We start from the raw sequence: 461,373 nt of genomic DNA, 5'->3' as shown, positions 1-461,373 counted from the left end.
AACCTGCATCCAGTCTTATTGTGATGTCGATCGTTGGCGGCGCGATTATCCCGTTAGGCGCAGCCTATATCACGGATGTTACAGGGTACATGCCTTATTCGTATTTCTTTGTATTGATTTGCTTCGTGATCGTCGTATTATTTGCATTATATAATCGTCCAGCTGTAAAGACTTCAAGAGCGAAAATAGTTTAAAACAAAATAGTAAAAATGACAAGATATATATTAGCGTTGGATCTGGTAGATCAACCAGATTTCATTGAAGAATATGAGGCTTACCACCGTGCCATATGGCCGGAAATACAGGAATCCATTGTAAGTGCCGGTGTCAATCAGATGGCCATTTACCGTTTTGGACACCGTTTGGTGATGTTGATGGAGGTGCCGGATGATTTCAGTTTTGAGCAAAAAGCGGCAGCGGATGCCAGCAACGAGCGTGTGCAGGAATGGGAAAAGCTGATGTGGAAATATCAGGTCGCTCTTCCCGGTGCAAAAGCCGGTGAAAAATGGGTGCTGATGGATAAAATTTTTGAAATACGTGGGTAATCATTCCCAGAGAAAAGATAGATTATGACAAGAGATAATGAACGTCTTCCTTTTTTGCAGATTCATCCAAAGGATAATGTGCTGGTGGCGTTAAGTGATCTGCCAGAAGGTTTTAAGGTAGATTTCGCAGGGCAACAATTTACCTTGCTGCAGCCTGTAAAAGCGAAGCATAAGTTTACTATAGAAGACATTGCTGCTGACGGACACGTGTATATGTACGGTGTTTTAGTAGGTAAGGTCAATGTCGCTTTGTCGACTGGAGAGTTGATTAACACCGAGAATCTGCGCCATGCGGCGGAGGATTTTCGATTAGGCAAGCGAAAAATAGAGTGGCAAAAGCCAGACGTATCGGCTATCGCAGATCGTACTTTTGATGGATTTCATCGCAGTAATGGTGCGGTCGGTACCGCAAATTATTGGTTAGTTATTCCGCTTGTTTTTTGCGAGAATCGAAATGTGCTTACGCTGAAATCTGCCCTCGTAGAGAAGCTTGGTTATCGTGTACAGTCTGCTGATTACTCGAATGAGGTGGATGAGTTAATCCGCCAATATCAATCGGGAGCAGACGTCACGCAATTGCTAGAAGCCGATCTATCACCTACGACGATTGATCGCGCTCCAAATCGCTTATTTCCAAATGTCGATGGCGTTAAGTTTCTGAATCATGAAATGGGCTGTGGTGGTACTCGGATGGATTCCGATGCACTTTGTGGCTTGCTGGCCGGATATATTACACACCCAAATGTGGCCGGTGCGACGGTATTGAGCTTGGGCTGTCAACACGCGCAAGCCTCTATCTTGCGCGCTGAAATTGCCAAGCGCGATCCGACTTTCGATAAGCCATTGTATGTTTTTGAGCAACAGTTAGAAGGTACAGAACAGCGCCTGATGCAAAATGCCGTTAAATCCACCTTTGCCGGGTTAGCTATCGCGAACAAATTGAAACGTGAGTCAGCTCCGCTGTCGAAATTGTGTATTGGTTTGGAATGCGGTGGTTCGGATGGTTTTTCGGGCATATCTGCCAATCCGGCTTTAGGCTATCTTTCGGATATGTTGGTTACGCTGGGTGGATCAGTTATTCTAGCAGAATTTCCAGAATTGTGCGGTGTGGAGCAAGAGATGAGCGATCGTTGTATCGATGAGCCGATGGCCGAAAAGTTTATTCACCTGATGCGAACGTACAATGCCAAAGCCGAGGCAGACGGGTCGGGTTTTTACATGAATCCTTCTCCGGGCAATATTCGTGACGGATTGATTACCGATGCAATCAAATCGGCCGGAGCTGCGAAAAAAGGGGGTACATCGCCGGTGCAGGCTGTGGTAGATTATCCAGAATTGGCCAATACGCCGGGATTAAACTTGTTATGTACGCCAGGAAATGACGTGGAAAGTACCACAGCGGAAGTAGCTGCTGGCGCCAATTTAGTGTTATTTACTACTGGATTGGGAACGCCAACAGGTAATCCGATTGCACCAGTAATTAAGATTGCGACCAACACAAAGACATACGAACGTATGCCCGATATTATTGACCTCAATTGCGGAACGATCATCGATGGCGAAGAAAGCATCGCCGAATCGGCGCATCGCATTTTGGATTATGTGATCGAGGTGGCGAGTGGACGCGAGACTTGCAAAGCGGTGCGATTAGGACAGGATGATTTTATTCCATGGAGAAGAGGGGTTTCTCTATAAAATATATGAAAGATGAATAAGCTAATAGATAAGATAGCCATAGTTACCGGTGGCGGTAGCGGCATAGGAAAAGCCATCAGTATGAGTTTTGCGGCAGCAGGCGCTGAGGTACATATTTTTGATATGAACGAAGCTGGAGCGAATGCGGTAGTACAGGAAATTGCTGATCTAGGCGGTCGTGCGGTACATCATACCTGCAATGTGACCGATCAGAAGCAAGTGCTCGATTTAGTAGAGCAATTGGGTAAAATTGATATTTTGGTGAATAATGCAGGTATTGCACATGTTGGCAATGTAGAGAAATGTGCGGAAGCAGATTTTGAACGCGTGTTCCAAGTGAATGTCAAAGGCGCGTACAATTTATTGTATGCTGTCGTTCCAGTGATGAAAGCACAGGGTGGCGGTGTGATATTGAATTTGGCTTCTATTGCAGCTTTGGTCGGTATCAGCGATCGCTTTGCATATTCGATGAGCAAGGGTGCGATTCACGCTATGACCTTGTCCGTAGCGAGAGATTATCTAAATGATCATATCCGCTGCAATAGTATTTCGCCAGCCCGCGTGCACACGCCATTTGTAGATGGTTTTATTCATGCCAATTACCCCGGTCAGGAAGCAGAGATATTTGAAAAGTTGTCGAAATCGCAACCGATCGGTCGAATGGCTTCGCCAGATGAAATCGCTAAATTAGCTTTATTCCTATGTAGCGACGACGCGGCTTTCATCACCGGAAATGATTATCCGATTGATGGCGGATTTATTAAGTTGAACAATTAAAAACACATATACATGCAGTTAATACGTTTTGGAGAAGCCGGTAACGAAAAAATCGGTGTCAAAGTTGGAGAGAAAAATTACGATGTTTCGGCCTTTGGTGGCGATTATAATGAGCAGTTTTTTGCCGGAAATGGGCTTTCCAAATTAGCACAGTTTATAAAAGATAACGAAGGAAAGCTGCCTGAAGTGCCTACCGATGCACGCATTGGCGCGCCCATCGCGCGTCCATCTAAAATTGTTTGTATCGGTCTGAATTATAAAGATCACGCTGAGGAAACTGGCGCAGCGATTCCGGCGGAGCCGATTATCTTTATGAAATCTACTACGTCATTAATTGGTCCTTTCGATAAAGTGATGATTCCTAAAGGTTCCGAAAAAACGGACTGGGAGGTAGAATTTGGTATTGTGATCGAGGAAAAAGCATCCTACGTGTCAGAAGCAGATGCTTTGGATTACGTGGCAGGTTATGTATTGCATAATGATGTATCCGAACGCGCGTATCAATTAGAGCGTGGTGGCACGTGGGACAAAGGAAAAGGTTGTGATACTTTCGCGCCAATTGGCCCCGTGTTGACTACAAAAGAAGAAATTCCAGATATCAACAACGTACGCTTGTGGTTAAAAGTAAATGGTAAGACTTATCAGGATGGAAATACCAAAAACTTGATTTTTAGCGTGCCATTTATTGTGTCTTATGTTTCTCAATTTATGACACTGTTGCCGGGTGATGTGATCTCCACAGGCACGCCTGCTGGTGTAGGTTTGGGCTTTAATCCGCCAATCTACTTAAAACCGGGCGATGTAATTGAATTGGGCGCTGATTATTTAGGCGAATCGCGTCAAGAAGTGATTGCTTACCAATCATAGGTAGCTAGGGTTCATCCATCTAAGAAAACCGAATACAGATGAAAATAGATGCACATCAACATTTCTGGATCTACGACGCGGAGCGCGACAGCTGGATCACAGAAGAAATGAGCGCGATTCGACGCAACTTTTTGCCGACAGATTTGCGCGCAGAATTACATAGCAACCGCATGGATGGCGTCATTGCCGTCCAAGCGGCCTGCACGCTGGAAGAAACGCAGTTTTTGGTCGATTTATCGACTATGTACGGCATGATAAAAGGCGTGGTCGGTTGGGTGGATCTAACTTCGGATGATGTGGAAACGCATTTAGAAGGCTTTAGCAAGTTTCCGATTATTAAAGGTTTCCGACATGTGGTAGAAGGCGAGCCTGATCCAGACTTCTTGATGCAAGATTCGGTGCAGCGATCTATGCATTTGTTGGCCAAATACGGATTCACCTATGATTTGCTCATTCGTCCGAGACATTTTGCGTCCACCTTGCTTTGCGTCAAGCAAAATCCAGATCTGCAATTTGTGTTGGATCATATGGCGAAGCCAGATATCAAAGCCGGAGAAGTGGAGCAGTGGGCTAGCTTTATTGGCGAACTGGCGACGTATTCAAATGTGGCTTGTAAGATTTCGGGTTTAGTAACAGAGGCAGATTGGTCGAATTGGACTTTGTCTGACTTCGCTGCATATATAGATCATGTGATTCTTAATTTTGGTAAGGGTCGTTTGCTATTTGGTTCAGATTGGCCAGTTTGCTTGGTTGCCAGCACGTATAAGGAAACGAAGGAGATTGCAGGAAGCAGATTAGATGGATTTTCGTTGGAAGAGCAAGCTGCTTTTTGGGGAGAAACCGCGCGGAGAATCTATAAATTTTAAAATTCAACATGGATTTACATTTAAAAAATAAAGTCGTCATTGTTACTGGTGGCGCGAAGGGTATTGGTAAAGGCATTGTGCTCTCTTTAGCAAGAGAAGGTGCTATACCGGTCATAGTAGGTAGAAGTGAAGACGATAATCAGCTCGTGGTGGCAGAAGTGAATGCGCTTGGAGGGGAAGCATTTTCCATCGAAGCAGAATTGTCGGATCCAGCGGCTTGCGAACATGCTGTCAATGAAACGCTTGCAAAGTATGGCCGTGTTGATGGCTTGGTAAATAATGCTGGCGTCAACGACGGTGTTGGTTTAGCTTCGGGCAATTATGAAGCTTTTGTAGCTTCCTTGCATAAGAACTTAGTGCATTATTATCTGATGGCACATCACGCATTAGATGCGCTTAAAGCGAGCAAAGGTGCGATTGTGAATATCAGTTCGAAAACGGCGGAAACAGGGCAGGGTGGAACTTCTGCTTACGCGGCGTCTAACGGTGGTCGCAATGCGCTAACGCGCGAATGGGCTGTGGAGTTACTGCCTTTTCAAATCCGAGTAAATGCAATTGTGGTAGCCGAAGCTGCTACACCGCAGTATGATCGTTGGATCCAGACATTGGACAATCCTACCGAAACCTTAAAAAAGATTACCGATCGTATTCCGCTCGAAAATCGTATGACGACCGCAGAAGAGATTGCCGATATGTGTGTATTCCTTTTGTCGGATAAATCGAGCCATACCACAGGACAATTAATCCACGTAGATGGCGGATATGTGCATTTAGACCGCTCACTCGTCAGAGAATAATTACTGTCGCACTGTGTGTAGTAGCGCGGTATTCACTGCTAGCAGAGGTAGGAGAGAGAAGTAAGAAGGAAGCGTGAAAAATAAATGTGCTATAAATCAGTTGCTTTGGTTATACATGATGATTTCATTTTGCAAATCAATTTGGAGTGCCTATATTTGCATCACTTCAAACAACGGAAGTAACCAGAGATGCCCAGATGGCGGAATAGGTAGACGCGCTGGTCTCAAACACCAGTGGAGCGATCCATGCCGGTTCGATCCCGGCTCTGGGTACAAAGCCTGATAGTTTTCACAACTATCAGGCTTTTTCTTTTTTCGGGCAGATGCTTAACATCTTTTAACACAAGCTCGATTAAACATTCCGTTCTTTTTGCACTCTATCTTATACAAAGCGAATCACAATGTGTAGACAGTAGGTAGGTAGTAGGATAGTGATTGATTATATGTTTTAAATGTGGAAAGTCTTGTCCGAAAGGGCAAGACTTTTTTTGCTTTAGACTTTTGCGGCTTCTGCTTCGAAGATGTGGTCTATCTTCCATTCGGGTTTGTTTTTGGAGGCGGCGACTGCCAAGCGATCACATCGTTCATTTAATGGATGTCCTGCATGTCCTTTTACCCAAACCAATCTTACTTGGTGCAGCTTGTGTAATTGCATCAACCGAATCCAAAGATCCCTATTTTTCTTTCCGACAAATCCTTTTTGTATCCAGCCGTATACCCACTTCTTGTCGATCGCATCAATGACATATTTGGAATCCGAATAAACGGTCACTTGTTGATTGATGGACTTGAGTGCTTCTAAGCCAATGATGACAGCGAGCAATTCCATGCGATTGTTGGTGGTTTTCCGAAAACCTCCAGAATATTCTTTTTCAATTAGTTTTCCGTGCAATGCTGCATTATCCCCTTTATAAATCGTTCTCAGGATTGTGCCGTATCCACCCGGACCCGGATTTCCACTAGAAGCACCGTCTGTATATAATTCAATCATTACTTCAAATATACGGGTTTTTACGAGGTGTGACTGTGGGCTGCTGTTGGTTTTTATTCATTAAAATAAACACGTTTCGTCATCAGTGTAATAACATTGAGCGAACACAAAAAATGCGTAGCTTTTGGCTACGCATCTACGTTTTCATGTCCAATATGTTGCGAGACGTTTTTAGCCTAAGTACGACTTCAGAATTCTACTTCTAGAAGTGTGGCGCAAACGTTGCAATGCTTTGTCCTTAATCTGTCTTACACGCTCGCGTGTCAAGCTGAATTTTTCACCGATCTCTTCTAGAGATAACTGGTGGTTGGATCCTAATCCGAAAAACAATACGATGATTTCGCGTTCCCGCTCTGTTAAAGTAGCTAGAGAACGTTTGATTTCTTCGGATAATGATTCGTCGATCAGAGAACTATCCGTATCCGGATCTTTGTTCTCCAATACGTCCAACAAAGTGTTTTCTTCACCCTGTACGAATGGTGCGTCCATAGAAACATGTCTACCTGAGTTACTTAATGTATCAGATACTTTGTCTACTGTCGTTTCTAGGATGTCTGCCAATTCTTCAGGAGAAGGTTCGCGTTCGTATTCTTGTTCAAGCTTAGAAAAAGCTTTACTGATTTTACTCAATGAACCTACTTGGTTCAAAGGCAAACGAACAATTCTTGACTGCTCAGCGATGGCTTGTAATATAGATTGGCGAATCCACCATACTGCGTAAGAAATAAACTTAAATCCTTTGGTTTCGTCGAACCGCTTTGCCGCCTTAATTAGGCCTAAGTTGCCTTCGTTAATCAGGTCACCTAATGTTAGACCTTGATTCTGATATTGCTTGGCGACAGAGACGACAAACCGTAGATTCGTTTTGGTGAGTTTTTCTAGCGCCACTTGGTCACCCTCACGGATGCGTTGCGCTAAGATTACTTCTTCTTCCGCAGTAATTAAGTCTACTTTACCAATTTCGTGAAGATACTTATCTAACGATTGAGATTCACGGTTGGTAATGGATTGTGTAATTTTAAGCTGTCTCATCTACTATATTAAATGCCTTCCTTAATGAAATGTTTGCAAAAATACGAAAAATAACCATAAAATTTGCTAACATGCCTATATTATACTTGTTCAGAATGAGGTTATTATAAAAGGTTTAATGAACCATCACTTTGTCAAAAATTGTTCCAAAACCGCAAAAATGGGATGTTTATACCTATATTTTTGTAATACAGTGGTTTTAAAGTGTAGGAGACATATAACAAAAACTACGGAGCGAAATGATTTTATAAATCATAGCAGTGGTACATCTTCAAAACAAACTCACATTTATGTGGAAAATATGACAAGATTATGCTTGATATAATTGTAGGACGCGTCCATGATACCTATGAACTAGCAAATCTACTTATCCAAATAAGTTCGTCATCTATTTGGTAAAGAGCAAAAAATAAGAGGGCCGAAGCCCTCTACGTTTGTAGAATCACCTATTTGTCAATTGGCGTTGGCACTTGTAGACTCATCTTTCAAACATCTTAAAGGTACAAAATCTTTTAAACACTGCGGTGGTCGAGCTTGTCAAAGCGTGTGAAACGGCCTTTGTGCAGCTGTAAAAATAAATACTACTAAAATGATAGACATTATGGGTATTATTGGTTATCTTTGAAAACATCTTAGATAAGTAGTTTTTTCAACCGTTTAATAAATGAATAACATGCAGTACCAAATTAACTCTTCTGGCCTCTACAATTCTCTGACGTTCAGCATAATTTCCCCTATGAACAGCCTATTGTGTCCTACTACACGAATGTGTAGCTAGCACGACCTCCTGAGGCAACAGCTTCATTTCCCAGATACAGTATCACAAGTATTAATTGGCGTTGGCACTTGTAGTATTTCACTTTAAAACTTACCCCTATGAAAAATAGAGTATTTAGGTACTCCTTGACAATTCTTTTGTCACATCTCTTACTATATCCCGTCTTTTCTCAAGAATCCAAACCTTTGGTCAATGCAACATTAAGGGGCACGATCATCGATTCCTTAACGAAAGAACCCATCGAAGGCGTAACCATACAGCTACAGGGCGTTACGCACAGCTTAAAGTCAGATGTGCACGGAAACTTTCAGATCGTTACCGGTCAGAAATTGCCACTTACGATTCTGCTTTCCTCGCTTGGCTATAGCTCCAAAACCATTATAGCCAACCGACCTGAAATTAATATTGTATTGCAGCCGAGTTCGGATCGATTAGAAGAAATGGTGGTCGTCGGTTACGGCACGCAACGCCGTCGCGATTTGACCGGATCGGTCGCCAGAATTGACGCTGCCGAAGTCAACAAGCTTCCCGTTGCAAGCTTCGATGCGCAGTTGCAAGGTAAATTGCCGGGTGTGCAGGTAGTCACCAATTCTGGTGTGCCGGGAGAGAGTATCTTTTTGCGTGTGCGTGGTACTACCTCCATCAATTCCAGTAGCGATCCATTATATATTGTTGATGGCGTTTTTCTGAACAACACTTCGCTACAAACCATCGGCTTGGGCGGGCGAACTAGTTCGCCACTCACTGATATTAATCCGGCCGATATCGAATCCATTGAAGTGCTCAAAGATGCATCTGCAACCGCCATTTATGGTTCGCGCGGTGCCAATGGCGTGATTATCATCACGACTAAAAAAGGAAGTTATGGTACTAAAACCAAAATTGACGTCAATGTTTTAGGTGGCTGGGCTGAAGCCAATAAAGCATTGCTGCCAAAATTGGCCTCCGGACCAGAAACGGCTACTTTGGCAAATGAGTGGTGGATTAACTCAGGTCTGGACAACCCGGCGCTGAACCAAACGTTTGCCAATAGACCATTTAGGCCAATTGCGGAAGGCGGGCGTGGAAATCCCGAAGATCAGGAAACCTTTGACCGTCTGGGATTTTTGCTTAGAAATGGCAAGCTACAAGATTATAGCGTCGGTATCCAAGGCGGTGGCGACCGATCTCGCTTTTACATCGGTGCGGGCTACACGGGTCAAGAAGCCTTTATTAAGGTCATTGATTTTTCGCGTGCCAACCTTAAGTTTAACTTTGATCATCAGCTTTCCGATCGCGTCAAGATTGGTCTAACCAATAATTTTTCCAGAACATATCGGAATCAGGCACGTGCCGGCGATGGACCGCAGGTGAGTCTCTTCAACTCCGCTGTTTCTTCGGCTACGAACATTCCAATTTTCACCGAAGATGGTGCTGTTAATGGTGTGGATAACACATACACCTTGGTAGATAACTATGATGTAAATACCACTAGTTTACGATACATCGGAAGTGCCTTCGCGGAGATTGACCTGTGGAAAGGATTGAAACTCCGCTCTACCTTTAGTGTAGATTATAATTTGTACGATGAGTCGCAGTATTGGAATAGCAAAACGAGTATTGGCATTGCGAATGCCAACCAAGCTACGTCGGGCATCAGCCGCAATAGTACCTGGATCAATGAGCAAATATTGTCGTATCAGACCAATATCGGCAATCATCAACTTTCTGCCTTGCTCGGAAATACATTGCAAAGTAACACCTTAGACTACGCTTATCTAGAAGGAAATGGATTTGCTAATGACTCGTACAAGCTGATCTCTTCTGCTGCTACGGTGCGCGGATCGGAGAGCTGGTCGAAGTATACGCTTTCCTCATTTTTCGGACGGGTAGGCTACAATTATGCCGATCGATACTTTGCGGAAGCGACCTTGCGTACGGATGGTTCATCAAAATTTGGCGCAAACAATCGCTGGGGATATTTTCCGGCATTCTCACTCGGATGGCGCTTGAGCGAAGAGCAGTTTTTATCTAGTGCTGATTGGTTGAATGAATTCAAGATCCGTGGATCGTACGGTATCACCGGTAATCAAGCGGGCATCAGCAATTTTGCGGCGCGCGGATTGTGGTCGGGCGATGCGAGCTACGCCAATATTCACGGTACACCGCTTCCCGGTGTTGGTCCTTTCCAATTAGGCAATGATAATCTACGATGGGAACGCACTGCACAAACGGATTTGGGAATCGACGTCTCCTTATTCGATCATCGGCTAGGAATTACTGTGGATTTGTACCATAAGTATACTTCGGACTTATTGTTGGAGCAGCCGATTCAAGGTACGTCTGGTTTTTCAGATTATTGGGCCAATGTGGGCGAAATCAGCAATAAAGGCTATGAATTTCTGTTGAACTCCGTGAATATTAGAAAGCAAAACTTCACGTGGAATACCAGCTTAAATATTTCAGGAAATAGAAATAACATTGAGTACTTGCCTTCGCAGATTACGCAGTACACGCGAGATTGGGTGATCCTGACGGAAGGTCATTCGCTCAATTCATTTTGGCTATATGAGCAGTTATCGGTAGATCCGCAAACGGGAAATGCAGTATTTGATGGGCAGCTGCCTGATGGTTCATTACCTACTTCGGCACGTAAAGTATTTCGAAATGCGTATCCAAAATTTACGGCGGTATCGGGAACACCTTTACTTACAAGCAATTTGACTTGGGCGTAGATTTCAGTTTCCAGTATGGCAATTATTCCCTCAATCTATATCGATATTTTCGGGAACGCAATCCAAGCAGTGGTGGTGTTTTTGAAAATGTCTTGAACAGATGGCAAGAGCCCGGCGATGAGACAGATGTACCACGCTTGACTTCTGTGGGGCTGAATTATACCCTCGACGCGAATAGTCGGTACCTGGAAGATGCTTCTTTCTTTAAATTGAGGCAGCTCACCTTTGGATACAAATTGCCGCGTGAAATTGCGCAGAAAGCGGGCCTTTCCAATGCAAGGATTTACTTCTTGGGATCCAACCTATTTCTGTGGAGCAAATATACGGGTGACCCCGAATCCAGCGTCACGAGCAATCCGAACGCGCAAGGTATTGGTTCATTTGGTACTCCACCGCAACCTCGGACTTTTCAACTTGGTCTGAATGTCACCTTGTAGCATTTTTTGAATCTATCTAATCGAAATCAACATGAAAATCACGACATATTTTATACTTTTCCTGTCCTTTCTGACCCTCGCCGGTTGTGAATCCTTTCTGGATGTACAACCCAAAGATGCCGTTTCGGATGAGGTGACGATCGTCGATCGTACGTCGGCAGAGACGGCGGTACGCGGTATCTACAGCGCGCTCCGCGCTGATGGTTATTATGGCTATAGCTTTCAGATCTTGGGCTTTTTCTCGGGCGACAATATTGTTTACAGCGGTAGCCAGACCGTGCACCAAACATTGACCAATCATTCTGTCAGGTCTGATCTCGCGGTGTTGGCCACGGTGTGGAATCAAATTTACCATACCATCAACCGTGCGAATCACGTCATTGCCAAAGTACCTGCTTTGCCGGTCAGTACAGGATTTACGGAGGAGAACAAAAACCAACTCACGGGCGAAGCTTACTTCGTGCGCGCTCTGGCTTATTTTGATCTGGCACGCACGTGGGGCGGTGTACAACTTATTTTAGAACCGACGAGCTCGGCGAGCGCTCTGCCTGATGTGGCCAGAAGTACTTTACAACATATGAGCAGGTACATCTTGATTTGCAGCGCGCGGAAGAACTCCTGCCGGCGACAACCAATCGTATTCGCGCCACGAAACAGAGCGCTCGCGCCTTATTGGCTCGGTATTATCTCTATCAAAAAAACTGGGATCAAGCCGTTCGTTACGCTTCGTACCTGATCGAAGATCAGGCAAATTATGGTTTAGTAACACCTTATCACTCTTTTTATTCTAATAATGCGTCGAATACGCGCGAGTCGGTGTTCGAGCTTTTTTACGATGTGAATAATACCAATAATCAGGCAGGACAGTGGTTGGCGAGTGCCAATGGTGGAACCGCATGGATTCGTCCTTCAGGAGCTATATTTGATTTGCTAACTAATCCAGAAATCGGTGGCGACCGCTCTTCTTTGGTGTACCGCACCGCGACCGCCACCGAACCCAATGTGCTCATTGGCAATCTGTATTATCGCGTCAATCGTACGGATCCGGCTTTCCTGATCCGCACGGCGGAGTTATATCTAATCAGAGCGGAGGCGCTGGCGATCTGCTCTCCGCAACAGCAGATCTAAATGCTGTACGTGCCCGAGCAAATGTGCCGCTCTTCACCGAATCATCCGATCGTGCTGCTGTAATTCTGGCGATTGAGCAAGAAAATAGGGTGGAGTTTGCCTTAGAAAATCATCGTTGGTACGACCTCATTCGCATAGGCCGAGCACAAGAAGTGCTTCAGATATCCGATGCGAATCGTCTAGTGCTGCCCATTCCTTTTTCTCAACTTGCTATTGATCCGAATTTAGAACAAAATCCAGGATTGGATTAAATCTCTCACCTAACATGACCGCTGTGCTTACTATATCAAAATCAAATTACCGCTTTCTGTTGGAAATAGGAGTGCTGTTCTTCTTGGTTCTGTCTATTCCATATGATCCGTATCTATACGAATCGCTAGCCAATGGGCCATTATTTTCCTTTGAAAATGCCTTTCAATTGGCCACTTACCGTACGTCTTTTATTAGCGAAGGCGCGTATGTAGGTTCGGATGTTCCGGGTTATTATAATTGGTTAATCGCTCTCGTCGCTGCTTTCGCATTGGTTCTAGCGTTCGGTAACTATTTTCGCAAACGATATACGATAGAGGAGGAGACGCTTTATTATTGGTTGCGTGTTTTATTGCGCTATCGCTTAGCGCTCGCTATCGCTTTTTTAGGAATAGTGAAGGTATTACCGATCCAAATTCCCGAACCGACGCTCAGCGATCTACATACAGAATATGGTGATTTTTTGCGTTGGAAGCTCTATTACCTCACCAATGGTATCGCCACGGCTGGATATTTACCACTGATCGGTGCATTGGAGGTCGTGGCTGGTTTACTGTTGTTGCATCGGCGCACCGCTGTTATTGGCGCTGGCTTATTAATCGCTGTATTGCTCAATGTGGTGATCGTCAACTATGTGTACGACATTGGCGAGCAGGTTTACAGTTCTTTTCTGTTGCTGATTGCTACGGTGATTTTTCTATACGATCTGCCTCGATTTTTGGCTTTGTTGGTAAAACATACCGGAGCATCACCAGACCTTTTCGTTCCACAATTCCCTCGTATTGTCTGGAGATCACGACCGTATTTACAAGTTGTTTTTCTTTTACTAATCGCTGGATTTAGCGTGCAGGCATATGTCGTGTGGAAAAATAGTAAGTTTCCCTTTCCAGAACAGCAAGGCCTGAGCAAATGGAAGGGCGTATACGATGTGAAGGATTTTGTGTGGAATGGCGATACGTTGGCCTATTCCCTAACGGATAAAAATCGTTGGAAGGATGTGGTTTTTGAGGAATGGAATACCGTGAGTGTACGCGATAATTTCACCGTAAAAGCCGACAGCTTGAAGCCGCGTATATCGGCGCAAAATGCCCGAAACTTTGAACACCTAGGCAATGGTGGCCGCCGTTTTTACCGCTATACCTACCGTAAAGTAAAAGCGGATAAGCCCGCAAATTTAGTGCTTAACGGACAGAATGATCCACAGCGAATATATATTTTTTTAGTGGATGAGGTAGATGACGCTACGCTTGTTCTCCGGGGAAAAGATCAGGCGGGCAATGCCTTACTAGTGCGTCTTGAAAGACAAGCGAAGAAGTATTTGCTGCAAGAAGGGAGAAGAAAACCTATCCGAATTTATTAATCGTTTAATTCTTGAACAAAATGGCAACTATATATACAATAACACCTCAGAGCGAGTCTAGCCAAAGCACTTCGTGGCGATATTGGGAAAAAGTGGCGTTTCGATTCGCCTTTATTTTCTTTATCCTGATGGTGATCCCATTGGATGGTAAATGGTATGAAAAAGTGATTGCCCCAGATTCTCTGTATGATTTTCTGGCTAGCATCGCCGGTGGTTCTCGATCGGGTTGGATAAGTATCGAATCAGAGAGCGGCAGTTGGGGATTTGCTTCCTATGTATCGTGGTGGTTTACGGCATTGGTCGCCGCTTTAGGAAGTTCGGTGTGGACCATATTGGCCCGCAATAGCCAACGGGATAATTACACGGTGCTTTATTATTGGCTTCGCGTAATTGTGCGCTATCGCATTGCCTTTGGTTTGATTGCCTTTGGCTTCATTAAGTTCTTTCCGATGCAGATGCCCTATCCATCTTTAGCAAACTTGAATACAGACTTTGGAGAATACGCACCCTTCAAATTGTATTGGCAGATCGTGGGGATATCGTACAAATACGAAATTTTTCTTGGGTTTCTAGAAATTGCCGCCGGCGCCTTACTTTTCTTCCGCGGTACGACAGCGATTGGTGCTATTATCAATGCTGGTGTGTTGTTTAATATTGGGCATGCTAATATTGCGTACGATGGTGCTGTGCACGTTTACAGCTCTTACTTTGTATTGCTGTCTTTATTTCTATTGCTACAATATGTGCCCGCTATCTGGCAATTATTCATCAAGCGCGAAGCGGTAACACCGCGGTATTATACCCCGATTTTTCAAAATCAATGGTTACGCATTGGTCATGTGGTGATCAAGTCAGTCATAATTATGCTTTTTGTCTTTGTATATGGTTATTTCAGGTACGATCGATTTTACAATGAAGGTCGGCTAAAATAACCGGTGTTGCCGGGTTTAGTGCAAGCGGCAGGACATTATCAAGTCACCACATTTGAATATAAGGGCGAGGTGCTGCCGTATAGTCCGCATGGTTCTATTCGTTGGCACGAAGCTTTCTTTGAACGCTATTCGACCTTGGTGTATAAAGTAAATAAACCGGCGGATATCGACTTAGGAAATGGCACGCCCGCCTTAAACGATGTGCTAAAAACCTATGAATTTACGGGTAAAGCAGGGGGAAAGACCTATTTGTACTACGAGATTGATTCTCTAGAAAATAGTTTATATCTGATCGATAAGAATAGAAAGTTTAGCGTTGATGAGCGTAAGTTGTTGGACAAAAAGCTGGATGTGGGTCTGAAAGCATTGTATGGCACACCTGTGGGCGATGGACTAGGAATATTGCGCTGGCAATATGAAAGACCAAGCACCAAGCGTATTGTACTCAGCGGGCTGGATGCCGAGCAAGATTCCATAAAGATTACGCTCGACAGATTAGACGAACAATACCTCACCGGTAAGGAATGGTACATGGAGAATCATCTCTTTACATATTAATCATTTTAGCACGTCACTACATGAAAAGAAGATTATTTATACATCAATCTCTGTTTGCGCTCGCCATAGCTGGAAGCAGCAAGATACTAGCTTGTACCGGTCGTAAGCAGGCAAATTATGAGATTAAACAATTTGAAGATGAAGGCTTATCCCAGTTTTCTTATGCGATAGAAGCGGACAAGAAATTGGTGGTCATCGATCCTTCGAGAGATCCCAGACCTTACTACGAATACGCGGCTGAGCGTGGAGCGGAGATCATTGCGGTGATAGAAACGCACAGCCATGCGGATTTCGTGAGCGCCCATTTACAGCTGCATCAAGAACGCAATATACCTGTTTTGGTGAGTAAGTTGGCCAAGGCGACATTTCCGCATCAAGCCTTTGATGAACCGGGTGTATTCCCAATTAGTGATCAAGTTTCGCTGCGTGCTATCAATACTCCCGGGCATTCTGCTGATAGTATTTCCGTGCTTTTGCTGGTTGACGGCAAAGAGGTGGCCGTATTTACAGGCGATGCACTTTTGTTGGGCGGTGTCGGTCGGCCAGATTTGCGGGAATATTCTGGCGAAGCCGCATCGCAACGGGAATATTTGGCAAAACAAATGTACGAAACCATACAGCATAAATACAGTCCATCGGCCGACGATCTATTGGTGTATCCAGCACATGGAGCAGGATCTTTATGTGGGCAAGCACTGAGTGAAGAGAAAGTAAGCACCATCGGGCAGGAAAGGAAAACGAATTTCGCTTTTCAACCGACGACGGAGGAAGCTTTCGTTGCACGTTTGCTGCGCGATCAGCCTGATATACCGGCTTATTTTCCCTTCGCCATCGAGGTCAATAAAAATGGAGCACAAATGTTGCTGCCGGCCTTATCTGCGGTGGCTCGGCTGTCTACGATTCCTCGTAGCGAACTTCCTACGCTAATTGTAGATACGCGGCCGGTAGAACAGTTTCATGCGGGACATATTGCGGGAGCGATAAATATCCCAGATCGACTCAAATCCGAAACCTGGCTCGGCACTTTGGTAGAACCCGATGAACCGTTTTATCTGATTGTGGAAGATCAACCCAGCATCCAGCCACGGCTGGAAAAAATAGCGAAGATCGGATACGAAGCGCTGGTAAAAGGCGTGCTGGTGTATGAAGAGCAGCAAAACGATGAGCAATCTGCCCCTTTCGATACGACGAACTTTGAAACACATCCAGAGCAATATGTGATCTTGGATGTGCGCTCTGAAGCAGAGGCTAAAGCCAAACCCATATTTGCCGATGCACAAGTTATTCCGCTAACGCGGCTCAAAGAGCAACTTGATGGTCTTAAGACCAATAAACCAATTGCGATACATTGTGCAACGGGTTATCGTTCGGCAGTGGCTAGCAGTCTGATCAAGAAATATAAACCCGCAGCGCAGGTGTTAGACATCGGCGAAAAAATTAAGCAATATTAAATTGATCACGCAAAAAAGAAGATCTATGAGAACAAATGTATTATGGGCGGTATGTGCTGGATTAGCGATTTGCTTTGCCAGCTGTCATGATCCGCAAGCAGTCAAAAATGCGGTAAAGAATACCGATGTAACGATCCACTATGGCGATGCCGCCAAATTTAAACAAGAGCTAGAACGTCTAAATGACAGTAGTCGGGTGCAAGTCGTGCTGCCCGATAGCCTACCTGTGGTATACGCTACGGAAGATGAAGTCTTAAACTTAGAAAATGGCATTGTCCTGTTTGGCTGGCCTCGCTGTCCTTGGTTTCGCAATGCCGTAGCACCTTTATTTGAATTTGCTAAGGAAGAACATGCGACGATTTACTACTTGGATATTCATGATATCCGAGATACTAAAGAGTTGGTTGACGGCAGCGTATCCACTACCAAAGAAGGCAGTGCGGGTTATCAGGCGATATTAGAAAAGTTTGATGCGATCTGGAATCCATATACCGTATTGGGTGTAGATTCCATTAAGCGGATTTCATCGCCTACCGTGCTATTTATCGAAAAGGGCAAAGCTGTGCATAAAGTGGTATCTACCGTAGTGTCGCAGACCGATCCTGCGGTTAAGCTTACTGCCACCCAGAGAGAAGAGCTCAAAGCACGTTATCGTACATATTTTACCCTTTAAATATATTATCAATCATGAAAAAAATCTTAAAAATAGCCATATTATTATCGACAGTTATCCTGCTTACCGCTTCTTGCGGCTCAGCGAGCGATAAGAAAAATGATGCCGTTGTGGATGCGACAGATTCTACTGCGGTAGCTGAGGATGTACAACCCAATACCGGATGCGATTAATTTGTGATAGCTGTGCTTTCTTCGTATATTATCTCAATAGCTTGATATATCCATGAGCAGATATGACGCCATTATTGTAGGTTCTGGTCCGAATGGGCTTGCTGCCGCCATCACCTTGCAACAGCAAGGACTTTATACGCTACTAATCGAAGGCGATGAACAGATCGGTGGCGGCATGCGCACAAAAGAACTCACGCTGCCGGGATTCAAACACGATGTTTGTTCCGCCATACATCCTATGGCCATGGCTTCACCTTTTTTCAATTCGCTGCCATTGGCGGCGCACGGGTTGGAATTTGTGACGCCAAGGTATGCCGCGGCTCACCCGCTAGATGATGGTGCCACGGCTTTTCTGCACAATAACTTGGCCGACACGACGGCAGGTTTGGGAGTGGATGGCAAGCGGTATCAAAAGTTGATTGAACCCGTATTGGCACAGTGGGAATCGCTGGCCAAAGCGATTATGGGGCCGCTGCGGTTTCCGGATAATCCGTTGAATCTGGCGGCGTTTGGTTTGCATGCGCTGCAACCTGCGAGTTGGATTGCGCGTGGTTTTCAAACGGACCAAGCTGCCGCGCTTTGGGCAGGTATGGCTGCACACGGCATTCAGCCGCTCAGCAATTGGACGACTTCTGCGATTGCTTTGGTACTATCGGCAGTCGGAAATAAATACGGATGGCCAGTACCTGTCGGCGGTTCGCAGGCGATTGCGAATGCTTTGCTTAGCTACTATCAATCGTTGGGCGGCGAGTTGCAAACGGGGAATTGGGTAGATGATATCGCAGCATTGCCTTCGCACAAGATCCTGATCCTTGACTTGACACCAAAGCAATTATTGGCGCTGAAAGGCCTGCGTTTTTCGACAGGATATACGCGGCAATTGCAACAGTTTCGGCAAGGGATGGGTGTCTTCAAAATCGATTGGGCGCTTTCGGAGAAAACTCCTTTTCGGGATCTACGCTGTCAAGAAGCTGCTACCGTGCACTTAGGCAATACTTACGCGGAAATCGCGGCAAATGAACAAGCTAGTCATTTCGGCAAAAAAGTTCAAAAACCGTTCGTGCTGTTTACGCAGCAAAGTGCATTTGATAACCAGCGAGCGCCTGCAGGGAAGCACACAGGATGGGCGTATTGTCATGTGCCCAATGGCTCGCCAGAAGATTATACAGTGGAAATAGAAGCGCAAGTCGAACGATTCGCACCGGGTTTTCGAGATACCATCTTAGCGCGACATACCTACAGTCCTGCGCAGTTAGAATCGTATAACCCGAACTATGTAGGTGGCGATATCAATGGCGGAATTATGGATATCTTCCAGTTGTATACACGGCCTGTACGATCGCTGACACCATACCGCACATCGGTAAAAAATGTATATATCTGCTCATCTTCTACGCCTCCTGGTGGCGGAGTACATGGTATGTCGGGCTATCATGCGGCCAAGACAGCGTTGAAAGATCATTTTGATATTAGTACTACCGTGTGAAATTGCGAATAATTCGCGCAATGTAAACGAAAGCCCGCCGGCAATTTCATGATAGGCTCTTATTTTTACGGAGATGATACAGATTGAAATATTGCAGGTTTGTTTTAGAATTAATTTTATGTAGTTTCATTTTACAAACCAATTGTAAATGAACGATCAAGTCAAAAAGAGGAATACTGTTCTCATAGTTCTGGTAGCCTCACTCGGTTACTTTGTAGATATCTACGATCTCATTCTATTTTCGGTAGTACGCATAAAAAGTCTGACAGATTTAGGTGTGTCCGAAGAAGATATGCTACGCATAGGTGCTACGATCATCAATAGCCAAATGTTAGGCATGTTGGTCGGCGGGATATTGTGGGGCGTACTAGGCGATAAAAAAGGCAGATTGAGGGTCTTGTTTGGTTCTATCATCACCTATTCACTGGCCAATATTGCGAATGGTTTCGTTACAACGGTAGACCAATACACCATCGTTCGATTTATTGGAGGCATTGGTTTAGCTGGTGAATTGGGCGCCGGAATTACGCTGGTGACGGAAACCATGAGTAAAAAGAATCGGGGTTACGGAACCATGATCGTTGCTGCTGTTGGTTTGTTAGGTGCGGTGATGGCCGCTTTAATTAGTGCTCGGTATACTTGGCAAACCAGTTATTTTATCGGTGGCGGAATGGGTTTGCTATTGCTCACCTTAAGGATTGGCCTTGTCGAGTCGGGCATGTTTAAAGAGACGACCGACAATAAACAGGTGCAGCGAGGTAATCTCATGATGCTATTCAACAATTGGTCGCGATTCAAAAAATATGTGTGCTGTATTTTGATAGGCTTACCCTTGTGGTACGTGGTTGGGGTGTTAATTACGTTTTCGCCAGAATTTGGAAGAGCCTTGAATGCTACCGGAGTTTTGGATGCAGGAAAGGGGATCATGTATTGCTATATCGGTATTTCGATTGGTGATGTGGTTGCCGGTCTGTTGGCTCAAGTACTTAAATCAAGAAAAAAGGTCATGTTGAGTTTTATCATTCTGACCACCATCATCGTTGGAATTTACCTCAACTCCTACGGCCTCACACCAGAAGGTTTTATTATTCTTAGTTTACTGTTGGGGTTTGTTTCCGGTTATTGGGCTACTTTTGTGACGATTGCGGCCGAGCAGTTCGGTACGAATTTGCGAGCGACCGTGACAACGACAGTTCCCAATTTTGTGCGCGGATCCTTAGTCGCTATTACCTTAGGTTTTCAATTTTTTAAGGATCAGATTGGTATTCTGGAAGGTGCTATGGTGGTTGGTGCAATGACTGTCGTGATCGCCCTGTTAGCCTTGAGCCAGCTAAAAGAGAGCTTCGGTAAAGACTTAGATTATATCGAAGAATAGCGGTTAATCGGTCGTATTCTTCTTTAAGAAACCTTTTTCTACGCCTTCGTCGATTAAGATTTCAGCATACATCCATAGATCTGCAGCGCCCTCTTTGATCACACTTTTCTTGGCGTAGACTTTATCATAATTGACGCCAGGCTCGTGCCACGTGCCGCCATTGTTGGAGCTGTTTTGTAACAAGGGCTCTAATCGATCCATGGCTCGAGCAAACTTAGCCTTTGGGCTGATTCCAGCTTCAAACTCTTCCCAAATAGCAATCAATTCCCGCGCTGTCTCCTCTGGTAATAATCCGAAAATGCGTTGTGCCGCCAAACGCTCTTCATCGGTATTATCGTGGCTCTTTTGTGTGTCATAGATAAAGGTGTCGCCGGCGTCAATCTCTACCACATCGTGAATCAATACCATTTTAATCACTTTCAATACATCCACCTTCTCATTAGCATGTTCGGTTAGTACGATGGCCATGAGTGCCAAGTGCCAACTATGCTCGGCGCTATTCTCACATCGATCACTATGAAACAGTTTCGTTCTGCGTTGAATGTATTTCAGTTTGTCAATCTCTTTGATAAAGGCAAGCTGCTTTGTCAGATTCTCTGGCGTCATGATGATGCAGTTTATTTACGAATGAATATTTAAGCGGTAAAAGTATAAATCCTGCAAAAAAGGATTAAAGTACGCGAACTACTTTCATAAATCTGCGTTGGTAACTGCCTTCCAGATTGGTTTCTGTTACGGCTTGCGCTTTACCCGAGCTGGCATGTATAAATCGTAAACCTTCTTTGTCCTCATTTGACAACACAATACCGACATGTCCAATGCTACGCTTAGCAGGATTGGTACCCGTAAACAAAATGATGTCCCCAGCTTTTGCTTCCCCCAAAGCAACATCTTCGCCGGCTTGTCCCATGGCAGAAGAACTTCTCGGTAAGCTGATCCCAAATTCCTTAAAAACATAATATACGAAACCGGAGCAATCAAAGCCCTTGCTAGGATTTGTTTGACCGTACCGATAGGGTACACCCAATAACTTTTTAGCAAATGCAATTAGCTCTTTATCCGCATCTACTTCCGACTTGACCGCTACGATATCATGTGTATTTGCGCCAATATTAAGGTAGGATTCGGTGTGAAATTTTGCATTTAATGAATGATTATTCAGGAAACACAAGCCCGTTAGACAGGATATTTTGATAAGATGCGCTGCTTTCATGAATGCAAAGCTACGGAAAATGAGGTAATTGCCCTGAGTTAGTTGCATAAGCTGCGATCCACATACGTTTTATTGCCGTTGCTGTTGATGTAGTAACAGCCTCCGCGCGGACCGCGAATGTAGTTTCTTGCGGATGAAACAGGCGATGAGCTTTTCTTCCCATCTGTTGTGTTTTTAGTCGCGGCAGGCTGCTCTTTGCTGCCACTCACATCATATTGTGCATACGTCCAAGTTCCGTCGGGTCGGAGAATTACTCTTTTTCCATCCGTCGTAGTAGCATATTTATTTTGTGCCAGTACTGGATGCGCCAGAAGGATGTGGAGGAATAAGAAGTACACGATTTTCATGGGAATAAATTTGATGGCGCAAAAACGCTATTTTTTTTGAACTGTGATTGGGGTTTCCCGTAATGCTGCATTATATCAGACGATTACCTTTATTTTCTGAAAAAAGAATGCTGAGCCTATACTAATTAATCATTACAAAACGAGATTATACCATGGATTTTAAAGATGAAATTCGACAATTTGGGAAGCGCGTAGATCGGCTTTTACCACAAATCAAAACGGAGGAGGCCACCAAGACCTCACTGGTACTTCCTTTTTTGAGAATCCTAGGATACGATGTTTTCGATCCTTTTGAAGTGCATCCAGAATTTATTGCCGACATCGGCATCAAAAAAGGAGAGAAAGTAGATTATGCTATTTTGCGCGAGGAGAAGCCGACCATCCTGATCGAATGCAAGCATTATGCAGATGGTTTGGATCCACACAATTCGCAGTTGTTCCGATATTTTCATACCACAGAAGCTAAATTCGGCCTGCTAACAAATGGGATAGAATACCGCTTCTACACGGATTTGGTAACACCAAATAAGATGGACGAAAAGCCTTTCTTCGAGTTTAAAATATCTGATATCAGAGATAATGAGATACTAGAGCTGCGGAAGTTTCACAAATCTGTTTTTGATTTAGATAGTATTTCTACGGCGGCGAGCGATCTTAAATATTCTACTGAATTGGCGATTCTAGTTGCGGCCGAGATGCAACATCCTACCGATGAATTTGTGCGGTACTTTGCTAAACAGGTGTATCCAAGTATGGTGACCGCCAAAATTCTAGAACAATTCAACCCTTTGGTAAAAAGAGTTTTCACCCAGATTGTACATGACCAGATTGCCGATCGCTTGAAAAGTGCGCTAAAGAAGGAGACCGATGCGGAGGAACAAACGACCACGCAGGCGGTAGAACCCAGCTCGCTGGTGATCACTACGCAGGAAGAGATTGATGGCTTTTTAATCGTCAAATCGATCTTGCGTAAAGACATTGAAGTAGGTCGGATATTTATGCGCGACAATCAATCGTATTGCGGTATCATCTTGGATGACAACAATAGGAAACCTATTTGCCGGTTCTATTTCACGCCAAATCGACTTCGTCTTGGGTTATTTGACAAGGAAAAGAAGGAAGCGAAAGTAGATCTTCAGCAATTAGACGATATATACCGCTACGCAGAGCAGCTCGCCGAAACGGTAGCCAATTACGAATAACGAAAAAGGAGCAGTAGATTAATCTACTGCTCCTTTTTCGTTATTGACTTTGCCCATAGCGTATTTCTCAATGATATGTAATGTGGCTGCTTTCAGCGATCGATTTGGATGGATTGGGTGCAAGCCAGGGCAGGTGAAAAATTCTACTTCCGTGTCAATTTTCGAATACCACACTTTATTAACGTGATCTTTTGTTAAGGTATCCTTTCGTGTAATGCGTTTAAAGTTTTCTAGCTTTTCGTTATTTAAGGCAAGGCATTGAAGCTGAAAATCCACTTCATCACAATGAATTGCGATGTACCTTTCTCCATCCCAATACATACACTGCTTATGTGGCCACGAGTAAAATGCCATGAATAGCGTAATTACAAGCGCGCTTGCCATAATCGATAAAGATTTTTTGTCTTTTAATTTCCAAAGGGGATCACCTAAGGAAGCTGTTTTATTATGTTTTCCGCTACTATCTGTAAGCGGCGTATTTTGCGTGCTTGTGTCATCATTATTGGGCAGATCAGTGATAAGAATGGGTTGGTCACTATCTATTGGTGGAAAAGGAGTCGTGTTGTCTTCACCAGTCATTTCTTCTGGATCTCCTTTTTCTACTTCAGCGATAGACCCGGTTTCCTCAGCCTTTTTGTCTCCGTCATCGCCCAGTATTACAATTTCACCTTCATCAAACCCTTTTTCTCTCCAAGCAGGGTAAGGTCGCGGTTGAAAGTCAATGAAGATGGAAAGTAGGATAATGGTGTCATCAGTTGGAATCGTGGTTCTTCCTTGAATAAAGTATTGAATGGGTCTGAACTTGTCGATACTTTCATGCGTGATCGCTCGTGTCAGATTTTCAAACTTCTTCGCATTGTTGAAGATTTTTTCCAGCGAAGGAATGTCCTTTTGCAATTCCCCAGATGCAAGTTTTGATAAAAGTAAATCTTTCAGCTTGGCTGGTGAGATACTTTCTAATTCATTAAGATCATTATCTGCTTTTTTCTGTAGGTAGAACTCGATAACGGCTTTATTAAAGTCAATTATTGTTGGCATAGGTACAAAATTACATCTATCCACTCATCGGAATTTACGGAAAACCATAAGCCTTTCTATGTATCCCCATCACTTTCTTTCGTCGGAAAAACCGGAATTCCATCGGAATTTTCGGAATAGATTCGGAAAGATCGGAATCATCGGAAATACCTTTCTGTCAGCGTGTTGAACGCTATATATTTGCTTTCGGAATCAGGTAATAGATTAGTTCGTTCTTTCGAGGAAAGATACGAAACAGATTCCAAAATGAGAAAATACTGCGGCATTCTTTAGCCGGTTTGGGAAGCAGCTTTAGTCTTCCGCAGTACGATCTCCTACTTCCCAAAAAATCAGAAGGCCTTCTGAAAACAATTGTAGCAATCCCATGCACGGCGCATGCGGACCTACCAAGTTTTTGACTTTTAATTTTTTGAGCAATGTGGTATTTAATTTTTCTTTTAATGATCGGACAAGGTGGACAAACAACTCCTGTAACGGATTCAGATGGTCAAACAACCATTCAAAATACAGATGGAGACGGGGGAGATGAGGGTGATGCAGGAACTGTAATTCCGCCAAAACCTCCAACAAAACCGTAAGTAGGGACTTATAATTAATTTACTATCGAAGGGCAACATTTTAGTTGCCCTTTTTTGTTTATGCTAAATATTACATACTTTAGTTGAGTAACTCTACCTGCCTCTACTTTGAAAAACGCGCTTTATATTTTCGCAGTCATCTTCTTTTTGTCCTGCTCAGATAAACCTGAAAAAACTGTAATCCAATCTGAAAATTACGATTATAATGATGCCTATCATTTTTTGAATGAAGGCAGATCCGATAGTGCATTCTTAAAATTCAGTCAGGCAAAAGATCATTTTGAGAATATTAATGATAGCTTAAATGTCGCCAATTGTTTGCTGATGATGGCCATTATTCAAAGGGAAGCTGGCGACTTCTTTGGCGCACAAGAAACAGCGCTACAGGCGAATGACTTTTTGAATAAACAAAAACAGGAGCATTTTCAATACCTAAGTTCGAATTATAATACTTTGGGAATGACTAGCCGTAATCTTAAAAATTATGATGATGCGCTGTCTTTTTTTAAAAATACCTTAACTTTTTCTCAAGATTCGACTAATATATCCATATTTCAGAACAACATCGCTCTAGTCTATCAAGATCTACGACGATATGACAAAGCAGATGAGATTTTTCAGAGTATCTTATCTCGACCTTATATAGAACGCAAAGAATATGCTCGTACGCTATCCAATCAAGCCAATGCGCGGCGAGAAAATGATTCCACCTATATAGCAGCTCCAGAATTATTGAAAGCATTAGACATACGTGTTCAGGAGAAAGACATTTGGGGTCAAAATGCAAGTTATGCACATCTCGCGGATTATTACAAAGAACAACGTCCAGATTCATCATTATTCTACGCCCGTAAACAGTACGCTGCGGCTTTAAAAGTTAAAAGTCCGGATGCGCAGGTACGAGCCCTAAGGCGATTAATCCAAACGGGGAATAGGGATTCCTTACAAACATATTTCACAAGTTATAGTACGCTCACTGATAGTTTAGAAAATGCCCGTAATGCCGCGAAAAATCAATTTGCACTAATTCGATATGAAGTCGAGAAAAATAAAGCCGATAACCTGCGTTTGGAAAATGATAATGTGGAGAAATCGGCTCGCCTTTCCCGACAACGTGTAATGACGGGTGGACTTGCTTTATTCATTATTGTCGGTGGTGTAGGAGGTAGGTTTTGGTACAGGAAGCGAAAAGAACGGTTGGAATTAGAAGCACAAAACAAGATCAAGGCTAGCAAGCTAGCCACATCCCGTAAGGTGCATGATGTGGTGGCCAATGGTATTTACCGCGTGATGAATGAAATAGAGTACAATCAGCAATTGGATCCCGATAGTTTGCTGGATAAGCTGGAAATCATGTATAATAAATCGCGCGATATATCTTATGAGGCCGAAGAAACGATAGAAGCGCCCAGTGCGTATCATGATGCACTCGGCGAACTGCTGAAATCTTTTGCCAAGTCTAATCGCCTTGTATTGATCGCTGGTAACGATGCCAAACTGTGGCATGATGTCAGCGATCAAGCAAAATCTGAATTGAAAGAGGTATTGCTTGAAATGATGGTGAATATGGCAAAACATAGTCAAGCGACAAGCGTAGTGATACGTTTTGGTCTAGAAGGCGAGCATTTGAATATTCATTATCAGGATGACGGTGTAGGAATGCATGCCGATGCACCAAAGGGAAAAGGTCGCCAAAATACGGTTTCCCGTATTCATGCATTGAGAGGAGAAATTATCTTTGCTAGCGAACTAGGTAAAGGACTTAAAATAGATATCCATTTCCCGATTCGTTAATAGATTAAAAGTATGTTCAAAAAAATTCTTATCGCGGAAGATCAACAAAGCGCTAATATATCGTTGCAGAAAACATTACATGACCTTCAGATTGAGACGACAGATTATGTATACTATTGTGATCACGCGTTATCGTGGATCAAAAATGCACAACGAGCCGACGAGCCGTATGATTTACTGATTACTGATTTAAGTTTTGAGCCAGATAATAATACACAAGTATTGGAGCACGGTACCGATCTAATCCGTGAAGCCAAAAGTGTACATCCGGATTTGAAAGTCATCGTATTCTCTGGGGAGAATCGCCCGAGTGTGATTGATGATCTTTTCGAAAATTTGAAGATTGATGGTTATGTACGGAAGGCGCGTCACGATGCCGATCATCTCAAGCAAGCCATTCATACTGTATATCGTGAAAAACGCTATCAACCCTCTGCTATAAAGCAAGCTATACGCGAAGAAAATTCTTTCGAATTTACCACCGTAGATATTGCCATTGTATCCTTATTATATCAAGGTGAAATGCAAAAAAACATTCCTTTCATACTAAAACAAAGACAACTAAAACCCTGCAGCCTAAGCAGTGTCGAAAAGCGGTTGAATATCATGAAAGAAGCGTTGGGTTTTGTGAAAAATGAACAGCTTGCGGTATACTGTAAAGAGAAGGGGTTGATCTAAAAAATGAAGCAACAATCCAATCCTAATATTATTAACAAGGAGACTGCATTAGCAGTCTCTTTTTGTTTTTAATAAATTGATAGTCAAATGAATGTGAATTTTTGCGTTACGGAAAACCGTAAATTAATTCCGAAAGAAGCCACTACTTTTGGTGCATTAACAAACCACGGATTAGGCGCATAGTGCGGCTCGACCGTAAACTATGAAATGCATACCGATGAATTTAAAAACTCTCTTCACCTCCACGTCTGTAGATAAGCAGCCCGTGCCGCTGGATCAACAGATTATTCACGACAATGAGGCGATTCATGCCGCCATCGTGTCGCAACTACAATCTGCTCAAAGCGAAATACTGATCGCCGCATCTTGGTTTACTGATCAGGAATTGTTTGATGTTTTGGAACAGAAAATCCTCTCCGGAACAAAGGCCGAGATTATCCTAGCTGATAACGAAGACAACAGACGTTTGCCATTTGATAATTTGGTTCAGAAGGGCGCGCTTGTTTGCCGCGTTCGAGGCGCAGGTTACGGGATGATGCATCATAAGTTTTGTGTTATTGATCAAACCACGGTATTGTATGGTTCGTACAATTGGAGTGTGAATGCGCGTAACAATAATAATGAAAGCATCATGGTGACGAATGACTCTGGAACGGTCGAAAAAATGATCAAAATATTTAACGAAACCAAAGATAAAGTGGCGCAGCTAGCGCAACAGTTGGTAGTCGCTCTGGATGACGATAGTGCAAAACCAAAGGCTCCTGATGTAGTGAAGAAAGACTCGAGCTTTGCAGACGTATTGGATTCCATGATTGCTGCCGAAGTGGCCAATTTTGATCGAAGCTTATTGCGTCAGCAGGGATTTGATAGAGCCAAATCTACTAATGGCGATCACCAGACATTGCCGAAAGCACTCGATACGGTTTATTCTGTGTTTATCAATGATATTGATGTGATTGATGATAAGAAACGTCGTCTTTTGAGCAAGGTAGAAGAACAACGATTGAAAGCTACCGAAGCGGCACGAGATCAATCTGACTTAGGTATGAATCAGGTAGAAGCGGTGTTAGAATTAAAAAAGCAACAAGCTGCTTCGTCTATCATCGCAAATGATTCGACGATGGCTATTCACACCGAAAAAATTAAGCTGAACAATCAAAAAATACAAAGTGAAGAAGATCAAATTCGGAAATGTGATGAGGAAATTAACGAACAGAAGCTCACCTTTATTCGTCCGGGGCATCGTTATTTCGAGTTGATTCCACTCCTTGTTTTTGGGGCTATTTTATTTTTTTATCTATTTATTTTCTACTCCTCAGCCGCCTACATTATGATTTATAGTGCGGCAGATGCGGAGTATAATCTTAAATCTGGGGTAGTAGATATTCCCGAGGTATTTAATCCCTACGCTTTGTCCGATGCTTGGGAGAAAGGACCTGTTGCGCTCTTATTTGTGCTTACTTTTGTGTTGGTTCCGATCGCGTTGGCGGTGCTTAGTCGAATCGCGCGATTCAATTCTTGGCGAGATGGTCTTACTTGGGGAGGTATTTTCTTAGTAGACGCTGTGATTGCTTACCAGGTAGCTTCGGTCGTACATCGGGTGATGATTTTAAGAGGCGATACGATTGAGAAATGGCATTTTACGAAAATATTTTCCGATACCAACTTTTACTTGGTCTTCATATTGGGTGCGCTTGGGCTTATCCTTTTTAAGTATATCTACAGCAAGTTTATTAGCTATTTTGAAGATCGAAACCCCGATCACGCAGCGCTTAAAAGCAAGACATTCATCAAACAGCAAGAAGTAGGGAAGCAGCAACGCGTAGATAGCATCAGACAATTGGCCGATGATAATGGTGGGTTAGAACAGCAGAATATTCTTTTACGAGCAGAAAACCAACTCTTGCAAGCCGAAATAGAAGAAGCTCCGATTACAGCCGTGAGAGAAAAAGAAAAGGCGATGCTACTGCTCAATCAGAAAAAGCAGCATATCCAGCAAACGGCAGACATCTACATTAGCCATATAGAGAATGATAACCTGCCTATTTCTTTACACTCGTTAAAAGATCGGATTAACATCTTTCTGGAAGGCTGGAATGACTTTCTGCATCAAGAATATTCCATTATGAAGGCGACCGAAATGTCTATCATGGCAAATAATAGCATCGATTTATGGCAAGAAAATAAAATTATCACTAATAAAATAGACTATCGTGTTACAGGCTAAACAATTCTTAATCTTCACATTTTTACTGTGTTTCTCTTTATTATCGGGGTCATGTAATGGATCTGATGAAGCCCCAGAAGAACCGACAATATTCGACGATATCCACTACAATATTACCATAGCTCCAGATCTCTCCAATCGCATTGATACTACGCTCTATCCAAGAGCACTCTCTGATGTTGCCATTGTAGAGGGCTTTTTAGATGCTTTTTATCCAGAAATCGTCACTTATGACTTGGGTAAGAAAACGAAAGGACTGCGCAAAACAGGTCAGCAGGATGTTCTGCGGGTTGATTTTATCAATCAAAAGATGGGTGGTGGTTATGTGATGGCAGATATGGAGCTCAACTTAGGACGTTTTGGTAAAAATCAGGCGGAGCGCATTCAATACCTAACGAATCAAAGTGTGGAGAATCTAGATCAAGACACGAAGAAATTTAAGCTAGCATATACAAAATTGAATGATGCAGTTCTCCAGAAGAATATGAAGGCAGATGTGTGGTCTTATTTTAAGAACGGCATCAAAAGTAATCTGTTGGATAATTCTATTGACACGGTGCTAAATAAAAAGCAGCATAGTATGAACAGATCTTTCGCCTGCAATGTACTCGTACTGCTTACAGATGGCTATATAGAAGCGGGCTTGTATGGCAAGCAAAATTGCGAAGGCAATAGATGCTATTTCTTAGATTCAAAGAGAGTGGACGATTTTAGAACAGCGTTTAAAAAATCGGGATCTAATGACATGAAAGCCTTTTTCCAACAAGAAGGTTATGGCATCATTCCCGTTGAAAACCCATTACTCAACAATCTAAATGTATTGGTGATGGAAATGTACGATCGGTCTGTCGATTCAACTGGGCGCGCGAAGCATCATCCTTCCGATTGGGAAATTTTGCAGTTGTTTTGGACGGATTGGTTGACGCAGTCCGGCGTAAAATCATTTGAGCTATTGTCCACGGCTAGCTCGCAACAGGAAGCGATGCGCCATGCGCAAGACTTTTTGCGAAGCCGTCCTATACAATAGTTTTCGATAGCAAAAAAATGTTAGGCAGCGTCTATTGCGATTGAGCTGATAAATTTGCGTATCTTCGTAAAATCAAGCCTTTTGGAATGCGACTGCCTAATTTATTTGTTTTCTTATTGTCGTTGATATTCTGCGTTGCCTGTACCGAGCCAATTGATAAGGGTTTTGTGCAGCAGGTAAATGCTACGCTTGTACAAGAGCGAAGTGATCCTGCTTCCGCAAAAGCAGCATCTGGCCTCGCGGCTATAAAAGCGGAGAATACAAGAGAAAAAGGTGTACTCCAAGTCATCCAAATGATCCGGCAAGCGCAACAAGATGCGGCCAATCAAACCCAAACCCAGCGAGAAACCGAATGGCTATTAAAAAGAGCCGATTCCCTGTCCATGCAAGTCGGCTATCCGAGTTTGTCGGTGTGGGTCAAGTCACAGATTGGCTTTTATTATTACCGCTTGACACAATTAGAACAGGCTTTGCCTTACTTCGTGCAAGCTTCTAAGTACTTTACGATTCCAGATTTTGAAGCCGAGATAGATCCGGTAGATTGTCTCATAAAAAACGCTTATTTTTTTGGTAATATCGGCGATCATCAGCTGGCGATCGACAATTTGGAGCACGCATTATCTTCTCCAAATATTGGTGCTAAAGATACTGCGATTATACAGTATAGTTTGGGATATGAACACCTTTCCTTAGAAGATACGACTCAAGCTAGAAACTATTTTCTCTATGCTAAAGCTGGGGCAAAAGACCGCGATCCCATTCGCTATGCGAAAGCCTTAGGTGAGATTGCTTTGATCGATATGAAATCTGGCAATATGGCGGATGCAGAGCAACTATTATTGAACGATATTGCTTTATCGGAAATGCACGGTGAAGGACGCAATGCGATGTATGCACAAATTAGACTTAGCAGGCTATACATCGCTATGCAACGATGGGAGGAAGCTAATGCTCAATTAGATAAAGCGGAAGATTTTGTAGCAGAGAAGGATAATCTCCTCGGATTTCAACAAGAAATTATCCTGTTAAAGTTGCAGTTATATCAACATTTCGATGAGGAGAAATCACAGCTAACGCTCTATCACAAGTTACGGGAGGTAGAAGAGCAACTCAAACATAAGGACGGTTCCGAAGCCGTGAAAAATGTAAAACTGACGCTCTTACGTGAACAGGCAGAATGGAGTAGATTAACAAATGAAACCAAGTTGCAGAAGTCTAATTTAATAGGTATTGCGTTACTGGTGATTTGTACGTTGTTAATCATTCTAGCGGTTTCTTTACGGATATCAAAATTAAGATCGTTACGCCTGCAACATGCCGTATTTGAGCATAAAATTGCGACAATTGAGCTGGCAAAATATAAGTCAGACAATAGGTATGAGCAGGTGCAACATACGATAAAATCTTACCGCAAGTTTATTGAAGAGCGTAACGCGGCGATTGACCATCTCAAAGAAGAGGTGAGCAAGTTAGAAAGTGCAACGACAAATACAGATGTGGCACAACGCGAGAAACTGGAAGATCTCTTGTCAGAACATTTGATGAGTGAAGATAACTGGTATCGCTTCAAAAGGGTGTTCGTCGTGGAGTATCGCGAATTTTACGATCATGTGATACAACAGTTGACGGGTATTACGGAATCTCAATTACGTATTGTGCTATTGCAAAAAATCGGTGTTAGCAACCACGAGATGGCTAATCTGCTTGGCGTAGGTCAGGAATCAATTCGTAAAGCCAAGCACCGACTTCGTAAAAAATATGGATCACATTACGACGATTGCTTTGATGTCTGGACAAATCTATCTGCTGACCAGTATACTACTCAATAATTTAAATATATTTGGGGTTATCACTGCCAAGTATGATGAAGTCGCAAATTGAAAATGTAAAATTGGATTAGCTATGATGGAAGTTCTGTTGGTTGAAGATGATACCGCCGTGGTATCATTGATTCGTCGTGGTTTGGCTGATCCAAACTTTAATATTTCTGTTGCTTTATCTGGTCCTTCGGGTTTAGAGATGGCATTGTCCAATACGTATGATCTCATTATTTTAGACATTATGCTGCCCGGAATGGATGGTTTAAAGGTCTGTAAAAAAATTCGTGAACATGGTCGTCAGGTGCCGGTATTAATTCTTTCCGCTCTCGATCAGCCCGAAGATATCGTGGATGGTTTTGAAAATGACGCGGACGATTATCTCACCAAGCCCTTCAATATGGCCGAACTCAAAGCGAGAGTCAACCGCTTTCTGAGGAAGAAAACAGATACCGTTGAAAAGCAGGAAAATAACACCTTATCAATAGCAGATCTGCATTTAGATCTAGATAGTAAAAGCGCTTCGCGAGCAGGAAACCCCATTGCCCTTACTGCGACAGAATTTAGGTTGCTCGAATACCTGATCCGATCGGCTAAACGCGTCGTTTCCCGAATAGATATTCTGGAAAACGTATGGAATATGGAGTTCAACCTGAGCACGAATGTCGTCGATGTCTATATCAATTACCTTCGTAATAAAATTGATAAAGGTTACGAAAAAAAGCTATTACATACGAAGGTCGGCATGGGCTATATTCTAAAAGACCCTGATGAAACTGCAAACTAAAATCATCGTATTATTCAATCTGATTTGTTGGGCGCTCATTGCAGGATTTGCGATCTACATATCCTATTTCACCCGAGATAGCTTACGTACAAAATTCTTTCATCGATTGGAAGAGAATGCGCAGATTGTTGGTAAACATACGATTGAGGAAGCAGAGCATATCAACGAGATTTACTATGAGATCATGCGCACGTACCTGCGGCAATTATCTGCCGGTAAGGATTATATTATTCGGGTAGGTAAGCAGCATTCGGATGTCTTTGTAAAACCCAATTTACCCGTTCCATCCGATTTTTACCAAAATGTAATTGCGCACGGAAGAGCGCAATACATGAATCTTGATACCGCCTATCTTGCGCTACATTTTTCAGACCCCAATGACGACAAGCATTTAATTGTGATATCCTCTGGTAGAGATGATTATGGCTTAGCAGAGCAGGTGAGTTTAGATCGTACACTACTCAATGCGGCCGGTGTTTGTATGCTCATCGTGGCGTTGATCTCCTGTCTGTTTGCACGGCACATCATCAAACCAATTGCTAGCATTAACCAAGAAATTAATAAAATAAGTATTGCCAATCTTAATCTGCGGATAGCCAACTCAAACAAAGCACATGATGAGATTTCCACGTTGATCGAAAGTTTTAATCAGATGATCGAGCGGCTGGAGGTATCGGTGAATTCTCAGAAAAGTTTTGTGGCGAATGCCTCGCATTCTTTTCGCACGCCGCTCACGATTATCAAAGGCGAAGCCGAGCTAGCGGTGCAAGAACCGGGATTAAACAAAGAATCTACTCAGTCGCTGCTGCGGATTATTAATGAAACCGATCAGATTATTACGATGATCAATAACCTATTGATTATTGCACGATCTGGTTTGGAGGATAGCAAGAAGGATTATTCCAATGTGCGGCTAGATGAGGTGTTGTTTCGGGTATTGAGGTCGGAGAGCAAGGCTAGTGGTCATCCATCCATCTATTTGGACTTAGCTACAACGCCCGAGGTGGGAGAATTATTGGAAGTGTTTGGTAATGAAAATCTCTTGTTTATCGCCCTGAGCAATATCGTTTCTAATGCGTGTAAGTATGGCAAGGAAGCGGAAGTAATTATCTCCCTCAAAAGTCAGGAGAATGATTTTGTGATCGATATCAAAGACCAAGGAGTAGGCATTCCTTCCAACGAAAAGGATTATGTGTACGATTCCTTCTTTCGCGCCAGCAACGTTCGCAATATTCAAGGAACTGGTCTGGGTCTTCTTTTGGCCAAAAATATTGTTGATTTGCATGATGGTAATCTCTTGATCCATTCCATCGAAGGAGAGGGGACGCACGTCAGCGTGATATTGCCCAAGCGCACCGCGCTCTAAGACTATTCTAATCTCGTTCTTAATGCATTCTTAAGAGTATAAAGTATCCTTGCTAACACGCATACTTTATACTCCATAATGAAGCACATTGTAGCAATATTTTTTCTAAGTAGTTTGGCCTTCTATGTGCAAGCACAGGAAGAACGCGAAGCGTTCATTCCAGCATTAGGTCTGAATCAGGTGGATACCAGCGCCGCGAAGGAGAACGACCGCGCTCAATTATTCAAATTTGATTTCTTGATGCGGTCTGCTTTTGATGCCGACAATTTGGGTAAAGAAGATGCTTTGGCACGCTTCAACCTTGAAGAAGCCCGTATTTTATTTCATGGCGAATACAATGATCGTCTGTCGTACAATATTCGGTTTAGGCTCAATCGTTCATTTGCACAATCCGGCTTAGATAACTCCTCGCAAGCCTTGGATTTTGCTTTTATGAAATACAAATTCGGGAAAAATAGAGACTGGGCCGTGACCTTAGGTAAGCAAAGTGCGATGGTAGGTTCTTTTGAGTTTCAGAACAATCCTATTTACGAATTCCTATTTACCGATTATGTAGACAGAATCCTGAATCTATTTGTGGTGGGCGGAAAGCTATCCTATGATCTCAACCCTGATCATAGCTTCCATATTCAAATGTATAATACAGTCAACAATTCCTTTGATACGCATTTGGCGAATAATGGTTTTGTTGCCGGCGACTTACAACGTGCCAAAGCACCAATTGGTGGTTATTTGACTTGGGTCGGAGCATTTGCAGATCAGCGATTTCATACCAAATGGTCTTATAACTTAGCGCAATTTGCCGAAGGCAAACCAACGCAAGCGGTGTCCTTGGCCAATAAATTTCTGACGGCCAGACAAATGGTTTATCTGGATTTGCAGTATTCGCGCTTGGGTGTGGATCATGCGCTCATCGCTTCCAATGCCATCAATGATTTCTACGCGATGACTGGATCATCCCGTCAACTGGCTAAGAATATTGTGTACAAATCTGCGGTATTGCGCTACGATCAGTTCCTAACAGACAAATGGGAATTAGCGTTGAAAGGTGCTATCGAAACCGCTGGCAGTCGAGACGATGATACCTTTGGTAGCGATTTTCGCACCAACTACACTTACTTTGCGGCACTGCAACACAAGCCATTTAACAATCAAGACTTACGTTTTTATCTCGGATACATTGGCAATAACGTCAGTTATTCGAATGAATTGAATATAGATAATGTGCAATTCAGCCGGATTGCTGTCGGGGGGTATTTTACAATTCCAGTTTACTAGAATGATTTATAAAGAAGGTCTTATCTAATACTAATAGAAAATGCATTTAACACCAAGAGAAATAGAAAAGTTGATGTTGCACATGGCGGGAGATCTTGCCGCAAAACGCCTGAAACGCGGCGTGAAACTCAATTATCCAGAAAGTATCGCCTACATCAGTGCCGAACTGATGGAAAAAGCCCGCGACGGTAAAACGGTGGCAGAACTGATGGAATGGGGCACCAAACTATTAAAGCGTAAGCAGGTGATGGAAGGAGTGCCAGAGATGATTCACGATGTGCAAATTGAAGTTACCTTCCCAGATGGCACTAAACTAGTGACTGTACACGATCCTATTAGATAACGTAAAATTGATACATATGGTACCAGGAGAATATTTTTTAAAAGCAGACGACATTAAGGCAAACGTGGGCTATCGCACCACCACAATTGCTGTCGCAAATACAGGTGATCGCCCCATTCAAGTAGGCTCTCATTACCACTTCTTCGAAGTCAACAAATCCTTGGATTTTGTGCGCGAAGAAGCCTATGGTATGCGGCTAAATATTCCGGCCAGTACGGCGATCCGTTTCGAGCCTGGAGAGAAGAAAGATGTCATCTTGGTCGAAATGGGAGGAGCGCGGGAGATTTACGGCTTCAATGGACTTACCAACGGGAAGTATACCGACGAGAAGGTGAAGAAAGCCGCTATGGCGAAGATGAAAAAACAGAAGTACAAATCAACACAGTAACACCAAAAATTCGTGTATTATGGGTGAATGGAATAGAAGAGACTGGATTAAGATCGTAGGATTGGCCTCTGCCAGTATTGCTACGACGAAGCTGAATGCTTTAGGGTTGGAAAAACTTGGACTGGACAAATCGTCTATCCGTTATGAAGATGGTGAGTTATACATTCCACGAGACAGGTATGCTTCCCTCTTCGGTCCGACGACTGGCGACCGGGTTCGTTTGGCGGATACCGAGTTAATGATCGAAATCGAAAAGGATTACGCCGTATATGGCGAGGAAAATAAGTTTGGTGGCGGAAAAACCATTCGCGACGGAATGGGGCAGTCAGCGCGGGCATTGCGAGATGAAGATGTGCTTGATTTTTGCATCAGTAACGTGATCGTTATCGACCACTGGGGTATTGTAAAAGGTGATGTTGGTATCAAAGACGGTAAAATTGTTGGGATCGGAAAGGCCGGAAACCCAGATACCCAAGATGGTATCACCCCAGGCATGATCATTGGCGCCTCTACAGAAGTACATGGTGGAGCAGGCATGATCCTGACCGCTGGAGGTATTGATACACATATCCATTTTATCAGTCCGACGCAGATAGAAACAGCACTATATAGTGGCGTGACTACGTTTATCGGTGGCGGTACTGGTCCAGCAGATGGTACCAATGCCACCACAGTTACTCCGGGCAAGTGGCACATCCACAAGATGCTGGAAGCCTTCGAAACGTTACCGATTAATGTCGGATTTTTTGGTAAAGGTAATGTGTCTACGACACGGCCAATTGAAGAGCAAATTGAAGCAGGTGCACTAGGCGTAAAAATTCACGAAGACTGGGGTGCCACACCGGCGACTATTGATGCCGCGTTAAAAGTAGCAGATAAGTACGATGTGCAGGTAGCTATTCATACCGATACGCTAAACGAGGCGGGCTTCCTAGAAGATACCGTAGCTGCTATTGATGGCCGTGTGATCCATACATTTCATACCGAAGGTGCCGGAGGAGGTCACGCGCCGGATATTATCAAAATTGCGATGTATCCCAACATCTTGCCAGCTTCGACAAACCCGACCAAACCTTTTACCGTGAATACGGTAGACGAGCATTTAGATATGTTGATGGTGGTACACCATTTGGACAAAAGCGTTAAAGAGGATGTAGACTTTGCCGATTCTCGTATTCGTCCACAATCTATCGCTGCGGAAGATATTCTGCAGGATATGGGCGTATTCTCTATCATGAGCTCAGACAGCCAAGCGATGGGCAGGGTTGGCGAGGTGATCTCTCGTACATTTCAGACGGCACATAAGATGAAAATACAACGCGGGCCGTTAGAAAAAGACAATGGTACCGGCAACGATAACTTCCGTGTAAAGCGATACATTTCAAAGTATACGATCAACCCAGCCAAAGCACACGGTATTGACAAATACGTGGGTTCCATAGAAGTCGGTAAACACGCCGATTTGGTGCTTTGGAAGCCAGAAATGTTTGGAGTGAAACCAGAGCTGATTATCAAAGGAGGTATGATCCTAGCCGCCAAAATGGGAGATGCCAATGGCTCAATTCCGATGCCTCAACCTGTACTTTATCGTCAGATGTTTGGAAATTTTGGTAAAGCCATGACCAGTATATGTTTCAATTTCGTGTCGAAAATCTCTATAGAAAACGGCACTATCGCCTCTCTAGGTCTAGCCAGAAAAAGTCTGCCAGTAGAAGGATGCCGTACTGTGATGAAGAAAGATATGATACACAACGATGCGACACCAAACATCGTAGTAGATCCAGAAACATATGATGTAACGGTAGATGGCGTATTAGCTACGTGTGAGCCTTTGGCGGAGTTGCCGATGGCACAGCGTTACTTCTTATTTTAATGATTCTGGCAACAGACATAGTAGGCAACACACAGACCGAACCTGATCGCTTCAATGATTTGGAAATGGATTATCTGGAGTTAGATTGGTTTGACCTAGATAGTGGCATCTTACGGCGTAGTACAATACACGGGCGCGAGATCGGCTTTAAAAACTTAAAGGCGATCCCGTTACGCACGGGAGATGTGTTACATCAAGATCCGGAGATCTGTATTTCGGTGCGCGTGTTGCCTTGCCAATGTCTATTTATTCAGCCCAGAAATAGTCTGGAGATGGCCAAAGTTTGTTTTGATATTGGAAACCGGCATGTACCAATTGCTATCAAATCGGCTCATAAAGTAATGGTGGCTTATGAAGCACCACTACATCGCTTGTTTGAAAAAAAAGGGTATGAGGTAGCGCAGGCCGAGGCCATCTTAGAGCAAACACAAACCCTGAAAATACATCAGTGGACACGTAAAACAAAATTTAGAGTAACCCTAGCAAAAAACGTAGATGAATCCATTATTGACCCTGCTTCAAATTAATGATTCTGTATTTCCGATAGGCAGTTTTACACACTCCTACGGATTAGAGACCTATATCCATAAAGGCTTGGTGCACAATAGTGCCACCACAAAATCCTATGCTGAAAGCATGTTGCGTTACAATATGTTTTATAATGATGCTGCTTTTTTCGCTAAAGCATGGCAGCTGTGCGAAGGGAAATTTTCTAAAGTGAAATTATTGGAGCTAGATCGATTAGTCAGCTCTTTCAAATCTCCTTATGAGATTCGGCAGGCCAGTAAAAAGCTTGCTATTCGTTTTCTAAAAGTAGTAGATGGTTTTGGCTCGGTACGCCGATGCAAGACGTATTTGCAAGCCATACAAAGTGGAGAAGCAGGTGGCCATTATCCTATCGCTTTCGCTATGTACGCACAATCACAAATGATTACGTACGAAGATGCGCTAAGTGCATTTTACTACAACACGTTGAATGGCATCGTGACAAACTGTGCGAAGCTGGTACCCATCAGCCAAATGGATGGGCAACAAATCTTGTTCGACATGCAGGGATTGATTCAGGAATTGGTAAAGAACCAAGTACATATGGAGGAAGATATGCTAGGCAACTGCTGTGTAGCACAGGATCTGCGCTGTATGCAACATGAGAAATTATATACGCGGATTTATATATCGTAAAAAATACCATGGAAAGAAAGTATGTAAAAATAGGTGTCGCAGGGCCAGTAGGCTCCGGCAAAACGGCACTGATAGAAAGATTAACACGACAGATGGCGTCGGATTACAGCATTTGTGTCGTGACCAATGATATCTATACGCGAGAAGATGCGCAATTCTTGCAGAAGAATTCGACGCTGCCCGCAGAGCGCATCGCCGGGGTAGAAACAGGCGGTTGCCCGCATACGGCTATTCGGGAAGATGCGTCTATGAATATTGAAGCGGTAGAAGAATTAGTAACCCGTTTCCCAGACACCGAAATTGTTTTTGTCGAAAGTGGTGGAGACAACCTGACCGCTACCTTTAGTCCAGATCTGGCTGATGTAACGATCTTCGTGATTGATGTGGCGGAGGGTGAAAAAATCCCTCGTAAAGGCGGGCCGGGAATCACCCGTTCGGATCTATTGCTTATCAATAAGATAGACTTAGCACCTTACGTGCATGCAGATCTATCTGTGATGGAGAGCGATACCAAACGGATGCGCGGAGAACGACCATTTATTTTTACCAATTTGATGACTTTGCAAGGTCTGGAAGAGGTGAAAAGTTGGATCAAAAAATACGCTTTATTAGAAAACTAAATCCCCCCAATGGAGAGCAGGATCAATATCAATGTCGAACGGGAAGATGGCCATAGTGTTTTGAAAGAAAGCTATCATAATGCACCGTATAAATTGACGCATTACGGTGCGCCACGAGCTCAAGCACATTTAGAAATGATCATCATGAGTGCTTCCCCGGGTATCATGGACAGAGATCGACTTACGATCAATGTGAATGTAAAGCCGGAAGCACACATGAAATTGTTTACACAATCGTTTAATAAGTTGCACCCCATGAAAGAAGGTGCTTTTCAAGATACGTTTGTTAACTTGAAAGAAAATAGTATCTTGCATTATATTCCACATCCAGTGACGCCATTCAAAGATGCGATCTTCAAAGCAGAAAATAAGATCCATATGGAAACATCATCCACGTTGATTTGGGGTGATATTCTGGGTGCAGGAAGAATTTATATGAATGAAGCCTTTGTCTTTAATAAAGTGCATACGCGTACCACCTTGTTTCGGAATAATCAGTTGATTTTTAATGATAATCAATGTCTAAAGACAGCGGATCAACCAGTACGAGGAATGCTTTTTTTCGAGGGTTATACGCATCAGGCTACTTTTATTTATGCTAGCCCTTATGCGGAAGGCATGAAATTGGAAATGGATGAGATACTTGCTGGAGAATACGAAGATATATCTTTTGGATTTACAGATGCGGGCGAAAACACCATTTTACTACGCGCACTAGGCAATGATGGAGAACTTTTATACAACTTTCTTTCTATGCTTGGACAGATGTGTTGGGAGTTTACGCAGCATCAGCAATCATTAAACGAGATTATTGACGATCCACAAACGAACGATAATAACAAAGAGCAGCCAGCTAAGGAGTCTATAGATACCCAAAAAGAAAAATTGGTAACGACAGCGAAAAAACAAAAAAGATCTAAGGCTGCGTAATTAGGAAGAAGCAAATTATTATGCACGAAACAGGTATAGTACAAGAAATCTTCGACACGCTGCAACAGGAGTATCCGGATCGGTATCAATCCATCGTGAAGATCCAATTGGAGGCTGGATTGCTGAGCAACATCCAGCCTATTCTGATTCAAAACGCCTTTGAAGCTTATGTGATCGACGAACCGCAGTTTGCTGAGGTGGAGTTGGAGGTGAAGGTGCTGCCCATACACGCTTTCTGCGAAAACTGTCAGGAAGCATTTGAAGTCGTGTTTCACCGTTTTGTGTGTAACTGCGGCACGCCATCCAGTCAAGTGATACAAGGAGAAGAGTTGAGAATAAGTCAGGTTATATTTAAAAAAGAAGCTATATGATTAATACGATAAGCCCAAAAAGCAATCAGATGCCGGTAGGCTCTGTGCAATGTGAAAATACCTCCCTTAATTTATTAAAAGCCAATGATTTTGTTGCGAAAGCCATTCGTGATCGGTTGACCGATATTTGCGTCATCAATATCTGTTCGTCGCCAGGCAGCGGCAAGACCACTTTGATGCAGGAAACTGGCAAGCGCCTCGGTAAAGATCTAAACATCGCGGTATTGGTAGGCGATCCGGAGACGGAACGCGATGCCATTCGCATGCGCGAAGTCGGCATCAATGCCTTGCAAATCGTGACAGGCGGTATGTGCCATATTGAAGCACAGATGATTTTACAAGCATTAGATCACATCAATCTCGATCAGGTAGATCTACTTTTTATTGAAAATGTCGGTAACCTCGTGTGTCCAGCAGCTTTCGATTTGGGTGAGGACTATCGTGTAACCCTATTAGCGTCAACAGAAGGAGATGACAAACCCAAAAAATATCCGCGTATGTTTTTGACCAGCGAACTCATGGTCGTATCTAAAGCAGACTTGTTACCTTACGTGCCATTCTCGATAGATGCTGTCACCAAAGATGCGCGGGAAGTAAATCCAAATCTGGACGTGATCTCCATCAGTAGTTTGAAAGGAGACGGGTTGGATGAATGGTGCAACTGGTTGAAAGAACGGGTGGCCGCTAAAAAAATAGCTGCTTCGGTTTCTGAATAAAAGCATATGCTACAAGTAAGCGATGAAAATTTAGCGTTGGCTTCAGCAGATTTGCAAGAGGAGCAACTGTATATCGAATGGTTTGAAGCTGGAAGATCGTTCATCAAGCGAAAAACCGTGCAAGGTACGGCGCTTCATCTGCAACGTCGTCACGGCAAATATCTGGCGGATGGCCAGATCATTTATCAAGATGCGAATAGGTATGTGCGCATCAGTACGTTGCCCTGTACTTGCATGGTATTGTCCGCCGAAGATCCAGCGGTGATTGGTGATTTCTGCTACGATGTTGGCAATCGCCATCTTCCTGTTTTTTACGTAGGAGATCATGCCTATGGCGTAGCGTACGATGCACGTTTGTATGAAGCATTAGCTTCTAAATTCGGTGCGCATCTTCGGCTAGAAGAATTGAAATTGTTGCCCGATCAAGCGTTGCTGTATTTCTAATAGGATAGGAAAAAATAATACAAAATAAGAGATCAGATGCCGAAGGTGTTTTTTAGTTTTCTAGTTTTTTGTAAGCTAGTCTTAGGCGTTGGACTGATCGTCGGTTGCGGCGATAGAGAAGCAGGCAATAACTCGGTTGTTAGCGTCAAGGCGATCGATGCGCGTGGTGTGGAAATCGTGTTGCCGCATTACGCAGCGCGCGTTGTTGTGCTATTCGAACCATTTGTCGATGAGATGTACATGCTCGGTGCAGGCGATAAATTAGTAGGCATACCACAGCAGGTGTATCAAAATCCTTCCACCTATCATTTTTTGTCGAAAGTGGATCCACGCATTGCGCGCAAAGAGATTGCCACGCCCACTTTTGGTGGCCGGTCTACACAGGTAGAGACGGTGATCGGTTTGCAGGCCGATCTGGCGATTGTGTATGAGTACGATACCGAAACCATTGCACAACTCGAAGGGTTGGATATTCCGGTTTTTGTCGTTTCCAGCAAAGATAAAGCACATATTTATGATGAGTTGGTTGGCGTAGGTACGTTGATCGGAAAGAAAAAGCGCGCAGAAGATATTGTTGCCTACATTGACAGGGCAGTTGATGAAATGGCGACTGAAGCAGATTCCGTGCGCAAAAGTGTGTATTATGCTTGGTCAAAGGGTCGCATATTCTCTACCTCTGGGCGCGGTTCGTTGGTCGATTTATCGATTCAGGTTTCTGGTTTGGTGAATGCCTGTCCGCTAGCATTAGAAGCGCCCAATGTCAGCGCAGAATCCATTTATAAATGGAATCCAGATATGATCGTTTTGTGGAATTCGGATGTAGAAGATGTATACAGCTTGGCAGAATTGGCCGCATTACCGGCGGTCGTGAACAAACAGGTATTTGCCATGGAACCCACATTTTTCTTCGATCCACACACCGTCAAATTTTTGCTGTTTGCAAAGCAGCTGCGGCATTGGGGTTATCCCGAATACACCGACAAAGATTTTAAACAAGAATTGCAAGAAGTCGTCGGTTTCTTATATGAAAATAACATGAGCTTGGAATAAATGCAGGTTTGGAAAATAAGCTTATTGGTCATAGTACCTATCGTGGTGTTATTACTTTCCTTAGGATTGGGAAGTACCGGTTTTGTGAGCATACCGGATTTGTTGTATTATATCTATGCGGCCGTCGCTTCGTCGCTGGGCATAGAAACGCTTGTGGCCGATCAAAATCTGGAGACGATTCTCTGGCAAGTGCGCTTGCCTAGAATTTTGTTGACTTTTATGGTGGGTGCGGCACTAGCCGTGGCCGGCGGAGTTTTACAAGCGGTATTTCGCAATCCCATTGTAGATCCATTCTCGTTAGGAATATCTTCGGGCGCAGCATTTGGCGCAGCCTTATCCATGTTGATTTCTCTGATTCCACTTAACTTATCTGCCTTCGTGTTTGGCGTGATCGCCGTGGTCATCACGTATCTGGTTTCGTATACAGGTGCAAAAGGTTCGCTCGTGACGATGGTGTTAGCGGGGATGATTATCTCTGGCGTTTTTACCGCCTTTTTGACCGTATTGCAATACCTCAGTGATCCGTATAAATTGCAATCCATTGTCCAATGGACGATGGGAAATTTACATACCGCTTCTTGGGCAAAGGTGCGTACTGCCGTGATCCCCATTACCATCGGCATTGCCATTATTTTGGCCTTACGTTGGAAATTGGATTTGCTGGCTTTGGGCGAGCAAGAAGCTATTGCGGTTGGCGTAGATCCAAAAATCATCAAACTGGTGATGATTGGCGCTGCTACTATGATTACCGCTTCATCGGTTGCTGCGGTGGGGATGATTAGCCTTTTCGGATTGATTGTGCCACACATTAGCCGTATGTTGGTTGGCCCAAGCAATGCATCAGGCGTGTGGGCGAATATCTTTATCGGCGGCACTTTTTTATTATTGATAGACGATTTTTCGCGGACGCTATTGCCGTTCGAAATTCCGGTCGGTGTATTCACCATGATGTTGGGCACGCCGCTATTTATTTATTTGATGCGTAAAAACGCCATAAACTGGAACGCCTAATGGAATTGATTACGATCGATAAATTATCATTCGGCTACGGAAAGCAGCAGGTTATTCATCAACTAGATGCTTCGTTTATCCGCGGTGAACTTTCCATAATTCTGGGGCGCAATGGGAGCGGAAAATCCACCTTGTTCCAGATTTTGTCGGGAGTGCAAAATGCGTATCAAGGTCATGTTGCGATCAATGGCATCGAACGTAAAAATATTAAGCGACAACGTGCTTCGGATGTTCGGATTGGCTTTATGAGTCAATTTCACCAAACTACGTTTCCGTTTTCGGTATTTGATGTGGTGATGACTGGACGAGCCTCGTTTACGCGTTTTGCGCCACGCGCAGAAGATCGTCAACGAGTAGAAGATGTACTGCAACAGTTTAATCTCTGGTCGTACAAAGATCGTCCGTACACGCAGCTTTCTGGTGGCGAACGCCAGCTGGTATTATTGTGCCGTGTGCTGGTGCAAGATCCCGATATTATTCTGTTGGATGAGCCCACTAATCACTTGGATTTGCACTATCAGGTCAAGGTGTTGGAAAATCTCAAGCGCCTAGCGGCGGATGGAATAAGCATTGTGTGCATCATGCACGATCCAAATCTGGCATTGCTGTATGGTGAGCGTTTGTTCCTCATGCAGCACAAGCAACTGCGTTCGCTCAGTGGATTATCTGTTGGGGAGATTCACCAAATGCTAGAAGATGCTTATCAAGTGCAGCTGGAAGCGATACAGCATGGCGATAAAAATCTGATTGTACCCCGAATATCCTCACGGCATGAATAAAGCAGTTATAACGATCAATTCAGTTGATCATGCACAGATTGATGAAGTAGTTGCTTTTGTCCGCGAGGCAAGGCGACATCTTTTCCCGATGTTAGATCATAGTATGGTGCCGCCCGACTTGGCTACATTTGCAGAAACGTTCATCAAAAATACGGACGGTGCATTTCTGCAAGCCAGAGACAAAACCGGTCAGCTGATCGGCACCATCGGTATGCTGACTTACGATGAACGTTTTGAAGATTTTAGTTTCTACCATCGGCGAGTGACTGAAGTGGTCAAACTATTTGTTGATCCAGATTGGCGTCGGCAAGGATTGGCCAGTCGCTTAGTGCAATCGTTGCGTGAGGTTGCCGCCAACCGAAACATAGAAACATTGTACTTGCATACGCACCCATTTTTGCCGGGGGCGAAGCTTTTTTGGAAACAACAAGGCTTTCGAGAGCTACTTACTTGTAAGCATGACGATTTTGAAACCATACACATGGCCTACAGTATGTCCAACGATTAACTTTCTCAACCCCACCAAATGAAATTAAATCTGATCTTTCGGTCGATCGTACTCCTACTCCTCGTATTGATTAGTACAGAACAATATGCTCAATCCGTCGCTAGCTTGTACGGAAAAGTACTACAAGCGGATGGAAAAGCCCTGCAAGGAGTTACAGTTTCGGTAAACGGCCACTCTGCCGTGCAAACGCAGGCCGATGGTAGCTATCGCTTTCCGCGATCCATTTCATTACCAACGCAAGTGCATTTCCAAATCGTGGGATATCAACCGAAAAGAATCACGGTGGATGCCTTAAATTGGAATCCCAATATCGGCTTGGTGGTGCAGTTATTTGCTGGAGAAGTAGCGGTAGAAGAAATATTGGTCACCGGCCGACGGAATAATTCGTACTTAATTAATCAGACGGAATTGGGTGGTAAGTTTTCTGGGGCATTGAAAGAGCTTCCGCAGTCTGTATCCTTAGTAAGTCGGGAATTGATGGAAGATCGACAAGCCTTTGTGATTACTGATATGGTGCAAGATTTGGCTGGTGTGAATCAAGCTTCTGCTTACGATGATCTCACCATTCGCGGTTTCAATAGTGGCTACACTACGGGTTTTCGTTTGGTCAATGGCATGCGCTCAGGTTACGGATACGGCACGAGTTTTTGGCGTACGCCTCTTACGGCCAATCTAGAAAGTATTGAAGTGTTGAAAGGTCCTGGCGCGTCGCTTTTCGGTGATATTGCACCCGGAGGGACGATCAATTTGGTGACCAAAAAACCGTTAGAAGATCGGCATGGCGCGGTATCCTTTTCTTTGGGTAGTTTTCAGACATTTCGTTCGAGTTTGGATATTGGCGGCGCGCTCGATTCTTCCAAAAGAGTTTTGTATCGGCTCAATATAGCTCATGAAGATTCGCGTACATTTCGCGACAAAAATAGCCGCAAAAGTATTTTGATAGCGCCTTCCTTCACTTTCAAACCGGTCGAAGGAACACAAATCGATGTGGATATGACCTATGATAACTTCGATGGCTATTTGGATCGTGGTTTGGGTATTCGCAACAATGATTTTTTTGGACAGTCACGCGCGTATAATGTCAATCAAACATCGGATTTCTTGCGGACTAATTTTCTGACCTTCGCTGGTCGGCTTACGCAACAGATTACGCCCTCGTTGACCTTGCATGCTAGCTATATGAAATCTATTTATAAAGAAGAATTAAATGAGTTTCGTACACTAAACACCTTTGCCAATCCGCCGGAGAATACCATTATGAACATGCGTTTTCAGTCTAAACAAGCGACGGATTATACGGACAATGTCGTCGGTTATTTGCGGTACGCATTTGACAGGTCTGGACATCAGCATCGTATTGTCTTGGGCGTAGATTACTCCGGATATGGAGGTGATCCAGACAATATTTTGCGCGAAGCGCGCTTGCGTCGGATAGGAGATACCGAAGTGCCTTTAACCATCGATCTCAATGCGGCGGCACAGCCCGTGATCGATGTGTCCTCGTATGTGTGGCGACCACAGGCCGAGTTTCCTTTCCTGAATCCGTATAAGAGCTATGGCTTTTATGTGCAAGATCAGGTATCCATTGCAGATCGTTTGCAGTTGATCTTGGGCTTGCGCCATGAATATTACCGATCGAGCAGTGCCGATCTGCAATCGAGCTTCTCTACTTCTCAAAATGTGTGGCTGCCGCGCGCGGGGTTAACGTTTATTGTGAATCCGCAGATCAATTATTTTGCGAGTTATTCCAAAGGATACATTCCGGTAGGTGCTGATTTTATTTATAATTTTGCGAACTATGGTGCCGACAGACCTTTCGTTGCGGAAGATAGTTATCAGGTAGAAACGGGTTTCAAAACAGGCTTTTTTCAGAATCAATTGCAGACGGAGCTTTCTGTGTTTCATATTGCGCGACGCAATATGTTGTTAGCAACCGGAGCCCAGTCAGATGCGGGATTTCCCGTATATCGCCAGTCGGGTCACGTGATTTCGCAAGGAGTAGAATTGGATTTACGCGGTCAGATCAGTCGCGAATTTCAAGTAATGGCCAATTACACCTTTAACCATACCGAAGTACGCGCCTCTAACTTAGTTGGAGAAGAAGGACAATCTTTGAGTAATGCGCCCAGAAATATGGCGGGTGTTTGGCTGAAGTACTTATTCTCCGAAACAAAATTCAAAGGTTTAGGAATGGGAGTTGGTGTGAATTATGTAGATCGCCGCCGGATGGACAATGCAGCGCGTACCGACGAGTCGGGCACGATGATTTGGGATCAATGGCCAGCATATACCATTGCTAATGCCGCTTTATATTATCACATACATCGATTACGTGTTTCGGTAAATATGAACAATATATTTGATCGTTACTATTACCTTGGAGGTTTCGATTACACGCGCGGATTCGTTGGTACACCAAGAAATGTGATGTTCTCGATTGGATATAATTGGTAATAAGATCCAGCCTTGGATATTTATTTACTTTGTTAAAATAGATTAACCATCAGACTTGATTCGAGAATCAAATCTGATGGTTTTTTTTTCGATTTGAATTATAGTATTACAATGATTTTTGTAAGTTTGCGATCTATTTAAAACGAGTCTAAATAAATGAAGTCTATCTCATCCTACTTTCGGCATATTACTATTTTAATGACATTGTTATTGGTTTGCAACGGATTATTAGCGCAACTCTTACAAGTTGCTGTGCGTGATATCACTGCTAAACCCATTGCAGATGTGCAAGTCTGGGTAGACTCGCACTCACAAGGAAAGACAGCTCGCGATGGCATACTTTCATTTGATCGTCCCACTCGATCACAATTTCAAATCCGAATCAGTAAAGCCGGTTATTCCGATCAAGTGCGTAATGTGCAGCTGGATACAGTTACAGCGCAGATCAATTTCACATTAGGATCCGGTCAACGCATGGAACAGGTTGTCGTTACGGCAGGCCGAAAGCCGGAGAGTATCGCAAACGTACCTTCGTCTATATCGATTTTGAATGCGCGTGATATTGAAATGCAAAGTCAGATCAGCACAAATATTGCGAGTGTGCTGGGTAATACCATTCCAGGTTTGGGAACATCGACCGCAAAAGGCAGTAATGCTGGACAAACGCTGCGTGGTCGTGCCGTATTAATCTTGATAGATGGTATTCCACAGTCTACTCCTTTAATGAATGGCGCACGCGACATGCGATCGGTAGATCCGGCAGTATTAGAACGTGTAGAAGTTATTAAAGGGGCAACTTCTATTTATGGGAATGGATCTGCCGGTGGTGTTATTAACTACATTACCAAAAAGAATGACCCAAATGCATCAAGTATTGGTGGCACAACGACGTTGCGTGGTACTTTAGCGCCCGGAGAAGCAAGTGAGACAGGTGGATATCGATTCGCGCAAAGTCTGTATGGCCGCAGCAATAAATGGAATTATGCGGTAAGCGGTGTGATGGATTATACCGGTTTGCAACGGGATGGAGAAGGCTTGCCTCTCGGACAAACCGATGGTTTGTCCAACAACAGACAATATAATGCTTTTATGAAAGTAGGTTACGATATCGATACAAAATCGGATCTGACGTTGGTCTATAACTTCTTCAATAGCTTGCAGGATGCGCGGTATATTAGTCAAATAGGCACCTACGGTGAGGAACCGACCATTGGCGTACGTGGCACAGATCCAGGAGCTAAGACAGGTACGCGATTTAATCATAATGCCATGTTGAGCTATCGCAATGCCCAAATTTTTGGAAATACCTCACTCAATGCAGCAGCTTTTGTCAATAGTTTTAGTTCGATGAATCGTTACGTAGCAGAAACACCCTCTTGGTTTGGTCCGGGACAAACGATGATCAACTCTAACAAAAAGGGATTGCGTGTCGATTTAAATACACCTTTTGAATTAGGTAATATGCCATCTGAGATAACATATGGTGTTGATGTACTACACGATGTGACTTTTCAGGATCTCACAGATGGTCGGGTATTCGTGCCAAAAATGAACATGATTAATTATGCGCCATTTGCGCAAGTAACATTAAACTTAGTGGATCAATTGATTTTTAAAGGTGGGGTTCGCTACGAAAATGCCAATGTGAAAATCAATGATTTCAGCACGCTTGCTACCGGCCCAAATGGTGAAGGAAGCGTCGCGGTACAAGGTGGAGAAGTTCCCTATAGTGCGGCGACATTTAATGCGGGATTGCGTTATAGCAAATATGCGCTTTTCAATCCTTTTATTAGTTTTTCTCAAGGTTTTACCATTAACGAATTGGGACGTATTGTGCGCAATGCCACCGAAAGCGATTTGACACGGGTACAGACCGATCCAATCGTGACCAATAATTATGAAGCGGGATTTTCCAGTCAATGGAACAATATACATTTTTCAGCAGCGTATTTTATCAGTACTTCGAAGTTAGGGTTGAGTGTAGTGGCTAATGATGCCGGTTTTTTTGTGTCGCAAAGAGCACCAGAGCGTATTCACGGATTTGAGGCAGCAGCTGATATTAAAATCACACCGCAATGGACGATTGGAGGTACCTACTCTTATGTAGAAGGAAAGGTGGAGGCAGCAGATGGTACGAAAACGCCACTTAATGGAAGTCGTATTATGCCTCCAAAAGCAACAGGGTACTTGGATTTCAATCCACGAAGGGATCTTTCTTTTCAACTTTCTTGGGTGCATACGGGCTCGCGGACTCGTTTCGAGCATAATGCCAGCGGCGTGTTTAGAGCGAATGAAGGTGACGTCGAACCGGTAGATTTGTTAAATTTCAATGCATCATACCGCGTAAATAAAAGTTGGATGTTGGGTCTTGGTGTTGCTAATTTATTAAACAAAACATACTATACGGTATACAGCCAGTACGGAGCGAATGCTGCTAACTATGTGCGTGGCGAAGGCGCGCTAGCATCTTTAAATCTGCAGTATACGTTTTAGCATATGCTCAAGAAAAGCGTACTTTGGATACATAAATGGCTGGGTTTGTTTACCGGTTTAGTCGTTTTTTTGGTCAGTCTAAGTGGTGCCATTTACACTTTTCATGATGAGCTAAAATTATGGGCGTATCCAGAGAAGTATTTCATACAGCCAGAGCACGAAGCGACACCGCTGCCATTGACCGAACTCATCAAACGCGCAGAGGCTGCAATACCTACGGGCGAAGAAATATCTAGAGTAGATTTGTATCCCGCTACGGGGCGCAGTTGGGTTTTTCGCGCATCGGATACCGATGAAGACGGTTTGGGACATTGGAATTACTTTCGCTATTACAAGCGCGTGTTTATGAATCCCTATACAGGCGAATGTGTGGCAATCGAAGATTCTAAAAATGAGTTCTTTCAGCTTATCTTGCAGCTGCACATGAACCTTTTGCTTGGCAAGACTTATGGCCATGCCCTAGTCGCTTACAGCACGATCATCTTTACCATACTGTTGGCAACAGGTATGATACTTTGGTGGCCCAAAAAGTGGCGTGGTAAAACGTTGAAACGTAGCATTTGGCTGGATCGAAAAGCAAAATGGAAGCGATTCAACTACGATATGCACAATGTGTGGGGTTTTTATGTGTTTCCAATTGCTTTGATACTTTGCCTAACCGGTCTTTTGTTTAGTTTTCCAGAATGGAAGAAATCCTACGGCGATTTTTTTAATCGTTTTTCGGCATCTAATTCTATTAATGCAAATCCAGACAACGTGGGAATGTGCATAAACAAGCTTTATGATGCGCCGATCGACAACTTAATTGCCTATGCCTTGTACCAGCATCCTGATGCAGGGATGATGTCCGTTCGCTTGCGCGAGCCCAATGCTCCTGTGATCGATGTACAAATCCGCTTGCGTGAAGATCGTAGTGGCTTGTTTTGTTGGTATTATGTAAGCACACACGATCTAGGCATCAAAGAAATTCGATCGCACGACACGCTGGCCACAGGCGATCTGCTGGCCGCGTTAAATTTTGATTTGCATACGGGTAACATGGGCGGTCTGCCTACCAAGATTTTGGTTTTTTTCATTGCACTTGGCTGCGCCAGTCTGCCCGTTACCGGTTATATGGTATGGTGGAATAAACGGTCTAAAGCAAAGCCGAAGAAGTTAGCGCGTAATTAGCTGGATTTGCCTTTCATGCTGGCATAAATTGCCATGGCATGGCCATGCCCCAATTCAAACTCATCTTTTAACCAATCTGTAATTTGCGTGGCTTTCACGGTCAAGACACCGTCTTGTAGAAATCCTTTTTCTTCCGCTAATTTCTTAAAATCGTCTGGAGATTTGCCGGTCTTCTTTTGGATATTGTCGATATAGGCTTGAAATGACATACGTTTAGCTTTAGGTTATTTTCGACTATGAAAGAATAAATCTAAAAAATTTATCGCTGTTTTCTATTAAAAATGAGAGGATATTCAGTTGTGCATCGCAAATCATTTAATATTTAATACTTGCCGAAATAAATGTAAACAAATACGGTGTTTCGTCGGTTTAATACGCATCAAAGCAAGTTATGAAAGTAAAAAAGCGCGGACTTAGAACCTCCATGGATCTAGGCGTTACCATTCCCAGTCTAATCTTTATCATTGGTGTTTGCCTATTTTCGGCGATCTTACCGCAGGCCACTGAAGCAGCATTAACCAACATCAAAGAATTTGTTTTCGTCAACCTCAACTGGGTCTATGTCTGGGCGATCACGATTTTCGTATTGTTCTTAGGTTTTTTGACGTTTAGTAAGTACGGCAACATTAAGTTAGGGCCTAACGATAGCAAGCCAACGCATTCTTTCTTTTCTTGGGTAGCGATGCTTTTTGCTGCTGGGATGGGAATTGGCTTAATGTATTTTAGTGTGGCAGAGCCGATGACGCACTATACCACGGAGGCTTTCTCGGAAACGAATTACCAGTTGCGCGCCAAGAATGCACAATTGTACACGTTTTTCCATTATGGCATTCACGCGTGGGCTATTTATGGATTGGTCGGCTTGTGTCTAGCTTACTTTGCTTTTCGGTACAAGTTGCCGCTGTCTCTTCGAAGCTGTTTGTATCCATTACTCAAAGATAAGATGACCGGCCGTTTGGGAACGACTATTGATGTTTTTGCACTTTGTAGTACTTTTTTCGGTATCACGACCACCTTGGGATTTGGAGTCGTGCAGATTAATTCGGGTTTGCAAAAGTTGGGAGTACTTCCAGAAACTAGTTTCTTTTATCAGGCCATATTGGTTTCTGTAATGGTCTCCTTGTCTATTATTTCGGCCATATCAGGCGTGGATAAAGGCATCAAATTATTGAGTAATATCAATATTATTGCCGCTATTGTGCTGATGCTATTTGTCTTGTTTTTTGGCCCTACCAATTATCTCATCGGCGCATTTACAGATGGAGTGGGCAATTACATTAATAACTTTTTTGCACTGACGTTTGATACCCATATTTACGATGAGCAAGCACTTCCTTGGTTTTATAATTGGACCATCCTGTATTGGGCTTGGTGGATTTCATGGGCACCATTTGTTGGTCTTTTTATAGCGAAGATATCCCGTGGCCGCACTATTCGCGAATTTATAGCGGCTGTATTGATATTGCCGACATTTTTCATATTTATCTGGATGACCGTATTCGGGAATAGCGCGATTTGGATTGATGCACAGGTGGCCAATGGTGCGTTAGGAGCTTTGGTGTCTGATCCAGACTCGATGATGTTTGAGTTTTTAAATTACCTACCCGGTTCTCAAATAGCTAGTGCACTGGCCATCATGATTGTCATTATCTTTTTTGTCACTTCTGCCGATTCGGGTATTTTAGTCATGAATACCATATCTACCAAAAATGCAAAGTATTCGCCCAAATGGCAAACCATATTTTGGGGCGCACTATTGGCGCTATTAGCTTTGATGCTCCTGAATGCTGGTGGTTTACAATCCTTGCAAATCATGACTTTGATCACCGCATTACCCTTTGCGATTATCATGGTGCTGTTTACGATTTCGTTGATGAAAGCCTTAGTCATTGATCAAAACTATTACGATAGTAAATTCTCCGTAACTACCATACCGTGGTCTGGAGAATCGTGGAAAGAACGACTTCAGAAAATGGTTAACTTCAAGAGCCAATCTGCGATACAGGAATATATCGATAACCATGTGGAGCCAGCTTTGAAAGAATTACAAGCTGAATTTGACAAGAATGGCATTGTGGCCACCATTAACAAATCCGAGAATCCGTTGCAAATTGAGATTTCCATCGCCCATGAAGCCGTCGACGATTTTGTTTATGGTGTAAAATGCCACCGCAAGCTCGTCGCCGAATACTTCATGCAGGAAAGCAACTTGCCTGACGTACAACATACCAAAACCTATTACCCCAAAACCTATTTTGGTGATGGGCGCGATGGCTATGATGTGAAATATTTTACGAAGAATGAACTCATCAGCGATGTGCTAAAACATTATGATCGCTTCCTAGAGATTGTTTCTCAAGAAGATAATGAACTGTTTATTAGCAATGGTGAAGAGGATTAAAAGACTGAGTAGTGAATAATCTACGAGGCACTTAAGGGTTGAACAATAATAAAATAAACACGGCGAAAAGTGCCAAATGGATGATTCCTAGCATAGGTGAGGTACGTTTGCCCTGAAATGTGATTAAACTCAGGAAGAGCGTGAGCACAAAAAGTACTAATTCAGCCGGTGTCAGACCAAACCGTACGGTTTTGGACATGATTAATCCCACGATTAATACGGCAGGAACGGTCAATCCCACCGTGGATACAAAGGCGCCATGACAAAGGTTAATAGTGCGTTGAAACTCGTTATTCAGCGCCGCTTTTACGGCCGTCATGGATTCTGGTGTAAACACGATAATGGCGATCAGCACACCGCTAAGTGCGGGCGGCAAATTGGCCGCCTGTATGCCAAAATCTACTACCACGCCCATCTCATGCGACAGAAATACAATCGGCAAAATCATGAATAGTAACAATACGATTCGTAGCAAGATTTCTCGGCGTGATACCACTGTCTTGTCCGAATCTTTTATTAAAGCTACTTTTTCTGTCGTGATTTCCTGCTGACGCGGATAGGGGATATGCATTGATCCCGCTTGCGGCTGTATATATAAATGCCTGTAGTCGGTCATTTGATAGTTCAAAAACAATGCATAAATCAGCAACACCAGACTGGCAATCGTGATAGCCTGCGCGATCGAAAATTCGCCCGAACCTCTGCCCACAATAAAGTTCGGCAGAATCAGTGCTAAGCCTCCTAAGATAATTATCATGGAAAAGTACGTGAGTGTACCTTGGGCATTATATTCCTGCTCTTTATGCTTCGTACTACCCATTAAAATACAAATACCAATCACCAGATTCATAATAATCATCATCACTGAAAAGATAGAATCCTTTCCAATATTTGGTGATTCGGCAGGGCCTAACATCACGGCTGCGATTAAAACCACTTCAATGGATACGATTGATAAAGTTAAGATGAGCGTTCCAAAGGGTTCGCCTAGCAAATGAGCCAGTTTATCTGCCTGCGCTACTACGCCAAAGGAAGCCACAATGATGGTAATTAGGATCGCCGCAAAAGAAATCGTTGCTGTAGTATAGGACATAGAAGGGCCAATAAAACTGGAGCCAAAAAGTGTATAAACGATTACTACTAACCAGATAAAGGCAAGACGTAGGAGTATAGGAAAGGTGATAATTTGTTTCATGAATAATTTTGTGATACAATATGTTCGTACCGCGTCGCAAAATTGGATATAATTTCGTGGATAATTATTTACATAGGATAAATAATAATGAGAATGTGATTCTAATTTTGAAAGTCATATTTCGGCTTCGCGATATGGAATAACATGCGAAAAATAGGATATAACCGCCTGTATGTTAGGTCTTTTTTAATAGTAAAAGAAATATCCAACTCACAAAATGTTTGATCCGGCGAGTTAGATGTCTGATGATTAACATTTTCATCTAAAGTAAATTACTATTAAGATTGCGGCGGAAGGGTCGATAGCATTTGGACAGTACATCTAATAGGTCTGGATTGCGAATAACCTAAAGCACTTCCAGGTATGCTTAATTCATCTGAAGTGGAAGTGATTAAAAGTCTAGTAATCTGCCTATCTGCTCTAATATTACTTGTCCAGTAGTTTAAAGTACTTCCTCTGTCAGAGATACCTGTAGATACATTACCTGGTACGGTAACGTTATGAAAACCCTGAGCTGGTAAAACCAGTACCACATTTGAGTTTCTTCTGCTAGTTAGTATGCCGGCAGAGTTATAATTTGCATTGCCTTCAGTAAAAGGGCCTCTACGACTGATGACAACACCATCTAATAATTGCTGCATATCTGTTCTGGTTGGTAAACGAAAACCATTTGGACAAGGGTCATTTGTCACGTTTTTGTTGGGTGCAGCTTCCGTTCCCAAATTCCACCCATTAAGAGGAGGTATCGCATTGCTAAAATTGTTATTGGTTGTGGTGCTTGTTGGCCCTGCCGTAAATGCACTTCTGCCGAATTGATAATAGTTGCCATGCAGTGCTTGAGTGATGGTTGCGGGATTGTGGTTAAGTGTGGTATTCACTCCCAAATTATGTAATGCCCAGAGTCTACCATTGATGCGTGCTACCGGTACGTTCTCATAAGTGGTATATTCATCTCTTGGTACGATATTCAAAATGAGATTGTAGCGAACGCCCGGTGAAACGGTTAGATTCGTAAATGGCGTCAAATTAGATAAAGTTAAAGGTCCTATTGTCATAGAAGTGATTGTAAAAATAGTAGCCTGATTACTAGGGGCATTGATTATAGCTGGTGCACCTACAACATTTTGGGTATTTAACGAGGAAAATGATGTAATATTAGCCTCACTTACAGAGCCGATTTGAGTATAAGTGCCATTGGATAGATTGATCCCCATACCATCATTGTGGGGTGTAAAATGAGCTGCGATAGCGGTGATGTTATAGCCTGTTTGGGAGGAATTGATCGTAGGCGTGATCTGAGGTTTTCGATGTTTGAGGACGATATTTAAACGATTTATCGTGTTTTCCACGACAGTCATCGTCTGCCTAAAATACATGTAGTCAGTTCTACCTGTATTGGGAACACTTATTTGCGAATTGGCCAATGTACGGGTGGCTGCGGCCGGAGTTACCGCTGGTAAGTCGTCAGCCGTACTATTAAACGAAAACGCAACGAAAGTGTACGTGTTGTCGCCTTCTAATATCAGGGGTTCAGTATTGCTTTCCTGTCCGTGTATGTAATTTCGTTCGGTTACAAATGCTCCTGCCTGATTATATACCAGCAAGCGATATCGGATATTATTGGAAAGAGCGGTAGTGTCCAATGCTGCTTTAACACCATCTTTTAACCCCAATGTTACAGGTTCTACTGGTCGTAGCTCGGCAACCATTAATAAGTTGTTATTTAGCTCAATCGTATTGCGCTGAATGGTGCTCTCTGTTGGCGTGACCGCTCGATTACCTATAGTTCCTTCCGATTCGAAAGAAACCTCTGATATGCCGACTTGAATAACTCCAGGCGAACGATTGCCTAAATTTTCTGATTTACAAGATAAAAGAAATAAAAGTACGATGGAATGTAAAATAATTTTCATATTGTAGATAATTATTTAGTAAATATTACGACATTTATAAGCTAAGTGTTTTTTAAACGGTTGTTAATTTCTTTTACAAACGTATTAAATAATTTTAAAGAATAATAATTTCTTTTAAATATTTATAGATACGTAGACATTTTTCTACATTATTTCTTTTATATAAAAAAACATCCTTCGATTTATAAATCGAAGGATGCCCCTCATGTTGAAGACGTATAGACCGTTAGGTACTAATATCCCGAATTCTGATACATTCTTGTCGGATCTAACTGATATTCATCAAACGGGATTGGATAATAACGATCTTTTGTGCTGATATTTGAAATCTGTGCATTCCCATAATCTGATTGGCTCTTGGCTCGGAAGTAAGTAACCAATTCTTGCGCATTATAATTGCGAATCAAATCGTACCAACGGTGATTTTCGAAGGCCAATTCCACGCGGCGCTCGTGCAAGATGGCTGCTTTCAAGGTTGGGTACTTGCTGTTATAGTTAGCATCTGCTCTAGAAATAGCATAAGAAGGCAAGCCCGCTCTCTCACGAACCTCGTCTAACAAAGCAATGGCTTCGGCATCTTTGCTGAGGTGCATTTTGGTTTCGGCCAACAACAGCATGATATCGGCGTAGCGAATTAAGATAAAATCATTGCCACCCCAACCTTGGGAGCCTGCAGCATCACTATTGTCGCGGTATTTGGTGATGAACCAATCGTTCACTTGTGGACTGCTAGCAAATTTGATCGAAAAAGCTTTGCGTCTATCGGCAGTTTCGTAGTCTTTTACCAGATCCATTTTTACATTACCACCCAAGCCTGTTGATGGGAACTGGGAATTGATCGTTTCGCCACGCGCTTGATTGTTGCGCGCGATAGAGGAGCTGTAGATCTGATCGCCCTGCAAGTACTGAATCTGAAAAACCAATTCTTTACAGGTCATTTTTTGATTGACATCAAATACTTGCTCGTAAGGAATCTCCGTCAATTTGCCAAAGGTACGCATACCATATGCTGAGGTAAGATGTTGCTCGGCTTTTTCCAAATTGGCTTGTTTATTTTCGGTCATGGTAGCACCCATCGTAAGATACACCTGTCCTAAGATGGCGTTGATCGCAGCTTTTGATGTTCTGCCTACGGCATATTCCCACTGCGTATTGGGTAGATTGCTATCTAATGCTTCGGTAAGGTCGGCTACAATTTGCGTATAAATAACCGATTCCGATTGTCTAAATGCCAATTCGCTTGCTTGTTGCTTCGTCGTGATTTCTACAGTAGACAAAGGCAAATCGCCAAACTTGCGTACCATGTGGAAATACAATAAAGCGCGTACAAACTTAGCCTCGGCTATATAGCGTTTTTTCGTTTCGTCATTGGCAAATGGAACTTGATCAATGCGCGACAACAACGTATTGCTACGAGAGATGCCATCGTACATATTTGCCCAATGTGTTTTCAGATACGAATTGCTCGGCAAGATCGAAAAATCATTGAATTGAAATGGTTCGCCGGCATTGGATTGATTATCATCTCGGCCGGTATTGTCCGATCGCTCTTCACTGTATAGAGCACTGCCTTCGCCCAGATTGCTGCCGGAGCGCAAAGCTTGGTAAATCCCATTTACGGCAAGCTGTACATCATTCTCCGTTCTAAAATAATCATCTATCGTGACGGCATTAGGATCCAGTTGATTTAGGAAATCTTGTTTGCAAGATCCTAAACTCAACAACAAGAAAGGTAATATATATCTTTTTTTCATTTTCGTGTTTATTGAAGAAATTCGTATTAGAAGGTTACTTTAAGACCTAAGTTGTATCCTCTCACCAATGGGTACAAGCCATAATCGACACCCGGTGTCAAGTTGCCACGTTGGTTGTAATCTGGTTCGGGATTATATCCTTTGTATTTGCTGATGGTAAATGGGTTTTCGACACTGGCAAACACACGCATACCGCCGATTTTCAGCTTACTAGCCAAGTTCTGCGGAATGTTATAGCCCAACATAATGTTGGTCATGCGTAAGAATGAACCATCTTGCAGGTAGAAATCGGATAAGCGTGTGCTGTTACTTTGCGTTCCCGCACGAGAAGCTCGGTATACCGATCCATTGCCCGGATCTTGTGCCGATCTATAACGCTGTGCTACATCGGCATACTGGTTGCCGGATCCTTCCATGTTATATAGGTAATAATCATATCCGTCGAGCACTTTGTTGCCTTGCGAACCGTTGAATGAAGCACGAATATCAAAGCGCTTGTAGCTCGCATTGAGTGCGAAACCATACGTGAAATTTGGATGTGGGTTGCCGATAATGCGTTTGTCCAAATCATTAACCACGCCATTATCATCTACGTCTTCAAAGTATAAATCTCCCGGTTGTAATGGATTCGTAGATCCGGCAGATTGTGCTAGATCACGGTAATTTTCTTCGGTAGCGATACCTAAAACCTTAAATCCGTAGAACATACCGATTGGGCTTCCTTCTTGCGTAATGTGCGTAATGTACGAGCGCTCCGCCCCATTGGTCATGATAGTAGATGCACCACCTAAATCAAGCACTTTGTTGCGGTTTACATTAATATTACCGCTAAAACCCAACTCAAAATCACCACGACGAATTAACGTTGCGTCTAATTGTACATCAAAACCTTTATTTTCCACCTTACTATTTGGTAAGTTGGTCAAGATCGATGTAGCTCCAGTAATCGCTGTAATTGGCTGGTTGAACAATAAATTGTAAGAACGACTAAGGTAAAAATTGGTCATCAAGTTGACACGACCATTGAATAAACCAAAATCTGCACCTGCATTGTACTGTGAAGTGGTTTCCCAACCTAGATTAGGATCTTTCAAATCTCCGGGAAAGTAACCAGTTGCTACATTGCCGCCGATAATGACACCACTTGGCGCATTATAAGTGGTGATGGCACGATAATCTCCAATATTGTTGTTACCGCTAAGACCCCAGCTTGCTCTTAGTTTTACGGTTGATCCGTAGCCCAACCAAGCATCGTAAAAGTCTTCATTGGATAAAGTCCATCCTGCGGATACCGAAGGGAACGTACCCCATTTAGTATTCGGGCCGAAGCGAGACGAACCATCTGTACGGAACGATGCAGCCAACATGTATTTCGCATCATAATTGTACATCACTCGGCTAAAGTAAGATTGCAAGGTGGTTACTCTCTTATAAGCATCACGCAATTGGAAATTGGACGGATCGGCTCCTTTATCGGTAATCTCACCGATTTTATCGTTTTGGAAACCATTGGCTCGTAGGGAGATAAAATCAATATCTGTGCGTTGTGCAGAGTAACCTAACAAAGCATTTAACTGGTGTTTTTCGTTGAATGTCTTCGTATAGTTTAAGGTTGTTTCTACCAATTTGTCGATTTCGCCCAAGGTGCGTGCATCGGCAAAAGCAGCTGTTTTTGCTTGATTGGAAAACGGTGGATTGTTGCCATCCGAAAGGCTAGTCGGTTTGTAATAATCGTATTTCTCGTCGTAGGTAGAGATACCACCATTCACTTTAAGATTCAGTCCGGTGATAATCTCAAAGTCGGCAAAAGCATTATATAAACCGCGTTTGCCACGGCGATTATTTTTGATTTGGGTAACATAAGCCAAGGGGTTTTCTGGGTTTTGGATACCGAAATTGTTGGCAGAAAGATCACCCATCAAATACTGTGCGTAAGAGCCATCTGGATTGTAAACCGGTAGGGTAGGCAAGTAGATCAAGGCTGCCATCGACGGACTTTGATCGTAACGACCTGTAGTGACTTCGTTATTGTCATTGTAAGTGAAGGAAACATTAGCACCGACCGTAAGTCGGTCGCTTACTTTCGCGTCCACATTCGTACGGAAGTTGAATGTTTGCTGATCTGTGCCCAACATGATACCTTGCTGATCCTGATAAGATCCGCTCATCATGTAACGCGTTTTGTCATTGCCGCCGTAGGCCGACAAGTTGTGACGCTGAAACGGCGCGTTTCTATATAAGGCATCCTGCCAATCGGTATCATATTGCGATTGTTTCGCGGTCCCGGTTGCGAAGTCGTAATATTCTTCTGGAATAGAGACCGAACCGGCATTGCCGACGCGGCCTACACGGGTCGCATTGGGATCCATGCGCATGGCATCTGTCCAATTCAGCCCGCGATTCAATACTAAATCTTTGTAAGCATTATTTCGGCCGTCGATCAGTAAGTCGATAAACTGCTCGGCATTGAGTAAATCTATCTTTTTAGAAAGTTGTCCAAAGCCACCCAATACTTCGTAATCGACATTGCTTTTACCTTCTTTACCGCGTTTGGTGGTGATCAGTACGACCCCGCCGGCAGCACGTGAACCGTAGATCGCAGCAGATGCGGCATCTTTGAGCACATCAATCGTTTCAATATCATTGGGGTTGATGTTTAAGTTATTCCCGGCAGGATAACCATCGATCACATAGAGTGGATCCGACCCAGCATTCACCGATCCAATACCGCGAACGCGGATTTTCGTGCCATCGTAGGGCGCTCCAGAAGTTTGCATCACTTGCACACCCGCAATCTTACCCACTAAAGCTTGAGATAGTTTAGGCGCAGTTAAGTTCATTTCTTCTGCTTTCACGCTCGCGATTGCTCCCGTCAAGTCAGATTTGCGCACTTTCTGATAACCAATCGATACCATGACTTCTTCGATAGCTTGCGACTGCGGCTGCATCGTGAAGAGGATATCGGTTGCTGTGGCTACGCGTTGCTCAGCATTGTTGTACCCGATAAAGCGGACAGATAGTTGATCTCCTGCACGTCCTGCAAGCGAAAAAGTACCATCATTACTGGTTTGGATCTGCTGCTCCGTACGATTATTTACAACTGTAGCACCGGCAATTGGGTTGCCTTGAGAATCAACGACTTTCCCCCGAAGTTGTTGCTGATTGTCTATACGGTGAAATTGGTGGCTGTTCGTCAATACGTGTGCCTCTGTGGAGAGTGAAGTGGCGCTGAGAGAGAGTAACAACCAGAGTAATCTGGATGGTTTTGAATACATTTTTTTTGCGTTTGATAGTGTGCTGCAAATTTCGTATTCTGTTGTTTCGAAATTGTTAATAAGATTTTAAAATATTGTGACTAAAACGTTTTACTATATCTGTATTCATGTTTTTTCTTACATGTGTGAATATGAGTATCACAGTAATGATTTTTCTATCTATCTTTAGGTTATTCTACTAATCGACGGAAACCTAATGAAGTACCTCTTTTTACTTTTTTTCTGCTCATGGCAATTGTCGCTTTCTGCGCAAAATCCGACCACATTGGCAGGCCATATTCAGCATTTAGGGGATCATTCAAGAATGAAGATCACGGTGAAACCACCTTTTCAAATAGATCCTATTGCTATTCCTGTTTCATCGCAAGGTACTTTTGAGGTCGATCTCTCCAAGTGGATTGAAGCGCCTACTCAGATCGATTTAACCTTGTATGAAGACAGTTTGCAACAACGAAGTGAGTCTATTACTATATGTATGGCTCCGCAATATCAACTGTTTTTAGAAGCCAAAGTAGATACAGCTACGCGTTGGATCGATAGGAAAGAAATGCGCATATCGGGAGAGGGGCAAGAAATTAATAATGTTTTTTATAAAAAGCTGCTCAATTATTATGCTGGGCATGACATTAAAATGCCACTTGATGAATATATCGAAGAGCTCAATCAAGCTGTAAAGAATGTGGAGCATACGTTGGATAGTTTAGATAAAACTGATCCCGATTTGCTATATATCAAAGATTGGAGATCATTGTTTATTACTGATATGTATTACCATAATCTAAAGCAATTTGTAGTTAACTATGCTTTTAATAACGGGGTTAGTACGTCGCAGATCATGCAATCCTTACCTAAATTGGGTTTTTCTGATTTTTGGAATCAAGTCGATAATACTCACTATTTAGCTTCGCTAAGTTTTCGACTCTGGTTAAGTGAAATAAATTTCTTAGCGTCTGAGGATTTATTTTCATACCCAACATCTGTTGTTGAGCGATACCATGGACAGCCGCTCGCGGATATCCATATCATGAACGAAGTATTTTCAGACAAGGTTCGGGATGAAATATTGTATCAAAATCTTAGAAAAAAGGTCCTTGGCGCCCGTACATTTGCAGCGCTTCAACAGCTCAATGAAGCCACCAGACTCATCGATAACGAGCTGTATCGGCAAGATCTTGAGCAAGCATCTTCTGCGAAGGCCAGCTGCATTGGCGAAATTGCTCCGGGCAAAATCCTGACGGCCGACATTATCTTGCGGAATGAGTGTACTGGCGAACCAGTGAATCTCAAAGAGATAAAAGGTAAAGTGATTTTTCTAGAAGCTTGGGCCAGTTGGTGTGGCCCTTGTCGAGGCGAGATTCCATACCTCAAGAAGTTGAAAGAACATTATCAAAACAACAAAGATATCATCTTCATCAGTGTAGCTTCAAGCAATGATAAGCAAGCAGCGCGCAAAGAGATTATTGCCGATCAAAAGATGGATTGGCTCTTATTAGAAGATGCAGACGATAGATTTAGCGATTTCTTTCAAATATCCGCTATTCCACATACCGTGATCCTGAATGGTGCTGGGATGATTGTAGATAACGATGGAATAAGACCTTCGTCGCCTCAAGTGATTGACTATTTGGATGCTTTGCTAGCGGGAAATAATTCTGAATTTACAGAAACAGGTGAGTAGATACTGATAGCTCATGTATACCTGATGAACCTCAATTACTAACAAGAAATGTGTTTTTTATAATATAATTTATTAGACATATTGCTTACTTTGTAGCTTCTCCTTTCGTATAGCTCGAAAGGAGAAGCTATCAATTAGTCGATACAACACAGTCTTAAAATATCTATTACCCATGAGATTTCTGCTACTTAATATCATTTCATTTTTCTTTATGATGCTGCCTTCATTTGCCCAATCGTTCAATAAGGACTCTGGTGCGCCAAATGTATTGAAATTAAAAGATGAATTCCTTTTCGGAGAAAAGCTATTTTTCGACCAATGTCATGCTTCCACATTAGAAGAAACCAAAGATGGTATCCTGCTTTCGAGCTGGTTTGGCGGTAGTCATGAAGGGAATACCGATGTGGTGATCTATGGTACACGCCAAGTAAGTGGTGAGTGGCAAGATCCTGCCATTTGGGCAGATGGCAAGGTGAATGATACCCTGCAATATCCTTGTTGGAATCCAGTGCTCTTTCGTGCAAAAAACGAACAAAAAATTTATTTATATTATAAAGTAGGGCCTAATCCGCGTGAGTGGTGGGGTATGGTCAAAACATCGGACGATGGAGGAAAGACGTGGACTGCGCCGCGGCAACTTGCAGAAGGAATTCTTGGACCCATCAAAAATCGGCCTTTACAATTGAAAGATGGATCGATTATTTCACCATCAAGCGTGGAGCTTAGTGAAGAGCGCTGGCTTTCACATGTGGAAATTAGTACTGATCAGCAAAAGACATGGAAGTTATACCCGATAGATCACCCATCTGATCTCAATACCATTCAACCCAGTGTGGTCGAGTACGAAGATGGAAAATTGCAAGTGTTTTGTCGTAGTAAAGAAGGTGTAGTCACGACGGCAACTTCTAAAGATCAAGGACGCAGTTGGTCGACCATGCAGCGCACCAATCTCGTAAATCCCAACTCCGGTACGGATGTGATCCGTGTGAAAGATTTGCTCTATATCGTGTACAATCCAGATATTCCAGGCAAAGATTGGTGGGAAGGCCGGACGAAACTGCGATTAGCATGCTCTGAAGATGGTCAGGATTGGCAAGATATTTTTACCTTTGAAGATGAGGAAAAAGGGGAGTTTAGCTATCCAACCATGATGCAAACTGCTGATGGCATGATCCATGTGTCGTACACATACAATCGTAAGAATATCAAGCATTTTGTACTTCAACTTTAGTCATTAGCACTAGCTTGTTGCGGTAGGTAAAATTGCCTATCAGTTAGTATTTTATATAAATTTTATCTTGAATTAGAATGAGTTGCTCTGCTCACAATTGGTTTGAGCAGAATTATGCTTGATGTTTTGCGATTTTCGTCGTATCATTGCACGTAATTTATTCTAATTCTAAATAGTGTTCGATATAAGATTTACTTACCAGCGCAGTTTGTTTTTTCCAGCGCATATTTGGAAGCTTAGCGCATTAGTGTTGCTTGCGTCGATAAATTCTGTGCACGCACAACATAGACAGGATACCGTTACTTCTGATACGCTAAAACGTAAAAATGTAGATGAGGTACGTGTAGATGGCAATGTTACGCTCAAGAAACTGAAAGAACAAGCGTATAACATCAATGTGATTGATGCCAAGATGTTGTATAATTCTTCTTTAGATATTAATCAGGCACTCAATCGAACAACGGGTGTTCGTATTCGAGAAGATGGTGGCCTAGGTTCAGCGTTCAACTTCTCTTTAAATGGTTTTACGGGAAGGCAAGTGAAATTCTTTATGGATGGCTTACCGATGGATAATTTTGGTTCGTCGCTCATGCTGAATAACCTTCCCACCACGATGGCCGAGCGTATTGAAATTTATAAAGGCGTATTGCCTGTGAGTTTGGGTGCAGATGCTTTAGGTGGCGCAGTGAATATTGTGACGCGTAAAAATGCCAATTACCTCGATGTATCGTATGGTTTCGGTTCTTTCAATACGCATAAAGCCAGTGTCAATGGTGCATATACAAATGCTGCGAACGGTTTTACAGTACGCGCTAATGCTTTTTATAATTATTCGGACAATAACTACCGCGTGCGTGTTCGTCCAGTCGATCTCACGACTGAGCAATTGATGGAAGAGCAGACGGTACGTCGATTTCATGATAGTTATCAATCTATTGGTGCTCAACTCGATGTTGGAGTAACCGGTCGTTCTTATGCCGATCATTTGTTGTTTGGTGCTATTCTTTCCGAAAACGATCGCGATATCCAGACCGGTGTGACTATGCAACAGGTTTTTGGTGGACGGACCTCCAATAGTAATTCGATCATACCGACCTTAAAATACAAGAAAAGTGATCTGTTTGTAGACAACTTGGATCTGACCTTGTTTAGTGCTTATAACATAACCACGAATAATTTTATCGATACTACGCGATTGCGCTACAATTGGCTGCAGGAAACCGTGCCGACTACGGCAGCAGAGGTCTTTAGAAGTCAACTGAAAAACCGGGACGAGGAATTGTTGATCACGGCGAACTTAGCCTATCAATTAGATCAACATCAATCTTTATCGCTCAATTATTTGCTTACGGATTTTCGCCGACAATCGAGTGATGTAGAAAATCCTAACAATCCTACATTCTTGATGCCGCAAGAGTTGCGGAAACAGAATCTTGGTTTGGCTTGGCAAACGACGTATGAGCGCTTTACCGCCACTGCATTTGGTAAATTATTCTTGCTTGATGCTAAATCATTTGAAAATGTATCCAGAAATAATGTTCCAGAATATGCTCCAACAAACATAAGCCGTACGAATGGAGGATATGGGACTGCTATTACCTATTTCTTTCGCGATGGTTTGCAGGCCAAGACATCCTATGAACGGACATATCGCTTGCCAGAAGCGATCGAATTGCTGGGCGACGGCTTATTTGTACGACGCAATTCCAATCTCCGACCAGAGCGTAGCGACAACGTAAATGTCGGTGCCTTATACACGGTGCTGAGTGAAGGTGCGCACCGTTTGAATTTGGAAGGTAATTTTATTTTCAGAAATGCCAAAGACTATATTCGCCAAGATCAGCAGCAATCGCAGCCGGTAGATCGTCAGTTTATCAATGTAGGTAATGTACGCACAGTAGGTGGTGAGGCAGAGATTCGCTATAGTTGGAACAACCGTCTTTTTGCGACGATCAATGCGACGTATCAAAATATTACGGATCGTACCGAATTTTTGGTTAGCGAAAATCTAACTGGAGTAACTCGTACGCCAAACCTCAACTTTGGCTATCGCATACCCAATATGCCTTATTTCTTTGGGAATGCTAATTTGGGTGCACGATTCGAACCGCTGGGCAATGATCGTGAGGTGTTGAATGTCAATTACAACATCAATTTCGTGGAGCGTTATTACTTAACTCCGAATCAACTTGGTCTGAATAATACCGATATCATTCCGCGTCAAGTCTCACACGATATCACCGCCGATATGGCTTTCGGACAAGGGAAGTACGTGATTGCAGCTGAATGCCGCAACCTCTTGAATAGTGAATTATTTGATAATTATTTGCTACAAAAGCCTGGTCGTTCCTTCTTCCTAAAACTACGCTACTTCATTACTAAATAATAAACTGCAACTATATAAAAACAAATTAAAATGAATACATTAAAACTAACTCAAATCGTACGAAACAGCTTGTGTTTCGCTGTCGCTTTAGGATTGGCATCCTGTAGCAAAGACGATAATGGACCTACTTCTATACCACTTGATGGTAACGTATATACATTGGGATTAGGAGTAACTACCCCAGAAGGCACGACCAATTATGTAGCGTACACCAACGATTTGATGAATGCCAATAGCACGATATCGCTGATCAATAACGGTATTTTGCAAGAAGGATATCGTGATTATGCGAATATTGGAAACTATTTTCAAGCGGTAGGTGGATTAGGGCTAACCGACGTGAATACGTATTATGTACAAGGAAATTCGTTTAATGTAAGAACAGGCCTTAACCTCAGTTCACGTCCAGTAGATACGATGGATCCTGACGGAAAAGGTAACACGATGATTGCCGTAACCTTGCCATCTGCTCCATCTGAAGGTACTGATCTTTCTTTCATTACAGTCAATGTGGCTACCAATGCGATCACTAGCACCAAAAAAGTAGCGATTAACAATACCGCTTTTCCTATTGGAGATGAGTGGATGTTACACACTGGATTAGCAGTTAGTGGGAACAAAGCTTTCCAAACTATCGTACCTTTCGATGCTACAGGTTGGAATACAAGAGTTGTAGATCGCACCTATGTAGCCGTGTATAGCTATCCAGATTTTGTATTACAAAATGTGATTAGCGATGAGCGTACAGGTCCTGCTGGTGCATTTGGTACACGTTCAGGTGTTTTTGCGACAGAATCTGGCGATGTATATACCATTTCGCATAGCGGATATGGATATAACCAACGTACTAAAGATCCTGCCGTATTGAAGATTGCTGCCGGCGCAGCGGCCTTCGATCAAAGCTACTTGTTTAAAACGATGGATGTTGCTAATGGCGGACGCATCGTGCACGCGATCTATATTGGCAACAATAAATTGTTTGCTACCGTGAGTACAGGCACGCAAGCTAGCCAATGGGCAGATGATAACTTGAAATTTGCAATCGTAGATTTGAAAGAAAAAACGATTACCGCGGTAGCAGGTTCTCCAACCTTTAGTGGAAATGGCGGTCGGAGTTTCGCAGCTTTTCACCGTAATGGAAAAGCGTACGCTGCGGCATCTGTGAATGATGTGTTGAATATTTATGAGGTCGATCTTAATACTGCAACAACACGTAAGGGCGCTAAAGTAGAAGCTTCTTTCGTAGGCGGGTTGGGACAAGTCAAATAATACAACACCAATACGTAAAGGATTCCGATGTTTCTGGCTTAAAGAAACATCGGAATTTCTATAAATATGAGAGATAAGAGAAAAAAAACAGGAAGAACACTTCCCAGAAGAATCAACGACTGGTTGCACTTATGGTTGGGACTAGCATCAGGCATCATTGTATTCATCGTGAGTATTACGGGTTGTTTTTACGCTTTTCAACGCGAGATAAAAGATGCTTTAGAACCTTGGCGCTTTGTGGAAGTGCTGCCAGAAGGTTTAGTGCGGCCAAGTGTATTGTTGGATACCGCCGCTAAGTATATGCCTGGTCAGCAAGCTAGTGGATTAACCTACAGTGACGAAAGGGGTGCAGCAGCGGTCGGGTATTTTGGAAATGAAAAAGGCAAACGAACTTTTTTCGTCGTTTTTCTGAATCCTTACACCGGCGAATTTTTGAAAAAACAACAAACGGTAGGTGGTAACGAATTTGATTTTTTTCGATTTATCATCGATGGACATCGTGCACTATGGCTTCCATATGAGATCGGTCGGCCGATCGTAGGAGTGGCCACATTGGTTTTCATCGTACTACTTATTACCGGTCTGGTCATGTGGTGGCCCAAACGCTGGAGCCGATCTGCTCGCGATCAAAGTTTTAAGATCAAATGGAAGGCGCGGTTCAAGCGCGTCAATTACGATCTGCACAATGTCTTAGGTTTTTACAGTTTATTGCTTGCTTTGGCATTAGCCGTTACCGGATTGGTGTATAGTTTTACGTGGTTTGATCAAGCGGTGTATTACATTGCATCTGGTGGCGAACATAAGCCAGCCCATCATCATCCACATTCTGATCTGGCGAACAAAGACCGAGATTGGACAGCGACTATTTCTCCTTTAGATAGTGCTTGGTACGAGACGATGAAACAGGTGGATCAATTTGGAGGTATGTATATGACACCGCATTTGGCAGACGATGATGATTCGTACGAAATCTTGGTATATCATGATGTTGGTTCATTCTACAATCAAAGCGCTTTTTTCTACGATCGTTATACTTTGCAACCTTTAAAACAGGAGGGAAGCAAATACAGTGAATCCAAATTTGCCGATCGCCTCACGATGCTCAATTATGATATTCATGTCGGATCGGTAGGCGGGTTGCCAGGCAAAGTGCTGGCATTTCTAATCAGTTTTATCTGCGCCAGTTTGCCGATCACCGGTTTCTTAGTCTGGTGGAATAAGCGGAAATAATCCATTTTAATCTTAACTAAAATGAGGCTGCCCGATTTCTGTTGAGCGAGCGTTTGATCTTTAATAAGAATGTGATCAGGAAGTACATCACTGCAGATAGTAGTAGCATGATGGGCATGAAATACTCATCAGCTATTCTATTGTCTTGATATTTACTATCCACCATACCGATAGCAAAAAAGTTCTTGTAATCGTAGTAGATCCCAACTTGATCAGGAACAATAATTTTCAAAATAATAACCAATACAAAGCTGAATAGGAACAAATAACAAATCGCAAACAGCACGTAGGAAATACCGTTAGACAAGTTGAGTAGCAGCGCGCGGATCACTTTGATTGGGTTGAAAGTGCGTGTGGCCTGATCCATCGCTTTCTCGGCGATCAGTGGTTTCAAAAATAACTCCGGCTGCCCCAGCTGCTCTAATACATCTAGCAGTTTTTCGGTCTCGCGAGCCACATAGGTTGATTCTCCTTGAAATGACTCATAGATATGGCTATTTATTTCCATGATTATTTCTTGCTTTGTGAGGCGATCCAATTTCCGAGTAGTACGCTGCACCCTATTCATGTAATCCCGATAGATTCTGGCAGCATTGGGGTCTGTAAATGATATTTCTGTAAAGCTCATATGGTCTTATATGGTGTGAATAATTTGGTTGAGGTTAGTCCAATAAATAGACATATCCGCCACTACTTTTTGTCCTTCCGGCGTAATGCTGTAATACTTCCGTGGAATACCCGACGATTGTTCTACCCATTTGGATATCACTAAGTTTTCAGACTTTAATCTATTCATTAATGGATATAAAGTGCCTTCAGCGATCTGAATGGTGGTCTTATTTTTTAGTTCATTAATCAGATCGTAGCCATAGTAATCCTTGCCATGATCTAATATTTTTAGAATGATGAACGACAATGTGCCCTTCTTCAATTGAGATGACCATTTCGAGACAAAATCTTTATCCATAATACAAAGTTATAAATAATACATTGTATAGCGATGTATTTGTTGAAATTTTGTTTTTTATAGGTAGGTTCCTTATTCGTACAACCTTAGAAAGAGAAAGAAATAGCTTAAATGCAGCTCGTGTATACCAGCGACTACTTTGCTACAGCAAATTTCTTTCTTAACCATTTCCGCACTGGTTCGTCATACCATTTCAATGCGGCATAAGACAGTATGATGCTTCCGATAAGAATTAGTAGTGAAATAGGCCATACATTATAGAGAGTGAGGCCTTCATTATCGCTTAGCCAAGCAATATATACATACAGAATAGGGAAATGGACGAGGTAAAGTGGATAGGAGATATCTCCTAAAAACTTGCAAACCTGCTGCTCCAATTGCGAATGGATCATTCCGCTCGCTCCAAGATATACTATCAGCGGAAATAAGATAATAATACACAGCGATTCGTATAGACCATTCATCCAAAGATGGTCGGTGCCGCCAATACGGGGCATGAATAATAAGATTGTGATCAACAAACTACACCAAAGTAATGCATGTTTGATCCGTATAGGATTGGTGATTCTAGAAAGCAATAAACCCGCAAAAAAAGGATACACAACGCGCGTGAAGCCGATGTACATGTGTTCCACATCTAGCGTCCAGCCGCCGACAACGTCTCCTCGACTAATTGCTAAATGAGCCAATGCGATAGCTGCAATCATCACAAAAACGCCCAACGCTTTATTAGATAGCTTGCGAATGCCGAGCGCGTATAAGATATTGGCAATGTATTCGAAAAACAAGGACCAACCTACGCTGTTCAAAGGATGCATTTCCTGCCATCCGCGTATATCTAAAGAAAGTGGAACTGGTAAGATGGTATAACCAATGACAAGCACCAACAGCATTTTCCAAATCGGCACTTCGTGAATCAATGGCCATATGGTAGAATCAGTGTAGTAAAAGCTGATGGCTCCTAATGTCATACCGAGTACAACCATTGGCTGAAGCCTTTCGATACGGCGAAACATAAAATTGCTAAAGCTCATTTTGTGCCAACGATCATCGTAAGCATAGCCAATTACAAATCCAGATAACAGAAAAAAGAAATCAACAGCAAGATATCCGTGATTGACCAAAATATCCATAGGCCCACTGGCGATCGCCTCAGCCAGATGAAACAAGACTACAATAATGGCTGCGACGCCGCGCAAACCATCTAAGATCAGATAATGTGGTTTTTGAGATTGTTTTTCAAGAAGTAGTGTACTCATTATCGGTAGCTTCGGTTAGAAGTCAACTGTATGACCGTCATCGAATAGTAAAACTAGCAAAAATTTGCATAGTACCTCCGCACCTCACACTACTGTTACGAAAATTGCAACCAAGAATTCACTCTGATAGCCATCAATTAGAGTCTGTAGGTGTTTACGTTTGAGCAATCAATTGCAAATGATGGTGCTAATTAACGTGACTTCGTATCAGAAAACTACTTTTTATCGGCCGTGATTAAGGCCAGATCGGAAAGTACATGTAATAATTTTTCTTGGTTTCGAGCTGCTAAAAGTATCTTGTCTCCATTATGGAAATATAATTTTATGCCCGGCTGGCCGCCGCCTAAATAAGCCATTTGCGTACTGATGCCGCGAAAACCTAAGCCCAAACTTTCTTTAATATGATTGTAATTTGCTACTTCCATTTTATCTACACTGCTCCATCTGGTAAGATCAGCTGAGATAAATGGTACGGTCTTCAAGAAAAAACCTTCGTTCGTCACTTTCAGTTCTGCGCGTATGCTGCCCAATAATGCAATGAAGATGCCACAGCAGATGGTGAAAATGATCAAATGACCATCAGAAATAGGTTTAGTGCCTAATGGTATATCGTATATCAACTGTCGTAAAACGCCATAAAAAAGGAAAAGATAGGATATAATAAACGGAAGGATAATTACTTTGTAAGGCTTTGTGCTTTCTTTAAATAAAACTGTCGGCTCCATAAAATGTTGATTTCGCTAAGTTCTTGGTTATTTCATATGCAGTCATAATTGTGCTGCTGGATTAACTTATCGTGACCTATTGTAAGGTACGAAACGTAATCAATACTTCTGTGCAAAGTGATTGATAACTTAGCGAAATAATGACTGTAAGGCGATTTATTTGCAGCACATAATTTTTAAATAAGGTAAAAATAGCTCCATATAGTCCATTCGAATTGGAGATTTATCCCAATAAGTATGGGCTAGACACAACTATGTAAAATGCAATATTTTTCACAAATAGGTTGCATAGCTTCGTGCTAAAGACTATATATTGTTCTACTATATTACCATACAAGCTGCTTGTTATCTTTGTAAGATAACAGCATGATTTTGCATGTACATAAACTGAATGCTATAATCTGTCTAAGTGTAGAATTGAGTTCTACCAAGCTTGGTTTCCAACGACGTCTGGTGCGGTTTCCCACTCTTGCCTTACTTGCGACTGATTATTTAGTGGAGTTACCGTGGCAGATCCGGCCGCCACACTATGTTCCAAGCTGATTAGCTCTACATTAATTTCTGGACATGAATAGAACTTTAAGAAGGTTACATGTTTTCTAGTAGGTTTTTTCATTTTTTAGAAATTTATTAACAGTAAATGATTTTTATAAGGATGTTAATTAAGAGTTAGCTTAAACTGTAAATCCCGAGGTAAAGATAGTTTAATTGACATATGCGAGATATTAAGTTATTTTCTTTTGTGGCATAAGCGCCACATATGCAAGTGTTACGGTACTTTTACCAGTGATATTGTAACGATAAAGGTAAATTATTTCTTTTTAATATTATGTTTTTCTTAATTATTCGCTATTTATTCTCTATAAGAATGGTGCATTGTCGTGGGGATATTTCATTCTTGTGCTTGTTCTCTTAAAAGAATGTCTTTTTAAGATTGTATTTCCAATTGGAGGTAAATAGTAGAATGTAATCCATCTAATCATGTTTAAGAGGATATGGTTGCACGCTTTTTTTTATTAAGTTAAGTTTTGCTTACTGGGAGTATTTGTGAGAATATATTATTTTATATAGCACTTATAGTTGATGTCATTCTGTAACATATGCTCGACATTTGTCAAGGATAATCAATTCTAAGGGCTAGTAAGATCTACTAAAATATATTCGCAAATTAGTCAAAAGCATTTTTTTAAGCTTAAAACAAGATTGTTTTACACATGCTGTCGAAGTTGATATTTCTGCTTTTAAAATTTGGGAATAATAGCGCTTTGCCTAAGTTTTTCGCGATCCTATTAATCTTCAAGCACTTTGCTTACGGTTGTTGGTCTATTTTAAAATAATCTTCAATTCTGAAGATGTTTTATTCATTATACGTAAAATTAGCACGATTTGTGCTCTCAGAATGCTTATCTTGCTATCGCTAAGCCTGTCATAGTAAGGCCGCGATCTATGGGATTAAAATATAATAAAACAAAGTCCGAAACCAATGAACAGGTCCCTGTTATTGGGGTAGGTGCATCTGCCGGCGGATTGGAAGCAATCAAAACTATGTTGTCGAATATACCAGCCTATTCTGGTATGGCTTTTATTGTGGTTCAGCATCTTTATCCGGAGAAAAACAGCCTATTGCCCGACTTACTGCAAAAGATAACCAACATTCCTGTGGTATCTATCACGGAGCATTTACACATCGAGCGCGATCATATCTATGTAATACCTCCTGGAAAAATCGTGACAGTGGCCAATGGTTTGCTCAAACTGAACCCTAGACCCACCAAAGAAAAATCAAATAAAGCGGTTGATGCTTTGTTTGCCTCGATGGCGTCTGCTTATGAAGCCAGTTCTGCAGCTGTCATACTCTCAGGTATGGGCATAGACGGCACCGCTGGAATGAGAGCAATTCGGGAACAAGGTGGGTTGACCATAGCGCAAGATAATTCTGCTGGTTTTACGGCGATGCCCGGGCACGCGATTGATGCAAATATTATAGATTTTGTACTGCCTCCAGAAGAAATTGGTAAAAAACTGACCGATTATTTTGCGATGTTACGACAAGGCTGGTCAGCCAGCGAGCCTATATCTGAATCTGTCGATGAAGAATCTACTTATCGAAAGATAATGGCGTTGATGTATCAACGCAAGGAAGCTGATTTTAGCTTGTACAAGCAAACCACGGTACGCAGACGCATCGTCCGGAGGATGTTGATGCTCAAGATCGCTGATATCTCGGCTTACCTTACGTACATCACAGACCATCATCTTGAGCAAGATTTATTGTTTTATGATTTACTCATATCTGTTACGGCATTTTTCAGAGATCCGTATTGCTTTGAGTTATTAATCAAGAAAATCGTTCCTCTGATACAGGAAGGGAAGAACAATGGAGAACCAATTAGGATCTGGGTCGCCGGATGTTCTACCGGGCAAGAACCGTATTCTATCGCTATCGCTTTACATGAATTCTTTGGTGAACAGTTGCATCAGCAGCGTATCCATATTTTTGCAACAGATATCTCTGATAAATCTATCAAGATCGCTCGGAGTGGGATTTACCATAAGAAAGAATTAGAAGTAGTAAGCGTCGCGCGACTAGCCAAATATTTTGAAAAAAATAAGGATCATTACGTCGTTTCAAAGACGATTCGAGATATGTGTGTGTTTGCGGTGCACAACTTTTTAAAAGACCCACCTTTTGCCAAAATGGATTTGATCTCCTGTCGTAATGTGATGATCTATTTTAAACCGTTCTTGCAAAAAAAGACGATTGCAATTTTTCATTATGCCTTGCGCGATAAAGGGATTTTGTGGCTCGGTAATTCGGAGACTGCGGGATCGGCATCCGAATTTTTTAATCCATTGCAGCGCAAAAGCAAATTTTATACACGAAAACCTGGAGTCGGCAGGTACATCACTATCATGAGTGGAGGTAAGCAAACGGCCGTTGAGGAAGAAAATATGACGCTTCGTAGTAAAGAAGTAAAAACAGAAGATTATCAAAAAAGTGCAGACGAGATTGTGTTAGCCAAGCATACTCCGCCAGGTGTAATTGTAAACGATCAGTTTGATATTGTACAGTTTCGAGGGGTCACGAGTAGATTTTTGGAACCACCTTCGGGTAAGGCAACTTTTAATCTCATGAAAATGGCTAAAGATGGACTTTCCTTTGAATTGCGAAATGCTCTTCATCGTGCAAAATCATCTAGCGAAGTATTTTCTAAGTCGGGTGTATCCATCAATGGGGGAGAAATATTAGTCGGCATCGATGTTATCCCTTTGTTGAATACGTTTGATCCCTATTATCTCGTTCTTTTCAAAGAAGAGCCGACGTTGCCTGTACGTCGCAAACTGTCTTCCAAATCTGTAAAAACAGCAGAGCAGGAAAGGGTTTTACAGTTAGAAAGAGAGCTTGCGCAAATTCGCGAAGATATGCGTAATATCACCGAAGCACAGGAGATTTCAAAAGAAGAATTGCAAAGCTCAAATGAAGAGCTTTTGAGCGGAAGTGAAGAGTTGCAGAGCCTTAATGAAGAACTGGAAACTAGTAAAGAAGAACTGCAAAGTACCAATGAGGAGTTGCTTACGGTAAATCAAGAACTATTTGAAAGTAATGAAGAGCTGAACATTAGCCGTAAATTGGCAGAAGCTACGATTGCTGTACTGCATGAACCACTGATCATGATGAACAGTGATCTGATGATTCAGAGTGTGAATAATGCATTTTGTAAAACATTTAGAATTAGTCAGGAACAGGCTGTTGGTAAGAGCTTTTACCAGCTCCAGAATGGAGGATGGAACATTCCAGGACTTGCCAAAGAATTTACCCGCATTCAGCAAAATGAGGAACAGATCATTGCAAAGGAGATTAGTTTTGTATTTCCAACCTTAGGTGAACGGGTCGTCAAATTCAATATACATCTTGTAAAGAAAGCAAATGGTGAACAATTAATTTTGCTAGCTATGGACGATATTACCGAACGAAAGAACGATCTTTTGCAACAAAAAGTATTTTCGGAAGAACTCCAAAAGCAAATCGCAGAGAAGGTGAAGTTGGAAAGACAAAAGAATGATTTTATCAGTATGGCCTCGCACGAACTTAAGACTCCAGTAACGAGTATCAAAGGCTACACGCAAGCCCTACATCGTCGGTTTCAAAAGGAAGGCAATAAAGAAGCCGAAAGTTTCTTGGCGAAGATGGATAATCAGATTAATAAACTGACTGCGCTAATTGGTGATCTGCTGGATGCTACTAAAGTGACAGCCGGACAGCTCGATTATAACATTGATCTTTTCGATTTTAATGACCTGGTCTCTGAGGTGACCGAGGAAATGCAGCAAACATCCCGAAAACACCAGATCAAAGTCACTTTAGATCAATCCGTAGAAATATTAGGTGATCGTAATCGCATAGGGCAAGTGATTACCAATTTACTGTCTAATGCCATTAAGTATTCACCGCATTCGGATGAGGTATTGGTAGAAACAATATTAGAGAATAATCAGGTCAAGCTATTGGTTCATGATTTTGGAATTGGTATATCCAGTGAGAATCAACAGAATGTTTTCGATCAATTCTTTCGCGCAGATGGTTTTATGCAAAATACTTTTGCAGGATTAGGTTTGGGGTTATTTATCTCATCGAAGATCATCAATAGACATCATGGCGATCTGACTGTAAATAGTACCGAAGGTAAAGGATCTATATTCACGATTACACTTCCTTTGAAAAAGTAGTATGGAAAAAATACTGGTTATTGACGATAATGAGGGAATCCTAGATGTGGTTAGTATCATACTGGAAGGGGAGGGATATGAAGTGCATCAGTTAATCGAACCTGATGGGGTCGCAAGTCTGGTAGTTGATGACCTGCCAGATTTGATTCTGTTGGATATTTGGATGTCTGGTGCGGATGGCCGAGTAATTTGTCGAGAGCTAAAGGAGCAACCTCTCACCCAACATATACCTATCCTGCTTATGTCTGCGAATAAGTATATTGCAGAAATTGCAGATAGCGCCGGTGCCGACGGCTATTTAGCTAAACCATTTGAAATGGAAGATCTGATTGACATTGTCAAACGCTTCGTAAATAAAAAAACAATCTAGGTCGATCTCCTAATCATTCTTTTCTGGAATTTTAGCTTCTGGGTCGTTTGGCATGTCATTTATTTGTTCTTCGGTAGCATCTACGCCGGCTTCTGCATCCTTATCTTGCCTGTTCTCCTTATTCTTCTTTACTACAGATGTCAACTCTTGGTAGGTTTCATTCGATCTTTCCTTTTTCAAACCCGTGTTCTTTGTTTCGACTTTCGTTGCCATGATAATTAATTGTTTATGTTTTACGTTGATGATAGACTATTGTACGCATCCTCTATCTTATAATATTTAAGAGCGTTAGATTGTTTTAATAATAGCTCAAACCAAGTACTTATGCTGAAGCTGCTGCGTTTTGATACGCTTATGTAGATGCAACACAGCACAACGATTAGGTGCTACCGCATATGAAGCCATTCCTGGCAGAAGAATAACATTTAAAATTTATAATTGTGCTAACGTGGTCGGCGAATAATACAAAAAAAATAATACAATTGAATGCCTCTCTTTTAGGTCAATTATCATATTTATGATGTAATAAACCCGGTTTTATACGTTGTGGCTGAAGCCCTCGTATCCACTCAGTTTAAAGTATTAAGATTTGCTAGTAAATTTTGTACCTATCCTAATAAATTTTGTGTACATTTACAACATTAATAATATTTTATACCAAAAAGTAATGCAAGAAGGCATAGTAAAATTTTTCAACGAAACCAAGGGTTTCGGATTTATAACTCCAAATGACGGTGGTCAAGAAGTTTTCGTTCATGTTTCAGGATTGACTCAAGATATCCGTGAACACGATCACGTTTCTTTTGAAGTTGAACAAGGTCGCAAAGGACCAAACGCAGTAAATGTTAAGTTGATATAAGTTAATTTTTGCATATATTGTACAAACCGTTTTGCCACGCAAGACGGTTTTTTTATGTCCTATTTTTTCCAACAGGAGAGGTTGCGAAAGAGCTTAGGATGTACAAAGGCGCAGCGATATTTTACATCGCTGCGCCTTTGTAATTTGATGATCTGGTATAAAACTATTTTTGAGTTCCTTATCAAAGACAAGAATAAATGTTGTCCAGATAATAATTACCGTGACATACTTTTAATCACACTGGTGTGCGACTTCCATGCCTGTCCAAGAGATGCAAATTCAATGTAGTTTACCCGAAACTCTTCACAGACATTCTTGACAATTTTATTAATTTCCGGATAGTGTATATGACTTATTTTGGGAAATAAATGATGTTCTACTTGGAAGTTCAATCCGCCTAATAACCAGGTCAATACCTTGTTTCGTGTAGCAAAGTTGGCCGTAGTGCTCAGCTGATGTACTGTCCATTCGTCTTCCATAAGACCCGGTTCACTAGCTGTAAACTCTGTTTCTGTCACCACATGTGCCAACTGAAAAACGGTCGCTAAACAGATGCCGCACGCAAATCCAGCCACAAGAAGTCCGACTAAAGCAGGTAACCATCCCACGACCAATACCGGAATGGTAATGAATAGTTGAAAATGTACGATCTTACTGATCCAAAAAATCCACTTTTCCTTGTTAGGCATGTTAAACAAAGCCGAGTGCTTTCCTAGTCTCCGTCTAAAGTATTTTTCGTAATCCTGAAAAAAGATCCAAGCTAAATAAGATACAGCGTAAAGCACCGGAAAATAGAAGTGCTGGTACCGATGGTGACTTTTAGGCTCTTGCGAATCGTGGATTCTTAAGAACTTGATCTCAATATCATGATCCTCACCTTCAATATTGGTGTATGTATGATGTGCTATATTGTGCTTTAGCTTCCAGAGGTAGATGTTTCCTCCTAGTGCATTCAAGGAATAAGACAGAAATGTGTTTACATTTTTATTACTTGATAAACTATTGTGTCCAGCATCATGCATGATGTTGAATCCAATAGCGGCAAAATTTATCCCCAGCAAAATACATAATACCACTGATATTGGCCAGAATGGTGTTGCAAAAACCAAGATACTGTATAAAATAATAGCGGAGCTAATTAACAGGATCGATTTCTGGTACATTTTGGAGCCTCCTGTGGTATGCTGTGCGGAACTCTGAAAGTATTCGTTTACCCGACTTTTCAAGATCTTAGAGAAGGACGTATCTTTATTACTGAACTTTGTTGATTTTTTCATAGGGCTGTTTTGTAAAATTTCGTGGCAATTTCCATAATGATTAAGTTGGAGGGTCTGATAGATAGATGTTTAAGTATGCTACGGAATAATAGACAGTATTTATAAGCATAACCATTAATCAGGTGATGCACACATTTTTTTACACGGTAAATGTACTTCTTTATTTTGACATTAAGATCTAGTAATAGAATCATTCCGTATAAATAACGTCTTCTTAACATTCTACATCTGCTTGACTTGTCGGAAGATAAAGATATGGCACCTATAATTAGATGACGCCTTACAGCGAATGACAAGTTGATATACGGGTTAGTTTTCTAGTTGGCTATCAAGTGCTGTTAGGATTGCATTTGCCTTCAGTAAGCACTCCGCGTATTCTTTTTTGGCTTCAGCATCAATAGTAATCGCACCACCCGTATGGAAGGAAAGGTATTGCTTTGCCTGATTGTAGAGTAGCGTGCGGATCACTACATTAAAGTCAAAGTTGCCATCTGGAGAGAAATAACCGACCGCGCCGGCGTACACGCCACGTTTAGACTTCTCGTAACGATCACATAATTCCATTGCACTTACTTTGGGTGCTCCAGTCATCGATCCAGCTGGGAATACGCGCTGGATGGCTTCCAACTCTGTCACAGTAGGATCAATCTCACAGGTAATTGTTGATACCAATTGATGTACTTGGCGGAAAGTATGTACTTTCGGCTGGCGTTCGGCGGCCACGCTGCCTGCTTTAGCGCTTCGAGTTAGGTCGTTGCGCACCAGATCGACAATCATGACATTTTCGGCAATTTCTTTCGGATCGGATTGCAGGCGTTTTATGATTTCCCAATCTTCGCGCTCCGTATTACCGCGCTTTGCAGTACCCTTAATTGGTTGTGATAAAAGTGTGCTGCCTCTTTTCGCGATGAATCGCTCTGGCGATGCGGATAGGATATACAGATCCTGAAATTTGAAAAAGGTAGAAAATGGCGTCGGGGATACGTTGTTTAGCTTCCAATAAACACTTGGCGGATGAATGGCACAATCTTCCTGATAGAATTCTTGACATAAATTCACTTCGTAAATATCACCGCGTTGTATATGCTGCTTTAGCTGATGAAACGACTCCATATATGCTGCTTTGCTCATCCGTTTCCGGAAAGGGCGAGTCAGTTGGGGTATTTCAAAAGATAAGATTGTTTTGCAAATACTTTCGTAAACTGCTTGGACATCCACTGTAAGTGGGGTATCAATCACGACTTTTTCGTCTTGAAAATGGAGTAGTATTTCAGGTACGAAAAAGTACGCGTCTGGAAATTCTAGTTCATCTGTCAGTGCAGTGCGCAGATCTTCGATTTCGTTCTTGAGGTCGTAACCAAAAAAACCAAACATCCACTCGTGCGGATGTTTGGTTTTAAAAGCTTCTATTTTAGAAAATGTATTGATGCCGTCGGCTTCAATCTGCTGTCTGGCACCCACCGCCAAGATACTTTGTACGTTGGTATAAGGATCGACAAATTCATTGGAGTGTAGCAGACAAGCGGTGTCAAAAGATTCTGTCCAAAGCAATGCTTTAGCCAGAAAATCTGTATCTTCCATCACAAACGTTGCCGTAGGCATTACCTAATCGCTTTAAAGTACGATAGTCTGTACGCGATCTGGACCTACCGAAAGGTATTTGATCGGCACTTCCAACGCTTTCTCTAAGTAAGCGATGTAATTATTAAGCGCAGCAGGGATTTCATCTGGTTTACGAATACCGGTTAGATCCTGATTCCATCCTTCGATTTCTTCGTATACTGGCACTGCTTCATTTGTGATGATCTCGTAAGGCATGTAGTCGATTACTTCACCATTGTGCTTGTAATGAGTACATGCGTAGATTTTATCAAATGTGTCCAATACATCTGCTTTCATCATGATTAATTCGGTTACCCCGTTGATCATGATGGCATATTTAAGAGCTGGAATGTCAATCCATCCTGTACGTCTAGCACGGCCTGTAGTGGCGCCAAATTCATGACCCAGCTTGCGAAGTTGCTCGCCTGTTTCATCATGCAATTCTGTTGGGAATGGGCCGCCGCCCACACGTGTTGCATATGCTTTAAAGATGCCATATACAGCGCCGATACGATTTGGAGCAATACCTAATCCGGTACAAGCGCCTGCCGTAGTCGTGTTGGAAGAGGTTACGAATGGATACGATCCAAAGTCTACATCTAATAAAGTTCCTTGTGCACCTTCGGCCAATACACGTTTGCCATCTTTTAGGTATTGATTGACTAAGTGTTCTGAATCTACGTGCGGAATGCTTTTTAAGAATTCTACCGCTTCTAAGAACGCTTTTTCACGATCTGCAAAATCAGGCAAATCGCCATAGTGTGCTAAGATAGAGAGGTGTTTTTGTTTCAATTTCTCATAGCGATCCAAGAAGTCTGGCAAGGTAGTGTCACCTACACGCAGACCATTACGGCCTGTTTTATCCATGTAAGTTGGTCCGATACCTTTTAAAGTAGAACCAATTTTACCCGTACCCATGTTGCTTTCAGACGCTGCATCCAATAGTTGATGCGTCGGTAAGATCAAGTGTGCTTTGCGTGCAATAACCAATTTACCTTTTGAAACTGGATCAAATCCCGCTTGTTTCAGGTTGTCCAGTTCTCTTTTTAGGATGATCGGGTCGATAACTACACCATTACCGATCAGGTTTAAGGTGTCTTCGTTAAAGATTCCGGAAGGAATGGTGTTTAAGACAAATTTCTTGTTATCAAACTCCAGCGTATGGCCAGCATTCGGTCCGCCTTGAAAACGGGCAATCAAATCGTATTTTGGGCAAAAAACATCGACGATTTTTCCTTTACCTTCGTCTCCCCATTGTAAGCCCAAAAGGACATCAACTTGCATATTGAATTGAGATATATGATTAAATAAATTGTATACTTTGCAATGCGTACTAAATAAAAAAGTTCGGGATAAATGAAGTGTTCAATTATCCCGAACAAAAGTACTATTGTTATCCAGAAAAGTGAAACTTATGTCAAAAAAGCAGACATAACACTAAACTTCGGATGCTACCGTCTCTGTAGCAGACTTAGCAGCATCTTTCTCTCTACATTCTTCGCAGACTCCGTATAGATTTAGGGAGTGATGTTTGATCTCGAACTTCAACAATTCGCCCATCATACTTTGAATCTGATGGATGCGAGGGTCGCAAAATTCGACCACCTTATTGCACTCAATACAGATGATATGATCATGCTGCTTGTAGCCATACGACTTCTCAAACTGTGCCATATTGCGACCAAATTGATGCTTGGTCACCAAATCACATGATACCAGCAGCTCCAACGTATTGTAGACTGTCGCTCTGCTCACTCGATATTTTTTGTTCTTCATGTGGATATACAACGATTCCACATCGAAGTGATCTGTCCGAGAATAGATCTCTTCCAGAATAGCATATCTTTCAGGAGTCTTTCTCAGATTCTTGTTTTCCAGATATGCTTCAAATATCTTTTTTACTGTTTCGTAACTTTCACCTTGCTTCATACATTCCTTGTATTCTTCTGTACAAATTTACCAAATTTTGCTGGAATATCATATCAACTTAATGTCCTATTAAAACGAGAACTGAAGACCCACCCTCTTAACTCCGGTTTTCCGATTCGTACCGCGATACACTGGTAATACCAGGGATGCGTAGTACGTTGCTAATAAGGTTTTCCAGCTGTTCAATATCGTTGACAAATACCATGATGCTTCCTTCAAAGATACCTTCATTACTGGAAATAGACAATGATCGGATATTGACGTTGAAATTTCTGGAAATCACCGTCGTGATTTTATTGACCAAACCGACATCATCAATACCCACAATACGAAGCCCTGTTAAGAAAGAGGTATTGCCTTGCGATGAAGACCATTGTGCTTTCAAGATTCGATAACCATAGTTGGCCATCAGGCGAGAGGCGTTCGGACAGCTGGTTCTGTGAATCTTAATGCCATCATTCACCGTTAGGAAACCAAAGATATCATCTCCCGGAATCGGATTACAACAAGGTGCTAAGGTGTAGTCGATCTTTTGCAAATCATCCCCAATGAGGATCGTGTCCATGTCTTTCTTGTTGATCTTCTCGACCAAGCCAGAGACATGCGATTGAAACAGGTTATTATTAGCATCTTCCGATTTTTCCGAAGCGGCAAATTCTCTTAAATTCTTAATATCAATCGTTCCTTTGGCTACTTGGAAAAAGAGATCCTGAGAACTGGCAAACTTAAAGTGGTTTGCAATCTTATTGATATTGTCTGTGTTGTACGTGATCTTTAAGGACTTGAGTTTTCTTTCTAGAATTTCCTTACCATCTTCCGCTACGCGCCTTTTCTCTTCTTTGAGTGAAGATTTTATCTTCGAGCGCGCCTTGGCGGTAACCACAAAGTTGAGCCAATCTTCTTTCGGACTTTGCTTCGCTGAGGTGATGATCTCTACTTGATCGCCATTATGCAAATGGTGTGCTAGCGGCACCAATTTTTGATTTACCTTGGCCCCAATACAGGTAGCACCAATGTCGGAGTGAATCTCAAAAGCAAAGTCGAGTGCAGTTGCATTGTGTGGCAACTGCACTAACGTGCCTTTTGGTGTAAAGATGAAAATCTCGTCCGAGAATAGATTCATCTTAAAATCATCGACAAAATCGATCGCGTCAGCCTCCGCCGTATTCAATACATCGCGTACTTTCTGAATCCATTGATCCAAGCCGCTATCCGAATTGGATTCTTTATATTTCCAGTGTGCTGCAAAACCTTTCTCCGCAATTTCGTTCATGCGTTTGGTGCGTATTTGCACTTCTACCCATTGCCCACGAGGCCCCATCAAGGTCGTGTGCAACGATTCGTAGCCATTACCTTTTGGCGAAGAAATCCAATCGCGCAAGCGGTCGGGATTAGGGCGATACAGATCAGTTACAATAGAATAGACCTTCCAGCATTCTGTTTTCTCTTTTTCATCGACCGTATCAATAATGACGCGAATCGCAAAAAGATCGTATACCTCTTCGAAAGGGATAGATTTCTTGCGCATCTTATTCCAGATCGAATGGATGGATTTCGGCCGACCGAATACATCGGCTGTAATGCCTTCTCCAGCCAGAATCTCCTTGATCGGAGCGACGAAGCCGCTGATAAACTTCTCGCGTTCGGCCTTCTTCTCATTAAGCTTTCTAGCAATAAATTTATAGGTATCGGGATCTGTGTATTTCATAGACAGATCTTCCAACTCCGATTTTATAGCGTACAGACCCAAGCGATGCGCGAGTGGCGCATATAAATAGCTGGTTTCCGAGGCGATTTTAAGTTGCTTGTGGCGTGCCATGAATTCCATGGTACGCATATTATGTAGTCGGTCGGCCAGCTTGATTAAGATGACGCGAACATCGTCTGCCAGCGTGAGCAGCATTTTGCGAAAATTCTCGGCCTGAATGGAACTATTCGTATCGAAGATGCCGGATATTTTCGTCAATCCATCGATAATACGCGCTACCTTTTTGCCGAACTGCTGCTCGATCTCTTCTACGGTCATGCTGGTATCTTCTACCACATCATGCAATAGCGCACACACGATCGAAGTGGTGCCCAATCCAATCTCTTCAGCAGCAATTTGCGCTACCGCAATCGGATGATAAATATACGGCTCGCCAGATTTTCGGCGCATATCTTTGTGGCTCTCCAATGATAAATCGAAGGCCTTACGGATTTCCTGTTTGTCCCCACGTTGCAAAGTGGGTTTACATGCTCGCAACAGTGCTCGATATCGTTTCCTTATCTCCTTGTTTTCCGCCTCAATATCAATCACATATTCTTCCATATCATCTCCCAAAGGTTGTGAGTTGTTTCAATTTACTTTATCTTTACTAGTTTAAGCGGGTAGGGTAAAGTAGCATGATTCTTGTTAAGAATAAATTTAAGGAAAATTCATGTGTTTTTAAAATGAAATTGCGATTTAATTCGTGTATGAGAGTCTTGATTAGTGCGGTTGCTATGTTTATCTTCCTTCCCTTGATGGGAGGTGCTCAGCAATTGATTATGCCGCATTATGGTGCCGGTCAAGCGCAAGTAGTAGATACCTATCAGACCGTTCGCTTAGAAAGTGGTGAAGTCGTGCCTGCCTTTCTCATTCCCGAGGTGGTGGTGGTGGGTTTTCGACCTTGGAAGAGTGAAGAGGAGCGTATGCAATACCTGCGCCTAAAGCGAAATGTACTTCGTGTGCTTCCTTACGCGATATATGCACAGAAACGCTATGCTCAATTGGATCGCGATTTGGCGCAAGCGCAAAGTAAAAAAGAACACCGCAAGCTGGTCAAAGAATGCGAGCACGAGATTAAGCACAAGATTAATTCTGAAGTGAAAAACCTTTCCGTCAGTCAAGGCAAGATCTTAATCAAATTGATCGAAAGGCAGACGGGCAATACCAGTTACGATTTAGTCAAAGAGATGAAGGGCGGAGTCACCGCTTTTGTATACCAAGGTGTGGCGCGCGTAGTAGGACACAATCTCAAAAGTACCTACGATCCACAGGAAGATTTCGTCATCGAAACCATCATTCGGGAGTACGAACAAGCGCGACCTATGGTCACTAATCGCTAGTGGATAGTGAGTTAGTAAATCGTATTAGTTTTTCTGGAAATAATGTCTAATTTCAAATATTCTCCCAATTTAAGCGTTTAAACATTATATTTGTTTACATTTTTTAAACAATAATCTACCGGTATGGAATTGGATTTGATGGTGATAACAGTGCATCCCGACGATGCGGAGCTAGGGGCAGGCGGTACGATTGCAAGATATGTCGCCGAAGGGAAAAGAGTAGGAATTGTAGATCTTACCCGTGGTGAATTGGGTACGCGCGGAACAGCAGAAACGCGCGCCGCCGAAGCACAAGCTGCCGCTGATATTTTAGGTGTTGCCGTTCGGATTAATTTGGGTTTGAGAGATGGATTTTTTGAAAATAATGAAGCCCATCAGCTAGCGATTGTCCAATGCATTCGCCAATATCGTCCGGAAATAGTTATTACTAATGCGGTGGATGATCGGCATCCAGATCACGGTCGCGCTAGCAAACTGGTGAATGATGCACTATTTCTAGCTGGATTGAGGCGGATCGAGACGAGCGATGAGCAGGGAGCTCAGGAAAGCTTTCGTCCGAGATTACAGTTGCAGTTAATTCAAGATAAATACATACAGCCAGATATTATATTGGATATTACGCCTTATTGGGAAGTGAAGAAACAATCGATATTGGCCTACACGACGCAATTCAATGCGCCAGCAGATAGCAACGAACCACAGACATATATCTCGACGCCAGACTTTATTCTATATACGGAGGGGAGAGCACGAGAATTTGGTCGTAGCATTCAGACAACTTATGGTGAAGGTTTTACGAGTAGAAAATTGCTGGGCGTAGAGGATTTGTTCTCTCTGCGTTAGGTCTTCATTATGAAGTGTTTTACCTTGTTTCTAGAGGAGATAACGATGCATTAGTCTCTGATTTCATGAAAAAATATTTGTTAGCATAAAGCATTTTACTATATTTGCATCACCAAAACAAAACGGGCCAGACTCGATGTGCTTTTGGAAGCGGCGCTCATAGCTTAATTGGATAGAGCACCTGACTACGGATCAGGAGGTTAGGGGTTCGACTCCCTTTGAGCGCACTTAATTAACATCAAAGCCTAATTCGATCCACGGATTAGGCTTTTATTTTGCAATAAACAAAATAACAGAAAGTTATGTTAAACCTTGTAATTTTTGGCCCTCCTGGTGCAGGTAAGGGGACACAGTCTGAAAAACTAATCGCTCAATATGGATTGCATCATATCTCGACCGGAGATATGTTTCGCGCGCATATTAAGAACGAGACGGAACTGGGCAAGAAGGTAAATCAGATTATCGCTGAAGGTAATTTGGTGCCGGATTCAATTACTATTTCGATGCTAGAGCAAGAAATCAATGAGCATCAAACTGCGAAGGGTTTCATCTTTGATGGTTTTCCACGAACGGTAGCTCAAGCAGAAGCGTTAGATCAGTTTTTGGAATCAAACGGACAACCTATCAGTACAGTGCTAGCACTAGACGTAAGTGAAGCGGAACTGACCGAGCGTATTGCTAAGAGGCAAGAAATATCTGGCCGAGCAGACGATGCGGCAGACAAATTGAAAAAACGTATTGAGGAGTATTTTAGCAAGACGATACACGTGTTGCCATACTACGAAAAACAGGATAAATTAAATAAGATCGATGGCATCGGAGAGATTGATGAGATATTCGTCAACCTAACGAAAGTGATCGATACACATAAAGTAGGTTAATCTACGATAATTTTAAGATTGATATGGCACAGGGTTCTAATTTTGTTGATTATGTAAAGGTATGTTGTCGTTCTGGTCACGGAGGTGCAGGTTCGGCACATCTACATAGAGACAAGACGACCGCCAAAGGTGGTCCGGATGGCGGTGATGGCGGCCGTGGTGGTCATATCATTCTCAAAGGATCTACCAATCACTGGACCTTGCTGCATTTAAAGTACCGTAAACATATTATCGCTGCCGATGGCGAACGAGGCGGAAGCGCGTTGAAATCTGGCGCAACCGGTAAAGATGAAATCTTGGAAGTGCCGCTAGGTACAATTGCCAAAAATGCGGAAACTGGTGAGGTCTTGTTTGAAATTACGGAAGAAGGCGAGACCAAAATCTTAACTCCTGGTGGTAAGGGTGGCTTGGGCAACTGGCATTTCAAAACGCCCACTCAGCAAACGCCACGTTATTCGCAGCCCGGTATTCCCGGTAAAGAGGAGTGGATGATTCTGGAACTCAAAGTGCTTGCCGACGTGGGCTTGGTTGGATTTCCCAATGCAGGTAAATCCACATTGTTATCCGTGGTATCGGCTGCTAAACCAGAAATTGCTGATTATCCGTTTACGACCATCGTGCCGAATTTGGGTATTGTATCGTATCGCGATAGCAAGTCTTTCGTGATGGCTGATATTCCGGGTATTATCGAAGGTGCGTCGGAAGGTAAGGGTTTAGGTTACCGTTTTCTGAGACATATTGAGCGCAACTCTGTTTTACTATTTATGGTACCGGCAGATACCGATCGTACCATTGCAGAAGAATACGATATTCTATTGCGGGAGCTTACGGCCTATAATCCGGAGTTGGTAGACAAACCACGTATGTTGGCGATCACCAAATCGGATATGTTGGATGAAGAGTTGGAAGAGCAAATGAAAGCGGAAGTACCAAAAGATATTCCGCACCTATTTATCTCTTCTGTTTCTGGTAAAAACATTCAGCAGCTCAAAGACGCTATTTATAAACAGATCGTAGGTTAGTAAGGTATGGCTCATTTTGATTTAAAAGAATTTTTGGATCAAAAGGTCGCAGAATACAATCGCCCGAGTTTTATCGAGTATGATCCGATCGTGATTCCACATCGCTTTACCTTAAAGCAGGATATCGAGATTATGGGGCTGTTTGCCAGCATAATGGCTTGGGGACAACGCAAAACCATTATCAACAAATGCACCGAGCTGATTGCACGGATGCAGGGCGAACCTTATGCTTTTGTATTACACCATTCCGATCAGGATCTTGCTGGTCTGCTGGGATTCAAGCATCGTACGTTTAACGATACCGACTTGCTTTATTTTATCGCCTTCCTGCGTCATCATTATGCGCAGCATGAGTCGTTGGAAATGGCTTTTGTATGGGGGCAAGAAGATCGTGAACACGTATCCGTAGAGCAGGCACTCAACTATTTTAAATCGTATTTCTTTTCCTTACTCGATTATCCAGAGCGTACTCGTAAACACATCAGTTCTCCGATGCAAAAATCTAGCTGTAAGCGCTTAAACATGTTTTTGCGCTGGATGGTGCGCCGTGATACGCAAGGGGTGGATTTTGGAATCTGGTCGAAGATACATCCGGCCGATTTGATCAGCCCATGCGATGTACATGTAGAGCGCGTAGGTAGGAAGTTAGGCATGATTACCACGCCGACCGTCAATTGGAATATGGCGATGGAATTGACTGCTCAATTGCGTTTGCTAGATCCTGCGGATCCCGTAAAATATGATTTTGCGCTCTTTGGATTAGGCGTCGAGGGTCGCCTCTAAGCGACTTAGAATCTGTACGATATCAACCATGCGGTTAGAATAGCCGTATTCATTGTCATACCAGCCCACTACTTTCACCAACCCACCGACCACAGAAGTCAGTTGCGCATCAAATACGCAGGAATAGGGATTATTGATAATATCGACCGATACAATCGGATCTTCGGTGTAGTACAGCACATTTTTCAAATCACCTTCGGCAGCAGCTTTAAACTTCGCGTTGATTTCTTCGACCGTAGTAGGCTTTGCTAAGGTACAGGTAAAATCGGTGAGAGAACCATTCAATACGGGTACCCGAATACCTGCTCCGCCTAATTTTCCTTCTAAATGAGTGAACACATTCGTAATGGCTTTTGCCGCACCAGTCGATGTTGGGATAATGGAAGATGATGCAGCGCGCGCCCGTCGCAAATCTCGATGCGGTGCATCATGCAAATTCTGATCTCCGGTCATGGAGTGTACCGTAGTGATGTAGCCATCTTGAATGGACCAATTGTCGTCCAAGATTTTGACTAATGGCGCGACGTTATTCGTAGTACAAGATGCGTTGGAGAATATCGGTGCATTCCAGTCAAATGTGTCATCGTTGATGCCCAATACGACCGTAGGAATTTCTTTATCTGGTGATGGAGCGGAGATCACGACTTGACGCGCACCGGCCAACAAATGTTTTGCTGCGGCAGTGGATGTGGTAAAATGCCCCGTAGACTCGATGACTAAATCTATGCCTAAAACAGACCACGGCAACCGTTCTGGATCTTTTTCATTATAGATCTGTATGGATTGCGTTCCGACTTCCAAATTACCATCTCGATGCGCTACGGGCATGGGAGCTGGGCCGTGTACGGAGTCGTAGTTAAAAAGATGCGCCAGTGTGGCTGCATCCGCCAAATCGTTAATGGCAACAACTGTTACTCCTTCCAGCTCGCGCTGAAGTAAATGACGAAGGGTATGCCTGCCTATTCGTCCAAATCCGTTTATTACAATCCTCATCTATGCTATTACTGTACAAATGCGGTTAAAATTTCATCGATACCTTTTTCGCCAACCCAGTGGTTTTTCAAGTTGCCATCGGCTCCGTACACATAGTTAGCTGGGAACATGCTCGGGATGTGGAATTTGCGGATAAACTCCTGATTCCGATCATATAAAACTTCTACATTAGATTTGCCATCTAGTTCTTTACCGAAAGAAGGTAGGAAATTGACCATCAAACCTGGGTCGTTCATCGAAATGTATAGGATATTGATGTCTTTAATCTTGTCGTAGTTTTTGGCCAGAGCTTGTGTTTCTTGTTGGCAATGCCCGCAAGAAGGATCGAACAAGATGAAAACGGTGTTTTTGCCACTAGGTATATCTTTCTTCTCATAACCGAAGCCCGACTTCACCTTGTAAAACTTAAACTCTGGGATGCTTGCTGTCGGATCTTGCTCTTCTGGCTGAGCAGGCGGCGGAGTTTGAGCATGCGATGTAGCCGTTTCTGCTTGCGTGCTGTGATCGTGTCCTGCGTGCGGATCTGCTGCTTGGTTTTTGTCGGCTCCAGGGTTATTACAGGCCGCTACAACAAGAGCGATTGCCAAACCTACTATTGAAAATTTACCTTTCATGATTGTCATCTAAATACTGCTCAAAGCTAAATAAAAATGAGGAATATTGGGTAATAGCTGCTATGCTAAATGTGTCATCTCCTTGCTATAATAGGGCTTGAATATACCATGTGATAACACATAAAAAAAGCATTGCCACTCGGGGAGAGCGGCAATGCTAAACTAACCAATTATTAACCTAAAATTATGAATAGTCAAATATACGCCAAGGATGAAGCGGGTGCAAACTCTTTAACTCTTCTTAACCGTTGCTTCGCATAGCTATGAAAAACAGCGGGCTTTCTGTTCCCAGAAAGCCCGCTGTTATATGTTTGAAACTATCGTTTCCGATTAATTTGTCACTGTTTTTACCTCCTTCACATTCGGAGCAATATCTTGTGCCGCTTTCTCCTCTGGAGTCAAATCGTACATGGTTGGTGCAGCGATAAAGATAGAAGAGTAGGTTGCTACAATAATACCAATCAAGATAGCGAAAGAGAAACCTCTAATCACCTCACCACCGAATATAAATAACACCGCCAATACGAAGATCAATGTCAACGAGGTAATGATGGTACGACTCAATGTGGAGTTGATCGCTCTGTTGATGGTGCTGCCTAAGTTTTCGTTCTTACCGAAAGGTTTTGTTAAGTATTCACGAAGACGGTCAAATACAACCACGGTATCATTCACCGAGTACGCTAACACGGTCAATAACGCGGCTACGAAATGCTGATCGATATCTAAGGAGAATGGTACTAGCCCATCCAATACAGAGAAGATACCTAACAATACAATACCATCATGTGTGGTAGAGATCGCTGCAGATACCGAATACTGCCATCTGCGGAAACGAATCAAAATGTATGCTGCAATCACTAAAATAGAGAATACAGCAGCATAGATTGCGCGGTCGCGAATGTCACTAGCGATAGAAGGTCCTACTTTTTGCTGCGAAAGGATCTCATATTTACTGTCACTTACCTTCGTTAAACCTTCATTCAATTTGGCTAATACTTCGCCATCGGCTTGGTCACTTGTTTCTTCGATGTGGTAGGTCGTAGTTACTTTGATTTGGTTTTCACTACCAAAGGTTTTTACCTCGGTAGTCGATTGAAACACCTCATCCAAATTGCGACGTACATCTTCTAGGTTGACATTGTTGTCATAACGAATCGTGTATGTGCGACCGCCTTGGAAATCTACTCCAAGAGAAAATCCTTTGGTGAAGATCGAGATGATACACAATACAGATACTATCGCAGAGATGATATAGTACACTTTTCTCTTTGCTACAAACTGGAAGTTTGCGTTTTTCAACGTATTTGCAGACCAAGGAAAAGAAAGTGAAATCTTTTTGTCTTTGTCTAACAAGTACTCGAAAATCAAACGAGAAATGAAGATCGCGGTGAACAATGACGTGATAATACCGATCATCAACGTAGTCGCGAAACCTTGAATAGGTCCACTACCGGTGAAGAACAAGATCACACCCACCAATAATGTGGTGATTTGTGAATCGAGAATCGAAGGCATCGCATGTTTGTAACCATCTGCGATGGCTTGGCGCATGGATTTTCCTAAGCCCAATTCCTCTCGAATACGCTCATAGATAAGTACGTTGGCATCTACCGCCGTACCCATGGTGAGTACGATACCGGCAATACCTGGTAGTGTTAATACAGCATTTAGCGAAGCTAGAATTCCTAACAAGAAAAATACGTTGAATACTACCGCGATGTTTGCAGCGATACCAGCACGGTTGTAATAAGCTACCATGAAGATCATCACGACTACAAAACCAATCACCGCTGAGTTTACGCCGGCATCGATAGCTGCTTGACCCAGTGATGGTCCTACAATCGCTTCTTCTACAATTTTTGCGGTAGTCGGAAGACGACCAGCTTTCAATACGTTGGCTAAATCTTTGGTGTCTTCGATCGTGAAGTTTCCAGAGATAGAGGAGTTACCACCTGGGATTTCTTCATTCACCGTAGGTGCCGAATATACCACACCATCCAAGATAATGGCGATGGATGCATTCGATTGAGCAGCTTGTGCTGTAATACGTCTCCATTGGCGCGCTCCTTCCGCATTCATTCCCATAGAAACTACAGGTCTGTTGTTGTTATCGAAATTATCGCTTGCTTCTGTAATAACGTCGCCCGTAAGTACGGCACCGCTTTCTGTATTGCTTGTTTTAATCGCAAATAACGACAAGAAATCAGGTGAGTTGTGTTCCGGTTTTACCGACCACATAAATTTCAGATTCGAAGGAACCATCGAACGAACTTCTGGGCGGTTCAAGTATTGGTTTACGCGCGCTGTATCTTTCAAATGAGCATAACCTACTGTTGCACCTGGTGTCAAAGAAGGTTGTCCATTTTGTCCTTGGAATACCGAAGGGTTAAGAACAGCGAATAATGGGTTTTGTTGCGCTAATTGTGCTTGCGCAGCAGATGTATCTGTGTCCGTATTTTTGGCGCCTAGATTAGCCAATAAGTTGGCATCAGAAGCTGTGGTATCAGCGGCAGCAGTTGTATCTGTGCTCGTTGTTGAAGCGCTTGTTGTTGCCGATTTATCATTGCGTAAAGCAGCCGCTAAGGTTTTGTCGATGTTTTCCAATAATGGATATACATCGGGGTTGCTATGCGTTTCAAAAAACTCCAATTTAGCAGATCCTTGTAACAATTTACGTACGCGGTCTTCGTCTTTGATACCCGGAAGTTCTACTAAGATACGGTTAGTACCTTGCTGAATCTGGATGTTGGGAGAAGCTACACCGAATTTGTCAATACGGGTGCGTAGTACTTTGTACGAGTTCTCGATCGCATTGTCCGCTTCGCGCTTTAACCAAGTACGCACTTGACCTTCTGAACTGTTTGCACTAACAGAAGCTGCATTATCTTTAGTAGCAAAGAAAGATGCGATTGGTGTACCTGAACCAGAAGCTTTGTACTCATCTACAAATAAGTCGATCAACGAAGTGTTGGTTGTTCTACTTTTTGCTAAAGCGTTTTCCAACGATTTGTTGAAAGCTTGATCCTTTGGATTGTTTGCTAGATTACGGATCAGCTCATCTAAAGAGATCTCCATCGTCACGTTCATACCACCTTTAAGATCTAGTCCTAAAGCGATCTCACGTGCTTTCGCTTCGCGATATGTATATTTGGCTACGCCAAGATTATACACCACCTGTCCGGCAACCGAATCTAAATACGCTTTTTCTTTGAGCATGTCGCCCTGCGCGTATTCTGCGGCATCACTTTCCACTTTTCTGGTTACAAAAGTGAAAGATAGGGAGTAGAGGCATGCTAACGAAACCACTACTACCAAAAATTTAATCAGCCCTTTACTCTGCATTTCTATCAGTCGTTATAATTAAGATTTGTTGTATTTTCAGTTTAATAATAAAAATATTCAAGATTTGCAAAGGTATAAAAAAATGGAAAAAACAAGAGTATTATCACAAACAAATGACGGTTAAGTTTGTGTTTCCCACAATTTGGTACATGCGCAAAAAAAAAGCGCTCCTTTTGCTATGCAAAAGGAGCGCTTTAAAGCTATTAAAACTAGATGTTAGTTCAATGTGAATTTCAAACCGATGCTAAAACGAGCAGGTTCAAAGTTAGAATTGTTTGTAAGATTCCACCAAGGCTTCCAGTCAAAGTGCATTGCTAAAGGAGCTTGTGGTACCTTAAATTCTAGACCTGCAGCAGGACGGATCGCGAAATATGATCTTTCGTTAGCAAACATTACTTGAGGACCAACACCTAAATACCAGTTCAATCCGCTTGCACCAGGGATTGCTTTGTTGTACGAGTAATCAACTCCTAATACAGTAGCGCCGCCACCAAATAATACTTGCGCGTTACCTGCATTAAATCCGCCAAAGTTATGTTTGATTTGAGGTCCAACAAAAGTGGTTCCGTCACCCAAGTCAATCCCTAGACCAAGAGCTGTTCCGTAAGGAGTTTGTGCTTTTGCTTCTTGCACCCCAAATGCCATCGCAATTGCAGCGCATAATGATAGTAGTACTTTTTTCATAGTTGATGTAATTTGATAACTTAATAATTATTGTATTCGATATTTCGACATTTACGCAATTACCCTGCCAAAAATACGAGCTGCGCATATTTCTTGATTATTCATATGTTTTTTATGAAAATATATTTTGACATCTTAATTTATTTTTAGTACTTTTGTCTGGCAAATAGAAATCCCTTTAGATATTTGCCCATGCAATTAGATCCACACAAATTTGTAGCAGAAGGACTTACTTACGACGATGTGCTGTTGATTCCAGCTTATTCGGAAATCCTGCCTCGCGATGTTGATACAAGTACCTATCTAACACGTAAAATCAAAATTAATATTCCTTTAGTATCTGCCGCGATGGATACCGTTACGGGTGCTGATCTGGCTATTGCCATTGCGCAAGCGGGTGGTATTGGTATGTTGCACAAGAATATGACCATCGAAGAACAGGCTGCTGAAGTGCGCAAGGTTAAGCGCTCGGAGAGTGGTATGATTCAAGATCCAGTTACTTTAAACACGGATGCAACGGTAGGTGATGCTTTTCAGATCATGCGTGACCACAAAATTGGTGGTATTCCAGTGATTGATTCGGATGGTAAATTGCAAGGTATTGTCACGAACAGAGATCTTCGTTTTCAGAAAGATATGCAGTTGCCTATCGCAGAGCTGATGACTAAAGCAAATCTGGTGACCGCGCCAGAAGGCACGGATTTGATTCGTGCAGAAGAGATCTTACACGATTATAAAATTGAAAAACTACCAGTAGTTGATAAAAATGGTGTTTTGAAAGGCTTGATTACCTTTAAAGACATTCAAAAATACCGCCATTACCCAAATGCTGCAAAAGATGAGCATGGTCGTTTGTTAGTCGGAGCTGCTGTTGGGGTTACGCACGATACGATTGAGCGTGTAGATGCTTTGGTGAAAGCTGGCGTGGATGTAGTTACGATAGATACGGCACACGGTCATTCGTTGGGCGTTATCAATAAGTTAAAAGAAGTCAAAGCTACTTATCCAGATTTGCAAGTGATTGTCGGCAATATTGCGACAGGACAAGCTGCGAAAGATTTGGCCGATGCAGGAGCTGATGCCGTAAAAGTGGGTATTGGTCCGGGTTCGATTTGTACGACCAGAATTATTGCTGGGGTAGGTGTTCCGCAATTATACGCGGTATACGAAGTGGCCAAAGCATTGAAAGGAACGGGTGTACCATTGATCGCCGATGGCGGGATCAAGCAAACCGGTGATATTGCAAAAGCAATCGCCGCTGGAGCCAATACGATCATGGCGGGTTCTCTTTTTGCAGGTGTGGAAGAAGCGCCTGGAGAAACAATCATTTATGAAGGGCGTAAGTTTAAATCGTACCGCGGTATGGGCTCTGTAGAGGCGATGGAAAAAGGTTCGAAAGATCGTTACTTCCAAGATGTGGAAGAGGATATTAAAAAACTGGTACCAGAAGGTATTGTCGGTCGTGTTCCTGTTAAAGGAACATTGGCGGAGGTCGTCTATCAGTACATTGGCGGTTTGCGTGCATCGATGGGCTATTGTGGCGCTGCTACTATTGAGCGATTGCAAGATGCGCAATTTGTGAAAATCACCGGTGCTGGTTTACGCGAATCGCATCCACATAATATTCAAATCACCAAAGAGGCTCCGAACTATAATAGTCGCGGATAATGTATTTCTTATAGATGAATATTGATCCCGCTCCGAAAGGAAGCGGGATTTTTTATTTAAGGTCGTACACGTCGCCGGCTAAAGCTTTAAAATGCTTATCCACCTGATCGCGTATGTATTGGGAAGAATCTTTGTAGTTTTTGACCTTGCCAATCACGTAGCTCACGCGATCGTGGTGCTCGCGATGCGTGATAAATTCGATGCTCGGACGGTAATAACTACGATAGTAGTGGAGATCTTCGGTATCTAGACCCGTGTACGTGGCAGTAATTGGCAGCCATACCTGATCGAGATAGCCCTCCAAGATGTCTTTTCTTTCAAATTCGCGAAATCTATTTGTGCTTATTTCGAAATAACGTGCATATAGTCGTTCGATATTGATACTGATGCCTACGCCCATGATGCCCGGAACGGGCGAAAAAATAATTCCGTCTATTGGGCTTTCTATTTTATATGGAGTGCGTAAATGATGCGGGATTTCAAGCGTTGCAGGCTTGTGGATGACGATTGGTACCTCCGTGATATGAATGGTGTCCGCAAGGTTGATGGTGTCTTTTAGTACTACATAGATTTGTGGTGACGTCCTGTAGGTATTTGTGCTATCTACATAAATCAGTATTCCTAATGTAACGATTAGTACGTGTACGAATGTAGTTTTCATTAAGTGGATAAATCAATTAGTGTAGATGGAAAAGGATTATTTTGGTAATAAACAAGCTTATTAATTTATTAAATGTAGTAAAGAAATAACTTATTACCTAATTATGGCGCTGCCTGCTACCTTAAAGCATGCTATGAATTTGCATCTTTCACAAAAAATGAATACATTGCTAATAGAGCGTTCAAATCATAATGTTCATTAAAACTAAAAACTATGGGTAAAGGTGATAAGAAAACGAAAAAGGGAAAAATCATTACCGGGTCGTACGGAACAAGTAGACCTGGAAAAAGAACAGAAGGGCGCAAGCCTTCAGATACTACTGCTAAGCCAGTAGAAGCATAAAAAAAGCGGGAGAACTTAAGTTCTCCCGCTTTTTTTATGCTTGATAAGACAGGTTATGATTAATGTGCTGCGGCAAACCAAGCAGTTACTTCCTCTTTAGAAGGCATGGATATATCCAGTTTTAATTTTTTACGCATGCCGCCTAAGTCATTAAAAACCTTATTTGGATTCGCTTCTTTCAACGATTCGATCGTCTCAAAGCCCATTTTTTGCAACACCGGTACCCAGCCTGTAGGAATACCTAAAGCGGCAAATTCTTCTTCGGTAGATACTTTGTTCACTTTCTCCGGGCGCATTTGCGGGAAGAACAATACTTCTTGAATGGAAGGGTTATTCGTCAAGAACATTATCAAACGATCCATTCCAATGCCTAAGCCTGATGTAGGAGGCATACCGTACTCCAATGCACGTAAGAAGTCTTGATCGATAAACATTGCTTCGTCATCGCCTTTTTCAGAGAGCGACATTTGGTCTTCGAAACGCGCGCGTTGATCGATTGGATCATTCAACTCCGAGTAAGCATTGGCAATTTCTTTACCACACACCATCAATTCGAATCGCTCTGTCAATTCCGGATTGTCGCGGTGTTTTTTCGTAAGTGGCGACATTTCAATAGGGTAGTCGGTGATGAAAGTCGGCTGAATGAAGTTACCTTCACATTTCTCACCAAAGATCTCATCGATCAACTTACCTTTTCCCATCGTTTCGTTGACAGCAATGCCCATGCCCCGCGCTGCTTCGCGAAGTTCATCTTCCGATTTGCCTAATATATCAAAGCCGGTAAACTGCTTGATGGCGTCGGTCATCGTTACGCGAGCATAAGGCGCTTTGAAGTCGATTTTATGCTCACCAAAGGTAGCTTCTGAAGTTCCATTCACCGCGATAGCGCAGTGCTCCAATAGTTTCTCGGTGAAGTCCATCATCCAGTTGTAATCCTTGTATGCTACATAGATTTCCATCGCGGTGAATTCTGGATTGTGCGTGCGATCCATTCCTTCGTTACGGAAGTTTTTAGAGAATTCATACACCCCGTCAAATCCACCTACGATCAAGCGTTTTAGATACAATTCATTCGCGATCCGCAAATAAAGTGGAATGTCCAACGCATTATGATGTGTTACGAAAGGACGAGCAGCTGCTCCGCCCGGTATAGATTGCAATACCGGCGTTTCTACCTCCATATAACCAGCGTCATCAAAAAAGCGACGCATGGCACTGTATAATTTCGTACGTTTTACGAAGATTTCTTTGTTTTGCGAATTCACAATCAGATCCACGTAACGCATGCGGTAGCGCTGTTCTGGGTCGGTAAAAGCGTCATACACTTTGCCATCAGCCTCTTTTACAATCGGCAGTGGGCGCAATGCTTTGGTAAGCACTTTTAGTTCCTGCACATGGATACTGATTTCACCTGTCTGCGTGGTGAAAACGTATCCTTTTATGCCGATAATATCACCAATGTCCAACAGCTTTTTGAAAACCGTGTTGTATAATGCTTTATCTTCTCCGGCGCAAATATCATCACGCTTTACGTAAGCTTGAATGCGTCCGGTAGAATCTTGTAGTTCTACGAAAGACGCGCTGCCCATAATTCGGCGGCTCATGATGCGTCCTGCAAAACTGATATTCTTATAGTTTAACTTGTCTCTTTCGTAGTTCTCCGTGATATCGGCTGCGGTTACATTGACCTCAAACTCCTCGGCAGGGTAGGGATTGATCCCTAAGTCGATAATACCCTGTAGGTTTTGCCTGCGTTGCTGTTCCTGTGCGGAAAGTGCCATATAATTTTCTTTTCTTATTTTTATCAACTGCAAACTTAGGAAATTTAAGGGGTAAATTGGTTTAAAATTGCTTTGCGTGGCATGAAGCCTGCGTTCAAAATTTTGTAGGAGAATATTTATTTAAAATGTTTGATTATGTTTGTGGAATACGTTAACTTTGCACCTCAATTATTGAGTATACAAGTAATCATAAGATAAAATGAAAAAAGATTTGCATCCATCGAACTACAGATTAGTTGTCTTTAAAGATATGTCTAACGAGTATTCTTTCTTGACAAAATCATGTGTAGATACTAAAGAAACGACCACTTGGGAAGATGGTAACGAGTATCCATTGGTCAAATTGGAGATTTCCCATACTTCACACCCATTTTATACAGGTAAAATGAAATTGGTTGATACGGCAGGTCGTATCGATAAATTCCGTAGCCGTTACAACAAGAAGTAATCTTCTGGCACGACAGATTTATACATATAAAAGTCTCGACTGATAAGGTCGAGACTTTTTTTATGTCCGATTCAGATGGATGTTGTGATTCACTAGTGCTTCTGATGTAGTACCTCTGCCTTTGTTTTGTATCTTTAGCCTATGATTGATACCATCTTTCTGTTTGATGATGCGCCTTGGCGCCGTCAATTATTGCCTTTGGTGGCTACAAGGCCAGTTTCTGATCTTCGAGTTGGTGTATATACCATCGCCCAGAAATGGGCATTATTTGTCGTCGGTGCATCGATTTCTTACCTCACGGTCGATTATTTGAGGGAAAAATATAGTAGGCAAGTGCGGGATGCGGATTCCGTAGTATTCATCAAGGGCAATGTGTTACCAAGCAGTGTGCTGGTCAAACAAATAGAAACTTTGTCCGTCGGTTCTGTATTGATGCAGGACAGCCAATGGATTGCGTGTCGTATTCCCTATACAACCTACTTTTCAGAATCGGATGTGCCCACTTTGCAAGCGTTCGCATGCGACGAAAACGTCAGATTTATCCAATACCCAGAAGATATTTATGTGGCCAATGCAGCTGAGATCGGCACAGATTTGTCACACGCACAGAATTGGGCTACTTCGGAATCTTTGCCAGCCGGAAATACTTACTATGGTGATCAGATTATACTAGAAGGTGCTCATACATTTCGTGGGGTTACGCTGCATAGCGAAGATGGGCCAATTTATATTGGTGCAGGCGCTGTGATGGAAGATGGTGTGTACATCAAAGGTCCGGCCGCGATCTGTGCAGGAGCACGTGTGAAAACGGGATCTCGTATTTATCCCAATGTTACTATCGGACCTGGATCTACCGTTTGTGGTGAGATTAATAATACAGTGATCTGGGGAAACTCAGCAAAAGGTCATGAAGGTTATCTAGGTTGTGCTGTGATTGGCGAAGGTTGTAATCTTGGCGCTGGCACTTCCAATTCTAATCTGAGAAATGATTGGAAAAATGTGACCTTATACGATTATGCAATCCACAATTATCGCGATACAGGTTTGCTAAAATGTGGTTTGATTATGGGTGATTTTGCGATGGTGGCCATTCATACCCGTTTTACCACGGGTACGGTGGTCGGAATTGGTGCGCAAATAGCGATATCTAAATTTGTGCCTAAATTTGTACCGGATTTTCTTTGGCTCACCGATGATCGACCCGATACATATCAATTGGATAAGTTTCTGGCGATGCTAGAACGGAGAGATGCGAAAAAAATTAATACGATGAATCCTGTGGATTCCCGTATCTTTGAGTATCAGCATGCTGATACAGAAAATGTAAGAAAAGAGTATTTATACAAATTATCAAAATAAAAATTATGCGTAAGAATATCGTTGCAGGAAACTGGAAAATGAATTTAGACTATGAGCAAGGTGTTAGCTTGTTCTCCGAAATTGCAAATATGGCGAAAGACGAATTGATCGGTGCTCAAGAAGTAGTGATCTGTAGTCCGGCTATTCATTTATCTAGTATTGCAAAACTTTCTTCAGGTGTTAGTAATGTACATGTTGGTGCACAGAACATTCACGAGGCAGAATCTGGTGCTTATACTGGAGAGATTTCTGCTTCACAGGTGAAATCTGTTGGTGCGGCGTACGTTATTTTAGGCCATTCAGAGCGTCGTGCGTTTTTCAAGGAAACGGATGCGTTATTGGCAGACAAAACAAATGCTGCTTTGAAGCATCAGTTGAAACCTATTTTCTGTATCGGCGAAACCAAAGAGGAGCGTGAGTCAGGAAGTTTCTTTGATGTAATCAAAACACAATTGGAAGCAGGGTTATTCCATCTTTCAGCTACAGAATTTGCACAAGTTATTTTGGCTTATGAGCCAGTTTGGGCGATTGGTACAGGATTGACGGCTTCACCAGAGCAAGCGCAAGAAGTTCATGCTTTCATCCGTGCAACGGTTGCAGAAAAGTATGGCGAAGCGGTTGCAGATGATACATCGATCTTGTACGGCGGAAGTTGTAATCCATCTAACGCAGAAAGCTTATTCTCGCAAAAAGACATCGATGGTGGCTTAATTGGTGGTGCATCATTGAAATCACGTGACTTCTTGGATATCGTGAAGGTATTCAATACTAAATAAATATGAAATATACGTCAGTTGCTTTTTCATCCTCCGACATGGAGGCATGGCAAAAAGATCTGCTGATTGCTGAATTAGGCGATATAGGCTACGATACGTTCGAAAATTCTACGGACGGATTTGTAGCTTATATTCCCTCAGCTAATCTGGATATCCCTGCATTAGAGAGCTTATTGGTTCGCGAATCCACAGCATATCAGGTAGATTATGAAGTGCAGGAGATGGAAGATCAGAATTGGAATGAGCTGTGGGAAAGCAACTTTCAGCCCATCACAGTCGACGAACGTCTGTATGTGCGCGCTACTTTTCATGAGCCGCAGCCCAATTACGAATATGAGATTGTGATCGATCCCAAAATGTCTTTTGGTACCGGACATCATCAAACGACAGCGATGATGCTTTCTTACTTGCTAAATGCTGATTTAGAAGGAAAAACGGTCTTAGATATGGGTTGTGGTACTGGGATTCTGGCTATTGCGGCAGCAAAACGAGGAGCTCAATCTATTTTCGCGGTCGACTATGATGAGATCTGTGTACATAGTGTGATCGAAAATAGCGCACTGAATAATTTGACGAATATTGATACGGCTTTGGGTTCGCAAGAGCAGATTGCTGGTAAGTCTTTTGAGGTGATCTTGGCCAATATCAATCGGAATATTTTATTAGACCAAATGGAAAGCTATAGTCAAAGCTTGACTGCCGATGGCAAACTTTATGTGTCAGGCTTTTATGAGGGGGAGGATTTAGACCTATTAAAACAAAAGGCACAATCTTTTGGTTTGATCTTCATGAATCACCACGTGTTAGATCGTTGGTGTTCGGCGATGTTTGTGAAAAAATAGCTAGATAGGATAGGAAGGATATGCGCATACATTTTATAGCGATAGGCGGGAGTATCATGCATAATTTGGCCATTAACTTGGCTGAGCAAGGTCATCAGGTCACTGGATCGGACGATCAGATTGTAGAGCCGTCGAAGTCACGTTTGGAGAAAGCCCATCTTTTTCCGGCGGAATTAGGATGGTTTCCAGATCAGATTACCGAAGAGCTTGACGCGATCATTTTAGGCAAACATGCCTTAGATGATAATACGGAATTAAAGAAAGCGCGCGAAATAGGCGTAAAGATTTATTCGTATCCTGAGTTTGTGTACGAGCAAAGTATCAACAAAACGCGGGTCGTCATTGCAGGTACGTACGGTAAAACGACGGTGACCAGCATGATTATGCATGTTTTGAAGAAGATGGGTGTGGAGTTCGATTATTTGGTTGGCGCACAACTAGAGGGTTTTGATTCGTTGGTAAAGCTCACGAGTTCCAGCCCGCTTATTATCATCGAAGGTGATGAATATTATGCTTCTACGTTGGATAATCGTTCGAAGTTCCATCTGTATCGTCCCAATATTGCGCTGATCACAGGCATAGAATGGGATAGCTTCCGGACGGTGATTTCAAGCGAGGATTATTTTGAGCAGTTTCGTAAGTTTATCGAAAGTATTACGCCGAAGGGAACATTGATTTACAATAAAGACAATGTCAGCTTGCATCAAATCCTAGAAGAAACCAAAGACCTCAAAATAAATCGACATGGCTACAAGTTGCCAGAATACAGCATTAATAAAGGGGTGACGTCTGTATCAGTTTGTGGTCATGATTATTCCTTAAAAGTTTTTGGCAAGCACAATTTATCTAATATCGTCGGAGCATATACGGTATGCGAATGGCTAGGCGTGAAAAGAAATGAATTCTATCATGCGATACAAGATTTTAAAAGCTCTATTCGCTATTTAGAATTTGTAGCCAGCGGCAATGGTAGTGTGGTTTATCAGGATTTTGCCCATAGCCCAGCCAAAGTAAAGTCGAGTATACATGCTATTAAAGAGCAGTTTCCAGCAAAAGCATTGGTCACCTTTATTGAATTAAATCCATATGATGCAATTGAGGAAGAGCTCATGATGCAGTATAAGCACAGTATGCAAGAATCTGATCATGCAGTAGCGTTTGTTAATATAAATTCATACAAAGAAAAAAATATTACTAAGTCGGCTATGGAAGATCATCTTGCTAAAGCGTTTGATCACCCTTCATTCCACATTATCAGCGATATGGAGGAGTTAGAGACGTTTTTGGAATCTTTTCGTTCAAATGGGTATAACTTGCTTTTTATGAGTTCAAACACCCATAATGGAGTCAATATGGCTAGTCTAGCCGATAAGTTTTTGAAAGAGGCGTAGAATTTTCTTATTTTATTTCTGCGTTTTATATTTTTTAGTTAAATTTGCTCTATCTGCTATAAACAAAAGAGTACAAAATTTATCTATGAACACATTAGGAAAAAAAATTAGACTGTTAAGACATCAGCGAGGCTGGAGTCAAGAAGATGTAGCCAAGAGATTAGATATCTCTATTCCGGCTTTTTCAAAGATCGAAACAGGTATTACAGACGTTAATCTTTCTCGTTTAAATCAAATCGCAAATCTTTTCGAGCTTAGCTTGGTATTGTTGCTATCTGATGCGGATTCTGAAGAAAGTAAAGGCGTTCAAGAAGAGATGAAGGAGTTAGGCAAAAGACTGCAAACACGTGAACTTGAAGTGATCGATTTGCAGAAGAAAGTAATTGATCTTTACGAACAATTGCATAAAAGATAATATCTCGAGATAGAAAAGACAGACGATTGCGGCTGTCTTTTCTATTTTCTTTTGGTGTTAGCTAATTAAACCATTAAAAGTCGTCGTCATCAAAATCGTCGTCGCCACCTAGATCCAATCCCTCCAGATCCAAGTCATCGTCGAAGTCGCTATCGTCGTCTTCAGGTCCATCGAAGTTGAGTAATTTCTCGTCTTCCAGCAAACTTTTTCCCATCGTATCCATCGCGTTTCCCATTGATTAACCCTCTCTATTTTTTGTAAAAGTAGACAAGAAAAACAAATTTCACTACTTTTTTTTCAAAAATTATAAACTGTAAATCAGATAGTTATATTTGGTTTTTTATAGTAGTAAAAGGTCGTGTGTTTGTGCCTTACGTACTGGCGCGATCTGGATATGTGGTACGACAATGACTTAGCCAAATCATATTATAACCTTACTTACATAAAATAATAGCATGCTTTGTACGGTAATAAGCAAAAGTGCTTAAAGCTCGAAAGATGCTGCCTTTAGAAAGTATGTTTGTTAGTAGTCGATCACCTGTACTTCCATGTGCTCTGGCATGGTGCGGAAATCGTACACTTGATTCCGCAGTTGCGGTTCAAACCCCGCGTCTTTGATCGATTCCTGAATTGACGTAGAGGTGAATCGGTGTGGTGCTCCAGCAGCAGAAACGACATTTTCCTCAATCATGATCGATCCAAAATCATTCGCGCCAGCGTGCAAACACAACTGTGCGGTACGCTTACCGACGGTAAGCCAAGAGGCTTGAATATTTTTGATATTGGGCAACATAATACGGCTGAGTGCGATCATGCGAATGTATTCGTCTCCGGTAACATTGTTAGTGATTCCACGCAGTCGTTTCAATAAGGTGCCGTCGTCCTGGAAAGGCCAAGGAATAAATGCGACGAAACCATAATTACCTTCCGGTTTCTCCTGCTGCACTTCACGCACCCAAACGAGGTGCTCGAAACGCTCTTCAATCGTTTCGATATGACCAAACATCATTGTTGCTGACGTCGGTAAATTGATCTGGTGCGCTGCACGCATCACATCCAACCATTCTTGACCGCCACATTTTCCTTTGGAAATCAGGCGACGAACGCGATCATTCAATATTTCGGCTCCTGCGCCCGGTAAGGAATCTAGTCCTGATTCTTTCAAAGAGCGCAACACATCGATATGCGACATGTTTTCTAATTTGGAAATATGCGCAATCTCTGGCGGCCCTAAAGAGTGTAATCTCAAATTTGGATAAAGTGATTTGAGCTCTTTGAAGATATTGTTGTAAAACGATAATCCTAAATCAGGGTGATGACCACCTTGCAAGAGCAATTGGTCTCCACCAAATTTAAAGGTTTCCTCGATCTTCTGTTTGTAGGTTTCGATATCGGTGATATAACTGTCTTCGTGGCCCGGACGACGAAAAAAGTTACAAAACTTACAGTTTGCGATACACACATTCGTAGTATTCACATTACGATCGATCTGCCAGGTCACTTTGCCATGTGGTACTTGAATTTTTCTCAATTCATTGGCCACATAAGCTAAGTCGGCAGTCGCCGCATGATGATACAGAAAAACACCCTCCTCTTGCGTGAGGAAGTCAAACTGTAGGGCACGCTCTAATAAATTATTCACTTTCATCTAGGTGCAAAGATACGGGATTTTGGGGATATGCCAAGCGTAGAGCGAGGTCAATCGCAATTATGAACTAGGGCTGACATGCCATTGATAGGCTACGCCAATTATCTCATTTAATTAGTGTATTATTTACACTATGGTTTTTATCTCCTATATTTTTGCGTATCTTTAAAGACAAAAGATTTTTTAATTATTTATCTCAAAACACATATGAGCCTAAAAGATTTTAAAGGTGTATTGACAGGAGATCAGGTACAAGAACTGTTCGAGAAAGCAAAAGAGTATAAATTTGCATTGCCTGCCGTTAATATTATTGGTACAAATTCATTGAATGCTGTGATGGAAACAGCAAAAGCGGTTAATTCACCAGTAATCATTCAATTGTCTAATGGTGGTGCACAGTTCTATGCTGGAAAAACTGCTAATAACGATGATCTTAAAGCGTGCGTTTTAGGCGCTGTATCGGCGGCACAACACGTGCACTTATTGGCTGAGCACTATGGTGTAGCGGTGATCTTACATACGGATCACGCAGCAAAAAAATTATTACCTTGGATTGATGGGTTGTTAGATGCTGGTGAAAAATTCCATGCACAACATGGCAAACCTTTATTTTCATCGCACATGTTGGATCTTTCTGAGGAGCCTTTGGAAGAAAACATTGAAATCTCTGCAAAATACCTAGCGCGCATGAAACCACTAGGCATGACCATCGAGATCGAATTAGGAGTAACAGGTGGTGAAGAAGACGGTGTAGATAATACAGACGTAGACAGCTCCAAATTGTATACGCAACCAGAAGAGGTGGCTTATGCATACGAGGAGTTATCGAAAATTTCAGATAAATTCACTGTAGCAGCTGCTTTTGGTAACGTACACGGTGTGTACAAACCCGGTAACGTGAAATTACAGCCGGTGATTTTGAACAATTCTCAAGAATTTATCCGTGAGAAGTTTAAGTTGGATGCACAGAAACCTGTAAACTTCGTATTCCACGGTGGTTCTGGATCTTCTCCAGAAGAGATTACAGAGGCGCTTTCTTATGGAGCTATCAAGATGAACATCGATACAGATATGCAATGGGCATTCTGGGACGGTGTACGTCAGTACGATGCGAAGAACCACGATTACTTGCAAGCGCAAATCGGTAGTCCAGAAGGTGCGGATTCGCCAAACAAGAAATACTACGATCCTCGCGTTTGGTTACGTAAAGGCGAAGAGGCATTTGTTGCTCGTTTGAAACAAGCTTTCGAAGAATTGAACGCAGTTAACTCTAACGACAAATTGTAATTCATATCTTATTTGCGTTGTCATCATACAACGTAGAAAAGGGAGCCCTTTTGGGACTCCCTTTTTTCTTTTTATGTAATTTTTTAAAATTTTTTGCTCTGCATAAACAATTTTGGACGAATTGTTGTTTAGACATACAAGACAACATAATTAGATCAAAAAATTACACTTTATGAGATCAAAATTTTATTTTTCGATGATTGCCATCTTTTGTGCAATAACTTTTGTACAACCCGTATTGGCGAATGATGTGCCTACTGCTAAAGAAGTGGCAGCAGACCCCGCTACAGAAGCACGTATTTCTGAGATTGAGGCTCGTGTAAACGAGATCAAAACAATGGATCGTAGCAACATGACCAAAGCAGAGCGCAAGGCCATGAAAAAAGAATTGAAAGAATTGAAAAAAGAATCCAAAGCGTTGGGTGGTGGTGTTTACTTATCGGTAGGTGCTGTTATCATCATTATCTTATTGTTGATTCTGATCCTATAATCAGCGATTCTTTACTTTCAAGTAAGAAAACGGCCTAATCATTTTGGAATGATTAGGCCGTTTTTCGTATTGGTAAGATTTGGATTAGCGCTTATAATTAAACCACTTGATCAATTCTTTGAAAGTAACCTTCTTGCCGTACATCAAAATACCGACGCGATAGATACGTGCCGCTACCCAAGTGGTAAATAGGAAGCCCACGACTAAGATGGCAAATGAAGTAACGATCTGCCAAAGTGGAACATCAAATGGTATGCGTACTAGCATTGCGATTGGCGAGGTCAATGGAATAAAGCTGAGCCAAGTAGCGATCGAACCATGCGGATCATTGACGATAACGCCAAATGATAGGGCATAAGCCAAAAGCAAAGGCATGGTAATTGGCATCATAAATTGATTGGTCTCCGTTTCGTTATCTACCGCCGATCCCACGGCAGCAAATAGGGCGCTGTACAATAAATAGCCCGCTAAGAAAAATAGAAAGAAGCAGATCAATAATTCGGGAAAGTCGATCGAAGCCAAGGCTACATCTAAGTCAAAACCGCCAGCATTTTCTGGCATATCTGCCTGCACCATACCTGTCGTAGTTTGTGCAGACGCTGCCACTTCTTCCGAATTACCCACAAACAATGAAGCTGCAGAGAGTAGACCGGCACTCAGGATTACCCATAAAAGAAACTGCGTTAAGCCTACTAAACCAATTCCCACAATCTTACCCATCATCAATTGAAAAGGTTTTACTGAGGAAATAATGACTTCTACAATTCTGCTTGATTTTTCTTCGATAATGCCACGCATCACCTGCGTACCGTATAAAAATAAGGATAGATATACTAAAAAGGCTAATGCTATCGATATACCCATCGCAACTCTAGTGTCGCTATCTTTGGTGTCGCCCGTTTCCGTCAATTCTTTAGAAGTAATGCGAATATTGGAATCCAAATCGCGGATGATCGAAGGATCTACACCGAGTTCGGAATACTGATGCGCTTGCAAAATACTCGTCAAGTTGCTTTTTACTTCATTTTGCGTCGCCATGTTTGGCTTGCCAGAAGAAAGTAGCTCAATACGCTTGCTGATATAGAAGTCTGTAGGAATAATCAATATATTGATATTATCTTTCTTGCCTTTGATCTCCGAAATTTGCTCCTGTAATTCTACGTTAGATTTGCTATAGGTAATGTTGCGGTTGTTCTCGAGTTGCTCGCTGATGCCACCTTGCTGATCCAGTACGAAAACCGTGGCATGGGTATCTTCGAAGCTTTTCTTGGTGAGGTAGAAAATTCCTGCATAAAGTGCAATAAAGAAAACCGGCACCAAGAAGGTGACCAACAAGAAGGATTTTTTGCGCACCCGAGATAGGTATTCGCGCTGTATGATAAGGGATATTTTGTTCATGTCGGAAGTTTAAAACTTTTTATTAGTAGTGACCTGCTCGATAAAAATGTCGTTCATCGAAGGTATGATTTCCAAAATCTGATTGATGTTGATCTGCGGGATCAGAAACGATAATACGTCGTTGAGATTATAAGACGGTGAGATTTGGATCTTAGCCGTGTGTTCGCCATCATCCACAATATTGTCCAACACAGTAAACAGTTCACTTGGGCTATTTAAGGCAGATTCTAGCGAACCTTTGGTGGTATAGCTAAGTTTGTAGGTTTGGCTCTTATGACTGGCTTTGATATCTTTGACAGCGCCATCCAAGATTTTCTTCGACTTATTGATTAGCGCAATATGGTCGCACAATTCTTCTACGGATTCCATGCGGTGTGTAGAATAGATGATGGTGGCACCTTTTTTATTCAGCTCCAAGATTTCATCCTGTATAATTTGTGCATTGACTGGATCGAAACCTGAGAACGGTTCATCCAGAATGATCAATTCTGGCTCGTGCAGCACCGTCGCGACAAACTGCACTTTCTGCTGCATACCTTTACTCAGGTCTTCCACTTTCTTTTTCCACCAACTTTCGATTTCCAGCTTTTCAAACCAGTATTTGATTTTCTTCTTAGCTTCATCTTTTGGCAAACCTTTTAGCTGCGCCAAGTAGATCATCTGCTCACCGATCTCCATTTTCTTGTACAAGCCACGTTCCTCTGGTAAATAACCAATTCGGCTAATATGCTTAGGTTGTAATGGCTCTCCCTGAAAGAAAATCTCGCCAGCATCTGGCGCCGTGATCTGATTGATAATACGAATTAAAGAAGTTTTTCCGGCGCCATTTGGCCCTAATAGACCAAATATTTGTCCTTGGGGCACGAAGAGAGAAACATCGTCCAACGCGCGGTGGCTGGCGTATTGCTTCACAATGTTGCGAATGTCTAACATGGATAAGGTTGGTTTTTTTACGAGGCTTAAATTACTGAAAAAATCTCGACCTACGGGATGTTTTTGCAGATACAAGCCGTTTGGACTGGATTTATCCGGTTTTCGGAGAGAAATGCTACCTTTGCATATGTTGATCAAAACGGCAGAGTTCATCTGCAGCAATACAGAAATCGATAAATTACCCGAGCCTAACAAGCCAGAGTACGCCTTCATTGGTCGATCCAATGTGGGAAAATCTTCTCTTATTAACGCGATTACTGGTCGCAAGCATTTGGCAAAGACATCTCAAAAACCAGGGAAAACACAGTTAATTAATCACTTCGTGATCAATGATACTTGGTACTTGGTGGATCTTCCGGGTTATGGTTTTGCACAAACATCGAAGAAGAATCGTGCGGATTGGGAGAAATTCATTCGTGCGTATCTGACGCGTCGTGAAACATTACAGTGTGTATTTGTACTAATCGATAGCCGACACGAACCGCAAAAAAATGACCTTGATTTTATATACTGGCTAGGAGAAAAGGGATTGCCGTTTATGCTGGTATTTACCAAAGCAGATAAACATTCTGGTGTAAAATCCGATCAAAACATTGCTAAATTTCGTCGTGCTCTAAAACAATGGTTTGAAGAGATTCCGCGTCACTTCCTGACGTCTTCGGAGACGAAGATTGGTTGCGATGAGGTATTGAATACTATCGGCGATATTAATGAAAACTTCGTACTGCCTCCAAAAGCATGAAGAAGTATATGTCCTTAGTGCTTTTTGCACATAGTATTTTCGCATTGCCCTTTGCTATTATCGGTTTCTTTTTGGCCGTCACGATGGGCTTGTTTCATTTCGACTGGCTATTATTTGGTTTGATGTTGGTCTGTATGGTCACCGCTCGCAACTCGGCGATGGCTTTCAATCGCTATCTGGATCGCGATATCGACGCGTTGAATGCACGTACGGTCGTGCGTGACATACCCGCAGGGCGAGTTGCTCCGCGCGAAGCGCTTATTTTTACAATTGTCAATTGTGTGATATTCATTATCGCTACCTATTTCATCAATCCACTTTGTCTGATTTTAGCGCCGATCGCTTTGTTCGTCGTGTTGTTTTATTCATACATGAAGCGCATATCACCATTATGCCATTTGGTGTTGGGTCTAGGTTTGGGATTGGCGCCTGTAGGAGCATATTTAGCGGTAGCTGGACAATTTCATGTCGTTCCGATATTTTTCGGTCTTTCGGTCTTAACTTGGGTGAGTGGGTTTGATATTATTTATGCTTTGCAAGATGAATCCTTTGATAAGGAGCATGGATTGCATTCTATTCCCGCACGTTTTGGCGGAGCCAAAGCATTGCAGATTTCGACTTTGCTACACGTGTTATCTTTCGTATTTGTTTTGTTGCCTTTGTTCTACATTCCTGTTAGCTGGCCATATTATCTTGGGTTGGTTTGCTATGGTGGGCTGCTGATTTATCAGCACCGAATTGTGAGCCCGACAGATCTAAGCAAAGTAGATCGTGCCTTTATGACTACGAATGGTATTGCATCGGTCGTATTTATGTTTTGTTTCTTATTGAATTTGTGGGTATTGGGATAAGTGTTTCCTAGCTATATAAAATAAACAGGGCAATCCGAAGTGGATTGCCCTGTTTATTTTATTGCCAACCGCCGCCGACCGACCGGTAGAGATCTACCAAGGCGTTGTACTGGGATTTTTGCGATTCGATCAGTTCAAATTTTGATTCGAGCACATCGCGTTGCGTGGTCAGCACCTCCATATAATCGGCATGTGCCGCGCTAAATAAATCATTGGCGATCTGTATGGACTCGTTAAGTACATTCACCTGCCGATTCTTGTAGCGTGTACCTTCCACCGCATTGTGGTATTTAGAAAGCTGATTCGCTACTTCAACATAGGCATTTAAGACCGTTTGTTCGTATTCAAAAACGGATTGAATCTGCTTCGCATTTGCTGTCAGATAATCTGCCTGAATGGCTTTTTTATTGACCAAGGGTGCCATTAAATCCCCGGCTAGTGAATACACTAGCGATTGTGGCGTTTTCAACAAATAAGCCGGATTAAACGCTTGGTATCCGATCGAGGTAGAAATGCCCAGTGAGGGATAAAAGCGTGCCTTGGCTACTTTGACGTCCAAATTTGCGGCAGCCATACTAAGCTCTGCTTGGCGCACATCGGGTCGATTTTCCAACAATTGCGCTGGCAAGCCAGCATCCAAAGAAGCTAAGGTATTTTCATCAAACTCGGCTGTTGTTCGCTCAATATGCTGCGGAAAACGCCCAGCCAAGTAGTTAAGCTTGTTTTCCGTCTCTACTATGTGTTGATCTATTTCAAACTGTAAACTTTGTGTTTTGAGCAATTCAGCCTCAAACTTTTTCACCGCTAATTCCGTGATACGCGTCGCCAGTTTTTGCACTTTGGCGGTCGTCAAAGCATTCTCCTGTAAGGTGATATTCTGCTTTAAGATGATGCGCTGTTGATCTAGTGCCAACAACTCATAATAGCTGTTGGCAATCTCCGCGACCAGATTGGTAATCATAAAATTTTTCCCTTCTACTGAAGAGAGAAAACGAAGTTGCGCTGCTTTTGTGGCATTGTGGAGCTTATGCCATATATCGATTTCCCAATTGGCAAATAGAGCGGCACCAAAGTCGGGCATCGGTTCTGGGTTTTCTTTTCCGTGGCGGATCTCCACCTCTCTTTCCAGCGCACCTAATGGCGTATTCACACTGCGTTTTTCTACGCCTGCTCCGCCGCGTACACCTACAAAGGGCATGTATTCACCCTTTCGTGCTAATACTTCATTGCCCGAAATCGCGATTTCCTGCAACATAATGTTGAGTTCCTGATTGTGCAGCAGCGCAGTATCTATGAGCTGTACCAGATGCGGATCGTTGAAGTACTTGTTCCAATGCAAATCTGCCATATTCTGCGTAGAATCCGCATTTGCGTAGGCGAGAGGCATTGCCGTGTTGGAAGCTTGTTTTTCGATGATCTTTGGTGTGCCGCAGCTGCTTGCCAAGGCTGATGCTACGAGTACGGCGCTATATAAAAAAGTTTTTCTTTTCATTAGTTTTCAATTTTTTCAAGCAAAGGCATTTCTTCCTCGTCTTTGATGAGTTTTCGTTTATTGGCGATCGTTCCGAAGATGAAATACAATCCCGGCACGACGATGACGCCGAAGATCGTTCCGAGTAGCATACCACCGGCGGCTGCAGCGCCGATTGTGCGGTTTCCAATCGCGCCTGGTCCGTGTGCCATCACCATCGGAATCATACCGGCGATAAAGGCAAAAGAAGTCATCAAGATCGGACGGAAACGTACGCGTGCGCCCATCACGGCAGCGCGATAGATCGACAGCCCTTCCGCATGTTTTTGCATCGCAAACTCCACAATCAACACCGCATTCTTACCGAGCAAACCGACGAGCATGACTAATCCCACCTGCGCATACACATCATTGGCTAAGCCCATGACCTTGAGTAATAAAAAGGTGCCGAAGATTCCGGCAGGTAGCGAAAATATGACCGATAGCGGAATGATGAAACTTTCGTACTGTGCTGCTAATACCAGATACACAAATCCGAGTACAACTAAGAAGATGTAAATGGCCTCATTACCACGTGCGGCTTCGTCTTTTGTTAATCCTTCCCAGCCAATGTCGTATCCTCTCGGCAATGTTTGCGCGGCTACTTCTTGAATCGCCTGAATGGCCTCTCCCGTACTATAGCCATTGGCTGGTTCGCCCTTAATAGCCGATGATGGATACATATTGTAACGGGTAATTTCATTCAATCCTTGCGTTTTGTGCATGGTCATAAAGGCCGAGTAAGGTACCATTTCGTCCCGATCATTCTTTACATACAATTTCATAATATCGTCTGGCAAGGCGCGGTACTCCGGCGATGCTTGCACGTATACTTTGTAAAAAGTACCGAAACGGATAAAACCTTGCTCGTATGTACTACCAATTAGAATTGACAAGTTATTCATCGCATTTTCGATGTTAACGCCCTTTTGCATGGCGGCTTCGTTATCGATTTCCAATTCATATTGTGGGTAGTTTGCCGAAAAGAACGTAAACAAGCCGGTGAGTTCCTTACGTTTGTGCAAGGCCGCCATAAATTCGTCATTCACTTGTTCCAGTGCCTTATAATCATCGGTATTGGTTTTATCTAATAGACGTAGTGAAAAACCGCCTGCCGCGCCATATCCCGGTACAGCTGGTGGGCCAAAGAACTCGATCGTAGCGCCAGCAATATTTTTGGTGTGCTCTTCGAGCTCCTCGATAATCTCCGGTACACTTTGCGTGCGCTCCGACCAATCTTTGAGCTCGATCAGACAAGTTCCGGCATTTGATCCACGTCCTTCGGTCAGGATTTCGTATCCCGCCAAAGCCGTTACCGAAGCCACTCCATCCACGTTTTCAGCCGCTTTTTGGAGTTGCCGAGCCAGATCGTTGGTACGCTCCAAGGTAGATCCTGGAGGAGTTTGCACGATGGCGTAGATCATTCCTTGATCTTCATTGGGAATGAAACCCGAAGGCAGTGTTCTCGAAATACCAAAAATACCGATGGCAAATGCCGCCAATAATGAAAAAGTCACGATTCGACGGTTGACAATGCGCTTTAAGAACAAGGCATAACGCACATTCAGGCGGTCAAATTTCTTGTTGAATACGGCTAGAAATTTCTCCACCACATTGAGCTTGGCTTTTTTTCCTTTGTGGGGCTTTAATAGCATGGCACAAAGCACCGGCGTAAGCGTAAGCGCCACAAAGCCCGAAATAACAATGGAACAGGCCATCGTGATGGCAAATTGTCTAAAAAATACGCCGACAGGCCCGGTCATAAAGGCCACCGGAACAAATACCGCGGTCATCAATAAGGTGATGGCGATTACAGCGCCGCTGATTTCTTTGATGACTTCTACCACGGCTGGGTACGGTCGCAAATGCTTTTCATGCATCTTCGCATGCACGGCTTCCACGACCACGATGGCGTCATCCACCACCACACCGATTGCCAGCACCAAGGCAAACAGTGTAATGAGGTTGATGGTAAGGCCAAAGGCTTGCATAAATACAAATGCCCCAATCAATGAAACCGGAACAGCAATAATCGGGATCAGCGTAGAGCGCCAATCGCCTAAGAACAGATAAACGACGAGTGCTACCAAGATGAACGCTTCGCCCAACGTATGTACGACTTTATCAATAGATGCATTCAAGAAGTTGGATACATCGTAGGTGATTTTGTAATCCATTCCGGGAGGGAATGAAGATGCTTTGATCTCTTCCAGCTTGCTTTTCACCTCTTTGATGACGTCATTGGCATTACTGCCATAGTTCTGTTTCAAAGTAATGGAAGCCGAAGGCAGACCATCTAGATTGGAATAAATATCATAGAATTCACTGCCTAATTCGACCGTTCCAATATCTTTCAATTTCAGGCTTTCGCCTTCGGGATTCGATCGGATAATGATGTTCTCGTACTGATCGGTTTTGTTATATCGGCCTTTGTACGTGAGCACGTATTCGAGCGATTGAGAGCGTTTGCCTGTACTTTGTCCGAGGCGGCCCGGTGTTCCGATGATGCTTTGTTGGCTCATGGCTTCCATCACTTCGTCGGTCGAGATATTATAGGCGCGCATGCGATCTGGATTCAGCCAAATCCGCATCGCGTAAATCCGGCTCCCCAAGATTTTGGCACTGCCCACACCATTCAGTCGGGAGATTTCTGGGATGACATTGACGTTGGCAAAGTTGTATAAGAATTTCTGATCGGCATTCGGATCCTTGCTGTACACGTTTACATACATCAGCATGTTGGGCGAGGTATAACTCACGACCAATCCTTCACGCTGTACGAGTTCTGGAAGTCGGTTGGTGACTTGCTCAATCCGCGTTTTCACATTGACCATCGCTTGGCTAGGATCGGTTCCCAAATCAAAATACACCATGATGGTGGCTTCACCCGCGCTGGTGGCGTCCGATGTCATGTATTTCATTCCCGGTGCGCCATTGATGGATTTTTCCATCGGAATCAAAACGGATTCAGTCAATACATTGGCGCTGGCGCCGGGATAGGCGATATTCACCACCACCACGGGTGGCGCAATATCAGGAAATTGAGAGATGGGAAGTGTGCCAATGGCCAATAAGCCGAGGAACACGACCACGATAGAGAGGACGATGGCAAGCACCGGCCGTTTTATAAATTTTTCAAACATGTTTTCTACTACTTTAAGATGGACGGATTACTTATTCGCTGGCCAAGGTGAGTTTGCTCATCGCTTCGCGCGGCGCTTCATAATCAACCACCACTTTGTCACCATCCTGAACTTTACGAATACCTTCCAGCAGGATTTTTTCTTTTCCAGTCAACCCAGATCCTACAATAAATAAGTCGGGCATTTCTGCTTTCACTTGGATCGGAGTAAGCTTCACTTGATTATCGGTATTGATGACATACACGTATCGCTTATCCATAATCTCAAAGCTGGCCTTTTGTGGGATGATGACCGCATGCGGCATCGGTACAGCCATGAGAATGGTACCCGTTTGTCCATTTCTCAAGATGTTTTTTGGATTAGGAAAGGTAGCCCGAAAGGCAATATTTCCCGTTTCGTTGTTGAAGTCCGCTTCAATGGTTTCTACCTTACCAGAATTTTCAAAAACCTGTTGATTGGCCAAAAAGAGCTGTACCTGATCGAGGTTGTGCTCGCTGGCGTTGTTTTTATAATTGAGGTATTCGGCCTCCGGTACATTGAAATATACCCACATTTGGCTATTGTCCGACAAGCTGGTCAGTAAGTCGCCCTCATCAACTAAACTTCCCAGACGCAGATTTAAGTGATCCACAAAACCATCATAAGGCGCGGTGATGCGTGTAAATTGGAGATGCGTTTTGGCGAGCTCCATTTCGGCTTCGGCACGTTTGTATTTGGCTTTGGCCAAAGCGAGTTCATTGGCAGAGACCACATTTTTATCAAACAGTGTTTGCGCATTGAGCACTTCTATGCGGGTGGTTTCCAGTTCGGCTTCTGTTTTGTGGAACTCTGCATTATATACATTAGGCATGATTTGAAATAAAAGTTGCCCTTTGTGCACAAATTGTCCCTCGTCTACAAATACTTTTTCCAGATAACCGCGCTCTTGTGAGCGGATTTCGATATGTCGGATCGAGCGGATCTGACTGACGTATTGTTTGGTAATAGTGGTGTCTTGTACGAGCGGTGAGGTGGCGGTATAGTGACCTTCTTCTTCTGTATGCACGTGCTTTTGTTGGCAGGATGCCGCCATGCATAGCGATATCATGCTATACAAAATGGTGTTGAATTTCATATTAGATATGATGTTTAATCAGCAATTGATTTAATAAATACGTTTTGGGAGATGGTATAACGAGCGCGTGCAAGCTGCAACTGTACAGGCTATTGTATGCCAAATGAAAGCTAACTGCATAAATGAAAGCAACTTAGCGGATCTCCAGATCGGAGATGGGAAGAAGATTAAATTCTGAAGTCTTGGAATAGGATATACCGCTCGGTACGGACGGCCATTTGGTTGGCCAGACGTTTGGTATAACTTGGTAAGGTCGTGGTCGATAAAACAGGATCGCTAAAATACCATCTTGGGTGAAAGCCTTGTTGCGCAAAGCGATCCGCTTCTGGAGCTGAATCTTCTTTTTTGACCGATATTTCTTCTACTTGTTCAATCGCTTGATCAATGGCATGGTGCGAAGAAGAGTTGGCGGAGAACTGATGATGACGCGGGACCGGTGTAGATGTACTGTTGCCAGACGATGCGGTAAGGAATTCGCACTGTACGCGAATGGGTGATACCGTACGTAATTTATCCGGCATGGTTTGGCCTGACACCGATAAGATGGTGAACATCCATAAACCAAAATAGGTCAGCAGCCGAGTAATGCGCGTTTCCATGCGCTGCAAATGTAAAAAAAAGTCGGAATACGTGATGTTAATTTTTTATTAACAGATACCAATGGTTTTTTTTTCTCGACGACATCATGTCGTGTGAGACTATTCTTGTGGAGTCAAGTTATTGTGTAGGTGATTAGATTGCATTAAATATCTATATCCAATCTTACGCTATAATTGCTGATTTGTTGTCAGTTTTTGATCCTATTATTAACTTTTCCGACAAAATTAGTCTAATTATATTGGCAATGCGTTCTAAAAACGTTTTCTTTGCAAGAATCTAAAGAGGCATTAATGGCGAAGAATTTATTGATAGTAGAGTCCCCTGCAAAGGCTAAGACGATAGAAGGTTATTTAGGTAAAGATTTCCTGGTAAAATCTAGCTACGGACACATCCGGGATCTGGTAAAAACAGATGATGCTATCGATACCGCCAATAAGTTCCAACAACGATACGAAGTTCCGTCCGATAAAAAAGCAGTAGTTAGCGAATTAAAGAAACTAGCTAAGCAAGCGGAGACGGTTTGGCTAGCATCCGATGAGGACCGCGAGGGAGAAGCTATTTCGTGGCATCTTTTTGAGACTTTAGGTCTTAAAGACGATAGTACTAAGCGGATCGTATTTCACGAAATTACCAAGCCCGCCATCTTAAAAGCGATAGAAGCACCTCGAAAGATTGATTACAATCTGGTATATGCACAACAGGCGCGCCGCGTGCTGGATCGTTTAGTAGGTTTTGAATTATCGCCCGTTTTATGGCGTAAGGTAAAACCTTCTTTATCGGCCGGTCGTGTACAATCTGTGGCTGTACGCCTGATCGTAGAGCGTGAGCGTGATATCAACAAATTTGAAGCGACTGCTGCCTTTAAAGTAACCGCCATATTTTCGACGGGCAACGCACGCGAATTATTTAAAGCAGAATTGCCTCAACGCTTTGATAAAAAACAGGAAGCGCACGATTTCTTACAAGATTGTATTGCCGCTGCCTTTGAGATCAATTCACTAGAAAAGAAACCGGCTAAACGCAGTCCATCTGCACCATTTACCACATCTACCTTGCAACAAGAAGCGAGTAGAAAACTTGGTTTTTCGGTGGCACGGACCATGCAAGTTGCGCAGCGATTATACGAAGCAGGACATATTACCTATATGCGTACCGACTCTGTAAATTTGTCGGATACAGCGATCGAAAGCGCCCGTGCAGAGATAGTCAATGCATATGGCGATAAATATCATAAACAACGCCAATACAGAACCAAATCGGCCGGAGCACAAGAGGCTCACGAAGCGATTCGCCCAACCTATTTCTCGCATCACACAGTAGATGTCGATGCATCGGAGAAACGGCTGTATGAGTTGATTTGGAAGCGTGCTATAGCTTCTCAAATGAGCGAAGCGGAGTTCGAAAAAACCGTCGCCAAAATTCATATTTCTACGCGTGCAGAAGAATTTGTGGCAAACGGTGAGATCATGAAATTTGATGGATTCCTGAAAGTATATATGGAGTCGATGGATGAGGATCAGGAAACCACATTGGATAATGATAGCGACAATGCTTTGTTGCCACCACTGGCAAAAGGACAGGCCTTGCAATTGAACGATCTGTCGGCCACAGAACGTTTCTCGAGACCGCCAGCGCGCTTTACAGAGGCATCTTTGGTGAAGAAGTTAGAGGAATTGGGTATTGGTAGACCATCTACTTACGCGCCGACGATTTCTACGATTCAGAATCGCGGTTATGTGGTAAAGGAAGAACGGGAAGGCCGCGAACGTCAGTTCGATGTATTGACCGTCGTTAATAAAGAAGTACAACAAGAAACAAAGACGGAGATCACAGGCGCGGAGCGCAATAAAATGTTTCCGACCGATATCGGAATGTTGGTTAATGATTTTCTGATTCAACATTTCAAAGGAATTGTCGATTTTCACTTCACGGCTAAGGTCGAAAAGGAATTTGATGAGATTGCACAAGGTGCGAAGGAATGGACGGATATGTTACAGGATTTTTATGGTCCTTTTCATAGTGAAGTGCAAGATACCATGGAAAATGCCGATCGCGCCAATAGTGAGCGCGAACTCGGTGCAGATCCAGTTTCGGGCAAGCCAATCAGTGTGCGCGTCGGAAAATTTGGTCCACTAGTACAAATCGGATCTCCTGACGACGAAGAAAAGCCACGTTTTGCTTCGTTGCGTAAAGGGCAGATGATCGAAACGATCACACTAGAAGATGCTTTGGAGCTGTTCAAACTGCCGAGGAAAGTGGGTATTTATGAAGAGAAGGATATGTCGGTCGCTATTGGTCGCTTTGGTCCATACATTCGCCACGACAGTTCTTTTTATTCGCTCCCAAAAGGAGTTGACCCTTTGGATGTGACCGAGCAAGAGGCTGTTACGATCATCGAAGAGAAACGCCAGAAAGACCGTGATAAAGTGATCCGTGTATTTGACGAAAATCCAGATGCACAGATTGAAAATGGCCGTTGGGGTCCATTTATTCGACTGGGTAAACAGAATATCAAAATTCCTAAAGGTACGGAAGTCGAGCAAATCACGTACGAAGACGTACTAAAATGGGCCGAAACAGCGCCAAAACCGAAAAAAGGTGCCGTGGCAACCAAGGCTGCTGCTAAGACAGCTACGAAAGCCCCTAAGAAAAAGGCGACTACAGCAAAAAAGACAACTACTAAAAAGAAATCCTAATCATGAAGAAGGATCTGCCGGAAAATGTTGTAGCAGGAGTGGATGTAGCGGTGGTGTTGGAGAGCGATTCGCCTCAGGGGAAGGTATGGAATGTGTACCTCATCAATGAGAATAAAACCGACCTGCAAAATGTCTTGGTATCTTCCAAAGGATATGGTGTCAAAGATAATAGAGAGGTGAAAACTACGACCTTACGGCACTTCTTGGGAGATGTTGTTGCTCAGTCAGCCGTCAAGATTGAGGCTATCGATACCGAGGTGTTTGGCCTGACGAATGAGTATTGGGTCAGTTACTATGAAAACGACGTGATGTATGATAAAAAATACATTTTCCTTCCGGAAAGTATTGTAGACGAGAATCTTATTAAAGCACCTTTCGTAGGTAAGCCTGGCGTGATGATAGGGGGACAAAACTAATGGCGAAGAACAATTTTGTGATTGCTATTGATGGCTTTTCGTCCTGCGGAAAAAGCACGGTTGCCAAAGCTTTGGCTAAGAAATTAAGCTTCGTTTTTGTTGATAGTGGAGCGATGTATCGTGCCGTTACGCTGTATTTCATACAGAACAATGTGGATATGAACGAAGAAGCGCAAGTTGCTGCAGCTATTGCGGATATACACATTGATTTTATACCCAATAGTCAACAAACTCAAATCTTGTTGAATGGCGAAGATATTTCTGATGCTATTCGCACGATGGAAGTATCTTCGTTGGTGAGTGAAGTGAGTGCGTTGAAACAGGTACGAACAGCGATGGTGGCGCAGCAGCAAAAGTTAGGTGCCAAGCGCAATATTGTGATGGATGGCCGTGATATTGGCACGACGGTATTTCCGCAAGCGGATCTCAAAATATTTATGACCGCTGATCCGTACATCCGTGCAGAGCGTCGTTTTGCGGAATTGGCCGCCAAAGGCGAACAGCTGACGATGGAAGAGGTGATGGAGAATTTAGCTCATCGCGATCATATTGATAGCACGCGCGAAGAAAGTCCGCTTCGCCAAGCCGACGATGCCGTTGTATTGGATAATTCTCAATTAACACAAGAACAGCAATTAGATTTTGTGTTGGATCTCTATCAGCACACAAAAAAAGCTTCTGCGAAGTAAGTAGATCGCTTCGTCCCCTCGCGATGACGGCGTGATTTGATGCTTGCAATCCTTACTAAAGCTACGTCTTTGCGATGCCCAGGAACGAGGCTGTGGCAATCTAAATCCAAGTATTTATCAAGCATTTTGTATGAAATGATATCGATCGCGTTGCCCCCCCCCCCGGGATGACGAGATCCTTCAAATCGAACACAAAAAAACTCCTGAAACGGGGAGTTTCAGGAGTTTACCAAACCAATTATTAACCTAAATTATGAAATTATACTACTAAAACGCCGAGCTGTCTCGAATGTTGTGTAAATGTCTGGTGTTAACATTTCTTTAACAAAATTCCGCCCTCTAGCGATCATCTGAGTGCCTACGGCGCGAATGATAAATTTACTTTTGCGTATCCCAATCCTTCCAACAATGGACGAAACACGTGTAAAGCATTCGATTTTGTCTGCTCCAAAATATCCGATTGCCGTACTTCCTTCATGATTTGCGTTTCGGCCGCTTTATAGGCAGCATCTACCAATTGCGCTTCGCGGAAGAAAGCCATCTTCGTATCGTACACGCGAGAAGCATCATGGTCTATACGTACATAACAAATCTCTGGACGCGGTAATTGTATGATAACAGAGTCGCCGATCACCTCTATATCATTCGGTGTGATGCGCGATAGATCCACACAGCCAACAGCATCTGCTTTCACAATTAACAATACAGACGCATCAGGTAGATAGGCACTGATGTTTTTATGTTCTACCACGTCGCTAAGTCGGTATTTCACCAACTCCAGTTTGCCCATGGCTTCAATACGCTCTACTAATATCTGATGTCTGGATTCTACATTGTCCACCGGACTAAATCGTTTCCAGATCATCCATCCGGCAAAGCCCAAAAGGACGAGAATAAGCAGTGTAATTAAAATCTTTCTCATAATATATGAATAGTCAAATAACAGACCAAGATGCGGTTAAAAGGTTTAATAAAAGTGCTTACAGCACAAAAAAAGCCTACATCTAATGTAGGCTTTACACACACACTGAAACAAAATACCCAGTTTCTATGGGTAAGTGGTCACGACCTTACTCACTTGCCATCCGTTATCTACGCGGCTTAATGTGATATAGTCTACGCGGGTGAAGTGGCCGAAGTCCATCGTTGCTTTAGCAATGCTAGTATTGCCTACTTCATCCAAAATTTCGAATTTGCTCGTGCAATCGTATTTCAAACCTTTATTCTTTTTCAAGAAGCTCAAATATTCGGAGCGGGTGTTTTTTGTGCGGTTTACATCGTTGACATACTCGAAGTCTTTTGATAGCAAGTGCTCGCTCCATTCGTAGTTTCCAGCGGAGATCATCTCTACATATGTAGCGACGATGCGATTAGAATTGTAATTCTTTAAAGGATTTACCAGTGGGGCAGCAAAGGAGTTCATACTTAGACTAACCAAGATTGCTGCGATGAGAGTGATGAATATCTTTTTCATATTGTTTTGAAGTTTTGTTTTATTGTTTCTTCAAAAGTAGCGTACAAACGGCTTCAGCAGAATGGTAATTCGACTAGTGTCGTGCTATCTTCGGTCAGTTGGGGAGATTTACCGGTAAAAATTTCACCTACTGTTTTTATAGCACTTAGCCGATCTATACGCTTACTTTCATAACTTCAAGACGCGATGAAAGAACGGAATGTTGCAGGATTATATGTTAAATGTTTTTAACGTTTTTCTTTTGCTTCGGTTTCCGCGAATTCGGCAATTTCTACAATGCGTGGAATGCTCGATTTTGGTGCCATGTGAAGTAGTTTTTTAATCCGACGTTTTCTTTTAAAATTGTGAATCAATTTACTATCGGAATACATCTTCCAGTTCATCAAAAGAACGCTACTCAGTACTACGCATAAACCAAGAATCTGCAATCCGGTAACGATATGATCTGTGAAAAAATGAGCTAACAAGAGCGCAACAATAGGATTCACATAAGCATGGGTGCTTACTTCGGTAGCAGGCCGCACTTGCAATAGCCAGATGTAAGAGCTGAAAGCTAAGATTGACCCCATTATAATTAAGTAAACAATAGCTCCCCAATATTCAATCGGTACGCTGGCTGCGTCGAATCGCGCGTAATCACCATTGGTAGAACCGACAATCGTAAACACCACACCAGCCGTCAACATCTGCCAAGCGGTTTTTACACTCACATGCAAATCTTTTGTCTTACCAGACTTGCTCTCTTCACCGTTATCACTATCATCGCTCGGTTTTCTACTGTACTTGCTATACAGTGAGCCGATTGTCCAAGCGATCGTACCCATGGTCATGACAATCATCGCGATGAGCACCATGGATTGATCGTGTTCATCTCCGTTATCGTTGAATATTTGCTCTGCAAAAAGCATTAATACACCAATGAATCCCATGATCAAACCGATTACAGTCGTCGGGCTCGTGAAATTCTCCTTCCAACGCGGTTTGTCCAATACGATAAACCAGATTACAGTAGCTGCAGATATAATAGATACGATACCGCTCGATATAAATTGCTCTGACCAGATCACGGCTGCCATATCTAAGAATAACAATAAGAAACCGACAAAAACGGCCTGTTTTACAGCGGTGCGTTCAAAAAGTTTATAACCTTTTATCTTACAATATCCCATGAGTAGTACTCCTGCTGTCAGGAAACGAATAGAGCCGATGACAAATGGAGGGAATGCATGCAGCGCTTTTTCGATAAAGAAAAAGGTAGATCCCCAGACGATGTATACGACCAAATATGCGAAGACGATAAGCCCAATTGGCGACTGTAGTTGTTTTACCATCACAAAAAATGTAAAATGTTAAGAATTTGGAATAACCAGCTTGTGGCTTTCCTTTACGGTTTCTAATACAATGGTGGTGCGTGTAGATATAATTCCTTCAATCTGACTGAGTGTATTACGCATCAGATCTACCAGACCGCCTGAATCGCTGGTGCGCACTTTGATTAAATAGCCATCATCGCCGGCAATATCGTGTACCTCCAATACTTCTGGAATCTTGGCTAATAAAAGACCGACACGCTGATCACCAATATTATCGTGCGATTTGATAAAGATGAAAGACAGCATTTTCTGATCTAAGGCATCTGGATTGATCTGCGTGTGATAATCTAGAATCACACTTTTGTGCTCCAACTTCTTCACACGTTCCAAAATAGCCGATGGTGCCATGCCCAACTCCCGTGCGATATCTGCATTGTTTGTTCGTGCATTTTGCTGCATGATCCGAAGGATTTGGAGGTCGACTTGATCCAAATTATATTCCACTTTCTCCATTGTGGCACAAAAGTAATCATTCGTATGAATATTGTTCGTTACTTTAGTGTAAATTCTGAATATTGTTCATTACCATTGATTATATAAGAATATATGACTGTTATAAATGTTTGAAAGAGAATTATGTTCTTATGGCGTGTCATTAAGTTTAAGAACAACAAATGACAGTGTATGTAGAATGAGAATGGTTTTAATTATGTTTGCTAGACCATTCACCCATATGCTATTGTTGAGAGATTTATGAACAAAGAAGTACTAAGCTCGCTTTCACATACTTTGCGAGGTAAGCTTTATTACGATGAAGACATTTCTTCCCATCATACGATGCGTATGGCGTATGCCACGGATGCTTCGATCTACCAAGAATTGCCTTTGGCGGTTGCTATTCCGCAAGATGATGCCGATGTTCAGCAATTAATAGCATTTGCTAGGATAAATCGTACGACCTTGATTCCACGTGCCGCTGGTACTTCGTTGGCTGGCCAAGTGGTCGGAAATGGAATTGTGCTCGATATGTCGCGGTGCTTTAATAGTATTGTCGAATTAAATCAAGAAGAAGGCTGGGTGCGTGTACAACCGGGCGTAATCCGCGATGATCTGAATGCATTTTTGAAACCTTTTGGATGGATGTTTGGTCCAGAAACTTCCACTGCCAGTCGCGCAATGATCGGCGGCATGGTGGGCAATAACTCCTCAGGTTTGCATTCTATTGTATGGGGAGATACACGACAAAATTTGCTTTCCGCCGTGTTGTTGCTAGATGATGGTTCGCGAATGGAAATTGGTGCTTTGACGCCATTGCAATTGCTGCAAAAACTAAATCTACAAACACGTGAAGGCGAAATATACTGCCAGCTGAATGATTTGTTGACCGATAAAGGTAATCGATCAACCATTGCCAATGGTTATCCCAAAAAAACGTTGACAAGAAGAAATACAGGTTATGCTTTGGATTTATTGGCAGACGAGGATCGCCCATTTGATCTCTGTCAACTGTTGGCCGGTTCGGAAGGTACGCTGGGCATTATGCTCGAAGCAAAACTAAAATTGATGCCGCTGCCACCAGCGCAAGTAGGCGTGCTGTGTGTGCATTTTGCTGATATGATCTCCTGTATGCACGGCAATGTCGTGGCTTTGCAACATGCGCCACAAGCCTCCGAATTAATCGATAAATATATTCTGGATTTTACAGTAGGACATCCTACTTATCAGCACAATCGATTTTTTATTTCTGGCGATCCTGCTGCGCTGCTGATCGTCGAGTTTCGCGCAGATACCGTAGCACAGGTGATGATGCAGGCCGAGGCGTTGAAAGCTGATTTGCAATCCCAAAATTTAGGCTACGCTTATCCGCTGGTTTTAGGAGATCAGTCTAATTTGGTGTGGGATGTGCGCAAAGCAGGTTTAGGATTAATTCGAAATCTGCCTGGCGATGCTCAACCGGTGAATTTAATAGAAGATTGCGCTGTCGCACCAGAAGATTTACCAGATTACGTGGCCGACGTGCAGGCATTACTGACCGAAGAAGGTGTGCCTGCATCGTATTATGCGCATGCTGGTGCGGGCGAATTGCATATTGAGCCTTTTCTAAATCTCAAGACAGCAGAAGGCGTCAAGCAGTTTCGTCGTATACTAGAAAAGACCAGTGATCTGGTGTTGAAATATAATGGTTCTCTGAGTGGAGAACATGGGGATGGACGGTTGCGTGGGGAATTCATCGGAAAAGTGCTGGGGAAAGAAGTATATGCCTTACTAAAGCGAGTGAAACAGATCTTTGATCCAGCAGGAATTTTTAATCGACAGAAGATTGTCGATACGCCACCGATGGATACGGCGCTTCGGTATGAGGTGGGAAATACACAAGAATTGGTAACGACGTACTTTGATTTTACTAAACAAGAAGGTATTCTTCGGCTTGCTGAGAAATGCTCAGGCTCGGGCGATTGCCGCAAAACGGAAATTAGTGGCGGTACGATGTGTCCTTCTTTCATGGCCACGCGTGATGAGAAAGATACGACACGAGCACGAGCCAATATTCTCCGTCAGTTTTTGACCTCTTCTACGCAAAAAAACCGTTTTGCGCATGAAGAAATCAAAGAAGTGATGGATTTATGCCTGAGCTGCAAAGCCTGTAAGACCGAGTGCCCTTCGCAGGTAGATATGGCAAAAATGAAAGCCGAATTTCTGCAGCAATATTACGATCAATTTGGCCCGTCGTTTCGTGCTCGGGTGATTGCTCACTTTACGAAGTCGCAACAATTGGCTTCTTGGGTAGCTCCGGTTTATAATGCGATTGTGCGTTCGCCAACGGCATCATATGCCGTGAAAAGTTTATTGGGCTTCGCCCAAAAACGCTCTTTGCCTAGCGTAGCCAGTACTACTTTGAAACGCTGGAGTTCACGGCATACGAAGTCGCCATCAGCTTTGCGAAAGGTTTATTTGTTTTGTGATGAGTTTACGAATTATAACGATGCGGAGATTGGTAAAAAAGCTATTTTGTTACTAGAACGCTTGGGTTATGAAGTCATCATTCCCCATCACAAAGAGAGTGGACGTACCTATCTATCCAAAGGGTTTGTAAAAGAAGCAAAAGAACTCGCGCGCTATAATGTGCAGGCGCTTTCTGCTTTAGTGAATGATAAAACACCGATTGTAGGCATTGAGCCTTCGGCTATTTTGACTTTTCGAGACGAGTATCTTGATCTGGCCGATGCCGATTGGAAGCCTGCCGCGCAGCATCTAGCGCAATACGCGCTAACGATTGATGAATTCTTGGATCAAGAAATGTGTCGGGGCAATATTCCAAAAACAGCATTTACTAGCGATGTAAAAAGCATAAAAGTCCACGGTCATTGTTATCAAAAAGCTTTTCAGCTGATGCACCATACGACGAATATGTTGTCTTTCCCAGCAAATTACCATGTGGAGCTTATTCCATCGGGCTGTTGCGGTATGGCCGGTTCATTTGGCTATGAAAAAGAACACTACGATGTTTCGATGAACATTGCCGAGTTGGTGCTATTGCCTGCGGTGCGAGCTACGGATGCTACATCCATTATTGTGGCAGCTGGAACATCTTGTCGGCATCAGATCGCGGATGGCAGTGATCGACGCGCTTATCATCCCGTGGAGGTGTTGTACGATGCATTGATATAAGGATATTGCTTCAAAATAATAACATCACGCATTTCCGACTCAAACTAATTTTTTGCAGATTTGTTAAACGATCAAAACGAAAGACTATGAATATGAAATATGCTGTAATAGGAGCGGTGACATTGCTAAGCGCTTTGGTAGGTTGTCAGTCGCCGCAGAAGCAAGGCGAAGATACTACAGGTACGAATAGTGATCAGCAAGTGATAGAAAGCCGCCCATTTATAAATGATGAGAAAGCGGCTAAGTATAAGTTTTTTCTAAATATTGTTGGTGAAGAGAAAACCGATTCAACAATCATCTATACTGCCAAATCGCTCTTTAGGGAAGATACTGTTGGGTTGAAAATCGAAGTTTTGAAAGAGATTGCGGCAGGTGTTACTGCGACGGGTGAGCCAGATCAGGAAAATGGATTTGTACCCGGAGCGATTCGGTTCTCTTCGTTAGGCGCATCTTCCGACCATTTTGTGCAGGCTTTACAAGAATTATTTGATCTCAAAGATACCGGTAAGATGACGGCTAGTACCGTTGCGCCATTGGTTTTTTCTTCTAATAATGAAGCGATAGATTTAAATAAAAATAAGCAAGCAACATACAGCTTTAAGCTTTTCTTTGAAAATGATATGGGTGCCGAAGCAGAGGTGTTTGCTGTGCTAGACACATACCGTAAATCTTTCGAAATCTCGGAGAAAGATAATTCGTTCCGTGCACAGTTGATCGCAGCATTTGCTGCTAATTAAGATGATTTGTCGAAATTGGGCATCAGTACAAAAATGAAATTGATTTACGTTAGGTTGTGCTTGGTTTTAAGTCTGGTTGCGCTATCATCTGGCATTATGCACGCGCAGGTGCATCCGGAATCGATTCGTCAAACCTTAGGGCAAGTGAAGCATCCTTCTTTGCAGGAATTGTCGGGCATTGTGCCTTCTGTGGCCAATCCCAATTGTTTCTGGGTGCACAATGATAGTGGCGACGATGCGAATATATATTTAATTGATTCGGGAGCTAATTTATTGTGTACTTACGCCTTAGAAGGCGTCGTAGCACGAGATTTTGAAGAGATTGCCTGGATGATGCGCGACGGAAAATACCATTTGGTAGTCGGTGATATCGGTGACAATCGCGCTAAAAGAAAGCAGATCTCTTTTCACGTGTTTGAAGAGCCAACCTGGCAAAATGGTGAAAAGCAAGCCAAAATTTCGGCGATTAATTCCTATTCAGTGGTGTACCCGGATGGCGCACGCGATGCAGAAGCTTTCTTTGTCGATCCGCTGACCAATCAATTGTTATTAATCTCCAAACGCGACTTCCATGTGCGTGTGTATAGTGTGGGTTTTTTGCAGGAAAAGACTGATTACCAGGTCAATTCCAGTAAACCATACATCTTAAAAAAGGAAGCCGAGTTACCCCTGTTTTTTGTGACGGCGGCAGATATATCCGCTAATGGAAGAGATATTTTAATCAAAAATCTCACCAGCATATATCACTGGCAACGAGATCCATCACAATCTGTCGTATCGGCATTGCGTAAAGCATTCACCGAAATCCCCTATGCGCCTGAGCCACAAGGAGAAGGCATTGCTTTTGATCGAGATGGACGAAGTTTTTATACAATTAGTGAACGGCCATTAGGTTTGGATTCGTACCTTTACCGGTATCAATTCGTCAATTAATGAAGCTACCATATATGCTGCTGTGTTTCTTGTTATTGTGTCAACAATTGGCGGGAGCACAAGTCGACACGGTCGAGGTGTTTAGCAATAGCATGCAGAAAAGTGTCAAAGCAGTGGTTGTAAAACCTGCGAAGAGCACTAACTACAAAAAATTACCTACCCTCTATTTGCTACACGGCTTTGGTGGTAAATATCACGATTATATTCAGCGCGTCGCGCAATTACAGGAATTGGTAGATCGCTATCAAATATTGGTCGTATGCCCTGATGGTGGCCATAGCTCGTGGTATTGGGATATTGCTGGCGATCGCAACTTTCAGTATGAAACTTTCGTGTCTAACGAGTTAGTAAGCTATATCTCGACAAATTATCCAGCCAGTGAAGAAGCGCACTATCGCGCAATTACTGGTTTTAGCATGGGCGGACATGGTGCATTGTATCTTGCTTTGCGCCATCAAGATGTGTATGGCGCGGTAGGCAGTATTGCTGGTGGCGTGGATATTCGTCCATTTCCTAATAATTGGGATATGGCAAAGCGACTAGGAAGCTACGCGGAAAATCCTGCATCTTGGCAATCGCACACCGTAATGGAAATGCTACATCTAATCGGTGGTAAACGTTTGCCAATTTATATCGACTGCGGTCGCGATGATTTCTTTCATAACGTGAATTTACGTTTGCATGAGCAAATGACTTACCTCAACATACCGCACCATTATCAAAGTATGCCGGGCAAGCATGATTGGGCTTATGTCACCAAATCGCTTGACTTTCAATTTGCCTTTTTTAATCAGTTTTTTACTGACGCAGAAGGACAGCTTTCACACAACTAACAATTCATGATGCTTAGGATATTCTTTGCGCTGTATACATTCTTGCTATTTACTACTTTCGCTCAAGCACAAAATCGGGTCACCTTAAGCGGATTTGTGAAAAATGCACAATCAGGCGAAACGCTGATCGGAGCAATGGTTCGGTTTCCAGATTTAGATATTTCAGCCGGTACCAATAGTTATGGTTTTTTCTCGGTACAAGTGCCAGCAGGAACGCATCGCGTAGAGATCTCCTATATCGGTTACAATACGATCTCCAATACGATTGAATTAAAGCAGAATCTACAGCGCAGTTTTGAAATCTCTAACGAAAGCAAGGAGATTGAAGAAATCGTAATTTCTGCCTCATCGCGCCCTAATCAGGTGAGAAGTCCGCAAATGGGCGCCTTAAAAATCACAGCAGAAGAAATTAAGAAAGTTCCGGTGATCTTCGGTGAACCAGATATTCTCAAAACCATTCAACTATTGCCGGGTGTGGCTACGGGCAACGAAGGCTCTTCTAATTTCTTCGTGCGGGGTGGCGGTGGCGATCAGAACCTGATCTTGCTAGACGAAGCTATCGTTTACAACGCCTCCCATTTATTGGGCTTTTTCTCGACTTTCAATTCGGATGCGATTAAAGATGTTAACTTATTTAAAGGCGGTATTCCTGCGCAATATGGCGGTCGCATCTCGTCGGTGCTGGATATCAATATGTTGGATGGAAACCAGAAAGAATTTGGCGTAGAAGGTGGCGTAGGATTAATCGCTTCGCGTGTGAAAATTGATGGCCCAATTGTAAAAGATAAAAGCTCTTTCATGGTTAGCGGACGACGTACTTATGCCGATCTGTTTTTGAAATTGTCTAACGATGAAAATGTCAACCAAAGTAAGCTGTATTTCTACGATCTGAATGCTAAGATGAATTATAAGATCAACGATCGCAACACGATTTATCTGTCTGGCTATTTTGGGAAAGATGATTTAGGCTATTCCGATCGATTTAGTTTCGATTGGGGCAATGCCACCGCTACGCTGCGCTGGAATAGTATTCTCAACGAAAAGTTGTTCAGTAATACCTCCTTGATATACAGTGATTTTACCTACAATGTGCGGGTAAATAGCAATGATAATGATTTTGGCATCGCTTCGCAGATTCAAAACTGGAATTTGAAACAAGATTTTACGTATTATGGTTTCAATAACCATTCGATTCGTTTTGGGTTGAATGCTTTGAACCAAACCATACGCCCTGCCAGTTTGAGTGCAGCTGCAAATAGTACGGTCAATTCGATAACGGTAGATACGAGGCAGGGATTTGAGTCGGCGATCTACGCTTCAGACGAATGGAAAGTATCGGATCGTTTCTCGATGATCTATGGTTTGCGCCTTACCAACTTTATGGTATTGGGACCGGGCTCGTTTTATGATTTTGATGACGATGGTGAAGCTATCGGTGAGCAGCAATACGGACGCGAAGTGGTCAAGAATTACCTAAACTTAGAGCCACGATTGTCGATGAGTTACTTACTAAATGGTAATAATAGTATCAAGGCGAGCTATAATCGCATTGTACAACATCTTCATCAGCTAACTAATACTACGTCGAGCTTGCCAACGGATCAGTATGTGATTAGCAGTGTGAATATCAAACCGCAAATTGCCGACCAAGTATCCTTAGGTTATTTTCAGAATTTTGCGAATAATGGGTATGAGTTCTCTACCGAGATCTATTACAAAGATATGCGGAATCAGATCGATTTCCGTAACGGTGCCGATCTTCAAGCCAACAATCAATTGGAAGGCGAACTGCTATTTGGCAAGGGAAGATCTTACGGTATTGAATGGCTGTTACGTAAAAATCGCGGTAGGCTGAATGGTTGGATTAGCTATACGTTGGCAAAAAGTGAGCGTCAATTTGACCAGATCAATGGTGGCGAATGGTTCAATGCAAGGCAAGATCGTACGCACGATGTTTCAATTGTGGCGATGTACGAGCTTTCGAAACGCTGGACGGCTGGCGCAACATTTGTATATAACACCGGTAACGCGATTACTTTTCCATCCGGGAAATACCAATTGGATGGCAGTACTCGGTTTTATTATACCGAACGCAACGGTTATCGTATGCCCGATTATCATCGCTTAGATCTTTCGGTGGTATACGAACCTACACCAGATAAAAAGCGATTTAGTTCTAGTTGGGCGTTTGGTGTATACAATGCTTACAACCGACGCAATGCGTACATCATCGACTTCCGCGAGAATGAGGTAAATCCTAATATCACGGAGGCGTACAAAATAGCCTTATTTGGAGCTATTCCTTCAGTAACTTGGAATTTTAAGTTTTAGTGTCATGAAAAGATTTTTTATCCCTGCGATCGTTCTTCTTCTTTGTCAATTGCTGTCGTCTTGCGAAGAGATCATTGACATTAATTTAAATGATGCTGACCAGCGCGTGGTGATTGAAGCAGATCTAAACAATTTGCCCAATACGCAAGTGATCTACGTTTCGCGGACTGTACCTTTCAACGACGCAAGACCGCGCGAGGTGATTACTGACGCCGATGTGCAGATTTTAGGGCCGCGTAATAATTCCTTTCAATTCGTATATTCTGACCAACACCAAGGTTACATCAATCGAGGGTTCACCGCGCGCGAGAATGCCACATATTCGCTCCGTGTAACGGTTGATGGCGAAGTGTATGAATCTACCGAGACCATGCCTGTGCAAGTGCCTGTCGATTCTGTAGGCATGCTGCGGGAGAATATATTTAATGATACGTATTATTTTGCCACGCTGCGCTTTCAAGATCCAGCAGGCGTGCCAAACTATTACAAATACAATGTATCTGTAGATGAGAATCCGATGAAATTCTTTAGTGTTTTCAGCGATAAGTTCAATGATGGGTTGTATGTCACGCATCAAATCGGTAGCGTGGATAATGATATAGAAATGACTTCTAAAGTCATTATCCGTCGGCAGAGTATTAGTGCTGCGGTGTATCGGTATTGGAATGAGTTTCAATCTACAAACCCTGGATCTGCAGCACCAGCAAACCCGACTTCCAATATTTCAAATGGTGCATTGGGTTATTTTGGTGTGAGTAGTGCTACTGTATACGAGTTTGATTTCTCTACCTATCTGGAGATCACCACCCAAGATACTTTACAGTAACGCAAACTCATAACCCTTTTTGTGGAGTCGCTCCATCATTCGCGGTAGCGCATATTGCACGTTTGGAAATGACTTTACATTGTCATGAAATACGATAATGCTGCCATTTTTAGTGTATTTGACTGCGTTTTTTAAGCACTGTTCGGGCGTGATTTTTGGATCGTAATCGCCTGTCAGTACATCCCACATAACGATTTCATAGTGCTCTCTCAATACTTTTAGTTGCGATTTTTTCGCTCGGCCGTAGGGCGGCCGAAATAGTTTTGTGTTGAGTAGTTGCTGGCAAGCATCTATATTTTCCAAATAAATATCTTGTGGCGTATCCCAACCTTTTAAATGCTGCATGGTATGATTACCCACGGCATGACCTTCGTTCAGCAGTCTTTTTAAGATTTCAGGATTTTTCTGCACATTTTCGCCCACACAGAAAAAAGTTGCCTTCACCTGATGTTCATTCAAGGTATCTAAGATCCATGGCGTCACGTCGGGGATAGGGCCATCGTCAAAAGTCAGGTAAATCTTCTTTTCCTTACGCGATCTATTCCAAGTGGCCTCTGGATAGAAGCTTCGTAGCAGAAATGGAGCTTTGACGATGTGCATGTGTTGTATACGTTAAAAATTTATCCCAAATTTAAGCATATAAATCGCCAATCAAGGAATCGTTGTTAACCAAATCTTATCTGGGATGAAACGTTTGCAGGAATTTTTTAATCTGACATACAAGGAACGCAACGGCTTTCTCGTGCTCACAATTTTCATTTTACTACTTACGCTTGGGCCTAGCATCTGGTCGTTTGTTCGCAAACCAGATCCGATGACAGCTTATTCGGTGCAGGTGTTTCCAGAAAAAACCTTGCCGCAATACGCGAGTCAATCTAGTGAAAAGAAATCCCACAGATCCCTCAACTTAGAACCTTTTGATCCCAATCAGTTATCAGCAGAAGATTGGGCAAAATTAGGTTTGTCTACAAAGCAGATTGCTAGTATTCATCGGTACGAAGAGCGCGGTGGTAAATTTCGAAAGAAAGAAGATGTACAGAAGATGTATGTGATCGATGATGCGCTGTATCGCCAGATAGCGCCCTATATCCGCATTGCGGAGACGAAAACCAAAAGCGCTGAACAGGATAAATATCAATCTCCTACTTCAATCCTGGGATCTAGACAAAATAAGAATACTAGTTATGCAACACACGAAAGGAAAACTGCCGTGCGCATCGAGGCGAACCGTGCCGACACGACAGAGTGGAAGACAATACGCGGAATCGGCAGTGTGTACGCTTCACGCATTGTACGCTATCGAGAGCTATTAGGTGGTTTTCATCAGCTGGAACAATTACGTGAGGTGTACGGATTACCAGAGGAACGATTAAGTGAGTGGTTTTCGCAGCTTTATCTGGAACAGCCAGTGTTGCGCAAAATCCGAGTTAATCATGTGAAAGCGAGTGAATTGCAGCGACATCCTTATGTCTCTAAAGGCCAAGCAGAACGTGTTGTACAGTATCGAAGTCAGCATGGTACATTTCGATCAATTGACGATATGCGGAAAATACTGATGCTAGATACAGATTTTTTTGCTAAAATTGAATCCTATTTAGATTTCCAACAATAGATGCTTGAAGAAAAACTGAAATCCTTGGTACGTGATGTACCGAACTTCCCACAGCCGGGTATTGTATTTAAAGATATTACACCGATTTTGCAACATGCAGACGTGTGCAGCGAAGTGGTTGTCGAATTTGCTAAACAGATTGCACATTTAGAATTTGATGTGATTGCGGGGATAGAGAGCCGTGGCTTCCTGTTTGGATTAATGCTGGCCAATCACTTGAATAAACCTTTTGTGCCGATTCGTAAGCAAGGGAAGCTGCCGCACAAAACGGTTTCTGAATCCTACAAGCTGGAGTACGGACAAGCCACGATTGAGATCCATGAAGATGCGATCGCGCCAGGTGCCCGTGTATTGATCCACGATGATCTTTTGGCCACTGGTGGTACGGTTGTCGCGGCCTCTAAACTGATTGAAAAAGTGGGTGGGGAAGTGGCTGGTTTTTGCTTCTTAATAAACTTAGCCTTCTTGCAAGCGAGCGGACGATTGGATCGTTTTAGCACCAACGTGGTTTCGTTGTTATCGTATCATTAATGAAAAAACCTTCCTTTCTGTCTTCGCAAGACAGAAAGGAAGGTTAATATGTATATCGCTTTTAATACGGCTATTCCGATTGGAAATTTCCGACTATCTGGTAGTGATTAGTGCCCAGAAGCAATATATGTTGCTCCTTGGACATCTTATATTCTTTACCGCGCACGTAGGCTAGCTGCTCCCTGTTCTGATACAGAAAGTTGCTTTCATTTCTAATTACGCTGATCGCTGATACTTGTCCAGCATGATCAAAGTCTATAGATAACGATTGTATATCTACTTCGTCTGATTTGGCGGTGTACGTAATCTTTTGCGCCGTTCTATCCACCTCATACATATCCTGATAGGCGGCCTTCGATAGATCTATCGATAAGAAAGCACCTAACTCTGCCTTCCAATCATTGATATGGATGGTTTTGGTTTCCTTGTCATCGTCTTTTCCTACCGTTTTTTGCACGGTGGGATTACTATGCTGCAAGCTGTCTACCTCTTTTTTGAAGAAAGATTGCACCGCGTAATATTCAGAATCGTGTTCTGATGCATTCGCAGCATCAGATTCTCCGCAGCTGCTCAATAGGAGCATGCCGCAGATCAAAGTTACGCCGGTGTACAGCACTGATTTAGTTTTATACCAATACATTGCCAGTCATTTCCTCCGGAATTGGTAAATCCATTAAGCGCAAGACCGTGGGTGCCACATCACCTAGCTTACCATCGTTAATCGTCTTATAATGTTGATCAATCAAGATACAAGGCACTAGGTTTGTAGTATGTGCTGTATTCACCGATCCATCTGCATTTAGCATAAATTCTGAGTTGCCGTGATCGGCGAGAATAATAAAAGAGTAACCTTTTGATAATCCTTTCTCTACCACTTGTTGGGTGCAATGGTCTACCGTTTCGACTGCTTTTACGACTGCGTCAAATACACCGGTGTGACCCACCATATCAGGATTTGCAAAATTTAGACAGATGAAATCTGGCTGATTTTCATCCATATCGTTTGTGATCGCGGCAACAATTCCGTGTGCGCTCATTTCAGGTTGCAAATCATACGTAGCGACCTTCGGAGAAGGCACGAGTAAACGGCTTTCATTCGGGAAAGCATCTTCCTGTCCGCCAGAGAAGAAGAAAGTGACGTGGGGATATTTCTCTGTTTCGGCGATACGAACCTGTGTTTTGCCTTCACCAGCTAATATTTGTCCTAAGGTATTGGTTAGGTTGTCTTTTCTGAATACGACTTCGACACCTTTGAAGGTGTCATCGTATGAAGTAAGCGTCACATAATGTAATGGCAATGGTCGCATATCGTATTCTGCAAATTCTTCTTGCGTAAGTGCAATGGTGATTTCGCGACCGCGATCGGTACGGAAGTTAAAACAGATCACAACATCGCCTGGTTGAATTGTCGTTACGGGTGTGCCATCTGCGCCAGCTACGACTAATGGCTCAATAAATTCATCGGTGATGCCTTCTGCATACGATGCTTTGATAGAAGCAACTAGATCATTGGTGAGCGTAGCTGTACCGTGTACCAATAAATCGTATGTTTTCTTGACGCGCTCCCAGCGATTGTCTCTGTCCATCGCAAAATAGCGACCAATAGCAGAAGCCAATGTGCCAACCGAATGCGTTAAATGTTGTTGCAAATCCTGCAAATAGCCCACACCACCGTTCGGATCGGTATCGCGACCATCGGTAAAGGCGTGGATAAATACTTGATCGTTGGTCAAGCCAGCATGCTTTGCGGCATCGCATAGACCTTTCAAATGTTCGATGTGTGCGTGCACACCACCATCCGATACTAGGCCGATAAAATGTACATTTTTATGATTGGCTTTTGCGGTTTCAAAAGCTTGTTGAATCACAGGATCGCTATTGAATTCACCTTCGCGTACGGCTTTGTTTATTCTTCCCAACTCTTGGTATACGACACGACCTGCACCCAGGTTCATGTGGCCCACTTCCGAATTGCCCATCTGTCCGTGTGGTAAGCCCACGGCTTCGCCAGAAGCTTCTAATTTGGAGTGTGGATATGTTGCAAATAGTTGGTCTAAGAAAGGCGTTTTGGAAGCCAAGACCGCATTGGATTCGTCATTTTTACCGTAGCCTAATCCATCTAAGATTAAAAGTGCTACCTTTTTTGTGTTTAAGCTCATTAGTACAAATATACTTGTTATGAAAATAAAACAAGCGAACCAACTGTAAATAGTACTGGCTTAAGTGCTTGGCATAAAAATTGATAGATGTTTGAACATAATTTTGTCTATCTACCATCATGTTTACGTATTTTTTTGAAGAATTGGGGGCTGAATGATTTTGCTGAAGCCTTTACTTATGTTACCGCTAGTGCTTATCATGTTGACCGATATGCTGGGCAATGCCGAACAGGATATTTATCAGGGTCTCAAGGAAGGTGATGTTAAAAAAATTGCTGCTTATTTTGCCGACAATGTATCCATTACGCTAAAAAATGAAACCGGTTATTACTCCAAATTTCAATCGGAAATGGTGTTGAAAGAATTTTTGAGGAATTATCGAGCGCTGGATGTAAAATCCGTTCCTGTCAAAAATGATAAACAGAATTATAGAACCTACGAATTTGTAACCTCCTCCAGTACATTTCGGGTTTTTGTGCGCTTTGATATAGAAAACGAAAAAATACGAATAGGCGAGTTACGCATAGAATAAGGCAACATTTTTAATGCATTGCTTTCGATTCAGCCAAATTTTTTCCATATTCGCTTAAATTATCAAGGTCATATGGATAGGAATTTTCGGGAACGACTGCATCAGTTTGTGGAGTTGGCGATGATGGAGGATATAGGTGAAGGAGATCATACGACACTTTCTACTGTTTCTGTGAGTCAATCTGGCGAAGCCAAATTACTAGTGAAAGAGTCGGGTATACTTGCAGGAGTGGAGGTCGGAATCGAAATTATTCACTACATAGACCCGGCTATAGAGGTCGAAAAACTCCTTTCCGACGGAGATCAAGTCGCTATTGGTGATATTGTGCTCTATATGCGCGGCAAGATCCATTCCATTCTTAAGATAGAAAGACTGCTTTTAAACGTGATGCAACGCATGTCGGGCATTGCCAGTCGTACATGCGAATACGTTCACTTATTACAGGGAACTTCTACTCAGGTTTTAGATACACGCAAGACCACTCCAGGCATTCGCTTTTTGGAGAAAGAAGCCGTACGCATTGGTGGTGGCGCAAATCATCGCTTCGGATTGTACGATATGATCCTGATCAAGGACAATCACGTCGATTATGCAGGTGGTATTACCGCTGCATTGGATAGTGCGTTCAAATATCGTTCGGAGCATGGACTTACGATTCCTATAGAAATCGAAGTACGAAATGAGCTCGAGTTGAAGGAGGTACTGAGTTCTACAGACAAAGTCGATCGGGTGATGTTGGATAATTTTACACCAGAAGAAACACAAAAGGCCGTTAATTTGATCGCTGGCAGATTAATTACGGAATCTTCAGGTGGCATAACTTTCGATACCATCAGAGCGTATGCGCTTGCTGGTGTAGATTTTGTGTCCGTAGGAGCACTAACGCATTCTGTAAAGAGTTTGGATTTAAGTCTGAAAGCCAAATTAATTTAATAAATTTAGTAGCATGATTTCCCTTTATCTGTCTGGCATCGTCATATTGGCTTATCTCTTTGGTTCTATACCCACTGCGGTATGGTTTGGACAAGCTTTCTATGGAGTAGACGTACGTGAGTATGGCAGCGGCAACGCAGGTGCTACGAATACCTTTAGGGTATTGGGCGGCAAGGCGGGTTCCGTCGTGATGTTTGTGGATATCTTGAAAGGATGGACCGCTACGAATTTGCCTTACCTGCTGGATTCTTCGGTCATCGGAAATGAGAATGCTTCCACATTTGTTAATTTTCAACTCGCCTTGGGCGTTATTGCCGTCATTGGACATCTTTTTCCCATTTTTGCCGGCTTTCGCGGAGGGAAAGGAGTGGCCACGCTTTTCGGAATGGTGCTCGCCATTCACTTATATGCTGCACTGATGTGCGTGAGCGTGTTTATCGTCATTCTTTTATTAACGCATTATGTATCACTCGGTTCGATCATGGCCGGTTTTACTTTTCCTTTTAGTATTGCCTTCATTTTCAAAACCAGTGTACCGTCTATCTTATTATACGGAATAGCCATTTGCGCACTTATCTTAGTGACCCATCAGAAAAATATTGAACGGTTGTTAAAAGGACATGAATCAAAAATATATCTGTTTCGAAAGAAGTCAGGTTAATTTTAGGCATAGCATTTGTGTTTCTCTACTGAACTACAGAACCCCGCATTTGTTAAACACATTTATTAGTATGAAAAAAATTATAAAGTATATACCCTTAGCTTTAGTATCTGCCGTTTTAGTCGGTTGTGCAACGTCAGCCATTACTGGTCGCAAGTACCTGAGGTTGGTAGATTCAGAAACCATCAATCAACAAGCATCTGTTGCATACAAAGAATTCTTAGGAAGCAATAGCTCGAAGGTAGTGACTGGTACAGCTCAGGCAACGATGGTGAAAAATGTGGGTAATCGCATTGCGACAGCTACAAATCAATTTTTGACTGAAAGGGGTATTGCGGATAAATTTAACTTCAATTGGGAATTCAATCTAGTGGAAAGCCCAGATGTGAACGCTTGGTGTATGCCAGGCGGTAAAGTTGCCGTTTATACCGGTATTTTGCCGATAACAGCAACAGAAGCTGGTTTGGCAACGGTGATGGGGCATGAGATTGCGCACGCAATCGAAGAACACTCTGTCGCACAAATATCTAACCAAATGGCATTGCAACTTGGTGGAGCAGTGCTTGGTGGCGCAGCGCAAATCAGCAATAGTAAAAGTATTGGTGTATTCAACCAAGTATATGGTATTGGTGGCAATATAGGTATGTTGAGTTTTTCTAGACAGGATGAGTTGGCGGCAGATCGTGCAGGTATTATAATCATGGCATTGGCTGGATATGATCCTAATGAAGCGGTGCAGTTTTGGAGCAGAATGGCAAATGCTAAATCCGGTCAATCGCAACCAGAATTTCTCAGTACACACCCTAGCGATGCACGACGTATTAGCCAATTGGAGTCTTTAGTTCCGGAGGCGATGAAATATTATAGAAAATAAGCATCAGAGAATCTGATAAGTAAAAGGAAGATCCGGAAAGGATCTTCCTTTTTTTGTAACAAAACGATGCAATTAACTACTAATATCTTAAAAAACTAACAGTATGGATTTATTGATCAATAACCTGACTAAAACATATGAAAATGGCGTGAAAGCGTTGGATGGTGTAGACTTACATATCAAGCCGGGCATGTTTGGATTACTAGGGCCTAATGGAGCTGGCAAATCCACGTTGATGCGAACCATTGCTACGTTGCAGCGTCCTGATACTGGCGCAATCTCGTTTGGAGACATTGATGTGCTGAAAGATCCGATGCAATTGCGCCGTGTATTAGGCTATCTTCCGCAAGAATTTGGCGTTTATCCTAATATGTCGGCCGAAGATTTGTTAGACTACTTTGCGCACTTAAAAGGTATCAGTAGCCGAGCCGATCGTAAGAAAATCGTGCAAAAAGTATTGGAGATCACTAACCTGTATCAGGTGAAATCCAAAAACGTAAGCGGTTACTCCGGTGGGATGAAGCAACGCTTTGGCATTGCGCAATTGCTGCTCAATGATCCAAAACTCATTATCGTAGACGAGCCAACAGCAGGACTTGATCCGGCAGAGCGACAGCGTTTTCTCAATGTACTGCGTGAGATTGGTACCAATCATACCGTTATTTTCTCGACACACATCGTGGATGATGTGCGTGAATTGTGCCACGAACTAGCCATTGTTAATGGTGGGAAAGTGCTCTATCGCGGTAGTTCGCAATCCGGTGAAGATGACTTACAAGGCAAGGTGTGGACTAGCAACATCGATCGGGAAACTTTCGATGCGGTCAGTAGCCAATACAATGTAATTTCTTCCAGTTATAATCGCGATAATTCTTTGAATATTCGCGTGTTTTCGGAATATCTCCCAAGCGAACAGTTTATCGCTGCCAAACCGATCTTAGAAGATGTGTATTTTGTTTCACTAAAAAGAGACAGCCAGCATGTTTAGCACAATATTCTCTTTCGAAATTAAGCGCTGGCTGCGTAATCCCGTTTTTTACGTGTACTGCGTGTTATTTTTTGCTATATCGGTGTTTAGCACGATGTCATCATTGGGTGCGTTTGATGGTGTTACGGTCACGACATCGAGCCCCACTTTTGTCAATTCACCAATCAACATTGCAGGATTTCTCAATGCATTTTCTACGTTAGTATATTTCTTGCTGCCTACGATTATTGGTGCTTCGGTGTTTCGGGATTATCAATATCAGGTACATCAGGTGATGTTCTCCTATCCACTCACCAAGCCGGCGTATCTGGGAGCCAAGTTCTTAAGTAGCTTACTCATTACGTTGCTGATTCCAGTAGCCTGTATGCTGGGTTTCTTTGTTGGCCAATATATGCCTAATGTGAATCATGAGCTTTTGGGTCCTAATAATATATTAGCTTATATGCAGGCATTTTTAGTACTGATTGTGCCGAATATGGTGTTGTTTGGCTTGATGGTGTTCGCCGTGGTCAACTATTCCCGCAATATTTACGTCGGATTTATCTTTGTACTGCTACTTTTTGTATTACAAACGGTACTAGATAACATGACTCGGAATATGGATAATCTGTATACCGTAGCATTACTGGATCCATTTGGATTTAATCCAATCAGTTACTACTCTAAGTATTGGAGTGTAGAAGAGCAAAATACGCGCTTTTTGCCCATAACTGGTGTGCTGTTATACAATCGATTGATTTGGCTCGGCGTGGCTGCTGTCATCGGAACATTGGTTTACCGTACATTTAACTTCTCACACCTCGGCCATCAGATTACGAGACGTAAGGATGGAACGCGCATGGTCAAGGAAAACTTTGGCAGCGTGACGAAGATCGATTTGCCAAAAGTGGGTCTGTTGTATGATTTTTGGAGTCGCTTAGCGGTAGCATTTCGCTTATCGTTGTACGACCTTAAAGCGATTGTGCGCAATTGGACTTTCATCGTGATCATGGTGATTGCTGTGCTGATGGTGCTAATTGTAACCGAATCTGTGGGCAGCCTGATGGGAACAGAAACGTATCCGGTGACTTGGAAGTTGCTTTCCACCATCGGATCGGTGTATAGCTTCTTTATTGTTATTTTAGTTTTCCTTTTTTCTGGGATATTAGTTCAGCGTGCGCGCATGGCAAAAATGGATTTGTTGGTCGACTCAACCGCAATCCCCAATTATGTGCTGTTTCTTTCTAAGGCATTGGCCTTAGTGCAGATGACTATGCTTATTCTGTTTATCAGTATGCTGACCGGCATCGGATATCAGATTTATCAGGGATTTTACCACGTTGAGATCGTCCATTATCTGATGGAGCTTTTCGTGTTAGATTTGCCAAAATACGTGGTATATATACTATTTGCGCTATTTATACATTCTTTTTTCAAGAATTACTTTGTCGGATTTATAGTCTGTTTGATCTTATTCATAGGTCTTCCATTTCTTTCTAAAATCGGGATTGAGCAAGTCATTTATAAATTCAATATGGCGCCGAGCTACGAGTATTCTGATATGAATGGCTATGGCAGCTTACGGGGATATTTCTATTACCGATTGTATTGGTTTTTGTTCTCAGTGGTATTAGCGGGTCTTGCGTTGCTGTTTTGGCGTCGTGGACTGATGGGAAATCTAAAAGGACGATTCAGTACATTGCGGCAGCGCGCTAAAGCAAGCCTGATCGTGCCTACGACATTAGCCGCGATCGCATTTCTTGGTTTAGGCTATGCCATTTATTATCATAATAATGTTGCCGAACCTTATATTTCTGATCAGGATAAAGAAAAAATAACGGTAGAGATTGAGAAAAAGTACGGTCATTATGCTGGTAAAGCAGCACCCCGACTGATCGATGTAAAACTGAAGATGGATATCTTTCCCGAAGAGCGTGATTATACAGCCGCTTTGCGAATGCGTTACGTCAACAGGACGAATGAAGCCATTGACACGCTTTTTATGTCGCATAGCGACAATATTACCTCGGAAAATTTTTCTATTGAAAACAGTACGGTCATCAACGATACGATCGCCAACATTCGGATTTATGCGTTAGCACGGCCATTGCAACCATTGGATACCATGGAGATGGAGTTCTCCTTTGCCAATGAGCCAAACACATTTCTCAAAGATAAATCGCCGGTCTTGGCCAATGGCACATTTCTCAATAGCGCTATGTTTCCCACATTCGCCTATGATCCGAGAGTGGAACTCACTGACAATAAAGTGAGAGCGAAGTACGGACTGCCGCCTAAAGATCGCATGCCCGATCCAACGGATGAAGCAGCATTGGGCAATAATTATATCTCGCACGATGCAGACTGGATCGATTTTGAAGCGACGGTAAGCACCTCGGCAGATCAAATTGCGATCGCACCAGGCTATTTGCAAAAAGAATGGATCGGAGAGGATGGACGACGGTATTTTCATTATCAGATGGATAATAAAATGCTGAATTTCTACTCCGTGATTTCTGCTCGTTTTGAGGTCATGCGCGATTCGTTGAATGACGTGAACTTGGAGATTTATTATCACCGTGATCATACTTACAACCTCGACCGGATGATGGCCTCGATGAAGAAGTCGCTAGAATATTATGAAGCTAACTTTAGTCCATATCAGTTTACACAGTTGCGCGTGATTGAATTTCCGAAAACACATGGCACATTTGCGCAGGCATTTGCCAATACGGTGCCTTTTTCGGAAGCGATCGGCTTTATTGCCAAGGTGGATGAAGATAATCCAAATGGCATTGATTACCCATACAGCGTCATAGCGCATGAGTTTGCACATCAATGGTGGGCGCATCAAGTCATCGGCGCAGGCGTGAAAGGAGCGACTATGATGTCGGAGTCGTTGGCAGAATACAGCTCACTGAAAGTGCTGGAAGAAACGTATGGCAAGCATCAAATGCGCCGCTTTCTTAAAGAAGCTTTAGATAGTTACCTGCGCGGTCGCGCAACAGAGCAATTGGGTGAGAATGCGCTGATGTACAACGAGAATCAGCCTTATATCCATTACAATAAAGGTTCTTTGGCTATGTATGCCCTGAGTGACCTGATGGCTGAGAAGCCTTTCAATGCGCTGTTGAGCGACTACATTGATGCAGTAGCCTTTCAATATCCGCCTTACACTACTTCGCTCGAATTTGTGGATCTGCTAAAAAATCGTGTGCCGGATTCGCTGCAATATGCTGTAAGAGACATGTTTGAGACGATCACCTTGTACGATAACAAGATTACTTATGTAAGTTCTAAGGCATTGTCCAATGGTAAATATGAGGTCGACATAGAATTTCAAGTGTCGAAGTACCGTACCGATGCGAAGGGCAAAAAAAGCTTTGAAGATGCTGCTGGCACTGGGATAAAAGCCAAGGTGGATAAGGCCGAAGTCAGGTCACTGCCGCTGCTTGATTATGTCGATGTTGCCGTATTTGGAGAGCCGAAGAAATCGGGTAAACACGATATGGAGAATCCGATTTATATGAAGCGCGTCAAGATCGACCAGATCAATAATAAGATACAAATTGTATTGGATAGCAAGCCGTTGGAAGTGGGCGTAGATCCGAATAATAAATTGATAGACACCGATTCGAACGATAATCGGAAGAAGATATAGTTTAATTTTATCTGTTGTTAAGACCTCGTTGGCCAGCGGCCACGAGGTCTTTTTTATGAGTTCGGTTGATCAACCTATTTTCGAGCATCCAGCGGAATACGCAATACGAATATATTGTGCAGTGAGGCACTGTCTTCATAAAATAGTTCGCCACTGTGTAGATTAGTGAACGAATACGCTAGTGCCAAGCCCAAGCCAGATCCACTGACCTGATAATGTAAGCTCGATCGGTGAAAGGGCTTAAAAATTTCGGATACATCAGCAGCTTGTAGTTTAATGCCATCATTTTCGATGGTACAAGCGAACATACCGCTTTGCGGTTCTTGTTGTAGAGTGATGATAACGAGATTGTCGGCATATTTCACCGCATTAGACAAAAGATTGTTGATGATTTTATAAACCACCTCTACATCGATAAAGGCTTCCAACGATTCTTGCAGATGCAGCGTGACCTCTAAGGATCTATTTTCGATAATAGGCTCAAATTCCTGTACGCAGAGCCGTACAAGCGGTGCGATGGCGTGTCGTTGCAAATGCAAGGAGACTTCGTCGCTCTCGACCTTGCGAAAATCGAGTAATTGCTCGGTCAAAGAAATCAATCTATCCGTGTTGATCTGGATTGTATTCAGCCATTTGCTAGTTTTTTCATCATGCGGTAGCGTATTTATTTTTTCTAACGGCGCTTTTATCAAAGTGAGCGGTGTTTTGATCTCGTGCGTGACCCGCATGAAAAAGTCCATCTTTGCCCGGTAGAGTTCACGCTCTTTATGCGTTTTGATCGTCTGTAAACGGCGTCTATTTTTCTCTCGCACATGGCGATCATAAAAATAAATAGCTAAGCTAATAACGCTGAGGACAAATACACCGTAAAACACAAAAGCTGGAAGACTTGCCCAAAAGGGTGGTCTGATGGTGATTTGCAATTGTTTCTCTTTCGAAATCGGCAATCCGTTGGCATCACATGCCAATACCTGAAAGGTATACCGACCGGTTGGAATTTTGGTGAAATTGGCTTTGTTGTTTTTTCGCAAGAAAGTCCAAGCCGAATCCAATCCAAGAAGGCGATAGCGATATGACGTAGACTGCGCAGATACATAATTAAGGGCGGCAAAATCGATACTAATCGTCGATTCGTCGTGATCTAAAGTAATGGCGTCTGCGTAGGTGATTGATCGTGTCAGGCCGCCTGGCGCACCGCCAATTGTTAACTCTCGCTGATGAGATTGTATACCTGTAATGTAGATGGGAGTCACCATATTGGTGCGATACAAAGCGCTTAACACCTGAGGATTGAATCGAATCATCCCCTTGGTAGATCCGAAGTATAGATATCCCTGAGAGTCTTTGTAGGAAGAGTTATAATTAAACTGCAGATCCAAGATCCCTAATTCGGTGTCAAAAGTTTCTATACCGCGCTTATTGTACTCCATTTTCACCAAACCTTGCGAGGTACTGATCCACATATGGTGCAGCACATCTTGCTCAAAGCCCAAAATCAGATTGCTTGGAAGCCCATTTCTGGTGGTAATACGTTCAAAATTGTTTTCTTTTTCGCGCCAAAGCGCAATGCCACTCTCCGTGCCGATCCATATTTGTCCCGCGTGATCCTGAAAAACCCGATTTGCCCGATTGCTATTGAGTGAATTCTTATCCTTTGGATCGTGCCAGTAACGTTCCATTTTTCCCTCCGCTAGATCCAGCTTGATAACACCATTTCGCCAAGTCGTCAACCAAATATATCCTTGCTTATCTTCAAAAATAGAGGTGTAAAATACATGCTTTGGCGCAGGCTGAACGTACTCAATGTGGTCTGTTCCCGGCGTGAATTCATAGAGTCCTTTGGAAGTGGCCATCAACACGCGGCCATCCCGAATTCTATAGATTGAATACACAAAATCGTCCCCTAGCGCGCCTTGGGTAGAAGCTATGGTGAACGATTTGATAACACGTTTGCTGCGTACATCGACCACATCCATGCCTTTGTAAAAAGTGCCGACTAGCAAACTATCGCCCACTAAGGCCAGACCATGCACATTGCTGTGCGAAAGTCCCGAAGCAGGCCCTAAGGTTTGAAAAACATTGCTTTTGGGAGACCAACAGGTCAATCCTTCATCTTCTGTTCCGATCCAAATGTTATGATACTGATCTTCGATCACTTCTCTGGTGGCGTGTCCTTGGATCGAGTTCGTAGAATATCGAGGGAATATTTTCTCAAAGAAATTGTGCTGTCGATGGTAGTAGTTCAATCCACCGAAAAATGTACCTACCCAAATGCCTTGTTGGTGATCCTTGGTGATAGTGTACAAAGCATTATCGCTCAAACTCCACGGATTATCTTTCTCGTGCCTCTGAATACTATACGTGCCCTTTTGTTTATCGTAGATCAACAAACCCATCTCCGTAGCGATCCACAGTTGATCCTGCTCTACTTCTATAATATCGCGTACAAAAAGTGGTGTGTTGGTTCGGGTACTAGGAATCACATGGGTTACATTTTGCGTGACGGACGACCAGTGGTATACGCCGCGCTTGGAAGTGCCTACCCAAATATCATTTTGGTCATCCACATACAGCTTTTCAATACGATTATTCCAATTTTGGTTGGTTTCCAGTGCGTACCGTTTTTTACTGTGGAGTGATACGATGCTAGCGTCAGCGCCATACCAAATCTTATTGAGGCGATCTATGCAAAAATGTGAGATATGGTCCTGCACATGACTTACCTTACACGTTAGTTTCCGTTGTTTCACACTGTAGTGAAATAATTCATTGTTGGCGATAAACCACATATCGCCAATACGATCTTTCTGAATTTGGACAATCTCTTTGGTGATCGTTTCGGACAGTAAGGAAAAGGTCTGCCGATAGGGATCGAAGATATACAAACCTTGATCGGTGCCTACCCAGATTTCTTTATTATCGGCTACACAAAGGCTGTGAATGAAATTGCTGCCTAAGTCCATATCGTTGGTGGGATTGGCATAGTAGGTTTTAAAATTATAACCATCAAAACGATTGAGCCCGTGCCGCGTACCAAACCACAAAAATCCATCCTGATCTTGCGCACTACACAGCACGGCATTGTTAGACAATCCATTAGCGACTTGAAAATTATTGAAATAAATCTGTGCAATGGCAGCGTTTGTGCTCAAAAAAAAATAGAGCAACGTAATACATAACCCGATCCGATGCGGTATCTGTGAGACAATTTTAAACGTTTTTGAGCTAAAACGGCAGATTTTTGACATGATTATTTCACAACTTTGTGATAGGTAGACCAGTGGGATTCACATTCAGTTTATCTGCAATTATAAACAAAAATACAATAACAAGATGCATTAAAAGGTGTTGGATCATAGGTAGCCTACGCCAATCATCATAACCAGCTAAGCGGTGTTTTGTCATAGAATAATGATGCAACATCAATCCTAAAATTTAATATGAACGCATGAAGCGCTATTTATTTTTCTTCCTTTTGTTATTTGTTAGCCTTGCCGCCTGTAATCGATCCGTGTCAGAACAGGCGCAGCCTAATAACCCGCTAGATGTACCTTTTGGTGATCCCTATGTACTCTACGATAAAGCTTCTGATCGCTACTATATGTATGGCACAGGAGGAGTAGAGAACGGATTTGTCGTATATGTGTCGGACGATATGACCTCGTGGAAAAAAGAAGGTACAGCGTACAGCAACGATCAGGAACATGCTTGGGGAGTCAAAGATTTTTGGGCGCCAGAGGTATATGAGCATAAAGGAAAATATTACTTATTCTATAGTGCGGATTGGAAAGACAACCCCAATAATGAGTTGGAAAATTTTAGAATCGGCGTAGCCGAAGCAGACAGCCCCCTAGGGCCTTTTGTAGACCGCTCCTCGGGTCCGATATTCGATCCAGGATATCCCATCATTGATGCCAACCTGTATTTTGCAGACAATGGAAAGGTATACATGTACTACTCCAGATGCTGTTACAAGCATGCGGTAGATTCCGAGATTTCGGAATGGGCAAAGGAGAAAGGTATGTTCGATTCGGTAGAAGAGAGCTGGATCTATGGCGTGGAGTTAGCCGCGGATTTTTCACGTGTAGTCGGAGAACCGGTGCTATTGTTGCGTCCGCCGGTAGATATGGCCGATAAGCAATCGGAATGGGAAAGCCGTTCGGTGACCAGCGGTGAAGTCAACCGCCGGTGGACAGAAGGATCTTACATCTTCAAAGAAGGACAAACCTATTACATGATGTACTCTGCAAACTATTTTGGTGGTGAAAATTACGCTGTCGGATACGCAACGTCCACACACCCTTTAGGACCATTTGAGAAATCAGCGAATAATCCTATTCTACAAAAGAATACTGCTGAAGGCGGTGTGGTGACTGGCACGGGGCACAATAGCTTGGTGACGGATCGCAACGGCACAACTTGGTGCGTGTACCACGGCCGCACCAGCAAAACCGGCGATCAACGCTTAGCATTTATAGATCGTTTGGTGATCGATGAAGGTGGTAACCTTCGTGTAGATGGCCCCACAGTAAATCTTGAAGATTAATAAAATAGTATCCTTTCATAAAAGCGATTAGTTATGAAATTTAGTTTGTCTTTTTACGCCTTTTTTATCTGGTTAAGTTCTTTGATGGCGTCTCTTACACTCATTTCCTGTAGCTTCAGTAGCGAAGCAGAGATGATGAGCACGCAGCAATTGGCGGATTCGGTCTCGATTTTTGCAGCCGACCCAACCATTTTTGAAGAAGATGGCGTCTATTATCTGTATGGTACCGATGGCGATCAGCCTGATCAGGGATTTCGCGTGTATCGATCGACCGATCTTACCACTTGGGGAGGGCCAATAGGAGCTAACAATGGATTTGCATTAATCAAAGATGACGTTTTTGGTGACAAAGGTTTTTGGGCACCACAAGTGTGGAAGGAAGGTAATATCTACTACATGGCATACACCGCCAATGAAAATATTGCCATTGCACAAAGTGCATCGCCTTTAGGGCCTTTCACGCAACAGCAAAAAGTACCCATCATCACCGAAGGAAAGCAGATTGATCCCTTCATCTATCAGGATGAAGATGGTAAGAAGTATCTGTATCACGTAAAGTTGCAAAACGGCAATCGTATTTTTGTAGCGGAGCTAAATGATGATTATGGATCGATCAAATCAGGAACATTATTAGAACTGCTGGATGCCAATTTGCCCTGGGAAAACACGGACAATGTATCTTGGCCAGTCGCAGAAGGACCCACCGTGATAAAACGAGATCAGAAATATTATCTATTTTATTCGGCGAATGATTTTCGGAATCCCTATTACGCCGTAGGAATGGCGGTAGCCGATCAGCCGACTGGCCCTTGGATAAAAGTCGGGAACGAAGCCTTGCTCAGTGTGGATCACACCAATTGGCCTGGTACAGGTCATGGCGATGTTTTTCGGGCAAACAATCAATGGCTTTACGTTTGCCATACGCATAACTCACCTACGGCAGTTGGGCCGCGTCGTACGGCGATTGTTCCCTTTGAGTGGGAGGCAGAGAATGAAGATGCTATCAAAGTTCCCGTCTTTTCAGGCGGTCAAATCCAGTTTTTGCATGTTCGAGATTGAAAGTATCATGCGCTATACTATTAAAAATGGGCAACGCGATACGATTTAATGAGGTTTTGATACGATATGGCAAACTTTGTATACACGAAATGAATAGCTTCGATCCGATAATGTTAGGGTAAATTACCTACAACGATATCGTACTTTTTAGTAGATTTTTCACCGTAAAATAACTAGCTTCGATATTATCAGTCTCTGAATAAGACTTTTGTAACAAAATAGTTTTTTTTAGTAGATATCTTTGATACCATTATAGACGATCAATTTAACGAATAATGATGTCTAGCAAACTCGCTAGGAGATTTTATTTTTGAATTTTCGCGAGATAACTAAAAAACACATTTGAAGCTTTCCGTGCAGATAAGCATCTAACCGAATGGACAGAAAAAAATTTATTACGAGTACAGCGCTATTAGCGGCCTCTGCCATGAGTTGGGGAGCTTTTGCCAAATCCTTTGCAACTAACTCGGTGCGCGTTGGTGTGATCGGTATCCATGGCATGGGTTGGTCCAACTTACAAGCTATTCTCAAAGATAGCAGGGTACAGTGTACCGCACTTTGTGATGTAGATAAAGATGTGCTTGCCAAACGAGTTGATGAGTTAGGTGCCCGAAATATTACGGTCAATACCTATACCGACTATCATGAATTGCTGCAGGATCCGAAAGTGGATGCCGTGATTATTGGCACGCCAGATCATTGGCATTGCCTCCAGATGGTGGATGCCGTGCGAGCTGGTAAACATGTGTATGTAGAAAAACCAATTGGTAATTCTATTGCCGAATGCGAGATCATGGTGGCCGCAGCACAATCCCATCGGGCAATCGTACAAGTAGGTCAGTGGCAACGCAGCCAACAGCATTTTAAAGACGCGATCGATTTTGTACACTCTGGGAAACTGGGTAAGATTCGGCAGGTTAAAGCTTGGTCTTATGTCGGTTGGAAAACACCGATCACGAAGAAACCGGATACGGTAGCTCCCACCAATGTCGATTATGACAAGTGGCTCGGCCCGGCACAGAAAAAAGCTTTCAATCCCAATCGTTTTCATTTCGAATTCCGCTGGTTTTGGGATTATGCTGGCGGATTGATGACCGATTGGGGCGTGCACATGCTGGATTACGCACTTTTGGGTATGAAGGTATCAGATCCTGTATCGGTGATGTCAGCAGGTGGGAAGTTTGCAGCGCCAGACGGTGCTTCAGAAACGCCAGACACGTTGACGGCAGTGTACGAATTTGACGATTTCAATATTCAATGGGAGCATGCTATTGGCATTAGCGGCGGACCGTACAATCGGGATCACGGCGTGGCTTTCATCGGTAATAACGGCACGTTGGTGCTCAATCGCGGTGGTTGGGAAGTCATTCCCGAAGGGGATCGTATGACAGCTGTCACTATCCAAAAATCAATCGACGATGGATTGGATAAGCACATGGTCAATTTTGTAGATGCGATCGTGCAGCAGAAACCAGATCTATTGCATGCGCCTATCGAAGCCGGTGCGCACATTGCGATCTTCGCACAACTCGGAAACATCGCTTACCGCACAGGGCAGAAATTGTATTGGGATAAAAACAAACGTCAGTTTACGGACAAGAGCGCCAACAGATTTCTTGCAGCGCGGTATCATAATGGATACCGCATGCCTAAATCTTAAAAGCACAGAATTAACGGAAATAAAAGAATAACCAAATAAACGCTAATGATGAGTACAAAAACGATGATAGGAAGAAGAATGCAATCCTGGTGTAAGGCAATGGCAGTAGCTGGCGCCGCTTTGATGATTGGTATTCCTGCCGATGGCTTCGCACAGAAGCGCGGCTGGACAGATTTATTCGACGGGCAGACTTTGCAGGGATGGAAATCAGTAGGTGGTAAAGCGCCTTACGATGTAGTGAATGGGGAGATTGTAGGCACGATGACCAAAGGCACGCCCAATTCTTTTTTGATCACAGAGCAGGAGTATGGTGACTTCATATTGGAAGTGGATATCAAGTTGGAAGGCGATCAAACAAACTCTGGTATACAAACGCGCAGTCATATCGATATGCAGGCAGATGGCGGCAGAGGTCGCGTGTATGGTAGACAGGTGGAAGTAGATCCTAGTGATCGGGCGTGGACAGGCGGTATCTACGATGAAGCGCGACGCGGTTGGTTGTATCCATTAGATCTCAACGAAAAAGCCAAATCGGCCTATAAAAGAAATGAATACAATCGCTTACGCGTTGAAGCGATTGGCGATGAGTTGCGCACTTGGGTAAATGGTGTGCCTGTAGCTTACGTGGTAGATACGTTGGATCAAAAAGGATTTATCGGGTTGCAGGTACATAGCATTACAGACGATCAGGATGGTAAGAAAGTATATTTCAAGAATATTCGCATTCAGACGGAAAACTTGAAAGCTTCTTCGTTTGCGAAAGACCAGCACATCGTCAACCTGAAGCCAAACAACCTGAGCGCTGCCGAGCAGAAAGCGGGCTGGAGTCTATTGTTTGACGGGAATTCTGCTGATCAATGGCGCAGTGTGCGCGATCAAAACTTCCCAGCCAGTGGTTGGAAAGTGGGCGATGGTGTGATCAAAGTGCAGAAATCGGATGGCGGTGAATCTACCAATGGCGGCGACATCATTTCCCGTGATAAATATGCGGTGTTTGACCTTTCTTTCGAATTCAAATTGACGCCAGGTGCCAATAGCGGGGTGAAATATTTCGTTACCCTGAAAGAACAAACGGTAGGTTCGGCCATCGGTCTGGAATTTCAAGTATTGGATGATAAGCTTCATCCAGACGCAAAGATGGGCCGCGACGGCAATCGTACATTGGCCTCATTATACGATCTAATCACGTCAAAACGCGATGATCGCGCACGCCGACCAATCGGAGAGTGGAACCGCGGACGAGTGGTAGTCGATGCAAACAATAACGTAACGCACTATTTGAATGGTGTTAAAATGGTGAGTTATAAACGCGGATCAGCAGAATTTAAAGATCTAGTAGCAAAAAGTAAATACAAGGATTGGGAAAACTTTGGCGAAGCAAAGGAAGGATACATCCTACTCCAAGACCATGGCGATGAAGTATCCTTCCGCAACATTAAGATTAATAAACGCAAATAATCCTGCACCTTAAAATAAACGAACTATGAATCATTATTTATCGCGCAGGAGCTTTATTTCGCGCACTGCGATGGCGGGTGGCGCTATGCTGCTTTCCAATAGCGTTTTGGGTAACGTGAAATTGGCCTCGGCCAACGAACGGGTGAATCTAGCCTGTGTAGGCATTGGTAATCGTGCCGCCGAGATCATCAAAGAACTCTATAAAACTGGATTATGCAACGTAGTAGCAGTATGCGATGTAGACATGGGTGCCAAGCAAACGCAGGAAATCCTGAAAATGTTTCCCAATGCGCGCAAGTTTCAAGATTTCAGACGCCTGTTTGACGAAGCTGGAAAAGATTTCGATGCCGTGTCGATTGGTACGCCCGATTTTGCCCATTTTGCCGTGACGATGCTGGCCATCGATCAAGGAAAGCACGTATATGTCGAAAAGCCGATGGCGCAGACATTCAACGAAGTGGAGCTTATGATGCAAAAGGCCAAGAAGCACGGCAATGTAGTAACCCAAATGGGTAATCAAGGGCATTCAGATGCCAATTATTTCCAGTTCAAAGCGTGGAAGGAAGCTGGGATTATCAAAGATGTGACGCGGATCGATGCACACATGAATATGCCACGGCGCTGGCATGGATGGGATCCAAATATGAAACGATTCCCGATGCCGGAAACAATTCCAAGTACCTTGGATTGGGAGATCTGGCAAATGCAAACTTGGGGTCACGATTACAACAAAGACTTTGTGAATGGGCAATGGCGCTGTTGGTTTGATTTTGGGATGGGCGCATTAGGCGATTGGGGTGCGCATATTTTAGATACCGCGCATGAGTTCCTTGCATTGGGCTTGCCAAATCGTGTAGAAGCTGTGTCTTTGGATGGACACAATTCCTTCTTTTTCCCGATGTCTTCGACGTTGAAATTTAGCTTTCCAAAGAGAAAAAATATGCCAAAGTTAGATATCAATTGGTACGATGGTATCGATAATTTACCGCCAATACCGGAAGGGTATGGCATATCTGGTTTAGATCCGAATATACCGCCGCCAAGTACCGGTGCGATCGAACCAGCCAAACTCAATCCCGGTAAAATTATCTACGGTAAGGATCTCACCTTCAAAGGAGGATCACACGGCAGCACCTTGTCGATCATTCCGGAAGGAAAAGCACAGGAAATGGAGCGCCGATTGCCGGAAGTACCGGCATCTCCATCCAACCACTTTGCCAACTTCTTGAAAGCCTGCAAAGGCGAAGAAAAAACCCGATCTCCGTTTGAGATTGCGGGTCCTCTGAGTCAGGTGTTTTGTCTGGGTGTAATCGCACAGCGGCTCAATACCAAAATGGACTTCGATCCAGTCCGTAAAGAAGTCACGAACGACAAATTTGCTAATGCCTTACTGATTGGCCCACCACCTGCTAAAGGATGGGAGCAATTCTACAAGGTATAGTTCACCCCTAAAAACAGATTGAAAATTCGGATTACAACATCTAGGATATACATCAGAAAAACATCAATAATGAACAAACTACGCATTTTCGCTTGTGTGGTAGCGGTCGGCTTTGCTTCGGCCAATGCGCAAGAATGGAAGCCGGCAGGGGACAAGATCATGACCACCTGGGGCGAAAATCTAAATCATCAGCAACCGCACCCCGAATATCCGAGGCCACAGTTGGAAAGAAAAGACAATTGGAAAAACCTCAATGGTCTATGGAAATATGCCATTGTGGAGCAAAACGTATCGGCTGCGCCGACCCAATGGGACGGCAATATCTTGGTGCCCTTTGCGGTAGAATCGGCGCTCTCGGGTGTAGGTCGCTCGCTCAACAAAGATCAGGCGCTTTGGTACAAAAATGAGATCAGCGTACCGACACGTTGGCAAAAAGGAAAAACACTACTTCATTTTGGCGCGGTAGACTGGCGTTGTGATGTCTATGTCAATGGCCAATATGTCGGCCAGCACGAAGGTGGATTTGATCCATTCTCTATGGATATCAGCAAAGCTTTGAAAAAAGGCGAAAAGCAGGAAGTGGTCATCCGTGTGTGGGATCCGACAAGTGATGGCCCGCAACCGCGCGGTAAGCAAATCAATAATCCGCATGGCATCTGGTACACCCCTGTATCTGGTATCTGGCAAACGGTATGGATCGAGTCGGTTCCTACAACCTATATCGTATCAACCAAGCAAACGCCAAACGTCGATAAATCGATCCTATCTGTTTCCGCAAATATTGAAGCGGTACAATCGGGCGATCAATTGCTCGTAGAAGCATTTGATAGTGGCAAAAAAATAGCTGAAGCAACAGCTGCTGTTAGCGGTACAATCGATCTACCATTGAGCAACGTAGAGTTGTGGAGTCCGGACAAGCCAAAGTTGTACGATCTACAGGTTAAAGTGATTCGTGGCGGGAAAGTAGTGGATCAGGCCAAAAGTTATTTTGCTATGCGCAAAATCAGTATGAAAGCCGATGATGAAGGTATCCAGCGCATGTACTTGAATGATAAATTCGTATTTCATTACGGCCCACTCGATCAAGGCTGGTGGCCAGATGGCTTGCACACCGCTCCGTCTGATGAGGCGTTGAAGTTTGATATCATCAAAACAAAAGAGATGGGCTTCAACATGATACGTAAGCACATCAAAGTCGAACCAGCACGCTGGTACAGACACTGTGATAGTTTGGGAATCTTGGTATGGCAAGATATGCCAAGTGGAGATTTGGGAGGAAATAATTGGGATATGCAACCTGGAAAAGTATCCAACGGACAACATGATAAAGATCGTACTCCTGAGTCAGAAGCGATCCACCGTAAAGAGTGGAAATCCATTATGGATCAATTACACAACTTCCCAAGTATTGTGATCTGGGTACCTTTTAATGAGGCTTGGGGGCAGTTCAAAACCAAGGAAATCACCAACTGGACGATGGAACACGACCCTTCGCGCTTAGTTAACAGCGCCAGCGGTGGTAACTTTGCTTACGTGGGTCATATCTTAGATATACACAATTATCCAGATGCGGCTATGCCCGACCCACGATTGTTTGGAGACAAATTTATCCTGGCCTTAGGTGAATTTGGAGGTTTCGGTTTGCCAGTAGATGGACATACTTGGCAAGATAAAGATAACTGGGGTTATGTTTCATTCAAAAATAAAGAAGAATTGGCAGAGCGTTACCAAAAAGCGGTAACCGATCTTTCGAAATTGATTCCGAGAGGACTATCGGCAGCCGTCTACACACAGACTACCGATGTAGAGGTGGAAACCAATGGTTTAATGACTTATGATCGGAAAGTGATCAAAATTCCAGAAGCTACGCTTCAAAAAATGCACAGTATTTTATATAAACAGTAATTCTCTGCATAGTAGCTTTTTTTAAGTCCCTTGAATGACCATCCAAGGGACTTTTTTCGTTTTTATCAGGCAAAAAGTTAAGCGTCCGCAGATTTAAAATTTATTTAAATAGAGGGCTAATTTCTCTTAAATATGATGAAACGGAAAAGATCAACTATTACAAAGGCAAAAATGCTAAAAGGAATCCACGACATCCTGATCGAGGAAGGGTGGGGTAAAGTTAATGTTGCATACGTTAGTAGTTGCAGTGGTATAGACCGTAAACTGCTGTATTACCATTTTGAAAGTTTTTCTAATATGGTAGCTCAATTTCTACGACTGGAAAGTGTGCAGTTTAAAGAAGAATCGGTAGAACCAGAAGATGAACAAGCAATGGCTACTTACCTAAAGGATCGAATGGATACGCTTTTTAAGAATCCATTACTAAATCAACTACTCGTGTGGGAACTCTCTGCGAAAATTCCTGCATTAAAGGAGTATGCGGCAACGCGCGAAGAAAAAGATACGCAGTTTATTCAGAAACTAAATAGCTTTGGGCACGACGTAGAAAGCGATACCGATATGGAAGCTGTGTTTGCACTTTTGCTTGGGGGCATACATTACCTGTCGGCTTACTCACATCACAATAATAAACCATTTTTTGGTATGAATTTTAACGACAAACAGCAACGTCAGCACCTTTTTGATGTTTTAGGAAAGCTACTTATAGACGCGAAGCAAATGGCTTAGTTAATGGGATACTATCACTACGCGAGCAATTCGATTAGGGTCTGGATTCCCATGTAGGTCATGATGATAGCAATGATAGTTCCAGAAGTCGTCAACCAAAACGGTTGGCGATACGAGCCAACGATGGTTGTTTGGTGTGCTGCGATAAGCATTACGGCAAGTGCTAATGGGAGAATAAATCCATTTAAAGCACCTACGACGACCAAAGTTTGCACTGGATTGCCAATGAATCCGTAGAGTAGACAGGAGATCACGATGAAGGTCACCGTGACCAACCGAAGGTTGGCTTGGATACGTATGTGAAAACTTTTAATAAAGGTAATCGAAGTATAGGCCGAGCCGATGACAGAGGTAATGGCTGCTGCCCACATCACGAGTCCAAAGATCTTGTATCCCACTTCGCCACCAGCCCATCGAAACACGGAAGCGGGTGGGTTGCTGGGATCGATCAAATGACCGGCAGAAACAACGCCCAGCGCTGCGATAAACAAGAGAATGCGCATCACAGAAGCAATACCGATGGCGCTGATCGCACCGCGATCTACTGTTGGTAAATTCTCGACACCGCGAATACCTTTATCCAACAGCCGATGTGCGCCTGCAAAGGTAATGTAGCCACCAACTGTTCCGCCAATTATGGTGACTAGTGCGGTGAAACTAAATTGCTGTGGCGATAGCGTGCGTGCTGCTGCTTCGACCAGAGGCGGATTGCTTTTAAAGGCAATATACAGCATCAGAAAAATCATCATCACACCGAGGATTTTGACGAAAAAATCCATCGCACGGCTAGCTTCTTTGTATAGAAATATACCAATCGCGATCACGGCGCTACAGATCGCGCCATGGGTCACATCCATCCCAAATAGTACCTGCAATCCTAAACCCGCACCCGCCAGGTTTCCGATATTAAAGGCCATTCCGCCCAAGGCCACCATCGTCGCCAATCCGTAACCTAAGCCCGGCAATAATTTATTGGCAATATCTTGTGCTGGCGCACCGCTCACGGCGACTATACGCCAAATATTCAACTGTGCGACGATGTCGACAATGATGGAAGCCAGAATAATAAATCCAAAACTAGCGCCGAGTTGCGAGGTAAATAAAGCCGTTTGGGTTAGAAACCCTGGTCCGATCGCGGAGATCGCCATCAGAAAAGCCGCGCTCAGCAGAGCGCCCCAGTTCGATTTTTTCATATGGAGGGTGCGCTAATGTGTATGTTCTCTTGCTGGAGATGATCCCGAAGATCTTGCGCGAAAGAAAGCGCATGCTCTCCATCACCATGTATGCAAATGGTTTCGATTTGTCGAGCTACCAATACTTGGTCTATGCTTAGTACAGCTTGTTGCTTGACCATAAGAATGGATTGCTCCAGCGCCTCTTTTCGATCTGTAATCAACGCCAGAGGATCTTGGCGGGAAACTAATTTGCCATCCGACTGATAGCGTCGGTCGGCAAAACCTTCTTGTACTACGCGAAGGCCACGCGCTTGCGCCACACCTACCGTCACGCTACCTGCCAGAACGTACAATTTCAACGAAGGATCAAAGTCCCAAATAACTTGTGCCACAGCTTCAGAAAGCAGGCGATCCTGTGCCACCATATTGTAGAGCGCGCCATGGAGTTTTACGTGTTGCAGATTGCCGCCGGCAATCTGTACAAAGCCGTCCAAAGCACCGAGTTGATACAACACCAGCTGATAAGCTTCTTTAGGAGAAATAGGCATTGGAATGCGACCAAAATTAACTTTATCGTCCAACCCTGGATGTGCACCAATTGCTACGCCTCTTTGTACTGCTGCCGCAACGGTCGTTTCCATACGCATCGCATCGCCGGCATGGAATCCGCAAGCGATGTTTGCCGAAGAAACCAAATCTAACAAGGCTTCATCGAGCAAGTTTATGTGGTTGCCCGGTGTTTCGCCCAGATCACAATTGATATCTATGGAGTACATGGTGTCATATCGTATTTAAGGTCAATCGATCGTTTGATTTGCCGATAATGGCGTTCCTGTTCAAGGTATAAATTTTCCGCTTCTTTTAGCGAAATTTCCTGAAAGCAAACGAGATCGCCTGGTTTCAGTTGTCCGCAACGAGGTAAATCTGCCCCCGCTACTTGGGCGATGCGCGGATAACCACCCGTTGTTTGGCAATCGGCCATCAAGAGGATGGGTTTTCCGTTTCCCGGTATTTGTATCGTACCGGGCAATACCGCGGTCGACAGCATTTCTTGATCTTTTATTTTTTGGAGTGGATTTCCTTGCAAAACGTATCCCATGCGACTGCTATTGCGATCCACTTCAAAGGTAGAAGCCATTAATTGCAGCAGATTTTCTTGGCTAAACCAGTCAGCTTCTGGTCCACGCAAAACCCGAATCACCTGCGTGCCAGCTATGGCATGCCACATCGGTTTGATCGCCCATTGCGGATGTGTGCGGTTGTTTTCTTGTAAATTTTTAAAAAGACGTTGGTGTTTTTCTTGCCATTTGGTAGCGCGTAGTACGTCGTCAGCTTGCAGCAGGCGGCCATCTACACCACCAATTTTGGCCAGCAAATAGGTGCTTCTGCTTCCCATTACCAGCGGAACATCCCATCCGCCCGGTGCGGCCAAATACGTTCGACAGCCCATTCCGTCAGGAACTAACTTCAATCGTGTGCCTTTTTTTAGTGCCAGTGGTCGGTTTGCGGGCAACGTTTGTTTCCCGGAAACCAGTAAAGCACCTTGTCCGGAATAGGCCAATAGCATATCCGAAAGAATTTCTATCTCCGCTTGTGCGTAGGTCAACTCAATGACGGCGGCTTCGGCTTTATTTGCTAATGCCATATTGGCGAGCCGCAGTGATAAGCTGTCCATCGCGCCTGCTTTTGGTACACCAGACGACAGGAAGTCCAAGCGACCCAAATCTTGAATGGTGCTGAATGGTCCGGGTTTATGAAGTTTTATTTCCATAATGATCGCGTTTGCAAGCTTCGAAAAGGGTGTGATCCAACCGTTCGAAACGAATCTGTTGGCCGCTTTGCAGCAAAATTGGTTTCTCGCTTGTGGGGTCAAAAAGTCTTAACGGCGTGCGTCCAATCAGCTGCCAACCACCGGGACTGTCTAATGGATATACACCGGTTTGTTCGCCAGCAATTCCAACCGATCCGTGTGGCACGAGGTTTCTCGGCGTTGTTTTTCTTGGCGTAGCCAATTGTGGATCGAGACCGCCCAGATACGGAAATCCGGGCATAAAGCCCATCATATATACCAAATACGTGTTGGAAGTATGTCGCGCAATAACATCCGCTACGGTAAGTCCGGTATGTGCTGCTACATGCTCAAGATCTGGGCCGTATTCACCACCGTAACACACTGGAATACGCAAAATATCAGCTGAGGATTGCGCATTTTCGTGTACTCGATCCATTAGAGCAGAAAGATACTCGAATATCCATTCCTGTGTGCTCTTATGATCGCTTTTATAGGCAGATTTTAGAATATATGGATCATAATGTATGCACAGTGTGGTATATGCCGCTACAGTCGTGAGCATGCCCGGAAACGGATCTTTACTTAATAAAATTTCTGCTGAGCGTATTTTGTGGGATATATCGGGATCAATGCGATCGCCGAAAACCACGGTAATAGACTTTTCTCCTAATGCATAGTAACGGAGGGAATGGTTCGCGTTAAGAGATAAATCAGCCATAGGGAATTTTACAGTAAAGGGAAGATTGATCGATGCGGTTTAATTTCGAAACCATCACGCAGCGTATCAAAGAAAAAGTTGTTTTGCCGATTCTCACTTAGTAGTGATGGAAGTCGGATGGATCCTTGTGTGGTAATTAATTCATGATAACCAAAGAATACATCTCGATTTTGTTGAATAGCACCCACTGTTTTTACCGCCGTGATGTCGCGGTAGATATTTACGGCGTAATTGCCTTGTGAAGCGTCCTCAATCCATAAGTCTGAGGTTTGGGGATTGAACCATACCTTGCGATTGCGGATCGCGTTCATTTGGTTGGCCAACAAGAAAATCTGTGCGATCAGATAAATCGCAATGGGTAGCATGATCAGCAAGATCTTAATCTTAAGCCCCAACAATAAGATAATGAGCAATAAGATCCCACCAGTGCCGACCGTCACCGCCGTTGAGCGGATAGCACGTTTTGTATCCGCGGAATCTACTTCTAAAGCAATATATCCCGGCCGGTTTTTTTTTACCGAAGCGGAGCTAAAACTACGCTTTAGTCGACGAAAGCTGAAATACAGCAAGATGCCCAATAGAGCGCCAATGATCAGGATCTTTAGCATGATGCGTTAGTATTGTTCGGATTCGTTCGGGTAGCTGCCCGTTTTCACATCATCCACATACTGCGAAGCAGCTTTGGAGATGTCACTATATAGATCGAGGTATCGGCGAAGAAATTTAGGTTTAAAATCCTTCGTCAAGCCCAACAGGTCATTCACCACCAATACTTGTCCATCGCAGCCATTGCCAGCCCCGATGCCGATGGTCGGAATCGTGAGTGATTGCGAAACTTCTGTCGCCAACTGAGCCGGAATTTTTTCCAATACAATGGCAAAACATCCTGCTTCCTGCAATAGTAGAGCGTCGGATTTCAATTTCTCTGCTTCGGCTTCTTCTTTGGCACGCACACCAAAATCACCAAATTGGTAAATAGATTGTGGCGTCAATCCCAAATGCCCACAGACGGGAATACCCGATTGAACAATTTTACGAATATTGTCGATCACTTCCGCACCGCCTTCTAGTTTCAAAGCGTGTGCTCCAGACTCTTTCATCATGCGAACAGCCGCGTTGTATGCATCATGAACTGAACCTTGGTACGTGCCAAAAGGAAGATCGGCTAGCACCATCGCACGCTTTGCGGCACGCGCCACCGAAGCAGCATGATAAATCATCTGATCTAGCGTGATGGGTAACGTCGTTTCGTGACCTGCAAATACATTAGCAGCAGAATCACCGATCAGCAAAACATCCAATCCTGCCTCATCCAGCACGCGCGCCATCGAATAATCATATGCGGTGAGCATACTGATTTTCTCTTGGCGTTGCTTCATGGTTTGTAAACTTGATGTAGTAACTCTCTTTATAACGTTATGGACTGACATGTCATGTTGTGTTAAATGAATTGAGCAGGTAGTTGACCGGCTTTGTGCTATAAGCAAAAGTAGGTATTTTGGGAAGATAATCTAAAAGTCTCTGCTTATTTGTATTTTTGCCGCATGATACAAGCCGACGCACGTCTTTTTAAATTTCCAAAATTTGAGGATCTGATTATCCATGAAGATGAAAATCTCATTGTCATCAATAAGCCGCCCTTTGTGTCTTCATTGGATCAGCGGGAGGGCGACGAAATCAATATTTTACGATTAGCAAAACGCTATCACGAGGATGCGCAAGTTTGTCACCGCTTGGATAAGGACACCTCGGGAGTATTATTAATTGCCAAAAACCCAGAAACCTACCGCGCGGTATCCATCGAATTTGAAAGACGACGGGTACGCAAGGTATATCATGCCATTATCGAAGGTACGCATACGTTTGATGATTTGCTGGTAGATCTTCCGATCTTGAACCAAGGAAATAAAAACGTATCCATCGATCGTACGAACGGAAAGCGGGCGGAAACATTTTTCAAAAGCATTCAATACTTCAACCATTATACCTTGGTAGAATGTCGCCCAGTAACGGGTCGTATGCACCAGATTCGGATTCACCTAGCTACACAGCGTGCATCAATCGTGGGCGATGCTATGTATAAAGGCAAGCCAGTGTATCTTTCACAAATCAAAAAACGAGGTTTCACCCTGTCAAAAAGCCAAGAGGAGCAACCTATTATGAAGCGCTTCGCGCTGCACTCGAAATCGGTCGCATTTTCTGTCGAGGGTAAAGATTATGTGTTCGAAGCAGATTATCCGAAAGATTTCGCTACTTTGTTGAAGCAGTTGGAGAAATTTGACCTCTAAATACGAATATGATGACGGATAATAAGCCACGATTTTCAGTAGGAAGTAAAATAATATACGGTGTACTTGTTGTGCTCATTTTGCTGATGTTTTGGCCAGCTAGTCGTGCTGTTCTACAGCAAGGGCTCATGAAAATTGGTTTGTTCAAGCCAAAGGTGGAACAAACCAACAAACCGGCTGGTGAAGATACTTTAGAAGTAATTGCCGCTAATGAAGGTGTTACCTTGGTGGATGTAGATGGCAAATCCATTCACACGGCTGACCTTAAAGGCAAAGTGGTATTTATCAATTTCTGGGCAACTTGGTGTGGTCCGTGTGTGGCCGAGATGCCATCCATCCAAACCCTAATTCAAAAGATCGGCGTGCAGGACGATATCGTATTTATGTTGGTAGAGGTAGAAGGTGATATGGATGTAGCACAGGAATTTTTGAAAAAGCAAAAGCTGGATTTACCCGTTTTTGTACCAGAGAGCGATATTCCTTCCACGTGGATGAGCGGTGCTATTCCTGCTACCGTTGTCTTGGATAAACATGGTCAGCGTGTATTCACCCACAAAGGTATGGCCGACTATAGTGATCCCGAATTTGTTAATTATTTAAAGAAATTAGCTGCTGAATAAGTTGTATGACTAGAGAATCCTTATTTCAAGAAATTGTAGCCAAGAAAAGCTTTTTATGTGTCGGATTGGATACCGATCTCACTAAGATTCCAGAACACCTCTTGGATGAGGAAGATCCTATCTTCGCATTCAATAAAGAGATCGTAGCGGCCACGGAAGATCTTTGTGTGGCGTATAAACCCAATATCGCTTTTTACGAGTGCTACGGTGCCAAAGGATGGGAATCGCTACGTAAAACGTGCGAAATACTTCCTAAAAACACCTTGCGCATTGCTGATGCGAAGCGCGGTGATATTGGCAACACTTCCAAAATGTATGCCCAAGCATTTTTCGATCCGGCAGTTTCGGGTTTAGATTTCGATGCGATCACTATTGCGCCGTATATGGGAGAAGATTCTGTCACCCCATTTTTAGAATTTGAGAACAAATGGGCCATCATATTGGCGCTAACCTCGAATGCAGGTAGTAAGAACTTTCAAAATTTCACGAATAAAGCCGATAAACAGCTTTTTGAAGAAGTAATTGACCAAGTCAATACGTGGGGCAGCACCGACAACTTGATGTATGTGGTAGGCGCAACACGCGGAGAAGCTTTTTTAAACATCCGCGCGCACGCGCCAGATCATTTCCTGTTGGTTCCTGGCGTAGGAGCACAAGGCGGATCTTTGGAAGAAGTATGCAAATATGGTATGAACGCGCAATGCGGATTGCTGGTCAATAGCACACGTGCCATTATTTATGCTTCGTCTGGTCGTGATTTTGCCGAGAAAGCTCGAGAAGAGGCTGTTAATGTGCAAAAACAGATGGAATCCGAGTTGATTCGCAAAGGGATTCTATAGCATTACCATCCCTTTGCAGTGATTTGGCACAGTATTTCGGTAAGGTAGCGCATTACCTCAATCGATTCTATGTTTAAGAATTTTCATTTCTTGTATCTGGCTGCGGCGCTCATCTTATCAGGATGTAGCTCTATTTACCAGCCCAATGTACCTGCTACGCCAATGTTTGCCAATCAAGGTGAAGTGTATGCGGCGGCTCATGCCAACATTAAAGGAAATGCCAGTGGCAATCTCGCTGTTGCTGTCGGCAAGCATGTCGCCGTAATGGCCAACGGATCTTACGTAGATAACAAATCAGGCAATCAAGAATACAAGCAGTATATGTACGAGGGCGGATTGGGCTACTTTACCGCCTTTGGCAAAAATAAAGATCGCATCTTCGAATTGTATGGGGGCTATGGATTAGGTAATTCGCGCGATGCAGATACCCGCGCCACCACGACAGGCATGGCTCCGACGGAGATTCGGGAGATGGATTTCGAAAAGATCTTTGTGCAAGCCAATATCTCTCGCAAGCGCGAAGATGTGCGGCTGTTCGGTCGGTCCAGAGAATTTAGTTATGGAACGGCAATACGTGGTAGCTTTATCCGTATGAAGGAATTTTGGATCGATGGCGTATCGTCTCCTGTGGAAGAGAATCTTTTTATAGAACCGATTTTTTACACTCGGATGCAGCTCAACAAATCTATTCAACTCCAGTACACCAACGGATTTAATATTGGTGTGGTAGACAATAACTATTTAAAAGCCGGTAATGCAGTCTTTACGCTAGGGTTGATCTATAAGTTTTCGAAATAGTTGTTTACAAGTTGGTTGTACCCACAAAAGTACTGTCACTGAGGGTCTTCATAAATGCTATAATATCCAATTTCTCATTTTGACTGAGTGGGATACGATTGTTATTCGCTTTTAAAATGGGATCCAAGTTTTCGGCATTCAGTACACCGTTGTCGAAATAATCTAATACATCCATCAAGGTAGCAAATTGACCGAAACTCCCATACGGAGCGGTATACGCTACATTTCTTAATGAAGGTACTCTAAAACTCATATAATCTGCGGGAATACCAGTCACTCGGGCACGGCCAGCTTCCTGTGTACTAGTGCTTAGTGGGAATCCTACATTGCGAAAACTTTGGTCTGTAAATAACTCGGTATCATGGCAGCTCTTACACTTCATTTGAAAAATAGTATAGCCGCGCGATTCACTTTCCGTAAACACTTCATCTTCATGCAAGCGAACACGATCATATTTACTATCGGCAGAGATTAAAGTATATTGATACTGTGCCAAACTCCGATATATTCTGTCGGCGGTGATAGACGGATCTCCAAATGCATTAGCAAATAGGAGCGGATATGATGGGTCGTTTTGTAGCTTACCAATGACCTCCAAAATACTAGAATTTAGCTCTTCGTGCGTAATTATGGGCACAATTGCTTGGCTTTCTAAGTTGAGCTTGCTACCATCCCAATTGTAAAATTTCATGAAAGCCATATTTTGAATAGGTGGCGTATTACGAATTCCGACCCGGCCATTAATGCCAATTGCTTTTGCTTCCTTATCTGCAAAGGCATTGGATTGAATATGACAACTTGAGCAAGAAACCGTATTGTTGCCGCTAAATTTTTTATCCTGAAACAATCTCTCTCCAAGCGCTACGCCATATTTGGTAGGCAGATTGGATTGTACGGCAGGATTTAAAGCTGGAAAACCAGATGGAATAGACAGCAATAGTATTGGGTTATCAACAACAGGTGCTTCGATCTCGGCTTTTTCGCAAGCGCAAAAGAGGAAAAGGACAACTAGTATAAGAGGTATATAAATTCTCATTACTTCATGTAAATTTTTGAAAGAGCCATCTGTTAAGAGATGGCTCTTATTATGCTTTATTCTGCAATAGATTGGATAGAAAACATACCGGAATGATCGGCTTCTCCATTACCACCCAGATTGTCTACAAACCTGACCATCTGTAGCGCAGTATGAATATTCGGTGTCGCATTATCAGTACCGCCTGTTCCCGTAGAGAGCGTAATTTTGTTTAGGTTGCCACTCAATAGCTTATCGAAGTCGGCACGAATGAATATGGTTGCACTAGTAGATCCTACGTTCAACGTAGTTGGGAAGGTTAACGTAATATCCCTGTAAGCATCTACGCCTTGGGTGCGGTTGCCTTCCGGACCTTCGATCGTACTTCCAGTATGGATAGACATGACCTTATTATCGATTCCGTAGAAACCTTCCAGCTTGGCAAAGCGGTAACCTGCGCCCCATTCCCACATCATTTCTGTATCGTTAGCACCTGCAGAAGCATAAAAACTAGGAAATCTAACCTGATCTATGGTATTCAATTCTGATTTTACGCCTAAACCAAATTTTATTTTTTCGTAACGGTTTGCGGGAATACCTTTCAGTACATATTTTAAGCTTTCAGGTTTCGCGTGGTCAATAACAGTCGCCCCGTTGTCCAAATTATTGATGTTGTATGGCGTTTCAGTACCATCAGCCCGTACAAGTCGAATATTACTCACAACATATTTAATTTCGGTGAAACGATGAGTCTGACCAGCCTGCGAAGTGAGTACGGTAGCGGCAGGAGATTGGGCATCACCAAGAACAATAGTTTGGTCTTTGTAGGTGTTATTAAACTGTAAAGTAACCGTGTTGGATACCCCATTATTTTCGTCTTTTGAACAGGCTGTCAACGCAAGGACAGAAAGAGCTAATACTACAGATTGTTTAAAGTGTTTCATTGTTTTTTAGTTATAAAGTGTATAAATGATTAAAATTGTGTTTTAAGCGTAGTGAAGATGTTGCGCCCCATTCTGGGAATATTGCCCCAATCCGCATAGGTCGTATAAAATGAGTTAAACATGTTTTCGACACCCACTTGCACTACCATACGATGTTTCCCTAATGAAAAAGAGTAGTCGCCAGAGAGATCAAAAACTGCATACGACTGCGTAGGAGTTTCGCCATATTCCGGACTAAAATTATGTTGCGCGAGATCCCCGTTAATGGCTGCCTGTATGCCCATTTTTTTGTGCATGAAGTGCAAAGAGGAGTTATAATTAAGCGGTCTGATGAAAGGTAAATTAACATCGTTGTTATCTGATGCGCGAGCATAGGTCAACGTTCCTTTCCAGTGCAAATGTTCCAAAATATCGTAACGACCACTGACGGCGATATTGAATAGTCTTGCATATTCCAGTGCGCTATACGCTTTCACACCGACAGATTGGTAGTTCATGGGGCTTCCAATGCTCAGTATTTTTCCTACGATATAACTGCGAATATGAAATACATTGATTTGGCTAGAAATACTCCATTTTTCGGCCTCGTAGTTTACTGCCGCATTGACCTCGTAGGATGTCTCGTTAGGAAGGTCAGGATTGCCGATATAATCGTAAAGATCAAAACTATTGTATATGTAATAGCCATAACCTTCTGATACAGATGGCGCGCGTTGTCCAAAACCTGCTCCCAACAATACTCGAATTCTATCCAAAGTAAGTTGATACCGAGCATTTAGGCTGGGAAGAAATCTGGTTTTTGATTCAGAATCTTCTGGATAAAATATTCTGTTGAACTCGGAATATCTTGAATAGTTGTAGTGCATGCCCACAGAACCACCAATATTGACCTCGCTAATAGCAGAAAGATTCCATGTATTGCTGCTAGAAACTCCTGCATACCGCGTAGTAACCCAAGGCCACGTATAAGCAAACATCGTGCGTTGGCTCCGGTCTTGCGGATACATGGTCATTTCAGCAATAGACAGGTTATCATACGCGTTTAACTGTAAATCACCTTGATATGCTCCCTGCTTCAGCTCCGCGCGCGACGTTAAACCATAGGTTGTGCTCCACCCGGGCATATCCATATGCACGAGATTTTCGGGACGATTAGTATCATCCATGTAATGTTCTATGGCATTGAAATACGCTTTCGTATCCCAAAGACGTAAAAGTCCAGTTTCAAATAGCTGCTGGTAGGAAGCAGATGTAATGATAGCCCTAGATAACCAAAGATCCATGGGTAATGCGGGAAAACCAACATTATTGGCTTGATCAAATATAGCATCTACCTTGATCGAGGATAATTCGCTTGTTTTGTAGGCTAATCCTAGTGACGTATTGAATTTACTATACTGCGAGTGATTGATTTCGTTACCATTGCCATCGGTGTAATTTCCTGCCTTTCTGTATCCAATACTTCCATCGGCAACGAACTTTGCGCCAGAATAGGATAAATTACCTAAGTTGAACGTCTGATTATTGTTGAATTCAAAGCCAGTTTGATAACTTCCACTCCATACGTTGTTTTGACCGAACGGTGTACTTATTCGTTGCAGATCGATACTTCCCGCCACAGTTGCCCCCTGCATATTGCCATGTTGTCCAGAGCTTACTTTAATACTTGAAATACTATTGCTCTCCATGTAAGAAGAAATGGGATCCATCTTATCTGTACAAGCACCAAATACATGCATGCCATCCACCGTGATCACGGATCGTTCGGTAGTCATGTTATTCAATAAAGGTTCCCAAGCATAAGCACCTCTTTTTATAAAGCTGATGTTATCCGAAGTAGCTAATAGTTCGTCTACTGATGCGGCTAGCTTCACATCCGTGGCTAACTTCTTTTTCTTCCTTTTAAAAATGGAAACTTTTTCAAGCGTTTTTACCGTGTCTCGATGACTAGTATCTGTTTGTGCAGAGGAAGATGATAGGACGAAGATGACCAACAAAAAGCTGATGAATAATCTCATAACTATTAGAATAGAATATCAAGATGTAATTGCCCTTTCACTCCTTGCACGCCTGGTGTAAATGCAGTAGATACCGCATTGCCCTTCACGATCGTATTGCGTGTATCTTTCATTATGAAGTTTAGTGTCCAGTTTCCCGTCATGGTATAATTGACTGCCCCTTCATAGAACCCATCATCACGTTGCGATAAGTTTACATTGTTGGGCGAAGAATGATTGCCCATAGATGGCTCTGGCATTCGAGGATCTAACTCAAGCGTGTAGTTTTCTACCACAGCGTATTGATAATATTGAGGGGATGGAGGCATGAATTCTGCGAGATGAGTAGTCGTCATCCGCTTGAAAATGCCGGCTACGAGCGGATTTGTACCTACTTGGGGATTGCGTGGGCTCACCAACGCAATCACATAATCAAGGCTGTCATTGCCACGGAAGGTGGTCTTGCTTAAGTTTTTATTCAATTGCTCATGAACTATTATGTCGTTTGTTGAGGTGTAGTTTTGCTGCCCTACAACTAGGTTGATGTAAATCTTCCAAGAAGCGTTAGATATATTTTCATCTATAAATATGCTATAGCCTTCCCAATAGTCATTTTGTGTCGAATTTTGTAGTTGAAAGCGATGTGGACACGTAGTCATCACTCCGTCTACGGTTTCTGAGATAGGCAAGAATTGGACTGAATCGGGATCAATAGTTTTACCTGTTTGAGCTTCCGTAATACGAACCCGAAGTTCATTGTATCCGGTATAAAAAGTTCCGTTTAGCGCTTCAATGCTGATTCGATATTTGTCGACCACCATGGATGATACTTCTTGAAAATCGAATATTTCGGGAATATCTCTACTGGTTTCTTCTAAATAATTTGTTTTTTCTTTTGTACATGACATAGCCAGTACAAGGCATGATAAGCCTATAAATAGGAGGATTGTTCTCGGCATAATACGTGTTGAAATGTGATTAATCTAAACCGGGCTTATTCGCGTAAGCGCAAGGATCAAATGTATTCAGCACAGATGAATAGCTGCCTGCAATCATATTTTATGACTTCAGGCAAATGAAAAAATTAATGTAGGGTAAATCAGAAAAACAGATGAATTTTTGATTTAACTAGCTAAAGAGGGGTTAAACTAAGGAAGGAGGGTGGAATATGGATGAGTGGTATTGAAAGTTGTAACTAATGACCGAAGCTGTAAATGCGTCTGCTTTGCGATAACTGTTGTGCAACAAGAAATTGAAATCAAAAAGTAGATTTACGGTATACAAGGCACTCGATTCATAGACAACTATATTTTTTTTAGCGTCTTTTTTTTCCTGATCTTTTACACGCTTCATGAGTTCACACTGACCATTACAATGCAATTCCGGACGGTCGATATTGATACATTTCGCAAGATAGCTTGGTAAACGCAATTCATAATCTAAAGCCATAATACTGCGATAGAATGATTGCATTGTTAGCGATACCAATAAGATATATGCGAAAAATTTCACGTGTGAATGTGTATAATCTTGCGCAAAGATAAGGATTGGTAACGATCTTCGAAGAAATTATTGTCATTTTGTGAATGCTATTGATCCAAGTGGCGCTTGGAGTTTAAAAACGACTACGACTCTGCTTATCACTTAAATTTACTCGACAATATTGGGTATTAGAGCAAAAACAAGCAAGGGTAGATAACATTATTAAGAGAACGTTCTAAAACAAGCAAAGGTCGTGAATCAGACATTCACGACCTTACTTATTCTTAATGAGTATCCGATCTCAACTACAAAGGACGGATCCAAATATTGCGGAAGCGTACCAAATCTCCGTGATCTTGCAAAATAATCGGACCTGGACCATGCGCTTTCATCACCGGCATGCCGATGTATTCTGTCGTGCCTTCGATCTGGGTATTGTTCTGTACCAATACGCCATTGTGCAATACCGTTACGGTAGCCTTAGCGATCAGCATACCATCTTTATTGAATTGAGGTGCTTTGTAGATGATGTCGTAGTTGTGCCATTTTGATTCCGTGGCACGCACCTCGACCAATGGTGGACGCTGTTTATAAATACTTCCAGCCTGTCCATTCGTATAGGTTGGATTATCATTATTGTCCAAGACTTGTATTTCATACAAGCCTTGTAAGAAAATCCCACTATTGCCGCGGCCTTGGCCATTACCTTTCACTGCGGCCGGACTTTGCCATTCTACATGTAGCTGGAAATTTTCAAATTCCTGTTTGGTTTGGATATCTCCACTACCCGGTTTTACTTCCAATTGTCCGTCAACTACCGTCCAGTCGGCCTTCGCTTGGGTGTTTTTCTGGCTTACCCAATCTTGCAATCCACTACCATTAAATAGGCTAATCGCATCACTGGGTACACCATATGCCGCGAGTGTCACAATCGGAGGTTTGGGTGAGTAAAATTCCGTATCCTCCGGTTTGAATTCTGTTTGCGCCATAAGCGATGATGTAGCTAGTAAAGTGAATAATGTACAGATATAAGGTGTTTTCATTATCAAAATATTTGTTGCTGCTAAATTAGATTTATCATTCGATTTTTTTGGAGTTATACTTTAGGAAGTTTATACCCGTTTTCATAATTAGCCACGAGGTAGTTATTCGCCGATTTGTCGGTAAAACTTCTTTTAGCTTTGTCCCAATACAATTTCGTCCCAGTGCGATATGCGATATTTCCCATCTGCGAAAAGATCGCAATATTAGCACCCGCTTCAATAGGTGCTTTTAGTATGGTACGGTCATTACTCCGGATGGCATCTACGAAATTGACCATGTGTTTTTCTAGTCCATTGTCCTTCGATTTTTGCAATGCAATCGCTTGCATACGATCGCCCTCAGGAATAACTTCCCAGCCCTCGCGGTTCAATACTAAAGTCCCGTTGTTACCAATGAATGATACGCCATGATTTCGGGAATAAGGTCCTAAATCAATTCCGTTGGCGTGTTCCCATTGAATATTAAAATCATCAAACTCAAAAACGGTGGTCAATGTATCTGGTGTTTCGGCAGCATCAGTTGGGTAAGCAAACTTTCCACCAGAAGCCATAATCGATTTTGGATCCGCGGCTTTCATACCAATCAGAGCATAATCTAGCATATGCACGCCCCAGTCGGTCATCAACCCGCCAGCGTAATCCCAGAACCAACGAAATTCGAAATGAAATCGATTTGGGTTGAAAGGGCGACGTTTCGCAGGGCCAAGCCATCGATCGTAATGCACGCCTGCTGGTACCGCTTCATCTGGCTTTACTGGAATACTTTTCATCCAGCCTTGATATGCCCAAGCTTTTACCAAACGGATTTTTCCTAGTTTACCCGAGTGCACATAATCAATCGCATCTGCAAAGTGCTGCTGACTGCGTTGCCACTGACCAACCTGTACAATGCTTTTGTGTTTTTGCGCTGCCGCCACCATAGCTTCACATTCTTTGATGGAGTTGCCGATCGGTTTTTCGACATACACATGTTTACCCGCATTCACAGCATCTACCATCTGCAAGCAGTGCCAATGATCGGGTGTTGCAATGATTACGGCATCGACCAAGTCGCCCTGTAATAATTCTTGATGATCAATGATTCGTTTGACTTTCGCCGTTTGTAATTTCTCTAATTCTGCGATGCGCTTATCTAAAATGCGCTCATCTACATCACACAATGCGGTACATACCACGTTTGGCACTTTCAATAGCGCGGTTAGATTCGCCCAGCCCATACCGTTTACGCCAATCAATCCTACCTTGATGGTTTGTTGGCTGTTGGCAAATAGGCCGGTATTCCATAGCGCCCCTGAGGCTGCCAAAAGGCCAGCATTTCGCAAAAAATCTTTTCTTTTCATAGGTTTATTCTGTCATAGCAGAGCTGTGCGCTCCGGTTTACTACTGTTAGTTCCTCTAAGATAGTCAATTGTTTATTATTTTTCTTCATCACAGGTATTTCCAGTGCATTTGATGTCAAAAAACATACAACTAGCATCATTCGTAAAGATTTTGTTAGAATTGCCATAATGGAGGTCTTAAATAGCTTAGCGTAGCCGAATAATTTTGGAACTGACAATTATTCCTTATATTGGATTATCTATATCAACCTATTGAAATGATTGCCAATATATTAAAACAGTCGTTGACGACAGTTAGTCTAATTATTACCATTTCCTGTGCGCAAGCACAAAACAAACACGAACGATACGTACAGCAACTAGAAGGAACTTCGTTGCAGTTTTCTATGGAAGCGATTCCGGGAGGCGAATTTGTAATGGGAAGTTCCAAAGGGGGGGCTTCCGACGAGCAACCTGCACATCAAGTGCTGATTGCGCCTTTTTGGATGGGAACTTTTGAAGTGACTTGGGATCTGTATGAGCCATTTGTGTATAAAGATCTTGAAGTAAGACATAATAGTCAAGAAAAGCTAGATCCGAAGGTGGATGCGGTCACGCGCCCGACAAAACCGTATTTAGATATGACCTTTGGAATGGGCAAGCAAGGCCATCCAGCCTTGGCCATGACGCATTACAATGCAATACAGTTTTGTAAATGGCTTTACATGCGCACCGGAGAGTTTTATCGCTTACCAACCGAAGCCGAATGGGAATATGCTTGTCGTGCTGGTTCTACCACTGCCTATCCTTTTGGGGATGATGCAACGGGATTGGATGAGTACGCTTGGTTTGCATCCAATAGTTCTGGTAAAACAGCTGCTGTAGGTAAAAAGAAACCAAATGCTTGGGGACTGTTTGATATGCTCGGCAACGTGGCAGAGTGGACTTATGATCAGTACGATGCTGATTTTTATCAGCAGCATGCCGATGGTGTAGCGGACAATCCGGTTCTAGTTCCGACCAAACTGTATCCGCACAGTGTTCGTGGTGGCTCTTTTGATAGTGCTGCGCCAGAGCTGCGCTCGGCAGCACGGATGGCTTCGGATCCGATCTGGAAACAACTTGATCCACAAATTCCAAAATCCAACTGGTGGTTTCCTGAAGCACCTTTCGTAGGTCTTCGATTGGTAAGGCCACTAACAAAACCATCGCACGAAGAGATTATGGCTTATTATGATAAAGCACCCCTAAAAGACTTCTAACTATTATCTATTATAACAACAAATCTAAAATGATGAATAACTTTAACCGACGAGATTTTATGAAAGCGGGCACGACCTTGGCCGCGACTACCTTTTTAGCCTCTACTAGTCTGGGGCGAATATTTACAGCTGGATCAGACGAGATTAAAATTGCCCTAGTTGGATGCGGTGGCCGCGGAACAGGAGCGACATTTGATGCATTTGCTTCTGGACAGAATATTAAGCTCGTGGCGATGGCAGATGCCTTTCAAGATAATCTGGATTCGACGTATAACACATTGAAAGAGAAATTTGGCGATAAGATCGATGTGCCTGATAGCCGCAAATATGTTGGTTTTGAAGGTTACAAAGCAGCCATCAAAGATGCCGATGTAGTATTGTTAGCCACGCCTCCTGGATTTCGTCCGATGCATTTCGAAGAGGCTGTGAAAGCTGGCAAACATGTGTTTATGGAAAAACCGGTAGCGGTGGATATTCCCGGTGTGCATAAGGTGCTAGCTGCTGCCGAAGAAGCAAAGCGCAAAAAACTAAACGTAGTCGTGGGTCTGCAAAGACGTTATCAAACTAATTATAGAGAAGCTATTAAACGCATTCAGGATGGCGCCATTGGCGATATCCATTCGGGACAAGTATATTGGAATAGCGGTGGCGTGTGGGTAAAACCGCGTACGGCTGGACAATCTGAAATGGAATATCAAATGCGTAACTGGTATTATTTCAACTGGTTGTGTGGAGATCATATCGTAGAGCAGCATGTGCACAACATAGATATCGCCAATTGGGTCAAAGGAAAATACCCTGTTTCTATTCAGGGAACAGGCAGTCGTGCGCATCGCACGGATAAGCAGTACGGAGAGATTTATGACAATTTCGCGGTGGAGCTCACCTATGATGACGGATCGGTGATCTATAGCCAATGTCGGCATTTTGAAGGCATCTCGAACCGTGTAGACGAAACATTTCAAGGTACGAAAGGCCGCGTATACCTGTCGGCCGGCAATCAAGCCGTATTGTGGGATGCGCGCGGAAATGAAATTTATCGTCACGATCCAAAAGGAAATCCGAATGCGTACCAACAAGAGCACAAAGAATTGTTTGAAGCGATTGCCAATAATGAATATAAGTTTGATAATGCCGAATATGGCGCTTACAGCACCTTGACAGGTATTATTGGTCGCTTAGCTTGTTATACTGGGCAGGTAATTAAATGGGATCAGGCAATGGCTTCTCAGATTGATTTATCGCCAGAAAAGTATGCGTGGGATGCCAATCCAAAAGTATTGCCGGATGCAAATGGTATTTACCAAGTAGCTGTTCCCGGTATCAATACCGAATTATACATTTAGTCCATGCGTCGAGCGTTTTCGGCTATAGTGCTATTTCTTTTGGTCTTTTGCGGTGCTTTGGCACAGCAAAAGACCTTTTTTATAGAAGGAAGAGCACAAGGTACCACGTATCAGGTGCAGTATGTTGCTGATCATGAAATTGTCCAAAAGTCGTCGGTAGATAGCGTGATGCAGGTTATGGACCAATCCATGTCGCTTTACCAGCCTCATTCTTTGATTAGCATGTTCAATCGGCAGTATCATGCCAAATTAGCAATTGATACTCATATGGCAAATGTAGTCCGTGCAGCGTTTCGAGTGCATGAACAGTCCAATGGTTTGTTTGATATCACCGTGAAGCCGCTTGTAGATTTATGGGGCTTTGGAATGGAGAATGTGGATTATTTTCCCCAAAAAGCAGCGATTTATCGTGTCTTGTCTTTTGTCGGGATGGAAAAATTGTGGCTACAAGGAGATACTTTGTACAAACGTGATAGTCGCGTAGCTATTGACCTCAATGGTATTGCACAGGGCTATACGGTGGATGTGCTGGCGCAATGGTTGGATGAGAAAAATATCGAAAGCTATTTGGTGGAAGTGGGAGGAGAAATCCGAACGAAAGGCAGGAAATCAAATGGAAATCCCTACGAGATTGCGATCGAAAGACCAGAAGAAGCACAATCATCATCATTCGTATTGCAGCTGACAGATCTTGCCGTGACGACATCGGGCAATTACCGAAAAGAAACTTATCACGAAGGGAAAAAAGTGCATCACCATATCGATCCGACTAGTGGCTACCCACTACAAAATAATGTAGTTAGCGCAACCATTATCGCGCCGACCGCGATGGAAGCAGATGCATACGACAATGTATTTATGGCAATGTCGCCTCAAGAAGGGATTGCTCTAGCCAATCGGCTACCGGGAATAGAAGTGTATATCATTTATGAGGAGAACGGCTCTTTCCAAGAAGCATTTTCTGATGGATTTATGCCCTTTGTGAAGCCATAAATCGAATCTTTACTTATAAAATTAAGGCCTGAAAGATCACTCTTTCAGGCCTTAATTTTTACAGGATTACGGGCTATTCGTAACCTGGATTCTGTGCCAATTTGGTGTTTCGGTTGATTTCATCCCGATGGAAAGGCATAAAATACATTTTATCATTCCATTGTCGGTTTTCGATCCCAGGTTCCAATTCCACTGGTGTGTAGGTATAATTGTAATTGTCTGGATTGTACTGATAAGTACGTACTTGAGCACCCGGCTTCAATGTGCCTACCACATTAATCAAGCGGATTTTTGAACCCGTCGTTTGTGGCGCAATCATCCACCGGCGCGTGTCGAAGAAACGATGCTCTTCAAAAGCCAACTCTACACGTCTTTCATTGCGGTAGCGTGTGCGCAGTTGATCGCCCGTTTCGATGATCGCCGGCATTCCTGCTCTGAAACGAATCTTATTAAGCCAGTTTTTGGCTTCTACATCTTCGCCCAATTCGATACACGCTTCTACATAGTTCAACACCGCTTCCGTATATTTCAATACTGGCCATGGAATATATTGACGCGTATTTTGATCTACTACGGCTGGATCAGGATCCGTGAATTTTCGGAAGTAATAGCCAGTATACGATCCGTTCCAATCCTCGATCGGACTATTCCGAGTGTCCAATCCTTGGTGCGTGATAATGCCGCCGGCTGCGTTATTGACTTGATAACGACCTGTTTGTATTTGGTTGAAAGGATCGCGCCCTGCTACATCCGAGGTGCGTGGTTTCCAATCTGCGCCATCATACAAGATCGTGGCGTAGAATCGTGGATCTCTGTTCTGATAGGGGCTGCTACTGTGTGCGCTATTTTGCCAAGAGAAACGTGTTCCATCTGCCATTTCATAATCATCCACTAGATTTTGGATCGGCGTATTTCCTGCCCAGTTGTGATAGCCATTAGGTCCATTGTTTCGCCCAAGATAATTACCAGCTTCGTCTTTCAAGTCAATGAAATAACGACCTAATAATAATTCTGATACACCATCTGCTGGCACTGTTTTACTGCCGCCTCCCAAAGATAATACCATGTAATTGTCGGTGCCTTCTTCTGTCGTTGCAGGTGCGGTCAAGTTCATTTCATAACCTAGATTGGTCATCTGTACCACTTGAAAAGCAGCATCTTTCGCTTTTTGCCAGCGCTCGCTGCGGCTGCCACTCGTATATCCTAAAAACTGCGGCCCGTCGTATCCTGCGATCGTAGTAGCTTTCGAAGATGCGGTGCTGATATCGTGCAGATCACTCGCAGCATACAACAATACACGTGCTTTCAGTGCCAGTGCAGCTACGTCTGTCGCGCGGCCTTGTCCGCGGCTGCCTCCTGTTAATAATTCAGCTGCGCGATCACAGTCGTTCACAATAAAATCTACACATTCTTCATAGGAATTCCTTTCGGCTGTGTAATCGTCTTCTCCTAACTCATAAACGCGGTCGATCAGTGGCACAGCGCCGTAAAACCGTATTAACTGTTGGTAATAGTATGCGCGTAAGAAATACGCTTGTCCCAACAAATTATTTGCTCTTCCGTTGTCGGAAAACATAGGTTCCGTTAGGTTTTCAATCGCGATATTACACGCTCGAATGCGTCCATACAACGGTCCATAGCCATAGCTATCTTTAATCATCCCCTGATCCGCCGAGTTAGAACGTGATTCTGTAATGGTATTAATTCCGCGGCCAGGATGCGTAAACATGGATTCGTCCGTCAAAGAAGATTGCATTTCTTCATCAAAACCACCTTGGCCTAGGCCATTGTAGATTTCAAATACAAATGCTTCGGCTAAGGCCGGATCACTCCATGTTACTTCTTTGGGTACTTCTTCTAATGGTTGCGTGCTGACAAAGTCATCGTTACACGAAATCAGTGATTGTGTAAATATGCAGGCGATTAGATACGTATATATTGTTCTTTTATTGCTCATGATTCGAATATTAAAAAGTTAGGGCTGCGCCAAAATTGATGACTCGCGCTTGTGGATAATACTGTCCGGTTTGGGTGACAGATTCGGGATCGTAGGCTGTCATCTTACTAATGGTGAATAAATTCAAACCATTCGCATACACCCTAAAGTTATTCACGCCAACTTTTTTGGTCCATTCTACTGGAAAATTATACCCTATTTCGACATTTTTTAGGCGTAGATAGTCGGTGCTTTCCAACCAATAAGTATTGCCGCTCGAATAATACTGATCGCTTCGATCCGTAATGCGCGGATGCTCGCTGCTCGGGTTGTCAGGCGTCCATCTCTTTTCATAAAATTGAGAAAGATAATTTCCGATAGCGCCAGACTCCTCCGTGCTCACTGGAAGTTCTGCACCGGCCGCTCCTTGAAATAGAATCGTCAAATCAAAACTCTTGTATTGTAAGCCGATATTTACACCACCCTGAAAGGTTGGGATGTTGTTTTTATCCCGACGTACACGATCATCTGGCGTGATTTTGCCATCGCCATCGTAGTCAATGAACTTCATGTCTCCAGGGCGCAAGTTGTTGGTGATTGCGCTGTAGTCCAGTGTGTTGGCGGCGATGTCTGCTTCGTTTCTAAAGACGCCGTCGTGAATGTAATACATGCCAGCATTCAACATTCTGCCAGTCGTACGTTGCCATTCTGGCGCGCCAGCGGCCTCATCCCAGAAGAGAATCTTATTTTTGGCATAACCACCATTTACGTTGATGTTATAACGCAGTTCACCTACGCTTCCATTGTAGCCAATGTTGAGGTCAAAACCTCTGTTTTCCATCTTGCCAATATTCTCGGCAGGTAGCGTCATACCGGTACTTTGTGGTACCGATGCATTGCGTTGCCACAAAATACTGCTCCGACGATTGAGAAACATATCGAATTCGAAGTTGACTTTGCCATTGAATAATTGACCGTCCAATCCTATGTTGTAATTGTTGGCTACCTCCCATGTAATGAAGCTATTTGGTACACGCGTTTCATAAAGCGATTTTACCAAATTGCCATCTACGATGTATGTGCCAAAACCATAAGTCGAAAAGTATTGGTACTCCTGTAATTCGTCGTTGTAAAATATATTATCATTACCCATTTGGCCATAAGACCCACGTAGTTTCAACGAGTTTACAAAAGGAACGTTATCCTTCCAGAAACTCTCTTCGGAGATACGCCAAGCGGCTAACACCCCGGGAAAGAATCCGTATCGGCTTGCTTGTGGAAACATGTACGAACCATCGTATCTCCAAAGAAATTCGGCGATGTATTTTTCTTGATAATTGTACCCTAAGCGACCGAAATAGTTGAGTCGAGCGCGTTCCCAAGCACCACCGCCATTGTCTTTTTCCGCATCACCACCAGCAAACATCTGATCGATGGCCGAAGAGATGAAGTAACGTCTAAATGCGGAGAAGTTGTCATTACGAATAGTTTCTCGGTTCACACCCGCCATCAAATTGAAACTGTGATCGCCAAAACTGCGATCATAGTTGGCCATTGCACCAAGCAATATGTTGAGTTGATCTTCATTGCCTTGGCTCAAAGCCGGGTCAGGCCGTGGGCCGCGCAATCCCGGTATCAATTGTGGTGTCACGCCGTCAGCTTCGTAATCTCCTTGCCAGCTATACAAATACCAAGGTGTTTCCCAGCGCTTGCTTTGTTGGATGTATTTATCGGCCGATGCCGTACCGGTAAATTTTAAACCTTCTACACCGGGTATTTTGATGTCGATTTGTCCGTTGGTTTGGAAATAATAACGTTTGCTACGGTCGTAACCCGTTTGGTCGGTGGTAATCACGACGGGGTTTTCGCCGTTCTCAATATCTGGTCCTGGTAATCCATTGGGCCAATAAGCTGGCTGTGTTGGGTTGCCACGCATCAGCATCCGAAAGATGGTACCAGCACTTTTTGTTGGGAAATTACGATCTTCCTGTCTTCCAAGTACACCAACGCGCACACTTACATACTCATTGATTTCTCCTTCCAAGTTGATACGCATATCATATTGGCTATAGTTGGTGGCGGAGTTTTTGTAAAACGCATCTTGAGTTTGGTATCCGATCGAAGTGAGGTAGCGAAAGTTTTCCGATCCGCCGCTCAATTGCAGGTTATGTTGCGATTGCGGTGTCCAATTTTTCAATGTTGCGCCATACCAGTCGGTATTCGGATGAGTCCAAGGATTGGATCCGTCGCGGTAAAGCTGGAAATCCTGTGGGGAAAAAGGTGCTGTGATGGTGCTGCCGTTAGCTCTTTCGAAGACGCCTTGATTGCGAAAAGCGGTGTTCGCAGCAGACCACTCACTGACGGGTAGTTTGAAGATTTCCAACTCATTACGCATTTCTGCATATTGTGCCGCATCGGCGAGTTTAGGAATTAAAGTAGGTTGCGAAAATCCTTGATTGAATGTGTAAGAAATAGACGGTTTTCCTTCTTTCCCTTGTTTTGTCGTTACGAGGATAACGCCGTTGGCGGCGCGCGCACCGTAGATAGCCGCCGCAGCATCCTTCAGTACAGAAATGTTGTCTATGTCTTGCGGGTTAAGCCGTTCAAATCCACCTTGACGTGCTGGAATACCATCAATTACGATTAAAGGTTCTGAATTTCCAAAAGTATTCGTACCCCTGATGCGGATATTTGATCCGTCATTGCCTGGTTCTGCACTTCCTTGCGTCGCTGTAATACCCGCCATGCGGCCTGCTAAAGCGTTAGAAACATTCAATGTAGGCGATTTTACCAAGTCAGCGCTTTTCACCGTCGCTACCGAGCCTGTTATGGTTTCCTTCTTTTGCGTACCGTAACCGACTACCACTACTTCCTCCAAGTTGGATAAATCATCTTGCATGGATATCGACAATGTTGTGCGTTGATTCACGGGTTCTTCGAGCGTTCTGTAGCCAACCATGGTAAACACGAGTGTGGCATCTGTTGGCACATTTTCTAAGGAGAAAAAACCTTCTGCATTGGTGCTAGTAGCAATTTGAGTACCTTTCACGACAACGGATACGCCAGAAATTGCTTCATTTCCAGACATCGAATTTACGCGTCCGGTGATAGTTGTTTGCTGCGCAAATAATAGGTCGTTTTTGTTGTGCAACACGTGCAAGGGAGACTCTTTGGCCAGAGACTCCTGAATTGGCAGCGCCAATAGTAGAGTCAACATGGGGCAAAAAGTCTTCTTAAGGACTTCTTTACGAATGTTCATAGTACAATGATGTAGGTTTATAGAGTTAGTAGTTTATATTTTTTTGATAACTAGTAGGACTGTAAGTGTGTTAAGTCCTGCTACGTTTTCATTGGTGATTATAAACTTAGGGATTGTGGTTCAACTATCCAAGAATATTTCTATAAAAATCATATTCTTTTCCTGTGCAAATGAATTTTTTAGCAAAAAAATAGTGCTTTTTTGTATTTAAAATTTGTAGATAAATCACCAGGAGATATGATTGTATTTATGCTTTTTTATTGGTAATTGACTGGTTTTTATAAAGGTTATCTAAATCATTGATGATGATGGAGTAAATATTGTACTATTAAAAATGAATGACGATTCTTTCAGATTTGGAGCTTATCTGATATGTTCATTTGTTCTTTATTGTAGTTGGTAAAATATTGCTGGTTTAGAAAGGTGAAAATATGTTTGCAAATTTGAAACACTTGAGATCGAAGTTTCCCGTAATTTGGTGAGGATCTTTACTAATTATTGACCTTGCTTCCATTTTATAAAGAGGCATATATCTTCTTGCAAAATTTATCAATACGTTAGAAAGTGGATGGAAATATACTGTTAGAGATTTAAATCTTGTAAAACTTACTATTACAACTCTGGCATTTAAATCTTTTTAAAGGCAGAAAGAAAAGAAGCAGCTTTACTATGCTTTGCCTATGCGAACGCATAATGTATTTAACCTGTCCGCATCTAGGGCAGCGTATTGCCGGTTTTTTTTTATTTTTACTCAAAATCAATACTAGTTAATTTGTCTTACTGTAATAAAATTTACTTAAAAATAAACTTTTAGATATCTTATATTTCTTTTTTTGGTTAAAAATTATCTTTTATTTTTAAATTTTAACAATATTTTGTTATGGATGTATTTGTTTCCCGAGTACTTCCCAATACTTCTGATGACGCTATCGGCATAGCGCAATAATCTACACTAATAGACATGATATGATTAATCCATTGCTTTCAGCTTAGTTAAATGCAGAATTACAAAGATGATGCAATCGATTGCATTGGCAATCGACTTTTAGAAGTCTATCTATTTTCCCATATTGCAATGCGCTTTTATTAACCAATTTTTTGGCGCAAATACTTAGAAAAACATACCGAATACAAGCATGGGAAAGGATACAGATCTGATATTGTCGATAGCCACACACTTTCAAACAGAAGGTACGATCACACAAGCGAGCCGTTTTGGATCAGGCCACATCAATGATACGTTTCGCTTAGATGCCAAACAGGATGATTATCCATCTTATTTGCTGCAGCGTATAAACAGATTTATTTTTCCTGATGCAAAACAATTGATGGATAATATGGACTTGGTATGTCGTCATTTGCAAGCAAAGATCGCGCATTTGGGGAAAGAACAAGTACAGCGTAAAACACTCTCTATCATCCCAACAAAGGAGTCGACACTTTTTCACGAAGATGCACAAGGTGACAGCTGGCGGATGCTTCGATTAATCGAAAATACGCATAGCGTTGATTTGGTGGAATTGCCTGCACAGGCATATGCTGGTGGTGCTGCTTTTGGTGCATTCCAGTGGCAACTGGCCGATCTAGATGCCAAAAGACTGCATGTGGTGCTACCGCGCTTTCATGATATCGACTATCGATTGGAGAACTTAAGCAAAGCGTTGCTTGTCCATCCTTCTGGCAGAACAACCGAGCCAGCGGTGCAAGAACTGCTGCAAGCAATGGAAGTGAGAAAGGACGATATGCGTCGGGATTTTCAAGAACATGTCGTTGCCTCATCACCCTTACGTATCATTCATAATGACACAAAATTTAATAATTTATTACTAGATAAGGATGGTCAGCCGCAGTGTGTGATCGATCTAGATACTGTGATGCCAGGTTTTGTGGCCTTTGATTTTGGCGATGCCATTCGTACTATTATTAATCGCGGGCAGGAAGACGATCCGAATCTTGATCACATAGTGTTGAACATGCCGCTGTTCGAAGCATACACCAACGGATATTTGCGAGAAGCTCGCTCGTTTCTTACGGATGCGGAGATCGAGTCATTGCTTTACGGTGTATATTTGCTGCCGTATATGCAAGTCCTACGCTTCCTGACGGATTATCTTTCGTACGATCCTTATTACAAAATCAAATATCCATCGCATAATTTAGTGCGTGCTCAAGCACAATTTAAGTTGCTGACCGAACTGGAGGCGAACCGTCCTGTATTGCAATCCATATTACAACATGCTGCTAATTCTTAGATAATATGCTTCCAATAATCTTTACATCTGCGCGTACCCAAGATTGGCAAAGCTACAACGATGCGCTAAACGTATTTTCAGCTGCCGACTGGCATGCTATTGATTCGGTGAATTGGCCAGATCAATTTCCCTATGCACCAACTGTACGTTTTCAGGCAATGTATAACACCGACTTTTTGCTACTGCATTATGCTGTGGAAGAGGAATTTGTGCGTGCCCAAGCGGTGCGGCATAATGAAGCCGTGTATGAAGATAGTTGTGTAGAGTGTTTTATTTCTTTTGATGCCGGCCAGACGTATTTCAACATAGAGTTTAATGTGCTGGGCACAGGGCTGATTGGCCAAAGAAGTACTGTTAGTAAAGAAAAAAAGCGATTGGAAGCCGATTTAGTGAATCGGGTAAATACCTTCACCAATGTGCGGCAGATCGCCGGAAAGAAGAGTTGGCAAATGGCGTTGGCTATTCCGTTTGACATCCTCGGGCAGGATGGGAGTGCACTTACAGGCACATCTGCACATGCGAACTTTTACAAGTGCGGGGATAAATTGCCTGTACCTCACTATCTTTCTTGGAAACAGATTCATATGCCCGAACCCAGTTTTCATGCGATAGAGTATTTCGGCGAGATCGCTTTTTTGTAACTTAATCTTTGCTTAAGGAAAGTGAACCAGTGGTGCCATAAGCGGTAATCACGATGCCAGTCACGATAAAAAATAGTCCGACGATCTGTACCCAAGAAAGCGATTGCTTGAAGTATAGCGCCATACCAAACTGAACGGTTACAAAGGTGCCACCGGCACACAATGCGATCACGATTGGTTGTGGGAAATAGCGGAATAGCTGGATTAAAAACCAGCTGGCGGTCAATAATATGGCGTTTCCTGCTATAAATGCGTGCCAATGATATTTAGGATACATACCGCCATACCTGAACAACACGCTCGATAGCAACTGACAAGCCCAAAAGGCAATAAAATATAGCGCATTCATACCATTATATTTAAGAAGTCAAATCTACCTATTTTACTTGAAATTTGATATTCTTGACGAAGGCCTATTGTAAATCCATTCTTTCTTTGTTAAATTACAACAAACGGATTCGAACCTATGCAAAACGAACGATTTTTGAATTATCTAACCCACGAACGGAGGTTTTCGCACCATACCGTGATCGCTTATGCGCTGGAGTTAGAGCGACTCGAAAGTTTTCTAAAGGCGGAACAAACGACGATGGATCAAGTCGATTATCGCGTTCTGCGCTTTTACATCAGTGTGCAGAAGGAATCGGGTAGGGCGTCCACCTCGGTCAATCGAACTATTTCGGTATTGAAATCTTTCTTTAAGTATCTCTTGCGAGAAGGAATTGTTGGGCAGAATCCGGCGACAGCCTTGAAGTCACTGCGAACACCCAAAAAACTTCCGGTCACGGTAGAAAAGGAAAAGTTAGTGGCGCTGCTCGATCAGGAAACAAGTCGCACACTCACTTTTTCGGAAAGACGGGATTTATTGGTGATGGAGCTATTATTTGGTACGGGGATTCGTTTGTCTGAACTTTTGGCTATTACCGATGCAGATATTGACGGATACGGCCGGCAGATCCGTGTTTTAGGAAAGCGGAACAAAGAGAGGTTGGTGCCTATTCATGATCTGCTTTATGATCAGATCATTAGCTATCAAGCAGAAAAGAAATCTGTGTTTTTACAAAACATGTCGACCCATCTGATCGTTACAAATAAAGGGAAGCCTGCGTATGCATCGATGATTTATCAGATTGTAAAAAAATATCTGACACTCGTCACTTCACAAAGCAAACGCAGCCCGCACGTGCTGCGGCATAGCTTCGCGACATCACTTTTAGACAATGGAGCTGATTTGAATGCGATAAAGGAAATATTAGGTCATGCCGGACTGGTTGCTACACAGGTGTATACCCACAATTCGGCAGAGCGATTAAAGTCTATTTATAAACAAGCCCATCCAAAGGCTTAAAAAAAGGAGGAAAAATGAATATTACTGTACAATGCATTAAATTTGATGCAGACCCTAAGTTAGTTGAGTTCATTAATAAGAAAGCGGAAAAGTTGGAACAGTTTCTGGACAACATTATCGACGGACTTTGTAACTTACGTGTGGAAAGTGTCGGAGGTGAGGCCGACAAGTTTGTAGAGTTCAAGTTTAATATCCCTGGGAATCAATTATTCGCAAAAGCACAAGCCAAAAGCTTTGAAGAAGCAATTGATATTGCATTGGAGTCGATTCGCCGACAGATTAATAAACATAAGACTAAAACACGTACCAACGCTAGTAATCACAAAGAAGTGATTAACCAGACGGAGGAGTTTTAGAGAATCAAGATGGCGCAGCGATGCGCGAACTTACAATAATAAAGGGAACCATTTGGTTCCCTTTATTCATTATGTAAACCGCTGATGCGGTGGGCTACATATCTTTTATATCGTCTTTAGCTTCGTTCGGATCTTCCGTATCAGGTAAGTCCTCTGGCTTGCCTTCCTCGGTGTCTGGCACTGGAATATTTTCGTCTTCCTTCTCAGGTTTGTCGACTTCTTTCTTATCTTCTTTATGCTTTTTCTCGATGCCTTTATCATCACGAATTCGCTGATCTTCGGTCGGCTCAATCTCCGATCTGTAGTTAATAGGCCGATTGTTGGTCATGGCCCACGCCTGAATGCCAGGAGTTGGATGGTGTAATGGATTCGTATAGCAAAGAATCGCTCCGATAATGATCGTTGAGCTTTGAGGTCGTTCGTCTGTGTTGTGTTGTGTTGTCATCATGTCAGTACTAATTTTAGAAATGCAGCGCTATTAATTGAACAGTAGACTTATAAAAAAGTTTATAAAATATGCCGATTAATTTCGAGTGAGATAATATTCATCAGGTTATGTTATACAATATAAAGGTAATACATGGATTGTTACCTGTTATTTAAGAAATTATGAATCATTATTTAACAAACAACTGGATTATCCGTTATTCTTCAGGTTTAGTTACCAACAATTATTAAGGATAGCCAACATGTAAAAGTAGGCTTTTGAGGGTTTACCGTAGAAAGTTGCAAATAAATAAGTGCAGCTTAGCCAGATGAAAATAACAGCCCAAGATTATATCATCCAAGCAATACTAGATTGCCTAGAAGATACCATCCAAGGAAAAGGAATCAAATTGTTAAATCACGTCGCCTACGATCTCAATAAAACAAATAGTTATATACATTTTACACCTATGGATGGAAGGGAGTTTAAATCCGTCGATGCATTTTGGTTAGGCTACATTGTAAAAGAGTATATATAAGGAAAGAGATATCTAAAAAAAATTAGATCTTAGTGAGAATTTATGAATAAACATCCACTTTTCCGTCAGACCATCCTCATTGCTAGTATTGCTATATTCATATTTAGCCTTTACATCTTCATACTTTCAGACGAACCTGTAGATACGAAACTTCGCGCTTATGTAAAATTCTTATCCAGTGTGGTCGGAACATTATTTCTTGTTATTTTATATATTAGATATAGGAATGAAAAAAATAGTGGACTTTAAATCAATATAATGAGCTTGTATTTTATAAAAATTGGACTGCAATTACTGTAATTGTGAAAATTATAATCACGATATAGGATATATACGTAACAATTAATTTTAAATTTCCCTAAATATTGAATTTTATAAATATATTTATTATCATTGTGTCATAATAATATGTAAGCCCAGCCCCCGGGTAACAAATAGTAGTTAGGTACTGACCTCCTGAATTTTGGTAGATACAGGAGGTTTTTTTTATTTTACAGTACCTCTATTTTTTCCAATTCATTTACGAGTATTCTGCTGCTCAAATACACTAAAATCATGATTTCACGCCGTTTAATACGGCAACCCGTAATTAAACAAATGTCACTATAGCTAGTTTTGTTCCCTATATGATGATTACAACGCAAGATTATGTTTTATTGGCAATACTCCAATTTATGGAGGAATCTGCGGAAGGAGAAAGGCTGCGGTTGCTATGTAATATCGAATATGATATAGGTGTTAAAAATAGTTGGATTAAGTTTAGTCCAAAGGATGGATCTGATTTTAGATCTGAGTATGCTTTTTGGCTGGGGTATCTGGTGAAAGAGTTTGTATAGGAAGTAATGATATCAAAAAAGGTGACGCTACCAAAAATTTATGGTTTATAAAATGTTTTGTTTGATAGTATTCATGAAATTGAATATTCTTATCAGCGTATCTTTTAATATTTTTCCATTTATCGTTTCAATAGCCTGTTCTTGATTAAAAAAATGAGTTCTTATAACTTTCATTAGTTACCGAATGTTTGGTAAAATATAATTTAATACTATATTTGTACCATGAGACCACAGAAAGTTTTAGATCGTGATTTAATGGATGGCTTGGCCAAGGTGTTCCGTTCATTGGGTTATGAAGGAGCAAGTTTGCAGGATCTATCAGAAGAAACTGGATTAAAGAAAGCAAGTCTTTATCACCGCTTTCCGAATGGGAAGCAAGAAATGGCGGAATCTGTACTGTTCCATATGGGACAATTAGTTGAAAAGAAAATTTTTGCCGTGTTGTCTGACGAAAAAGTTGAACCAATAAGTAGATTAAAACTAGGAGTAGAACAGATAAAGCTATTTTATGAAGGGGGAAACCAAATGTGTATTTTCAGAACTTTATCTATGGACAAAGGCTTGCAGCTTTTTGAGGATAATCTAAAAGCTGGTATACAGCAATGGATCTCTTCTTTCGTAGAGCTCGGGTTAGCATTTAATTTACCTTCTGAAAAAGCAGAACAATTAGCCATTAAAAATATGATAGATATTCAGGGAAGTTTGGTTCTGTCTAAAGTAATGAATGATGTAAGCATTTTCGAAAATGCACTGAAAAATATAGAGGAGAGATATAGTAGTTAAAAAATTTGAATTAATTATTTACCGTTCGTTCGGTAAAAAATTATGAGATAGTCTGAAATGTGCATTTATGGTCCATTTCATATTAAGCGTTTACTAAACGGTAGAAAATTACATGTAATGACATAATAGGACAATAGACTTATTTAAGAAAAACAGATATGAAAACAACAAAATTTAGGAAACTACAGGTAAATGGTATTAATATCGCTTATCGCGATGCGGGCAATCCCGAGAAACCAACACTATTGCTACTGCACGGATATCCTGCTTCTTCCCACCAATATAGAAAAGTACTTGATCAGTTGTCCGACGAGTTTCATTTAGTCGCTCCAGATTATCCAGGATTTGGCGATAGTGATTTTCCTGCACCAGACCAATATGAATATACTTTTGACAATTTGGCTAATACGATAGATGCTTTTTTGGAAAAAAAGGGATTGCGCTCTTATGCTATAGTCATGCAGGATTATGGTGCTCCTGTAGGTTTTAGGATAGCTACAAAGCATCCAGAAAGAGTGACTGCTATTATCACGCAAAACGGAAATGCTTATGAGGAAGGTCTTGGGGAAGGATGGAAACACATCAAAGAATTGTGGATAGACAGGAATGAGAAAACAGAATCTGTATTATTACCGGCCTTTTCGATGGATGGTTTGAAAAACGAATATACACATGGCACCAGAAACGAAGAAAATGTGAATCCAGATACTTGGCACTTAGACTATTTGAGAATGTCTCGTCCTAATGCACATAAAATAAATCTAGACCTGTGGTACGATTACCAAAATAATATAAAGTTATACCCAATATGGCAAAAATATCTTCGTGATCATCAGCCGCCTCTATTGATTGTTTGGGGCAAAAATGATGTGTATTTTCCAGAAAGTGGAGCGGCAGCATTCAAAAGGGATGTTAAAAATATAGATTACAACATTTACGACACTGGCCACTTTGCTATGGAAGAAGAGGGAGAGGCTATAATCGAGAAAATCCGAATTTTTATGAGAGGAAAAAAATAGATAATAGAATATTCTAAGTGAGTACTTAAAATAAAAAAACGCAATAGTTTTGACTAATGCGTTTTAAAGAATTACTTGGTGGGAAATACTGGGTTCGAACCAGTGACCCCTACCTTGTCGAGGTAGTGCTCTAAACCAGCTGAGCTAATTTCCCAATAAAAATGCTTTACTTGAGGTGATTCATCATCACTTTTTAGAGGTGGTGCCAGCTGGATTCGAACCAGCGACACAAGGATTTTCAGTCCTTTGCTCTACCGACTGAGCTATGGCACCTTAAGTTTTTATTTTAGATCTGTTACTTTCAGATTTAGGTTGCTATCGGCATTTGTTGCTGATAACGTTACAAAGGTATAAAAGTGTCGATAAAATGCAAATGCTTCGGTAATAATTATTCGTAAGAGGCATCAAATCACCACAATAAAATTGCGCTTACACATCTTAGAAGTGGTAAAATAGCACCTATCTCGCTTCAAGTAGAAATTTTTAAGAATTTGATTAAATTGCTAAGAGGAATTTTGTCGTTTTTTTTAAGTTAAAACAGACCTTTTTACTTTCAGGTACAACATAATATTAGTAAGATGATTTTGGATTATTTAAACAGTGCAAAAAGTCAATTCGCGTATTACAAAAGATTGGGCGATGAGACGTTTGATCAACTTACAGATGATCAGCTTTTTGAGAAGCGAAGTTTGGAAAGCAATAGCATCGCCAATATAGTTATCCATTTGTGGGGAAATATGAGGTCTCGATGGACAGATTTCTTAACTACTGATGGTGAAAAGTCTTGGCGTCACAGGGATGCCGAATTTGACGATCTGGTGCTAGATAGGGCAGTGCTGCTACAGAATTGGGAAGAAGGTTGGGATTGCTTATTTCAATCGCTGAATGCTTTGCAAGAGTCGGATTTTACGAAAGTAATTTACATTCGTAACGAAGCGCATTCAGTTGTTGAAGCGATCAATCGGCAATTGGCTCATTATCCATATCATGTTGGTCAAATCGTATGTATTGGCAAAATGTTGATCGGTTCTGAATGGAAGTCGTTGTCGATTCCTAAAGGAAAGTCAGACGATTATAATGCAAGCATGCTTTCAAATCCGAACAAGCAGTTTTAGGTTGATTTAGGTTTTCATAATCAAATACTTAAATCCAAAATAGTTATATTAATATATGATAATATCAAGAATAGATAAATCAGAGTACGAATCGGTTGTTGATTTATTTAATGAATACCGCATATTCTACCAGCAGCAATCTGATAAGGACTTGGCCCGTGAATTTATACGACAGCGCCTCGAAAATAACGAATCCATCATCTTCGTCGCTAGCGATGCCTCTTCGGGCGATGCCATCGGCTTTACACAATTGTACCCTAAGTTTTCGTCCATGCGAGCGGCGAGAAATTGGGTGCTCAATGATCTTTTTGTCGATCCAAATTATCGCAAACAAGGTGTCGGTGAAAAGCTGATCCATAAAGCCATGGAATTTGCGAGATTGGATGGCGCCACGTTTGTAGATCTTTCTACGGCAGTAGATAATTACACCGCGCAAAGACTGTATGAGCAGATTGGATTTGAGAAAAAAGGCAATGACTCCGAATTTTATGATTATAGAATAACGGTTTCTACAATATAGTATTAGAGGTTATGTTGTTATTCTTCAGAAAAGTTAAGTAATTCCGCTAAAGAGATTTCCAACGCAATCGCAATCTCAAGCAATGTATATAAAGTAGGGTTTACTTTTCCACTTTCCAACTTTTCTATTGCTTGACGATCTTTATTGCATGCTCGAGCTAGGTCAGATTGACTCAGTCCTTTTTTGTTACGATGTGCAATAATCTGCTGTCCGACTATCTGTTTAAGTTTATCTCGTGTCACCCTTCAAATGTCCAAGAATTTGCTAAGGAGGTTGTCATATAATAAGTTGACAATCTTAGATTTTTTGTAAATTAGATGTATGGTAAGAAAGATCACTGATGAGCAGAGAAAATTGACGATATACAAAAAGCAGCAATTTCGCACTGGCAGAGTAACTTCGGTTCCCGAAATAAGGCTACAGGGGAAATGGCTTGAAAAGCTCGGTTTTAAAACAGGACAAAAAATATGGGTAGAACAAAATAAAGGTAAGTTGATTATTACAATTATGTAATTAAATAAAAAAGAAGAAAAAAGGGGAAAGGTTTATTTAGGAAAATTTTTGTGGTGCCAGCTGGATTCGAACCAGCGACACAAGGATTTTCAGTCCTTTGCTCTACCAACTGAGCTATGGCACCTTTTGCAGCAATATTCTTGTTGTTTGTTGCGTTGCAAATGTAGCTTCTTTTTTCTGAAATCGAAACATTTCTGGTAAATAATTTCGGGTTACAAAGCAAATGCCTGATTTGTATGCAGATAATTTTTGACAACAAATAAACAAGGGAAAAGATTATTAAGGGTATCTTTGTCCCTCCATTGAAATGCTATGAGTAAAAGAGGAAGAGTATTGGTAGCAATGAGTGGCGGAGTAGATAGTTCCGTCGCTGCGGTAATGCTCCATGAACAAGGATATGAGGTCATCGGAATCACGATGAAAACCTGGGACTACGCTGCTTCTGGCGGTTCGTCGAAGGAAACTGGATGCTGTAGTTTGGATAGTATCAATGATGCGCGATCACTAGCCGTAGGTTACGGCTTTCCACATTATATATTGGATATCAGAGGTGAGTTTGGCGACTTTGTGATCGACAATTTTGTCGATGAATACATTGCCGGCCGTACGCCCAACCCATGTGTATTGTGCAATACGCACATCAAGTGGGAAGCCTTGATGAAGCGTGCCAATATGTTGGATTGTGAATTTATTGCCACAGGGCATTATGCGAATATCAGATTGCACGACAACAATCGCTACGTGATTTCTAAAGGTCGCGACAAGAATAAAGATCAATCTTACGTGCTTTGGGGTGTAACCCAAGAGAATCTGGCACGTACGCAGTTTCCGTTAGGAAACTTTACTAAGGCCGAGATTCGGCAGATGGCATTGGATATGGGGCAAAAGGAATTAGCTTCTAAGTCAGAAAGTTATGAAATTTGTTTTGTACCAGAAAATGACTATCGTGCGTTTTTGCGACACAAAAAACCGACCTTGGATCAAGAAATTGGTCCCGGAAACTTTTTGTTATCAGATGGTACCGTGGTTGGCCAACACATCGGCTACCCGTATTTCACGATTGGACAGCGCAAAGGACTGGGAATCGCTTTAGGAAAGCCAATGTTTGTGTTGGAGATCTTACCAGAAAGCAATTCTGTGGTGTTGGGTGAAGAGCATGAGTTAGAAAAATCACAAGCTTTCGTGCGTGACGTGAATTTGGTTAAATACGCTTCATTCGATCAACCAATGGAAGCAGTGACTAAGATCCGTTATAAAGATGCCGGTATGCTTTCTACGCTTACACAACAGGGTAGTACGATGCAGGTGGATTTTATGCACAATGTAAAAGGTATCGCACCTGGACAGTCGGCCGTTTTCTACGAAGGCGATGATTTGTTGGGAGGTGGTTTCTTAGTAAAATAATCATCATTAAACTGATTGCGATAGCATAATCAACTTTTCGATCATAAATAAAAAAGTCCTTTGCTAACAATAGCAAAGGACTTTTTTATTTCGGTACAGTCGATCTTTAGGATTCTAGATCTTTTAGGCGAATACTCACGGCATTTTTATGGGCTTGCAAACCTTCTAGTTCGGCCAATATTTCGACCGTCGATCCGATTTGGCGTAAGCCGTCCGAAGATAATTGCTGAAACGTAATCTTTTTCACGAAAGAATCTACCGACACACCAGAGTATGATCGGGCGTAGCCCGCTGTAGGCAAGGTGTGGTTCGTGCCAGAAGCGTAATCGCCCACACTTTCTGGTGTGAGGTGACCTAAAAAGACCGATCCGGCATTGAGCACACCATAAACCATACGCTTCCATTCATCCGACTGAATAATGAGATGTTCTGGCGCATACTTATTAGAAAATGCCAAAGCTGTAGTGATATCCGCAGTGCAAATAGCATAGGAGTTTTCTATGGCTTTTTGTGCAATGGCAGCGCGTGGAAGATCTCGTAATTGCTGTTCTAAAGCTTGATTTACCGCTTCAATCAGTGCCGAGCTGGTCGAAACAAGTACCGCTTGGCTATCGGCGCCATGCTCGGCTTGTGCTAGCAAATCGGCAGCAATATACTCGGCATTCGCCGACTCATCCGCAATCACCAATACTTCTGAAGGTCCGGCCGGCATATCAATGCTTACCTGTGTGCGACTCTGAATAAGTGATTTTGCTTTGGTGACAAACTGATTGCCTGGCCCAAAAATCTTGTCTACACGTGGTACGCTTTCCGTTCCGAAAGCCATCGCCGCTACCGCTTGAGCACCACCGGTTAAGTAGATTTTTTTAATTTGCAACAGCTTTAAGCAATACGCGATAAAACCATTGACTTTGCCGTCTTTTTGCGGTGGCGAACACACCACAATTTCCTTGCAGCCCGCAATACGCGCCGGCACGCCCAACATTAATAAGGTTGAAGGCAGTACGGCCGAACCGCCGGGAATGTACAAGCCCACTTTCTCAATTGGTCGCACTTCGCGCCAGCAGGTAACGCCCGGCATGGTTTCGATCGTGCGTTCTTTCTTGAGCTGGGTAGCGTGGAATTTGTGAATATTTTGAAATGCAATCTCCAATGCCCTTTGTTGCTGCCGAGAAATGGTTGCCGCCAATGCTTCGATTTCAACTTCATCCAAGTACAGCGCATCCAGCGCAATCTGATCGTATTTCAATGCCAGTTGCCTCAAGGCATCATCTCCGTTCTGCTCGACTTGCGCAATGATCTCCTCTACCGTATCCTGAATTTCATTGTTAGGATCCGTATTCCGCAAGGTGAGGCGGTCAATGTCTTCTACAGATAGCTGTGCGTATTGATACGTTTTTAACATACTTACAAAATGATTTTTTCAATCGGCATCACGACAATTCCTTGCGCTCCGGCCGATTTCAAGGTGTTGATTTTCCCCCAAAAATCCTCTTCCGGAATCACCGTATGCACCGCTACCCAACCTTCTTCTGCCAAAGGGACAATCGTAGGTGATTTTACACCTTGTAATAATTCCGTAATCTGTGGAAGATTGGTTTTCTCCACATTTAAAACGACATATTTCGTTTCCTTCGCGCGCAATACGGACTGAATACGTTGCAACAACTCGCAAAGAATAGGATTCTCCGCTAAGCCGGCGCGACCAATCAGAATAGCTTCCGAAGTGCTTACGTCAGCAAAAGGTTTCAACCCGTTATTCTTCAAGGTGCCGCCAGTCGAGACGATGTCGCAAATAGCCTCGCTTAATCCCAAGCCAGGTGCAATCTCTACCGAGCCAGAGATAGGGTGTATCTCTGCGGTGATTTTTTTGTCTTTCAAAAATTTGCCAAGGATATTAGGATAGGAGGTCGCAATCGATTTTCCGTCTAGGTCTTTGATGTCATTGAAGTTAGAATCTTTGGGTACGGCCAATTTCAACGTGCATTTTCCAAAACCCAAGCGTTGTAGGTAATCCACATTCGCCAACGACTCCTCAATTACGTTTTCGCCTACAATCCCAAGATCGGCAATTCCTTGCTCCACGTAATCTGGAATATCATCATCACGCAAAAAGAGAATTTCTAAGTTGAAATTAGATACAATGGTAATAAGGGAACTTTTATAATTTTCGAAATCGAGTCCACAATTTTTAAGTAACTGTACTGATTTCTCATTCAGTCTACCCGATTTTTGGATAGCAATCTTTAGATTTTTCAAAATATCTTTTAAATTATTTGTTGAAGGATACTAATTATTATTCGAACATCCATGGGATGGAATGCTTCACGTAGAAACACATACATTTATCTATCGCCACAATGGCGATGATGGACAGGTACGTGATATGTGACGAATAAAATCATGTGTACTAATTCACTGGTAAATATAGGATTTAGCGTTCGTAAATCCAAAAGTCCGATCCGCCAAATCTCCAATTATCTATATTTTCTTAGCAGAAAGCCAGTGTAGAATTCCGATTGATAGGGCAGAGATTCGGGTAAAATGTGTATTTTGTCATTTCCTAACTCAGACAATAAAATACGTTTAATCAACGGCGTACATAAAGACTAAAGATGCATCAAGAACGAATTTTGAAAGCAACCTGTTTTGGCGAGATTCTGTGGGATCTATTTCCGGGGAAAGATAAAACTGCTGGCGGAGCACCATTTAACGTAGGCTATCACCTGCACCAAATGGGTGTAGAATTACACATGATATCGGCGGTAGGAAAAGATGACTTAGGTGACGAACTGTTGCAAAAGCTCGAACGCTGGAATATGTCGCCTGCAGGAATACAACGAAACGCCGATTATCCAACGAGTACCGTGGTAGCTACGATCGATGAAGATGATGAAGCGCATTATGAGATTAAAGAAGGCGTAGCTTGGGATCATATCCAATTAACGGAAGCCGATATAAAGCAGTTGAACGATACGCAAGCCTTGGTATTTGGTTCATTGGCAGCCCGTAATCCGGTGTCGCGAGAAACCTTGTTTTCGCTTTTAGAAAATAGCATTTATCGCGTATTTGATGTCAATCTAAGACCACCATATATCGACCAAGAATTGTTGCTGCAATTGTTGGAAAAGTCTGATTTAGCGAAGTTCAATGCCGCTGAGTTGCAATTGGTGTTATCTTATTTAGATAAGCAATATCCAGATGCACAGGATGGCGTATTTTTCCTACAAGATCATTTTGAGATTCCGGAAATCATCTTATCGCGCGGTGCATCTGGCGCCACGTATTTCCATAGTAGAGATGTGTACAGTTTACCTGCAGCGAAGGTGGTCGTACAAGACACCGTCGGAAGCGGTGATTCCTTTCTGGCTGGATTTATCTCTGGTCGTCTTTCGGGGATGCATCCCGAGGAAGCATTGGAGCAAGCCATTTGCCTGAGTGGGTTCGTCACATCCAAATCGGGTGCTTGTCCAGATTATAAGCAGCAAGATATCGCAGCGATGAAGGAAGCGTATCGTAAACAATCCTAAAACTTGCGGTCTTTATAATAGTAGGCTTTATGTTCTTCGGTAATCGTTTTGATCACGCGACAGGGATTGCCTGCGGCGACCACATTGGCTGGGATCGACCTAGTGACCACCGATCCAGATCCTATTACCGTGTTTTCGCCAATCGTAATGCCTGCGTTGATTACCGTATTGCCGCCAATCCAACAATTGTCGCCAATATGAATGGGAAGTGCGTATTCCCATCCCGCTACGCGCGGTTCCGCATGAATAGGATGACCTGCGGTGAATAAAGAAACATTGGGTCCGATCATCACGTTTTTGCCAAAGGCAACCAGAGCGCAATCGAGGATCGTCAAATTGAAATTAGCATAAAAGTTTTCACCAATTTCAATATTATAGCCATAATCACAGCGGAATGGTGGCTCAATCCAAAATGATTTTCCAGTCTTCGCAAAAAGATTTTTAATGATACGTGCGCGATCTTTTATACGAGCTGGGGCGAGGTTGTTGTATTCCATCAATACCTCTTTCGCCTTTTGGCGTTCATCAAATAACTCGCGGCCATCTGCGCGGTAAGGTTCGCCAGCAATCATTTTTTCTTTCGCAGTTTTCATATGAGTTTAGCCCGATTGTAAGTTCGAAGATACAGTTTTACGCAGTATTTAGTGTGAAAGTTGCCATTTGCTGCCCGAACTGGTACATTTGATGGAACAACAAAAATAAAAAGTAGTTATGAGTATAGATACGCTTGAACCTACCGCGATTTGGTCTCATTTTGCCGCGATCAATGCAATTCCCCGTGCGTCCAAGAAAGAGGAAGCTATTATAGCCTATATGATTTCTTTTGGTCAGTCGCTAGGACTTTCCACCGAGTGCGATGAGATAGGAAATGTGTTGATACGCAAGCCGGCTACCGCTGGTTACGAATCCAAAAGTACGCTCGTATTGCAAGCGCACTTGGATATGGTACATCAGAAAAATGCAGATACGGATTTTGACTTTGAAAAATCTGGTATTCAAATGCTGGTAGATGGCGATTGGGTACGCGCAGATGGTACCACGTTGGGTGCCGACAATGGTCTTGGTGTTGCTGCAATAATGGGTATTCTTGCTTCTACTGATATTCCGCATCCAGCGATCGAAGCGCTTTTTACCATAGATGAAGAAACCGGTATGACCGGTGCAAAATCATTAAAACCAAATTGGTTGACAGGTAAGTATTTGCTTAACCTGGATACGGAAGAGGATGATGAGATTACGATTGGCTGTGCTGGTGGCGTGGATGTGACGGCGACTGGTGCATTGAGTGTAGAAACGACCGATGAATATAAGGTGCTTGTACATATCACTGTAAATGGTTTGCAGGGCGGTCATTCCGGTATGGATATCAACAAAGGCTTGGGTAATGCCAATAAGTTGTTGATGCGCGTGTTGGATGCCGTTATCAGCGAAGCTGATGTTCGTTTGTATGCAGTGGATGGCGGTGGATTGCGCAATGCGATTCCACGTGAAGCAAAGGCTATGTTGGCTTGCCGCGCAGCGGATGCTGCCGCAATTCAAGATCACGTAAAAAGCATTCAGCAAATCATTGCCAAAGAATACGCACATACAGAACCTAATTTAAAGGTCAGCGCGGCGGGAGAAGATGCGCAAGGCAAACTAACGGTGTTATCTGGAGATTCGCAGCAAAAGTTTATAGCGGTGTGTAATGCCGCGCATCATGGCGTATTTCGGATGAGTCCAGTCTTTCCTGATTTGGTAGAAACATCCAATAACGTTGCGCGTATCGTGTTAAAAGATGGAAAGTATACGATACTTTGTCTGACAAGATCTGCCATACAATCCTCAAAGGATTATCTAGCGATGATCTTACGATCTACTTTTGGTCTGATAGATGCTGAGGTTGCTTTTTCTGGAGATTATCCAGGTTGGGAGCCCGAACCAGAAGGGGAGTTGGTAAGATTAGCATATGATACATATAGCCAATTATTTGATGCCTATCCCAATGTGTGTGCTGGACATGGCGGTTTAGAATGCGGTTTGATTGGTGAAGTATATCCAGATCTTAAAATGGTGTCCATCGGTCCAACGATTCACGGGGCACACTCACCCGATGAGCGGGCATCCATTTCTTCTACGGCCAAATTTTGGAAGTTCTTTTTAGAATTGTTGAAGAATACGCCTTAGTATCTTCAAAAATTTTAAAATGAAAACAGCCTGCAAATTTTTGCAGGCTGTTTTCATTTTAAACTATTCCTATTTGTGCTGAATCACAAATTCTGACTTATCGGTGCGTACTTTCTTCAAGTTTGCCAACCAATCATTCGCTTCATCGCGGTAACCCAATGCTAGGATAGTTACGGATTTCAAACCTTGCTCCGAAAGTCCCAAAAGCTCGTCCAACTGTGCATTTACAAATCCTTCCATCGGTGTTGCATCTACTTGAAGTTCTGCCGCTGCCGCAATGGCAAGACCAAATGCTATATACGCTTGTCTAGCAGCGTGATTGAAGTGATCCTCTTTGCTTTGTGCAGCAAAACCCTGCAATAACATTCCCTTGTAATCATCACTAGCTCCTGCCGGCAGTCCACGCTCAGCTTCTTGCTGTGCGAAAACTTTATCGACACGCTCGGTAGTGTATTCGTCAAATGCTGCAAATACCAATAGATGCGAAGCATCAACGATTTGTGATTGAGAATAAGCGATAGGCTGAATTTTCTCTTTCAATTCCGCGTTCGAGATTTCAATAACTCGGAGAGGCTGTAGACCAGAAGAGGTGGGCGCGAGGCGAGCCGCTTCTACTATATAATCAATTTTATCTTGTGGCACTGCGGTACCATTCATTTTTTTGGTGGCATATCGCCAGTTCAATTGCTCGTGAAGACTCATATTCTTTACTTTTAGATAACTCGTCAAATCTAAGACCAAATAATGATGTTTAAACATTTAATTTTTATTTTGTACAAAAAAATGACAATATATAATTTGATGAAAATCATGTACTTTAGAGTATGAACTTTTTTAAAAGCAAACGAAAGGTTTCTCTGGTGCTTGGCAGCGGTGGAGCGAGAGGGTTGGTGCAAATAGGTGTCATCAAAATGTTGCTTCAAAAAGGCTACGTCATTGACGAAATTGTAGGTTGCTCGATTGGCTCTCTAATCGGTGCGGCTTATGCGCAAGGTAAGTTGGATGAGCTGGAGGAATGGTTGAAGGGCGTGACGCGGATGAAAGTATTTCAATTGATGGATTTTTCCAACCCTTGGTTTGGTATTTTGAAAGGTACAAAAGCCTTAGACTCTCTGAAATTGGTGTTTCCTGATATTGCGATCGAAGATCTGCCACTTCGTTATGTCGCTATCGCGACTGATCTCACGAATGAATGCGAAGTGGTATTTGACACCGGAAGCGTGTATGATGCCATTCGGGCATCTATTGCAATTCCAGCAGTATTTACTGGTGTAGACTCCGAAGGCCGATATTTGGTGGATGGCGGCGTGCTCAATCCTTTGCCTATCAATTACGTCAAGAAATCAAAGCGTAATCTGGTGGTCGTCGTCAATCTCGACGGACGTCCAGAGCCTGAGCTTGGCGTAGTGGCAACGAATGGCAAGTATAGTTCCGTCACGGTGCTGCAAGAAGCCTATTTTGCGATGCGTAGGCGTTTGAGCCAATTGTCTATCGATATGCATAAACCGGATTATGTGATTACTGTTCCTCATAATACCGCAGGTATTTGGGATTACCATCGTACGCTGGATCTGGTCGAAAAAGGCATGAAATGGACGGATCTCCTCATGCCAGATGCACACTTAAAACGTAAAAAAGCGCCCGTTAATTCGTAGCACTTTGTGAAAAGGTGTGCAGATAGTTATTGAGCGCTTCGTTGAAAAGAGCCGGTTTTTCTAGATTTGGCAGATGCCCGCTATCTGCTACAGTTACGAATTTCGATTGTGGAATTTTTGCCTGCATTTCCTGCATCAGCGCATCTGGTGTAATCTTGTCTTGTTGACCGCAAATCAATAATGTCGGTACAGCAATGGTTGGGAGCAAATCCGAGGTGTCCGTCCGTGCAGCTAAGGCGAGGAGCGTAGCGCAAATACTAGTTAAGCTATTTCTGCGAATACTGCTTTTAATAAGCTCCACTGCTTCTACGTTTTCGGCTGCACGAGGGTTAGCAAATACATTTTCAATAAATCCGATCGCAAATGGGCGACGACCATGCGTGAGCACGGCCTGAATCGAATCAAACCTCTTTTGCTTAGCCACTTTATCATCCGCTTTGCTGTGTGTGTCGCTGAGGATCAATCCTGCAAAAAGCGCTGGAGCTATTTCATACGCGCGCAGCGCAATATATCCACCCATAGAAATACCGCAAACCACTACCTGATGCAACTCCATCTTTTTGATAAAGGCAATGAGATCTTTCGCAAATAAGTCGATGGATAGAAAACCATGTCCTGATGTGGTATTGCCATGTCCGCGGACATCAATGGCAATGCCGGTCGTGAATTCATCTAATGCCTCCAATTGTGGAGTCCACATCTTTTTATTGAATGGGAATCCATGAAGAAAAATGACGGTTCGTTGTTCTTGTTGCGTGGCTTTTCTGATAAGAAAGGAGATGCTAATGTCGTTTATTCTGATTTTATTTCTTTTGATCCGCTCGGCCATTTACTCTTATATTATATAAATCTTTTGTTTTCAACTGGATATGTTAGATACCCCATCCTTATGACGCTAAAGTGAAGAAAAAGTTTGGAATAATCGAAAAAGTCACGATATTTGCCTCACCAAAACGGTGCTACACCGATCGGTTTAAAACTGCGCTCATAGCTTAATTGGATAGAGCACCTGACTACGGATCAGGAGGTTAGGGGTTCGACTCCCTTTGAGCGCACTTTTTTACTACTCCTTTATCATTCCATTACAGTTTATACAAAAAAATAATCGCTTCGTATTTTCTTGGTTGTAATAAAATAATAAAACTGGTATCTTGCTCAAGAAATACGGAGCAAGACACCATGTTGGTAACCCTACGCTATTTCTGCTAAGAAATAACCATCACGATGAATCAAGTCGCGATGTGCAATGATCTGCTGTAGGTTGATCTTTCCAATAACATATTTGAATTCTTGTCCGTAAAAACGTTCTGAAATGTTGTTGAAACCTAGTGTTTCTAAGATCTTCTCGTCTTCATACCGCAAGTAAACCGTTAATTCGTAGTCGGTGGAGTAAGTTACCTCCTGTGATTTTGCATGCTTCTTAAATTCGTATCGGTAACCGTATCGCAGCGCCGTAATATCAGATAATACCGCAGATCCTGTCGGATGGCCACCCGCACCTTTTCCGAAGAAAAACTGCTCGTCGGCAAAGGCAGCCTTTACCACCACACCATTATTTTCATTTTCTACGCCGTACAGCAAGTTGTCTTTGGTTACAAATTTTGGCAATACATACAAGATAATCTTGCCGTCAACCTCCTTGGCCAGTGGAATCAATTTTATCTTGTAATTCTTCTCGCGAGCATAGGTTATATCGGCCTGCCCTAGCTTATCGATTCCAAGATTAAGGATGTCTTCTGGTTTCACATAGATACCGTAGGCATGATTCGCCACGATCGCTAATTTGTACTTCGGATCATAGCCGCCCACATCGAGTGTAGGATCTGTTTCGGCAAAACCCAAGTCCTGTGCTTTCTTTAATGCCGTGTGGTAATCTTGATTTTCATTGAAAATTTTGGATAAAATGTAGTTGGACGAGCCATTGAAAATGCCGCTAACGCTGTGCAAAAGCTCATTGTCATAATATTCTTCCAAGTTGCGAATGATTGGAATAGACCCGCATACTGCGCCTTCATACAATAATGATTTTCCAGTCTCCTGTTGTATAGCAGCCAGTTCTTCCAAATGCATAGCAATCATCTTTTTATTGGCTGATACCACATTTTTACCGGCGTACAAAGCTCTTTTGGTAATTTCAAATGCCGCATCGGCATCATCAATAAGTTCTAGTATGGTGTTGATTTCTGGATCACTCAAAACCGACTCCGCATCTGTCGTGAAAAGATGGTCGGGAAGCGAGCGTTGCTTCGCTGGATTTTTGATCACAAATTTCTTTATTTCCAGATTTAGGTCTTTGGTTTTGATAATGTCGTACAGTCCTTGGCCAACTACGCCAAAACCAAACATCCCAATCGTTAATTTTTCACTCATTTTATCTTAAATTGTTTTTTAGTTATATAAAATTTAAAGCGATTCAAAAGCTTGCTCCAAATCGGCTTTGATATCGTCGACGTGTTCGATTCCTACAGATAAGCGTAATACGCCCGGATATACGCCAGATCGTTGCTGCTCGGCAGCACTTAATTGTTGATGTGTAGTAGCAGCCGGATGAATAATCAGCGTTTTGGCATCGCCCACATTAGCAACGTGGCTGATGAGCTCCAAAGCATCAATAAAGTCGTTCGCTTTTTCGCTGCCGCCGCGAATGGCAAAAGATAAGACAGCACCGTAACCATTTTTCAGGTATTTTTGAGCCGAGTCATGATACGGATGGCTTTTCAGTCCGGGGTAGCTTACCGATTCAACCTGAGCATGGTTTTCCAGCCATTGCGCGATCTCTAATGCATTATCTACATGCCTTTGCACGCGAAGCGAAAGTGTTTCCAAACCTTGTGTTAGCAAGAAAGAATTGAAAGGGGAGAGCGCTGATCCAAAATCACGTAGTCCTTCTACGCGAGCACGAATAGCAAATTGTATATTGCCAAATGAGCTGTTTTCTCCAAATACATCGGCAAAGACCAATCCGTGATATCCTTCGGAAGGCTCTGAAAATTGTTTAAATTTTCCGTTGCCCCAATTGTAATTTCCGCCATCGACAATGACACCACCAATACTAGTGCCATGTCCGCCAATCCATTTTGTGGCAGATTCTACCACGATGTGTGCACCGTGTTCTAATGGTTTGAACAGATAACCGCCTGCACCAAAGGTATTGTCGACTACAATCGGAAGGTCATACTTTTTGGAAATGGCAGACAGTCGCTCGAAGTCAGGAATGCTGTATGCTGGATTGCCGATTGTCTCCACATATAGGGCTTTAGTACGGTCATCAATCAATTTTTCAAATTCGTCTGGATCACCTTGATCTGCAAATCGAACTTCAATACCTAAACGTTTAAAAGCAACTTTGAATTGATTGAACGTACCGCCGTACAAATGAGAGCTGGAGATAAAGTTATCACCACTTTCGAGGATGTTATTTAATGCAATAAACTGGGCTGCTTGTCCTGAGGCAACAGCTACGGCAGCGACGCCACCTTCCAATGCGGCAATGCGCTTCTCGAAGACATCCGTAGTCGGATTCATAATTCGAGTGTAGATATTGCCGAACTCCTTTAATGCAAATAGGTTTGCGCCATGTTCTGCATTGTTAAAGACATAAGATGATGTTTGATATATGGGAAGTGCGCGTGCCCCAGTGGTGGGATCTGCTTCTTGGCCGGCATGTATTTGTAAAGTCTCGTATTGTAATGTTTTTTTGTAGGTCATAATAGTGAATTTATTATGTGCGTGAATAAAGAATAGTCTGTAAGAAAGATGGCTGTCGTCTATTTGGTCGAAATGAAGGTAAGCAATGTACAGATCACAGCTTACGAGCTATCCCAACAACGACTACCGCATTCGAGCCTGACAGACTACGATTACTCTGGGCGAAGAAATGAAAAGTGTGGTGGAAACACGCTGTGACGTGTATGCCAATAAAGGTGTAAAATGTGTTTTGTCGTTCATCTGTTCTATTATTTATATACTCCAAAACAATGTTTCGGACAGGAATTGGCACCTTTTCAACTTCGTGTTGTTGGTTGCCAGTGGGTCATCGAGCCAGTCTCTCGCCACTTCTGTATAAATCAAGACCTGAATCGATAGAAGAAGGTATTGATTTGTATTATCGAATGATATACAAAGCAAATATAGGTTTTTTGGGGAGCCTAGCAAGAGTTTAAGCTAAAAAAATGTAATTGGAGAGTTATTTGTAATTTTTCTGTGCTGTCTACCGTTGCTTAAGTAAGTCGAAATTGGATTGCGTATGATCGCTTTTGATACTGTAATCGAGCACTGATTTTTCAATAAAAATAGCTAAAATGTTTTAGCATTTTTTATAATTTAATCTTTAATTTAAAAAGCTGTAAATCAGATGTTTGTTTTAGTGTAGTTGATACAATAAGCTTAATGTTAGCGTTTCGTGAAGATGCATTAGTTAATTTTGTTTCGTATAACAAAACGAATAAACTGTAATGCAAAAAATTCTTCAAGAATCTTTATCTGGACTTGTTCTGGAGCCAAAGGGTGAGTTGTACAGCGAGTTGACTCCTTCGGAATTGATCGAGCATGCTGTAAAGAAAAGGGAAGCGACATTTTCGGCTTCAGGGGCACTAAATATTATGACAGGAACATTTACTGGGCGTTCTCCGCGCGATCGGTACATTGTACGCGATGAGACGACTGAAGATGCGGTACATTGGAATGATATCAATCAGGGTATATCTACGGAGGTATTTGAGATATTGGAGCAACAAGTGAAAAAATACCTGGATAGGAGTAAAGCGTTGTATACACGTACAGCCAATATTGCAACGTATGCAAAATATGGCAGAAAAATCCATTTTGCGACGGAGCTTGCTGCGCAAGATTTGTTTATCAGCAATATGTTTCTTCCGGAGCAAGAGGTCGAAAATCACCGTGATTGGACTGTTTGGGTCGCCTCACTGCTGAAAATTGAAAATCATGAAGAACTAGGCCTGTGCGCTTCGAATGCGGTGGTGCTAGATTTTACGACACGAAAGGTATTGATTATTGGCACAGCATATACTGGTGAAATTAAGAAAAGTATGTTTTCGATGATGAACTTTGTGCTGCCGCAAGAGCATAATGTATTTTCAATGCATTGCTCGGCAAACACGGGTAAAAATGGAGACACTGCTTTATTCTTTGGATTGTCAGGCACAGGCAAAACGACGTTGTCAGCAGATCATGATCGCTATCTCATTGGTGACGATGAACATGGCTGGTCTGACGATGGAATTTTTAACTTAGAAGGAGGCTGCTATGCCAAATGCATAAATCTGAAAGTAGAAAGTGAACCCGATATCTTTGGTGCTGTGCGCTTCGGGGCTTTGACAGAAAATATGCTTTTTTTGCCGAATAGTCGCCATCTGGATTATGGCAATAGTTCGGTCACTGAAAATATTCGTGTTTCCTACCCAATAAATTATATCCCTAATGTGGTCAAGATCAATCGTTCGGCTGCGCCGAAACATATTTTTTTCTTGACGGCAGATGCTTTTGGCGTGTTGCCACCATTGTCTAAATTGACAGTAGAACAAGCGATGTATTACTTCTTAAATGGCTATACGGCGAAAGTGGCCGGTACTGAGGTAGGAGTTGCAGAGCCCGTCGCTACTTTTTCAGCTTGCTTTGGTCAGGCTTTCTTGCCGCTGCATGCTATGCGCTACGCCGAAATGCTTCGCGATCGTTTGCAACAAGATACTTCTACACAAGTGTGGCTCGTAAATACGGGATGGATCGGAGGACCTTATGGCATAGGTCGCCGCATACCACTTTATCACACCCGAGCTATGATTCGTGCCGTGATGCAAGGAGCTTTGGATGACGAACATTTTGTGCAACATCCAACTTTCGATCTGGCTATGCCGATTGCCTGCCCGCAGGTGCCTGATAATATCTTGGATCCGCAGTCGCTATGGCAAGATCCAGAAAGTTATACGCACAAAGCGCAGGAGTTGAAAGATCTTTTTGAACAGAATTATCAAAAATACGTGGATTAAGTTGCTGGATCATACATTATGGAATACAAGACCTTAGGGCAATTCATTATCGAGAAACAAGCCGAATTTCCCTTTGCCAAAGGGGAGTTATCACGCTTACTTCGTGATATTGGTATTGCTGCAAAAGTGGTAAATCGAGAAGTGAATAAAGCTGGACTTGGAGAAATTTTGGGCTCTTTCGGACAAACCAATGTGCAAGGCGAAGAACAGCAAAAATTAGATGTATTGGCAGATCAAGAATTTATATCTGCACTGAGGCGGGGTGGAGAGTGTTGCTACATTGCCTCAGAAGAACATGAGGAAGGATTAGATTTTTCATCATCCGAAGGATCTTCTGATGGAAAGTACATCGTCTGTATCGATCCGCTGGACGGCTCCTCTAATATTGACGTGAACATATCGATCGGGACAATATTTTCTATTTATAGGCGTAAGTCACTATCTGGAAAATTATTTGAGGAAGATATATTGCAACAAGGTTTGCATCAAGTGGCAGCAGGGTACATCTTGTATGGCTCGTCCACTATGCTGGTGTACACGACTGGGCATGGTGTTAATGGCTTTACGCTTGATCCAAGTATCGGCGAATTTTGTCTGTCGCATCCCATGATGCAAATTCCTGAAAATGGAAACACGTATTCTATCAATCAAGGTAATTTCGTCAATTTTCCGCCAGCTATCAAGGAATATGTAAAATTGTGTCAGGAGGAGAATCTGGCCTCTGGTCGTCCGTATTCATTGCGCTATATTGGGTCTTTAGTCGCTGATTTGCATCGTACGATGCTGAAAGGCGGCATATTTATGTATCCGGAAAGTGTGCGACATCGAAAAGGTAAACTGCGCCTCATGTACGAATGTAATCCTATGGCTTTTATACTTGAACAGGCAGGCGGAAAAGCTTCTACAGGGAAAGAACGTATTTTGGAAATACAACCTGAAGAGTTACATCAGCGTACACCATTAGTGATTGGAAGTCCGAGAATGGTGGATATGGTCGAAAAGCTATATGCAGAGATGGAAGAGGTAGCCCTTAAGTAGGGAATGGGCAACTAAGCAAACGTTCCTGACCTGCGTTGTTAATTCGAAGTCAGCATGTTTCTCTCGAAAGCATTAAAGTAGTGCCGACTACAAAAGCATAATGAGCTAAGCCGTTATTTTTTTTGTGTAAAATGCTGTGAAGCAGGTGATTGACTAAAGCAAACGAAAGCGAAGGCCAATTTGTAGCTGCTGTATGTAGGAATCGCTCTGGTCGTTGATCCGACTAAAGCTATTGTGCCGGCGGTACCTGAGGTATAGTTTCCCAAACTCTACACCTAAAGCATAACCGCTTTTTAGATCGGTACTGAAAGCGGGAAGGCCATTATTGAGCAGATGCTTGTCTTCGCTGAGCAGTTTGTTGAATTCTATACCGGCCAGTAAAGCAAATTGTGGTGTGATAGTGAGTTTAGCGAATAATGGAAGATTAAAATAATCGATAGAGCGAGTACCTCTACTAATTCCGTTAGGTAAGCCTTGTGTTGTTTCGTTTGTCCTAATCCGAGAGATGTTATAACCCGGCTCCACTTGCAAGGTAAAATACCTATTCAATTCATAACTTAGAAATGCACCAAATTGCAGACCAATGCGATTGGATGATCGAAATTCTGAACCGATTCCTTTACTGAAATTACCTCCGCCTTGTACGCCAATACCTATTTGCGCATGTGCCAGCATGATAGTGGCCAAATAAATGAAAATTGAAAGGAGCAATCTGCTGTTATTTGCCACAGCGGTAAACTTAATATATCGTTTCATACAAGGAACATCGTAACACCGTAAAAATACGGAGCTTGTCTCAAAAGAGTGATTGACTTTTGTAAATTTTTAGTCAACTATTCAAGTTTTTAATAACGACTTCAATTCTGAAGCAAATTGGGTTTGACCGGCTCAATAATTTTAAATAATAGCAACTATAATCCAAATTTTATTGAAAAAGTACGGGGTCTGACTAGTTATTTTCGCAAATCACTATAATTTGCGACTCTAGACCGTCTGTTTTTTGTATTTTTTTGTACGTTTACACTATCTAAAAATTAATCTAAATCATGTGGTATAAAAAATCCATATCAAAGTTGGTTGCGGAAGCGCAGCAAAGTGGAGAAGGAACACTAAAAAGAACTTTAACGAGTACAGGTCTCGTCGCGCTTGGCGTGGGTGCTATTATTGGTGCCGGCTTGTTTTCATTGACTGGTATTGCGGCAGCGGATCACGCTGGTCCCGCGGTAACGATTGCATTTATCATTGCTGCCGTAGGCTGTGCGTTTGCAGGATTGTGTTATGCTGAATTTGCATCCATGATTCCTGTGGCGGGTAGTGCGTATACGTACTCTTATGCAACCATGGGTGAATTTATGGCGTGGATCATAGGTTGGGATCTGGTGTTGGAATATGCTTTAGCGGCTGCCACCGTATCTGCCAGTTGGTCACAATATGTCAATCAGTTGGTGATGAGTGTATTTGGACAAGGATTGCCCGAAGCTATTTTACATGGTCCGTGGGAAGGTGGTGTTGTGAATCTCCCGGCTATCATTATAGTTGTATTGATTTCCTTATTGCTGATGCGGGGTACGCAAGAATCCGCCTTAGTCAATAATGTACTAGTTATTCTTAAAATTGCTGTAGTATTAGTGTTTATCATACTAGGATGGAGCTTCATTAATCCGGCTAATCATGATCCATTTATTCCTATTAATGAAGGTGAGGAATTACTGAAAGCTGGAAAGATCGGCATGTTTGACTTCTTTAGTGAAGGGTATTTTGGTCACTACGGAATTAGCGGTATATTAAGAGCTGCTGGAGTTGTTTTCTTTGCTTTTATTGGTTTTGATGCGGTAAGTACAGCTGCGCAAGAAGCAATTGATCCTAAAAAAGGCATGCCGATTGGTATCATCGGTTCGTTAATTATCTGTACGGTCTTTTATGTGGCGTTTTCTTATGTACTAACTGGTTTAGCCAATTATAAAGATTTTCAAGGAGATGCAAGCCCGGTAGCGACTGCTTTCGCAGCTACTGGTTATACTTTCTTGAATACGGCGATGACCATCACCATTATTGCAGGGTATACTTCTGTTATCTTAGTCATGTTGTTGGGTCAAAGTCGCGTGTTTTATACGATGAGTAAAGACGGTTTGTTGCCAAAAATGTTCTCAGACCTTTCTAAGCGCCAGACTCCATGGAAAACAAACATGATCTTCATGGTTTTCGTCAGTATTTTTGCAGGCTTTGTGCCCGTGTCGGATTTGGGGCACATGGTGAGTATAGGTACGTTGTTTGCTTTTAGTTTGGTCTGTATCGGCGTGGTTGTACTTCGTTACAAAAACCCAACGGCAGAGCGTCCGTTCAAAACACCGCTTGTACCTTTGATTCCTATTTTGGGGGTGTTGGTATGTGTGGCGATGATGGCTTCGCTACCGATCGAAAGTTGGGAGCGTTTAGGTATCTGGATGTTGCTTGGAGTAGTGATCTACTTCGTGTATGGAAAGAGCCGTAGCGTATTGCGTAAAGAAATCGAAAGTGGAAGATATGAGCAGGATTAGGTCCTAATTATCTATCTTATAAAAACAAACGCCACCTTACCTAGGGTGGCGTTTGTCGTGATATGCGATAAAAAATTAGTACATTACGACAGTTATTTATTTATACCAAACATTACATATTGAAATTTACTGAATTTGGTTTCGTTTCTACATTGGAAGAGGGACTAGAAAGTATGGGATTCAAGGAGGCAACGCCGATACAAGAACAAACCGTACCCATTATATTAGCAAATAAAGACCTCATTGCCTGTGCTCAAACAGGAACGGGTAAAACAGCTGCTTATCTACTACCCATTCTTAACAAGATTTGTACAAATCCAAAAGAAGCCGTAAACACCATTATTTTAGTACCCACCCGAGAGCTGGCCTTGCAAATTGATCAACAGATCATGGGTTTAGCCTATTTTACTGGCGCGACTTCCATATCGGTGTACGGTGGTGGTGATGGTATGGGATATGAACAGCAGAAGCGTGCCATACGCGAAGGTGTAAATATCATTGTAGCTACACCAGGTCGTCTGATCAGTCACATGTCTTCCGGGAACTTTGACTTTACACAGTTAGAACATCTCGTGCTCGATGAAGCAGATACGATGTTGGATATGGGATTTCATGATGATATCCTTCGCATCATCAGTTACCTGCCTGCTAAGCGTCAAAGCTTGCTGTTTTCGGCTACGATGCCCGGTAAGATTCGTACACTGGCAAAAAAAATATTAGAAGAACCGCAGGAAATTAATATCGCGATTTCCAAGCCTTCCGCTGGTATCGATCAGCATGCTTACATGACCTACGACGATCAAAAAGGTAAGTTGATTCGGCATATTCTTTCCAATGAGGATTATACCAGCATCATTGTTTTTGCTTCGAAAAAGGAGATTGTTAAAACATTAGCACGCGATCTATCCAAAAGTGGTATCGAGGCCGAAGGCTTTCATTCTGACTTGGAGCAAGCGCAGCGAGAATCCATCATCAATAAGTTTCGTTCTAAGCGCTTACGCGTCTTGATCGGAACGGATGTGATTAGTAGAGGTATTGATATTGTAGGTATTAGTTTGGTCGTTAACTACGATGTACCGCCAGATCCAGAAGATTATGTGCATCGCGTCGGACGTACGGCACGGGCTTCTACTACCGGTACGGCGATCACGTTTATTAATGAGAAAGATCAATCTCGTTTCGGACGAATCGAAAGCTTAATTGAGTATGAGATTAAGAAGTTGCCATTGCCAGAAGGACTGGGCACTGGGCCTGTATACAATCCGAGAACCGGAGCGTCTCAAAATAGAAACAACTACCGTAAGAAGAAAAATAACAACAAAAATGGAAGACCAGCGCCAGGATCGTCACCTAACAGAGCCAGATCTTCAGAAGGTTAAATCTATATTTTATCTTCTTGAACATAGTCGGCTGAGATCCTCAGTATAGATATTCGAAAGATACCCCCGCATCCCGATCCCAAACAATACTGGGGTCGGGATGTTTGTTTTTAAAGAAACTGCCATAGCAGCATTGTACACAAATACCTAAAACTATGTTTACTAAAGAAAAACTTTTGAATAAAATAGATCAATTCCACGCAGATTTTGTTGTTCTCAATCCGGATATCGCCCATTTTTCTGCGGCAGATATTTTTGATGAATATTTTTATGAGGAAAGCGACGAATTGCCCACGGTAGGTTTCAATCCGCAATCTGGCGAGCACTTGCGGGTAGGCGAGAAGATGTATTATCATCCAGATAAAAGTCATCTAGTGCCAGAGCGTTTAAGAGATTATCTGCGCGAGACTAAAATAGAAGACTAGAACAAAACGAATAGCCATCTGGGGCTTAACTTTTTTAAACAATTAAATATATGAGTTATACAAGAACATTTAACCAAGAAATTGATGGGACTTCGGTCGAATTCGATGTGACATACAATACAGAAAATCATTTTTTTACGGTCGTAGAATCTGGTTTATCTGAACCCTATTTGCTAAAATTCGATATGGGCACGCGTATATGGAGCATAGAAGGGAAGTCTGAGCCCAAAATCTCTGCAGAAGAATTAGCAATACTGGTTCAAAAGCATTTTGGTAGATCTGTATAAGATATCTGAAAAAAATGGAATACAACTCTTTCGGTTGAGTGTGTAATATCAAAATCCAATTCGAATGGGCCTAAAATAAAAAAAGCGAAGAGTAAATCTTCGCTTTTTCGGGTAAATGATGGGGCTCGAACCCACGACCCTCGGTACCACAAACCGATGCTCTAACCAACTGAGCTACATCTACCGTGTTTTGGTGTTACAAAAGTAGTATAATATTGTAATTGTCGCAAGCGTTCTTTGCTAAAAAGAATAAGTAACGTATTAACAGCATGATTTCAAGCTTATTATTTTTTTAATTTTTAAAACAGAGCCTCGATCTTGCTAAGAAAAATGCCTTGATGTATGTTTTACGTACATCAAGGCATCTGACATCTGTTAATACAAAAGGAGACGAATCTACCTAAGTATGCTTAACATCCATCTCATCTACGTAGTCTTCGCGCATTTCAAAGTCTTCTACGATTAAATCAGCGTAGTTAGCTTTTTCTTGGCTACCAAAACGACGTTGGAATCCATCAAAGATAGAGTATACGACCGGTACAATGACGAGCGTAAGGAATAGCGAGGATAATAGTCCACCAATAATTACAATCGCCAAACCACGGTTGGTATCGGCACCGTCACCCGTAGCAATAGCAATTGGAATCATACCGAACACCATCGCAATGGTCGTCATTAAGATCGGACGTAGACGGGCATGGTTTGCCGCGACTAACGCGTCGAATGTACTGGCGCCTGATTCCTTTTTATGATTGGCAAAATCTACCAAGAGGATCGCATTTTTAGCTACCAAACCGATCAACATGATGATACCTAAGATAGTAAAGATGTTTAACGATTGATTCGTTAAAGCTAATGCTAATAACGCTCCGATAAAGGACAGCGGGATAGAGAACAAGACGATGAACGGCGTAGCGAACGAATCGTACAACGCCACCATCACGAGGTATACGAGTAATACCGATGCAATCAAAGCGATACCCAACGTACCAAAGCCTTCCGATTGATTCTCCATATTACCCCCCCATAGGTATTGCACACCAGGAGCACGCTCCAATTGTGAAAACTTCAGTTCCCAATCTGCAGCTACAGCACCACCGGATCTACCGATGATCTGACCTTCTACAGATACTGCCGGCGACTTGTCGCGGCGCTCCAAGAGGGTAGGACCTGAGCTGTATTTCACGTCTGCGAATTGTTCCAGCTTTATAGCGTTTCCATTGTTATTAATGAATTCCAGATTTCGTACGTTACCAATGTCGTAGCGACCTTTATCATCAAATTGGATATTGATTTCGTACTCATTGTCGCCTGCACGGAACTTATTGTCTGTGTTACCGGCGTAAGCAGTTTGCATACTCATACCGATGGTAGAGATGTTCAAGCCCAACGATGTCATCTTTTCACGATCCACCTCGACATTGATTTCTGGGTTACCCGTTTCAGAAGTCAATTTTACACCTACAGCACCAGGAACTGCACGCAATTCTTCTGCTGCGCGTTCGGCAAATTCTAAGGCGTCTTCCATACTAGAGCCGATGATGGTCAGTTTTAAAGGCGCTTGCTCCGCACCAATCAAGCCCATGGCGACCATTTTGATTTTCGGCCCGATCAAGCGATTTTCCAGCTCCCGCTTTAGTTGAGCAGAATAGACACGTGAGTTGATTTGCGTTTTGTATTCATCTTTGATGAATACCTGAATCTCTGATTTGTAACGTGAACCACCGGTAGACATTACTCCATCACTCGACTGACCCACAGACGTAATCATCCTGTCAATCTCTGGTTTAGTAGCCATGTAGGCTTCTGCGCGTTGGGTAAATTGATTGGACACCTGTAAAGATGCATCTTTCTCTAACTCCAATTGCACCAAGAATTCACCACGGTCACTGCTCGGGAAGAAGTCGGATCCGATAAAGCCTAAAGGCAATAAAGCGATGGATGCGACAAATAATATTAAGGCGATCAATAAAGTCGCAACCTTAGTGATGCGGTTTTTAATAGACCATTTCAATAAATCAGAAATCCAATGGGTGAAACTGGTTAATCCACTTTCAAAACCATGAATAATACGGCCAAAAAATGACGTGGTGCTCATGTGTTCCAATTTTCCGAAACGCGAGTATAACCAAGGCACTACGGTAAAGGAAACTAGGAAGGATAGGGATGTCGCGATAATAACCGTCACACAGAATTGCTTCAGGATGTCGGCTACCAATCCAGATGAAAGTGCGATCGGTAAAAATACGACTACAATAACTAAGGTAATCGCAGATACGGTAAAGCCAATCTCACTCGCTCCATCATAGGCTGCTCGCACTTTATTCTTACCCATCTCCATGTGGCGGTGAATGTTTTCTAGTACCACAATAGCATCATCCACCAGGATACCTACCACAAGTGATAGCGCTAATAGCGACATCAGATTTAGCGTATATCCCATGATCAATAAACCAATAAACGTGGCGATCAATGATAATGGAATCGCTACCATGGTAATGGCTGCATTACGCAAACTATGCAAGAAGAATAGCATAATAAAACCAACCAACACAATTGCTATCATTAAATCGTGTACCACGTTATTAGCCGAACTCAACGTAAACTTTGAAGAGTCAGACGCCAAGAAAATATTGATGTTATTCTCGGCATAGTCAGTCTGTACCTGTGCGATCGTGTTTTGCACGAGCTCAGACACTTCTACAGCATTTGCGTCAGACTGTTTAAACACCTGCATTAGGATGGTGTTTTGACGGTCTAATCGGGCAATTTTTTCTATTTCTGCAATGCCATCCTGTACATCTGCGATATCACGTAGGTAGATGATTGAGCCAGCAGAAGTGGTAATCGGAAGATTACGTAATTCTTCGATGGTATTCACTTTACCCGCCAAACGGATGGTAGTTCGTTTCTCATCGGTGGTCACACTTCCTGTCGGGAAATCCAAGTTGGAAGAAGCTATCATCTGTTGTACCTGCGCCAATGGAAGGCGGTAACCTTGCAATTTGTCTGGGTCAATACGTACCTGGATCTGACGCTGCTCACCACCAATCATGTCGACCTTTGCTACACCATTGATCCGCGCAAAAACGGGTTGGATTTTCTGGTCAAGCAAGTCGTATAGATCTTTCTCTGATAGGTTGGAGGTAACCGCCAAGCTCATAATCGCGACATCATCGAGAGAGAACTTATTTAATGATGGCGGATCTACATCGTCTGGAAGATCATTAAGTACCGCATTGATTTTACGTTGTGCATCCGTCAACAAAAAGTTGACATCGGCACCCGTATTGAGGGTAATCATCACGATAGAGACATTCTCCATTGATGTTGCTTCTACCTTCTTGATGCTTTCTAGAGAGGAAACAGCATCTTCAATCACACGGGTTACGGTATTTTCTACCTCCGTCGGAGACGCTCCGGGATACGTGGTTTGTACCGTGATTACGTTTGTTTCAAATTTTGGAATCAACTCATACCCCAATTGAGAGTACGAGAATATACCACCCAGCGTCAATAGTATAAAGAGTACTATGATGATGCTCGGTCGTTTGATGGAAATTTCACTTATTTTCATGCCAAATATTTTGTGCGAGTGATTACTTAATAATTTCGATCTCGGTGCCGTCCATTAAGTTGATCTGACCAGAAGTCACGACCACATCACCTGATTGCAAACCGGAAAGTACTTCAATGTAGTTGCCGAAGTTGCGGCCAGATACTGCCTTAGTTTCCAGTGCTTTACCGTCACGAACTACGAATACTCTGTTGTCACTCACAGAACCGACAAATGCGGTGCGTGGAATAATCAATACATCTGCCTGCTTGTTCGCGCCGAATTTAGCGGTTCCGTACATACCTGCTTTTAATGTCTGATTACCATTGTTTTGCACTTCAATCTCTACGGGGAAGTTCAAGCTACCATCAGATACAGGAGCGATGAATGTGATCTTTCCTGTGTATTTGTTTTCTGGATATACGCTTGCGGCTACTTCCACCTCTTGTCCTACGCTAAGTGTAGCCACGTTTTTCTCATCCACATTCACGCGAAGCTTCAGAGTGCTCACATTCACAATATCGAAAGCGGCTGTACCTGGACTTACGTATGTGCCTGGTTCAATTTTACGGTGATTTACAATACCAGCTACTGAGGTCTTGATCGTTACATCACCTGCATTTAATTCTGCTGTTCGGTAGTTGTTTTTAGCAGTTTCATATTGTGATCTCGCCTGCTCCAATTGCTGCTCAGTAACACCGCCAGATTTGAAAGCACTTTCGTAACGATCTAGGTCACGTTTTGCTTGGCTCATGTTGACTTCCGCATTGGATACGTTGACGTTGATACGATCAGATTCCACAACGGCTAGTGTTTGTCCGGCACGAACTTGGCTACCCTCATCCACCAATACGCGAACAACACGTCCTTGTGTTTCAGCAGAAACGGTGACCATTTGTTTAGGTTCAAAGTTTCCGTTGGCGATGTATGCCAGGTCCATCATGCGGTTGTTTGCGGTGTCAGTACGTACCGATACTTTCGGGTTAACGGCGGCCGCCTGTTGTGTTTCTTCTTCGTTTTTTGCCTTATTTTTCTGTAGTAAATAAACGATACCTGCTAGCGCTGCGGCTATAATAAGTACTGTAATAATGGTGCGTTTCATTTGTATAGTCGTGGTTATATTATTCGTTAATTAGTGATCTTAATTGTCCTTTTGCTTTGATAAGCTGTACTTCTGCTACTTTGTAGTCAAGTAGCGATGTAGTGTAGTTATTTTGCGCATCCGCGAATGCTTTCTCCGCATCCAATAGCTCAGTCAGGGTTGCTAATCCGTTTCTGTAATTATTTTCGGTGTCGGCTAATACCTCTTTGGCTAGCTCCACATTGTCTTGATTAGAACGGATTACCAATATGCTATTTTTCATCTGTGATTTGGCATTCTCATTCGCTAGATCTAATGCTAGTTTAGTGTCTATGCGATCATAGCGTAAAGCTTGTAAATCTACTTCTGCTTGGCGCACTTTACTGCGCGTAGCAAAACCGTTAAAGATTGGTATATTAATCTTTAATCCTACTGCAGAGAAATCTGCCCATCTTGACGTTGAAGGACTGGTCAGGAAAAAATCTCTAGAGAAACCCATTACCCCATAGTTTGCGTCTATCGATACAGTAGGGTAATATTCAGCGATGATCGCTTTTTTGTTCAGTTCCAATAATTCTGCTTGCTTATCCATCAGGAGGATTTCTGTTCTCAACTCCGAATTGGAATCCTCAAAGATTTTGGATATGTCTACCTGAAAAGTTTCTTCCGGAAGTACAATTTTTCTAGATATATCCATACCCATGGCAAACTTCAAGGCATTATTCTGCAATTCCAGACCGTTTAAAGTTTGCTGTTTTTGCGATTCGAGGTTTGTTACGGCTACTTGCATACGATCTAAGTCGATCTTTTTCTGCAGTCCAGACTCGTACAGTCCTTTAATAATGTTCAAGCTCTTGCGCGTATTGTCTAGGTTGGTTTGCACCGTTTTCAAGGTTTGCTGTGTCTGAAAAACCTCATAATACGCATTGGCGATCTTTTCGATCAATTGTTCTTCGGTAAGTGTATGGTTGATGCGGTAAAATTCTCTTGATGTCTTTGCCGCTTTTAATCCGGTAAACAACGCTTGGTTGAAGATCTGCTGACTTAATTGAATCGTATTGGCAGATGTCCATGGGGTACCAAAAGCGACCAAAGCAAGTTGTCCTTCTCCTCCTTCAGTAATAGGCGTTTCGATGCCACCTCCTGCGCCAGGAAAGGCACTTACATCAATAGCATTCTGTTGAATGATCGGGTTGTATGTAAAACCACCATTTGCACTGATCTGTGGGAGTGCACCAGATCTGGTTTCGTCAATCTTGTTTTCTGCATTGGCAATATCCAGTTTTGATTTCTGTGCATCAACCTTGTTTTCCAGCGCGTAGCGGATAGCCTGTTGCAGGGTTAATTTCTCCTGTGCAAATAAGGTAGGTGTGGCCAATAAGCCCGACACCATAATGGCGATCAGTTTTATACGTTTCATTATTATTGTTTACTAATTAATTTTCCTTCTAAAATAAATCTTGCAGCACGTTTTTGGCTGGCTAATATCTTGTCTGTATTATCAACGTTGGGGATCCCGGTCATGATATCGGAGATACGGTGAAACATGGATAAGCCTTTTGTGATCTCATGAAAGGCATTAGTAGCCATTTCTAAGTCAATCAATATCAGTTCTTTTGTGTCGATTGCACGTTGAAACAGGATCCGGAGATTTTTAATGTTACGTTGATCAAATTCTTGCACCATGCATTGCATGCTGAGCTCTCTAATGATCTCCACTTTTTCATATAAGGATAGCATGTAATAATCCTTTGAATAATTGTTGTGCAATTCGAACAAAGAGAAAAGTGTTCCGAGCAAACCACCTTCGTTGGCTTGTATTATCTCATGTTCACGAATAGACATTTCATTCATTACTGATTTTACACAGTCGCCCAACAACGTAGATTTATCCGCATAATAGTAATAGAGGTTTGCTTTCGTAATCCTTAAATCATCTGCAATTTCGTTCATTGTGGTCTTTTGAATACCAAAATGAGAGAACCTCTTCAGTGCCGCCTCTACAATCTCTTCTTTCCTAGTTTCTGACATTTTTGAACATTTATACTATTTGACTTTTGTTAAAAATTGTTCAAAAATATAAAAAGAAGGTATTACTAGTATAAAAAAAAACAAAAAAGACAATAGTGAGACAATGTCTGGAGAATTAGATACTTTTGTTAACAATTGGTTAACATTTAATTAAATGCGGGTTATCCTTGGCCGATAACCTTTTGAAATTTGCGTTTATCAAGCTTGTAGAGTTTTGCAGCGCGATAGGAAACGCCTTTCTGGTATTCGTCCAGTGGTTTTAAGTAACCAAGTGTATTGATTTTTTTGCGAAAGTTTCTCTTGTCCAACGTCTTGCCGAGAATGGCTTCGTGCAATTGCTGCAGTTGGGTAAGTGTAAATTTCTCTGGAAGAAGCTCGTATAATGAGGCTGAATAGGAGATCGTGTTCTTTAGACGATCCAGACTTTTTGTCACAATTTCTACATGGTCAAAAGCAAGATCTGGGAGCTCATCTGCTGCAAACCATTTCGCTTGCTTCATGTACGTGGATACAGGTTTGATCTTATTTTTGATACTATCATACTGTACAAATGCTAGGTAAGCAACCGTCAGGATTCGGCCTTCAGGATGTCGCTTCACACCAGCAAAAGCAGCAAGCTGATCCATGTAAATGTTTTTTAGCCCTGTCATTTCGTGGCAGATCCGATACACGGCATCTTCCATTTCCTCGTACTTATCCACAAAATAGCCCGGGATGGACCACCAATCCTTATACGGATACTCATTGCGTTCGGTAAGTAATACCTGCAATTTTCCGTTGTCAAAACTTAAAATAACGCAATCGATGGTGAATTGAGAATGCACAGATCTCTCCTTTAAATACCTTGTATGTGGTTAACGATTAAAGTAACAATTATCTGGAAAATATCCTGAAAACACAACAAATCTAAAAAAAAATTTAATAGTGTAATAAATACACATTATATTCGTATATATTATATTGAAGAGTTCTATCCATGACAAGCATAAAAAGAATAGGCGTACTTACATCTGGTGGAGATGCACCAGGCATGAATGCAGCAATCCGTGCTGTAGTTCGTACAGCCATATATCATCATATTGAAGTTACCGGTATTTATCGTGGTTATGAAGGATTAATTGAGAACGACCTGTTTGAAATGGACAGCCGTTCGGTGAGTTCTATCTTGACCCAAGGCGGTACCGTTTTGAAATCAGCTCGCTGTCCTGAATTTCGGACGAAAGAAGGTCGAGCGACAGCTTATCAAAATCTAAAAAATGCAAATATTGACGCCTTAGTTACCATTGGTGGTGACGGTACGTTTACTGGTGCGGAGGTGTTTTCGGAGGAATATGATATTCCTGTAATGTGCATTCCTGGTACAATAGATAACGATCTATTTGGTACAGACTATACGATTGGCTATGACACTGCAAATAATACGGTGATCGAAGCTATAGATAAAATTCGTGATACAGCAGCATCGCATAGCCGATTGTTCTTCGTAGAAGTGATGGGGCGTGATTCGGGTTGTATCGCACTGAATGCGGGTGTAGCTGCTGGTGCAGAAGCGATCTTAATGCCTGAAAAAGATACAGCCATTGATGAGCTGATCCAAATGCTAGAAGATGGCATGGACAAAAACAAATCGTCTATGATCGTCATCGTGGCGGAAGGAGAGAAAAATGGCGGTGCTTACCATGTAGCGAAGCGCGTGAAAGAAAAATTTAATTTCTTTGACACAAAAGTTAGTATCTTAGGGCACTTACAACGGGGTGGTTCTCCAAGTAGTTTTGATCGTATTTTGGCCACGCGAATGGGCTATCATGCGGTATTAGAACTGCTAAAAGGAAACTCAAAGTCGACCATCGGATTCAAAGGGAATCAGATCGTCACGACGCCGCTCCATGTAGCGTTGCACAGTGATGTATTTAAATTAGACGAGGAATTGTTAGAGATTTCTAAAGTAATGTCCATATAGCGTATACATCCGATAAACCGAAAGATAGATCGTCATATATGATTGTAGTAGTATACAGTGGTTCCAAATTTGCAGATTGGCGAATAGCCGAGAAGGGGAGGGTGCTGTATGGTTTCAAAACTACTGGAATCAATCCATACGTTCAAGATGAGCGTGCTATTTATCAGATCTTCAATCGCAATACGCACTTAATCAATAATGCGGAAAAGATTCGTCGAATCTACTTTTTTGGCGCAGGAGCATCTTCCAGCGATCGTCAGGAAAAGGTAGACCGCGTATTTCATGAGTTTTTTAAGAATGCCAAGGTCAAGGTTCACCATGATATTTTGGCTTCGGCCATTGCTACATTTGGTAACGAAAAGGGCATCATTGGGATTATTGGTAGCGGCTCTAATGCGGCTTATTATAATGGAAAGAAAATAGTCAATAACAACTACGGGTTGGGCTACATTATGGCAGATGAAGGCTCATCCAACTGGTTGGCTCGGCAATTGCTTCGGGATTTTCTGAGTGAACTAATGCCTCAGGGTTTTCGGGAGAAATTCTTACAAAGTCATCCACTTGATCGGAAAACGATCATGGACAAAATCTATAATCTGCCAAACCCCAATATCTTTCTAAATTCTTTCTCTGATTTTATTTTGGAAAACAAAGAGGAGCCTTATATGTCTGCTATCATAAAGCGTGGCTTAGAAACATATATCAAAACCTATCTGGTTCCGCTGTCGGAAGCATATCCGGATTCTGTCGTAAACTTTACGGGTTCTGTAGCCAGTAAATATGCGCCCTGGTTAATTGAGTTGGCTGCCGAATATCACTTGCCTGTCGGTACGATTATTCATGAGCCGGTGCAAAATTTAATAAAATATTATACAACGAAAAATTAATCTCAATAGGTCTTATAACGGTATAGAAATATGCTTTTGTAATACACATAAATAGTAAATAACAAATTATATAGATATGAAAATTGGAATTAACGGATTCGGTCGCATTGGCCGATTGGCTTTCAGAGCTGCTGTAAAACGTGAAGATATTGAAGTAGTTGGTATCAACGACTTAGTAGAGCCAGATTACATGGCGTACATGTTGAAATACGATTCTACACACGGCCAGTTTGATGGTACAGTAGAAGTACAGGATGGAAATCTTGTTGTAAACGGTAAAACAATCCGTGTAACTGCAGAGCGTGATCCTGCAAACTTGAAATGGAATGAAGTAGGTGCAGAAATCATCATTGAGTCTACAGGTTTATTCTTGACTCAAGAAACTGCTCAAAAACATATTGATGCAGGTGCTAAAAAAGTAGTAATGTCTGCGCCAGCGAAAGATGATACCCCGACATTCGTAATGGGTGTAAATCACAAATCGTTGACTGCTGAGCACACGATCGTTTCTAACGCATCTTGTACTACAAACTGTTTGGCTCCATTAGCAAAAGTTTTGAACGACAAGTTTGGTATTGCTGAAGGATTGATGACTACTGTACACGCAGTAACAGCTACTCAAAAAACAGTAGATAGCCCATCTGCAAAAGACTGGAGAGGTGGACGTGGTGCGTACCAAAACATCATTCCTTCTTCTACAGGAGCTGCGAAAGCAGTAGGTTTGGTATTGCCGGAGCTTAAAGGGAAATTAACTGGTATGTCATTCCGTGTTCCTACGGCTGATGTATCGGTAGTAGATTTAACTGTTCGCTTAGAAAAAGGTGCTTCGTACGAAGATATCAAAACAGCGATGAAAGAAGCTGCTGCTGGTGAATTGAAAGGTATCTTGGGTTACACTGAAGATGAAGTAGTATCTAGCGATTTCTTAGGAGATGCTCGTACGTCGATCTTCGATGCAAAAGCAGGTATTTCATTGAATGATAACTTCGTGAAAGTAGTATCTTGGTACGACAATGAGTGGGGTTATTCTAACAAAATCATCGATCTAGCACAAGAGATCGGTAAATTATAATCGCTTTCGCGATCCAATATCCTATTGAGAAAAGGTAGTAGCGAAAGCTGCTACCTTTTTTATTTCTGTAGCATTTATATCCGAAATGGGGTGTACTACGGGTCACTGTATTCTCGAAATATATTCTTGCTACTTCCTAGCTGTAATTAGTAGTTATTACTCCTGTTAATGGTCAGGTGTAAGGTGCGCTGCTGAGATTGTTTAGAAAACTTCCCCTAGAGAGAGGTGTAATCCGCGGAAATCACGACTTATGCCGTAGTCGATAGCAATATTAGTCCCAGCATTCTTATTAAATTTGATACGAGCGCCAGCCCCTGTGCCGAAATTCCACGTGCGAAAAAAGGAGCTCTCTGGTCCGCTCACGGTATTGGCGTTAATAAAGGCAACAAATCCAAAAAGGCCATTGCTCGTCAGATCGCGCCGATATTCCGCTTCCGCATAATACAATGATTTTCCTCTAAACCGATTTAATGGAAATCCCCGACCAGAACTATTGTACGTATCACCGCCGAGTGTTGGAAGATCTAGAAAGGGAGCGGGAGAGTTAAATACCGTCCACAGAAAATTACGAATAGCCAACATATTTTGCTTATTCTGATCACGCGTAAAACGGTGGTATCGTCGAGTTTCTACAAATAGCGAACTCCAGCTCTCATCGCTGCCCATAAATGTGGGGTTTGTGCGTACACGAATACTAGCGTAGTTACCAGCCCAAGGATTGATGGAGTTGCCACGCGTGTCATAAATCATATTAACGCTAAATCCAGATGATACGATGTAATCCGACTCATCTGTACCATAAGGATAACTGGTGAAATCACCTAAGGCCATATTTTCTTGACTGCGAATGTTCATCCAATAATCTAAATTGTATCCGCCTCCGAGGAATAGTCCATCGCAAATGCGCTTCAGTGCGTGTTGATAAACGCGAAGGTAGGTGTAGTCCATCATGAGATGATCATGGTTGCGGTATTCATGGCCAACACCCCAAGTTTCGATCGGATACTTCAAAAGACGAATATCGCCGTCGATTACCCAAGTATTATCTTCTAGCCACACATACGAACGAATGGGTAGACCAAATCTACGTCCGAAATTGGTGTACGGCGTAAACGTCACGCGCGACATATTGGTAGTCTTTCGATCTCCCAAGTAAAATCCCGCAGTAGTGGTCGTGATGAGCGCCTGTCCGCCGCCTGGTACATTGGCTGAGAAAGGGAGAAAGGAAAAGTATACCTTTTTTCCGGTGCTATCTAATGTGTTCGTGGTTTCGATTTTAAGAATTTTTTTACCGATATCGATCAAATCCCGTTGCTTGGCGGTGTCCGCGACATGTTTTGTAACCTCAATCTCGTGTACGGGGTGCTGCGCATTGCTTTTACAGCACAAGCCACAGAGGATTGCAAATAGCACTGCTTGAAAATTATGTTTATTCGGACTATTCATTTTGAAATACAACATCAATTAACAAACAATCTGCCAAAAAATATTGAAATACAATTTACATTTTGTTCTCGAATATAAATGGGAAAAAAAAGAAAGGTTTTCAAACGGGGAGGATGAAAACCTTTGCTAACCAATTATAAACCTAAATTTTTGTTATGATGATGACACAAATGTAAGTATTTTTTTGGTTATATCAAGTTTTAAACTATTTATTTATGATAAAATCCATAAAAATTTATTTTAAACAGGTTTTATCTGTTTTTTTTCTGTTTTTATTGTATTGTGTGGTTATTTTGATGTTGATTTTTATGGTTTTTTATTTTTTGTGCACTTATTATTGTTATTGTTTGATAATTATTTACAATAAAAGTGTTTGTATGTATGTAAATGTATTATTTTGATTGTCGTTGGTGATTTTTTAAGATTTAATGGATTATTTATTTAACAAAAAAAGGTTTTCAAACGGGGAGAATGAAAACCTTTACTAACCAATTATAAACCTAAATTATGATAGGACAAATGTACTACTATTACACAAAGTATTCTCAAAAGTGGTATAACTAAAACGAAATTGTCTTAATGTAATAATGAATTGGCTTATAATAGCAAAAATCCGAAACGTGCACTCAAGATGCACGTTTCGGATTTTTATTTTTGAAGATTATCGTGATTAATAACGATTGATCGTAAAGACGCCATCGTTTGTTGGCATATCTGCTTCTTCTAATACCACTACATCTCCACCGAAGTTAAAAACGGTGCGTACTAATTCGTTGATCACATCAGTAGTTGAGCTGTCATTTTCATTAATACCTCGCTGCTCTACATCGATTGATCCTTTGATGCCTTTGCCATTTTCGATACATAGTACATCCACTTTACCATCGATGGCATCTCGGACTATATCGGTCAATTCCGTGCTACTCAGGTTTTCTTGGGCAGCCAATTGCTGCTTGTCTAATAATTCTGTTTTGCGTTTTACCAACGCTTCGTCCAGCACTTCCTGTACTTTTTTGAGTAACTCGGGTCGGCCTAACGAATGCGGATTGATCGGTATGTGCACAGGTCCCAAATTGCTATTCTTACTGATCCGTACAAAATCGGTATGATGCTCCGGTAAAGCGGCCAACAGCAACGGAGTTTTAGCTGGAATATCAAAATGCTCGGTAATGCCTTTGTCTATTTTGCGGAAGAAACGATCCATGTCTATATCTTCTTCCTGACTTTTTTCCATATAACCGTGCAATCCCGCACCTTCCACTACAGAAGCATGAAAATGATTATCCGTCAACTGGTCGCCAAGCGCTTCTTTCATGCTGAGCGGTATCTTTCCCTCAATGTCCAATTCTTCCATGTGATGTCTGTCGCCAGCGTACAATTTGACACTATCTAATCCTAAAGCTAAGAGATAGTAGTTTTGATTTTCATTGTACATCTTGAAAAGTGGTTTGATGCAATACGCATTTGCTACGCACGAAATCTCTTGTACCTCTTCTGGGAGACGGATGATTTTAGTTTCTTCGGCGGAAGCAAATATGGCTAGGCCTCGTGTGCCATTATCCCAGAAGCTCTTGTCTTCAATAAGTTTTTCTAATGGTTTAAGTAAAGCTTCGTGTTCGGTTAGCTTTTGCTCTTGTATGTACTGAAGTGTCTTCTTATATAAATTCTTAAATGATATCGAGTCAGATGCGCTAGCAGGATGGACTTTGTGCGTAGTCATATAGAGCGATATACATGGTTCGTCTTGAACACTTGTCAGTTCTTTCAATAATTCTAAATCGATTGTCTGCATAGTTTACTTTATTAATGTGTATTAACTAGTTTTTTAATTCTTATTAAGGAATGAAGCTATATCATCTTGAGATTTTTCCAGAAGTTTAGACTGACTAGTGATTAATTCTTTGATTTGATCCTCAATAATTTCATTGCACGTATGTATTTCTTGATATATATTCTCGAAGTCGAGCTCGAGTTGTACAAATGCCTTTAACAGCGCTGCCCGATTCGCGGTGGATTGTTGATCAATTCTGCTGTTCAAGACTTTGCTGCCAGAGTCGCCGCTTGGTTGCTCTGCATTTCCTTCGCGGTACAACAGAGGTGTCAATTGTGCCTTGAATTGCTGGGATTGCTGAGAGAACTTTTCGAACAACAAAATTAAATTCGAGTCATGATCCGTGTCCAAGAGTTGTATAGCGTTCGAATAATGATCTATTCGATCTTTATTTGCAGCGATGATGCGCCTTAAAAATATAGTACACTCTTCATTATTGTCTTGCATACAGATGTGTTTTAGTATAATAACAACGATCGAAATAACAGGTTGTTTATAAAATTTGACATTACCAGTATTTCCACCTGTTTTATCTTGACTGTTTGTTAGAAGATTGTGCTACCAAATATTCACTAATATAACGGGGATAAATACCTGCTTTTGCAGATATAGTACGCGGTTTTCACAGAGTGATACCCAGCGGTATAAGAATTGTGGCAACTATAAATACAATGAAAAACTTCGCACCCATCATGGTTCTGATTTCTTTGGTAGCAACTTCGTGCCAATCTGCTTCAGTTCGAGAAACCGAAAATGAAATGTTTGTGGTGAATGAACTTTTCTTGTTAAGGACGGAAGGAATGGCACTTTATGAGATAGCGTCTTCTGCTAGTCCGAATCCAGAAATACAGGTAGCATGCGAAAATCTGAAAAACTATTATGCCTCGACGCAGGAGGAATTCGTGTACTTGTGTGATGGGCGATCAGTTGCTATAGGCCAAGATGATTATGATGTGATTTGGCGACATGTTGAAGGTCATCTATTGCGAGATAGTGCGCAATTTGAAACAACATTTATAGAATTAAGTACAGATAATCTACTTCGGTCCATAGCGCTGCATGAGTTGATTTTGCAGCGACAAGATTGGGAAGATATCATGTATTATGCGTTTAAATCCTTACCTGAATTGTATAAGCAGCAAGGAGCGATGTCTCAATTAAAACAGTCAAGATACGCAAAAAAGTCGCCCGAGGTTATCGATGTAAAAACGGCAAATTTAACGCTTTAATGTACAATATATGTTTTGCGTTAAATACGCATTTGCTCGCCATGTAGAAACTAATTGGGCATGACTGTGGTTGTAAAATTACATCTGATAGTGAAATTGCTATCGTACCGAAAAACATCGATCTAATTACTAAAAACCAGAGGAGGTAACCATAATGGAAAATACAGAAAACTTAAATACAGGCGACGAAAATACAGGCGACGAAAGACCATTTAAAAATGAGAAGAAAGTGGCGGATGTAGTCAAGGAAGAAGCCAATGATAAACCCGCCGGTAAAATGATAAAATGGGTAATTGGGATTGCAATAGTGCTTCTAATTATTATCTATGCCATCTTTTTCCATCCTGCAGAATCAAATTGGTAGTCGATATTAATTGACTAATTGAAAATTTTAGAAATATAATAAAGCCATCTGTGTATCAATCTGCAGGTGGCTTTGTGTTGAAACTGAGTATTGCTTTGGTGCCTTGTTCTTCCGAACTCTCTAATAGTATCGTTGCTTGCAAACGATCTAGTATCCTCCTTACCAACGCTAAACCTACGCCTGTTCCATCAATCTTTCCTACGTTAGAAGAACGCTTGAATACGTGAAAAATGTTTTCTAATTCACTTTTGGGAATCCCAATGCCATTATCCTGAATTTCATAGACCGTTTTTAATTCTAGGCTATAGCTGTTAATGTGTAGTTTGGGTGTTGGATGGTCTTTGCTATATTTAACGGCATTTCCGATAATGTTTTGAAATACTTGGTGCAAAAGATTTCGTTCTCCCCAAATTGGCAATAATTCGCCGTAGGTGACCTCTGTGTGAAAGCTATTTTGAACCAATTTACTATGAGATACAATCTTTTCGATCATCTGCGTCATGGGTATGTCGGCATGCTCAAATAGATAAACTTTGCTTTTGCCAACAGAGAGTACGCTATCCAGCATGTTTTCTATATCATCCACACCATCCAGCAACATATCGATCCATCGCTTGTGGTCATTGTTTGCTAGCCTTCTAACGAGCATTTGCGAGCTCAATTTAACCACAGAGAGCGGGTTTTTGAGGTCGTGTGAGAGGGTAAATGTGAGCATTTCTAGCTCATTATTTAGGGATATTAATTTTTGGTTGATGCGATCCTTTTCCTCCGATTTAGCCAGCATCGTGTCATGCAAAAGGTTTCGTAAGTGTTGTGCGAAGTACAAATCGTTCGTGTCCCACGATTTTGCAGTATCTAAAACGACCCGTTGCCAAGTTTCGTGCGTATATATAGTATCTTCTACGCCGTGCTCCTCCACGGAAAGTTGTTGCCGGAGTGGGGTTGTTTGGTATACCAGATCAATTTCTTCTTGTCTAAACAGCATGATTTTAATTTCGGACTCTTTGCCTAAGCGAAGCGCCATTATCCCAGCAAAATTCAAATCTCCCTCAATCAGTTGTGCATAACGAAGTCGGAAATTACTATCTAAGAAAAGTGGTTTGTCTTTTATGGTTCGGATCAGATTGTCGATCTGATAGATTTGTTGTTTGGATGGCGCGATGCCGGAAACATATACTTGATCTGCTATGGAAATAGCCATCCCTTCTGCATGCATGATTTGCTGGATTTTTTCCAGATGATTGACTAGCGTATCGAAGATATCTGATTCACCCATCAGATCGGTGCGAATCCGCAGCAAGGTATCATGAATGTTCTCTTGAAACTCTAGCAAATTGTTCTTTATGCTAGATTCTTGCCTCTTGGCGGCATATATACACAGTAATTGGCATAGTTGGCGTTTGGATAAGTCAATGGTGCGTTTTGTAAAGCTGTGTGCCATTAATATACCCCAAAGTCGACCATTGGCAACTAGTGGAAACGAAATGACGCTTTTTGCGCCTAAGCTTCTTGCAAAATCCGCGTGTAATGCGGGCAGTGTGTAAAGATGAGATGTCTTAACAGTTACCTGTTCTTCTGTCAATTCGTGAAAAGAAACCAGAGGAGCAAATAGATCTGGGACATAACGATAGGTTGCGGCCAAGTAGTTGTCCACATCTTCCTGTTGCAGAAAGTCAGCCGAAAAGCGGCAGTTTATTAATGATTTAGAAGAATCTTCCACGTACTCTGCGATAACCTCACTGGAGTTGTTTTCATGAATCTGGCATACATACACCCGATCAAATTCCACGATTTGCAGAATGTTTTCCGAAAGTTTGTGCCATAGTGATTTTTGGCTAGATTCTAAGACATGAGCAATATCGTGCATGTGAAATGCTGTAGGCTTACTAATCGTGTTCAGCTCCCATTCCCAGTGGATGTGGTGATTTACTTGCGAAAGGTGTAGCATATATACTTGATCACCACAACACAATTCCAGCACTTTATTAGCAATCTCTTGATGTTTAATTTCTCGTACGATATCAAGAATCTTTGTCGATTGATGATTAAAGTGATTGGCTAAAAAATCACGAATATCTCGGCCGAGGTAATCTGTTGCAGGTCGATTCGTGATTCCGTCGATCGCTTCACTGATTCCTACAATATGGTCAAATGCATCAGTGCAGATCAGTATGCCATAAGATTGGATGAGATTTTTACGGTCGTGTGTTAGTTCTAACATAAATCCTACTTATAGAGTATCCTAATATAAGGAAAATTTTAATTTTATACAATGAGTTGATTTATAATTGTAAAGGTGTGATTGGTTGAAAAAACAATCAGGTCTAACTTCCAATATTCTTGATCTGATACGCTTGGAAGAAAATATTCTGTAGATGTTCAGCTACAAACAAAAAATTCATCTTACTGTTTAAACTTAAGCAGTCATCTGGAATCGCGTCTTTATAAGATGACATGATAGCAAGCATAAAACACAGACTTTAGAAAAACATCTTATGATTAAAATAATTCTTGCCGAAGATCACCTCGTCGTTAGAAATGGTATAAAGCTACTTTTGGATTCTCAAGAGGGATTAGCAGTGGTGGGTGAGGCCAACAGTGGCGAAGAAGTAATACGTCTGGTTGATAACGGTGGAGAAGCAAATCTGGTTATTACAGATCTGACGATGGAAGGAATTGGTGGTATGGAACTGATTCGCCGTCTGAAAAAAGAACATCCTTCCGTCAAAATCATCATTCTATCTATGTTGGCAGATATACCCTATGTCATTGAGGCATTTGATTTGGGCGTAGATGCATATTTGGTTAAAAACTCTGCCTACGAAGAATTGTTATTTGCAATTCAACAGGTGTCTAGAGGCGATACCTATATCTGTGCGGAATTAACCATGAATTTGCTGGATAAGATCCGATCGGCCACGCAGATCGAAGAAAGTCAAGCTGAGGAAAGGATTCATGTAGAAATCAGTGAGCGTGAAAGTGAAATTTTGCAATTGATTGGCGAAGGCTATACAAACATGGAGATCGCCGATAAACTATTCATCAGTAAGCGTACCGTAGAAGGACACCGCCAGAACCTGATCGACAAAATGGGGGTGAAAAACTCGGCTGCACTTATTAAAATAGCTGTTAAAAACAACCTGATTAGTTAGAAAATCTTAATAGGTAGGAAAATAACAAAATAAAACGGTAATTATTTTTTCGAATGATCTTTGTCATTCTCTTTATCGTACACAAACGATTATATTTGTGCATTCTAAATAATAGGAGTTTGAACCGTCAGATTATAAAACGAGACTAACGCTGATACTTAAAGTACGTAAAGAAAAGGATGAAAGAACAATACGGGGTATTTATAGAGAGATTCCAGAAACGTCTCCACGAGATTTTTCATAGCGAACACAATATTAATGATCTTAGCCTTGAAAGAGGTTTGCCGGATGAGGTGTGGCGCGGAATTATGGAACAAAACCCACTTTCGGTAGCTATTCCAGATCAATTCGGTGGCCGTGGTGCCAACGTTCGTGAGTGTCTTGGCATTCTCTCTGCAGCATCTTATGAGTCGTTGTCTCTTTCATTGACGTTTGGTATTAATATCGCTTTATTTTTAGAGCCATTGGCAAAATATGGCCATGCCGATATTCAGCAAGGCATATTTGATCGCTTTCTAAAAGAGCGTGCCATGGGCGGATTGATGATTACAGAGCCTGATTTCGGTAGTGACGCCTTGAATATGCGTACAAGCTATGTGGAGTCGGAAGCTGGTTTCAAACTTGAAGGACAAAAGCATTGGCAAGGTCTGACAGGTATGGCCGATTTTTGGATCGTAGCCGCTCGTAAGAAAAACCAAGCTGGTGATCTTGCTCGTGATGTAGAGTTTTTCGTGACTGATAATAGTAAAGCGGAGCAGCACATTCCGGTAGAGGAATATTTCAACAATTTGGGTCTGTATATGATCCCTTATGGTTTGAATAAAATTGATCTAACTGTTCCACATACGCACAAGCTACAGCAATATAGCACTGGTATCAAAATGATGCTAGATATCTTGCACCGTAGTCGCATGCAATTTCCAGGCATGGGCATGGGCTTTATTCAACGGATGTTGGATGATTCCCTAGCGCATTGTTTACAACGCAAAGTGGGCGCACAATCGTTATTTCACGTTGATTCAGTACAATACCAATTGTCTCGCATTCAATCGGCATACACGTTATGCTCTGGTATGTGTGCTTGGAGCTCTAATGTGAGTGGTGTCGAATTTGATCTAGCCACAGAAGGCTTGCAAGCTAACTCGATGAAAGCTTTAGTATCTGACTTGATGCAAGAATCTGCTCAGATCGCTGTTCAATTATCGGGTTCAAGTGGCTATAAATTGAATCATATCGCTGGTCGCGGTATTGTGGATAGCCGTCCGTTCCAGATTTTTGAAGGATCGAATGAAATGTTGTACACGCAGATCGCGGAAATCGTGGTGAAGCAGATGAAGAAAGCCAAAGAAACGCATGTTGGCACATTCTTGTCTACCTTCGAGCAAACCACACGTGTGATGGACAGATTCAAAAAGCACTTTGATATCTCCTTATCAGCAACCAACTTGGTGCAACGACAATTGGTGGTGCTAGGTAAAGCGATCGCCCGTTTGGTATGTTTGCAGTATGTAGATCATATGGTTTCTAAAGGATTCCGTACAGATCTATTCGAACAAGCTGCTAAACATGTGGAAATGGACGTGAAAGCGTTCTTGTCGGACTTCGCCGACTTCAACGATGCTGCTCCGATCGTAGAATACCAAGAAAAATCAGACTGGGCTTCGTTTATTTAAGCAAGCACCTTTAATCGTAAGAAAAGCCTGTTGGACGTATGTTCAGCAGGCTTTTCTCTTTCTATGGTGATGCGTTTAAAAGTTGATCTTGGAAAAATTCCAACGTAGCGTATCCACAATCGTTAATTGATTGCTATCTACCGGTAACTCTAGAACGATCTTGAGCGCTTGCATCGCCATCATACTGCCGATCATACCGGGCAGTGCGCCCAATACGCCATTGCTGTCGCAATCTGGAATATCATCCGCCTTAGGTGGTTCAGGAAACAAATCGCGCAGATTCTTACTGCCCGCATGATTGAATACGGCTAGCTGACCTTCAAAACCAAATATACTGCCATACACCAAAGGTTTTTGTAGTGCTACACACACATCATTCACCAGATAGCGCGTGGTAAAATTATCCGATCCGTCTACGATCACATCATATTCGGCTATTAAGCGCGTAGCATTGTCCGAATCTAGTTTAAAATCATGTGTTTCGACGCGGATCAATGGATTGAGCGCTTGCACAAAGCGCGCCGCGCTAGCTACTTTTTGGAAGCCTACATCGGCCATGCGGTGTATGATTTGGCGGTTGAGATTATGCTCTTCCAGCAAATCAAAATCCACGATGCCCACGGTGCCAATTCCAGCCGCGGCAAGGTATTGAATGACCGGAGAACCTAATCCGCCAGCACCAATCACTAAGATTTTGTTTTGCATGATTTTGCGCTGACCTGATACGCCGATTTCTTCTATAAATATCTGGCGGCTGTATCGAGAGAACGCCGTTGATTTTTCGTCCATGATTTATACGTTATGAAGTCCGCTGTATGCGCCATCCCAATCTTTCATAATGGGATCGTATCCCGAGCTTCTGATCAGATCAATAATCGTTTCCATGCTACGCTCATCACTAATCTCAAATTGCTCTAGCGATTGCGGATCTACCGCGTAACCGCCAGGATTTGTTTTAGATGCTGCGCTCATCGTTGTCACACCGAGCGGAATGATATGATTCCGAAAATGCTCACTTTCACGCGTAGAAATCGATATTTCTAGATCGGGATTCCAAATACGATAAGCACAGATCAATTGCAGCAGATGCCGATCTTCCATCACAAAATTAGGCTCGATGATGCCTTCGGCAGGGCGAAGCCGTGGAAACGACACACTGTATTTCGTGCGCCAATATTGTTTTTGTAGATAATTGATGTGCGAAGCATTGAAAAAACTATCTGTGCGCCAATCTTCCAAACCCAATAAAACGCCCAAGCCAATTTTATGTATGCCGGCTTTGCCAATGCGGTCGGGCGTGTCCAATCGGTATTCGAAGTTCGATTTCTTTCCTTTTGGATGATACGCTTTGTACACGTCTTGATGGTACGTTTCCTGATACACGAGCACCGTGTGCACTCCGGCCTGCTGCATCAATTCATACTCGTCCTGTTCCAGAGGTTGCACCTCAATGGATATTTGCGAAAAATGTGGTTTCAACAAGCGAATAGCGTTTTGGAAATATTCTACACCCACTATTTTATTGGCTTCGCCACTTACTAACAGCACATGTTGCAGTCCCATCGCTTTGAGCGCCATGGCTTCCAGCATCAGTTCGGCATCCGACAGCGTCTTGCGCTTGAGCTTATTGTCCATACTAAAACCGCAATACGTACAGATATTCTGGCATTCGTTGCTCAGATAAAGCGGCGCGTACAATTGTATTGTCTTGCCAAAACGACGCTGTGTGATGGATTGTGCTAAATGTGCCATCTGCTCCAATGCGGCTTCCGCCGCAGGCGATAATAGCACCAGAAAATCTTCTAGTTGATGACGATCTTTTTGCAAAACCCGTTTTACATCTTCTGTCGTGCTGGCGTAGATCTTTTCTTGGATGCTATTCCAATCGTGGGAAGCGAATGTTTCTTTGAATGTGGACATAAACGCGTTTTAATCTGTGAGAAAAGAGGTGAGCGGACTGGAAGCGATGCTACGCGTACTTTGTGCACCCAAACCCGCTTCGTATGCTTTGCGCCCAGCGATCACCGCTTCTTTAAATGCTTCGGCCATGCGTACCGGGTCTTTTGCTGCCGCAATAGCTGTGTTGACTAGAACGGCATCAGCGCCGATTTCCATTGCTTTGGCGGCATCTGACGGACTGCCGATTCCGGCATCTACGACGACCGGAACTTGACTTTGCTCGATGATGATTTCCAGAAAATCAATCGTGCGTAATCCTTTATTTGTACCAATCGGCGCGCCTAAAGGCATGACCACCGCAGTGCCGGCTTCTTCCAAGCGCTTGCATAAAACCGGATCAGCATGAATGTATGGCATTACCACAAATCCGGCTTTGGCCAATTCTTCTGTGGCGGCCAAGGTTTCGATTGGATCGGGCAGGAGGTAGCGCGGATCGGGATGTATTTCTAGTTTTATCCAATTTGTTTCTAAAGCTTCTCGAGCCAGCATCGCGGCCAACACCGCCTCTTTCGCATTTCTGGCGCCCGATGTATTGGGCAAAAGATGAAGCTGCGGAATATTAAGTGCATGGAGGAGTTGATCGGATTCGGATGCATGATCCACCCTCTTTAGCGCCATTGTAACCAATTCGGTTGAGGCGGCCATCATGGCTTCGCGCATGCGTTGTAAATCGCCAAATTTGCCCGTTCCTAAAAATAAACGGGAATTGAAATGTCTATCTGCAATCTTTAAATCGTTCATTGTAATATGGATTTAATGGATGTGATGTGTTGAGGATGTTCGGTGATGAGTGTAGAAACGGCTACGCCGTGTATACCCAGACCTTGTAAAGTCGGAATGTCTTCTAAGCAAATGCCACCAATCGCGTAAATAGGAGGGATAGCTTTGTCAAGCTGCTGCAAATAATCCATGATCTGGGCAAAACCTTCCATTCCCAAAATAGGACTGAGCTTTTGTTTGGTGCTGGTAAATCGCCATGGTCCTAATCCAATGTAGTCACAACGCTCCTCCGTTCTTTGCAGTATATCGGCGACGGTGTTTGCCGTTCCGCCAATTATTTTATCCGCGCCAAGCAGCGCACGTGCATCGGCGACGGGCATATCGGTGAGTCCGAGATGCACACCATCTAGATCAGTAGCACGCGCGGTATCCACGTGATCGTTGAGCAGACAAAGCGCTTGGTAAGAGGCGCATTGATTCTTTACGGCAGTGCAAAAATTGCAAAATGCAACATCTTTGGGTTGCTTCCAGCGGATCTGAATCCAATCGGCACCAGCATCAAGTGCCAGCCGAATATGTTGCATTTGTGCTGCTAAGGTATCTCCTTGCGAGATGTATTGTATTTTGGGGTATGTTGAAGGATTTAACATGGCATTATGTTGTTTGTTTTTTTTCTATAACGGTGCGACAATCCTGAAATGCTATAATCGGATTTGTGCTTTCCCAGATAGCACCGAGCAAAGCCAAGCCTTCTACTTTTGCCGATAGCGTTTGTGTAATATTGGTTGCGTCGATACCGCCTAAAGCGATGAGTTTGACCGCTTGATTGGTTCTTGCTGCCAATTGATGCTGTATCGTCGAGGTAGCGCCATAACCAGGCTTCGATATGCTCGGGAAGAACGGGCTCAAAAAAGCATAATCCCAAAATTCTTCTAGTTGGTTGAATGTAGCCATATCATGTACCGAAGTCGAAAATTTTACACCTTGCAGCGAAGGCATTTGTTGTAATTTGTGGCGATCTCTTTCGCTGAAATGGATGCGTTTAATGTCGAATTCTTGGACGAGTTCATGGTACGCATGCAAGACCAATTTTGGATGATGATGCGCTGGTATGCTACTTATGTAATCTGCAGTTTCCTTTGCCGTATACTCATATTTACGGATATGCAACCGATCAAGCCCAGCATCCAACAATTGGACAACTGTTTTTAATTCCTGATCAGCAGCATATTCTGGTGTGAGTACCATTATCATAAGTACAACTGTTTTCCCTGTTCTATGAATTCCTGTGATTTGTCAAACATTCCTTGTTCGGCGCTATCTCTAATCTCTTGGGTGATTTTCATAGAGCAGAATTTCGGTCCACACATCGAACAGAAATGCGCGACCTTCGCACCATCAGCCGGTAAGGTTTCGTCGTGAAATTCACGAGCCGTATCGGGATCCAGCGAAAGGTTGAACTGATCTTCCCAGCGGAATTCGAAACGCGCTTTACTCAAGGCATTATCTCGGTATTGCGCTCCGGGATGGCCTTTGGCCAAATCCGCCGCATGCGCAGCAAGCTTGTAGGTAATCACACCATCTTTGACATCCTTTTTATTAGGCAAGCCCAAATGTTCTTTGGGTGTTACATAGCAAAGCATGGCGCAACCGTACCAACCAATCATCGCTGCGCCAATGGCCGAAGTGATGTGATCATAACCGGGCGCAATGTCCGTGGTGAGCGGCCCAAGCGTGTAAAATGGTGCTTCGTCGCATTCCGCCAATTGCTTTTCCATGTTTTCTTTGATCAAGTGCATCGGCACGTGTCCCGGCCCTTCGATCATCACTTGCACATCGTGCTTCCACGCAACTTTAGTCAATTCGCCCAAGGTTTCCAGTTCGGCAAACTGCGCGGCATCATTCGCATCAGCAATCGCGCCGGGGCGCAATCCATCACCTAACGAAAAAGCGACATCATAGCGCTGCATGATTTCGCAGATATCTTCAAAGTGCGTGTACAAGAAGTTTTCCTGATGATGAAACAAGCACCACTTGGCCATGATGGAGCCACCTCTAGACACAATTCCCGTTACGCGTTGCGCTGTAAGATGGATGTATCGTAGGAGAACTCCGGCGTGGATCGTAAAGTAGGATACGCCTTGCTCAGCTTGCTCGATCAACGTATCCCGAAATATTTCCCAGGTCAAATCTTCCGCTACGCCATTTACCTTCTCCAAGGCTTGGTAAATCGGTACGGTACCAATGGGCACTGGCGAATTGCGAATAATCCATTCGCGCGTTTCATGTATGTTCTTTCCAGTCGATAGATCCATAATCGTATCAGCACCCCATCGGCATGCCCATACGGCTTTTTCTACCTCTTCTTCAATACTTGATGTGACGGCGCTATTACCAATATTGGCATTGATCTTTACCAGAAAATTCCGTCCAATAATCATGGGCTCACTTTCTGGATGATTGATATTGTTGGGGATGATGGCTCGTCCGCAGGCAATTTCGTTGCGTACAAATTCTGGCGTAATCCGTTGCTGCGGTGTGTTGGCGCCAAAACTATTACCAGCATGTTGGTGATCCATACGGTTGGTCGAGCTCTGTAATTGTTCAATGCGTTGATTTTCGCGAATTGCCACGTACTCCATTTCGGGCGTGATAATGCCTTGCTTCGCATAATATAACTGTGATACATTATGACCCGGTTTTGCGGCGAGCGGTCGGTGACTATATTCAAATCGAAGGTCATCGAGCTTTGTATCGGTTAATCTCGTTTTACCATAATCCGAACTTATCTCGTCGAGCATATCCACATCATTCCTGTTCACAATCCAGGATTCGCGCAAGCGCGGAAGTCCTTTACGAATATCGATGTTGGCTTGCTCATCCGTATACGGTCCGGATGTGTCGTAGATGGTGACGGGCGGATTTTGCTCTATCCGGCCATTGCTCATCTTGGTCGGGCTGAGCGTGATCTCGCGCATGGCCACCTCGATCGGGAATAGGGAACCTTTAATATAAACCTTCTGAGATTTTGGAAAAGGGGAATTGGAAATCGTGTGCTTTATCATAGCGTTGGTTTTTTCTGGAAAATAGATGGGAAATTTAACCTCCTTGCGTGGCGGAGATGATGAGGATGTGATCTTGCTCATGTAATGGCGTGTCGGCCCAGCGATCTTTGGGGATCACTTGTTGATTGATCGCTACCGCAATGCCTTTCGTTTTGCCTTGCATTTCGAGCGCGACTAAAGCGGCCACATCTTGCGGTGGATCTTCAAAAAAGCGTGTTTGTTGATTGATGTTGAGTGTCATATCCTAAAAAATTTATGTACATACATACACTTTAGGGAATGACAGCTATTGTGCGAAAGCACTGAAGATGACGATTCACTTTTCCCTACGCTGGTATGATCCAGATCAGGTTCAAAGGGTAAAATCTCAGCCTACAAACTATGCAGACACCCCTAAAGTACTTGGCTAATCTACGACAATAAAATGAAAGACCACGATTCTTTTCCTACTTTTGTATGAAGACCTTATGGGATATTTTGGAAAACCATAGGCTACCATGCACTAGAACGAATCATCACGTGGCAAAACTAAAAATCAACTATAATAAAGAGAAGCTCCAGTATAATTCGCCCATATTGAAATACATCATGGTCGTGGTCACCATATTTTTGGTGTGCTTATTTATGCCCAAGCAACCTCGATTTCGCTATGATTACCAAAAGGGAAAACCTTGGAATCATGAAAACCTCGTTTCGCCACATGATTTTGCTATCCTCAAAACGCAAGAGGAATTGGATCGTGACCGACAGCAGATTCTGAAGACGGTGCATCCGATCTATAATGTGAGCGATGTGGTGAGCAAGGAGCAGCTCGATCAATTCAATATCGATTTAGGTGAAAAATGGCAAGCGGCGCAATTGGATACTTTGCCTTCGCAAGATATTGAGCGCTATCGTGGTGTCGGAGTAGCCATACTAGACTATGTGTATGATCGTGGCGTGATCTCACTTAATAGTCGGTATCAATTAAAAGGCAGCACTTCGGCGACAGGTTCGGAGGCGGAGTACAATTTTATATTGGTGCAGGAGAATGTGGCACAGCAACGTAATACCGCGAATAGCTTTACCATAGAAAGTGCTTATACGTACATAGAGCGTACCGTAGATCGCAATCGTTTTGTGCTGCAGAAAAAGTGGCTCGCTGATTTGTTGAAGAACTATGTGGCGGTGAATTTGGTGTTCAACGAAGGGCAGACGGAAAAAGCCGAGCAAACGGCGCTGTCTAATATCTCCACCACACGCGGTATTGTACAACGCGATGAATTGATTGTGGAGCAAGGCAAGGTGATCAATAATGAGATCCTCCAAAAGCTCGAATCCTTGCGCCGCGTTTATGAGAATGAATCGCAGATGGGCGGTAAGCAGGGACTGGTGCTGTTTGGCAATTTCTTGATGGTATTGCTCATTATGGTTTTGCTCATGATGTTTTTGTACTTCTTCCGGCTAGATATTTACAACAATAACCGGTTGTTGATGATCATCTTTGCGGTCATCATTACCATGTTGGGGGTGCTGAGTTGGGCGATCAATATTAAAATCCCGAGCTTGTACTACATCCCGTATTGTATTGTACCTATTATCTTTCGAATTCTGTTTGATACGCGCGTAGCGCTTAATATTCATCTCCTGATGGTATTGATGGCGGCTTTGTTTGTGCCGAATAGTTTCGATTTCGTATTCCTACAATTGGTGACGGGTATTGTGGCGATTTATAGTATCCGTACGATGGTGAAGAGAGAGCAATTTTTGCTATCGAGTTTGTTGATTCTGGCTTCGTATATCATCTCCTATACGGGTTTGGTGCTGACGCGGAATGGTACGTTTGACAGCATTTATTGGAATGATATTTTGCCATTTGTCATCAGTGTCGGTCTTACCTTGTTGGCGTACCCATTGATCTATGCATTTGAAAAGCTGTTTGGCATCGTCTCGGATTTGACCTTGATGGAATTGACGAATAGTAACTCAAAACTGCTTCGCGAATTATCGATCAGAGCGCCAGGAACATTCCAGCACTCACTGCAAGTAGCCAATCTGGCGGAAGCTGCGGTATATCGAATAGGAGGGAACCCACTGTTGATTCGTGCTGGTGCGCTGTATCATGATATCGGTAAGATGTCGAATCCACTCTATTTTATTGAAAATCAAAAAACAGGAAATAATCCGCACGAAGAATTGACGCCAGAGCAAAGCGCGCAAATCATTATCTCGCACGTATTGAAAGGAGTGGAGATTGCGCGTAAAAATCAATTGCCAGAGGTGGTCGTCGATTTCATTCGTACCCACCACGGTACAACGAAAGTGGATTATTTCTATAACCTGTCGGTGAAAAATAATCCGGATAAATTGGTCGACGAAGAGCTGTTTCGTTATCCAGGACCCATTCCATTTTCGAAGGAATCTGCAGTGTTGATGATAGCCGATTCGGTCGAAGCTGCATCACGCGCGATGAAAGAATATACGGAGCAATCCATCAATAATCTGGTCGACAAAATTGTGGATCATAAGTTGATGCAAAAGCAATTTATGAACGCGAATATCACCATGAAAGAGATCTCACAGGTGGCCGCTATCTTCAAATCCATGCTAAAAAGTATTCATCATGTGCGTATAGATTACGATTTGTTGAAGAAGAAATCTGTGGAAGATTAAAAGAACTTTTTGACTGTCAAACCATTGCATCAGCAAGTGAAAAATTGCTTTGCAGAATGAAATTTTTGCGTTATGTTTGCACTGTCAATAACGGAGAGGTGCCTGAGTGGCCGAAAGGAACAGTTTGCTAAACTGTCGTACTGGAAACGGTACCGCGGGTTCGAATCCCGCCCTCTCCGCGAAAAACAACAAAAACCCATCTGCAAAGATGGGTTTTGTGTTTTTAAGGAGTTCGGGATGAGGACCCGCAGGGTTCGATTCGTAGCAGGTTCAAGGTTGAGTTCGGGGCATGCGGGGCTGAACCAATCCCGCCCTCTCCGCGAAAAACGGCCATTTGATTTTAAATGAGTTATTTTTGAAATTCTCTAGGGGAATGATTCGCGAAAGTAGTCTAATAATTTTCACAAATCATTGAACTCTTCTATCGAAATATGGACATTTGTATACGCTGACATCGCAGATATTTTTCTCAATCATCAATATCTCCAGGATATTGTTAACATAACCAAGCTGCATCGCTACATGCTATGCCATAATTATCTTTCAAATCATTAAATAAATTGCGGGACTTGTCATAACCGCTAAAATGTTTCTTTATCTCGGAAATTACGTCATTAAATAATCGTTGTTTCGCTGCAAGATTTCAATCTAGAAGACAGAAATCGATGGCTGGAAAAAGTGAAGTGTTCGGCTATCTAGATGCTACCAACCAAATTACAATATAAATTTCCACGGTAAAGATGTAGTTACATAGGATTTTAGCCACATCTTTTTTACTATTTTTCTCTAGCGTAATGATGATTACTTGTTGACCAATGCGCTGCTTTTAGATTAGGATGTTTTCCAGTGATCAATCATTCCTCCATTTTGCCATAAAATAAACCGTAATGATTGGCGTTTTGATATCAAATATTGGTGACTCATTTAGTAAAACGATATAGCAATATGAAAGATTAAGTCAAGCTATATCTAGCGTCCCGAATACCGAATAAATTACCATACTATAAACTATAATAATGAGGAGTAAAAATATGAAAAACCTAATAGGAGCGGGCATAGCACTATGCATGACTACTAGCTTATTTGCACAGACATCAACTGCAAACGGCTATTACGAGAAGGCAAGTCAAACTCTATCCAAAATAGAGAGTTTGTACGCCGTGCCTGATGGGAAGCATTTACTTCGAGAAAATTATCCATTTGATGATACCTACAGCGCGAGCTACCTTGCTGGTGGTGAAAATCAAAACAAAACCAATCCATATTCATATTTGTGGCCTTTTTCAGGAAGTTTATCCGCTTACGTGGCACTTCTAGAGCATCGTGACACTAAAGATGTGAAAAGCCATATCGATCAGGTCGTACTCTCCGGATTAGAAAACTATTATGACACGCGTCAGCCAGCAGGATATGCATCCTACATCAACAGTGCTGCACCATCAGATCGTTTTTATGATGATAATGTCTGGTTGGGTATCGATTTTACGGATTTGTACTTGCAGACCAAAGAACAAAAATATTTAGATAAGGCTCAAGAGATTTGGCGGTTTGTAGCAAGCGGTATGGATGATAAACTAGGCGGCGGAATCTATTGGTGCGAACAGAAAAAAGAATCTAAAAACACCTGTTCAAACGCGCCGGCAGTCGTGTATCTACTCAAATTGTACGAAGCCACCCAATCCCAAGCTTATTTAGATCAGGCGATTCAGCTATACGCATGGACGAAGGATAATCTGCAAGATCCGAAAGACAACGTGTATTGGGATAATATCAATCTTGCCGGCAAAGTGCAAGAAGCCAAGTATCCTTACAATACAGGGCAAATGATTCAAGCGGGAGCATTGTTATATAAAATCACCGACAAAAAAGAGTACTTAGCAGATGCGCAAGCATCTGCCAAAGGTGGTTTAACTCAGTTTTTCACAAAAGATAATAAGGCTTCTTACCCACAATTGAAGCGAAGTGATAACTGGTTTATTGCTGTTATGTTGCGCGGTTATGTGGAGTTGTATCATCAAGATCAGGATAAGCAGTATATCAGTGCGTTTAATGCAAACATGGATCACGCTTGGACTGCTATGCGCAATAGCGATGGTTTGTTTAGCAAAGAATGGACAGGAAAATCAACTAACAGCAGCAAAAAATGGCTGCTAGATCAGTTCGCCATTGCGGAGATGTATGCACGTTTGACAGGTTTAAGTCACTTATAATATTGAGTTTTCTTGATGGGTAAGAAGTTGATTACTAAAATCATGTCGTTTGCAATAGTATATCTTGGTGGGCAAATGATCGAGCAATGATGACCGTGAAATGGCTGCCATGACCTTCTGTACTTTCAATCAGTAGCTGAGCATTGTTAGCTTTCAAGAAATGTGTTATAATTTGCATACCGATGCCAAACCCGCGTTCTTGGTCTGTGCCCTCGGTTAATTTTAGTGTATGGTCCTCAGACTGAATTTGCTGTAGTTTCATCGCGCTCATGCCAATGCCGTTATCACGAATATGAATTTTTAGATCCTTTTCAGCATCCTCATAACTAATCTGAATGGTTCCGCCTTTCTCCGTAAATTTCGATGCATTAGAGATGAGATTGGAAAGGATAATCTGCAGGTGATTTCTGTCGGCATATCCGATAGCTACATTATCTACATAATGAATAATATTTAGCTGCTTATCCTGCAATGTTTGCTCCAGCATTTCCAAAGTGTTTGAAACTAGCTCGGATACATTTACTGCGACTGGATCGGTGCGGATTATATGTTTTTGCGTTTCACACCAGAGTAACAAGTTATCCATCACTTTCATCGTGGAAAGTGTCTGCTTCCGTAGGATTTCAAACCAATGTTTCCTGTCTGCTGCAGTCAACGTTGTGTCTTCTAAATATTGGATTACATTCAAGATTGCCGACATCGGACTACGAAAATCGTGGCTCAATACCGCTATTAAAAAATCCTTGGTCACAATCGTATCTCGCAACTTTTCATTTTGACTTTCGATCAACGCATTCCGTTCTGTAATCAATTGGCTATGCATTTTCAGTTCACTATTGAGCCCAGAAGTCGTATTAGCATGTCTGCGAGTCGTGTACCATATCACTAGTACAAAAACCACGAACGAAAGAAGGAATAACAATAGTATTTGTCCGATACGCAGTTGTTGATCCATAATACTATTTTCCTTTGTTAGCTTCATATTGGCAGATCGCTGATAGGCGATTTGCATAGAATCTAAACTAATGCGTTTGTCTTCAGAGAGCATGCTATCCTTATACAAATCATAAATTTGATGATATATAAAGGCCTCTTCAAATGTGCCTAAAGCCGCATTGACCTCGGCGACCACTTTTGCTGCTCTTACAATATCCCATTTTGTCTTTAGTTTAACAGCGAGATTATAGCCCTCCACAGCGTGCCTTTTGGCTTTATCGTATTGTTTTAATTTGTAATAGCAACGGGCAACTCCTGTGTGTGCAAAGCTGTTTTCCCATTCGCTCTTCGCAGATTTGTTTTGTAGGACTTGGTTATACAGCACCATAGCTGTATCCAATTCATCCTCATTTTCGTACATTTCGGCGAGCCGATTGTCTGCCATGGCACTAACTGTCGTATATCCAGATTTATCAGCGAGTGATTTTGCTTTTATAAAAAAAGATTTCGCATACTGCGGCCTGCCTAATGATGTAGAAGCCAGACCCATATTATGGTAATTGGCAGAAAGACGTTGCTCGTTTCCAAGCGCCTTATGTTGTGCTGCCGATTTTTTAAATTCTTCAAAAGCCGCATCATAATGATGTTGCGCTAGATAGATCAATCCAATAAGATTACGTGCATCTGCAATACCTTTAACATTCCGAAGCTCTTCGTAGTTACTGAGATTTGCAAGGGCAAGGGGCAATGATCGCTCATAGTTACTGAGATTATATAGGCTCTTTGCAAACAGCATTTCTATATCGGTAAGCAACAGATTGGGAGTTACTATCGAGGTTCTCAGTGATTCTACTTCCTTTTCGAATTTTAGCGTACCTACAAAATCTTGGGTATAATATATCACCCTGAGCTTCCGGTGAAGCTCTTGCAAATACTCGGTTTTTTGATCTAAATCAGCATCCAGCACAGCAGTGGATGAAAAGGAACATAGTACTACAAATAGTAATAATACTATGGGATTAATAAAGGGTTTCACTTCGGTAAACATTAATATGCGGACCTAAAAGCACGCGCAATTCATATCGTAAAATTAAAGAATATTTTATAAAGAGCTACGTGTAATGATACAAATACTGGTTTTCAGGGATATATACGTTGTGCTTTTCACGCTAGATTTGAAGTCGCATACCTTCCCTTTCTGTGGCGTGAAAGTGATGATACATCAAGCGAAATACTACGTAAATACATACAACTAATAACATATATGAAAACACTTGTACAACTCATTGCATTATTGCTATTTGCTGAGGTAGGATATGGCCAATATTTTAGCTTAACGCCGGCAGGATTTGTCGCTGCCGACAATTTGGAATATGCAGTAGTTGATTTTCCAGATATAAAGCAAGAGGTCTTGTATAAAAATGTTCTTCGAGCGCTTAATTCGATGTACAAAGATCCAAAGGAGGTATTGAGTTTGATCGAGGGTGAAAGCATTACCATTAAAGGATATGAACAGCAAGCCATCTTAGATCAGGTCAAAGTATCTCCAATACAAATCGGTAAGACAACCTATAAATACGACATCTCTTATACCTTATCCATTCAATTCAAAGATCATAAAATACGTTTCAATCGTCCGTCATTCGAATGCAGGCGGTGGTACGAAGGTGGTTATAAATCGGGCTGGGCGACTGGTTGGTCTTACCTTTCTCTAGTGAAAGACAAAAACTCAAAATATGCTGTTTTTGACAAAAATGGTAAGATACTTTCACAAGAAGCTCTAAATGGATTGGAGAACCATTTCAATTCCTTGATAAAAGAGATCATAGAAAAATCTAAAATCATTGATAATTGGTGATAAATGGTATGATTGGTTTTCAAAAGCGTTATCAGTAGTTAGTTCGTAAAGATAGTACTTGATCTGAATTAAATTTCTTTATGCAAAGTATTTTATTTACTTTAAAAAATGAATCGATATGCAGCAGCTTTTTCTTTGTTTTACTTTCATGTTTTTTTGAGTTGCTTGCTCGTACATGGGCAAACTTTACAATTTGATAAACGTATTACGTACCAGCTCACGTACAAACCGGATACAGCCAACGTGCAGCAGACGGCGCAGGAAACCTTCGAATTGCTTATCAACGATTCCATTTCTCTTTTTGAATCCACAAACAAAAATATACTGGACTCCATCCGTCAGGATCAATATAAAGGGGGGGATACTTTCGGCGATTACGCAAGTGCATCCACTTATAGGTCGAAGTTTAGATTTGCTATTATAAAGTCGATTGATGCGATTGCATTTTATGAGTATGAAGCCGATTTTGGACCCGACTTGGTGCGTTGCGATGAACCGAATAGGTGGGATTGGAATATCACAAACGACGAAAAGACCTTGCATAATCTGCATTGCCAATTAGCAACAGTGCAGTACGCTGGCCGGAAGTGGGAAGCTTGGTTTTGTACAGATATACCCATTTTCGATGGTCCATATAAATTTGGAGGACTACCTGGGCTCATTATTTCGCTTTCATCTGCCGACAAATCTTGGAATTTTGAAGTCATTGACATGGATTTAAATATCGAAAAGAAGCTGGTTTTCAATCAATATCCTGCCCGAAAGGTTGTTCAGATGCATAAAGCTGGTTTCTTTAAAGAGAAACGTACGATGGAGCAAAATCGGATGCTGCTGCATGAGAGCAAAGGTCGGATCAAGTTTAAAGATGCGCAGTCGAAATTGAATATGACAAACAATTACCAGAAATACCTCGCGAAGAATAGTAATCAGATCGAACTCGAACCCTAAATTTATAAGAAAGAAGACTAATTGCGGTAAATTTTCCCTTTGATTTTAAAATAATATGTATATATTAGGTTGTCGGTAGTATACCATCCATAGCATGGTTGTCTGCTGATGCAATTAACTAATCTTTATCTCCGAGAACCAATCGTCTGTACTCTTTGAGCATGCGTGATATTATTCTGTTGCACTCCTAATGATGCTTACGTTAGACGACTTCTTCCAATCGTTTTTGAGCTTCTTTTGCGCTATAAAAGTCGGTATATTGTGTTTCCTGTTTGGCTTATCGATCAGTACTGTCCATTCCCAAATCTTGGTCTCTGGAAAGCTAATCGATGCCGATGGCAATCCTGTTTCAAATGTTTCTGTCGGCTACAAAAGAGTGGCCGGTGCGGCTTTGGTTGGTTTCACCCGATCAGGTGCCGATGGTACTTTTCAACTGGAAAGCAAGATCACGGACGCCGATAGTATTCGTTTGGAGTTTAATCACCTGAGTTATGCTAAATACTCAGTGGTAGTGGCCAACAAAACGGGACAGTACACCTATACACTTTCGCTACAAGCCAAAGAAATTCAAGAAGTCAAAGCTGCCAACTTACCGATATTCAAACGAAAAGACACCATTAATTACAATGTAGATGCATTTACCTCGTCGCAAGACCGGGTGATTGCAGATATTATTCGCAAACTACCTGGTATAGAGATGGAGGGCGATAAAATTCTGTATCAAGGTAAGCCTATTCAAAAATACATGGTGAATAATCTGGACCTGATGGAAGGTCGGTATGCCATGATTAATAAAAATTTGCCCGCTGAAGCAGTGAGAAATGTACAGATAGTGGAAAACGATCAGCCGATCAAATTACTGGATTCTGTGGTGTTTTCCGATCAAGCTTCGCTTAATCTAGAGTTGAAACGATTTACATCTACTGGTTCTGGAAAGATCGGTATTGGGGCTAGTCCAGCGCTCTGGGATGTGAATGTGACGCCGATGACCTTCGGGCAAAAGTTTCAAATGCTCAATTCCTTTCAATCCAACAATGTGGGCGTAGATGTGGCGAAGGATCTGCGCGCATTTTACACGGGTGGGACAGGAGTTTACTTCACCAACAAAGATGTCAACATCTCGGATGGCCCAAGTTACATTCGTTTGCGCGATGTGCCTAGTCCAGGTTTTGAAGAGCGCAAATGGCTGGATAATAAGATCTTTTTATTTAGCACCAATGTGCTGCAAAAGTTACCCAATGACCTCGAAGTGAAAGGTAATATCTCGTATTACGATGATACCAAAAGAAGGAGCGGTTTTACGGCAACGCAGGTTTTTACCGCGGACGAAACCATTCTAAATAATGAAGCGGTGGACAACCGCTATCGGATCAATAATTTGGATCTGGGTGCGACCATCGAGAAAAATGAAAAGAATATTTTCTTCCGCAATGTCTTAAAATATCATAAACGTTGGAATAGCGATTTGGGGATGGTTTTACTCAATGAGGAAATGCCGATACGCCAACAAGGTAGATTTACAGACGAAGTTTTCAAGAATTCGCTGGTGCTAGGGCGTTTTATCGGCAAGCAGCTATTTAATATTAATTCCAGTTTAGAATGGCGCACCACGCCCCAAAGTTTGCAAGTGATGCCGGGGCAATTTGAAGATTTGTTGAACGATGGCAACCCTTTTGATCGCGTGCAGCAATTGGTGCAATTTGAGGGCTTGGATTGGAAAAACAATGTGAGTTTTACGCGGAAATGGAAAAAGTGGCGCGTTTCGCCTATACTCTCTCTGGACTACAATCGCAATCATTTGCAGACTGATATTGAGTTGGGCGAACACGATGAAAATCGATTATTGGGTCATGATTTTTTCAATGATATGCGCAACTCGCAAATTAGATTGGGGATAGATTTGGGATTTGGCTTTGAGACCGCACGTTGGAAGTTGAATTTAGCGACGCCCTATAGCGCCTATTATTTCCATGTCGACCAACAAGGTGTACGAACGCTAGACAATGCGCTGCGCAATACTTTCAATCCACGGGCTTCGGCCACGTATATTGCCAATGCCAAGCATCAATTTAGCGCGAGTGCCGCTGGTGGCAATCAATTTGGTGGATTGGATAATTTCTACAACGGATTTATCATCGGCGAATACCGCAATATCCAACGTTATGATGCGCGGCTGCTCGGTACGAAAAACGTGAGTACTAGTGTAGGATACAATTATAAGAATACATTAAAGGCCAACTTTGCTCATCTACAGTACGGATTTGATGCTGCGGTACGCGATTATATATATGAAACACAGGTAGATTCGCTGGGGCGATTGCGCACGAGTATCGCAAACCGTGAAAGTCAAAATCAACAACACCGCTTATCAGGCGGCTTGTCGCATTTTTTTTCCTCGGCCAAAACGGTTGTAAAAATCAATGGACGAACTAATTGGTCTGGTTCAGACTATTTATTGAACAATGTGATGGCGAGGCAAAAAACGTTTCATTATGCTGCTGATCTGGAGATCATGAATAATGCCTCTTCTTTGATTGGTGGTGAATACAAAACTTCGATAGGGCAGACGGTTAATACATTTGCCGCAGGCAGAAGCAACAGTATTTTCTACAATAATCATTATCTCACGGTTCTGATATACCCAACAGAATTGCAGACTATCATCTTAAGCAACTCTTACTATCATAATAATATTAGCGGCCAGCCAGATCAATATTTTATCGATGCGACTTACCGAGTTACGATGGGTAAGCGCAAGATTGATGTGGAACTGATCGCACAAAACTTGCTCAACAATAATGACTATGTGCAACAAATCACAACAGATTACCAATTAATTCAGTCCCGTTTTGAACTCAGACCACGACAGTTTATTGTGTCTACTAAATTTAGGTTTTAAGAACTAAAACAAACCCGAAACAATCAATAAAATTTATAAATCATCAATAAAAGACTTCAACATGCGATTTGGATACCTACTATTATTTATATGTATTTTTTACAGTTCTCCAATGCTTTTTGCACAAGGTGTACATGATGATAAACTATATGAGTTCAAATATCATGCAGTATATAAACTTAGTTTCTACGGCGACTCCACTAATAAAACCAATGCAGCTACCGAGTATTTTGATCTATATATGAATGATAGTGAATCCTTATTTCTGCCAAGCAAATTCCTACGGATGGATTCTGTCAAAAGAGTGGAGCGTCTTGCTGGAAACCCTTTTGGGCCGCCTATGGACTGGTACATGGCAAATGCCACGAAAAATAATTTAACTATTTTTAAGAATCTTAATGATAATACCATCACAACGCATGAAATCTTATCGCCACAGGAAGCAGAGCATTATATATATAAAGAACCCGAACCTCTCCATTGGACTATTGAAAATGACACGATGCATATTAATGGACAAATCTGTCAAAAAGCAATCTTGAAATTAGGTGGAAGGACATGGGTAGCTTGGTTTAATCCCGACGTACCAATCTCAGATGGCCCATATAAGTTCTCAGGTCTCCCTGGATTAGTTTATTTAGTAGAAGACACTACCCATTCTTGGAGATATGAACTTGTAAAACTTCAAGAAATATCGGAGAAATTTCATTTCAACTGTTCAGATAAGCGGCACGTAGTAACTACCAAAGCTGAGTTTTTTAAAAGTAAGCGTCATCTCTACGATAATAGGATTACAATTATGAAGACACAGGGGCATACATTTACAGATGAGAGGAAATCTAAAGAGGATTTTGATAGAGATAACAACTGGATTGAGCTAAGATGATGAGGACGTGCTTAGTGTGCATAATCCAATTCTATCCAATTGCTAGAAAGCTTGACAAAAGACTTTAATCTTTTTTCTATCATGGCACGGGTTTCTGGCGTGTATTTTCTACCCGACCTCAGTTCCTCTTTTTCAAAGATAGATTTAGTGTATTCGCGCTTCGCTGCCAAGAAAGCTTGTTTGCTATGAAGTGGGTCAAAGTCCATCTGCCCTTGTAATGTAGACGCATAGTCGGCCGCATTTACTATATCGCGCAGCGTAAATATCCAATGCTCTTGCTTGTCTTGTACTTGAACCACCAAGCCTGGAAGTCCGCCAAATTTGTACGGGCCATCGGAGATCGGTATTTCGGTCGTAAACCAAGCTATCCATTCTCGATTACCTAATTGAGTGGTCGCTTTCTGGCATAGTACACCATGGATGGTAGCGGTATCAGCAGATAATTCCCATTCTGGGAGAGCTTCATCGTAATAGAACCCTATACCGCTGGTGTTTTCTGGATTATTAAATAATAGATCGTAGGTGGTGATGCGGTTTGCTTTTTTGAAGATCTTGTAAGGAATGGTAGTGCCTTGACTGGATGCGGCGCGCAAACGCTTCTTCTCCGTTTCATCTTGTACCAGATATTTTGCGGAATCCATTACGGCAGCTTGGCTAGACTCAAAGAGCGACATAGCATCATTTATTAATAAGTGAGTAAGCTCTGTGCGCACGGATTGCAAATCGGTGCTATCGCCCAAAAAACGTACTTCGTAAGTCAATTTCGTATCGAATACCAAAGGTGATTTCGCGACTTGTGCTTGCAGGCAGTTCGAGCTTAATCCATTAGCTAGGTAGCCCAATAGCAAAATGAGTGTTTTGAAATGTGGAAGAGTCATAAGCAGAGGTTTCATACGGTAAACGGCAAACTTGTCAAACTGTTTTAGATAGTTTTTGTAGATTCTTAATCCTAAGTTAATATAGCTTAAATATACCGGTCTCTCGCTGTAGGACATAAAAAAAAGTTCTCGCCAGGCGGCGAGAACTTCATTATTAACTATAATCACACACTATAGTTCAGATTAGGGTTGATCCCACCAAACTCTGGAATCTTGATTGTTTCCTCCTGGAAGCAATGCAATTGCTGCAGCTGCGCTCTCTGGATTCGATAATAACTCAGCATCTGTATACACGTACCGACGAAGAATAAGTCCTGAAGGCGTTAGTGGAGCTGGAGAAGGCGTCAAAGCAGGATAACCAGACTTGCGCCAAATATTCCATGCTTGCGCACCGTCCGGATAACTCGCAATAAATCGTTGTGTAGCAATCTAGCGCTGATTAGTGCCCGGTGCTGTCAGCACAACATTAGTATTAGTTAAATAAGTAGCTGCGTTATAAGCTGCACCCCATTGTTCGAATGATAAGCTAATGCCTTGAGGATACAATGTCGTTACACTTTCTGTTGTCCATCCTAGATCTGCCGCTTCTGCTCTAGCTAATGCAACTTGCGCCGCAGTGATTAGGTAAACTGGAGAAGTATCTGTACGCTTATCGCCACGCAAAATTCTAGCCCAAGTTGGATTTGCTTCTGTAAAAGCCAAGGTCGCAGGGCGCTCTAATCCGTAAGGTACACCGATGCTCGATGAAGTAGTCGCTCCTGTGCCATTGGCATTGCTAGCGCCACCATAGATAGTTTGTTGGTTATCATCCAGTGATTTCAATAAATCAGTCAATGTCGAACTCACGGAATAATCTGAGCGCGTCAAATAGGTGGCAAAGTAGGCACTTTGATAGTTGCCGCCCGGATACACCAATCTAAAATTTTGTGCATTCGTCGTAATTACTCCACCAATTGCGGCCAATGCTTCTTGAAAAGCTTGTGCGGCAAACCCATTTGCTGCAGGTACCTTTTTAGATAATTGAATCGCCGCCAATAGTTTTATAGAGTTGGCTGTTCGTCTCCAGCTATCGTACTATTGTCAAATGCGGCGATCGCCTCGCTCAATTTTAGAAATATTCCTTTGTAGATGTCTTCCTGTCTGTCATACTTCGGTAGCAATGCAGTAGTTCCTTGCAAGGCCTCTGAATAAGGGACATCGCCCCACATATTGGTGACAAAAAGATAGATATACTGTTGCAGAATAGTGGCAATGGCCGAAAGATTCGCATTTCCACTGTTTTCAATAATATTCTGTAGATCATTAAGGTGCCCAGAATAATATCCCAGAAACGTTGATGTTATTTCGTTTTAATGAACTTTCGCGGGTTAAACCGTTTACATACTGGTTGTTATACGTTACCTTGAAATCTAGCTTTTCGGTCCTTTGGCGAAACGTAATACCATTATTCAATACAACGCCGGTTTCGTAAAAATCCCGCACATTGTTAGGTTGTGCATTGAGGTTAGTAGTCTGGGAGGAGCGGTCATGTCCAGGATACCAAGCATACCAAGGAATGTATTCTGATCCATCCATACGCGGTCCCCAGCTCACATCATCGTAGGTGTCTTTGTATATTTTGCCATTTAGAGATCTCCATTCTTCTGGATGACCTTGCTGCCAGTATCTACGCTATCAAAGTAGAACATCAGTGAATCCACGATTTGGCTACTATCTCCACGGATACAGCTACTTCGGAAAGCCTCGAATTACCAACCTTTGTTCTATCTAAAAATTAAAACAAATTAAAGATGGAAACTAAAAAAGTATGGTTCGTTACAGGAGCTTCCAAAGGTTTAGGAAAGACATTGGTAATAGAACTTTTAAAACAAGGTTACTATGTAGTAGGTACTTCGAGAAGTGAAGAATCATTACTAAAAGCCATTGGAGAGCATGAAAACTTTTTGCCGTTACAGGTGGATATTAGCCAAGATGAAGCCGTGAAAAATGCCGTAACAAGTGCTGTGGAACGATTTGGTCGTATCGATATTGTGGTTAATAATGCAGGTTATAGTCAGATTGGAGCATTGGAAGAGCTGTCGGACGAAGAAGCTAGAACAAATTTTGATGTCAATGTTTTTGGTTCTCTAAATGTGATCCGGCACACCGCCCCGTATCTGCGCCAACAACAATCCGGACATGTTTTCAATATTGCTTCCGTTGGTGGTTTAGTGGGCAACTTTCCAGCTTTTGGAATCTATTGCTCCACCAAGTTTGCAGTCGCTGGTTTCACGGAAGCATTGGCAGTAGAAATGAAACCTTTCGGCGTGCACACCACATTGGTTTACCCCGGTTATTTCCGTACAGAATTTCTGTCATCGGGTTCAGTGAAGACTCCTGGACGCCCAATAGATGATTATGTATTGGCTAGAGAGAGTGAGGCACAGCACGTGCAACAGATCAATGGTAATCAACCAAACGATCCGCAAAAGGGAATAGAGCTGCTGATTGAAGTGAGTCTTTTGGATAATCCGCCTGTACACCTGTTGATGGGTGCGGATGCTTATGAGATGGCGCAACAGAAGATCAATCTCTTGCGTGATGAGGCGGAAAAGTGGAAAGAGCTGACTTTGTCCACTGGATTTTAGCTAAGTAAGATTTAATAGGTATAAATATGTTATTTTAGATCGATGGACGATACATTTCACTTTCATTCACTGAGTGAGTTTCATACTTTTTGCGGTTTGCCCAAGCCAGAGCATCCGCTCATCAGCTTGATCGACTACAGTAAAGTGAATTATCCGGTCAATGATTCGGCACTAAAGTGGATTCAGCAGTTTTATTCTATTGGTCTAAAAAGAAATGTGAACGCTCGGTTCAACTATGGGCAGCAACACTATGATTTTGACTCGGGCTTGCTTTCCTTTTGCTCGCCCGATCAATTTCTAAAAATTGAGATGAATCCCGACGCACAAGTCGAACCCTCGGGCTGGCTGCTACTCATACACCCTGATTTCTTGTGGCGAACTGAATTAGCTACGAAAATCAATACGTATGATTTTTTTTCGTACGCCGTGAACGAAGCCTTATTTCTTTCGGATAGGGAAGAAGTGGTTATTGTGGATATTATGGAAAGCATTGAGCGGGAATATCAATCTCCAATCGATCAATTTAGTCAGGATTTGATCATAAAACAGATTGAGCGATTGCTCATTTATTCAGAACGTTTTTACCAACGGCAATTCACTACCCGAAAAAAATCAAATCAGGAATTAGTTACCCGTTTTGAGCAAATTTTGGCTCAACACTTCACTCCCGAAAACCTAGGTAAGAAAGGTTTGCCGACAGTGAAAGATATGGCAGATCAACTGCACATTTCTGCCAATTATCTGGGAAGTGTGCTCCGTATCTATACGCAGCAGAATACGCAGCAACACATTCAGAAGAAAATAATTGACCACGCAAAAATGAGGTTGAGTACGACATCCTTATCGGTCTCCGAAATAGCATACGAGCTCGGTTTCGAGCATCCCCAGTCATTCAATAAAATATTCAAAAATAAAACCAAGCAAAGCCCTCTGGAGTTTCGGGCTGGTTTTAATTAACGTATTGGCGGTGCGATTACGTACCTCAGCTCTTGATTTCTTTGTTCTTCTATATCACTACTTTTCTACGATCGAAGAATCTGTAGGCAAATTAAATTATAGCAAAAGGTAGAACTTAGTGCGGATACTTTTGCGTTTCGATCTAATATTTTATAAATTGCTCGGCGCAGTATTTCTAACCAGTTATCTACCAATGCCGAATTATGAACACCACAGTCTTGAACAGCTGTTTCTGCTTACCCAGCAGAATCATAAGACCGCATTTGACCAGATTTACCATAGAACATGGGAGTCTCTCTTCCAAACTGCCTTTGCCATTACTAAGGATGAAGACATCGCCAAAGACCTGATACAAGAAATTTACATCGATCTTTGGTGCAAGCGCTCCACTAAGCAAGTCAATCATGTACACACCTATCTAAAGCAAGCCGTACGCTTCAAGGCGATTGATCGATTTCGCAAAGCAGATACTCGTTTTGAGTCCTTAGAAAATTTTATTGATGAACTGGTCGACTGCGAAGCATCTGACAGCAAACTGCTACAAAAAGAATATGCAGCAATGATCGATAGCTGGATGGCCAAGCTGCCGAAAAAGCGCAGAGAGATATTCAGGCTGCAATTTGAAGAAGGAAGATCTACAAAGGAGATTAGTGCGGCATTAGATGTTTCTGTAAAAACGATTCAAAATCAAATACTTACCTCGAAAACCTCGCTCAGGTTACTGCTCGAAAAAATAATTTACGTTTTTTTTCTTTTTTTATTTGGGAGTTAGGTCAGGTTACCACGACTTATAATTAGTAACCATCAATAAACCGACTTCTGATGTCCCAAAATAAAGATTTAGTCAAGCTATTTCTGTTATCTATCTTTTCCCGTTATCAGCGCGGTAAAGCCACGCGCGCGGAGCAAAAGTTGGTAGAAAAATTCTTTGACCAAATAGAATCTGACCAGCAGGACAGAAAAGAATCTGAGCTCAGCGAGATCAAAAGTCAGATGAAAAAAGAAATCGATCGACAAATCATCGATAAGCAACCCATTAGATATCCTTTTCGGCGAATATTTATACCGGCCGCCGCTATTTTGTTAATTTTTCTGACGTTTTCGAATATAATAAATTGGCGTGGATGGTTCGATGATCATTCATTAGCCGCAGGCAACCAAATCCAGGATGGTCCTACGCTATCATTAGGCAAATTGCAATACGCCAATTTGCTAGATAGCGTACCAAAAGAGGCACATTATCGCGCACTGAATGATGAGAAGGTCTTGGATCTATCGGCTGTGCAATCAGAGAATGCCGCGGATAGCTTAATCGTCACGAATCCGACGAAGATGGCTTTTACCGTCTTGCTGTCCGACGGTACCATGGCGCGACTAGCATCGGGTGCGCGAATTGCCTACCAATGGAGTGAAGCATCCTTTGTTAGAAAATTGCACATGGAAGGGAAAGTGTCTTTTGACGTTGCCAAAATGGAATGGCAAGGGCGCAACATTCCGTTTTATGTAGAGACGGCTATTCAACAAGTAGCCGTATTAGGAACCGTTTTTACGGTCGATGCCAATTCTCGCGCGGAACATTCCGTGCATCTGCATGAAGGAAGCGTTCGATTGAGCCACCATACGAGCCAAGATCAAGTGTTGCTTCGTCCGGGTCAGATTGGATTTGTCGCGGCAGATAATCCACGCATCTATGTATCATCTTCTGGTGGGAATAAACAGAAACTCATGGCTTGGCGCAAACAGCAATTCTATTTTGACGATCAACCATTGCGCCATGTGATGACCGAACTAGCGGATTGGTATGGTCAAGATATTATCGTACAAAAATCCGTTCAAAATCTTCCGATTACCGGTATTATAAGCCGTTATAAGCGATTGGAGGATATTTTAGAAATCATTCAGATGACGAATACGATAACCTATTATGAAAAGAAAGGAGTGATCTATGTTGGCTTAAAATAAGGGTTAGGAATGGTGCAACATTCCTAACCTATACCCTTGGGTACTAAAAAATTAACTATTTGACTAATCAATTTATTTCAAATGTATCAATTGTTTATTGAAAAACATAGACTATTACTGTCTATGACGCGAATTATCGTATGCTTTTGTGTGCTTCCCATGTATTCTTACGGTAGTCACACCCTGACGGCGAATATCTTACAGGAAAACATCACCATATCGTTTAACAACATAACGTATAAACAAGCATTCCAAGACCTAAATACCCAGACTGGATTAGAATTTATTTATTCATCTAGTGACTTCGATGATCGTAAAAAAATTTCTCATCGATTTGTAAATACACCCGTGGGCGAGGTACTACGCACCATATTTGCCAACACGGGAGCGAGCTATACGCTCAAAGATCGGACGATCATCATACAGCGAGCAGCTCGAAATACCAATGTGCAACAAAACCGTCTGATCGCAGGGGAGATCGTAGACGAAAACCAGAAACCATTGGCAAATGCCACCATTATTTCCAACATCAGCCGCCGGCAAGCCACCACCGATGAAGCTGGTCGTTTTTCGCTTCGAGTATCATCTGTGGATACCGATTTAAGCGTTTCGGTGCTCGGCTACGTATCTAAAACGGTGGCGCTCGATACGCGTACAGATTATCGCATCGCGCTAGAAGATAGTACGAGTACCTTAGATCAGGTCGTCGTAGTCGGTTTCGGTACGCAACGGAGAGCGTCGGTAGTTGGTGCAATAAGCACCACACAACCGCGCAATTTGCAAAACAGTACTTCTCGTTCCATGAGTAATAATTTAGCCGGTCAATTAGCCGGCGTCATCGCAGTGCAGCGATCTGGAGAACCAGGTTACGACAATTCCAACTTTTGGATTAGAGGTGTCAGCACATTTGGTGGCAATCGCAATCCGCTTATTTTGGTAGATGGAGTAGAGCGTTCGCTTGACAATATGGATCCGGAAGAGATTGAGTCATTCTCCGTACTAAAAGATGCTGCCGCAAGCGCGGTGTATGGTGTTCGCGGAGCGAATGGGGTGATTTTAATCAACACGAAGCGCGGAAAAATCGGTAAGCCGACAGTGACCGCACGCTTCGAGCAGGGTATCACATCGCCCACACAACTTCCAGAATTTATCGGCGCGGCCGATTATTTGGAGGTGATGAACACCATTCGCAGAGAGCGTGGCGAAGAAGGTCTTTATAGCCAAGAACGCTTAGACAATATTCGCAATGGCGTAGATCCTGATCTGTATCCAGATGTAAATTGGCTCGATGAAATTCTGATGAATAGTGCGCAAAATTCTAGAGCCAATTTGAGTGTCAATGGTGGGTCAGAAGTATTGCGGTACTCACTAGTCACATCCTTTTTTAGCGAGGGTGGATTGATTGAGCGAGATCGCACCCAATCGTGGGATTCCTCTTCAAAATTAAATCGGTACAACGTACGCTCTAATGTGGATGTAAACGTGAGCCCAACGACCTTATTTAGGCTCAACATCGGTGGTTATCTGCAAGATCGCAGTCGTGCGCCACAAAGTGTCGATGAGCTATTTTCTCAAGCCTTTGTCATTCCACCATATGTACATCCCACGATCTATTCTTCTGGAGAAATCCCCCGCACGCCATCCCGCACCAATCCTTGGGCGCTGGCCACGCAGCGTGGTTATGAGCGCTTCAGCGCCAGCAAAATAGAATCCCTCTTCTCGGTAGAGCAAGATCTGAAATTCTTTCTGCCAGGACTGAAAGCTCGGGGTCTATTCTCTTTTGATCGCTACGCGAACAATTCAGTAATTCGTAGCAAAAGCCCCGATTATTACAATCCGGCTGTCGGGCGCGACGAAGATGGTAACCTCAGGTTGGTTATTGATAGCTACGGACAAGAATTTCTGGGATACGGCACAGACTCCGAATGGGGCGATAAAAGTGTATATATGGAAGGAGCGATAACCTACAATCGCATGTTCGGGAAGCATAATGTAGATGCACTCTTTCTATATAACCAGCGCAATTATGATAATGGGGATTTATTACCATACCGTAATCAAGGTATTGCGAGTCGACTATCCTATAATTATGACAATCGATATATCGCCGAGTTTAACTTTGGGTACAACGGCTCTGAAAACTTTGCCCCGGGCAAGCGTTTCGGATTTTTCCCTTCATTTGCGTTAGGATGGCTCATTTCCGAAGAGGCTTTCATGCAAAATACAAAGGATACGTTTACCAAGTTGAAATTGCGTGGATCTTATGGTTTGGTAGGTAATGACCGACTAGATGGGAGACGTTTTGCTTACATCACGACAATCAATGAAGGCAGCGGCTATTCATGGGGCTTGGACAATGATTTTAGGAGAGCGGGGCGTATGGAAGGTGACCAAGGCAATTTAAATCTCACATGGGAAACGGTGGCTAAAGCCAATATTGGGTTCGAACTCGGCCTATGGAATGCGCTGGATTTACAAGTCGATTTCTTCAATGAAGATCGGAGCAATATATTTATGCAACGACGCTCTATCCCAGGCTCTAGTGGATTTACCGCGCTGCCATGGGCCAATTATGGTCGCGTGAAAAACCGCGGTATCGATCTTTCCCTCGATGTGAACAGAGCGCTAAGCGAAGATTTGTTTTTATCAATGCGCGGCACATTTACCTACGTGAAGAACAAAATCATTGAACAAGATGAGCCCAGTGTGGTCATCGGTACATCGCGCTCCTCTACGGGCAAACCGGTAGGCCAGCTTTTTGGCCTAATGGACGAAGGCTTATTCACCGAGGCAGATTTTGCAGATGTAGAAAACAATGTGTTACACGACGGAATTCCGCGACATACTTTTGGTCCAGTGCGCCCTGGCGATATCAAATACCGCGATTTGAACAACGATGGTGTCATCGATGCGCTCGACATGACGGATATCGGTGGTACGGAAGATCCACAAATTGTGTTTGGCTTTGGTGCCAATCTACGATACAAATCGCTAGATTTTGGCTTTTTCTTGCAAGGCATTGGCAACAGCTATCGCGTTATTGGAGGCTCCAACTTTATTCCGGGAAGTGCCAATGGTTCCATGGGGAATATGTATACCAATGTAGATGATCGGTGGACAGTAGAAAACCCAAGTCAAGATGTTTTCTACCCGCGCCTTTCCGATTACCAAAGTGCTAATAACAATATGGCTTCTACCTGGTGGTTGCGCGATATGAGTTTTATCCGCTTGCGCAATGTAGAGCTCGGGTATAGCTTGCCAAGCAAATGGTTAGATCCGATCCATATTCGCAATTTCCGTGTTTTTGCACGCGGCAATAACTTGCTGACCTTTTCCGACTTCAAATTGTGGGATCCAGAGCTTGGTGTAAACAATGGATTACGGTATCCCATTATGAAATCGGTATCCTTCGGACTTGAAATGAATTTTAAATAATCGGAAAAATAGCTCATTATGAAAGCGATAAATTATACTTTAAAAGTACTATGTGCCTTTCTTGCATTGATTCTCACATCGTGTTCAAAGTTCTTGGATAGGATGCCAGACGATCAGCTTACCTTAGAAATGGTGTTCAACGATAAGACACGCACCGAAGACTGGCTTGCCGGTGTATATAGCAATATTCCTGATCCATACTGGGGTTATGCGAGAGATATTGAATTAGATCCACTTTCTGACGATATGGCACCATCAACCGGTTGGGAACAATTCGGTTGGACCGTTATTGGTAAACAAACGGGTAACTGGAATCCAAGCAGCTCGTGGGGGCCGAATTATTGGGTAGAACTTCCCAAACGCATTCGCTCTGCTTATATATTTTTGGATAATGTGAAAGCCAATCCGGCGCAATTGGTGACCGAAGAAGAGGTAGGGCTGATGAAGGCAGAAGCGCGGTTTATGATTGCCTATTATTACTCGCTATTGCTCGAAACCTATGGAGCTATTCCTTTTCAGTTAGGGTTGACTGATCCGACCGCTGGCCAAGACGAGCTGATGATCGGTCAAACTCCGTTCGACGAAGTCGCGGCATGGGTAGATCAAGAGTTGTTGGATGTTTCGCAACTACTGCCAAATAGTTATAGCAATGCGCAAAAGTACGGACGTGCAACGGCGATTATGTGTCTGGCAGTTCGAGCGCGCTTCTTACTCTTTGCAGCGAGTCCGCTGGTCAACGGCAATGCGGATTACAACGGATTTACGAACAAAGATGGGGTAGAGATTTACAGCAGTGCTCTCGATGCCAATAAGTGGACTAAAGCGGCAGAGGCAAATAAATTGCTGATTGAAAGAGCTGAATCTGCGGGACATAAATTATACGTAGAATATAATCCAGATGGTAGTGTAGATCCATTTCTATCGTATCAGAATATGATGTTCCGTAGGCCACAGGATGGAAATACGGAAATTTTATTTGCGCGTCCTGAATCCAACGTCTGGGAATACGACAGACATGCACAACCGCGTGGTACAGGTGGTAATGGTGGTATGGGTATTACCCAATCTTTAGTAGATGCTTTTTACATGGAGAATGGTAGGCCAATCAATGATCCATTGTCGGGCTACACAGAGAATGGTTTTTCGGCCAGTGATGAAGTGCGGAATACGCAATGGGCAGAATCCAGAGGTGATGGCAAAGTGACCTTAGCAGGTACTTTCAACATGTATACCCGTCGCGAACCTCGATTTTATATTTCGGTGTTATACAACGGCGCTTGGTTTCGACGCGAAAATCGTACGACGCAGTTTTATAGTGGTAATTGGGATGGTGGACCCACGCACGATGCACCACAAAATGGCTATTTGTTGCGCAAGAAGGTACATCCCAATCATGATCCGAGAAACGGCACGAATCCTTATCGACCGGGTATTCTCTATCGACTGGGCGAGGCATATTTGAACTATGCAGAAGCGCTGAATGAAGTGGAACCCGGCAATCAAGATATCGTGAAGTATGTTAATTTGATACGGGTGCGTGCTGGTATACCGCAGTACGGCACAGGAGCTAATGCACTACCCGTTCCGGCATCGCAAGAACAAATGCGTGCTGCCATCCGCCGAGAAAGGCGCGTTGAGCTAAACAATGAAGGCATTCGTTATCGGGATATTAGACGCTGGAAAATAGGGGAAAGCACATTGAACGGTAATTTCTCCGGTATGAATTTCTCTGGAACAGAGCGAGATGATAGTCCCAGCAACCCCAGAGCATTCTTCAAAAGGTCTGTATATCAACGTCGTGTGTTTACCGCGAAGAATTATTGGTACCCTGTGCCACAGTCCGAGATAGATAAGAATCCTAATTTGGTGCAAAATCCATTTTGGGATTAGTATTCGGATAGTGGTTTAATAAAAGTACAGCCGTCATTTTTTGAAAAAGAATGACAGCTGTACTTTTTATATCTGGAAGGCTTATCAGCCAATCTACATAAGATCTCTCCGTTCAGCATCCTGACGTATTATACGTTCTTCATCCCGACGTCTTTTGTTATCAAGATATCGAGAAATAAAATAAATCGCTGCTCCTAAGTATGGAAAGAAAAGCACTACCAAGATCCACAGGATTTTAGTTAGTCCTGTTTCTTTTTTCAAAATCTGATAGATCGCAAGCAAAAGAAATAAGACTGGAATGGCTACGATAATTCCGATGGCAAGCGGACTGATATCGACGAATAGTAAGTGTGACATAATGGGGAATAAGGTATGGGAAATAAAGTTGAAAAAACTATTTACAATCTACAGCTGCGTATTTGACCGAATATTCGGCAGACTCATCCGTCTGTTCTCGCATACTCTTCGCGTTTACTTTCAGTGGTTTCTGATATAATTCTGTGCCGCTAGTCAACCTAAATTGAAGATGCAAAGTGTCGTTCGTACCTTCTTGCATATAGATCCATTGTACATCGACATCCTCTCCGTCAATGCTGCCTTGGAGTGTGCCTTTACGCGAATCTTTCTCGTAAGGTAACCAATCCATTTCGCCTGTTACCTCATTTGCATTAATTAGAAAATGCACTTTGGTCGTATCTTGACTTTTGTCACCTTCTGTTAGGATATAACAGTAGTGACCATTATCTAAATTATGAGTTGATGTAGCAATGCTATCCTTTTCATTTGTAATATCTTCAGAATTTGATTTGTTGCCGTTTTGCTGACAAGAGATCATGGTTAACACCAATCCCACCATTCCCAAATAAAGTTTCATAAGTAAGATCTAAGTTGTGAAAAAATAAACTATATCTGATGATTAGCATAAATCTAGCCAAACTTCTCTCTGATGTGTTAGCACTTATTACCCGTATATATTAATAGGCTTTTTTACTACTTACATTTAAGTGTATCGCGTTCACAATTACCATCGTAGCTCATATTTCCATCTTTCAAAGTCCGTTCTCTAGAGGTCAATTTTCAGTGTAGCTCAGTAATCTTTCTTTATAGGAATTGACAGAATGGATGGCTTAGCAATACGATCGTGAGCCGCTTGGATAGGCTTATCAACTCGAGAGTAGGCCGCATTTGCGATCAAACTTTGCGCTACTGCTATTATAGCAACTAGATCTTCATCAGTCGCCCGATCTGTTTTATTCTCCTACAAAATTGTTGGCGTTTTTAAAGAGAATAGTATAACGACCTAAGAGTAACACTTTATCAAATTTTTATCAGAAAAGCAACTGGTTCGAGGTTAACTGTATCTTTTTAGAGCACTATACTACTTTAGTTTTGCGGACGATCTTAGCTAGCACATTAGGTAGAAATCGCTTAAGATAAGCCCCTAAAACTTCTTTGCCGCCTATAGTAGCCAGATTTTTCTTTTTAGCTACAGCGGAAAGCATTTTCTGGGCAAACACATCCACTGGCATTCCTTGCTGAGTCGCGTCATCCATAGTACCCTGAGCAGCACCATTACCGGTTAGCGCATTAACGGAGATATTGGTTTGTACAAATCCTGGGCAAATGATCGTAATTGCAATTTTATTTGAATATAATTCCGCACGCAATGCGTCAAAAAATCCATGCAGTGCATGTTTTGCCGCAGCATAACTACTACGCATAGGAGTAGCAAAGATTCCCATCAGACTAGAGATGACAACGATTTGTCCATCTTCTCGTTGGATCATATGTGGTAGCGCAGCTTTAGTCAGAGCCACTGTTCCTATAAAATCGATATCCATGAGGCGCTTATCTACTTCAATATCCGTTTCCATAGCTAGCGAGCGTTGAGAAAGTCCAGCATTATTGATCAAAATATCGATTTTTCCAAAGCGATTTTCAGCCTGTGATACGATGTCAGGCATTTTTTTAGGATCTTCCAGATCTAAAGGCAGTACTAGGAAGCGATCTTGATCAAGTTTAGCCTTTTGGGCAACTATATTTAGCCGATCTCCATTTCTGGATGAAAGAATAATTTTTGCCTTAGTTTTAGCAGCCAATGCTATAACTAAGGCTTCACCTATCCCTGATGAAGCTCCTGTAATCCAGACCACTTTATTGTCGAAATAACTTTTCATTTCTGTTTCTGCCTAATGCGATCTCGATTGATAATATGTGCTCCGAAATTTTCAGAAATGCCGATCATTTTTCCATCTACATAGGCAGGTACGCCACAGATCATGTTTTCGGGAGCTTTCCCTAATCTTTCAGGCCAGTTGCTGCGAACCAGTTCAAGATTGGCTCCTATACCCCCAGAAGCAATAATTACATGTGTGGCATGATATCGAAATGGCGCAATCACATTTCTATTGGTCGCAATACCTCGGTCTTTATCATCCATTTCCAGCAGGTCTCCCTTAACTCCGTTGATTTTGTTATCTGATACTATTAGCTCCGTGACTCGATGTCTAAACTTCATTTGTAGGAGACCATTTCGCTGCGCGTCATAAGCCTTGTCCACAAATGGCTTTAGCACGCCAGTGCCGGTTCCCCAGCTCACATGAAAGCGTGGTACAGAGTTTCCGTGACCAGTGGCTAAACCATCGCCGCGCTCGGCCCATCCGACCATAAACATCAGCCTGATTCCTAACTTCGAGACGTAGTCATATTTTTCATAGGCTGCAAATTTCAAGTAAGCTTGCGCCCATTGGCGCGGCCAATAATCTTCCTCACGATCAAATCCAGCCGTACCTTTCCAATCCTGAAGCGCCAGTTCATAAGAATCTTTAATGCCCATTCGACGCTGTTGCGGTGAGTTGATCAAAAATAAACCTCCGAAAGACCAGAATGCTTGTCCGCCCATATTCTGTTCCGTTTCTTGATCGAGTAGAAGTACTTTTTTTCCGACGTTAGTAATCTCCATGGAAGCAGTAAGTCCTGCAAGTCCGGTTCCCACAATAATAACGTCAGGTTGGAATGTCGCTTCCATCGCACTTGATTGGATATAATTTGGTTAATAAATAACAATTATTATGGTGTTAATTATCTTGCAATATAAGATATATTTCTTTTAAATTACAGTCGATAGGTCATGTTTTTTTCTAAAGGATTCAGATGAATCGATCGTGCCATCGGGGAAGATTTTTTAAAATGCATATTGCGCAATATCATCTTTCATACAGGCGGTTGTCTGACGATAAATATGTGCAGGCAGATCGCTGCTATGTAGGAGATGACACAAGAAATACTATCTTTACATGATACTTATCTACCTAAACTAATAGAGGTTATAGCGTACAAACATTTGTATAACTGTCTTTAGTTCCTAACTAATGAATGAATAAATAATATGCAGAAAAACATCAAACTGCTGTTCGGGCTATGCCTGCTATGTCTTACAGCACAAGCTCAATTACGACTTCCACATGTCTTGTCAGACCATATGGTATTGCAGCGCGAGTCAGAAGTGCAGGTCTGGGGATGGGGAAGCGCTGGCGCTAAAGTGTCGGTGTACGCATCTTGGTTATCCGATACCGTGCATACAGTGATTGACGGTGGTGGCAATTGGGAAGTGCCGATTCGTACCAGCGCAGCTGGTGGTCCATATACCTTAAAAGTGACATCTGGAGCACAGAAACTGCAGTTAGAAGATTTGCTTTTGGGTGATGTTTGGTTGTGCTCTGGCCAATCTAATATGGAATGGGGTGGTGCGCAGAATCTACCTGAGATTTTAGAAGAACTGCCGCAAGCAAATGACAACCAAATCCGATTGTTGCAAGTCAGCCGCTATGCGGCCGCCTATCCGCAAGAAGATATTCCAGATAGCTGGCAATTATTGGACGCCCAGTCGCTAAAACCTTTTTCTGCTATTGGCTATTTTATCGCCAAGAAATTCCGTCAGGAAGTCGGCGTGCCTATTGGTATTATCAATGCGAGCTGGGGCGGCACAGGAGCAGAAGTATGGACGCCAACGAGCGTGTTCGCCAATGATGGGATTTTACAAAAATCCGCTGAAAATCAAACGGCTGGCGCGTATCGCCCACACCGAACAGCTTCGCTGTGGAATAGCATGATTTTTCCATTACGGAGATTTTCGATTTCCGGCATATTCTGGTATCAGGGCGAAAGTAATGTAGGCGCTTGGTATTCGTACGATCGGCTGATGCAACAGATGGTAGGAGCTTGGCGAGCTGCATGGGGGAAGCAATTACCATTCTACTTCGTGCAGATTGCACCATTCACCTATAATAACAAAGCGCCACTGGCCGCATTATTACGCGAACAGCAAGAGAAAACAGCACGAACATTGCCTAATAGTGGCATGGTTGTCATTTCTGATTTGGTAGACAATGTCAAAGATATTCATCCCATTCAGAAGCATGCCGTTGCCGATCGTCTGGCTGCACTAGCCTTGCAGGAACACTATAAGTTACCTGCCAAAAGAAACTATAAATCACCGATTTATAAAAATCATACGGTAAAGGGAAATCAGATAGAAATTAGCTTCGATCATCTCGATGGCAAATTGCAAGTAAAAGGAGACCAGCTCTTAGATCTATATATCGCTGGTGCTGATCAGGTTTTTCACGCTGCAAAGGGCGTGGTGCGTGGAGAGAAGCTGATCGTATCTGCTTCTGAAGTGAAAAATCCACAAGCCGTACGATTCAATTTTACAGAAGCAGGAATTTCCAATCTCTATAATAGTGAAGGATTGCCAGTGGCACCGTTTCGCACCGATGAATGGTCTTTCTAACAATTTATCTTTTATTTACTGACAATCAGATTATTATATTGTTTACTTCTAGTTTTAGATACCTATACCTTTATGTTAAAAGCCGTTCCTTTTTTTCTGCTATTATTTCCCCTTTGTTTCTTTGCTGCGGCGAAGCCGAATAATGGACAACCTATCGATCTGCGCTGCGAGCATTTGCAGGATCCGCTAGGAGTCGACAATCCGAATCCTCGATTAAGTTGGAAGCTCGAAGATAATCGACAGGGCGCATTGCAAACAGCATATCGTGTGCTGATCGATACAGACTCCATGGCCGTGGTGAATGATCGTGGACAAATCTGGGATACAGGAAAACAAACGGCAGACGATATATTGCTGACTTTTGCCGGTAAGCAGTTGCTGCCGCAAACGCGGTATTTCTGGAAAGTAATCATTTGGGACAAAGAATCAAAGCCAAACGCATCAGCAGTTAGTGCTTTTGAAACTGGAAAAATGGGCAATGCCCAATGGCAAGGAGCGTGGATTAGCGATCATCATACTATCGATCATAAACCAGCGCCGTATTTTCGCAAAGAATTTAATCTTAACAAAGAAGTGGCTCGTGCACGCGCGTACATTGCGGTAGCTGGATTATACGAGCTGTCGCTCAATGGTCGCAAAGTTGGCGATCATCGGTTGGATCCGATGTACACGCGGTTTGATCGGCGTACGCTCTACGTAACGCACGATGTGACCGCGCAGTTGAACGAAGGACAGAATGCACTGGGTGTGGTATTGGGAAATGGTTGGTACAATCATCAGTCGCTGGGTGTGTGGGATTTTCATAACGCGCCTTGGCGAGCCAGACCAACTTTTTGTTTAGATCTCCATATCGTGTACACCGATGGTACCGAAGAAACCATTAAGTCTGAAAGAGATTGGAAGACGTCCGCTGGGCCAATTACTTTTAATAGCATCTATACAGCCGAACATTATGATGCGCGCTTGGAACAAGATGGTTGGGATAGTCCGGGATTTGACGATCAGAAATGGCAGGGCGTACGCTATCGGAGTTTTCCTTCGGACAATATCGTTTCGCAGCAAATGGTGCCCATTCGCTTTGGCCGCCGATACGATCCGCAATCGGTACGTAAAATCAACGATAGCACATATGTATTTGATATGGGGCAAAATATGGCCGGCGTAACGCATATTCGAGCGAAAGGAGTGGCGGGTACGGTCTTAAAGATCAAACACGGAGAGCGCCTGCATGACAACGGTCGCATTGATTTATCTAACATCGATGTCTATTATCATGGTGATAAGGAAGCAGATCCTTTCCAGACGGATATTTTAACGCTGAGTGGACGAAAAGAAGACGAGTTTACTGCTAAATTCAATTATAAAGGTTTCCGCTATGTGGAGATCAGCAGTAGCGAGCCAATCCAGTTGGATGCCAAAAATGTCACCGCTTATTTCATGCATAGCGATGTGGTGCCGCTGGGCGAAGTGAAAACCTCGTCTCAATTGGTCAACGACCTGTGGAGCGTGACTAATAATGCGTATCTGTCAAATCTGATGGGCTATCCGACGGATTGTCCGCAACGCGAAAAGAATGGTTGGACGGGCGATGGACATTTGGCCATTGAAACTGCTTTGTACAATTTTGAAGGAATCACCGTTTATGAAAAATGGATCGCTGATCATCGGGATGAACAGCAACCGAATGGCGTATTGCCCGATATCATTCCAACAGGTGGTTGGGGTTACGGCACAGCGAATGGATTGGATTGGACGAGTACGATCGCGATTATTCCGTGGCAAGTGTATATGTTCTATGGTGATTCGAAGCTGCTGGCCGATTCTTACGAGAATATCAAACGCTATGTAAATTATGTGGAGCGTATTAGCCCTAAGGGCTTGACTACTTTTGGCCGTGGAGATTGGGTGCCAGTGAAGTCAACCTCCAATCTAGAATTGACATCTTCGGTCTATTTCTATACCGATGCACTTATTTTGGCTAAGGCAGCGAAGCTATTTGGGAAAACCCAAGATCAGCAGAAATATGAAGCCTTGAGCCAAAAGATCAAAGACGCGATTAACAATAAGTTCCTCGATCGGGAGAAAGGAATTTATGCCGACGGTACGCAAACGGAGTTAAGCGTACCATTGTTCTGGAAAGTAGTGCCCGAGGATATGGTCGCGAAAGTAGCGGCCAACTTAAATAAGAAAGTAGAAGAAACTAACTTCCATCTTGATGTGGGTGTGTTGGGTGCCAAAGCATTATTAGATGCTTTGAAAGACAATGGCTATGGTGCTTCAGCATACAAAGTGGCGGTGCAAGACACGTATCCATCATGGGGTTGGTGGGTAGTCAACGGCGCGACTACTTTATTAGAAAATTGGGATTTGGACGCAGAAAGGGATATTTCAGATAATCATATGATGTTTGGAGAGATCGGTGGTTGGTTTTTCAAATCTATCGGCGGTATACATCCAGATCCAGCGCAACCAGGATTTAAGCATACTTTGTTGCGCCCGATGTTTCCAGAAGGATTGGCGCATGCTGAAGTGAGCCACCGCTCGCCGTACGGTACTATTGTTTCCAAATGGAAACGAAATAAGAATAATACCGTGACTTATACCGTAACTGTGCCAGCCAATGGTAGTGCCACACTTTCTTTGCCAGAGAATGCGATAGCAAATCCACCGCAAAAATTGGTGGCGGGTACGCATACAATACAGGTACAGTTGAAGAAATAAATGACCTATCTTTCCTTTGCCATTTGCATTTATTTGCATCTGGCAAAGGGAAGTTGTTCATGCTATATGCATCGTTCCTTAAAAAGTCTGTTTCAGCGTTTTTATTTTATTCTTCAATAAGACACACCAAATTTAGCTCTAGTTGTTATATCTCTAAATGCACGACATGAAATACAACGACATTACCTTATCCCAGCTAAAGAAATGGACAGATATTCCTAAAGTAGTAAACGAATTGCATGATGAAACTTGGTTTGTTGCTATAGACAATCATCCTGTAGGTGTGGGGCTGTTTAAAACAGATAGTGATCAATGTATTATGGCTATTGTTGGTGATGACGAAGATAATCAAGAGATCATAGGCCATAGCAGTAGCGATAATGGTCCCGATGAACTCTTGATTCAAGATGCTTTAAAGCTGGCCTTTGTCACTTATCTACGATCCATTAAAGGGGATAAAATCTAACTTCAGATTTTATTCAGCAAATTTTTTGGTACAGCTGTCATATACCATCTTATTATCGGTTACATTTCGAAAATCAGCGAAAACAATCTCTTCCAACGTATCAGTATATCCGCTTCTTGGCGGTAGGGTATTGCAGTTGGGGCACACAATTGCAACGTAGTAAACCGTTTCTCCTTCGTAAATGCCCTGAAAAAGATTCGTTTGCATCATGCCTGGAGTAGTGCACTTCAGTTCATTGCTAAAGTGACTTCGCATCTTCGAAAAAGTAGCATTGCCAGGTTCTGTAGGAATCGATTCGCTTTTCGAACAAGCGAAAGATAACATCGAAATAGTAAAGAGAATCCAATAAATCTTATTCATAATGATAGGGTTTATCTTAAATAACGCATATGTGAGAAAAACGCTACAATTGCATGTTTTATAGTTAAAAAACATGCAATTATTGCCTCCAATAAACGCCCAAGCATTATGATTTTAATCGTAATAGTCTTTTAAATAAACAATATCGTTACCTGTCAGCTCTCCGTGAGCTATAACTACAGGTTTCCAGTCAGGATTGAGAATTGTCAAAATATTGTCCGAAAACAAAAAATAGTTTGAAAATATTTTGATAGTGTATTTTTTACACTATCTTTGTGTCATCATAATTTAGGTTTATAATTGGTTAGTAAAGGTTTTCATTCTCCCCGTTTGAAAACCTTTTTTTATGCCTTGTGATCTAGGTATGGCTATCTCATAGTGAAGTAATTCTCCTTAAAACTATTATTCAATACCTGTACAATCTTAAGATATTTGCGTTAAATACTATTTTTTATAGTTTTATTGCTAATATAATTAGTTTTTTATAGTTTTGATATAGTGCAGGAGTTGATAATTCTCAGGCTTTAAATACAAAATCATCCTATACATGGCAGACGATCGGATTAAGGAGAAGTTGGAGATATTGGCAGATGCAGCCAAATATGACGTTAGTTGCAGTTCAAGCGGAAGTGATCGGAATAACAAGAAAGGCGGCTTGGGAAATACCGGCGCAGGAATATGTCATACCTACACCGAGGATGGTCGCTGTGTTTCGTTACTCAAGATTCTGCTCACCAATCATTGTATTTTCGATTGTGCCTATTGTGTTTCGAGAAGGAGCAATGATATCAAACGTGCCGCATTCACCGTACAAGAAGTGGTAGATCTCACTATCAATTTCTACAGAAGAAATTATATTGAAGGGCTCTTTCTAAGTTCAGGCATTTTCAAAAACGCCGATTATACGATGGAAAGATTGGTACTAATCGCCAAAAAATTACGGCAAGAACATAATTTTAATGGTTATATCCATCTCAAAACGATTCCAGGTGCTTCGGATGATTTGCTCAACGATGCCGGATTGTATGCCGATCGATTGAGTGTAAATCTGGAAATACCCACCGAGACAGGTTTGAAGCTTTTGGCGCCGGAGAAAAACAGAAAGGATATGGATGTGCCAATGGGTTATCTGAAAAATGAGATCATTCGCACCAAAGAAGAAAAGAAGATCTTTCGCTCTACGCCTAAGTTTGCGCCGGCCGGGCAGAGTACGCAGATGATCATTGGTGCTTCGGGCGAATCCGATATGCATATCATGAAAACGGCCGATCATTACTACTCAGAGTACAATTTAAAACGCGTGTATTATTCTGGCTATATCCCCATATCCAATGACAATCGCTTGCCCGGTCTGGGGTCGGACGTGCCCGTCATTCGCGAAAATCGACTGTATCAATCGGATTGGTTGCTGCGGTTTTACGGATTTAAACGCGATGAAATCGTAAACGAGCGTCATCCGAATTTGGATCTCGATATTGATCCAAAATTAGGATGGGCTTTGCGGAATTTGCATCAGTTTCCAGTGGATATTAATCGAGCGCCTTATGAAGCGATTGTGCGTGTGCCAGGGATAGGGGTAACTTCAGCTAAGAAAATAGTCGCTGCGCGACGTTTCGGTGCTTTGCGTATGGAGCATTTGCAGAAAATTGGTGTTTCTGCTAATAAGGTACGGTATTTTATATCCTGTCAAGGTTTTGTGCCAATCATGTCGGATCGTCCTGCGGAAATGATTAAACATTATATTTTGGCTGCTTCGCATACCAAGTATAAAAAAGTGTTCAATCAACAATTGACCCTATTTTAATGTTGGCGATGCAGCAACGTATCACTTTGTCCTACGATGGGAGTTGGGTTGGGTTGTTGACGGCGATCTTCGAAGTGTACGAATATAAGTTTAGTTCAGCGACGATACAGCGCGAAGCACGAGCCGATCAGACCGATTTGTTTGGCGCACGCCATGAAGTGCATGCCGATGAGGCCAAGGCTGCTCGTGTCAAAAAGGGAATTATTAATCGGGTCGGGCAAAAGGATTTTCAGGAATTGTATGCCGCTTACCTTTCAGAATTGGATGGGGTAGAAGATTTGATTTTGCGTTTGGTACGTCATTACCTTACACCCGAAGGTACGAGCTTATCACGTAATTACGGACATGAAGATGTGTTGCGTATGAAACAAATAAACAAATCAGTATCGCGTGAGCGACACCGATTCAAAGCGTTTGTTCGTTTTAGGAAGTTGAGCGATGAGTTATTTTTCGCCAAGATAGATCCCGACTTTAATGTTATCCCACTCATTATTCCACATTTTAGAGATCGTTATGCGGATCAATCGTGGGTTATCTACGATATTAAACGCGATTACGGCGCTTACTACAATCAGACGGAAGTTGTAGAGATTCACTTAAGCGATCTTCCTTCCGAAGCGGAGTTGGTCGCGCGTGGCGAAGAGCGCGAAGCTTTGTATGATGAACTATGGCGTCGATATTTTCGAAGCACCAATATCACCGAACGTAAGAATACCAAACTGCATCTGCAGCATGTGCCCAAGCGCTATTGGAAGTACCTCAACGAAAAGTTTGATCTTTAAGTGGCTTTACCAGCCTTTCACAGCTTGTCCTTTAAACAATTCTAACGCTTTCTGTTCTACTTCATCCGATTGGTAGGCTTGCAAGAATTTCTTTACTTTTTCTAAATCCTTATTATCCTCGCGCGTCACGATAACATTCATGTAAGGTGATTCCTTACTTTCGCGGAACAGACCCAATTTGTCGGCATCCAATCCCGCTTGTGCAGCAAAATTGTTGTTGATAATCGCAATAGACACCTCTTTATCACCCAATACTTTTGGGAGTTGTGGCGCTTCAAGCTCCAGGATACGTAGATTTTTAGGATTAGCCGTGATATCGATCACTTTCGGCATTATGCCTGTTTGCTCTTTCAAAGAAATTAAGCCTTGCTCTTGCAACATCAACAGCGAGCGACCACCGTTAGTAGGATCATTGGGAATAGCAATGGTGGCATTGTCTGCCAATTCAGCTATCGATTTTATTTTTTTTGAATAAGCCACAATAGGATACACAAAGGTATTACCAATCACCGCCAATTTATAACCGCGTTGCTTGGATTGTTCCGTAAGATAAGGAACATGTTGAAACGCATTGGCATCAATATCACCGGTGCTCAAGGCTTCATTGGGCATCACATAATCGTTAAAAGTGACCAATTCGATCTCTAGATTGTATTTTTCCTTGGCTACTTTTTTGGCTACTTCGGCAATTTCTTTTTCTGGTCCGGCCACGATGCCTACTCGGATGGTATTTTCATCCGTAGCGTTGCTGCCGCAAGCGATGAAAAGGGTGGACAAAACGATATAAAACAAAGGTGCGATGATATGACGCATAATGTATTTTTTTAGTTGAAATGAATTAACGATGATCGAATTTTTTGGAGATAAAATCTCCGCTATACTGAATTATGATGACCATGATGATGAGTAAAATAAGCACTGCATTCATAATTTGTGCATCATAGCCAATATAGCCGTATTGATAACCAATCTGTCCTAATCCGCCAGCGCCCACCGCGCCGCCCATGGCGGAATAACCTACTAGTGTAATTAGTGTGACGGTGGCGTGATTGATAATGGATGGCAACGCTTCTGGCAACAACACTTTCTTAATGATTTGGAATTGGGTAGCACCCATCGCTCTCGCAGTTTCTACTAGACCGACCGGCAAATCCATCAAACTATTTTCGATTAGTCGCGCAATAAATGGCGCCGCACCGATACTCAATGGTACCAAAGCGGCTTTCAAACCGATTGACGTACCGACAATACTTCGAGTAAACGGGATCATCCAAACGATTAGAATAATGAAGGGAATGGATCGAGAAACATTGACTACAAATGAGGTGATGTTATGAGCAGTACGATTCTCGAGCATGCCGCCTTTGCGTGAAGCAAAAAGGTAAACTCCAGTTGGAAGCCCGAGGCAGAAGCCAAAAAAGCAGGAAACAAAGGTCATGACGAGCGTTTCGCCCGTTCCGGCAAGGAGCAGATTAATAACTTCTGGAGACATAGCCTAGTATTTCGGTGTTAAAGTAATGATTTGAGCAAAATGCGATAGCTTCATCAAATTGATCTCCAGAAATCCGTAATACGGAAGAACTGATCTTTAATGCGCCAATAGTTTCGATACGCGCTTCAACAATCTCAACATGTAGTGAGAATTGCTGTTGCAATGTCGAAAAAGAATAGTCGGTATTATCCCGCGCTTGGATGCGTACTAACAAATCATCCGTATCGGATAATTTTTCCGTTTGAATGTGCTGCTGATAAGCAATTGGTAAATCTGCCTGCACCGCAGAAGCGACAAATGCCGCTGTATGTGCATGTTCCGGTGCACCAAAGATCTGAGAACGATCGCCCAATTCTACAATCTTTCCATCCTTTACTACGGCAACGCGATCGCAGATCGCTTTCACTACGTGGATTTCATGCGTGATCAATACAATAGTAATTTGCAGCTTGGCATTGATCGTTTGCAAGAGGTTGAGAATGGATTTTGTGGTACCAGGATCCAAAGCGCTAGTCGCTTCATCGCAAAGCAAAAGGGTAGGGTTGTTCGCCAAAGCACGAGCTATCGCGACACGCTGTTTTTGTCCCCCCGAAAGATTACTAGGGTAATCATTCGCTTTATCTGCCAAGCCAACCAGTTCTAAAAGCTCTGTTACGCGTGTGTGAATGTCTTTTTTAGAAGTCTGACTAAGCTCTAATGGCAGTGCTATATTATCGAAAATTGTTCGGGAAGATAACAGATTGAAATGCTGGAAAATCATTCCGATGTGCTGCCTTTCTTGTTGCAATTGGCGCTCGCTTAAGTTGGTCAGTTGCTTATCTGCCAGCCAAATTTCACCCTGATCAGGTCTTTCCAACAAATTCAGGCAGCGTAATATGGTGCTTTTGCCCGCGCCGGAACTTCCGATAATACCGAAAATTTCTCCTTTTTTGACAGAGAAGGAAACATCATCCAATGCATGAACTCGTCTTCCTTTACTGGTCGTATATGTTTTGGAAATATGCTTAACGTTAATCATTCTGGGTGCACTCGCTAAAAAGTGTCCCAAAAGTACGTAAAAACAATTTATTTTAGTCTACTGAATTTGTAGTTTTTGAAAGTTGGTTTGATTTTTCCCTGATACATTTTTACAGTGATTTGAAATATAGTATAACTGTTACCAAAGTTTGGTAACATTACGATGCAGAATTTCTAAAATCAATAACATGGGGCACAATACATCTGTTTCTTTAGGGGATTATTTTGAGGATTTTGTTGAGGCAAAAGTTGCTCAAGGAAGATTTAAAAATGCAAGCGAAGTAATTCGTGCCGGTCTACGACTTTTAGAAGAAGAGGAGGACCGAATTCAAGTGCTTAAAAACGCCATTCAAGAATGGATCAATAGTGGAATTGCTGAGGATTTTGATCCAAAAATACATCTGGAACTGCTTAAAGAAAAATTATTTTAGCATTGAAACTTCTATCCTCCCAAAACTCACTTCCACCTACCAAGCAATACCATAATCTTCGCCATGGTTGCTGCTGCCGCCCCAAAGCGTACCATGCTTTTCATCAAAATAAATCGCATTGATCGGGCCACTATTTCTTTCGCCAAATTGAATAGCATAACCCATCGCTTCCAACTGCTTCACCACATCGGCAGGCGTTCGTTTATCTAATAGCAGACTTCCCGCTCTTGGCTTACGATCAGCTAACTTTGTGCCACCTAAAGACAGCCACAATTGGTTGCTATTAACATTTGCCGCTTCCGCGGCTTGCTGTGGCTTCATGTCGAATTCTACCACATTCAAAAAGAATTGCAGAAGATTTTGATCTTGCGTATCGCCACCTTGTACGGCAAAAGATAGATAAGGTTTGCCATCTTTCAAAGCCATAGCTGGCGTCAATGTTACACGTGGACGTTTGCCTGGCTCAACCACATTAAATGGACTTATCAGCGAATCCAGCACAAAGCTCTGCAACCGCTGGCTCATACCAACGCCGGTATGACCGGCGATAAATGCCGGCAGCCATCCGCCGCTTGGCGTAATCGACACTACCCAACCCTCTGCATCGGCTGCTTCAATACTGGTCGTGCCTCGCAGTAAACGATCTTGATATAAGCTGTCCGCATTTTCCTGATAAGCAGTAGCATCGTGTTTAGGTACAAAATCACCTTGGTCACGCGCTGTTGTATCTGTCAATTTTCGGCGTTCCGCCAATAAATTAAGATAGGGGTTTTTACGATTTTCAAAAGGATATGGATCGCCCGGCTCGACCAACGGATCATTCTTACTAGGATCTATCCCTGCGGCTCTTTTTGCGGCATAAGCATCACTCAGCAAACCATTAATCGGTGTTTTGGGTTTGAATGCGGGATCGCCGTAATAAAAATCGCGATCGGCAAAAGCCAGATTCATGGCTTGGTACACCGTGTGAATATAAGGCGCAGAATTGTATCCCATGCCTTTGAGATCAAATTGTTTGAGGATATTCAAAGCTTGCAACATTGCAGGTCCTTGCGTCCAAGATTGTAATTTATATACATCAATGCCTTTATAATTGATCTGTAAAGGCTCTTCTTCGATTGGACGCCAGTTGGCCAAATCTTCCATGGTGATCAGTCCGCCATGCTCTTGGCTGCCGCGAACAAATTCTGCCGCGATATCTCCGGTATAAAAGCGATCGTGCGCTGCCATAATCGCCTCTTCCCGACTCTTGCCTGCGGCCAATGCATTTTGTTCGGCTTCTACGAGTTTCTCTAAAGTGCGCAACAGGTCATTTTGTACAAATATTTCACCTGCTTCCGGCGCCTCGCGCTCTTCACCTGGATGTACCAAAAAGACCTCCTTACTGTATGGCCATTCTTTGATCCGTTCTTTACCACGCTCGATACTATTGGCCGTTTGTGCTTCGATCGGATAGCCTGCAGCCATTTGCATAGATGGTTGCAGCACTTCTTTCAAGCTTTTCGTGCCATATTTGGCGAGCATGTAACATAAACCGCCTGGTGTACCCGGAGTTACCGCTGCCAGCGGTCCATATTCTGGCGGAAACTCATAACCTTTGCTTTTGAAAAAATCAACCGTTGCTCCAGTCGGAGCCACACCCAGCGCATTGATGGCGATTACTTTTTTGAGTTCTGGATGATAGATTAAAGCTTGCGTTTCTCCGCCCCAGCTCAACACATCCCACATTGTACAGGTCGCGCCTAGCATAGCACAAGCCGCATCGACTGCATTTCCGCCTTGCTGAAATAACTGTGCTCCAGCAGTGGCAGCCAGCGGTTTTCCTGTAATTGCCATCCAATGCTTACCATGTAATGGTGGTTTCTGGGTTTGTTGCGCAACGGCAAACGAGCCACTCATCAAAAGTAGAACGGATAACACATGGCGCGTCTTAGAAAATATATATCGAAAGGAAATCTGCATGGTATTTTGCTATTTGGAAAGCTAATATATCAATTTTGTCGGGGGCAGGGAAACCCACGTTGCGCATTCTCGCGAATTAATGCCTGCACGCGATCGGCAAAACTTTTTGCCAAGCCATAGAAATACCCTCAATAATATCCGAGGCTATCATGCTTTTCGGATGGATGGTTTGCACGGCAAGATCCGCAGCTAAGCCATGCAAGTAAACGCCGGTAAGCGCTGCATCCTTGCCAGAAAATCCCTGCGCGATCAGCGAAGTGATGATACCGGCTAATACGTCGCCACTGCCGGCAGTGGCCATTCCCCAATTGCCGGTTGTATTAAAATGGATCGTACCATCTGGCAATACCACGGCGGTGTTAGCACCTTTGATTAACACAATCACCTGATGTTGCTGCGCAAATGCACGCGTCTTCTCCATTTTGTCCCAATCGTTTTTCCAAGAACCGATTAGGCGCTGCAATTCTTTTGGGTGTGGTGTGAGGATACAGCCTATCGGCAGATCGTTTAAGCTTAAGGAATTCTGCGCTAATAGATTTAATGCGTCGGCATCAAGTATCAGTTTAGTTGATTTGGATGTGGAAGATATTTTCCGTAAAAATTGAAAAAATGCCTGCTCTGTATCTGCATGTGTACCCATTCCCATACCTATTGCGATAGCAGCATAGGAATCGATGTTTTTTGAAAAAGAAGATACGTGAGTGAACTCGGGATCTGTTTGCAACATCGCTTCCGGGAAATTCGTTTGCAATATCGGGTTGGCGCAAGCGGCGCTGTATATACTTACCATGCCGCATCCAGTACGAAGTGCTGCTTTTGCACTGAGATGAATGGCGCCGATCTTACCATAGCTTCCGCCCACGATTAACGCATGACCAAACGTGCCTTTGTGCGCAAAGCGACTTGGCATGGAACAGCGTGCTTGAATCGTATCTAAAGTGGTGAGGTAATAGCAACTATCAACCGCTGATAATGCGCTCGCATCCAATTGTATATCGACTACGGTCAGTTCGCCTACATACGCGGTGTTTTCAGGTTGTAGTAAGGCAATTTTAGAGCATTGTAGGGTGTACGTATGATCTGCTTTTATGATAGGAATTCCAGTTTCCGACGGCTGATCTGCATACATTCCCGAAGGAATGTCGATCGCCAATATCGTACGATCAGAATCATTGATTGCTTCAATAACAGGTCGCCATTCTTCGGCCAAAGGACGAGAAAGGCCAATACCATACAGCGCATCGATAAGCACATCGTGCGATTCAAATTTTTTCAGGATGTCACCATTAAAGAAGTTTAACGGGATGCCAACCTGCTGCAATCGCTCTTGATTTTCCTGATTATCAGCGCTGTATTTTTCGGTCTGCTTTAGGAAGATGCGAACCGATCTTCCGGAGGCAGAAAGTAAACGTCCGAGTGCCAAGCCATCGCCACCATTATTTCCCGAACCACAAAAAATCACGAAAGAAGTTTCAAACGAAGGAAAATCTTTCGTGATGTGTTGGAATAAGCAGTTTGCCGCTCGCTCCATCAGCTCGATAGATCGAATACCTTGTCGATCTATGGTAGCCTGATCGGCTCTGCGGATGTCAGAAGCGGTTAAGATTTTCATAGCTAGCTCCAAGATACGGCTTACTTCCTTTTTTTAAGAAACATATCTAGCAATCCGCTCGCTAATTTTCCTAGTAATTTTGTTCCTTCTCTCGCTAACGTTCGGCTAGCGGTAGTTTGAGCCGCTTCCAGAGAAGTTTGTCTTCGGGAGCGTGGTGCAGATGTTGTTTTGGAGCTCGATGCCGATTTCTGTGTCGATTTTTCCAGTTGTTCGCGCGCCAAGTTAGCTTCTTGTTGTTGCTGTCGTTCGGTGATAATTTCGGCTGCTGATCGGCGTTCAATACGCTCTTGGTACTTTGTGGTAGCATCAGATTCTTCTAAAATGCGATTGTAGGTTTCTGGCGATGCAGGTCCCATAATCGCACGTGCGGGCACCAAGTGTGTAGCCACAACTTCCGTCGGAATACCTTTATCATTGAGGACCGTGATTAATGCTTGCCCTGTTCCCAATGCCGTCAATATTTTATCAATTGCGTAGAAATCTGAGGTAGGATAGGTGCGCACCGTTTTTCGCAGGTTTTCGGAATCATTTGGTGTAAATGCACGCAGCGCATGTTGCACTCTATTTCCAAGTTGCCCTAATACACTTTCCGCGATATCACTTGCCGCCTGTGTACAAAAGAAAACACCGACTCCTTTGGAGCGTATCAACCGTACAATCTGTTCGATCTGACCGAGGAAAGCTTTTGATGCACCATTGAATAATAGATGCGCTTCATCGAAAAAGAAGACCAACTTAGGTTGATCCAGATCACCCACTTCGGGTAATTTTTTGAATAATTGCGCTAGCAGGCTTAATAAAAAAGTGGAGAACAGCAGCGGCTGATCCTGTACATCCGCGATGTTGAGCAAGGTGATCACTCCTTTGCCATCTACTTTGGCAAAAAGATCTTGAATATCGAATTCTTTTTCGCCAAATAAGTGCGCCATACCTTGCTGTTCGATAGCTACAATCTTTCGGAGAATGGCACCAGCACTGGCGCTGCTAATGCGGCCATAATCCTCCTTTATTTCTGCGGCACCAGCACCTTCTGATAAATAAGAAACTAGCTTTTTTAAGTCATCTAAATCGATAAGAGGCAGATCTGTATCTTGTGCGTATTTGAATATGGCGCTCAATACGCCTGATTGCGTATCATTAAGATCGAGAATGCGAGATAGCAGCACCGGACCAAAATCACCTACGGTTAGCCGCATAGGAGCACCTAAGTTGCCGCTTAGTGAGAAGAGCTCGACTGGAAATGAAGACGGCTCAAAAGGAATTCCGACTGCCAGACCTCGCTCTAGCAATGCTTCATTGGTCTTTCCCGGTTCGGCCAGACCAGATAGATCGCCTTTCACGTCCAGCATAAATACCGGCACGCCAGCATCCGAAAGTTGTTCGGCCATGAGTTGCAAAGTCCGCGTTTTTCCGGTTCCGGTAGCTCCAGCAATCAGGCCATGGCGGTTCATCATACGGAGTGCTAGGTTTACTTTGGCTTCTGTTACCACTTCGCCGTTTAAAATGCCAGATCCCAATTGTATAAAAGCACCTTTCGGTTTGTAAGACGCGGAGACTTTATCAATAAATTGCTCTTTCATAGCTCAGGTTTTGTTGTTTAAAAATAACAAATTAATCCTGATTAAGTGAAAGTTTATGATCGAAGAGAATTTAAATTTTCGAAGATCACAAGTAATTTACTGGCTATTGCAGAATGATCTTTTGCGATTGATAGCCGATTTACGTCGATTTTAATGATTACTTTTGAACTTTTAATAGTAAAAATTTATGCAGCAATTTCAACGTAGAGAGCCTCGTGGTGAAAAAAGAGAGTCGAATCAGATGGTTTTTGGTATTCGCGCCGTCATGGAAGCCATTGATAGTGGAAAAGAGATCGAATCTCTCTTCATTCAACGTGGACTAACTGGAGGGTTGCTGATGGAATTGAAAGCATTACTCAAAGAACATAACTTGCCATCACAGCAAGTGCCGATTGAAAAGTTAAATCGCATCACCGGAAAAAATCATCAGGGCGTGATCGCGATGATCTCTCCAATAACGTATCAACAAATCGAAGATCTATTGCCTACAATCTATGAAAAAGGTGAAATACCTTTGTTGTTGATGTTGGACGGTATTACCGATGTACGCAACATGGGTGCCATTGCACGTACGGCTGAATGTGCGGGTGTGCATGCGATTATTGTACCGAAAAAAGGATCAGCAGAAATCAATCCAGATGCGATTAAGACTTCCGCAGGTGCGTTGTATAAAATACCAGTTTGTCGTCAAGATTCGTTGGGAAAAGTCGGTCGTTTTTTGATTGAGTCAGGTGTACAGATGGTAGTTAGTACAGAGAAAACGGAAGATTCTATTCATGATGTGGATTACACTGGGCCTACTTGTGTGGTAATGGGTGCGGAGGATGTTGGTGTTTCCGATGATCTGATCAGAATATCCGATAAGTTGGCTCGTATTCCGATGTTTGGTGAAATTAAATCTTTGAACGTTTCCGTATCTGCAGGTGTGGTTATTTACGAGGCGATCAGGCAACGTGCTATAAAAGCCTAATTCAGTTCTAAGATGATCCGAAAAACACTGCTTTTATTGGTTGTATCTAGTTTCTTTGCATTGCAATTCGCCGTTGCGCAACAAGATACTTATGTGATGGCTATTCATGGCGGAGCAGGTACGATTCTGAAGAAAAACCTGACCGACTCGATGGAAGCGGCCTATAAAGATGGATTGAAACAGGCATTGATGGCTGGACATCGTGTATTGCAACAGGAGGGAGGTACTAGTCTGGACGCCGTGGAGGCTGCTGTAAAAGTGTTGGAAGGAAATCCTTTGTTCAATGCGGGCAAAGGTGCTGTATTTACCCATGATGGTAAGAACGAACTCGACGCTGCGATTATGGATGGTAAGACATTGAACGCTGGTGCCGTGGCTGGCGTGACCAATGTAAAAAGTCCGATCCAAGCAGCGCGCGCCGTGATGCAACATTCGGCACATGTGATGATGGTAGGAGTAGGAGCGGAACAATTCGCAAAAGAGCAAGGTTTGCAGATCGTAGATCCCAGCTATTTTTACACGGAGGAACGCTGGCAAGGATTGCAGAAAGCCAGAGCATTAGATTCTTTAGCTACGCAATTGGATCATGATGCGCAATCCCAAATTCCTGAAGTATATAAAGATTACAAGTACGGTACAGTGGGTGCAGTAGCGGTTGATCGTGCTGGAAATTTAGCAGCAGCGACGTCTACCGGCGGCATGACTAATAAACGTTATGGCCGCGTCGGCGATGCGCCAATTACAGGGGCTGGTAATTATGCAGATAATGCGACGGTTGCCGTTTCATGTACCGGCTGGGGCGAGTTTTTCATCCGATCGGTAGCAGCTTATGATGTAGCTGCACGTATGCAGTATGGTGGATTGTCTATTGCATCGGCCGCCGCAGCCGTGATCAAAAAAATAGGCGACTTAGGTGGCGATGGCGGACTAATCGCGATCAATCAAAATGGCGAGGTGGCGATGCCATTTAATACGGCAGGCATGTACCGAGGTACTATCCAAGAGGATGGTACGGTCGACATTCAGATTTATAAATAAGAAATTGAAGGTTGGCATCGCTCTGATGGCAGCCGGTTACATTAAATCACAAGTATCATGAAGCACATTTTTGTTTTATTACTAATGATGCCTTTATTGGCCGTAGGCCAATCAAAAAAGCAGACTGCTGAGACACCAGCTGTCGTACCGCCTCCTTTCACCGAGTTTGTGGAAGGCTATGAAGAGCTAAACTCTTTTGACGAGGTGCTAGAAAAATTTGCCGGACGTACCGTGTATATTGATCTCTGGGCTACTTGGTGCGGACCTTGTGTGGCCGAATTTGCCTATAAGGATGGCCTGCATGATGTAGCTACCAAACATGATATTGATATCTTGTACTTATCCATGGATCAGGATAAGGACGATCAGAAGTGGAAGGATTTTATTCAACAACGCAAATTAACGGGCTATCAAATGCGGGCTAACAAAGCTTTGTACAAAGATATCCAAGCAAAATTTTCACAAGTTTATCAAGGTCGCAAAGCATTCGGTATTCCGTATTATATCATCGCCAAAGATGGAGAAGTAGTGCTTAAGCAAGCGCCAAGACCAAGTTCTGGTGAAGTACTGTACACCGAATTGATTAACTACAGAAATTAAGACGTTCCGTCGATAAATTATTTGCTATATGGCCTCTATTTTTGCTTCGAATAATATACAGAAGCCGACTTACTCCTTATTACTCGCGGTCTGTGTAGCGCACTTGTTCAACGATTTATTGCAATCTGTTATTCCGGCTGTCTATCCGCGTCTGGAAGCGCAGTATGATCTGAGCATGGCACAGATTGGGATTATCACCTTATGTTTCCAATTATCGGCCTCCATTTTTCAGCCTGTAGTTGGCGCTTACACCGATAAGCACCCCAAGCCTTATTCTCAAGTAATCGGGATGTTGTTTTCTACGGCGGGGATGATCTCACTCGCTTATGCTGCCAATTACGAGTGGATTTTGATATCCGTTATTTTGGTTGGTATTGGCTCTTCGATCTTTCATCCCGAATCGGCACGTGTCGCTTATATGTCGGCAGGAGGCAGGCGGAGTTTTGCGCAAGCCATGTTTCAGATTGGTGGAAATACCGGTGCTGCTTTGGCGCCGCTGCTAATTGCTTGGATCGTAATCCCGAATGGCCAGCTATACATTCTCTGGTTTGCCTTGATCGCTATGATTTCGCAAGGAATCTTAGGCTATATTGGTCGTTGGTACAGTCGTCATTTACGCTCGGTGCAGTCTCGGCCAAAGAAGGCGATCTTATTACCAGAGTTATCTCCGGCAAGGATCAATTGGTCTGTCGCGATCTTATTGTTGCTGATTTTTTCTAAATATTTCTATACCGCTAGTATTACGAGTTACTTTCAGTTTTATACGATACAGCGTTTTGATTTGACGGAAGTACAGGCGCAGGTGTACTTGTTTTATTTCTTGATTGCAGTAGCGGTCGGATCTCTATTGGGAGGATTGCTAGGTGATTATGTGGGGCGCAAATACATCATTTGGTTTTCGGTACTGGGATGTGCGCCATTTACACTGCTATTGCCCTATGTGGATCTTTTCTGGACTGCCATACTCATTGTCATAATCGGACTCATTCTTTCCTCCGCTTTTGCGGCCATACTCGTCTTCGCGCAAGAATTGTTGCCGCGTAAGTTGGGCATGGTTTCTGGTTTATTTTATGGTTTTGCCTTCGGTATGGGCGGATTAGGATCCGCGTTGCTGGGTTGGTGGGCAGATCATACTTCCATCAGCTTTATCTATCAAGTATGTTCCTACTTGCCTTTGCTGGGCATGGTGGCGTACTTCTTGCCAGATATGAAAAAAGTAACCTTCCGTCCTCTGGATGCTAATTAGAAATAAGCAAATAATTTTATAGGATCACATACAAAAGTTGTGGAGTGGAGATATGTATATCGATAGATCCTTTTCTTTTTAATTTACTCGTTACGCCGATTGCTTTTTTACTAAAATAGATGGATCTATAAAACTACGGATCGGAGGAGCGACTTGACATTGGTTATAGGTTGGCTATTGCTTCGGCATACATTAACCTTAGCTTAACTGTACTGATTCTATACTACATAAATACTAAGAACGTGCGTATGGATGCTGATAAAACACGCATGATCTGCGCACCTTGCGCGGAGGTATGGCGACTATTGTAGCTACTAAAGCGCGCAAGCACGAAGTATAGGCTTCTAGTTCACGTTCAATTAAACATACTAACTACTCGGTTACATAGAGATAGCTTTGCAGAGAAGATAGATTTTGAAAAGCTGAAATGCATTGATTAGGTGATTTGCTACGGCTACGTGTTAGCACAATTTAAAGTATAGTAAAACAGGCTTTAGCGAGACGTTTCCATGCTCAGGCACCTGATTTCAGAAATCTGTTTAAAGGTGTCAAAGTATCAACTTCTTGCTATTCATGCTAACTAAATTAGTTGCTTAGTCCACAATGTTTGTACTTGATCTGTTTCTTTTTCCAGAGTACAGGTCAAAAATAAGGGGTTAACAGCATGCTGTTAACCCCTTATTCGTATTGTTAAGCTAAGATTTAGTACTTGCTTCTAGAAGAAGACGAGGATGGAGATCTGCGTTTTCCAGAGAAGTCTTTGAATCCGCCACCTTTGTTATCGTCAGAACGGTAAGAGCGTCCGCCGCTTGGACGACCACCGCCGCCACCACGAGGGCGATCTCCGCCACCGCTGCGACCGCCACGACGTTCACCGCCGCCACTGCCTTCGCCTGAAACTTCGATGCGTACACCACGACCGTTGAAGTCTACATTCTGGAATCCTTGGATTACCTTTTGAACTTCTGCATCTTGTACTTCGAAGAACGTAAATACGCCTTTCAAGTCGATTTTACCGATATCTTTACCCGAGATACGTGTGTTGTTACAGATGTAACCCAACATATCACCGCGAGAGAAATCATCTACTGATCCTAAGTTGATAAACAAACGAGTGTATCCTTTAGAACCTTCTCTACTACGGCCTTCACGACGATCTCCACGCTCACCGCGTTCACCACGATCAGAGCGAATATCACGCGCATCCACATTTAAATCTGGTGCGTTGCGGTAATAATCTAAGAACTTGTTGAACTCCAAAGAAGCGAAACGTGCGATGATCTCCTCTTTGCTCAAATCTTGGAAGTTTTCCATGATAGCAGGCAAAAATGGTTCGATCTCGTCTTGGTTAACCGTTACATTGTTGATTTTGTCAACGATTTTGAAAAGCTGTTTCTCACATACCTCTGCACCAGTTGGAACTTCTTTCTTTTCGAACGATTTACCAATGATTTTTTCGATATGACGAATTTTGCTCAATTCTTTCACGTTTACCAACGAAATCGAGATACCAGTTTTACCGGCACGAGCTGTACGACCAGAACGGTGCGTATAGTTCTCTACCTCATCTGGCAACGAATAGTTGATTACGTGTGTTACATCGTTTACATCGATACCACGAGCAGCCACATCCGTTGCAATAAGCAATTGAAGGTTGCGGTCACGGTAACGTTTCATCACGCGGTCACGCTGTTGTTGCGATAAGTCACCGTGCAATGAATCTGCATTGTAACCATCTTTCATCAACGCTTCTGCGATCTCTTGTGTTTCGATCTTAGTACGGCAGAATACAATTCCGAAGATCTGAGGATAAGAGTCTACAATGCGTTTGAATGCCGCATATTTGTCTCTTGCTCTAATCAAGAAGTACTGGTGTTCGATGTTTGCATTTCCCGTGTTTTTTGTACCTACGGTCAATTCAAACGGGTCGGTCATGTATTTCTGCGCAATACGACGTACCTCTTTAGGCATCGTAGCAGAAAATAACCATGTTTTTTTCGTGTCTGGAGTCTCAGAAAGGATATTGTTAATGTCCTCCTGAAATCCCATGTTCAGCATTTCATCTGCTTCGTCCAACACGACATAATTGACGTCGGAGAAATCAATGGCTTTACGGCCGATGATATCCAACATACGTCCTGGAGTGGCGACTACGATCTGTACACCACGTCTAATCTGACGTAATTGATCGCTGATGTTCGCTCCTCCGTATACAGCAACTACGCTTACACCGTCGATGTGTTTTGCGAAACTTTCCAAATCTCTAGAGATCTGCAGACACAACTCACGTGTCGGGCAAAGTACTAAGGCTTGTGGATGCTTTTGTGAAGGATCGATTAGTTCTAATAGAGGGAGACCGAATGCTGCTGTCTTCCCTGTGCCGGTTTGGGCTAATCCGACAAAATCGTTGTTGCCAGTCAATAAAACAGGAATGGCTTGTTCCTGGATAGGAGAAGGTTTTTCGAAACCTAACTCGGTGACTGCATTAACAATCTCATGACGGATTCCCAATTCTAAAAATGGGTTCATGAAATAAATTATACAATAGGCGATATTGCCTAAGGCGGTGCAAAGATAGTAGTAATAAGTTATAAAACCTAAAATATTATCAAACAATATTTTAGAGTTTTTTATCGATCAAAGTTTCTCGTTGTTATTTGATACAGAACCTTGTATCTTTGAACTTAATCAAAATCATCATGAACACAACTCGTCCACACCTGATTGCACCTTCTATGCTGGCGGCAGATTTTGCCCATATTCAGCGCGATGTAGAGTTGGTAAATGTGAGTCAGGCAGATTGGTTTCATATCGATATCATGGATGGTTTGTTTGTGCCCAATATATCTTTCGGCTTTCCGGTGATGAAAGCAATACATCAATACGCGACTAAACCGCTGGATGTGCATCTGATGATCGAAAATCCAGATCGATATCTTGCAGAATTCAAAGCTGCCGGAGCAAGGATTATTACGGTACATTATGAAGCTTGCACGCACCTGCATCGTACGATTGCAGCGATCAAAGAGTTAGGTTGTTTGGCTGGCGTGGCGCTCAATCCGCATACACCAGTACATTTGCTCAAGGATATATTAGGTGATCTAGATGTGGTGCTTATCATGTCGGTCAATCCCGGTTTTGGTGGTCAGAAATTTATTGATAATACCTATACGAAGATTCGCGACCTACGCTTGTTAAGCAAAGGAGTGAACGACAACCTGTTGATAGAAATCGATGGGGGAGTGAGTTTAAGCAACGCAGCCGCTTTGATTGAAGCTGGTGCAGATGTGTTGGTGGCCGGAAGTTTTGTGTTTAATTCCGCTGATCCTGCAGAAACCATTCGAGCGCTTAAAACGGTAGATGCTAGCCTACGTACAGTATAAAATATTGTCACATATTTCTTGTGATTTCTTAGTTAACACGAAGGTTAATCGACTCTTTTTCAATCTCTAATAGCTTAATTTAGAATATTTCCAAATTTAACGCTTACTTGGGTTATTTTCGTGTAAAAGTTTGTTATTTCGTATTTTTGTATAGAAGAAGGTTTCGTTTTTCTATGGTTCTTTGAGGGCGTAGGAAATCGTGAAGTTAGGTTGATGTGTGGATTATGCCAAAAGTGTCCCGATCGAAAGTCTTCTTTTAGTGTTGTGAATAAAATGAGCTAAGTTTCAAGTTAAGGAACAGTTAAGTATACCAAACGAAATTTGACGCAAATAGTATGCGTTATATTTCTTTTTACTCAATGTTTTTCGTATATTATTGAATAAGTTAGGTTTGGGTAAATAGGTTAGCGCGTGGCGTATTATTCACCCATTGATTTTGTAATAAAAAATGCAGACAGATTTGTAATTCACAAGCTGTCATTTAAATAAGAATTAAGGTTTACTATGAGTATTTACAACGAATATATACAGGAAGTTGAGGATAGAAAACAGCAAGGGCTGCATCCAAAGCCAATTGACGGTGATGAGTTATTAAGTGCGATCATCGATCAAATTAAAGATAACGAACACGAGCACAGAGCAGAGTCGTTAAAATTGTTTATTTACAATACCTTGCCCGGCACCACGAGTGCTGCCACTGTCAAGGCTCAATTCCTTAAAGAAATTATATTAGCAGAAGTTTCTGTTGCGGAGATCACGCCAACCTATGCTTTTGAGCTGTTGTTTCACATGAAAGGTGGTCCTTCTATTGCGGTTTTGTTGGATTTAGCACTTGGTGCTGATCTATCGATCGCAACACCAGCAGCAGAAGTGCTTAAAACGCAGGTGTTTTTATACGAAGCAGATACCGATCGGTTGAAAGAAGCGTTCAATAATGAAAACCCGATTGCCCGTGAGATCGTAGAAAGCTACGCTCAAGCAGAGTTCTTTACCAAGCTTCCGGAAGTTCCGGAAGAAATCAAGATTGTCACCTTTATCGCTGGTGAAGGCGATATCTCTACAGATTTACTTTCGCCAGGAAATCAAGCACACTCGCGATCTGATCGTGAGTTGCACGGTAAATGTATGATCACGCCGGAGGCGCAACAGCAGATTCAGGATTTGCAAATGCAACATCCAGACAGCAGCGTCATGCTTATTGCCGAGAAAGGCACCATGGGTGTTGGGTCTTCGCGGATGTCAGGTGTGAATAACGTCGCATTATGGACCGGTAAACAAGCAAGTCCATATGTTCCCTTCGTGAATATAGCACCAATCGTAGGTGGTACCAACGGTATATCACCTATCTTCTTGACCACAGTTGATGTAACTGGTGGTATCGGTATCGATCTGAAAAACTGGGTCAAAAAAGTAGATGCGGCCGGAAATGTGGTACGCAACGAAAAGAACGAGCCAATTCTAGAAGAAGTTTACTCGGTGGCTACCGGTACGGAATTGACCATCAATACCAAAACTAAAAAGCTTTATCAAGGCGGTGAAGAGCTGATCGATATTTCCAAAGCATTGACGCCACAGAAAATGGAGTTTATCAAAGCGGGCGGCTCTTATGCCATCGTTTTCGGTAAGAAAATCCAAACATTTTCGGCTCATCTGCTAGGTATTGAAACACCACTGGTTTTTGCCCCTTCGAAAGAAGTGTCGGTAGAAGGACAAGGATTGACAGCTGTAGAGAAAATATTTAATAAGAATGCCGTTGGTATTACGCCGGGTAAAGTGTTACACGCTGGATCAGACGTGCGCGTCCAAGTCAATATCGTAGGATCGCAAGACACTACGGGTTTGATGACGGCACAGGAATTGGAAGCGATGGCGGCAACAGTAATATCGCCGATCGTGGATGGAGCGTATCAGTCGGGTTGTCATACAGCGTCTGTTTGGGATAAAAAAGCGCAAGCCAATATTCCAAAATTGATGAAGTTCATGAACGGTTTTGGATTGATTACTGCCCGCGATCCGAAGGGAGAATATCACGCGATGACGGATGTTATTCATAAAGTGCTCAATGATATTACCATCGACGAATGGGCAATCATTATTGGTGGTGACTCCCACACGCGAATGTCCAAAGGAGTCGCATTCGGTGCTGACTCTGGAACCGTAGCCCTAGCTTTAGCTACAGGTGAGGCTTCTATGCCAATCCCAGAATCGGTAAAAGTGACCTTCAAAGGTGGTATGAAAGAGCACATGGATTTCCGCGATGTAGTACATGCAACCCAATCGCAGATGTTGCAGCAGTTCGGCGGAGAAAATGTTTTCCAAGGTCGGATTATTGAGGTGCACATCGGTACGTTATTGGCCGATCAAGCCTTTACATTCACGGATTGGACCGCAGAGATGAAAGCCAAAGCATCTATCTGTATTTCACAAGACGATACCTTGATCGAATCATTGGAGATTGCAAAAAGCCGTATCCAAATCATGATCGAAAAAGGCATGGAGAACAAAAATCAAGTGTTACAAGGCTTGATTAATAAAGCGGATAAACGTATTACCGAAATTAAGTCGGGCACTATTCCTGCTTTGACGCCAGATGAGAATGCCAAATACTACGCAGAAGTGGTGATCGATCTAGATATCATTGACGAACCTATGATTGCCGATCCAGATGTGACCAATAAAGACGTTTCTAAGCGCTATACGCACGATACTATTCGCGATCTATCGTTCTATGAAGGTACTAAAAAAGTAGATCTTGGATTTGTTGGTTCGTGTATGGTGCACAAAGGTGATTTAAAGATCGTAGCCCAAATGCTCAAGAATTTAGAAGTGCAAAAAGGGAAGGTAGAATTCAATGCACCGTTAGTGGTAGCGGCGCCAACCTATAATATTATTGATGAGCTAGAAGTAGAAGGAGATTGGGAAATCCTACAACGTTATTCTGGTTTTGAATTTAGTGACTTGATGCCTAAAAACAACGCTCGTACAGAATACGAGAACATTATGTATTTGGAGCGTCCAGGTTGCAACTTGTGTATGGGTAACCAAGAGAAAGCGGCGAAAGGTGATACCGTAATGGCGACTTCAACACGCCTTTTCCAAGGTCGTGTCGTAGAAGATTCAGAGCGTAAAAAAGGAGAATCTCTACTCGCTTCTACACCAGTAGTCGTATTGTCAGCAATCTTGGGAAGAATACCGACAATCGAGGAGTACAAAGTCGCAGTAGAGGGCATTAACCTTACAAAATTTACACCACTTGACAAACAATTGGTGAGCTAATCTGTAATAGTTTTATCTATTAACAGACAAATTGAGAAGAGATAAATTATAAGTATATGGCTTTTGATATCAATATGATTGAAAAGGTGTACAGCCTTTACGAGGAGCGTGTAAACGCTGCTCGTAAAGTTGTTGGAAAACCTTTGACTTTAGCGGAAAAAATTCTTTACACGCATTTGTGGAATGGCAATGCAGAAGAAGCATACGAGAGAGGACAATCGTATGTAGATTTTGCACCAGATCGCGTAGCGATGCAGGATGCTACAGCTCAAATGGCCTTATTGCAATTCATGCAAGCCGGCAGACCCAAAGTAGCCGTACCGTCGACCGTACATTGTGATCACTTAATCCAAGCGAGAGATGGTGCGCAGCAAGATTTGACGCGTGCCAAAGAAGAGAGCTCTGAGGTGTTTAATTTCTTGAGTTCGGTTTCTAATAAATACGGTATTGGCTTCTGGAAACCAGGTGCTGGTATTATTCACCAAGTCGTATTGGAAAACTATGCATTCCCTGGCGGAATGATGATTGGTACGGATTCGCATACGGTGAATGCTGGTGGATTGGGCATGGTAGCGATCGGTGTTGGTGGTGCAGATGCCTGCGATGTGATGGCCGGATTGCCTTGGGAATTGAAATTTCCAAAATTAATCGGTGTTAAGCTTACCGGTAAATTATCTGGTTGGGCAACATCAAAAGATATTATCTTAAAAGTTGCTGGTATCTTAACCGTAAAAGGTGGTACCGGAGCTATCGTAGAATATTTTGGTGAAGGTGCACAATCACTTTCTTGTACTGGAAAAGGTACTATCTGTAATATGGGCGCTGAGATCGGTGCAACTACGTCTACATTCGGGTACGACGAATCGATGGAACGTTACTTACGCGCTACCGATCGTGCGGATGTAGCTGATGCAGCCAATAAAATCAAAGAGCACCTTACGGGCGACGATGAAGTGTATGCCGATCCAGAAACGTATTTCGATCAAGTTATTGAGATTAACCTTTCTGATTTGGAGCCATCATTGAATGGTCCTTTTACACCAGATTTGTATACGCCGATCTCACGCATGCGGGATGAAGCAGAAAAAAATGGTTGGCCAACCAAAGTAGAGTGGGGATTGATTGGTTCTTGTACCAATTCTTCTTATGAGGATCTGGCGCGAGCAGCCTCTATAGCCAAACAAGCTATTGATAAAGGTCTGGTGACTAAAGCAGAATTTGGTATCAATCCAGGTTCGGAGCAAGTGCGTTACACCGCAGATCGCGATGGTTTGCTAAAAACCTTCGAGGATCTAAACGCTACTTTATTTACGAATGCTTGTGGTCCTTGTATTGGTATGTGGGATCGTCCAAATGCTGACAAACGGGAAAAGAACACCATTGTGCACTCATTCAATCGTAATTTTGCAAAACGGGCGGATGGTAATCCAAATACGTATGCCTTTGTTACATCACCAGAAATGGTCGCTGCGATCGCGATATCCGGGGATTTAGGGTTCAACCCAGTGACCGATACCTTGACCAACAAAGATGGTAAGCAAGTGAAATTGGATGCGCCAACAGGAGATGAATTACCAGCCAAAGGATTTGCAGTGGAAGATGCCGGTTATCAAGCACCAGCAAAAGATGGATCGGATGTCTCTGTAGATGTGGCCGAAGATTCTGATCGTTTGCAACTGCTTGAACCATTTGATGCTTGGGAAGGTACCGATTTGAAAGGTTTGAAATTATTGATCAAAGCAAAAGGAAAATGTACCACCGATCATATTTCTATGGCCGGACCGTGGTTAAAATACCGTGGTCACTTAGATAATATCTCTAACAACCTATTGATCGGTGCAGTGAACTTCTTCAATGATGAAACCGATACCGTCAAAAATCAACTGACGGGAGAATATGGTGCCGTTCCTGCTACGCAACGTGCCTACAAAGCAGAAGGGATCGGTTCGATCGTAGTCGGTGATGAAAACTATGGTGAAGGATCGTCACGCGAACATGCGGCGATGGAACCGCGTCACTTAGGTGTTCGCGCGGTTTTAGTAAAATCATTTGCGCGTATTCACGAAACGAATTTGAAGAAACAAGGGATGTTGGGCTTGACATTTGCCGACAAAGATGATTACGATAAAATTCAAGAAAATGATACGTTCGATATCATAGGTTTGACGGATTTTGCTCCGAATAAATCATTAACCCTCGTATTGCACCATGAAGATGGAAGCTCTGAGGAGATCGAAGTAAACCATTCGTATAATGCACAACAAATCGGCTGGTTCAAAGCTGGTGCAGCATTAAATATCATTCGTCAGAAACAAGCTGATAAAGCGGAGTAATCTGATCACTGACGATTAGTTATCGGAAAAAGGCCGGATTTATGTGATGTAAATCCGGCCTTTTCTTTTTATAGTAAACCTTCGTTGGAGATTATACCTCCAACGTTTAAGCTTGCTGCTCTTCGCCTAAAGGCTCAGGAGCCTCCTCGTCGAACAGCGGAAGTTCTTTGATAATAGTGTACCAAGTGATGACTTTCTTGATATCAGAACTGTACACACGACTTTCATCATGTCCAGGAGCGACTTCTCTGAAGAACTCACGCAAGGTATTGCCATCGGCTTTCACCGCTGGAACCTCAATATCTCCTGTTTTCAACGTTTCGAAAATTTCCAATAAGCGGATTTCCTCTTCTTCGCCATAGATGGTGATATCTTCCAATGTCGCCATTTTACTGTTCGACATATTGATCACTGACTTTACTTTTGCCGCATCTAAGCTCTCCAAAATAAAACCACCTTTGTTATTGCCGATCAATTTAAATAACCCTGGCTTTCCCGTTACGGATACTAATCCTCTTAAATTCATGCTTCTTGTTTGTAAGTATTAGCGAATGGATTTATTAATCTTCGATTACGTCGATACTCATAATACGATCACCTTGACGGATATCATCTACCACATCTACATTCTCGATGACTTTTCCAAAACAGGTATGGTTCCGATCTAAGTGCGCTGTATTGGTACGGCTGTGACATACGAAAAACTGAGATCCGCCCGTGTTTCTGCCAGCATGAGCCATCGATAACACACCGCGGTTATGGTATTGGTTCTCTCCCGTCAGCTCACAATCGATATGGTAGCCAGGTCCACCTGTGCCAGGCATTCCTGTCGCACCTTCACGTGTATTCGGGCAACCACCTTGAATTACAAAATCAGGAAGAACACGGTGGAAAGTTAATCCATTGTAATAACCTGATTTAGCTAATTTTATAAAATTTTCTACTGTTTTAGGTGCGTCCTCTGTGTAGAACTGCACAGTCATATCACCTTTTTCGGTTTTGATTATTGCTTTACTCATATCTAAAATTACTAAATAGCAAAGATACGCTTTCTGTCGATAATCAGAAAATGGATAGTAATACCTAAATTTCTTGATGTTATTATTAAAAAATAAATTATCTTTAAAAGAAAAAAATTAGTGGATCGGGTTATTAATTATGAAGTTAGCTATACGCGAATGGGCTGAAGCAGATCGGCCACGAGAGAAGTTAATAGAGCAAGGTAGGAGAGCGCTAACGAATGCCGAATTATTAGCGATATTGATTGGCTCAGGGTCGGCACAGGAAAGTGCTGTTGAATTATGCCGACGTGTGCTTTCGGGAGTCGAAAACAATTTGGCAACCCTATCCAAACTAGAAGTAGCAGATTTATGTCGTTACCACGGCATCGGTCAGGCAAAGGCGATCAGCATTATTGCCGCTATGGAAATAGGTCGGCGTCGAAAAGATGCCATCGAGGCGCCATCATCGGTGTTGAATAGTAGTAAACGAGTTTATACTTTTTTTCGAGATCGTTTGCAGGACCTTCCGCACGAAGAATTTTGGGTGCTGTACCTCAATACGGGATGTAAGCTGATGGACAAGCAACTGATTGGCCGTGGCGGCAATGATTTTACACCGGTAGACATTCGTGTCATTTTGCGGCACGCCTTACAGGCTAATGCGCATTCTATGATCTTAATTCATAATCATCCGTCGGGTACATTATCTCCCAGTACATCCGATAAGCAATTGACTAAACGCATCGTTGATGCGGCTGTATTGATGGATATTCGAGTCAATGATCATATTATCTTTACCGATCAACATTATTTTAGTTTTCGAGACGAAGGACTTTTATAAGCGCAGGCATCTTTATGTATATTTGATGCAAATACATCACATTATGTCTTCCTCTATCCAGTCTTATTACCCACTTTTGATTGCATTACTTTGCCTTTGTACTCCTCCTGTACGTGCACAGCAAACGCCCTACGAAAAGGATACTGATCGAAATACCACGGCTACGTATGAAGAAGTGATTGGTTTTTACCAGACTTTGGCGGATAAATATTCACAAGCTAAACTGATGGATATGGGAAAGACAGATGTGGGCAAACCGCTGCATCTGTTTGTCTTATCGGCGGATCAGAACTTTGATCCAGAAAGTATAAAATTGAAAGGTAAAGTTGTTTTATTGGTGAATAATGGCATTCACCCCGGCGAACCTGAAGGGATTGATGTGGGCATGCTATTTTCCAGAGATATTTTACGAGACAATAAATTGCCTAAAGACGTCGTGATCTGTATAATTCCGGTATATAATGTAGCTGGGATGCTGAACAGAGGCGTGTCACGGGTCAATCAGAATGGGCCCGTGGCCTACGGTTTTCGTGGTAGTCGCCAAAACTACGATCTGAATCGAGATTTTATTAAAGCTGATACCAGAAACTCGCTGCTGTTTCAGCAACTGTTTACCACTTGGGATCCAGATCTGTTTTTTGATACACACGCCAGCAATGGGGCAGATTATCAATATATCATGACCTTGATTGCGACGCAAAAAGATAAAATTGCACCACCATTAGCCTCACTAATGGAAGAACGATTTACCAAGCCACTTTATCAAAGGATGCAAGCTTCTGGTTATCCGATGATACCGTATGTGAATACGCTTGGCGCGACGCCGGAATCAGGATTGGTCGACTTTTTAGAAACGCCACGTTATTCATCCGGCTTCGCCGCAGTACATCATACGATTGGTTTTATGCCAGAAACACACATGTGGAAATCCTACGAGCAACGCGTTGCATCTACGTATATGCTATTGCAGCATTTGGTAGAAGTAGTGGTGCAAGAAAAAGAAAACTTACTAAGCACGCGAAACAAAGTAAAGGAGGCTGTAAAAACACAGCAGCATTTTCCGATCAATTGGGCTTTGGATAAGACGCGGGTAGATTCGATTACCTTTTTGGGTTATGAGTTTGGAGAGAAACCGAGTACCATTAGTGGACAAAATAGATTGTATTATGATCGGGCTCGACCAAAAACGCTTCGAATTCCGCATCTAAAACATTACCAAGTCACGCTAGAAGTGGAGAAGCCAATGGCATATATCATTCCACAAGCGTATGATCGCGTCGTGGAGCGTCTGCGCGCTAATGGTGTTGCGCTTCGAGCTCTAGAACGTGATACCACTATTCGCGTGGAAATGTATTACATCACGGCGCTGAAAACGGCTTCTTCGCCTTACGAAGGGCATTACATGCACGAGCGGGTAGAGCTCAAACCAGTCCTGATGGATCGACAATTTTACGCTGGAGATTGGTGGATCGATATGGATCAGACAGTTAATCGCTATCTCATCGAAACGCTAGAACCCCAAGCGCACGATTCCTTCTTCCGTTGGAATTTCTTTGATGGTATTTTGAGTCAAAAGGAATACTTCTCGGCCTATATCTTCGAGGAGGAAGCACAACGTTTGTTAGATGCCAATCCTTCGTGGAAGGGAGAATTAGAGCGTAAGAAAGTAGATGAACCCGACTTTGCCAAAGATGGTAGAGCACAGCTGGATTGGATTTATAAGAAATCACCCTATTACGAAGACACGCATATGTTGTATCCGGTTGGTCGGGTGGTCTCTACTCGTCCTCGCTAATCGGAAGATCTAGCAAATCATTGGACTCTTGCACATCGAGTGTGCCGACATCGCGCAGCTTTCTACTCATCATATTAGTGCGCGTAAGGCGCAGATCGTGCAGCGATTTGGAGGCCGAACTCAACTGCTTGTCCACCTTATCCAACTGATCGGAGAATTTTTTGAATTCGGTTTTCACGGCTTCTAGTATTTTCCATACTTCGCTGCTGCGTTTTTGTACGGCCAGCGTGCGGAATCCCATTTGCAAGCTATTTAATAATGCGGAGAGGGTAGTAGGGCCTGTTATCGTAACGCGGTATTTGCGTTGCAATGTTTCAAATAATCCGGGGTGGCGCAAGATCTCTGCATATAAGCTTTCAATCGGAAGGAACATAATCGCGAAATCGGTGGTATGTGGTGGATCGATGTATTTATCGCTGATATCTTTGGCAAAAGCTTCCGCTGTGCGCATCAGTACTTTTTGCTGTAGTTCGATTTGGGTTTTATCGCCCAGTTCATAGGCGTCCATCAGTGCCTGATAATTTTCGATCGGAAACTTGGAATCTACCGGCATCCACACAGTTTCGTCGCTGTCTTTGCCTGGCAGTTTGATGGCATATTCCACGTTCGCCTGCGATCCTTTTTTCGTCGCTACATTTTGTGCGTATTGCTCATTGGTGAGCAACTGCTCTAAGATATTCGCGAGTTGATATTCGCCTAATATGCCGCGAGTTTTTACATTAGAAAGCACTTTTTTAAGATCGCCTACACCGTTCGCTAAGGTTTGCATTTCGCCCAATCCTCGGTGTACAAGCTCCAGCCGCTCGCTGACGAGCTTGAATGATTCTCCTAATCTTTTTTCGAGCGTAGATTGGAGTTTTTCATCCACCGTATGGCGCATCTGTTCTAGCTGTCGGTTATTATCTTCGCGCAGTACTTTCAGGTGGTTCTCTATGCTGATTTTAATATCTTTTAGCTGATCATTTGCTGTTTTGTTGATCTCATACTGCTGCTTTGTCAAGCTCTCAAAGCGCTGCCCCAAAAAGCTGTGCAATGCTTGTGCTTGTTCCTGTGCACTTTTTTCCAAAGAGCGAAAGTTCACGGATAGTTCTTCGCGGTTGGCTTGCGCCAGCGCGCTATTTTCACTGCGATGCCGGTGCAGATCATCGCGGGTAGACTTATCCATCCGCTCTAGCTGATGATCCAAGCGCTGCAAGCCCTGCTCCAGATGTCGCCATTGTGCAGCGGAATTATTGCCCGATTTTTTGAAGAGCAAAACCAATAAATTGATGACTGCCAACGCAATCAAAATGATTAATAGTGTATGTATCATGCAAGGTGTTTTCTGCCGTGCGGAAGCGCGCTTTACCAAGATAGGCAATCTTCCGGGAAACAATTCTTCTACTTAGACTGTTCTAAAAGTAGGAATCAAAAAAATAATACTATGAAAAAGCTAATATACACCATCTTGGGAATAAGTGCATTCAGTTTTATGGCCTGTCATTCTTCGCAAGAGCGAGCAGATGAAGTAGATAATGAGTTGACACCTGTGGAACCTGCTGATCAGCAACGCTATAACATCAATCAATCCAATGAAGAAGTAATCAACTTGGATACAACATCCACAGATACTACAGTGATGAAAAACGACTAGTACCGATATATTTGAAATTTCAATATAAAATGGTGGATCACAACGATTCATAAAAAAAGCGCTTACATCTGTAAAGCGCTTTTTTTGTACGTGCCCGCGGCGAGATTCGAACCCACATCGTCAGAACCGGAATCTGATATTCTATCCATTGAACTACGCAGGCAGTGCGGCAAAAATACTATTTTTTCCGGTGTTATTACTAAAAAAAGGTTGCTAAATAAGCAACCTTTTGATAATGAATGTCCTGTTGGTTAGTGGCCGTGACCAGCGCCATCTACGAAGTGCATTTCGAAGATGAGATCCAGATCCGTCGCACCTGCAAAGTTCAGAAAATTAGCGTTGTTCCAGTCTGCTGCCGTAATGTTTGCTTTCACACCCGGATTCAGGTGGCGCATCACATAGCGCATCACAAAGGTGCTTGATGTCTCGAGTACCGTCATATACCCTGTAACGCCGACATTGACGTTTCCACCAGCGGCATTTTTGTCTGCGTATACGTAAGTAAAGGTGCTGATTTCTGAAGCTGGATTGGCGGTGAAGAAGGCCTGATGGATATCATCACGACTTACGAAAGTTTGCTCTGATCTTCTGCCGGCAAAATCCGTGCTTTGTAGCGATAATCGGTAAGTTTTGCCTTTTTCCAAGTGAAAATGTGCGCCGACAGGAGGAAGCAATTGTCCGTTAGGAGCAGGCGTGAATTTAACGGTGTCACTGTCCGCACCCGCGAAATCCTCATAGTGGAAATGATCGTCGTGTGCTTCGCGGTTTACTTCGGTAAAAATAATTGTTGCTGTACCTACTTCTTCCTGATCCACTTCGGCAATAGGATCATCTTTCTGACAAGATTGGAAAGATAAAGTAGTTACTGCGGCCAAAAGAAAAATCCATGTTTTGTTCATCGTATTGTTTTTTTAAAATTGAAATGTAAATCCTAGTGTAATATTTCTTCCCATCTGATGTGAGAAGTAGCGCATGCGATCCATGTAATCCTTGTAGAGCACGTTGAAGATGTTTTCTACACCTAGATTAACTTGAATACTACGCTGGTAAATAGGTAGCCTTGCACTGGCATAGGCGTGAAATAAATGATAAGCAGCTGGCGGATTGGTGTAATCGGTGGCTGGATCAAAGTGATGTTGGCGATCTACAAATACATGCGCTAATCGGATATAGTTTTCCGATTCGGCACCATATTGCCATTTGATGCTTTGATTGATGCGATCTGCCGGTATGAATGGGAAATAGGTGTTGTTATCTAGATCGCGTGCGCGTACCACCGAACCTTTTAAAGCGTAAGACCAAGTGGTATTGATCTGCCAATCCAATTGCAGATCTACGCCATAAAAAAAGGCGTCTTGCTGACGATAATTGAACACCGGAAATGTACCGCGAATGGTTTGCCGCACCGAGTCTGGATTAGGCATAGCATAGATATAATCTTGAATATACTGTGCATACAAATCGGTAGTGATGGCGATATTTTCGCTTTTGAATAGAATGGAATTGACCCATTTATATCCTCGCTCTGAAGCAAGGTTCGGATCACCAACCTCATACGTGCCACTGCCGTGGTGTAGGCCGTCGCTGTACAATTCATTTGCCGAAGGCGCACGCCAAGCTAATCCCAGATTAGTTTTCCAAGTCCATACTGGTGAAGCATGATAAGCCAATCCCGCCGATCCACTCCAGTTGTGAAAGTGCCGACGATCCGTCAATAAGTACTGTCGTACAATGCCATTCTCATCGATGCTGCTGTAATCGTAGCGGAAGCCGGCTACATCAAAATAACGGTAATCGTATCGCGCGCCCAGTTCGCCATGAAATTTGCCCCAATGCTGTTGCGTGATCGCATAAATGCCAAGATTGTGGTTGTCAAAGTTGGGAATTATCGGTGTCGTGCCTGTGCCAGGCACATTGTTGTTCACTTGCAACATGCCGTCGATTCCAACGCGGTGATGGCCGGATTTCAACGCAATATCTAGCGTTTGCGTTGTGAGGTTCATGTCGGCCATGGGCGTATCGTCTGAAAGCACACGACGCAGATCGTATTCCTTGCGACGGTTACGTTGCAATGCAAATTGGGTTTCTAACTTCGTTTGTCCAGATAGGGCATACACCCATTTGATCTTCGCCAAATCGTGATCGACTCGTTGGCGTGGCGATGCAATATTGTAGGTGAAATCGTAGGTAGAAGATGGTCTTCCGCGTTCGATATTCGCTAGAATATCATCTAACGTGCTTACATGCGCGCCGTAGAAAATGCCGAGGTTAGTACCGAAATGACTATAGTAAAACTCCAGATCGTGATTGCCTTTATTGTATTGCAACAAACCCGAAACATTTAGCTCTTCCACTCCGGTGTTACCCAGCACGTACTCAGCAGTATGCAAATTCCCAATTTTCTTGCCCGATGCCTGAACACGCCATCCTAAGTTGGGAATCGATGCGATACCGCCTTCAAAGCGGATATTGCTCACACCACCACGACCATTCGATTGTCCCAACAAATCCACTCCCCCCCTTATTTTGCTTGGATCAATTGGATTTGCGGTGCTAATGATCACGCCACCCAGTGCATCTGCTCCGTAGCGCACGCCCTCAGCACCTTTGATGACTTCTAATCGATCCGAAGTGAAAGGATCAATCTCTGGCGCATGTTCTGCGCCCCATTGCTGACCTTCTTGGCGCACGCCATGATTTAGAATCAATACCCGATTGCTATGCAAACCATTAATCACGGGCTTGGCAATGCTAGAACCGGTATTCAATTGGCTAACGCCAGCAATCTGGCTGAGCATTTCTGCCAAGGGCTTGGCACGAAGTTCCTGCTTGGTATCTTCTGATAGATGATGTCTGCTGCTGGTGATGTGCTCAGACTGTATGCCGGTTACGGTCACATCTTGCACGTGCACGGTACCGATTTTCATCACGATCCGCACCGGTTCTAGTGTGGGAAGTGTAATCTTTCTTTCTACAGTGTCGTAACCTAAGAAGCTAAATGTGATCATCTGATCACCAGCGCATTGATGTTGCAGTTTAAACAAACCTTGCCGATCTGAGTAAGCGACGCTATTGTTGTTTGTATTGCGTACACCGACGCCCACCAGTGGCTTAGCTTGTGTATCGATAACAATACCTGAAAGGGTTAATGTACAAGGGGCTTGGGCATTGGCTCCTAAACTGCACCATAACAGTAGAACCAAAATCCACATATGACGAAACATACGTTCGATCTATAAAAGTGAAAAACTAAAGTTGAAAGGGATCGTGCTTAGCACATCGGAGGGCCGCGCAGCGATGGCGCTCCAAGATTAGGATCTTGGAGTAAAGACAACACATACGGTGTGGTCAATGGAGGTAGCGTCGCTGGATAAAGCAAGGCAAAGGTTGCTGCAAAATAGGAGAGGACTACCGGATTGTTGTGATGAATGAGAAAACAGATGCCACAATCCTGATCGGAGCCATGATCATGGGAATGATGGCAATGATCATTTTTCTGTTGATGATCGTGCTGAATCTTCTCTTGCGATGAATGAATAGATTCTCGAGAATCTTCGGGCAGATGATGATGCACAGTAGCCACACCCATGGAAAACATCCATAGCATGATACCCAATAGCATTCCGACTAGCCGAAAGTAATTTCCTTTCTTCATCACGGGACAAAGGTACGTCAAATGCAATAATGTTGCAAGGTTTTATTTGCTTACAGCGAACGCTTTTTGGATCTGGGGTGAAATTCGGTTATCACCGTTTGCAGGTAAGCGTTGTCCAAATGGGTGTAAATTTCCGTCGTACTGATGCTTTCGTGTCCCAACATGTCTTGTACTGCGCGCAGATCGGCGCCGCCTTCTACCAAATGTGTGGCAAAGCTATGGCGAAAAGTGTGTGGACTGATGTGCTTGGTAATCTGCGCTTGTGCGGCCTGTTTTTTGATCATGAGAAATACCATGACGCGGGATATCGCCGATCCTCTTCGGTTTAAGAAAACCATGTCTTCTTGTCCGGACTTGACCGGTACAAGCGGTCTACTTTCATACAGATAAATACGGAGGTATTTAATGGCTTGATTGCCAATAGGTATCAGGCGCTCTTTATTACCTTTACCTTCTACTTTTATGAATTCTTCCACTAGAAATAGATTAGAGATTTTCAGCGAAACTAATTCGGATACACGCAATCCGCAGCCATATAGCACTTCTAGCATGGCTTTGTTGCGCATTCCTTCAGGCAGCGATAGGTCGATGCTATCGATCAAGTGATCAATTTCGACGATACTAAGTACATCCGGCAATTTACGCAGCAGTCGAGGTGCTTCGATCAGCATTGCTGGATTGCTGAGCCAATCATGTTCAATTTGCAAAAACGTAAAGAAGGATTTCAAGGCAGAAAGCAGCCTAGCTTGAGAAGTGGGTGCCATATCCTGTCGGTGTATATGCGCCAGAAACTGTTGGATGTCGAGCGGAGTCATTTGCTGAAGTGCAATAGCATTTTCTATTGCATAGGCTTCTAACTTAATGATATCTGATAGGTAAGCTTCGATCGAATTGGCGGATAATCCCCGCTCGAAGAGCAGGTATCGCTTAAAGTCTTTTTTCCAGATCTCCCAATTCATGGGAGTAAAGATAGAAAATATGCTTATAGACCTAAAGTCCTTTTGATGAACAGATCACCACTTTTGAATAATGTAGTTGCGCGAAAATTCTTAAAAGAGTGCGCCCGTTGATGGGATTCTGTGGAATAATTAGTTATTTTGCACATTGATTTAAAAACAGATTTAGTATAACAACCCATTTCATATGATTATTCAACCACGCGTACGAGGATTTATCTGTCTGACAACCCATCCCGATGGTACTGCTCAGAACGTGAAAAATCAAATTGATTACGTTCAGTCCAAAGGAGCCATTGCAAACGGTCCTAAAAAAGTATTGGTGATCGGTGCATCGACCGGCTTCGGACTTTCATCTCGTATCACTGCAGCGTTTGGTTCTGACGCCGCTACCATCGGAGTTTTCTTTGAAAAACCTGCAGCAGCTGGCAAACCAGGAACCGCAGGTTGGTACAACTCTGCCGCATTCGAAAAAGAAGCGACAGCTGCCGGATTATATGCAAAAAGTATCAATGGCGATGCCTTCTCTGATGAAGTGAAAAAACAAGCCATTGAATTAATTAAAGAAGACTTAGGTCAAGTAGATTTGGTGGTTTATTCCTTAGCATCTCCACGTCGTACGCATCCAAAAACAGGTGTGGCACATGGTTCTGTGTTGAAGCCAATCGCACAGCCTTTTACCGATAAGACAGTCGATTTCCATAGCGGTGTGGTCTCCGATATTACGATCAATCCGATCGAGAACGACGAAGATATTGAGAATACAGTAGCTGTCATGGGCGGTGAAGACTGGCAATTCTGGATCGAAGATCTTAAAGCTGCTGGTGTATTGGCAGAAGGAGTGAAAACTGTTGCTTATTCCTATATCGGTCCTGAATTGACGTATCCAATCTACCGCAATGGTACGATCGGTCGTGCAAAAGACAACTTGGAAGCGACTGTACCGGCATTGAACGAATTGCTTGCTGACTTGAATGGCGTATCTTACGTTTCTGTCAACAAAGCATTGGTGACGCAGTCTAGCTCGGCTATTCCGGTTGTGCCATTATACATTTCGTTGTTGTACAAAGTGATGAAAGAAAAAGGTATCCACGAAGGAACGGTTGAACAAATGCAACGCCTTTTTGCTTCGCAATTGTATAGCGGACATGCACCTACGTTAGACGAAAAAGGGCGTATCCGTGTAGACGATTTAGAAATGCGTGCTGATGTACAAGAAGAAGTAGCTGCATTGTGGCAACAAATTTCGACGGAAAACTTAGAAGAAATCTCTGATATCAAAGGATACCGCGATGAATTCTTCGGTCTATTTGGTTTCCAAGTAGATGGCATCGATTACGAAGCCGATACCAATGAATTAGTTGGAGTTCCTTCTATTCAAGCATAATTTTAAAGCTGCTTTTTAGCAGTTTTTACAAAATGTAAAAACGAGACGATCTCATGCGATAGTCTCGTTTTTCTTTTTGGCGAATATCTGAGAAGATTTTATATCTTTACTATGATGAGTATCTCAATATATACAACAATGGTGGCCAAGCCATGGCTGCCTGTGCCCAAGAAGTAATCAGTCGGAGCGTCTGATTATCTGGCTGTCTTCCCAGAGATAGCGTGTTTAAAATGATTGTTGTTTTTTAAGTATTTATTTATGGAAAATCAAAAATGGTATAGAACCTACCTGTTTATATGGACTGGACAATTCTTCTCTATGATAACGAGTTATGCCGTGCATTTCGCCGTCATTATCTGGTTAAGCTTAGAGCATCAATCGGCCGAAATTTTGGCTTTAGCGGGAATTGCTGGTTTATTGCCGCAAGCATTGATCGGGCCGTTTGCTGGCGTGTTTATTGATCGTTGGGATCGTAAGAAAGTCATGATGTTTTCGGATGGTTTTATTGCTATCTGTGCTTTTGCGATGACTTTTTTGCTGCGCAATGAGGAGGTCGATTTATTTTGGATTTATGCCTTGCTCGCTTGCCGATCGGTGGGGAATGCCTTTCAGTCGCCCGCGATGCAAGCCATCGCGCCGCTTATTGTGCCAGAGAAGGAATTGCTGCGAGTATCGGGCATCAATCAGATGTTGCAGTCGGTTAGCACGATCGCTGGCCCAGCGATAGGCACCTTGGCCATTACGTACTTTGCGATTGCGGATGTGCTGTATCTGGATATCATCGGTGCTGTGCTCGCGATTACTTCTTTGTTTTTCGTGCGAATCCCACATTTGAAGTCTGAAAGTAACGCTTCCGTTGCGGCCGTTTTTACGGAATTAAAAGAAGGTTTTGGTGCCATTCACCACAATAAGGGCTTGGGATATTTGTTCTTCTATGCCATGTTGGTTACTTTTTTTGTAATGCCTGCAGCTATCATGTTTCCGCTACTCACGACAGGTTATTATGGCGGTGGCAAATGGGAAATTAGCTTGATTGAGATTGTTTGGGGTGTCGGGATGCTGGTTGGCGGATCCGTTCTCAGTATTCTTCGAATTAAAACACCGAAGATTATTTTGGTCAATGCGATGCATATCGTACTCGGCTTTTCTTTTCTATTATGTGGTGCATTTCCGTCCTCGTGGTTCATCGCTTTTGTGGTCATCACCACCTTGTCTGGTATTGCCATGTCCATTTTTTCTGCCGCATTTATGACCACTATTCAAGAAGAAGTAGAGCCCAAAATGTTGGGTCGGGTGTTTTCGCTCTATTTCAGCATGGCGATTTTGCCCAGCATCATTGGCCTGTTATTTACGGGTTTGATCGCCGAAAAAGTAGGTGTAGCACCGGCATTTATTATTGCTGGCGGATTGGTGATGTTGGTGGGGATAGCTTCTTTCTTCACGCCTAAGCTGATGCAGTTGGGAAGACGAGAAAATGCTAATGCTGACGCAACGTTAGAAGATCTTCATTCATTTTAAAATGTAAAAAACCTAATTAAAGTGATTAATTGGCTCTATTTAGATTTTTTGATGGCCTTTGTTCTGTGTTTTCACAGCGAAAATCTTGTATTGAATCAATTTACTTCGAATGATATTGCTACTAATGCCCAATAAGCGGGCGGTTTCCATCTGATTTCTAAAATAGAAGTCGAAAGCTGTCTCCAAGATGGTTTTGTCGATTGTTTCGTGTAGTTTGTGGGAGCTTTCTTCGTACAGTTTGGTTAAAGCCATTTTTAGAAGATCCGATCCTGATGCGCCTGCAACTCGGTGTGGAACTTCTTTTTTTTAGAAAAAAAGATTAATATAACCAAAAGTGGCTAATAAAGAGTAGTTTACAAGAGAGAAAAACTCTATCGGTAACGATTTAGTAATGGTGCTTACTGCACTTGTTTTTATCTGATTACCTTGTAAATCAATATTGCAAATATAAAAAATAAAGGGTAAAGAGTATTGGTTCTTTATCCTTTATTTTTGCCCTTTCCTTCTACTTAATAACAAATAAAATCTCCCCACTGGGGAGAAACTGTGATAATAGTTTCAATATTATTCCCAAATTTTGACATATCAACAATAGATGCAACTCCGAAACAAATTGTGAGAACCTCTAAACGACTATGCTATGGAAATCGTGTTGAATAAAATATTATCGCAAATTCATTATCAAGAAGACAAACTATCTTCTCAAATGATGCCAACAGCGGATGAGGCTTATCAAATGACGTTGTTCTTAAAAGAACTGCTCTGTGCCATAAAAACCAAAGTCTTACAAGCCGGATTTAAAGATGAACAACAGGAGATTGAATTTTTCAGGAATATCAAACCGCAAATATTAGGAAAACTAATTTACTATAATAAAGTATTCCGCATAGAAACAACCTGTCCTGTCAATAACGGCAAAATACATCATAGCTACTACGAAAACCTATTAAAAAATCTGAAATCAGAATATAAGGAAAATATTTGTAACGAAGATTTTTATAGATATTACCGTGCTGGTAGAACAGATCGTGACCATACTTATTTCAAACTTGGAAAGATCAATTATCACGATGGTTTGAAAAGTGGCGTATTTGAAATTGACCTCAGCTTCTCAACGTATTATGATAATAAGATTGCACATATTATTGCTAATGAATTACTTTATACTTACATGCTCAGCAAAATCAATCCCGAAGAAAACCCAGACACGATTTTACAGAATTTAGATACAAAAAAGGATATTTCATGGACAAATTCTCAAAATGCACTTATTGAGCTCATATACGCTCTCTATGCTTCAAATTCCATTGCATACGGAAAAATAGGGATAAGAAAATTGGCTTTGATTTTTCAAGTGCTGTTTAGAACTCCGTTAAACGATATTCATCATTCTTTCCACCGAATGAAAACAAGAGCAGGTTCAAGAACTGCATTTTTAGACCAGCTTAAAATATCCCTCGAAGAATATATGGATAAAGACCTTTAGCTATATCAAAATAAAGATTTGAAAGCAGTACCCAAAACGTACTGCTTTTTTCTTTGCCTATATCTGCCAATTGGCAAATGTTAATACAACCTCATAATTAAACTCACTTAAATCCCTAAAACACTTATTAAACAAGGGTTTTACCGAATGGTAAAAATTTTCAAAAAACCGCCAAACCAATTGGCAGAGCTTGGCAGACAAACACTGCCAGCTTTCTCAATTTTGCATAGTGAACGTTAAAAAGCTGTGCGATGAAAATAATAACAATTGAAGAGGAAGCCTGGCAACAGCTAAACAGCCGTATCAATGCCATTGCCGATTACCTGAAAAGGCAGGAAGATAAAAGCTATGATGACCTGTGGCTAAATAACCACGAGGTATGCCAATACCTGCACATCAGCGAAAAAACCTTATGGCGTATGCGAACCAAAGGAGAGATCACTTACTCAAAAATCTACGGTCAGTATTTCTACACCCTTGGATCCATAAAAGATATGCTTAATGCCAACGCCATACAAAGCAGTGATGAATTTATACAAGAGCTTATGGTAAAAGGTAAAAGCTATATCGAAAAAGGCAGAAAGCTAAGTGTAAATAAAAAATAGGACCCTTAAAAGTATATCCCTATGAATATTGACAGAATGGAATTTTTGGCGTGGATGGAACGCTTAATGGGTCGCTTAGATATGCTGGGTGATAATATAAACGAGTTACAAAAGAAACGCAACAGCATAGATGGAGAGGAATTACTGGACAATCAGGATTTACTTCAAATGCTGAAAATAAGCAACCGTTCTCTGCAACGGTATCGCTCCATCGGCAAACTGCCCTATTACACTATTAGTGGAAAGCTTTATTACAAATTGTCTGATGTACATCAATTCATCAGAGATAGCTTTAACCCACCTTCAACCAAATAAAGCCAATGAAAGACAAACACTACCTCTGAGTGCCATATAGTGCAATTCAGTGAAAGCTTGCTTTACATTCGATAGTAAATTTTAAACTTTTGAGAATATGAGTGAAGAAACCATAAATAAACAGGAAATGCCCGAACAGTTATCTGACATTTTGTTAGTTCTGGATAAGGAAAAAATGAAAATCCAAGCTGTAAAGAGTATAGACGAGAATGGAAAAATGGAAACCGTTGACCCCACCAAGAAAAACCAAAACCAATTTATGCGTGTGGATAAAAGCGGTGATTTCTTTTCGAACTTCTTTTCCAATTTTTTCAGCCAATTAAAGAACCCTACCAATTTTTCATTCTTTAAAGTGCCTGCACCTATCGCTGTTGAAAAAGCACAGAAAATGCAAAAGCAGGTTGATAAACCCACTGCTGAAGGCGAAAAAGTAATGAAAGAACACGAAGTAAAAACAGAACCGCAATCGGATAAAAAACAAGTAAATCAAAATAATATGGCAACAACACAAACAACACCGGAAGCAAGCGAATACCGCTACAAACCGGAGCAGATTGATTGGGATACAATGACCAATCTCGGATTAAGCAAGGAATACCTTGAAAAGAGAAACCTACTTGAACCTTTATTGAAAGGTTATAAAACAAACGAACTACTACCGATTGGTGTTAACCTCGGCGGTACAATTCTTCGTACAGATGCCCGCTTGTCTTTACAGCAAGCCGAAGACGGAAAAGTTGTGGTAGGAATACACGGCATCAAAAAAGAACCCAATTTGCATTTTGAGTTTTTCGGACACAAGTTTACGGATGAAGACAAAAAGAACCTGCTCGAAACTGGTAATATGGGGCGTGTAGTAGATTTGAAAAATTCCAAAACTGGCGAACTGATGCCGTCTATTATTAGTATAGACAGGTTAACCAATGATGTAATTGCTCTGCGGACGGAATTTATAAAAATTCCCGATGAAATTAAAGGTGTAAAACTGAATGATGAGCAAAAGCAAACTCTATTGGAAGGCAAACCACTTTATTTAGAAAGTATGGTTTCTACGAAAGGAACTGAATTTTCGGCAACGGTTCAGTTCAATGCAGATAAGCGATATGTGGAATTTTTGTTCGACCGCAATAATTCTAACAGGCAAACGCAAAGCAACGGACAGAATAATGAGCAAAGCAAGCAACAAAACCAAACACAGGAAATTCCAAAAACTTTCCGAGGAAAAGAACTGACTGACGAGCAACAAAAAGATTTCAAGGCTGGTCAAACCATTTACATTGATGGATTGAAAGATAAAAAAGGGCAACCATATCAAGGTTATATCACTTTCAATAAAGAAAATGGAAAAACCAATTTTGAATTTCCAAATCAATATAAGGAAAGGATAAAACCGACCGAAGCTCATAAAACGCAAACTGCGGTCAATTCTGAAGGCAAAACCCATGAGGCCACCAAGAACATTAAAGAGCCTTTGAAGTCTGGTCAACAAACACCGAAAAACAAACAACAGCAGGAGCAACAGGAAAAGCCCAAAGCTCCAGAGAAAACAAGAGGCAAAAAAATATCTTAAAGTATGAAAACAATCATTGCAGAAAAACCAAGCGTAGCAAGGGAAATAGCCGGACTTTTGGGAGCATCCGATAAAAAGGACGGCTACCTGACAGGTAACGGCTATTTTGTTACCTGGGCATTCGGACATTTAATAGGACAGGGAATGCCCGAAGATTATGGAATTTCGGGATTTGATAAAACAGCGTTACCGATTTTGCCCAATCCTTTTTTATTAACTGTTCGGAAAGTAAAAAAAGATAAAGGCTATACAGCCGATACAGGAGTGTTAAAGCAACTAAAAATTATTGAACAGCTTTTCAATAAAAGCGAGAGCATTATTGTGGCTACCGATGCAGGACGTGAAGGCGAATTGATATTTCGTTACATCTACGAATACCTGAAATGCAACAAACCCTTTGAACGCCTTTGGATAAGTTCGTTGACCGAAAAAGCCATCAAACAAGGATTTGAAAAACTAAAACCAGGAAAAGAATTTGACGGATTATACCAAGCAGCACAAGGTAGAAGCCGTGCTGATTGGTTGGTAGGCATCAATGCTACACAAGCATTGAGCATTGCCGCAGGAAATGGTATCTATTCCCTCGGAAGAGTTCAAACACCTACCTTGGCTTTGATATGCAAACGTTATTTGGAAAGCAAGAATTTCAAGGTTAAGAATTATTGGCAGATACAGCTATCGCATAATAAAGAGTTGATAGATTTTAAAAGTATTTCCAAAACAAAATGGGAAGACCAAAAACTTGCCGTTGATACGCTGAAAGCCATTCAACGAAACGAAACGGCAACAGTTACATCAGTAGAAACCAAAAGCGTTACGGAACAACCGCCTTTGCTATTCGATCTTACCGGATTGCAGAAAGAAGCCAATAAAAAACTGAACCTTTCTGCTGATGAAACGCTCAATATTGCTCAAAGTCTCTATGAAAAGAAGTTTATCACTTATCCTCGAACCGGAAGCAAATATATTCCCGAAGATATGTGGGCAGAAATACCCAATCTTGTAAGGGCTTTACAGGACAGAGAAAGCTGCAAACAGGCGATTACAAAAATGAGATGGGGTCGCTTCAATAAACGTATTGTGAACGATTTGCGTGTTACCGACCACCACGGTTTGTTGATTACAGATAAAATCCCGTCAGCACTGAACGCAAAGGAAAACTCCGTTTATGATATGATTGCCTTTCGACTGCTCGAAGCCCTTTCACAAGCCTGTATCAAGGAGATAACCGATGTAGGTTTACAGGTATTGCATTATGATTTTACGGCAAAGGGTTGTAAGGTTATAGAAGCGGGCTGGCGTTCCATCAAAGGCAGTTTCTCCGATGATGATACCGAGCCTGTACAGGATTTGCCCGAACTGAAGAAAGGCGATGAACTTAAAATAAAAGAAGTCTCCGTTTTGGAAAAAAAAACCAAACCGCCTGTATTGTATACCGAAGCAGGGCTTTTGTCGGCTATGGAAAGTGCAGGAAAGGAAATCGAAAATGAAGACGAACGGAAAGCCCTGCAAAATATCGGTATTGGCACTCCGGCTACAAGAGCCGCAATAATTGAAACCTTGTTTACCCGCAATTATATCCAACGGGAAAAGAAATCCTTAATCCCTACCGAAAAAGGATTGCAGGTGTACGAATTGGTCAAAGACCGTAAAATTGCGGATGTGGCAATGACCGCCGAATGGGAATTGGCTTTGCAAAAAATCGAAAATAACGAAGCAGATGCAGAGGCATTTCAAAAAGAAATGGAAACTTACGCCTCATCTATTACCAATGAATTGTTACAAACTTCCATTGCGCAAAACAACTTGCCTAAATTGGTTTGCCCGAAATGCAAAGGCCATCAACTCATTATCCGTGATAAAATAGTGAAGTGTCCGGATGAAGTTTGTAGTTGGGTACAGTTCCGCAATGTGTGTGGCATACAAATCAGCTTAGCCGATATTGAAAACCTTGTCAATAAAAAGAAAACTTCACTTATCAAAGGAATGAAAAGCAAAGCTGGAAATAAATTCGATGCTTATATCGTGTTGAATGAGGATTGCAAAACCTCTTTTGAATTTGCTAAAAATAAAAGCTACAAAAGTAATGGAAAATAAGCCTACCATTAGCACAATGGAAATCAGAAATCTGATTTATTCCATACGTGGAAAGCAAGTGATGCTGGATAGCGACCTCGCTTCCTTATATCAGGTGGAAACCAAGAACCTCAACAAAGCCGTAAAAAGAAATATTGAAAGATTTCCTGCTTCTTTTTGCTTTCAACTTACCGAAGAGGAAGTTGAAAACTTGAGGTTCCAAATTGGAACCTCAAGTTTGAGCTACGGCGGAAGACGTTATCTGCCCTATGTTTTTACTGAACAAGGGGTCGCAATGGCTTCTGCTATACTTCGCTCGGATATAGCGGTTAAAGTCAGTGTTGAAATTATGGAAGCCTTTGTAGAAATGCGGAGAATGCTTGCCAGCAATGCCTCTCTTTTTCATCGTTTGGATAAGATTGAATTGAAACAATTAGAAGCCGACCAAAGATTTGAAGAGATTTTTAAGGCACTGGAAAGCGACAAGCTCCACAGCGAAAAAGGTATCTTTTACAACGGACAGATTTTTGATGCCTACGCCTTTGTATCGGATATTATCCGAAATGCAAAAACCTCCATTATCCTGTTGGATAATTATGTAGATGATACGGTATTGACTTTATTGGGTAAACGGAATAATAATGCAACTGCCACTATCTATACCAAAAACATCAGTAATCAGCTACGGCTGGATGTACAACGATACAACAGCCAATATCCTCGGATTGAAATTAAGATTTTTTCCGATGCTCACGACCGCTTTTTGATTATTGACGATGTGGAACTTTACCATATCGGAGCATCACTAAAAGACCTGGGCAAAAAATGGTTTGCCTTTTCGAGAATGGATATTGAGGTGGGCAGAATGCTCCAATTACTGAATAGAGTTTAATTAAATCCCTGTTTTTGACAGGGATTTAAAATTCTAATTTCTTCTTGTCCAACTTAAATTAGCAGATATTAATTCAACTATTAGGGTTTCCAGTATTTCGTTTACCCATTCTAATTCAAAAATCAAATTGTTCTTAGCGAACCTAAAAGTTAAATCTTGCTTTTCTGCGTGGAATATCTTATTCCGTAAATAGTAACAGTATTTAATACAGATGAAGACAGTAATTTCTAATTCGGTATTTATTACAGGATTTTTAACCTTGTCCTCTAAATATCCAGTAATCCTTTTAAAGATTATTTCGCTGTCAGTTGAGGACTTATTATTGTGATAAAGGTCTTTGATATAGTCGAACTTATTAAACTTATTTTCAACCTTATCCACACTGAAAATATTTTTTAAATCAGTTTCAAAATAACTGATATTATCAAGCAAGTTTTTACAAATAATCTTATTTTGATACCTGAAGATAAATGCAATAAAGGAAACTATCTTTTCTTTAGTATCATAATCATTACTTAGTAGCTCATTGAAACGAACTTTTTCTCGAAGTTCTTTAGCTGTAATATTTCTTGCTCTATGCAGTGATTTTGGAAACAATGTTGGGTTAGTAATTATGAAATTTCGCATTAATCGGTGGCATTCATTTTCGTTTACACCATTTCCAAAATAATAATAGATTGAATTAAAAGATTTCCATAACTTTTCAAACCGTTCACTTTCTTCATCGGTAATTTTAGATTTCAAAAGGTAGGTTAAAGCATATTGGATTGCTTTGGATTTATCGTCAATTTTAAAAATATCGGTAATATCTAAAGTTGAAATATCAGTCCCTTTAAATTTATCGTTCAATATTTGTTCAATACCAATTTTTGAAGTTGGTAGAGAAAGCATTGTTTCTTCTCCTGTTTGCTTTATTCGGTTAATAGAGATATGCTGTATAGGAACGAAATGGTTTACTCGGATATAATAGTAAATCAGAGATTTTATAATCTGATTATGAATAGAATTGCTTTCTGAAAAAACAATATTTATAAGATTGATTTTTGCAGTTCTATTGCACTTTATTGTTAGTGTATCATTCTCAATCACTAACTCGTCATTTGTATCTGAACTTCCCTTATACTCCATTTCAAATACTTCCCGAGAAATTGAAATGTCAGGAGCATCAAAACTTATATTTATGGAATAATTGTGCTTTATTTTATTTTTTGCGAATGTCTTAATGGAGCTTGTTATAAAACTGTCAAACCTTGATTTCTTTTCATAATTATAAATATCATAAACGTCGGGATATAAATCCTTAAACTTTATCTTGAAATCTGTTAATGTATAAGGGTCTCCATTAAATGAATTGTGCAAAATCAAAAGTTTATCATTTATAGTTTTAACGGACTTGCCTTTCTTTTTTTTGGTCAATCTAACATCTTCGCCAAAATTTTGCAAGGCTCTAAAGGCTTGCTCCTTAACTTCAAATATTCTATCCGTTTTCATCAAACGATACAATTCCCTTTTGCTTTCAAAGCATTTATACTTTGAAAGGAAGTCTATTGCTTTCTACCTATTCCGGTAGTCTGATATATCATTTGCAAGGTTTACATACTCTGCAATGTTATTTGGTTTCTTATTGTCAAAATCCTTGTTAGCCATATTCTTCCTCACATAGTTTAATCGTCAAATTTAATCAAAACCAATCTGTATTCCGTTGCTTAGCCGATTATGTTTACGACAAATCCAACCTCTTAAAGCCAAACCCTGCCACTTCTGCAAAGTGGCTTATCTACTGCTATAATTTTAGGCTTCAAATAAAATTCTAAACAAAATTATAGTATGGACACACAACAAAAAGGCCTATCGTATTTCAGGTTACGACTGCAAGAATTATTAAACACCAGCTTTCCCGAAAAGGCGAACGACCAAAAATTTATTGAGCAACGTTCTTCGTGGGCGGCTAATGCTTACGAGGGTGCTTTTAGTTCAGGAAATCCTATTGAACAATGTGATGAAATAGCCAATTACATTCTTTTTGAGGACTTACACTTCTCCAGGTTCGACACCGTTTTTCAGGTGGTATGCAATGAGTTTGATACCATAATGGCAGACGAGGAACTGCGACCATTTGCCCTAAAAATGTCCCCTGTTTGTGAGCCTGTTTTCTCCGGCTATGAACTAACCGATGATTTTGCATACGGTTATGAGTTTGATTTACTCTATACCGAGATAACCGGAACCATCGCAATATGGATACAGGAAAATGGGCTTCAGTAAAAAGCAACATCTCCAACAGAACATTGATGCCCTGCGAATTGCTTTTAAACTGGAAAAGGAGAAACAGCAAGCCACCGTAGGCGAAAGACTACTAATGATGCAATACAGCGGATTTGGCGGTCTTAAATTCGTATTGAACCCCATTGCAAATGATATAGACATCAATCATTGGAGAAAAACGGAACACGACCTTTTCCCAATTACGCAGGAACTGCACCAGCTACTCAAAGAAAATTCAGAAGACGATAAACAATACCGCAGATATGTAGATAGTTTTAAAAGTTCTGTGCTTACGGCTTTTTATACACCGCCACAGGTCATTGACACGATTTGCGTAAGCTTGCGTGAAAGCGGTCTGAACATTGATAAATTCCTTGAACCATCAGCAGGGATTGGCTCATTCATACAGTCCTTTTCGGAAAATCAATCGGCAAATGTTACCGCTTATGAAAAGGACCTACTCACCGGTAAAATTTTAAAACAGCTTTATCCCGAAAGTAACATCCTCGTGAACGGCTTTGAGGAAATCCCCGAAAAGGAAAAAAAAAGCTATGATGTTGTTGCGAGTAACATTCCGTTCGGCGACACATCGGTGTTTGATCTTTCCTATTCCAGAAGCACAGACACAGCCAAAGTAAAGGCTGCTAGAAGCATCCACAATTACTTTTTTCTGAAAGGTGCTGATATGCTCCGTGAGGGTGGTTTGTTAGTTTACATTACTTCACAAGGAATTTTAAACAGTCCAAAGAACGAACCAATACGCAGGGCGTTAATGCAGGATAATAATTTGGTTTCGGTGGTCAGATTGCCCAACAATTTGTTTACTGAATATGCAGGAACGGAAGTTGGCAGTGATTTGATTATCCTTCAAAAAAATACGGCAAAGCAAAATTTGACAGAAGGAGAAGAACTCTTTTGCCAGAGCAAGCAAACAGAATACAATACGCCTGGCAATGCTCTTTTTCAGGACAGCACAAGAATTGTACATACCGACCGCAAATTAGATACCGACCCTTATGGGAAACCGGCATTAATTTATACGCACAAAGACGGCGTTGCCGGAATTGCCAAAGACCTCAAACAAATGCTTTCCGAAGATTTTGGAAAGCACCTGAATTTAGGTTTGTACAAAGGCGAACTGAACGATGAACTTATAATACAAATTCCTGCTACTCCTAAGGTAACACCTCCAATTGTCGACCCTGTAACCATTCAGGCGGAAATACAACCTTTATCAATCAATCGGGAAAGCCCGCAGGAATTAAAACAATTAAGCATTTTCGACATGTTTGAAAATGCGGACGAACCTGTAATGGTTGTTGCTTCACCCAAAAGAACGACACAAGTTAAAAGGCAAAGCACCAATAAAAGAAGAGGTGCAATGGGTCGCCAACCTGACCTTTTCAGTAGTGCGATACAGCAACCTTATACACCTCCGATTACCAATAGAACTGCCAACGGAAGCCCATCTACCAATGGCAAAAAACAGGAAACCATCGGCGACCTGTTTTCGGGTATCAACGGGAATGGCCAAGCTGATAAGCCAACCTTTACCGATACCATTCCCGAACCTGCTCCTTATGGTGGCAAATTACATCCGTTCCATCGTAACGATTGCCTTGTAGTGGATAATGGCTGGGTAGGTCATCTGCAAGATGTAGATACATCAAACGGTACGGCAGTTTTCCACCCTTTAGCTTTACCGACCTTACAGAAAACAAGAGCCGAAGCGTATATCGAGGTGCGTGATATTTACCAACAGCTTTACACTAACGAAGCAGAGCTTCAGACCGAACACAAAGAAGAAAGGGAAAACCTTAACCGCCTTTACGATGTCTTTGTCAAAAGATACGGAAACCTCAACAGTGCCGATAATATCAAGCTCATCAAAACGGATAGCTCCAGTAAGGAAATCCCTTATTTGGAGCGTGTCGTAGGTGGTGTAGTTCATAAATCGGATATATTTAGCCGTCCGGTAAGTTTCTCCACCTTAACAATAGCAACTGACAATCCCGAAGAAGCGTTAGCGGCTTCGCTGAACAAATACGGAAGCGTGGATTTGGAATATATGTCCGAAATCAGCGGTATGACGGACGATGCTTTAAAAGAAGCATTGCACGGTCGTATTTACTACAATCCTCTGCAAAAGGAATATGAAATATCCGAACGCTGGATTGCAGGGAACGTAGTAGAGAAAGCCCAAGAGGTCAAAGCGTATCTCGAACGCAATCCCGATGATGCCGAAGCCAAAGCAAGCCTTACAGTCATAGAAGAAGCCCGACCAAGGCGTATCGAATTTGAGGAACTTGATTTCAATTTGGGCGAACGCTGGATACCTACAGGTATTTATGCCCGATTTGCTTCACATCTTTTTGATACGGACGTACTCGTTCATTACTCTGAGAGCTCTGATGACTTTTCAGTAAAGTGCGACCGTAAGAATTTGCATATCTGGGAAAAATACGCTGTCAAAGCTGAAAGCCGGACATTTGATGGGATTGCCCTTCTCAAACACGCCCTTGTCAATACCACACCTGATATTACCAAAAAAATAGTGGTTGGCGACCAGGAGCTCAAGGTTCGGGATATGGAAGCCATACAAATGGCTAACACCAAGATAGATGAAATCCGTACCGCTTTTACCGACTGGCTGCACGCCCAGAATGATGAGTTTAAAAACAGGCTGACGGGCCAATATAACGACACTTTTAACTGTTTCGTCCGACCAAACTATGACGGAAGCCATCAGGATTTTCCAGGGCTGGACCGCAAAGCATTGGGTATCGAAGATTTGTATTCGAGCCAAAAGGATACCGTGTGGATGATAAAGCTTAACAACGGTGCTATATGCGACCATGAAGTAGGCGCAGGAAAAACCTTGGTAATGTGTACGGCTGCACAGGAAATGAAACGTTTGGGGTTAGCCAATAAGCCTATGATGATAGGGCTAAAAAGCAACGTTCACGAAATTGCCGAAGCTTACCGCACCGCTTATCCACACGCTAAAATATTGTTTCCGGGTAAAGAAGATTTTACACCTCAAAAACGCCAACGCATTTTTGGCGATATTAAAAACAATGATTGGGATTGTGTTATTCTCACACATGATCAATTTGGAATGATCCCACAATCTCCCGAAATTCAGAAGGAAATCTTAGAAATTGAGTTGGACAGCGTGGAGCGTAACCTTGATGCCCTGCAATCGCAAGGCAAGGAAGTGACCAGAGGAATGCTTGCCGGTGTAATCAAGCGAAAAGAAAATCTCGAAGTCAAACTCAAAACCCTGCAACACGATATTGAAAATCGTAAAGATGATGTGGTAGATTTTAAGATGTTGGGTATAGACCATCTGTTTGTGGATGAAAGCCATCAATTCAAAAACCTGATGTTCAATACAAGGCATTCCAGAGTTGCAGGATTAGGTAATGTTGACGGCAGTCAAAAGGCCATCAACCTGCTATTTGCCATTCGTACCGTTCAGGAACGCACCAATGCAGATATGGGGGCAACTTTTCTTTCGGGAACTACCATCAGTAATTCGTTAACCGAACTGTACTTATTATTCAAATACCTGCGACCAAGAGCAATGGAAAAACAGGGCATTCATTCCTTTGATGCCTGGGCTGCTATTTACGCAAGGAAAACGACCGATTATGAATTTTCGGTAGCGAACAATATTGTAGCTAAAGAACGTTTCCGCTATTTTATCAAAGTGCCGGAGCTTGCCCAATTCTACTCTGAAATCACGGATTACCGGACGGCAAAAGATATAGGTATCGATCGCCCCAATAAGAATGAGGTATTGTATAATATACCGCCCACTCCAGAACAGGAAGAATTTATTAAAAAGCTAATGGAGTTTGCAAAAACGGGCAATGCTACCTTATTAGGAAGAACACCTTTATCACAAAGTGAAGAAAAAGCTAAGATGCTTATCGCTACAGACTATGCCCGTAAGATGTCTTTGGATATGCGTATGGTAAGCGGTAGCTACGAAGACCATCCCGACAATAAGGCTTCACATTGTGCGGCGAAAATTGCTAAGTATTATAATCAATATAATGCACAGAAAGGAACGCAATTCGTTTTTTCCGATTTGGGAACCTACAAACCAAACGAATGGAATGTTTATTCAGAAATCAGACGCAAACTTGTGGAAGACCACGGTTTACCTGCATACGAAGTCCGTTTTATACAGGAAGCCAAAAATGACAAGCAACGCAAGGAACTTATCAAAGGAATGAACGAAGGGAAAATCCGTGTGCTGTTCGGTTCTACAAGTATGCTGGGTACAGGTGTCAATGCACAGAAGAGAGCCGTTGCCGTTCATCATCTGGATACGCCGTGGCGACCAAGCGATCTTGCCCAAAGGGACGGCAGGGCTGTTCGTAAAGGCAATGAAATTGCCAAGTTTTTCGCAGGTAATAAAGTAGATGTCATTATCTATGCCGTAGAAAAATCACTGGACAGCTATAAGTTTAACCTGCTATACAACAAACAACTATTCATAGACCAGTTAAAAAATAACAATCTCGGCAAACGAACGATTGACGAAGGCAGTATGGACGAAAAATCAGGAATGAACTTTTCGGAATATGTGGCTATCCTGTCAGGAAATACAGATCTACTGGATAAAGCCAAACTGGAAAAACAGATTGCCGGATTGGAAAGCGAAAAACAAGCGTTTAACCGTTCAAAGTATAGTGCAAAATACAAATTGGAAGACTATACGGCAGAATTGGATAAAGCCCAATCCCGCTTTGACCGTATGAACCTTGATTGGAATAATTTACAAGGGCGTATCCAAAAACGTTCGGACGGCACAATCGCAAATCCTCTGCAATTGGATGGCTTACCGCCAAATGCGGACATCAAACAAATCGGTGCAAAGCTCAACCAGCTTGCCGACAAATCTCGTACAGGTGGGGATTATGAAGAAATCGGAAGCCTTTACGGGTTCCAACTTTTGGTAAAAACGGAAATGTCGCAAAAAGACGGCGTGGATATTCGTATAAACCGTTTCTTGGTTCAGGGGGAAGGAAACATAAAATACACATACAACAATGGCCTAATCGCTAAAGACGAAAAATTGGCTGCTATGAATTTCCTTAATGCTCTGGAAAAATTGCCTAGCTACATCGAGCAGGAGCAAAAGAAAATTGTAGAAATACAAAAAGACTTGCCAGTTCTTCATGAAGTGGTAAACGGTAATTGGAGTAAGGAGATCCGGTTGGGCGAACTCAAAACGGAGTTGGCTTCTGTGGAGCGAAAAATACAGTTATCCATCACGCCTGAGCCTAAAGAAGAACCTTCGGAACAAACCGAAAAGCAGAAGCAAACTATAAAAATTTCAGAAGAGAATGAACAAACAAAAGCTATTCATCTATCAAGGGGAATTTAATGAGTATTTACTTCATCCTCTTCATCCATTTTATTGATCAAGGCATCACGCAAGCTGTCAAGGAACTTGGTTCGGTTTATTTTTCGGGCTTTAAGTTCCATAAATGTATGATAAAAATCGCCCAAATCAACATTAAATGTAACTTCTAACGTTTTAGCAATCAATTTTATATCAGCATTGCCATTATCAAATACTCCTTGTGAATATAGAGCGTAAACCAATTCGATTAAAGCAGTTTTACTTCCTGTCCAATTTAACGAAGAATAATCAAATACTTTTTTCTGATTTTTATTATTCAGTTGGTCTTCGAGATATACTTGTATCAAATCATTAGCAATGATTTTAGCTACTTTATAATCGTGTGAAGTTGTAAAATTATGGTCGGTTTCAAAATAATAGGTGTCTAAACTTAACCTTACATCATAACCACCTCTTACAAAATACCTCTCATCGAGATAGGTACTATTGGTTCTATAGTACTTATAAAATTCGAGATTGTTATCAAAAAATCTTTTCAGTTTTGCTAATTCATTGTCAATATACTTCTTTATTGTTTTCCCTTTTCCATAAGGCTTCTTGGTTTCTATCTTATAAATAGCATTGTAATAAATTAATTTGGAAAGAATAACAGGTTTTAACTTTTTGAAGAAGTAAATTTCTTCTTTTTTATCTTTGAAACCTTGTTTTAAAACAAACTCTTTTAACTTTGATAAACAATCTATTATAAGACCAATAACTTCTTGTGGCAATAAGATTGGGTCATCTACTTCCAATGTAAGTTCTTTGATTTTTTCTTCCAGTTTCTGTACGCATTCGTTATAGTATTTTTCCATAGATTTTAGTTTAAGGTTAAAATCGTCATGGGGTAAAAACCCGATATAATTTGTGCTATGTGGTTTTCATTGCAAAAAGGTTTATGGTTTTAGGAGCTTGTTTTTAAATAATCAACAAGAGCTTGTATCGCAGTTATTTTTAAATGTGCCCTGTTGGTTCCGTATTTGTCTGACACACCTTGTTCGGTGATATAGGCAACCTTATATGTTTTTTCTTTTATTAAGTGATCATTCTCGTAGTAAATCTCCTCTATGCGATAGCCATACGGATTTTCAATGTGGGATTTGATCTGTAATCCCACATAGCGTTTAGAGTAACCGCCCATTTGTTTCATCGGATTAGCTGAAAAAGTACGTTCAAAGTTTTCTTCCAACATATCAATGATCTCCTGTCCTGTCATATCCACAGTGGAAATAACCGGGTTCATAGGAACCATATTATACAAATCCCACATCGTAATATTTCCTTTATCAATAGGCGCACCGTAACGCCATCCGTTAGAAAATGCTATGTTTACACCTGCTGCCTTGCTAATTGCTTTCAATAACAGATTATCCATTGATGATGAGAAAGCATCATATCGATGTAGTATAGTATCCGTTCTGCCAACAACATCTTCTTGCAAGTTTCTGTATGAAGCCATAATACCATTTACAATATTTTCTATTGGTTTATGGCTCGCAACATCTTCGTTCACTTCTATAAGCTTGTATTGATAATTTGTAATTTTATTATCTACGATTGAAAGTTTGAGATGTCCCACAAAAGAGCCGTGGCAACCACACTGTATTATTATGGTATCTTTTACTTTTACTGGTTCATATATTCTGTTGTGGGTGTGCGCACTTAAACATATATCAATTCCTGTTGTGTTTTTAAGTAATTCAATATCCTGCGGGTAGCCATTGTGTGAAAGTAATATGACTAAATTTGCTCCCAATCCCTTTACTTCTTTTACATAGCCGTTTATTTCATCAATTCCGTCGGTCACATAAATTCCTTGTTTGAATGCAGCGGGCATCGTCTTATCGATGATATTGGCGCAGATACCGATTACAGCAATTTTTTGATTACCTACCTCAATAAATGAATACGGTTTCAGTAGTAGAGTACCATCATCCTTATAAACGTTAACACCCAATATAGGATAATTAAGTAGTTTATCTAATGCTAAAAGATGTTCCGGCCTATAGGCAAAATCCCAATGTCCCACCATTGCACTAAAACTAAGTTTGTTTAAAATTGGAATTAGTACTTCGCCTCTGGAAGCCACTACAGGTAAGGTTCCGTGAAAGGTATCGCCTCCGTCAAAAAACAAGGTGTGTTCATTCTCTTTTCTTATCTTCTCGAAAACAGAGGCGATTTTTGCATAGCCTCCTGCTGTTTTAATAAATTCCCCGTCCTTACCATAAAATAATTCTGGGTGTGGTTCAAGATAACCGTGTACATCATTTATAAATCCTATTGATAATTCCATAATATATAATTTAAAGTTTTAAAACGTTTTTGATTAGGGATGGACAATTGCCCAGCCTTCGTATTGCCTTAATATAATTTCTCCGTTACCGGTCGGAACATAGTTCACAAAATCAAACAATTCGTTCTTGTCAATTTTTCGTTCTTCCATTGTTTTAGAACACTGGACAAATACAACGCCCTTATCTTTGAGTGCAACCAATAATTTTTGGTAGCTGTTAGCTTTTTTATACATTTCCACACCGTCAGAAAACGCAAGGACTTCTATCTTTAATTTACCTTTCAACCGTGGGTCACTTAGTACATTATTGATGTTGCGAAGGATGCCCTTTATTTTTTTATCCTCTGCTTCGTTCAAGATATAAAGGGCATTGTAATGTTTTTTGTATGCTTTCGCGGGCTCAAAAGTGGTATCTGGTTTTTGTTGCGCAAAAATGCTAATAGACATAAAACATAGTACGGCTATTAGCAAAGCTTGTAGTTTTTTCATTTTATTGTTTTTATTGTTCATTTATTAATTCTTCTATTTCCTTTACAAATTTTTCAGATGCGTAATTGGCAAATCCGGTATGATGAAGCCTGACTTTTCCATTCTTATCCAGTACAACGGTTGTTGGTAATGAACCGGAAAACACTTCTGTTGGGACATTACCGCTGGACTGATACATTGGAACTGAAAAATTTTCTTTTTCCAGATATGCCATTCCTACAGCTGGGTCATCGTCCTCGTTGAGGGTTAGAAAGAAAATATCAGGGTTATCCTTAAATTGGGTATACAGAGTTTCAATAGATGGAAATTCAGCCCGACAGGGTGGACACCAAGATGCCCAAAAATTGATAAACACTACTTTTCCTCTTAATGATGAGGTATTTTGTATGCTCCCTTTTCCGTCGGTAAAAGTAAAATCAGTATTTGTAAGGCTTACTGTATCCGCATCCTTTTTATCTATACTCGCATTAAAAATTCCTGTCGCCATTAACTGTCGTAGCACAAATGATTTTGCATCGGGGCTTACAAGTAATATCACGACGGCAATTACCATAAATATAGTAAAGGCATTTTTCTTAATGTACTGTAGCTTTTTCTGTGGTGGTTTCTTATTAAAAACTTCTTTATTGTTAGTCATAATTCATTCTTTTATCAATTAGTTACTATCTACAAGTTCATTCACAACTTTGATGATCTCGGGACTTGTATAATCCCTACCACCTTCGATACGGGCAATCATATCTCCGCTTTTGTCTAGTATGACCGTAGTTGGAATTGAACTGCCTAAATATTCAGAAGGTATATTGCTGGCTGGAACATATACAGGCAAATCATACTTATTCTTCTCCATAAATGCAGTGGATTTTTCCATCTTGTTGTCTACATCTACCATCAGGAATACGATGTCGTCATTGCCTTTGTACTTTGCTTTTAGTTCGTTAATGGTAGGCATTTCCTGAATGCAGGGCGGACACCATGTAGCCCAGAAATTAATGAATACGACTTTACCTTTTAATGAACTTAACGATACAGTTTCTCCACTTTTGTTTTTAAAGGAAATAGCTGAAGTTGCTGGAGCTTCCACCTCTATAACTTCTTCTGTTGTGATTTTTTCGTTATTTATTTTATTCTCTTTGTTCTTGTCTGTATTTCCGCAAGCTGCCAGCGAGACGGCTGTGATTATGAAAAGACCAGAACGAACTGCCAAATTTTTAAATTGCATTTTCATACTAAATGATTTTAATTAATTATCCTATAAATTTGTACTCTTGTATTTGTTTATTGCAGATTGAATAAAACCGTAATAGCTTTTCGGATTGTAATCTGCTCCAGTAGGTTTGATCAGTATTTCCTCGTTAGATGGGTCTAAAAGTACATAGTGAGGTTGCGAATTGGAGTTAAACTTACTCGCCTGAAAATCGCTCCATTTATTACCTATGGTACGTATATTTTTGCCGCTAAAGGATGATACAAATTGTTCTGCCTGTGGTAATTCTGTTTTATCGTCCACATAAAGTTGGATGATGATAAGTTCTTCGTTCAATAGCTTGTGTACGTCTTTATCAGACCAGACGGATGCTTCCATCTTACGGCAATTAACACAGGCATGCCCTGTGAAATCGAGCATGACAGGTTTGCCCACTTTCTTTCCATATTCTATTCCCTCCTCGTAGTCAAAAAAGACATTAAGGTTTAAGGGTGCGTGGAATATATCCGAATATTTGCGGGCTTTGCCATCGACGGCATTATTTGTCTCTGTCCTACCAAAAGAAGAAGTATACAGGTCAAAATCTTGTGTTGTCTGTGGTGGTAAAAATGCCGAAATGGATTTTAAAGGTGCTCCCCACAATCCAGGAACCATATACAGGGTAAACGATAGTACAAGTATTGACAGTACCATTCTCGGCAGGCTCAATTTATCCATTGGACTATCATTCGGAAACCGAATTTTTCCTAATAAATAGAAACCTAAATATCCGAAGATTATAATCCAGAGTGCTAAAAAGACTTCTCTATCGAACCAATTCCAATGATATGCCAGATCCACATTGCTCAAAAACTTCAAAGCAAGAGCTAATTCTAAAAATCCGAGTGTGATTTTTACGCTATTCAGCCAACCTCCCGAAGATGGAAGGCTTTTCAAAAGACTGGGGAACATGGCAAAAAGCGTAAATGGTATTGCCAATGCCAATGCAAAACCTAACATTCCAATGGTTGGACCTAATAGTTCTCCCATTGTGGCAGCCTGTACCAACAATGTTCCAATAATGGGGCCGGTACAAGAAAACGACACCACTGCCAATGTTGCTGCCATAAAGAAAAGCCCCAGCAATCCTCCGCGGTCAGCCTTACGGTCTAACTTATTGGCAAGCGAGGCAGGTAAAGTCAATTCAAACGCCCCAAAAAAGGAGAACGAAAATACCACTAAAAGGACGAAAAATGCAAAATTGAATATTCCGTTGGTAGAAAGGCTATTGAGTGCATCCGCACCGAAAATAACCGTAATCAAAATACCTAACAACACATATATCACTATGATAGACAAACCATAAAGTATTGCCTGGGTTGTGGCTTTACGTTTAGAATATCCGCTTTTGGTAAAGAAACTGACTGTCAAAGGCAGCATCGGAAAAATACAGGGCATAATCAAAGCGGCAAATCCACCAATAAAGCCTGCTATAAAAATTGTCCATAACGAACTTTTATCCGTTTCGTTTTCATCGGTTAGTATCGAATTGGCAACTTCCGATGTTTCTTTGTCGGAGGATTTAATACTATTATCTTTCTTCTCAATGGGTTGTTCTTCTGTTATTTCGGTAAATTCTACGTCATCAAACGATAGGAGACTGTCGGTCTGTGCATTTACAGTAACAGCCATCAATCCGCTGATGAGTAGTATTGTGAATAATCTAACTATTAATTTCATATTTTATTTAACTGGAATATTAAAATATACTTCTTCTGGTGGCAAACATTGCAGATCATTACACACCATATAGGTAAGTGTTCCTTTTACAGTAGGTGCATTTTCCGCTAATTTTATCTTTTGTTGAAATACCACTGAGTTTTTATAGTATCCAACGTCCATATTAAAGGTTTCATCGTGTTTGACAACAGGTTTTGCTGCCAGTACCTTTCCGTTCAATTGATATGACTTCGATGTAGTGAACGAAAATATCGTTGGCTGAGGTCCATTTTCGGGAACGGTCTGCGAATAGATGTGCCAACCGTCATCTATTTTAGCTTTTATAAATAAAACAGCTTCTTTATCGCTGATACGTTTTGATGCATAAGACCATTTTACTGGCTTTAGCATTTGTCCGAATGATGCAGCACTTATGAGTGAGAATGCTACGAATAATATTATCCTTTTCATTGTATTAAATTTGCTTGTTACTAATTATTTTTCATTAAGTAGTTTTGTCATCATGTCAATGACTTCCTGTGACGAATAATCTGCACCACCGACATGTTTGGCTACGATATTATTTTGCTTATCTACTATAATGGTAGTTGGAATAGAGCCTTTGAACAGCTCACGGGGAATTTCGCCATCAGGAATGTATACAGGTAAATCGAATTTTTTGCTTTTCATCCATTTGTTTGACTTTTCGATATTACCGTCCACATCGACCATAAGGAATACCAAATTATCGTTATCCTTAAAAGTCTTTCGCAATTTATTGATGGATGGCATTTCTTGAATACAGGGTGGACACCAGATTGCCCAAAGATTGATAAATACTACCTTTCCTTTTAGTGAACTTAACGTTACAGTTTTGCCGTTTTCATCCTTAAATTTTAAATCTGGTGTTTGCTGAACATTAGACATTAACGGTTTTTCACCGTTAATGCTTTTGTCTGCGATCATATTCTCATCAACATTATTTTTCATTGATGCGTATGTTAATCCCGTAATGACTAATAGTGGAATTATGATTATTTTTTTGATATCTATTTTCATATTACTATTTATTTATTTTACCTTCTTTGATTTCTTCAGATGGTTTTAAAATGATATTGTCTTCTGGAGAAAGATTACCGAAAATTTCTGTAAGTGTATCTAAACGGATACCTTCCTTTACAGCAATTCGTTTTACTTCGTTGTTATTCAATGTTAGTACATACGTTCCAGATTGGGTGTTTAGTACACTCTTGCTTTGTACCCAGTTAGACGAGTTTTTACGCTTTAATTTCAGCTTGACCTGTGCATAATCGCCTCCCTGCAATTCACTGGATGTATTGCTTACGTCAAACTCCAATGTTAGCGAACGATCATGCTGGTCGAGCAATCCAGATGTTCGAGAAAGTTTGGCATCAAACGTCTTACCTGGCTGCGAGCTTACGGTAAATGAAGCAGACATACCGTCATAAACAGATGATGCGTGTTTTTCTGGCAGAGATAAGGTAAGGCGGAGTTTATTACTCTGTGCCATCATAAACAAAGGTGTATTACCTCCTGTTCCGGCCAATGCTCCAACAGAAACATTCCTTTGGGTTATTATGCCATCAAACGGTGCTGTAAGGCGAAGGTACTTTTGTAACTGTGAAGAATGTGCCGTACCCGCTTTAGAAGCATCAAAAGCAGACTTGGCACTTTCCATTGCACTTTTAGCTCTGTCTAGTTCAATATCCGCAACTGCTCCCGTAGTTTTAGCAGCAGTTACCAATCTATCGTAAGCCTGTTTTGCATACAGATAATCACTGTAAACCTTTTGCTCTGTCGATTTGTCGGAGAGGTACTGTTGTTGCATTTCAGGAGCTTCGAGTACTGCTAAAAGCTGACCTTTGCGAACCCGGTCGCCTCGGTCAACATACACTTTTTTTACAAACCCGGTAACTTTTGCATACACCGCTACCTGTTCGAAGGGTTTGAGTTCTGCCGGAACGGATATTTCGTACTCGGGATTGATTACCTGTATAGGAGCCGTTTTATAGTTTACAGATTTTGCCTGATCCTTTTGCGTTTGTTCTTTTTTCTGCTCTTTTTGTGAGCAAGCGGAAAGCAAGAATACCATTGATGTAGTAAGTGCCAGTATGGTTGTTGATTTTTTATTTATTGAAATGCTGTGATACATTGTTTTTTGTTTTTAAAGTTTATTATATCGTTTGTTTATCGGACTGTTCTGCATAATACCTACTGTCTGCATCATCAGGGTCTAACGATGGACTGATTATTGAAGTTCTCGACATTAGGGAAGAAAAGAAATGCGGAACTAATAACAAGATGGTTACAGTGGAAGCAATCAGCCCTCCTATAACAGCTCTTCCCAAGGGTGCCACTTGTTCGGCTCCGTCGCCTAAGCCCATTGCCATTGGTAACATTCCGGCAAGCATCGCCGCTGCTGTCATCAACACTGGTCTTAACCTCGACGAAGCAGCGAGCCTTGCTGCATTAGCAGGCTTAAGTGCCAGTTTTTTTCGATAATGTTCGGCTTGATTAACCAATAATACTGCATTAGAAACCGATACACCAAGCGACATAATAATACCCATATAGGATTGCAGGTTAAGCGTACTACCTGTGAGGAATAGAATGATAAGACTACCGGCAATCACAGCAGGTAATACCGATAGAATAATAAGCGGTACTTTAAACGATTGATAAAAAGCCGATAACATTAGGAATATAGCTATAATTGCTACAGCTAAACCTGCCAAAAGACTACCCAAAGTATCATCTAAAAGCTGTAGTGTACCTTCTGTCCAAACAATAGTTCCACGAGGTGGCTCTCCAGCATTTTTGATAGCTTGTTTAACTGCTCGTGAAGCTGTACCTAAATCTTTTCCGTAAAGGTTAGCCACAATGGTAACGTAACGGTTAGGTCCCTTTCTGTTTACTTGTGCTGGAGAAGTGACCCTTCGTATGGTTGCTACATCTTCAAGTACCGGGCGAAGACTTCCAGCTTTTAATGGAAGTGATCGAAGTCTTTCTTCCGACATAATACCCTCGGGGATTTGTACCTGTGTTTGAAAAACCAATCCTGACTTGGGATCAATCCATAGGTTCTTATCCGTAAAGCGGGTTGATGAAGTAGCTGTAACGAGACTACGTGTAATATCCTGCATCGTAAGTCCGAACTGCCCGGCAAGGTCACGGTTTACGTCAATTTCCATTGTTGGATAGGCAATAGGTTCGGCAATACGCACATCACGCAGATATGGAACTTTTTTTAAATTGGCTTCAATTTTTGATGCATGGGCAAAAGCGCCTTTTATCTGATTGGCTCCAACTTTAACTTCAATGGGCGTCATCGCTCCTTGCCCCATAATCTTTTCTGTCAGTTCCATCGGTTCAAAATTGAAAGAGACTTCGGGGTGGTTCTTGATAATCTTATTACGGACTTTCTCTTTGAAATCTTCCATTGATCCATCATACACTTCCTTATTGACAGATATTTGCAGTATAGCTTCGTGAGAAGAATTACTGAAAAGGAATATCGGATTTATTGGAGATCCTGCGGGGTGCATACCTACAAATGCAGAGGTAATATTTAAACCGTTGTCAGGCAGTTCTGATTTGATATCTCCTGTAATATCCTTAACAATCTGTTCTGTTTTTTCTATTCTGCTTCCCTGTGGAGCCTGTATGCGTATCTGAAAATCTCCATTATTGGAAACTGGCATTACGTCCGTACCAACAACTGTTAATAAAACCCCAGCAACTGCACTCGCTACCAGCACATAAACAACAAAAAGTGGGATAGCTTTGGTTGACCATTTACGCATCCTGTAAGAATAGTTTACTCGGAATTTTTCAAAAAAAGCTCGCTTTCTCGGAGTATTGGCTTCTGTATTGTGCTTGTTCTTCATCATCCAGTTGGCCAGTATCGGTACAAAGGTCTGTGAAGCCAAAAAAGAAGCAATCATTGCAAAGGCAACAGCCATCGATAGAGGCATAAACATATCTCTAGGAATGCCTGTCATAATTAAAGCAGGAGTCAATACAGCAAGAATACATAGTAAGATCAATAATTTCGGTATAGAAATTTCGATCAAAGCATCTATAATTGCCCGTTGCTTGGGTTTACCCATTTCCATATGTTGGTGGATATTCTCTATGGTTACTGTGGCTTCATCAACGAGAATACCGATGGAAAGAGCAAGACCACTCAATGTCATGATATTGATGGTTTGCCCTAAGAGATATAAAACAGTAACTGCTGTAAGAATGGCAATGGGGATGGTCAATACCACAATGATAGCTCCACGTGTGTCTCCCAAGAACAATAGTATGACCAATCCCGTGAAAACAGCTCCTAAAATACCTTCGTGTATAAGGTTGGAAAGGGAACGTTCGATATAATTTGATTGGTCAAATTCATAACTGACCTTTACATCTTCAGGTAATTGGTCTTTCAGCATCGGAATGGCAGCTTTTAGGTTCTCCACGGCATCCAATGTGGAGGCATCTGCTTTTTTGATAATAGGCAGGTAAACAGAACGTTTTCCGTTTATCAAAGCGTACCCTACTGTTTGATCTGCTCCGTCCTCCACACGGGCTACATCGCCAACATATATAGTACGGTTGTCGCTTGTTTTTACAGGGGTCTTCAATAGTTCTGCAGGTCCTTTAGCGATAGAGTTTATAGGAGCCATCAAGTTTTCATCTCCTATGCGAATATTTCCAGCAGGAGATGGAAGACTATTTTTAGTGATGGCAACGGTAATATCTTCGGGGCTTAATCCATTGGCTTGCATTGCGTCAGGATCGATATTGATCACGATGGAGCGTACATTTCCGCCAAAAGGAGCGGGAGAAGTAATGCCTGGGATTTGTACGAACATTGGTCTGATTTTGGTCAATGCCAATGTCTGTATTTCATTTACGGAACGCTGGTCGCTTTCAAAAACAAGGTTACCTACTGGAAGCGAACTACCGTCAAATCTTACTACCATAGGTGGAACTGCTCCGGGCGGTAGGAAACCCATTGCCCTTGAGACCGATGTTGATACCTCTCCAGCAGCTTGTGCCATATCTGTTCCGGGATAAAAGGTCAGCTTCATCAGGGTTAGCCCCTGTACGCTTTTAAAATCAATGTTTTTTACTCCACTCACAAAAAGAAGTACCTTTTGGAACTCATTAGCCATAAACCCGTCCATATAAGCGGGGGACAGTCCACCATAAGGCATAGCAACATACATCGCAGGCAATTCCACTTCGGGAAATATATCTACGTTTATTTTTTTTACGGTATTATAGGAAAAGAAAGCAATTGCTAGTACGACAACCATAATCGCAATTGGTTTTCTTAACGCAAATCTTATAATGTTCATATACGATTATTTAAAGGTTGTTGAATAAAAAGTCGAAATCTGCAGTTAGCTCCGCTTCATAAGCTAGCAATCTCCAATATTCACGGGAAGCCTCGATATGTGCATTCTCTGCCTGTTCCAGCAAAATGCGTATTTGTAAAAGTTCGCTTAGCGTAATTAAACCGCTTTTGTACCTTGCGAGGTACATATTGTACGCATCTTGCGACTGCTTTACGGCCAGCTTCGTTTTCTGAAGCTGTTGGTATTGCTGAACAACTTTTGCCTGCGAAGCTGATAAATCTGCTTGCATTGCCTGCTGGTACTGTGATTGAAGTAGCTTCGTACTTTCGGCTTCTTTGAACAGTTGTTCGCTTTTCATTCGGTTAGTATGCAGGCTAGTCAAATTCCATGTAATTCCAATACCTGCCAAAAAATTATTTGTGGTATTGCTGAACCCATCATTCCATGCTCTTGATACATTTCCGTTAGGGCTGATACCCGTTCCCCGATAAGCATAACCACCTAACAGGTTGATAGAAGGAAGAGAAGCTCTTTTTTGTGCCTCGCCACTTAAAGTATAATACTCCGATTGCTTGTCTAGCGCATCTAATATGGGGTGGGAAGGATTGATGGTATTTAACTTATTTAAACCACTTTCTATGGGATTACCGAAACGGTTGATAGATGCTGTGAAATCTATGGTATCATTGCCATACAACTCCAATAATTTAATATAAGAAGCATTTTTAAAGCCATACCATTTATCATGCTCACCCATTGCTTGTACATAGGATGACGAGGCGAGCAAGCTGTCTGCCGCAGGTCTTAGGCCTGATGCTGACAAACCCGAAGTTATTTTGCGGATGTCGTCAAGACGTTCGGCATTCTTTTGGGTCCATTGCAACTTAGCATTGTTATAAAGAAGAATGATGTACCTTTCCGATAATGTCTTTTTCAGGTTGAGCAGGTAAGCATCTTTATCGCTGACCGATTTGTTATATAAAGCACCCGCAGCCTCGTTCTGCTTACGGAGCTTTCCGAAAGAGAACATTTCCCAATTCACAATAGCGGAGCCAAAGGTATTGGCTGCGGTAGAGCTACCATCTAACGGTACTGGGCCATTTACGTTAAAAAAGCCAGGCTGCGGAAAGAAACCACCTGCACTACCTTCATAAGTTCCATAAGTATTTTGTGCCTGTGCGTTTATCTGCGGTAGCATATTGCCTTTTACTGCCCGTTGGTTGAACTTTGCGGCATCAATGTCCGATTTTTTAGCACTAATACCCGGATAATTTTCTTCTACTTTAGGCCATAAACTGCCTAAAGTTTGTTCTTTTTGTTGCTGTGCATATAGCGGAAAAGCAGCAACAACGGCTAGCCACAACAAAGTGGCCGCCATAATATGTTTGATCATATTGATGTAGGATTTTTAAAAGCCGTCATGACGACTTCAGTTTATTTTTTAAAAAGGGAAAAAATAGAAATACATCCTAAATGAGACATTGTGTTCAAATTAGGAAAAGAAACTAAAGGGAGAAATGAATGAGAAGTTTTCGATATTCTAAAAAGATAGAGATAGAATTACGAATTTTTCCACTACCACCATAAAGTGGGTGTTTAGTTTCTTTTCTTTCTTGGCGGATACCAAAAAAGAAAATAGTAGTAACTGCAAGAAGAATTACTGGTAATAAATCGTGAGGACTATACGATGACTTATTATCAATTTGATTATCGACAACATCAATCTGCGAACATTTTTCAAATGTAGATAGGGATGAATTATGATTGCCTTTAGGTAAACCTTGTTCTGTTTTTGGAGGAAAACCTGCAAGTGTTTTAATACTGGCCTTAACTGAGCAAGATGAGAGAAACATCACAAGAAATGCAGCGAATACAAATAGGTATCGCTGAAAACTTTTTAGAGTATGTGACATTGTATTATTCATCAGTTCGCTAAAATACTTTAATTTGGCTAACAATCCAAACAGAACCTCGTGTTTTAATATTTTTTAACAACAAGTACTAAACTATTTGCAGAGTCAAATAGTTTAGATTATCTCGTTAATTCATTGTTTTGTTCTGTCCACTCGTTAATACCTCCTAAGTAAAGACTTAGGTTTTTAATTCCGTTTCTTTTCAATATAGAATATGCCATTGCAGCTCGTACTCCACTTTGGCAGTGAACAATAACAGGTTTATCTTTGCTGATTTTTTGAATATTTTTTTCTAATGTAGTGAGAACAATATTTTCCACACCTTTAATGTGTCCGTTGTCGTATTCGCTTTCGGTTCGAACATCTATGATTTGAACATCTTTCTTGTTCAAGTACTTTTTCAGTTCCCCAATGTTAACGAGATCGGATTTTTCCAGTGCCACATTCATCTTATTTAAGCTGATTACGAACCCATAGATGTTGTCCATCCCGATACGCATCATCTTACGTGTCAGATCCTCCATGTGGTTTTCATCAGTTATCAATACAATTTGATGTTGATAATCTATCAAAGAACCTACCCAAGTGGAAAATGATTTTCCGTTTTCGATATGCAGGCTGCCGGGAATGTGAGCTTTGGCAACCTCGTTTTTGTTGCGGGTATCAATAACCAGTAATTTGTTATCTATTGCTTTTTGAAGAGAGATCGGGCTAAGTATTGGATGAATAGGAAGCTGTATTAGCAGCGGGCGTTCCACTTTATTCAAGTGCTTCATCACGGCAAAATATTTGGGCGGGGTTGGTTGTCCATCCAAGATGTATTGTACAAATCCCTTTTCATCATTTTTAAATTGGAATGCTTTGCTATTCTGTTTTTCTTCCTTTAGTGTAGAATGAGGAATGGTGCTTAGGCTCTTACCGCAGAATGACCCAGCCCCGTGTCCAGCCCATATCTCCAAATCATCAGGTAATTTTGAAAACTTCTTTATGGAAGCATAAAGCTGTTTTGCGCCAAGTTCCTGTGAACCTACTTGTCCAGCTGCTTTTTCCAGTAGGTCGGGACGACCAACATCGCCCACGAAAATAAAATCTCCTGTAATGGCTCTTTGTGGTGTTACAGAAACTTTAGTATCTCTTACCAAAAAGGTGATGCTTTCAGGTGTATGTCCAGGTGTGTGCATTACACTCATTTCTACCTGTCCAATGGAGATTAAACTTCCGTCTTTTAATCCAGCATGTGGAAACTGATATTGCCAATCTGTTCCTCCCTCGTCAGATAGCAACAGTTCTGCACCTGTGACAGCAGCTAATTCACGGGAACCGCTTAAAAAATCTGCGTGGATGTGAGTTTCGGTTACTTTGGTTATTTTGAGGTTGTTGGTTTTGGCAATTTCCAAATAGGTATCTATATCGCGTTTGGGGTCAATAACAATAGCTTCTTTGGTATTCAGATTACCGATGATAAAACTTGCCTGTGCAAGTGTCTCATCATATACCCGCTCAAAAAAATAGCTTTGGGCTTGTAATTTATTTACTTGAAAGAACAAGATTGTAAATACAACCATAATAGTCGTAAACTTTGCTTTGATTATCATAATCAACATTATTTAGAAATTCTTAACTCACAAAGTTAGACTATCGGTTTTCTTTATACTGTAACTTTTGTTACATTCGTTGAATTGATTTTCGGTTACTCTTCTTTTTTAGTTTTTTTGAGTTGATAGGTAAAGTTTAGATAGAGATTGTTTTCATGAAGTTTTGTTGTACTAGACAAAGGTAATCTGGTAATGTGCATATAACAATGTCAAATTTTACATTTGACACAAGTTTGTATTCAATATTCAATCCTAAACGATCGTGATCAAAGAAATGATGGTATTTTGTACCAGAAAGATTAAAAAGCAATTCATTATAAATGCCCACCTTTAATTTTCTAGTAAAGTCGTGGCGAATGCCAAAACGGTTTCGAAGCCGTGTGATGTCTGCTTGATTATTGTCAAATATTCGATATTCGACGGCTGACCTATCTACTATATAAAATTTTTTAAGGATTTCGTGCTGTAATTCAACAGCCGCCGAAAAACGGATTTCACTGTTGGGTACAGCTGTTTCATCCGAATATTGTTGGATAATCTTGTAGTTCTTAAAATAGGCAAAGGGAGATAGAGAAAATTTTACATCTTCACTATGTTGATAATGTACCCAATTCCTGTAAGCAAACATTAAGTTTTTATCAAACATATTCTCGTTTTCAAAACCGTTTTGTCTCCTGTGCTGAAGCTCATTATCTATTTTGAATTTTTCGCCCACTGGAATACTTAAGGTACCTCGAAACCAAGCGTTGTAATGATCTTGTGCCTGTAAAGTTTGGGCAATAGATATCCATATCGCTGTTACCAGCAATCTTTTAAACCAATACATAAACGTTAATTAATGAGGTAGTTTATCTCTAAAATAACCGTACACCCATGTACCAACAATCGCAAAGAATAAAGTTACAATCATGACAGTTACTCCAGTTCCAATTTGTGCGAATATCGGTCCAGGACATGCACCTGTAATAGCCCAGCCTAATCCAAAAATCAGCCCACCAATGATCTGACCCTTATTAAACTTCTTATCGTGAAATTCTATTTTTTCGCCATAAATGGTTTTTATATTAAGTTTTTTAATCATAAAAACCGAAATTGCACCAACTATAACAGCACTACCGATAACACCGTACATATGAAAAGATTGAAAACGAAACATTTCTTGTATGCGATACCAACTGATTATTTCGGCTTTTATAAATACTATTCCGAATAATAAACCTACTATTAAGTATTTGATATTGTGGTACCATTTATGTTCTAAATGGCTTTCATTTATGCATACTGTGTCTAATGAGCGGCTTTCTAAATCTTTGTTTTTATCTATATTTTTCATTTGTATTATAATTTAAAGAGAGAGAATTATAGGAAGTATAATGTTTGCCATAATTAATCCGCCAATAAAAAAGCAGCAAGTAGCAATTAGCGATGGTAATTGCAGATTTGATAATCCAGAAATTGCATGTCCACTTGTGCAGCCACCTGCATAACGAGAACCAAAACCTATCATAAAACCACCGACAACCATCATTAAAAATCCTTTAATTGTAAAGAGATTTTCCCAAGAAAAAATTTCTTGTGGCAACATTCCATTGATGTTTGTTATACCATAGCTTGCCAGTTCAGTTCTCAAATTCTCATTAATGATTATAGGGTTTGGATTGGCTAAAAAACTAAAAGCGATTACACCTCCAATTAGTATTCCAACTACAAAAAATATATTCCAAATTTCTTTTTTCCAATCATATTTAAAAAAAGAAATATTAGCTGGTAAACAAGCTGCACAAGCATGACGTAAATTGGCACTAATGCCAAAATTTTTATTTCCTAAAATTAGTAATGCTGGTACTGTAAGCCCAACTAATGGGCCAGCTATGTACCAAGGCCACGGTTGTTTCAAAAATTCTAACATTTATTTTTATATATTTTCGTTAATTAATCTTGCTAATTGGTTTATGGCTACTCTTTTTCGGATAGAGTTTTCTGCTTGTTGTTAAAAGACAAAAGAACCATTGCTGTCAATAAAAATGAGAAACCTCTCAACATATTTTTTTTATTTTATCTCCTCATAGGTTATACCTTCAATTCTCTTTTTGCTTTTTGATATAGAAGTATTGCAACCCGAAACACCGCAACATCCTATGTTAAGTAAAGGCATTAAAGAAAATAATCCACCCATTGCTACAAGCCACCATTCTTTTGTCTGAATACCCTGTGCTATCACGAAAATGCCTAATGCCAATCGCAATACACGCATAAAATTCCAAGTTCTTAGATAGTTTTTCATAATCAATTTATTTTTCCAATAGCACAGCTCACATACGATTTTGCTTTTTTTAATAGATCATTATTCCCTTTTTCGGGATAACCCATTTTTGAAAGTGCATTTATAAGAATTATCTTTTCAACTGTAGCATCAATAGTTACGGTTTCGGTATCTTTGTCAATGCTTACATTTTCAACACCATTTATTTTCATTAAAGCGGTTTTTATGCTGTTCATACAGCCACCACATTTAATGTTTTCTACTGTTATATTGTGTCTCATTTTATCTTCTTTCTAAAAGTGCTAATGCCAAAAGGCAAGTACAAGGGGCAAAAACTAATGAATGATGTTAGTACGAATACTGCTGCTAATGCACCTAGTATGATGGCCAATGTTCCAGATATAACATTTGTGAAATACAAAATACCTATAACCACCGCAACCAGTATTCTGATAACTTTATCGACTGTTCCCATGTTCTTTTTCATTTCTCTATTTTTTTATGAGGTTAATAAACACTTCCGAGTTGGTTCTTGAAGGAATGCTATTGTAGCATTCTTCCATTGTTTTGATGAAATAATGCGGTTCAAAAATAGGTTTGTATTCGCAAGGACAGCCTCCAAAAGGTGGAAAAAGCTGGTTAAACTGTTTATCGAATAGCACACCTATTATTCTACCATTTTCGTTGAGTAATGAAGCTGCTTTTTTTGAATATTCATTTCTACTAGCAGGTGGAATGGCACAAAAAAATGTTTGCTCAATGATCAAATCGTAACTGCCCTGATGATTGAAAAAGTCTTCGCACAAAACATTTATCTGTGGTTTGTCAGCAAACTTTTCTTTTAACGCTTCAACTGGTTTTGGTGCAATATCTATTAGGGTAATATTTGTAAACCCATTAGCTATCAAAAATTCTGCTTCATAGGCATTTCCACAACCCGGAATAAGAATAGCTGCATTTTTATTCTGGTATTGCGTCATATACTCTGTAATGGCAGGTGAAGCGTGTCCCATATCCCAGCCTGTTTCATTTTTTTCCCATCTCTCGTTCCAATAGTTTTGATCAAGTGGGTTTTCGCATTGCGTTACACAACAGGCTATATCATTTTCTCCTTTACCCATTTGCCAACTGATTTACATTTTCCCAAGTGCCACCATTTATAACATTCTGAAAACCGCTCTGCTCCAAAATATTTTTTGCTTGTCCGCTTCTATTTCCACTTCTGCAAAAAACAACGATATTTTCCTTGCCTTTGAATTTCGTTAATTCCATTGGTACTTTATCCAATGGAATATTTATCGCTCCTTTTACACTGCCTGCTGAAAACTCTGCAGGTGTGCGGACGTCTACTAAAAACGCACCGTTTTTTATAGCTTCTGATAATTGGCTGTTATCTGTTTTGCCAAATATTGCTGAAAATAATCCCATAGTTTTAATTTTTAAGCTTTTGTACAAGATGCCTCATTACATCCAACTGTTTTACCATTTTCTACTAACCACTCTTTCATTCCTCCGGAAAAGTTTTTTACGTTTTTAAAGCCGTTTTTGACAAGGATTGAATAGGCAATGGCTGATCTATCGCCTGCCTGACAATGTATAACCACCTGTTTGTCTTTGCTAATCTTATCTAAGTTGTCGGGCAATGTTCCAACAAAAACGTTTTCTGCACCCTCTACGTGTCCTGCTTCATACTCTGATGCACCACGAACATCTACTATCTGCACATTGTCTTCTCCTATGTAGGTTTTAAATTCTTCCAAAGAAATTACATCTGAAGTTTGAAGTTCAAGTCCTGTCACATTTACATCTGAAATATAGCCCAAAATGTTGTCCAAGCCGATACGCATCAATTTACGGGTCAAATCTTCCATCTGACTGTCTTCGGCTACCAAAATAAACTGCTCTTGATAATTCAATAACCAACCGCACCAAGTAGCGAAAGAGTTATTACCCTGAATGTTTAGCGTATTAGGAATAAAACCTTTTGCAAATTCCACTTTATTGCGGGTATCTATTACCTTTATGCCTTTTTCATAGGCAGAAATAAACTGCTCTTTGGTTAGCTTTGGATGTTTCGGAACATCTATAAGCAACGGACGATCAACTTTGTTTAAGTGCTTCATCATAGCAAAGTATTTCGGTGGTTCTGGCTGGTCGGCTAAAAGATAGTCGATAAACCCTTTTTCATTTTCGCTGTATTGAAGCGCCCAGTTTCTAATTTTCTCGTAGCCAACTGTAGAACTTGCTACGGCTCCTAAAGCTTTTCCACAAGCCGAACCTGCACCATGCCCTGACCATACCTGAACATATTCTGGAAGTGCTGCAAACTTTTTTAATGAATGGAACATTTGTTTGGCTCCATCTTCTTTTGTACCGGCAAGCCCAGCAGCTTTTTCGAGTAAGTCAGGACGGCCTATGTCGCCTACAAACACAAAATCGCCTGTTAATACCATAACCGGTTTATCTGTCGCCGGATGGTCAGTCAAGAGAAAGCTGATACTTTCTGGCGTATGGCCTGGTGTATGTATTACTTCTAATGTGAGGTTGCCCACTCTGATAATATCCCCTTCTTTTAGACCTTTATGCGGAAACTGGTATTGCCAATCTTCGCCTCCTTCGTCTGAAAGGTACATTGTTGCGTTTGTTACTGCTGCAAGTTCCCTTGAACCACAAAGAAAGTCTGCATGAATGTGAGTTTCAGCTATGTGTGTAATACGGAGGTTATTTTGTTTTGCGATGTCGATGTATATATCAATATCACGTTGCGCGTCAATTACTATGGCTTCTCCAGTTTTTTGACAGCCAATAACATAACTGCCTTGTGCTAAACTTTTATCATAAACGTGTTGAAAAAACATATTCTTTAGTTTTATAGTTATTATTCTTTTTAATACTGCAAATTTGAACTAATTTTTCCGTCTGTACAGCTACTTTGGTTACACAAGAAAAATAATTTCAGGCGATACAACCTAAATAGCTAAGCTGTGCCTTTTAAAATTTTGTTCCAATACAACCATGGTAATACCTTTATTTTTAGTAACCACATTGTCCAACGCGGTTTTGCTTGGTCAAATGGGAATGTCATTTTGGGTTTGTTGTTATAGTCAAACTCTGCCAGCATTAATTTTCCGTATTGTGTAGGTATTGGGCAAGCACTGTAGCCATCATATTGAGCGGTTACTGGTTGTTTATCCATTACTTCTAATAAGTTCGTAACTACAACTGGCGCTTGTTTGCGTATTGCCGCTCCGGTTTTACTGCAGGGTGCATTGGTACAGTCTCCTAAAGCAAAAACATTGGGAAACCTTGAATGCTGCATTGTGTTCTTATTCACCTCTACATAACCATAAGGATTTGAAGCATCTGCTAAGGGGCTTTTTTTAATAAAATCTGGCGCAGATTGGGGAGGTACTGCATGGCATAAATTAAATGAAAGTGTAACTTTATTTGCTAAATCAGCTTGTGATGCCTCGTTAATACTATAACAACTAGCTGTAGTTTCTGATAATGACTGCTTTATTGTACTGGACTGCTTTTGGTTTCAAACTCGATCGTTTTACTATTAGCATCAATTCCAATTGTATTAGCACTATAATGTACTTTAATATTACCTTTCTTTAATACTTCTTCTAATGTTACTTTATATTCAGGCACACCAAATATAACCGTTGCCCCAGAAATATAATGTATGTCACATTGATCTAAAATACCTTTCTTACGCCAATAGTCTACAGCCAGATACATGATTTTATGTGGGGCACCACCACATTTAATAGGCGTGGATGGGTTAGTAAAAACGGCTATCCCACCTTTGAAATTTTTAATCATTTCCCAGGTATATGGAGCTGAACTAAAATTATAATTACTGCTTACATTGTTTTTACCTAAAGTATCCTTTAATCCTTTTATTTTATTCCAATCTAATTGGATACCCGGACAAACAATTAAATAATCGTATAAAATTTCTTTTCCAGAACTGCAAATTACTTTGTTGGAAGTAGGATTAAATTCAGCAACTGCCTCTTTTATCCATGTCGCATTTTTTGGAATAAACTCCTTTTCATTACGGATAGTCTTTTTAATATCAAAAATTCCTGCACCAACTAATGTCCATGCAGGTTGATAATAATGATTTTCTGAGGGTTCGATAATACCAATATTTAATCCCTTTCTTTTGCGAAGTAATTGTGATGCAACGGATAATCCGGCATTTCCACCGCCAACGATAAGTATTTGATAATGCTTTTCCATATTATTATGATTTTAGTGTAATAAAGTTTCTTTTATGATAATGTAAATACCCATAAGTAGCACAAACCAGCCGAAAGCAGGCTTTAGTTTTTTACCATCTATTTTTTTAGAGAGATAGCTTCCGATAAGCACTCCCGTAATGGCTAGAGCTAAAATTTTGAAAAGAAATATCCAGTCTATTGTATAATGTGTAACGGAAATGACAAAGCCAAAAAGTGAATTAAGAGCAATGATAACTAGCGAAGTACCTATTGCTTTTTTAAATTCTAAACGCAATAAATTGACTAGGGCAGGAATGATTAAAAAGCCTCCGCCAGCGCCGATTAATCCGGTAACAAAGCCCACAAATATTCCCTGAATAACGATTAATAATGTACTTGCGGCGGGCGTGTCGGTAGGTAAACAATCTTCTCCTTTACATTTTTTTATCATGCTGTATGAAGCGAAAATCATCAGTACAGCAAAAAGCAACATCAAAAGAATGTTTTTGGTAACGGTAAAAGCTGCAATACTGAAAACTTCTTCAGGAATAGCAGGAACGATATAAGCTCTTGTTAGAAAAACGGCTACAATTGATGGAATACCAAAAATAATAGCTGTTTTGATGTTTACCAATCCTTTTTTGAAATAAGAAAAAGAGCCGACGACGCTTGTGGAGCCAACTATAAAAAGAGAATAAGCTGTAGCTAATAATGCATCAAGGCCAAATAGATAAACAAGAACTGGAACAGTAAGGATGCTGCCTCCGCCGCCTATTAACCCTAAAGAGATACCTATAAAAATTGATGCTATATACCCTGTTATGTCCATAGATTTTTAAATTGTTACAACAAATTTGCATCAATTCAAAAACCTGCACAGCTACTTTTGTTACATAAGGGTTATTTTATTTCTACCTAGCCTAACCTTACCTATTTCTTCTAACTGTTTGAGTAACCTTGACACCACTACACGGGCAGTCCCAAGTTCATTAGCTAATTGTTCGTGGGTGATGTGCAGAATATTATTTTCAGTAAGTTCACGCTTTTTAATCAACAAATTCAATAAACGTTCATCTATTTTCTTAAAAGTGATGGCATTAACAATTTCCAATAATTCTTCAAAACGTTTATGGTATAAACGAAAAATATAATCTAGCCATTGCGGATATTCCTTGATGAATAAGGATACTTTATCCATGGGCAAAAAAAGTATTTCCGCATCTTCTTCCACTTCAGCTTTTACCTTACTTGTTTCATTGTGCATACCGCCTAAGAAAGACATGATACAGCTTTCACCAGCTTTGATATAGTAAAGCAAAATTTCTCTACCATCTTCTTCTGTCCGGATTACTTTCAGCGTACCTTTGGTTACAATTGGAATAGAACGGATGGAAGCATTTTCATCTAGTATAACACTTCCTGCTTCATATTCTTTTCTTATGCTATATTCATAAAGTTTGCCTATCAATTCAGGAGAGGTCTTAAATTCTGTTATTTGTTCTAATGGTTCCGTCTGCATTTGTTTAAGGCTTACTAATTAATAATATTTGTTGTTGCGGTGTTGATTTATTCTGTAATAGAAAAACGTAACCTACAAACTTACGTTATCTTCCTTTAATACTTTGTGACTTTTGTTACAAAGTTAATAGTTTCATCCCTTTTGTATCAAATGCTGCAAGTCGGGATCATTTTTAATTCGTTCCATTTCGTTTTCAACAATACTAAGAATATCTGATTTTATTTGACGGTAATTGCTTTCAATTTCTTGTTTCATTTTGTCCTCTCCTTGGTCATTGACAAAGGATAGGATTTCTGGTATCTTCTGATAGACTTTAGTTTCTGTGGCTACCTTTTCATTATCCACTACAATTTCAGCGTGGAAAATCTTTTGTTCGATACGCTCATCAAAATTATCCGAAACGGAACCCACAAACATACCCTGTGTAAGTGTTGAAATTTTGGAAGCCGGAATAAGGCTATCTAACTGTGTTGAAATAGAGGTAGATTTATCATTCCTGTTAATCGTCATACTCTGGCGTTTCTGTAAAACCTTCCCGAAACGTTCCGAAAGGCTTTTTGCCGTTTCACCAACTACCTGTCCACTGAAAATATTACCAACGGTATTTTGTATAACCTTAGCTTCTTTATCTCCGTAATCACGGATAAGCTGGGAAAAATCTTGAAAACCTAAGCACACGGCTACCTTATTACTTCTCGCCGTTGCAATCAAATTATCCAATCCCCTGAAGTAAATAGTGGGTAGCTCATCAATGATAACAGAACTCTTCAATTGTCCTTTTTTGTTGATGAGCTTTACAATTCTTGAATTATACAATCCCAACGCTGCTGAATAAATATTTTGACGGTCGGGATTATTACCAACACATAAAATTTTTGGCTCTTTTGGATTGTTGATGTCTAAAGAAAAATCATCGCCAGTCATTACCCAGTACAACTGCGGGCTAATCATTCTTGACAACGGAATTTTTGCAGATGCGATTTGTCCCTGTAATTGGTCTTGTGCTCCGCCTTGCCACGCATCCATAAAAGGCGATAAGTAATTTTCCAAATCAGGATATGAAGTTAAAATCGTGAATACGTCCGAATACTTTTTATTAAGCAATTCAATGGCGTGTGGGAAAGTACAATACTTACCGTCCTCATAGATTTTCAGATACCAAATAATGGCAGCCAATAAAATGATTGGACTTTCTACGAAAAAATCCCCTTGTTTCTGTATCCAGCTTCGATTGAGGTTCAACATTATGGTATAAGCCGCTTCGTAAGCATCTGAAATGTCTGTCATAAAATCGGGATTGAGTGGATTACAGCGGTGGCTTTTGCGTGGGTCATCGAAATTTATCACATAAAATTTCGGCTGTATCTTGTACTTATCCCTGTGCTTCAGCAAATGGTTATAGGCAATGGTAGAGAGATCGTCAAACTTGAAATCGTAGATGTACATTGAAAAGCCTTTCTCAATCTGCTGTTTGATGTAATTGTTGACGATGGCATAGGATTTACCAGAACCTGGCGTTCCTAAAACAATCGTTGCTCTGAAAGGATTGACGATGTTAATCCAACCGTCATTCCACTTGTTTTTATAATAAAACTTTGTGGGAAGATTGACAGAATATTCGTTTTCCATCAGCTTGGTTTCCTGCTGAAAACTCTCATTTTCATTATTGAAAACATCATCCATCAAATTGGTGCGAAGCAATCGGCTCATCCAAACTCCGGCTACCATTAAAGCAACATAACCTAAACCTGTGGTAAGAATATAAAGAAATGTAGCAGTAATTAGAGGTAACTTTAATAACGGAAAGTTCAGAAAGAACAACACAAAGCCAATGCCCAAAGCCACGTAAATTTTAGACCAGGTTATCTTCTCATTCTTTACGCCTTTCGTTCCTAAACAACTTAAAGCAAGCAATACCAAAGCAAAGGTTTTAGTATATAAGGTATGTGAAAACAAACCTGCTGTTTTATCGAAGTTGCCTAATATTTTGTTGATTACTTCCAACGTCCAGCCACGTTCCATAAAGAAACCGTAGCAGAACCAATAAAGGTGCATCAGTACCAAAAGAATACTTACTGCCCTCATAAAAGCCATTATTTTGGCTAAACCTCTTAAATCGTCTTCTCCCTGCATTATTTAAGTTTTAATGTTCGGGCGTGAATTTAAAGGCTTTTGCTATCGGCTCTTAAAATGTGGAAGTTATTGGCGGTATTTGGCGGTATTTGACTAACATGTTTATTACTGACTTCTTTTGCGTTTACGCTTCTTCTTCATTTTATTAGCAAAATCTTGTTCCTCATAATCTTCGCCCTGTGCTTCGTGAAGCAAACCTCCTAATGCTTCAATCAAACCGTCTTCGTGTTTTTCAATAGTATTTAGGAAGTCGAACAAGTGATGAGGTTCTTCCGCAAAAAGATCTGCATCATTTGGTCTTGATATTTTCGATTGTAATTCAACTGGCTCTTTTATCCCAGATTTGATATTATTATTCGAATAATCATTAAAGGTATTGGCAGAAAGTTCCTTGCCCAAACGTGAACCGTTCCAAACCGTTTTAGAATTGTGGTCTATAAAAGTTATACCATAAATTCGACCTGTGTCATTTCTACGAACCACAACGTTAATGCCCTGTTCGCTCAACTGATTTTTAAAAGCCTGTTCGTTATTTGTAGATTGCAGGGCAAAGGTAACGGCAGCTTTAATGGTTGGTTTTGTCGGGTGGTTTTTTAAAACCTCTTTGCTTTTGGCAAAATGCAATTCCAAAGCTGGAAGCCCTGCGTTTTTTCCGAATAAGGAAGCCTTGAATGGATGTCCGGCTGGAGATTTCGCTGAAACTGACCACCCGATTTCGGTTTAAACTGACCACCTATTCCGCTTGAAATTGACCACCCGATTTCGGGGGAAATTGACCAGTTCGAATAATGCGTGAATGCTATAGCGGCCAGCCTACTTTTGATGGATATATAATCCATCGAAATGGCCAATTCCACTATAAGCATGAGCAAGATCAGACAGATACTCAGAATGTATTCCCAAGGGCGTAGCAAGCTTTCCATCGCTACCCATACTGGTGTTTCCCGTAATACGGTCAAAGTTTATTTAAGGGCCTTCAGTTCCAGCGGCTGTAGTTTTGAGCAGATTGATTCACTTAACGATAAGGAACTGGATGATTTCTTTGGCAAGAGCCGTGAACAAGCTCCCAATAACCGGTTAATATCGCTTCAACGTTGTTTTCCCCGCATTGACCGTGAACTAAAGCGGACCGGGGTCAGTCGTATGATGCTATGGGAGGCCTATATGAAGGAGTTTCCGGATGGCTTCCAATATACCCAGTTCTGTTTCTACTACAACCAGTGGAAGAACAGGGTGAACCCCGTGATGCACTTGGACCATAAAGCGGGCGATAAACTTTTTATCGATTTTGCGGGACAGAAACTCGCCATCGTAGACAAGAATACGGGCGAGGTAACCCAGGTGGAGGTCTTCGTTGCCATCTTGGCCGCCAGCCAGCTCACCTATGTTGAAGCGGTCATGAGCCAACAGAAAGAGGACTTTATCTCGGCCTGCGAGAACACGCTCCATTATCTTGGCGGTGTTCCGGCAGCCATCGTACCTGATAACCTCAGGGCAGCGGTTACCAAGAGCAACCGCTACGAGCCTACCCTAAACGATACCTTTGCCGATTTCGCAGACCACTATGGAACAACGATCCTGCCGGCCAGGGCATACCGCCCAAGGGATAAGGCACTGGTGGAGGGAGCGGTAAAGATAGCCTATAGCCGCATCTATGCCCCGTTGAACAAAAAGGTATTCCATTCGCTGTCCGAGCTCAATTCGGCCATACTGGAGGCGCTGGAATCCCATAACACACAACTTTTGAAAGGTCGCAACTACAGCAGGAGGCTGCAGTTCGAAGAGATCGAAAAAGAGGCACTGAATCCTCTTCCGGTACTGCGCTATGCCTTCAAAAAGCAACACTATGCCACCGTTATGAAGAACGGGCACGTGAACCTAGGAGTGGACAAACATTATTACAGCGTACCATTCCGCTTTATCGGTAAAAAGGTCAAGATAATGTACAGCAGCTCAAATGTGGAGGTATTCTATCATTATGAACGCATCGCCATGCACAAGCGGATGAAAAGCCCCTACAACTATACCACCGACAGGGAGCATATGGCCACCACCCATAGGTTCGTTACTGATTGGACACCAGAGCGTTTTCTGGAATGGGCCACCAGCATCCATGACGACGTGAGGCTCTATATCTTAAAGGTACTGGAGCGCAAGCAACATCCAGAGCAGGCCTACAGATCATGCGTGGGTATCCTTGGCTTTGCCAAAAAAGCCGGCAACGAACGTTTGATCAATGCCTGTAGAAGGGCGCTGGGCTTTGGTATCTACTCCTATAAGACCATACAGATGATATTGGAGAAGAATATGGACCAGTACCCCGAAAGCCTCTTTGCCGATGAACTCCCTATGCCCAGCCATGACAATATCCGTGGCGAAGACTATTACCAATAACCCTTAAAATAGATAAAAAATGAACACGAGCACACTTGACAAATTACAGAAACTGAAGTTCTACGGCATGTTCCATGCCTTTAAGAGCAGCATCGAAACCGGACAGACCGACCAGTACACCTCCGATGAGCTATTGGCGCACCTTATCGATTCCGAATGGGATTACCGCCAGAACCGGCGGATCGAACGCCAGATACTGTATGCCAGATTCCGTTATAAAGCTTCCATAGAGGAGCTCCACTACCATGTGGATCGGAGCATTGATAGAAACCAGGTGATGAGGTTGGCAGACTGTACTTTTATCGACAGGTTTGAAAACCTGCTCATTACCGGAAGTACGGGGATCGGAAAAAGCTACCTTGCCTCGGCAATCGGACATCAGGCATGTATGCTGGGCTACAGGGTATTATATGCCAGTACGCCAAAGCTTTTTGCCAAACTGAAAATGGCCAAGGCCGATGGCTCCTATATCAAAGAGGTTGCAAAAATTGAAAAACAGCAGCTATTGATCCTAGATGATTTCGGCATACAGCCCTTCGATGCCCAGAGCAGGGCGGCTTTGATGGAGATCATCGAGGATCGCCATTCAAAGACCTCACTTATCATTACCTCACAGCTGCCGGTAAGCAAATGGCATGAAGTGATCGGTGAAAAAACCATTGCTGACGCAATATTGGATAGGATTGTTCATGATGCACACCGTATTGAACTCAAGGGAGAATCAATGCGAAAGAAAAGGATGCCTGTGCAAGAAAATAGCTTCCAATAAAACACAACTTTTAAATCACTACTTTTGTTAACGCCTCTATAGCATTTGCAACGTTCGTTCGCCAGCGAATTAGGTGGTCAATTTGCCACGGAATTACATGGTCAGTTTCTCCGAAATCTACAAATAGGGCAAAACACTGAAATATAATCTGTTACACCTTTAATTACCTTTGCTAATCGGTAACGAATTAGTAACCTATCTTTGTATTTTTAAGACCAAAACCTATCAGACACCGAGTTCCAAACTAAGACTACTGTTTTATAAGGGAGTGTAAAGCGAACTGTGTCACGTCACTCTTTTTAGGGTTCGTGCTCAGAGGCTGAAAGCCTCGAGTGCGAACCCTAAAAAGAGTTGCCGAAGGCCTTAATTCTATCTCCAAATTTAATATGTAATTGTTGCATTGTCAAACCCCAGTTTCGAATAGGCATAGTCCATTTCTTGGATATATCCTTAATGGTGAGATAAACTAGTTTTAACAGTGCCTGATCCGAGGTGAATGCTCCCTTCGTTTTCGTGATTTTTCTAACCTGCCGGTGCATTGCCTCGATAGCATTTGTCGTATAAATAGCTCTTCGAATCTCGGGTGAATACTCAAAATAAGTAGAAAGATTCCCCCAATTATCCAACCACCCCTTTACCGAAAGTGGATACTTCTTGCCCCATTTTTCATCAAATTCTAAGAGCTTTTCGTAGCCTTGATCCTGATTGATGGCCTGATAGATAGGTTTTAAATCTGCAACAACAGCCTTTTTATCCTTTTCCGGGACATATCGAAGACTTGAACGTATCTGATGAACTATGCAAAGTTGGATCTGGGTTTTGGGATATACCGCTTCGATAGCATCGGGAAAACCCTTTAAGCCGTCGATGCAGGCAACTAGGATATCCTCTACGCCCCGCTGCTTCAGATCGGTCAGTACCGAAAGCCAGAACTTCGCACCCTCATTTTCTGAAAGATAAATACCGATTAGGTCTTTTCGTCCGTCCCGATTTACCCCAAGTATATTGTATACTGCACGGGTTTGAACACTGCCGTTGTCTTTAACTTTATAATGCATGCAGTCCAGAAAAACAAAGGGATATACTGATTCAAGTGGGCGATTGCGCCATTCGTTCATCGCAGGAATGACCTTGTCGGTGATGTTGGATATTTCCGTAGCAGATATGTCCATCGCATACATTTCTTTCACATAGCCCGAAATATCTCGTGTGCTCATGCCTCTAGCATACATGGCAATCACGTTTCCTTCCAGTTCATCAGTAATGATTAACTGGCGCTTGGGAATTATCTTAGGCTCAAAAGTGCCGTTTCGATCACGGCCACTCTCCAGTTCAAAATGACCAGACTGAAGGCTTCGTACCGTCTTTTTGGTCTTCCCGTTTTTACGATTGAGCTCGCCAGATGCTTTATTTTCTTGTAGATGGTGATTCAGCTCACCTTCAAGCATACTTTCAAGAAGGTGTTTCAGCATTGGAGCAAAAACACCATCAGTACCACCCATTTTCTTGCCTTCATACAGGCTTTTCATTGCTTCTTCTTTGAAGCGCTCAAAGTCAAATCCCTCTTTTTCCATTGTTATGTGTCTAATATAAAAAATCTATACTTGACACAGTTTAGTTTACACCCTCTTTTATAAAGCATTGTATATAAACGGTTTTAACCGTTTTGCTTATTTTTGCTTTCTACTAATCTTTTTTTCATAAAAACAGTTTTGCCGAAAGATTTAAATCATCGATCTGGATTACATGACCTTGCGAAACGACTGTACCACTATCCGTCTACCTCTGTCCAAAGTTGTTCCAATCATTTTTAATATCGATTCCTGCAGCGGAGGAGGGAGTCATGCCGATGGTGATCTTGTCGTTCAAAATGCAGATACTCGCAACATGTCAGAATCTGATGAACCAGAAGAAAATCCTTTTTTTGCCATTAAATGTGTAGTTCCCATCCGTATCTATCACTGCGGTAGTTCCTTTGTCCAGCGGATTGAGTGCATTCCCCCAAAAGAGTTTCTCATCCACCGTTTTCTTATAATAATGGTTTTTCTGCTTTTCTGTGCCAAAAAGATCTATCGTGGCTAATATCAGATGTTGAAAGCCAAATAGGTGGCCAATAGAACTATCTACTTTGGAGAATACTCGTACGATCTGTAGCATGGTTTTCCAATCTTCTCCCAAGCCGCCTAGCGCAGTTGGGATAATGGTATTCATCAATCCGCTTTCTCGCAAAAGCTGTCTTTCGCGCAGCGTTTCTGCGATTTCTTTTGCTTTGGTTAGTACGGAATGTCTCGCTATAGGTTTATTTTCTGTCGTATATGGCGACATGATGCTGCTTTAGTTGACCATGGATGGTATTAATTTCTATCTACTGCTGCCTTGATTTCTCCAAATGGACTGACATAAGGCATATGTGTTTCTTTCTTATCCGCTTTCTGCGGATAATTCAATAAAGGGAAGACTAGTTCTGCAAAACAATATTCCTCACTCTAAGTGAGGATATCCTGAAAAGATAAATTCTTCAATTCCGAGATCTTGATATTCTTTTATCCGTGCGGCAACTTGTGCTGGCGGTTCGCCCCAAGTGAGGTATACGTCTGCATGATTGACCGCTACAGCTTGCCCCGCAGGGGATGATCCGCGAAAATAAAGCTCTGGATAAGGGCGTTGTTTACTTTTGAGAAAAAGATTAGAATCTTCTACTTTGTAATGCTTGCCTTCGTAAGAGAATTGATCCTCTTCAATGGAAAGTTTTCGCCAAATATCCAGAAACTCATCTGTTACAGCGTATCGCTCATCGTGTGCATGAAAAATACCATCAGAAGCTAACTCCACCGGATCGCCAAGCAACCACATTGACTAATAAGCGGCCGTTAGAAATACGATCTAGCGTAGCAGCCAAGCGTGGTGACACAGATGGCAGTGTAAGACCCGGCCGAACGGCTACCAAAAATTTCATCCCTTTTGTTTCTGTAGCTAATGCCGACGCGATTACCCAAGCATCTTCATAGGTTCGGCCTGTAGGTAGCAGTATCTGTTTGTTCTGTTATTTGACTCATGGTTACGCAACTAATTTAAGGTGTACTAACATGCTTTTGTGGTGTTATACAAGGAGTGTGCTGTTCTTTTTATTTATCTGGTAGTCAGTTTGTTGTGTTGTTTTTAATGAATCAGTAACTATTGTGAAATAACCGACACTGTTTTCTAACTGTTGCTATCGCAACAATTGTTGAGATAGTTTGAGTCATCGGTAGTACGCATAGCCTCACCAAATAGTTGTCGTTTTCTCCGTAAGGATATCCCTATGAATGCATGCGGTAAAAAGGAAGCTTTGAGCGAGAACAATAGGAATGATGTTTTTTTAATTTTTGTTTAATGTGATATGATTACATTTGAAGGTACCTCGAATCCTGTTGGCAACGGCCAAAGAGGAAATTCCACACAGGAATTGAGGCACAACTATTGAGCTAAAAGCGGAGTAAACAATACTACATGGAATTATATATGGGGGTGCTCGGTGGTAAGCCTGAGGGTAGAAACATTGAACAACACGACGTTTTTTTTGGCGCTGGAAAGTCACTGGAAGAACTCGCTACACAAATGAATACATTTTGGCCAGAGTTAGCTGGTAAAATGCATATTGACTCATGGCGAAAGGTGACGAAGGTAGGCAATTATCGTATTGAAGTAATACCAAAGGGCGAATCCATAGAAAGCAACGAACAAAAGTTATACTTTGTAAACCTTGGTGGCTATAAACCGCAGGATATGGAAGAATACCATTACAAACATGTTGTGGTGGCCGGTAGTCTTGATGAGGCCGCACAAATGGCTGAATCTTCCACCTTTTGGAAACATCATGACTTATCGCATGTCGACGATAAATATGGGATCGACCTGGATGACATATACGAGATCAACGATCTATTAAGCGAAGCGTTTAAAGCGAAATTTGCCATCAAAATTGTGCCAGCAACAGAGTCTGCTACAGATGATGTCTTAGAAATCGGTTATCTTACCATTCAGTAATTGCTTTTATGGGATTAACGAAAGAGCCTTTAGGCAAGGATTTTATCTGGGGAGTATCTACGGCGGCTTATCAAATTGAAGGCGGTTATCTACAAGATGGTAAGGGTTTTTCGATTTGGGATGATTTTGTCCGCAAATCCGGAAAGATAGCCAAAGGAGAGCATGGCGATGTAGCCTGTGACTTTTACCATCGCTACGACGATGACCTGCAATTGATGCGCGATATGAACATCCGTCATCATCGGTTCTCGATTTCTTGGAGTCGAATTTTTCCGGTAGGCAGGGGAGAGGTGAATCAAGCAGGTATTGATTATTACAATCGTCTGATCGATCAGATGCTATCTCTTGGTATCACGCCTTGGATTACCTTATATCATTGGGATCTTCCATCCAGCCTAGAGATAAAAGGTGGTTGGACTAATCGGGATGTCGTCGGATGGTTTGGTGATTATGTCGCCTGTTGCGTACGAAATTTCGGTGATCGGGTGAAGCATTGGATGGTGTTGAATGAACCGATGGTGTTCACCGGTGCAGGTTATTTTCTGGGCATTCATGCGCCAGGGCGTCGCGGATTGAATTCTTTTCTAGCAGCAACGCATCACGCGGCTTTAGCGCAAGCGCATGGCGCGCGAATTATTAAATCATTGCAACCAGAAAGCACCGTTGGTACGACTTTCTCTACTTCTCATATCGAACCTTTTAGCGCTAAAGATCGGGATGTACAAGCTGCAAAGCGGGCAGATGCGTTACTCAACCGCTTATTTGTAGAACCTTTGCTCGGACTGGGCTATCCCACGGAAGAAATCAAGACGCTCCGCAAGATTGAAAAGTATATGCAAGCGGAGGACGAGCAGAATCTAAAGTTCGACATGGATTTTGTAGGCGTGCAAAACTATACGCGTGAGATTGTGGCGCATTCATACTTCATCCCATATCTACGCGCGAAGCTGGTCACTGCTCAAGATCGCCAAGTGCCTACCACCACGATGAATTGGGAAGTATATTCAGAATCACTTTATCACATCTTGAAAAAGTATAGTGCTTACGAAAATATGCCACCATTGATGGTTACAGAAAATGGTGCAGCGTTTCCAGACGAAGTAACGCGAGGCAAAGTTCATGACGTTGCACGCACGCAATATTTGCAGGATGCGGTGTCACATATTCACCGTGCTAAGGAAGATGGCGTGGATGTTCGTGGTTATTTTGTGTGGACTTTTTTGGATAATTTTGAATGGGCCGAAGGTTATCATCCTCGTTTTGGTCTGGTGCATGTGGATTTCGAAACGCAGCGTCGCATCGTAAAAGATTCGGGCAAGTGGTATGCTGATTTTTTGCGTGATTAAGAAAAGAGTTTTAACTTGAGGTCTTGAAGATGTCGATCAGCCAAATAGCGAAAGAATTAAATGTTTCCAAATCCACGGTCTCTTTGGTGATCAATGGTAAGGCAGAACAATCTCGTATTAGCAAAGAATTGGAAAAACGCATTTTGGATTACGTCCAAAAGATAGGCTTTAAACCCAATGCGCTGGCAAAGAGTTTGGCTACTGGAAAAACATTGACGATTGGGCTTATTGTAGAAAATATCGGCGACAGTTTTTTCGGTCCCATTGCATTGCATATCGAAGAATGCCTAAGATCGCATGGATATCATGTGTTATACAGCAGTACGATCGGTAGTGCTACGAATGCCCGTGAGATTATCGCTTCGATGGTAGATCAGAAAGTAGAAGGGCTTATTATTTCTCCTACAGCAGATTTGGAATCTGAGATTTCAAAAGTAGTTTCAGCTGCTATCCCTTTGGTCGTATTCGATCGCAAAGCCAATTTGTCCGATGTTAATTACGTCGGGACCGATAATTACCTCGCAAGCGAACAAGCGGTCAAACATTTGATAGCACAAGGATATACGCGCATAGGTATGGTCACCAGCGATTCACAGCAATCTCAAATGCTCGAAAGACTGCATGCTTGCACGGCACAATTAAAGCAGCATCATTTAGAAGAGTACATTTTACAAATACCTTTTTCTGCCCCGATAGAAGAGCGCGTTTTGTCTATTCAAAATTTCCTAAAAGCGAATAATTTAGATGCGATATATTTCAGTACCAATTATTTATGTATTGCCGGTATCAAAGCCATTCAGCAAGCTGACAAGGTGAAAAAGTATGCTTTACTATCCTTTGATGATCACGAAGTCTTCGAGCTATTTGATCCGCCAATTACCTGCGTACGACAGCCCATAGAGGAAATTGCACAAAAGATTGTAGATAATGTGATGGGGCAGATCAAGGTGAAAATAAAACAACCCACCGATCATATTATTCCATCCAAATTGCTTGTCAGAAAAAGTACCATTAAAGGGTAATTTGTATTTATTAGGTATTTGATATATCTTTATCGTATCATGCAAAACCGGTTTTGCATTGATAGTTTTAAACCTAATAAAACTACTTATGATAAAGCATCATTTACTACATCGAATGAAGGGAGGGTTGTGCATTGTTTTCTGCGCATCGCTTTACCTGCCTGTCGGCGCTTTCGCTATGAGCGATGTGTCGCGCAGCACAGCAAATTTATGGGTTGTCCAACAGCGTTATCGGGGAACTATTGTCGACGAGGAAGGAAATCCACTGGCTAATGCCACGGTTAGAAACGTACAACAAAGCACCGCTACACAATCTAATGCACAAGGGGAGTTTGTGTTGGAGGGAAAGCCTGGGCAAGTATTCGAAATTTCTTATACGGGCTTCGCTACACTATCGCATACAATCACCGCTGAAATTGATTTGCGCATTACGATGAATTCAAGTAATCAATCGGTCGATGAGGTGGTCATCATGGGATACAATAGCCTTCGCGAAACCAACGTATCCGGCGCAATAAGCCGCGTAGATATGGCGGTAGCAGAGAAGCGTCGTGTACAAGATGTATCACAAATGCTACAGGGTGCGGTCGCCGGTATTAATGTAACACAGGCAACGGGTCAGCCCGGTGATCCGATTGATATACGCGTGCGTGGTGTAGGTACGATTGGCAATAATTCGCCTTTATTTGTAGTCGATGGTATTCCTACCACCAATTTTAGTTTCGTCAACCCGAATGATATTGAATCGATGTCGGTATTGAAAGATGCTTCGGCTGCATCCATATATGGTTCGCGTGCGGCAGCGGGTGTGATTTTGGTAACGACTAAAAAAGGGGTCGCTGGAGATGCCCGTTTTGATGTCAATGTATTCTCGGGGATACAACAAGCCACCAATCTTCCAAAGATGATGAATACGACGCAGTATTTAAACACGGTAGAGCAGGCTTGGGCGAATAGCAATAGCAGCGGAACGAATCCATACACCGCAGAAAAATCACGCACGGATTTGGCCAATACCAACTGGCTAGATGAGCTATTTGAAACTGGGCAAACCAACAGTTTTCAGATCGGTGCTTCGGGCGGATCCGAAAAAGTAACCTATCGTCTGGCCACTGGGTACTATAGTCAGAACGGAATTTTGAAATTTGACAACGACAAATACCGTCGTTTGGAATTCCGTAGCAACGTGTCGGCCAAGTTGCATGACCGCGTGCAAGTGCGTTCCAACTTGTTGCTGAATCATCAGGAGCGTATGGTCGCTTCTTCCAGAGGAGATGCGCCGGGTATTATCCGGCACGCGCTCTTGCGTCCGCCGGTATTGGGCGTGTACAAAGATCCTAGCGATCCTACTTATAACGCCGATCGACCATTTACAGATTTACCATTCTATCAAGGACCGGGGAATTTTCGCTCTGAGTTGTATGAATGGTCTCAAAATCCGGTTGCCGGAGCTAATTATTCTGACAACAACCAGCGCCAGTTTAAATTATTTGGTAACGTCGAAGGATCTGTAGATATATTGGCTGACCGGTCATTGAAATTCAGATCCGTATTGGGTCTTGAGCTCAACTTCAACCACAATAAAGCATTTTTCGCCAATTACGGTGACAATGATGGTGGCGGAGAAGCGATTGATGCAGGAACCGGAAGACTAAATAGACCAAACGGCCTTAACGAAGATCGTGGAGAAGATTACACCCTCACTTGGAACAATGTTTTAAGCTATGACAAGCAGTGGGAAGATCATCAGATCAATACCTTGGCCGGTACCGAGTTTATTATCAACAATAGCAGCTCGATCAATGCCTCCCGTCGCCGCTTTGAATATGAATCGGATCGATTTCATTATATGGATCTAGGAGATGTAAATCGGGATCTCTGGAATGGTGGCTTTGCACAAGAATGGGCACTCTTTTCGGTATTTGCTTCTGCTACGTATGCTTACAAATCGCGCTATACATTGACAGGAAACTTACGTGCTGATGCTTCATCGCGCTTTGGGTCCGATAATAAATGGGGGTACTTCCCATCATTATCCGCTGGCTGGATCGTGAGCAACGAATCCTTTTTTGAGCCAAATAGTACTTTATCATATTTAAAAGTTCGCGGTTCAACCGGTACATTGGGCAACCAAAATATCAATAACTACGCTTACCTCACGATGTATGGTCGGGAGGGAAATATCACACGTTACGGCAATCCTTCCTTGCGTTGGGAATCGACTACGCAGCACAATATTGGGGTAGATATGCGCTGGTTAAACAATAAATTGGACATTACGGCCGATGTGTTTAGCAAGCAAACGAAAGATATTCTATTGTTGTTAAGTCTGCCAAGCTTTGTGGGTAATGTCGATGCTACGTACGTCAATGCTGGTCAGGTAAACAATGAAGGCTGGGAACTCAATGTACGCTACCGTGATTCTTTTGCGAAAGATGGCACATTCAGCTTGGGCGGTAACTTAACGGGTTTGCGCAATAAAGTGGCTGCTCTGCATGAGAACGTACCACGTATTGTTGGTCCGGTCGCGCGCGCCGAAGTTGGACAGCCTTTAGATGCTTATTTTGGTTATGTAATGGAAGGTGTTTATCAAAACCAAGCCGAGGTAACGGCACATCAGCATGGGTTGAATACGCCGCTGAGCAAGCCCGGGGATGTTCGTTTCAAAGACTTGAATAACGATGGTATAATCAATGACGACGACCGTACGTTTATTGGTAACCCTATCCCGCGTTTGAGCTATGGTTTTTATGGAGATGTTTCGTACAAAGGATTTGATCTAAACGTGTTTTTCCAAGGTGTGAAAGGGGTAGATCGCTACAATGATGGCATGCGCATCGTCGACTTTGATAGCCGACCATTTAATTACACAACGCGTATGTTGGATGCTTGGAATGGGGAAGGCTCTACCAATAGTTTGCCACGCGTAGCTTTTGAAGATACTGGAGTGAGCCGTTTCTCTTCTTTATACATCGAAGATGCTTCTTATCTCCGTTTGAAAAATGTGGAATTGGGCTATTCATTTCGTCAATTGCCGGCACGGTGGGGAATTTCTAATGCGCGAGTGTATGTCTCTGGTCAAAATCTCTACACTTGGACAAACTATACCGGCTTAGACCCTGAAAGTACGGAATTGATCGATCGGGGTACTTACCCGCAAGCCAAAACCTTTTTATTTGGTGTAAATCTAACTTTTTAAAACCATGAATACGAAACTCATATATATAGCGAGTGCCGCCTTGTTGTTTTCCAGCTGTTCGAAATGGTTGGATAAAGATCCGATCGGTATTCTTACGCAGGAACAGGTACAGGTAGATCCTACAGAAGGAACGATTGTTACCGGCGTACAATTTGCTTATCGCCCACTTTCTAGTACATTAAACATCTTTGGTGATTGGGATTGGACGGGCGGATTAGTTGTTCGGCCAGATTTTATTTTGGAAGATATCGCTTCGGGCGATGCACAGAAGAAATGGGTGCCGGATGGCGATCAAGCCTGGATGGACGATGTTGCCAATTATAATTTTACGGCAGAGAATGGTGCATTCGCAGGAATCTGGCGATTCAATTACGATGGCATTGCTCGTGTGAATATTACGCTATTTCAGCTCACAGATCCAGAAACATTGTCCAAAGTCAACATCAGCGAGGAAAGAAGGAAACAGTTATTGGGTGAAAGTGCCTTTTTGCGTGCTTTCTACTATTTCGATTTGGTCAAATATTTCGGAGATGTACCTGTGGTATTACAACCATTAGAAAACTTCAATGATGCCTACGATGTGGCCGTACGTATGCCAAGGAACGAAGTATATGCGCAGATAAAAGCGGATCTAGCGATAGCTTTGGAAAATCTGCCACGCGCAAAATACTCGAATACGCAAGAGCGTTGGCGCGCATCGCATGGCGCTGTATTGGCCTTGAAAGCAAAAGTGGCGCTTTTCGAAAACGATTGGGATGGTGTGATCGATTATACCAATCAGTTGGAGCAAACGGGTTTTTATGGTCTGAATCCGAATTATTTTGATGCCTTTGATAACGATAAAGCGTATCAAGAGCAGGAAAATATTTTTATTTACGATCATGAAACTGGTCTACAACCTCCCCGTGGCAACGGCCTCACGGCACTGATGGGATGGGGTTTTTTGGGGCCATCGACCCATCTTTTGCAAGCATTTGAAGCAGGAGATCCGCGTTTAGCACAATCATTTAATACCAACTCCCGTTCTGTCTATAAATTATTGGGTGCGCAAAATGATGCATTCAAAGGAAATGAAAATTCACCTGTTGATCGAATTTATATACGCTATGCCGATGTATTGCTTTGGAAAGCGGAAGCCTTGATTGAAAGCAATCGCATCGCAGAAGGTGTAGCTATTATCAATCTGATTCGCCAACGTGCTCGCGGAAGCCAATCGGTATTGCCTGATCGCGCTACATCTGCCAACAAAGAATTGGCGACAACATGGTTGCGGCAAGAGCGGCGTGTGGAGTTGAGTTTTGAAGCGCATCGATTATCAGATCTACGCCGCTGGAAAATAGCCAAGACAACCCTCAACCAAATTGGAAAACCTTATTTAGACATGCATGATTTATTCCCAATACCACAAGGTGATGTGGACAAAACAGCAGGTAAAATAGTACAAAACCCAGGATATTAATATGAAAAAGCAATTAGTATGTTATGCCGTAGCTGTCGCAGTCATGAGTGCTTGCGGCGATGCCGAAAAGAAAGAAAAGAGTAACGCTCCCGACTGGGCACTCGGAGGATTTGAACGACCAGCAGGAATCAATCCGGTGATCAGCCCAGATTCTACCACTACTTTTTTAGATCCGATGTCGGGCAAGATGGTGCGTTGGGAGGAGAATGATACGTTCAATCCCGGCACTGTGGTAAAGGATGATACCATTTTTGTCTTGTATCGTGCCGAAGATAAGTATGGCATTGGAATTGGTTTTCGGACGTCGCGGTTGGGCTTGGCGTATAGCACCGATGGCTTGCATTTCACCAGAGACAAAACGCCGGTGCTGTTTCCCGATGAAGACAATCAAAAAACCTATGAATGGCCAGGAGGAATTGAAGATCCCCGCGTAGCCGTGACCGAAGATGGTACTTTTGTGGTGTTTTACACACAATGGAATCGCGATGTTCCTCGTTTGGGCGTAGCCACGTCCAAAGATTTGCGCAACTGGACGAAACACGGGCCAATCTTCGCCAAATCGACATATACTAAAATGATGGAAATGCCACATAAATCAGCTTCGATCGTTACTACGTTGAAGAACGATAAGTTGGTGATTGATAAAGTGAACGGCAAATATTGGATGTATTGGGGCGAGCATGGTGTAAAAGGAGCTACCTCTGACAATTTAATTGATTGGGAACCGGTACTGGATGAGCAGGGCGAATTAGCTACGTTTATTAATGTGCGAAAAGGATATTTTGATTCTGCACTCACCGAATGTGGGCCACCAGCGATCAAGACCGATAAAGGGATTCTCTTATTGTACAATGGCAAAAACCATGATGGACAGGAGCAGGCTGATCCACGTTTTACATTAGGTACGTATAGTGCCGGACAAGTTTTATTCGATGCGAATGATCCTACCAAGGTTATTGATCGGTTGAATACGCCATTTAAAAGACCGATGGAGGATTTTGAGAAATCGGGGCAATATGTAGATGGAACAGTATTCATCCAAGGCTTGGCTTACTATAAATCCAAATGGTTCTTGTATTATGGTTGTGCTGATTCTAAAGTGGGTGTCTCTGTTTATGATCCAAGTCGGCCAGCTAATTTTGATCCACTACCGTAAAAGCAAATGGAGATAGAATTAATCTTAGCAATAGATGTAGGCGGCACGCATATTAGTGCCGCCTTGATTGACAAAAACACCATGCGCTTGCATCAGCAAGCATATGTATGCGGGGAGGTAGATAGCAATGCTAGTCGAGAATCTATTTTGAATGACTGGGATAAAGTGTTGACCAACGTATTGAAATTAGCGGAGTCTCCTGTGAACGCTTGCGTAATCTCCATCCCCGGGCCATTTGATTATGTCAACGGAATTTCGGAAATGGACGGTATGCACAAATATCAGGCAATTCTGGGAATGGATGTCAAGCAGTATTTAAATGATAAATACCATATCCCCGCGCAACATATCGTATTTTTTAATGATGCACACGCCTTTTTATTGGGTGAGATATACCATCATCAGTTGACCGATGCCACGGTGGTTGGCTTGACACTGGGAACTGGATTGGGCTCGGCACTCTACGATGACGCGCATGCGAAAGATCTTAATTTTGGTTCTGCCGCTTTCCGCGATGGAATCGCTGAGGATTATATCTCTACCAGAGGCTTATTGTATCAGTTAAAAATACAAGGTATAGATCAGTACAATAATGTTAAAGAAGTGATGTGTGATCCGGATAGTGACATGCATCGCGATGTCGCAGTGGATTTTCTGTCAGATAGTTTGGTAGATTTTCATCAACAATACATTCATTCTATAGCGCCTGATTACATCATAATAGGCGGGAGCATTGCAAAATCGCATCACGTGTTCTTAGAAAAGGTACGTGCTCAGGTAGAAATTCCGATACGTGTTGCCTCTTTTGACGAAATAAACCTATTTTACGGAATGATTTCAAATATAAACCTATGAAAAATGTATGGAAATTCTCGCTGATAGCGTCCTTAGGCGGCTTTCTCTTTGGTTTTGAGACAGCCGTGATATCCGGCGCAGAGCGAATTATACAACGACTTTGGGAGTTGGATTCCTTTTGGCATGGCCTAACGGTGTCCATGTCGTTGATCGGTACCATTATTGGTGCGATCGTAGCGGGTAAAGCCGCAGAAAAGTACGGACGAAAACCCACTTTGACGTTTGTCGCAGTATTGTACCTACTTTCTGCGATTGGTTGTGCGGTAGCACCAATCTGGTCTGTTTTCTTGTTTTTTCGTTTTTTAGGTGGATTAGCAGTTGGTATCAGCTCTGTAGCCGGACCTGTTTACATCTCCGAAATTGCACCTGCAAAAGATCGCGGCAAGCTAACGGGCTTGTTTCAGATCATGGTAGTTTCAGGTATTTTCGCAGCCTACTTAACCAATTATCTGTTTTCAGGTATGGGCGAAGAAGGATGGCGTTATATGCTGGGCATAATGGCCGTGCCGTCCATTTTGTTTTGTATACTGATCTTAACTGTTCCAGAAAGTCCACGCTGGGTGATGCTGCACCGAAGTCGAGAAGAAGCCTTGCCACTATTTGATAGGATAGGACAAGTTCCTAGCGATGCTATCTCGGTCAAAAAGGTCGTGCAAGTCAATCTATTTCAAAAAGCGTATACCAAGCCGATTGTTATGGCCGTATTGCTGGCCTTCTTCAATCAGATGGTTGGTATCAACGCGATCTTATATTATGCTCCTCGCATCTTTGAGATGGCTGGATTTGATGGCGAGAATGCCTATTTGCAACCGATCTTTATTGGTGGTACCAACCTGTTATTCACCCTGATAGGGATGAGCATTATTGATAAATTTGGTCGTAAAAAATTATTGCTGACCGGTGCTGTCGGTATGTTCGTGTTTTTGTTATGTGCGGCTTTCGGCCTAAGGGATGGTGGTACTCCTTATCTGCTTTGGTATATCGTTGGTTTCATTGCAGCTTTTGCCCTCTCCCAAGGAGCGGTGATCTGGGTGTTTATTTCCGAAATATTCCCGAACGAAGTGCGCTCACAAGGTACGTCGCTTGGTAGTACGACACATTGGTTGTTTGCGGCTATTGTCTCCGGTTTGTTCCCCATCATTGTCGAGCAAATATCGGATGGTGCATTTTACATCTTCTTGTTCTATGCGATTATGGTTGTATTGTCTTTTGTTTTTATACTTTTTATCCCCGAAACTAAAGGCAAGTCTTTGGAAGAAATAGGAGAAGCAACTCATTAAACCTATATTTGTCGGATCGGCTACTAGCCACATAACTAATTAAAATCAATACATGTTACGATCGAGGAAACTATCTGAAGACTGGGTAGTCGTTATTTTAGGTGCGGCCATTATCTTGCTGGCATTGGCTGGTATTATTATTCCAAAACCAACTTTTGGATGGGATTCTGGCGCACAGTTAACGAGTAAAGTATTCTCTCCAGATAATCTATATCGCATACTGCTTCAGTTTGGGATTACATTTGGCATCGCGATAGCGGGTGCCATCTTGCTGAGAAAACCGTTGAAGTCGCTCGTAATTGTATTTCCTATTGTGTTTCTGCTGACCATTGTAGCGCTTGCTATTGCCGGTAATAACTGGATTCAGGAGTATAATCTGGAGGCGGTCATTTTCAGTTTAGGAATAGGATTGGCCATTAGTAACTTGTTTCGCTTGCCAGATTGGTTTAAAGAATCGCTCAACACCGAATTGTATGTCAAGATTGGTTTAGTGCTGTTGGGTACGACGGTTATTTTTAGAGATATTCTGAAAGCCGGATCTCTAGGCTTGATTCAGGCCTTGGTGGTTGTGATTTCGGTCTGGTATTTTGCATTTTGGATTTGTAAAAAGTTAAAGATCGATAAAGAAATGTCGCTGATGCTCTCTAGTGCGGTGTCTATATGCGGTGTTTCGGCTGCTATCGCCACTTCTGGAGCCATACAAGGAGATAGCAAAAAGCTGTCGTATGTAATTTCTTTGGTGTTGATCACCGCCATCCCGATGATGATTTTTATGCCTTATATGGCCGATTGGATGGGACTTTCGCAAGAAGTAACGGGTGCATGGTTGGGCGGAAGTATTGATACAACGGGAGCTGTTGTGGCATCTGGCTCGCTCGTAGGCGAGGAGGCTTTGAAGATCAGCACGATCGTCAAGTTTTCGCAGAATGTATTGCTCGGAATTGCCGCGTTTTTTATCAGTGTGTATTGGACGTACTCCAAATCTGTTGATGACGAAACAAAACGGGAAAAACCTACGTTAAAAGTAATCTGGGAGCGTTTTCCAAAATTTGTTGTGGGCTTTGTAGGCGCGTCGTTGCTCTTTTCTTTTGTGGTGCCACAGGTACAAATTGATGCGGTAAAAGATAGTTTGAAGAGCTTACAAGGATTGTGGTTTGTGCTGGCTTTTACCTCGATCGGATTAGAGACTAACTTTAAAGATTTGTTTCAGCACAATAATAAGAAACCATTATACGCGTTCTTAATCGCCCAGACGTTTAATGTGATCGTGACCTTATTGATTGCATTGGTACTATTTAGGTAATATGCCTACCACTTAAAGTGAAAAATCCTGACAATCGAGAAGATTGTCAGGATTTTTTGTTTTATCAGATGTACACAAGCTTACCGCCAGCCCAATCCGGGCGCTACATGCTCCAAGATGCTAGATAACACATGTACATTGTAATCGACACCCAGGGTGTTAGGTATGGTTAATAACAACGTATCTGCTTCTTGAATAGCCTCATCCTGCGCCAATTCTTTAATCAGTTGATCCGGCTCTGCGGCAAAGCTTCTACCAAAAATCGCCCGTTTATCGGCCTCAATCATTCCAATTTTATCTCCCTTATCATTCTCATGTCCAAAGTACATACGATCTTGATCGTTGGTGATGGCAAATATAGAACGGCTCACCGAAACACGTGGTTCTCCGGCATGACCGGCTTTTTTCCATGCTTCTCGATACAGACGGATTTGCTCCGCTTGTTGTATGTGAAATGGTTGGCCATTTTCATCATATTTTAGAGTCGAGCTCTGCAAGTGCATGCCTTGTTCGGCAGCCCAGATAGCTGTCGCATTCGAAGCTGCTCCCCACCAGATACGATCGCGCAATCCTGGTGCATAGGGTTCTAAGCGAAGCAATCCCGGCGGATTTGGAAACATCGGATAAGGATTTGGCTCTGCAAAACCTTGGCCGATCAATTTATCCAAAAACTCCAAAGCCTTGCGCCGGCCCATATCGGCATCCGTCTCGCCATCTTTCAATTCGTGGCCGAAATAACGCCAACCGTCGATTACTTGTTCGGGTGAACCTCGGCTAATACCCAATTGCAATCTTCCTTCAGAAATTAAATCTGCTGCGCCTGCATCTTCTACCATATACAAGGGATTCTCATAGCGCATATCAATTACTCCCGTGCCAATCTCGATACGGTTTGTCCTAGCGCCTACGGCGGCTAACAAAGGGAAAGGTGATGCCAATTGTTTGGCAAAGTGATGTACGCGAAAATAGGCGCCATCAAGGCCCAATTCTTCTGCTGCTACTGCTAAATCAATGGATTGCAAGAGCGTATCACTGGCAGTCCGTGCTTGATAGGCCGGGTGATTAGACCAATGCCCGAAAGATAAAAAACCTAACTTTTTCATAAGCTTAGTGATTAATGTGTCGGTGCAAAAGTGCATCCTAACACGATTAAATATCTAATACAAATGTACGAAAAAAATACGTGTTATAACACGTATAATTTGTCTGTAACATGTCAAATCGTATCCAAAATAATGGTGTCTTTCCAAGAGGGTAGGCGAGCAGTTTACCGGATGTCTGAATCTCCTGATTCTGAACTCTTTTTACGAGGGTCCAGCTTCTTCTTGAAATATTTTACCAGAGATTTTTCATCTTGCTCTTCCATATCACTCAATTCTAGCTCCAAAGCTCTATTGCTGAAATGTATTTCTATAAAGGACAGTACCAGAGAAATAGTGAAAAATAAGAGACTTAAAGCAAAAGTCGTTTCAATAAGGATCACATTTTGAAGGTAGATGCAGTATACGCATGCAATACAAGCAATAAAACTTAAAACCCCCATACCTTGCATCTGACGGATTAGTTTGAGTCGGAAACGAAGGTTGCCAATTTGTCCTTTTAAGACGCCTCCTGTTTTATGTTCGAGATACTTCGCGTGTAGCGACCTAACTAGGGCTGCCAAGGCAAGAAATCGATTGGTGTAGGCAAGCATAATTAAACTGATGGCCGGGAATAATAGTGCTGCAGTGCTGTATGTAATCATAGGTGTTTTAAAGATAGTAAGTAGTGGTTGAATTTACATGAATATGGGTGATTTCATGTGAATTTTGTGCGGTGCTCGAGTATTAGTACAGCACCATAAATCGTAATTAGTACATAGATGAGATACTTATTGTAAAATTATGTTAGTCTTTAGATTTCCTAATTGTGTGAGGTAATTTGCTTGAAGCTAGGTAGATAATGATAATTTTTTAAAATCTCTTACCTTATATAAAGTACACACATTTGTTATTGTTTGCTTGCGATTTTTTGATATAATAACATTGTATAAAATTGAATACAAAACACGTATATTTACGGCATTGATTTTTCTATCTGCTGTGATAATAAGGTCAATTTTTGTGCCACTCGCTAAACTAAATGAAGCAAGTAGCCAGATGCTATATCTACTTAAAAACACCTATTTAAGACATACTTTAATGCAAGCCAATTTTTTTTTCAAAGGAGCCCTTCTGTTAACAGCAATCCTGTCTGTACATGTCCATGTGGCTACAGCAAATAGTACGTTTGAAAAACGGATAGTTTTTCACAATTTGTTAAGTACTGATAGCTTGCTGCTTATGAGTGATCTGGCGCAAGATTTTGGTGAGCAGGGACAAATAGATAGTTTGGAAAAATATAGTAAGATTTCCTACGATCTGCTAAGCGTGACAAAAACTATAAACATATTTCGGAGGCGGCTAATCAGTTAGCGATTATCTATGAAAATAAAGGAGATCTACGGATGGCGCTTCAATTCTACAAGTCCGCTCGTGACTCGGAAAGTGCCCTGTATAAAGAGTCTTCAGCGCTTGGTTTACTAGAAACCGAGAGAATGAAGACAGAATACACTGCGAAGCAAGTCAAAGCGCTGGATCATCAGCAGGAAGAAAGTCGCAAGAGTACTTTGATGATTATTGGGATTTTCTCTCTAGCTGTCATTTCGAAAACCTTCTTACTCTATATCATTATTCGTCGGAAAAAATCGCATAATAAAGAGTTGCGAATCGTGTTAGATCAAGTCGAAAGGCAAAATTTACAGTTGGATGAAGGTTATCGCTTTAAGCAGCATTTGATCTCTGTAGTAGCGCACGATCTTAGAACTCCTGTGGCTAGTATTATATCATTATTAAAAATGTTTGAGGATGGCTACCTCTCGGAAAAGGATACGCGAGATATGTTACAGAAAGCGAGGAAAGAAATGGATACGCTTAAAAAATTTCTGGATGAAATGCTTACTTGGATTGTTGGTCAACGGGATGGCCTTCGATCCACATCAGAAGCTTTTGATATGGCTTCGGTAGTCGAAGAAACGATTGATATTTATCGCCGTCGTGCAGAAAAAAAGCAAATTGAACTTATTGTGGAGAGTTCTACAAATATTTTTGTGCGAGCGGATAAGCAAATGATAAAGATTACGATGAATAATCTGCTGAACAATGCGTTAAAATTTTGTACAGCAGATGATCAGATTTTTATTAGTGTCAAGCATGTCGAAGGTGATAAAGTGCGGGTGATGATCCGTGACACAGGCGTCGGTTTTGGTGCGAAGATTGACAGGAAACTAACAGAACTCTCTCAAAAGGGAGTATTAGGGACTTGGGGCGAGAAAGCTACAGGTATCGGTTTATCATTATGCATACTATATTTGAATGCAAACAATACGCATCTGAATCTAAAATCCGAGCCCGGTGAGGGCGCTCAATTTTGGTTTGATCTAGAAATGGCCAATCAAGAAGAGATGAAACCAGTCAAAAAGTAACCGTATAATACTAAATTAAATCATTGTCGTGCGCAAATCGTATCAGTTGCCCGATAGAATTGCATTCGGCTTTGGCCATCATTTTGCGTCTGTGGGCTACGATGGTATGCTTGCTTAGGAACATGGTCTCCGCTACTTCTGAGATACTGCTACCTAACGAGAAGTGTTTCAATAGCTGCAATTCTCGCGGCGTAAATGCAGGTACTTGCTCAAAGGTATCTAATATGTCTTGTAAATTTTTATCAATAGAAATCTCTCCTTTGGCGACATCATTCGTTACCTGAATCATAGTTGGGATATCGCTGGATTTGCTTAAGATTCCATGTGGTTTGGCTAATATGAGATTGTGTATTACACTATTTGATACGGCGCTAGTGATAAATATGATGTACGCTTTTTTATTTAAGCGTTTAATTTCTGAAAATACTTGTAGACCATTGTCATTATACAGGTAATAATCTAAAAAGACATACACTTCATTTGTGCCAAATGTGGTCATGTATGCAATAAGATCTTCCGCTTTTGAAAAAGATTCGACATTTTCAAATTGCATATAGCGCTCCAGCAGCAATGTAAAAGAATCGGCAAACAGCTGGTGATCGTCCAACACAAAAGCCCTTCTGCGTAATATGGTATCTTGAGACATAGAAAAAATCTGTTACAAGCAAATATACATTATGCAGTTTGGTTTACTCGTACAGTTATGTAGCATTTTTTTGCTATATCATTAGGGGGGCGGAAGGCCTATTTTCTTACCTTGCGCATTTTCACTGAAAGTTTCGTTAGGTTCGTGTATTTGCACTATGAAGCTCATCCTTTGCAAAAAAACCTAACCACACCAATTCATCAGGATTGAGATGCTGTCCTTTGCGTGGTTTGAATTCTATATAGGAATCATCTTCATTAATAGAGTAAATAACTTCGCATGCGAATCTAATGCGCATACAAAATAAATTACTGTCTAATACCTTGATCATGGCACCAATAATATTAGGGTTTGCAGCTATTCGCATATGTGTATCTAATTTATGGAATTGTTTCAGAAATTCTAAAACAAGATAGTTGCCAACGTGCTATGTGTGATTTTACTATGTTAAATAAAATTTCATATAACAGGACACAATCCTTTGTTTTTGAAAAATTATTTTCGAAAACCGTAATTCGGGATTGTAATTTTCTAACGTATTTAGGTCAAGCCTATCTTGATATTTGTAAAATACGCACATTTTTACGATAGACAATATTTTGCTTAAGAAATAGCAAATTTTTGCTATATTTTATAATATTAACAAATATACTATTATGTGAAGAAATGTTTGAAGGTTAAAATAATCGGCAGTAATTGAGGTGTTTATGTGTTATGTGTGAAAATATAGGCATTGTAACATGAATTTGTAGGTGTAAATACTTAATTTCGCCGCAAATTTAGGGTTATATACCTGGCGATTTATTTAAAGTAAAACATCTTAACTAGAAAAATTTTATAATGAGTATTCCTTGCAAAAGACCATATGAGAGTCTTTCCATTACAATATCGAAGATTGAGATCGAACATTCGATCGCAGCGGGATCTGCAACAGTCAACCCCGTTAATAGTAATCAGAGAGTAATGGAAGAGTGGGAAGAAGATCCTACGGATAATCGTACAATTGTTTGGTAATTTGAATGGATAGTCAGATGAAAAAGATAAATATATTCGCATTCGTGTTATGTGCCATGTTGGCAATGTCTTCATGCGTTAAGCAAGAAAGAGAACAAGTTGCAGATGGAGAAGCTAACGTGTCGGTTCAGTTGTTAGGTGCGGAAGATGAAGAAGAAAATGATGATGATATGGAAGTAGCTTCTTCTGCGCGGGCAGCAACTATTGCACAAGCAGGAGAAGAAGATCAAACACAAATTGTTCCTTTCGGAGAAGATATGAGCATTGTCGCTACTCTTTCTAGAGCTGCTGCACCCAAGACCAATACCAGTGCCAAAGGCAGCTTAAAGGATCAAAGTCGTGCAGCACCTGTTTTGACACCGATCGCAACTAATGTGCGTTACAGAGTACTAGTATATGATGCTGCCGGCGCTTTCGTGCAAGAAAAGGACTATCAAGCTGGACAAGAAAGTTCAGTAACTGGTTTTGTGCTTGATGCAGGCAAGTCTTATACATTCGTAGCTTATTCTGTAAACGGGACAACTGCATTGCCCGAACCCACTAATAAAGCTAACCTGAGTACAGCTACATTGAGTAATATTAGCAGCTCTCTGCTCTATTTTCGTAAGGATGTCGTTTTGCAGCATGGTAGCAATACCCTAAATGTAACTCTTAAGCACCAATACAGCCAAATCACCACGAGAATAGAGTTAGATCCTACTACGGCTGGAAACATTACAGCGGTTGGTACACCGACTATTCGTCCGGTTCGTCAAAATGGGAGTATTAAATTTTCTAATGACGTGATTACTTACGGTACGGCTGTAACAAATGGGACAGCGGTAAGTTTTCCAGCTTTGGGTACGGGTGTGCGCAGCATTACATCAAGCCCCACCTTGTTGAGTTCACCTAATACGACCACTGCTCAATTTAATGTAGGCAGTTTGACCGCTAATAATATCACCAAGGCAAATGTTGCGCTCACTAACCTAAAAATTACTCGTGGAACACGGTATAATTTGGTGATGAAGTTACAAAGTCCATGTACGGAGGTTGTTTCGGGTGGTGCTACATTCAATCTTCGTGATGGTAATTCTCAAACGTTTAGCGCACCAGCCGCGGATTACGGTTTTACCTTTGATATTCATCGTCTGGATAATTCTTTTAATTTAAGTATTAATAATACATTACTTGCGACACGCGAGTTACAGTTTCAATCTGGTATCTCTAGTTTGCCGCGCAACGTAAGATTTGCTGATGGATCATTATGGGGTGATGGCACTGTTCCGGAGATATATAATATGACTGGTAGTGCATCGTCTCCAATTTTGCGAGTGATCATCAGTGCGGCGGGAGATATTTCCTTACTAGGTAGCAAGAGTGCTTCTGGCGGTAATTTGCAACCATTAACGTTAAACAACAGTAACACATTTAATAGGATTACATGGAATTCGAACTCTGATAATACGGTAGTCGCTACACAAAGTGTTGAAGGAGCTACCCTTATGACTGGTTCTGGCTACGGTAGAAAAATCGTGCCTTGTCCTTAATTTTTCCAAATGGTGTGCTTTAAAAACACATTGCGGAGAGCTATAAATTTTAATACAACAAAAAACAGCGATTGCTCTAGAACAATCGCTGTTTTTTTTGTAAATCGACTTTTAGGTAAGATAACTGCGTCGTTCTTCCGAATGATGACGGTGTAATTGAAGGATACGAGGCTATTCGTCTTTTGATGATTTCTTCTCATCCATGATAGTTTGTATATACTCACACTACGCGGTAGATCAGGTCGTAGAGACAAAGCCTAAATAGGCATTTAGTAAATAAACGCCGCTCATGTAGATCCAAATCACGGTGAAGATGAGATGTATGCCCGTCTCCCATTGTTTTCCTTTCCAAAGAGCCGATGAGTAAACAAAAAGTTGAAAATACAATCGCAATAACCAGAAAACTCCTAATCCTAATGTAACCTGATGCCCCAGAGCAGTATGGTGTAGTGCGGTGGCAGAACTGACGGATAATACACCTGTCAGTAAGATGATCAGAGCGATGAAGAAGGTGTGCACCAGCATAATCTGCCGATCGATTAAACGTAATTTCTCCAAGTTTTTTTTCCATTGAAAATAAGTGGGGAAAAAGACATGGATAATGGCAAGCGATATGGACAAGAAGCCAGCTACTCTAATATGATGTTCCATTCGATGATAACTCAAAAGTGGTGATAAATGGGGTAGTTTTTATTTCTTTTGTGAGCCTCCAGCCAGTCTGATGGAAGCAGGTGAGCCATGTTTTGCGAGAGTAAAAATGGAAAGCACCAAAAGTATATACGGCGAAGTTGGTTGCGTCGCGCAGGTGTTCTGTAATGTAGATTTTTCCAGTTGATTTGCAAACGCGTTGCAGTTCTTGAAAAAATCGGATACGTTCTTCCGCGTTCCTTATTTCATGTGCCGATAGGAAAATGATGATGCGGTCAAATGACTGATCAGCAAAAGGAAGATTGTCAGTATCTATCTGTATGGTCGATGCGCAAGGTGGATAAGCTTTCCGGGCTCTACGGATAGAGATTTCAGTGTGTTTTTTAAGGTCGAAAAAATCTACATTACTTAGGGGATTTATAGGATATTTCTTCGCCAGAATAGTGCTAATTTCATCAAATCCGGCATGTACATTCAGTACGTTTCCACCTTTCATTTCTGGCAAAAATGGAAGTCCGTACAGATCAGAGTGATCGTACACATAAGACGATACGAGCAAAGATATGGATAGATTGATTGATCCTAATAACGCAATTCCGTAGAGGATAATGCTCCATAAATGATTCGACCAACAGGCGATCACAATGGAAACGATGAATATTGCGATAGCAAATGCGTAAAAATGCCAATTGAACCTGATAATGTTCCAGAGTCCTTGAAGTTTGCTACGATGTACTACCATTGTTCGATTTTGCCTTTATTCCATTTATAAGATACGTTCGTGATTCGAAATGCACTTGCCAAAACCACATTATCAAACTTTAAATGATCTATAAAACCGACTTCACACTGAGTGATCTCAATCGGTTGCGGCGTCCAGTCTTGCCTTTGCCCTTGTACAATCAGCATGGATTTTTTTGCAGCATCGTAACCGAAGGTATACGGTAGTGGGCCTGCAAATTTTCTAGCGTCGTTCCAGTTATCAAAAGGAGATCCGACCGGAATAGTCTGTTGCCCTGCATCGGCATTCCAAGATAAACTAAAGCCAGCTTTATCAGAATGGATAGTTTGTTTTGCGCCTGAAAAGGATTTATTTAGGTCAATATGTTTGTAATGATAATGGGTGAAGATATTGCCTAAGAAACTCATCTTACGTTTGTCAGTTTCTGACCTCAAGATATATAAACCTCGCAAGCATTTGCCAGCTAGATTGGTGTACCGTACGAAAATACGATAGCCAATCAGAAAGAAATCTTGCCCCAGCCAGGCCGGTAATATAGCCGGCCGCAGATTCGATGTTTGTACTAATGCTACCGCAATAAAGGCCCATTTATCTTGGTAGGTATCCAACTCCAAGCTGTCAGGGATGAGAGGTCGCAATTGCTCTTTCGGGACAGCAAAAGTCACGACTAACGATTCGTCAAAATAAGCCTTGACAGCAAACGGATGGTTTTTTAAGCGATCGAACATCTACTTTTCTTTTTAAACTTGTTAGCCAAAATAAACTCCCAATAATAGATTATCCCGCAAAATAGCGTCGCAAATAAGAGATTCATGAAGCCCCAAAGCAATAGGTGGGAAACGAGTATAACCTCGAGCACATTCATGAGCAAAACAATAGAGATTTGTGTAATCGCGTTTAGTCGTGTGAGAAGGCCAGAGAAGATCCAGATCGCCATCAAGATTTCAGCAAAACCGATGAAAAGTGTCAATTCTCTGGAGTAGGTAGTTCCTAAAATAGTTGCCACAATCTCTTCGTGCCGAGGTACGAGATTAAGCACCTTGCAAACCAAACCATTCACTAGCCAGACGGCCGCAATTAAATACGTTAGAATAGTATGTAACGAAAGTTTTATCACGGTAGTCATAGAAGCTGTAACCGATATTTCCGCAAAATCTTGCCGAAGATCGATTTAAAGCTAATGAAAACACATGAACTGTGCAATTCGCTTGAAAGGGAATTTGGAAAACTATCTAAAGCGTTTTGCGGTAGGCATTCGGCGTAGCGCCAATACGTTTTTTGAATAGGCGCGTGAAATGCTGTGGATATTTGAAACCCAACTCCGACGAGATCAATTGGATCGATTTTTCAGGATCGTGCATCTTCCTTTTGGCCATATCCATGAGCTTATTCTGAATATATTCCTGCGCCGATTTACCCGTTTCTTTCTTAATTAGATCACCAAAATAATTGGGCGACATATGTAGCTTCTCCGCAAAATAAGCTACTGCCGGAAGGCCATATTCCTGCGGAAAATCGGCAGTGAAATAATCGTTGAGCTCTTGCTCAAATTGCGCTAAGATGCCCTTGTTTACGTTTTCACGAGTGATAAACTGCCGATCATAAAAGCGAGTACAATAATTTAAGAATAATTCAATATTGGATATGATTAGCTGCTTGCTGTGCTTATCAATGGCGTGCTCCAATTCATATTCAATATTCGCAAAACAATCTCCGATTACCTTGCGCTCTGCCTCCGAAAGATGCAGCGCCTCATGTACTCGGTACGAGAAAAAGTGGTATTGATCTATCTGTTTGGCAAGCGTGGTGCCAACCAATAAATCGGGGTGAAACACGAGCGCCAATCCTTGCGGCTGATAATAATCATCGCTGTATTGGCCAATCACCTGTCCGGGCGCTAGAAATATCAACGATCCTTCTTCATAATCATAGTTCGCTAATCCATACCGCAAATCGCCGCAGTGGATCTTCTTCAGAAATACCGTGTAAAAAGCATAACGAAGCTTTCGATTGTGGCGCGGATCAGCTTTATCAAGATGCACAATGCTCACCAACGGGTGCATGGTGCTATTATTGTTGAATGCATTGTATTGAGTGACCGAGTCAAAATGCTGTATATCTTCCATTGCCAAAGGTTTTAATAATACGAATGTAATACATTAAACGTAAGCGATGCAGGCCGGAGCTAACAATCAGTAATATAGGTAACTATTCCAGTAATTCGTACACCATATTAGGGTCATAAGTTTCCGAACTTTAGGTTTTACTTATATCATGGTAAGCTATTTTACGATGGAAAATACAAATATGAATAGAAGAAAGTTTTTGACAGCAGGTGCGGTAGCTAGTTCAGCCGTGGCATTAGGAACAATAACAACCGCGTCTAGCTGTCAGGCAGATCCGAGACGCGCTATAGATAAAAATTCAATTTCGGCGGTAAGCCGGCGTACGCTGGGCTTCGGACAACATAGTCTGGAAGTGTCTGCCATCGGTTTGGGCTGCATGGGTATGAGTTATCATCGCAGTTTTGTGCCGGATCAAAAATCCATGATTTCGGTCATCCGCCAAGGATTCGATTTGGGTTTGAATTTCTTTGATACGGCAGAAGCATATGGCCCATTTGCCAATGAATCTTTGGTAGGAGAGGCGCTAAAACCGATTCGTAAAGACATTATCTTGGCTACGAAGTTTGGTTTTAAGGAGGGGAAACCACAGGTAGGATTAGATAGTCGTCCAGCGCGAATTAGGCAAGTGGTCGAAGAATCGCTGAAACGATTACAGACCGATTACATAGATTTATTGTATCAACATCGACTAGATCCTGCGGTACCTGTGGAGGATGTTGCTGGCACGGTCAAAGATTTGATCGCAGAAGGCAAGGTGAAGCATTTTGGTATGAGCGAAACAGATTTTAGTCTGATCAAAGATGGCTTGGCACAGATTCGCAGAGCGCATGCAGTGCAGCCGATTACGGCGATACAAAGCGAATATTCTACGATGACACGAGAACCGGAGAGTGAGGTGCTGGCGCTGTGTGAAGAGTTGAAAATTGGCTTCGTGCCCTATAGTCCGCTGAGTCGCGGTTTGATCACAGGATACATCAATGAGCGTACGAAATACATCGGCACCAATGACAACCGAACAACTTTACCGCGTTATCAGCCGGAGGCAATTATTGCCAACTGGCCGATGCTGGATGTGCTGAAAGAATTTGGCGATCATCGCGGATTGAGCATTGCCCAAGTAGCTTTGGCTTGGTTGCTGGCGCAAAAACCGTTTATTGTTCCCATACCAGGAACGACCAAGCTGGCGCATCTGCAAGAAAATCTATGGGCGGCTAATTATGAATTTACTAGCGAAGAATTATCCAAGTTGACAGCAGATTTATCTGCTATAAGAATTCGTGGAGATCGGTTCGCCTAAAATTCTTTGTCGTACGTGCGATTCCAATGGTTATTTCTATCCATTGGGGTCGCTTTTACTTTGTACTCAAGTCGAATACCATTCAGTCTACGTTGCTTGATACGCTTGTTGACTTCATTTATATAGGCAATTTCTACGATTTCAAATAATCCAAATCGAGAACCGATCAAATCTTTATCGGCCGGATCTTCATCCACCAACTTGAAGGTGTAAAAGCAACTGAGGTAATCTTTCCAGAAGAAAATAGGATTATCTTCCTTGTCCAAATAGCTGTCTTCAGCGTAGCAAAGTTCATCATGCACGTCGAAATAATCTGCCAAAAGCTGGTTGGTCTTCGCTACGAAATCTTGTGCCGTATCCTTATCTTCGATAGGCATAAAAGATATAATATCTCCCTCTTCCAATAGGTCGTACATCGATCTATTTAGGAAAGAATCCATCATCGTTGGGAGCAGCTCCACCACACTATTGAACATTTTCTTCATAGTACAAAGGTAAGAACTATAGACGTAAAATAGTAAGACGAAAAGTTTAAGTGATCCGAAGGTAACGCTTCGTTAAATATTTTCTGACGGGGATATCGATTGCTTTCATGATGATGTAGGCAAAAAGCAGTAACCCGAGGCTGCCGCCAATTACTACAAAAGGCAGATGATCTTCTTGGAATGCCTCGCTCTGTAAATAATCGCCAAAAATCCAGATAGCGGCATAGTGCGTCATGTAAAGCGGATAGGAGATCGCACCCAGAAAAGCACTTAGTGGTTGCACAGATTTTGGTGTGGCCGTGCCCGCACTCAATGCCACAATAAACGGAAAGAGTAAAAGTACAATCAATGATTCGATCAACCAGTTGAATGCCGTAAAAGGCATGAATAAGGCAAAACTTAATAATAAAACAGGAAGAAGAAAACCGAATCGATTGCTAATAATCCATCGCTTTCGGTAAATAAATAATCCGGTGCAAAACGAATAGGCAAGGCGTATTCCACCCACTTCCCAATTATCTATACTCCATCCGCCAGCCAGATTGCCGTATGAATAACTGACATAAACCAAGGCCACCGCTGCTACGGCTGCCATGGCCACAAGATGTTTGACGGTAACTCGTACTAGGACAAGAGCATACACCACATTGGCCACATATTCCCAGAACAAAGACCAAGCTGGCGCATTCAAGCTGAACAGGTTAAACGCCTTCTCTTCCAATACCGGATAAGGGACAAGCAAGATAGAATAGATAAAAAGCTTTACAAGCTGCATGGTACCGCCGGCATCTGCTGTACTATAAGGTGCCCATAGCAAACCAATCAAACCCAACACGGATCCGATAGCCACCAAAGGTTGCAATCGGATGAGTCGCAAAGCGAAGAATCTACCTAAACTCATCGTCTTCAACCGATCGTCGTACGCGTACCCCATAACAAAACCAGATAGGCAGAAAAAGAAATCGACGGCAAGAAAACCATGACCAATAAAATTGTCTTCAAATTGTGGGAATATCCACTCCATAAAATGAAACACCACGATGGCTATGGCAGCCAAGCCGCGTAATCCATCTAAGGCTAGAAAATGCTGTTTTTGCATAAATATGTTTATCACTCCCTCACAAAGCGGCATTAGAATTGTTATTGGGTGTAGCTTACTGACTGAACGGCTGTGCTACTCGAAAGACTAGGTACTGGTCAAATATAATAAAAGATTAAAAATGCAGGATGAGAATGCGATATAAAGGAGTAGTACGGTGGCTAAACGCACAAAATAATTTTATTTTCTTACCTTGCTATATATTTGAGAATTTTAGCGCTTCACACTAAATGCATAAGAAAAATTTCGACTCCGAATTTTGTGGAGCCTTACCTATACACCACATTAACACGATTCAACCTTATGGAGTGATCATCGTGATGGATAAGGAGCGGTATACCATTGTTCAGACTACTACAAACACAGCGGATCAAATAAATATAGATCATAAAGACATTATCGGAAAGAGTTTTTGTGACCTTTGCGGCCACTCGGAGGAACAGATGAGAGAGTCATTCGCTTCGCAAGTTGGCAAAAGGGATACCTATACTTTGCCCATAGCTTCGAAAACGTATTATGCATTAGTACACGAAAAAGAGGATCACTTGATTGTCGAGCTTCAGGAAAAAGCACCTAATAAACACATGTCTGACGGATTGCAAGGCATTAAAAACCTTGTGGCAGCCATGGAGAATATCAATAGCCTTTCCGAAGTGTGTGATTTAATCGTGTCGGAACTCAAACAAATGTTGGGTATTGATGGTGTGATGATGTACCAATTCGATGAGGATTGGAATGGCACTGTCATCTCTGAGCAAAAAAGCAATGGATTAGAAAATTATCTTGGCGTTACCTTTCCGGCGTCGGATGTGCCGAAACAAGCACGTGATCTTTATTTGAAAAATCCGCTACGATTAATACCTGACCGTACCTATACACCGGCTCGTCTTTTTCCAGTAATCAACCCGCTTACCAATAGCTTTACAGATCTCTCTCCATGTCATCTTCGCGGCGTTGCAGATGTTCACCGCGAGTACATGAAGAATATGAAGATGATCGGATCCATGTCAATTCGAGTAATTCATAATGGTAAACTCTGGGGTTTGATTTCGTGTAATCACACCTCCCCATATCATCTGACCTTTGACGAAAGCACCAATTTTGGATTGCTATCTAACGTCATTTCCAATAAAATATCTTCGATCATCAATGCAAATGAGTATAAATTTATCGCGCAGATGCAGTCCGATCGTAATGCCATTATCGATAAAATATATAATACCGGTTCGGTCACGAAAGGTCTTTTTGGTGAAGAAGCAGATGCCTCCCTCTTAACGTTGTTCAAAGCAACGGGATCCGTGCTTTTTAGTGGCAGGAAACAGTACACGCACAGCCTAGTGCCCGATAGCAATTTTCTAAATAATCTGATCCTGTGGTTGCAGGCCAAAAAAATAGATAAAGTATACAGCACGCACAATCTTGCTGGTGTGATGGAGGAATCTGCCCGTTTTAGCGAGATTGCCAGTGGTATGTTGGTCATTCCAATCGCGTCTCATGCGCCAGATTATATTGTGTGTTTTCGGCCAGAAGTAGTCAAAACCATCGAGTGGGGAGGCAATCCGCATCAAGCTATTAATTTTGAATATAATGGGCTGAATTACCACCCGCGTCATTCCTTTAAAATTTGGATGGAGACGGTCAATCAAATAGCTCAACCTTGGCATGAACAGGAAATTCAGATCGCCAATACTATCCGAAGTTTCCTATTGGAATTCAAATCATAACATACACACTTTCATGGGAAATATTGCACAGCCGTTGTCAACTTATGTCGTCGCGATTGGCGCTTCTGCCGGCGGCTTAGAAGCTATCCACAACTTCTTTGATCGCATTCCGTCGGATATAGATGTGGCTTATGTATTGATTCAACACCTCTCTTCAGATTACAAAAGTTTATTGGTCGAATTAGTGTCGAAGCATACACACATGAAAGTGGTCGAGGCCACCGAAGGCCAATTGGTCGAGCCAGCGTACGTTTATGTGATTCCTAACGATAAGTTGATCAGTATAAAAGATGGCCGACTTCATTTGGAGAAAAAAGGAGAAAAAGTACCCAATAATGCGATCGATAATTTTTTCCTTAGCCTCGCAAAAGACAAACAAGAGCGTGCGATTGCCATTGTTCTTTCGGGAACGGGCCATGACGGCACAAAAGGGATAGAGGCGATTAAAGAGCAGGGCGGATTGGTGATTGCGCAGCAGCCTGATACCGCAAAGTTTAACAGTATGCCTGTCAATGCTATTGCATCTGGTGCCGTAGATTTTGTAGTTCCCACCTCCGAAATGTACGATAAGATTGCAAACCATATCAATTCTGCGCCTATTCGCGAAGTAGAAAATGGCGGTATTGATGAGCAATATCTGGATAAGATTTTTGACCTGATATACGAGCAGACTGGACACGACTTCTCGTTATATAAAACACCTACGATCTTTCGACGTATTGGTCGCCGGATGAAGGAGCTCAACATCGAATTGACAAATGAATACGTCGACTATTTATTAGAAAATAAACAGGAAATATCTTTATTAAGTAAAGACTTCTTAATCGGTGTTACCCAATTCTTTCGCGATGAGGCCGCTTTTCGGATCGTGAAAAATAAGGTGATTCCCGAAATCATTGCCCGAAAAGACGATGGGGATGCCTTAAAAGTATGGGTGTGCGCTTGTAGTACAGGTGAAGAGGTGTATTCGATCGCCATCCTGATCGATCAATATTTGCAAACGATCGACAAGCATATCGAAGTCAAAATATTTGCCTCTGATATCGATGATGCCAGCCTAGAAATCGCTTCTAAAAATAATTACCCAGAGTCGTTTGTAAAATTTATTCCCGATCATATTCTGGAAGAGTATTTCATACGTGATGGTAAGCGTATCTCTGTCGTTCCTCACATACGCAAGCAGGTGGTATTTGCGAAGCATAATGTCATTAAAAGCCCGCCTTTTATCAAAAATGATTTGATCTGCTGTCGCAATATGCTTATTTATATGAATAACATCTTGCAACAGAAGATATTAACCACCTTTCATTATTCTTTAAATAATGCAGGGTTTCTCTTCCTCGGGCCTAGCGAAACGATCGCGCCAATACGGGATGGTGTTACCGAGATCAGTAGCAAGTGGAAGATATATCGCAAAAGCGGGGTGATTCCGCGACCAAATGAATTTGCCAATGGCGGCCGCATCGATCTCACGGGTCGGTTCGCGATGCAGCTTAGACAAAAGGTGAAAGTATCTGCCGAGGAACAATTGCAACGATTTCTAGTCTCCCAATATGGTTATGTAGGCGTATTTATTGATCGCAACTTTGAAGTGCGGGATACGGTGGGAGATTACCGGCGATTTTTGTCGCTGCCAGATAAGAAATTTGAAGTCAACTTATTAAAGATGGTTTCTAGGGAATTATCTTTTATGTTGAGTAACACGGTTCGATCCGTCTGGAAGGAAAATAAACCGGAATCGTTGAAACGTGTTCGAGTACGCAAAGGCAAAGAAGAAGTATTCGTCAATATAGATGTCAGTCCGCCCAGTGATGAGGTAACACAACCTTATACCTTGGTGGTTTTCAAAGAAATTGAGGCAGAAGTAGCTGCACCGCAGTACATGGTGCCGATAGACGCTAGTGAACAGCAAACTGGCTATTTGGCTGAGCTAGAAAATGAGCTTAATGAAACTAGGAGCAATTTGCAGATCGCGATGGAGGAAATGGAAACCACCAACGAAGAATTGCAATCTAGTAATGAAGAGTTGATTTCGGCCAATGAAGAATTGCAGTCTGGTAATGAAGAATTGCAATCTTTGAACGAGGAATTACATACGCTAAATGCAGAGCATCAGCAAAAAATAACGGAACTTATTGAGCTCAATGATGACCTCAACAATTATTTCAAAAGTGTCGATATCGGCCAGATCTTTCTAGGTAAAAACGGACAAATCCGCAAGTTCAATCCGGCGGCCGTCGAGATGGTCAATCTAATAGAAGCCGATATCGGTCGGCCAATAAGTCATATTTCTAATAATATAAAGTACGATCAGTTCCTTCAAGATATACAAGACGCGCTTGCTCATTCGGATTATGTGACGGAGAAAGAGATTGCGCTCAGTAACGATAGAATGTGCTTGATGCGCATCTTGCCGTACACACGTGTAGACGGTAAGAAAGACGGTATCGTGATTACCTTCATCGATATCACGACGCTGAACGAGCAAAATAATACGATCGCTGCTGTATTTCGTGCGAGTCTCAGTGCTATCCTAGTCTTTAAACCAATCCGTTCTGGGGCAGAAAAAATCATTGATTTCGAATGTCTCGCTGCCAATAAAACAGCAATTGCCATCTCCAGTAGACCGGAAGATTCTTTATCTGGTTTGAAGCTTAAGACACAACTGTCGGATCTTACAGATAGCAACCTGATGGACAGCTTTAAAAGCATTTATGCTAATGGAGATCATTTAGAGACCGAGGTGCAGCTTAATAATGAAAACTGGTACATCGTCAGCGCATCCATGATGAGCGATCTGTTGGCCGTGACGTACACCGATGTGACCGAACGTAAGAAGAATGAACAAAGTCTGAAAAAGAACTTTAATGAATTAGTGCATACGCGTGAGTCATTGAAGGAACTAAACAATCAATTGGAGCATCGCGTTAGAGAACGTACGTCTAGCTTGGCAGAGAGTGAGAACCGCTTCAATTTGGTGTCTATGGCTACCAACGATATTATCTGGGATTGGGATTTGGTGAATAATGTTATTTGGCGCAATCACAACTTAGAAAGCATGTTTGGTTTTGAGCGCAACGCGCATACAGATAGCACGGGCTTCTGGTATGAGCAGATTCATCCGGATGATCGGCAGCGCGTACAGCAAAGTGTTCATAAATCCATTAATGAACAAGAAGAGAATTGGTCTGCCGAATATCGGTTTGCCAAAGCAGATGGGAATTACGTCGAAGTGTTAGATCGGGGCAGTATACAATTGGACTCCAATGGTGTACCTTATCGTATGGTCGGCTCTGTGATCGATGTTACGCGCGTAAAAGAAGCAGAGCATGATAAGCAAGAGCTACAAAGCTATGTGCTGCGGCAGCAAAAAGAATTTTATGAACTTTTTGCTCACGTTCCGGCATTGATTTCCATTCGTCGCGGTGATAAGCTCACGTACGAATATACCAATACCGCCTTTGATCAATTTTATGAAGATGTGTCGTTTGACGGCTTAACCACGATGGATGCGCACGAAAAAGGAGTGGATACGCAACTGTATGAGGCGGATTCCAAAATTTTAAAAGAAGGGATAGCGGTATCGGGCAAAGCGCTGCCTATCAGTAAATATGATTGCGTAGGTCAAGAAATAGGGAAGGCCTATTTAGACTACCTTTTTACGCCGGTCTTCAACGAGAAAGAAGAAATTGATGGCGTGGCTTTCTTTGGTTTTGAGGTATCCGAACTGGTAAAAGCGCAACTAGCGACCAAAGATCTCATGCATCGCAAAGATGAATTTATGAGTATTGCAAGCCATGAATTGAAGACACCGCTCACCAGTCTCAAAGGGATGCTGCAAATCGCTTCACGCTACATCACGCTAGATAAACCCAAACCTACCATCGAAGAATTTGTAGGCAGAAGCTTGAAGCAAACCGATAAATTGACCTTTCTGATTAATGATTTGTTGGATGTAACCAAAATCCATGCGGGCAAGCTGCAATTGAATTACAGCGAGTTTAATATCGCCGAATTGCTAGCCGATTTGGTAAGTGGATTACAAGCAGAAGATCATTCCCTGCATATCCAAGTGCATTCGACAGAGAGTATCATCGTAAAGGCCGATCAATATCGTATTGAGCAGGTGCTGAGTAATTTCCTTTCTAATGCCATCAAGTATTCTCCAGACTCAAAAGAGGTGGAAGTGCAACTCCTGTTACAGGATGAGCACAAGGTCTATGTATCGGTTAAAGATAGTGGTATTGGGATTCCGAAAGATAAACAGAGTTATGTGTTCGACCGGTTTTTTCGTGCGGAAGAATCAAATAATTACTCCGGTTTAGGTCTAGGCCTGTTCATTTGTAAAGATATCATCGAACGCCACGGTGGCAACATCGGTCTGCAAAGTGAAGAAGGGCAAGGATCGACATTCTGGTTTACATTACCAGTTGCGTAACAATTTATAATGCAGATCCTTATCAGAGCCATCTCTCAAATGGCTCTGATAAGGAAAAAAGGGTTAATCTTGGATTACTACATCTATATAGGTTAACAATTCATTAACATTCCATTGGGAATTCATTCACAAGTTCGTCTTCCATTATCCGTTAAATTTACCCTTAACTAATACGGGATTATTAACATCAACCTAATAACCAATGAATTTGCCTATGAATTAAGTCTACACCAACTAAAACGTTTTAACATTTTACTGGAATCAAATGCTTGGCTATCGTTCAAGTATTTCTAACCAAATTAAACCAATCACATCAATAATGAATAAACTACACAATTTATTGCGTAGTCAGGGTCGAATGCACTCTAGGCTACTGGTAAGCGCGTTTCTAACGCTGCTCATGTTATTTACTACGGGTATTCACACGTTATTTGCTCAGTCGCGCAACATAAGTGGTGTGGTCAGTAGTGCTACGGATCAATCGCCTTTAGTAGGCGTAACTGTTCGCATAAAAGGAAGCAATACCGCTGCTGTAACCGATGATAATGGTAATTTCACGATTCAGGCAGCTACCAACGATGTATTGCAATTTAGCTACATCGCTTTCCAATCTCAAGAAGTGAGAGTTGGCAGCTCCTCTCGTATTCAAGTGGTATTGCGTACTGACAATCGCAGTATGGATGAGGTCGTAGTTGTAGGTTTTGGTACGGCTCGTAAGAGTGAAATCACGGCTGCATCGACAACCGTAAAAGCAGAAGATTTCCGTCAAAGTGCGGCACGTAATGCCTTAGACTTACTGCAGGGTAAAGTAGCCGGTTTGCAGGTAACTAGAAGTGGGTCCAATCCTAACACGGGCGTAAGTGTTCAGCTTCGTGGCGCTACTTCTATTTCGGGTACGAATTCACCATTGATCATTATTGATGGTATTCCTGGAGGAAATTTAGATTTATTGCAGCAGGAAGATATTGAATCCATGACCGTCTTGAAAGATGGATCAGCAGCTGCGATTTATGGTACACAGGCTAACGGTGGTGTTATCTTGGTGACGACCAAAAAAGGTGTACCAGGTAAGACAAGGTTTGATTATGCTACTTACGCTAGTAAAGACATATTGCAACGTAAGCCTGACTTTATGAATGCCGATCAATACCGTCAGAAGATTGCAGAAGGTATTATACAGCCAACACAGGACTTTGGCTCTAGTATCAACGCCGTTGATGAATTGACTAGAAGTAATAACTTTAGTCAGTATCACACCCTCGCCATGTCTGGTGGTGGTGAAAATAATAGTTTTCGCGCGAGCACTTACTTTAGAGATTTGCAGAGTATAGCTAGAGAAAATGGACGTACAGAGTATGGTATTCGTGCCAACTTTAATGGTAAAGGTTTAGATAATAAACTAACTACTCAAATTGATTTAGTCACAAATTTCAACAACGCGAATTTATTAGGTGGCGGCGGATGGGAATGGGCATACACTAGAAACCCGACATTGCCTATAAAAAATGAAAATGGCACTTGGTTCTATGACCAAACCAGTACCAATGAAGTAGCCCGTCTTCAGGAAGAACAAAGCAGGCGCCAGCAACAAACCACGACCATATCTGGTACGGTTGGTTACGAGATCATCAAGGACTTGAGATTTAATGTATTTGGATCGGTGCAACGTAACGGTTGGAATGATGGTTACTATGCAACATTAGCTTCTGAACCATCATTCAAAAATGATAGAGGATTATTAGGCTACGGTTCGCAATCTAGCGAATTACGGTTTAATTACGCTGTAGAGCCAACGATCTCATTCAATCGTATCATTAATGATGTACACTCGGTAAATGCAGTAGCTGGTTATAGTTACCGTTATGATGTCAACCAAGGATTTAATGCTAATAATAGAGGTTTTCAAAATGACATCTTCGAAGAAAATAACTTAAATGCAGGTAATGCATTGACCCAAGGTTTTGCCGGAATGGGCAGTTTTAAAAACGATAATAAGATTATCGGTTTTCTTGGTCGGGTGATCTACTCCTTCGATGGAAAGTATAGTTTCCAAGGTACGTTTCGTAGAGATGGTTCATCTCGTTTTGGGGCCAATAACAAATGGGGTAACTTCGGAGCTGTCGGAGCTGCTTGGAATATTAGTCAAGAAGATTTCATGCAAGAGGTATCTTGGGTGAACGATTTGAAGCTGCGTGCCAGCTATGGTGTGACAGGTAACCAAGATATTGGTAATTACAATTCATTAGTTACTTTAGGCACGGGTAACAATTACATCTATCCAGATAACGTATGGCGTCAGACGTATGGTCCAAATAGAAATCCGAACCCGGATTTACGTTGGGAAACAAAAACGGAATATAACGCAGGGGTTGACTTCTCCTTGTTAGAAGGACGCGTAGGTGGTGCGATTGACGTATATCGTCGTGTTACCAAAGATTTGTTAGGAAGCTACACATCACAGCAGCCATCCCTAATTCTGGATAATATCTTTACGAATGTGGGTACGATAGCTTCTAATGGTGTCGAATTAACGTTGAACTTAGTACCTGTGCGTAATGAGAATGTCACATGGTCAGTAGACATTATCGGTAGTACCAATAGAAACAAATTGACTTCATTCTCTAATGATACGTACAAGGCAGATTCGCGAACTTTCGGAAACATTGGTGGATTCGGAGCCTTAGGTGACGCCATTCGTACATTTGAAGGTTCTAGAATAGGTGATTTCTATGGAAGACGTTTTGCAGGATTCTCTGACGATGGTGATTGGCTGTTTTTCAACAGAGCAGGAGAAGCTGTACCTAACGGGCAAATTAATCCAAGTAGTTCAGATTTCGCAAATAATGATTTAGCGATTATTGGAAATGGTGTACCTAAATATCACTTTTCATTCAACTCTGTGGTTACTTACCGCAATTTCGATTTTAGAGCATTCTTCCGTGGTCGGTTTGATTACGACATCTTGAATACAATGAACTTGGCTTATGGGAATCGTGTGACATTGCCAAACAATGTTTTGAACGATACTTTCGATAGACATGGTGAACTACTGAAAGGTGGCTATGTTTATTCTGATTATTACCTAGAAAGTGGTTCACATCTTAAGTTGGACGAACTAACGCTAGGCTATACTTTCAAATTGAACAGTGAGCGTATTCGTAATTTACGCGTGTATGCTACGGGAACTAACCTTGCTTTATTTACAAAGTATTCTGGTAATGATCCAGATTACGTTAACGACACTGGTTTAGCTCCAGGGATCGATGGTAGAGGTCCTTTTCCGAACACGCGTTCATTTTTGTTTGGATTAAATATTGGATTCTAATTGCCTAAAGTCAAATTATTCTATTACTGAATTATTATGAAGAAAGAAATAAAAAAATGGATATACGGATTGGGCATGGTCGCATCATTGGGAATGATGGGAGCTTGTACTGATTTGGAAGAGACGGTCTATGATCAGCTGATTACAGACAATTATTATAACAATAAAATGGAAACGCTTTCCGCGGTGCTTCGACCGTACACGCATGCTAATGCGTGGGCTACGCCTGGACAGAATGGTTGGTGGCGTTTAAGTGAATATTCCGCGGATCAATTAGCTTGGCCACAAAAAGGCCGCCATGGTTTAGATAATGGAAACTGGATTCGTTTGCATGGCCACAGTTGGAATGCGGATGAAGGTACTGTTTACGATGCCTGGCGTTTGATGTTTTGGGGAATGGGCTTATGTACTGATCCAATTCAAAACTTGGAGAGCCGTGAGTCTGCTGCTATGGGCATAACAGAAGAAGAACGTCTAGCTTATATTGGCGAACTAAAGTTGTTCCGTGCTTTCCATTATCTAAAAATTATGGATTTGTGGGGCAATGTGCCCATTGTTACGCAAGTAGGTATTCCTATTAATCCAGCAACGGCTTCTCGTACGGAAGTATTCAATTTTATTGAGAAGGAAATCCAAGAAAACATTAATAATGTACCTGTGCTTTCTACTGCGATGACAGGTCGCGTTTCTCGTGCGGCAGGTTATGCTATGTTGGTTGAGTTGTACTTGAACGCAGAAGTCTGGACAGGTACGGCACGGTGGGATGATTGTATAGCAGCAGCGAATCAATTGATTAATGGAGCTGGCGGCGGACAAAATGGGGCGGCCTCTTTAGATGTCAATATTACGGATGCCTTCAAACCGGAGAATCATCTTTCCAAAGAAGTATTGATGTCTATTGCTTACGAGTTCCAACGTTCTAACACCCAACCGCAATGGGCTGCTGATTTCTTTTACTTCAACCAGCGTGATATAACCGGTGGCGGTCGTAACGGAAACAATGGCGCAGTAGTTATACCTGGTGTATATACTACTTTTCCAGATGCCGATTTGCGTAAAAGCGAGTGGTTATTAATAGGTGCGCAGATGAAGTTCTCTGATCCAACGCAACCTGTATTAGGGGCATCTGATGAGTACCAAGGGCGTCCGATCGTTTTTGTAGACAATATCCGTCAGAACTTAGTGGCGATTGCTAATGGCACGGATCCAAACTTGTTGCCTTCCAATATGACAACGGGTGAAGGCAATAGCGGTGTGCGTTTTAATAAATACAAATTAGGGCACTTAGCGCATCCAAGTTACAATAGTACCGATTGGAATGTGTATCGTTTGACTTGGGTCTATTTTGCAAAAGCGGAAGCTATTATGCGCAAAGCCGGTGGAGCAGCTAATCAAGAAGCGGTAGATTTAATCAATGCGTCTAAATCTCGCGCTTATGCGGAAGCAGATCGCGCAGCGAACTTGTACACACCTGCTACTTTATCGCTTACGGAGTTGTTAGCAGAGCGTGGTCGCGAATTTATTTTCGAAGGATACCGTCGTCAGGATTTAATTCGTTTTGGTGTATTTCACACCAGTACTTGGTGGGATCACCAACCTTCTGATATCAACAAGATCTTATTTCCTGTTCCAAATCGTCAGAGAATATTGAACCCTAACTTGGCACAAAATCCAGGTTATAATTAATCGCATTGTTTCTTCTTAAAATTGTGCTTAGGGCTTCCGACTTCGGAAGCCCTTTTTTTGTGCTCGAAAGTAAGACGTATAGTATTGATTTTAGTTATTTCAAATATTAATTTAGACTTATTCAAAATAAAGATATATTTGCAGACAAATTTTTTGATATGAAGCATAGTTTGTCTTTAATCGCCTTCTTATTTGCGACGCAAATACTTTTTGCACAGCAGCCGCGTGATACTCAACGAGCCCGCGATACCACCGCTACCAGAAAAGTAGAGGATGTTATTATCGACGGTTACGTGAAAAAAAACTCTTCAACCGTGAACCGTATGTCACTCAAGGCGATTGAAAATTCTCAGGTATTCTCTTCTATTGATCGTAGAGCACTGGAGAATCAGCAGATCACGACGGTGGATGATGGTTTTAGAAACGTGGTCGGATTACAAAAGATGTGGAATGCGACCAACCGTGGCGGAGATGGTGGGGCGTATGTGAATCTACGCGGTTTTGTGACCAACAATTCCTTGCGCGATGGCTATGTAGCACCAGTTACTTCGATGATGGATGCGATAAACATTGAAAGAATTGAAGTGCTAAAAGGTCCATCGGCGACCTTATTCGGTACGGGGCCGACTTCTTATGGCGGTGTGATCAATCGCGTAACCAAAAAACCATACGAAGAGATTGGCGGACAGATCGGCGTATTCGTAGGGAGTTTCAATCACTATCGGGTACAGGCCGATGTAAATAGTCCGTTAAACGATAGCAAATCGCTTTTATTCCGACTCAATACCGCGTATACCAATACCGGTACGTTTCAGATGCCCGATGCTAAGAATGAACTTTTGACTATCGCGCCAAGCCTTAGCTGGCGCGTGAACGACAGGTTAGATATCAATCTGGAGTATGAGTATTTCGAGAACAACACCGTAGCCGAACAAAATGTATTCTTTTGGTTCCCCCCTTCGCAATTAGGCTACCGCAATATGCGTGAACTGGTGGACGACACTGGCATGGATTACCGCGAGTCGTACATCGGAAAAGGATTATATAACCGTGGCCGCACCAGTAACTTATTTGCCACTGCGCATTACCGTATTTCTGATCGCATCCAATCGACCACGGCCATTAATAAAGCGTACAATCAATCCGATGGTCGCAATCCTTTCTTTTACGTGGGTAGGCAAGATTTATTTGGCAATACTGGGCCAGTAGGATTACATCAGGCAGATCAGTCTACGATCAATAGTCACCAGAACATCTTCCAAATCCAACAGAACTTCAATTTCGACGGACAGATCGGCGGCATGCGCAACAGGTTGGTGGTAGGTGGTGACTATATGCGCACCAACAACCGACAGATGTTTCTATCCGCATCCAGCATTCAATTTGTGCCATTCACGGGTGGAAATTATGCGAGCTTCAATAGAGAACTGGTAAATAGTTATTATCAGGATTTACGCGATCAAGGCACCTACGATGCGGCTACTTTTCCATTTATTAGTGACTTAGATACCTATAGCGCGTATGCCTCTAATGTGTTGACGGTTACACCAGGGTTGAACATCATGGCGGCATTGCGGTACGAAAGCAATCATTTTCTGGGTGGAAACTCCTACAATACCCCGACAGAAACCTATAAACAGTCTGGCTGGTCACCAAAATTTGGTGCAGTGTACGTAATCGTGAAAGATAAATTTTCGGTGTTTGCTAACTACCAAAATAGCTTCACCTCCAACGGTTACTTTTTTACCGATACATCAGGTGCTGTCGAATTATCAAAGCCGGAAACGGCTAATCAATGGGAGGGTGGTTTAAAGGCGGACTTATTAAAAGGGCGGATTAACGCATCGCTCAGTTACTACGACATCAACGTAAAAAACTCCTTGCAATCAACAGGCATCCCGATTCCCAATACCTTCAACTTTGTCCAAGATCAATTAGGGGTAAGAACCAGTCGTGGTGTGGAACTAGAGGTCAATGCATACTTGGTAAAAGGATTCACCGTGATTGGCGGTGTAGCGTACAACGATTCACGCATCACAGAGTCATCAGATGCGGCCATTTTAGGTCGGCGGCCAACTACCGCGGCATCACCTTGGTTAGCCAACTTTTATGCGACCTATAATTTTCTGGATGGAAAGCTGAAAGGCTTAGCTTTCGGCGTGGGTGGTAACCATGCCGGCGCGGTGCCGATTTTTAATACCGTTACGGATGAGTTTGAATTACCAAAATATACCGTATTGAATGCCAATGCGTATTATGATTACAAGCAATTTCGAATTGGCGCACGGATGGATAATCTGACCAATGAACGGTACTGGATTGGGTACAGTACGGCCAATGCGCAGCCAACACGGAATATCATTGGGAATCTGACTTATCGGTTTTAGCGCTTCACTAGACAAATTATTAAGAGAGCAAGAGAGAAATGTCATTAACAAAGAAGAAGAAAAAATCATTTTTTAAGCATTGGTTTGGCAGACTACATCTGTGGTTTGGACTTGCCGTAGGCATACCAGTGGTCATTATTTCGATCACTGGTGCTTTATATGTATTCAAGGATGAGTTAGAAAATTTTACCCGTCGGGATGTGATTTACCATCACGAACCAGATATTGCATCAAAGCAACTTATTCCCATTTCGGTATTAGCAGATCAGGTAGAGCAAGCTTGTCCCGAAGATTACCCGTTACATTGGGTGAATGTGCCCGTCGATCCGGCCATGTCTTACCAGTACTATTACTACGAACGGAATCCTGATGCATGGCATTACTTTGATGAGGTAGTGATCTACAAGCTCATTTACGTGAATCCTTATTCTGGCCAAGTCCTCCGTGTGTACGATGAGAAAATGGGTTTCTTCAATATCGTCAAGATGATCCATTTTAGCTTTCTCCTACAATCAGAATGGGGCAAGTATGTGGTGGGCATACCGGTGTGTCTATTTGTGTTTATGCTGATTTCTGGCATTGTATTGTGGTGGCCACGCAATAAAGCGGGCAGAAAACAACGCTTTCAATTCAATTGGAAAAAAACGACGAAGACCAAGCGTAAGAATTATGATTTGCACAATATTCTCGGGTTTTATGGATCTATCTTTGCCTTAATATTTTCGATCACGGGTCTTTTCTACTGTTATTTTATGATCCAAGCATTTATCTATGTTGTATTTTCTGGAGGTGAAACCGTTTATCCAGATCATTCTCATATTACGACCACGGCACCAGAGTCGGTACGGACAGATTATACCTTAGATTCGATTGCCAATCAGGTCAAACGGCTTTATCCCGAAAGTTACGGCTTTGCTTTGGATTTGGGAGATGAGCATTTGGATGATCACGTGCATCCTAACTTCGAAGTGTATGTAAAGCATCTCTCGTACTCATACCACAAGATGAGTCAGCTGATTTTTGACGAGCACTCTGGAGAACTGCTGCACGTACACGATTATAATGACAAAAATCTGGGCGAGCGTATGGTGGGAGCAAATTATGATATCCATGTGGGTTCTATTTTCAATTTACCGACGAAGATTATTGCCTTTTTGGTGAGTTTAATATGTGCCTCGCTGCCAGTAACCGGGTTTATGATCTGGTATGGTCGAAAAAACAAGCGTACTTAAGTATGAAAACGTCCCAAAAGGACGTTTTTTTTATTTTTTGTATCTTTGTACCAATGAGGAAACAGAAAATATACAATATCAACTATTGCTTATTTTATAAAATTAGAAAAACATCGCGCAACAACTCTTTGAAGATTCCCCCGTCCGCGCGGTAATTTTGCAGTTACCTATTAATTATTTCTGTTTTTTTTTGAGGTCTGATTGTGCCAACGTGCCTATCAACCTAAGGTAATATTTGGAGACTACTTGTATCCATCCAATTTATGATAGCCTAAAGGGCTACTTTCACATACATATTATGAAAAAAGAAAGATCTGTAAAAATTAAGGTCGAAGATTTAGTATTGATTTTCGGAAAGCAAAAAGATACTGCGCTGAAAATGCTAAATGAAGGCCATAGCAAGAAAGAAATAATGACCAAAACCCACTGTACAGTGGGTATCAACAAGGCAAATTTTGAGATCTACGAAGGCGAGTTCTTCGTGATCATGGGGCTATCCGGTAGCGGAAAGTCCACCTTGCTGCGTTGTTTGAATCGCTTGATCGAACCAACCGGTGGGAACATTTATGTTAACGGTAATGATATCACCCGGAAAAACCACAAGGAACTGCTCGACGTCCGTCGGACGGAGATGAGCATGGTGTTTCAAAAATTTGGATTGCTACCGCACCGCAGTATACTCGACAATGTAGCTTTTGGTCTGGAGATTCGGGGAGAAGACTTAGAGACACGCGAGAAAAAAGCTCAGCAAGCCATTGACACGGTTGGTCTGCAAGGTTTTGAAAATCAATCGCCAGCACAGCTTTCGGGAGGTATGCAGCAGCGTGTCGGTCTGGCGCGTGCGCTCACCAACGATCCGGAAGTGTTATTGATGGATGAAGCGTTCTCTGCGCTGGATCCCTTAATAAAAACGGAAATGCAGGATGAGCTGATCAGCTTACAGAATAAACTGCAGAAGACCGTGGTATTCGTGACCCACGATCTGGACGAGGCCATCAAGCTCGGCGATCGTATCGTGATCATGAAAGATGGTATTATCGAGCAGATTGGTACAGCAGAGGAAATCCTGACTAATCCGGCTACGCCGTACGTCGAAGCTTTCGTTGAAAAGGTAGATCGTAAGACGATCATTACGGCAGGCTCTCTCATGCACCAAAAACCCACCACCGTGCGCTTCGGCAAAGATGGCCCTGAGGGTACTTTACGCAAAATGCGGGCAACTGGTTTGGATGTATTACCCGTGGTGGATGATAATCAAACTTTTTTAGGATTTGTATGGGTTAATGAAGCGCTTCAATCCGCGAAGCGACAAGATGCGACCGTCGTGAATGTCATAAGGAAAGATGTGCCCACCGTTACGACAGAAGTAACGGTGGAAGAGATGTTACCATTAATCACAGCTACGCGCTCACCAATAGCCGTCACCGATAAGGACACGGGAGTTTTGCTCGGTATTGTATCCCAAAACTCCGTCGTGATCGAAGCCACGCGCTTCAACGAGCAAGAGATAACTGAATTAAAAGAAAATGCCAACCACAACTAAAACATGGAAAAAACAATAGATATAGGACAATACATCGCTGTCGCTGTCAGATGGTTGATGGCTAACCTAAGACCAGTATTTGATTTTATAAAAACATCCGGTAATGCTGGGATCGAAAGCATTGAATGGGTGTTGGTAAGCGTACCATTTTTCATCACAATCGCTTTATTTACTTTTGCGGCTTGGCGCTATGCCGGTCGTGGTGTGGCCGCATTTACCTTATGTGGACTCGGGCTAATTTACTTGATGGGATTCTGGGAAGATACGATGCAGACGCTGGCGCTGATTATTTCATCGACGATTATCGCCTTAATTATCGCAATTCCATTGGGTATTTGGTCTGCCAAAAATATGACCGCACATCGGGTGATTCGCCCCTTGCTCGATTTGATGCAAACCATGCCTGCATTTGTGTACTTAATTCCGGCCGTGTTATTTTTCAGTATCGGAAAACTTCCGGGCGCATTTGCCACCATTATATTTGCCATGCCACCTGCTGTTCGATTGACCGCTTTGGGCATTCAGCAAGTGCCGGGAGATGTGCTCGAAGCAGCACGTTCACTGGGTGCTACACAAAGGCAAATCTTATTTAAGGTAGAATTGCCTTTGGCATTGAAGACAATTTTAACGGGGGTGAATCAAACGATATTGTTATCGCTGTCTATGGTGGTGATCGCCGGGATGATTGCCGCTGGCGGGCTAGGAGAGAAGGTGCTGGAAGGAATCAATAATCTCGATATTGGTTTGGGATTTGAAAGTGGCTTATCTGTAGTCATTCTGGCTATTGTGCTGGATCGTATCACGCAAGGTTTTGGTAATAAAATTAGTGTAAAATGAGACGTATAATATATATCGTTTGCTTTTCTGTCGTGCTCTTTCTCGTATTTGGAAGTTGTGGCGGAAGGATTGGCAAACGCATCAGTATGGGCATGGTAGAAGGTTGGGCCGAGGGCAATGCCATGACGCTGGTTACTAAAGAATTTCTTTCGCAGAAAGGATATCTCGTAGTCACACACAAAGCGGCGCCAAACTTATTGTTGGCTTCGATGGATAACGGCGATACCGATGTGTTTATGAATGTATGGTTGCCCACCACGCATGGCGACAAAGTCGCTCCTTTTGATCATATCAAAAGCGCGGGAATCAACTACGAAGGCGCACGTTTAGGATTGGTCGTACCCAAATATGTGGATATTAATTCTATTGAAGAGCTAAATGCCAATAAAGAAAAATTTGGCGGTCGCATTGTCGGTATTGAGCGTGGATCTGGGATGGCTACCTACACCGATAGCGTGCTGTTGGCATATGATTTAGATTATCGACAATTAAATTCCTCGATGATTGCCATGGCTTCTGAATTGCAGAAAGCGATAGACGAGCAGCGCTGGATCGTGGTCACCGCGTGGCAACCGCATTGGCTTTTTGGCCGCTATGATGTGAAGTTTTTGGAAGATCCGAAGAAGATTTATGGAGATACCGAACATATCGAAACGTTTGTACGAGACGATTTTGAGAAAGATTATCCGGAAGTGTATCGCTATTTTCAACATGCCTTCTTTGAAGAAGATGTGCTGTCTGAATTGTTGACACGCATGGAAGCCAGCAAAAACGAAAAAGAAACTGCCCGAGAATGGGTGGAAGAAAATAGAGCGCTACTCGACAATTGGTGGAATGGTCTTAACCATTAATAGCTGAATGGTTTTTTTGAGCAAAACATGTATTATCCATGAATTATGAATGCATGGATATAGTATTCAGAAGAACAGAAAGCCGCCTGCGTGGAATTAGTTTCTTATCGCAATAATTCTAAGCGTGAATAGGATTGAATAGTTAATTTTATAATTATTCAATCCTTTAAAATCTCTAAAGTAAAAACGTATTAGACCTGTGGTAATGACAATCCAAGTAATAAACCCTTTAATAATTGAGATTTCGTTGTCGTTTCTCCGCGCAATGACGAGATGATTTGCAATTAAATATCACTCAACTTAAATGTTTCCTTCAGTCGGATGCCTTTCTCCGTTCGTTGCAGGGTGCAGCATTCGTGCTCTGGATCATGCTCTAAATAGAGAATATATTCATTATCTACAATTTCTTGCCAGTAATCTTTCCGTTCATCCATCGTTACTAATGGTCGCACATCGTAACTCATCACATATGGAATCGGAATGTGGCCCACCGACGGTAATAAATCTGCCATATACAAGATGGTTCTGCCTTTGTACTGAATTTGCGGCAGCATCATCGCTTCGGTATGTCCATTCGCATAGCGAATAGCTACCTGATCGTTGAATGATTGGCCTTCGGCCAAAAAATTAAGCTGACCAGATTCTTGAATCGGCAGGATGTTTTCCTTTAAGAAGGAAGCTTTCTCTCTCGGATTTGGATCTACAGTAGCCCATTTCCAATGTTTCTCGTTGGACCAATATTTAGCATTTTTAAATGCGGGAATCAATTGTTCATTTTTACGCTTGATAGCGCCACCACAATGATCGAAATGCAGGTGCGTGAGGATAATATCGGTAATATCGTCACGATGAAAGCCATGTTTCGTCAGCGAAGAATCCAACGTGGCATCCCCATGCAAATCATAATGGCCAAAAAACTTCGCATCCTGCTTATCACCCAATCCGGTATCGATTAATGTCAACTGATTTCCATCTTCCATCAGCAGGAGGCGCGTGGCCCAAGTACATAGATTGTGGGCATCTGGCGGATTGGTGCGCGACCACAAAGATTTGGGAACTACGCCAAACATAGCGCCGCCATCCAGTTTGAAAAATCCGGTATCGATGGTATATAAGTTCATAACAGTACGTTTATATAGAAAACGCTACAACTAACGTGCTAAATAGCTGGCCTTGACGGTGATATTTGCTGTTTTGCTGCGTGAGCTGGTATTGAAAGCGCCACCATATGAGTATTCTTCATTATCGTTTTGCCCTGTGATCTGGAAAATTCCAAGATCCGCTTTCACCAATTGTCCTAAAGAAGTAGCCGACTCCGTCGCAATATTCTGAGCCCTTAATTTCGCGTTTTCAGACGCCTGAGAGATAAGTTGCAATTTTAGATCCTCCAAGCCGGAAAAGTAATAGTTGGGGGCGTTGGAACTTAACTCAACACCTTGAGAAATTAAGCTAGAAATTTCCCGCGAGGCATTATCCACCTTTTCTAAATCTTTAGATTCTATACTAACCTGTTGAGAAAGGTTGTATCCGGTAAACGTATTCGAACTATTGCCTTGGCTATCGGTATGGTAATTAAATTCTCGACTAATGTTGACCGCATTGAAGCGGATTTCCTTTTCTTGAATACCGCGCTGCACAAGAAAACTTTTGACCAAATCTCGATCTCTGCCTAGTTGTCCAGACGCACCGCTCAAGTCGGCAGACTTGCGACTGTAGGAGGCAGACCACTTTACAATATCCGACTCAAAGTCTGTTTTGGCATTGCCCGTCACATTGATCGTATTGCTATTATTGTATTTATAGCGGTAAGAAGATCCAAATATCCAAGCCACACTAATTAAGGCGATAGCGGCAATGATGCTGACAATAATGGGGGTGTTTTTCATGACAATGATTTTAATTGTGCCAAACTTGTTGCAGAGCAACCATAGGCAAGATAAACAAAAAAATGCTATTATTGGACTTCACAAACGGTCAACTTAACATTTACTATGAATAATTGGAGCAAATTATGTCTTGCACTCAGCACCTTTGTTAGTGTGCAAGCCATAGCGCAAAAACCACCTTTAAATCATGACGTATACGATAATTGGAAAAGCATCGGTACCGCCAACTTGAGCAAATCGGGCAACTTTGTTTACTACACGATCACGCCACAGGAAGGTGATGCAGTTTTAGAATTAAAAGATCAGAAAAATTCCTTATTGCTACGCGTACCCAGAGGTGATGGCGGGAGCCTCACCAGTAATGATGTATTTTTTGTTGCTGGGATTAAGCCACTTTTTTCCGCAGTAAGAGAAGCGAAAATTAAAAAGAAAAAACCAGAAGAAATGCCCAAAGATTCTTTGTTGGTATATAATCTGAAAAGCAAAGCAGCGCCATTAAAATATGCGGAAGTCAAGTCATACAAACTGGCGCGCAATAGCCGCGAATATGTAGCATTTCTTGCCGACAGCAAGCCAACTGTAGCGGTGGATACTATCGCTTCCAAAGATAGCACAGCAGTGGCAAAAAAAACTCCTCCAAAGGGTAAAACGAAAACTGTATTGCATCTATTGCACTTGCCGACGGGAGATACTATCAACTTCGTCGGCGTAGATCAATATGAGTGGAGCGCTGATGAAAGACAACTGCTATTTAGTAAAAAAGGAGAGGAGAAAGACAGTTTATCACTACAAAATGCAGGATTGTACATCTATTCTATCGGTGATAAATCCTTGAAGAAAATCAGTCATGGTAAAGGAACGTACAAGCAGTTTAGTTTTTCGGAAGATCAATCTCAACTTTCATTCGTAGCCTTTAAAGGTGATGACAAGACCTTGTCCAAGGAATATAAATTGTATTACTACACGGCACAGCAGGATTCCGCCAAAGTGCTAGGGCAGCAATCATCAGCCGGTGTACCACAGAATTGGTGGGTAAGTGGTGATGCCTCACCAAATTTCAGTGCAGATGGTCAAAAATTGTACTTCGGCTTGGCGCCGATTCCACGTGTGAAGGATACGACTTTGGTCGAATTTGAACATGCCAAGTTAGATATCTGGCATTGGAAAGATGACTATTTGCAACCTCAACAATTGGTCAATCTAAAACGAGATCAATCGAAAAGCTTTTCTGCTGTTGTATACCCGCAATCATCCGGACAAATTATTCCGCTGAGTGATGAAACCTTTAACCGCGTAATGACGACGGATTCGGGCAATGAAGAATGGGTATTGGTAACTTCCGATTTTGGAAATCGTATTTCGTCGCAGTGGGATCTCGGTACGAAGTCGAATATCTATAAAGTATCGACCAAGACGGGTCAAAATAAAGTGATCGCTGCTGATCTTAGCGGACAAGTATATCTGTCTCCAAAGGCGGACTATGCTGTTTTCTTTGATCGTGCTACCGCTAGCTGGTCGAGTTATGACTTGGCAAACGATGTAAAACAACCGCTGCATGAAGATATTGCAGTAGGTTTTGTTGATGAAGAAAATGATGTCCCGGCATTACCAAGCTCGTATGGTGTAGCAGGATGGTCCAAAGATGGACAAACTGTATATATTAATGATCGCTATGATATTTGGGCTTTTGATCTGACCGGAAAAAAGAAAGCACATAGCATTACGAATGGTATTGGTCGTGCTCAAAAAGTTACATTCCGCGCCGTCAATTTGTCGCGCGATGAAAATCCGAGATATCGTACGACCTATCTATCCGATAAAGATCAATTTTTGACGGCTTTTGACGAGACAACGAAAGAAAATGGTTTTTATAGTGTCAATGTAGGAAAGTCAAATCCTAAAAAGATCTTCATGCAGCCTAAAACGTATCGTAAGGTAATGGCAAACGAAGATCTGTCGCACGTTATCTATACGAAAGAAGACTATCAGCATTCGCCCGATCTATATATCAACAGTGCAAAGATGGATCAGGAGCGTAGACTGACGGATATTAACACGCAACAGGCGGGTTATAATTGGGGAACGGCAGAATTGGTGCAATGGACAACTCCGAATGGACATGAAGCGTCCGGGATTTTGTACAAGCCAGAGGATTTTGATCCAAACATAAAGTATCCGATTATCGCGTATTTCTATGAAAAATTAACGCAAGGGCTTTACACCTATCAAGCGCCAGCACCTACGCCTTCGCGTTTGAATATTCCATATTTCGTGAGCAACGGTTATTTGGTGTTTGCTCCAGATATTTCCTATGAAACTGGTTATCCAGGTCAAGCAGCTGAAGAATACATCAATAGCGGCATGCAGCACTTGGCACGTTCGAATAGTTTTGTGGATTCTACCAAAATGGGAATTCAGGGACAAAGCTGGGGCGGTTATCAAGTAGCGCATCTGATAACACGTACGGATATGTATGCTGCCGCATGGACGGGCGCACCCGTCGTGAATATGACTTCTGCCTATGGCGGTATTCGTTGGGGATCGGGCATGTCACGCCAGTTTCAGTACGAAAACACACAAAGTCGCATCGGTCAAAATTTATGGGAAGCGCGTGATCTATACATCGAAAACTCGCCACTATTTTTCCTAGATCGTGTAAATACGCCTGTCGTGATTATGCACAACGATCAAGATGGCGCCGTGCCTTGGTATCAAGGAATCGAAATGTTTACGGCATTGCGTCGTTTGCAAAAGCCAGTTTGGTTATTAAACTACAATGGTGATGACCATAATTTGGTGCTTCGCCAGAATAGAAAAGATATTCAACAGCGCGAAGCGCAATTTTTTGACCATTTCTTAAAAGGTAAACCAGCTCCAGTATGGATTACCGCTGGTGTGCCAGCAATCCACAAAGGCATTGAGTGGGGATTGGGTATGTAAAGCAATGTACAACGTATGATCGAAATAGGGGAAAGGTGTATTTTCCCCTATTTTTGTTTGAAAAAAAATTAATTTTTGCATTTAATACTAAAAAGAGCCATATTTACAACAGAAAATATGATGTGAATGCAGTTTTTTAATACTGCTTAGCAATTTATTGCAAAATTAACTTTCAAAATATATGTCATTCTTACGGTTTCAATCTGTAAATTCAGCTGGTTCAAGAGAAATTAATCACGATGGATATGCGGAGTCTAAAAAAGCCATAGCTATCTATGGTAAAAATGTATTCACGGTAGACAAAATGCGCGACTACCTGCCAAAGCCTACTTTTGTAGAACTTAAAGAGTCTATTGAAGGGGCCAAACGCATATCTCGCGAATTAGCAGAAGATATTGCACAAGCTATGAAATCATGGGCTTTGTCCAATGGAGCTTCACATTACACACACTGGTTTCAACCATTGACTGGATCTACTGCTGAAAAGCACGATGCGTTTTTCGAGCCGGATAGCAATGGATTGGCCATAGAGAAATTTACAGCAGATGCATTGGTACAACAAGAGCCAGATGCTTCTTCTTTCCCAAATGGTGGTATCCGTAATACATTCGAAGCACGTGGATATACTGCTTGGGATCCATCTTCGCCAGCATTCTTATTTGAAACTGGTGGTGGCAAAACCTTGTGTATTCCGACCGTTTTCGTATCATACACGGGCGAATCGTTAGATTACAAAGCACCTTTATTGAAAGCAGTTTCTGCGATTGATAAAGCGGCAACAGATGTTGCTCAATTCTTTGATAAATCCGTGAATAAAGTGACGGCTTCTCTAGGTATCGAGCAAGAATATTTCTTGGTGGATCTCTCCATGTACAATGCACGTCCAGATCTACAATTGACCGGTCGTACGTTGTTCGGTCACATGGCGGCAAAAGGACAGCAATTAGACGATCATTATTTCGGAGCTATTCCAGAGCGCGTGTTAGCGTTTATGGTGGATTTGGAAAATGAAGCCTTGAAATTGGGTATTCCTTTGAAAACGCGTCACAACGAGGTAGCGCCAACTCAGTTTGAGTGTGCGCCGATGTTTGAAGAGATCAACTTGGCGATCGATCACAACCAATTGTTGATGAATCTGATGGAGCAAGTGGCCAAACGTCATCACTTCAAAGTATTGTTGCACGAGAAGCCTTATAGCGGTATCAATGGATCTGGTAAACACAATAACTGGTCGTTGATTACGAATACCGGAGTAAATTTATTAGCTCCAGGTAAGACACCAAAAAATAACTTAATGTTCTTGACTTTCTTCGTGAACACGATTAAGGCGGTATCTGCCCATGCAGATTTGTTACGTGCTTCCATTGCAAGTCATTCGAACGATCACCGCTTAGGTGCAAACGAAGCACCACCAGCGATTATCTCTATCTTCTTGGGTTCTCAGTTGGATGATATCTTGGATGAGGTAGAATCTGCTCGTGTAGCGAAAAAGGTGAGAAACGAAGCCAACCTATGGCACGGTATTCCTAAAATTCCAGATTTGAAAATGGATAATACGGATCGTAACCGGACTTCACCTTTTGCTTTCACCGGAAATAAATTTGAATTCCGCGCGGTAGGATCTTCAGCCAATTCAGCGTTGCCAATGACTATTTTAAATGTCATCGTAGCCAACCAATTGATTGAGTTCAAGTTGGAGGTAGACAAGCAAATAAAAAAAGGTGTCAAAAAGGATCTTGCGTTGTTGAACGTAGTACGTCGTTATATCAAAGAATCAAAAGCAATTCGTTTCGAAGGTAATGGCTACAGCGATGAGTGGGCAGAGGAAGCGGCAACTCGTGGCTTATCTAACATCAAATCTACACCAAAAGCATTGGATGTATATGTAAGCGAGGAGTCGGTGGCATTATTTGAAAAATTAGGTATCTACACCAAACGCGAATCGGAAGCAAGACACGAGATTTTGTTGGAGAATTTCTATAAGAAATTGCAAATTGAAGCACGTGTGATTACCGAGCTGACCAACAGCTTAATCGCTCCAGCTTGTTTTGCGTACCAAAATCAGTTGATCGAGAACGTAAAAGGATTGAAAGATCTAGGTCTTTCGCCAGAAGCGTTTAGCTCACAGCGTAACTTCATCGAACGTATCTCTTCACACATCAATATCGCTTTGGAGAAATCGGAAGCAATGCGTCAGGAACGTAAGAAAGCAAATGAAATCGAAGATATCCGCGAGCGCGCTATTGCGTACGACGAGTTGGTAAAACCTTACTTCGATGAGATTCGTTACCACGTCAATAAACTAGAGAAAATAGTAGATGATAATAAATGGCCATTGCCAAAGTTGCGTGAGCTATTGTTTATTCATTAATCAAAATCATAACTAACTAACCTATCTATTATCCGAGAGCCACTTGCAACAGCAAGTGGTTTTTTTGTTGTGAAAGCCGATCGAGTAGGAGGCAGTAATATAAAGTTAACACATCGTAAATCGATAAAATTTGTATTTTTACGCCTTGTATTGACCTAATTTTCTATGAAAAATAATCGATTCGCCTTTGTTGGGCTTGTTGCTTTCTTCTTACTGAGTGCATGCCAAAAGGATGATAACAATGTAATTCCAATCGCTGGCACCAGATGGTGTGCCACGCTGTCTGACGAAAAAAGTGATTACAAGTACCAAATCGAATTTTTGAAAAACAAACGCGCCAAGACACTTATGCATGGAAAAGTACGAGCAAATGCAGCATTACCCGGACTTCCGGTCGAAACTTTCGGCGCCGCAGAGTTTGATTATCAAGTGATGGAGCAGCCCATTGATGCGACAGATGTAAGGATATTATTGTCTGAGACGGAAACTGGCTTTAGAGATACGCTAATTTATTATAGAGCAACAAAAAATGATGGTGCGGCTAAGATTGTAGGCAAACATTACACAGTCACCGTTCGAATAGACGACCATACCATACCAGATAATACACCTTCGTATGAATCAGCGACGATTACTTATTACGCTGGTGGCTGCGCCTTTTGAGAATTCTAGTAATTCAAGTTATAGCGCTCTAAACGGAGATATTTCCATAAAAAAAGAGGTATTTACATCGTAAATACCTCTTTCTATTTGCATCATCTATGATGATGACGCTATGTTGTTATTAAAACTAGCGAGCAGCTTCTAATTTAGCTTGAATCTCATTTGCTTTATCTTCATCTTGGATGAAGTTGTAGTAGCTTTTCAAGTTACTCAACGCGTTAGTATTATTTGGGTCTTTGCTCAATGCTTTTTCCAAATAAGGAACCGCTTGCCCCATGTCTGCCTTAACTTTTTCTACACGGGTATTGTAATCCGCATCAGATACCGATTTGTCGCCGTTAAGATCCATTAACGCTTGATTAGCCAAGTTCATGATGATTGCCGCTGTGTTTAAGTTAGCTTCTACATAGTCTGGATCAATTTCTAATGCTTTTTTGTAAGAAGCTAAAGCTTTCTCGTCGTTGTCGTTAGATGCGTAAGCTGTACCTAAGTAATAATGTAAGGTTTTGTTGTCTGCATCACGCTCTAATTGACTCTCGATACCCGAAATGATTTTTTCTTCATTACCAGTGATTAGGTTCAACTCGATGTTTTGCATCACGATATCATTATCTTCTGGGAAAGCTTTTGCGGCAGCATCAGCGTACTCCAATGCTTTCGTGGTATCACCAGTAGATAAGTACAATTTTGGTAAGTCTGCTCTGATCATTCTGTATTCAGAGTGATCTTCGTGTGGCAATAATTCTTCGTATTTTTTGATAGCAGTTGGGTAATCCTGTGTTTGAATAGCAGCCAATGCACCAAAATAGATTAGCGTAGTGTCACCTGGCATCAATGCCAAACCTTTGTCAAACTCTTCAGCGGCACCTTTAAAATTTTCAACTTTCCATTCCTCGTATCCAGTGGTCTGATAGAAGTTGCGAAGATTAACTTTTACTGCATTGATATTTTCTTCATTCTTTTTATCTGCATCCAATTCACTTGCTTTTGATAAGCCTGTGATCGCCTTGTCTGCGTACTCGCCATTTTTTTCCGCAAATGCTAGATTAGAATAGATCAAAGAATACACAGTCCAAGTTTCTGGATTATCTTTGGTTTTTTCGTGCGCTATCGCTTCCTCAATTGGTGCAATACCGTCTTTTAACATTTTTGCAGATAGCTCGCCTGCTTCTGCTCCTCCCAACTCCTCATATTTGGTATACGCAGATTTAGCTTTTCTTAGATTACCACTTTGTCCGAAGACTGTACTCATCGAAATCGCTAGGACTCCGGTTATTATTAGACTTTTCTTGATATTCATATTACGCTTTTGTTTGTTTAATGTTCTTCAAGTTTTCAATTCTATGATGCTAGGATAACAAAGAACGTGCCTAGTAGTTTTGCAATCTGTTGAGCAAAAGGTTCACGCGATCTAGCTGCATGTCGTCTTCCGCATTCTCATAGTACATCGCCAGTGAACGCAAGGCATTGACTTCATGAGGACGTATTTCATTGGCTTTCAAGAGATAATTCTGCGCATTGTACTGCGCTTCTTGATCGTCTTGGTTTTCCATGAACTGCTGTAAATACAATAATCCTAAAGCCAAATTTGCTTCATAATTATTATCATTTAATTGTACAGTACGCTCATAAAATTGCTTCGCTTTGTCAATATTACCTACATTTTCGAACGAAAATCCAGCCAAATAGTTCAGGTCTACATTTTCTGGTTCCATTTTTACCGCATGTTCAGCAATCGGCACAATGGCATTGTAGTTACCTTGCTGCGAGTATGTCTCGATGAGTTTAAATAGAATCTCTTTACTTTCTGGATAATTAGAGCTGCCTTTTTCTAAGATTTTACGTCTTTCTACTGGCTGATTGTTTTTCTCATATATACGTGCCAATTCCAAGTATTGGATAGGTTGGCGCGAAGAAAGTGTAATGGCTTGTTGGTAATATTCGATTGCTTCGCTCGTGCGGTTGGTCTGATTAGCCAATAAACCTAAGTTGTAGATGATATCTTCGTTCTTCGGTTGCAATTCTCTAACACGTAGAAAACTATTGTACGCCAAATCATATTCTTGACGTTGTAGTGCCTCATTGGCCTTGTAAGTATACGCCGCTGCGAGATTCTGAGTGACGTAAGCCATTTCGCTTTCGCGCGTATTCTTTTCGCGATCGCTCAATCGCGCTAAAGTAGCGAGCGTGAGATCAATCGGATCCTTGTCTGTCTTAATCTTACGCGTAGAATCGGCATATGCAATAGAACTGTAGATCATCACGCGCGTCAAGTTGATACGTGTATTCGATGAATCCCGTCTGGTTTTGTAAACGCCATCAATCATTTTTTTGGCGTTTTCCAAATGTTTGAGCTCGCCAGTTTGTGTATACAAAGCGAAGTTATTGGTCGCTTCTTTGACAGCAGACTGCGCAAAAGCAGATAACCCACCGATGGTAAGACCAAAGGTGAGTATATATTTGCTGATGTTATTCGCTTTCTTCATCGTTTTCGTCTGAAACAGCATTATCTTCATTGTTCGGAATTACTGCACCATCTTCGTTGGCTACGAAGCCTTCTCCTTGCTCTTCGCCCTCTTCCAATTCGTCTTCACGAGCCACTTTGGTGATAGAAGCAATCTCATCATTCTCATTCAATCGGATCAGTTTCACGCCCTGCGTAGCTCTTCCCATTACGCGAAGTGTTTCTACGCCAATGCGGATTACGATGCCCGATTTATTGATAATCATCAAATCATCTTGATCGTTCACATCTTTAATCGCGACGAGTTCACCGGTTTTCTCCGTTACGTTCAAGGTTTTTACCCCTTTACCGCCACGGTTTGTAACGCGATAATCTTCCACGTCGGTACGCTTACCGTATCCTTTTTCAGAGACGACTAAGATGGTCGATTCTTCGCTATTATCAACACTAATCATGCCAACAACTTCGTCATTATCGTGCGCCAAGCGTACACCACGCACTCCAGTGGCGGTTCTACCCATCGGTCGTACAGTCGATTCGTTGAAGCGAATTGCACGGCCTGAACGCAATGCCATCACGATCTCGCTATTGCCATTGGTCAAGTTAGCTTCGATCAATTGATCTCCTTCGTTAATGTTGATCGCATTGATACCATTAGCACGCGGACGAGAGTAAGCCTCTAAAGAAGTTTTCTTGATCGTACCTTTCTTCGTACACATGATGATGAAGTTGTTCTCCAAGTATTCCTGATCTTTCAGGTTTTTAACTTTGATAAACGCTTTGATTTTCTCATCTTTTGGTACGTTGATGATGTTTTGTAATGCTCTACCTTTAGAGGTTCTGGAACCTTCCGGAATCTCGAATGCACGTAGCCAGAAACAACGGCCAGCTTCGGTAAAGAGCAATAAGTAATTGTGTGCCGAAGCAGTAATAATGTGCTCGGTGAAGTCTTCTTCGCGTGTACTAGATCCTTTTGAACCACGGCCACCGCGACTTTGACGACGGTATTCGGACAATGGCGTACGTTTTACGTAGCTATTGTGGGAGATGGTGATCACGATCTCCTCGTCATCGATGAAATCTTCCATGCGCATATCTTCCGCAGAATGCACGATGACCGAACGACGATCATCACCAAACTTCTCACGAATTTCTATGATTTCATCTTTGATGATCTGCATACGCAAACCTTCATCGGCTAATACACTCTTCAAATATTCGATGGTTTTCATTAATTCGGCATATTCTTCTTTGATCTTGTCACGCTCTAGTCCTGTCAGACGACGCAACGTCATATCCAAGATCGCTCTTGCTTGCAGATCAGATAAGCCAAATTTCTCCATCAAACCAACACGCGCATCTTCTGGTGTATCCGAAGCACGAATTAATTTGATCACTTCATCCAAGTGATCTAGCGCGATCAAGTATCCTTCTAGGATATGCGCACGCTTTTCCGCTTCTGCCAATTCGAATTTCGTACGGCGCACTACAACATCGTGTCTATGCTCCACAAATTCATGGATCATGTCCTTCAGATTCATCAATACCGGACGGCCTTTTACTAAGGCGATGTTATTGACAGAGAAAGATGTTTGTAAAGACGTGTACTTAAATAGATTGTTGAGTACCACGTTTGCATTGGCATCACGCTTTATTTCGTATATTATACGGATATCCTTTGTCGATTCATCACGGATTTCAGAGATTCCCTCAATCTTCTTTTCGTTGATGAGGTCTACTGTCCGCTTGATCATATCAGCTTTGTTTACCTGATATGGAATTTCAGTAACCACGATGATCTCTCTACCGGTTTTAGTTGCTTCAATCTCCGCAACGGCACGCATAACAATACGTCCACGTCCAGTCTCGAAGGCATCTTTTACGCCGCTATAGCCATAAATCAATCCGCCTGTAGGAAAGTCAGGTGCTTTGATATATTGCATCAGCTCGCTGATTTCGATTTCACGGTTATCGATGTACGCGATTGTTCCGTTCAACACTTCCGTTAGGTTGTGTGGCGCCATATTGGTAGCCATACCAACCGCAATACCTGAAGCACCATTCACCAAAAGAGTAGGAATACGTGTAGGCAACACGGTCGGCTCTTGCAAAGAGTCGTCAAAGTTAAACTGGAAGTCAACCGTATCTTTATTGATATCAGAAAGCATTTCTTCTGCTATCTTCCGTAAGCGCGCTTCCGTATAACGCATGGCCGCTGGTGGATCACCATCGATGGAGCCGTAGTTACCTTGGCCGTCTACCATCGGATAACGCAATGACCAAAACTGAGCCATACGTACCATAGCATCATACACAGAGGTGTCACCGTGCGGGTGATACTTACCTAGTACATCACCAACGATACGCGCTGATTTCTTGTACGGCTTGCTGCTGGTAACGCCCAAGTCTAGCATGCCATACAACACCCGACGGTGAACGGGTTTCAATCCATCTCTTGCGTCGGGTAATGCACGGGATACAATCACCGACATCGAGTAATCGATGTACGCTGATTTCATCTGATCCTCAATATTTATGGGGATGATCCTGTCGTTAGCAGGTACTAAATTATTTTCGTTTTCTGTTTCTTCAGCCATATTATTGGGTTACATACTAACTAATATTAACGCTCTAAATATTGTGGGCGCAATCGTGCGAAGATACGGATTTTTTTACTATCCTATGAATAAATGCCCGCTCAAATAGCGAGTCTTTAAAAATGCTACTGAATAATTTCCCTTTTGAATGTATTATTAATAACAAATCAATTAATTGATTGATTCATTTTCAATGAATACGTTTGTTTTTTGTAAAAAATAAACTATAATCAAAATTCTGTTGTGAACTCAATTATAAATCTAGTACATTTGTCGCATTAATTTTAATTCACGTTATCTATACAATTTATCATTATAAGCATATGAAACATAATTTCGGTGCCGGACCTTGTATCTTACCAAAGGATGTCTTTGCAGAAGCTTCGCAGGCAGTTTTAGATTTTAATGGAACAGGTTTGTCTATTTTGGAGATTTCGCACCGTTCGAAGGAATTTGAAGCAGTTATCGCTGAAGCAGAAAGTTTGGTTCGCGAGCTTTTAGAAGTGCCAGCAGGATATAGCATTCTATTTTTGCAGGGAGGTGCTAGCCAACAATTTGCCATGGTTCCTTTTAACTTGCTTCCTACATACGGTCGCGCGGCCTACCTAGATACGGGTACTTGGTCTTCTAAAGCGCTTAAAGAAGCGAAAAACTTTGGTGCGATCGATGTGGTAGCGTCTTCTTCAGATCGCAATTATAGTTATATACCCAAATCATATACGGTACCGGCTGATGCTGCATATCTGCATTATACGTCTAACAATACCATCTTTGGTACGGAGATATTTGATTTGCCAAAAGCAGATGTTCCATTAGTGACCGATATGTCCTCCGACATTTTTAGTCGCGTGGTGCGTGTTGAAGATCACGGATTGATCTATGCTGGTGCACAAAAGAACATGGGACCAGCTGGTGTTACCTTAGTCGTGGTGAAAGATGAATTACTGGGTAAAACCGGACGTACAATTCCTTCTATTTTTGACTATCAGCAACACGCGAAAGCAGATTCTCTATACAATACGCCGCCGGTATTCTCGATCTATGTATCTATGCTCAACCTGCGTTGGCTGAAAGCCAAAGGAGGAGTAGCTGTAATGGAGCAGGAAAATATCATCAAAGCACGCAAGCTATACGAAGAGATCGATCGTAACCCGCTTTTCCGTGGTACGGCAGAAGTAGAAGATCGCTCCCGCATGAATGTGACTTTCGTGATGACGAATCCAGCGCTGGAAGAAGAATTTCTTGGGCTTGCAAAAGAGCGCGGCATGATCGGACTAAAAGGACACCGCTCAGTAGGTGGTTTCCGTGCCTCTATCTACAATGCATTGGGGATATCCTCTATCAATGCCTTGATCGATTTGATGCGCGAGTTTGAAGAAACGCATAATTAAGTTACACGTTTAGCATTTATTTTAAGATGAAAATATTAGCGAATGACGGTATAGATCCGATCGGACAACGTTTGTTGGAAGAAGCAGGATTTACCGTAGATACCCTACACATACCACAAGCCGAATTAGCAGAAAAGCTGCAAGCGTACGATGCCATTACGGTACGTAGTGCCACATTAGTACGCCAAGAATTGATTGACGCTTGTCCAAATTTAAAAGTGATTGGACGCGGTGGAGTTGGTATGGACAATATTGATGTAGATTACGCACAATCCAAAGGCGTGATCGTAGTGAACACTCCGGCGGCTTCATCGCACTCGGTAGCGGAACTCGTCTTTGCTCACTTCTTAAATGGTGTACGCTTTTTGTATGATTCTAATCGCAAAATGCCGTTGGAAGGAAATACAAAATTTGGCGCCTTGAAGAAAGCCTATGCGAAAGGTGTAGAGCTCAAAGGCAAAACCCTAGGCGTCGTAGGTTTCGGTCGTATTGGCCGCGAAACTGCCAAGGTAGCTCTGGGTTTGGGGATGGATGTGGTATATTCTGACCTTTTCGAAGGGCCATTATCTTTACCATTGTCTCTATCCGGCAATATTGAAGTTGAAGTACCTGTGAAGCAACTTTCTTTCGAGGAGCTTTTGCCTGTCGCAGATTTTATCTCACTTCACGTACCATTTACCGACAAAGCGGTGTTAGGTGTGGAAGAATTCACTAAAGTAAAAGATGGTGTAGGTATCGTCAATGCTTCTCGTGGTGGTGTGATTGATGAGCTTGCCTTAGTGGACGCCTTGAATTCGGGAAAAGTTTCTTTTGTTGGATTAGATGTGTACGATAGCGAGCCTACACCACGTATCGAATTGCTACAACATCCGAAGGTATCCCTTACGCCACATATTGGTGCAGCGACCAATGAAGCGCAAGAGCGTATCGGCGAAGAACTCGCTAATTTGCTAATTTCAAATCTCAAGAAATAATCTAAAATCGCTTGAAATAGCCTTTAATTGCTATATTCGACCCAATTTACGCTTGCGTGCGCAGTGATGTCGCACGCAAGCGTACGTTAATTAGTATCCATAATAAGTATATATTCTAATGAAAATTCTAAAATTCGGTGGCACTTCGGTAGGAAGTGCGGCGCGTATTCAAGGGTTGCTCGAAATTGTAGCGCCTGCGGAACGTCAGATTGTAGTGTTGTCGGCCGTTTCGGGCACGACGAACGCATTGGTGGAAATTGCTCAAGCTTTTGCTGGCGCAAAGACAGAAGAGGCCAAACAGCTGATTAAGAAGCATAAGGATAAGTACGAGGAACTGATTAAGGAGCTTTTCGCTACCGAGGAAGGCTATAAGAAGGGTAAGGATCTTATCGATCATCATTTCGAAAGTATCTCATCTTTTGCAAGCGATTTGTTTACGCCATCTGAGGAGAAGATTATTTTGGCGCAAGGCGAATTGTTATCAACCTCCTTGTGGCACTATTATCTGGAAGAGCTAGGGATTGCTTCCGTATTGCTTCCAGCATTGGACTTCATGAAAATTGATGAAGACAATGAGCCGATGATCGAATATACCGCTGAAAAATTAGGCGCTATTCTGAGTCAGCATCCAGACAATACGCTGTTTATTACCCAAGGATTTATCTGTCGCAATACATTCGGCGAGATCGATAACCTGCGTCGTGGTGGATCGGATTATACCGCTTCGCTTATTGGCTCTGCCATCCGCGCAGATGAAGTCCAGATCTGGACGGATATTGACGGCATGCACAACAACGATCCGCGCGTGGTTCATGGTACCACACCGATTCGTCATCTGAGTTTTGATGAAGCGGCGGAGTTGGCCTATTTTGGCGCCAAGATCTTGCACCCACAAAGTGTATTTCCAGCGCAGCGTTACAATGTGCCTGTGCGTTTATTAAACACGATGGATCCGCAAGCTCCAGGTACATTAATCAGTAAAGAAGGGGCGCAAAAAGGGGTAATCCGTGCTGTAGCGGCCAAAGATGGTATTACGGCGATACATATTCATTCTTCGCGTATGCTGTTGGCTTATGGTTTCTTACGTCGTATTTTCGAAATCTTCGAACGTTATAAAACGCCGATCGATATGATTACGACTTCTGAAGTTGCCGTTTCCTTGTCGATTGATGATACCACCAATCTCGATGATATTATCAAAGAAGTAGAGGATTTTGGTACTGTGGCAGTAGATCGTGAGCAAACGATTGTTTGTGTCGTGGGCGATTTCAGTTCCAACGCACATGGTTACGTGGGTAGAGTGCTGGAAGCGGTAAAACACTTACCAGTGCGCATGGTGTCTTATGGTGGATCAGATTTCAATGTATCTGTCTTGCTAGATACCGAGCACAAAACTGAAGCCCTACGTTCTTTACATCACCGTTTATTTTAACAATACAACCTGTTTGATGTCTTATTTTGATTCCAAGCTATTAGCAAAATTCGAAGGGATGGAAACGCCCTTCTATTACTATAATTTAGACCTGTTGCAGCAAACCCTGTCGGAAGCCAAAGCGGCGGCAGATAAACGTGGTTTTCATGTGCATTATGCGCTGAAAGCTAACTTCAATCCACGCGTGCTTGCTACCGTGCAAGCGACAGGATTTGGTGCTGACTGCGTGAGCGGTAATGAGGTGCAAAAAGCCATTGAAGTCGGTTTTCCGGCTTCGCAAATTACCTTTGCTGGTGTCGGCAAGTCCGACAAGGAGATTCGTGCTGCCTTGCAACACGGCATCTTTGCCTTCAATGTAGAATCCATCCAAGAGATGGAAATCATTGACGGTTTAGCCGCCGAGATGGGCGTGCGCGCCAATGTTTCGTTACGTATCAACCCTAATGTAGATGCCAAAACGCATCAGTACATCACGACTGGATTGGATGAAAACAAATTTGGTTTGCCCAACTCCGAGTTGGAGCGTGCCGCAGCTGTTTTACGTAGCTGCACGAGCGTAGATTTGGTAGGCCTTCACTTCCACATCGGATCACAGATCACCGATATGAATGTATTCAAAAGCCTTTGTGTGAAGGTGAATGAATGGAAAAACTGGTTCGAAGAACGCGGAACGACCATTCGTGTATTGAATGTGGGTGGCGGACTGGGAGTGGATTATTACGCGCCAGACGAACATCCGATTGCAGATTTCGAGACCTATTTTGATATTTTTGATCGTTTCTTGGAGCGCAACCCCAATCAAGAGGTGCATTTCGAATTGGGGCGTGCTTTAGTAGCGCAATGTGGTTCTTTGATCAGTAAAGTGCTGTATACCAAAAATGGCGTAAAGAAACATTTCTTGATTCTCGATGCGGGTATGACGGAACTCATGCGCCCTATGCTGTACCAAGCGTATCATAAAATTGAAAAAGTAGGAGCAGGAGCAAAGGGTACCGCTAATTATGATGTCGTTGGACCTATCTGCGAAAGCACCGACGCATTTGGTAAGGAAGTTCCGTTGCCGATCAGTGAACGTGGCGACTTAATCGCGATTCGTACCGCTGGTGCGTATGCAGAAGTGATGGCTTCTCGCTACAATCTGCGCGACGAGGTGCGCTATTGCTACGCGAGTGAAGGTCAATTGGAGCTGGCCAATATCTAAGCTTATACAAGCTTTATAATAACAAATCAGGCATATTTTAAGGGAATGAATTTCATTCCCTTAAAATATGCCTGATTACGTTTAGTGTTATGTAGCATAAATACTACTTTGGATCTGTATGCTGATGCAGAATCTTTTTGGCAATATCTGCTATTAGTGGATAAGTGTTTCCAAGAATTGTATCAAAATCTATGATATCGATCCACGCTGCTTCGTCAATGTCTTCTTCCAATTGGGGGATAAGCTCAGGCGATTTGTTTATCCCCATTTCGTACCAATTGGTCTGCTTCAGCACTACTTTGCCACGCATAGTGTACGTATGGTAGGTTGTCGAAAACTTTACACCCAAGTAATCCACTTTTACGCCACATTCTTCTTCCACCTCCCGTTTTGCGGCCGCGCGTGTTTTTTCGTCTTCTTCCAATTTGCCTTTTGGCAGATCCCATTTGCCCAATCGGTGGATAAATAGGTATTCACCATGTCCATTTTTTACGATGCCACCTGCAGCTTTGATCACTTTCATGTTTTCCAACAGCTGTCTAAACACTGATGTTGGATCGGGAAGGATCAATAAGTATGTGACAGGATCGAAATTAGTCGCGCTTGCTTTAAAAAGTTTTTCTATATCAATTTCTTGTAAACCAATCGTTTGGGGATTGACTAAGTGTGGTGGTACGAAATCTGCTAAAATTAGCAGGTTCTGGTTCATATAAATTTTATAAATTTGCGGCATGAATAACTACAATGAGGTTGAACAAAAAATTGCTGAATCGCTTCTGCAAATTAAAGCAATTAAATTGCAACCTAAAAACCCTTTTACCTGGGCATCGGGTTGGAAATCGCCTATTTATTGTGACAATCGGATCACCTTATCTCATCCATCTATCCGAACATACATCAGACAAAATCTATCTCAACTAATTCAAGAAGAGTACGGTACGGTAGATATGATCTCGGGTGTAGCCACCGCAGGAATCCCTCAAGGAGCTCTGGTAGCACAAGATTTAGGCCTTCCATTTACGTATGTTCGTGGTAGTGCAAAAGAACACGGTCGTCAAAACCTGATTGAAGGTGAAGTAAGCGGCGGACAACGTGTTGTGGTTATCGAAGATCTAGTTTCTACTGGAAAGAGTAGCTTAGCTGCGGTTCACGCTTTACGTGAAGCGGAATGTAACGTTGTTGGATTAGTTTCTATCTTTACCTACGGACTAGATGCTGCTGAAGAGAACTTCAAAGAAGCTAAATGTAAGTTGCACAGCTTGTGTAATTATGATGCATTGATCCACGTAGCATTAGAAAATGGCTACATTATGGAGGCAGATATGGAAGTGCTACAAGATTGGCGCAAAAACCCTTCTACTTGGGGGCAATAAATTTGGCCTGTTAGTTGTTCTTGTATTTTAATAAATCACACTCGATATGACTATTATTCAAAATTCCACCGTTGTACAAAAGCCGATTGGCGATGTATATATGTTCTTGTCTGATCTAAACAATCATGAGCAATTGATGCCAGATAATATATACAACTGGTCGTCTACTGCCGATGAAGCACAATTCACCATCAAGAATATGGCGAAGTTAGCGCTGAAAATAAGTCAGCGTGTGGAGAATAAAGAATTGACTTGTGTGCCTACCAATGATACACCTTTTGAGGTATCATTGCACTGGAAAGTAGAAGAAGCCGAAGAAGGACAAGCAAAAGCAACCTTCATCATCGAAGCGCAGCTCAATATGATGATGAAAATGATGGCTTCAGGTCCTTTGCAGAAATTGGTTGATCATCAGGTAGCTCGTCTGAAAGAAGTATTAGGCTAAGCTATATTTTTATAGATATTTTGTAAAGCGTGTAGGATTTCCTGCACGCTTTCTTTTTGCCAAGTATGTAGGTCTGCGCATTCACATTTATTCCTTAATTTTGCGGCATGATTACCTCCGATATTATTTCTTCTGATACCATCGTGGCGTTAGCCACTTCTCCTGGCGCAAATGGGGCTATTGCTGTAATCCGACTTTCGGGTGCGGAAGCCATCAACATTGCCAATGCCGTCTTCAAGGGGAAGGATTTGTCCAAGCAGGCGACGCATACATTACATTTTGGCACGATCCGGGATGGAGATGTAATCATTGATGAAGTGGTGATTTCCCTTTTCAAAGGGCCAAATTCATATACCAAGGAGCATGTGGTCGAGATATCGACGCATAACTCCGCCTACATCATAGAGCGCGTGCTTAGTTTGTTGATTCGCCATGGCGCACGTGCTGCCAAAGCGGGAGAATTTACGTTGCGTGCTTATCTAAACGGCGGATTGGACTTGTCGCAGGCCGAAGCCGTAGCCGATCTGATAGCTTCGGAGAATAAAGCGTCGCATGAGATTGCGATGAATCAAATGCGTGGTGGTATCAGTGGTGAATTGCAGCGTATGCGCGAGCAGCTGATCAATTTTACGGCGCTGCTGGAACTGGAACTGGACTTTGGAGAAGAAGATGTAGAGTTTGCGGATCGCACGGAATTCCTATCGTTGATTGACACGTTGAAATCGCATGTAACCCAATTGATCAGCTCCTTTGAATATGGCAACGCCATTAAGAATGGCGTGCCGGTCGCGATTATTGGTAAGCCCAATGCTGGGAAATCGACCTTGCTCAATACGCTGCTCAACGAAGAACGTGCGATTGTGAGTGATATTGCAGGTACGACGCGCGACACGATCGAAGAGATGATGACGATTGATGGGGTGACGTTTCGTTTTATCGATACGGCAGGACTACGCGAAACGCTAGATACCATCGAAGCGATTGGTGTGGCACGCGCCAAGGAAAAGGTGGCTGCCGCCAAGATTTTACTTTACTTATACGATGCGGAGAGCAATACAGCGGAAGAAGTGATTACACAGATCAAAGCTTTTCACCGCGATGGGTTGATCACCATCTTGGTGCGTAACAAGATCGATTTGGATGGCGGTTATTTTGCCAACGAATTTGACGATCAGATTAAGACGGAATTGATAGGAGGCGGCTACGCGGATGAGATTATCGCTATTTCGGCGAAAGACCCAGCATCGGTTCGCGCATTGACAAATTCTTTGGTCGAACGAATCCGCGGTATGGTATCTGATAATCAACAGGTAATTACTAATATTCGCCATGTGGAAGCACTCAAATTGGCTTTTCAATCGATGGAAGATGTAGATCATGGTTTTCAAATCGGCCTTTCTGGCGATTTGCTGGCATCACATCTGCGCGATGCACTCCGCCATATCGGTACGATTACCGGACAGATTGATGTAGACCGCGATATTCTGGGTACTATTTTCGGAAAGTTTTGTATCGGAAAGTAAATTGAAGTAATTAGATAAAAATGGCTATTAGTAAATAGATATAAAGCATTGAAAATGTTGTTTTCAGTGCTTTTTTGTTTTGTAGTAAAATTGCTTGTTGAAAATGATTTGAGCCGAATAATTGCTCTAATCAGCTCAAATATTCTATTTATATGAGCCGAATAGTGTTTTTAGTGGCGGCTCTAAGAAGTTGATTAGCGTGAATTATAATTATAAATTAGCACTACTTGGTACTGTAGATACTTAGCCTAAATTGATGCTATGATGACTTCAATTATACCCAAAAAGGTATATAACTAAGCGGTAATGACCTTCAGACCCCACAGCTGTTTGGGCGATTTAACACCTGAAATGTTTATCGAAAAGAAAGTCAAAACAGCAGAATTTTCTATTTTAGAATACTCCTAGATTCGGGGAGAGGTCACTTCTATAATATGCGCCAAGAAATAGATTTCTTCGTTGAAAGCGTAGAAAAAATCGCTTGGCAAACAAAACGTTATTACTAATAAGGTGATTATTTTCTAACTTGGTCAGCAAAGACGCCTTATCAAATTAAGGAGGTCGAAAGTATGGAAGTAGTAAACGATAATGCAAAAAAGATGTACGGTGATGCGGGGGTGATCCGATTGATTGCTGCGCAAGTACTTGTATTGAGCATCATTGCGTTATGGTCTGGATCGCAGATTGTAGTGGGTTTTCTATTGATTGATTTTGCAATAAGGGCTTTTACGTACAACATTTCACCATTGAAATGGTCTGGGCAAAAGTTGGCTAAGGGCTTACGAAGTACTCCACGCCCCATATTTTTGCCACCCAAAAGATTTGCTGCATTGTTGGGATTCGTCTTTTCTTCCTCGTGGTTACTCTTTCTCTTGCTAAGCTGGCCATTTTCAACTTTGGTAATTGGGATCACCTTAATTGTGGCTGCTTCGCTCGAAGCGCTTTTTGAAGTGTGTTTAGGTTGTTATGTATATAATTGGGTCGTATCTCCGTATCCGCCCTACGAACTACAAGTTAGCTGATTTTTGAAGTTCTGAGGATAAAGAAGCTTTAAGTTTTTATGGTTTATGGACATGATATTTTCCAGCGTATGTTTTAACCACTGAAATGGATTGACCTGATGTTTTTTGCAGATAGCAAAGAACGAGTAGATCATTGCCGCACGCTGTGCTGCTTCATGGCTTCCTGCGAAGAGGTAATTTTTTCGTCCCAGTGCAACCGGGCGAATAGCGTTCTCGACAAGATTATTATCTATATGCAGATTTCCATCATACAAGTATGCTGATAGCGCATCCCATCTGGCGTATGCATAGGCCATTGCTTTACCAATCTGACTTTTAGGAAGTGTATTTTTTATCTCTTCAAAGATCCATTTTCCCAGTTCGTTGATAACAGGCAGTGATTCGGCCAGACGGATTTCTTTGATCTGTTTGGCATCAAGCTCACCTTCTTTGACCCGACTTTCAACAGCGTAAAGTTTTTGGATCATCAATAATGCCTTTTCAGCTCTTTGCTTGTCATTATCCAGTGCTTTCTCAAACTCACGGCGCGCATGTGCCCAGCAAGCAAGGTGTGTCACCTGTTTCTTTTTACCGTATTTTTCATACACTGCATAGCCGTCCGTCTGGAGATAACCTTTGAAGTTTCCAAGCATCGGTACAGCAGCAATACCACCGCGGGTAGGGCTATAATCAAATAATACGGTTCCCTCCAATGGAGCATGGTATGCCCAATAATAACCTTGGTGGGTAGCGCCTTTTTTATCGCTGTCCAGTACTTTTATTGGGGTCTCATCTACCTGCAGATACCCTTGAGCTTTGGTATCGAAGACGAGTTGTTCATACAGTGGTTCCAGTTTTTCTAGCGCTTGTCTGGTCCATCCTTCGATGGTTGAGCAGGCTATCTGTATGTTTTCCCTGGCAAAGATCTGCTTCTGTCGATATAGAGGAAGGTGATCCATATATTTAGCGGTCAGGATCATCGACAGCAGGCCTGGCCCCGGTATTCCTTTATCGATTACCCGTTCAGGAAGTTCGGCGATGGATACAGCAGATCCATCTCTGGCGGCATACTTATAACGGATGTAACGTTTGATGTAGAACTTAGCAGGCTCGCATTCCAATTCTTCAGTAATTTCTTTTCCGATACAGACCATTTGGGACAGATCACCTTCGGGATGGATTTCAATCTCTTCCACAGCAAGGTGTGCAGGCAATTTAGCACGTCCTTTATGGTTAGGACGTTTACGGACATACTCGATTTTTTCTTTGATTTCTTCCTGTTGCTGCTCTACTTCAGCAGGCTCCGCATTGAAAGGGAGCATAGTCTGGTCAGGATTGCCTTCAAAGCGCTCACGCTTCTGTCCGAACTGCATACGCTTTAGCATTTCAACCTGATATTTTAAGTGATCGCGTTCCTGAATGAGGTGCTCTATCTTTACATCACGACTGGAAATGACCTTGAGAAGGTCTTCTTTTGAGAGGTTTTCCAGCGCTGTTTCCATATGGTGAATATACGAAAAAAGCGACTTTTATCCTATATGAAAGCCACTTTTAAGGTAAATAAAAACGTCTTTTTTGAATACTCTTTACGACCTGTATGCCTTCAACCATCAGTACCAGATCACTCAGGACAACTCGTTGTTTTTTGTGGACGGAGCAAGAAAAGTTCCACTTTCCAAACGTTTGTAATACAATACAAAGCCACCCTTTTCCCAATGCAATAACTTCATGTGCGTACGGCTACGGTTTAGGAAGACGAATACTTCACCACTGGTGGCTTGCCGTTGAATCACCGAACTGATCAATCCACAAAGTCCGTCAAAACTCTTGCGCATATCGCAATGGCCATCGTAGAGATAGAACCGATGCGAGGAACCCAATGAAAACATATCAATAAAGGCGGATCAACTGGGAAAGTAAACCAAGATCGGTATCTACCTTGATCCGCACCCCATTGGGATAGACAACCTCAATAGTACTGTTTTTGACGGCCTTATCGATCGATATAAAACGCCCGCTGGACGTATCGTCTTCTTTAATGCGCGAAAACCAGTAATAAAACGTAGCCTCATTGATCCCTTTTTCCTCGCAGTATCGTTTCTTGCTCCTGCCGCTCTGCTGCCAGTCTGCTATCATAGCAAACATCTGAACTCTTTTCTCTTCTTTGCTCATAAACCAAAGGTCTGATTTATCAAGAACTTAGGAAATATGTACTTCGACGGGCGGATACGTATCTCCCTTAATGCAACGATTAAGAAATTAAGATCTTATTTGTTTACCATACATCAATGATAGCGCACTAGCAAAGTTTAATTGTTATTTCTATCCATAATTGCCGCCAATTCGACTGTATATATTTTGTGGTTGCCAGAAAATATCCCTGCCAAAGACCATTCTGATAGCCATCTTATCTTGCATTTCAAATCCAAATTCTTTCAAATACCCCAATCCTGTAATATTGGATTGTGGAATTGCAATTAGGTCTGTGTTATTACATTTCAGTTCCAGCAATGCTAATCCAGCCTTTGGAGTGATTGCGTAGATCGGCCCTTCTTTAAGATGAGGTAAATAATATCCTTCCACTAGCTCATCACGCTCATAAACCACAGCATGGCTTAGATAATTAAGGACAAATTCAGATCTTAATTCACCGGTGCATTGTCTATCCAAAGTGAGGATTTGTTTTTTATGTTGATCCGTTGCCGGTTTTAATAGCGGAGATAAGGATCGGGACGTATAACTGCTGCCTTTCTGCAAAAACTGATATTTGCTCACCGTTCGAAATCCACATTTCTCGTAGAGCGGCTTACGCAATTCTGTAGCAATCAAACTAACAGATTCTAAATTCTTTTCTTGTGCTATTTTTAGTAAATAAGTGACAATTTGAGCGCCGATTCCGCGACCTCGATATGGCTCGTCTACAATGATATGTGCTAGCCATACACTTTTCTGATGTTGAATCAAACTGCCAATCCCCAGAATAGCACCATGTTCTACAAACTTAATCGGAGTACAAAATGATTGTAAGCAATAATCCAACATATTTACCTTGATATCCGACCAATCAGCAGGCTGCAAGTGGTTGATATCTGCTAAGTCTGCTATTTGAAACAACGTTATCTTGCTTTCTGACATGACTTTAGATTTTTAGTTTCTTTTTACGATGTGTAGCAGCGCTTCTGTAAAAGCATCACGCTGATCCATAAATGGATAATGGGAGCAATTATCGATCGTGAAAAAGGCATCTTTACCAACAATAGTTTGCATATCCGCGATCTGCTTTTTGGAGAAAATACCATCTTGAAGACCATAGATTCCCGAAAGACGGACACTGGATTGTTTTATCTTTTGTAGTATTGGCTTGGTGTCGATGTTTACACGTGTTTCATTGTTGTAGAATAAGAGAGGTGCCGCATCATTACGGATATTGCTTTTCCCAAAAACGCTTTCTTCATAAGCTTTTCGGAGTGCTATAGATTCTGCTGTGGGATTTGGCATACTGAAAAAGCCAAAATGCGATGCTACATCATACGTGTCTTTCCGATACTCGGCTGTATTGGTATTCAATCTCCTAATCGCTACAATTTTGTTCAGTGCAGCGATATCATTTGATTTCTCTGCCAATACAGTGCAACTTTCCAATATATGGTCGTAGCTTTCCTGTTGGGCGAACAAAGCACCTACTAAAATGAGATTTTCTACTTTTTCAGTATAAGCTTCTGTGTACAGCGTGGCGACCAATCCGCCAAAACTGTGTCCTATCAAGCTAAATCGCTTCAAATGATATTTCTTGGCAAGTTTGTTTATATCTTGAAATGCTTCCTGAAAAGTTAGCATAGCTTCCGGATCAGCAGAACGACCTTCACCACGTCGATCGTATACAATCACATAAAATCCATGATCGGCCAAATGTTGCGCTGTCGTGCCTTCAAACAAGGTGGCATTGCCACGTGGACCTCCGTGCATATATATTACAGCAGGATCACTTTTACTCCCATAAGCTTTGCTATATAAGGTTTGGGCAGTCGTTTTTGAAGAAATTAAGAATAGGCAAGAGAAAAAAAATAGGTAACGGAATGGCATAATACTCAATGGATGCTTTGGTTTTATATTATAATTATTTAGTGAAATAGGAGTGGACTATGATTGATAATGTTAGTCCTTCAGATACTGCTGCACAAAACTTTGAATCACTTTCTTTTCTTCAACGGTACCTTTATCATCCATGCTACCGTGGTTAATATTAGTAAATTGTACTGTCATAGCAAACTTGGCAGCCTCATCATCTCTAGGTAGAACACCATCATCTGCTGGATAATCGTTCGATCTAATCGTATATATCCTAGGACTCCAAACGCGTGGCAAAGGCATCCGTCGATTGTCAAGCGATATGACTTTATTAATCATTTCCGGATATTGATGCGCAAAGAGTACCGACATATCACCACCATTGGAATGGCCAATCAACGTAACTTGATCGAAATCCAGTTTTTTATCTGTCTTTTTCAATTCTGTTAGCACAAAGTGAATATTTTCCATACCGCGACGCCAATTCGGCATTCGTGTCTCCAGAAGATTTCCTTCCATGGTTAATAGTTCGTCGGTGGGCAATTCGTGCTGTATACTCACTACGTAATAACCGTGTTCTGCCAGAAAGTTGCATAGATAACTATAAGCAAGATTGTCACCCCCACGATTTTGACCATAACCGTGACTCAGGATCACTATTTTTTGGAGATTAACTTGTTGCTTTTCATTATTAAGATAGTAGTAAGCAACGGGGATTTGTCTATGACGACTGGCGTCGAATAGTTCTTCTGCCAGTACAGAGACAGAATTGTTATTTATGTCGTTCGTAGAAGTACTTTTCTTTGTCATACAACCGAAAAGCAAGAGGAAGCTGATTACTGCGGATAATAAAGTTCTCATTTTTTCAATTTAACCGTGAGTTTGCTATTCAGATTTTCACTTGTCGCTACCAGCTTATTGTCTACCCACACACAAAGCATACTTTGATCGCCTTTTTTGGCTTCGTCCCAATCTTTTTTCCAGACAATATCGACATCGTGATCGTGGTAACGGAGCTTTCCGAGATAGAAGTGATCCCATTCTTCGGCAGGTACCAAAGGCTCAATCACAAACTGATCTTCGTGCATGGCCTTGAAACCGATCAGATCCTCAATCACGATATCAGGGTAGGTGGAGTGAAAATAATCCTGCTCGCCGCCAATTCGCTCTCCATCACTCGGTATATACCATTCGCCAATATTGGGTTTGGCCGGATCGTGCAACGTTGTGAGTTGGCTGATGTGGTGATACAATAGTTGACGATCCGCTTCGGTAATCTCTTCTTTGTAATTACGCAAGTAGTTGGCAAAGGCCTTGTATACGACCGAATTTTGAAATGGCCATCCTCGACCATTCCACGCATAAGCCTGCTCATTATAATATGGATGCTGCTTTTCGGCAGTCGTCATTCCCTTAGCTCCTGCAAAACCTTCGGCCTTGCCGAAAAGCTCCCAAGCTTTAGCGTAACGTGCCTGTTCTTTTTCAGGAATCATATTGAAATACCATGGTGTGTATCCGACGGATTCGCGTACGCGCGCCTCGAAATCACGAATTCCAAAAGCGTTGTCACCGGCACTGTATGTGTTGAAAAACTGATCTTCCTCATTCCACAGTACATGCAATGCCTGTTGCTGCAATGCGGTAGCGCGCTGCTCGTATACATTTGATTTTCGCTGCGCTTCTGATCCGCCGGATTTATCTAGGGCGTGTAAGGTGCTTAATGCCTTCAAATTTCCGTAAGCATAACTATTGACTGATGGTCTGGCCAGATAAAAATCTGGATAGCCCTTTCTGTACGCGGTTGGATAGTGTGCAGCCTGCGGAGAAGCAGCTGCTTTCTCCGTGGTGTTCCAGCCAAGATAATACGTTTTCCAATTGTCGTGTGTATATAGATCGTAAGCTCCTTTACTTTCGATTAATCCCAGGACGGCCGAAAGACTGAACTCCATGCCATCGTATAGATCCAGGATTTTGTACAATCCCTGCGTTTTGGCGTTTTCCGTTTTCACGGTAAAGAGGCTATCCCACACTGACTGATGGTGCTCCAAGTGTGGAAGCATCTCGTGCATCCAATCGGCATTTGGATGGATACGCAAATACGCATCAACACCATCCACCATCCAACTCGAGAAATGATGGCTTTCTGGTCGGCTCATGTACGTTAGAAAATTCCCGTTTTCTCGCTGATTTAAGTGAGATGCTGATCCGCTCATAAAATATTCTGCATACGACTGGAGATATTTAGGGTCTCGCAGCCAGCGTACATCATAAAACTGATGGCCAGCAGGGCAGGTGATCGCGCCGCTTAAAGAAGCCCAAGGTTTATCGCCAAAAAACTCAGTCACCACCCAATAATCTTTGCCATCCAACGGATCCGCGTACGTCCTGAGATGTTTGCTCATCATCCACCAGCGGTAGTTGTACACACGGTTCATTTCATCATTAGAACTGCTAAATAAAGGTATGTTTTCTTGTAGAAAAGCTTCGTTGTTGGATGCGTTAAAAGGCCCATCAGAATCTGGGCGATCGGCATACGAGTTGAATTCCGTAACATTCGCAGTGAGATCTGTAGAGGCCAATTGCTGTAAGCGTTGGCGTTCGTTATCGTATGTGGTGCGCTGTTTTATAGAGCTGCACGACGATAGAATAGCACTAACAATGGTGAAAAGAACGAGAATACGCAGGAGAGGTCTAAAACGAAAAGAAAGTTGCATAATTAGATTTGCTTTGGCGCTGATTACGTTATTCTAAAGATAACATTTAGTCATAGCAATCGCAACAATACTTATCCTGCTTCTTATATGATTAGGGGTGATACTTTTCTGTACTGATTGTATCATTTTATTGGTTGTTTTAAGCGATGTAATCACCCAATAAAATACATAACGTCATTAGTCGGGTTTGTAGGTTTTGATTTTTCTTTTAAAGCTTTTGCGAATGGTGCAAGCTAGATAGTAATCTGTCGGAGATGGAAAACCATTTAATTGTACGATCAGTCCTGGCTCAACGGATAGCGTTGGGCTCACTTTCTTGGCTAATAGTGTAGAAATGCGATAACTATCAAATGGCTGCTCTCGCTCTAAATTCATACGAATTTCATGCCTGAAGATTAAACCCCATACCGAATTTTCTGCGCGATCCAATTTCCAAAAAGAATTAAATAAGTACCGAGCTCTGAAAACAAAAAGATCGTTATCAAATAAAAAACGTTCTTCTAGGCGAAAGCGATGAGCGATGGAATATCGGTGGCTTACCTCATTATGAAAGGTGATTTGTTGGAAAATCCGGTGTTCAAGTCGAGTGAATTTCTCGCCAAGACTATTATAAGGTTCAAGCAGTAGAAACATGTAGCCACCACCTACAAATGTACTTGTGTTGCTAATGCGACGTTCCAATGCACCATTAATTAGGCTCAATCTACTGTTTTGGACAGGAACATCGTAAAAGCGCTGCTGCACGTTGGTAGAGAAACGCCAGTTGTCAGAAATATCTCCTTGTAGATTAAGGTGGTACCAACTATTCCATCCGCCTGGCTGTGCCAATAATGAAGGCAAATTGGCACAACAAAAAATTAGAATAATGACTTTTTTTTGATTAAAGTATACATACTAAAATAATTAGAATTATCAAAAGAAAGATGTGCTTAGACAATGTTGAAGACGTAGAGCATCGCGATCAGCACCAAACTGAATGCCCATGTGTAGAAAAAAGAATATCGGATGTGCTTGCCTAAATCTAGACCAGATAACCCCAAAGCCAACCAAACAGCAGGCGACAACGGACTTACGAAAGTGCCGACAATATTACCAACCATCATGACATGCATGGCAGACAGGGGATCTACGCCATATTGCGTAGTAACTTCTAAAATAACGGGAAATAAAGCAAAGTACGTAGCGTCTGTACTGAGTATTAATTCTAGCGGTAAACCCAAAAATCCGATGATTAGGTGCAAGTATGGAATAGAAGCGTCTGGAAGAATCTTCAGCAAATCGTGCGACATAGCTTCCAACATGCCTGTACCATTTAAGATGCCTAACAGTACGCCAGCAGCTACGATGATGATAGCCATTAATAAGCTACCTGGAGCATGCTTTTGTATCACCTCCAATTGCATTTTCTTTGCTGGATAATTGATAACAAGTGCTATACTCGTACCGATCATAAAAATGAGACTAGATGGAATAGCATCGAAGAAAAGACTAGAAATTACTAAAATGGCTAATAGTAAATTGATCCATAATGGCATTTTAGTATCACCACTATGAGTAGTTGTGTCTTGATGTGCAATGGGCTCTTCCGCACCGTACGCTTCGTGCAATGGCGGATTTTTAGCTGCACGGCGTTGCTCCCGCAGACCGAAAATATAGGCAACCACGATCATGAGGAAAATACCGATTAGTTGTATCGGGATAAGCGGTTTCCAGATATCCGTAGGTTGCATTCCGAGCACAATTGCGGCGCGGCCCGTTGGACCAGCCCATGGTATCAGGTTGACAATGCTTGCGCTGATCCCGATGAGCATCAGCAATAAATACGGATTCATGTTTAACCTTCGGTATAAAGGCAAGAGTGCTGGTATCGTAATGAGGAAAGTAGCAGCGCCTGAACCATCTAGATGCACTACCGCAGCAATAACTACGGTACCGCAGGTGATGGCGATTCTATTTGATTTTGTAAGCTGCAAAATCTTAGATATCATCGGATCGAATAGTCCAACATCATTCAGTATGCCAAAGAAAATGATCGCAAAGATAAACATCACGGCTATTTCAAAGACTTTCGCAACACCTGCTTTATAGTATTCGGTGATCTGAGAAAGATCAAAACCAGCCAATAATGCCGCTATGATCGGAATGGTGCATAGCACGACAAATGGGGAAAAATATCTGCTCATCATCAGTGCGACAATGGAAACGAGCATAACAATACCAATAATACTTAGCATAGAGACACGTGATTAAAGTTTATAAAATGGTTTTTATACTCTTGGAGAATACGCCGTAAAACTACATCTCCCAATGGTAAATTTGCAAGGGAACGATATTTAGTAAATTAATTTTTTTAACTAATATTTTTCCGAAAAAGTTTATTTTTTCGGAAATTGACAAAAAAAGCGATTTTGCAACCATTATGGACTTGTTAGCTGGTAAAGAGGAAATATTTTATCTTATACGAAGTGTGATTGAGCAATTCGAGCACGCCCACAACAAAAAGATAATTTGTAATACCAATCGTGAAAATTATACTGCTATTGCACAAGAATTAAGTGCTATAAGTGTCAATCTGCCGTATTCAGCTCAAGAAAAAAAACATCAAGAATATCCAGAACCATCCACTCAAGAGCAATCTGTACATTATCCTCACCGGAAGTATGACATTACAGGTGGACAAATAAAGGACGTATACTTTGGCCAAGTCAAAAAACCACGAGCGCACTTAGTGGATGCCTGCTATATTTATTTATATGGAGTAGGCCGCTTAGGTTTTGAAAGAGAACCATCCGATCCAAACTTGCTCCGTACATCCGATGAACCAGTACAAACAAGTCAAAAGAGAAGGTTAGTATCAAGAGTAAAATTCCCGGTCTATATGAGTATTATTCTTGCTTTATTGACGGCAGCCAACATTTATGTATGGATTTCGAGAGATGCCTCCAGAAAAGAGACGATGTGGACTACGTACCAACCAACCACTGAGGAAATCGACGCTGTTACCGGCGTTTGGTTATATCAAACTGGCGCACCTCAAACGCGAGCAAATGAAGCCAACAGATTTCGCCGGTACGCGACAAATATAATCAGCATCACGCAAGTAGATGACCGTTTGATGATGTACCGACATGGGGCAACAATAAATCATCAAGGATATGTAGAGTTTACTTCTGCGGGTACACTGTCTATCCATTCATATGTCGAGAAGACAGAAGGTGGTGCCTTAGTAAATCCTAGCCATTCTCTGACAGTCTTAAGACCGAAAGATAGAATTATGTATGCGATATCAACTACTTGGAGTTTTGAGTCGGAGGACAATAATGATATCATCGGCGCTAGAAATATTTATACAAAATTGGGTAGAGGCGGCACACTTAGCCCGATATTCAACACGCCAGAAAATGCCGCCTGTCATTGCAAAATTGTCGAGTGGACGCGCCATGATGGCACTACCGAAAGATTTAATTTGACCTATGAATCCATCCAAACTAATGGTATTACAGAAGATTTGGATGAATCCAGTTTGATACTTCGAAAACCTAAAGCGGGTGTCTTGTTATCTCAACCGTAATTTGGCATGTATTAGTGATATCGAATAACTATTAGCAGTGAAATTTTTAAGTAACTCTAGTGTGAGATAAAATTATTTTTTAAAAACTACTAAAATGATAGATTATATAGGAAAATAATATATATTTGCTGCATGATATACAAAAGGCAGCACATTACACCTTGTGAAGTCTTACAAAATTGATAGCTATGCATACAGAAAGATCACGACAATCGAGCTTAACGCCAATTTATTCAACTAGTACTGCCGCATGCCTCCCATGTATGCGAATGTGTAGCTAGTCCAGCATTCCAGACTATCTGCATTTACTCAATGGGTAGCGTACTATCCATTTCGAATCAATCATCTTTTTTTCATCCAACTGAGTGTCTTTATAGCATCTGGTTATTTGCTCTAAGCAAATAGACCGCGTTATTCTGTGTACTCTTCATTTTTTAATTCAAATTATGAAACATACAATTGTTTTGCGGTATGTCTGTGGCTTATTGATCGCTATCTTGAGCGATATCCCGCAGGTATTATTAGCACAAGATTCGCCACGTGCTATCGTGAATGCAAGCTTTCGCGGTGTCGTGGTAGATGCTCAAAATCTTACACCAATTGAAGGAGCTACCGTTACCTTATACGGTGTAACCCATTCGGTCACGACCAATCGCCAAGGTATATTTACCTTTGTGACTGGACAAAACCTGCCGGCCAGAGTTACCGTTTCTTCTATTGGTTATGATCAGCAGACAGCTGCCATTAATAATCCTGGCGATACGGTTCGTCTAATACAAAGTAATAGTACGCTAGATGAAGTGATTGTCGTCGGTTATGGCACGCAGAAAAAACGTGAATTTACCGGCGCTGCAGCCAATATCTCGGGAGAAAGCTTGAAAGACATTCCGGTGCAAAGTTTTGATCAAGCTCTATTAGGGAAGGCTGCCGGTGTAAGTGTGTCTTTGCCCAATGGATTGCTCAACAATCCTCCCGTCATCCGTGTACGTGGGGTGAATTCCATCTCTTTGAGTTCGTATCCACTCGTGGTGATCGATGGAATTCCAGTAGTCAGTGGTGATATTGGCACGACTAATTTGCCCAACAATCCTTTGGCAGATATTAATCCAGCGGATATTGAATCGATTGATGTACTAAAAGATGCCGCATCGACTTCAATCTACGGATCACGTGCTGCTGGTGGTGTACTATTGGTAACAACCAAAAAAGGAAAAGCAGGACGAACCAAAGTAAATTACGACGCATGGGCATCTTTGGTTACCGCGGCGCGATTACCTAAACTGCTCGATGCTACACAGTACATAGACATTAAAAACGAAGCCGTACGAAATAGTAAATTGTTATCCGGAAATCAGAACAATCCGGCGGTAGCCGATGCACTTTTTTTCCCACAATACGATGAAGCTGGAAACCTAGTGGAGACCAACTGGTATGATCATATTTACAACACGGGATTCAGTCAAAATCATAGTTTGTCCATCAGCGGAGCTACCGATAAGACGCAGTATTACATGTCTGGAAACTTTTCCAGTCAAGAAGGATTCTTTGCACGAAACAAGTTTGATCGCCAAGGTTTACGCTTCAACATAGAGCACAAAGTGAATGATTGGTTTTCGGTAGGTAGTAATCTCAATTACAATAAAACCTTTAATGAAGCGCAGAATTCCGGATCTTTAGCAAACAGTCAATTATTTCTGATTGGTGGTGCGCGATTGGCCTTGGCTTTACCACCAAACGTATCGGCCTACAATCCCGACGGCAGTTACAACTTGAGCAGTACCGGTCTTCTCGGCCCAGGTGCTAACCTTTTTGCAAATACACTTTACAATCCAGAAGCTTTATTTGAGTATAGTAAATATACCACGGGTAGTGATCACATCATCGGAAATTTGCATGCCCAACTACAGCTAGCACCAGGGTTGAAGTTTACGAGTACCTATGCACTAGATCGTAACATCACGACGAATAAAACGTACTTAAGTCCGAATCTCGGCTCTTCAGGATTTTCAAACGGGGGTGCCGCAACCAATTTGAGTGGTGTACGTAATAACTGGAATTTCACTAATACGCTCAATTATGATCGTACTTTCGGTACTAAACATGAGCTCGGATTACTATTAGGCTACGATATCCAAAAGTATGAGAATGACATTTGGAACACCACACTAAACAATGCTGCTGATCCATTTTTCGAAAGTTTCCAAGGAAGTTGGGCAACAATATCAGCAGCTGGTGGATTGCTCACCGAACAATTCTTTAGATCCACCTTCTTTAGAGGTTCATACAATTATGATCGGCGGTATTTCCTGACGGCTAACTTCCGTCGCGATGGCAACTCGGCTTTAGGTATCAATAATAAATATGGTGACTTTGGTGGAATATCAGCCGGCTGGTCTATTTTCGAAGAAAGCTTCTATAGCGAACAGTTGGGAAATGTCTTGGGTGATTTGCGTATCCGCGGAAGCTGGGGTAAAGTGGGTAATGGTAACCTGACGGCTTTTCAAGCTCTAAATTTGTATAGTTCCGCTTTGTACGGCGGCGTTTCTACTTGGAATCTGTTTCAAGCTGGGAATGAAAATCTGGGTTGGGAAACTTCTGAGCAAACCAATGTTGGGTTGAGTGCTGGTTTATTCAAACGAAGACTAAATGTAGAAATCGACTATTTCAGAAATAACGTCAACGGATTGATTTTGAGTGCTCCACAAGCGCCTTCCAAAGGAATTCCAACGAATAGTATTGCGCAAAATGTGGGTAGTATGTATAATAGAGGTCTGGAAGTCGCGCTTCATGGTGATATTATTCGTAACCAAAATTTCTCTTGGAATGCGGCGTTCAACATTACCTTCGTGAAAAACAGAGTCACTTCATTGGCCGAAGGAAATAGTGACATCATCGGCTATACGCATACCACCACCGAAGCCAACAATATCACGCGTGTCGGTTATTCGGTTGGAAGTCTATATGGTGCACAAACTGATGGCGTGAATCCAGAAAATGGGCGAAGAATTTTCATTAACAGAGATGGAGAGCGGGTCCAATATAGTGCTGTCGTGGCGCCAGGACAGAGCAATTGGACCTATTTGGATGGCAGCAGAGCGAACCCAATTACGGTGGCAGATTATCAAGTGCTGGGCAATGCTTTACCTACTTATTATGGCGGTTTCAACAATAGTTTTCGTTACAAAGATTTTGACGCTACAGTACACTTCACTTATGGTGGTGGCAACAAGATTATGAACGGCACACGCGGTACATTATTAGATCAACGATTCTTTAACAACTCGACAGAAGTATTAAACAGATGGACAGAAGTAGGGCAGCAAACCGACATTCCTCGTCTGGTATACAATGATGTGATCTCGAATGGATCGGCAGGGTTCTCGATCTCCGATAACGCGGAAAAAGCCGATTTTCTACGTCTACAACAAGTTGTATTGGGGTATACGCTGCGGCCGGCTTCGTTTGCACGGTTAGGACTGTCAAGTATCCGAATCTATGCTCAAGCATCCAATTTATTCCTGCTCACAAACTATACAGGAGCTGATCCAGAATCTTCTTCGAATGGTAACTCCGTTACGTCGATGGGAGTAGACAAGAATTCGATCGGACAAGGTCGTACTTGGACCGCGGGGCTCAATGTTTCATTTTAATACCTAGAAAATATGCAACTAAAGATAAAAAACAACCTCAAAAAATATATTACAGGAATAGCTGTTGCCACCATTTTATTACAGGCATGCAAGAGCGAGTCTGGACTGTATCCTGTGCCCGAAACAACGATTTCTGATCGCAACGTATTTGATACGCCAGCGCGGATCCAAGGATTAGTAAATGGAATTTATCGCAATCTTAAGGCGGCTAGTCTCTATGGTGGTCGTTATCTTTTGTATCAGGATGTACGCGGAGAAGATTTCATCAATGTGACATTGAATAGTTTTACAGGGTTCGACAGTTGGAACAACTCGTATAGTTCGGGTTCCAACGACATCAATAACCTGTGGTCGGCAGCATATACGACAATCAATAGCGCTAACATTGTTATCCAAGGATTGAGCAATACCACCGTGATATCGGAAGATGCTGCGGCCGCTTATATCGGCGAAGCCAAGTTTTTACGGGCATTATCTTATTTCAGTTTGATCACCGTCTTCGCGCAACCTTACACACTAGATCAAGGCGCGTCGCCCGGCATACCATTGCGTTTGGAAGCGGAAACGAGCACGGCCAACAATGCACTGGCGCGTAGTACAGTAGCCGAAATATACGCCCAGATCTTACAGGATCTAACAGATGCAGAGCAGGCGTTACCCGATAATTATGCTACCGCTTTGTTGAATACTACGCGGGTACATAAAAACACGGCCACAGCACTGAAAACACGGGTGTATCTTACTACCGGAAACTTCCCGCAGGTGATCGCGGAAGCGGTGAAAATAGTACCCCAAACCGTTGCACCATTTTCCGCACAACGAGGCGTATCACACGCGCTTCAAAGCGATATCCAAGTGCTTTTTAGTAGCAATTATACAACGACCGAATCCATTTTTAGCATGCCCATGACGCCGACAGACGCACTTTCTGGTCAGTCTGCCATTGGTTTTGTATATTTGGTAAACAGGGAATATTATTTGAATCCTACCGGTATTTTAGCGAGTGAGCAGTGGAGTGCAACTGATGTACGCCGCAATCTGGTGCAAACTACTGCTGGGCGACAATATTTGCGGAAATATGCTAAGGCTTCGCCATTTGTCGATTATATTCCAGTGATTCGTTATGCAGAAGTGCTGTTGAATTATGCGGAAGCAGCAGCAGAGGGCGGACAGTTGGATTTAGCTAGCACATTGTTGCAAACGGTACATCGCCGTTCTGACGCAAGCTACACGTTAGCAGCAGATGTTGCCAACAATCAAAGCCGTTTACTCACCGCTATTACGCAGGAAAGAAGAATTGAGCTTTTAGGAGAAGGATTCGGTGGGCAAGATCTATTGCGAAAATTACAGGCGCTTCCGGCGAAAGGTGATGCGAATATTCAAACACCACGTGTGGAGCCAAGTGCGCAAAACTATATTTTCCCACCGCCCAATACGGAAATAGCAACAAATCCATTATTTAGATAAACACACTGACAATGAGAAAAAGTATATACACGATTTATATCAGCTGCCTGACCGGCTTGAGTTTGGCGGGCTGGAATTCAGCGCAAGCACAAGATGCCGCTTTGAAATTAAAGGGAACAGTAAAAAATTCAGATAGTGAGTACATCTACCTGCACCGTTTCGAGAACAAAACTTTTACGCTGATTGATTCTGCTAAAGTAAACAAGAAGAAGTTTTCTTTCAGCACCAGTCTGCCATTACCTGATCTATATGGCGTTTCACTAAATAAAGATGACTTGCCGACCTATGTTTTTTTAGACAAAGGTGCCAATGTCATTGCACTGGATGAAGATGTTGCTAATGGCGAAAGCACCAAGGTGAGCGGATCGAATAGTCACGCACTTTTTGAGTCCTATAAGAAAGAAAGGGACATTAATATTAGCAGCTTTATCAAACAGCATCCCGACGAGATTGTGTCCAGTTATGTCTTGTATAGAGATTGGTCATATAAGTTGTCGCCAGAAGAATTAGAACGCAACATAGCTTTGCTGAGTCCGGCGCAACAACAGTCTCGCTATACAAACGATCTACGCAAGATAATCGAAGTCGTGCGTCAGGTGGCAGTCGGCAAAAAAGCGCCAGCTATCGTAGCGGCGGATCAGCAAGGAAAACAAGTGGCGCTGTATGATAATTTAGGGAAATACACACTGATAGATTTTTGGGCTTCCTGGTGTCCGCCATGTCGCCGGGAAAACCCAAATATCGTCGCTAATTATCAAAAATTTAAAGATCAAGGTTTCCAGATTTATGCAGTTTCTTTAGATAAAAAGAAGGATGCCTGGCTGAAAGGAATTGAAGATGATAAACTCACGTGGTTGCATGTATCTGAATTGCGGTATTGGGATAGTGATATTGCGGCAGCTTATGCGGTACGTGCTATTCCAGCCAACTTTCTTATTGATGATAAAGGAATCATCGTCGCCAAGAATGTGAAAGGCGAGCGATTGGGTGTGGTATTAGATAGTTTATTCAATGGTTCGCAGAACCAAGGTGGATCAAAAGTTGGTCTTGGTTGGTCGAACAACACCTTCAAAGGGCAAGATCCCATCGCCTTTGAATCGACCGAAAGTCAACCGATAGATCAGCAGCAAAAGCAGACATACAGCAGCGATAAGCGTGTGTTTTTCAGTAACGAATCTGCCGGATCACGGCTCAACGATGTTGCTAAATCAGAAGATGGTATTTATCAAGTATTGATTTCACCAGAGCGTACACCGATCAATCAGAGTCCTTGGTACGGATTTGAGGTGTGGGCAGCCAAAGATACCACGATCAGCGTACAGATAAACTATGCATCTGGCTTCTACCATCGCTATGATCCAAAGATCAGTCGTACTGCAGATGTGTGGGAGAAAATAAAGGACTTGGAGTTTATAAAGGAAGGTGATAAAACAAAGGCCGTCCGCTTCAAACTGAAAATCAGCCCTAATCGCACTTGGATAGCCGCGCAAGAAAATATTCCTTCGAAGAAAGTATATGCTTGGTTAGAGAACGTAAATCCAACAATAAAACTCGCCAAAACTGAGGTGGGAAAAACGGCGCTGAACGCGCCGCTTTACGTGTATGGTGCCGGAAATGCAGCCAGCAAAAAACGCGTTATTGTGATGGGGAGACAGCATCCGCCCGAAATCACCGGGCATTATGCTTATGCTGGATTTGTAGATTACTTGTTGGGCGATACGCCGGATGCACGCGCGTTTCGCGAAGAATTTTACCTGTACTTTATTCCAGTCGTCAATCCAGATGGAGTAGATGGCGGACATTGGCGTGCGAACGCGAATGGCGTTGATCTAAATCGGGATTGGGATGCCTTTCATCAGCCGGAAACAAAAGCGCTACGTGATTATTTCCAAAAAGAGATCGAAGCACAAGGACGAGAGCTGTACTTTGCGATTGATTTTCACTCGACCGCACGGGATATTTACTATACGGTAGATCCTCAATTGAAAAGTCGTTTTCCGGGTCTGGTATCCGAATGGATTGCCAGTTTGCAGAATGCCGTTCCCGGTTACGAACCACATGTAAAACCATTGTACTACGAAGGGCCAACATTCACCGCTTATAGTTATTTTTATAAAAATTATAACGCAGAAGCCTTGGTTTATGAGATCGGAGACGATACAGAGCCAAAGTTTATTAACCAGAAAGCCAGATTATCTGCGCAAACACTCATTCAGAAATTAAGAGAAGCTGACACCAAACAATCATTATGATCCAAATCAAAACTTATAAGCTATTCTACGTCGTCATTTGTTTTCTCGTCTGCCAGCCATTAGCTGCACAAGATACGCCCATACAGATCAGCGACCTCACCAAAATCAAAAACATTACAAATTTACAGGTTCGCCCAGATGGGAGCGAAGTAGCGTACTCGGTTAAGGAGATTATTGCTGATAGTACAGTGACTGGAGGATACGCTTATAAAACCAAGTGGTTTACGCAAAGCGTACAATCCAATGCCAAAAGCAACATCGAAGAGCACGATAAACAGATCGATCAAATAAGCTATAGTAATGACGGGAAAAGATGGGCAATCGTCAAAAGAAAAGGGAAGGATAAGCAACTATATGCGTATCCAAATGCTACGATAGATACAACAACTTTTCATCATAGCATTCCATACCCGGTAGAGCAGTTGCGCTTTAGTGCCGATGGCAAGCAAGCTTTGCTGGGCGTAAAATTGACCTTGCAAGATTTGGTGACAAGTAAAGATTTCAATCCAAACGACGCGCTTCCTTCCTGGTCGTACGAAAGGCCGGGTGATGCCAACAACCAATCTTTACGAAAATCTTCGGCTTCGCCGGATGCAGATGGCGATGCGCAGCAAGTGGCTGTTTACCTGCTACAGAATGAAGAGAAAAACTTGGCCAAATTGACCAATAAATTACAGTTTCAGACGGAAAGCTCTACCACAGGCACGCTTTACTTTACGCATTGGTATACCGTAGATTTGACTAATGAAAATTCAGCAAAACCACTTACTGCGGGATTCAGGTCTTACCAACGTGCTGCTTTTCTATCATCGGATCAAGTGATTGCCAGTGTGGATCACGATACTTTAGCACATCCCGATCGGATCAACACTTCTGACATCGTGCTGATTAACATTAAAAACGGTACACAACAACGCATAATCGGTGATGGCGTATACCGCTATCAGTTGGAAGCAGTCGCATCGTCCGGCAAAAAAATAGCCATCAGTCGGGTAGAAGCCAACTCACTAACACAAGGTCAGCTGTATGTGTATGACACTAAAGATTGGAAAAGTCAAGCTATTGTACACGATAGAAATCAGGCTCAGGTACAATTTGGAATCAAAGATTCCGAACTATATTTTGTTTCGTTCAGCAATGGCGGCAAAGTCGTGAATCGTGCAGATTTATCTTCTGGAAAAGTTTCGGTACTTACATCGGTAGATGAGGGCGTCAACGAATATTGGGTTGGAAAGAATAAGGCTGTTTTTGCAAAAACTACCTATGCCAATCCTTCCGAATTGTATGTGGCTCAGCACGACTTTACAAAGCCAATAGCGATCACGCAACTCAACTCATCTTGGCTAGCTGGCAAATCCATAGCCAAGCCAGAAAAATTCACGTTTACCAATGAACTTGGACTCGACGTGGAATATTGGTTGCTAAAACCACAGGAAGCTAGCGCTGCGGTAAAAAGTCCGCTTTTAGTGCAAATTCACGGTGGACCAGCTTCCATGTTTGGTCCGGGTGATGGCAGCATGTGGCACGAATACCAGTATTTCGTAGCCAAAGGTTACGGCGTCTTGTATGGCAATCCGCGCGGTTCTAACGGTTATGGCGAAACATTTCTGCAAGCCAATTATCGGGATTGGGGCAAAGGTCCTTCGTTAGATGTGTTCGCGGCAGTCGACAAAGTGGTGTATCAAGGTTGGGTAGACGTTAACAACTTGTACGTTACCGGCGGTTCTTACGGCGCATTCTTGACGGCTTGGATCATCGCACACGATTCGCGCTTTCGTGCGGCATCGAGCCAGCGTGGTGTGTATGATTTATACACGTTCTTTGGCAGTGGCAATGTATGGCCAATGTTGAAACGCTACTTCGGCGGTTTCCCTTGGGAAGCTGGAATTAAGGATGTTTTGGAAGAACAATCGCCGATTACCTATGCCACCCAGATCCATACGCCCTTGTTAATTTTCCATGGAGAAAATGATAATCGTACCGGGCCGACACAGAGTGATTATTTATATAAGCAATTGAAATATTTGGGAAGAGATGTGGAGTACGTGCGCCATCCCGATGCAGATCATGAGATTACCCGTTCGGGCAATGTGGCACAGCGCATCGATCAGATGTTGCGTACGTATGAATTCTTCGAACGCTTTAGAAACGCTGAATAATAGGCGAGAATAATGTGCCTAATCTTGCGTTGATCATCAATGCCTGATAGATCAGGTCTAACAGTGTCGGTGTGGCCTGTACTTCTTCTTTTATTCCGGTCGTTTTGTAAAAAGGCGTTGTCTTGTTGTATGCGATTTTTTCTGTACTAGCTGACTAACCCAATAGCTGGTAACATACGAGTGACGACCTTTGCATACGGTCAAAAATGTGCAATCCTTCCTTCTTTGTGGAAGGCCATTTCTTAGATAAGTGAAGTTCTGAACCGAATAGTATACTCACAACTTGAACAACAGGTATTGCAATAGATTTTCTTATAAAAAGGTGTGTTATACTTTGTGAAATTTTGTAAAGCATTATGTCGATAATGTGTTATGTAAGTTTAATGTAATGTCAAAATCTTGTAATAGGCTTTTAGTAAAATTGCTATAATTTAAAAATTTTTCAAGTGTATGCTGTATGGTAAAAATCGCTATAAATTATATTTTACATGTTTAAAGAAAACTTACACTGTTTTAATATTAATTTAAAATTAAAATAATATTTGAAAAATATTTATAATTAAATTAATTTCATATATTTAACTCATAAATGTTTGTTAATTAAAAATTTAAGTCATGGAAAATTTAAGTTTAAAAGAGAAGCTTGAAAATGGCCTTTCAATCGTTGAATTAGAGGAACGTTTCGAGATGGCTGCAGCAGTTAAGAAAGATAGCGTTTCTTAAAATCATGCGTTGCTAAATCAACTGATTCAATCTATGGCTACCTTGAGGTAGCCATAATTTTACTAATATAGTACTCCCTTTTTGCTGGACAGCAATAGTTCAAACTTAAGTTTATTTACGACACTTTTTTATTATTTTGATAGAATACCTGATTTGGGGTAAAATGGTCCATAGACTGATGTCTTCTTTCCGTATTGTAAAATTCGACATACCGTTTCACACCTTGGAATAACTCCATGCCACCGTTAGGTGGGTTCAAATAAATGTATTCCTGCTTCAATGACCTCCAGAACCTTTCGATAAACACGTTGTCCAGCGCTCTTCCTTTTCCATCCATTGATATACTCACACGATTATCCTTGAGGACTTTGGTAAAGATCGGACTGGTAAATTGTGAACCCTGATCGGTATTGAATACTTCAGGAGTGCCGTGCTCTGCTATTGTTTCCAACAGCACATCCCTGCACCATTCCACCGTCATGGTATTAGAGATACTCCACCCCACAATCTTTCGACTATACACATCTATAATGGCGAACATATACATGAAGCCTCTAAACATAGGAATATAAGTGATGTCGGCCTGCCAAACTTGGCTTGGCCGCTCTATCTTTAAGCCTTTGAGTAAGTACGGGTATTTGTAATGTGTTGCATTTGCTTTACTTAGGTTCTTCTTTGGGTAAATGGTCCGAAGGCTCATTAGCCGATATAAACGCCGTACGCGCTTGGCATTTATACGATACCCTAGATCTTTGTTGAGATACGCAGTCATCCGTTCCACACCGTAAAATGGACAGTCCAGAAACTTGCGGTCAATTAGCTTCATGATGGACTGATTCAACAAGGATTCACCTTTAGGCTTGAAATAATAGAAGCTACGCTGAAGATTCAGCAGCTTACACTGCCCCACAATACTTAGCGGTTTATATCCTGGGGAAACAAGTCCGCGCCTTTCAATCATGCTCATTTCCCCAATACCTTTTTTAAGAAATCAACTTGGATCTGAAGTTCACCAATCTTGGAATAAAGTTCTTTCTCTTTAGACTCTTCTTTCTGTGTAGGTTTCTCTGAACCGAACACCGTGTCAGCTTTCTCCAGAAATTCCCGTTTCCAAGCGGTGATCTGTGTGGGATGAAGGCTGTATTTGGAAGCACGTTCCTGCATGGTACTAACTTCTTTAAGGGCTTCTAAGACTACTTTGGTCTTGAAAACCGGACTGAATTTTCTACGCTCTTTTTTCATTTTCAACTGTTAAATTATCGAATTTAATCAGCTGTCCAATATTTGGGGAGTATTATACCACTAAACGGATTCGAATCTGTTGTTGGAGAAAAGCTAGACAATCCAATTCCTATTCCTAGGAGCGATAAGAGTAGTTGAATAATAATCGCAAGCACGACTCCTGTCACGACTGCACTCCATGAGATACGCTTAATTTTCACGTAAGCACTATCTTTAGTTTTAGTATTAATTTGTTCCATAATATAATTGTAATTACTGTAAGTATGAATGATTTATATGTGTAATGAATAATGTGCTAACATGCGCATATGCCCCCTTATAATTAAGTCATCTTGCGCTGGGTGTATAATAAAATAAGTTTAAAAGGTGTATAATAAAATAAGTTTAAAAGCTATATAGCGTGCATAGTTTTTATCATACCCATTGTATTCTGGGCAGATAGTGGGTATACAGCGTTTACCCTTATGTTCTAAGTTTTTAATTAAAATACTGAACTTATACCCACATGAACAAAAGACTCTCTAAAAACCATATGTAGTTTAAATTTTAAGATAATAATTAACAAACAAGCATCATTATCAAAGTTCAGGCCAAACATGTTTACTGTAAAAATAACATGTTTTTTCTGAAGGAAAATTTAGGGGATAATAAGTTACAAAGAAATGTTAAAACGTCTCTAAGAAAATTTTAAAGGGGTTTCATGGTGACGGAGCGCCATGACATTGGCTATCGGTTCGCAATTGCTTCGGCATATATTAACCTTAGCTTAACTGTAACTGTACTGATACTATACCACATTAATGCTGAGAACGTACGTATAGATGCTGATAAAAAGGGAATGAATCCCTAATCATTATCGGGAAATATGACGCGTAGGGGATGATCGCACAAACCGAGATTATACAACGCAAACGGTACTGGCATGCTCTTTTAGATCCTATTCTGAAGATCGGATAGGTTGAGGCACGAAGATGGTAGAATTCCCTCCATAAGATTACTGAAGTCCCACCGAATTGTTACCTCAATTATCCTAATTTCGAATGGAATTTTATAGTTTTAGGTAATACACGCAATGACGGTATAAATTTTGTGAATAGTACTTCTTTATCAGAATACTGTTTGATAAAATTCATGATATACAAAAAATGACAGGGAAGCAGAGGATTGACTACAATAGCCTGAGAAATATATTGACCGGATTTTTTTCATTCGTACTGATTGCGACATACGCACAGGAAGGAGGAAAGAAACAAGAGGAGGATCGACAAACTGAAAGGAATGAAACCGGAAAATCTGTGATGGATTCGATCACGGTGGTGCGTGATTATCGCCCGATGCTGGCAGATGCTGTAAAAATCCGCCGAAGCCCAGATATGAATATCGATCGAAAAGCACTGGAGAATGAGATGCGGCAAACGGCCGCCGCTATTTATTTTCAGAAGAACAGGTATCGAGAAGCATATCATATGCCTTTGCCACAAAAGTATCCTAACGCTTTGGTGAGCAACATCGACAATAACCGGATTGGTATTTTGGCTTATCGTGCAGGCGAGTTCGAACGGTCTAGATCTATTTTGGAGCAGGTAAAGCCACTAGACGCCTTTTATCAAAGTTCACTGATCGCTTTAGGTCATATCGATGTGCAAACAGGCAATAAGAGCCGTGCACGAGATGCCTTTTATAAAGCATCGCGATTAAACTATGATCAAGAGCTAAAGGAGGATGCCTTGTTTAATTATGGCAAAGTCTTAAGTGAGTTGGACTCCGTCCAAAATTCGATACAGCCACTCAAAGAATTTATTGCGTTGAAATACGCGGATTATAAAAACGATACAGAAAAATCTGAGACGATAGAAATGCGGCTGGCCGATGTGTTATCGGGTACGAGCAATTTTCAAGCGGCAGTGTATCTTTTAGAATCTTTCCAAGATCGAGACCGACAAGCGGATCGGGTTTATCAAAAGATCACCTATTTCCGCGGATTGGAATTCTATAACGAACGCGCATTTGAGAATAGTATATCCATGTTCATGCGATCGGAGAAGTTTGCTTTTGATGAGGAAATGGCTGCGCTAGCTACCTATTGGAAGGCGGAAGCCATGTATGAAGTGCGTAAGTATGGAGAGGCTGTAGATAACTTTTCCCAATTCCTCCGATTGCCCGCCGCGCGGCAAACTACCGTATACAATTATGCCAATTATGCTTTAGCATATGCTGCATTTCGAATCAATAGATTTAGTATGGCAGCCGAGTATTTTGAACGTTTTTTGGCAACTGACGAAGGTGCTTCGGATAAAAGTATACAATATGATGTATTAGCTCGTTTAGGCGACTCGTATCTTTCAATACGCAATTACGGTAAAGCCAAAGATTATTACAATCAGCTCATCAAGCTGAAAGCACCCAATCAGGATTATGCCCTGTTCCAACAAGGTATTATTCAGGGTTTACAAGGCGACAAGCAAGCTAAACTGAATACATTGCGGGCAGTAGTGGATAGATTTCCCAATTCTAATTACGCCGACGATGTAGCCTTTGAGATCCCGTATATGTATTTCACGTCGGGAGATTATGATGCAGCTATTGAAGGCTTACAGCGGATGATCAAAAAATACCCTCGAAGCAGCTATGTCCCTAGAGCATTGATGACCATTGGCCTTGTCCAATACAATAAGAATGACACGGAAGCGGCTTTGGCCACCTTTGAAAGGGTGGTGAAGGATTACTCCACAACAGGAGAAGCAGCACAAGCACTACATTCTATTGAAAACATTTATCTGGATCAAGGCGATGCTACAAGTTACATTCGTTATGCCACAGGTACCAATGTTACCGATCTTAGTCCTTCGGAGCTAGATAATTTAGCTTTTCAAGCCGGCAATACCTTGTTTTCCAGAGGACAATATGCAGCTGCAGTGGAGGCAATCAACGCTTATTTTGATAAATTCCCAAAACCTCGACAAGAGAAACACGCTCGTTATATCCGTGGAGTGAGTTTGTACCATACTGGGCATCCAAAAGAAGCGTTGCGCGACTTGAATATGATCCTAAATGACTGGACAAGTCCGTATACAAAAAATACGCTGGTAACGGTAGCTGCATTATACCTCAACTTGAAGCAGTACAACGAGGCCATCGTGCATCTCAAAAAATTGGAACTGAATTCAGATTATAAGGATAAGTACGGCTATGCCGTAACCAACTTGATGGTTTGTTATTTCGAGATCGGTGATTTTGAGCAGATGGACAAGTATGTCAAGTTGATCAGAAATTATAATCAAGCAACTGACTCGGAATTGGCGATGTTACACTTGTATACGGCTAAGGCAAAACAGCAAGTTGGCGATAAGCAAACCGCGATGAAAGAACTTAATTTAGCAGCTTCGAAAAGTCAATCAGCAGCCAGTGCGGAGGCGAGGTATCTGGTGGGACTAAAGCAGTATGAAGATAAAGAGTATGATAAAGCGCTTAAGTCGGCCTTTGATGTGATTGAAAATATGGATGAACAGGAATACTGGGTAGCCAAGAGCTTCATTCTACTCGCAGATACCTATGCGCGCAAAGGCAATACGCTTCAAGCAAGAAGCACGCTAGAAAGTGTAATCGAGAATTATACAGAAGATGACGATATCTTACCTTCGGCTAAAGAACGCTTACAGAAATTGAAAAAGTAGTAGCGAGACTTTTGCCTATTTACCGTATGGTAGTTGGATATCGAATCACGTTTTACAAAGACGTTATAACGTACTATTTGGTATCGGCGTATCACTTGGAGGAATATCTTCTTTTTATAAAAACGGAATTACCTTTCAATAAGCAGCCATTTGCAAATATCCGATCAAGATATAAACTTGTTGTTGATACCTAAATATCGGGTGTAAAAACTGCTTTTACTCCAAATATAGGACTTCGTTATTCCATTTTTACCGAGGTTAAAAAAAACGATACTATCCACAACGACCTCTGTTTTAATCCGTAAATTTGAACGACAAAGAGAGGAAAGCCGCTAAGAGAATCAGAATTCACTGTTTGGAAAAAATTATACCGTTACTTCTGTCTATTGAGCATCTTACGTCGTAGGTTGGATAACCAATCTTCAAGGCTTTTTTAATCATTGTTATCGGTAGTATTTACTTATTATTCTGGAGAATGAGTAAATGCTGGGAGGACTAAAATAGATTTACCGATAATTAGTTCTTACCAATTGTATTCTTGTAAATCTGGCCGTCTTTTATAATCAGCACGAAGTTCTTTTCTGGATTGGCCAGCAAGGACAAATCTTTCAACGGGTTGCCATCTACTAAGAGTAGATCTGCAAGTGCCTGTTCTTCTATGACGCCGAGTTTGCCTGGATACGGACTGCGTAAGCCTGATAACTGCAGCAACTCACCATTGTCCTGCGTAATCATTTTTAAGATCTCGGCATTAGTAAACCATTTTTGTAACCGTAGGATATAACTGTTTTGATCGTCATTCAATTCCGGTTCAAACAGGAAATCTGTCCCCCAAGCCAACTTTACGCCTAGTTCTTTGGCTAAGGGCCATACCTTTTCTTGTCCTTCCAACACGGGCTTACGTTTTGCTTTGCGCTGGGCGTCCATATTGTCGTTGTTATCCATCAGATTTTGCAGGCTAAGCCATATACCTTTATCCGCCAGCAATTGCAAGGTTTCCTCGTCCAGCATTTGCCCATGTTCAATCGATTTGACCCCAGCTTCCACCGCGCGTTGTACGGCTCTTGGTGTGTAAGCATGCACCATCACATACGTTCCCCAATCTTCGGCTGCTTCCACAGCCGCTTTCATCTCGTCAAAAGTATATTGCGTGACATCAATAGGATCATAAGCCGAAGAAGTACCACCACCTGCCATCAACTTAATCTGGCTAGCGCCAAAGCGCAAGTTTTCTCGTACTGCCGTCAATACTTCTGCTCGACCGTCAGCGATAAAGGTAGCTCCATAGCGCTCTGCTCTAGAAACGACGCCAAAGAATCGACGCGAACGCTCTTCAGGTGTTCTGAAATCGCCATGTCCAGCCGTTTGGCTGATCGTAGCGCCAGATGGCCATACGCGCGGGCCGACCAATTTACCTTTGTCAATTGCTGCTTTCAGCGGAAAAATTGGGCCGCCCGCATCGCGCACACTCGTAAAACCACGCAAGAGCATATCGCCAGCAGATTTGCCCACCTTCTGGACTAAAAACTCCTCAGACATATCGCTGGTGACCATTTCTGGTAAAGTAAGCGCACCAAAAACCAAGTGCACATGCACATCGATCAGCCCTGGCATCAAGGTTTTACCTTTGCCATCGATTTTAGTGACATCGCCTTGAACCGTAATGGCAGAGGAACTAATTTTTTCTATGGTACTGCCCGAGATCAATACATGCATGGGAGCAGTGAGGTCTGCCGCTTGATGGTCTAGCAAACGGACATTCTGTACGAGCACCTGCTTGGTCTGTGCTATGACAGTCGAAAGACTAGCAAAAAGTAGAGCAGAAGCAATGAAGTGTTTCATAAACAAGAGGTTAAGTCAAAAGTGTGACGAATATAAAAGAATTATTTCGTTAATTTCCTTTAGGTGCCAAGATATGTTTTTTTATGCAAAAACACCATCAAATCGTCACCCGATGATTTTTTCGAAGGGCATCATATTTCTTTTTAAACTCAGAAGGCTTCATCCCAAAAACTTTGGAGAACTGTGTGCGGAAGTATTTGATGTCGTTAAAGCCTGCCGCAAATGCCGCTTCACTGACGTTGGAATCGGTCTCGATCAGGATCTGAGCCACTTTGCGCAGTCGCACAAAACGGATAAATTCATTAGCCGATTTTCCAGAAATAGTCTTTATCCGTTTGTAGAAATTAGAATGGCTCATGCCGATCTGATCGGCTAGTTCTTTCACACTAAATGATTCCTGATCCAGATTATCTTCCACAATAGCAATTGATTTCTCTAAGAATAAGCGGTGTTCTTTCGAGATTTTATGATTATTTGGCTGCAGCGTGATTTCATCGTAGAAGTGGCGCTGCATATGGCTGCGGCTCTGAATCAGATTGTTCACACGCGCTATCAATAGTTCTCTGTCGAACGGTTTGGTCACATAATCGTCTGCCTTGCCCTCCAGTCCTTTCAGTTTGATATCAGGCGAGTTACTTGCTGTTAGTAAGATGATCGGAATATGACTCAGCGCAGGAATATCCTTGATATGCTGGCAGAGATCAATACCCGATAGGCCGCCCATGACCACATCGCTTATGATGATATCCGGTGGAGTTTGTTCAATCAGAGCGATACCTGTCTCTGCGGAATCTGCTTCTTGGATCGCAAATTCGTTTTGGAAGATTTTGCGTAAGTATTTTCTGATTTCTGCATTATCGTCTACCACCACCATCGTTTTCTTGTCACTCACTAAGTTTTGGTAATCGGGAGGTTCAGTGGCCATAGCAATCGGATCTGCCATTGTCGGGACAACTTCTATTGGCGTTTGAGAGACATGAATCGGCGTCGGTGCGGATGGCGTGTCGATAAATTCGTCGATACTAGCGCTGTGCTCCAGCACATCTTCGAATATGGTGAATTCGGAAAGATGTGCTTTACCATGTTGTAATACAATCTCGAACTGTGTGCCGGCAGGAAGATGCGGTTGATGAGTAATATGACCTTTGTGTGCTGAAATAAAGCTTTTTACCAAATAAAGACCGATTCCAAAACCACCTTTGTTATTACTATTGCCTATATAGTCTCGTTCGAATACGTTGAAGACTTGATCTTTATTTTGAGCAGCGATACCACAACCCGTATCGATTACCTGAATGGAAAAATCAGCCATGCGCCATTGCAACGCAACGCGAATGACACCTCCATTAGGCGTATATTTAAAGGCATTACTAATGAGGTTGAATAGGCATATTTCCATTTTCTCCCGATCTACCAATAGGGTATGCTGTTCCACATTGGTTTCGAAAACGTAATGTATATGCTGTAAAGTCGCTTGCTGCTGGAAACAGGTAAATACCTCCCGAGTAAGACTTACCATATCCACTTGTACCAGACGTAATTGATCCATTCCGCTTTCTGTTTTGCGAAATAACAACAGCTTATCCACCAAGTTCAGCAAGCGTTTAGAGTTGCGATACACGCGGTGAATATCTTCCCGATCAATCTGCTGTGCAGGCTCTGTACTCATTTCTTTGAGTGGATTTACGATCAGCGTGAGCGGATTTCTAAATTCATGCGCGATATGCGTGAAAAATGCAATCTGCTTATCGTGCAACTCTTTCTTCTTCTCTGCATTCACATTGGCTAGGTCGATCTCATATTTCAACCGTGTTTGCCTGCGATCATATCTCAAATAGGTAAAAATAGCTGTCGCGAATAAACTCAGGTACGCGAAATAAGCCCAAGCGCTACGCCACCAGGGCGGCAATACGATGATTTCCAGAGTTTTCTCCACGCCGGCCCATACACCATCTGCATTCGTAGATTTGATCCGTAGCGTGTATTTTCCTTCTTTGAGATTGGTGTAATTAGCTGTTTTTACATTGTCGACGTAATTCCAATCTTTATCCCACCCTTCGAGAAAATAAGCATACTGAACTTTGGTGGGGAAGGAGTATTCTAAGGATGAAAAGTGTACGTTGAGTACTGCATCATGGAAAGGGATCGTCAATTTATCGATATGATTTGTCGAGCTATATACACGGTCTCCGGTGAAGAGATTGGTTGGTTTGTTGTTAACGCTCAGTGCGGTGAGCACCATTTTCGAATCTCGTTGTAAGGATTTGAGCTGACCGGGTTGAAACAGATTAAATCCGTGGATTCCCCCAAAAGCCAAGCTACCATCTGTCAATTTGATGGCCGCATTATAATTGAATTGATTGCTCTGCAAGCCATCAGAATCATAATAGTTCTTGACTGTTTGGATGCTCGGATCAAAGTTAGACAATCCGTTATATGTAGATAACCAAAAAGTGCCCGCATTATCAGGTAAAATATTTAAGATGGTATTACTAGGAAGGCCATCTTTTTCAGAGTAGCGCTTTACTTTATTGGTTGATTTTTCGTAACGGAGCAAACCACCACCTTCTGTAGCGAGCCATATATATCCATCCTTGTTCGTGTAAATACCCCGCACTGGAAAATCCGTGTTAATCACTTTTTGTTCGCCGGTTTGGAAGTTGCGCATAGTCAAAGTAGACCAGCTACCAAACCACATCAGGTCAGGCGATTCTTCGTACATGCTGAGTACGTCAATTATATCTTTTGATTTTTCTTCAAATTGATCCGTATTTCGGTTATAACAGAAGATCCCACCACCGTGTAAAGCGCTCGCCCAAATACGATTCCTACTATCAGCGAATAATTTCCACGTGGCCGAAAACAAGCGGTTGTTGTCTGGTGAAAAGCAAGTATATTGTTTAAAAATGCCGGTCTTTGGGTCTAATCGATTAATCCCACCGCCATAGGTAGAAGCCCACACAAAGCCCTTTTCATCCTGCAAAATGCTCGTTACGAAGTTATTATTAAGCTTTCCAGAAATTGCTTTGTCCTCAGCATCATAGTGCGTAAAAGATTGCTGCTTACGATTCCAATACATCATGCCGGCACCATCTGTACCGATCCACAGGTCGTTATTATTTCCGTTAGCGAAAGAGAGGATAAAATTCTTCGGATTTTGCCGGTCATTAGCAGATCCAGGTTGTATCAAGTGGAATCGAGATAATCTATTGTCGACCACATGAATACCGCTTCGTAGCGTTCCGATCCAGTTACGTTGCATATGATCGACGTACATACTGTAAACCGTCATACTTTTCATCCAGCTGGTACTTGCCTGATACTGTTCAAATCGGTTTGTTCTTTTGTCAAAGGCAACAATTCCTTTCCCTTCAGAGCCAATATATACTTTTTCGTATTTTGCATAGAGCGCAGTAATCTCAAATGGAGCAAGGTTAGCATCGATCGCGTGCGTGGTGTACGATTTTTTATGCAAGTCGAATTCGTACAATACCTGCTTGTTGTCATTAGATGCTACCCAGATAGATTGCCCGTTTTCATCCACTCGAATAGCGACACTATTTTTGGTACGATCATCAATTACCTCCAAGGCGTTACTTTGTGGGTTAAGTCGGCAAATTCCGTGGTTATGAATAAAAACCCATATCTCGTTTTTACTCGTGGTGACTACACCCTGTGCATTGTAATTGAAGATTTTTGTTCCGTCGCGCTGTTGCAAAGGAATTCTGGAGGCAAATGGTTGTTTGGTATCCGTATCAACATGCAGCAAACCATAGAGCGTTGTTGCGGCATACAGTCCTCTTGTTGTATTGTATGCTAATTGGTTGACGCTGGCTGATATGCGGTTTTGATCCTGTTGAAATGGAAGGTAATCTTTCCAGCGTACCCGTTGAAAATGGGTGTAATCTGCCTCTAATCTAGCAAATCCTGATTTACTGGCTACCCATATCCGACCTTTATCGTCTTGAGAAATATCAGTGATCCGATTATCGGGCAACGAGAGGCCATCTTCGGGCTGATTTTTAAATACCATGAACTGATAGCCATCATAGCGATTCAAGCCGTCAAAGGTGCCAAACCACATAAAACCATCCTGATCTTCAAATATGGAAGTAACATTGTTATTGGATAGTCCTTGCTCAATACCAACGTAACGGATGCGTGCGTTGCTTTCAGATTTTGCAGGCAATATAGCTGTAGCAAATAATAATAGGAGTATCAGCGTTTTCATTAGGTGGCTAGTCTTTCAGGCAAGTAGTTACACAATGCTACTTGCCAATAAATATAAATTTAATAAAGACTTAAAGCAAATTTAACGCGAATAAAAACGATTGGTTAATGGCTACGATCACAGATTTGTGACCTTTAAAATGCCATTATTCGTATTATGCACCCGTGTTTTGGTGAATATGTCCCTCTATCAAAATTTAGGAGGGCATACATTTGTTTCATACTAACCCTAATATAATATCTATGAAAAAAAGCTCCTTAATAGCTTGCTTTATTTTTCAGTGTATGGCCATCTGTTATGCACAAGATCAAAACTACCAATTGGTGTGGTCCGAAGAATTTGATAATACAGGTGCCGTCGATCAAAAGCATTGGAATTTTGAAAAAGGTTTTCAGCGCAATCATGAAGATCAATGGTATCAAGAAGAAAATGCTACGATAAAAAACGGTGTTTTGGTGATCGAAGCTAGAAAAGAAAACAAACCGAACCCTACTTATGAAGCTGAGAGCAATCATTGGGCAAGATCACGTGAAAATATACAGTATACCTCATCATCTATCAATACTTCTGGCAAAAATTCTTGGAAATATGGGCGCTTTGAAATGCGTGCAAAAATCCCCGTTGGGCAGGGGATATGGCCTGCGTTTTGGACTTTAGGCGTCGATCGTGAATGGCCTTCTAATGGTGAAATCGATATCATGGAGTACTACCAAGGTAACTTGCTAGCCAATATCGCGGTAGGAACTAATCGCCGTTGGCAAGCAGAATGGCACAATGGTAAAAAAGCCGTAGTCGAATTAGGTGGTGCGCAATGGGCGCAGGAGTTTCATGTATGGCGAATGGATTGGGATGAGGAGGAGATCGCTTTGTATGTCGATGATATGCTGTTGAACAAAGTGCCGCAAAGTAAGCTGGCTAATAAAGACGGCTCAGGATTTTATCCTTTTAAACAACCACATTATATATTGCTCAACTTAGCTTTAGGAGGCGATAATGGTGGTGAAATTGATGATTCACTATTGCCTGCAAAATATGAAATCGATTATGTGCGTGTGTATCAAAAAGAATATCAACGCACAGAAAAAGTAGATACGCGCACTGCATTTCATCCCGGTGAATTGTGGCTAGATCAAAATGGCGAGCATATCAACGCGCACGGTGGCGGTGTATTGTATCACGATGGTACTTACTATTGGTACGGTGAAAAGCGTGGCGGAAAGGAATCTCAAGGTGTTACCGCTTACTCCTCTAAAGACTTATACAGTTGGAAAGCGGAAGGATTGGCTTTAAAAACATCAACAGATACTACCAGTCCGATAACACAAGGCAGTATCATTGAGCGCCCTAAAGTGATCTATAACGAAAAGACGAAGAAGTTTGTCATGTACTTCCATTTAGAACTTAAGGGGAGAGGATACGAGGCCGCGTATGTCGGTTTAGCGACCAGCGATCATGCGGTAGGGCCTTTTACATTTCATAAAGCAGGTCGTGTGAACCCAAAGAAATGGCCGCTGAATATGACCAAAGTACAGCGCCAATCCCGTGTTTCTGAGAAAGATCATTCCGAATGGTGGACGCCAAGCTGGATGCAAGCGATCAAAGATGGGCTGTTTGTGCGTCGTGATTTTGCAGGTGGACAAATGGCTCGGGATATGACGTTGTTTGTGGATGATGATCAGACTGCCTACCATGTGTATTCTGCGGAAGATAATCTGACCATTCACATTGCCGAACTGACCAAAGATTACCTAGGATATACAGGAAGGTACGTTCGTGTGGAGCCCGGTGGTCATAATGAAGCACCTGCCTTATTGAAAAAGGATGGAAAGTACTACATGGTGACTTCTGGTTGTACGGGTTGGGCTCCAAATGCTGCTCGGTTATTGACTGCAGATAAGATGCTGGGTGAATGGACACGTTACGACAATCCAGCCGTGGGATCGGGTGCAGATCGCACCTTCGAATCGCAAAGTACACACATCCTTTCGGTGCAAGGCAAAAAAGATACTTTCATCTTCATGGCCGACCGATGGAATCCGAAAAATCTAAAGGATAGCCGATACATTTGGTTGCCTATTGAATTTGATGATACTGGTTTATTGTTCTTCAAATGGCAAGATAGCTGGCAGTATTAGTGAGTTACTCGTAAGTGTAAAAAAGTTGCTTCAATTCGTTTAAAAAGAGATTTAAAACGAATTCACCCCTTGTCAAAGATGAAAATGCCCACGTTGTGGGCATTTTTTTTATAGAAATTTGTCCCTTAACTAATCGATCCAAGCCAGTGCACACGACAGTGTGTACCACAATGAACCTAACAACATCGGCTACCAATCGATAAGAAAAATATAAATCCTAATTACCAGAAAGAAATGAGAAAAAATCGTTACCTCATTAAGAGCGTCGCTTTGATGTTTTTAATGATCGCAGTGGCACTCAACTCCGCTTACGCGCAAAGTCGGCAAGTGCGAGGAAAGGTCACCGCAGAAGGACAATCGCTTGCAGGTGTTTCTGTGCAAGTACAGGGTACGCAGCAGGGGACTGCTACCAATGAGCAAGGAGAATTTAGCATCACGGTAAAACCGACGGATGCATTGATTATTACTGCGATGGGATACCAGCGGCAAACAATCAACTTAGCCGACCAAAATGCTGGTGCCAATGGAGAATATACACTTAATGTCGAGATGTTGACCTCCGGTGGCGATGCCTTAGAGGAAGTAGTCGTTGTAGGTTTTGGAACGCAAAAGAAAACCAACTTAACCGGTTCCGTCGCTATTGTCGATGCCAAGCAATTAGAGAATAGACCTGTTCAAAGTGCGGTACAAGCACTGCAAGGCTTGGCCCCAGGATTAAACATTTCCCAAAACAGCGGTTCGTTGGAAGCGGGTGCTTCGATCAATGTACGTGGAATGGGTACCATTGGTAGTTCATCTTCTTCTCCATTAGTATTAATTGATGGGTCGGAGGGATCTCTTACCGCTTTGAATCCGCAGGATATCGAAAGTATTTCGGTGTTGAAAGATGCGGGTGCATCTTCTATTTATGGATCGAGAGCGGCGTTTGGTGTAATTTTGGTCACTACGAAATCAGGAAAAGCCGGTAAAACAGTCGTTAATTACAACAATAACTTTCGTACTAACAAGCCAACTACTATGCCTTCCATGATGGACTCGTATACGTTTGCACAGTACTTCAACCGTGCGGCTGTTAACGGTAATAGTGGATTGGTTTTTAGCGAATCGCACCTTCAACGGATTTTAGATTACCAAAACGGAACGATTACGGGTTCTACTATCGTAGATCCCAATAATTCAAATCGCTGGGGTGAAGGCTATGCCTATGGTAATGACAATGTAGATTGGTTCGATGTCATGTACAAAGATCGCGCATTCGCGCAGGAACACAACTTGAGTTTGAATGGTGGATCCGAGAAAACAACTTTCTACCTTTCTGGAAACGCGATGAAGCAAGGCGGCATGATGGCCTTCAATACCGATCACTACGATCGTTATGCCGTGTCTCGAAGATCAATTCCCAAGTTTCCGACTATTTCACGGTAGGTTATAATGCACGTTTAGTACGCGAAGACTATCAGCGCCCGGCCAATCTAACGAATGGCTTTTACGACGATTTAGGTCGTCAAGGTTGGCCTACTTTGCCATTGTATGATCCAAATGGCTACTTGTTTAGTTCACCTTCTCCAGCATTAGGCATGCGTGATGGTGGGCACGATAAATCCACGAAAGATTTTGTCTTTCAGCAATTGCAACTGACCTTAGAGCCTATTGCAGGCTGGAAAACAGTCGGATCAATCAACTACCGTACATCTACCCAATTCAGACATTGGAATTCCCAACAATTGTATAACTACGATGTGAATGGCGAACCTTATCTGTTCAAGCAATCATCTAACGTACACGAGTACGGTTGGAAAGAAAACTATTACAATGCAAATGCCTATTCGGAGTACGACAAATATTTAGGCAATCATCATATCAAAGGGATGGTTGGTTTTCAGGCTGAGTGGACTGGCTACCGGAGCTTAGGCGCACAACGAAATGGTATCATAGCGCCAAACCAACCCGTACTAAACTTAACGACGGGTACGGATCCTAACGGCGAACTGATTGTGCCAGTCGTTTCAGGACAATACCAAAACTGGGCAACGGCAGGTTTCTTTGGTCGGGTGAATTATGATTACAAAGAAAAATACCTTTTAGAAGGTAATCTACGTTATGATGCTTCTTCTCGCTTTCGCCAAGGAACGCGTTGGGGTTGGTTTCCGTCGGTATCTGGGGGATGGAATATTTCAAAAGAATCCTTCTTCGAGAATTGGACATCGACGGTTAATATGTTGAAGTTACGTGCTTCTTACGGAGAGTTGGGTAACCAAACGACGGATGATTGGTATCCAACCTACGTCGTGATGCCGATTGGCGTAACCAATGGCGGGTGGCTATTGAATGGTACAGCACCGAATACCGCTAGTGCACCGGGGCTAGTAAGTTCGTTCCTGACTTGGGAATCCATCAATACGGCTAATCTCGGGGTGGACTTTGCCTTGTTGAATAACCGCTTGAACGGATCCTTCGAGGTGTTCTCACGTAAAACATTAAACATGGTGGCCGATGCTCCTACACTTCCTGCTACGCTAGGAACGGGTGTGCCGCAAAGCAACAATACCGACTTGAAAACAACCGGTTTTGAAGCGACGATCGGGTATAATGATCGTACGGTTGGTGGTTTTGGCTACGGCGCGAAATTCTTGCTTTCCGATTATCAAACTACCGTTACTCGTTTTAACAACGAGGCCGGTCAACTAACCAGATACCGTACGGGACAAAAAATGGGCGAAATCTGGGGTTATGAAACCATTGGCATTGCTAAAACACAAGAAGAAATGGACGCGCACTTGGCCACATTGCCCAATGGCGGGCAGAGCCGCTTAGGTCAGCAATGGGGTGCCGGAGATATTATGTACAAAGATCTAAATGGCGATGGTGTAATTGATTGGGGTGATGACACGGAAGGTAATCCAGGTGATAAAAGAGTAATTGGTAACAATACACCACGTTATAGCTTTGGTTTAAACTTGAATGCAGATTATAAAAACTTTGACTTGAGTTTATTCTTCCAAGGTGTGGGCAAAAGAGATATCTGGCAAGGTGGTTACTATTTTTGGGGAGCAGTGTCGAGTCAATGGTGGTCTACTGGTTTGACGGCACACGAAGATTTCTTTAGACCAGAAGGCGACCCGATGGGATCCAACTTAGATGCTTACTATGCACGTCCTGCATTTAATACCAGCAGAAATCAGCAGGTACAAACCCGTTATCTGCAAGATGCCTCATACATACGTTTGAAGAATATCATGCTAGGCTATACGCTACCAGCTGGTACGATGGATCGTTTGGGGATTTCCAAAATGCGTGTGTATATATCGGGTGAGAATGTATGGACTTCTTCGAAAGTTTCCGAAGTGTATGATCCGGAGACCATTGATGGAGGTTCTAACGGAACGGTGTATCCATTGAACAAAGTATGGTCAGCTGGTCTTAGTCTTACGTTTTAATTAGGGATATCATGAAATTAAATAATCAGTTTTTTACAAAATATATACTCCTTTTTGGAGCGGTTGCAGGACTGAGTTCCTGTGAGAAGTTTTTAGATATTGAGCCACCATCTCAGATTATACCGGAGAATTATCTGGAGGAAGAAAATCAATTAGCGGCTTATACAATTGCGCGATACACTGAATTGTTGCCATCGCATGGTAACTGGTCTTACGGAACTTTCGGTAATGATGGTGGCACCGACAATATGGTAACTCCATCAGTGAATAATCGGTATGTTCCAGGACAGCAACGCGTTGCTGCTAACGGTGGCGATTGGAGCTTCGGAGCTATTTTCCAAGCGAACTACTACCTGAATACGGTCGTGCCGAAATGGCAAGCAGGAAATATTTTTGGTACTTCCGAGAATATCGCACATTACGTAGGAGAAGGCTATTTCCTGCGTGCAATGGCTTACTTTCAAAAATTACAGGCCTTGGGTGATTTCCCGATCATCAAAATGAATATGGATGATAGCGATCCAGCTATTTTGGTGCAGGCGAGTCGTCGTTCTCCACGCAACGAAGTGGCTCGTTTCATCTTGTCGGATTTAGATTCAGCGATCACGTTGCTGAAAGTGCAAGCGCCAGGCGGTCGCAAACAGCGTATTGCGAAGCATGCCGCCTTGTTATTAAAATCGAGAGTTGCCTTGTATGAAGGTACGTGGTTGAAATACTTTAAAGGTACGGCCTTCGTGCCGAATGGTCCGGAATGGCCAGGCGCAACTAAGGAATTTACCAGTAACTATCAATATCCTTCGGGTGGGATTGATCAAGAAATCGACTTTTTCTTGACACAAGCGATGTCTAGTGCGCAAGTCGTGGCAGACGAAGTGGCTTTGGTAGAAAACACCGGAATTATTGAATCTCCAGCGAATGAAAATCCGTATTACAACATGTTTTCCGCGGTCAATATGTCGACTTACAGTGAAGTTTTGCTTTGGAGAGAATACAGTCAGAGTGTGGTGACGCACAATGTGCCAGTCAATTCGCTTACCGGAAATTATGCTGTCGGTACGACGCGCAGTATGGTAGAAAGCTTCCTGATGGGGAATGGTTTGCCGATTTACGCGACGGGAAGTGGCTATCAAGGCGATGATTACATCGCTGATGTACGTGCCAATCGTGACGGACGATTGAACCTTTTCTTGAAAGAACCTAATCAGCGTAATGTTTTGTTGAATCGAGGTGCTGGTAATACGGAAGTAGCCGTGGAACCAACGCCACAGATTTTGGCGACCAACTGGGAACAAAAATATACGACAGGATACGCATTGCGAAAAGGCCTTTCGTACGATGCCATGCAAATGAATAATGGG

General features: G+C 42.2%; 386 protein-coding genes, 9 tRNA genes, 1 pseudogene and 2 riboswitches (2 of these 398 only partly in view). Of the genes and pseudogenes, 218 read left to right on the top strand and 178 right to left on the bottom strand.

Annotated features, from left to right (window positions below; translation table 11 throughout):
* The 8 genes from fucP to AC3IRT_RS13215 all read left to right on the top strand — a co-directional run.
* Positions 1-194: the final stretch of an L-fucose:H+ symporter permease gene (gene fucP / locus AC3IRT_RS13250; protein ID WP_489393690.1), read on the top strand. It extends 1,069 nt beyond the left edge of the window; the window shows 194 of its 1,263 coding nt (coding positions 1,070-1,263); the start codon falls outside the window, past its left edge; the stop codon is at positions 192-194.
* A gap of 15 nt (positions 195-209) precedes the next feature.
* Positions 210-545, top strand: coding sequence for an L-rhamnose mutarotase (locus AC3IRT_RS13245; protein ID WP_489393689.1), 336 nt, complete (start codon positions 210-212; stop codon positions 543-545).
* 24 nt (positions 546-569) lie between these two features.
* Positions 570-2,240 carry a UxaA family hydrolase gene (locus AC3IRT_RS13240; RefSeq protein WP_489393688.1) on the top strand — a complete coding sequence of 557 codons (1,671 nt, stop codon included), beginning with the start codon at positions 570-572 and terminating at the stop codon, positions 2,238-2,240.
* A 12-nt stretch (positions 2,241-2,252) separates the two neighbouring features.
* Complete coding sequence (locus AC3IRT_RS13235; RefSeq protein WP_489393687.1) at positions 2,253-3,017, top strand: SDR family NAD(P)-dependent oxidoreductase; 765 nt, start codon at positions 2,253-2,255, stop codon at positions 3,015-3,017.
* Positions 3,018-3,029: 12 nt separating this feature from the next.
* Positions 3,030-3,884 (top strand): fumarylacetoacetate hydrolase family protein, encoded by an 855-nt coding sequence (locus AC3IRT_RS13230; RefSeq protein ID WP_489393686.1) that lies wholly within the window; start codon positions 3,030-3,032, stop codon positions 3,882-3,884.
* Between the two features lie 38 nt (positions 3,885-3,922).
* The gene (locus AC3IRT_RS13225) at positions 3,923-4,750 is read left to right on the top strand and encodes an amidohydrolase family protein (RefSeq protein WP_489393685.1); all 828 of its coding nucleotides are present in this window, start codon (positions 3,923-3,925) and stop codon (positions 4,748-4,750) included.
* Between the two features lie 8 nt (positions 4,751-4,758).
* Positions 4,759-5,547 carry an L-fucose dehydrogenase gene (locus AC3IRT_RS13220; RefSeq protein ID WP_489393684.1) on the top strand — a complete coding sequence of 263 codons (789 nt, stop codon included), beginning with the start codon at positions 4,759-4,761 and terminating at the stop codon, positions 5,545-5,547.
* Between the two features lie 191 nt (positions 5,548-5,738).
* Positions 5,739-5,820 (top strand) — tRNA-Leu (locus AC3IRT_RS13215).
* A gap of 220 nt (positions 5,821-6,040) precedes the next feature.
* Here the strand turns inward: AC3IRT_RS13215 and AC3IRT_RS13210 are convergent.
* Positions 6,041-6,538 (bottom strand): ribonuclease H family protein, encoded by a 498-nt coding sequence (locus tag AC3IRT_RS13210; RefSeq protein WP_489393683.1) that lies wholly within the window; start codon positions 6,536-6,538, stop codon positions 6,041-6,043.
* A gap of 171 nt (positions 6,539-6,709) precedes the next feature.
* Positions 6,710-7,570, bottom strand: coding sequence for a sigma-70 family RNA polymerase sigma factor (locus tag AC3IRT_RS13205; protein WP_066753499.1), 861 nt, complete (start codon positions 7,568-7,570; stop codon positions 6,710-6,712).
* Positions 7,571-8,446: 876 nt separating this feature from the next.
* Between AC3IRT_RS13205 and AC3IRT_RS13200 the strand changes: the two genes are divergently transcribed.
* From AC3IRT_RS13200 to AC3IRT_RS13140, 13 genes are all read left to right on the top strand, one after another.
* Positions 8,447-11,062 (top strand): SusC/RagA family TonB-linked outer membrane protein, encoded by a 2,616-nt coding sequence (locus tag AC3IRT_RS13200; RefSeq protein ID WP_489393682.1) that lies wholly within the window; start codon positions 8,447-8,449, stop codon positions 11,060-11,062.
* Positions 11,053-11,499 (top strand): hypothetical protein, encoded by a 447-nt coding sequence (locus AC3IRT_RS13195; RefSeq protein WP_489393681.1) that lies wholly within the window; start codon positions 11,053-11,055, stop codon positions 11,497-11,499. The genes AC3IRT_RS13200 and AC3IRT_RS13195 overlap by 10 nt, the downstream gene beginning before the upstream one ends.
* A 31-nt stretch (positions 11,500-11,530) precedes the next feature.
* On the top strand, positions 11,531-12,235 hold the full coding sequence (locus AC3IRT_RS13190; RefSeq protein WP_489393680.1) for a RagB/SusD family nutrient uptake outer membrane protein: 705 nt from the start codon (positions 11,531-11,533) through the stop codon (positions 12,233-12,235).
* Positions 12,172-12,627: a hypothetical protein gene (locus tag AC3IRT_RS13185; protein WP_489393679.1), complete on the top strand. Its 456-nt coding sequence runs from the start codon at positions 12,172-12,174 to the stop codon at positions 12,625-12,627. Before AC3IRT_RS13190 ends, AC3IRT_RS13185 begins: the two co-directional genes overlap by 64 nt.
* Before the next feature lie 23 nt (positions 12,628-12,650).
* Positions 12,651-12,878, top strand: a complete 228-nt coding sequence (locus AC3IRT_RS13180; RefSeq protein ID WP_489393678.1) for a RagB/SusD family nutrient uptake outer membrane protein — start codon at positions 12,651-12,653, stop codon at positions 12,876-12,878.
* A gap of 23 nt (positions 12,879-12,901) precedes the next feature.
* Positions 12,902-14,236: a beta-carotene 15,15'-monooxygenase gene (locus tag AC3IRT_RS13175; RefSeq protein WP_489393677.1), complete on the top strand. Its 1,335-nt coding sequence runs from the start codon at positions 12,902-12,904 to the stop codon at positions 14,234-14,236.
* A 20-nt stretch (positions 14,237-14,256) separates the two neighbouring features.
* The gene (locus tag AC3IRT_RS13170) at positions 14,257-15,168 is read left to right on the top strand and encodes a hypothetical protein (protein WP_489393676.1); all 912 of its coding nucleotides are present in this window, start codon (positions 14,257-14,259) and stop codon (positions 15,166-15,168) included.
* Between the two features lie 6 nt (positions 15,169-15,174).
* Positions 15,175-15,726 (top strand): hypothetical protein, encoded by a 552-nt coding sequence (locus AC3IRT_RS13165; protein WP_489393675.1) that lies wholly within the window; start codon positions 15,175-15,177, stop codon positions 15,724-15,726.
* Positions 15,727-15,746: 20 nt separating this feature from the next.
* Complete coding sequence (locus AC3IRT_RS13160) at positions 15,747-17,177, top strand: MBL fold metallo-hydrolase (RefSeq protein ID WP_489393674.1); 1,431 nt, start codon at positions 15,747-15,749, stop codon at positions 17,175-17,177.
* Positions 17,178-17,202: 25 nt separating this feature from the next.
* Positions 17,203-17,850: a hypothetical protein gene (locus tag AC3IRT_RS13155; protein WP_489393673.1), complete on the top strand. Its 648-nt coding sequence runs from the start codon at positions 17,203-17,205 to the stop codon at positions 17,848-17,850.
* Between the two features lie 14 nt (positions 17,851-17,864).
* Positions 17,865-18,023, top strand: a complete 159-nt coding sequence (locus AC3IRT_RS13150; RefSeq protein ID WP_489393672.1) for a hypothetical protein — start codon at positions 17,865-17,867, stop codon at positions 18,021-18,023.
* A 52-nt stretch (positions 18,024-18,075) separates the two neighbouring features.
* Complete coding sequence (locus tag AC3IRT_RS13145; protein WP_489393671.1) at positions 18,076-19,509, top strand: phytoene desaturase family protein; 1,434 nt, start codon at positions 18,076-18,078, stop codon at positions 19,507-19,509.
* Positions 19,510-19,657: 148 nt separating this feature from the next.
* Positions 19,658-20,884: an MFS transporter gene (locus AC3IRT_RS13140; RefSeq protein WP_489393670.1), complete on the top strand. Its 1,227-nt coding sequence runs from the start codon at positions 19,658-19,660 to the stop codon at positions 20,882-20,884.
* Between the two features lie 3 nt (positions 20,885-20,887).
* On the opposite strand, the gene AC3IRT_RS13135 is transcribed toward AC3IRT_RS13140, so the two are convergent.
* From AC3IRT_RS13135 to AC3IRT_RS13125, 3 genes are all read right to left on the bottom strand, one after another.
* Positions 20,888-21,490 (bottom strand): HD domain-containing protein, encoded by a 603-nt coding sequence (locus tag AC3IRT_RS13135; RefSeq protein ID WP_489393669.1) that lies wholly within the window; start codon positions 21,488-21,490, stop codon positions 20,888-20,890.
* A gap of 64 nt (positions 21,491-21,554) precedes the next feature.
* On the bottom strand, positions 21,555-22,145 hold the full coding sequence (locus AC3IRT_RS13130) for a C40 family peptidase (RefSeq protein WP_489393668.1): 591 nt from the start codon (positions 22,143-22,145) through the stop codon (positions 21,555-21,557).
* The gene (locus AC3IRT_RS13125) at positions 22,136-22,444 is read right to left on the bottom strand and encodes a hypothetical protein (RefSeq protein WP_489393667.1); all 309 of its coding nucleotides are present in this window, start codon (positions 22,442-22,444) and stop codon (positions 22,136-22,138) included. The genes AC3IRT_RS13130 and AC3IRT_RS13125 overlap by 10 nt, the downstream gene beginning before the upstream one ends.
* Before the next feature lie 152 nt (positions 22,445-22,596).
* Between AC3IRT_RS13125 and AC3IRT_RS13120 the strand changes: the two genes are divergently transcribed.
* Entirely contained in the window at positions 22,597-23,646 is a 1,050-nt protein-coding gene (locus AC3IRT_RS13120) for a type I restriction endonuclease (protein ID WP_489393666.1), read from the top strand.
* Positions 23,647-23,664: 18 nt separating this feature from the next.
* Here the strand turns inward: AC3IRT_RS13120 and AC3IRT_RS13115 are convergent, their stop codons facing one another.
* Positions 23,665-24,684, bottom strand: a complete 1,020-nt coding sequence (locus tag AC3IRT_RS13115) for a hypothetical protein (protein WP_489393665.1) — start codon at positions 24,682-24,684, stop codon at positions 23,665-23,667.
* Positions 24,685-25,100: 416 nt separating this feature from the next.
* On the opposite strand from AC3IRT_RS13115, the gene AC3IRT_RS13110 reads away from it, so the two are divergent.
* The 26 genes from AC3IRT_RS13110 to AC3IRT_RS12985 all read left to right on the top strand — a co-directional run bounded on the left by AC3IRT_RS13110 (position 25,101) and on the right by AC3IRT_RS12985 (position 52,568).
* Complete coding sequence (locus AC3IRT_RS13110; RefSeq protein ID WP_489393664.1) at positions 25,101-25,262, top strand: hypothetical protein; 162 nt, start codon at positions 25,101-25,103, stop codon at positions 25,260-25,262.
* A 108-nt stretch (positions 25,263-25,370) separates the two neighbouring features.
* Entirely contained in the window at positions 25,371-27,056 is a 1,686-nt protein-coding gene (locus AC3IRT_RS13105) for a tetratricopeptide repeat-containing sensor histidine kinase (protein WP_489393663.1), read from the top strand.
* A 12-nt stretch (positions 27,057-27,068) separates the two neighbouring features.
* Positions 27,069-27,734, top strand: a complete 666-nt coding sequence (locus tag AC3IRT_RS13100; protein ID WP_489393662.1) for a response regulator — start codon at positions 27,069-27,071, stop codon at positions 27,732-27,734.
* A gap of 217 nt (positions 27,735-27,951) precedes the next feature.
* On the top strand, positions 27,952-29,961 hold the full coding sequence (locus AC3IRT_RS13095) for a phospholipase D-like domain-containing protein (RefSeq protein WP_489393661.1): 2,010 nt from the start codon (positions 27,952-27,954) through the stop codon (positions 29,959-29,961).
* A complete protein-coding gene (locus tag AC3IRT_RS13090) occupies positions 29,948-30,988 on the top strand; it encodes a hypothetical protein (protein WP_489393660.1) in 1,041 nt (346 codons plus the stop codon). Before AC3IRT_RS13095 ends, AC3IRT_RS13090 begins: the two co-directional genes overlap by 14 nt.
* A gap of 86 nt (positions 30,989-31,074) precedes the next feature.
* Positions 31,075-32,817, top strand: a complete 1,743-nt coding sequence (locus AC3IRT_RS13085; RefSeq protein ID WP_489393659.1) for a tetratricopeptide repeat protein — start codon at positions 31,075-31,077, stop codon at positions 32,815-32,817.
* Between the two features lie 73 nt (positions 32,818-32,890).
* The gene (locus AC3IRT_RS13080) at positions 32,891-33,592 is read left to right on the top strand and encodes a response regulator transcription factor (RefSeq protein ID WP_489393658.1); all 702 of its coding nucleotides are present in this window, start codon (positions 32,891-32,893) and stop codon (positions 33,590-33,592) included.
* Complete coding sequence (locus AC3IRT_RS13075; protein WP_489393657.1) at positions 33,576-34,958, top strand: HAMP domain-containing sensor histidine kinase; 1,383 nt, start codon at positions 33,576-33,578, stop codon at positions 34,956-34,958. Before AC3IRT_RS13080 ends, AC3IRT_RS13075 begins: the two co-directional genes overlap by 17 nt.
* A gap of 78 nt (positions 34,959-35,036) precedes the next feature.
* Entirely contained in the window at positions 35,037-36,236 is a 1,200-nt protein-coding gene (locus AC3IRT_RS13070) for a porin (RefSeq protein WP_489393656.1), read from the top strand.
* 40 nt (positions 36,237-36,276) lie between these two features.
* Positions 36,277-36,579: an urease subunit gamma gene (ureA, locus tag AC3IRT_RS13065; RefSeq protein ID WP_489393655.1), complete on the top strand. Its 303-nt coding sequence runs from the start codon at positions 36,277-36,279 to the stop codon at positions 36,577-36,579.
* A gap of 16 nt (positions 36,580-36,595) precedes the next feature.
* Complete coding sequence (gene ureB, locus AC3IRT_RS13060; protein ID WP_489393654.1) at positions 36,596-36,967, top strand: urease subunit beta; 372 nt, start codon at positions 36,596-36,598, stop codon at positions 36,965-36,967.
* Positions 36,968-36,986: 19 nt separating this feature from the next.
* The gene (ureC, locus tag AC3IRT_RS13055; protein WP_489393653.1) at positions 36,987-38,840 is read left to right on the top strand and encodes an urease subunit alpha; all 1,854 of its coding nucleotides are present in this window, start codon (positions 36,987-36,989) and stop codon (positions 38,838-38,840) included.
* On the top strand, positions 38,840-39,367 hold the full coding sequence (locus tag AC3IRT_RS13050) for an urease accessory protein UreE (protein ID WP_489393652.1): 528 nt from the start codon (positions 38,840-38,842) through the stop codon (positions 39,365-39,367). The genes ureC and AC3IRT_RS13050 overlap by 1 nt, the downstream gene beginning before the upstream one ends.
* Positions 39,336-40,022 carry an urease accessory protein UreF gene (locus tag AC3IRT_RS13045; RefSeq protein ID WP_489393651.1) on the top strand — a complete coding sequence of 229 codons (687 nt, stop codon included), beginning with the start codon at positions 39,336-39,338 and terminating at the stop codon, positions 40,020-40,022. Before AC3IRT_RS13050 ends, AC3IRT_RS13045 begins: the two co-directional genes overlap by 32 nt.
* Before the next feature lie 8 nt (positions 40,023-40,030).
* Complete coding sequence (ureG, locus tag AC3IRT_RS13040) at positions 40,031-40,642, top strand: urease accessory protein UreG (protein ID WP_489393650.1); 612 nt, start codon at positions 40,031-40,033, stop codon at positions 40,640-40,642.
* Between the two features lie 9 nt (positions 40,643-40,651).
* Complete coding sequence (locus tag AC3IRT_RS13035) at positions 40,652-41,572, top strand: urease accessory protein UreD (RefSeq protein WP_489393649.1); 921 nt, start codon at positions 40,652-40,654, stop codon at positions 41,570-41,572.
* A 20-nt stretch (positions 41,573-41,592) separates the two neighbouring features.
* Positions 41,593-41,943: a hydrogenase maturation nickel metallochaperone HypA/HybF gene (locus tag AC3IRT_RS13030; protein ID WP_489393648.1), complete on the top strand. Its 351-nt coding sequence runs from the start codon at positions 41,593-41,595 to the stop codon at positions 41,941-41,943.
* A complete protein-coding gene (gene hypB / locus AC3IRT_RS13025) occupies positions 41,940-42,659 on the top strand; it encodes a hydrogenase nickel incorporation protein HypB (protein WP_489393647.1) in 720 nt (239 codons plus the stop codon). The genes AC3IRT_RS13030 and hypB overlap by 4 nt, the downstream gene beginning before the upstream one ends.
* A 6-nt stretch (positions 42,660-42,665) precedes the next feature.
* Positions 42,666-43,103: an urease accessory protein UreE gene (locus AC3IRT_RS13020; protein WP_489393646.1), complete on the top strand. Its 438-nt coding sequence runs from the start codon at positions 42,666-42,668 to the stop codon at positions 43,101-43,103.
* Positions 43,104-43,139: 36 nt separating this feature from the next.
* Positions 43,140-44,153 (top strand): ABC transporter substrate-binding protein, encoded by a 1,014-nt coding sequence (locus tag AC3IRT_RS13015; RefSeq protein ID WP_489393645.1) that lies wholly within the window; start codon positions 43,140-43,142, stop codon positions 44,151-44,153.
* Positions 44,154-45,164 (top strand): FecCD family ABC transporter permease, encoded by a 1,011-nt coding sequence (locus AC3IRT_RS13010; RefSeq protein WP_489393644.1) that lies wholly within the window; start codon positions 44,154-44,156, stop codon positions 45,162-45,164.
* Positions 45,164-45,943: an ABC transporter ATP-binding protein gene (locus AC3IRT_RS13005; protein WP_489393643.1), complete on the top strand. Its 780-nt coding sequence runs from the start codon at positions 45,164-45,166 to the stop codon at positions 45,941-45,943. Before AC3IRT_RS13010 ends, AC3IRT_RS13005 begins: the two co-directional genes overlap by 1 nt.
* Complete coding sequence (locus AC3IRT_RS13000) at positions 45,936-46,451, top strand: GNAT family N-acetyltransferase (protein WP_489393642.1); 516 nt, start codon at positions 45,936-45,938, stop codon at positions 46,449-46,451. The genes AC3IRT_RS13005 and AC3IRT_RS13000 overlap by 8 nt, the downstream gene beginning before the upstream one ends.
* A gap of 18 nt (positions 46,452-46,469) precedes the next feature.
* Positions 46,470-48,905, top strand: coding sequence for a TonB-dependent siderophore receptor (locus AC3IRT_RS12995; protein ID WP_489393641.1), 2,436 nt, complete (start codon positions 46,470-46,472; stop codon positions 48,903-48,905).
* A gap of 198 nt (positions 48,906-49,103) precedes the next feature.
* Positions 49,104-51,398 (top strand): TonB-dependent receptor, encoded by a 2,295-nt coding sequence (locus AC3IRT_RS12990; RefSeq protein WP_489393640.1) that lies wholly within the window; start codon positions 49,104-49,106, stop codon positions 51,396-51,398.
* 3 nt (positions 51,399-51,401) lie between these two features.
* Positions 51,402-52,568 carry a PepSY-associated TM helix domain-containing protein gene (locus AC3IRT_RS12985; RefSeq protein WP_489393639.1) on the top strand — a complete coding sequence of 389 codons (1,167 nt, stop codon included), beginning with the start codon at positions 51,402-51,404 and terminating at the stop codon, positions 52,566-52,568.
* On the opposite strand, the gene AC3IRT_RS12980 is transcribed toward AC3IRT_RS12985, so the two are convergent.
* Positions 52,565-52,777, bottom strand: coding sequence for a DUF4287 domain-containing protein (locus AC3IRT_RS12980; protein WP_489393638.1), 213 nt, complete (start codon positions 52,775-52,777; stop codon positions 52,565-52,567). The genes AC3IRT_RS12985 and AC3IRT_RS12980 overlap by 4 nt on opposite strands.
* 182 nt (positions 52,778-52,959) lie before the next feature.
* Here AC3IRT_RS12980 and AC3IRT_RS12975 point away from each other — a divergent pair, with 182 nt between their 5' ends.
* Positions 52,960-54,969: a BCCT family transporter gene (locus AC3IRT_RS12975; protein WP_489393637.1), complete on the top strand. Its 2,010-nt coding sequence runs from the start codon at positions 52,960-52,962 to the stop codon at positions 54,967-54,969.
* A 31-nt stretch (positions 54,970-55,000) separates the two neighbouring features.
* Here AC3IRT_RS12975 and AC3IRT_RS12970 read toward each other — a convergent pair whose 3' ends face one another.
* The 4 genes from AC3IRT_RS12970 to AC3IRT_RS12955 form a co-directional block, all read right to left on the bottom strand.
* Positions 55,001-56,164, bottom strand: coding sequence for a calcium:cation antiporter (locus tag AC3IRT_RS12970; RefSeq protein ID WP_489393636.1), 1,164 nt, complete (start codon positions 56,162-56,164; stop codon positions 55,001-55,003).
* Positions 56,165-56,442: 278 nt separating this feature from the next.
* Positions 56,443-57,873 carry a fibrobacter succinogenes major paralogous domain-containing protein gene (locus AC3IRT_RS12965; RefSeq protein WP_489393635.1) on the bottom strand — a complete coding sequence of 477 codons (1,431 nt, stop codon included), beginning with the start codon at positions 57,871-57,873 and terminating at the stop codon, positions 56,443-56,445.
* Positions 57,874-58,310: 437 nt separating this feature from the next.
* Positions 58,311-59,831, bottom strand: coding sequence for a RagB/SusD family nutrient uptake outer membrane protein (locus AC3IRT_RS12960; protein WP_489393634.1), 1,521 nt, complete (start codon positions 59,829-59,831; stop codon positions 58,311-58,313).
* A 26-nt stretch (positions 59,832-59,857) separates the two neighbouring features.
* Positions 59,858-63,106, bottom strand: coding sequence for a SusC/RagA family TonB-linked outer membrane protein (locus AC3IRT_RS12955; protein ID WP_489393633.1), 3,249 nt, complete (start codon positions 63,104-63,106; stop codon positions 59,858-59,860).
* Between the two features lie 196 nt (positions 63,107-63,302).
* Here AC3IRT_RS12955 and AC3IRT_RS12950 point away from each other — a divergent pair, with 196 nt between their 5' ends.
* The 5 genes from AC3IRT_RS12950 (at position 63,303) to AC3IRT_RS12930 (ending at position 70,900) form a co-directional block, all read left to right on the top strand.
* On the top strand, positions 63,303-64,784 hold the full coding sequence (locus AC3IRT_RS12950; protein WP_489393632.1) for a TlpA family protein disulfide reductase: 1,482 nt from the start codon (positions 63,303-63,305) through the stop codon (positions 64,782-64,784).
* Between the two features lie 172 nt (positions 64,785-64,956).
* Positions 64,957-66,015, top strand: a complete 1,059-nt coding sequence (locus AC3IRT_RS12945) for a sialidase family protein (RefSeq protein WP_489393631.1) — start codon at positions 64,957-64,959, stop codon at positions 66,013-66,015.
* 271 nt (positions 66,016-66,286) lie between these two features.
* Positions 66,287-68,401, top strand: coding sequence for a TonB-dependent receptor plug domain-containing protein (locus tag AC3IRT_RS12940; protein WP_489393630.1), 2,115 nt, complete (start codon positions 66,287-66,289; stop codon positions 68,399-68,401).
* 30 nt (positions 68,402-68,431) lie between these two features.
* Positions 68,432-69,670 carry a DUF4374 domain-containing protein gene (locus AC3IRT_RS12935; protein ID WP_489393629.1) on the top strand — a complete coding sequence of 413 codons (1,239 nt, stop codon included), beginning with the start codon at positions 68,432-68,434 and terminating at the stop codon, positions 69,668-69,670.
* Between the two features lie 66 nt (positions 69,671-69,736).
* Positions 69,737-70,900, top strand: a complete 1,164-nt coding sequence (locus AC3IRT_RS12930) for a PepSY-associated TM helix domain-containing protein (RefSeq protein WP_489393628.1) — start codon at positions 69,737-69,739, stop codon at positions 70,898-70,900.
* 16 nt (positions 70,901-70,916) lie between these two features.
* On the opposite strand, the gene AC3IRT_RS12925 is transcribed toward AC3IRT_RS12930, so the two are convergent.
* The 5 genes from AC3IRT_RS12925 to AC3IRT_RS12905 form a co-directional block, all read right to left on the bottom strand.
* Positions 70,917-71,528 (bottom strand): DUF1700 domain-containing protein, encoded by a 612-nt coding sequence (locus tag AC3IRT_RS12925; protein ID WP_489393627.1) that lies wholly within the window; start codon positions 71,526-71,528, stop codon positions 70,917-70,919.
* Between the two features lie 6 nt (positions 71,529-71,534).
* Complete coding sequence (locus tag AC3IRT_RS12920) at positions 71,535-71,867, bottom strand: PadR family transcriptional regulator (RefSeq protein WP_489393626.1); 333 nt, start codon at positions 71,865-71,867, stop codon at positions 71,535-71,537.
* A gap of 134 nt (positions 71,868-72,001) precedes the next feature.
* The gene (locus AC3IRT_RS12915) at positions 72,002-73,126 is read right to left on the bottom strand and encodes an acyltransferase family protein (RefSeq protein WP_489393625.1); all 1,125 of its coding nucleotides are present in this window, start codon (positions 73,124-73,126) and stop codon (positions 72,002-72,004) included.
* Between the two features lie 215 nt (positions 73,127-73,341).
* Positions 73,342-73,851: a hypothetical protein gene (locus AC3IRT_RS12910; protein ID WP_489393624.1), complete on the bottom strand. Its 510-nt coding sequence runs from the start codon at positions 73,849-73,851 to the stop codon at positions 73,342-73,344.
* 424 nt (positions 73,852-74,275) lie between these two features.
* Positions 74,276-74,467 (bottom strand): hypothetical protein, encoded by a 192-nt coding sequence (locus tag AC3IRT_RS12905; RefSeq protein WP_489393623.1) that lies wholly within the window; start codon positions 74,465-74,467, stop codon positions 74,276-74,278.
* 830 nt (positions 74,468-75,297) lie between these two features.
* Between AC3IRT_RS12905 and AC3IRT_RS12900 the strand changes: the two genes are divergently transcribed.
* Together AC3IRT_RS12900 and AC3IRT_RS12895 are read left to right on the top strand one after the other, a co-directional pair.
* Positions 75,298-78,579, top strand: a complete 3,282-nt coding sequence (locus tag AC3IRT_RS12900) for a CheR family methyltransferase (RefSeq protein ID WP_489393622.1) — start codon at positions 75,298-75,300, stop codon at positions 78,577-78,579.
* Position 78,580: 1 nt separating this feature from the next.
* Positions 78,581-78,949 (top strand): response regulator, encoded by a 369-nt coding sequence (locus tag AC3IRT_RS12895; protein ID WP_489393621.1) that lies wholly within the window; start codon positions 78,581-78,583, stop codon positions 78,947-78,949.
* A gap of 9 nt (positions 78,950-78,958) precedes the next feature.
* Here AC3IRT_RS12895 and AC3IRT_RS12890 read toward each other — a convergent pair whose 3' ends face one another.
* Complete coding sequence (locus AC3IRT_RS12890; protein WP_489393620.1) at positions 78,959-79,162, bottom strand: hypothetical protein; 204 nt, start codon at positions 79,160-79,162, stop codon at positions 78,959-78,961.
* 454 nt (positions 79,163-79,616) lie between these two features.
* Between AC3IRT_RS12890 and AC3IRT_RS12885 the strand changes: the two genes are divergently transcribed.
* Positions 79,617-79,808: a cold-shock protein gene (locus AC3IRT_RS12885; RefSeq protein WP_066754255.1), complete on the top strand. Its 192-nt coding sequence runs from the start codon at positions 79,617-79,619 to the stop codon at positions 79,806-79,808.
* A 215-nt stretch (positions 79,809-80,023) separates the two neighbouring features.
* Here the strand turns inward: AC3IRT_RS12885 and AC3IRT_RS12880 are convergent, their stop codons facing one another.
* The 5 genes from AC3IRT_RS12880 to AC3IRT_RS12860 form a co-directional block, all read right to left on the bottom strand.
* Positions 80,024-81,085: a fatty acid desaturase family protein gene (locus tag AC3IRT_RS12880; RefSeq protein ID WP_489393619.1), complete on the bottom strand. Its 1,062-nt coding sequence runs from the start codon at positions 81,083-81,085 to the stop codon at positions 80,024-80,026.
* A 309-nt stretch (positions 81,086-81,394) separates the two neighbouring features.
* Positions 81,395-82,687, bottom strand: a complete 1,293-nt coding sequence (locus tag AC3IRT_RS12875) for an anthranilate synthase component I family protein (protein WP_489393618.1) — start codon at positions 82,685-82,687, stop codon at positions 81,395-81,397.
* Positions 82,688-82,699: 12 nt separating this feature from the next.
* Positions 82,700-83,971 (bottom strand): adenylosuccinate synthase, encoded by a 1,272-nt coding sequence (locus AC3IRT_RS12870; protein ID WP_489393617.1) that lies wholly within the window; start codon positions 83,969-83,971, stop codon positions 82,700-82,702.
* Between the two features lie 153 nt (positions 83,972-84,124).
* Positions 84,125-84,616, bottom strand: a complete 492-nt coding sequence (locus AC3IRT_RS12865; protein ID WP_489393616.1) for a Fur family transcriptional regulator — start codon at positions 84,614-84,616, stop codon at positions 84,125-84,127.
* A 97-nt stretch (positions 84,617-84,713) separates the two neighbouring features.
* Positions 84,714-86,927, bottom strand: a complete 2,214-nt coding sequence (locus AC3IRT_RS12860; RefSeq protein ID WP_489396132.1) for a RelA/SpoT family protein — start codon at positions 86,925-86,927, stop codon at positions 84,714-84,716.
* Between the two features lie 146 nt (positions 86,928-87,073).
* Between AC3IRT_RS12860 and AC3IRT_RS12855 the strand changes: the two genes are divergently transcribed.
* The 6 genes from AC3IRT_RS12855 to AC3IRT_RS12830 all read left to right on the top strand — a co-directional run bounded on the left by AC3IRT_RS12855 (position 87,074) and on the right by AC3IRT_RS12830 (position 91,235).
* On the top strand, positions 87,074-87,706 hold the full coding sequence (locus AC3IRT_RS12855) for a DUF4294 domain-containing protein (protein WP_489393615.1): 633 nt from the start codon (positions 87,074-87,076) through the stop codon (positions 87,704-87,706).
* 123 nt (positions 87,707-87,829) lie between these two features.
* Entirely contained in the window at positions 87,830-88,549 is a 720-nt protein-coding gene (bshB1, locus tag AC3IRT_RS12850) for a bacillithiol biosynthesis deacetylase BshB1 (protein ID WP_489393614.1), read from the top strand.
* A 153-nt stretch (positions 88,550-88,702) separates the two neighbouring features.
* A tRNA-Arg gene (locus AC3IRT_RS12845) sits at positions 88,703-88,776 on the top strand.
* Between the two features lie 75 nt (positions 88,777-88,851).
* Positions 88,852-89,430, top strand: coding sequence for an adenylate kinase (locus AC3IRT_RS12840; RefSeq protein WP_489393613.1), 579 nt, complete (start codon positions 88,852-88,854; stop codon positions 89,428-89,430).
* A 23-nt stretch (positions 89,431-89,453) separates the two neighbouring features.
* Entirely contained in the window at positions 89,454-90,452 is a 999-nt protein-coding gene (gene obgE, locus AC3IRT_RS12835; RefSeq protein ID WP_489393612.1) for a GTPase ObgE, read from the top strand.
* 6 nt (positions 90,453-90,458) lie between these two features.
* Positions 90,459-91,235, top strand: coding sequence for a TIGR02757 family protein (locus AC3IRT_RS12830; RefSeq protein ID WP_489393611.1), 777 nt, complete (start codon positions 90,459-90,461; stop codon positions 91,233-91,235).
* On the opposite strand, the gene gap (AC3IRT_RS12825) is transcribed toward AC3IRT_RS12830, so the two are convergent.
* The 4 genes from gap (AC3IRT_RS12825) to AC3IRT_RS12810 form a co-directional block, all read right to left on the bottom strand.
* A complete protein-coding gene (gap, locus tag AC3IRT_RS12825) occupies positions 91,212-92,228 on the bottom strand; it encodes a type I glyceraldehyde-3-phosphate dehydrogenase (protein ID WP_489393610.1) in 1,017 nt (338 codons plus the stop codon). The two genes, AC3IRT_RS12830 and gap (AC3IRT_RS12825), sit on opposite strands and share 24 nt — an antisense overlap.
* An 8-nt stretch (positions 92,229-92,236) precedes the next feature.
* Complete coding sequence (locus AC3IRT_RS12820) at positions 92,237-92,842, bottom strand: peroxiredoxin family protein (protein ID WP_489393609.1); 606 nt, start codon at positions 92,840-92,842, stop codon at positions 92,237-92,239.
* Between the two features lie 330 nt (positions 92,843-93,172).
* Complete coding sequence (gene secDF / locus AC3IRT_RS12815) at positions 93,173-96,184, bottom strand: protein translocase subunit SecDF (RefSeq protein WP_489393608.1); 3,012 nt, start codon at positions 96,182-96,184, stop codon at positions 93,173-93,175.
* A 216-nt stretch (positions 96,185-96,400) separates the two neighbouring features.
* Positions 96,401-96,868, bottom strand: a complete 468-nt coding sequence (locus AC3IRT_RS12810) for a hypothetical protein (protein ID WP_489393607.1) — start codon at positions 96,866-96,868, stop codon at positions 96,401-96,403.
* A gap of 192 nt (positions 96,869-97,060) precedes the next feature.
* On the opposite strand from AC3IRT_RS12810, the gene guaB reads away from it, so the two are divergent.
* A complete protein-coding gene (gene guaB / locus AC3IRT_RS12805) occupies positions 97,061-98,536 on the top strand; it encodes an IMP dehydrogenase (protein WP_489393606.1) in 1,476 nt (491 codons plus the stop codon).
* A gap of 52 nt (positions 98,537-98,588) precedes the next feature.
* Here the strand turns inward: guaB and AC3IRT_RS12800 are convergent, their stop codons facing one another.
* A complete protein-coding gene (locus AC3IRT_RS12800) occupies positions 98,589-99,197 on the bottom strand; it encodes a hypothetical protein (protein WP_489393605.1) in 609 nt (202 codons plus the stop codon).
* A 213-nt stretch (positions 99,198-99,410) separates the two neighbouring features.
* Between AC3IRT_RS12800 and AC3IRT_RS12795 the strand changes: the two genes are divergently transcribed.
* On the top strand, positions 99,411-99,539 hold the full coding sequence (locus AC3IRT_RS12795) for a 30S ribosomal protein THX (RefSeq protein WP_489393604.1): 129 nt from the start codon (positions 99,411-99,413) through the stop codon (positions 99,537-99,539).
* A gap of 59 nt (positions 99,540-99,598) precedes the next feature.
* On the opposite strand, the gene lysS is transcribed toward AC3IRT_RS12795, so the two are convergent.
* Positions 99,599-101,320, bottom strand: coding sequence for a lysine--tRNA ligase (lysS, locus tag AC3IRT_RS12790; RefSeq protein ID WP_489393603.1), 1,722 nt, complete (start codon positions 101,318-101,320; stop codon positions 99,599-99,601).
* Between the two features lie 199 nt (positions 101,321-101,519).
* Here lysS and AC3IRT_RS12785 point away from each other — a divergent pair, with 199 nt between their 5' ends.
* From AC3IRT_RS12785 to AC3IRT_RS12760, 6 genes are all read left to right on the top strand, one after another.
* A complete protein-coding gene (locus AC3IRT_RS12785; protein ID WP_116774508.1) occupies positions 101,520-101,768 on the top strand; it encodes a type B 50S ribosomal protein L31 in 249 nt (82 codons plus the stop codon).
* A gap of 141 nt (positions 101,769-101,909) precedes the next feature.
* Positions 101,910-103,127 carry a putative sugar nucleotidyl transferase gene (locus tag AC3IRT_RS12780; protein WP_489393602.1) on the top strand — a complete coding sequence of 406 codons (1,218 nt, stop codon included), beginning with the start codon at positions 101,910-101,912 and terminating at the stop codon, positions 103,125-103,127.
* Between the two features lie 5 nt (positions 103,128-103,132).
* Positions 103,133-103,903, top strand: a complete 771-nt coding sequence (tpiA, locus tag AC3IRT_RS12775; protein ID WP_489393601.1) for a triose-phosphate isomerase — start codon at positions 103,133-103,135, stop codon at positions 103,901-103,903.
* Between the two features lie 2 nt (positions 103,904-103,905).
* Entirely contained in the window at positions 103,906-104,745 is an 840-nt protein-coding gene (prmA, locus tag AC3IRT_RS12770; RefSeq protein ID WP_489393600.1) for a 50S ribosomal protein L11 methyltransferase, read from the top strand.
* 20 nt (positions 104,746-104,765) lie between these two features.
* Complete coding sequence (locus AC3IRT_RS12765; protein ID WP_489393599.1) at positions 104,766-106,136, top strand: Mur ligase family protein; 1,371 nt, start codon at positions 104,766-104,768, stop codon at positions 106,134-106,136.
* A gap of 85 nt (positions 106,137-106,221) precedes the next feature.
* Positions 106,222-106,551: a helix-turn-helix domain-containing protein gene (locus AC3IRT_RS12760; RefSeq protein WP_166333447.1), complete on the top strand. Its 330-nt coding sequence runs from the start codon at positions 106,222-106,224 to the stop codon at positions 106,549-106,551.
* A gap of 73 nt (positions 106,552-106,624) precedes the next feature.
* Here AC3IRT_RS12760 and AC3IRT_RS12755 read toward each other — a convergent pair whose 3' ends face one another.
* Together AC3IRT_RS12755 and AC3IRT_RS12750 are read right to left on the bottom strand one after the other, a co-directional pair.
* Complete coding sequence (locus AC3IRT_RS12755; protein WP_489393598.1) at positions 106,625-106,786, bottom strand: hypothetical protein; 162 nt, start codon at positions 106,784-106,786, stop codon at positions 106,625-106,627.
* A gap of 288 nt (positions 106,787-107,074) precedes the next feature.
* The gene (locus tag AC3IRT_RS12750) at positions 107,075-108,199 is read right to left on the bottom strand and encodes a CofH family radical SAM protein (RefSeq protein ID WP_489393597.1); all 1,125 of its coding nucleotides are present in this window, start codon (positions 108,197-108,199) and stop codon (positions 107,075-107,077) included.
* A 207-nt stretch (positions 108,200-108,406) separates the two neighbouring features.
* Between AC3IRT_RS12750 and fbaA the strand changes: the two genes are divergently transcribed.
* Together fbaA and AC3IRT_RS12740 are read left to right on the top strand one after the other, a co-directional pair.
* Entirely contained in the window at positions 108,407-109,486 is a 1,080-nt protein-coding gene (fbaA, locus tag AC3IRT_RS12745; RefSeq protein ID WP_489393596.1) for a class II fructose-bisphosphate aldolase, read from the top strand.
* A 172-nt stretch (positions 109,487-109,658) separates the two neighbouring features.
* Positions 109,659-109,976 carry a hypothetical protein gene (locus AC3IRT_RS12740; protein WP_489393595.1) on the top strand — a complete coding sequence of 106 codons (318 nt, stop codon included), beginning with the start codon at positions 109,659-109,661 and terminating at the stop codon, positions 109,974-109,976.
* An 84-nt stretch (positions 109,977-110,060) separates the two neighbouring features.
* Here AC3IRT_RS12740 and AC3IRT_RS12735 read toward each other — a convergent pair whose 3' ends face one another.
* A complete protein-coding gene (locus tag AC3IRT_RS12735; RefSeq protein WP_489393594.1) occupies positions 110,061-111,374 on the bottom strand; it encodes an ABC transporter permease in 1,314 nt (437 codons plus the stop codon).
* 9 nt (positions 111,375-111,383) lie between these two features.
* The gene (locus AC3IRT_RS12730; protein ID WP_489393593.1) at positions 111,384-112,307 is read right to left on the bottom strand and encodes an ABC transporter ATP-binding protein; all 924 of its coding nucleotides are present in this window, start codon (positions 112,305-112,307) and stop codon (positions 111,384-111,386) included.
* Between the two features lie 127 nt (positions 112,308-112,434).
* On the opposite strand from AC3IRT_RS12730, the gene yihA reads away from it, so the two are divergent.
* Positions 112,435-113,049 carry a ribosome biogenesis GTP-binding protein YihA/YsxC gene (yihA, locus tag AC3IRT_RS12725; protein WP_489393592.1) on the top strand — a complete coding sequence of 205 codons (615 nt, stop codon included), beginning with the start codon at positions 112,435-112,437 and terminating at the stop codon, positions 113,047-113,049.
* A complete protein-coding gene (locus AC3IRT_RS12720) occupies positions 113,046-113,900 on the top strand; it encodes a 4-hydroxybenzoate octaprenyltransferase (RefSeq protein WP_489393591.1) in 855 nt (284 codons plus the stop codon). Before yihA ends, AC3IRT_RS12720 begins: the two co-directional genes overlap by 4 nt.
* 58 nt (positions 113,901-113,958) lie before the next feature.
* Here AC3IRT_RS12720 and AC3IRT_RS12715 read toward each other — a convergent pair whose 3' ends face one another.
* From AC3IRT_RS12715 to AC3IRT_RS12700, 4 genes are all read right to left on the bottom strand, one after another.
* Entirely contained in the window at positions 113,959-115,392 is a 1,434-nt protein-coding gene (locus AC3IRT_RS12715; protein WP_489393590.1) for a TolC family protein, read from the bottom strand.
* Positions 115,392-118,553, bottom strand: coding sequence for an efflux RND transporter permease subunit (locus AC3IRT_RS12710; RefSeq protein WP_489393589.1), 3,162 nt, complete (start codon positions 118,551-118,553; stop codon positions 115,392-115,394). The genes AC3IRT_RS12715 and AC3IRT_RS12710 overlap by 1 nt, the downstream gene beginning before the upstream one ends.
* A 31-nt stretch (positions 118,554-118,584) precedes the next feature.
* Positions 118,585-119,667: an efflux RND transporter periplasmic adaptor subunit gene (locus AC3IRT_RS12705; RefSeq protein ID WP_489393588.1), complete on the bottom strand. Its 1,083-nt coding sequence runs from the start codon at positions 119,665-119,667 to the stop codon at positions 118,585-118,587.
* A 167-nt stretch (positions 119,668-119,834) separates the two neighbouring features.
* A complete protein-coding gene (locus tag AC3IRT_RS12700; RefSeq protein WP_489393587.1) occupies positions 119,835-120,266 on the bottom strand; it encodes a hypothetical protein in 432 nt (143 codons plus the stop codon).
* A 291-nt stretch (positions 120,267-120,557) separates the two neighbouring features.
* Between AC3IRT_RS12700 and topA the strand changes: the two genes are divergently transcribed.
* Genes topA through cmk form a run of 3 tightly spaced genes read left to right on the top strand, consistent with a single transcriptional unit; the run spans position 120,558 to position 124,068 of the window.
* Positions 120,558-122,963 (top strand): type I DNA topoisomerase, encoded by a 2,406-nt coding sequence (gene topA, locus AC3IRT_RS12695; RefSeq protein ID WP_489396131.1) that lies wholly within the window; start codon positions 120,558-120,560, stop codon positions 122,961-122,963.
* A 2-nt stretch (positions 122,964-122,965) separates the two neighbouring features.
* The gene (locus AC3IRT_RS12690; RefSeq protein WP_489393586.1) at positions 122,966-123,379 is read left to right on the top strand and encodes a hypothetical protein; all 414 of its coding nucleotides are present in this window, start codon (positions 122,966-122,968) and stop codon (positions 123,377-123,379) included.
* On the top strand, positions 123,379-124,068 hold the full coding sequence (cmk, locus tag AC3IRT_RS12685) for a (d)CMP kinase (RefSeq protein WP_489393585.1): 690 nt from the start codon (positions 123,379-123,381) through the stop codon (positions 124,066-124,068). Before AC3IRT_RS12690 ends, cmk begins: the two co-directional genes overlap by 1 nt.
* Before the next feature lie 358 nt (positions 124,069-124,426).
* On the opposite strand, the gene AC3IRT_RS12680 is transcribed toward cmk, so the two are convergent.
* The 4 genes from AC3IRT_RS12680 to AC3IRT_RS12665 all read right to left on the bottom strand — a co-directional run bounded on the left by AC3IRT_RS12680 (position 124,427) and on the right by AC3IRT_RS12665 (position 127,368).
* Positions 124,427-124,990, bottom strand: a complete 564-nt coding sequence (locus AC3IRT_RS12680; protein WP_489393584.1) for a DUF4230 domain-containing protein — start codon at positions 124,988-124,990, stop codon at positions 124,427-124,429.
* Between the two features lie 126 nt (positions 124,991-125,116).
* The gene (locus AC3IRT_RS12675; protein ID WP_489393583.1) at positions 125,117-125,542 is read right to left on the bottom strand and encodes a nuclear transport factor 2 family protein; all 426 of its coding nucleotides are present in this window, start codon (positions 125,540-125,542) and stop codon (positions 125,117-125,119) included.
* Between the two features lie 227 nt (positions 125,543-125,769).
* Positions 125,770-126,873, bottom strand: a complete 1,104-nt coding sequence (locus tag AC3IRT_RS12670) for an EamA family transporter (protein WP_489393582.1) — start codon at positions 126,871-126,873, stop codon at positions 125,770-125,772.
* 18 nt (positions 126,874-126,891) lie between these two features.
* Entirely contained in the window at positions 126,892-127,368 is a 477-nt protein-coding gene (locus tag AC3IRT_RS12665; RefSeq protein WP_116774530.1) for an Lrp/AsnC family transcriptional regulator, read from the bottom strand.
* Positions 127,369-127,608: 240 nt separating this feature from the next.
* On the opposite strand from AC3IRT_RS12665, the gene AC3IRT_RS12660 reads away from it, so the two are divergent.
* From AC3IRT_RS12660 to AC3IRT_RS12635, 6 genes are all read left to right on the top strand, one after another.
* On the top strand, positions 127,609-130,524 hold the full coding sequence (locus AC3IRT_RS12660) for an FAD-binding and (Fe-S)-binding domain-containing protein (RefSeq protein ID WP_489393581.1): 2,916 nt from the start codon (positions 127,609-127,611) through the stop codon (positions 130,522-130,524).
* An 86-nt stretch (positions 130,525-130,610) separates the two neighbouring features.
* Positions 130,611-131,261, top strand: coding sequence for a hypothetical protein (locus tag AC3IRT_RS12655; RefSeq protein ID WP_489393580.1), 651 nt, complete (start codon positions 130,611-130,613; stop codon positions 131,259-131,261).
* 33 nt (positions 131,262-131,294) lie between these two features.
* The gene (locus tag AC3IRT_RS12650) at positions 131,295-132,194 is read left to right on the top strand and encodes a hypothetical protein (protein WP_489393579.1); all 900 of its coding nucleotides are present in this window, start codon (positions 131,295-131,297) and stop codon (positions 132,192-132,194) included.
* Positions 132,194-133,027 carry an alpha/beta hydrolase gene (locus AC3IRT_RS12645; RefSeq protein WP_489393578.1) on the top strand — a complete coding sequence of 278 codons (834 nt, stop codon included), beginning with the start codon at positions 132,194-132,196 and terminating at the stop codon, positions 133,025-133,027. Before AC3IRT_RS12650 ends, AC3IRT_RS12645 begins: the two co-directional genes overlap by 1 nt.
* Positions 133,028-133,033: 6 nt before the next feature.
* Positions 133,034-135,358: a TonB-dependent receptor gene (locus AC3IRT_RS12640; protein ID WP_489393577.1), complete on the top strand. Its 2,325-nt coding sequence runs from the start codon at positions 133,034-133,036 to the stop codon at positions 135,356-135,358.
* Between the two features lie 4 nt (positions 135,359-135,362).
* A complete protein-coding gene (locus AC3IRT_RS12635; RefSeq protein WP_489393576.1) occupies positions 135,363-136,184 on the top strand; it encodes a DUF4249 domain-containing protein in 822 nt (273 codons plus the stop codon).
* Here the strand turns inward: AC3IRT_RS12635 and AC3IRT_RS12630 are convergent.
* A complete protein-coding gene (locus AC3IRT_RS12630; protein WP_489393575.1) occupies positions 136,176-136,784 on the bottom strand; it encodes a polysaccharide deacetylase family protein in 609 nt (202 codons plus the stop codon). The genes AC3IRT_RS12635 and AC3IRT_RS12630 overlap by 9 nt on opposite strands.
* 85 nt (positions 136,785-136,869) lie before the next feature.
* On the opposite strand from AC3IRT_RS12630, the gene AC3IRT_RS12625 reads away from it, so the two are divergent.
* Positions 136,870-137,796 (top strand): ComEA family DNA-binding protein, encoded by a 927-nt coding sequence (locus tag AC3IRT_RS12625; RefSeq protein ID WP_489393574.1) that lies wholly within the window; start codon positions 136,870-136,872, stop codon positions 137,794-137,796.
* A complete protein-coding gene (locus AC3IRT_RS12620) occupies positions 137,797-138,327 on the top strand; it encodes an adenine phosphoribosyltransferase (protein WP_489393573.1) in 531 nt (176 codons plus the stop codon).
* A gap of 70 nt (positions 138,328-138,397) precedes the next feature.
* Here the strand turns inward: AC3IRT_RS12620 and AC3IRT_RS12615 are convergent, their stop codons facing one another.
* Both AC3IRT_RS12615 and gpmI read right to left on the bottom strand, forming a co-directional pair.
* Positions 138,398-138,967: a hypothetical protein gene (locus AC3IRT_RS12615; protein WP_489393572.1), complete on the bottom strand. Its 570-nt coding sequence runs from the start codon at positions 138,965-138,967 to the stop codon at positions 138,398-138,400.
* Complete coding sequence (gene gpmI / locus AC3IRT_RS12610; protein WP_489393571.1) at positions 138,954-140,486, bottom strand: 2,3-bisphosphoglycerate-independent phosphoglycerate mutase; 1,533 nt, start codon at positions 140,484-140,486, stop codon at positions 138,954-138,956. Before gpmI ends, AC3IRT_RS12615 begins: the two co-directional genes overlap by 14 nt.
* Before the next feature lie 178 nt (positions 140,487-140,664).
* On the opposite strand from gpmI, the gene AC3IRT_RS12605 reads away from it, so the two are divergent.
* The 6 genes from AC3IRT_RS12605 (at position 140,665) to AC3IRT_RS12580 (ending at position 148,114) form a co-directional block, all read left to right on the top strand.
* Positions 140,665-141,018: a DUF4783 domain-containing protein gene (locus tag AC3IRT_RS12605; protein WP_489393570.1), complete on the top strand. Its 354-nt coding sequence runs from the start codon at positions 140,665-140,667 to the stop codon at positions 141,016-141,018.
* Positions 141,019-141,090: 72 nt separating this feature from the next.
* Positions 141,091-141,951, top strand: a complete 861-nt coding sequence (gene nadC, locus AC3IRT_RS12600; protein WP_489393569.1) for a carboxylating nicotinate-nucleotide diphosphorylase — start codon at positions 141,091-141,093, stop codon at positions 141,949-141,951.
* Positions 141,952-141,964: 13 nt separating this feature from the next.
* The gene (gene plsY, locus AC3IRT_RS12595) at positions 141,965-142,612 is read left to right on the top strand and encodes a glycerol-3-phosphate 1-O-acyltransferase PlsY (RefSeq protein ID WP_489393568.1); all 648 of its coding nucleotides are present in this window, start codon (positions 141,965-141,967) and stop codon (positions 142,610-142,612) included.
* A 70-nt stretch (positions 142,613-142,682) separates the two neighbouring features.
* Positions 142,683-143,486, top strand: a complete 804-nt coding sequence (locus AC3IRT_RS12590) for a M48 family metallopeptidase (RefSeq protein WP_489393567.1) — start codon at positions 142,683-142,685, stop codon at positions 143,484-143,486.
* A 103-nt stretch (positions 143,487-143,589) separates the two neighbouring features.
* Entirely contained in the window at positions 143,590-144,474 is an 885-nt protein-coding gene (locus tag AC3IRT_RS12585) for an ABC transporter ATP-binding protein (protein ID WP_489393566.1), read from the top strand.
* Positions 144,467-148,114, top strand: coding sequence for an ABC transporter permease/M1 family aminopeptidase (locus AC3IRT_RS12580; protein WP_489393565.1), 3,648 nt, complete (start codon positions 144,467-144,469; stop codon positions 148,112-148,114). Before AC3IRT_RS12585 ends, AC3IRT_RS12580 begins: the two co-directional genes overlap by 8 nt.
* A 74-nt stretch (positions 148,115-148,188) precedes the next feature.
* On the opposite strand, the gene AC3IRT_RS12575 is transcribed toward AC3IRT_RS12580, so the two are convergent.
* On the bottom strand, positions 148,189-151,266 hold the full coding sequence (locus AC3IRT_RS12575; protein ID WP_489393564.1) for a ligand-binding sensor domain-containing protein: 3,078 nt from the start codon (positions 151,264-151,266) through the stop codon (positions 148,189-148,191).
* 296 nt (positions 151,267-151,562) lie between these two features.
* Between AC3IRT_RS12575 and AC3IRT_RS12570 the strand changes: the two genes are divergently transcribed.
* From AC3IRT_RS12570 to AC3IRT_RS12540, 7 genes are all read left to right on the top strand, one after another.
* Positions 151,563-152,660 (top strand): glycoside hydrolase family 43 protein, encoded by a 1,098-nt coding sequence (locus AC3IRT_RS12570; protein WP_489393563.1) that lies wholly within the window; start codon positions 151,563-151,565, stop codon positions 152,658-152,660.
* Between the two features lie 33 nt (positions 152,661-152,693).
* A complete protein-coding gene (locus tag AC3IRT_RS12565) occupies positions 152,694-153,719 on the top strand; it encodes a glycoside hydrolase family 43 protein (RefSeq protein ID WP_489393562.1) in 1,026 nt (341 codons plus the stop codon).
* Between the two features lie 376 nt (positions 153,720-154,095).
* The gene (locus AC3IRT_RS12560; RefSeq protein WP_489393561.1) at positions 154,096-155,379 is read left to right on the top strand and encodes a Gfo/Idh/MocA family protein; all 1,284 of its coding nucleotides are present in this window, start codon (positions 154,096-154,098) and stop codon (positions 155,377-155,379) included.
* A gap of 45 nt (positions 155,380-155,424) precedes the next feature.
* Positions 155,425-156,837: a 3-keto-disaccharide hydrolase gene (locus AC3IRT_RS12555; protein WP_489393560.1), complete on the top strand. Its 1,413-nt coding sequence runs from the start codon at positions 155,425-155,427 to the stop codon at positions 156,835-156,837.
* A 25-nt stretch (positions 156,838-156,862) separates the two neighbouring features.
* A complete protein-coding gene (locus tag AC3IRT_RS12550; protein ID WP_489393559.1) occupies positions 156,863-158,278 on the top strand; it encodes a Gfo/Idh/MocA family oxidoreductase in 1,416 nt (471 codons plus the stop codon).
* 69 nt (positions 158,279-158,347) lie between these two features.
* Complete coding sequence (locus AC3IRT_RS12545) at positions 158,348-160,183, top strand: glycoside hydrolase family 2 protein (protein ID WP_489393558.1); 1,836 nt, start codon at positions 158,348-158,350, stop codon at positions 160,181-160,183.
* Between the two features lie 171 nt (positions 160,184-160,354).
* Positions 160,355-160,912, top strand: a complete 558-nt coding sequence (locus tag AC3IRT_RS12540) for a TetR/AcrR family transcriptional regulator (RefSeq protein ID WP_489393557.1) — start codon at positions 160,355-160,357, stop codon at positions 160,910-160,912.
* 17 nt (positions 160,913-160,929) lie between these two features.
* Here the strand turns inward: AC3IRT_RS12540 and AC3IRT_RS12535 are convergent, their stop codons facing one another.
* The 6 genes from AC3IRT_RS12535 to panB are packed head-to-tail and all read right to left on the bottom strand — an operon-like array spanning position 160,930 to position 166,027.
* A complete protein-coding gene (locus tag AC3IRT_RS12535) occupies positions 160,930-162,105 on the bottom strand; it encodes an NRAMP family divalent metal transporter (protein ID WP_489393556.1) in 1,176 nt (391 codons plus the stop codon).
* Positions 162,102-162,863 (bottom strand): 5-oxoprolinase subunit PxpA, encoded by a 762-nt coding sequence (locus tag AC3IRT_RS12530; RefSeq protein WP_489393555.1) that lies wholly within the window; start codon positions 162,861-162,863, stop codon positions 162,102-162,104. Before AC3IRT_RS12530 ends, AC3IRT_RS12535 begins: the two co-directional genes overlap by 4 nt.
* Complete coding sequence (locus AC3IRT_RS12525; RefSeq protein WP_489393554.1) at positions 162,851-163,858, bottom strand: 5-oxoprolinase subunit C family protein; 1,008 nt, start codon at positions 163,856-163,858, stop codon at positions 162,851-162,853. The genes AC3IRT_RS12530 and AC3IRT_RS12525 overlap by 13 nt, the downstream gene beginning before the upstream one ends.
* Complete coding sequence (pxpB, locus tag AC3IRT_RS12520; RefSeq protein ID WP_489393553.1) at positions 163,839-164,597, bottom strand: 5-oxoprolinase subunit PxpB; 759 nt, start codon at positions 164,595-164,597, stop codon at positions 163,839-163,841. Before pxpB ends, AC3IRT_RS12525 begins: the two co-directional genes overlap by 20 nt.
* Before the next feature lie 8 nt (positions 164,598-164,605).
* Positions 164,606-165,205: a hypothetical protein gene (locus AC3IRT_RS12515; RefSeq protein WP_489393552.1), complete on the bottom strand. Its 600-nt coding sequence runs from the start codon at positions 165,203-165,205 to the stop codon at positions 164,606-164,608.
* Between the two features lie 6 nt (positions 165,206-165,211).
* Entirely contained in the window at positions 165,212-166,027 is an 816-nt protein-coding gene (gene panB, locus AC3IRT_RS12510; protein ID WP_489393551.1) for a 3-methyl-2-oxobutanoate hydroxymethyltransferase, read from the bottom strand.
* A 114-nt stretch (positions 166,028-166,141) separates the two neighbouring features.
* On the opposite strand from panB, the gene AC3IRT_RS12505 reads away from it, so the two are divergent.
* From AC3IRT_RS12505 to AC3IRT_RS12490, 4 genes are all read left to right on the top strand, one after another.
* On the top strand, positions 166,142-166,885 hold the full coding sequence (locus AC3IRT_RS12505; RefSeq protein ID WP_489393550.1) for an RluA family pseudouridine synthase: 744 nt from the start codon (positions 166,142-166,144) through the stop codon (positions 166,883-166,885).
* Positions 166,886-166,893: 8 nt separating this feature from the next.
* A complete protein-coding gene (locus AC3IRT_RS12500; RefSeq protein WP_489393549.1) occupies positions 166,894-167,505 on the top strand; it encodes a TlpA family protein disulfide reductase in 612 nt (203 codons plus the stop codon).
* Between the two features lie 5 nt (positions 167,506-167,510).
* Positions 167,511-168,344, top strand: a complete 834-nt coding sequence (gene pyrF, locus AC3IRT_RS12495) for an orotidine-5'-phosphate decarboxylase (RefSeq protein ID WP_489393548.1) — start codon at positions 167,511-167,513, stop codon at positions 168,342-168,344.
* Positions 168,345-168,413: 69 nt separating this feature from the next.
* Positions 168,414-169,142: a hypothetical protein gene (locus AC3IRT_RS12490; RefSeq protein ID WP_489393547.1), complete on the top strand. Its 729-nt coding sequence runs from the start codon at positions 168,414-168,416 to the stop codon at positions 169,140-169,142.
* Between the two features lie 4 nt (positions 169,143-169,146).
* On the opposite strand, the gene AC3IRT_RS12485 is transcribed toward AC3IRT_RS12490, so the two are convergent.
* The 7 genes from AC3IRT_RS12485 to AC3IRT_RS12455 form a co-directional block, all read right to left on the bottom strand.
* Positions 169,147-170,178: a cytochrome-c peroxidase gene (locus AC3IRT_RS12485; protein WP_489393546.1), complete on the bottom strand. Its 1,032-nt coding sequence runs from the start codon at positions 170,176-170,178 to the stop codon at positions 169,147-169,149.
* Positions 170,179-170,234: 56 nt separating this feature from the next.
* Positions 170,235-171,101 carry an MbnP family protein gene (locus AC3IRT_RS12480; RefSeq protein WP_489393545.1) on the bottom strand — a complete coding sequence of 289 codons (867 nt, stop codon included), beginning with the start codon at positions 171,099-171,101 and terminating at the stop codon, positions 170,235-170,237.
* Between the two features lie 29 nt (positions 171,102-171,130).
* Positions 171,131-173,119 (bottom strand): porin family protein, encoded by a 1,989-nt coding sequence (locus AC3IRT_RS12475; RefSeq protein ID WP_489393544.1) that lies wholly within the window; start codon positions 173,117-173,119, stop codon positions 171,131-171,133.
* A gap of 5 nt (positions 173,120-173,124) precedes the next feature.
* Entirely contained in the window at positions 173,125-174,057 is a 933-nt protein-coding gene (locus tag AC3IRT_RS12470) for a hypothetical protein (RefSeq protein WP_489393543.1), read from the bottom strand.
* Between the two features lie 184 nt (positions 174,058-174,241).
* On the bottom strand, positions 174,242-174,610 hold the full coding sequence (locus tag AC3IRT_RS12465; protein ID WP_489393542.1) for a hypothetical protein: 369 nt from the start codon (positions 174,608-174,610) through the stop codon (positions 174,242-174,244).
* Positions 174,611-174,885: 275 nt separating this feature from the next.
* Positions 174,886-175,623: a 3-keto-disaccharide hydrolase gene (locus AC3IRT_RS12460; RefSeq protein WP_489393541.1), complete on the bottom strand. Its 738-nt coding sequence runs from the start codon at positions 175,621-175,623 to the stop codon at positions 174,886-174,888.
* 53 nt (positions 175,624-175,676) lie between these two features.
* On the bottom strand, positions 175,677-176,963 hold the full coding sequence (locus AC3IRT_RS12455; RefSeq protein ID WP_489393540.1) for a Gfo/Idh/MocA family protein: 1,287 nt from the start codon (positions 176,961-176,963) through the stop codon (positions 175,677-175,679).
* Positions 176,964-177,220: 257 nt separating this feature from the next.
* Between AC3IRT_RS12455 and AC3IRT_RS12450 the strand changes: the two genes are divergently transcribed.
* From AC3IRT_RS12450 to AC3IRT_RS12440, 3 genes are read left to right on the top strand one after another with little or no spacing between them, the layout of a single operon-like run.
* Positions 177,221-178,204 carry a formylglycine-generating enzyme family protein gene (locus AC3IRT_RS12450; RefSeq protein ID WP_489393539.1) on the top strand — a complete coding sequence of 328 codons (984 nt, stop codon included), beginning with the start codon at positions 177,221-177,223 and terminating at the stop codon, positions 178,202-178,204.
* Between the two features lie 29 nt (positions 178,205-178,233).
* Positions 178,234-179,550 (top strand): Gfo/Idh/MocA family oxidoreductase, encoded by a 1,317-nt coding sequence (locus AC3IRT_RS12445; protein ID WP_489393538.1) that lies wholly within the window; start codon positions 178,234-178,236, stop codon positions 179,548-179,550.
* A 3-nt stretch (positions 179,551-179,553) separates the two neighbouring features.
* The gene (locus AC3IRT_RS12440) at positions 179,554-180,543 is read left to right on the top strand and encodes an FAD:protein FMN transferase (RefSeq protein WP_489393537.1); all 990 of its coding nucleotides are present in this window, start codon (positions 179,554-179,556) and stop codon (positions 180,541-180,543) included.
* A gap of 73 nt (positions 180,544-180,616) precedes the next feature.
* Here the strand turns inward: AC3IRT_RS12440 and AC3IRT_RS12435 are convergent, their stop codons facing one another.
* Both AC3IRT_RS12435 and AC3IRT_RS12430 read right to left on the bottom strand, forming a co-directional pair.
* The gene (locus tag AC3IRT_RS12435) at positions 180,617-182,500 is read right to left on the bottom strand and encodes a RagB/SusD family nutrient uptake outer membrane protein (protein ID WP_489393536.1); all 1,884 of its coding nucleotides are present in this window, start codon (positions 182,498-182,500) and stop codon (positions 180,617-180,619) included.
* A 10-nt stretch (positions 182,501-182,510) separates the two neighbouring features.
* On the bottom strand, positions 182,511-185,738 hold the full coding sequence (locus AC3IRT_RS12430) for a SusC/RagA family TonB-linked outer membrane protein (protein ID WP_489393535.1): 3,228 nt from the start codon (positions 185,736-185,738) through the stop codon (positions 182,511-182,513).
* Positions 185,739-186,874: 1,136 nt separating this feature from the next.
* Here AC3IRT_RS12430 and AC3IRT_RS12425 point away from each other — a divergent pair.
* Together AC3IRT_RS12425 and AC3IRT_RS12420 are read left to right on the top strand one after the other, a co-directional pair.
* A complete protein-coding gene (locus AC3IRT_RS12425; RefSeq protein WP_489393534.1) occupies positions 186,875-187,990 on the top strand; it encodes a phosphotransferase enzyme family protein in 1,116 nt (371 codons plus the stop codon).
* Positions 187,991-187,995: 5 nt separating this feature from the next.
* Positions 187,996-188,631 carry a carbohydrate-binding family 9-like protein gene (locus tag AC3IRT_RS12420; protein WP_489393533.1) on the top strand — a complete coding sequence of 212 codons (636 nt, stop codon included), beginning with the start codon at positions 187,996-187,998 and terminating at the stop codon, positions 188,629-188,631.
* A gap of 1 nt (position 188,632) precedes the next feature.
* On the opposite strand, the gene AC3IRT_RS12415 is transcribed toward AC3IRT_RS12420, so the two are convergent.
* A complete protein-coding gene (locus AC3IRT_RS12415) occupies positions 188,633-188,980 on the bottom strand; it encodes a hypothetical protein (RefSeq protein ID WP_489393532.1) in 348 nt (115 codons plus the stop codon).
* 117 nt (positions 188,981-189,097) lie between these two features.
* Here AC3IRT_RS12415 and AC3IRT_RS12410 point away from each other — a divergent pair, with 117 nt between their 5' ends.
* On the top strand, positions 189,098-189,979 hold the full coding sequence (locus AC3IRT_RS12410; RefSeq protein ID WP_489393531.1) for a tyrosine-type recombinase/integrase: 882 nt from the start codon (positions 189,098-189,100) through the stop codon (positions 189,977-189,979).
* Between the two features lie 14 nt (positions 189,980-189,993).
* The gene (gene hpf / locus AC3IRT_RS12405) at positions 189,994-190,335 is read left to right on the top strand and encodes a ribosome hibernation-promoting factor, HPF/YfiA family (RefSeq protein ID WP_489393530.1); all 342 of its coding nucleotides are present in this window, start codon (positions 189,994-189,996) and stop codon (positions 190,333-190,335) included.
* Positions 190,336-190,429: 94 nt separating this feature from the next.
* Here the strand turns inward: hpf and AC3IRT_RS12400 are convergent, their stop codons facing one another.
* On the bottom strand, positions 190,430-190,783 hold the full coding sequence (locus AC3IRT_RS12400) for a hypothetical protein (RefSeq protein WP_489393529.1): 354 nt from the start codon (positions 190,781-190,783) through the stop codon (positions 190,430-190,432).
* A 307-nt stretch (positions 190,784-191,090) separates the two neighbouring features.
* Here AC3IRT_RS12400 and AC3IRT_RS12395 point away from each other — a divergent pair, with 307 nt between their 5' ends.
* The 3 genes from AC3IRT_RS12395 to AC3IRT_RS12385 all read left to right on the top strand — a co-directional run bounded on the left by AC3IRT_RS12395 (position 191,091) and on the right by AC3IRT_RS12385 (position 193,938).
* Complete coding sequence (locus AC3IRT_RS12395; RefSeq protein WP_489393528.1) at positions 191,091-191,300, top strand: hypothetical protein; 210 nt, start codon at positions 191,091-191,093, stop codon at positions 191,298-191,300.
* A 1,058-nt stretch (positions 191,301-192,358) separates the two neighbouring features.
* Positions 192,359-192,919, top strand: a complete 561-nt coding sequence (locus AC3IRT_RS12390; protein ID WP_489393527.1) for a TetR/AcrR family transcriptional regulator — start codon at positions 192,359-192,361, stop codon at positions 192,917-192,919.
* Positions 192,920-193,077: 158 nt separating this feature from the next.
* Complete coding sequence (locus AC3IRT_RS12385) at positions 193,078-193,938, top strand: alpha/beta fold hydrolase (RefSeq protein ID WP_489393526.1); 861 nt, start codon at positions 193,078-193,080, stop codon at positions 193,936-193,938.
* Positions 193,939-194,014: 76 nt separating this feature from the next.
* Here the strand turns inward: AC3IRT_RS12385 and AC3IRT_RS12380 are convergent.
* Positions 194,015-194,092, bottom strand: a tRNA-Val gene (locus tag AC3IRT_RS12380).
* Between the two features lie 46 nt (positions 194,093-194,138).
* Positions 194,139-194,211: transfer RNA gene (locus AC3IRT_RS12375), tRNA-Phe, on the bottom strand.
* Between the two features lie 305 nt (positions 194,212-194,516).
* On the opposite strand from AC3IRT_RS12375, the gene AC3IRT_RS12370 reads away from it, so the two are divergent.
* Together AC3IRT_RS12370 and AC3IRT_RS12365 are read left to right on the top strand one after the other, a co-directional pair.
* A complete protein-coding gene (locus AC3IRT_RS12370) occupies positions 194,517-195,053 on the top strand; it encodes a DUF1572 family protein (protein ID WP_489393525.1) in 537 nt (178 codons plus the stop codon).
* Positions 195,054-195,108: 55 nt separating this feature from the next.
* Positions 195,109-195,573 carry a GNAT family N-acetyltransferase gene (locus tag AC3IRT_RS12365; RefSeq protein ID WP_489393524.1) on the top strand — a complete coding sequence of 155 codons (465 nt, stop codon included), beginning with the start codon at positions 195,109-195,111 and terminating at the stop codon, positions 195,571-195,573.
* A 17-nt stretch (positions 195,574-195,590) separates the two neighbouring features.
* Here AC3IRT_RS12365 and AC3IRT_RS12360 read toward each other — a convergent pair whose 3' ends face one another.
* On the bottom strand, positions 195,591-195,815 hold the full coding sequence (locus AC3IRT_RS12360; protein WP_489393523.1) for a helix-turn-helix domain-containing protein: 225 nt from the start codon (positions 195,813-195,815) through the stop codon (positions 195,591-195,593).
* A 79-nt stretch (positions 195,816-195,894) separates the two neighbouring features.
* Here AC3IRT_RS12360 and AC3IRT_RS12355 point away from each other — a divergent pair, with 79 nt between their 5' ends.
* Positions 195,895-196,086 (top strand): SymE family type I addiction module toxin, encoded by a 192-nt coding sequence (locus AC3IRT_RS12355; RefSeq protein WP_489393522.1) that lies wholly within the window; start codon positions 195,895-195,897, stop codon positions 196,084-196,086.
* A 51-nt stretch (positions 196,087-196,137) separates the two neighbouring features.
* On the opposite strand, the gene AC3IRT_RS12350 is transcribed toward AC3IRT_RS12355, so the two are convergent.
* Positions 196,138-196,210 (bottom strand) — tRNA-Phe (locus AC3IRT_RS12350).
* 188 nt (positions 196,211-196,398) lie between these two features.
* Here AC3IRT_RS12350 and mnmA point away from each other — a divergent pair.
* On the top strand, positions 196,399-197,490 hold the full coding sequence (gene mnmA, locus AC3IRT_RS12345; protein ID WP_489393521.1) for a tRNA 2-thiouridine(34) synthase MnmA: 1,092 nt from the start codon (positions 196,399-196,401) through the stop codon (positions 197,488-197,490).
* Between the two features lie 106 nt (positions 197,491-197,596).
* On the opposite strand, the gene hisD is transcribed toward mnmA, so the two are convergent.
* Both hisD and hisG read right to left on the bottom strand, forming a co-directional pair.
* The gene (gene hisD, locus AC3IRT_RS12340; protein ID WP_489393520.1) at positions 197,597-198,895 is read right to left on the bottom strand and encodes a histidinol dehydrogenase; all 1,299 of its coding nucleotides are present in this window, start codon (positions 198,893-198,895) and stop codon (positions 197,597-197,599) included.
* A gap of 2 nt (positions 198,896-198,897) precedes the next feature.
* Positions 198,898-199,749, bottom strand: coding sequence for an ATP phosphoribosyltransferase (gene hisG / locus AC3IRT_RS12335; RefSeq protein WP_489393519.1), 852 nt, complete (start codon positions 199,747-199,749; stop codon positions 198,898-198,900).
* 356 nt (positions 199,750-200,105) lie between these two features.
* Here hisG and AC3IRT_RS12330 point away from each other — a divergent pair, with 356 nt between their 5' ends.
* Positions 200,106-201,020, top strand: coding sequence for a carbohydrate kinase family protein (locus AC3IRT_RS12330; protein ID WP_489393518.1), 915 nt, complete (start codon positions 200,106-200,108; stop codon positions 201,018-201,020).
* On the opposite strand, the gene AC3IRT_RS12325 is transcribed toward AC3IRT_RS12330, so the two are convergent.
* Entirely contained in the window at positions 201,017-201,613 is a 597-nt protein-coding gene (locus AC3IRT_RS12325; protein ID WP_489393517.1) for a sugar O-acetyltransferase, read from the bottom strand. The genes AC3IRT_RS12330 and AC3IRT_RS12325 overlap by 4 nt on opposite strands.
* A gap of 118 nt (positions 201,614-201,731) precedes the next feature.
* On the opposite strand from AC3IRT_RS12325, the gene AC3IRT_RS12320 reads away from it, so the two are divergent.
* Positions 201,732-203,186 carry an aminoacyl-histidine dipeptidase gene (locus AC3IRT_RS12320; protein WP_489393516.1) on the top strand — a complete coding sequence of 485 codons (1,455 nt, stop codon included), beginning with the start codon at positions 201,732-201,734 and terminating at the stop codon, positions 203,184-203,186.
* Positions 203,187-203,255: 69 nt separating this feature from the next.
* On the opposite strand, the gene AC3IRT_RS12315 is transcribed toward AC3IRT_RS12320, so the two are convergent.
* A complete protein-coding gene (locus AC3IRT_RS12315; RefSeq protein WP_489393515.1) occupies positions 203,256-203,945 on the bottom strand; it encodes a nitroreductase family protein in 690 nt (229 codons plus the stop codon).
* 65 nt (positions 203,946-204,010) lie between these two features.
* Here AC3IRT_RS12315 and AC3IRT_RS12310 point away from each other — a divergent pair, with 65 nt between their 5' ends.
* Positions 204,011-204,841, top strand: coding sequence for a patatin-like phospholipase family protein (locus AC3IRT_RS12310; RefSeq protein ID WP_489393514.1), 831 nt, complete (start codon positions 204,011-204,013; stop codon positions 204,839-204,841).
* Here the strand turns inward: AC3IRT_RS12310 and AC3IRT_RS12305 are convergent.
* A complete protein-coding gene (locus AC3IRT_RS12305; RefSeq protein WP_489393513.1) occupies positions 204,831-205,670 on the bottom strand; it encodes an alpha/beta fold hydrolase in 840 nt (279 codons plus the stop codon). The genes AC3IRT_RS12310 and AC3IRT_RS12305 overlap by 11 nt on opposite strands.
* A gap of 152 nt (positions 205,671-205,822) precedes the next feature.
* Here AC3IRT_RS12305 and AC3IRT_RS12300 point away from each other — a divergent pair.
* A tRNA-Arg gene (locus AC3IRT_RS12300) sits at positions 205,823-205,896 on the top strand.
* A 136-nt stretch (positions 205,897-206,032) separates the two neighbouring features.
* Here the strand turns inward: AC3IRT_RS12300 and AC3IRT_RS12295 are convergent.
* The gene (locus AC3IRT_RS12295) at positions 206,033-207,211 is read right to left on the bottom strand and encodes a homoserine dehydrogenase (protein ID WP_489393512.1); all 1,179 of its coding nucleotides are present in this window, start codon (positions 207,209-207,211) and stop codon (positions 206,033-206,035) included.
* 33 nt (positions 207,212-207,244) lie between these two features.
* Positions 207,245-208,549, bottom strand: coding sequence for an O-acetylhomoserine aminocarboxypropyltransferase/cysteine synthase family protein (locus AC3IRT_RS12290; RefSeq protein ID WP_489393511.1), 1,305 nt, complete (start codon positions 208,547-208,549; stop codon positions 207,245-207,247).
* Positions 208,550-208,798: 249 nt separating this feature from the next.
* Positions 208,799-208,910: riboswitch (SAM riboswitch) on the bottom strand.
* Between the two features lie 385 nt (positions 208,911-209,295).
* Between AC3IRT_RS12290 and pckA the strand changes: the two genes are divergently transcribed.
* Together pckA and fbp are read left to right on the top strand one after the other, a co-directional pair.
* The gene (gene pckA / locus AC3IRT_RS12285; RefSeq protein WP_489393510.1) at positions 209,296-210,846 is read left to right on the top strand and encodes a phosphoenolpyruvate carboxykinase (ATP); all 1,551 of its coding nucleotides are present in this window, start codon (positions 209,296-209,298) and stop codon (positions 210,844-210,846) included.
* Between the two features lie 15 nt (positions 210,847-210,861).
* Positions 210,862-211,884 carry a class 1 fructose-bisphosphatase gene (gene fbp, locus AC3IRT_RS12280; RefSeq protein ID WP_489396130.1) on the top strand — a complete coding sequence of 341 codons (1,023 nt, stop codon included), beginning with the start codon at positions 210,862-210,864 and terminating at the stop codon, positions 211,882-211,884.
* A 153-nt stretch (positions 211,885-212,037) separates the two neighbouring features.
* Here fbp and AC3IRT_RS12275 read toward each other — a convergent pair whose 3' ends face one another.
* Positions 212,038-212,640: an outer membrane beta-barrel protein gene (locus AC3IRT_RS12275; protein ID WP_489393509.1), complete on the bottom strand. Its 603-nt coding sequence runs from the start codon at positions 212,638-212,640 to the stop codon at positions 212,038-212,040.
* Between the two features lie 290 nt (positions 212,641-212,930).
* Here AC3IRT_RS12275 and AC3IRT_RS12270 point away from each other — a divergent pair, with 290 nt between their 5' ends.
* The 4 genes from AC3IRT_RS12270 to AC3IRT_RS12255 all read left to right on the top strand — a co-directional run bounded on the left by AC3IRT_RS12270 (position 212,931) and on the right by AC3IRT_RS12255 (position 216,512).
* A complete protein-coding gene (locus AC3IRT_RS12270) occupies positions 212,931-214,421 on the top strand; it encodes an amino acid permease (protein ID WP_489393508.1) in 1,491 nt (496 codons plus the stop codon).
* Positions 214,422-214,540: 119 nt separating this feature from the next.
* On the top strand, positions 214,541-215,800 hold the full coding sequence (locus AC3IRT_RS12265; RefSeq protein WP_489393507.1) for a DEAD/DEAH box helicase: 1,260 nt from the start codon (positions 214,541-214,543) through the stop codon (positions 215,798-215,800).
* A gap of 155 nt (positions 215,801-215,955) precedes the next feature.
* Positions 215,956-216,225 carry a hypothetical protein gene (locus tag AC3IRT_RS12260; protein WP_489393506.1) on the top strand — a complete coding sequence of 90 codons (270 nt, stop codon included), beginning with the start codon at positions 215,956-215,958 and terminating at the stop codon, positions 216,223-216,225.
* Between the two features lie 50 nt (positions 216,226-216,275).
* The gene (locus AC3IRT_RS12255) at positions 216,276-216,512 is read left to right on the top strand and encodes a hypothetical protein (RefSeq protein ID WP_489393505.1); all 237 of its coding nucleotides are present in this window, start codon (positions 216,276-216,278) and stop codon (positions 216,510-216,512) included.
* 110 nt (positions 216,513-216,622) lie between these two features.
* Here AC3IRT_RS12255 and AC3IRT_RS12250 read toward each other — a convergent pair.
* The 6 genes from AC3IRT_RS12250 to AC3IRT_RS12225 all read right to left on the bottom strand — a co-directional run bounded on the left by AC3IRT_RS12250 (position 216,623) and on the right by AC3IRT_RS12225 (position 224,004).
* A tRNA-His gene (locus AC3IRT_RS12250) sits at positions 216,623-216,696 on the bottom strand.
* A gap of 216 nt (positions 216,697-216,912) precedes the next feature.
* The gene (locus AC3IRT_RS12245) at positions 216,913-220,089 is read right to left on the bottom strand and encodes an efflux RND transporter permease subunit (protein ID WP_489393504.1); all 3,177 of its coding nucleotides are present in this window, start codon (positions 220,087-220,089) and stop codon (positions 216,913-216,915) included.
* A gap of 22 nt (positions 220,090-220,111) precedes the next feature.
* Positions 220,112-221,170 carry an efflux RND transporter periplasmic adaptor subunit gene (locus AC3IRT_RS12240; RefSeq protein ID WP_489393503.1) on the bottom strand — a complete coding sequence of 353 codons (1,059 nt, stop codon included), beginning with the start codon at positions 221,168-221,170 and terminating at the stop codon, positions 220,112-220,114.
* A gap of 19 nt (positions 221,171-221,189) precedes the next feature.
* Complete coding sequence (locus tag AC3IRT_RS12235) at positions 221,190-222,569, bottom strand: TolC family protein (protein ID WP_489393502.1); 1,380 nt, start codon at positions 222,567-222,569, stop codon at positions 221,190-221,192.
* 2 nt (positions 222,570-222,571) lie between these two features.
* Positions 222,572-223,180, bottom strand: coding sequence for a TetR/AcrR family transcriptional regulator (locus AC3IRT_RS12230; protein WP_489393501.1), 609 nt, complete (start codon positions 223,178-223,180; stop codon positions 222,572-222,574).
* 161 nt (positions 223,181-223,341) lie between these two features.
* Positions 223,342-224,004 carry an NUDIX hydrolase gene (locus AC3IRT_RS12225; RefSeq protein ID WP_489393500.1) on the bottom strand — a complete coding sequence of 221 codons (663 nt, stop codon included), beginning with the start codon at positions 224,002-224,004 and terminating at the stop codon, positions 223,342-223,344.
* Positions 224,005-224,156: 152 nt separating this feature from the next.
* On the opposite strand from AC3IRT_RS12225, the gene pfkA reads away from it, so the two are divergent.
* The 3 genes from pfkA (at position 224,157) to gap (AC3IRT_RS12210) (ending at position 227,099) form a co-directional block, all read left to right on the top strand.
* On the top strand, positions 224,157-225,140 hold the full coding sequence (gene pfkA / locus AC3IRT_RS12220; RefSeq protein ID WP_489393499.1) for a 6-phosphofructokinase: 984 nt from the start codon (positions 224,157-224,159) through the stop codon (positions 225,138-225,140).
* Between the two features lie 38 nt (positions 225,141-225,178).
* On the top strand, positions 225,179-226,027 hold the full coding sequence (locus AC3IRT_RS12215) for a hypothetical protein (RefSeq protein WP_489393498.1): 849 nt from the start codon (positions 225,179-225,181) through the stop codon (positions 226,025-226,027).
* Positions 226,028-226,103: 76 nt separating this feature from the next.
* Entirely contained in the window at positions 226,104-227,099 is a 996-nt protein-coding gene (gene gap / locus AC3IRT_RS12210) for a type I glyceraldehyde-3-phosphate dehydrogenase (RefSeq protein ID WP_489393497.1), read from the top strand.
* 201 nt (positions 227,100-227,300) lie between these two features.
* On the opposite strand, the gene AC3IRT_RS12205 is transcribed toward gap (AC3IRT_RS12210), so the two are convergent.
* The 3 genes from AC3IRT_RS12205 to AC3IRT_RS12195 all read right to left on the bottom strand — a co-directional run bounded on the left by AC3IRT_RS12205 (position 227,301) and on the right by AC3IRT_RS12195 (position 230,823).
* A complete protein-coding gene (locus AC3IRT_RS12205) occupies positions 227,301-228,545 on the bottom strand; it encodes a BamA/TamA family outer membrane protein (RefSeq protein ID WP_489393496.1) in 1,245 nt (414 codons plus the stop codon).
* A 670-nt stretch (positions 228,546-229,215) separates the two neighbouring features.
* The gene (locus AC3IRT_RS12200) at positions 229,216-230,337 is read right to left on the bottom strand and encodes a baeRF3 domain-containing protein (protein WP_489393495.1); all 1,122 of its coding nucleotides are present in this window, start codon (positions 230,335-230,337) and stop codon (positions 229,216-229,218) included.
* A gap of 33 nt (positions 230,338-230,370) precedes the next feature.
* The gene (locus tag AC3IRT_RS12195) at positions 230,371-230,823 is read right to left on the bottom strand and encodes a hypothetical protein (RefSeq protein WP_489393494.1); all 453 of its coding nucleotides are present in this window, start codon (positions 230,821-230,823) and stop codon (positions 230,371-230,373) included.
* A 224-nt stretch (positions 230,824-231,047) separates the two neighbouring features.
* Here AC3IRT_RS12195 and AC3IRT_RS12190 point away from each other — a divergent pair, with 224 nt between their 5' ends.
* Positions 231,048-231,605, top strand: a complete 558-nt coding sequence (locus AC3IRT_RS12190) for a hypothetical protein (protein ID WP_489393493.1) — start codon at positions 231,048-231,050, stop codon at positions 231,603-231,605.
* Positions 231,606-231,759: 154 nt separating this feature from the next.
* Complete coding sequence (locus AC3IRT_RS12185; RefSeq protein WP_489393492.1) at positions 231,760-231,969, top strand: hypothetical protein; 210 nt, start codon at positions 231,760-231,762, stop codon at positions 231,967-231,969.
* Positions 231,970-232,024: 55 nt separating this feature from the next.
* Here AC3IRT_RS12185 and AC3IRT_RS12180 read toward each other — a convergent pair whose 3' ends face one another.
* A complete protein-coding gene (locus AC3IRT_RS12180) occupies positions 232,025-234,190 on the bottom strand; it encodes a GAF domain-containing sensor histidine kinase (protein WP_489393491.1) in 2,166 nt (721 codons plus the stop codon).
* Between the two features lie 274 nt (positions 234,191-234,464).
* Here AC3IRT_RS12180 and AC3IRT_RS12175 point away from each other — a divergent pair, with 274 nt between their 5' ends.
* Both AC3IRT_RS12175 and AC3IRT_RS12170 read left to right on the top strand, forming a co-directional pair.
* Positions 234,465-235,121: a response regulator gene (locus AC3IRT_RS12175; protein WP_489393490.1), complete on the top strand. Its 657-nt coding sequence runs from the start codon at positions 234,465-234,467 to the stop codon at positions 235,119-235,121.
* A gap of 179 nt (positions 235,122-235,300) precedes the next feature.
* Positions 235,301-236,794: an acyl-CoA dehydrogenase family protein gene (locus AC3IRT_RS12170; RefSeq protein ID WP_489393489.1), complete on the top strand. Its 1,494-nt coding sequence runs from the start codon at positions 235,301-235,303 to the stop codon at positions 236,792-236,794.
* A 75-nt stretch (positions 236,795-236,869) separates the two neighbouring features.
* On the opposite strand, the gene AC3IRT_RS12165 is transcribed toward AC3IRT_RS12170, so the two are convergent.
* Genes AC3IRT_RS12165 through thiS form a run of 7 tightly spaced genes read right to left on the bottom strand, consistent with a single transcriptional unit; the run spans position 236,870 to position 242,779 of the window.
* Complete coding sequence (locus tag AC3IRT_RS12165; protein WP_489393488.1) at positions 236,870-237,583, bottom strand: HesA/MoeB/ThiF family protein; 714 nt, start codon at positions 237,581-237,583, stop codon at positions 236,870-236,872.
* 3 nt (positions 237,584-237,586) lie between these two features.
* Complete coding sequence (gene thiH / locus AC3IRT_RS12160; RefSeq protein WP_489393487.1) at positions 237,587-238,714, bottom strand: 2-iminoacetate synthase ThiH; 1,128 nt, start codon at positions 238,712-238,714, stop codon at positions 237,587-237,589.
* A gap of 9 nt (positions 238,715-238,723) precedes the next feature.
* Complete coding sequence (locus AC3IRT_RS12155; protein ID WP_489393486.1) at positions 238,724-239,494, bottom strand: thiazole synthase; 771 nt, start codon at positions 239,492-239,494, stop codon at positions 238,724-238,726.
* The gene (locus AC3IRT_RS12150) at positions 239,491-240,123 is read right to left on the bottom strand and encodes a thiamine phosphate synthase (RefSeq protein WP_489393485.1); all 633 of its coding nucleotides are present in this window, start codon (positions 240,121-240,123) and stop codon (positions 239,491-239,493) included. The genes AC3IRT_RS12155 and AC3IRT_RS12150 overlap by 4 nt, the downstream gene beginning before the upstream one ends.
* Positions 240,124-240,127: 4 nt before the next feature.
* Positions 240,128-240,727 carry a thiamine phosphate synthase gene (locus tag AC3IRT_RS12145; protein WP_489393484.1) on the bottom strand — a complete coding sequence of 200 codons (600 nt, stop codon included), beginning with the start codon at positions 240,725-240,727 and terminating at the stop codon, positions 240,128-240,130.
* Positions 240,724-242,538 (bottom strand): phosphomethylpyrimidine synthase ThiC, encoded by a 1,815-nt coding sequence (gene thiC / locus AC3IRT_RS12140; protein WP_489393483.1) that lies wholly within the window; start codon positions 242,536-242,538, stop codon positions 240,724-240,726. The genes AC3IRT_RS12145 and thiC overlap by 4 nt, the downstream gene beginning before the upstream one ends.
* A 34-nt stretch (positions 242,539-242,572) precedes the next feature.
* On the bottom strand, positions 242,573-242,779 hold the full coding sequence (gene thiS, locus AC3IRT_RS12135; RefSeq protein ID WP_489393482.1) for a sulfur carrier protein ThiS: 207 nt from the start codon (positions 242,777-242,779) through the stop codon (positions 242,573-242,575).
* 65 nt (positions 242,780-242,844) lie between these two features.
* Positions 242,845-242,943, bottom strand: a riboswitch (TPP riboswitch).
* A gap of 114 nt (positions 242,944-243,057) precedes the next feature.
* On the opposite strand from thiS, the gene AC3IRT_RS12130 reads away from it, so the two are divergent.
* The 3 genes from AC3IRT_RS12130 to AC3IRT_RS12120 all read left to right on the top strand — a co-directional run bounded on the left by AC3IRT_RS12130 (position 243,058) and on the right by AC3IRT_RS12120 (position 247,400).
* The gene (locus AC3IRT_RS12130; protein ID WP_489393481.1) at positions 243,058-245,190 is read left to right on the top strand and encodes an HD family phosphohydrolase; all 2,133 of its coding nucleotides are present in this window, start codon (positions 243,058-243,060) and stop codon (positions 245,188-245,190) included.
* Between the two features lie 92 nt (positions 245,191-245,282).
* Positions 245,283-245,369: transfer RNA gene (locus AC3IRT_RS12125), tRNA-Ser, on the top strand.
* 852 nt (positions 245,370-246,221) lie between these two features.
* Positions 246,222-247,400: a glycoside hydrolase family 76 protein gene (locus AC3IRT_RS12120; RefSeq protein ID WP_489393480.1), complete on the top strand. Its 1,179-nt coding sequence runs from the start codon at positions 246,222-246,224 to the stop codon at positions 247,398-247,400.
* A 40-nt stretch (positions 247,401-247,440) separates the two neighbouring features.
* Here AC3IRT_RS12120 and AC3IRT_RS12115 read toward each other — a convergent pair whose 3' ends face one another.
* Entirely contained in the window at positions 247,441-249,372 is a 1,932-nt protein-coding gene (locus AC3IRT_RS12115; protein WP_489393479.1) for a tetratricopeptide repeat-containing sensor histidine kinase, read from the bottom strand.
* A 228-nt stretch (positions 249,373-249,600) separates the two neighbouring features.
* Here AC3IRT_RS12115 and AC3IRT_RS12110 point away from each other — a divergent pair, with 228 nt between their 5' ends.
* The 4 genes from AC3IRT_RS12110 to AC3IRT_RS12095 all read left to right on the top strand — a co-directional run bounded on the left by AC3IRT_RS12110 (position 249,601) and on the right by AC3IRT_RS12095 (position 254,927).
* Positions 249,601-250,194, top strand: coding sequence for a DUF4468 domain-containing protein (locus AC3IRT_RS12110; RefSeq protein WP_489393478.1), 594 nt, complete (start codon positions 249,601-249,603; stop codon positions 250,192-250,194).
* Between the two features lie 108 nt (positions 250,195-250,302).
* The gene (locus AC3IRT_RS12105; protein WP_489393477.1) at positions 250,303-251,142 is read left to right on the top strand and encodes a GLPGLI family protein; all 840 of its coding nucleotides are present in this window, start codon (positions 250,303-250,305) and stop codon (positions 251,140-251,142) included.
* A 190-nt stretch (positions 251,143-251,332) separates the two neighbouring features.
* On the top strand, positions 251,333-254,041 hold the full coding sequence (locus AC3IRT_RS12100) for a TonB-dependent receptor (RefSeq protein ID WP_489393476.1): 2,709 nt from the start codon (positions 251,333-251,335) through the stop codon (positions 254,039-254,041).
* 61 nt (positions 254,042-254,102) lie between these two features.
* Positions 254,103-254,927: a GLPGLI family protein gene (locus AC3IRT_RS12095; protein ID WP_489393475.1), complete on the top strand. Its 825-nt coding sequence runs from the start codon at positions 254,103-254,105 to the stop codon at positions 254,925-254,927.
* A gap of 11 nt (positions 254,928-254,938) precedes the next feature.
* Here the strand turns inward: AC3IRT_RS12095 and AC3IRT_RS12090 are convergent, their stop codons facing one another.
* From AC3IRT_RS12090 to AC3IRT_RS12080, 3 genes and pseudogenes are all read right to left on the bottom strand, one after another.
* Positions 254,939-255,805, bottom strand: coding sequence for a GLPGLI family protein (locus tag AC3IRT_RS12090; RefSeq protein ID WP_489393474.1), 867 nt, complete (start codon positions 255,803-255,805; stop codon positions 254,939-254,941).
* Between the two features lie 183 nt (positions 255,806-255,988).
* A pseudogene (locus tag AC3IRT_RS12085) lies at positions 255,989-257,091 on the bottom strand (SusD/RagB family nutrient-binding outer membrane lipoprotein).
* A 16-nt stretch (positions 257,092-257,107) separates the two neighbouring features.
* On the bottom strand, positions 257,108-257,398 hold the full coding sequence (locus AC3IRT_RS12080) for a hypothetical protein (protein WP_489393473.1): 291 nt from the start codon (positions 257,396-257,398) through the stop codon (positions 257,108-257,110).
* 197 nt (positions 257,399-257,595) lie between these two features.
* On the opposite strand from AC3IRT_RS12080, the gene AC3IRT_RS12075 reads away from it, so the two are divergent.
* From AC3IRT_RS12075 to AC3IRT_RS12050, 6 genes are all read left to right on the top strand, one after another.
* Positions 257,596-258,432, top strand: a complete 837-nt coding sequence (locus AC3IRT_RS12075) for an SDR family NAD(P)-dependent oxidoreductase (RefSeq protein WP_489393472.1) — start codon at positions 257,596-257,598, stop codon at positions 258,430-258,432.
* A gap of 42 nt (positions 258,433-258,474) precedes the next feature.
* Positions 258,475-259,389, top strand: coding sequence for a helix-turn-helix domain-containing protein (locus tag AC3IRT_RS12070; protein ID WP_489393471.1), 915 nt, complete (start codon positions 258,475-258,477; stop codon positions 259,387-259,389).
* 193 nt (positions 259,390-259,582) lie between these two features.
* Positions 259,583-260,161: an RNA polymerase sigma factor gene (locus AC3IRT_RS12065; RefSeq protein WP_489393470.1), complete on the top strand. Its 579-nt coding sequence runs from the start codon at positions 259,583-259,585 to the stop codon at positions 260,159-260,161.
* Between the two features lie 50 nt (positions 260,162-260,211).
* Entirely contained in the window at positions 260,212-261,351 is a 1,140-nt protein-coding gene (locus tag AC3IRT_RS12060; RefSeq protein ID WP_489393469.1) for a FecR family protein, read from the top strand.
* A gap of 123 nt (positions 261,352-261,474) precedes the next feature.
* On the top strand, positions 261,475-264,786 hold the full coding sequence (locus AC3IRT_RS12055; RefSeq protein ID WP_489393468.1) for a TonB-dependent receptor: 3,312 nt from the start codon (positions 261,475-261,477) through the stop codon (positions 264,784-264,786).
* Between the two features lie 18 nt (positions 264,787-264,804).
* Complete coding sequence (locus AC3IRT_RS12050) at positions 264,805-266,676, top strand: RagB/SusD family nutrient uptake outer membrane protein (protein ID WP_489393467.1); 1,872 nt, start codon at positions 264,805-264,807, stop codon at positions 266,674-266,676.
* A gap of 93 nt (positions 266,677-266,769) precedes the next feature.
* Here the strand turns inward: AC3IRT_RS12050 and AC3IRT_RS12045 are convergent, their stop codons facing one another.
* From AC3IRT_RS12045 to AC3IRT_RS12030, 4 genes are all read right to left on the bottom strand, one after another.
* The gene (locus AC3IRT_RS12045; protein WP_489393466.1) at positions 266,770-267,033 is read right to left on the bottom strand and encodes a PLDc N-terminal domain-containing protein; all 264 of its coding nucleotides are present in this window, start codon (positions 267,031-267,033) and stop codon (positions 266,770-266,772) included.
* Positions 267,034-267,070: 37 nt separating this feature from the next.
* Positions 267,071-267,550: a hypothetical protein gene (locus tag AC3IRT_RS12040; protein ID WP_489393465.1), complete on the bottom strand. Its 480-nt coding sequence runs from the start codon at positions 267,548-267,550 to the stop codon at positions 267,071-267,073.
* A 499-nt stretch (positions 267,551-268,049) separates the two neighbouring features.
* Positions 268,050-268,853 carry an SDR family oxidoreductase gene (locus AC3IRT_RS12035; RefSeq protein ID WP_489393464.1) on the bottom strand — a complete coding sequence of 268 codons (804 nt, stop codon included), beginning with the start codon at positions 268,851-268,853 and terminating at the stop codon, positions 268,050-268,052.
* Positions 268,850-269,704 carry an FAD-binding protein gene (locus AC3IRT_RS12030; protein ID WP_489393463.1) on the bottom strand — a complete coding sequence of 285 codons (855 nt, stop codon included), beginning with the start codon at positions 269,702-269,704 and terminating at the stop codon, positions 268,850-268,852. The genes AC3IRT_RS12035 and AC3IRT_RS12030 overlap by 4 nt, the downstream gene beginning before the upstream one ends.
* A gap of 360 nt (positions 269,705-270,064) precedes the next feature.
* Between AC3IRT_RS12030 and AC3IRT_RS12025 the strand changes: the two genes are divergently transcribed.
* From AC3IRT_RS12025 to AC3IRT_RS12015, 3 genes are all read left to right on the top strand, one after another.
* On the top strand, positions 270,065-271,468 hold the full coding sequence (locus AC3IRT_RS12025; protein ID WP_489393462.1) for a sialate O-acetylesterase: 1,404 nt from the start codon (positions 270,065-270,067) through the stop codon (positions 271,466-271,468).
* 72 nt (positions 271,469-271,540) lie between these two features.
* Complete coding sequence (locus tag AC3IRT_RS12020) at positions 271,541-274,189, top strand: alpha-L-rhamnosidase (protein ID WP_489393461.1); 2,649 nt, start codon at positions 271,541-271,543, stop codon at positions 274,187-274,189.
* A 166-nt stretch (positions 274,190-274,355) separates the two neighbouring features.
* Positions 274,356-274,655, top strand: a complete 300-nt coding sequence (locus AC3IRT_RS12015) for a hypothetical protein (protein WP_489393460.1) — start codon at positions 274,356-274,358, stop codon at positions 274,653-274,655.
* A gap of 9 nt (positions 274,656-274,664) precedes the next feature.
* On the opposite strand, the gene AC3IRT_RS12010 is transcribed toward AC3IRT_RS12015, so the two are convergent.
* Positions 274,665-275,015 carry a hypothetical protein gene (locus AC3IRT_RS12010; protein WP_489393459.1) on the bottom strand — a complete coding sequence of 117 codons (351 nt, stop codon included), beginning with the start codon at positions 275,013-275,015 and terminating at the stop codon, positions 274,665-274,667.
* Between the two features lie 547 nt (positions 275,016-275,562).
* On the opposite strand from AC3IRT_RS12010, the gene AC3IRT_RS12005 reads away from it, so the two are divergent.
* Positions 275,563-276,819 carry a putative DNA modification/repair radical SAM protein gene (locus AC3IRT_RS12005; protein ID WP_489393458.1) on the top strand — a complete coding sequence of 419 codons (1,257 nt, stop codon included), beginning with the start codon at positions 275,563-275,565 and terminating at the stop codon, positions 276,817-276,819.
* An 8-nt stretch (positions 276,820-276,827) separates the two neighbouring features.
* Entirely contained in the window at positions 276,828-277,601 is a 774-nt protein-coding gene (locus AC3IRT_RS12000; protein WP_489393457.1) for a TIGR03915 family putative DNA repair protein, read from the top strand.
* A gap of 6 nt (positions 277,602-277,607) precedes the next feature.
* Here the strand turns inward: AC3IRT_RS12000 and metQ are convergent, their stop codons facing one another.
* Genes metQ through AC3IRT_RS11985 form a run of 3 tightly spaced genes read right to left on the bottom strand, consistent with a single transcriptional unit; the run spans position 277,608 to position 280,111 of the window.
* Complete coding sequence (gene metQ, locus AC3IRT_RS11995) at positions 277,608-278,414, bottom strand: methionine ABC transporter substrate-binding lipoprotein MetQ (protein ID WP_489393456.1); 807 nt, start codon at positions 278,412-278,414, stop codon at positions 277,608-277,610.
* 25 nt (positions 278,415-278,439) lie between these two features.
* A complete protein-coding gene (gene metI, locus AC3IRT_RS11990) occupies positions 278,440-279,093 on the bottom strand; it encodes a methionine ABC transporter permease MetI (RefSeq protein WP_489393455.1) in 654 nt (217 codons plus the stop codon).
* Positions 279,074-280,111: a methionine ABC transporter ATP-binding protein gene (locus tag AC3IRT_RS11985; protein WP_489393454.1), complete on the bottom strand. Its 1,038-nt coding sequence runs from the start codon at positions 280,109-280,111 to the stop codon at positions 279,074-279,076. The genes metI and AC3IRT_RS11985 overlap by 20 nt, the downstream gene beginning before the upstream one ends.
* A 187-nt stretch (positions 280,112-280,298) precedes the next feature.
* Here AC3IRT_RS11985 and AC3IRT_RS11980 point away from each other — a divergent pair, with 187 nt between their 5' ends.
* On the top strand, positions 280,299-280,541 hold the full coding sequence (locus AC3IRT_RS11980; RefSeq protein WP_489393453.1) for a type II toxin-antitoxin system ParD family antitoxin: 243 nt from the start codon (positions 280,299-280,301) through the stop codon (positions 280,539-280,541).
* Between the two features lie 36 nt (positions 280,542-280,577).
* On the opposite strand, the gene AC3IRT_RS11975 is transcribed toward AC3IRT_RS11980, so the two are convergent.
* From AC3IRT_RS11975 to AC3IRT_RS11965, 3 genes are all read right to left on the bottom strand, one after another.
* The gene (locus tag AC3IRT_RS11975; RefSeq protein ID WP_489393452.1) at positions 280,578-282,503 is read right to left on the bottom strand and encodes a gamma-glutamyltransferase family protein; all 1,926 of its coding nucleotides are present in this window, start codon (positions 282,501-282,503) and stop codon (positions 280,578-280,580) included.
* A gap of 76 nt (positions 282,504-282,579) precedes the next feature.
* Entirely contained in the window at positions 282,580-284,115 is a 1,536-nt protein-coding gene (locus AC3IRT_RS11970) for an NAD(P)H-hydrate dehydratase (RefSeq protein ID WP_489393451.1), read from the bottom strand.
* Positions 284,116-284,135: 20 nt separating this feature from the next.
* Positions 284,136-285,695, bottom strand: coding sequence for a helicase HerA-like domain-containing protein (locus tag AC3IRT_RS11965; protein ID WP_489393450.1), 1,560 nt, complete (start codon positions 285,693-285,695; stop codon positions 284,136-284,138).
* A 187-nt stretch (positions 285,696-285,882) separates the two neighbouring features.
* Between AC3IRT_RS11965 and rlmB the strand changes: the two genes are divergently transcribed.
* The 4 genes from rlmB to AC3IRT_RS11945 are packed head-to-tail and all read left to right on the top strand — an operon-like array spanning position 285,883 to position 289,549.
* On the top strand, positions 285,883-286,665 hold the full coding sequence (gene rlmB, locus AC3IRT_RS11960; RefSeq protein ID WP_489393449.1) for a 23S rRNA (guanosine(2251)-2'-O)-methyltransferase RlmB: 783 nt from the start codon (positions 285,883-285,885) through the stop codon (positions 286,663-286,665).
* Positions 286,666-286,677: 12 nt separating this feature from the next.
* The gene (locus AC3IRT_RS11955; RefSeq protein WP_489393448.1) at positions 286,678-287,703 is read left to right on the top strand and encodes an isoaspartyl peptidase/L-asparaginase family protein; all 1,026 of its coding nucleotides are present in this window, start codon (positions 286,678-286,680) and stop codon (positions 287,701-287,703) included.
* Positions 287,704-287,760: 57 nt separating this feature from the next.
* A complete protein-coding gene (locus AC3IRT_RS11950; protein ID WP_489393447.1) occupies positions 287,761-288,303 on the top strand; it encodes a TlpA family protein disulfide reductase in 543 nt (180 codons plus the stop codon).
* A gap of 28 nt (positions 288,304-288,331) precedes the next feature.
* Positions 288,332-289,549, top strand: a complete 1,218-nt coding sequence (locus AC3IRT_RS11945) for an MFS transporter (RefSeq protein WP_489393446.1) — start codon at positions 288,332-288,334, stop codon at positions 289,547-289,549.
* A 702-nt stretch (positions 289,550-290,251) separates the two neighbouring features.
* On the opposite strand, the gene AC3IRT_RS11940 is transcribed toward AC3IRT_RS11945, so the two are convergent.
* The gene (locus tag AC3IRT_RS11940) at positions 290,252-292,078 is read right to left on the bottom strand and encodes a DEAD/DEAH box helicase (RefSeq protein WP_489393445.1); all 1,827 of its coding nucleotides are present in this window, start codon (positions 292,076-292,078) and stop codon (positions 290,252-290,254) included.
* 170 nt (positions 292,079-292,248) lie between these two features.
* On the opposite strand from AC3IRT_RS11940, the gene rpe reads away from it, so the two are divergent.
* The 3 genes from rpe (at position 292,249) to AC3IRT_RS11925 (ending at position 298,541) form a co-directional block, all read left to right on the top strand.
* The gene (rpe, locus tag AC3IRT_RS11935; protein WP_489393444.1) at positions 292,249-292,932 is read left to right on the top strand and encodes a ribulose-phosphate 3-epimerase; all 684 of its coding nucleotides are present in this window, start codon (positions 292,249-292,251) and stop codon (positions 292,930-292,932) included.
* Between the two features lie 504 nt (positions 292,933-293,436).
* Positions 293,437-296,208, top strand: coding sequence for a bifunctional aconitate hydratase 2/2-methylisocitrate dehydratase (locus tag AC3IRT_RS11930; protein WP_489393443.1), 2,772 nt, complete (start codon positions 293,437-293,439; stop codon positions 296,206-296,208).
* Between the two features lie 56 nt (positions 296,209-296,264).
* Positions 296,265-298,541, top strand: coding sequence for an aconitate hydratase (locus tag AC3IRT_RS11925; RefSeq protein WP_489393442.1), 2,277 nt, complete (start codon positions 296,265-296,267; stop codon positions 298,539-298,541).
* A gap of 106 nt (positions 298,542-298,647) precedes the next feature.
* Here AC3IRT_RS11925 and AC3IRT_RS11920 read toward each other — a convergent pair whose 3' ends face one another.
* Positions 298,648-299,067 carry a DUF5606 family protein gene (locus tag AC3IRT_RS11920; protein ID WP_489393441.1) on the bottom strand — a complete coding sequence of 140 codons (420 nt, stop codon included), beginning with the start codon at positions 299,065-299,067 and terminating at the stop codon, positions 298,648-298,650.
* Between the two features lie 34 nt (positions 299,068-299,101).
* The gene (locus AC3IRT_RS11915) at positions 299,102-299,560 is read right to left on the bottom strand and encodes a peptidylprolyl isomerase (protein WP_489393440.1); all 459 of its coding nucleotides are present in this window, start codon (positions 299,558-299,560) and stop codon (positions 299,102-299,104) included.
* Between the two features lie 139 nt (positions 299,561-299,699).
* Here AC3IRT_RS11915 and radC point away from each other — a divergent pair, with 139 nt between their 5' ends.
* Together radC and AC3IRT_RS11905 are read left to right on the top strand one after the other, a co-directional pair.
* Positions 299,700-300,383, top strand: coding sequence for a RadC family protein (radC, locus tag AC3IRT_RS11910; RefSeq protein WP_489393439.1), 684 nt, complete (start codon positions 299,700-299,702; stop codon positions 300,381-300,383).
* A 43-nt stretch (positions 300,384-300,426) separates the two neighbouring features.
* Positions 300,427-302,178: a M14 family metallopeptidase gene (locus tag AC3IRT_RS11905; RefSeq protein WP_489393438.1), complete on the top strand. Its 1,752-nt coding sequence runs from the start codon at positions 300,427-300,429 to the stop codon at positions 302,176-302,178.
* Here the strand turns inward: AC3IRT_RS11905 and AC3IRT_RS11900 are convergent.
* Positions 302,162-303,490, bottom strand: a complete 1,329-nt coding sequence (locus tag AC3IRT_RS11900; RefSeq protein ID WP_489393437.1) for a DNA recombination protein RmuC — start codon at positions 303,488-303,490, stop codon at positions 302,162-302,164. The two genes, AC3IRT_RS11905 and AC3IRT_RS11900, sit on opposite strands and share 17 nt — an antisense overlap.
* Positions 303,491-303,601: 111 nt before the next feature.
* Between AC3IRT_RS11900 and AC3IRT_RS11895 the strand changes: the two genes are divergently transcribed.
* Entirely contained in the window at positions 303,602-303,811 is a 210-nt protein-coding gene (locus tag AC3IRT_RS11895) for a hypothetical protein (RefSeq protein ID WP_489393436.1), read from the top strand.
* A 91-nt stretch (positions 303,812-303,902) separates the two neighbouring features.
* Here the strand turns inward: AC3IRT_RS11895 and AC3IRT_RS11890 are convergent.
* The 5 genes from AC3IRT_RS11890 to xerD all read right to left on the bottom strand — a co-directional run bounded on the left by AC3IRT_RS11890 (position 303,903) and on the right by xerD (position 308,425).
* Positions 303,903-303,974: transfer RNA gene (locus AC3IRT_RS11890), tRNA-Arg, on the bottom strand.
* An 88-nt stretch (positions 303,975-304,062) separates the two neighbouring features.
* Positions 304,063-304,710: a hypothetical protein gene (locus AC3IRT_RS11885; protein WP_489393435.1), complete on the bottom strand. Its 648-nt coding sequence runs from the start codon at positions 304,708-304,710 to the stop codon at positions 304,063-304,065.
* Between the two features lie 12 nt (positions 304,711-304,722).
* Positions 304,723-307,035 carry a TonB-dependent receptor gene (locus tag AC3IRT_RS11880; protein ID WP_489393434.1) on the bottom strand — a complete coding sequence of 771 codons (2,313 nt, stop codon included), beginning with the start codon at positions 307,033-307,035 and terminating at the stop codon, positions 304,723-304,725.
* 47 nt (positions 307,036-307,082) lie between these two features.
* Complete coding sequence (locus AC3IRT_RS11875; protein ID WP_489393433.1) at positions 307,083-307,466, bottom strand: DUF2946 family protein; 384 nt, start codon at positions 307,464-307,466, stop codon at positions 307,083-307,085.
* Between the two features lie 50 nt (positions 307,467-307,516).
* Positions 307,517-308,425: a site-specific tyrosine recombinase XerD gene (gene xerD / locus AC3IRT_RS11870; RefSeq protein WP_489393432.1), complete on the bottom strand. Its 909-nt coding sequence runs from the start codon at positions 308,423-308,425 to the stop codon at positions 307,517-307,519.
* A 184-nt stretch (positions 308,426-308,609) separates the two neighbouring features.
* Between xerD and fabV the strand changes: the two genes are divergently transcribed.
* Together fabV and AC3IRT_RS11860 are read left to right on the top strand one after the other, a co-directional pair.
* Positions 308,610-309,809: an enoyl-ACP reductase FabV gene (gene fabV / locus AC3IRT_RS11865; RefSeq protein WP_489393431.1), complete on the top strand. Its 1,200-nt coding sequence runs from the start codon at positions 308,610-308,612 to the stop codon at positions 309,807-309,809.
* Between the two features lie 258 nt (positions 309,810-310,067).
* Positions 310,068-311,327, top strand: coding sequence for an MFS transporter (locus tag AC3IRT_RS11860; RefSeq protein ID WP_489393430.1), 1,260 nt, complete (start codon positions 310,068-310,070; stop codon positions 311,325-311,327).
* Between the two features lie 39 nt (positions 311,328-311,366).
* Here AC3IRT_RS11860 and AC3IRT_RS11855 read toward each other — a convergent pair whose 3' ends face one another.
* Positions 311,367-311,579, bottom strand: coding sequence for a hypothetical protein (locus AC3IRT_RS11855; RefSeq protein WP_489393429.1), 213 nt, complete (start codon positions 311,577-311,579; stop codon positions 311,367-311,369).
* A gap of 388 nt (positions 311,580-311,967) precedes the next feature.
* Between AC3IRT_RS11855 and AC3IRT_RS11850 the strand changes: the two genes are divergently transcribed.
* From AC3IRT_RS11850 to AC3IRT_RS11825, 6 genes are all read left to right on the top strand, one after another.
* Positions 311,968-312,813, top strand: a complete 846-nt coding sequence (locus tag AC3IRT_RS11850) for an RteC domain-containing protein (protein WP_286767731.1) — start codon at positions 311,968-311,970, stop codon at positions 312,811-312,813.
* A 251-nt stretch (positions 312,814-313,064) separates the two neighbouring features.
* Entirely contained in the window at positions 313,065-313,418 is a 354-nt protein-coding gene (locus AC3IRT_RS11845) for a helix-turn-helix domain-containing protein (protein WP_286767732.1), read from the top strand.
* Between the two features lie 21 nt (positions 313,419-313,439).
* Positions 313,440-313,733 carry a helix-turn-helix domain-containing protein gene (locus AC3IRT_RS11840; protein WP_286767733.1) on the top strand — a complete coding sequence of 98 codons (294 nt, stop codon included), beginning with the start codon at positions 313,440-313,442 and terminating at the stop codon, positions 313,731-313,733.
* A gap of 97 nt (positions 313,734-313,830) precedes the next feature.
* Positions 313,831-315,303 carry a DUF3945 domain-containing protein gene (locus AC3IRT_RS11835; RefSeq protein WP_286767734.1) on the top strand — a complete coding sequence of 491 codons (1,473 nt, stop codon included), beginning with the start codon at positions 313,831-313,833 and terminating at the stop codon, positions 315,301-315,303.
* A gap of 3 nt (positions 315,304-315,306) precedes the next feature.
* The gene (locus AC3IRT_RS11830; RefSeq protein ID WP_286767735.1) at positions 315,307-317,400 is read left to right on the top strand and encodes a type IA DNA topoisomerase; all 2,094 of its coding nucleotides are present in this window, start codon (positions 315,307-315,309) and stop codon (positions 317,398-317,400) included.
* Complete coding sequence (locus tag AC3IRT_RS11825) at positions 317,357-318,271, top strand: ORF6N domain-containing protein (protein ID WP_489393428.1); 915 nt, start codon at positions 317,357-317,359, stop codon at positions 318,269-318,271. Before AC3IRT_RS11830 ends, AC3IRT_RS11825 begins: the two co-directional genes overlap by 44 nt.
* Before the next feature lie 33 nt (positions 318,272-318,304).
* Here AC3IRT_RS11825 and AC3IRT_RS11820 read toward each other — a convergent pair whose 3' ends face one another.
* Positions 318,305-319,762: a hypothetical protein gene (locus AC3IRT_RS11820; protein WP_286767737.1), complete on the bottom strand. Its 1,458-nt coding sequence runs from the start codon at positions 319,760-319,762 to the stop codon at positions 318,305-318,307.
* A 336-nt stretch (positions 319,763-320,098) separates the two neighbouring features.
* Between AC3IRT_RS11820 and AC3IRT_RS11815 the strand changes: the two genes are divergently transcribed.
* Together AC3IRT_RS11815 and AC3IRT_RS11810 are read left to right on the top strand one after the other, a co-directional pair.
* The gene (locus AC3IRT_RS11815) at positions 320,099-320,536 is read left to right on the top strand and encodes a DUF1896 domain-containing protein (protein WP_286767738.1); all 438 of its coding nucleotides are present in this window, start codon (positions 320,099-320,101) and stop codon (positions 320,534-320,536) included.
* Entirely contained in the window at positions 320,523-325,937 is a 5,415-nt protein-coding gene (locus AC3IRT_RS11810; protein WP_489393427.1) for an N-6 DNA methylase, read from the top strand. Before AC3IRT_RS11815 ends, AC3IRT_RS11810 begins: the two co-directional genes overlap by 14 nt.
* Here the strand turns inward: AC3IRT_RS11810 and AC3IRT_RS11805 are convergent.
* The 28 genes from AC3IRT_RS11805 to AC3IRT_RS11670 all read right to left on the bottom strand — a co-directional run bounded on the left by AC3IRT_RS11805 (position 325,934) and on the right by AC3IRT_RS11670 (position 351,299).
* Positions 325,934-326,770 (bottom strand): RteC domain-containing protein, encoded by an 837-nt coding sequence (locus AC3IRT_RS11805; protein ID WP_112652837.1) that lies wholly within the window; start codon positions 326,768-326,770, stop codon positions 325,934-325,936. The genes AC3IRT_RS11810 and AC3IRT_RS11805 overlap by 4 nt on opposite strands.
* Positions 326,771-326,859: 89 nt before the next feature.
* Positions 326,860-328,248 (bottom strand): bifunctional metallophosphatase/5'-nucleotidase, encoded by a 1,389-nt coding sequence (locus AC3IRT_RS11800; RefSeq protein WP_112652838.1) that lies wholly within the window; start codon positions 328,246-328,248, stop codon positions 326,860-326,862.
* A 33-nt stretch (positions 328,249-328,281) separates the two neighbouring features.
* Positions 328,282-328,737, bottom strand: coding sequence for a DsrE family protein (locus AC3IRT_RS11795; protein ID WP_045755384.1), 456 nt, complete (start codon positions 328,735-328,737; stop codon positions 328,282-328,284).
* A gap of 10 nt (positions 328,738-328,747) precedes the next feature.
* On the bottom strand, positions 328,748-329,374 hold the full coding sequence (locus AC3IRT_RS11790) for a TlpA family protein disulfide reductase (protein WP_045753446.1): 627 nt from the start codon (positions 329,372-329,374) through the stop codon (positions 328,748-328,750).
* A gap of 18 nt (positions 329,375-329,392) precedes the next feature.
* Positions 329,393-329,965, bottom strand: coding sequence for a TlpA family protein disulfide reductase (locus AC3IRT_RS11785; protein WP_045753445.1), 573 nt, complete (start codon positions 329,963-329,965; stop codon positions 329,393-329,395).
* Between the two features lie 24 nt (positions 329,966-329,989).
* A complete protein-coding gene (locus AC3IRT_RS11780; protein ID WP_045753444.1) occupies positions 329,990-331,663 on the bottom strand; it encodes a protein-disulfide reductase DsbD family protein in 1,674 nt (557 codons plus the stop codon).
* 3 nt (positions 331,664-331,666) lie between these two features.
* Positions 331,667-332,113, bottom strand: coding sequence for a protein-disulfide reductase DsbD N-terminal domain-containing protein (locus tag AC3IRT_RS11775; protein ID WP_045753443.1), 447 nt, complete (start codon positions 332,111-332,113; stop codon positions 331,667-331,669).
* 24 nt (positions 332,114-332,137) lie between these two features.
* A complete protein-coding gene (locus AC3IRT_RS11770) occupies positions 332,138-332,701 on the bottom strand; it encodes a TlpA family protein disulfide reductase (RefSeq protein ID WP_045753442.1) in 564 nt (187 codons plus the stop codon).
* Positions 332,702-332,705: 4 nt separating this feature from the next.
* On the bottom strand, positions 332,706-333,815 hold the full coding sequence (locus tag AC3IRT_RS11765) for an efflux RND transporter periplasmic adaptor subunit (RefSeq protein ID WP_489393426.1): 1,110 nt from the start codon (positions 333,813-333,815) through the stop codon (positions 332,706-332,708).
* Between the two features lie 22 nt (positions 333,816-333,837).
* A complete protein-coding gene (locus tag AC3IRT_RS11760) occupies positions 333,838-337,014 on the bottom strand; it encodes an efflux RND transporter permease subunit (protein ID WP_045753440.1) in 3,177 nt (1,058 codons plus the stop codon).
* Positions 337,015-337,024: 10 nt separating this feature from the next.
* Positions 337,025-338,407: a TolC family protein gene (locus tag AC3IRT_RS11755; protein WP_286767741.1), complete on the bottom strand. Its 1,383-nt coding sequence runs from the start codon at positions 338,405-338,407 to the stop codon at positions 337,025-337,027.
* A gap of 112 nt (positions 338,408-338,519) precedes the next feature.
* Positions 338,520-338,939 carry a hypothetical protein gene (locus tag AC3IRT_RS11750; protein WP_045753438.1) on the bottom strand — a complete coding sequence of 140 codons (420 nt, stop codon included), beginning with the start codon at positions 338,937-338,939 and terminating at the stop codon, positions 338,520-338,522.
* Positions 338,940-339,046: 107 nt separating this feature from the next.
* Positions 339,047-340,522: an MBL fold metallo-hydrolase gene (locus AC3IRT_RS11745; RefSeq protein WP_084405407.1), complete on the bottom strand. Its 1,476-nt coding sequence runs from the start codon at positions 340,520-340,522 to the stop codon at positions 339,047-339,049.
* A 136-nt stretch (positions 340,523-340,658) separates the two neighbouring features.
* On the bottom strand, positions 340,659-341,348 hold the full coding sequence (locus AC3IRT_RS11740; protein WP_286767743.1) for a DUF2490 domain-containing protein: 690 nt from the start codon (positions 341,346-341,348) through the stop codon (positions 340,659-340,661).
* A 9-nt stretch (positions 341,349-341,357) separates the two neighbouring features.
* The gene (locus AC3IRT_RS11735; protein WP_045753437.1) at positions 341,358-341,855 is read right to left on the bottom strand and encodes a DUF6691 family protein; all 498 of its coding nucleotides are present in this window, start codon (positions 341,853-341,855) and stop codon (positions 341,358-341,360) included.
* Positions 341,856-341,867: 12 nt separating this feature from the next.
* A complete protein-coding gene (locus AC3IRT_RS11730) occupies positions 341,868-342,431 on the bottom strand; it encodes a YeeE/YedE family protein (protein WP_045753436.1) in 564 nt (187 codons plus the stop codon).
* Positions 342,432-342,572: 141 nt separating this feature from the next.
* Positions 342,573-342,806, bottom strand: a complete 234-nt coding sequence (locus AC3IRT_RS11725) for a hypothetical protein (protein WP_045753435.1) — start codon at positions 342,804-342,806, stop codon at positions 342,573-342,575.
* 2 nt (positions 342,807-342,808) lie between these two features.
* Positions 342,809-343,066, bottom strand: a complete 258-nt coding sequence (locus tag AC3IRT_RS11720; RefSeq protein WP_286767744.1) for a heavy-metal-associated domain-containing protein — start codon at positions 343,064-343,066, stop codon at positions 342,809-342,811.
* Positions 343,063-343,272, bottom strand: a complete 210-nt coding sequence (locus AC3IRT_RS11715; protein WP_045753434.1) for a YgaP family membrane protein — start codon at positions 343,270-343,272, stop codon at positions 343,063-343,065. Before AC3IRT_RS11715 ends, AC3IRT_RS11720 begins: the two co-directional genes overlap by 4 nt.
* A 4-nt stretch (positions 343,273-343,276) precedes the next feature.
* Complete coding sequence (locus tag AC3IRT_RS11710) at positions 343,277-343,906, bottom strand: methyltransferase (protein ID WP_045753433.1); 630 nt, start codon at positions 343,904-343,906, stop codon at positions 343,277-343,279.
* The gene (locus AC3IRT_RS11705) at positions 343,899-344,213 is read right to left on the bottom strand and encodes a rhodanese-like domain-containing protein (protein ID WP_052627542.1); all 315 of its coding nucleotides are present in this window, start codon (positions 344,211-344,213) and stop codon (positions 343,899-343,901) included. The genes AC3IRT_RS11710 and AC3IRT_RS11705 overlap by 8 nt, the downstream gene beginning before the upstream one ends.
* An 11-nt stretch (positions 344,214-344,224) precedes the next feature.
* Entirely contained in the window at positions 344,225-345,643 is a 1,419-nt protein-coding gene (locus AC3IRT_RS11700; RefSeq protein ID WP_045753431.1) for an MBL fold metallo-hydrolase, read from the bottom strand.
* Positions 345,644-345,762: 119 nt separating this feature from the next.
* The gene (locus tag AC3IRT_RS11695) at positions 345,763-346,119 is read right to left on the bottom strand and encodes a hypothetical protein (RefSeq protein WP_489393425.1); all 357 of its coding nucleotides are present in this window, start codon (positions 346,117-346,119) and stop codon (positions 345,763-345,765) included.
* A gap of 182 nt (positions 346,120-346,301) precedes the next feature.
* On the bottom strand, positions 346,302-347,036 hold the full coding sequence (locus AC3IRT_RS11690; RefSeq protein ID WP_489393424.1) for an NAD(P)/FAD-dependent oxidoreductase: 735 nt from the start codon (positions 347,034-347,036) through the stop codon (positions 346,302-346,304).
* Positions 347,037-347,048: 12 nt separating this feature from the next.
* Complete coding sequence (locus AC3IRT_RS11685) at positions 347,049-347,846, bottom strand: sulfite exporter TauE/SafE family protein (protein WP_045753429.1); 798 nt, start codon at positions 347,844-347,846, stop codon at positions 347,049-347,051.
* Positions 347,847-347,906: 60 nt separating this feature from the next.
* A complete protein-coding gene (locus AC3IRT_RS11680; RefSeq protein WP_041516034.1) occupies positions 347,907-348,536 on the bottom strand; it encodes a Crp/Fnr family transcriptional regulator in 630 nt (209 codons plus the stop codon).
* Between the two features lie 132 nt (positions 348,537-348,668).
* Positions 348,669-350,669 (bottom strand): conjugal transfer protein MobC, encoded by a 2,001-nt coding sequence (gene mobC / locus AC3IRT_RS11675; protein ID WP_373407137.1) that lies wholly within the window; start codon positions 350,667-350,669, stop codon positions 348,669-348,671.
* Between the two features lie 105 nt (positions 350,670-350,774).
* A complete protein-coding gene (locus AC3IRT_RS11670; protein WP_489393423.1) occupies positions 350,775-351,299 on the bottom strand; it encodes a hypothetical protein in 525 nt (174 codons plus the stop codon).
* 234 nt (positions 351,300-351,533) lie between these two features.
* Between AC3IRT_RS11670 and istA the strand changes: the two genes are divergently transcribed.
* Positions 351,534-353,063 carry an IS21 family transposase gene (gene istA / locus AC3IRT_RS11665; protein ID WP_489393026.1) on the top strand — a complete coding sequence of 510 codons (1,530 nt, stop codon included), beginning with the start codon at positions 351,534-351,536 and terminating at the stop codon, positions 353,061-353,063.
* A 19-nt stretch (positions 353,064-353,082) separates the two neighbouring features.
* Positions 353,083-353,832: an IS21-like element helper ATPase IstB gene (gene istB / locus AC3IRT_RS11660; RefSeq protein ID WP_489393027.1), complete on the top strand. Its 750-nt coding sequence runs from the start codon at positions 353,083-353,085 to the stop codon at positions 353,830-353,832.
* A 341-nt stretch (positions 353,833-354,173) separates the two neighbouring features.
* Here istB and AC3IRT_RS11655 read toward each other — a convergent pair whose 3' ends face one another.
* From AC3IRT_RS11655 to AC3IRT_RS11640, 4 genes are all read right to left on the bottom strand, one after another.
* Complete coding sequence (locus tag AC3IRT_RS11655; protein WP_489393422.1) at positions 354,174-355,406, bottom strand: IS256 family transposase; 1,233 nt, start codon at positions 355,404-355,406, stop codon at positions 354,174-354,176.
* 316 nt (positions 355,407-355,722) lie between these two features.
* The gene (locus AC3IRT_RS11650) at positions 355,723-356,157 is read right to left on the bottom strand and encodes an acyl-CoA dehydrogenase family protein (RefSeq protein WP_489393421.1); all 435 of its coding nucleotides are present in this window, start codon (positions 356,155-356,157) and stop codon (positions 355,723-355,725) included.
* A gap of 156 nt (positions 356,158-356,313) precedes the next feature.
* Positions 356,314-356,685: an LLM class flavin-dependent oxidoreductase gene (locus AC3IRT_RS11645; RefSeq protein WP_489393420.1), complete on the bottom strand. Its 372-nt coding sequence runs from the start codon at positions 356,683-356,685 to the stop codon at positions 356,314-356,316.
* Positions 356,648-356,821 (bottom strand): LLM class flavin-dependent oxidoreductase, encoded by a 174-nt coding sequence (locus AC3IRT_RS11640; protein ID WP_489396129.1) that lies wholly within the window; start codon positions 356,819-356,821, stop codon positions 356,648-356,650. The genes AC3IRT_RS11645 and AC3IRT_RS11640 overlap by 38 nt, the downstream gene beginning before the upstream one ends.
* Before the next feature lie 500 nt (positions 356,822-357,321).
* On the opposite strand from AC3IRT_RS11640, the gene AC3IRT_RS11635 reads away from it, so the two are divergent.
* The 9 genes from AC3IRT_RS11635 (at position 357,322) to AC3IRT_RS11595 (ending at position 369,478) form a co-directional block, all read left to right on the top strand.
* Positions 357,322-357,858, top strand: coding sequence for a DUF1543 domain-containing protein (locus AC3IRT_RS11635; RefSeq protein WP_489393419.1), 537 nt, complete (start codon positions 357,322-357,324; stop codon positions 357,856-357,858).
* 8 nt (positions 357,859-357,866) lie between these two features.
* A complete protein-coding gene (locus AC3IRT_RS11630) occupies positions 357,867-359,204 on the top strand; it encodes a GH1 family beta-glucosidase (protein WP_489393418.1) in 1,338 nt (445 codons plus the stop codon).
* Between the two features lie 29 nt (positions 359,205-359,233).
* Complete coding sequence (locus tag AC3IRT_RS11625) at positions 359,234-360,226, top strand: LacI family DNA-binding transcriptional regulator (protein WP_489393417.1); 993 nt, start codon at positions 359,234-359,236, stop codon at positions 360,224-360,226.
* Positions 360,227-360,314: 88 nt separating this feature from the next.
* Positions 360,315-363,425 carry a SusC/RagA family TonB-linked outer membrane protein gene (locus AC3IRT_RS11620; RefSeq protein WP_489393416.1) on the top strand — a complete coding sequence of 1,037 codons (3,111 nt, stop codon included), beginning with the start codon at positions 360,315-360,317 and terminating at the stop codon, positions 363,423-363,425.
* 4 nt (positions 363,426-363,429) lie between these two features.
* A complete protein-coding gene (locus AC3IRT_RS11615) occupies positions 363,430-364,884 on the top strand; it encodes a RagB/SusD family nutrient uptake outer membrane protein (RefSeq protein ID WP_489393415.1) in 1,455 nt (484 codons plus the stop codon).
* A 1-nt stretch (position 364,885) separates the two neighbouring features.
* Positions 364,886-366,040, top strand: a complete 1,155-nt coding sequence (locus AC3IRT_RS11610; protein ID WP_489393414.1) for a glycoside hydrolase family 130 protein — start codon at positions 364,886-364,888, stop codon at positions 366,038-366,040.
* 6 nt (positions 366,041-366,046) lie between these two features.
* Positions 366,047-366,895 (top strand): ROK family protein, encoded by an 849-nt coding sequence (locus AC3IRT_RS11605; RefSeq protein ID WP_489393413.1) that lies wholly within the window; start codon positions 366,047-366,049, stop codon positions 366,893-366,895.
* A complete protein-coding gene (locus tag AC3IRT_RS11600; protein WP_489393412.1) occupies positions 366,892-368,175 on the top strand; it encodes a sugar porter family MFS transporter in 1,284 nt (427 codons plus the stop codon). The genes AC3IRT_RS11605 and AC3IRT_RS11600 overlap by 4 nt, the downstream gene beginning before the upstream one ends.
* 52 nt (positions 368,176-368,227) lie before the next feature.
* Complete coding sequence (locus tag AC3IRT_RS11595; RefSeq protein ID WP_489393411.1) at positions 368,228-369,478, top strand: YeiH family protein; 1,251 nt, start codon at positions 368,228-368,230, stop codon at positions 369,476-369,478.
* An 80-nt stretch (positions 369,479-369,558) separates the two neighbouring features.
* Here AC3IRT_RS11595 and AC3IRT_RS11590 read toward each other — a convergent pair whose 3' ends face one another.
* On the bottom strand, positions 369,559-370,581 hold the full coding sequence (locus tag AC3IRT_RS11590) for an LLM class flavin-dependent oxidoreductase (protein WP_489393410.1): 1,023 nt from the start codon (positions 370,579-370,581) through the stop codon (positions 369,559-369,561).
* 164 nt (positions 370,582-370,745) lie between these two features.
* Positions 370,746-371,222, bottom strand: a complete 477-nt coding sequence (locus AC3IRT_RS11585) for a DUF2721 domain-containing protein (RefSeq protein ID WP_489393409.1) — start codon at positions 371,220-371,222, stop codon at positions 370,746-370,748.
* Between the two features lie 831 nt (positions 371,223-372,053).
* On the opposite strand from AC3IRT_RS11585, the gene AC3IRT_RS11580 reads away from it, so the two are divergent.
* The gene (locus AC3IRT_RS11580; RefSeq protein WP_489393408.1) at positions 372,054-372,980 is read left to right on the top strand and encodes a sensor histidine kinase; all 927 of its coding nucleotides are present in this window, start codon (positions 372,054-372,056) and stop codon (positions 372,978-372,980) included.
* A gap of 10 nt (positions 372,981-372,990) precedes the next feature.
* Here AC3IRT_RS11580 and AC3IRT_RS11575 read toward each other — a convergent pair whose 3' ends face one another.
* Positions 372,991-373,626 (bottom strand): response regulator, encoded by a 636-nt coding sequence (locus AC3IRT_RS11575; RefSeq protein ID WP_489393407.1) that lies wholly within the window; start codon positions 373,624-373,626, stop codon positions 372,991-372,993.
* Between the two features lie 136 nt (positions 373,627-373,762).
* Positions 373,763-373,924 carry a hypothetical protein gene (locus AC3IRT_RS11570; RefSeq protein ID WP_489393406.1) on the bottom strand — a complete coding sequence of 54 codons (162 nt, stop codon included), beginning with the start codon at positions 373,922-373,924 and terminating at the stop codon, positions 373,763-373,765.
* A 542-nt stretch (positions 373,925-374,466) separates the two neighbouring features.
* Between AC3IRT_RS11570 and AC3IRT_RS11565 the strand changes: the two genes are divergently transcribed.
* Together AC3IRT_RS11565 and AC3IRT_RS11560 are read left to right on the top strand one after the other, a co-directional pair.
* Positions 374,467-374,640 carry a hypothetical protein gene (locus tag AC3IRT_RS11565; RefSeq protein ID WP_489393405.1) on the top strand — a complete coding sequence of 58 codons (174 nt, stop codon included), beginning with the start codon at positions 374,467-374,469 and terminating at the stop codon, positions 374,638-374,640.
* Positions 374,641-374,657: 17 nt separating this feature from the next.
* Complete coding sequence (locus tag AC3IRT_RS11560; RefSeq protein ID WP_489393404.1) at positions 374,658-376,169, top strand: hypothetical protein; 1,512 nt, start codon at positions 374,658-374,660, stop codon at positions 376,167-376,169.
* 237 nt (positions 376,170-376,406) lie between these two features.
* Here AC3IRT_RS11560 and AC3IRT_RS11555 read toward each other — a convergent pair whose 3' ends face one another.
* The 5 genes from AC3IRT_RS11555 to AC3IRT_RS11535 all read right to left on the bottom strand — a co-directional run bounded on the left by AC3IRT_RS11555 (position 376,407) and on the right by AC3IRT_RS11535 (position 379,685).
* Complete coding sequence (locus AC3IRT_RS11555) at positions 376,407-376,820, bottom strand: hypothetical protein (RefSeq protein WP_489393403.1); 414 nt, start codon at positions 376,818-376,820, stop codon at positions 376,407-376,409.
* Entirely contained in the window at positions 376,804-377,559 is a 756-nt protein-coding gene (locus AC3IRT_RS11550) for a class I SAM-dependent methyltransferase (protein ID WP_489393402.1), read from the bottom strand. Before AC3IRT_RS11550 ends, AC3IRT_RS11555 begins: the two co-directional genes overlap by 17 nt.
* A complete protein-coding gene (locus AC3IRT_RS11545; RefSeq protein ID WP_489393401.1) occupies positions 377,553-378,287 on the bottom strand; it encodes a DUF2071 domain-containing protein in 735 nt (244 codons plus the stop codon). Before AC3IRT_RS11545 ends, AC3IRT_RS11550 begins: the two co-directional genes overlap by 7 nt.
* Positions 378,272-378,685 carry a DoxX-like family protein gene (locus tag AC3IRT_RS11540; protein ID WP_489393400.1) on the bottom strand — a complete coding sequence of 138 codons (414 nt, stop codon included), beginning with the start codon at positions 378,683-378,685 and terminating at the stop codon, positions 378,272-378,274. Before AC3IRT_RS11540 ends, AC3IRT_RS11545 begins: the two co-directional genes overlap by 16 nt.
* Before the next feature lie 106 nt (positions 378,686-378,791).
* Complete coding sequence (locus AC3IRT_RS11535; RefSeq protein ID WP_489393399.1) at positions 378,792-379,685, bottom strand: helix-turn-helix domain-containing protein; 894 nt, start codon at positions 379,683-379,685, stop codon at positions 378,792-378,794.
* Positions 379,686-379,866: 181 nt separating this feature from the next.
* Here AC3IRT_RS11535 and AC3IRT_RS11530 point away from each other — a divergent pair, with 181 nt between their 5' ends.
* Positions 379,867-380,982, top strand: a complete 1,116-nt coding sequence (locus tag AC3IRT_RS11530; RefSeq protein WP_489393398.1) for an aldo/keto reductase — start codon at positions 379,867-379,869, stop codon at positions 380,980-380,982.
* Here the strand turns inward: AC3IRT_RS11530 and AC3IRT_RS11525 are convergent.
* Together AC3IRT_RS11525 and AC3IRT_RS11520 are read right to left on the bottom strand one after the other, a co-directional pair.
* Complete coding sequence (locus tag AC3IRT_RS11525; protein ID WP_489393397.1) at positions 380,979-381,467, bottom strand: hypothetical protein; 489 nt, start codon at positions 381,465-381,467, stop codon at positions 380,979-380,981. The genes AC3IRT_RS11530 and AC3IRT_RS11525 overlap by 4 nt on opposite strands.
* Before the next feature lie 46 nt (positions 381,468-381,513).
* A complete protein-coding gene (locus AC3IRT_RS11520; RefSeq protein WP_489393396.1) occupies positions 381,514-382,566 on the bottom strand; it encodes an acyltransferase family protein in 1,053 nt (350 codons plus the stop codon).
* Positions 382,567-382,796: 230 nt separating this feature from the next.
* Between AC3IRT_RS11520 and AC3IRT_RS11515 the strand changes: the two genes are divergently transcribed.
* The 9 genes from AC3IRT_RS11515 (at position 382,797) to AC3IRT_RS11475 (ending at position 400,589) form a co-directional block, all read left to right on the top strand.
* On the top strand, positions 382,797-384,290 hold the full coding sequence (locus AC3IRT_RS11515) for a GAF domain-containing protein (RefSeq protein WP_489393395.1): 1,494 nt from the start codon (positions 382,797-382,799) through the stop codon (positions 384,288-384,290).
* A gap of 13 nt (positions 384,291-384,303) precedes the next feature.
* Complete coding sequence (locus AC3IRT_RS11510) at positions 384,304-388,728, top strand: chemotaxis protein CheB (protein ID WP_489393394.1); 4,425 nt, start codon at positions 384,304-384,306, stop codon at positions 388,726-388,728.
* 319 nt (positions 388,729-389,047) lie between these two features.
* Entirely contained in the window at positions 389,048-392,053 is a 3,006-nt protein-coding gene (locus AC3IRT_RS11505; protein WP_489393393.1) for a SusC/RagA family TonB-linked outer membrane protein, read from the top strand.
* Between the two features lie 36 nt (positions 392,054-392,089).
* Complete coding sequence (locus AC3IRT_RS11500) at positions 392,090-393,739, top strand: RagB/SusD family nutrient uptake outer membrane protein (protein WP_489393392.1); 1,650 nt, start codon at positions 392,090-392,092, stop codon at positions 393,737-393,739.
* Positions 393,740-393,897: 158 nt separating this feature from the next.
* A complete protein-coding gene (locus tag AC3IRT_RS11495) occupies positions 393,898-396,126 on the top strand; it encodes a TonB-dependent siderophore receptor (protein ID WP_489393391.1) in 2,229 nt (742 codons plus the stop codon).
* Positions 396,127-396,164: 38 nt separating this feature from the next.
* Positions 396,165-397,358, top strand: coding sequence for a PepSY-associated TM helix domain-containing protein (locus AC3IRT_RS11490; protein WP_489393390.1), 1,194 nt, complete (start codon positions 396,165-396,167; stop codon positions 397,356-397,358).
* Between the two features lie 298 nt (positions 397,359-397,656).
* On the top strand, positions 397,657-398,901 hold the full coding sequence (locus tag AC3IRT_RS11485) for a quaternary amine ABC transporter ATP-binding protein (RefSeq protein ID WP_489393389.1): 1,245 nt from the start codon (positions 397,657-397,659) through the stop codon (positions 398,899-398,901).
* A 3-nt stretch (positions 398,902-398,904) separates the two neighbouring features.
* The gene (locus AC3IRT_RS11480; RefSeq protein WP_489393388.1) at positions 398,905-399,738 is read left to right on the top strand and encodes an ABC transporter permease; all 834 of its coding nucleotides are present in this window, start codon (positions 398,905-398,907) and stop codon (positions 399,736-399,738) included.
* On the top strand, positions 399,735-400,589 hold the full coding sequence (locus tag AC3IRT_RS11475) for a glycine betaine ABC transporter substrate-binding protein (protein WP_489393387.1): 855 nt from the start codon (positions 399,735-399,737) through the stop codon (positions 400,587-400,589). Before AC3IRT_RS11480 ends, AC3IRT_RS11475 begins: the two co-directional genes overlap by 4 nt.
* Before the next feature lie 284 nt (positions 400,590-400,873).
* Here the strand turns inward: AC3IRT_RS11475 and AC3IRT_RS11470 are convergent, their stop codons facing one another.
* Both AC3IRT_RS11470 and AC3IRT_RS11465 read right to left on the bottom strand, forming a co-directional pair.
* On the bottom strand, positions 400,874-401,710 hold the full coding sequence (locus AC3IRT_RS11470; protein WP_489393386.1) for an MBL fold metallo-hydrolase: 837 nt from the start codon (positions 401,708-401,710) through the stop codon (positions 400,874-400,876).
* A gap of 30 nt (positions 401,711-401,740) precedes the next feature.
* Positions 401,741-402,475, bottom strand: a complete 735-nt coding sequence (locus AC3IRT_RS11465; RefSeq protein ID WP_489393385.1) for an SIMPL domain-containing protein — start codon at positions 402,473-402,475, stop codon at positions 401,741-401,743.
* A 105-nt stretch (positions 402,476-402,580) separates the two neighbouring features.
* Here AC3IRT_RS11465 and AC3IRT_RS11460 point away from each other — a divergent pair, with 105 nt between their 5' ends.
* From AC3IRT_RS11460 to AC3IRT_RS11450, 3 genes are all read left to right on the top strand, one after another.
* Positions 402,581-405,415 carry a S9 family peptidase gene (locus AC3IRT_RS11460; protein ID WP_489393384.1) on the top strand — a complete coding sequence of 945 codons (2,835 nt, stop codon included), beginning with the start codon at positions 402,581-402,583 and terminating at the stop codon, positions 405,413-405,415.
* A 181-nt stretch (positions 405,416-405,596) separates the two neighbouring features.
* On the top strand, positions 405,597-407,786 hold the full coding sequence (locus AC3IRT_RS11455) for a glutamine synthetase III family protein (protein ID WP_489393383.1): 2,190 nt from the start codon (positions 405,597-405,599) through the stop codon (positions 407,784-407,786).
* Between the two features lie 165 nt (positions 407,787-407,951).
* A complete protein-coding gene (locus AC3IRT_RS11450) occupies positions 407,952-408,449 on the top strand; it encodes a hypothetical protein (RefSeq protein WP_489393382.1) in 498 nt (165 codons plus the stop codon).
* A 127-nt stretch (positions 408,450-408,576) separates the two neighbouring features.
* Here AC3IRT_RS11450 and AC3IRT_RS11445 read toward each other — a convergent pair whose 3' ends face one another.
* The 3 genes from AC3IRT_RS11445 to gyrA all read right to left on the bottom strand — a co-directional run bounded on the left by AC3IRT_RS11445 (position 408,577) and on the right by gyrA (position 413,510).
* The gene (locus AC3IRT_RS11445; RefSeq protein ID WP_489393381.1) at positions 408,577-409,749 is read right to left on the bottom strand and encodes a tetratricopeptide repeat protein; all 1,173 of its coding nucleotides are present in this window, start codon (positions 409,747-409,749) and stop codon (positions 408,577-408,579) included.
* Between the two features lie 70 nt (positions 409,750-409,819).
* Complete coding sequence (locus tag AC3IRT_RS11440; RefSeq protein ID WP_489393380.1) at positions 409,820-410,935, bottom strand: tetratricopeptide repeat protein; 1,116 nt, start codon at positions 410,933-410,935, stop codon at positions 409,820-409,822.
* Complete coding sequence (gyrA, locus tag AC3IRT_RS11435) at positions 410,919-413,510, bottom strand: DNA gyrase subunit A (RefSeq protein WP_489393379.1); 2,592 nt, start codon at positions 413,508-413,510, stop codon at positions 410,919-410,921. The genes AC3IRT_RS11440 and gyrA overlap by 17 nt, the downstream gene beginning before the upstream one ends.
* Before the next feature lie 323 nt (positions 413,511-413,833).
* Here gyrA and serC point away from each other — a divergent pair, with 323 nt between their 5' ends.
* From serC to lysA, 4 genes are all read left to right on the top strand, one after another.
* Positions 413,834-414,901, top strand: a complete 1,068-nt coding sequence (gene serC, locus AC3IRT_RS11430) for a 3-phosphoserine/phosphohydroxythreonine transaminase (protein ID WP_489393378.1) — start codon at positions 413,834-413,836, stop codon at positions 414,899-414,901.
* Between the two features lie 26 nt (positions 414,902-414,927).
* Positions 414,928-415,875: a D-2-hydroxyacid dehydrogenase gene (locus tag AC3IRT_RS11425; RefSeq protein ID WP_489393377.1), complete on the top strand. Its 948-nt coding sequence runs from the start codon at positions 414,928-414,930 to the stop codon at positions 415,873-415,875.
* A 118-nt stretch (positions 415,876-415,993) separates the two neighbouring features.
* Positions 415,994-417,307, top strand: coding sequence for an aspartate kinase (locus AC3IRT_RS11420; RefSeq protein WP_489393376.1), 1,314 nt, complete (start codon positions 415,994-415,996; stop codon positions 417,305-417,307).
* Between the two features lie 16 nt (positions 417,308-417,323).
* The gene (lysA, locus tag AC3IRT_RS11415) at positions 417,324-418,508 is read left to right on the top strand and encodes a diaminopimelate decarboxylase (protein WP_489393375.1); all 1,185 of its coding nucleotides are present in this window, start codon (positions 417,324-417,326) and stop codon (positions 418,506-418,508) included.
* 103 nt (positions 418,509-418,611) lie between these two features.
* Here the strand turns inward: lysA and AC3IRT_RS11410 are convergent, their stop codons facing one another.
* Positions 418,612-419,217, bottom strand: coding sequence for an NUDIX hydrolase (locus AC3IRT_RS11410; protein ID WP_489393374.1), 606 nt, complete (start codon positions 419,215-419,217; stop codon positions 418,612-418,614).
* A gap of 22 nt (positions 419,218-419,239) precedes the next feature.
* Here AC3IRT_RS11410 and pyrE point away from each other — a divergent pair, with 22 nt between their 5' ends.
* From pyrE to AC3IRT_RS11390, 4 genes are all read left to right on the top strand, one after another.
* Positions 419,240-419,881, top strand: coding sequence for an orotate phosphoribosyltransferase (gene pyrE / locus AC3IRT_RS11405; protein WP_489393373.1), 642 nt, complete (start codon positions 419,240-419,242; stop codon positions 419,879-419,881).
* Positions 419,882-419,927: 46 nt separating this feature from the next.
* The gene (locus AC3IRT_RS11400; protein ID WP_489393372.1) at positions 419,928-420,326 is read left to right on the top strand and encodes an SRPBCC family protein; all 399 of its coding nucleotides are present in this window, start codon (positions 419,928-419,930) and stop codon (positions 420,324-420,326) included.
* 107 nt (positions 420,327-420,433) lie between these two features.
* Complete coding sequence (mnmE, locus tag AC3IRT_RS11395; protein ID WP_489393371.1) at positions 420,434-421,849, top strand: tRNA uridine-5-carboxymethylaminomethyl(34) synthesis GTPase MnmE; 1,416 nt, start codon at positions 420,434-420,436, stop codon at positions 421,847-421,849.
* A gap of 569 nt (positions 421,850-422,418) precedes the next feature.
* The gene (locus tag AC3IRT_RS11390) at positions 422,419-422,871 is read left to right on the top strand and encodes a DUF4395 domain-containing protein (protein ID WP_489393370.1); all 453 of its coding nucleotides are present in this window, start codon (positions 422,419-422,421) and stop codon (positions 422,869-422,871) included.
* Here AC3IRT_RS11390 and tnpC read toward each other — a convergent pair.
* From tnpC to AC3IRT_RS11345, 9 genes are all read right to left on the bottom strand, one after another.
* Complete coding sequence (gene tnpC, locus AC3IRT_RS11385; RefSeq protein WP_489393140.1) at positions 422,850-424,352, bottom strand: IS66 family transposase; 1,503 nt, start codon at positions 424,350-424,352, stop codon at positions 422,850-422,852. The genes AC3IRT_RS11390 and tnpC overlap by 22 nt on opposite strands.
* 123 nt (positions 424,353-424,475) lie before the next feature.
* Complete coding sequence (tnpB, locus tag AC3IRT_RS11380) at positions 424,476-424,739, bottom strand: IS66 family insertion sequence element accessory protein TnpB (protein ID WP_489393141.1); 264 nt, start codon at positions 424,737-424,739, stop codon at positions 424,476-424,478.
* Between the two features lies 1 nt (position 424,740).
* Complete coding sequence (tnpA, locus tag AC3IRT_RS11375) at positions 424,741-425,022, bottom strand: IS66 family insertion sequence element accessory protein TnpA (RefSeq protein ID WP_489393001.1); 282 nt, start codon at positions 425,020-425,022, stop codon at positions 424,741-424,743.
* A 150-nt stretch (positions 425,023-425,172) separates the two neighbouring features.
* A complete protein-coding gene (locus AC3IRT_RS11370) occupies positions 425,173-425,985 on the bottom strand; it encodes a GNAT family N-acetyltransferase (protein ID WP_489393369.1) in 813 nt (270 codons plus the stop codon).
* 12 nt (positions 425,986-425,997) lie between these two features.
* Entirely contained in the window at positions 425,998-426,933 is a 936-nt protein-coding gene (locus tag AC3IRT_RS11365; RefSeq protein WP_489393368.1) for an alpha/beta fold hydrolase, read from the bottom strand.
* 72 nt (positions 426,934-427,005) lie between these two features.
* Positions 427,006-427,575, bottom strand: a complete 570-nt coding sequence (locus tag AC3IRT_RS11360; protein WP_489393367.1) for an alpha/beta fold hydrolase — start codon at positions 427,573-427,575, stop codon at positions 427,006-427,008.
* 200 nt (positions 427,576-427,775) lie between these two features.
* Complete coding sequence (locus AC3IRT_RS11355) at positions 427,776-429,632, bottom strand: MGH1-like glycoside hydrolase domain-containing protein (RefSeq protein ID WP_489393366.1); 1,857 nt, start codon at positions 429,630-429,632, stop codon at positions 427,776-427,778.
* A 177-nt stretch (positions 429,633-429,809) separates the two neighbouring features.
* Positions 429,810-430,472 carry a DUF2490 domain-containing protein gene (locus AC3IRT_RS11350; RefSeq protein ID WP_489393365.1) on the bottom strand — a complete coding sequence of 221 codons (663 nt, stop codon included), beginning with the start codon at positions 430,470-430,472 and terminating at the stop codon, positions 429,810-429,812.
* A gap of 89 nt (positions 430,473-430,561) precedes the next feature.
* Positions 430,562-431,866: a CitMHS family transporter gene (locus AC3IRT_RS11345; protein ID WP_489393364.1), complete on the bottom strand. Its 1,305-nt coding sequence runs from the start codon at positions 431,864-431,866 to the stop codon at positions 430,562-430,564.
* A gap of 185 nt (positions 431,867-432,051) precedes the next feature.
* Between AC3IRT_RS11345 and AC3IRT_RS11340 the strand changes: the two genes are divergently transcribed.
* The 5 genes from AC3IRT_RS11340 to AC3IRT_RS11320 all read left to right on the top strand — a co-directional run bounded on the left by AC3IRT_RS11340 (position 432,052) and on the right by AC3IRT_RS11320 (position 442,731).
* Entirely contained in the window at positions 432,052-433,203 is a 1,152-nt protein-coding gene (locus tag AC3IRT_RS11340; protein ID WP_489393363.1) for a hypothetical protein, read from the top strand.
* A 446-nt stretch (positions 433,204-433,649) separates the two neighbouring features.
* Entirely contained in the window at positions 433,650-436,853 is a 3,204-nt protein-coding gene (locus AC3IRT_RS11335; RefSeq protein ID WP_489393362.1) for a SusC/RagA family TonB-linked outer membrane protein, read from the top strand.
* A gap of 12 nt (positions 436,854-436,865) precedes the next feature.
* Positions 436,866-438,320, top strand: coding sequence for a RagB/SusD family nutrient uptake outer membrane protein (locus AC3IRT_RS11330; protein WP_489393361.1), 1,455 nt, complete (start codon positions 436,866-436,868; stop codon positions 438,318-438,320).
* Between the two features lie 11 nt (positions 438,321-438,331).
* A complete protein-coding gene (locus AC3IRT_RS11325) occupies positions 438,332-440,572 on the top strand; it encodes a redoxin domain-containing protein (RefSeq protein WP_489393360.1) in 2,241 nt (746 codons plus the stop codon).
* Entirely contained in the window at positions 440,569-442,731 is a 2,163-nt protein-coding gene (locus AC3IRT_RS11320) for an alpha/beta hydrolase family protein (protein ID WP_489393359.1), read from the top strand. The genes AC3IRT_RS11325 and AC3IRT_RS11320 overlap by 4 nt, the downstream gene beginning before the upstream one ends.
* An 838-nt stretch (positions 442,732-443,569) precedes the next feature.
* On the opposite strand, the gene AC3IRT_RS11315 is transcribed toward AC3IRT_RS11320, so the two are convergent.
* The gene (locus AC3IRT_RS11315) at positions 443,570-444,421 is read right to left on the bottom strand and encodes an IS3 family transposase (RefSeq protein ID WP_489393126.1); all 852 of its coding nucleotides are present in this window, start codon (positions 444,419-444,421) and stop codon (positions 443,570-443,572) included.
* The gene (locus AC3IRT_RS11310) at positions 444,418-444,696 is read right to left on the bottom strand and encodes a transposase (protein ID WP_489393125.1); all 279 of its coding nucleotides are present in this window, start codon (positions 444,694-444,696) and stop codon (positions 444,418-444,420) included. The genes AC3IRT_RS11315 and AC3IRT_RS11310 overlap by 4 nt, the downstream gene beginning before the upstream one ends.
* A 1,145-nt stretch (positions 444,697-445,841) precedes the next feature.
* Here AC3IRT_RS11310 and AC3IRT_RS11305 point away from each other — a divergent pair.
* Positions 445,842-448,370 carry a tetratricopeptide repeat protein gene (locus AC3IRT_RS11305; RefSeq protein WP_489393358.1) on the top strand — a complete coding sequence of 843 codons (2,529 nt, stop codon included), beginning with the start codon at positions 445,842-445,844 and terminating at the stop codon, positions 448,368-448,370.
* Between the two features lie 516 nt (positions 448,371-448,886).
* On the opposite strand, the gene AC3IRT_RS11300 is transcribed toward AC3IRT_RS11305, so the two are convergent.
* Positions 448,887-450,212 carry a metal-dependent hydrolase family protein gene (locus AC3IRT_RS11300; RefSeq protein ID WP_489393357.1) on the bottom strand — a complete coding sequence of 442 codons (1,326 nt, stop codon included), beginning with the start codon at positions 450,210-450,212 and terminating at the stop codon, positions 448,887-448,889.
* 97 nt (positions 450,213-450,309) lie between these two features.
* The gene (locus AC3IRT_RS11295) at positions 450,310-454,443 is read right to left on the bottom strand and encodes a hybrid sensor histidine kinase/response regulator (RefSeq protein WP_489393356.1); all 4,134 of its coding nucleotides are present in this window, start codon (positions 454,441-454,443) and stop codon (positions 450,310-450,312) included.
* A gap of 242 nt (positions 454,444-454,685) precedes the next feature.
* On the opposite strand from AC3IRT_RS11295, the gene AC3IRT_RS11290 reads away from it, so the two are divergent.
* From AC3IRT_RS11290 to AC3IRT_RS11275, 4 genes are all read left to right on the top strand, one after another.
* Positions 454,686-456,578, top strand: coding sequence for a family 16 glycosylhydrolase (locus AC3IRT_RS11290; RefSeq protein ID WP_489393355.1), 1,893 nt, complete (start codon positions 454,686-454,688; stop codon positions 456,576-456,578).
* 234 nt (positions 456,579-456,812) lie between these two features.
* Positions 456,813-458,003 (top strand): TonB-dependent receptor plug domain-containing protein, encoded by a 1,191-nt coding sequence (locus tag AC3IRT_RS11285; protein ID WP_489393354.1) that lies wholly within the window; start codon positions 456,813-456,815, stop codon positions 458,001-458,003.
* Positions 457,970-460,015: a SusC/RagA family TonB-linked outer membrane protein gene (locus AC3IRT_RS11280; RefSeq protein ID WP_489396128.1), complete on the top strand. Its 2,046-nt coding sequence runs from the start codon at positions 457,970-457,972 to the stop codon at positions 460,013-460,015. Before AC3IRT_RS11285 ends, AC3IRT_RS11280 begins: the two co-directional genes overlap by 34 nt.
* A gap of 11 nt (positions 460,016-460,026) precedes the next feature.
* A protein-coding gene (locus AC3IRT_RS11275; protein WP_489393353.1) for a RagB/SusD family nutrient uptake outer membrane protein crosses the window boundary here: on the top strand, positions 460,027-461,373 show its 5' portion. It continues 651 nt past the right edge of the window; 1,347 of the gene's 1,998 nt are visible here — the first part of the coding sequence; it begins with the start codon at positions 460,027-460,029; its stop codon lies off the right edge, out of view.

The organism is Sphingobacterium sp. KH_072 (assembly GCF_057837975.1).
This window is presented reverse-complemented; position numbering and strand designations above follow the sequence as displayed.

Excerpts from the sequence above, each read along its gene's own strand:
- AC3IRT_RS13245 (WP_489393689.1), top strand. The coding sequence starts at position 210 with ATGACAAGATATATATTAGCGTTGGATCTGGTAGATCAACCAGATTTC.
- AC3IRT_RS13240 (WP_489393688.1), top strand. The coding sequence starts at position 570 with ATGACAAGAGATAATGAACGTCTTCCTTTTTTGCAGATTCATCCAAAG.
- AC3IRT_RS13235 (WP_489393687.1), top strand. The coding sequence starts at position 2,253 with ATGAATAAGCTAATAGATAAGATAGCCATAGTTACCGGTGGCGGTAGC.
- AC3IRT_RS13230 (WP_489393686.1), top strand. The coding sequence starts at position 3,030 with ATGCAGTTAATACGTTTTGGAGAAGCCGGTAACGAAAAAATCGGTGTC.
- AC3IRT_RS13225 (WP_489393685.1), top strand. The coding sequence starts at position 3,923 with ATGAAAATAGATGCACATCAACATTTCTGGATCTACGACGCGGAGCGC.
- AC3IRT_RS13220 (WP_489393684.1), top strand. The coding sequence starts at position 4,759 with ATGGATTTACATTTAAAAAATAAAGTCGTCATTGTTACTGGTGGCGCG.
- AC3IRT_RS13210 (WP_489393683.1), bottom strand. The coding sequence starts at position 6,538 with ATGATTGAATTATATACAGACGGTGCTTCTAGTGGAAATCCGGGTCCG.
- AC3IRT_RS13205 (WP_066753499.1), bottom strand. The coding sequence starts at position 7,570 with ATGAGACAGCTTAAAATTACACAATCCATTACCAACCGTGAATCTCAA.
- AC3IRT_RS13200 (WP_489393682.1), top strand. The coding sequence starts at position 8,447 with ATGAAAAATAGAGTATTTAGGTACTCCTTGACAATTCTTTTGTCACAT.
- AC3IRT_RS13190 (WP_489393680.1), top strand. The coding sequence starts at position 11,531 with ATGAAAATCACGACATATTTTATACTTTTCCTGTCCTTTCTGACCCTC.
- AC3IRT_RS13170 (WP_489393676.1), top strand. The coding sequence starts at position 14,257 with ATGGCAACTATATATACAATAACACCTCAGAGCGAGTCTAGCCAAAGC.
- AC3IRT_RS13160 (WP_489393674.1), top strand. The coding sequence starts at position 15,747 with ATGAAAAGAAGATTATTTATACATCAATCTCTGTTTGCGCTCGCCATA.
- AC3IRT_RS13155 (WP_489393673.1), top strand. The coding sequence starts at position 17,203 with ATGAGAACAAATGTATTATGGGCGGTATGTGCTGGATTAGCGATTTGC.
- AC3IRT_RS13150 (WP_489393672.1), top strand. The coding sequence starts at position 17,865 with ATGAAAAAAATCTTAAAAATAGCCATATTATTATCGACAGTTATCCTG.
- AC3IRT_RS13145 (WP_489393671.1), top strand. The coding sequence starts at position 18,076 with ATGAGCAGATATGACGCCATTATTGTAGGTTCTGGTCCGAATGGGCTT.
- AC3IRT_RS13140 (WP_489393670.1), top strand. The coding sequence starts at position 19,658 with ATGAACGATCAAGTCAAAAAGAGGAATACTGTTCTCATAGTTCTGGTA.
- AC3IRT_RS13135 (WP_489393669.1), bottom strand. The coding sequence starts at position 21,490 with ATGACGCCAGAGAATCTGACAAAGCAGCTTGCCTTTATCAAAGAGATT.
- AC3IRT_RS13130 (WP_489393668.1), bottom strand. The coding sequence starts at position 22,145 with ATGCAACTAACTCAGGGCAATTACCTCATTTTCCGTAGCTTTGCATTC.
- AC3IRT_RS13125 (WP_489393667.1), bottom strand. The coding sequence starts at position 22,444 with ATGAAAATCGTGTACTTCTTATTCCTCCACATCCTTCTGGCGCATCCA.
- AC3IRT_RS13120 (WP_489393666.1), top strand. The coding sequence starts at position 22,597 with ATGGATTTTAAAGATGAAATTCGACAATTTGGGAAGCGCGTAGATCGG.
- AC3IRT_RS13115 (WP_489393665.1), bottom strand. The coding sequence starts at position 24,684 with ATGCCAACAATAATTGACTTTAATAAAGCCGTTATCGAGTTCTACCTA.
- AC3IRT_RS13110 (WP_489393664.1), top strand. The coding sequence starts at position 25,101 with ATGTGGTATTTAATTTTTCTTTTAATGATCGGACAAGGTGGACAAACA.
- AC3IRT_RS13100 (WP_489393662.1), top strand. The coding sequence starts at position 27,069 with ATGTTCAAAAAAATTCTTATCGCGGAAGATCAACAAAGCGCTAATATA.
- AC3IRT_RS13095 (WP_489393661.1), top strand. The coding sequence starts at position 27,952 with ATGAATTTAAAAACTCTCTTCACCTCCACGTCTGTAGATAAGCAGCCC.
- AC3IRT_RS13085 (WP_489393659.1), top strand. The coding sequence starts at position 31,075 with ATGCGACTGCCTAATTTATTTGTTTTCTTATTGTCGTTGATATTCTGC.
- AC3IRT_RS13080 (WP_489393658.1), top strand. The coding sequence starts at position 32,891 with ATGATGGAAGTTCTGTTGGTTGAAGATGATACCGCCGTGGTATCATTG.
- AC3IRT_RS13075 (WP_489393657.1), top strand. The coding sequence starts at position 33,576 with ATGAAACTGCAAACTAAAATCATCGTATTATTCAATCTGATTTGTTGG.
- AC3IRT_RS13070 (WP_489393656.1), top strand. The coding sequence starts at position 35,037 with ATGAAGCACATTGTAGCAATATTTTTTCTAAGTAGTTTGGCCTTCTAT.
- ureA (WP_489393655.1), top strand. The coding sequence starts at position 36,277 with ATGCATTTAACACCAAGAGAAATAGAAAAGTTGATGTTGCACATGGCG.
- ureB (WP_489393654.1), top strand. The coding sequence starts at position 36,596 with ATGGTACCAGGAGAATATTTTTTAAAAGCAGACGACATTAAGGCAAAC.
- ureC (WP_489393653.1), top strand. The coding sequence starts at position 36,987 with ATGGGTGAATGGAATAGAAGAGACTGGATTAAGATCGTAGGATTGGCC.
- AC3IRT_RS13050 (WP_489393652.1), top strand. The coding sequence starts at position 38,840 with ATGATTCTGGCAACAGACATAGTAGGCAACACACAGACCGAACCTGAT.
- AC3IRT_RS13045 (WP_489393651.1), top strand. The coding sequence starts at position 39,336 with ATGAATCCATTATTGACCCTGCTTCAAATTAATGATTCTGTATTTCCG.
- ureG (WP_489393650.1), top strand. The coding sequence starts at position 40,031 with ATGGAAAGAAAGTATGTAAAAATAGGTGTCGCAGGGCCAGTAGGCTCC.
- AC3IRT_RS13035 (WP_489393649.1), top strand. The coding sequence starts at position 40,652 with ATGGAGAGCAGGATCAATATCAATGTCGAACGGGAAGATGGCCATAGT.
- AC3IRT_RS13030 (WP_489393648.1), top strand. The coding sequence starts at position 41,593 with ATGCACGAAACAGGTATAGTACAAGAAATCTTCGACACGCTGCAACAG.
- hypB (WP_489393647.1), top strand. The coding sequence starts at position 41,940 with ATGATTAATACGATAAGCCCAAAAAGCAATCAGATGCCGGTAGGCTCT.
- AC3IRT_RS13020 (WP_489393646.1), top strand. The coding sequence starts at position 42,666 with ATGCTACAAGTAAGCGATGAAAATTTAGCGTTGGCTTCAGCAGATTTG.
- AC3IRT_RS13015 (WP_489393645.1), top strand. The coding sequence starts at position 43,140 with ATGCCGAAGGTGTTTTTTAGTTTTCTAGTTTTTTGTAAGCTAGTCTTA.
- AC3IRT_RS13010 (WP_489393644.1), top strand. The coding sequence starts at position 44,154 with ATGCAGGTTTGGAAAATAAGCTTATTGGTCATAGTACCTATCGTGGTG.
- AC3IRT_RS13005 (WP_489393643.1), top strand. The coding sequence starts at position 45,164 with ATGGAATTGATTACGATCGATAAATTATCATTCGGCTACGGAAAGCAG.
- AC3IRT_RS13000 (WP_489393642.1), top strand. The coding sequence starts at position 45,936 with ATGAATAAAGCAGTTATAACGATCAATTCAGTTGATCATGCACAGATT.
- AC3IRT_RS12995 (WP_489393641.1), top strand. The coding sequence starts at position 46,470 with ATGAAATTAAATCTGATCTTTCGGTCGATCGTACTCCTACTCCTCGTA.
- AC3IRT_RS12990 (WP_489393640.1), top strand. The coding sequence starts at position 49,104 with ATGACATTGTTATTGGTTTGCAACGGATTATTAGCGCAACTCTTACAA.
- AC3IRT_RS12985 (WP_489393639.1), top strand. The coding sequence starts at position 51,402 with ATGCTCAAGAAAAGCGTACTTTGGATACATAAATGGCTGGGTTTGTTT.
- AC3IRT_RS12980 (WP_489393638.1), bottom strand. The coding sequence starts at position 52,777 with ATGTCATTTCAAGCCTATATCGACAATATCCAAAAGAAGACCGGCAAA.
- AC3IRT_RS12975 (WP_489393637.1), top strand. The coding sequence starts at position 52,960 with ATGAAAGTAAAAAAGCGCGGACTTAGAACCTCCATGGATCTAGGCGTT.
- AC3IRT_RS12970 (WP_489393636.1), bottom strand. The coding sequence starts at position 56,164 with ATGAAACAAATTATCACCTTTCCTATACTCCTACGTCTTGCCTTTATC.
- AC3IRT_RS12965 (WP_489393635.1), bottom strand. The coding sequence starts at position 57,873 with ATGGTTGCCGAGCTACGACCAGTAGAACCTGTAACATTGGGGTTAAAA.
- AC3IRT_RS12960 (WP_489393634.1), bottom strand. The coding sequence starts at position 59,831 with ATGAAAAAAAGATATATATTACCTTTCTTGTTGTTGAGTTTAGGATCT.
- AC3IRT_RS12955 (WP_489393633.1), bottom strand. The coding sequence starts at position 63,106 with ATGTATTCAAAACCATCCAGATTACTCTGGTTGTTACTCTCTCTCAGC.
- AC3IRT_RS12950 (WP_489393632.1), top strand. The coding sequence starts at position 63,303 with ATGAAGTACCTCTTTTTACTTTTTTTCTGCTCATGGCAATTGTCGCTT.
- AC3IRT_RS12945 (WP_489393631.1), top strand. The coding sequence starts at position 64,957 with ATGAGATTTCTGCTACTTAATATCATTTCATTTTTCTTTATGATGCTG.
- AC3IRT_RS12935 (WP_489393629.1), top strand. The coding sequence starts at position 68,432 with ATGAATACATTAAAACTAACTCAAATCGTACGAAACAGCTTGTGTTTC.
- AC3IRT_RS12930 (WP_489393628.1), top strand. The coding sequence starts at position 69,737 with ATGAGAGATAAGAGAAAAAAAACAGGAAGAACACTTCCCAGAAGAATC.
- AC3IRT_RS12925 (WP_489393627.1), bottom strand. The coding sequence starts at position 71,528 with ATGAGCTTTACAGAAATATCATTTACAGACCCCAATGCTGCCAGAATC.
- AC3IRT_RS12920 (WP_489393626.1), bottom strand. The coding sequence starts at position 71,867 with ATGGATAAAGATTTTGTCTCGAAATGGTCATCTCAATTGAAGAAGGGC.
- AC3IRT_RS12915 (WP_489393625.1), bottom strand. The coding sequence starts at position 73,126 with ATGAGTACACTACTTCTTGAAAAACAATCTCAAAAACCACATTATCTG.
- AC3IRT_RS12910 (WP_489393624.1), bottom strand. The coding sequence starts at position 73,851 with ATGGAGCCGACAGTTTTATTTAAAGAAAGCACAAAGCCTTACAAAGTA.
- AC3IRT_RS12905 (WP_489393623.1), bottom strand. The coding sequence starts at position 74,467 with ATGAAAAAACCTACTAGAAAACATGTAACCTTCTTAAAGTTCTATTCA.
- AC3IRT_RS12900 (WP_489393622.1), top strand. The coding sequence starts at position 75,298 with ATGGGATTAAAATATAATAAAACAAAGTCCGAAACCAATGAACAGGTC.
- AC3IRT_RS12895 (WP_489393621.1), top strand. The coding sequence starts at position 78,581 with ATGGAAAAAATACTGGTTATTGACGATAATGAGGGAATCCTAGATGTG.
- AC3IRT_RS12890 (WP_489393620.1), bottom strand. The coding sequence starts at position 79,162 with ATGGCAACGAAAGTCGAAACAAAGAACACGGGTTTGAAAAAGGAAAGA.
- AC3IRT_RS12885 (WP_066754255.1), top strand. The coding sequence starts at position 79,617 with ATGCAAGAAGGCATAGTAAAATTTTTCAACGAAACCAAGGGTTTCGGA.
- AC3IRT_RS12880 (WP_489393619.1), bottom strand. The coding sequence starts at position 81,085 with ATGAAAAAATCAACAAAGTTCAGTAATAAAGATACGTCCTTCTCTAAG.
- AC3IRT_RS12875 (WP_489393618.1), bottom strand. The coding sequence starts at position 82,687 with ATGCCTACGGCAACGTTTGTGATGGAAGATACAGATTTTCTGGCTAAA.
- AC3IRT_RS12870 (WP_489393617.1), bottom strand. The coding sequence starts at position 83,971 with ATGCAAGTTGATGTCCTTTTGGGCTTACAATGGGGAGACGAAGGTAAA.
- AC3IRT_RS12865 (WP_489393616.1), bottom strand. The coding sequence starts at position 84,616 with ATGAAGCAAGGTGAAAGTTACGAAACAGTAAAAAAGATATTTGAAGCA.
- AC3IRT_RS12860 (WP_489396132.1), bottom strand. The coding sequence starts at position 86,927 with ATGGAAGAATATGTGATTGATATTGAGGCGGAAAACAAGGAGATAAGG.
- AC3IRT_RS12855 (WP_489393615.1), top strand. The coding sequence starts at position 87,074 with ATGAGAGTCTTGATTAGTGCGGTTGCTATGTTTATCTTCCTTCCCTTG.
- bshB1 (WP_489393614.1), top strand. The coding sequence starts at position 87,830 with ATGGAATTGGATTTGATGGTGATAACAGTGCATCCCGACGATGCGGAG.
- AC3IRT_RS12840 (WP_489393613.1), top strand. The coding sequence starts at position 88,852 with ATGTTAAACCTTGTAATTTTTGGCCCTCCTGGTGCAGGTAAGGGGACA.
- obgE (WP_489393612.1), top strand. The coding sequence starts at position 89,454 with ATGGCACAGGGTTCTAATTTTGTTGATTATGTAAAGGTATGTTGTCGT.
- AC3IRT_RS12830 (WP_489393611.1), top strand. The coding sequence starts at position 90,459 with ATGGCTCATTTTGATTTAAAAGAATTTTTGGATCAAAAGGTCGCAGAA.
- gap (WP_489393610.1), bottom strand. The coding sequence starts at position 92,228 with ATGAGGATTGTAATAAACGGATTTGGACGAATAGGCAGGCATACCCTT.
- AC3IRT_RS12820 (WP_489393609.1), bottom strand. The coding sequence starts at position 92,842 with ATGAAAGGTAAATTTTCAATAGTAGGTTTGGCAATCGCTCTTGTTGTA.
- secDF (WP_489393608.1), bottom strand. The coding sequence starts at position 96,184 with ATGCAGAGTAAAGGGCTGATTAAATTTTTGGTAGTAGTGGTTTCGTTA.
- AC3IRT_RS12810 (WP_489393607.1), bottom strand. The coding sequence starts at position 96,868 with ATGAAAAAAGTACTACTATCATTATGCGCTGCAATTGCGATGGCATTT.
- guaB (WP_489393606.1), top strand. The coding sequence starts at position 97,061 with ATGCAATTAGATCCACACAAATTTGTAGCAGAAGGACTTACTTACGAC.
- AC3IRT_RS12800 (WP_489393605.1), bottom strand. The coding sequence starts at position 99,197 with ATGAAAACTACATTCGTACACGTACTAATCGTTACATTAGGAATACTG.
- AC3IRT_RS12795 (WP_489393604.1), top strand. The coding sequence starts at position 99,411 with ATGGGTAAAGGTGATAAGAAAACGAAAAAGGGAAAAATCATTACCGGG.
- lysS (WP_489393603.1), bottom strand. The coding sequence starts at position 101,320 with ATGGCACTTTCCGCACAGGAACAGCAACGCAGGCAAAACCTACAGGGT.
- AC3IRT_RS12785 (WP_116774508.1), top strand. The coding sequence starts at position 101,520 with ATGAAAAAAGATTTGCATCCATCGAACTACAGATTAGTTGTCTTTAAA.
- AC3IRT_RS12780 (WP_489393602.1), top strand. The coding sequence starts at position 101,910 with ATGATTGATACCATCTTTCTGTTTGATGATGCGCCTTGGCGCCGTCAA.
- tpiA (WP_489393601.1), top strand. The coding sequence starts at position 103,133 with ATGCGTAAGAATATCGTTGCAGGAAACTGGAAAATGAATTTAGACTAT.
- prmA (WP_489393600.1), top strand. The coding sequence starts at position 103,906 with ATGAAATATACGTCAGTTGCTTTTTCATCCTCCGACATGGAGGCATGG.
- AC3IRT_RS12765 (WP_489393599.1), top strand. The coding sequence starts at position 104,766 with ATGCGCATACATTTTATAGCGATAGGCGGGAGTATCATGCATAATTTG.
- AC3IRT_RS12760 (WP_166333447.1), top strand. The coding sequence starts at position 106,222 with ATGAACACATTAGGAAAAAAAATTAGACTGTTAAGACATCAGCGAGGC.
- AC3IRT_RS12755 (WP_489393598.1), bottom strand. The coding sequence starts at position 106,786 with ATGGGAAACGCGATGGATACGATGGGAAAAAGTTTGCTGGAAGACGAG.
- AC3IRT_RS12750 (WP_489393597.1), bottom strand. The coding sequence starts at position 108,199 with ATGAAAGTGAATAATTTATTAGAGCGTGCCCTACAGTTTGACTTCCTC.
- fbaA (WP_489393596.1), top strand. The coding sequence starts at position 108,407 with ATGAGCCTAAAAGATTTTAAAGGTGTATTGACAGGAGATCAGGTACAA.
- AC3IRT_RS12740 (WP_489393595.1), top strand. The coding sequence starts at position 109,659 with ATGAGATCAAAATTTTATTTTTCGATGATTGCCATCTTTTGTGCAATA.
- AC3IRT_RS12735 (WP_489393594.1), bottom strand. The coding sequence starts at position 111,374 with ATGAACAAAATATCCCTTATCATACAGCGCGAATACCTATCTCGGGTG.
- AC3IRT_RS12730 (WP_489393593.1), bottom strand. The coding sequence starts at position 112,307 with ATGTTAGACATTCGCAACATTGTGAAGCAATACGCCAGCCACCGCGCG.
- yihA (WP_489393592.1), top strand. The coding sequence starts at position 112,435 with ATGTTGATCAAAACGGCAGAGTTCATCTGCAGCAATACAGAAATCGAT.
- AC3IRT_RS12720 (WP_489393591.1), top strand. The coding sequence starts at position 113,046 with ATGAAGAAGTATATGTCCTTAGTGCTTTTTGCACATAGTATTTTCGCA.
- AC3IRT_RS12715 (WP_489393590.1), bottom strand. The coding sequence starts at position 115,392 with ATGAAAAGAAAAACTTTTTTATATAGCGCCGTACTCGTAGCATCAGCC.
- AC3IRT_RS12710 (WP_489393589.1), bottom strand. The coding sequence starts at position 118,553 with ATGTTTGAAAAATTTATAAAACGGCCGGTGCTTGCCATCGTCCTCTCT.
- AC3IRT_RS12705 (WP_489393588.1), bottom strand. The coding sequence starts at position 119,667 with ATGAAATTCAACACCATTTTGTATAGCATGATATCGCTATGCATGGCG.
- AC3IRT_RS12700 (WP_489393587.1), bottom strand. The coding sequence starts at position 120,266 with ATGGAAACGCGCATTACTCGGCTGCTGACCTATTTTGGTTTATGGATG.
- topA (WP_489396131.1), top strand. The coding sequence starts at position 120,558 with ATGGCGAAGAATTTATTGATAGTAGAGTCCCCTGCAAAGGCTAAGACG.
- AC3IRT_RS12690 (WP_489393586.1), top strand. The coding sequence starts at position 122,966 with ATGAAGAAGGATCTGCCGGAAAATGTTGTAGCAGGAGTGGATGTAGCG.
- cmk (WP_489393585.1), top strand. The coding sequence starts at position 123,379 with ATGGCGAAGAACAATTTTGTGATTGCTATTGATGGCTTTTCGTCCTGC.
- AC3IRT_RS12680 (WP_489393584.1), bottom strand. The coding sequence starts at position 124,990 with ATGAGAAAGATTTTAATTACACTGCTTATTCTCGTCCTTTTGGGCTTT.
- AC3IRT_RS12675 (WP_489393583.1), bottom strand. The coding sequence starts at position 125,542 with ATGAAAAAGATATTCATCACTCTCATCGCAGCAATCTTGGTTAGTCTA.
- AC3IRT_RS12670 (WP_489393582.1), bottom strand. The coding sequence starts at position 126,873 with ATGGTAAAACAACTACAGTCGCCAATTGGGCTTATCGTCTTCGCATAT.
- AC3IRT_RS12665 (WP_116774530.1), bottom strand. The coding sequence starts at position 127,368 with ATGGAGAAAGTGGAATATAATTTGGATCAAGTCGACCTCCAAATCCTT.
- AC3IRT_RS12660 (WP_489393581.1), top strand. The coding sequence starts at position 127,609 with ATGAACAAAGAAGTACTAAGCTCGCTTTCACATACTTTGCGAGGTAAG.
- AC3IRT_RS12655 (WP_489393580.1), top strand. The coding sequence starts at position 130,611 with ATGAATATGAAATATGCTGTAATAGGAGCGGTGACATTGCTAAGCGCT.
- AC3IRT_RS12650 (WP_489393579.1), top strand. The coding sequence starts at position 131,295 with ATGAAATTGATTTACGTTAGGTTGTGCTTGGTTTTAAGTCTGGTTGCG.
- AC3IRT_RS12645 (WP_489393578.1), top strand. The coding sequence starts at position 132,194 with ATGAAGCTACCATATATGCTGCTGTGTTTCTTGTTATTGTGTCAACAA.
- AC3IRT_RS12640 (WP_489393577.1), top strand. The coding sequence starts at position 133,034 with ATGATGCTTAGGATATTCTTTGCGCTGTATACATTCTTGCTATTTACT.
- AC3IRT_RS12635 (WP_489393576.1), top strand. The coding sequence starts at position 135,363 with ATGAAAAGATTTTTTATCCCTGCGATCGTTCTTCTTCTTTGTCAATTG.
- AC3IRT_RS12630 (WP_489393575.1), bottom strand. The coding sequence starts at position 136,784 with ATGCACATCGTCAAAGCTCCATTTCTGCTACGAAGCTTCTATCCAGAG.
- AC3IRT_RS12625 (WP_489393574.1), top strand. The coding sequence starts at position 136,870 with ATGAAACGTTTGCAGGAATTTTTTAATCTGACATACAAGGAACGCAAC.
- AC3IRT_RS12620 (WP_489393573.1), top strand. The coding sequence starts at position 137,797 with ATGCTTGAAGAAAAACTGAAATCCTTGGTACGTGATGTACCGAACTTC.
- AC3IRT_RS12615 (WP_489393572.1), bottom strand. The coding sequence starts at position 138,967 with ATGTATTGGTATAAAACTAAATCAGTGCTGTACACCGGCGTAACTTTG.
- gpmI (WP_489393571.1), bottom strand. The coding sequence starts at position 140,486 with ATGAGCTTAAACACAAAAAAGGTAGCACTTTTAATCTTAGATGGATTA.
- AC3IRT_RS12605 (WP_489393570.1), top strand. The coding sequence starts at position 140,665 with ATGTTACCGCTAGTGCTTATCATGTTGACCGATATGCTGGGCAATGCC.
- nadC (WP_489393569.1), top strand. The coding sequence starts at position 141,091 with ATGGATAGGAATTTTCGGGAACGACTGCATCAGTTTGTGGAGTTGGCG.
- plsY (WP_489393568.1), top strand. The coding sequence starts at position 141,965 with ATGATTTCCCTTTATCTGTCTGGCATCGTCATATTGGCTTATCTCTTT.
- AC3IRT_RS12590 (WP_489393567.1), top strand. The coding sequence starts at position 142,683 with ATGAAAAAAATTATAAAGTATATACCCTTAGCTTTAGTATCTGCCGTT.
- AC3IRT_RS12585 (WP_489393566.1), top strand. The coding sequence starts at position 143,590 with ATGGATTTATTGATCAATAACCTGACTAAAACATATGAAAATGGCGTG.
- AC3IRT_RS12580 (WP_489393565.1), top strand. The coding sequence starts at position 144,467 with ATGTTTAGCACAATATTCTCTTTCGAAATTAAGCGCTGGCTGCGTAAT.
- AC3IRT_RS12570 (WP_489393563.1), top strand. The coding sequence starts at position 151,563 with ATGAAGCGCTATTTATTTTTCTTCCTTTTGTTATTTGTTAGCCTTGCC.
- AC3IRT_RS12565 (WP_489393562.1), top strand. The coding sequence starts at position 152,694 with ATGAAATTTAGTTTGTCTTTTTACGCCTTTTTTATCTGGTTAAGTTCT.
- AC3IRT_RS12560 (WP_489393561.1), top strand. The coding sequence starts at position 154,096 with ATGGACAGAAAAAAATTTATTACGAGTACAGCGCTATTAGCGGCCTCT.
- AC3IRT_RS12555 (WP_489393560.1), top strand. The coding sequence starts at position 155,425 with ATGATGAGTACAAAAACGATGATAGGAAGAAGAATGCAATCCTGGTGT.
- AC3IRT_RS12550 (WP_489393559.1), top strand. The coding sequence starts at position 156,863 with ATGAATCATTATTTATCGCGCAGGAGCTTTATTTCGCGCACTGCGATG.
- AC3IRT_RS12545 (WP_489393558.1), top strand. The coding sequence starts at position 158,348 with ATGAACAAACTACGCATTTTCGCTTGTGTGGTAGCGGTCGGCTTTGCT.
- AC3IRT_RS12540 (WP_489393557.1), top strand. The coding sequence starts at position 160,355 with ATGCTAAAAGGAATCCACGACATCCTGATCGAGGAAGGGTGGGGTAAA.
- AC3IRT_RS12535 (WP_489393556.1), bottom strand. The coding sequence starts at position 162,105 with ATGAAAAAATCGAACTGGGGCGCTCTGCTGAGCGCGGCTTTTCTGATG.
- AC3IRT_RS12530 (WP_489393555.1), bottom strand. The coding sequence starts at position 162,863 with ATGTACTCCATAGATATCAATTGTGATCTGGGCGAAACACCGGGCAAC.
- AC3IRT_RS12525 (WP_489393554.1), bottom strand. The coding sequence starts at position 163,858 with ATGGAAATAAAACTTCATAAACCCGGACCATTCAGCACCATTCAAGAT.
- pxpB (WP_489393553.1), bottom strand. The coding sequence starts at position 164,597 with ATGGCTGATTTATCTCTTAACGCGAACCATTCCCTCCGTTACTATGCA.
- AC3IRT_RS12515 (WP_489393552.1), bottom strand. The coding sequence starts at position 165,205 with ATGCTAAAGATCCTGATCATTGGCGCTCTATTGGGCATCTTGCTGTAT.
- panB (WP_489393551.1), bottom strand. The coding sequence starts at position 166,027 with ATGTCAGTCCATAACGTTATAAAGAGAGTTACTACATCAAGTTTACAA.
- AC3IRT_RS12505 (WP_489393550.1), top strand. The coding sequence starts at position 166,142 with ATGATACAAGCCGACGCACGTCTTTTTAAATTTCCAAAATTTGAGGAT.
- AC3IRT_RS12500 (WP_489393549.1), top strand. The coding sequence starts at position 166,894 with ATGATGACGGATAATAAGCCACGATTTTCAGTAGGAAGTAAAATAATA.
- pyrF (WP_489393548.1), top strand. The coding sequence starts at position 167,511 with ATGACTAGAGAATCCTTATTTCAAGAAATTGTAGCCAAGAAAAGCTTT.
- AC3IRT_RS12490 (WP_489393547.1), top strand. The coding sequence starts at position 168,414 with ATGTTTAAGAATTTTCATTTCTTGTATCTGGCTGCGGCGCTCATCTTA.
- AC3IRT_RS12485 (WP_489393546.1), bottom strand. The coding sequence starts at position 170,178 with ATGAGAATTTATATACCTCTTATACTAGTTGTCCTTTTCCTCTTTTGC.
- AC3IRT_RS12480 (WP_489393545.1), bottom strand. The coding sequence starts at position 171,101 with ATGAAACACTTTAAACAATCTGTAGTATTAGCTCTTTCTGTCCTTGCG.
- AC3IRT_RS12475 (WP_489393544.1), bottom strand. The coding sequence starts at position 173,119 with ATGAGATTATTCATCAGCTTTTTGTTGGTCATCTTCGTCCTATCATCT.
- AC3IRT_RS12470 (WP_489393543.1), bottom strand. The coding sequence starts at position 174,057 with ATGCCGAGAACAATCCTCCTATTTATAGGCTTATCATGCCTTGTACTG.
- AC3IRT_RS12460 (WP_489393541.1), bottom strand. The coding sequence starts at position 175,623 with ATGAAAACACCTTATATCTGTACATTATTCACTTTACTAGCTACATCA.
- AC3IRT_RS12455 (WP_489393540.1), bottom strand. The coding sequence starts at position 176,963 with ATGAAAAGAAAAGATTTTTTGCGAAATGCTGGCCTTTTGGCAGCCTCA.
- AC3IRT_RS12450 (WP_489393539.1), top strand. The coding sequence starts at position 177,221 with ATGATTGCCAATATATTAAAACAGTCGTTGACGACAGTTAGTCTAATT.
- AC3IRT_RS12445 (WP_489393538.1), top strand. The coding sequence starts at position 178,234 with ATGATGAATAACTTTAACCGACGAGATTTTATGAAAGCGGGCACGACC.
- AC3IRT_RS12440 (WP_489393537.1), top strand. The coding sequence starts at position 179,554 with ATGCGTCGAGCGTTTTCGGCTATAGTGCTATTTCTTTTGGTCTTTTGC.
- AC3IRT_RS12435 (WP_489393536.1), bottom strand. The coding sequence starts at position 182,500 with ATGAGCAATAAAAGAACAATATATACGTATCTAATCGCCTGCATATTT.
- AC3IRT_RS12430 (WP_489393535.1), bottom strand. The coding sequence starts at position 185,738 with ATGAACATTCGTAAAGAAGTCCTTAAGAAGACTTTTTGCCCCATGTTG.
- AC3IRT_RS12425 (WP_489393534.1), top strand. The coding sequence starts at position 186,875 with ATGGGAAAGGATACAGATCTGATATTGTCGATAGCCACACACTTTCAA.
- AC3IRT_RS12420 (WP_489393533.1), top strand. The coding sequence starts at position 187,996 with ATGCTTCCAATAATCTTTACATCTGCGCGTACCCAAGATTGGCAAAGC.
- AC3IRT_RS12415 (WP_489393532.1), bottom strand. The coding sequence starts at position 188,980 with ATGAATGCGCTATATTTTATTGCCTTTTGGGCTTGTCAGTTGCTATCG.
- AC3IRT_RS12410 (WP_489393531.1), top strand. The coding sequence starts at position 189,098 with ATGCAAAACGAACGATTTTTGAATTATCTAACCCACGAACGGAGGTTT.
- hpf (WP_489393530.1), top strand. The coding sequence starts at position 189,994 with ATGAATATTACTGTACAATGCATTAAATTTGATGCAGACCCTAAGTTA.
- AC3IRT_RS12400 (WP_489393529.1), bottom strand. The coding sequence starts at position 190,783 with ATGATGACAACACAACACAACACAGACGAACGACCTCAAAGCTCAACG.
- AC3IRT_RS12395 (WP_489393528.1), top strand. The coding sequence starts at position 191,091 with ATGAAAATAACAGCCCAAGATTATATCATCCAAGCAATACTAGATTGC.
- AC3IRT_RS12390 (WP_489393527.1), top strand. The coding sequence starts at position 192,359 with ATGAGACCACAGAAAGTTTTAGATCGTGATTTAATGGATGGCTTGGCC.
- AC3IRT_RS12385 (WP_489393526.1), top strand. The coding sequence starts at position 193,078 with ATGAAAACAACAAAATTTAGGAAACTACAGGTAAATGGTATTAATATC.
- AC3IRT_RS12370 (WP_489393525.1), top strand. The coding sequence starts at position 194,517 with ATGATTTTGGATTATTTAAACAGTGCAAAAAGTCAATTCGCGTATTAC.
- AC3IRT_RS12365 (WP_489393524.1), top strand. The coding sequence starts at position 195,109 with ATGATAATATCAAGAATAGATAAATCAGAGTACGAATCGGTTGTTGAT.
- AC3IRT_RS12355 (WP_489393522.1), top strand. The coding sequence starts at position 195,895 with ATGGTAAGAAAGATCACTGATGAGCAGAGAAAATTGACGATATACAAA.
- mnmA (WP_489393521.1), top strand. The coding sequence starts at position 196,399 with ATGAGTAAAAGAGGAAGAGTATTGGTAGCAATGAGTGGCGGAGTAGAT.
- hisD (WP_489393520.1), bottom strand. The coding sequence starts at position 198,895 with ATGTTAAAAACGTATCAATACGCACAGCTATCTGTAGAAGACATTGAC.
- AC3IRT_RS12330 (WP_489393518.1), top strand. The coding sequence starts at position 200,106 with ATGCATCAAGAACGAATTTTGAAAGCAACCTGTTTTGGCGAGATTCTG.
- AC3IRT_RS12325 (WP_489393517.1), bottom strand. The coding sequence starts at position 201,613 with ATGAAAACTGCGAAAGAAAAAATGATTGCTGGCGAACCTTACCGCGCA.
- AC3IRT_RS12320 (WP_489393516.1), top strand. The coding sequence starts at position 201,732 with ATGAGTATAGATACGCTTGAACCTACCGCGATTTGGTCTCATTTTGCC.
- AC3IRT_RS12315 (WP_489393515.1), bottom strand. The coding sequence starts at position 203,945 with ATGTTTAAACATCATTATTTGGTCTTAGATTTGACGAGTTATCTAAAA.
- AC3IRT_RS12310 (WP_489393514.1), top strand. The coding sequence starts at position 204,011 with ATGAACTTTTTTAAAAGCAAACGAAAGGTTTCTCTGGTGCTTGGCAGC.
- AC3IRT_RS12305 (WP_489393513.1), bottom strand. The coding sequence starts at position 205,670 with ATGGCCGAGCGGATCAAAAGAAATAAAATCAGAATAAACGACATTAGC.
- AC3IRT_RS12295 (WP_489393512.1), bottom strand. The coding sequence starts at position 207,211 with ATGAGTGAAAAATTAACGATTGGGATGTTTGGTTTTGGCGTAGTTGGC.
- AC3IRT_RS12290 (WP_489393511.1), bottom strand. The coding sequence starts at position 208,549 with ATGACCTACAAAAAAACATTACAATACGAGACTTTACAAATACATGCC.
- pckA (WP_489393510.1), top strand. The coding sequence starts at position 209,296 with ATGCAAAAAATTCTTCAAGAATCTTTATCTGGACTTGTTCTGGAGCCA.
- AC3IRT_RS12275 (WP_489393509.1), bottom strand. The coding sequence starts at position 212,640 with ATGAAACGATATATTAAGTTTACCGCTGTGGCAAATAACAGCAGATTG.
- AC3IRT_RS12270 (WP_489393508.1), top strand. The coding sequence starts at position 212,931 with ATGTGGTATAAAAAATCCATATCAAAGTTGGTTGCGGAAGCGCAGCAA.
- AC3IRT_RS12260 (WP_489393506.1), top strand. The coding sequence starts at position 215,956 with ATGTTTACTAAAGAAAAACTTTTGAATAAAATAGATCAATTCCACGCA.
- AC3IRT_RS12255 (WP_489393505.1), top strand. The coding sequence starts at position 216,276 with ATGAGTTATACAAGAACATTTAACCAAGAAATTGATGGGACTTCGGTC.
- AC3IRT_RS12245 (WP_489393504.1), bottom strand. The coding sequence starts at position 220,089 with ATGAAAATAAGTGAAATTTCCATCAAACGACCGAGCATCATCATAGTA.
- AC3IRT_RS12240 (WP_489393503.1), bottom strand. The coding sequence starts at position 221,170 with ATGAAACGCACCATTATTACAGTACTTATTATAGCCGCAGCGCTAGCA.
- AC3IRT_RS12235 (WP_489393502.1), bottom strand. The coding sequence starts at position 222,569 with ATGAAACGTATAAAACTGATCGCCATTATGGTGTCGGGCTTATTGGCC.
- AC3IRT_RS12230 (WP_489393501.1), bottom strand. The coding sequence starts at position 223,180 with ATGTCAGAAACTAGGAAAGAAGAGATTGTAGAGGCGGCACTGAAGAGG.
- pfkA (WP_489393499.1), top strand. The coding sequence starts at position 224,157 with ATGACAAGCATAAAAAGAATAGGCGTACTTACATCTGGTGGAGATGCA.
- AC3IRT_RS12215 (WP_489393498.1), top strand. The coding sequence starts at position 225,179 with ATGATTGTAGTAGTATACAGTGGTTCCAAATTTGCAGATTGGCGAATA.
- gap (WP_489393497.1), top strand. The coding sequence starts at position 226,104 with ATGAAAATTGGAATTAACGGATTCGGTCGCATTGGCCGATTGGCTTTC.
- AC3IRT_RS12205 (WP_489393496.1), bottom strand. The coding sequence starts at position 228,545 with ATGAATAGTCCGAATAAACATAATTTTCAAGCAGTGCTATTTGCAATC.
- AC3IRT_RS12200 (WP_489393495.1), bottom strand. The coding sequence starts at position 230,337 with ATGCAGACAATCGATTTAGAATTATTGAAAGAACTGACAAGTGTTCAA.
- AC3IRT_RS12195 (WP_489393494.1), bottom strand. The coding sequence starts at position 230,823 with ATGCAAGACAATAATGAAGAGTGTACTATATTTTTAAGGCGCATCATC.
- AC3IRT_RS12190 (WP_489393493.1), top strand. The coding sequence starts at position 231,048 with ATGAAAAACTTCGCACCCATCATGGTTCTGATTTCTTTGGTAGCAACT.
- AC3IRT_RS12185 (WP_489393492.1), top strand. The coding sequence starts at position 231,760 with ATGGAAAATACAGAAAACTTAAATACAGGCGACGAAAATACAGGCGAC.
- AC3IRT_RS12180 (WP_489393491.1), bottom strand. The coding sequence starts at position 234,190 with ATGTTAGAACTAACACACGACCGTAAAAATCTCATCCAATCTTATGGC.
- AC3IRT_RS12175 (WP_489393490.1), top strand. The coding sequence starts at position 234,465 with ATGATTAAAATAATTCTTGCCGAAGATCACCTCGTCGTTAGAAATGGT.
- AC3IRT_RS12170 (WP_489393489.1), top strand. The coding sequence starts at position 235,301 with ATGAAAGAACAATACGGGGTATTTATAGAGAGATTCCAGAAACGTCTC.
- AC3IRT_RS12165 (WP_489393488.1), bottom strand. The coding sequence starts at position 237,583 with ATGGACGAAAAATCAACGGCGTTCTCTCGATACAGCCGCCAGATATTT.
- thiH (WP_489393487.1), bottom strand. The coding sequence starts at position 238,714 with ATGTCCACATTCAAAGAAACATTCGCTTCCCACGATTGGAATAGCATC.
- AC3IRT_RS12155 (WP_489393486.1), bottom strand. The coding sequence starts at position 239,494 with ATGAACGATTTAAAGATTGCAGATAGACATTTCAATTCCCGTTTATTT.
- AC3IRT_RS12150 (WP_489393485.1), bottom strand. The coding sequence starts at position 240,123 with ATGTTAAATCCTTCAACATACCCCAAAATACAATACATCTCGCAAGGA.
- AC3IRT_RS12145 (WP_489393484.1), bottom strand. The coding sequence starts at position 240,727 with ATGATAATGGTACTCACACCAGAATATGCTGCTGATCAGGAATTAAAA.
- thiC (WP_489393483.1), bottom strand. The coding sequence starts at position 242,538 with ATGATAAAGCACACGATTTCCAATTCCCCTTTTCCAAAATCTCAGAAG.
- thiS (WP_489393482.1), bottom strand. The coding sequence starts at position 242,779 with ATGACACTCAACATCAATCAACAAACACGCTTTTTTGAAGATCCACCG.
- AC3IRT_RS12120 (WP_489393480.1), top strand. The coding sequence starts at position 246,222 with ATGAAAAACCTAATAGGAGCGGGCATAGCACTATGCATGACTACTAGC.
- AC3IRT_RS12110 (WP_489393478.1), top strand. The coding sequence starts at position 249,601 with ATGAAAACACTTGTACAACTCATTGCATTATTGCTATTTGCTGAGGTA.
- AC3IRT_RS12105 (WP_489393477.1), top strand. The coding sequence starts at position 250,303 with ATGAATCGATATGCAGCAGCTTTTTCTTTGTTTTACTTTCATGTTTTT.
- AC3IRT_RS12100 (WP_489393476.1), top strand. The coding sequence starts at position 251,333 with ATGATGCTTACGTTAGACGACTTCTTCCAATCGTTTTTGAGCTTCTTT.
- AC3IRT_RS12095 (WP_489393475.1), top strand. The coding sequence starts at position 254,103 with ATGCGATTTGGATACCTACTATTATTTATATGTATTTTTTACAGTTCT.
- AC3IRT_RS12090 (WP_489393474.1), bottom strand. The coding sequence starts at position 255,805 with ATGACTCTTCCACATTTCAAAACACTCATTTTGCTATTGGGCTACCTA.
- AC3IRT_RS12075 (WP_489393472.1), top strand. The coding sequence starts at position 257,596 with ATGGAAACTAAAAAAGTATGGTTCGTTACAGGAGCTTCCAAAGGTTTA.
- AC3IRT_RS12070 (WP_489393471.1), top strand. The coding sequence starts at position 258,475 with ATGGACGATACATTTCACTTTCATTCACTGAGTGAGTTTCATACTTTT.
- AC3IRT_RS12065 (WP_489393470.1), top strand. The coding sequence starts at position 259,583 with ATGCCGAATTATGAACACCACAGTCTTGAACAGCTGTTTCTGCTTACC.
- AC3IRT_RS12060 (WP_489393469.1), top strand. The coding sequence starts at position 260,212 with ATGTCCCAAAATAAAGATTTAGTCAAGCTATTTCTGTTATCTATCTTT.
- AC3IRT_RS12055 (WP_489393468.1), top strand. The coding sequence starts at position 261,475 with ATGACGCGAATTATCGTATGCTTTTGTGTGCTTCCCATGTATTCTTAC.
- AC3IRT_RS12050 (WP_489393467.1), top strand. The coding sequence starts at position 264,805 with ATGAAAGCGATAAATTATACTTTAAAAGTACTATGTGCCTTTCTTGCA.
- AC3IRT_RS12045 (WP_489393466.1), bottom strand. The coding sequence starts at position 267,033 with ATGTCACACTTACTATTCGTCGATATCAGTCCGCTTGCCATCGGAATT.
- AC3IRT_RS12040 (WP_489393465.1), bottom strand. The coding sequence starts at position 267,550 with ATGAAACTTTATTTGGGAATGGTGGGATTGGTGTTAACCATGATCTCT.
- AC3IRT_RS12035 (WP_489393464.1), bottom strand. The coding sequence starts at position 268,853 with ATGAAAAGTTATTTCGACAATAAAGTGGTCTGGATTACAGGAGCTTCA.
- AC3IRT_RS12030 (WP_489393463.1), bottom strand. The coding sequence starts at position 269,704 with ATGGAAGCGACATTCCAACCTGACGTTATTATTGTGGGAACCGGACTT.
- AC3IRT_RS12025 (WP_489393462.1), top strand. The coding sequence starts at position 270,065 with ATGCAGAAAAACATCAAACTGCTGTTCGGGCTATGCCTGCTATGTCTT.
- AC3IRT_RS12020 (WP_489393461.1), top strand. The coding sequence starts at position 271,541 with ATGTTAAAAGCCGTTCCTTTTTTTCTGCTATTATTTCCCCTTTGTTTC.
- AC3IRT_RS12015 (WP_489393460.1), top strand. The coding sequence starts at position 274,356 with ATGAAATACAACGACATTACCTTATCCCAGCTAAAGAAATGGACAGAT.
- AC3IRT_RS12010 (WP_489393459.1), bottom strand. The coding sequence starts at position 275,015 with ATGAATAAGATTTATTGGATTCTCTTTACTATTTCGATGTTATCTTTC.
- AC3IRT_RS12005 (WP_489393458.1), top strand. The coding sequence starts at position 275,563 with ATGGCAGACGATCGGATTAAGGAGAAGTTGGAGATATTGGCAGATGCA.
- AC3IRT_RS12000 (WP_489393457.1), top strand. The coding sequence starts at position 276,828 with ATGCAGCAACGTATCACTTTGTCCTACGATGGGAGTTGGGTTGGGTTG.
- metQ (WP_489393456.1), bottom strand. The coding sequence starts at position 278,414 with ATGCGTCATATCATCGCACCTTTGTTTTATATCGTTTTGTCCACCCTT.
- metI (WP_489393455.1), bottom strand. The coding sequence starts at position 279,093 with ATGTCTCCAGAAGTTATTAATCTGCTCCTTGCCGGAACGGGCGAAACG.
- AC3IRT_RS11985 (WP_489393454.1), bottom strand. The coding sequence starts at position 280,111 with ATGATTAACGTTAAGCATATTTCCAAAACATATACGACCAGTAAAGGA.
- AC3IRT_RS11980 (WP_489393453.1), top strand. The coding sequence starts at position 280,299 with ATGGGGCACAATACATCTGTTTCTTTAGGGGATTATTTTGAGGATTTT.
- AC3IRT_RS11975 (WP_489393452.1), bottom strand. The coding sequence starts at position 282,503 with ATGCAGATTTCCTTTCGATATATATTTTCTAAGACGCGCCATGTGTTA.
- AC3IRT_RS11970 (WP_489393451.1), bottom strand. The coding sequence starts at position 284,115 with ATGAAAATCTTAACCGCTTCTGACATCCGCAGAGCCGATCAGGCTACC.
- AC3IRT_RS11965 (WP_489393450.1), bottom strand. The coding sequence starts at position 285,695 with ATGAAAGAGCAATTTATTGATAAAGTCTCCGCGTCTTACAAACCGAAA.
- rlmB (WP_489393449.1), top strand. The coding sequence starts at position 285,883 with ATGCAGCAATTTCAACGTAGAGAGCCTCGTGGTGAAAAAAGAGAGTCG.
- AC3IRT_RS11955 (WP_489393448.1), top strand. The coding sequence starts at position 286,678 with ATGATCCGAAAAACACTGCTTTTATTGGTTGTATCTAGTTTCTTTGCA.
- AC3IRT_RS11950 (WP_489393447.1), top strand. The coding sequence starts at position 287,761 with ATGAAGCACATTTTTGTTTTATTACTAATGATGCCTTTATTGGCCGTA.
- AC3IRT_RS11945 (WP_489393446.1), top strand. The coding sequence starts at position 288,332 with ATGGCCTCTATTTTTGCTTCGAATAATATACAGAAGCCGACTTACTCC.
- AC3IRT_RS11940 (WP_489393445.1), bottom strand. The coding sequence starts at position 292,078 with ATGAACCCATTTTTAGAATTGGGAATCCGTCATGAGATTGTTAATGCA.
- rpe (WP_489393444.1), top strand. The coding sequence starts at position 292,249 with ATGAACACAACTCGTCCACACCTGATTGCACCTTCTATGCTGGCGGCA.
- AC3IRT_RS11930 (WP_489393443.1), top strand. The coding sequence starts at position 293,437 with ATGAGTATTTACAACGAATATATACAGGAAGTTGAGGATAGAAAACAG.
- AC3IRT_RS11925 (WP_489393442.1), top strand. The coding sequence starts at position 296,265 with ATGGCTTTTGATATCAATATGATTGAAAAGGTGTACAGCCTTTACGAG.
- AC3IRT_RS11920 (WP_489393441.1), bottom strand. The coding sequence starts at position 299,067 with ATGAATTTAAGAGGATTAGTATCCGTAACGGGAAAGCCAGGGTTATTT.
- AC3IRT_RS11915 (WP_489393440.1), bottom strand. The coding sequence starts at position 299,560 with ATGAGTAAAGCAATAATCAAAACCGAAAAAGGTGATATGACTGTGCAG.
- radC (WP_489393439.1), top strand. The coding sequence starts at position 299,700 with ATGAAGTTAGCTATACGCGAATGGGCTGAAGCAGATCGGCCACGAGAG.
- AC3IRT_RS11905 (WP_489393438.1), top strand. The coding sequence starts at position 300,427 with ATGTCTTCCTCTATCCAGTCTTATTACCCACTTTTGATTGCATTACTT.
- AC3IRT_RS11900 (WP_489393437.1), bottom strand. The coding sequence starts at position 303,490 with ATGATACATACACTATTAATCATTTTGATTGCGTTGGCAGTCATCAAT.
- AC3IRT_RS11895 (WP_489393436.1), top strand. The coding sequence starts at position 303,602 with ATGAAAAAGCTAATATACACCATCTTGGGAATAAGTGCATTCAGTTTT.
- AC3IRT_RS11885 (WP_489393435.1), bottom strand. The coding sequence starts at position 304,710 with ATGAACAAAACATGGATTTTTCTTTTGGCCGCAGTAACTACTTTATCT.
- AC3IRT_RS11880 (WP_489393434.1), bottom strand. The coding sequence starts at position 307,035 with ATGTTTCGTCATATGTGGATTTTGGTTCTACTGTTATGGTGCAGTTTA.
- AC3IRT_RS11875 (WP_489393433.1), bottom strand. The coding sequence starts at position 307,466 with ATGAAGAAAGGAAATTACTTTCGGCTAGTCGGAATGCTATTGGGTATC.
- xerD (WP_489393432.1), bottom strand. The coding sequence starts at position 308,425 with ATGAATTGGGAGATCTGGAAAAAAGACTTTAAGCGATACCTGCTCTTC.
- fabV (WP_489393431.1), top strand. The coding sequence starts at position 308,610 with ATGATTATTCAACCACGCGTACGAGGATTTATCTGTCTGACAACCCAT.
- AC3IRT_RS11860 (WP_489393430.1), top strand. The coding sequence starts at position 310,068 with ATGGAAAATCAAAAATGGTATAGAACCTACCTGTTTATATGGACTGGA.
- AC3IRT_RS11855 (WP_489393429.1), bottom strand. The coding sequence starts at position 311,579 with ATGGCTTTAACCAAACTGTACGAAGAAAGCTCCCACAAACTACACGAA.
- AC3IRT_RS11850 (WP_286767731.1), top strand. The coding sequence starts at position 311,968 with ATGGAAATCGTGTTGAATAAAATATTATCGCAAATTCATTATCAAGAA.
- AC3IRT_RS11845 (WP_286767732.1), top strand. The coding sequence starts at position 313,065 with ATGAAAATAATAACAATTGAAGAGGAAGCCTGGCAACAGCTAAACAGC.
- AC3IRT_RS11840 (WP_286767733.1), top strand. The coding sequence starts at position 313,440 with ATGAATATTGACAGAATGGAATTTTTGGCGTGGATGGAACGCTTAATG.
- AC3IRT_RS11835 (WP_286767734.1), top strand. The coding sequence starts at position 313,831 with ATGAGTGAAGAAACCATAAATAAACAGGAAATGCCCGAACAGTTATCT.
- AC3IRT_RS11830 (WP_286767735.1), top strand. The coding sequence starts at position 315,307 with ATGAAAACAATCATTGCAGAAAAACCAAGCGTAGCAAGGGAAATAGCC.
- AC3IRT_RS11820 (WP_286767737.1), bottom strand. The coding sequence starts at position 319,762 with ATGAAAACGGATAGAATATTTGAAGTTAAGGAGCAAGCCTTTAGAGCC.
- AC3IRT_RS11815 (WP_286767738.1), top strand. The coding sequence starts at position 320,099 with ATGGACACACAACAAAAAGGCCTATCGTATTTCAGGTTACGACTGCAA.
- AC3IRT_RS11810 (WP_489393427.1), top strand. The coding sequence starts at position 320,523 with ATGGGCTTCAGTAAAAAGCAACATCTCCAACAGAACATTGATGCCCTG.
- AC3IRT_RS11805 (WP_112652837.1), bottom strand. The coding sequence starts at position 326,770 with ATGGAAAAATACTATAACGAATGCGTACAGAAACTGGAAGAAAAAATC.
- AC3IRT_RS11800 (WP_112652838.1), bottom strand. The coding sequence starts at position 328,248 with ATGGAATTATCAATAGGATTTATAAATGATGTACACGGTTATCTTGAA.
- AC3IRT_RS11795 (WP_045755384.1), bottom strand. The coding sequence starts at position 328,737 with ATGAAAAAACTACAAGCTTTGCTAATAGCCGTACTATGTTTTATGTCT.
- AC3IRT_RS11790 (WP_045753446.1), bottom strand. The coding sequence starts at position 329,374 with ATGACTAACAATAAAGAAGTTTTTAATAAGAAACCACCACAGAAAAAG.
- AC3IRT_RS11785 (WP_045753445.1), bottom strand. The coding sequence starts at position 329,965 with ATGAAAATGCAATTTAAAAATTTGGCAGTTCGTTCTGGTCTTTTCATA.
- AC3IRT_RS11780 (WP_045753444.1), bottom strand. The coding sequence starts at position 331,663 with ATGAAATTAATAGTTAGATTATTCACAATACTACTCATCAGCGGATTG.
- AC3IRT_RS11775 (WP_045753443.1), bottom strand. The coding sequence starts at position 332,113 with ATGAAAAGGATAATATTATTCGTAGCATTCTCACTCATAAGTGCTGCA.
- AC3IRT_RS11770 (WP_045753442.1), bottom strand. The coding sequence starts at position 332,701 with ATGAAAATAGATATCAAAAAAATAATCATAATTCCACTATTAGTCATT.
- AC3IRT_RS11765 (WP_489393426.1), bottom strand. The coding sequence starts at position 333,815 with ATGTATCACAGCATTTCAATAAATAAAAAATCAACAACCATACTGGCA.
- AC3IRT_RS11760 (WP_045753440.1), bottom strand. The coding sequence starts at position 337,014 with ATGAACATTATAAGATTTGCGTTAAGAAAACCAATTGCGATTATGGTT.
- AC3IRT_RS11755 (WP_286767741.1), bottom strand. The coding sequence starts at position 338,407 with ATGATCAAACATATTATGGCGGCCACTTTGTTGTGGCTAGCCGTTGTT.
- AC3IRT_RS11750 (WP_045753438.1), bottom strand. The coding sequence starts at position 338,939 with ATGAATAATACAATGTCACATACTCTAAAAAGTTTTCAGCGATACCTA.
- AC3IRT_RS11745 (WP_084405407.1), bottom strand. The coding sequence starts at position 340,522 with ATGATAATCAAAGCAAAGTTTACGACTATTATGGTTGTATTTACAATC.
- AC3IRT_RS11740 (WP_286767743.1), bottom strand. The coding sequence starts at position 341,348 with ATGTATTGGTTTAAAAGATTGCTGGTAACAGCGATATGGATATCTATT.
- AC3IRT_RS11735 (WP_045753437.1), bottom strand. The coding sequence starts at position 341,855 with ATGAAAAATATAGATAAAAACAAAGATTTAGAAAGCCGCTCATTAGAC.
- AC3IRT_RS11730 (WP_045753436.1), bottom strand. The coding sequence starts at position 342,431 with ATGTTAGAATTTTTGAAACAACCGTGGCCTTGGTACATAGCTGGCCCA.
- AC3IRT_RS11725 (WP_045753435.1), bottom strand. The coding sequence starts at position 342,806 with ATGAAAAACTATCTAAGAACTTGGAATTTTATGCGTGTATTGCGATTG.
- AC3IRT_RS11720 (WP_286767744.1), bottom strand. The coding sequence starts at position 343,066 with ATGAGACACAATATAACAGTAGAAAACATTAAATGTGGTGGCTGTATG.
- AC3IRT_RS11715 (WP_045753434.1), bottom strand. The coding sequence starts at position 343,272 with ATGAAAAAGAACATGGGAACAGTCGATAAAGTTATCAGAATACTGGTT.
- AC3IRT_RS11710 (WP_045753433.1), bottom strand. The coding sequence starts at position 343,906 with ATGGGTAAAGGAGAAAATGATATAGCCTGTTGTGTAACGCAATGCGAA.
- AC3IRT_RS11705 (WP_052627542.1), bottom strand. The coding sequence starts at position 344,213 with ATGGGATTATTTTCAGCAATATTTGGCAAAACAGATAACAGCCAATTA.
- AC3IRT_RS11700 (WP_045753431.1), bottom strand. The coding sequence starts at position 345,643 with ATGTTTTTTCAACACGTTTATGATAAAAGTTTAGCACAAGGCAGTTAT.
- AC3IRT_RS11690 (WP_489393424.1), bottom strand. The coding sequence starts at position 347,036 with ATGGAAAAGCATTATCAAATACTTATCGTTGGCGGTGGAAATGCCGGA.
- AC3IRT_RS11685 (WP_045753429.1), bottom strand. The coding sequence starts at position 347,846 with ATGGACATAACAGGGTATATAGCATCAATTTTTATAGGTATCTCTTTA.
- AC3IRT_RS11680 (WP_041516034.1), bottom strand. The coding sequence starts at position 348,536 with ATGCAGACGGAACCATTAGAACAAATAACAGAATTTAAGACCTCTCCT.
- mobC (WP_373407137.1), bottom strand. The coding sequence starts at position 350,669 with ATGCAGGGAGAAGACGATTTAAGAGGTTTAGCCAAAATAATGGCTTTT.
- istA (WP_489393026.1), top strand. The coding sequence starts at position 351,534 with ATGAGCAAGATCAGACAGATACTCAGAATGTATTCCCAAGGGCGTAGC.
- istB (WP_489393027.1), top strand. The coding sequence starts at position 353,083 with ATGAACACGAGCACACTTGACAAATTACAGAAACTGAAGTTCTACGGC.
- AC3IRT_RS11655 (WP_489393422.1), bottom strand. The coding sequence starts at position 355,406 with ATGGAAAAAGAGGGATTTGACTTTGAGCGCTTCAAAGAAGAAGCAATG.
- AC3IRT_RS11650 (WP_489393421.1), bottom strand. The coding sequence starts at position 356,157 with ATGTCGCCATATACGACAGAAAATAAACCTATAGCGAGACATTCCGTA.
- AC3IRT_RS11645 (WP_489393420.1), bottom strand. The coding sequence starts at position 356,685 with ATGTGGTTGCTTGGCGATCCGGTGGAGTTAGCTTCTGATGGTATTTTT.
- AC3IRT_RS11635 (WP_489393419.1), top strand. The coding sequence starts at position 357,322 with ATGGAATTATATATGGGGGTGCTCGGTGGTAAGCCTGAGGGTAGAAAC.
- AC3IRT_RS11630 (WP_489393418.1), top strand. The coding sequence starts at position 357,867 with ATGGGATTAACGAAAGAGCCTTTAGGCAAGGATTTTATCTGGGGAGTA.
- AC3IRT_RS11625 (WP_489393417.1), top strand. The coding sequence starts at position 359,234 with ATGTCGATCAGCCAAATAGCGAAAGAATTAAATGTTTCCAAATCCACG.
- AC3IRT_RS11620 (WP_489393416.1), top strand. The coding sequence starts at position 360,315 with ATGATAAAGCATCATTTACTACATCGAATGAAGGGAGGGTTGTGCATT.
- AC3IRT_RS11615 (WP_489393415.1), top strand. The coding sequence starts at position 363,430 with ATGAATACGAAACTCATATATATAGCGAGTGCCGCCTTGTTGTTTTCC.
- AC3IRT_RS11610 (WP_489393414.1), top strand. The coding sequence starts at position 364,886 with ATGAAAAAGCAATTAGTATGTTATGCCGTAGCTGTCGCAGTCATGAGT.
- AC3IRT_RS11605 (WP_489393413.1), top strand. The coding sequence starts at position 366,047 with ATGGAGATAGAATTAATCTTAGCAATAGATGTAGGCGGCACGCATATT.
- AC3IRT_RS11600 (WP_489393412.1), top strand. The coding sequence starts at position 366,892 with ATGAAAAATGTATGGAAATTCTCGCTGATAGCGTCCTTAGGCGGCTTT.
- AC3IRT_RS11595 (WP_489393411.1), top strand. The coding sequence starts at position 368,228 with ATGTTACGATCGAGGAAACTATCTGAAGACTGGGTAGTCGTTATTTTA.
- AC3IRT_RS11590 (WP_489393410.1), bottom strand. The coding sequence starts at position 370,581 with ATGAAAAAGTTAGGTTTTTTATCTTTCGGGCATTGGTCTAATCACCCG.
- AC3IRT_RS11585 (WP_489393409.1), bottom strand. The coding sequence starts at position 371,222 with ATGATTACATACAGCACTGCAGCACTATTATTCCCGGCCATCAGTTTA.
- AC3IRT_RS11580 (WP_489393408.1), top strand. The coding sequence starts at position 372,054 with ATGAAGACAGAATACACTGCGAAGCAAGTCAAAGCGCTGGATCATCAG.
- AC3IRT_RS11575 (WP_489393407.1), bottom strand. The coding sequence starts at position 373,626 with ATGTCTCAAGATACCATATTACGCAGAAGGGCTTTTGTGTTGGACGAT.
- AC3IRT_RS11570 (WP_489393406.1), bottom strand. The coding sequence starts at position 373,924 with ATGCGCATTAGATTCGCATGCGAAGTTATTTACTCTATTAATGAAGAT.
- AC3IRT_RS11565 (WP_489393405.1), top strand. The coding sequence starts at position 374,467 with ATGAGTATTCCTTGCAAAAGACCATATGAGAGTCTTTCCATTACAATA.
- AC3IRT_RS11560 (WP_489393404.1), top strand. The coding sequence starts at position 374,658 with ATGAAAAAGATAAATATATTCGCATTCGTGTTATGTGCCATGTTGGCA.
- AC3IRT_RS11555 (WP_489393403.1), bottom strand. The coding sequence starts at position 376,820 with ATGGAACATCATATTAGAGTAGCTGGCTTCTTGTCCATATCGCTTGCC.
- AC3IRT_RS11550 (WP_489393402.1), bottom strand. The coding sequence starts at position 377,559 with ATGGTAGTACATCGTAGCAAACTTCAAGGACTCTGGAACATTATCAGG.
- AC3IRT_RS11545 (WP_489393401.1), bottom strand. The coding sequence starts at position 378,287 with ATGTTCGATCGCTTAAAAAACCATCCGTTTGCTGTCAAGGCTTATTTT.
- AC3IRT_RS11540 (WP_489393400.1), bottom strand. The coding sequence starts at position 378,685 with ATGACTACCGTGATAAAACTTTCGTTACATACTATTCTAACGTATTTA.
- AC3IRT_RS11535 (WP_489393399.1), bottom strand. The coding sequence starts at position 379,685 with ATGGAAGATATACAGCATTTTGACTCGGTCACTCAATACAATGCATTC.
- AC3IRT_RS11530 (WP_489393398.1), top strand. The coding sequence starts at position 379,867 with ATGAATAGAAGAAAGTTTTTGACAGCAGGTGCGGTAGCTAGTTCAGCC.
- AC3IRT_RS11525 (WP_489393397.1), bottom strand. The coding sequence starts at position 381,467 with ATGAAGAAAATGTTCAATAGTGTGGTGGAGCTGCTCCCAACGATGATG.
- AC3IRT_RS11520 (WP_489393396.1), bottom strand. The coding sequence starts at position 382,566 with ATGCAAAAACAGCATTTTCTAGCCTTAGATGGATTACGCGGCTTGGCT.
- AC3IRT_RS11515 (WP_489393395.1), top strand. The coding sequence starts at position 382,797 with ATGCATAAGAAAAATTTCGACTCCGAATTTTGTGGAGCCTTACCTATA.
- AC3IRT_RS11510 (WP_489393394.1), top strand. The coding sequence starts at position 384,304 with ATGGGAAATATTGCACAGCCGTTGTCAACTTATGTCGTCGCGATTGGC.
- AC3IRT_RS11505 (WP_489393393.1), top strand. The coding sequence starts at position 389,048 with ATGAATAAACTACACAATTTATTGCGTAGTCAGGGTCGAATGCACTCT.
- AC3IRT_RS11500 (WP_489393392.1), top strand. The coding sequence starts at position 392,090 with ATGAAGAAAGAAATAAAAAAATGGATATACGGATTGGGCATGGTCGCA.
- AC3IRT_RS11495 (WP_489393391.1), top strand. The coding sequence starts at position 393,898 with ATGAAGCATAGTTTGTCTTTAATCGCCTTCTTATTTGCGACGCAAATA.
- AC3IRT_RS11490 (WP_489393390.1), top strand. The coding sequence starts at position 396,165 with ATGTCATTAACAAAGAAGAAGAAAAAATCATTTTTTAAGCATTGGTTT.
- AC3IRT_RS11485 (WP_489393389.1), top strand. The coding sequence starts at position 397,657 with ATGAAAAAAGAAAGATCTGTAAAAATTAAGGTCGAAGATTTAGTATTG.
- AC3IRT_RS11480 (WP_489393388.1), top strand. The coding sequence starts at position 398,905 with ATGGAAAAAACAATAGATATAGGACAATACATCGCTGTCGCTGTCAGA.
- AC3IRT_RS11475 (WP_489393387.1), top strand. The coding sequence starts at position 399,735 with ATGAGACGTATAATATATATCGTTTGCTTTTCTGTCGTGCTCTTTCTC.
- AC3IRT_RS11470 (WP_489393386.1), bottom strand. The coding sequence starts at position 401,710 with ATGAACTTATATACCATCGATACCGGATTTTTCAAACTGGATGGCGGC.
- AC3IRT_RS11465 (WP_489393385.1), bottom strand. The coding sequence starts at position 402,475 with ATGAAAAACACCCCCATTATTGTCAGCATCATTGCCGCTATCGCCTTA.
- AC3IRT_RS11460 (WP_489393384.1), top strand. The coding sequence starts at position 402,581 with ATGAATAATTGGAGCAAATTATGTCTTGCACTCAGCACCTTTGTTAGT.
- AC3IRT_RS11455 (WP_489393383.1), top strand. The coding sequence starts at position 405,597 with ATGTCATTCTTACGGTTTCAATCTGTAAATTCAGCTGGTTCAAGAGAA.
- AC3IRT_RS11450 (WP_489393382.1), top strand. The coding sequence starts at position 407,952 with ATGAAAAATAATCGATTCGCCTTTGTTGGGCTTGTTGCTTTCTTCTTA.
- AC3IRT_RS11445 (WP_489393381.1), bottom strand. The coding sequence starts at position 409,749 with ATGAATATCAAGAAAAGTCTAATAATAACCGGAGTCCTAGCGATTTCG.
- AC3IRT_RS11440 (WP_489393380.1), bottom strand. The coding sequence starts at position 410,935 with ATGAAGAAAGCGAATAACATCAGCAAATATATACTCACCTTTGGTCTT.
- gyrA (WP_489393379.1), bottom strand. The coding sequence starts at position 413,510 with ATGGCTGAAGAAACAGAAAACGAAAATAATTTAGTACCTGCTAACGAC.
- serC (WP_489393378.1), top strand. The coding sequence starts at position 413,834 with ATGAAACATAATTTCGGTGCCGGACCTTGTATCTTACCAAAGGATGTC.
- AC3IRT_RS11425 (WP_489393377.1), top strand. The coding sequence starts at position 414,928 with ATGAAAATATTAGCGAATGACGGTATAGATCCGATCGGACAACGTTTG.
- AC3IRT_RS11420 (WP_489393376.1), top strand. The coding sequence starts at position 415,994 with ATGAAAATTCTAAAATTCGGTGGCACTTCGGTAGGAAGTGCGGCGCGT.
- lysA (WP_489393375.1), top strand. The coding sequence starts at position 417,324 with ATGTCTTATTTTGATTCCAAGCTATTAGCAAAATTCGAAGGGATGGAA.
- AC3IRT_RS11410 (WP_489393374.1), bottom strand. The coding sequence starts at position 419,217 with ATGAACCAGAACCTGCTAATTTTAGCAGATTTCGTACCACCACACTTA.
- pyrE (WP_489393373.1), top strand. The coding sequence starts at position 419,240 with ATGAATAACTACAATGAGGTTGAACAAAAAATTGCTGAATCGCTTCTG.
- AC3IRT_RS11400 (WP_489393372.1), top strand. The coding sequence starts at position 419,928 with ATGACTATTATTCAAAATTCCACCGTTGTACAAAAGCCGATTGGCGAT.
- mnmE (WP_489393371.1), top strand. The coding sequence starts at position 420,434 with ATGATTACCTCCGATATTATTTCTTCTGATACCATCGTGGCGTTAGCC.
- AC3IRT_RS11390 (WP_489393370.1), top strand. The coding sequence starts at position 422,419 with ATGGAAGTAGTAAACGATAATGCAAAAAAGATGTACGGTGATGCGGGG.
- tnpC (WP_489393140.1), bottom strand. The coding sequence starts at position 424,352 with ATGGAAACAGCGCTGGAAAACCTCTCAAAAGAAGACCTTCTCAAGGTC.
- tnpB (WP_489393141.1), bottom strand. The coding sequence starts at position 424,739 with ATGTTTTCATTGGGTTCCTCGCATCGGTTCTATCTCTACGATGGCCAT.
- tnpA (WP_489393001.1), bottom strand. The coding sequence starts at position 425,022 with ATGAGCAAAGAAGAGAAAAGAGTTCAGATGTTTGCTATGATAGCAGAC.
- AC3IRT_RS11370 (WP_489393369.1), bottom strand. The coding sequence starts at position 425,985 with ATGTCAGAAAGCAAGATAACGTTGTTTCAAATAGCAGACTTAGCAGAT.
- AC3IRT_RS11365 (WP_489393368.1), bottom strand. The coding sequence starts at position 426,933 with ATGCCATTCCGTTACCTATTTTTTTTCTCTTGCCTATTCTTAATTTCT.
- AC3IRT_RS11355 (WP_489393366.1), bottom strand. The coding sequence starts at position 429,632 with ATGCAACTTTCTTTTCGTTTTAGACCTCTCCTGCGTATTCTCGTTCTT.
- AC3IRT_RS11345 (WP_489393364.1), bottom strand. The coding sequence starts at position 431,866 with ATGCTAAGTATTATTGGTATTGTTATGCTCGTTTCCATTGTCGCACTG.
- AC3IRT_RS11340 (WP_489393363.1), top strand. The coding sequence starts at position 432,052 with ATGGACTTGTTAGCTGGTAAAGAGGAAATATTTTATCTTATACGAAGT.
- AC3IRT_RS11335 (WP_489393362.1), top strand. The coding sequence starts at position 433,650 with ATGAAACATACAATTGTTTTGCGGTATGTCTGTGGCTTATTGATCGCT.
- AC3IRT_RS11330 (WP_489393361.1), top strand. The coding sequence starts at position 436,866 with ATGCAACTAAAGATAAAAAACAACCTCAAAAAATATATTACAGGAATA.
- AC3IRT_RS11325 (WP_489393360.1), top strand. The coding sequence starts at position 438,332 with ATGAGAAAAAGTATATACACGATTTATATCAGCTGCCTGACCGGCTTG.
- AC3IRT_RS11320 (WP_489393359.1), top strand. The coding sequence starts at position 440,569 with ATGATCCAAATCAAAACTTATAAGCTATTCTACGTCGTCATTTGTTTT.
- AC3IRT_RS11315 (WP_489393126.1), bottom strand. The coding sequence starts at position 444,421 with ATGAGCATGATTGAAAGGCGCGGACTTGTTTCCCCAGGATATAAACCG.
- AC3IRT_RS11310 (WP_489393125.1), bottom strand. The coding sequence starts at position 444,696 with ATGAAAAAAGAGCGTAGAAAATTCAGTCCGGTTTTCAAGACCAAAGTA.
- AC3IRT_RS11305 (WP_489393358.1), top strand. The coding sequence starts at position 445,842 with ATGACAGGGAAGCAGAGGATTGACTACAATAGCCTGAGAAATATATTG.
- AC3IRT_RS11300 (WP_489393357.1), bottom strand. The coding sequence starts at position 450,212 with ATGAAACACTTCATTGCTTCTGCTCTACTTTTTGCTAGTCTTTCGACT.
- AC3IRT_RS11295 (WP_489393356.1), bottom strand. The coding sequence starts at position 454,443 with ATGAAAACGCTGATACTCCTATTATTATTTGCTACAGCTATATTGCCT.
- AC3IRT_RS11290 (WP_489393355.1), top strand. The coding sequence starts at position 454,686 with ATGAAAAAAAGCTCCTTAATAGCTTGCTTTATTTTTCAGTGTATGGCC.
- AC3IRT_RS11285 (WP_489393354.1), top strand. The coding sequence starts at position 456,813 with ATGAGAAAAAATCGTTACCTCATTAAGAGCGTCGCTTTGATGTTTTTA.